Source organism: Bradyrhizobium sp. Crot121 (genome assembly GCF_059512385.1).
This window is the reverse complement of record NZ_JCAMOR010000002.1, coordinates 113813-440375: the sequence shown is the minus strand read 5'-3', so window position 1 is coordinate 440375 and position 326563 is coordinate 113813. Positions and strand designations below refer to the sequence as shown.

Here is a 326563-nt window from a genome sequence, read left to right as displayed (position 1 = left end):
AAGCGAGACCCCGGCGAGCGGATGACGCAAAAAGGGATTGACTGAGCAAGGCCCGTTACAGAAGGGTGGGCAAAGCGAAGCGTGCCCACCTTCACGAGCTGAGCCAGAATGGTGGACACGCTTCGCTTTGCCCACCCTACAGGAGCCACCATGGAATACGCTGCCAGCGATCTGAAGCCGCGCGAACGCTACAAGGTGCTGGCATCCTTCGTGCTGCCGCGACCGATCGCCTGGGTGACCAGCGTCGGTCCAACCGGCGTCGTCAATGCCGCGCCGTACAGCTTCTTCAACGTGTTCTGCGAGGACCCGCCGCTCTGCATGTTCGCAGTCAATCTGCGGCCCGACGGGCGGGTGAAGGATACGCTTGTCAACATCGAGCGCACCGGGGAATTCGTGGTCAATATGACCGACGAGCCGCTGGCGCACGCGATGCATGAGACCAGCGGCGACTTTCCGCCAGATGTGGGCGAGCCCGACTATCTCGGGCTCAAGCTTGCGCCATCGACCAGCGTGGCAGTGCCGCGCCTTGTGGATGCGCCGTGGGCAATGGAATGCAAGACCTGGAAGATCATCGACGTCAACGGCGACCGCCGGCTGATCATGGGTGAAGGCATCCACTTCTACATCCGCGACGAGCTGTGGGACCGCGAGGCCATGCGTGTGCACATGGACCGCTACCACCCCGTCGGCCGCATGTTCGCCGACCGCTATTGCCGCACCGACGACCGGGTGGTGTTTCCGGCAGCCGAGGGCGCGAAAAGCTAGCTCGCCGCCTCTCCGATCTTGTCCTGCGTCTTGGTCTCGAAGTCGCTGGCATCGTGGCGCTCGTGCAATTGGCTCGCGGGATCGCCCGAGATGCGGTTGACGATGCGGCCTCGCTTCACGGCCGGGCGCTTTGCGATCTGATCGGTCCAGCGCAGCACGTTCTTGTATTCATGCACCGACAGGAATTCGCCTGCGCCATAGAGCAGGCCCTTGACGAGCCCGCCGTACCACGGCCAGACCGCGATGTCGGCGATCGTGTAGTCGCGGCCGGACAGATATTCGTTGTCCGCTAGACGACGATCGAGCACATCGAGTTGACGCTTCACCTCCATCGCATAGCGGTCGATGGCATATTCGATCTTGGTCGGCGCGTAGGCATAGAAGTGGCCGAAGCCGCCGCCAAGAAACGGCGCGCTGCCCATCTGCCAGAACAGCCATGACAGGCACTCGGCGCGAGCCTGGCCGCCGGTCGGCAGGAATGCACCGAACTTCTCGGCAAGGTGCATCAGGATCGCGCCGGACTCGAACACGCGGATCGGTTCCGGCCTGCTACGGTCCAGCAGCGCCGGGATCTTGGAATTCGGATTGACCGCAACGAAACCACTGCCGAACTGGTTGCCATCGATCTTGATCAGCCAGGCGTCATATTCGGCGTCGGAATGGCCGAGCGCGAGCAGCTCTTCCAGCATGATCGTGACCTTCTGGCCGTTTGGCGTCGCCAGAGAATAAAGTTGCAACGGATGCTTCCCGACGGGAAGTTCCTTCTCATGCGTGGGCCCGGCGATCGGGCGGTTGACGCTGGCGAAACGGCCACCATTTTCCTTGTTCCAGGTCCAGACTTTCGGCGGCTCATAGGCGGATGCATCGGTCATTGATCAAGCTCCAGCGCGGAAGCCGCGCCAGTGTTAACTAGCGTCGAGCACAGGATTGGCAAGGGCGGGATTTCGTATAGCCGGTGCCTCTTCACTTCCGCCATGGCCGGGCTTGTCCCGGGCCATCCACGTCTTGCGTCGAAGGAAGTGCTTGGATACTCGAGACAGGCCCGGGCATGACGGTTGATAAAGCTCAGAACGCGGCCGCCCGCTGCTGGCGCGCTGCGCCCGTCATCGCAAAGCCGTTATAGCCCTTCGCCGCGACCTCGTTGCAGATCTGCCGATAAGGCCCGACGCCGCCGATATAGGGCATGAAGATCCGCGGCTTGCCGGGAATGTTGGCGCCCATGTACCAGGAATTGGCCTGCGGATAGAGCGTGGTGTAGGCAACCTCGTTGACATGCGTCACCCATTTGTCTTCGGCCTCCCTTGTCGCCTCCATCGTGTCGAGTTCACGCTCTCGCATGTAGTCGACGCAATCGCTGATCCAGTCGACGTGCTGCTCAATCGAAACGATCATGTTCGACAGCACGGAAGGACTGCCGGGCCCGGTGATGATGAAGAGGTTCGGAAAACCGGCGCTCATCAGGCCGAGATAGGTGCGCGGTCCCTCGGCCCATTTCCGGTTCAGCGTCAGCCCGTCGCGGCCGCGAATGTCGATCTTTGCCACCGACCCGGTCATAGCGTCGAAGCCGGTCGCCAGCACCAGCGCATCGAGTTCATATTCGCATGCTGTGGTGCGCACGGCGCTTTCCGTGATCTCCTCGATCGGACTGCTCTTGATGTCAACCAGCGTCACGTTGGGCCGGTTGAAGGTCGCGAAATAGTCGGTATCGACGCAGATGCGCTTGGAGCCGATCGGATGGCTGTTCGGCTGCAGCAGCTTCGCGGTCTCGGGGTCCTTGACGATCTCTGCGATCTTCTCGCGCACGAAGTTTGCTGCGGTATCGTTGGCGACCTGGTCCAGCGCCAGATTGTTGTAGGCCGACATGAACGTGAGTCCGCCACGCTGCCAGCGCGCCTCGTATTTGGCACGGCGCTCGTTGTCGCCATCATCGAGCGCGCCGCGATCGGGCAAGTCGGTATAGATGCCGTTGCGCGCCACTTCCCGCTCCACGCGCCGGATCTCCGGATAGTTCGCGCGAAACCATGCACGTTCCTCATCTAGCAGCCTGGCGTTGCGCGCGGGAATCGAGAAATTCGCGGTGCGCTGGAACACCGTCAGGTGGCTCGCCTGCTCGGCGATGACAGGTATCGACTGTATTCCGGATGAGCCGGTGCCGATCACGCCGACGCGCAGGCCGGTGAAATCCACCTGCTCATGCGGCCAATGGCCGGTGTGATAGACTTGGCCTTTGAAGCGATCGAGGCCCTTGATGTCGGGCTTGCGCGCATTCGACAGGCAGCCGGTGGCGAGCACCACGAACTTGGCCGTGACGGTCTTGCCGTCGGCGGTGGTCACCGACCAGAGCTTTTTCGTCTCGTCGAACACGGCCGCATCGACGCGGGTGTCGAACTGGATGTCTGAACGCAGATCGAAGCGATCGGCGACATGGTTGGCATAGCGCAGAATCTCCGGCTGCGGTGCGTAGCGCTCGCTCCAGTCCCATTCCTGCTGCAGCTCCTCGCTGAACGAATAGGAATACTGCATGCTCTCGACGTCGCAGCGCGCGCCGGGATAGCGGTTCCAGTACCAGGTGCCGCCAACGCCGCTGCCCTGCTCGTAGACTCGCGCGGTAAAGCCGAGACCGCGCAACCGGTGCAGCATGTACATGCCGGAGAAGCCGGCGCCGACCACGACGACGTCGTAATGTGCGGCAGGAGTTGCGGAAGCGGATGGCGAAACGGACATGGACGCGGGCTCCCTTGAAGATTCTTTTCGTTGCCGGCCAGCATTCTCCGCGACGCGCCAAAGCGCAAGGGACAAAGCGCGAGTAGAAGGGAGCTGCATATTTTGCCTTACGGAATGCGTAGCAGCTGCACGCAAGTCGGCGAAAGCCGGTTGGCTTTCCTCTCCGCCATGCGCTAGCCTGATCGTTATCAAAATAGAAAAGCAGCCTGAAGCTGCCATCGGGAGAGAGAACGCATCCATGAAATCGCCGATCTGCGACATGCTGGGTATAGAATTCCCCCTGCTCGCCTTCAGCCATTGCCGCGACGTGGTAGCAGCGGTCAGCCGCGCCGGCGGATTTGGCGTGCTGGGCGCGACCGTGCATTCGCCTGAGAGCATCGAGCAGGAACTGAAATGGATCGACGACCACGTCGACGGCAAGCCCTATGGGCTCGATGTGCTGATCCCCGAGAACATCTCGACCGCAGGCGAGAAGAACGTCACCTGGAAGAGCCTGGAGCAGCGGATCTCGCCCGAGCATCGCGACTTTACCCGCAGCCTCCTGAAGAAATACGGCGTCGAGCTGACGACGACCGATGTCGCCGACAACCAGCCGCAGCCGTTCGACGCACAGCGCGCGCTCGAAGTGCTGGACGTCTCCTTCAAACATCCGATCAAGCTGATCGCGAACGCGCTGGGCGTGCCGCCGAAAGAGATGATCGACATGGGCCGCAAGCACGGCGTGCCGGTCGCGGCGCTCGTCGGCGCCAAGGAGCACGCGCTGCGCCAGGTCGCGGCCGGTGTCGACATCCTCGTCGTGCAGGGCACCGAGGCCGGTGGCCACTGCGGCGAAGTCTCGACCATGGTGCTGGTGCCGGAGGTCATCAAGGCGATCAAGCCGATCCGCGATGTGCCCGTATTGGCCGCGGGCGGTATCATGACCGGGCGCCAGATGGCGGCTGCGATGGCCATGGGCGCTGCCGGCGTCTGGACCGGCTCGGTGTGGCTCGCGACCGTGGAATCCGAGACCACGGAAATCTTCCGTGAGAAGATGATCGCGGCCTCCTCGCGCGACGCAGTGCGTTCGAAGGGACGCACCGGCAAGCCGGCGCGGCAGCTCCGCTCGGTGTGGACCGACGCATGGGACCGCTCACCCGACGGCCCCGGCGCGCTGCCGATGCCGCTGCAGAGCATCATCAGCCGCGACGCCTTCAACTCGATTGACCGTTCGGCGGCCGCCGGCAACGAGAAGGCGCGCGACCTCGTCAGCTACTTCGTCGGCCAGGGCGTCGGCCTGATCGACAGCGTGAAATCGGCAGGCGCTGTGGTACAGGAATTCAAGGAAGATTTCATCGAGGCGGTCGAACACATGAATGCGCTGGTGGCGGAATAGCGGCGTCATTGCGAGGAGCGCAAGCGACGAAGCAATCCACGCCTCCGCAAGCTGAGAGATGGATTGCTTCGCTTCGCTCGCAATGACGGGTACAAGGACGAAGCACGCCGAACTGATCATCTGAGCTAAAGAGAAGAAATGTCCAATAGCATCCCCGAAGACCGCATCCCAGTCATCGTCGGCGTCGGCGAGATCGTCGATCGTCCCAAGGACATCGCTGCAGGCCTCGAGCCTCTCGCGCTTCTCGAAGAAGCGCTCAAGCGCGCGGAAGCCGACAGCGGGGCCAAGCTGCTCCACGACGTCCGGTCGCTCGACGTCGTCAATTTCCTGAGCTGGCGCTATCGCGATCCGGAAAAACAGCTTGCCGAACGGCTCGGCATCAAGCCGGCGCATCTTTATTACGGCCCGGTCGGGGGCGAGAGCCCGATCCGCTATCTGCATGAAGCGGCGCAGCGGATCGCGCGCGGCGAATGCAGCGTGGCGGCGGTCTGCGGCGCCGAGGCGCAGTCGACCGCGACCAAGGCGGATCGCGGCGGCGTCGCCCTGCCCTGGACGCCGTTTGCGCATGAAGTCGAGGAGCCGAAGCGCGGCGCGGCGTTCCAGAAGCCTCTGGCGGTGAAGCTCGGCGTGTTCAGGCCGATCACGGTCTATCCGCTCTATGAGTCCGCGACCTCAGCGCATTGGGGCCAGACGCCGCGCGAGGCGCTCGCCGAGTCCGGCGAGCTGTGGTCGACCTATGCAAGCGTCGCGGCTTCGAACCCGAATTCGTGGCTGAAGAAGCGCTTCGCGCCGGAGGAGATCACCACGCCGACGCCGGAGAACCGGCTGATCGCCTGGCCCTACACCAAGCTGATGGTGGCCAATCCGACCGTGAACATGGGCGGCGCGCTGCTGCTCACCGGCCTCGCCAAGGCGCGCGCGGCCGGAATTCCCGAGGACCGGCTGGTCTATCCGCTCGGCGGTGCGTCGGCGGAAGAACCGCGCGACTATCTCGTGCGCGACCAGTTCTTCGAAAGCCACGCGCAGAATGCGGTGCTGAAAGCGGTGATGGACCTGGTCGAGGGCGACGGCAGCAAGTTCGACGCGATCGAGCTCTATAGCTGCTTCCCCTGCGTGCCCAAGATGGCGCGACGCACGCTCGGCCTCGGCCCTGACGTGCAGCCGACCGTCACCGGCGGGCTCACCTTCTTCGGCGCGCCGCTCAACACCTACATGACGCACGCCGCCTGCGCGATGGTGCGCAAGCTCCGCGATGGTGCCGAGCTCGGCCTGCTCTACGGCCAGGGCGGCTTTGTCACCAAGCATCATGGCCTGGTGCTGTCGCGCGAGGCACCGAAGGCGACGCTCAAGCAGGATACCAGCGTGCAGGCGGAAGCGGATCGCAACCGCCGCACGGTGCCGGAGTTCATCGCCGAGGCCAGCGGCAAGGGCAAGGTCGAAAGCTTCACCGTGATCTATCGCGGCAATGGCGAGGTCGAGCACGGCGTCGTCATGTTGCGCACCGAAGACGACCGCCGCACGCTCGGCCGCGTGCCGGCGAGCGATGCGACGACGTTAGCGCATCTGCTCGGCATGGAGCGCACGCCAGTCGGCACCACAGGTGACATCGTGATGGCCGATGACGGCGTGCCGGAGTGGCGGGTGGTGTGAGCTACCTGCACCGTCATGCCCGGGCTTGACCCGGGCATCCACGTCGTTCTTCCGCAGTCGAAAACGTGGATGGCCGGGACGAGCCCGGCAATGACGGAGGAGAGAGCACCGCCTCCCCTACCCCTTCACGTCCTGCTTTTCGGAGGCCGTGGTCGGCTTCTTCGCGCCGCCGCCGACCACACGGACCTGGTCGCCGTCGTTGATGCCGTCGGGCGGGGCGATGATGATGCGGTCGTCGGCGGTGAGGCCGGAGGCGATCTCGATCTCTTTGCCGAGGTCGCGGGCGATCGTCACCTTCTTGAACAGGATCTTGTCATCTGCGCCGACGGTCGCAACGCGCAGGCCGTTGCTGTCGAAGATCAGCGCGCTGGCGGGGATGTGCAGCGGAATGGTGTCGCGCTGCAACGTCAGCTTCACATTGGCATAGCCGCCGGGCATCAATTCGCCGCCGGAATTGTCCAGCGCGAGTTGCATGCGCGTCGTTCCCGAGCTGACATCGACCGCCTGCGAGGACGTTTCCACGGTCGCCGTAAAGGTGCGGTTCGGATATTCCGGCAGCGTGATGACAGCCTTGGCGCCCATCTTGATCGACGGCACGAAGTTCTGCGGCACGTTCACATAGACGCGCAGCTTGGAAATGTCGGAGACGATGAACATCGCTGGGCCCGCGCCGCCGCCGGCATTGATCAGCGCGCCGACGTCGGTGTTGCGCTCGGTGACGACACCGTCAAAGGGCGCAGTGATCTTCTTGTAGCCGGCAAGCGCTTCCAGCCGTTCGACATTGGCCTGACCGGAATTGACGGCGGCCTTCTTGTTGGAGAGATCGGCGGTGCGCTCGTCGATTTCCTGCATCGAGACGAAGTTCGAGGCAAGCAGCGACCGCCGCCGGGTCAGCGTCGCTTCCGACAGTTTGGCGCTGGCCTGCTGGCTCGCAAGATCGGCCCTGGCCTGCAGCAATTGCTGGTCGAGGTCGGGCGCCTCGATTTCGGCGATCACCTGCCCGGCCTTGACGCGGGCGCCGATGTCGACGCTCCAGCTCTTCAGGTAACCGGACACGCGCGCGAAGATCGGGGCGCGGTAATAGGCTTCCAGCCGGCCCGGCAGGTCGATCGTGGGGTTGAGCACTTTGGCGCTGGGCGGCGCCACCGCGACGCTCGGAATGGCCTGATTATCGGTCCATTCCTTCAGCTTGGTGCCCTGCTCCTCGCGGGCACGGATGCCGGTGATGACGACGAGGACCAGGCCGACACCGGCCGCAAGCCCGAAAATGCCCAGTTTCCAGCGCGAGACCGGCGGGCGTTGGTCAGTGGGCATGCGACATCTCCGGTGCGGCGGCGGCGCTGGCGCCTTGCTTCTTGTGTACCATACTAAAGACGACGGGAACAAACATGAGTGTGGCGAACGTTGCAAAGATCAGGCCGCCGATCACGGCGCGGCCCAGCGGGGCGTTCTGCTCGCCACCCTCGCCCAAGCCGAGCGCCATCGGCGCCATGCCGATGATCATGGCGAGCGCGGTCATCAGCACCGGCCGGAAACGGACGAAGCCGGCTTCGAGCGCGGCCGCAATGGGATCGCCGAGCTGCTCGTAGCGCTCGCGGGCGAAGCTGATGACAAGCACGCTGTTCGCGGTGGCGACACCCATGCACATGATCGCGCCGGTCAGCGCCGGCACCGACAGCGTGGTCTCGGTGGTGAACAGCATCCAGACGATGCCGGCAAGCGCCGCCGGCAGCGCGGTGATGATCACGAACGGATCGGACCAGGACTGGAAGTTCACGACGATCAGGAGATAGATCAGCACGACGGCGCCGAGCAGACCGAACAACAGGCCGGAAAACGCGCTGTTCATGGTCTGCACCTGGCCGAGCAGCACCACCGAGCTCCCCTTCGGGACATCCTTTGCAGTCTCGGCGATCAGCGCCCGCACGTCGGTGGCGACCGCGCCGAGGTCGCGGCCCTGCGTCGTGGCGTAGATCTGCACCATCGACTGGATGTCGTATTGGGATACGACCGCACTCGAGGTCGAGCGCGTGATGTCGGCGATGCCGCCGAGGATCGGCGACTGCGGATTGCCGGTCGCGGTGATCGGCAAGGTCTGCAAGGCGCTCAGCGAGTCGATCTGGTATTGCGGCGTCTGCATCACGATCGAATAGGACACGCCGTTATCCGGATTGAGATAATAGGTCGGCGCGACCTGCGAGCTGCCGGCGAGATTGACGACGAGGCTGTTGGTGACGTCGCGCTCGGTCAGGCCGACATATTGCGCGCGGGTGCGGTCGACATCGATGTTGAAGGTGGGGCTGTTCGGCGATTGCTGGATGCGCGCGTCCGCAATGCCGGGAATGCGCCGGATCCGGCTCAGCAGCCTGTTGGCATAGGCGAAATTGGCGTCGAGATTGGCGCCGCGGATCTGCAGGTCGATCGGCGCCGGCGCACCGAAGTTCAGGATCTGGCTGACGATATCGGCAGGCAGGAACGAGAAGCTGATGCCGGGGAACATCCGCGGCAGTTGCTCGCGTAGCGCCTGGACATATTGCTCGGTCGGCCTGTGGCCTTCCTTCAGCTTGACCTGGATGTCGCCATCCTGCGGACCGATGACGCCGGTGTTGTTGTAGGTCATGTTGATGCCGGAGATCGGCATGCCGATATTGTCGGCCAGCGTGTCGATCTCCTCCGGCGGGATGATCTTGCGGATCGCCTTCTGCACCTCGGCGAGCTGGTTGGCAGTCTCCTCGACGCGGGTGCCGACCTGGGTGCGGACGTGCATCAGAATGTTGCCGGCGTCGACCGACGGAAAGAAGTTGCGGCCGAGGAAAGGCACCAGCAGCATGGACACCGCGACGAAGCCGAGGAAACAGCTGACGAAGATGGTACGGTGTCCGAGCGCCATCGCCAGCATGTCGCGATAGGCGCGGCGGATGCGCTCGAACCGCGCCTCGAAGCCGCGCTGGAACAGCTTGAACGGATTGCGCGTCGGCGGCAGCCCGCCCTCGTGATGCACATGGGGCTGCAGCAGATATTTCGCCATCGTCGGCACCAGCGTGCGCGACAGGATGAACGACCAGATCATCGCGAACATCACCGCTTCCGCCATCGGCACGAACAGGAAGCGCGCAACGCCGGTCAGGAAGAACATCGGCACGAACACGATGCAGATGCAGAGCAGCGAGACGAATGCCGGCGTGACGATCTGGTTGGCGCCGTCGAGAATGGACTGTTCGACCGGCTTGCCCTGCTCCAGATGGTAATTGATGTTCTCGATCGTCACGGTGGCGTCATCGACGAGGATGCCGACCGCGAGCGCCAATCCGCCGAGCGTCATGATGTTCAGCGTCTCGCCGATCGCCGACAGCATGATGATGGCGCCGAGAACCGACAGCGGGATCGAGACCGCGATGATGATCGTCGACCGCCAGCTCCCGAGGAACAGCAGGATCATCACGCTGGTGAGCAATGCGGCAATGACGCCTTCGAAGGCGACGCCGGTGATGGCGCCGCGGACGAAAACCGACTGGTCGCCAATGAAGCCGATCTTCAGCGCGTCCGGAAGCTGGTCCTTGACGTCGATCACCTTCTGCTTGATGCCGGCGATGATATCGAGCGTCGAGATCGCGCCCGCCTTCAACACCATCATCAGCACCGAGCGGTTGCCGTCGACATGGACGATGTTGGTCTGCGGCGGGTTGCCGTCGCGGACGGTGGCGACATCCCGAACATAGACCATGGCGCCGTTGACGGTCTTGATCGGCAGATTGCCGAGATCCTCCATCTTCAGCGGCGAGTTGTTGAGCTGAATGTTGTATTCGAACTGGCCGATCTTCTGCGTGCCGACCGGCGTGATCAGATTTTGTGCAGCCAGCGCATTGGCCACGTCCTGCCCCGACAGGCCGCGCGCCTGCAGCGCCGTGGAGTTGAGGTCGATCTGCACCTGACGCTGCTTGCCGCCGAATGGATAGGGTATGGCGGCGCCGGGCACGGTGACGAGGGGCGTGCGGAGCTGATTGATGCCGATATCGGCAAGATTCTGCTCGGTCAGCCCCTCACCTGACAACGCGACCTGGATGATCGGCACCGTGGAGGCGCTGTAGTTCAGGATCAAAGGCGGCGTTGCGCCCGGCGGCATCTGCTTCAGAAGCGTCTGCGAGATCGCCGTGACCTGGGCGTTGGCGGTGCGGATGTCGACGTTCGGCTGGAAGAAGATCTTGATGATGCCGAAGCCGTTGTAGGAATTGGCGACGATATGCTCGATATCGTTGACGGTGGTGGTCAGCGCGCGCTGAAATGGCGTGGTGATGCGCCCGGACATCTGGTCCGGCGGCAGTCCGGTGTACTGCCAAACGACCCCGATCACGGGGATGCGGATGTCGGGAAAGATATCGGTGGGCGTGCGCAGCGCGGCGAGCGGTCCGACAATGAGGAGCAGCAGCGCGAGCACGACAAACGTATACGGCCGGCTCAGCGCGATACGGACCAGTGCAACCATTGACGAGTTATTCCCCGGAACCCGTAAAATGTACGGGGGATTGGCGCCCCTACAGGCCAATTTACTTGCGTCGATCTAGCGAAAAACGGGCCAAAAGCCAACTTTGCGCGACGCAATCCGCGTTCACATCCTCGACATAGCTGCCGGGACCGGCCGCGGGGTGAACCGCGGCCGGGAATTATCGCAACTAATTAAGTAACTAAGCCGCCCGTACCGATTCCAGGAACTTGCTGACCTCGACCTTGAGGCGGCTGCTGTCGCCGGACAATGCCTTTGCCGCCGAGAGCACCTGCGATGAGGCCGACCCGGTCTCGGTCGCGCCGCGCTGCACGTCGGTGATGTTGGCCGAGACCTGGTGGGTGCCCTGGGCGGCCTGCTGGACGTTGCGGGAGATTTCCTGCGTAGCCGCGCCCTGCTCCTCCACCGCCGCGGCGATGGTCGAGGAGATCTCCGACAGCCGTTCGATGGTGTTGCTGATTTCCTTGATCGCGTTCACCGAGTCCTGGGTGGCGGCCTGGATGCCGGTGATTTGCTGGCCGATCTCGCCGGTGGCTTTCGCGGTCTGCTCGGCCAGCGCCTTCACTTCGGAGGCGACCACCGCAAAGCCGCGGCCGGCCTCGCCGGCGCGTGCCGCCTCGATGGTCGCGTTCAGCGCCAGCAGGTTGGTCTGGCCCGCGATCGTGTTGATGAGCTCGACGACGTCGCCGATCCGTGCCGCCGCCTTCGAGAGCTCGCTGACACGGTCGTTGGTGCTGCGAGCCTGGCCGACGGCGTCGCCCGCCATCCGTGCTGATTCCTGGACCTGGCGGCTGATCTCGGTGACGGACGATGACAACTCCTCGGTCGCGGACGCCACCGACTGCACATTGGTGGACGCCTCTTCCGAGGCGGAAGCGACCGTGGTGGTCAATTCCTGCGAGCGTGTGGCAGTCGAGGAGAGCGTGCCGGCCGCGGCTTCGAGCTGGATCGAGGCGGAAGAGACGGTCTGGACGATCTCGCCGATCATGGTCTCGAAATTGCGGGTGATGGCGTCGACCCGGCGGCCGCGCTCGATCTTTGCTTCGGCGTCGGCGGCGGCAGCCTCGTCGGCAGCCTTCTTGGCAATCAACGCTTCCTTGAACACCTGAAGCGCATCGGCCATCGTGCCGATTTCGGTCTTCTCACCCTGGTGCGGGACTTCGGCGGTCAGGTCTCCATTTCCGAGCGCCTGCATCGGCTTGACGATGGACGCGATCCCGGCCGAGACGTCACGGATCAACAGGAAACTGATAAGGGCGCCAACAAGCACCGCGGCCAAGAGAATGACAGCGAGTATCGCGAAGGCGGAAGAGTAGTTGGCGGCGGCGTCCTCCGCAGCCTTGTCGGCACCCGCCTTGTTGAGCTCGATGTCCTTGAGGAGAATCGCGTCGGCCTCGAGCCCGATCTTGTTCACGGTCTTGCTGTTCAGCTCATGCGCGTCATGCGGGATCTTGCCGACATCCCTGCGCGACAACGCCATCACCTCTTCGGTGCCCTTCCTGTATCGATCCCAGGTGTCCGACCATTGAGTATAGAGCGCCCGCTCCTCCGGGGAGGTGATCATCGTTTCATAGCTCTTGCGGGCCTTCATGTTGCCCTCGACAACTGTGACCAGAGTCTTCTCGTTGGCCAGCTTCTCCTCGAGCGTTTCCGAGAGCATGTGCTCACGGATCACGTTGCGGTAGGTAATGACACCAGCGCGAAGCTCACCGAGCACCCGGACGCTCGGCAGCCAGCTGGTGGTGATGTCGACCGTATTGGCATTGATCGCCTGCATGTTGCGGACGGCGAGGAGCCCCATGCCCGTCATCGTGACGAGCAGCAGCGCAACCACGGTGATGATCTTGGCGCGGATCGAGTATTTGGCGAACATCTGAAAATCTCTTGGTGTTGCGCGTGTCGGGCACGTCAGGTGATGCAAGGTGCTTCGGTTTGGTCTGCCGAATCGAAGGATGCCTTACTGGCGATCAAACCGCGCAACTTCTGAAGTCGCGTTAATTTGTCCCTCCGTAGAGTTACGGTAAATGAAAACCGTCACTAACAAATGAACGAAGCGATGAGATCAGCGCATCAACGCAAGCGCGTCCGAGAAAAATTGCGGTCCGCCGAAATTGCCTGATTTCAGAGCAAGCAGCATCTCGCCTTTGTTCGCGCCGACCGCACGCAGCACCGGCACACCAGCGGCGATCTCCACGCCGACGAGAAAACCTGGAATCCGCAAACGATCCACCACGGCGCCTGACGTCTCACCGCCGGCGACCACCAATCGACGCACGCCGTGTTCGACGAGACCTTCCGCGATGTCGGCCATCGCCTGCTCGATGGTATGCCCGGCTGCATCACGGCCATAACGGGACTGCAGAGCTGCGACTTCGTCGGGCGTGGCGCTGCTGGCGATCAGCACCGGCCCTTCGCCGATCCGGTCGCGGGCCCAGGCGAGCGCGCGATGGACTTCATCCTTGCCGATCACGATCCGCTCGGGGTCGAGATGCAGCACGGCCATGCTGCGCTCGGCATTGGCGATCTGCTGCAGTGTCGCTTGCGAACAGCTTCCGGCGAGACAGGCGGCTGGCCCTCCGACCAGCGCCTCGGCCGTCACGCTTGCGGCTTCTGGCCTGACTTTTCCGGAGTCAACCAGCGCCCGGGCAAGCCCGAGCCCGATCCCGGAAGCGCCGACCGAAACGCGATGGTCCAGCGCCACCGTGCCGATGGTGCCGAGGTCGCGGTCGAACACGGCATCGATGATGGCGGCACCAAATCCGCCGGCGGCAAGATCTGCAAGGCGCGCGCGAACGGCGTCCGGACCGCGCGCAACGGTAGCAAGATCGATCAGTCCGACCTTTGTGCTGCTCTGGCATGCCAGCACCCGCACCAGGTTCGAGTCATGCATCGGGTTGAGCGGATGATCCTTGAGCGGGCTTTCGTTCAGCGGCACCGACCCGACGAACAAATTGCCCTGGTATACGGTGCGTCCGGTTTCCGGGAATGCCGGCGTGACCAGCACGATGTTGTCGCCGGAATCTTTGCGCAGCGCATCCATCACCGGGCCGATATTGCCGGCGTTGGTAGAGTCGAAGGTCGAGCAGATCTTGAACAGCACATGCGAGGCGCCGCGGCCGCGCAGCCACTTCTCCGCCGCGCGCGAGCGGGTGACCGCCTGGCTCGCCTCGATCGAGCGGCTCTTCAGCGAGACCACCACCGCATCGACCTCGGGCAAAGCGAGATCGTCCGATGGCACGCCAATCGTCTGCACCGTGCGCAGGCCGGCACGGGTCAGCGTGTTGGCGAGATCGGAGGCGCCGGTGTAGTCGTCGGCGATACAGCCCAGCGCCAAAGTCATGCTTTTGCTCCGGCATAGGGCTTGAACCAGCCGAGGCCATCGGTGGTCTTGCCACGCGGATTATATTCGCAGCCGACGAAGCCGGCATAGCCGAGCCGGTCGAGCTCATCGAACAGGAACGGATAGTTCAGCTCTTCGCCATCGGGCTCGTTGCGCGAGGGGATGCTGGCGATCTGGGTGTGGCCGATGATCGGCATCATCTCACGCAGCCGCATGGTGACATCGCCATGGATGATCTGGCAGTGATAGATGTCGAACTGCAACTTCAGGTTCAGAATCTTCAACTCGTTGATCAGATCACGTGCAAAGCCGAAATCGTTGAGGAAATAGCCGGGCACGTTGCGTGGATTGATCGGCTCGATCACGACGTCGAGGCCGTGCGGCGCGAAGAACTCGGCGGCCCATGTAACGGACTTATAAAATGCCTCGACCGCCTTGCGATCGCTTCGGTCGGCGATCCCCGCCATCAGGTGCACGCGCTTGACGCCGGTCGCCTCCGCATAAGGCAGTGCGGTGGCGAGGCTCGCCTTCATATCCTCAAACCGGTCCGGCAGCGCCGCGAACCCCTTCTCTCCGGCCGCCCAATCGCCCGGCGGCAGGTTGAACAGCGCCTGCGTCAGGCCGTTCTCGCGCAGCCGCTCGCCGACCTCCTTCGCCGGATGGTCATAGGGAAACAGGAACTCCACCGCGGTAAAGCCGGCTTTCGCCGCAGCCTCGAAACGGTCGAGGAACGCGACCTCGTTGAACATCATGGTGAGATTGGCGGCAAAGCGGGGCATCGCGTGTCCTTATTAATTGTGTTCGCCGGGCAGCTTGGTGCCGGTGACGCGGGCGTACATCCGCGCCACCGAGGCGTCGTCATCACGCCCCATGCCGGCGGCGGCCGTCATCAGGAACATCTGCAGCGCTGCGGCTGAGACCGGCACCGGGAATTTCGCTGACCGAGCCATGTCCTGGATAATGCCCAGATCCTTGACGAAAATCTCCACCGCGCTGCGCGGCGTGTAGTCGCCGTCGAGCACATGCGGCATGCGGTTCTCGAACATCCAGGAATTGCCGGCGGAGGCCGTGATCACCTCATAGACCTTGCGGATATCGAGGCCTTGCTTGGCCGCGAACGCCATCGCCTCCGAGGCGGCGGCGATATGCACGCCGGCCAGGAGCTGGTTGATCATCTTGAACGCGGCGCCCTGCCCGGCCGCATCGCCGAGTTCATAGAGCTTGCCCGCCATCGCATCGAGCGCGGGACGGGCTTTTGCGAAGGCCGCCGCGCTGCCGGAAGCAAGGATGGTGAGTTCGCCCTGCGCTGCGCGCTGGGCACCGCCGGAGATCGGGGCATCCAGATAATGCCGGTCCGTCGCCTCGAGCTTGGCTGCCAATCGCCGCGCCACATCAGGGTCCATGGTCGCGGAGGACACGAATACCGATCCTTTCGGCAGCGTCTCGGCGACGCCGTTCTCGCCGAACAGGATCGTTTCGGTCTGGGCGGCGTTGACGACCACGCTGACCACGATGTCGGCGCTATCGGCGGCTTCCTTCGGTGTCTTGGCTCCCTTGCCGCCGCCCCGGACAAACCGCGCGACGCTGTCGGCGGAGACGTCGCAGCCGGTCACCTCTAAGCCCGCGCGCAACAGCGAGGTCGCCATGCCTGATCCCATCGAGCCGAGCCCGATCACGGCAACGCGGGTTTTTGACTGGTCAGGCATGCGGCGGTCCCTCACATTCTTCTTGGTGTCTTGCCCCTGCGTATCACGGCTTGGCCGCCGTGCCAAAGCGTGAGACAAGGCGGGAAACGGGTATGGCTGCCATGAGCGAAACAAAGCTCCGTGAGGAAATCTGCCGCTTCGGCCGCTCGCTGTTCGAGCGCGGGCTGACGCCGGGCTCGTCAGGCAATATCAGCGTGCGACTGGACGATGGCGGCTGGCTGGTGACTCCGACCAATGCCTCGCTCGGTTTCCTCGATCCTGCCAGGATGTCGCGGCTCAATGCCGATGGGCGGCTGGTCTCGGGCGATGCGCCGACCAAGGAGGTGCCGCTGCACACCGCGCTTTACCAGACCCGCGGCGCGGCGCGTGCCGTCGTGCATCTGCATTCGACCCATTCGGTGGCTCTCTCGATGCTGCCCGAGATCGACCCGCGCGCCGCGCTGCCGCCGCTCACCGCCTATTATGTGATGAAATGCGGCCAGACCGCGCTGGTGCCTTATTATCGACCCGGCGATCCCGCGGTGGCCGACGCGATCAAGGGATTGGCGGGCAAATATTCGTCGGTGCTGCTCGCCAATCATGGGCCTGTGGTTTCAGGCGACACGCTGGAAGCCGCGGTGTCCGCGACGGAGGAACTGGAAGAGACCGCGAAGCTCTATCTGCTGCTGCGCGGGCTGAACCCGCGCTATCTCTCGCCGGAGCAGGTGGCGGATTTGACCAAGGTGTTCGGGCTGAAGCTGCCGGAGCATGGGCACTAGCCCTTCCGAATTCGTCATGGCCGGGCTTGTCCCGGCCATCCACGTTCTTTGCATCCGGAAAGAAAGATCGTGGATGCCCGGGACAAGCCCGGGCATGACGGAGAACCTACCGTTTCGTCATTGCGAGCGAAGCGAGGCAATCCATTTTTCTCCGCGCGCGTGGAGAGGTGGATTGCTTCGCTGCGCTCGCAAGGACTGGGACGCGGATCACAGCCCCAGATAGGCCTTGCGCACGTCGGGGTTGGTGCTGATCTCAGCCGCCGGGCCCTGCATCAGCACGCGGCCGGTCTGCAGGATGTAGGCGCGGTCGGCGATCTCAAGGCATTCGGCCATGCGCTGCTCGACGATCAACACGGTCATGCCGGCGTCGCGGATGCGCTTCACTGCCTGGAAGATCTCGTCGACGAGCTTTGGCATGATGCCCTGCGATGGCTCATCGAGCATCAACAGCCGCGGGCGGGTCATCAGCGCGCGGCCGATCGCGAGCATCTGCTGCTCACCGCCGGACAGCGTCTCGGCGCGCTGCTCCAGCCGCTCCGAAAGCCGCGGGAACAATTTGAACACGAGATCGAGCGGCTCGTCGCGGTTGGCTTCACTGCGGTAGAGATAGCTGCCGAGGCGGAGATTGTCGCGCACCGACAGGCGCGGAAACAGCCGGCGGTTTTCCGGCACGAAGGCGATGCCGCCCGCGGTGATGACATGCTGCGGCTTGCCGTCGATCCGCGCCCCGTCGAAGGTGACGGTGCCCGAGCGCGGGCGCTCGGCGCCGGCGATCGATTTCAGGAGCGTCGACTTGCCGGCGCCGTTGGCGCCGGCAACGCAGACGATCTCGCCCTTGGCGACCTCGATCGAGACGGCAGAGATCGCGACCAGCCCCTGATAGGCGGTGGTGACTTCATGCACCGACAGCATGACGATCCCCAAGATAGGCGGTGATGACCTTCGGATCGCGGACGACCTCGGACGGCTTGCCCTCGACCAGCACCTTGCCGAGGTCGAGCACGATGGCGCGGTCGACCAGCGGCATCACGATCTCCATGACGTGCTCCACCATCAGCACGGTGACGCCGGTATCGCGCACCTTGCGCACCAGTTCGACGCCAGTCTTGGCTTCCACCGGCGTCAGGCCAGTCAAGACTTCGTCGAGCAGTAACAGTTTTGGTTCGGTCGCGAGCGCACGGGCGACCTCGAGCCGCCGCTTTTCGGACGGCACCAGATCGCTTGCCAGCACGTCGGCACGCGCGCCGAGCCCGCAGAATTCCAGCACCTCATGCGCCTTGCGGCGGGCGACGCGCATCACGGTGTTGCGGATCAGCGCGCCGACGATGACGTTGTCGATCACAGTCATGGTCTCGAAGCTTTTCACGACCTGGAAGGTGCGGCCGATGCCGCGCTGGCAGCGTTCCGCCGCCGGCAATCTCGTGACATCCTCGCCATCGAACCAGATCGAGCCTTGAGTGGGCGGCAGCACGCCGGCGATCAGGTTGAACAGGGTCGACTTGCCGGCGCCGTTGGGGCCGATCAGCCCGACGATTTCGCCGCGGCCGACCGAGATCGAGACGTCGCTGTTGGCGACGAGGCCGCCGAACCGCTGCCAGACGCCACGGGTTTCCAGGAGCGCGGTCATCGCACGGCCGCCTTGCGCCAAAAGAGCTTGGGCCGTGCGAACAGGCTCACCAGCCCGCGCGGCAGTGCGAGCGAGATCAGCACGATCAGCGTGCCGTAGACGATCAGGTCGACGCCGCGTCCCGAACCGCCGATGAAGGATCGGGTCAGTTCGGTCAGCGGGATCAGGATCACGGCGCCAAGCACCGGTCCCCACAGCGTGCCGATGCCGCCGAGCACCGCGGGCAGCGCCATCAGCAGCGAGAACTGGAAGCCCATCACGCTTTCAGGATCGATGTAGGAGACGAACTGTGCGTAGAAGCTGCCGCCGACGGCGACCAGGAACGCGGAGACCGCTGCCGCCCCCATCTTGGAATTGAACACGACGACGCCAAGGCTTTCGGCCGCGTCCGGATTGTCCTTCACCGCGCGCCACCAATAGCCCCATTTGGAGTCCTCCAGCCACCAGGTGACGAACCAGGCGACGCAGGCGAGCGCCAACGCGAAATAGAAGTAGGGCAGCTTGCTGCGCGTGAACTGGAATTTCAGCCAGCTATCGCCACGCACCGGGATATCGATGCCGAGCGCCGCCCCCGCCCACTCCCAGTTCTGGATCAAGAGCAACCCGATCTCGGCAATTACGATGGTGGCGATGACGAAATAGTGCCCGCGCAGGCGGAAGCAGGGATAGCCGAGCGCCATCGCGATCAGCGCCGAGATCACGCCGCCGACCAGCATGCCGAACCAGGGCAACACGCCGAACTTGGTGAACAGCAGTGCTGTGGTGTAGGCGCCGAGCCCGAAATAAAGCGCGTGGCCGAGCGAAATCTGCCCGCAATAGCCGGACAGGATGTTCCAGCTCTGCGAGAGCGCCGCATACATCAGCGTCAGCACCATGACGTTCTGAACGTAGACGTCCTTCACGAACAGCGGCACCAGCGCGGCCGCGGCCGCAAGGCAAAAGGCGGCGATCAATTCGCGGCGGCGCCGCCTGGTAAAATCCTTGTCCATCACATCGACCCGAACAGGCCGCGCGGGCGGACGAAAACGACGAGCAGATAGACCGCGTAGATGCCGACCGATTTCAGCGAGGGCGGCAGGATCAGCGCGGTGGTCGCCTCGACCAGGCCGACGATGATGCCGCCGGCGAACGCACCGAACACGCTGCCGAAGCCGCCGAGCGCCACGGTCACATAGGCGATCAGCGCGAAGGACGCGCCGACATCGGGATAGACATAGAAGAAGATCGCCATGATGGCGCCTGCGAGGCCAACCAGCGCCGCGCCGAGCCCCCAGCCGAGCGCGAATACCCGGTTCTTGTCGATGCCGACCAGCGCCACCGCACCGGCATCCTCACGCGTTGCCTCCAGCGCGCGGCCGAAATCGGTGCGGTGGATGAAGAAGTAGAGCCCGGCGAAGGCCGCGATCGACAGCAGCGCGCCGACGAGTTGCGGCTCCGGCAGGAAGATGCCGCCAACCGAGATGGTTTTCCCGCCGAGCCAGGAATTGGTGACGCTGCGATAGTCCGGCGTGAAGAAGAACTGCGCCAGTCCGCGCATCACGATGGCAAGGCCGAAGGTGGAGAAGATCTGCACCATGCCGGCATTGGCCTTGGCGCGCACGGCAAAGCGCACGATCAAGAGATAGACGATCGCCCCGAACACGAACAGAGCCGCCGCCACCAGCGGCGCCGACAACAGCGGGTCGATGGCGAAGAACGCGAACAAGAAGAATGTCGCGTACATCGCGATCATCAGGAACTCGCCATGGGCGAAGTTCACGACGTCCATCAGGCCGAAGATCAGCGCCAGCCCGACGGCGATCAGTCCATAGAGCAGCCCCATCAGGAGGCCGCTCGCGAGCGACTGGATAATGGTCTCGGCTGTCACCGCTGCAGCTCCGCATCAGTATCGCCATTCGTCATTGCGAGGAGCGAAGCGACGAAGCAATCCATTCTCTCAGCTCGTGGCGACATGGATTGCTTCGCTTCGCTCGCAATGACGGAACGCGCAGTTATCATCGAGTCCAGGGTCACGATGGTTCTTCCCCTACCCGCGCCGCTCACTTCATCGGCCAGACGGCTTCGGCCACTGCCGCCTGCGGCGGGAAGATCGTGACGAACTTGCCGCCGATATATTGCAGCAGCACCGGATCGGCGTCGTTGTTCTGGCCCATGTCGTCAAACTTCACGCGCTTCCAGGGCATGATGGTCGCCTCGCCCGGCATGTCGGTCGCGACCAGCGCCTCGCGGATCTTCTCGCCATCGGTGGACTTGGCGCGGTTGATGGCATCGGCCATCACGATCAGGCCCATGAACTGGCGCGACGAATAGTCGTTGAAGTCCTTGCCCGACCGCTCCTTATACATCGCGTTGATCTTGCCGACCATCGGCCGCTTGGCGGCGAGATCGAGCGAGAAGCTGCCGCGCGAGATCACGCCTTCGAGCTTGTCGCCGACCGCATCATACAGCGCCTTCTCGGAGAAGCCGGCGTCCTGCGCCACGATCGCATTCGGCTTGTAGCCGAGTTCGGCCATGGTCTTCACCAGGAGGATGCCGTCGGTGGTGTAGCTCGAGGGCATCAGCACGTCGGCATTACCAGCCTTGAGTTGCTGCACTTCGGCCGACAGCGACGGCGAGTTGGCGCGGTACTTGATATCGGCAACGATCTTGTAGCCGCGCTCACGTGCGAGCTTGGTCTGGGCGTTGCCGGAGTCGGTGCCGAAGATGGTATCCTCGTGGAACAGCGACAGCGTGTCGATCTTGGTGCCCTTCTTCTTCATCGCATCGAAGAAGTCGAACATCGCAGTCGAGAACATCTCGTCATGGGGTGCTGCGCGGAAATAGAATTTCAGCCCGCGGCGATGCAGGCTCGGCGAGGAATTGTCGGCCGAGATGAAGGGGATCTGGTAGCGCTCGCAGATCTGGCTGACGGTGACGGCAACCGCGCTCTGGTAGGTGCCGACGATGGCGCAGACCTTCTCCTGGGTGATCAGGCGTTCGGCTTCGGCGCGACCCTTCTGCGGATCGGCCTGGTGATCGGCGAAAACGAGGCGGACCTTGGCACCTCCCAGGCCGGACAGGCCCTCGCCCTTGGCGAGCGGCAGCTCGAAATCATAGTTCTTGTTGATGATATCGGCCGCGGTCTCGAATGCCTTTTGCGCGTCGACGCCGATCTGGGCGCTTGCGCCGGACAGCGGATAGATCACGCCGATCACCACCTCGCTGGTTTGCGCGCGCGCAGCGATCGGCGCGAGCGCGGCAGCAGCGGTGGCTCCAAGCAACACATTGCGGCGAGTGATCGTCATTTGCGGAAATTCCCCTTAATTGAAGCGTAGCTATCGAATGAAACGGAAGGCGGTTGCGGTAAAGCCTCAAGAAACAGCAAGCGCTGCTCATTCGAGCATGATCCGATCGAGACGGAATCGGACCATGCTCTCATCTCTTTGTTTGAGCATGATCTTTTCGGAAAACCGGTTTCCACTTTTCCGGATCATGCTTTAGAGCACCGCCAATTGTTTGTTCCTGAGATCGGTGATCAGCATCAATCCCGGCGCATGCGTGATCGCGAATGGTAGCTTGGCGTTCGCGATCACCGCCTGCGGTGTCACGCCGCACGCCCAGAATACCGGGATCTCATCGGCTTCGACCGGAACCGGATCACCATAGTCGGGCTTGGCGATGTCGCTGATGCCAATCAGATGCGGATGGCCGAGATGCACCGGCGCGCCGTGCACCGAGGGAAAACGCGAGGTGACCTGCACCGCGCGGATCGCATCGGCCGGCTTAAAGGGACGCATCGACACCACCATCGGCCCCGCGAACGGGCCCGACGATCGGCAGGCGATATTGGTGCGGTACATCGGCACCCGCACGTTGCGCTCGATGTGACGGATCGGCAGGCCCTCGTCCATCAGCGCTTCTTCGAACGAGAACGAGCAGCCGAGCACAAAGGCGACGAGATCGTCGCGCCAATGCTGCATGACATCGGTCGGCTCCTCCACCACCTCGCCGTCGCGCCAGATGCGATAGCGCGGCACGTCGGTGCGGATGTCGAGGTCGAGGCCAAGCGCGGGAATTCGGGGGTCACCGACATCAGACATGCCGATGATCGGGCACGGCTTCGGGTTGAGCTGGCAGAAGCGGTGGAAGGCCCCGGCGAGCTTTTCCGGCAGGATGGCAAGGTTGCCCTGGACAAAGCCGTTCGCCACGCCGGCGGTGCTCGAAGCCATGCCCTTACGGTACGCTAGCCGGGCCTCTCGGCTCGGAAGCATAGTGTCGCTGTCACCGGCTTGCTGCATTGCCGCAAAAACAGTCATTAAATCGACCTGCCTAATATCTCGACAAGCGCAGCCAACACCAAGCGTGCTATAAAGTCTAATCTTCCTTTCTAATCGAATTCGATAAATTTGATTTATCGAACGGGAAAAAGCCTCAATGCTTGATTTCAGGTCGATCGAAACGTTCCTCTGGGTGGTCAAGCTTGGAAGCTTCCGTGGCGCGGCGCAGCGGCTCAACACGACCCAGCCGGCGATCTCCCAACGCATCGCCCAGCTCGAACGCGAGTTGGGCGTGAAACTGCTCAACCGCGACCATCGGGTGGCCTCGCCGACGCCGAGCGGCCGGCAGATGATGGTCTATGCGGAGAAGCTGATCGGGCTGCGCTCGGAGATGATGGCCGAGATCGGCGACCGCTCCGCGATGCGCGGCGTGCTCCGGCTCGGCGTCGCCGAGACCATCGTGCACACCTGGCTGACGCGCCTCGTCAAGAGCGTCAACGAGGTCTATCCGAACCTGTCGCTGGAGATCGAGGTGGACATCACACCGAATTTGAGCGCGCGGCTGCTCGCGCAGGAGATCGAGCTGGCCTTCGTGGTGGGACCGCTGTCGGCCTCGGGCGTGCAGAGCCGCGTGCTCTGCGACTATCCGATCGGATTTCTGGCGAGCCCGGCGCTCGGCCTCGGCAATGGCCCGGTGGCGCGGCATGAGCTGGCGCGCTTTCCGATCATCACCTTTCCCCGCAAGACAGTGCCTTACGAAAGCGTGCGCGCGGTGTTCGAACGGCCAGACCTGCCGCCGATCCGGCTGCACGCAAGCGCCTCGCTGGCAACCGTCATCCACATGGCGATCGAAGGGCTCGGCATTGCCGTGATCCCGTCGGCCATCGTCGCGAACGAACTCGCGGACGGACGGCTGCAACTGCTCGAGACCGACATCAAGATGGCGCCGCTCACCTTCAACGCAAACTGGCTCACCTCCCCCGACACTGCCGCGATCGAGCGCGTCGCCGACCTCGCGCGCCAGATCGCGCAAGCGAGCCCGTCGGTTGACGAGGCGCTGCGGGCGCGTCATTGAACAAATGACAGAACACGAATGGAACGAGTGCATGAGCCGAGCCGCATCCAACCTGCAGATCGATTCCGCCCGCCTCTGGGGCACGATTCATGAAACTGCGAAATTCGGCGGGACGCCGAAAGGCGGTGTGCGGCGGCTGACCTTGAGCGCCGAGGACAAGCAGGTGCGCGACTGGTTCCGCAAGGCGTGCGAGGACGCAGGGCTGGAGGTTCATGTTGACGCGCTCGGCTCGATGTTCGGCCTGCGCAAGGGCCGCGACATGTCGAAACCGCCGATCGGGCTCGGCTCGCATCTCGACACCCAGCCGACCGGCGGCAAATATGACGGCGTGCTCGGCACGCTCGCCGCGCTCGAAGTCGTGCGCACACTCAATGATGCCGGCATCGAGACCGAGATGCCGATCTGCATCTGCAACTGGACCAACGAAGAAGGCTCGCGCTTCGCGCCGGCGATGATGGCCTCCGCCGCCTATGTCGGCGATTTCACCACTGATGACATCCTGTCGCGCAGGGATGCCGAGGGCGTCACGGTTGCCGAAGCGCTCGACGGCATCGGCTATCGCGGCACGACGGCGGTCGGCACGCAAAAATTCTCCGGCTTCGTCGAATTGCATATCGAGCAGGGCCCGATCCTGGAAGCCGAGAACAAGACCATCGGCGTGGTCGATTCCGGCCAGGGCGTCTTGTGGTACGACGGCAAGATCACGGGCTTCGAGAGCCATGCCGGCTCGACACCGATGCCGCTGCGGCGCGATGCGCTGGCGACCTTGTCGGAGATCGTGCTGGCGATGGAGAGCATCGCGAAAAAGCACGGGCCGAACGCGGTCGGCACAATCGGCGAGGCCGTGATCGCGAAGCCCTCGCGCAACGTCATTCCGGGCGAGATCGCCTTCACCGTCGATTGCCGCAGCGCCGATGCCGCCATCATGGACGCGCTGGACAAGGACCTGCGCGCTGCGATCGCCGAGATCGCCGCCCGCCGCAAGGTCGAGGTTACGCTCGACCTGGTCTGGCGCAAGCCGCCGACGCATTTTGATCCCAAGCTGGTCGATGCCGTCGAGAACGCCGCCAAGCAACTCGGCTATTCGCACCGGCGCATCACCTCGGGCGCCGGCCACGACGCCTGCAACCTCAACACGGTGATCCCTGCGGCAATGGTGTTCGTACCCTGCAAGGAGGGCATCAGCCACAACGAGCTCGAGGACGCAACGCAGACCGATTGCGCCGCCGGCGCCAACGTCCTGATGCATACGGTGCTGGCACTCGCCGGCGTCGCGTCCTGACCGGTCCACCAAGCAAGATGGAGATGTGCCGTGCGCGGGGTTTTTGTCGACGCCAATGAATCGCTTGCCGTGATTTTCGAGCGCCTGGAGAAACCCGGCGATCCCAAGGTGCGCATCCACCGCAATCCCGACGTCACGTCCGACCAGCTGCCAAAAGTGCTCGACGGCGCCGAGATCGCCATCATCGACCACACGGCGCTGCCGACCGACATCGCAAAGCAGTGCGGCGGGCTGAAGCACGTCGTGTTCCTCGGCACCGGCGCGCGCAGCTACATGAATCCGGAGGAGCTCGCCGAACTCGGCATCTCCGTGCATCTGATCAAGGGCTATGGCGACACCGCCGTGGCGGAGTCCGCGATCGCCCTGATGTGGGCCTCCGCCCGCGTGCTGGCCCAGATGGACCGCGAGATGCGCGCCGGCAAGTGGCTGCGCGAAGACGGCATGCAGCTCACCGGCAAGACGCTCGGCCTGATCGGATTCGGCGGGATCGCGGCTGAAGTCGCGCGCATCGCGGTGGGCTCGGGAATGCGCGTGATCGCCTGGAACCGCTCGCCGAAGAGTCATCCGGGCGTCGACTTCGTCGATCTCGACACGCTGCTGGCGCAGAGCCATATCGTCTCGCTGCATCTTCTGCTCAACGACGACACAAGAGGCTTCATCACCCGGGAGCGCATCGCCGCGATGAAGCCGGGCGTCATCTTCGTCAACACCGCCCGGGCCGCCATCGTCGACGAAGCAGCGATGATCGATGCGCTGAACTCAGGCCACATCCGCCACGCCGGGCTCGATGTCTTCACCGTCGAGCCGCTGCCTGCGGATCATCCGCTGACGAAACTGCCAAACGTCACGCTGTCAGCGCATTCCGCCTTCCGCACACCGGAAGCCAGCGAGAATTTGATCCACGCCGCCTGGGAGCATTGCCGGCGTATTGTAAAGTCGTAGTCGTAGGGTGGACAAAGCGAAGCGTGCCCACCACTCCTTGCGATGCTCTTGATGGTGGGCACGCGGCGCTTTGCCCACCCTACGAGGCTGCCGCACACTCTGCCCTCATCCTGAGGAGCGCGGAACGCGCGTCTCGAGGGACGGGCCGCGGGAGATCGGGGCCTCGTGGTTCGAGACGGCGCTTTACGCGCCTCCTCACCATGAGGGTCTCCTTAATCCACCATCTCCGCGACTGCCTTGCCGCAAGCCTCGGTATCCGCATTGCCGCCGAGGTCGCGGGTGCGGAGCGTGCGTTCGGCGAGCGTGCGTTCGATCGCGCCGACCACCGCGTCCGCCGCCGGCTTCTCGCCGAGATGCTCCAGCATCATCGCGCCTGACCAGATCATGCCGATGGGGTTGGCGATCCCTTGGCCCGCGATATCGGGCGCCGAGCCGTGCACCGGTTCGAACACCGACGGGAAATCGCCTTCCGGATTGATGTTGCCCGAGGGCGCAATGCCGATGGTGCCGGTGCAGGCCGGGCCGAGATCGGAGAGGATGTCCCCGAACAGGTTGGAGCCGACCACGACGTCGAACCAGTCCGGATGCAGCACGAAGTTCGCAGTCAGGATGTCGATGTGGTACTTGTCCCACTTCACCGACGGATACTTCTTCGCCATCGCCTCCACGCGCTCGTCCCAATAGGGCATGGTGATGGAGATGCCGTTCGACTTCGTCGCGGAGGTCAGATGCTTCTTCGGCCGCGACTGCGCGAGGTCGAAGGCGAATTTCAGGATGCGGTCGACGCCGATGCGGGTCATCACCGTCTGCTGCGTCACGAACTCACGCTCGGTGTCCGGGAACATCCGCCCGCCGACGGACGAATATTCGCCTTCGGTGTTCTCGCGCACCACCCAGAAATCGATATCGCCGGGCTTGCGGTTCGCGAGCGGCGACGGCACGCCGGGCATCAGCCGCACCGGGCGCAAATTGACATACTGGTCGAACTCACGGCGGAACTTGATCAGCGAGCCCCACAGCGAGACGTGATCCGGAATCTTGGCCGGCCAGCCGACCGCGCCGAAATAGATCGCGTCGTGCTTGCCTATCTGCTCCTTCCAGTCATCCGGCATCATCTGGCCGTGCTTCTCGTAATAGTCATAGGAGGCGAAATCGAAATGGTCGAACTGCACGGCGACGCCATGTTTCTTCGCGGCGGCCTCGAGCACACGCAGCCCCTCCGGCATCACCTCCTTGCCGATGCCGTCGCCGGGAATGACCGCGATCCGATACTGTCTCTTTGCGTTGGCCATGAAGAACACCCTTGTGATTTGCCCGGCTTGAGGCGCCGTCTATTCTCGCGCCCTGCAATGGACCAAACTTCGCCCCGGCGCAACGCTGCAGTGCAATGTTGACGGTCAAGGCGTGATCCACCTACCAATTCCGCCGACTTTTCTCCGATCCCCTCCAGCAACAGCGAGTATTGCCATGGACCTGCATCTGCGCGGCAAGCGCGTTCTGATTACCGGCGCCTCCAAGGGCATCGGCGCGGCCGCCGCCGAAGCCTTTGCCGAGGAAGGCTGCCATCTGCTGCTGGCCGCCCGCAGCGGCGACCAGTTGAAGGCGCTGGCCGACCGCCTGCGCTCGGCCCACCAGATCGATGCCGCCACGTCGGTCATCGACCTGCGCAAGCCGGAGGATCTTGCGCGATTGTCCAAAGAGGCAGCCGACATCGACATCCTCGTCAACAATGCCGGCGATATTCCCGGCGGCTCGATCGACAAGATCGATGAGGCGACCTGGCGACACGCCTGGGAACTCAAGGTGTTCGGCTATATCAATCTCACCCGCGCGATCTACGCACAGATGAAGGCGCGTGGCGGCGGCGTGATCATCAACGACATCGGCGCCGCCGGCGAGAAATTCGATGCCAACTACATCGCCGGCAGCGCCGGCAACGCCGCGCTGATGGCGCTGACCCGCGCGCTCGGCGGCAAGAGCCTTGCCGACAACATCCGCGTCGTCGGCATCAACCCCGGTCCCGTCGGCACCGACCGGCATGTCACGCTGCTCAAGACCCGCGCCAAACATCAGTTCGGCGACGAGAACCGCTATAAGGAATTCCAGAAGAGCCTGCCGCTCGGCCGCCCGGCCCACGCGCGCGAGATCGCCGACCTCATGGCGTTCCTGGCGTCCGACCGCGCGGGTTATACCTCAGGCGTGATCTATACGGTCGACGGCGGCATTAGCGCGGGGTGGTGATGGCTACCACCGTCATCGCGAGCGAAGCGAAGCAATCCATCGCATCCGCGGAGACAGTATGGATTGCTTCGTCGCTCACGCTCCTCGCAATGACGGGTGGGCCTCACTCGCCCTCGCACAGCCGCCGGATCAGCGTCGTGATCCGTCCCTTCGGCGACATCATCTCGTCCATGATTGAAAAATGGTCAGCGCCGGGAATCTCCTCATACGTCACCGGCAATCCATAATTGGCGCGGTGCCCGGCAAAATCGGCGGTCTGCTTGCGCAAGAGCGGCAGTTCGCCGCTGCCGACCACCAGCGACAGCGGCTTCGGCGGCCCGCCCGCCTGCTCCATCGGAGAATTGCGGTGGGAAGCCGCCTCGTCGAGCCCGAGCTTGACGTTGAGATAGCTCATCCGGATCGGCTCGAGATCATAGATGCCAGAGATCGCGACCCCGCCCCGCACATGCGGATGCGACAGCGCCATCGCGGTCAGATGACCGCCGGCCGACCAGCCGGACACCACAAGCTCGGTTTCGGCCGCGCCCAGCGCCGGCAACTGTTTCGCGAGGAAGTCGATGCCGGCGTGGATCTCGGCGACGATCTCGTCGAGCGTCGCCTCCGGTGCGAGCGTATAGCCGATCAGCGCGACATTGATGCCATGCGTCATCGGCCCTTCGGCCATCACGGTGAAGAACTCCTTCGACCGCATCTGCCAATAGCCGCCATGGATGAACAGCAGCGTCGGCGCGCGCTCGCCCGCTTTGAGGAAATCGATGCGGTTGCGCTCACGCGGGCCATAGCGGAGATCGATGTGATTGGGATAGCGCTTGCGCAGCTCGGCGGAGCGCTCGCCCCAGCCCACAACGATATCACCGCTGCCTAAAACTGCGGCACCGTTGTTAAGGCCGCGGTCTCGCTCCTCCTGGCTCATGTCGCGCCAATCGAGCGCAGAGAAGGGTGTCGTCATCAGCAGATCTCCGGTTCCAGCCATTCCCCCAGCACGTTTCCACTTTTCCGGAAATTGGTCTAGAGCACTATTCCCTCCGCTATTACGAACTGCAATCAATGGAGATGCGAGTGACGGATCAAGGCCTGGTGCGGGAGAGCGCCTGCACAGTCGTCGACAAATTGCGATCTGGCGAGGTCACCCCGCTCGACCTGCTCGATGTCCTGGAAAAACGGATCACCGAAGTCGACGACAAGGTCAACGCGCTCCCGATCCTGTGCTTCGACCGTGCCCGGCAGCACGCCAAGGCGTTGATGCAGAAGCCGGCCGCTGAGCGTGGCCTGCTCGCCGGCCTGCCGGTGCCGATCAAGGATCTCACCAATGTCGCTGATGTGCGCACCACGCAGGGTTCGCCGATTTTCAAGGATACCGTCGCCACCAGGTCCGATATCGTCGTCACGAATCTGGAAGCGAATGGCGGTGTGGTCTACGCCAAGTCGAACACCCCGGAATTCGGCGCCGGCGCCAACACCTTCAACGAGGTATTCGGCGCGACGTTGAACCCCTGGGATACGTCGCGCTCGGCAGCCGGCTCTTCCGGCGGAGCGGCGGTCGCGCTTGCGACCGGAATGGCATGGCTTGCCCACGGCACCGACATGGGTGGATCGCTGCGCAATCCAGCCAGCTTCTGCGGCATCGTCGGAATGCGGCCCAGCATCGGCCGCGTCGCCCACACGCCGAACGCCATGATCGATCGCAACCTGACCGTTCACGGCCCGATGGCGCGCAACGTCGAGGATCTCGCGCTGCTGCTCGACGCCATGAGCGGCGAGTATGCCGCCGACCCGCTATCGCTACCGGCACCGACGGCGTCGTTCCTGTCAGCGACACGCTCCGGCAAGAGGCCGAAACGCATCGCCTATTCATCCGACCTCGGCATCACCCCGGTTGATCCCGAAGTAAAGGCGATCACGCGCAGAGCGGCGGAACGCTTTGCCGAAGCAGGCGCCATCGTCGAGGAAGCGCATCCCGACCTCTTCGAAGCCCACGAATGCTTCCACGTGCTGCGCGCGTTCGACTTCGCCGTCACGAAGGCGGCGCTGCTTCGCACCAAGCGTGACCTGCTCAAGCCGGAGGTGATCTGGAACATCGAGGAAGGCCTGAAGTTGACGGTCGAGCAGATCGAGCGCGCCGAGGCCCAGCGTGTCGCCATGACGGCACGCACCCTCGAATTCTTCGGCAGCTACGACCTGTTGCTGACGCCTGCGACCATCGTCGCGCCGTTCCCGATCGAGAACCGCTATGTCGCGGAATGCGACGGCAAGAAGTTCGACAATTACGTGCAGTGGCTCGGCATCGTCTATGCGATCACACTTGCGTGTTGTCCGGCGCTGTCCCTGCCCTGCGGCTTCACCGCCTCCGGCCTGCCGGTCGGATTGCAGATGGTGGCCCCGCCACGCGGCGAAGCTCAGCTATTGGCCGGCGCGAAAGTGCTGGAGGATATTTTGGGCGTGCGCGGTATGACGCCGATCGATCCGAGGACGGTGAGATAAAGATCTCTCCCCTCATGGTGAGGAGGCGCCCAGCGCCGTCTCGAACCATGAGGCCCCGATCTCACCCGGGGCCCATCCTTCGAGACGCCTGCTCCGCAGGCTCTCAGGATGAGGGCTATCGAGAGGAGAAAGACACGCCCATCGGCAATTGCGCTGGCGACATTTGACGTGCTACCGGGGCCGCAACCAGTTCCCGACCTCGTGAAGTATGTCGGGCCGGATGATCAAATTGCCGTGCGTGGAGTTCCAATATGACAGATCAGGCCGCCAGGATCGCCGACGAGCCCCTCGACATTCGTGACGTCGAACGACGGATCAAGGCGATCTTCATCGGCTCGGTCGGCAATCTCGTCGAGTGGTACGACTTCTACGCCTACACGGCGTTTGCGCTGTATTTCGCGCCAGCGTTCTTTCCCGGCAACGATCCGGTGGTGCAGCAGCTCAATGCGGCCGTGATATTCGCCGCGACCTTCCTGATGCGGCCGCTCGGCGGCTGGCTGTTCGGCTTCATCGCCGACCGTTACGGACGGCGGCTGTCGCTCACGATCTCCGTGGTCTGCATGTGTTTCGGCTCGCTGATCATCGCGGTGACGCCGACCTACGCCACGATCGGCTTTGCCGCGCCCGTGATCCTTGCGCTGGCGCGCGTGATCGAGGGTCTCAGCCTCGGTGGCGAATATGGCGCGAGCGCCACCTATCTCAGCGAAGTCGCCGACGCCAAGAATCGCGGTTTCTATTCGAGCTTCCAGTACGTCACCTTGATCGGCGGCCAGCTCACCGCGATCATCGTGCTGCTCCTGCTGCAGAAGGTGTTCTTGACGCCGGAACAGCTCAAGGACTGGGGCTGGCGGATTCCCTTCGCGATCGGTGCGGCGCTCGCCGTGATCGCAGCGGTGATGCGGCGCAGCCTGCAGGAGACCGACGCCTTCGAGGAAGCAAAGAAGGTCAGCAAGCCGACCGGCTCGATCACGAAGCTTCTGAACTATCCGCGCGAACTGCTGCTGGTGGTCGGGCTGACCGCGGGCGGCACCGCGGCTTTCTACACCTTCACCACCTACATGCAGACCTTCGTCAAATTGTCGGTCGGCCTCACCGAGGACCAGACCACTTTCGTGATCTTCGGCTCGCTGATCTTCGCGACCATTCTGCAACCGCTCTACGGCGCGCTGTCCGACCGGATCGGCCGCAAGCCGCTCCTGATCTTCTTCGGTGTCGCCGGCACGCTCGCGACCGTTCCGATCCTGACCACGCTGAAAGATACCAAATCGCCCTTCATCGCGTTCCTCTTGATCTGCGGCGCCTGGATCTTCACCGCCGGCTACACGTCAATCAACGCTGTGGTGAAGGCCGAACTTTTTCCGACCAATGTCCGCGCGCTCGGCGTCGGCCTGCCCTATGCGATCACGGTGTCTCTGTTCGGCGGCACAGCGCCCGCGATCGCGCTCTATTTCAAGAGCCTTGGGCACGAACAATGGTTCTACTATTACCTCAGCGGCATGATCTTCCTCTCGCTCCTGATCTATGCAACCATGCGCGACACCAAGCATGAATCAGCGATGCATCGCCACGAGTGACGACAAATGGCTGACGACCAGGAGCCGCCGCCGGAAAGCAAGCTGACGCGCAGCAAGGAGCGCTGGGCGCGCGAAGGCCGCTTCCTCACCGGCAGGATCACGCGTCCCGACGAGCAACGCCTGCCGCCGGGCCAGCATCTCACCCGCGACTGGCCGACGCTCGATCTCGGATTGACGCCCGAGATTCCCCGCGAGCGCTGGCGGCTCGACGTCTATGGCGCGGTGGAACATCCGGTGTTCTGGGATTGGGCGCAGTTCACCGCGCAGCCGCAATCGCAATTCGTCTCCGACATCCATTGCGTCACCACCTGGTCGCGCTACGACAATCAATGGCAGGGTCTTGCGACCCGCGATCTCTTGGCCGCCTGCCAGCCACATGAGGATGCGCGCTTCGTGGTGCTGCATTCCTATGACGGCTACACCACCAATCTGGCGATTGAGGATTTTGCCGCCGAGGACGCGCTGCTTGCGCATGGCTGGTCAGGCAAACCGCTGACCGAAGAGCATGGCGGCCCCGTGCGGCTCGTGGTGCCGCATCTCTATTTCTGGAAGAGCGCCAAATGGCTGCAGGCGATCGAATTCGTGACGCAGGACAAGCCCGGCTATTGGGAAGTCCGCGGCTATCACAACCGCGGCGATCCCTGGAAGGAAGAACGTTATTCGGGTGATTGACTGTTGTCGGTGGCGTTCTTCGCCTCTCCCGTAGGGAGAGGTCGAATTTAGAGCGTAGCGAGAAATTCGGGTGAGGGGTTACGCTCTATCGAGGGACCTGAACCCTCACCCGGCGCTGCACGCCGACCTCTCCCTATGGGAGAGGTGAAGGGAAACCGTGATGGAGGGTAGCCGTGCCGACTGAACGCTTCCAGTTCGCAAGCTCGGAAGGACACCAGCTCGCCGCCGCGTTGGACACGCCTGACGGGGAGATTCACGCCTATGCGCTGTTTGCGCATTGCTTCACCTGCGGCAAGGACGTGCTGGCCGCCAAGCGCATCGCGGTCGCGCTTGCCGCCAAAGGCATCGCGGTGCTGCGCTTCGATTTCACGGGGCTCGGCTCCAGCGAAGGCGATTTCGCCAATTCGACGTTCTCCTCCAACGTCGCCGATCTCGTCCGCGCCGCCGATCACCTGCGCGAAACCCGCAAAGCGCCCGATCTCCTGATCGGCCACAGCCTCGGCGGTGCCGCGATCCTCGCCGCGGCCGCGCAGATACCAGAAGCGAAGGCCATCGTCACCATCGCCGCGCCGTCCGATCCCGCCCACGTCACCCACTTGCTCAAGGACCAGGTCGAGAACATCCGCGAGCAAGGCGAAGTCGAGGTCTCGCTCGCCGGCCGGCCGTTCCGCATCAAGCGCGAATTCCTCGATGATATCGCCGAGCAGAATCTGCTGGCGCAGGTCGCAAAGCTGCACAAGGCGCTGTTGATCATGCATGCGCCGACCGACGACACTGTCGGCATCGAGAACGCCACCAAGCTGTTCATCGCGGCAAAACACCCCAAGAGCTTCGTCTCGCTCGCCGACGCCGATCATCTCCTCGCAGACAAGCGAGACACCAGCTATGCCGCCGACGTTATCGCGGCCTGGTCGGAGCGCTATGTCGGGCCGGCGGTGCTCGGGCCTCCGGTAGATCTCACCGAGGCGCCGCGCCGTGTCGTGGTGCGCGAGACGCGCGACAGCAAGTTCCAGCAGATCGTCACCGTCGGCCCGCACCGATTGCTGGCGGACGAACCGGCCGCCGTCGGCGGCAAGGACTCAGGGCCCGGCCCTTACGATCTCGTGCTCGCGGGACTTGGCGCCTGCACCTCGATGACGATACGCATGTACGCCGACCGCAAGGCGCTGCCGCTCGATCGCGTCACGGTGACGCTGACGCACAGCAAGATCTACGCCAAGGATTGCGCGGAGTGCGAGACGCGCGACGGCATGCTCGACCAGATCGACCGTGTCATCGAGATCGATGGCCCCTCGCTCGACGACGACCAGCGCAAGCGGCTGATGAAGATCGCCGACAAGTGCCCGGTGCACCGCACGCTGACGTCGGAGGTGCGGATCGTGACGAAGGCGGCGGATTGAGAAAGTCTTGCACCCGCTAGCCGCCGGACATTGGCGTCATTGCGAGCGAAGCGAAGCAATCCATCTCGCCATTTGCTGAGGCATGGATTGCTTCGTCGCTTCCGCTCCTCGCAATCACGGCGTCAATCCATCACGGCCGCAGGATCACGCGGTCTCGCGAGGAGCCGGCGACGGCGAAAAACGCTGATCGCGCCTGCTCCAGCGGATAGATCGCGCTCGCTTTGATCGGAAACGGCCTCAGGTGCCCGCTCGCAAATCCGGGGCCGAGTTCACGCAGCACAGCGCCGGTCGCAATCGACGACAGGCCCAGCGTATCAATGCCGACATAGGTGTGCTGACCGCGATAGAATTCGAGGATGTTGAACTGTACGATGCGGTCAACCGCCGCGATCAGGATCTGCCGCCCACGCAGCGCCAGAGATTTGTGCGCGGCCTGAAAATAGGGATCGCCAACCGTGTTGAAGACGATGTCGGCGCCCTTGCCGCCGGTGAGTTCGCGCACGCGCGCCGCCACATCGGTGCTTGAGGCATCGATCATCTCGACCTTCGCGTTGCTGTGGCCTTCGTAGGGCTCGCTCTTGCGGGCCACCCCGATGACACTCGCACCTTGCCAGGTCGCGATCTGCACCGCTGCCTGCCCGACCTTGCCATTGACGCCCATCACCAGCACGGTCTCGCCTGGCTTCGGCAGCCCGGCGCGGCGAAAGCCTTCGATCGCGGTCACAAAGGGCACGCCGATGCCGGCGGCCTCCTCCCATGAAATGCCCTTAGGTTTTTCCACCACTGCGTCTGCCTCGACCACGAGATGCGTCGCATGCGTGCCATCGCGACGAATGCCGAGATCGCCGGACGAGCCGAACACCTCGCGCCCGATCCATCCCTCGGGCCCGTCGATCACGACACCGGCATAGTCGCGGCCCGACGTGCGCGGAAACACCGCGTAAGGCATCAGCCCGGTCGCGGCCTTCACATCGGATGGATTGACGGCGGCAGCCTTGATCTCGATCAGCACCTCGTTCGCCCCGCGCGCCAGCGCGTGCGTCTCCACGCTCGGCGCAAGCGCGGCGGGGTTGTCGGCTTTGGCCAGCAGGCGAACGCAGCGGGCTTGGATTGATTGGTTGCTTGATGTCGGCATTGAGGCGTTGGTCCGTTACGGGGTTGGGTGGTACCAGCCCGTCATTGCGAGCGGAGCGAAGCAATCTACGTCTCCACAAGCGGCGCGATGGATTGCTTCGCTCCGCTCGCAATGACGGGAACCTACCCGATCATCCTGAGCTGCCAGTTGCTGTGCGGGTGAGAATTACCCCCTCGGTCGCTTGTCGTAAACCCGTTTGGCCTTGCCGAGCGAACGCTCCAGGGTTTCGGGGGCGACGGCTTGAACGCGCACGGTGATGCCGATCGTATTCTTGATGAAAATCGAGACCTTCTCGGCATGCACGGCAAGGCCGCTGCCGTCCCAGCTTTCGGGGCGGGCTTCGGCGAGCACCGTCATCTCGTCCATGCGGCCTCCGCGCGACAGCTCGATGATGAAATGGCCGCCGCACCAATCGGTCGCGAGCAGCGCCTCCTCGATCTGGGTCGGAAACACGTTGACGCCACGCAGGATGATCATGTCGTCGGAGCGGCCGGTCACCTTCTCCATCCGCCGCATGCCCGGCCGCGCGGTGCCCGGCAGCAAGCGCGTGAGGTCGCGGGTGCGGTAGCGGATCACGGGAAAGGCTTCCTTGGTCAGCGAGGTGAAGACCAGTTCGCCCTTCTCGCCGTCGGGCAGCACTTGTCCGGTCTCGGGATCGATCACTTCAGGATAGAAATGATCTTCCCAGATGTGCAGCCCGTCCTTGCTCTCCACGCATTCCTGCGCAACGCCGGGGCCGATCACCTCCGACAGGCCATAGATATCGGTCGCGTCCATGTCGAAGGCGTGCTCGATCTCGGCGCGCATCGCGTTGGTCCAGGGTTCGGCGCCGAAGATGCCGAACTTCAGCGAGGAGTTTCGCGGATCAAGTCCCTGTCGCCTGAACTCGTCCAGGATCGCCAGCATATAGCTCGGCGTCACCGTGATGATGTCGGGCCGGAAGTCGTTGATGAGCTGCACCTGACGTTCGGTCATGCCGCCGGAGACCGGCACCACGGTGCAGCCGAGCTGCTCGGCGCCGTAGTGCACGCCGAGGCCACCGGTGAACAGGCCATAGCCGTAGGCATTGTGGATGATCATGCCGCGGCGGCCGCCGGCGGCGCGGATCGAGCGCGCCATCACGTCCGACCAGATGTCGATATCGGCCTGCGTGTAGCCGACCACAATCGGCTTGCCTGTCGTGCCGGAGGAGGCATGGACGCGCACCAGCCTTTCGCGCGGCACCGCGAACATGCCGAACGGATAATTGTCGCGCAGGTCGGTCTTGGCCGTGAACGGGAATTTCGCGAGGTCGGAAAGCTCCCTGAAATCGGACGGATGCACGCCGGCTGCATCGAAGACGCGCTTGTAATGCGCAACGTTGTCATAGGCGTGCTGCAGCGACCATGCCAGCCGCTTGGTCTGCAGTGCCATGATCGCATCGCGCGAGGCGCCCTCGATTTCGTCCATCTCAGCGCTGTAACCACTTCCCGTCGACTTGAGCTTTGGCACGGCCATGGCGCGTTTCCTTCGATCGTCTATTTTTGCTTGGTCTCGTTGTCCGCTGTCGGCAGCCATGAGCCGCCGATCACGCGAGAATGGCCGCGAAATTCGGCGATCACATCATCGCCTGCCGTGACGCGGACGTCATAGATTCCGGACCGTCCGTTGCGCGAGATCTCGCGTGCGGTGGCGATCAGGCGGTCGCCGAGCTTGCCGGGCCGGATGAAGGTGATGCCGCCTTGCGCGGCGACGACGCGTTCATTGTGGCTGTTGCAGGCAAAGGCGAACGCGGAATCGGCCAGCGTGAAGATGAAGCCGCCATGGGCGATGCGTTGGCCGTTGACCATGTGCGGCGCGATCGTCATCGCAAGCGTCGCCTGCCCCGGCTTGATCTCGACGATCTCCATGCCGAGGCCCTTGCTGGCGTCGTCCTCCTTCCACATCGCCTCGGCGCAGGCGCGGGCGAGGTCCTCAGGCGAAAGCGTGGCCTTGACGTTCACGTTCAACTCCCTGTCGCCGGGCCCGTTACATGGGCCTCTTGGGATGATTTGTGAGACGCGCTGCCCTGCCTGTCAACGCGACTTGAAGCTCTATACGTGGTCGTAATCGACCACGACCTTGTCCGAGCACGGCCGCGCCTGGCAGGTCAGGATGAACCCGGCCTGCAATTCCCACGGCTCCAGCGAATAGTTCAGCTCCATCTCCGCCTTGCCTTCGACCAGTTTGGCGCGGCAGGTCGAGCACATGCCGCCCTTGCAGGCGAAGGGCAGATCGATGCCCGCACGCAGCGCCGCGTCGAGGATGGCTTCGCCGTCCGCAACCGGCACCTCGCGCCGTTTGCCGTCGATGATCAGCGAGGCCAGCGCCTTCGGCGGTGCGCCCGGCTCCACGATCTTTTTCGGCCGCGGTTTGCCGCCGAACTCGGAGACGAAGCGCTCGACGTGGATCTTGTCATCGCCGAGGCCAAGGTCGCGGCAGGTCGCCTCGATCTCCTCGTTCATCCCGATCGGGCCGCAGATGAAGACGTGATCGACACTTGCCGCCGGCACCAGTGAGCGCAACAGCACCCTCACCTTCTCGCCGTCGAGCCGGCCGTGCAGGATCGGAATGTCCTGCTCCTCGCCCGAGATGACGTGGAACAGCGAGAACCGCTGCAGGAAGCGATCCTTCAATTCCTCCAGCTCTTCGAGGAACAGCATGCCTGAGGTCGAGCGGTTGCCGTAGAACAGGAAGAAGCGGCTTTGCGGCTCGCGCGCCAGCACGCCCTTGACGATCGACAGGATCGGGGTGATGCCGCTTCCCGCGGCAAAGCCGACGTAAATCCGGGCCTCCTCCGGCGCCGGCGCGACGCCGAAGCGGCCGGTCGGCGTCATCACATCGAGTTCGTCGCCGGCTTTAAGGTCTTCCGCCGCCCAGTTCGAGAACGCGCCGCCATCGACCTTCTTCACGGCAATGCGCAATTCGCCATCATCAGGGCCGGAACAGATCGAATAGGATCGGCGTACTTCCTCGCCGTCCAGCATGGTGCGCAGCGTCAGATATTGACCAGGTGCAAAGCTGTAATCGCTTGCGAGTTCCTTCGGAATCGCAAACGTCATCGATATCGCGTCCGCGCTCTCGCAGCGCAGGTCGTTAACGGCAAGGCGATGGAATCGGGGTGCGAGTGACATGGTCAATGACACTTGAAATAATCGAATGGTTCGCGGCAACTCCTGCAGCGCCACAGCGCCTTGCAGGAGGTCGAGCCGAATTCGGACAGCAATTCGGTGTCTTCGGACCCGCATTGCGGACACGCCACCCGTTGCCGGCCGAACAGCGCGCGGCGTGAGCTGCCGGGCAGCGGCGGTGCGATGCCGTACTCCTTCAGCTTGCGGCGGCAATCCTCGCTCATCCAGTCGGTGGTCCAGGCCGGCGATAGCACAGTGCGGATCTTCGGGCCGCGAATGCCCTCGCGCTCGAGCGCCAGCTCGATCTCCAGCGCGATCACGTTCATGGCGGGGCAGCCGGAATAGGTCGGCGTGATCGCGACCTCGACCTGCCCGTCCTGAACCGCAACATCGCGCAGCACGCCGAGATCGGCGATGGTCAGCACGGGAATCTCGGGATCGACCACCTGTGCAGCCGCGTCCCAGGCGCGCCGGCGCAGATCGGCATTGCTGATGGCAGCGCTCACCATGTCGCCCCCGGAAAGGTTCGCTGCAGCGACTGCAATTCGCTGAGGAGATGGCCGAGATGCTCGCTGTGCCGGCCGCTGCGGCCGCCCTGCTGCATCCAGTTGCTCGCCGGCAAGCGAAGCGTCGCCTCGTCCACCACAGCGGTTATCGTCTTCAGCCATTGCGGATGCAGCAGCGCCGGGTCGACTGCGATACCGGCGTCGATCAGGCCGCGCTCAGAGTCGTCGACGGCGAACATCTCGCCGGTGAAGGACCAGAGATCCTCAATCGCCGTCTGTGCGCGGCGATGGCTTTCCTCGGTGCCGTCGCCGAGCCGGACGATCCATTCCGACGAATGCCTGAGATGATAGGCGCTCTCCTTCTCGGATTTCGCCCCGATCGCCGCGAGCGTCGCATCCTTCGACTGCATCATCGCACGCCAATAGAGATCGGCGAAGGCGGCATGGAAGAACTGCCGCACCATGGTGCGCGCGAAATCGCCGTTCGGCTGCTCGACCAGGAGGAGATTGCGGTACTGCCTGACGTCGCGCAGATAAGCGAACTTGTCCTCGTCGTTGTCCTTGCCCTCGACCTTGGCGGCGTAGCTGTAAAGCTCGCGCGCCTGTCCGAGGAGATCGAGCCCCATATTGGCGAGCGCCATGTCCTCTTCGAGCGTTGGCGCGTGTCCGCACCATTCCGACAGACGGTGGCCCAGGATCAGCGCATCGTCGGCGCGCCGCAATGTGTAGAGCACGAGCGGCGTTTCGGAGATTTGGATGTTGGCGACGGCCATAGCGATCCACCTGCTTGTTCAGTCGTCATTGCGAGGAGCGAAGCGACGAAGCAATCCACGTCTCCGCAAGTGGCACTATGGATTGCTTCGCTTCGCTCGCAATGACGGCTACATATGTCCGACTTCCTCGGGCACGTCGTAAAACGTCGGGTGCCTGTAAATCTTCGACTCCGCCGGTTCGAACATCATGCCCTTCTCGGCCGGGTCGGAGGCGGTGATCGCGCTCGACGGCACCACCCAGATCGAAAGGCCCTCGCCGCGGCGGGTGTAGATGTCGCGCGCGGCCTGCAGCGCCAGCGTAGCGTCGGCGGCATGCAGCGAGCCGACATGCTTGTGCGCAAGCCCGTTGCGACTGCGGATGAAGACTTCCCAGAGCGGACTATTCGGCGTGGCCATCTCGGCCTCCTTTATTCAGCAGCCTGCGCGAACTGCCGGCGCCTGCGCTTCTCGGCGTAAGCGGCCGCCGCCTCGCGTACCCAGGCGCCCTCGTCATGCGTCTTACGACGCGCAGCGAGACGATCGCGGTTGCAAGGGCCGTTGCCCGCGAGCACCTGCTTGAATTCCTCCCAGTCGATCGGGGCAGGCACCCAGTGGCCGGCTTCGTCCTGCTTCATCTCGGAATCGGGAATGGTGAGGCCCAGGAACTGCGCCTGCGGCACGGTCGCATCGACGAATTTCTGCCGTAGCTCGTCATTGGAGAAGCGCTTGATCTTCCATTTCGTCGAGGTGTCGCTGTGCTGGCTCACCTTGTCGGGCGGACCGAACATCATCAGCACCGGCCACCACCAGCGGTTCAGCGCATCCTGCGCCATTGCCTTCTGCTCATCGGTGCCGCGGCACAGCGTCAGCATGATCTCGAAACCCTGGCGCTGATGGAACGACTCTTCCTTGCAGACGCGGATCATCGCTCGCGCATAAGGGCCATAGGAACAGCGGCACAGCGGGATCTGGTTCATGATGGCGGCGCCATCGACCAGCCAGCCGATGGTCCCGATGTCGGCCCATGTCAGTGTGGAATAGTTGAAGATCGAGGAATACTTCGCCTTGCCCGTCAGCATCGCATCGACGAGCTCTTCGCGCGAGGTGCCGAGCGTCTCGGCGGCGGCGTAGAGATAAAGCCCGTGGCCGCATTCGTCCTGCACCTTGGCGAGCAGCGCGGCCTTGCGGCGCAGCGTCGGCGCGCGCGTGATCCAGTTGCCCTCGGGCAGCATGCCGACGATTTCGGAATGAGCGTGCTGGGAAATCTGCCGCGTCAGCGTCTTGCGATAGGCCGCGGGCATCCAGTCGTTCGGCTCGATGCGCTCGTCGGCATCGATGCGCGCCTGAAACGCGGTGGCGCGCGCGGCGTCCTCGACATTGCGGTCATCTGCGTCAGACGTATTCAGCGCCTGCGTGTACATGCCCGACCTCCCGAATTTTATTGTCTTTGATCTATATCAAAATTCCAGTTCTTACAAGCATTCTTGTAATATATTTACGCATCCTCAAACCGCCGTGAAAGTTCCACGCCGGGCTTCGGCAGCGGCCCGTCCTCAGTGGTCGCATGCCGGTCAAGCCATTGTTCGGATAAGGCCAGCACGCCGCGATAGATTTCGCCGCAGAGCTTTCGCGCTGCACTCCCCGGCCAGTCCTTCGGCAATAGCGCGGTCGGCAGCAGCGGATCGCGCAGCACCACGCGGCGGTAGTAATGGATCAGGAGGATGCGGGCCGTGAACGCGTCGGCGTCGGTGAGTTCCTCTCCACGCGCGAGCCAGCCGCGCAACGGCTCGAACGTCCTGATGAATTTCTGATAGGCATCCGCGGTGCGATCGAGCGGCCAACTCTCGCTGAGCAGCCGCCGCCCGTTTTGATCTTCGGCCGAAACGTCCAGACGGATGGCGCTAGCGGCCTCTTCGGGGATCGGCACGCCCGACGGCGCGACCCACACGCCCGGCAGCGGACTGCCGAAGCCGGAGTTCTTCAGCGCCTCGCGCGCGGCATCGCGATCCTCGCCATTGCCGATCAGCAGCAGTTCGAAACGCCCGGTCCAGTCCGACGGCGGCGGATCGTAGATGTGCCTGGTCGCGGTGTCGAAGGTTTGCCGGCCCCTCTCATTCAGTCGGTAGAAGCTGTTGCGGCCGACCTTGTTGCGCTCGAGCCAGCCGTCGGCGGCGAGCCGCGACATCGCGGTGCGCACCACGCCGCCGTCGATGTCGAGGAAGGCGAAGAAATCCAGCAGCGTGCCGAGCCACACGCAGCCGCCGCGCGGGACGATAGCGTCGCCGAACACGGTGATGACGATGGAGCCGGTGCGCGAGGGCTCGCGCTTCAACTGGTCGATGATGCGGTCAAGCGGCTGCGGCATGCGCCCACGCATACCGCGTTTCGCGTTGGGGCGACAATGGTGGCTCTGCTCCCTCGCCCCGCTCTTGCGGGGCCGAGACGAGCACAGCTCGCTCTGAGAGGGCTGGGGTGAGGAGCCGCCTCCGCAAATTCGATATTTCTGAGTGCGCGGAGACTCCCCTCACCCGGATTGCTTCGCAATCCGACCTCTCCCCGCAAGAGCGGGGCGAGGTGGGAACCTACCGGTTCGGATCCGGATAAACCATGGCGCGCCAGCCGCCACGATCGAACGGCGCCCACTCCCCTTCGCGCTGCGCCAGCCGGTCGGCGACCGCGTAGACGGCGGCGGGATGGTGGCCCATGCCGCAATGGCTGCTTTCGACCTCGATGCTTTCCGACATCGCCGAGGCCTGCTCGCGGCAGCCTTGCCAGGCGCAGATGCCATCGGTGCGGCTGAAGATCGCCGTGGTCGGCACCGGAGGCGCGCTGGCCAGCGATCCACCGAAGCGCGGGTCCTCTTCCTCGGCGCGGCGGCCGCTCGCGATCTCATAGACCTGCCAGGCGTTGGTCGATTTTGGCCCGGCCGCAAAGGGGCTGCCGAGCGTGATCACCTGGCGCACGCGCTCAGGCATCATCTTGGCGAGCTGGCGAGCATAGAGGCCGCCGAGGCTCCAGCCGACGAGCGAGACCTTGCGGCCATGGCTGTCGTTCATCTCCTGCACGAGATCGACCATCGCCTGCTGCACGCCCGCGCGCAGGCCGAGATTGCGGCCCTGGCGCCAGCCGCTGACCGCGTAGCCCTTGCTGCTCAGGAACTCGCGCAGCGGCCGCGTCGAGAGATCCGATGCGACGAGGCCGGGCAGCACCAGCACCGGATGACCATCGCCGCGCGGCGCGAGGCTCAACAGCGGCAAAGCGCCGAGGAAGGCGCCGAGTTCGTGGATGGCGCGCCCCTCCAACAGCATCAACGTCCTGGACGGCGGGCGAAGCGTCTCTGCGGCAAGGGGCACGGCATCTCCTTCCCGCCGGCCTTCGCATTGCGGCAGCCGGCCAACGGATCAATAGGCAATAAAAGCTAGGGAAACGGCTTTCTACTTTCAAGCTAACCAGATCACACAGATCACAACAAAAACGCTCGCGTACCCGATCGGTCACACCAGCCGCAGCAAATATTCGATGGTGTACAAGATCAATCCGGCAAGGCCGCCGATCAGCGAGCCATTGAAGCGAATATATTGCAGGTCCCTGCCGACGTTGATCTCGAGCAGCGAGATCAATTGCTGCATGTCCCAGGCCTTCATCTGATCGGCAATGAAGGTCGAAACGCCGCTCTTCTGGTCGGCGACCACTGTCCGCAGGATCGCGACCAACCCCTCGTTGATCTCGGCGCGCAGCTCAGTGTCGCCGGCCAGCGCTTCACCCGCCTCCACGAACATCCTGGCCAGATACTGCTGCAGGACCTGCGTCTCTCCAGAGGCGCTGCGTTCGATGAAGTCCTTCAGGTTCGACCAGATGTTGCGCGCGAGGCCTTCAAGTTCCGGCCGCGCCAGCAGATCGCGCTTCAATCGGTTGATGCGATCGGCAAAGGCACGATCGCTGCCGAGCCGCTCGACGAAAGACAGCAGCATGCGGTCGAACTCGCCGCGGAACGGATGCTTCGGATCGTCACGGACTTCCTCGAAGAATTTCGTCGCGGAGGCGATGATCCGGTTCACGACGAATTTGTCGGCGCGATAGAGTCTCAGGAGCGTCGGCATTTCCGCGCGGACCTTGTCGCGGATGACAGCCATGGTCTCCTTCGTCGTCAGCGTCTGGTGCAGGACGCGCAGGATGTCGTCGAGCAGGCCCTCGTGCTTTCCCTCCTGCACGAAGCCGCGCAGCGTGCCGGCGGCAAGCGGCGCCAGATCGATCGCCAGCAGTTGCGCGGTGACGCGGCGGCTGACGAACTTCATCAATCCCGAATTCTCCGTCGCCGAGAACGCCTCCGGCAACAGACGCAGCAGAAAGCGAGCGAGATCGGTCGAGCGCTTGCGGTCGCGCAGCCAGTCGGCGATGAAAGCGCCGAAATCGATCTCGCGCAGCTTGGCCTCCACCGGCCCTGCTTCGAGGAAATTCTTCTCGATGAATTCGCCGAGCTTCTCGGCGATGGGGCCCTGATTGCTCTGGATGATCGCGGTGTGCGGGATCGGCAATCCCAAGGGACGCTTGAACAAGGCGACCACCGCATACCAGTCGGCGAGCCCGCCGATCGTCGCCGCTTCCGCAAAGGCCGCGATGAAGCCGAACACGGGATGCACCGGCAACAACGCTTTCGCGACGAGGAACAGCACGAACGTCGCCACGAGCACCCCGGTCGCCAGCCACTTCACGCGCCGCAACTCCGCCGCGCGGATCGCGTCGGCGGGAGTGGCGATGGTGAAGGTGGCGGGAAGGGTCATGACGGCTCAACGACAGTTGGTTGGCTGCGATCATATCGCGCCACACCCACCGCCGTCATGGCCGGGCTTGTCCCGGCCATCCACGTTTCAGTGCATGCGGCAAGAAAGCACGTGGATGCCCGGGACAAGCCCAGGCATGACGGAGCAACAAAAAAGAAGGCCCGCAACCGGCGGGCCCTTCGGAAAACCAGAGTTGGCAGGCCTGACGCGATCAGGCCGTCTTGTTGTAGACCTTGGCGAAATTGTCCTGCGCGGACTTCGCACCTTCGATGACGAGCTTGCCGACATATTCGGTCGCAGACTTGGCCCGCGACACGAACACTTCGCCGCGCGCACGCACCAGGTCCGACTGGATCTGCACCGCTTCGTTCAGCGACTTGGCGGAAGCCAGCTTGTCGATACCGTTGAAGAACGCTTCCGCGTCCTGATAGATCGCCTCCTGGATATTGCGGCTGATCTTGGCGGCCTCGGAAACCGAACCGGCAACGGCGGATTCGATCACGGCGGTCACCTTTTCCGAGCCGGCGTGCAAGTCTGCGGCACGAACCTTGGCGGTCTCGGCCTGCTTCTTCACGAACTCACGGGCGGCTTCCGGCACTTCCAGGTTCTGCAGCTTGGTAAAAGCTTCGGTCACAGGCGCAAAGGCCTGCTTGACGCTATCAAAAACGGAATTGGTCTCGGTGGTCATAGGGTCTCTCCATCCTCGGTTAGAGCTATGGGCTCACCCCGTCCAAATCTGGCCCAGGGCGTCATCCTTATGCCATGGTTAATGGTGCATCGCAATATATATGTTGCGATGCAATATCACAAATCTGTGAACAGCCGTAATATCGGGCGAATTGCCCGTCAGGCAGGCTGGTCAAACCTGCGGCTCGACCGCCCCTGGCAGGCCGTAGGCCTCCATCTGAGCCCGGACCTGCGCCACATTGTGCCCGAGCACCACGATGTCGTGGGTCGCGCCGGCGACATCCCGGACATGGTCGCGCAGCAGCGCCTCGGCCCGGAAGCCGAGGCCCTCGAAGAGGGCAATCGCGCTGCGCTGGTCGACCGTCATCTGCACCGATAGCTTCTCGAGGCCGGCGCTGAGCGCAATGGCAAACGTCTCCTGCGCCAGCGCCCGCCCCACCCCCTGCCCGCGGACGTCCAAGGACACCACCATCCGGATCTCGCCGACATGGGGCGACCAGGAGTGACGGTCGCGCACCAGCGTACCGCAACCGATCACGACGCCATCCCTCAGCGCCAGCAGGCTCATGATGTCGCCGCGGTCGATGTCGTTGAGCCACGCCGATAGCACCTTCGGCTCGCTGATGTTGCGCGGCAGGAACAGCAGATCATGCGTCGGCAGCTTTTGCGCGAAAGCCAGCACCGCGGCTTCGTCGGCGCGCGACATCAGACGGAATTCGATCTCGCCGGCCTCGGTCTTGACGCGCCGTGGATAAGGACGTGTCTCACTCATGTCGATCGCTGCCCCAGCCAGGAATCCAGTTTCGGCCACAGCCGCTTGATCGCATTGGCGCCGGCGACCAGGCTGACATGGCCACCTTTGAGGACCACCTCCTCCTTGTCGGTCGAGCCGACTTTCGCGATCAAGTGTCGCGCCGCCTCATAGGGCACGATGTGATCGTGCTCGGCGACAGCGTGCAGGATCGGCACCTTGACGTTCGCAAGCTTCGCCGGACGCCCGCCGACCGACATGGTGTCGTTATAGAGCTTGTTGTCCCACATCAGGTCCTTGGTGATGGTCCGGAAATAGTCGCCGGCGAGCGGCAGCGTGTCGGTCGCCCAGCGGTCGAACATCCGGTACGACTTCACGAACTCGTCGTTCCAGATGTTGTCCCAGAGCTGCACCTGGCTTGCCGCGCGCGAAGCCGGCCGCAGCATCTCGAACGATGACAGGATCAGTTCGGGCGGCATGTTGCCGACGCTATCGATCAGGCGGTCGACGTCGAAATAGCGCCGGTCGGCGAAATTCGAGAACAGCGTCATCTCGCGGAAGTCGATCGGCGTGGTGAAGCAGATCAAATTCTTCATCGGCCCGTCGTGGAAGATCGAGCCATAGAGCAGCGACAGCACGCCGCCGAAGCAATAGCCGATGACGGAGACATCGGTCTCGCCGCAATCCTGCTGCACCCGGCGAACACAGTCCGGAATGAAGTCGAGGACGTAATCCTCCATCCTGAGATTCTTCTCTTCCGGTTTCGGCGCGGTCCAGTCGAGCATGTAGACGTCGTAGCCGCGCCTGAGCAGGAATTCGATGAAACTCTGGCCGGGCACCATGTCGAGGATATAGCCGCGATTGGTGGTGGCCATCACGATCAGGACCGGCACGCGATAGATTTCATCCGCCAGCGGTCGATAGTGGTAGAGCTGCATGGTTCCACGGCTGGCCAGCACATCCTTTGGCGTAGAGCCGAGCGCAGGACCCGAGGTCGAGAAATATTCGACACCCTTGATGCTGCGCTGGATCGCCCGCTGCACCTCGGATTGAATGCGCTCCGCGATCGACGCTGCGTCGATCCCCAAGGACGCGTTCATCGAGGGCGCGTTCATTTTTGCGCTTTCTCCGCAGGCGGGCGTTTGGTGCGCGGCGGCCGCGGCTTGCCGGCTGTCGCACTTTCCACATTGCCCGCGCTGCGGTTCATCTCGCTCAGCAGTGCCTTGATCTCGTCGAGCTGGCTTTCGATCGATTGCAGGCGCTCGGCCATGCCGACGAGCTGCGCCCGGCTCGGCAGGTTCATGCCCACCAGATACTTCTCCATGAGCTCCGCGAACTGCTTCTGCGCGCCGGCCGCGACGCCGCCGGCCTGGTTCATCATCCGGCTGAATTCCGGCGTTCCCATTGCCTTGTTGGCGAAGGAATTGAATCCCTTTTCCAGCTCGCCGATCATCGTCTGCCAGACGACAGCAGGATCGTTGCCCTTGTCGGCCATTGGCGCTCTCCCACGTGCTTGCGAGCGCTTGCCACGCTTCTCTTTGCGCTCCATACGACACCGTTGCAGGCAGCCGGTCAACCCAAGCTGACATTGAACGCCGCGTCAGAAAGCTTCTGCGCTGCGGCAAAGCGTGGCATACAGTCGTCCATCAAGAACCCAGCCGAGGAGGCCCCGTGACCACCCTCGTCCACCGGCCGCCGCAGATGATCCGCGCCAATGGCATCGACATCTGCTACGAGATCTTCGGCGACGAGAGCGCCGAACCGATGCTGCTGATCATGGGGCTCGGCGCCCAGATGATCCATTGGGACGACGAGTTCTGCGAACAGCTCGCCGCGCGCGGCTTTCGCGTGATCCGCTTCGACAACCGGGACATCGGCCAGTCCGGCAAGCTCACAGGCGGCAAGCGGCTGACGGCGTTCGAAATGCTGAGACTGCGTCTGTTCGGGATCCCCGTCGCCGCACCCTACAGACTGATCGATATGGCCAAGGACACGGTCGGCCTGATGGACGGGCTCGGGCTGAAGTCTGCGCATCTGGTCGGCGCCTCCATGGGCGGCATGATCGCGCAGGAAGTCGCGATCTCGTTTCCGCAAGTCGTGCGCTCGCTCACCTCGATCATGTCGACGACAGGCAATCCGAAGATCCCGCCGCCGACCCGCGAGGCCGGGGCCATACTTATGGCGCCGCCGCCAAGGACGAAGGACGAATATATCGAGCGCTTCGCCAAGACCTGGAAGGTGCTGCGCGTCGGTTCCTTCCCGGAGGATGAGGCGCTCGATCGTTCGCGGGCGCTGCGCACCTATGAACGCGGCCTCAATCCCGCCGGCGTCGGCCGCCAGCTCCGCGCCATCCTCGCCTCCGGCAGCCGCAAGCAACGCCTCGGCGCGGTGAAAGCGCCGGCACTCGTCATCCACGGCACCGTCGATCCGCTGGTGCACCCGGCCGGCGGCAAGGACACCGCGGCCTCGATCCCGGGCGCGAAACTCCTGATGATCGAGGGCATGGGCCACGCATTGCCGATCCCGATGTGGCCAGAGATCATCGACGCCATCGCTGAGCATGCGCATGGAGCTGCGGCGAAGGCGGCGTGACGGATCGTAGGATGGGTAGAGCGCAGCGAAACCCATCATTGCCACCAAGCGCATAGACGCGATGGGTTTCGCTTCGCTCTACCCATCCTACAATTTGTGGCTATCCGCCCGCCCAGACGTCGAGCACGTAACGGTTCTTCGCGCCGAGGTCCTCGATCCAGCGCGTCGCTGCGCCGGCATCGTCCCCATTGTGCTCTCGATGGATCGACATCAGGGTCGCCTTGACATCCGGCTCCATCTTGCTGCCGTCCCCGCAGACATAGATGATCGCGCCCTTCCCGATCAGGTCCCAGACGCGGTTCTTCTGGGCGGCAATCAGGTCCTGCACGTAGGTTTTCGAGCCATTGAGCCGCGAGAACGCGATGTGCAGCTCGGTGACGCCATCGGCGGCGAACGCCTTCAACTCGTCGGCATAGATGAAATCCTGATCCGGATGGCGGCAGCCGAAGAACAGCATTGCCGGCCCCAGATTGGCGCCCTGCGACTTGCGATGCGCGCGCTCCTGGAGGAAGCCGCGGAACGGCGCCAGGCCCGTCCCGGGGCCGATCATGATCAGCGGCACCGACGCATCGTCGGGCAGGCGGAAGCCGGCCTTGGTCTCGCGCACGGTGGCATGGATGGTGTCGCCGACGCGGCGGCCGGAAAGATAGTTTGAGCAGATGCCCTTATAGATGCCGCGGCCCGAATTCGCCGGCGCCTCCACGACGCCGACGGTGACGCTGCAGCGCGCGGGATCGCCCGAGGGCGAGGACGAGATCGAATAATAGCGCGGCGCCAGCAGCGACAGCATTTCCAGATAGATGTGGAACGGCAATTCGCAGGCCGGATGCTCCTCCAGGAGATCAAACACCGATTTGCGCTTGTCCATCACCTCGCCGCGATAACGTTCGCCGGACGCATCGTCGTCGCCGACGTAGGCGAGCAGCTTCGGCTTCGTCATCGGGCAGCGCGTATGCTCGGCCATCACCTGGATCTGCTTGCGGGTTGCGACCTGCTGCAGCTCCACGAACTCGGTGAGCAACCGCCCGATAGAGATCGCATCGCCGACCGGCAGCTGCGCGCGACGGCCTTCCGTCACCTGCAGCCTGATCTGGTCCGCCGGCAGGAAGCCGAAGCGGCGCGCGACCTGGTCCACCAGCGTCGGATCGTTGCGCGGCACCACGCTCAAATGATCGCCGACGCGGTAGGTGATGCCGGGCGGTAGTTGCACCTCGATGTGCCGTGTCGAACGCTCGGACGGATTGGCGCCGGACTTGTTCTGCAGTTCCGCATTCTCCAGCACCTTCATCGCCACCGCGCCGCCCTGCGCGACGATGGCGTTGACCGAGGCCGGTGCTACCGGCTCGACCGCATAGAGCGGCTCGTCCTCTGGCGTGCGGGTGAAGTTCCAGTCGATGCCGAATTCCTTGGTCGCGACCTGCGCGGCAGCCGGAAACCACTTCTGGAACTGGCCGTCGAGATCGGCCCTAGCATCGCCCTCGCCGCGCGGATAGACGGCGCGGGCGCCGCGGGCGGTGAGCTGCTCGTCGATGAAGCGCGGCACCGACTGGTACGTCGCCGCCCAATCGCTGTTGCCGCAGCCGAACACTGCGTAGCGCACGCCGGCAAACGCGTCCTTCGGCAGATCGCTGCCGAGCCATTTGACGAACTCCGTCGCGTTGTCGGGCGGCGCGCCATTGTAGGAGGCGCAGATGATCAGAACGCCACCTTCCTTCGGCAATTTCCCGACATAGTCGTCGAGCGGACCGAGCTTTGTGTTGAAGCCATTGACCTCGGCGAGATCGGCCATCCGTGTCGCCAGTTCTTCGGCCGAGCCGAGATTGGAGCCGTAGAGCACCAGCATCGGCGTGTTGTGTCCCAGGCGCGGTTTCGGCCGAGGCGCCCTCGGCGCGGCCGACGCCGCCGCGGCCGCGCCAGCGAAGACGCCGCGCTCCCTGTCCTCGCGCGGGCGCACCTTGATCTTGAAGCCCTCGGGCTTGATCGTCAGCGTTTCCTTCAGATGCATCTGGTAGCGATGCACATCGATCAGTTTGAAGCGCTGCAGGATCATGCCGAGTGCGAGCGCTGCCTCATGCATCGCAAAGCCGCGGCCGATGCAGGCGCGCTGTCCGTTGCCGAACGGCTTCCAGGCGTTGATCGGGCGCTTGGCCTCGGCCTCGCGGCTGAAATTCTCGGGATCGAAGACATCAGGATTCGGTCCCCACACGTTGGGGTCGCGATGCAGTGCCATCACGAGAACAGTGATGAACGTGTTCTTCTTCAGCTTGTACTTGCCGCCGATGGTCTCGTCCTGCAGCGGTGCGATGCCATAGGCCGGCGCCGGCGGCCACAGCCGCAGCGCCTCCTTCAGGACTTGCGTGATGTAGGTGAGCTGGGTGACCTGCTGATAGGTCGGCCTGGCGTTGATATCGGGGCCGAGTACGCGGTCGACCTCTTCATACGCCTTCTTCAGCACCTCGGGATGTTTCAACAGCGCATAGATCGTGCTCGACAACAGACCGCTCGTGGTCTCATGGCCCGCGATCAGGAATGTGTTGATCTGGTAGCGGATGTTGACGTCGTCGAGCTGCTCGCCGGTGACGCGGTCGATGCCGGTCATCATCGCCGCCAGCATGTCCTTCTGGCCCTCGCCGACATCGGACTGGCTCCGCCTGCGCTCGGCGATGATCTCGTCGACCATCTTGTTCATGAACGCGACGTCCTCAGTGAGCGTCTTGCGTCGCTGGCGCATCCACAGGCGCTCCAGCGGCAGGCCGCGGGTCATCATGATGGTCTCGAGGGAGCGCACCAGCGACTCCACGAAGGGGTGATAATCGCGGCGATAGAACGAATTGAAGCGATAGTCGAAGCCGCAGAGCCCGATCGTGTCGAGCGTCAGCGCCGTCATGTCGTGGACGACATCGATCTCCTCGTCGGCGTTGAGCCGCTCCCATTTCTTCACGAGCTGCTCGGCGATATCGACCATGCTCGGATGGTAGGACTGCATGGCGCGGTTGCCGAATGGCTGCAGCAGGATGTTGTGCGCCTTGCCCCAGTTCGGCTCCTTGGTGTCGGCGGTGAACAGGCCGTCGCCGCCGACCGCGCGCACACGCCGCAGCGAGCCGCGCACCGCTTTGTCAAAGCGCTTTTCATCCGAGAGCTCGTCGACAAGGTCATGGCCGGAGACGATCACGAGCGGGGCGCCCATCATGTCGAGCCAGTAGATCGGCCCGAGCTCTTTGGCGAGCCGCACCAGATGCTGCACCGGAGCGGTCGAATCCAGCGACAGCATGTTGCCGACCACGGGCATGGTCGGCGGATGCGGGATCGGAGCCAGTCGGTTGCCGGATGGCATATGGGAATGTCTCCTGCCCTATTCTCGATCTCTCATCCTGTCATTCCGGGATGCGCCTCTTGGCGCAGGCCCGGAATCCATTGCGCCTCCTCGCATGCGGCCCGATGGATTCCGGGCTCGCGCTACGCGCGCGCCCCGGAATGACCATCGAGGATGCTGGAAGCGCCTGCTCTACCCAAACCGCCTTCTACGCCATTCGATCAGCTTGGCGCTGACTTCTTCCGGCTTCTCCTGCTGCGTCCAATGGCCGCTGTCTTTGACCAGGTATTTCTCGAGATCCGGGATGAGCTTGTCCATGCCATCGGCCGACGACGGCGGCAGCACCGCGTCGTTCTCGGCCATGATCATGAGCGACGGCACGCGCACAATGTGATCGAGCCCTTCGGAGCGTTGCCAGTTGCGCGACATGTTGCGATACCAGTTGATGCCGCCGGTGAAGCCGGTCTTGGTGAAGGCATCGACGAACACCTGCTTTTCTTCCGGCGACAGGATCGGCGTGCGCGGATCGTGCTGGGCATCGTAATTCGCGATCATCTGCGGGAAAGCCAGGTTGAGCCGCGGCGAGGCGCCGACGCCAGCCACGACCTCCTCCGCCGGAGCGTCGGGCCGCCGTGCGGGCTTGCGCATGAAGGCATCAAAGGTCTGCTCGACCCGGCTGCCAAAAATCTTGTCCGGCTCATGCGCGGGGTCCTGGAACTGGACGATATACATGTGCTCGCCGAAGCGCTTGCGCAAAAGCTCGATCGGATCGGCCCAGGCACGGTTGGTATGCGGGGTATTGATGCCGACCACACCGGCGACGCGGCCCGGATGCCGCAGCGGCATCTGCCAGACCACGAAGCCGCCCCAGTCATGGCCGACGAAGATAGCCTTGTCTATGCCGAGATGATCGAGCAGGCCGACGAGATCGGCGGTCAGTTGCTCGATATCATAAGCCTCGACCGGCTCCGGCCGGTCTGTGACGCCATAGCCGCGCTGGTCCGGCGCGATCACGCGGATACCGGCTTCGCTCAGCGCCTTGATCTGGTGGCGCCAGGAGAACGCGAGCTCCGGCCAGCCGTGGCAGAGCACCATCGGCGGCTTGTCCGTGTTGGGTCCGGCTTCATAGAAGCCCATGCGGATGCCGTTGGTCTGGGCGAATTGCAGCGGGGGCATTTCCAACATCGAGACAATCCTTATTCAGCGGCGCTCTTGGTCTCGGCTGGTGGCGGCACGAACGCCGCCTCCAGCGCCTCGAATTCGGCCGGCAGCATGTCGCACAAAACCTGCACATGCGGAATGATGTTGGCGCCGGCGACGAAACCGAAGTCGAGCTGGTCGCGATAGCTCTGCACGGTGATGTTGAACGCAAGGCCGTGGGTTGCGATCGACACCGGGAAGATGTGCAGCAGCTCCGCGCCGGCCGCGTAGAGCGTCTGTCTTGGTCCCGGCACATTGGAGACGGTGATGTTGGCCGCCGGCGGCAGCACGTTCGACAGGTCCGAGCGGCTGTAGAGCAGCGCCAGGATCTGCACCAGGATCGGCGCGCCCAGCATCGAGACATTGGAGACCTGCGGCATGAACGCCCGCAGCGGATGCGACATCTCCTTCGCCTTGGTGGATTGCGCGATGATCGCTTCCAGCCGCGCCCTGGGATCCTCGACATTGGTCGCGATCGAGCAGATCATCCCGAACACTTGGTTGTTCGACTCGGTATTGCCCTCCTCGCGCAGCGAGATCGGCACCGCCGCGGTGAGCGACTTGCTCGGCAGCGCGCCCTGGCTGATCAAATGGCGGCGCACCACGCCGGAGGCGAGCGCCAGCACGACGTCGTTGAGCTTGCCGCCGGCCGCCTTTGCCACCGCCTTGGCGCGCGACAGCGAAACCGAAGTGCCGGCAAAGCTGCGCTCCGAGGAGATCGCCTTGTTCAGGATGGTCGGCGGCGACACCATGCTGGCGAGGCTTTCGCGCGATTTTGGATCGGAGACCTTGGTCACGACTTCCGACACGCTTTTCAGCATCGCCGGCACCGCACTTGCGAACTTGATTGCGTTCTCGATCTGGAACATGGCGTTGTCGAACAGGATCGAGCCGAGATCGCTCTTGCCCGAGCGCGGCAGCTCGATCGTCCTTGGCGCCGCCGCTGCATCGAACGGCTGGGTCCAGAGCAGCTGATAGGAATCGATCAGGTTGGCCGCAATGTCGCGTGGTTCCTGCGCGACCTTCCGCGCGGCCGGCGGCTCGACCTTCCTCGGGATCGGCGAGACGTCGTAGATCATGCTGGTGAGCGCAGCGCCCGCGCCGCCGTCGATGCAAGCATGGTGCATCTTGGAGTAGAGGCCGATCTCGTTGTTCTGCATACCCTCGAAGACGTAGAACTCCCACAGCGGCCGGGCGCGATTAAGCAGCTTGGCATGGATCCAGCCGACGAGGCGCTCCAGCGTGGCGCGGTCATGCGGCGCCGGCAGGCTGCCGCGGAAGATGTGGCGGTCGATGTCGAACTGGTCGTCCTCCACCCAGGAAGGATGGTCGATGTCGAGCGGTGCCTTCTCCAGGCGCGATTTCAGGATCGGCGCGATGTGCAGTCGCGAGGCGATCATCGCCTTGAAGTCTTCGAAGAAGTCGCCCTTGTAGTCGTCGGGCAGTCGGAAGATCGCCATGCTCCCGACGTGCATCGGCATTTCCGGCGTTTCCAGATAGAGAAACGACGCGTCCAGCGACGACAGTTTCTTGGCGTCGGCCATGGCTCCCTCCCGGTGATTGTCGTGCGGCGCCTTGGTGGCGCTCTCATTCGGACGGCCGCTTGCTGCGGCGTCGATCAGGATTGTGCCTGTTCCGGGGGTGGATAGGCAATGGCAAAGGGGCCGGACCGATCAAAATGCCTGAACTCGCCCTCCGCCTGCGCCAGCCGGTTGGCTACCGCCCAGAGCGCCGCGGGATTGACGCCGAGCCCGATATGGCTTGCGAGCAGCACCTCGATATTTTCGGCTGTTGCCGACGGACGCAGCACGCTGGTGCGCCAGTTCACGATGCCGTCGGCGCGCGAGTAGATGGAGGTCGTCGGCACCGGCATGTCGCCGGCGATCGCCTGCCGGACCTCGGGAATGTCATCGACGCTCTCGCCTGTCAGCGCCTCGTAGAGCCGCGTCGCGTTGGTGGCGCGGATATCGCCGGCAAAGGGGGAGCCGAGCGTGATGACGGAGCGCACCATCTCCGGCGCGTTCAGCGCCAGATCGCGCGCATAGACGCCGCCAAGGCTCCAGCCGATAACGCTCACCTTGCGTCCGGTGGAGTCAGTGATCCGCCGCAACAGATCGCGCAGCGAGGCGCGCATCCGGCTGAGGCCGCGGACATTGCGGCCAAAGCTCCAGGCATAGGTGTCATAGCCGAGCGCCTTCAGGTACCGCCGCATCGGCGCCATTGACAGGTCGCTTGCCAGGAATCCCGGCAGCGTCAGCACCGGATGGCCGTCCCCTCTCGGCGCACGCATCAAAAGCGGCAGCAGCAGGAGGCTCGAATTGAATTCGAACAGGCCCCTGCCCTCGGCCAGCATCAGACAGATGTTCGGTGGACGCAGCCGGCGTTCGCTCTCCTCACGGCTGCCATCCACAGCGGTCATCTATTTCCTGTCCTTCTTCGAGGTGCTGCCGAGGCCCGCCATCGCCACGAACATGTCCTGGAAACGCTCGGCCAGCTTGGGATCGAGCCAGCTCTGCATCAAAGCTTCCGGCGATACCTTCTCGATGTTCGAGGTCATCTGCTGCTGGAGCTTTTCCATGACCGCCGTCTGCATCGGCGCGACATCCGGCAGGCCGAAGAACTGCCGGGCTTCGAGCGGCGTGCAATCTATTTCGACATTGACCTTCATGACCGCTCCTCAATGCAGTTGACGCAAGAACATGACCCGGAATCGATTCTTCGAAAGGATCATGCCGTGGTGCAGTATCGCCGCGAGAGGGCTGGTCACGCAAGCGGGACGATGACGGCAGGCGGCAGGCGTCGCCTGCCAGGGTCAACCAAAGCGCTCGACCGCAAACGGCTTCGCATCCGCAAACGGCGTCTCGCCGGTCATCATCTCCGCAAGCAGCCGGCCGCTCACGGGCCCTAGCGTCAATCCGTGGTGCTGATGGCCGAAATCGAGCCAGAGCCCGGGGTGGCGCGGCGCCTTGCCGATCACCGGCAGCATGTCCGGCAGGCAGGGCCGCGCGCCCTTCCAGGGCTTTGACTCGACGGGATCGCCGAGTGGAAACAGGTTGCGCGCCCGCGGCACCGCCCGCTCGACCTGCACCGGGGACGCCGGTGCGTCGCGATGGGCGAACTCGACACCGGTGGTGAGCCGGATGCCGCGGTTCATCGGCGCCAGACAATAGCCGAGATCGGAATCGAGCACGGGATGATTGAGCACGGCGTTACCGCCCGGCTTCAGGTGCAAATGATAACCGCGCTTGACCTGAAGCGGGATCGCATAGCCGAGCGGACCGAATATCTGGTCGGACCACGGGCCCATCGCGACCACCACCTCGCGGGCGGTCACACTGCCCTCGCTGATGGCCAGCCGCCATCGTCCGCCGGACTGTTCGAGCGTGCGGGCGTCGCCGACAAAGAAGCGGCCGCCCCTGCGGCCGAACAACGCGGCATAGGCCTTTGCCAGCCCGCCGGGATCGACGATCGAGCCCGGCGCCGGCGAATATACGGCGCCGGCGAAGTCACCCGACAGGTTCGGCTCACGCGCGGCGATGCCCTTGGCATCGAGGACTTCGTTGGTGACGCCATATTGCTTCGCACGCTCAGTATCGCGCACGGCCTTGGCGAAGGTCGCTTCGCTGCGATAGAGTTTGATCCAGCCGGTCTTGCGCAGCAATTCCGGAACGCCGGCTTCTGCAATCAACGCCTCGTGCTCGATCAGGCTCTGTCGGATCAACGGCATCTCGGCGAGCGCGCTGTGCAATGCACCCTCAGCCGAGGAGGCGAAGTAATAGCGCGCGAGCCATGGCAGGAAGATCGGCAGGTCGGCGAAGCGGTAGCGCACCTGCGGCGCGCGGTTCAGCGCATAGCGGAGCAGCTCCCCGAAATCCCGCGGGAACATGTAAGGAAAAACCGAGGCGCATTCGATGATGCCGGCATTGCCGTAACTCGTCTCCTCGCCGGCAACATCATGCCGGTCGACGAGGACGACATCGCGGCCTCGTTTTTGCAGATGCAAGGCGGCACCAACACCGACCATGCCAGCCCCCAGGACAACGACGTCGGCCCTCAGTTCCGCCATCAGTACTCCGAAAGTTCAATGCTACGCGCACGCCCGACCAGCGAGCGTCAAGCTAATGATTGCGGCACCACTGCGCAAACTGATCTCACGTCTTACGGGAAATCGCGCTTGCGCACCCGGTAAACTTTGGCAACATTGGCATGCAATATCCAAACAGCGCATCGCGGGGCCAAGACGGGGAACAGGTTCAAATGTCGGTACGCCAGTATCTGCTTGCGGCAATAAGTCTTGCCATCGTCGCGACGACGACATCTGTTTCAGCCCAGACGCTGCGCTACGCCAATCAGGGCGATCTCAAATCGCTGGATCCGCATACGCTGAACGAGACGACCACGCATGCCCATCTCGGACAGGTCTATGAAGGACTCACCGCGCGCGACAAGGATCTGAAGATCATTCCGGCGCTCGCGGAAAGCTGGGAGACGCCGGAGCCGACCCGCTGGCGCTTCCATCTGCGCAAGAACGTCAAGTTCCAAAACGGCGATCCCTTCACCGCCGACGACGTGGTGTTCTCGGCCGACCGCGTCCGCGCGAAGGGCTCCAACCTGCAGACCCGCATTCCTGCCGATGCCAAGGTCGTCAAGGTCGACGACTACACCGTCGATTTCATCCTGACCTCGCCCAATCCCATCCTGAATTCGCAATGGGATACCTGGTACATCATGGACAAGAAGTGGGCCGAGGCGAACAACGCCACGCAGCCCACGCCGGCATCAGCGACCACGCCGAGCTTTGCCTCGCTCAACGCCAACGGCACCGGGCCTTTCATGATCGAAAGCCATCAGCCCGGCGTGAAGACGGTGTTCAAGGTCAATCCGAACTGGTGGCAGAAGCCCGAACACAATTTGAAGGAAATTGTCTTCACCCCGATCGCCTCCGATGCGACCCGCGTCGCCGCGCTGCTCTCGGGCGAGGTCGACATCATCGAGCCGGTTCCGATCCAGGACATCTCGCGCGTCGATTCCAGTCCGAACGCGCAGGTGCTGAAGGGACCGGAGCTCCGCACCATCTTCCTCGGCATGGACCAGAGCCGCGACGAGTTGCTCTACTCCAACATCAAGGGCAAGAACCCGTTCAAGGATGTCCGTATCCGCGAAGCCTTCTACAAGGCGGTCGACATCGAATTGATCAAGAACCGCGTGATGCGCGGGCTGTCGACGCCGTCGGCGCTGATGGTCGCGCCGCAACTGTTCACGCTGTCGAAGGATTTCACCCGTCCGAAATTCGATCCCGACGGCGCCAAGAAGCTCTTGACCGAAGCCGGCTATCCCGACGGCTTCGAAGTCACCATGGATTGCCCGAACGACCGTTATGTCAACGACGCCGCGATCTGCCAGGCCGTGGTCGGCATGCTCGCCCGCATCGGCGTGAAGGTGAATCTGCTGGCGCAGCCGAAAGCGCAGTATTTTGCAAAAATCCTGAAGCCCGGCGGCTACCAGACCTCGTTCTATATGCTGGGATGGACGCCGGGCACGCTCGACTCGCATAACGTGATGTATGACATCATGGGCTGCCGCGACGATCCGAAATCGGCGCGCGGCGAGACCAATCTCGGCGGCTACTGCAACAAGGAATTCGACGCCATCGCCGACAAGGTGCTGCAGGAGACCGACACCGCCAAGCGCGACCAGTTGATAAAGGCCGGCTTCGAGATCGCGATGAAGGACTGGGCCTATATCCCGCTGCATCAGCAGGCGCTGGCCTGGGGTGTCTCGAAGAAGTTGAAAGTGGTGCAGCGCCCGGACAACCAGGTGCTGCCCTACTGGATGGTCAAATCGGAATAAAGCTTCGTCACTCCAAGGTCCCGGCAGCCCCGCGCTTCCGGGACCTTTTGCTTAGTGGCGGGAAATCGCCAACGCTTCGGGTGAAAGGAACAGATGCTCGCTTTCACGCTTCGCCGCGCCGTTCAAGCCATCGGGGTGATGATCGCCGTCGGGATCATCGCCTTCGCGATGTTCCGTTTCGCCGGCGACCCCGTCAGCCAGATCGTCTCGATCGACACGCCCGCGGCCGAGCGCGAGGCGGTGCGCAAATCGCTCGGGCTCGACGATCCCGTGCTGATCCAGTTCGCGCGCTATTTCGTCAACGCGGCGCAGTTCAAGTTCGGCGTCTCCTATCAGTTCCGGCAGCCGGTCTCGACGCTGCTGGCCGAGCGGCTGCCGGCGACCCTGGAGCTCGCGGTCTGCGCCACCATCTTCGCGATGGTGTTCGGCATCCTCATGGGCGTCTATGCCGCGCTGAGGCGCGACACCTTGCTTGCCAAACTATGCCAGGCGGTGTCGCTGATCGGCATCTCGCTGCCGACCTTCCTGATCGGCATCCTCCTGATCTATTTGTTCGCGGTGACCCTGGGCTGGCTGCCTTCATTCGGCCGCGGCGAAGTAGTGCGGATCGGCTGGTGGACCACTGGCCTGCTCACGGTGTCCGGACTCAAGGCGCTGATCATGCCCTCGATCACGCTCGGCCTGTTCCAGATGACGCTGATCATGCGGCTGGTGCGCGCGGAGATGCTGGAAGTGCTGCGCGCCGACTATATCCGCTTTGCCCGCGCCCGTGGACTGACCACGCGCGCCATTCATTTCGGTCACGCGCTGAAGAACACGCTGGTTCCCGTCATCACCGTGGCCGGCCTGCAATTTGGCTCGGTTATTGCATTCTCAATCATCACCGAATCCGTGTTCCAGTGGCCGGGCATGGGATTGATGTTCGTGCAGGCGGTGCAAAACGTCGATATCCCGATCATGGCGGCGTATCTTCTGATGGTCTCGCTGATCTTCGTCACGATCAACCTCGTGGTCGACATCCTCTACACCATCGTCGACCCGCGCCTGCGCGCCACCGTCAGCCGTCCGGCTTGAGGGCCACAGCATGTCCGACTCAGTCGTCCAACACCAGACCGAAGCCGCGCACGCTGGTGCAAGCTGGTTCCGTCGCGCCGTCGACAGCGACCTGTTCTATTCCTTCCGCCGCTCGAAGCTGACGATGCTCGCGGCCGCCGTCACCCTGCTGTTCTTCCTGCTCGCGATCCTTGCTTCCGTACTCGCCGTGCAGAACCCGTTCGATCCGGCGCAGCTCCAATTGATGAACTCACGCATCTCGCCGCTCTGGACCGTGGACGGCCAGAGCCCGTTCCTGCTCGGCACCGACGAACAGGGCCGCGATGTGTTCTCCGCCATTCTCTATGGCTTGAGGATTTCGCTTATCGTCGGCGTGCTCGGCGTCGTCTTCGCCGGCGCGATCGGGATCACGCTCGGGCTGATCGCGGGCTATCTCGGCGGCGCCGTCGACGCCGTGATCATGCGGATCGCCGACGTGCAGCTCACCTTCCCGGCGATCCTGATCGCGCTGATCGTCAATGGCGTCGCCAAATCCGTGTTCGGCAACCGGCTCGATCCGATGAGCATGCTCGCCGTCCTCGTGGTCGCGATCGGGCTGAGTTTCTGGGTGCAATATGCCCGCACCGTGCGCGGCTCGGTCATGGTGGAGAAGAACAAGGATTATGTCGCCGCCGCGCAACTGATCGGTCTGCCCGCGCCCAAGATCATGCTGCGCCATGTGCTGCCCAACACGATGGGCCCGATCCTCGTCATCGCCACCATCAACCTGGCGCTCGCTGTTATCACCGAGGCGACGCTGTCGTTCCTGGGCTCAGGCATGCCCGACACCATGCCCTCGCTCGGAACGTTGATCCGGATCGGCAACAATTATCTCTTCGCCGGCGAATGGTGGATCGTCGCCTTTCCCGGCATTGCGCTGGCCGGCTTGATCCTCTCGATCAACCTGCTCGGCGATTGGCTGCGCGACGCGCTCAATCCGAAGCTCCGATGACCGTGCCTGTCCTCTCCGTGCGTGACCTGAAGGTGGAGTTCGTCACCCGCCGCGCGACGTTGCGCGCGATCGACGGCGTCTCCTTCGAGATCGCCAAGGGCGAGGTGCTGGGCGTGGTCGGCGAATCCGGCGCCGGCAAGTCGGTCACGGGCCTTGCCGTCATTGGCCTGATCGATCCGCCCGGCCGTATCTCCGGCGGCGAGATCCTGCTCTCGGGCATGCGCATCGATCATTTGCCGCCGGAGGAAATCCGGCGCGTGCGCGGCAAACGCATCGGCATGATCTTCCAGGATCCGCTGACGAGCCTCAACCCGCTGTACCGGATCGGCGACCAGATCGTCGAGACCATCCGCACCCACACCAACCTCTCCGAGAGCGCCGCGCGCAAGCGCGCCGTCGACCTGCTCGCCGAGGTCGGCATCCCCGCGCCGGAAAAGCGCGTCGACGGCTATCCGCATGAATTCTCCGGCGGCATGCGCCAGCGCGTCGTAATCGCGCTCGCGATCTGCGCCGAGCCGGAACTGATCATCGCCGACGAGCCGACCACCGCGCTCGACGTTTCCGTACAGGCGCAGATCATCGCATTGATCAAGCGGCTCGGCCGCGATCATGGCACCGCGGTGATGCTTGTGACCCACGACATGGGCGTGATCGCCGAGACCTGCGACCGCGTCGCGGTGATGTATTCCGGCCGCATCGCCGAGATCGGCCCGGTGCAGGACGTCGTCCGCAATCCGCTGCATCCCTACGCCAAGGGCCTGATGGGCGCGATCCCGACGCTTGCCGGCGAGGACAAGCGATTGGTGCAGATTCCTGGCTCGATGCCGCGATTGTCGGCGATTCCGCCGGGCTGCCCGTTCAACCCGCGCTGCGCTTTTGCCTTCGACCGCTGCCGGGTCGAGCGTCCCGAACCGATCCGCCAGGGCGCGCAGGCCGTCGCCTGCCATCTCTACGACCACGCCGCGAAGGAGAGTGCGGCATGACATCGTTCATCGAGGTCAAGAATCTCCGGCGCGTGTTCGACGTATCAAAACCGTGGCTCAATCGCGTGCTCGAAGGCGGCCATCTCGAATTCCTCAGGGCGGTCGACGGCGTCACCTTCGATATCCGCAAAGGCGAAACCTTTGCGCTTGTCGGCGAGTCCGGCTCCGGCAAGACCACGGTGGCGCGCATGGTGGTCGGGCTGTTGCCGCCGAGTTCGGGCGAGGTCGTGATCGACGGCGTCTCGATGACTGATCCGAGGCAAGCGCAGGCGCGCCAGCGCTTGCGCCGCCGGATCCAGATGATCTTCCAGGATCCCTATGCGAGCCTCAATCCGCGCTTCCGGGTCGATGCCATCGTCTCCGAGCCGATCCGCGCCTTCGAGCTGATCCAAAGCGAGCGCGACATCCGTGCCCGCGTCGGCGAGTTGCTCTCCCTGGTCGGACTGCATGCCGATGACGGGCTGAAATATCCGCATGAATTCTCCGGCGGCCAGCGCCAGCGCATCGCCATCGCCCGCGCGCTCGCCTCTGAGGCCGAGTTCATCGTCTGCGACGAGCCGACCTCGGCGCTGGATGTTTCCGTGCAGGCGCAGATCCTCAATTTGATGCGCGATCTGCAGGACAAGTTCGGCCTCACCTACCTCTTCATTAGTCACAACCTTGCCGTCGTGCGCCATATGGCGAGCCGGATCGGCGTGATGTATCTCGGCCGCATCGTGGAGGTCGCGGAGGGCCGCGCGCTGTTCAACAATCCACGCATGCCCTACACCAAGATGCTGCTCGGCGCGGTTCCTGATCTCGCAATGAGCGGCCGCCAGCGCATTCCCGTCAAAGGCGAAATCCCGAACCCGATCGATCCGCCGCCGGGATGCGCCTTCAACCCGCGCTGCCCGCTGGCGTTTGACCTGTGCCGCCAAAAGGCGCCGGAATTGATCGACGGCGTGGCCTGTCACGCCGTGAACGCCCCCGTCGAAGCTGCCGCACCCGTGTGAACACAACGATGCGAGGTAGCCATGCCGGCCGCGCCGTTGGCAGCGGCCCGCGCCTGTGATCAAGTGCGCCCGCAAAGAACAACTGGTGGCCAACGATGAGCAATATCAACCCCGATCCGTTCACGACGCGTCCCGAGATCGAAGGCACGTTCGGCGTCGTCACCTCCACGCACTGGATCGCGACCGCGGTCGGGATGGCCACGCTGGAAAAAGGCGGCAACGCCTTCGATGCCGGCGTCGCCACTGCGTTCACGCTACAGGTGGTCGAGCCGCACCTGAACGGCCCCGGCGGCGACGTGCCTGTCATTGTGCACGATGTCAGGCGCGGCAAGACCGAGGTGATTTGCGGCCAGGGCCCCGCGCCGGCGAAGGCGACGATCGCGCATTATCGCAGCGAGGGGCTGGAGATGGTCCCCGGCACCGGCCTCCTCGCCGCCTGCGTGCCCGGCACATTCGAGTCCTGGATGCTGCTGCTGCGCGATTACGGCACGCTGCGGGTGCGCGACGTGCTGGAGCCCGCGATCGCCTATGCCAGCGAAGGCTTTCCGCTGGTCGAACGCGCCTCCGCCACTATCAAGACCGTCGAGCAGTTGTTCCGGAAATACTGGACGACGTCGGCCGAGCTCTATCTGCCCAACAATGAGGTGCCCAAGCCCGGCACGATCTTCACCAACAAGCGCCTGTCCGAAACCTACGCCCGCATCCTGCAAGAGGCGGAAAGCGCTGGCAGCGACCGCGTCGCGCAGATCGAGCGCGCGCGTCGGGCGTGGTCGAAGGGTTTTGTCGCCGAAGCGATCGACAAGTTCTGTCGCACCCAGGACGTGATGGACGTCTCCGGCTCGCCGCATCGCGGCGTGCTGTCGGCTGACGACATGGCGCGCTGGCAGCCGACGATCGAAGCGCCGCTGACCTACGATTACGGCCGCTACACCGTCTGCAAGGCCGGTGTCTGGAGCCAGGGCCCGGTGATGCTGCAGCAGCTCGCATTGCTGAAAGGCTTTGACCTCGACGGCCTCGATCCCACCAGCGCCGATTTCATCCATCTGCAGATCGAATGCGCCAAGCTCGCTTACGCCGATCGCGAGACGTTCTACGGCGATCCGAACTTCACGGATATCCCGATCGAGACGCTGCTGTCGGATGCCTATAACGACGAGCGCCGCAAGCTGATCTCGAAGGACAAGGCTTCGCTCGACTTCATCCCCGGCTCGGTCGAAGGCTTTGGCGCGATGGTCAAGCTGCGCCGCGCCGAGGGCCATCGCGAGGCGGTCGGCGCGATGGGCGCGGGCGAGCCCACCGTCGGCCGCTTCGGCGAGGTGCGCGGCGACACTGTGCATTTCGACATCATCGACAAGGCCGGCAACATGATCTCGGCGACGCCCTCCGGCGGCTGGCTGCAATCCTCACCTGTCATCCCCGAGCTCGGCTTCTGCCTCGGCAGCCGCGCGCAGATGTTCTGGCTGGAGGAGAACCATCCGGCCGCGCTGGCGCCGGGCAAGCGCCCGCGCACCACGCTCTCGCCCACCATGGCGCTGCGCGACGGCGAGCCGTATCTGGCCTGGGGCTCGCCGGGCGGCGACCAGCAGGATCAGTGGATCACGCAGTTCTTCCTGCGCCACGTCCATGCCAAGCTCAATCTGCAGGAGGCGATCGACGCGCCAGCCTGGCACTCCGAGCATTTCCCGATCTCGTTCTGGCCACGCACCGCGCGCCCCGGGGTGCTTGTGGTCGAGGGCCGCGTGCCCAAGGCGAGCATCGACGAGTTGCAGCGTCGCGGCCACATCGTCGAGGTCGGCCCGGCCTGGTCGGAGGGCCGGCTGACCGCGGCTTCACGGTTGGGCCGCAAGCGCCGCGCTGCAGCCAACCCGCGCGGCATGCAGGGCTACGCCGCCGGAAGGTAGCGGGCGCTCACGCCTCTCTGAGCGTCATTGCGAGGAGCAAAGCGACGAAGCAATCCATGCCTCCACAAGCGGCGAGATGGATTGCTTCGCTCCGCTCGCAATGACGAGGAGAGAGACGCGCCTTAAATCACCAGCTCTCGCAGCACGCGGCGGCAATCCATCTCGTATTCGAGATCGACCACCGGCGGCCGGGCGAAGTGCCAGGTCAGGCCGGCGCGGGTGGCGCCGCGGCGCACCAGTTCATCGGCGAGATGCGGATGGAAATCGTGCACGGTGTAGACCTGCACGCCGGTGGTGTCCTGCCAGGTGGAACCGAATTCGGCGAGCCGCCGCTCCATTTCGCCGACGGTGAAGCGCACCTTCTCCTTCCAGGCTTCCGCGCTCATGTCGCGATAGCGCACGATGCGCTCGGGATAGCTGCCGGTACCGCCGCGCGCCTCGGCGCCGCCGGCGATGACGAAGGACGGCGAGGTTCCCGTGCTCGGGCGTGTGAACGAGAATGCGTAGAATGACGGCTCGGCGGGAGGATCGATTTCGGGACAGACATTGCTGCGCGCCACCGGATTGGTGCTGCCATCGAACAGCCCCCATTCCGCGAGCGTCTTCACATAATGCTCGTTGAAGGCGCGAAAGCCCTGCTCCGACACCGCCGTCGGCGAACGCAATTCGCAGGCGCAGAACGAGGTCAGCGGCCGACCCGCCGCCTGGATATGACTTGCGATCCGCGCAAAGCCTTCGGCAAGCGGCACCAGCCTGTCAAAGCGCACGCGTTCGACCTCGAATCCGGGATCGGCGGCCGCGCCGCTCGAATACTGGAATACGGCCGGAATGAAGCGATAATTGCCGGGCGCGAAATCGCTCACCATGTCTGTTTCCCCTAAAGCTCAGTTGTTTATGCGCGCATGCTGTAGAGCTTGCGACTTTCTAGCAAGGAAACTCGCCGTCGTCCCGGACAAGTGAGCGAAGCGAACGCCGATCCGGGACCCATAACCACAGGCCCATGCGATGGGCCAAGCTATAACCGCTTGCTCGCGTACAACACCTCCCTGTGGTTATGGGTCCGGGTCAAGCCCGGGACGACAGCAGACATGCTTCCACAAAAACCAAAAGGGCAGCAACGGTAGAACCGTCGCCGCCCTTTCGCTGAGACTTTGGGGCCAAGAAGTCTCAGGTAGGCTTGAGCGCTCCGCTATCGCCGAGCTCGTAGTCGGCGATCTGCTTGTTGCGCTCTGAAGTCGCTTTCGCCCGGTGATCGGTGGCGATCGTGACATAGACCGCGGGCAGCACGAACAGCGTGAACAGCGTACCGATCAGCATGCCCGCGACCACGACGAGACCGATCGAGAACCGGCTGGCCGCACCGGCACCCGACGCGGTCAACAGCGGGAGCAGGCCGGTGACCATCGCCGCCGTCGTCATCAGGATCGGACGCAGCCGGATGCGGGCCGCCATCTCGATCGCCGAGCGGCGGTCGAGCCCCTCGTTGAGCTGCAGTTCATTGGCGAACTCCACCATCAGGATGCCGTGCTTGGTGATGAGGCCGACCAGCGTCAGCAACCCGACCTGGGTATAAATGTTCATCGTCGCGACGCCGAAGAACAGCGGGATCAGGGCGCCGACGATCGCCATGGGCACCGAGACCATGATGACCAGTGGGTCGCGCAAGCTCTCGAACTGCGCCGCCAGCACCAGGAAGATGATGATCACGGCGAACGCGAAGGTGATGACGAGCTGGTTGCCCTCCTGCACATATTGCCGCGAGTCCGCCAGATAGTCATGGCCGAAGCCGGCCGGCAGTTTCTTGGCCTCGCCTTCGAGGAAGTCGACCGCCTGGCCCACCGTCACGCCCGGCATCGGCACCGCCGAGAAGGTCGCCGAGTTGAGCTGGTTGTAGTGCGTCAGCGCGTTCGGATCGGTGCCCGTCTCGATCGAGACGACGGTCGAGATCGGCACCAACTGCCCGGTGTTGGTCGGCACGTAGTAGCCGCCAAGCGCCTCCGGCGACAGGCGGACGGCACGCGGCACCTGCGGGATCACCTGGTAGGAACGCCCCTCCAGATTGAAGCGGTTGACGTAGTTGCCGCCGAGCAGCGTGGCCAGTGTCGCGCCGACCTGCTGCATGTTGATGCCGAGGTCGCTTGCCTTGGAGCGGTCGACGCGGACGCGCACCACCGGCTGGTTGAAATCGAGATCGCTGTCGGAGACGATGAACATACCGCTCTTGCGGGCGGCTGCCTTCAACTTCTCCATCTGCTCATAGATGGCCTGGAAGCTGACGGTCGAATTGATCACCATCTGCACCGGCAGGCCGCCCGGACCACCCGGCAGCGGCGGCAGGTTGAAAGCGAAGGCGTTGACGCCTTCGATCTTGGACAGCTCCGCCTGCACCAGCGGCTTCAACGCAATGGCCGAACGCTTGCGCTCATCCCACGGGGTGAGCAGCATGCCGGCGATGCCGCTTTGCGCGCTCGGCGTGCCATTCAGGATGAAGCGCAGATCCGTCTCCGGAAACTTCTGGAACACCTTGTCCATCTTCTCGCCGTAGAAGTCGACGTAGTCGATGTTGGCGTATTTCGGCGCCTTCGTCAGCGCGAACACGATGCCCTGGTCCTCTTCGGGCGCGAGCTCCTTCATCGTGTGCATGTAGAGGAAGCCGACGAGGCCGAGCATGGTCAGCGCAAACAGGCCGGTGATCGGTCGGTAATCGAGCGAGCGGTCGAGCTTGCGACCGTACCAGCGCGTCAACGAACCGAACACGCGGTTAACCGCTCGCGCGAAACGCCCTTCCTCGGTGTTCTTCAGCAGCACCGAGCACATCATGGGCGACAGCGTCAGCGCGATCACGCCCGACACGATCACCGAGCCCGCGAGCGTGAAGGCGAATTCGCGGAACAACGCACCGGTGAGGCCGCCGAGGAAGCCGATCGGCGCGTACACCGCGGCGAGCGTGATGGTCATGGAGATGACCGGACCGACGATCTCGCGTGCCCCGATCAGTGACGCCTGTACCGGCGTCTTGCCCTCCTCAAGATGGCGGTGGATGTTCTCCACCACCACGATGGCGTCGTCGACCACGAGACCGATCGCGAGCACCATCGCGAGCAGGGTCAGGAGGTTGATGCTGAAACCCATGACCAGCATCAGGCTGCAGACGCCGACCAGCGATAGCGGGATCGTCACCACGGGGATGATGACCGAGCGGATCGAGGCCAGGAACAGGAAGATCACCACGATGACGATCACGACGGCTTCGCCGAGCGTCTTCTCCACCTCGTCGATCGACGATTGAATGAACTTGGTGGAATCGTAGGCCACCTTCATCTTCAGCGACGGCGGCAGGTTGCGCTCGAGTTCCGGGAACAGGGCGCGGACGCCCTTCACAAGGGTCAGCGGGTTACCTTGCGGGGTCGCGTTGATACCGATGAAGATCGCATGCTCGCCATTGAACGCGACGCTCGCGTCCGTGCTTTGGGCGGCAAGTTCGACTTGCGCGATATCCTCCATCCGGACGAAGCCGCCCTCCCTCGACTTCACGATCATGCGCTTGAACTCGTCGATGTTGCGCAGATCGGTGTTGGTCGAAACGTTGGAGACGATGTAGTAGCCCTTGGACTGGCCGGCGGCGGCCTGGAAGTTGTTGGACGCAATCGCCTGCGCAACATCCGTGGGCGACACGCCGCGCCCCGCCATCTTGATCGGGTCGAGCCATAGTCGCATCGCGAAGGTCTGGCCGCCGAGGATGTCGGCGGAAGCCACGCCATCAACCGTCGACAGCAACGGCTGGACCACGCGCGTGAGGTAATCCGAGATCGCCGATCCCGACAGCTCCTCGCTGGAGAAGCCGAGATACATCACGGCCGTGGTCTGGCCGGTGGTCTTGGTGACGACCGGGTCGTTCGATTCCTTCGGGATCAGGTATTTGACCGAGTTGACCTTGGCCAGCACCTCGGTGAGCGCCTGGTTCGGGTCGAAGTTCAGCTTGATGTAGACCTGGATCGTGGAGGTGCCGAGCACCGAGGACGAGGTGATGTAGTCGACGCCTTCGGCCGAGGCGACCGCCTGCTCGATCGGCGTCGTGATGAAGCCCTGGATCAGGTCGGCCGACGCACCGGGATAGCTGGTGGTGACGTTGACCACCGTGTTCGACAGTTTCGGATATTGCCGGATCGGCAGCACGGTCGCAGCCCGCAAGCCGATCAGGAGGATCAGCAGGCTGACGACGACCGACAGGACCGGCCGCTTGATGAAGATGTCGGTAAAGGACATTACGGGGTCCTGCTTCTCAGTAGCGCGGCGGTTCGGCCGGGATCGGCGGCGTCGGCTCGGTGGAGATCGCAACCGCGGCGCCCGACTGCAGCTTGATCTGACCGAGCGCCACGATGCGGTCGCCGGCCTTCAGGCCGCGGACGATCTCGGTGCGGCCGCCAAATCGCTTGCCGGTCTGCACGAAGGTACGCACCGCCGTCAGGCTGGTCTTGCCGTCGTTCTCCTTCTTCTCGGTGATCAGGTAGACCGAGTCGCCATAGAGCGAGTAGTCGACCGCGGTTTCCGGAACCGTGATCACCGGCGGCTTGTCGGGCAGCACCACCGTGGTGGTCGCGAACATGCCGGGCTTGAGGATCTTTTCGGGGTTCGCGACGGTGGCCTGCACGCGGATGTTGCGGGTGTCGGTCGCGACCTGCGGCTCGATCGTGGTCAGCTTGCCCTCGAAGACGCGATCCGGATAGGCGTCCACCTTGATGCGGACGGTCTGGCCGACTTTGAGCTGGCCGCTGTCCTTTTCCGTCACGGTGAAATTGTCGTAGAGCATCGACAGATCGGTCAGCGACACGATCTGGTTGCCAGCGGTCAGATATTGACCGACCTCGACCCTGCGCACGCCAAGCTCGCCATTGAAGGGGGCGCGGACCAGCTTCTGCGAGATCAGCGCCTCGGTCTTGGCAATACCGGCCAGGGCCTGGTCATACGCAGCCTGGGTCTGGTCGACCGTAGCCTGCGGCCCAAAATTGCGCGCGGCAAGCTGCTTGGCGCGATCGAGCGAAAGCTGCGCCACCGTCGCCTGCGCCTTGAAGCTGGCGAGATCGCCCTGCTCCGGCCCGTCGAACAACTGGAGCAGCGGCGCACCCGCCTTTACCTCGGCGCCTGCGGTGAACAGGATATCCGTGATGCGTCCCGAGACGTCGGAGGTGACGTTGACCTGGTGCACGGCGGCGAGTTCGCCGACCGCGGTCAACAGGTTCGGCACGACTTCCGATTTCGCCTCGGCCGCATTCACCGTCACCGGCGGCGGCTTCATGTTGGCGAAGAACTCGCCGATCATCTTGGCGCGGAAATAGTTGAACCAGACCAGGCCGCCGACGACGAGCGCCAGCAGCAATCCAACGATGATGAACCAGCGCCCCATCCTGACCGGCCGCTTGTGCGGCTTTTTATCGATCGGTTCGCCCTTGATGTTGGTTTCGGTGACGATGTTCATGTCATGCACTTTCTGCTGTTACCGATTGTCCCCGGCTCGGTGACGGCTGACGGTTCAAATAAAAGGAAATCGCGGCTTCGGTGAGCCCGATGCCGCGCAGGATGAATTCGGAAAGTTGGCGCTCGAGGTCGGGCGCGTCGCCGTAGCTGAGGCACGGCGTCGTCGGCAACCGCGTTAGCGCCGACATCAGCACGACGTGGTGCGCGAACCAGAACAGGTTGAGCGGCACGCTGCCGATGCGGGTGGCGTCGCCGGCGGCAACGGCGCGTTCCATCGATGCGGTGAAGACCGGCGCGATCAGTTCGCCGACCTTGCCGTATAGCAGGCGCGCGAACTCACCGTCGTCGAGGTGGCTGGAGGTCATCAGCCGCAGCCGCTGCGCCTCTTGCTCGTCCGGCCCCTGTGATACCTCCAGGAAATGCCCGACCATGCCCTTCACAAGTTCGACCAGGGTTGCGGTCGAGGGGTCCTGCCCGAGCAGGTGCGCGAGATCCGGATCGGCCTCGCACTCTTCGGCGAGGATCTCGGCGTAAAGCGCCGCCTTGGACGGGAAGTGCTTGAACAACAGCCCTTCCGAAATGGAAGCGGCGGCCGCCACGCTCTTGGTCGTGGTGCCGGCAAAGCCATGGCGGGCGAAGCACCGCTTGGCGGCGCTGAGGATCAGCTGACGCCGCAAGTCACTTGTCATGCGCAGGGTAGACATGCGCGTGAGTAATCACTCACCTTAAAGATTGTCAAGAATTTACGGCAGTGCAAAAATAGAACTTAAGGTTGGGTTACGCCCCCACCTCCCGATAAGGTCTTGTACCGTCAGGAAGATAACGCGATGTCACACTTGACAAAAATCGGCAGGCGCGCCCGCCGACCGCTACGGGAACCGTACTCCTCCCACGGAGAGGGTCGAGTCGCAAGCAATTTGAACGAATGCCGTGGCCCGGGTGAAGCGCCAGCATAACCCAGGGCCGCTCTCTCAACGTTGACTCAGGGATTCCGGGTTGCGCTGCCCTCCATCCGGGTTACGAAACTCCCTAAATCGGCTGGTAGCCCAGCGAGCCGCGCAGGCGGTTGACGATGAAGGTGCCGTCGCGGTTCGACAACACCCGCTCCAGATTGGCGCCGTCGATCTTCACATTGGCGAAGCGCGGACCGTCCGCTTCCTTCAGCGACAGCGCGAACGCTTCGACCTCGGCCATGGTGGTGATCGCGCGGCTGTCGGCGATGCCGCAGGCCTTGGCGACGCCGACCAGGTCGACCGAAGTGGCAGTATGGCTGACCTGTCCTCCGGTCTCGCCATAGGCTTCGTTGTCGAGCACGACGATGGAGAGGTTGGCGGGCTTCTGCGCGCCGACGGTGGCGAGGCTCCCGAGCCCCATCAGCATCTCACCGTCGCCGGTGATGACGATCACCGGCAGCTTGGGTTGCGCCAGCGCGAGCCCGAGTCCAATCATGACCGCACCGCCCATGGCGCCCCAGAGATAGAAATTGCGGGCATCATCGCCGGCGGCGGCGATGTCATAGGTCGAGGCGCCGAGGCCGCCGACCGCGATCGCGCCGTTACGGTCCTTCAGCAGGTGGGCGACGACTGCGCGGCGGTCCAGAAGATTGGCCTTGCTCATTTCACGAATACCTTTGCCCCGATCAGCCGCTGCGACAGCAGCACGGCGGTCGGCGTTGCAGCGTTATAAGCCTGCGCCGCGCCGGCCTCGACGACCTCGCGCACTTCCTCGGGATGCGTCGCCCGCAGCACCTTGACGCCGCAGAGCTCGAAGGCGGCCTGCGTGTTCGATCCCATCGGCACCTGCCACGGATTGAACTCGCCCCATTCGCCCCGCATCGTCACCAGCGTCAGGAACGGGAAGCGGAAGATCTGCGTCAGGGACAGCATGTTGATGCAGTTGCCGACACCGCTCGACTGCATCAGCAGCACGCCGCGCTGGCCGCCAGACCAGGCGCCGAGCAGCAGCGCCACGCCCTCCTCCTCCGTCGTCAGCGGAATGCCGCGCATGGTGGAGGAGCCGAGCACGCGCTCGATCAGTTGCGCGTGCCCGGCGTCGGGCACGTAAGGCACCTGGCGGACATCGAAGCGCTGCAATGTCGAGAAAATCTCTTCCGGCCAGGCCGGCTGGCTGTCGGAGGCAGTTTCAGTGCGGGCATGCATGGGCGTTTCCGAAGGAAGAAGCGAGGCAAGCGAACTGTAAAGCGGGCGGCACTTTCCGGAAGAACAAAAACGGCATATCAGTTCTCAAAAAGAGAATGGCAGCATGACAGGAAACGCACGAGAGCTGGCGGAGAGTTTCGACCTCGAACGGCTGACGCCGGAATTCTATGCAGATCCCTACCCGACCTATCGTGCACTGCGGGATAACGCGCCCGTCAAGCGCCTGCCCAACGGCTCCTACTTCCTGACCCGCTACGACGACCTCGTCACCGCCTATAAAAGCACGAAAGCGTTCTCCTCCGACAAGAAGAAGGAGTTTTCGCCGAAATACGGCGACTCCCTCCTCTACGAGCATCACACCACGAGCCTCGTCTTCAACGACCCGCCGGCGCACACCCGCGTGCGGCACCTGATCATGGGTGCGCTGTCGCCGCGCGCGATCGCCGCAATGGAGCCCGACCTGATCCGCCTGATCGACGGCCTGCTCGATGCGACCGCCGCCAAAGGCAAGGTCGAGCTGATCGAGGATTTCGCCTCTGCGATCCCAGTCGAGGTGATCGGCAATCTGCTCGACGTGCCCCACGACGAGCGCGGCCCCTTGCGCGACTGGTCGCTCGCGATCCTGGGCGCGCTTGAGCCGGTGATCTCATCAGAGCAATTTGCGCGCGGCAACAAGGCCGTGAAGGACTTCCTCGCCTATCTGGAGACGCTGGTCGAGCGACGGCGGGCCAAGCCGGGCAATCCCGAACGCGACGTGCTGACGCGACTGATCCAAGGCGAAGGTAATGGTGAGGACAATGGCGAGCGACTGACCGAGCAGGAACTGCTGCACAATTGCATCTTTCTGCTCAACGCCGGCCATGAGACCACGACCAATCTGATCGGCAACGGCCTGGTGACGCTGCTGCGCTATCCCAAGGAAAAGCAGCGGCTGATCTCGCAGCCCGACCTGATCAAGACCGCGGTCGAGGAGATGCTGCGCTACGAGAGCTCGAACCAGCTCGGCAACCGCATGATCGTGGAAGAGGTCGAGCTCGGCGGCATCAAGATGTCCGCGGGCACGCCGGTGACGCTCTGCATCGGCGCCGCCAACCGCGATCCCGCGCAATTTCCTGACCCCGAACGTTTCGACATCGCCCGCACCCCGAACCGCCATCTCGCCTTCGGCACCGGCGCGCACCAATGCGCCGGCATGGCGCTCGCGCGGCTCGAAGGCGCCATCGCGATCTCTCGCTTCCTCGCCCGCTTCCCGAATTACGCGCTCGCCGGCGAGCCGACCCGCGGCGGCCGCGTCCGTTTCCGCGGCTTCCTCAGCGTGCCGTGCACGGTCAATGCCTAGCGGCTGATCAGCTGGGGCTGCAGCTTTTCTGCGACCCATTCTTCACCGTCCCACCGCCGCCCCGTGGCCTCGCCGGAATAGTGCACTCCGAGCAGCATCTGGGGGTGAGCCAGCCCTCCCCTTGCGGTGCCGCCGTGCGCGGCTTGTGCTCGCCCGTCACCCTGCATTGCAATCGATGTGGGCCATACAAGCGATAAACGAACGATGTCTGCGCTTGCGCGTTGATGTTTGCGGGCGACCAGAGCCAGTAGGAGGGAGCTGCCATCATGCTTCCGCACGGCGTTCGCCTTACAGCGTTCTTAGTTGGTGTCTGCGCAATCGCTTGGAGCGGCGGCTCGTTCGCCCAGGGGACCAAGGCTTTCCGGGGTGGCGGGGCTGCACCAGCAGCCCGACCAGCAGGACCACCCCCCGCCATGGCCCGCCCCGCACCGCCGCCGGCAATGGCGCGACCTCCGGCAATGGCGCGGCCGGCCGCGCCGGCGATCCGTGCCGCTCCCCCGCCACAGCGGCCGACCATGGCACCGCGTCCGGCGCTGCATATTGCCGCACCTCCGCGCGCGGCTGCACCACGCGTAGCCGGGCCACGACCTGAGATCCGCCGACCCGACATCCGTCCTGGCCCGGCTGCGCCACCGCAGCGTCCGGCCACGGCAGGGCGTCACGGGCCCGACATCGCCGCACCGTCGCGGGCGGCCCCATCGCCCGCTGTGGGCGCGCGGCCGTCGCCACAGGAGCAGATCGAAACGCGTGAGCAGCGAATCCAAAAGCAACAGCAGATGGTGCAGGAACGGCAGCGTGAGATGCTTTCGCGCCAGAGCGCAGAGCGCCAGACCCGCATCGATCGCCTGCAGCAGCGCGTGCAGCAATTGCAGTCACAAAAGCCGGAAGGCGTGCGGGCGCAACGCGCGCAAGAGCGGTTGCTCCAGACCCAGAACCGCCAGATCCAGCGCGAGCAGCTTATGCAGCAACGTGATCAGGCGCGGCTGCAGCGGTTGGCACCGCAGCCTTCGGCCGAGCGACCTGCCGCTGCCGCGGCCCTTGAGGCTGCAGCACGCGGACGATTTGCCGCGCACTTCCGCAGTGATGCTCTGCAAGCCCAAGCGGCGCTCGCGGCCCGGGAGCAGGCCTGGGCGCCCCACCGTGCCTGGCGGCACGGCGAGCACGCGGTGTTTGTTGCCTGGCTCGGCCCGGTGTTCTGGCCCTATGCCTATTCCGACATCTTCAACTACACGTTCTGGCCCTATGCCTACGAGCCAGGCTATTGGGCTTACGCTTACGACGACTTCGTCGACACCGTATTCTGGGGTGCGGACAGTCCGTATTCCGCCTACGCCCGATACCCGGAGCCCGGCGAGGCGATCACCGGTTACCGAGGCCGCCAACGCCCAAGCGCGAGCCCAGAGACTCTGCGGCAAGTGTGCGAAGCACCGGACAAGGGCGTGACCGCCTGGCCGATCGCCGACATCACGCGGGCCGTCCAACCGACTCCGGAGCAGCGTGCTTTGCTCGATGAATTGAAGATTGCGGCGGCAAAGGCTGCCGATGTGTTCAAGCAATCCTGCAGCGAACCCTATGCGCTGACGCCGCCCGGCCGCTTGCGGGCGATGACGAACCGCATCACCGCCACGCTCGAGGCGGTGAAGATCGTGCGGCCGGCGCTGGAGAGGTTCTATGACTCGCTGAGCGACGAGCAAAAGGCGCGCTTCAACGCGCTCGGTCCCAATGTCGGCGATCGTTCGCAACAGCAGCCGCCGCGGGAAGCGTCCGAGGCCTGCGGCGATCCGAAGTCCAGCCTTACGCAGCTGCCGATCGAACGGATCGAAGCGGTGATACACCCCGCGGGCAAGCAAAAGGAAGCGCTCGATCGCTTAAGCAACGCGACGAAGAAAGCGGTTGCAGGGCTGCAAGCTGCCTGCCCGGACGAGGTGCCACTGACGCCGGTCGGACGGCTTGAGGCGATGGAAAAGCGGCTAGAGGCCATGCTGGAGGCAGCCGATTGGGTGCAAGCCAGACTGGACGAGTTCTATGCCACGCTGAGCAGCGAGCAGAAAGCGCGGTTCAACACGCTGCAGCAGACTGCAGGCCAATGACCACGCTTTCAGGGAGCCTTGAGTACCGCCCCTAAACCGCGGTCCGGTGCCTCTCGATGCAGATCCGCAAGACCTCATCCATCGGCCGGCTCCACCAGTCGTTGGAAAAGATCTCGATCTCCGAATAGCCCGCATACCCTTGTGCTTCGACCGCCGCGCGCACCGACTTGATGTCGATCACGCCGTCGCCCATCATGCCGCGGTCGTTGAGGATGTCCTTGGTCGGCACCAGCCAGTCGCAGACATGGAACGCAAGCAACCGGTCCTTGCCCGCACGTGCGATCTGGCCCATCAACTCCGGATCCCACCAGATGTGATAGACATCGAGCGCGACGCCGAGCATGCCGCTGCGCTGCGGGTCCAGCGTGTCGCAGATATCAAGCGCCTGCCTGGTGGTGTTCACGCAGGCGCGGTCGCCGGCATAGGCCGGGTGCAGCGGCTCGATTGCAAGCGGCAGCTTTGCCCCTCTCGCATATTCCAGCATCTCGGCGATGCCGTCATGCACCTGCGTGCGCGCTGCCGCTATGTCCTTCGAGGCCGCGCTGCCCGGCCGCGAATATTGCGGCAGGCCGCCGACCACAAGGACGATGCAGGAGGCGCCGAGCGCGGCGGCCTCATCGACCGCGCGGCGGTTGTCGTCGCGCGCCTCAAGCCGATGCGCAGCGTCGGCAACGAACATGCCGCCGCGGCAATAGCCCGACAATTCGAGCCCCGCGTCGCGCACCGCGCGCACAGCGCGATCGAGGCCGACGGCCGCGACCTGATCGCGCCAGGGATCGATGGCGCGGATGCCGTGGCGCGCGCAGGCTTCGATGATCTCGACCAGGTTGCCCTGCTTGCGGACCGTCGCCGTGTTCAGCGACAGCCAGCGGTGATCGGAAGAAAAATCGCGCATCAGGGTTCAACGCCGCGCGTTGCCAGCACCGTCTTCATCCGCCGCGTCGCCAATTCCGGATTGGCGAGCAGACCCGCAGCATCGGCGAGGCGGAACAGTTCGGCGAGATGCAGCGTCGAGCGCGTGCTCTCCTGCCCGCCGATCATGGTGAAGTGATCCTGGTGACCGTTGAGATAGGCCATGAACACGATGCCGGTCTTGTAGAACCGCGTCGGCGCCTTGAAGATGTGGCGCGACAGCGGCACCGTCGGCCCCAGCACGTCGTGGAAGCCGGCTTCATCGCCCGCAGCCAATCGCGACAGCGCATAGGATGCAGCCGGAGCGATCGCATCGAAGATGCCGAGCAGCGCGTGCGAGAAACCCTGCTCGTCGCCGGCGATCAGTTCGGCATAGTTGAAGTCGTCGCCGGTATACATCTTGACGCGCGGATCGAGCCTCCGGCGCATGTCGATCTCGCGCTGCTTGTCGAGCAACGAAACCTTGACACCGTCGACCTTACCTGCGTGAGCGTTGATGATGGCAACCGCGGTGTCCATCGCCTTGTCGAGATCGCTCGTACCCCAATAGCCCGCAAGCGCCGGATCGAACATATCGCCGAGCCAGTGGATGATCACGGGCTCGCGGACCTGCGACAGCACGCGGCCGTAGACTTTGGCGTAGTCGTCCGCACTCCGCCCGAGCTTTGCCAACGCCCGCGAGCACATCAGGATGATGCGGCCACCGACCTTCTCGATCGCGGCGATCTGCTCCTCATAGGCGCGGATCACATCGTCCAGCGTCCTGGCGTCCTCCACCGCGAGGTGGTCGGTGCCAGCGCCGGAAAACACCAGCGCATTGCCTTTGGCCTTCGCCGCGCTCACCGAGCGCCGGATCAATTCCAGCGAGGTATTCCAGTCCAGTCCCATGCCGCGCTGCGCGGTGTCCATCGCCTCCGCGACGCCCAGTCCCAGATCCCAGACATGTTCGCGGAACGCGATCGTCCTGTCCCAGTCGACCGCGGCGGTCAGCCACGGATCGACATCGGCGCGCGGGTCGGCGACGACATGCGCCGCCGAGAACGCGACGCGGTTCAGCGTTCCCTCGAGCTTGGCGGGAAAGGTCCGCGACGCCGCGAGACGATAGGTCTCGAGGCCGCCGCCGGAGGTCGGCAGTTTCAGGGAGAGCGAAGAGATCGGCGGGACGAGCCTGTTCATGATCCTGCCCTCACAGCCTGATCGGTTCGACGTCGATCCAGCGCCGCTCCTTCCAGCTTCGAAGCGCGCATTCGGCGAGCTGCACGCCCTTGGCGCCTTCGAGCAGCGTGTATTTGTAGGGCGCGTCCTCGCAGACGTGGCGGATAAACATCTCCCACTGCTCCTTGAAGCCGTTGTTGTAGACGGCATTCTCAGGCAGCTTCTGCCAGTCGGCATAAAAATCGTGCAGCCGCTTCTCATCCGGATTCCACACCGGCCGCGGCGTCGCCTGCCGCGCCTGGATCACGCAGTCGGTGAGCCCCGCCACAGCCGAGCCATGGGTGCCGTCGACCTGGAAGGTGACGAGGTCGTCGCGATAGACGCGCGTCACCCAGCTCATGTTGATATGCGCGATCACGCCGCCCTTGAGCTGGAACGTCGCATAGGCGGAATCGTCGGCGGTGGCCTTGTAGGCCTTGCCTTTCTCGTCATAGCGCTCGGGGATATCGGTCGTGCCAAGGCAGGAGATGCTCTGCACTTCGCCGAAAAGGTTGTCGAGCACGTAGCGCCAGTGGCAGACCATGTCGAGGATGATGCCGCCGCCGTCCTCAGCGCGGTAATTCCACGACGGTCGCTGCGCTTCCTGCCACCCGCCTTCAAACACCCAGTAGCCGAACTCGCCACGCACCGAGAGCATGCGGCCGAAGAAGCCGGAGTCGCGCAGGAAGGCGAGCTTCTTCAAGCCCGGCAGGAACAGCTTGTCCTGCACCGTGCCATGCTTGAGGCCCTTGGCGTTGGCGAGCTTCACCACCGCAATCGCCTCTTCCAGATTGGTCGCGATCGGCTTCTCGCAATAGACATGCTTGCCGGCATTGATCGCCTTGGCCAGCAGCGAGGGCCGCGCCTGGGTGGTCGCAGCGTCGAAGAACACGGTGTCGTTGGGATCAGCCAGCGCCTTGTCCAGGTCGGTGGTGACGCGCGCGATATCGAAGCGCTTGGCAAGCGCGCCGACCTTTTCGGCGTCGCGGCCGACCAGGATCGGATCGGGCATGATGCGGTCGCCATTCGACAGCAGCACTCCGCCTTGGTTGCGGATCGCGACGATCGAGCGGATCAGATGCTGGTTGAGCCCCATCCGGCCTGTGACGCCGTTCATGATCAGGCCGAGACGTTTGGTGGTCATAATGCTTGCTCCTGCAGAATTCTTGCTATTGGCCGCGCCAGCGGCGACAGGGTGGACCAGTCCGGATGCACTGATGTGGCAAAGCCCGGCGTCGTCAGCGATCCCGTCATGAGATCGCCGTCATGGATAGCGAGGCGCACTTTGCGGTCGCGGGCGTAGAGATCGGGATGCGCCGACAGGAATGCCTCTGCCTCGGCAATGGGCGTCTCGGCAAAGCCGTCGACATAGTGATGCCCGTTGCGCTCGGCATGGGTGACGCCGATCAGCGCGCCGAGCGCCAGATCCTGCTGCACGGCAAGCCCCGCCTGGCAGGTCAGGTCCTCGCCGCTGACGAAATATGCTTCGCCATCCGCGCTCCATTTCGCCGCGCGCGTCGCGTTGACGATCGACTTGTAGAGACCCTTGCAGGATTTCGAGGAGATGCCGCGATAGCCGAGCGCCCGCGCCGCCGGAAACGCATCGTAGGAATCATCGGCCTCGTCAATGATGAAGCCACCTTTAGCCAGCGCGCCGAGCGGCGAGGCCTTGGTGATGTCGCGCGGCATCGGCTGCTCGATATAGAGCAGCTTTGCAGCGATCGGCTGCATTGCGTGATCGCGGTCGAGGCGGTCGACCAGAGTGGCGAGCGCCGCAAGGTCGGCATATTGCTCGTTGGCATCGAGCGTAACCTCGTAGTCGTAAGGAAGCGTCGCCAGCTCATTGCCGATCCGGATCAGCCGCGCCGCATCATGTTCGGGATCGCCGTTGAGCTTGAGCTTGAAATAGCGCGCGCCGGCGTTTTCCCTTGCGTCGGCAACACCGCCCTCGCCTTCGATCTTGTCGTCGAGACCAACGGTGTGCCGGATCGCGACCCGCTCAAGCCGCTTGCGCCCGGCGAGGAAAGCCGCGATTTCACCGTCAGCCAGATCGGGCGATAGCCGTGCATCGATGCCGGCAACGTTCTGCGCCATGCCGTCGAAGAAATTGACGCCGACGGAGCGGAGCAGCGCATCCAGGATCGCCTTGTCGATTTCCGCCGGTCCATAGGCTGCCGCCAACGGTGGAATGTCCTCGCGTGCGCACGCCGCGACTTGCGCGCCGATGCAGGCCGCATGCAGGCCGAACGCGGTGTCAAAACCGGAATGGGCGAGATAGAACTCGCGCGCGATCAAGAGCGACCGCCGCAGCTCCTGCACCGTTTCGTCCGGCGTAAGCTCTGGCCGCTTGTCGAACCATTTCGGCACAAGGAATTCGGCGCTCGCACCTAGCGCCCGGCTCTTCCCCTCCACCTCGATCTCGACCCGCACGAAAGCCTGCGGCGTCGCATTGACCACGACCGCGCCGAAGCGGAACGGCCGGGCAAAGCTGACCGGACGTTCGAACAGGGCAATATCTCGGACAACGAGACGGGGCGGCATCAGCTTCAAACCTCGGCAGTCTGATGCATTTTGGATGAACGGATCCGCGGGCCCCCACCTCTCCCCAGCGGGGAGAGGTCGAATTGCGAAGCAATTCGGGTGAGGGGGCTCAAGTCCCTCGATAGAGCACTCCCCCTCACCCGGAACGCATCTATCGATGCGTTCCCACCTCTCCCCGCTGGGGAGAGGTGGGAGGATGCCGCGCCAGGGTGACTCGATCCCTGCATGTCCTAGTCCAGCGATCCCTGGGTGAAGAAGTGCTTGCGGATGCGCTGCACCAGCTCGGTGAAGACCGGATCGGACATTGCATCCAGCGAGCGCGGCCGCGGCAGCGGCACGTCGTAGATCGCCGCAATCGCGCCGGGACGCTCGGTCATCACGAGCACGCGGTCGGCAAGGAACACCGCCTCGGGAATCGAGTGGGTGATCAACAGCACCGTCTTGCCGGTCTCGCGCTGGATCCGCATCAATTCCACGTTCATGCGCTCGCGCGTCATCGCGTCCAGCGCGCCGAACGGCTCGTCCATCAGCATGATCTTCGGGTCATACACCAGTGCGCGGCAGATCGAAGCGCGCTGCTGCATGCCGCCGGAGAGCTGCCATGGCAGCTTCTTCTCGAAGCCTTCGAGGCCGACCAGCTTCAGAAGCTCTTTCGCCCGCGGCAGATACTTTTCCCGCGGCAGCTTCTTCATGTCGATCGGCAGCATCACGTTGGAGAGGATGTTCCGCCACGGCAGCAGCAGCGCGTGCTGGAAGACGATGCCGACATTGCCGTGCGGCTTCGTCACCGGCTCGCCCTCGACCAGGATCTCGCCTGATGTCGGCGGCAGCAGCCCGGAGATCATCTTGAGCAAGGTCGACTTGCCGCAGCCGGACGGGCCGACCACGACGAAGAACTCGCCCTGGTTGATGTGGAAGTCGAGCGGCCGCAGCGACGGCACGTCGCCGTCGCGCGAGCGGTAGGTCTTGGAGACGCCGGACAGCTTGATGCCGGACGCATCGCCGGCGGCACGGTCGGACACCAGCCGCAGATGCGCGGCTGGTTGATCCATATTGATTTTAGTCGCCGGTTTCATGAAGTCAGATCCATCCAAGCCAGATGAAGCCCATCATTGCGAGCGAAGCGAAGCAATCCATAGTGCGGCATAGTGGATAGATGGATTGCTTCGTCGCTGTCGCTCCTCGCAATGACGTCGAGGTAAATTTTCACGAGTCGCCCTTCGGCAGATAGTCGTTGGTGTAGAAGGCCTTCGGATTGTCCTTAGCCTTGGCATCGAGCCCGCCATATTCGACCATGAGTTCGACGGAGTCTTTCATGTTCTGGTCGGTGACCTGGAACGGCCGCTTGGTCTTGGTTTCATCGGTGCGATAGAGCGGGATCGTCAGTTCAAAACCCTGCGTCAGCGTGTCGATCTTGCCGCCCTTGGGGTTGGCATCGAGGATCGACTGCGCCGCCGCCTTCGGCTCCTTCTCGGCGGCTTCCACCGCCTTGGTCGTCGCCGACATGAAGCGGCGAACGAGATCGGCATTCGCCTTGACATAGTCGCTGTTGGCGATGATGCCCGAGGAGACCAGATGGATACCGTAATCGGCGAACTTGATCGGATAGACGTCCTTGCCGGTGGCGTCCTTGATCTTCATCGACTGGTCCATGACATAGCCGAGCAACATATCGGCCTGACCGTTGATGACCGCATTCAGCTTGGTCTGGCCGTCGCCGGCAACCGTCTGGAAGTCGCTCTCCTTCAGGCCGGTCTTCTTCAGGAACAGCGGCCAAATCTGCGTCATCGAATCGGCCGGCGTGATCGCAACCGTCTTGCCCTTGATATCCTCTGGCTTCCTGATGTTCTTGTCGACGAAGCCCATCGCCGACATCGGGCTGGTCTGCAGGAGCACGCCGGTCGCGATGACGGGCGCGCCCTTCACCGCCGCGCGCATCATGGTGGGAATGTCGACATAACCGAAATTGGCGGTCTTGGCCGCCACCGCCTGCGTGGTCGCGGCCGAGCCGCGGCCTTCCTGGATCTCGAGATCGATGCCCTCGGCGGCATAGATGCCCTTGGCCTTGCCGTAATAGAACGGCGCGTGCTCGCCATAGACATACCAGTTGAGCATCAGCACCACCTTGTCGGCGGCCGATGCCGGAAGCACCGACATCGCCGTCCAGGTCAGCGTCGCCAAGACCACAGCTATCAATCGCATCTTGTTCTCCTCCCTCTCCCCGTCATTGCGGGCGAAACCTCTTGTTGTTGTCCTTCCGGATAACTCACGAAGCGAAAATAATGTCCTCGCGCTGGCTGACATGCCAGGGAATAACCAGGCGTTCGATGCGGTCGACGATCCAGAACAGGATGACGCCGAGCAGCGCCAGGATCACCAGCGCGGCGAACATCGTGGGCAGGTCAAAGGTTCCGATCGAGCGCTGCATCACATAGCCGATGCCGGAATTGGAGCCGACGAACTCGCCGACGACGGCACCAACCACCGCCAGCGTAACCGACACTTTCAGGCCGGAGAAGATCGCGGGCATCGCATGCGGCAGGTTGACAGCACGGAACACCTGGAAGCGGCTGCCCTGCATCGCACGCGCGAGATCGACCATATCGGGATCGACAGACTTGAATCCCTGCACCGCCGAGACCACCACCGGGAAGAAGCCGAGCAGGAACGCCGAGATCACTTTGGGGATGATGCCGAACCCGAACCAGACCACGAACAGCGGCGCGATCGCGATCTTCGGCACCGACTGCGAGAACACCAGAAGCGGATAGACATAACTCTCCACCGTCCTCGACCCCGCGATCAGCATCGCGACGGGAATGCCGAACAGTGCCGACAACAGGAAACCACAGACCGTCGCATAGGTCGTCGGCCACGACTGCCGCAGCAGCTCCGGCCAGTCCGTCTGCAGCACGGCGACGACGTCGCCCGGCGACGGGATCTGGTAGGCGGGAATGTGGAACAGGCGGATGGCGAGGTCCCACGCCGCCACAATGAACACCAGGAACAGAAATGGGCGCACCCACGCCGCATTCAGCAGCCTCGACAGGCCACCCGCTTCCTTGCTCTCCGCCACGTTCCGCTTCCCTGCTTGACCGTTTCTAGGACCGGAAATTAACCCGTTGGATAAATACTGTCCAGCCCGATTTCGCGCGGCATTTTGAGTGCATTTGGTCGTCATGCCCCAGCTTGACCCGGGCATCCACGCCTTATGGACTTGGAAAAACGTGGATGGCCGGGTCAAGCCCGGCCATGACGACGCGATGCAACAATTTCGAGCTTCGCTAAACCGCCTGCTGCGCGGTCACCTGCAGCTTCGGCGCCTTGCTCTTGCCGAACGCTGCGATCGACTTCCCCGTCAAGGCCGCCAGCACCAGCGCAATCATGTGCTCCAGCCGTTCATCGCGGGCGTCCTTCGACAAGAGATCACGGCCGAAGATCACGCTCAGCGTCGCGCTGTTGGAGAGATAGAAGAAGGCAAGCGCGGCGATCGAGATATAGAGCTGCACCGGATCGACCGCGGCGCGGAAATCGCCGCTCTTCACGCCGCGTGTGACCACCGTGCGGATCATCTCGACGAACGGCGAATGCATCGATTTGACCTTGGTCGAACGCTTCAAATGCCGCGCTTTCGCAAGATTCTCGGTATTCAGCAGCGCCAGGAATTCCGGATTGCGGATGAAATAGTTCCAGGTGAAATCGATCAGCCGCGCGATCGCCTCCGGCGGCTCGAGATGTTCGAGATCAAGCCCGCGTTCTTCGGCGCGGATCTTCTCATAGGCGCCTTCGAGCACCTCGAGGTAGAGGTCCTCCTTGTTGCCGACGTGGTAATAGAGCATGCGCTTGTTGGCGCCGGCCTTCTTGGCGATGCTGTCGACGCGCGCGCCGGCGAGCCCATGAGTGGCGAACTCGGCCTTCGCCGCCTCCAGGATGCGCAGCCGCATCCCCTCGGGGTCACGCTGCCACTTCAGAACTCGCTTTGCCTTGGCCAATCGGATCGCTCAATTCAGTCGGAATGTTGGATGTAGCACGGCCGACGGCGTTTGAGAATGAATCACGCATGCCCGCCAGCCGTCATTCCGGGGCGCGCGTACGCGCGAACCCGGAATCCATCTGGCCACAGCGCAGGCGGCGACATGGATTCCGGGTTCGTCCTTCGGACGCCCCGGAATGACGGCATCGTTCCGGGCTTTGCCCCGGACGACAACGGCGGGAGGCGTGAGTGAATCGCTACGCAGATGCAAGCGGCGACGGCTGCACGAGCAGCGTCGGCACGCTGCAGGTACCGGTACGCACGGTCATCACGCGCGTGCCCGGCTTGCGGCCGGTGCGGATTTCGGAGACGTCGACGCCGGCGGCAACGAGCCGCGCATGGGTGGCATCGATGTCGGTGACGCGCCAGCAGATGCCGCGCAGGCGGTCGGGTGCATCGGCCTCCGTCTTGCCGGGCTTGTGCGCGACCTCGACGATCAAATCGCCGCAGCGGAAGAACATCAGCCGGCCCCAATCTGCGTGCGAACGATCGAGCGCCATGTCGAGGCCGAGGCGGGCGCCATAGAGCGCGGCGGCGGGTTCGGGATCGGCGGTCGCAACCACCACGTGGTCCATCGCGGTGATGCCCGCGGGCTGGGTGCGGACCGAGAGCGGGCGCTCCAGCTCCCGCTCGAGGAAGAACATCCGCACCCCGCGCGTCGCATCGGTGGCGGCGCGGGTGCGCTTCCAGGACAACGTCGCGCCGGAGATATCGTCCTGGCTCTCCACCTCCGAGACCGGCTCCGGCCGCAGCGTCAGCCGCTCCAGCCTGCGATGCATCTTTTCGATATCGTTGGTGCGGAAGCACAGGCTCGCTAACCCCTCGCCCTGCGATGCCAACACGGCGCGAATCCGGCCCGCATTCTCGCCCTCGCCGCTCGGCGCCATCAATTCCACCGATGTGTTGTCCAGCGTGAACAGCACCCGCGCCGCGCCGTCGCTGACGTTCTTCCACGCTGGCGAGCGTGCGAACAGCGTCTCATAAGCCGCCGTCGCCGCCTCGATATCGCCGGTGAGGACGACGACATGGTCGAGCGCGGTGATCATGGGAACAGCCCCCGCGTGTTCTTGGCGGCACGGACTTTCTCCACGCCGATCGCCATCGCCGCAGTGCGATGCGGGATGTTGTCCGTCTTCGCGCGCTTCAGCATCGTCTCGAAGGCGCGGTCGAGGATCTGGTATTCGCGTCGCATCACCTCCTCCTCTTCCCAAAACAATTGCTGCAGATCCTGCACCCATTCGAAGTAGCTAACCACCACGCCGCCGGAATTGCAGAGGATATCGGGAATGAGGAATATTTCATCTCGACGCTTGTCCAGGACAAGATCGGCCTCCGGCGTGGTCGGACCGTTGGCGCCTTCCGCCAGCACGCGGCACCTGAGCTTGCCGGCGACGCGAGCGTCGATCACGCGCTCCATCGCGGCCGGCACCAGCACGTCGCAGGGCAGCGTCAGTACCTCGGCGGGATCGAAATGCAGTTCGTTGGAGAAGCCCGCGATGCTGCCATGGAGCTGCGCATGGTGCATCAGCGCCGGGATGTCGAGGCCCTTCTCGTCATAGAGCGCGCCGGTGTGGTCGGAGACCGCTGTTATCTTGAGGCCGTAGTGATGCAACTCCAGCGCGGCATAGGAACCGACATTGCCGAAGCCCTGGACTACGGCGGTGGCGCCGGAGAGATTAATCCCAAGCTCCTTCAGCACGCGCCTGGCGAGATAGGCGACGCCGCGGCCGGTCGCCTCGCGCCGGCCCAGCGTGCCGCCGGAAGAGACCGGCTTTCCCGTGACGATCTCGGTCACAGTCTGGCCCTGGTACATCGAGTAGGTATCCATGAACCAGGCCATCACCTGCTCATTGGTACCCATGTCCGGGGCCATCACATCGGTGTGCGGGCCGACGAAGGGAATCATCTCCTGCATGTAGCGCCGCGACAGCGACTCCAGTTCACGCTTGGAGATCTGCGTCACATCGACATTGACCCCGCCCTTGGCGCCGCCATAGGGAAGACCGACAAGAGCGCATTTCCAGCTCATCCAGATCGCGAGTGCGGCGACCTCGCCGATATCGACCGAGGGCGCAAAGCGGGTGCCACCTTTGGTCGGGCCCATGGTGAGATGGTGCTGAACGCGATAGCCCTCGAACACCGCCACCGTGCCGTCATCGCGGTGGATTGGGCAGGAGACGGTGACGGACCGCTTCGGCATCAACAGCCGGTCGCGCTCGTCCATGGGGATTTCGAGATGGTTGGCGATCACGTTGAACTGGTTCGCCGCCATCTCGAACACCGGCCCGGAATATACGGTCATCCCCTACCCCCTTTGTATTGCAACCAGGAACTCAGGACAGCCACCGTCCGTTATCGGACGGCATGCTGGCAAACGCCGGAACGGTGGTAGTCCGCTCACTTGGCCATCTCAAGCCGCAAAGACGGCATGGTTGCGAATAATTTCGGCGAACGCACATAATATCCGGTGCTAAGCTGAAGCTGCCGCCGGGACCACCCATCACCTCACGACGGAAAACGAATGCAGGCCCTCTTCATCGGACAGACCTATATCGACGTCACCTTCATCACCGACCATCTGCCGACCGGCGACGAGAAACATGTGGCCGACGCCTATGCGGTCTCCTTCGGCGGCAATGCCGTCACTGCGGCATTTTGCTGCGCCAAGCTCGGCATCGTGCCGGACCTGATCGCCACGATGGCGAATGATTGGCTCGGGCGGATGTTCTGGGACATGGCCGCGAAGTACGGAATCTCCGTCCATCCGCGCAAGGTCAACTCATCCTCGCTGTCCTTCATCATGCCGAAGGATGGCAAGCGCGCCATCGTCCGCTGCCGCGACGACGAGCATATTCATCCCTTCCCGCTGTTGAACCTGAAGGGCTGCCGCGCGCTGCATATCGACGGCCACCAGCCGGACGCTGCCATTCATTATGCAAAGCTTTGCCGCGAGGATGGCATCCTGACCTCGCTCGACGGCGGCGGCCTGCGCACCAACACCCATGAGCTATTGGAATATATCGACGTCGCGATCGTCGCCGAGCGCCTCTGCGAGCAGATGGACCTGACGCCGGAAAAGATGCTCGATTATCTCAAGGGCCGCGGCTGCCGGGTTGGCGGAGTGACGCAGGGCGAGAAGGGCCTGCTCTGGTATGACGAAGCCGGCGTGGTCCGCACCACGCCTGCGCTGCCGATCCCGCGCGAGCGCGTGATCGACACCAACGGCGCCGGCGATGTGTTCCATGGCGCCTATATCTATTCCTATCTCGCGCATCCCGGCAAAACCTGGAGCGATCATTTCGAGTTCGCGCGCGCGGCGTCGACCTACAAGATCCAGAAGCTCGGCAACGAGGCTGGCCTGCCGACGCTTACCGACATCGAGGCGGTGAAGCAGGAGTTCCAGATCAACGCGTAAGGGAGCGCTCTTGGCATGGGGCGGGTTTTCGTCGCCGGCAGCATCAACATGGATGTGGTCGCAACCGCCGAGCGTCACCCGCGCGTCGGCGAAACCGTTGCGGGCAGCGCTGTGCTCTATTTCCCCGGCGGCAAAGGCGCCAACCAGGCCGTCGCCGCCGCCAAGCTCGGCGCGCCAACCACGCTGATCGGCCGGCTGGGCAAGGACGCTTTCGGAGAGCAGTTGCGGACGTTCCTCGCAGCCCAAGGCGTCGACCTCAGCTTCGTCAAGGACACGCCCGAGGCGCATACGGGCACCGCGATCATCACCGTCGCGGATGCGGATAACACCATCGTCGTGGTGCCCGGCGCGAATGCGCTGGTCGATGCCGACGACGTCGCGATGCCTGTGCTGGCAAAGGGCGACATTGCGGTGAGCCAGTTCGAAATCCCGCAGGCGGCTATCACCGCCTTCTTCAGGAGCGCCCGCGCCGCCGGTGCTACCACGGTCCTCAATCCCGCACCGGCCAGGAAATTCGACGGCGAATTGCTCGACCTCGTCGATATTCTCGTCCTCAACGAAACCGAACTCGGCTTGCTGACGGGACGCGAGCTGCGCGACAGCGACGATTACACCCGCTTTATCGATGCCGCCCATTCATTGGCGGGAAGCGACAGAATCATCTGCGTCACGCTCGGCAAACGCGGCGTGCTGGCGCTGGTCAAAGATGAGCCGCTGATCGTGGCCGGGCGCGAGGTCAAGGCGATCGACACCACGGGCGCCGGCGATTGCTTCGTCGGCGCACTGGCCTCGCAACTCGCCGGCGGAAACAATTCTCGTGATGCGCTGGGTTACGCCAACGCCGTCGCATCCATCTGCGTGCAACGAATGGGCGCCGCGCCATCGATGCCGACTGCGGCAGAGGTTGCGAATATACTCAACACGTAGGAGGCAAAGCGTAGCGTGCCCACCATTTCATGCTGTGCTCTCGAAGGTGGGCACGCTGCGCTTTGCCCACCCGACAAATTCACATCAATGCGCTCTTGAGATCAAACGACGGATCGGCCGCCTGCTCCGGCGTGATCGAGCCGCCAGCGCCGAGCAATCTTCGACCGAACATATGGTCGCCGGCGCGGTTGACGGATTCGATGCCGACGAGATGGCCATCGCGATAGCAAAACGCCGAGAACTGTCCCTGCTCGCGATCACCGCGCACCACGACGCGATCATAGCCGGTGGTCAGGCCTGCCATCTGCAATTTGTCGGGCCCCTGGTCGCTCCAGAACCACGGCAGCCCATCATAGGCTTTCGCATGGCCCGTGAGCCGCGCGGCGACGCAGCGGGCATGGTCCGTCGCGTTCTGCACCGACTCCAGCCGCAGCGAGCCGCCGAACCGCTCGCTCCTGTAGAGCGCGCAATCGCCGATGGCCGAGATATTCGGATCCGAGGTGAGCAGATGCTCGTCGACGATGATGCCGGACGCCACCGGCAAGCCGGCTTCCGCCGCGATCTCGACATTCGGTAACACACCGACGCCGACCACGACGAGGTCGGCCGGGATATGCCGGCCGTCGCTGAGGCTGACGCCGGCCACCCTGGCGCCATCGGCCTCGATGCTCGTGACCTGAACGCCGAGATGGATGCGGATGCCGGCGGCGGTATGCCGCGACTGGAAGTAGCCGGAGATTTCCGCCGTCACCGCGCGCGCCATGACGCGTCCCGCCAGTTCGACCACATCGACCTCAAGCCCCTTCGCGCGCGCGGTTGCGGCGAACTCCAGTCCGATGAAGCCGGCGCCGATCACGACGACGCGCAGGCCGGGCTTGAGCAGATGTCGCAACGCTTCGCTCTCGTCCAGGGTACGCAGGTAGCGCACCGCTTCCAGATTGGCATTGGGGATATCGAGCAGCCGGTTGCGTGCGCCGGTCGCAAGCACCAGGTGCCCGTAATCGAGCGACGCGCCGGAATGGAGCATGATGTTTCGCGCAGCACGATCGATCGACACGGACCGATCGGTGATCAGTTCGATGCCCTGGTCGAGATAGAATTTTCCCGGACGGAACATCAGCGTCTCCGGCCCGCCGGTTCCCTTGAGGTAAGCCTTCGACAAAGGCGGACGCTGGTATGGCAGATGGCCTTCGTCATTGATGAGCGCGATGCGCTCGGCAAAGCCGTCCTGCCGCAGGGACGCCGCTAGCTGGAAGCCGGCATGCCCCGCGCCGACGATGATCACCGGTCCTCTCGTCATCGCAACAATCCAGTTACGAGCGCGCTGAAGCGACCCATGCCATTTCCTCACTTAGATGTCGGCTTGTTCGCGTCGTCCGTGCGGCGCTCGTGTCCGCGTCCCGAACGATGGCAGGCGCCATTTGGCCTCATGCTTTGCCGCGATGCAAGAGTGTTTTCCGGCGGCGAAACCAAATAAGGCGGCATTTTATGGAGAGTGGGATTGTCACCCCTCCGATCTGCGCCTTAAATGTCGGCCAACCATCCCGGAGGCCGCTCATGCCGACACCCGACACCACTGCCACCGATCCGGCACTGCTCACCATCGACGGCGCAATTGCGACGATCACGCTCAACCGGCCGGCGGCCTTCAACGCGATCGATCTGTCGATCGCAAAGAAGCTCGAGCAGTTTGGCGCTGAAGTTGAGCGCAACGACAACATCCGCTTGCTGGTGATCGAAGGTGCGGGCCGCGCTTTCTGCGCCGGCGGCGATCTGCAGACCATTGGTGCTGCGGTCGAAGCTGACAAGGTCAAGCCGGTGGTCGGCGAGCTGCTCAAGCACTACCACGCCTTCATCGCGGCTCTCCGGCGGATGCCCAAGCTCGTGCTGGCGAGCGTGCACGGTTCGGCGGCCGGCGCCGGCCTGTCGCTCGCCTTTGTTGCCGACCTCTGCATCGCGGCCGAAGACGCCCGCTTCACGCCGGCCTATGCCAAAATCGGCGTCTCGCCCGATGGCGGCGGCACGGTCGGACTTGCCGCGAGCGTTGGGCCTCGCCGTGCGCTGCAGATCTTCCTGGCCGAGGACGGTTTTTCGGCGGCGCAGGCTTACGATTGGGGCCTCGTCGCGAAGGTGGTTCCGGCAATCGAGCTGAAGGCCGCGACACGCGAGTTTGCGCTAAGGCTCGCGCAGACCGCGCCGGCAGGTCTGGCAGCGACCAAGGCCCTGATTCACCGCGCGCCGACGACGCCGATCCAGGCGCAACTCGACGCCGAGCGCGACGCCATCATCGACTGCATGCAGACGGACGAATTCCGCGTCGCCGTGAAGAAATTCACCAGCAAGTCGAAATAGGTGGAGTCCTACTCCTTCCCACCGACGCGCATGAAATCGAAATCGCAGCCTTCGTCGGCCTGCAGGATGGTCTCGTTGAAGAGGTGCGCATAGCCGCGCTTCGCCCAATCGGGCGTAGCCCGCGGGGCCAGCGCAGCGCGGCGCTGCTGCAATTCGGCCTCGTCGACCAGAAGATCGATGCGGCGCTTGGCGACGTCGAGCTGGATCATGTCGCCGCTCTTCACGAGCGCCAGCGGACCGCCGACAGCCGATTCAGGCGTGATGTGCAGCACGATGGTGCCGAATGCGGTGCCGCTCATGCGCGCATCCGAAATCCGCACCATGTCCTTGACACCCGCACGCGCAAGCTTCCTGGGGATCGGGAGATACCCCGCCTCGGGCATGCCGGGCGCGCCCTTGGGGCCGGCATTGCGCAGCACCAACACGTCGTCGGCGGTGACATCCAGTTCGGGATCATCAACGCGGAGCGTCATGTCTTCGACGGATTCGAACACGACAGCACGCCCGGTATGCTGCAACAGCTTCGGGCTCGCCGCGGACTGCTTGATGACCGCGCCGCGCGGCGCCAGATTGCCGTGCAGGATCGCCATCGCGCCCTCGGCCTTGATCGGATTCTGGCGCGAGCGGATCGCATCCTGCCGTGGCACGTCCTCGGCTGCCGCAACGACCTCGCGCAGCGTCTGCCCGGTGATCGTCTTCGCGTCGAGATCGATGAGATCGCCGAGCTGCGCCATCAGCTTCGGCACGCCGCCTGCATGATGGAAATGCTCCATGTAATGCTCGCCCGACGGCTTCAGGTCGACCAAAACAGGCACCTCGCGGCCGAGCTTATCGAAAGCTTCGAGGTCGATCTTGTGCGGCGAGCGATGTGCGATGGCAGTCAGGTGGATGAGACCGTTGGTCGAACCGCCGATCGCCTGCATCACGACCTGCGCGTTACGGAACGAGGCCGGCGTCAGGATTTCGCTCGGCTTCGGCCCTTTGGCCTTTGCCATCGCGGCGGCGGTCCTGCCGCTCGCTTCCGCGGAGCGGAAGCGCTCGGCGTGCGGCGCCGGGATCGTCGCACTCATCGGCAGCGACAGTCCGAGCGCCTCGGTGACGCAGGCCATGGTGGAGGCGGTGCCCATCACCATGCAGGTGCCGACCGAAGGCGCGAGCCGGCCGTTGACCGCCTCGATCTCGTTATCGTCGATCTCGCCGGCGCGATACTTGCCCCACAGCCGCCGGCAATCGGTGCAGGCCCCTAACACCTCGCCCTTGTGATGGCCGACCACCATCGGCCCCACCGGAATGACCACCGTCGGCAGGTCGGCGCTGACGGCGGCCATGATCTGCGCCGGCAGCGTCTTGTCGCAGCCGCCAATCACGACCGCCGCGTCCATCGGCTGGGCGCGGATCATCTCCTCCGTGTCCATTGCCATCAGATTGCGCAGATACATCGAGGTCGGATGCGCAAAGCTTTCCGCGATCGAGATCGTCGGAAACACGAATGGCATCGCACCTGACAGCATCACGCCGCGCTTCACCGCCTCGAGGATCTGCGGAACGTTGCCGTGGCAGGGATTGTAGTCGCTATAGGTATTAGTGATGCCGACGATCGGACGATCGAGCGCGTCGTCCGAATAGCCCATCGCCTTGATGAAGGCCTTGCGCAGAAACAGCGAGAACCCGGCGTCGCCATAGCTCGTCAGCCCCTTGCGCAGTCCTTCAGCCATTGTCTTCGTCCTCTTGTCTCGTTACGGGCACTAACGGCGTGCGGCGGTCATTGTCAACTTTGGATCCCTGAGTGCGTCACTTCCAATCGATGACCCGGCTTTTGTCACCGTCGAACTCCATGCCGCAGAACGCGCCGCCCTGATAGAAGTCGCTGACCGGATCGGGTGGCAGTTTGGCCTGCTCGACCATTGCGTGCTCGCGGAACTCCTCCGCGCGGCCGGTCGGGCGATAGCCGAGATCGTAGGCACGGTGATTGTCCCACCAGGCGCGTTCGTTGTGGGAGGCGCCGTAAAAGATCTCGAAATGGATATCGGGATGCTCGAGCCCGATGCGGCAGAGCTGCACCAGGTCCTCCGGCTTCAGCCAGATCGAGAGCCGGCGATGATCGAGCGGTTTGTCACCGAAATTGCCGATCCTCAGGCACGTCACCTTCAATCCGTGCTTGTCGGCATAGAGCGCGCCAACTGCTTCACCAAAGACCTTGCTGACGCCGTAGCGGCTGTCGGGACGCGCCGTGACATCAGTGCCGATGCGATGATGGCGCGGATAGAAGCCGACCGCGTGGTTCGAGGAGGCGAAGATCACGCGCTTCACACCCTTCTTGCGGGCGGCCTCGAACAGATTGTAGCAGCCGATGATGTTGGACTGCAGGATGGAGTCCCAGGGACCCTCGACCGAATAGCCGCCGAAATGCAGGATGCCGTCGATGCCTTCGCAGATCGCCTCGACCTGCGTGAGGTCGGCGAGATCAGCGGACTTGAACGTCTCGTTGGCACCGAGATCGACCGGCGTCTTGAGATCGCTGAGCACGAGGTCGGGATAGATCGGTGGCAGCAGCTTGCGCAGGCTGGTGCCGATACCGCCGGCCGCGCCGGTCATCAGGATGCGTGGCATTTCGTCCCCCGTTTCTTCGCTCGTTGTTTCCGCCGATTTGCGGTCGGTGTCTGACAATGATAGCAAAATGAGGCGCGAGGAAACATCACAACGAGAACAGCAAATGTCCGATACGCATCCCGCCGGCTGGCGTCCGGCGACGTTCTATCCCGATCCCGCGATCCATGCGCTCGATCCGCGCTTCGAGAAATACTGGCTCAAGCTCTCGGCGGTGGAACGGCTGACCACCGGCCTGCGCTGGGCCGAGGGCCCGGTCTGGTTCGGCGACGGGCGTTATCTCCTGTGCAGTGACATCCCCAACCAGCGCATCATCAAGTGGGAAGAGGAAACCGGCGCGGTCAGCATCTTCCGCAAGCCCTCCAACTTCGCCAATGGCAACACCCGCGACCGCCAGGGTCGATTGATCACCTGCGAGCACGGCGGCCGCCGCGTCGTGCGCACCGAGTATGACGGTTTGATCACGGTGTTGATGGACTCCTTTGGCGGCAAACGGCTGAACTCGCCCAATGACGTTGTCGTGAAGTCCGACGGATCGATCTGGTTCACCGATCCCATCTTCGGCCTGCTCGGCAACTATGAAGGCTACAAGGCCGAGCCCGAGATCGATGCCAACGTCTACCGGATCGACGACGAGACCGGCAAAGCGACCATCGTCGCCGAGGGCGTCCTGGGGCCGAACGGGCTGTGCTTCTCGCCGGATGAGAAGATCCTCTACATCGTGGAATCCCGCGGCGTGCCGAACCGCAAGATTCTTGCCTATGACGTCGCGCCTGGTGGCGACAAGATTGCCAACAAGCGGGCCTTCGTCGATGCCGGCCCGGGCACGCCCGACGGCATGCGATGCGACACCGACGGCAACCTCTGGTGCGGCTGGGGCATGGGCGATCCCGAGCTGGACGGCGTCGTCGTGTTCGCGCCCGACGGCGTCATGATCGGCCGGATCGCGTTGCCGGAACGCTGCGCCAACCTCTGCTTCGGCGGCCTCAAGCGCAACCGCCTGTTCATGGCCGCCAGCCAGTCGATCTATGCGCTTTATGTGAACACGCAAGGCGCGCTCGGCGGGTAGAAACACGGCGCCGGGGCGAAGGCCCCGGCGCCGCAATGGTGTCGTGAAAGGGTTTACGCCGCGTTGAAGCCGGCGACGGCCTTCACCTCGAGATACTCTTCCAGGCCGAACCTGCCCCATTCGCGGCCGTTGCCGGACTGCTTGTAGCCGCCGAACGGCGCGGTGCGTTCGTTCGGAACGCCCTGCAGGTTGACGTTGCCGGCGCGGATCTGGCGACCGACCTTGCGCGCGCGCTCAACCGTGCCGGCGGAGACGTAGCCCGCGAGACCATAGGGCGTGTCATTGGCGATGCGCACAGCGTCTTCCTCGTCCTTGGCGCCGATGATGGTCAGCACCGGCCCAAAGATTTCCTCGCGGGCGATCGTCATCTCGTTGGTGACGTCGGCGAAGATGGTCGGGCGGACGTAGAAGCCCTTGTTGACGCCCTCCGGCAGGCCCGGACCACCGGCGACGAGCGTGGCGCCTTCGTCGATGCCTTTCTGGATCAGCGCCTGGATCTTGTCCCACTGGCCGCGGTTGACGACCGGCCCGATGGTAGTGCCGTCGGCGCGAGGATCGCCGGCCTTGGTCTTGTCGGCGACGCCCTTGGCGATCGCGGCCACTTCCTTCATCTTCGACAGCGGCACGATCATCCGCGACGGCGCGTTGCAGGACTGGCCGGAATTGTTGAACATGTGCATGACGCCGCCGGTCACCGCCTTGGCGAGGTCGGCGTCGTCGAGGATGACGTTCGGCGACTTGCCGCCGAGTTCCTGGCTGACGCGCTTCACGGTCGGCGCGGCGCGCTTGGCGACGTCGACGCCGGCGCGAGTCGAGCCGGTGAACGAGATCATGTCGATATCAGGGTGCTCGCTCATGGCGGCACCGACTTCGGGGCCGAGGCCGTTGAGCAGGTTGAACACGCCCTTCGGCACGCCGGCTTCATCGAGGATCTCGGCGAAGATCAGCGCCGAGGTCGGCGTGAACTCGGACGGCTTCAGGATCATGGTGCAGCCGGCCGCCAGCGCGGGCGCGACCTTGCAGGCGATCTGGTTCAAGGGCCAGTTCCAGGGCGTGATCATGCCGATGACGCCAACCGGCTCGCGCACGATCACGGCGGTGCCCATGGTCTCCTCGAACTCGTACTTCTTGAGGACTTCTAAAGTGTTCATGAGATGGCCGAGGCCAGCGCCGGCCTGCAGCTTCTCCGCCATCGGCAGCGGGGCGCCCATCTCGTCGGAGACGGCGGCGCCGATCTCCTTCATGCGGCGCTTGTAGATCTCGACGATCTTGGTCAAAAGCGCGACGCGCTCCTCGCGGCTGGTCTGCGAATAGGTCTCGAAGGCGCGCTTGGCGGCAGCCACGGCCTTGTCGACGTCGGCCTTGGAGCCGAGCGCCACTTCATACATCGCCTCTTCGGTTGCCGGATTGACGACGGGGGTGGACTTCTTGACGACGGGATCGACCCAGGCGCCGTCGATATAGAACTGCAGGCGGTTGACCATCGGAAACCTCTTGTGCGGGGCGTATGGAGAACAGAACGGAAGCGTTCGGCAGGCATCCTTGCACGAAAGCTTGATCAGTTGAACCCGCCATATGCGGTGGCGCCGCGATGCGGCGGACACCGGATATAAGATCAGCCTTGCGATGGTGGCAAGACGGCTCGCTGTCGCTCCTTCCCCTCTCCGTCCTCCTGCCTTACACCGCCATTTTGCGGTGCCGCACCGGGGCCCCGATGGTTACCGCTTCGGCGGCGTCGATGATGGCGTTGGCGTCGATGCCGTGGTGGCGATAGAGGTCGCCGATCGTGCCGGTTTGGCCGAAATGCTCCACCCCCAATGCCTCGACGCGATGGCCGCGCACGCTGCCTAGCCAGCCGAGCGAAGCCGGATGGCCATCGAGCACGGTGACGAGACCGCAGTCGCGGTGCAGGACCGAGAGCAGCTTTTCGACATGGCTGAGATGCTGCACGCCGCGCCGGTCACGGCGCAAATTCCGTGCCGCGGTCCATCCGGCATGAAGCCGGTCGGCGGAGGTGATGGCAAGCAGGCCGACATCGCGATGGCTCTCGCCGATGAAACCAACCGCCTCGATCGCCTCCGGCGCAACCGTGCCGGTATAGGCAACCACGATATCACAGTTCGGCCCCGGCCGCCGCAGCCAATAGGCGCCGTCGGTGATGTCGCGCTGCAGTTCGCCCGTCATGATCCGCTGCGGCTGCTCGATGGTGCGGGTCGACAGCCGCAAGTAAACCGAGCCGCCCTCGCCGCCCTCACGCTGCATGTGCTGGAAGCCCCATCCCATCATCACCGCGAGTTCGTCGACGAACGCAGGCTCGAACGCGGTGAGCCCATCCTGGCCGATGCCGATCAGCGGCGTCTTGATCGACTGATGCGCGCCGCCTTCGGGCGCCAGCGTCACGCCCGATGGCGTCGCCGCCACCATGAAGCGCGCATCCTGGTAGCAGGCATAGTTCAGCGCATCGAGGCCGCGCTCGATGAAGGGATCGTAGAGCGTGCCGACCGGCAGCAGCCGCTCGCCGTTAATCTGGTGCGACAACCCGAGCGCCGAGAGCAGGATGAACAGGTTCATCTCGGCGATCCCGAGTTCGAAATGCTGTCCCTTCGGCGAATATTCCCAAGTGTAGGCGGAGGGAATCTTCTCCTGCCGGAACAGATCGTGGTTCTCCGCCTTTGCGAACAGGCCGCGGCGGTTGACCCAGGCGCCGAGATTGGTTGACACCGTGACATCGGGCGACACCGTGACGATGCGCGAGGCGAGCGCACTATCACCACGGGCGATCTCGTTCAGCACCAGGCCAAAGCCCTGCTGCGTCGACATCTGCGCCGACGGCTTGTAGGCAAGCTGCGGCGGCACCTCAATCTGAGGCGCCTCCAGCCGGCGCCGTCCCTCGCGGTTGAATGGCGCCTCGCCCAGGAACGCTTCGAGCGCGGCCGGATCCTGCGACAGGCCTTCGAACTTCTCCCACTCATGGCCCGGCCGGATGTTCTGGCTCGCGCGCCATTTCTCCATCTGCGCGACCGTCATCAAGCCGGCATGGTTGTCCTTATGGCCCTGGAACGGCAGGCCGACGCCCTTGATGGTGTAGGCGATGAAGCAGACCGGACGATCGTGATCGATCGCCTCGAACGCCTCGATCATACTCGCCATGTCATGGCCGCCGAGATTGGACATCAGCGCCAGCAGCTCCTCGTCGCTGCGGCGGTCGATCAGGGCCGAGACCGGTCCCTGGTCGCCGATGTCGTCCTGCAGATGCTTGCGGAAGGCAGCGCCGCCCTGGAAGCAGAGCGCGGCATACATCTGGTTCGGGCAATTGTCGATCCAGCGCTTCAACGCCTCCCCGCCCGGCTCGGCGAAAGCCTCGAGCATCAGCTTGCCGTATTTGACGATGACCACGTCCCAGCCGAAATTGCGGAACATGGTTTCGAACTTGGCCCACAATCCTTCGCGCACGACGGCATCGAGCGACTGCCTGTTATAGTCGACCACCCACCAGGTGTTGCGCAACCCGTGCTTCCACCCTTCGAGCAGCGCCTCGAAGATGTTGCCCTCGTCCATCTCGGCGTCGCCGACCAGCGCGATCATGCGGCCTTCAGGACGGTCCTGCATCCAGCCGTGCGATTTGACGTAGTCCTGCACCAGCGAGGCGAACAGCGTCTGCGCCACGCCGAGCCCGACTGAGCCGGTGGAGAAATCGACGTCGTCGACGTCCTTGGTGCGCGACGGATAGGACTGCGCGCCCTTGTAGCCGCGAAAATTCTCCAGCTTCTCGCGGGTCTGATGCCCGAACAGATACTGGATCGCATGGAACACAGGGCTCGCATGCGGCTTCACCGCGACGCGATCCTGTGGGCGCAGCACCGAGAAATAGAGCGCCGACATGATGTTGGCGAGCGAGGCTGATGATGCCTGGTGGCCGCCGACCTTCAGCCCATCCGCATTGGCGCGGATGTGGTTGGCGTGATGGATCGTCCATGACGACAGCCAGAGCACCTTCCGCGCCAGCGCGGACAACAGTTCCAGGCGAGCGGGCGCAATTCCCATGATCGTGCTCCGGGCGTGATTCAAATATGCGCCGATTTTAGCGGGGGAGCCATCGGCAAAAATCTCAAATCCTTGCGACAAACCGTCCGTGATTGGGATAAATTCCCACGTCCTGGTTCCAAACTGCGAGTCCATTCCAATGCCCGCGCTAGACGCCATCGACCGCAAGATCCTCAGCCTGCTGCAGACCGACAGCCGCATGACCATGCAAGAGCTCGCCGACAAGGTCGGGCTGTCGGTCTCGCCGTGTCACCGCCGCGTGAAGCTCTTGGAGGAGCGCGGCGTGATCACGCGCTATATCGCCACCGTCGACCAGAAGGCGCTCGGGCTGCATGTCAGCGTCTTCATCTCGATCAAGCTGGCGCGGCAGAAGGAGGAAGACCTCAACCGCTTCGCGCGCGCGATCTCGAAATGGGACGAGGTTCTGGAATGCTATCTGATGACGGGCAACCGTGACTATCTCCTGCGCGTGGTCGCCGCCGACCTCTCCTCCTATGAAGCGTTCCTGAAGAACAAGCTGACGCGGCTCGACGGTATCGCCTCGATCGAGTCGAGCTTTGCATTGAGCCAGGTGAAGTATTCGATCGCGCTGCCGGTGTGAGGCGTGTTGCGATTTCCATAGGATGGGTAGAGCGCAGCGAAACCCATCGCGATGGAGCAAGCTGCGCAATGATGGGTTTCGCTGCGCTCTACCCATCATACGCAGTGGTCCCCGCGAAGGCGGGGACCCATAACCACAGGGAGATGTTGTGGTGGGAGCAAGCGGTTGCGTAGGGTGGGCAAAGGCGCACTTGGGCCGTGCCCACCGTCCAGCGCCGCGCTCGCGATGGTGGGCACGCTTCGCTTTGCCCATCTACGGCATCGCCGCGAGTTGTGATTCACATTTCAAACAGCGGAAGGAATGTGAGTTCGCGTTCTCGCGACACGTTTGCGTCCGAGCTTTGCTTTACTTTCCACCCTCTCACCAAACAGAGGGCGCAGGGAAAGCCGGGTGCCGGTTGCACCCATGGGTCCCGTGCAACAAAAAGCACGGGGGTAGGACCACAGGTTCAACCGAAGCATTCCGGCTTTCCCTGCGCGATGGTTTTACGGTTTCCTTCGTGCTCTTCCCGGTGACCGGGCTTTCTTGCCACCGTCACTTCGTTAGAAGCTTAGCGCCAGCGTCGGGGCGCCAGAACCACACGACTTCGCCGTCCGCCGGTGTCGCGTTCGTCGATCGCGACACCTGCGTCCACCGCATCTCACCGCAACGTTCGTGACGATCGCGAGCCGCCCCTCATCCGCCGTGAGACGCGCGGAGTTAAATCACTGATTTGCCCGACGACGGAAGCGGAATGTTTTTCGCTGCAGGGCTGGACAGACTTTTGGTGATTTGCCCGTCGGGTTGATTTGTCGCGGGTCGCGTGCCAAATCCATGCTTGTCATTCCGGGGCATCGCGAAGCGATGAGCCCGGAATCCATTTCTCCGCTTGCGTCTACGGCTCGATGGATTCCGGGTTCGTGCTTCGCACGCCCCGGAATGACGGCGGAATTTGAGGCTCGAGAAGTGGTGGGTTACGCTTCGCTAACCCACCCTACGAACCACGGACTGCGAGGCTCTTCATCAGGGCCGATATCCCAAACGTCCAGGGTTCGCATTCGTCGCTTGAGCGCATGCGGTTGACGAGCTTGCCGAGCTCGGGGGCCGCGATCGTGACGATGTCGTCGCGCTTGTGGGTAAAGCCCTGGCCCGGCGTATCGCGGTCCTTTACGGGCGCGAACATGGTGCCGAGGAACAGCGCAAAGCCGTCGGGATATTGATGGACCGGTCCGATGGTCTGCGCCACGAGGTCGGTCGGATCGCGGCTGATCTTGCTGATCGACGAGTGGCCATCGAGGACGAAACCATCCGCTCCGTTCACGGTCAGGCCGACATCCATGTTGCGGACATGGTCGAGCGAAAAGCTGGCATCGAACAGGCGGAGCAGCGGGCCGACCGCGCAGGAGGCATTGTTGTCCTTGGCCTTGGACAATAGCAGCGCCGAGCGGCCCTCAAAGTCGCGCAGGTTGACGTCGTTGCCGAGCGTGGCGCCGACGATGTTGCCGCGGCTCGAGACGATAAGCACAACCTCCGGCTCCGGATTGTTCCAGGTCGATTTCGGATGCAGGCCGGCATCCATGCCGGTGCCGACCGAGGACAACACCGGCGCCTTGGTGAACACCTCCGCATCGGGGCCGATGCCGACTTCCAGATACTGGCTCCAGGCCTGCTGCTCGATCAGCACCTGCTTCAGCCGCATCGCCTCCTCCGATCCGGGCTTGAGCTTGGAGAGATCGTCGCCGACCAGCCGCACCACCTCTTTGCGGATGGCCTCGGCAGAAGCGGGATTGCCGCGCGCTCGCTCCTCGATCACGCGCTCCAGCATCGAAATGGCGAAGGTGACGCCCGCGGCCTTCAACACTTGCAGATCGAGCGGCGCGAGCAGCCACGGCTTTTGCCGATCGCGGCGGTCCGGCGGCGCGTTGGCCACGATGCTGTCGAGGTCGCCGACGGGCTCGCCCTTGAAGGCGCGCAGCGCAGCGGCCGGATCGCTCTCCTCGCACAATGCGCTGACAGTCGGAAAGCGCGCGGTCACATCGAACACACCGTCGCTGCGCACGGCGACCACGGCCGGTCCGTCGCGCCGCGGCAACCAGACGCGCCCGACCAGCGTGCCGTTGGTGCCGTCCTCCGGCAGGATGTCTTTGGCAGTCAGCGTGATCATCGGGCTATCTCCCATCCCTTTTCGTTGTTAGCGGCGCTTCTTAGCACGCCTGCGACGCCAGTGTAGAGACGCTCGTCATCCCGATGTCACAGAAGCAGCGTCAATTCCGGCACTCCACATCCCGACTGTGAGCAGCCGAGAGACAGCACTCCATGACCACATCCACTCCGATCGACGAAGCCGCCCTGCGCGAGCGCATCAACCAGGAAATCGCCGACAATCTTGACGAGGAACTCGAGCTCGAACTCGACGATACGCGGCTGGACGATCTCGACGACGTCGCGCGGGCCGGCCTGCCTGTGCTCGATCGCAAGCTCTATTTCCGGGAATTGCTACGGCTGCAGGGCGAGCTCGTGAAGCTGCAGGACTGGGTGCAGCACGAGAAGAAGAAGGTCGTGATCCTGTTCGAAGGACGTGACTCCGCCGGCAAGGGCGGCGTGATCAAGCGCATCACCCAGCGCCTCAACCCGCGCATTTGCCGCGTCGCGGCGCTGCCGGCGCCAAGCGAGCGGGAGCGGACCCAATGGTACTTCCAGCGCTATGTCGCGCATCTTCCGGCCGGCGGCGAGATCGTGCTGTTCGACCGGAGCTGGTACAACCGCGCCGGCGTGGAGCGCGTGATGGGCTTCTGCACCGACGAGCAATACCAGGAATTCTTCAAGTCGGTGCCTGAGTTCGAGCGCATGCTGATCCGCTCCGGCACCATCCTGATCAAGTACTGGTTCTCGATCACCGACGACGAGCAGCAATTCCGCTTCACGATGCGGATCCAGGATCCGCTGAAGCAATGGAAGCTGAGCCCGATGGACGTCGAGGCGCGGTCGCGGTGGGAGCAGTACACCAAGGCCAAGGAGACGATGCTGGAGCACACCCACCTGCCCGACTCGCCCTGGTGGATCGTCGATGCCGTGGACAAGAAGCGCGCCCGGCTGAACTGCATCTCGCATCTGCTCAGCCAGATTCCGTATCAATCGGTGCAGCACATCCCGGTCGTGCTGCCGCCACGCGTCCGCAATCCTGACTATCATCGCGGTCCGGTCCCGCCGGAGATGTACGTCCCGGCGGCGTTCTAGCGAACCGTCATTGCGAGGAGCGTAAGCGACGAAGCAATCCATACCGCCGCGAGTGGAGAGATGGATTGTTTCGCGGAGCCTGTTATCGGGCGGCGCTTCGCGCCGACCCGGTGGCTCGCAATGACGGCGTCGTCCCGGCTTGACCCGGGACCCATAACCACAGGCGTTTGTATTGTGCTCCGCTGCAATCGCTTGCTCGTACCACTGCCTGTGGTTGGGTCCCTGCTTTCGCATGCTTTCGCAGGGACGACAGCGGTGTGAGGCCAGCATTCCACCTGGAATGGTGGGCACGCTGCGCTTTGCCCGCCCCTACGACTCTTCTCCCTCTCCCCGTTCTTACGGGGAGAGGGTTGGGGTGAGGGTGCCTCCGCGCAGACGGTAAGAGACCAATCCGCGGAGACAGCCCCTCACCCGGACCGCATCTGTCGATGCGATCCGGCCTCTCCCCGCAAGCGGGGCGAGGCAAGTAGACGGCTACCAGGAAAAGCGCACGACGCCCTTGCCGGCATAGGATTGGCTGATGCCGGAGAATTCGCCTTCGAAGGTGCCGGCCGCGGACCAGCCGTTCAGCCACTTCATCTCCAGCGACGCCGTGGTGAGCGCGGAATCGGCCGCCTGCGCCGCGCCGTTGACGACGAAGGCTGCGCCCGGCAGCGTTTGGAACACGGCGCTCGCGGCGCGGTCCGGATTGAAGTCATGCGCCCACGCGGCGCGGCCGCGCAGCGTCACTATTCCGTCCTCGACGGCGAACGACTTGTCCGCGCGCAGGCCGAGTTCGGTACGCGTGTCGGTGACGCTCTTGGCGCTGTAGTTCAGTGCAAAGGCGTTGGCGCCGGAGACCACGGCCTCGGCGTAGTTCGGCAGCTCGAAGATCGTCACCTGCGCCGCGGCGTAGGGCGTGAGGCCCAGCCACGGCGTGGCGTAGCGATAGCCGCCCTCGAGCCGGCCGGAATAGGTGTTGGCGTTGAACTCCGCGCGGAGATGGTCGACACCTGCGACGGTGACGAAGCGGTCCGTGGTGACATCCTGCCAGCCATAGGCGAATGCGGCGGAGAGATAGGCCGGGCCTGTGGTAGTGCGCGCGAATGCGCCGGCCTGGAACAGGTCGGAGCGGCCCCAGCCGAGGCCGTTGACGCTGAAATTGGTGCCGCCACCGGCAAGCGCAAACCCTGCGAGCAGCGACGGCGAGACGCGATAGTCGAAACCGACGGCGGTGCCATAGACGCTGCTGCTCGCGTTGTTCGAGCCGAGCACGGCGTTGCCGTCCGTGGTCTGCGAACCGCCAAAGCCTGCGGCCCACACGCGCCAGCGCGGATCGAAGCCCGGCGGCGCGGCAGGCGCTTTGCGATAGACGGCAGCATAGGCATCGCGTTCGCGCTTGCTGCGCGCCGTGCGCGTCGAGGCGTAGGCGTTGGCGCCGTCCACATCGGCAAAGGGCGTTGCGCCCGCGCCGTCACCGGAGCCGCCGTCGCGGCCGGCGATGAACGGATCGGTCAGCAATCCCAGGAACAGGTTCATCGCGTTGAAGGTCGCCTGCTGCGATCCCGTCGCCACCTCGCCGGAGGCTTGCGTCAAGCCGGCCGGCGTCAGCGACGCGAACGGCAAGGGAATGCTGCCATTGGCATTGAAGAAGTTGGTCAGCGCGTTGGCGACGTTGTGCTGATTGATGTTGAGATTGGATTTGGCGCCGAAGTCGAGGCCGAACGTCAGGTAGGCATTGGTCGCGTCATAGCTTAGCGCGGCCGTGAGTGCGCCGGGCAGACCGGACACGCTGAGGCCACTGAATGTCGTCCCGCCAAGGCCGCCATCCGCGGTCAGGATCGTATAGGGCCGCTTCGAGATCGAGCTGCCGGGCGAGAGGCTGGCGGCGACGGAGCCGCCGAGCGTTGCGGTGCCGGTCACGTGGGCGAAGGAGGATGCGGTAGAACTAAGCTGCACCAGATAGAGCGCGCCGGACTGCAGCGCGAGATTGCCGGCAACCGTGGTGGAGGCGCCTGGCACCGCATTGCCCGGCATGAACGCGCCGCCGCTTGCGATCACGGTGTTGCCGACCGTGCCGATGCCCGAGAGCACGCCGCCGGCGCTGACCGCCACGCTGCCGTTGATGACGCCATCGACCGCGAGCGTGCCGCCGAGCACGTTCCAATCCTGCGCGCCGGTGCCGGTCACGGTCCATTTCGAGCTGTCGACCTTGTTGAAGGTCGAGAAGCCATCATACTGATTGCCGGGTCCGATCAGGCTGAGGTCGAACGTGCCTGTTCCGGTGCCGCCGAGCTGGAAGGTGTCGCTGCCGTTGGCAAGCACCAGGCCGTGGATGACGCTACCCGGGCCAAGCGTCAGCACACTGGCGGAGCCGGGGGCGCAGCCGCAGAATTCGATCGCAGCGAAACCGGCGGCGGCGTTGATGGTGCCCGAGTTGAAGACAGAGCCGCCACCGTTGACCACGATGCCGACGGCGTCGCTGCCGACATTGATGGTCCCGGTGTTGATGACCTGGTTGGTGCCGGCAGGTCCGGCAGTCGAGACGTTGATGCCGGCGGCCGGCGCGCCGTTTCCGACGGTGATTGTGCCCGCGTTTGTGACGGTGACGGAATCGCCGACCGCGAAGATGCCAACCGCGCTGTCGTCGCCGACAATGCTGCCTGTGTTGGTGATCGTGCCGGACGCGCTGAGAGAGTTGGGGAACAAGACGATGCCGTAGCCCAACATGCCGACGTGGATCGCGCCGCTGTTGGTGATCGCGGGACGGTCGCCCACACCGTAGATGCCGACGGCGCCGTCCGCGCCGGTGATCGATCCGCTGTTCGTGACCCTCGCGTCATCGCCTTGCACGGCAAGGCCGATGCCTGCTTGGCGCAGCGTGATGGAGCCGGCGTTGCTGATCACGGCATTGTTGCCCTGCACGGACATGCCGGCAGCACCGTCGCCGACTGCAATGCTGGCACCTGCGGCGTTGATGAGCGTGTTGTTGTCGTTTATCGCGCTAATGGCTCCGAAGGGCGAGAGCGAAACACCCATTGTGATGGTGCCGGCATTCGTCACCGTGCTGTTGCCGGCGACGAAGATGGCGCTGCCCTCGTCACCGATCGTGATGGAGCCCGTCGCGGCGTTTATGATCGTGTTGTTCTGACCCGCGAAGATGCCGGTGCCCTGTGTTCCCGCAGAGATCGCGCCGCTGTTGGTGACGACGTTGCCGTCGCCGACCGAGATCGCGATTCCGTTCGAGATGGCGGAGATGATCCCGTTGTTGGTGACGGTGTTCGAGTTGCCGGCGCTCAGGCCAGTCCGCGAGGGATCCGGATTCAGCGTGCCGTTATTGATGACGGTGTTGGAGTCGTTGAGACCGACCGCCGCCGTGCCGTTGTCGTTGAGGATTGCTCCCGACTGCACGGTGACGGTGAGATTGTTGACGCCGGCGCCGGCCTCGAAGCCATCCGGGAGGAACCCGCTGCAGGTGACGGTCTGGCCGCTCGTCGCCGAATCGGGCAGGCATTGCGCATGCGCCGCTACGGTCGACAGACACAGGCCAGCCAGGATCGCCGCCACGCCAGCCATGTGCGCGCCGAGACCGGCAGGCAACCGAAACCACACGCCAACGCCCCCTCATTCCCCGCGCCTCACGGCGCTTCCCTGGAACTGAGGTAGCATGCGGTTTCCCGACCGGTGGCAAGAATCCGGCGGAAGGCGGCTGATCGCCGAGCTTTCGCGGCGCGACTGTGGCGCTGTCGCAACGATTGCGCGGCGATACGTCTCACTCCGCGCACGAAGTCAGGCGTTCGGCGAGGGCTCGCCGGGCACGGTCAGGAGCTGCGAGCGACGGATTCGCTCGCGGTGGGCGGTGTAGAGGCCGGACGCGACGATGAAGGCGGCGCCGATCACGGTCCAGATGCTCGGCACCTCGCCGAAGATGAAGAAGCCGAGCAGGCTGACCCACAGCAATTGCGTGTAGGAGAACGGCGCCAGCACCGAGGCATCGGCATAGCGGAAAGCCAGCACCACGATCCACTGGCCCGCGGTCGAGGCCACGCCGACCAGGATGCCGAGAAGAATGTCGTGCCAGCTCGGCGTCACCCAGGCGAACGGCACCATGACGCTCATGATCGCGAAGCCCACGATGGCGGAATAGGTCATGGTGGTGATGGCGGCATCGCGGCCGCTGATCATGCGCGTCATGATCAAGGTCGAAGCCCAGCAGAAGGCCGACAGCAGCGGGAAGAAGGCGGCGACGTGGAACGCGCTGGTGCCGGGCCGCAGGATGATGAGGACGCCGATGAGGCCGAGCGCGGTCGCGATCCAGCGCCGCAGGCCGACCTTCTCGCCCAGGAAAACGATCGACAGCGCCGTGACGTACAGTGGCGCCACGAAGCCGGTGGCGGAGGCTTCCGCGATCGGGAGGAAGGCCAAGCCGGAGATGAAGAACAGCGACGAGCCGAGCAGCGTCGCGCCGCGGAGGAACTGCAAGCCGACCCGGCCGGTTCGCAGCGCAAAGAGCGGCGAGCCCGGCAGCATCGCAGGCGACATGATCAGCGCGAACACCAAGAAGCGCATCCAGGTGATCTCGATCGATGGCAGCGTCGCCGACAGATATTTCGAGGTGACGTCGGACGTGCCGAGAAAAATCGTCGACAGCAGGATCAGCGCGATGCCCTTGAATGGCCGATCGGCGCGCGCGGGGGCTTTGCGGGAGACGGATTTCTTCGCAGGCGAAGATTTCTTTGCAGGCAATGGCAAAGATGCGCTGTCCAGCCTGGCGGCTGCGGCGGGGGGCGGTGTCACGGCAATCTCGGAGGCACAAATAAGCGAATCTGCGAGCCTCTAAAAAACGCCAAATGGCGGCGCGCGACAAGGTCTGAAAACAGGACTCCGATATGCGCGAATGTGCGCGGCCGCACGCCACGAAGGTTGCAACACTTTGTTAAGAATCGTGTTCGCTATCGCTAGAGCATCGGCAAACTTCGCGGCTTGGGACCGCGCGGAAAAGCCTTGTCTAAAGCTTCGATCTCGCTGGCGCTGAGCACGAGATCGCCGGCCGCCGCATTCTCAGCGGCGTGCTCCGTGCTCGACGCTTTGGGGATTGAGAACACGGAAGCCGCGCGGGTGAGGAAAGCCAGCGCAACCTGTCGCGGCGTGGCGTTGTGCGCCTCGGCGATCTTCTGCAGCACCTCGCCGCCCTTGCTCCGCGGCGAGGGAAAATCATTGTGGCCGAACGGCGAGTAGGCGACCACGGCAACGCCGTGCTTCTCGCACCAGGGGATCACGGCGTGCTCGATCGCGCGCTCCTGCAAATGATAGAGCACCTGGTTGCAGGCGATCCTGCCCTTACCCGAAACTTCCAGGATCTCGCCGAGATCATCGGCGTCGAAATTGCTGACGCCCCAGGACCGTATTTTCCCGGAGGCGACCAGTTCCTCGAACGCCGCGACGGTGTCCTCCAGCGGATAGGATCCGCGCCAGTGCAACAGATAGCAGTCGAGGTGGTCGGTCTTCAGTCGCTTCAGGGAGCGCTCGCAGGCAGTGATGGTGCCGCGGCGCGAGGCGTTGCTGGGCAGGACTTTCGAGACCAGGAACAACTCGTCGCGCCGGCCTTGAATCGCATCCGCGATCACGAGCTCGGCGTCGCCATACATCTCCGCAGTGTCGATATGGGTCATGCCGAGCTCGATGCCACGGCGCAGCGCCGCCACCGCCGCCTTGCGGTCGCCGCGGTCGAGATACCAGGTGCCCTGCCCGATCACGGAGACATTGGGGCCATGGTGGCCGAATTTTTTGGTGCGCATGATCGCCTCGCTCATCGGGGACGACCAACCCTAGACGATTGGTGGGGCGATGTCGCGGCAATACGCCCTGTCGTTCCTGCGAAAGCAGGGACCCATAACCACAGGAAGATGTTGTGGCGCGAGCAAGCAGTTACAGCCACGCATCTCATCAAGTCCTGTGGTCATGGGTCCCGGGTCAAGCCCGGGACGACAGCGGAGTTTGTGGCGCGCGCATGCATGTCGCCGTCAGACGTTGAGGTTCATCCAGACCGCCTTTGGCTCGGTGAAATTGTCGATCGCGGCGATGCCGTGCTCGCGGCCGAGGCCTGAATCGCGCTCGCCGCCCCAGGGCAACCGCACATCGGTGTAGCCATAGGTGTTGATCCACACCGTGCCGGCCCGCGCGCGCTTGGCAAAGCGCTGCACGCGGCCGATGTCGCTGCTCCAGACACCGGCGGCGAGGCTGTAGGCCGTGCCGTTGGCGATCCGAAGCGCATCGGCCTCGTCCTTGAACTTGATCACGCTGACGACGGGCCCAAAGATCTCCTCCTGCGAGATCCGCATCTCGTGCTTCACATTGGCGAACACAGCCGGGCTGATGAAATAGCCGCGATCGCCGACGCGCTCGCCACCGGTCACGAGCAACGCGCCTTCCTGCTTGCCGATGTCGACGTAATCGAGAATGGTCTTCATCTGCTTGTCGGAAATCACCGGTCCGAGCGCCGTGGCGCGGTCCTGGGGATCGCCGATGCGGAGCGCGCTTGCGCGTGCGGCCAAGCGTTCGACCACCTCGTCATAGACGCTCTCCTGTACAAGGACACGCGAGCCGGCCGAGCAGACCTGCCCGGCGTTGAAGAAGATGCCGGCGGCCGCAGCCTTCGCCGCGGCATCGAGGTTCGCGTCCTCGAAGATGACGTTGGCCGACTTGCCACCGAGCTCCAGCGACACGCGTTTGAAATTGCCGGCTGCGCCGCGCATGATACCGCGACCCACACCGGGCGAGCCGGTGAACGTGACCTTGTCGACATCGGGGTGATTGACCAGCGCCTCGCCGGCAATGCGGCCGGGGCCGGTGACGATGTTGAGCACGCCGCGCGGCAGGCCGGCTTCAAGGGCGAGCTCGCCGATCCGGAGCGCCGACAGCGAGGTCAGCTCGGCCGGCTTCATGACGATGGTGCAGCCGCAAGCCAGTGCCGGCGCGAGCTTCCACATGCCGATCATCAGCGGAAAATTCCAGGGCACGATCGCGGCGACCACGCCGACCGGCTCGCGGACCGTGTAGGTGAGCGCATCGTCGCGCGTGCTCACCACATCGCCGCCGATCTTGTCGGCCCAGCCGGCGTAATAGGTCAGCGTGTCGATTGCCGCCGGAAAGTCCTGCCGCAGCACCGCCGCGATCGGCTTGCCGGCATCGAGGCTCTCGAGCTCGACGATCTCGTCGGCATGCTGCTTCAAGAGCTCTGCCCATTTCAGAAGGATGTGCCCACGTTCGGCGGCGCGCATGGTGCGCCATGGTCCCTCAAAAGCGCGGCGCGCGGCAGCGACAGCGCGATCGACGTCCGCCGCTCCGCCTTCCGCGATCGTCGCGATCACGTCCTCGGTCGCGGGGTTGAGGGACTTGAATGTGCGTCCGGAGATGGCCGGGACGCGGGCGCCGTCGATCAGCAGCAACTCTTCCGGGGCGGCGGAACGGCCGAGGGCCTCCTGCGCATAGTCATATGCAATTGACATCATATTTCCTCCTGGTTGGTATACCAAACCTAGGAGCATAGGCCCCACAGTAAATATGATATGTTCTGCCTATGGCTCGCGAAAATATGAAGTTCATTTCATAATGAGAAGCTTCGACGATGCTGCACATCGAGATTGAAACCATCTGGCGATTTCACCGCGAAGGCAGCCCGCAGACGGCTGTGGTGATCCTCGGCATCCTCAACGAGATCCGCAAAACCGGGAAAATCTCCAGCGCGGCCACTGACGCGCACCTGTCCTATCGCCACGTCTGGAACCTGATCGACCAATGGTCGGAGTTCTTCGGCGTGCCGCTGGTGGAGACCCAGCGCGGCAAGGGCTCGAAGCTGACGCCGTTCGGCGAGAAGCTGGTCTGGGCCGGCGAGCGCATGCAGGCTCGCCTTGGCCCGCAACTCGAAAACCTCGCGCAGGAGCTGGTCACGGAGATCAAGCCGTTCCTGCACCAGCGTCCCTCGGTGATCCGCGTTCATGCGAGCCACGGTTTTGCGGTGTCAAAGCTGCGTGAATTCCTCGACCGCGAGCCCGGCATGGGCGTCGACCTCCGCTATGTCAGCAACCAAAACTCGCTGGTGTCGCTGGCGCAGGGCGCCTGCGACCTCTCCGGCGTGCACCTGCCACGCGGCGAATTGCGCGCGCAGGGCATCAAGGCGTGCCGCGACTGGCTCGATCCGCGCGAGGACCGCGTGATCAGTTTCGTCACGCGCGAAATGGGCCTGATGGTCAAGCGCGGCAATCCGCTCAAGATCAGCTCACTGAAGGATCTGGTCGATCGCAAGGCGCGCTTCGTCAACCGCGATCACGATTCGGGCACAAGGCAGCTTTTCGACCAGCTGCTGGCACTGCACCGGATTGCCGAGAGCAGGATCAATGGCGCACAGCAGATGGAATTCACCCATGCCGCCGTTGCCGCCTATGTCGCCAGCGGCATGGCGGATGCGAGCTTCGGCGTCGAAGCGGCCGCCCGCCAATTCGGGCTCGATTTCATCCGGCTACTGACGGAAGATTATTTCTTCGTCTGCAAGAAGGCGTTCCTCGAGTCAGAGCCGATGCGGCGCCTGCTCGAGATCATGAAGAGCGGCGCTTTCCACAAGGCCATCGACGCCCTTCCCGGCTACGTTGCCTCCGAAACCGGCAAGGTCAGTGGCGTGAAGGATTTCCTGGAACGCATGCACTCTGATCGCTGAGGCCGCGCCGGCCGTTCGCTGGCCGAAATTGCACTGCTCGAGCACCGGCTGCAGCAGGACCTGCCGACGCTCGGGATCTACCTCGGTGCCCAGCTCATGGCACGCGCGCTCGGCAGCCGCGTATTCGCCGGCCATGCCAAGGAGATCGGCTGGGGAACCATCGACCTCACGGGCGAAGGCGCCTCGTCCTGCCTGCGCCGCCTCGGGAAAGGGCCGACCGTGCTGCACTGGCACGGCGACACTTTCGATCTTCCGCAGCAAGCTGTGAGGCTCGCTTCAAACGCCAATTACGAGAACCAGGCCTCCGCCTATCGGCAGAACGCGCTTGCGCTCCAGCTCCATCTCGAGGCCGACCGGCGTCAGCTGGAAGAGTGGTATGTCGGCCACGCGGCCGAATTGTCGGCGTTAAAAACGGGGTGGCGGTTTGAGGCGGTCCATGATTCAAGCTTCTGATGTGGACAGCATGAATCGGACCCAGACGGCCGCCGGTGTTGGGGGCACCTCAAGCGTCCGTTGTTGGACTCGGCGACACCTTGGAACAACACCTTGGAGATTGGACACATGGCGCTCAAGCGGATGGACAACGTAGGAATCGTCGTCGAAGACCTCGGAGGGACGATTGATTTCTTTCGCGAACTCGGCCTCGAGCTCGAAGGGCGTGCCACGATCGAAGGAGAATGGGCCGGACGTGTCACCGGACTGGGCGATCAGCGTGTCGAGATTGCCATGATGCGCACACCGGACGGCCACAGCCGGCTCGAGCTCTCCTGCTTCCTCACGCCGCCTGTCGTCGCAGATCACCGGAACGCCCCGGTCAATGCCCTAGGCTACCTCCGCGTGATGTTCGCCGTGGACGACATCGACGAGACGCTTGAAAGGCTCCGCACGCGCGGCGCGCAGCTCGTAGGCGACGTAGTCCAGTATAAAGACGCGTATCGGCTCTGCTACATCCGTGGGCCTGAAGGGCTTCTGATCGGACTCGCCCAAGAACTCGGCTGAGCGCAATACGAAGACAAACGGCGAAGAGTGACCAATTTCGGCGAGCGCGCCCGAGGCCGCCCCGCCTGTTCGAGGTCCATCCCTCCAACCGACGGCCTCTGCCGTCGTTACACCGCGGCCCCGATACTCGCTGACTGCTTGCTGCCAATATGATAGGCTGATGCTCCTAATCGAGGAGAATGGATGCCATGGTACGTGGCCCCTGTTGCGGGGGCGGGATGAAATAGGCGGCTAGGCCGCACGATGGGAGGAAACTATGACCATCGAAAGCATTCTGAGGCGGAAGGGCACCGAGGTTACGACAATAGCTCCGGACGCCAGCATCAAGAGGGCGGCAGACTGGCTCCGCGCAAAGAATATTGGCGCTCTCGTGGTGACATGTGAGGACTCTGTTCTCGGCCTGATTTCCGAACGTGAAATCGTTCATGCATTTTCTCGCTATGGCCAGACAGCCGGGTCGATGCTGGTCAAAGAAATCATGCAATGCGGTGTGACCACCGTGTCTCCAGACGAGAGTGTCAATCGCGTGATGAAACTGATGACGCACCATCGCGTGCGCCACATGCCGGTACTGCGCGCTGGCAAGCTGGCCGGCATCATCAGCATCGGCGATGTCGTCAAAGATCGACTCGAGGATCTGGAGCTTGAGACGAAAATTCTGCGTGACGTCTACCACGCAGCGCGTTGACGGCCCGGGCGGCGGCTCATAGGTGCGCTGTCAATCGTCCGGCGCGCTTTCATATGGGCATCGCCGGGCTCGCGCCAGGCCAATGGAGCCGGCACCTGGCACAGCTCGGAACGAAGGCTCGCTTCCGCCCGTGACTCATTGGACACGTTCGCGGTTCACATAAAAAGGGTCGAAGTTGAGCGATCTTGGGATCGCGTGTACTGATTGGTAAAAGTCGAGGGTGCAATGGCGAGGCTTATCGCGCTGGCGGGCTTGCCTGGGGTCGGCAAGTCAAGCATTGCGCAGTATCTGGCGCGGCGCTGCGGAGCCATTTGGCTACGAATCGACTCAATGGATCAGGCGATCTGGGCATCGGGTACAGCGCCGAGCGATCTCTTTGACTGGAGCTACCGAGCAGCCCAAGCAATCGCCGCCGACAATTTAGCTCTCGGCTTGGACGTAATCGCGGACTGTGTAAACGACTGTCAGGAGGCACGGGACGGTTGGGAGACGGCAGCGCAACGTACCGGAGCCGAAGTTAAATGGCTCGAAGTCGTGTGTAGCGATTCCTTCGAGCACCGTCGGAGAATTGAAACAAGATCAAGCGACATTGTGGGACTGGCGTTGCCCGACTGGGATGCGGTCACCATCCGCTCCTACGACAAGTGGAATCGGGATCGTCTTGTTATCGACACAGCACATCGCAATTTGGAGGTGTGCGTGGAAGAGGCTCTCGAACTCCTACGTGGATGACAACCGCTATTCGCCCCGAAGCGGAAAAGCTCAAAGCTCGATGAGGCCGATGGCCGGACGCAGCTGACAGCACAGGAACAGCGATTTCAAGCAGACGCCGAGAGCCTAAAGCTTGCCTAGGTGATATTCCCCCGCGTCGACAAAGCTGCGGAAAGCATCGCATCCAATAAAAACGTTGTGGCTGTGAACGGGCTCACAATGCAACCAGCGCGATCATGTTTTGATCTAAGCGCATCAACCATCGACAGAATGGGATGCGACGGTCGCCGGAGGGCTTCCCCAGGAAAGGGGTAAGACATGAACAGCAAACCTCCCACTCCGAAGCGGGGTGCTTTCCCTACGCCGAAAGAGGTGCGCGACAAAGCACCAAAGTACAACCCTGACGCATCCGACACAGCCGACGATCAGGAAGGCAAGGAGACAGACTCTTCGCCGGACCAGCAGCGGCACGAGGATGCTCAGCGTGGACCGAAGGACGAAGCAATGGAGCCTAAGCGGAAATAATCGAAGTTCATTTCAGCAAACGGAGACTACCATGGCAATTCAGCTTGGAGGAAGCGGACAAGGCAGATATCCCAAACGCGGAGCGACTCCCACGCCGAGGAGCGTTTTGGCAGCCGCCACTCCACATAGTGTCGTTGGCCTTGCAGCGGCACCTCCCCATTTCATCACGATCCCTCACAGGCTGTCCTCTTGGGGCAATTTCGATCACGGCGATTGCGTCACTGCCGAAGAAGCGTTCGCGAAGGCGTGTCACAATCCGGAAATCTTCATTTCGGACAACGAAGTGATACGATGGGCGACGAAACATGGGGTGCTGGAGGGGGCCTATCTGCATCAGGTGATGCTTTGGATGCAGACAAACGGCTTCCATCAGAACCGGCACATCTATGATGACGGCCAGATCTATTCGGTCGACTGGACGAATCCCTCCACGTTAAACAGCGCAATTGCGACAGGTCCGGTCAAGATTGGCGTTGCCGCAACCCAAATCCAGACCGCATGGAACTCAACGAACGGCAAGACCGGATGGTTTGCCCTTGGATTCAACAAGGACACCAACGAGGACCATTGCGTCAGCCTTTGCGGATACGGCTCGCTCAACTGGCTCGCACAACAGCTTCAGGTCACCGTGCCGGCCGGTGTCGACGGTACAAAGCTCGGCTATGCGATGTTCACATGGGACTCGATCGGTATCATCGATCAGCCTTCCATGATCGCCGTTACCGAAGAGGCATGGCTCAGAACCCCGACGACGATCGTCAAGCCCGCAAAGACGCCCGCGCAGGAAAGCGTCACGGCGTAGCTTCGGTGGACTGACCGCACCGGCGCGGAGGCTGCCTTGACTGGCGGAGCTCAGGAGCTGAGCAGACTTACCCATGCCTTCGACAATAAAAGGGCGCCGGTTGTCGCCGACGCCCTTGACGTTGAGCATATTCCAAACAACTCGTCTGTAGCGCTGACACAGTAGACGATCAAGAACAGGATTCCGCCTAGCGCAGCGCACGTTACCGAAACCGCATGGGCCGCGGTAGCGGGGGCGTGATGCGCGCGGCTATGGGAACGGCGATCCGCAAACTTAATCTGCCGAAGTTGCATAGTGCGAGACGCCCTCTCCTGCTGAAATAAATCGTTCGGTACGGCGAAGGGAGGAAACCAATGAAAGTTGGACGCGCATTATGGTGTGGCCTGCTTGCGGGTGTTGCCACAGTGGCCGCGATGAACATGCCGGCATCAGCCCAACAGCAGAAGCGACCCAATATCGTCATGCTGATGACGGATGACACGGGCTGGAACGATTTCGGCGCCTATTCAGGAGGTGGCGCCGCGCTCGGCCATCCGACCCCAAATATCGACCGGATCGCCAAGGAGGGCGCAACGTTCACAAGCTGGTACGGTCAAGCAAGCTGCACGGCCGGCCGCGCCTCGTTCATGACCGGACGTATTCCGATCCGTTCGGCCCTTTCCATCGTGGTCGCCCCGGGTGACGAGAATGCGCTCAAGAAGGAAACGCCGACCATAGCCGAGTTTTTCCAGAAGAACGGCTATTCCACGTACTTTTCCGGCAAGTGGCATTTGGGCGACAAGCCCGAGTCCTATCCGATCGAGCACGGTTTCGACGAGATGAAGGCGTTCGCCGCGTATTATCCGGGCGTCTACACCTACGCCGACACGTCCAAGTGGTTTCATCCGTGGTTTCCCTCATACAACCCAGAGGTCGCGAAAGCATATTTTCAAGTCGTGAACATGTACGAATGGGAGGGAGTTGCGGGACAACCGGCGAAGAGAGGCGAGTACATTACCTACGATTACCTGGCCAACTTTGATGTCCGGCAGGCCGACTACGCAATCGATTACATCAAGAAACACGCCAAGGACACCAAGCCGTTCTTCATGGACGTCAACTTCATGAAGATGCACAACCCGACCAATGCCGCGGCAAAGTTCGCCGGGAAGTCCCGGTTGGGCGATTACTCAGATTCGGTGATGGAACTCGATGACGACATCGGGCGGATCATGGACACGATCCGCGCGGAAGCGCCGAACACGATCGTCATCGTGACGGCCGATAACGGTGCGTGGCAGGATGCCTATCCCGACGCGGGCACGACGCCGTTCCGCGGCGAGAAGGGCTCAGCATTTGAAGGTGGTTGGCGCGTACCCGGATTGATGTGGTGGCCCGCACATATCCCCACGGGTGCGCAGTACCATGAAATGATGTCGCATATCGACTGCTGGGCAACGCTCGCCAAGATGGTCGGCCTGACACCACCGCCGCACGGCGCATGGACCGACGACAATGGCAGGCCCATTTACTTTGATAGCATCGACAACAGTGAGTACATCCTCGGTCGCGCGAATCACTCAGCCCGAAGGTCGTGGATTTACATCGACGGCGAGAGCTTCATGGGAGCACGCGCGGATGTCGGCGGTGATCCAACCAACCCGGACCTCAGCATTGCGTGGAAGTACCTGTGGACGGCCAAGGACACTTGGCTCGGTCCAGAGCAGAACCTGGGCGCGATCGGCTCGGTCTACAATCTGACTATGGACCCGTTCGAGAAGTATGACATGGTGTTCAACGGCGCGATGTCGGCACGGATGCCGACACAGTCGCCGGGCAAATACGCCGGACAGGACAACGGCTGGGTCCTGGCACTCATCTTCCCAGTCGTGATGGAGTTCAACAAGTCGATCGTTGACTATCCGAACATCAAGCGTAAGCCCGGCGGAGCCTCGAACGATTGGAGACCCGATCTGCAACGTCCGGAAAACCCGGTCCCGATGCTGGACATGAAAAACCTGCCGAATATCAAGGGCGGCGGCGGCTAATTGCTGCTGACGAAAATAACTGGCGCCGCTAAGTCAACAGCGAGTGCTGCATCTATCAAATGGTGATTGGCGAGTCGTTTTCACTGAGCGGCTCGCCACAGCGCGGTTATAAAGCATTTCGACGCCCGCTCCTGGCCCTTCTGCGACCTGCGGCGACGTCCGCTATTGCGTCGCTATTGGCTGACAAGCAGACGTCAGGCGTGCCTGACCAAGCACCCCGATTTACGAGTACACGGCCCAGTCCGCCCCTACAAATCTGCGGGGCGCCTCTTGCAGGCGAAGAACGCGGTGACGGCGAGCGGGATTGCGAGCGCGATCCATGAGGTCGTGTCCCAGATGCCATCGCCGAGCAAGGCGGACACAAGGCCGAAAGCGACGATCACCGCGATGATCGCCGGCAACAGAAAGATCTGGGTGAGCGAACGACGGGCGTTGATCATCAGAGGTGCTCCGGAACTTGCACGGCGGGATATCGGGATTCGGCCAATTCACCCACCACTCTACTCCGCGGGCGGCGCATGCGGTGTTTCGGCCGATTTGCCGAAACGGCGTTTCGCCTCTTCACGCCAGCGCTGGAAGATGACGTAGAGCATCGGCACCAGGAAAATGCCGATCGAGCTTGCGGCGAGCATGCCGCCGAACACCGCCGTGCCGACCGCCCTGCGGCTGATCTCGGCGGCACCGGTCGCGACCACCAGCGGCACCAGGCCGAGGATGAAGGCGATCGAGGTCATCATGACCGCGCGGAACCGCATCTGGGCGCCGAGCTCGGCGGCCTGCGCGATCGGCAATCCGCCCTCGCGCTGCTCCTTGGCAAACTCGACGATCAGGATGCCGTTCTTGGCGGCGAGCGCGATCAGCACCACGAGGCCGATCTGGCCGTAGAGGTCGAGGTTCAGGCCTGCGACCTTGATCGCGATGTACGAGCCGAGCACACCGACCGTGACCGCCAGCAGGACCGGGATCGGAATGGTCCAGCTCTCGTAGAGCGCAACCAGGAACAGATAGGCGAACAGCACCGCAAGCGCGAGGATGATGCCGGTCTGCCCCGAGGCCGCCTGCTCCTGATAGGCGGTGCCGGTCCATTCGTAGGAATAGCCGGCCGGCAGCGTCGCCCGCGAAATCTCCTCCATCGCGGCGATCGCGGTGCCTGACGAGACGCCCGGCGCCGGACTGCCGTTGATGGTGACCGAGCGGTAGTTGTTGTAGCGGGTGATGACCTGCGGTCCGGTGACGATCCTCACACTCGCGATGGAGCGCATCGGCACCATCTCGCCGCCGCTGTTGCGGACATAGATCTGCCAGATGTCGGAGATGTCGCCACGATTGGCGGCCTCGCCCTCCACATTGACCTGCCAGGTGCGGCCGAACAGGTTGAAGTTGTTGACGTAGATGCCGCCCAGCGTCGCCTGGAGCGCGGTGAACACGTCGGCCATGTTCAGCCCGAGCGCCTGCGCCTTGGCGCGGTCGATGTCGAGATAGATCGACGGATTGGTCGCGGTGAAGGTCGAGAACACGCGCGCCAGCCGGGGATCGCGGTTGGCCGCATTGATCAGGCCGGTCATCGTGCTGCCGAGCGCGGCCGGATCCTGCCCCTCAAGCGCATCGAGCTGATATTCGAAGCCGCCGGAGGTCGAAAGCCCGATGATCGGCGGCAGGTTGAACGGCAGGATATTGGCCTGCCGGATCTGCGCGCCCTCACCAAACATCCGCCGGATCGTCGCCTGCACCGAATCCGCCGCGGCCTGCCGATCGGCGAACGGTTTCATGCGCGCCACCATGAAGGCCGAGTTCGGCTCGCTCGCGCCGTCGAGCAGCGAGAAGCCGATGATCGAGAGCACGTGCTCGACCTGCGGCATGTTCTTCAAGAGCGCCTCGACCTGCTTGGTCACCTCGCTGGTGCGCGACACCGACGCACCGTCAGGCAATTGCACCGAGATGAAGAAGGCGCCCTGATCCTCCTCGGGCAGGAAGCCCGTCGGAGTTATTCGCGACACGCCGAGAACGCCGCCGGCAAACACCAGCACCGCGACCAGCGACAATATCGCCACCCGCAGCAGCCGGCGCACCATGCCGGCATAACGGTCGCGCACCCAATCGATGCCGCCGAGCACGCGCCCCATGATGCCGCGGCGCGGCCCGGTATGCCGCAGGAACACGGCGCAGAGTGCCGGCGACAGCGTCAGCGCGTTCAGCGCCGAAATCACCATCGCCGCGCTGATCGTCACCGCGAACTGGCGAAACAGGGTTCCGGAGATGCCGGGGATGAACGCGATCGGCACGAACACCGACAACAGCACCAGCGAAATCGCGATGATCGGCGCGGTGATCTGCGCCATCGCCTTTTTGGTGGCCTCCGCCGGCGACAGCTCGGGCTCGCTCTCCATCACGCGTTCGACGTTCTCGACCACGACGATGGCGTCGTCGACCACGATGCCGATGGCAAGCACCATCGCAAGCAGCGACACGGTATTGGCGGAATAGCCGAGGATCAGGAGAACCGCAAAGGTGCCGATCAGGCTGACCGGCACCGCGACCGCCGGGATCACGGTGGCGCGCAGGTTGCCGAGGAACAGGAAGACGACGATCACGACCAGCACGAAGGCTTCGCCGAGCGTCTTCAGCACTTCCTTGATGGTGTCGGAGACGAAGGTCGTGGAGTCGTACTGCACCAGATAGGTGAGGCCCGGGGGAAACCGTTCCGACAATCTGGTGAGCGTCGACTGCACCGCGGCGGCGGTGGTCACCGCATTGGCGCCCGGCGCAAGATAGATGCCGATCGGTACGCCGGGCTGGCCGTCGATCCGGGACTCGCTGTCCATGTTCTGGGCGCCGATCTCGACCCGGGCGACGTCGCTGACCCGGAGCACCGAGCCGTCCGGATTGGCGCGCAGCACGATATTGCCGAACTGGGCCGCCGTCGTGAGCCGCCCTTGCGTCTGCACGTTGAACTGGAACTGCTGGTCCTCGGCGATCGGACGGGCGCCGATGCGGCCGACCGGCGCCTGCACGCTCTGCGCCCGGATCGCCGCGATCACATCCGAGGGCGCCAGATTGAGGCTGGTGAGCCGCTGCGTATCGAACCAGATCCGCATCGAGTAGTTCAGCTTCGCGAACAGCGAGGCCTGGCCGACGCCCGGCGTGCGCGAGATCGCATCGAGCACGTTGATGATCGCGTAGTTGGTGATGAACAGCGGATCCTGCTGGCCGCTCTTGCTGTACAGCACGATGAACTGCAGCACGGCCGAGGATTTCTTCTGCACGACCAGGCCTTGCGCCTGCACCTCGGTCGGCAGTTGCGCGAGCGCGCTCTGGACGCGGTTGTTGACGTTGACGGTGTTGATATCAGGATTGGTGCCGAGCGCGAACGAGACGGTCAGCGTGTAGCTGCCGTCATTGCCGCTGGTCGACTTCATGTAGAGCATCTTGTCGACGCCGACGACCTGGGCTTCGAGCGGCTGCGCGACGCTCGATTCCACCACTTCGGCGGAGGCGCCCGGGAAATTGGCGGTTACGGTGACCTGTGGCGGCACGATGTCCGGAAACTGCGCCACCGGAATTTGCAATAGCGCCAGCGCGCCCGCGATGGTGATGACCAGCGCGATGACGATGGCAAGCCGCGGACGATCGACGAAGATGGCGGAAATCATGGGCTGGTGCCCGCAGGCTTCGGACCGATCGCGCCGCTGCTCCGGGGCGTGCCCGTGTTTTCCGCCGTTTCCTTCAGGCTCGACTGGATCAGCGCGCTCGCCGGTGCCGGCGCCACCGGCTGGCCGGGCCGCACCCGCTGCATCCCTTCAGCGATCACCTTCTCTCCGACCGAAAGCCCAGAGGTCACCGAAGCGATGGTCGCGGTCGACTGTCCAAGGACGATCCGCCGCTGCTCCGCCTTGTTGTCGGCCCCGAGCACGAAGACATAGTCGCCCTGCTGGTCCGACAGCACGGCCGAGCGCGGGATCGCCACCACGTCGACCGGCTGCGCGCCCTCGAGCAGGACGGTGACGAACTCGTTGTCGGTGAGCTGGCGCACCGTGACGTTGTCCGCCGACGACAGACGAGGCAGTATGGGATTGGGGATAATGCCGCGCAGCGTGATGGTATCGGTGTTCTGCGCGATCGTGTTGTTGACGAAGTTGAGCTCGCCGACCTGGTCATAGAGCTTGCCGTCGGGCAGACGGATCCTGATCACCACCGCCTTGAACCCGCCCAGCGTCGCGTAACGGTCTCGCAGCACGAGGCCTTCGCGCACCGACACCGGGAAGGTCACATACATCGGGTCCTGGCTCACGATGGTCGTGAGCACGCCTGAACTCGGGCTGACGACGTTGCCCTCGGTCACGGCCGTGCGGCCGATCTTGCCGTCGATCGGCGAGCGGATCTGGGTGTAGTCCAGATTGATCTTTGAGAGATCGACCTGCGCCTGGGCCGCCTGGACCTGTGCTTCCAGGCTCTGCTCGTTGGCGAGCGCGGCATCATAGGTGGACTGCTGGCCGGCCGGGCCGCCGAGCAGGGCCTTGGCGCGGCCGGTCGTCAGCTTGGCGTTGACGAGGGTGGCCTGCAATTGCGCGACTTGCGCCTTCTTGGACTCAAGGTCCGCCTCGAACGGGCCGCGCTCGAGCTCGTAGAGCATATCGCCGGTCTTGACCTCGGCGCCTTCGACGAAGTTCCGCTTTTCCAGGAAGGCGGTGACGCGGGCGACCACGTTGACCCGGTTGGTGGCCTCGATCCGCCCCAGAAACTCGTTGGATTGCGTCACAGGCCGCTTGACCGCCTCGATGATACCGACGGCGGGAGGTCCCGCGGCCTGCTGGGCCTCGGCGGCGGCCAGCGCGCCGAACATGGCGGTCCCCAACGCGATAGCCCCGGCGAACCGGGCCATTGTCATCCCTGCAAGATTCACTGTTCGCGCCTTTGTCCCGTTTGACCCGGATCAATAGCATCCGCATCGGGAAAGCCAACGGTATGAACGTATGGCAGCGCTCAATCGATGCTCTGTCGATGGCTGGATCGCCGCGTTGCACCAAAATGTGATGGCAGAGGAAGGGATCAGGTCCGCAGGCCTCCGCTGGTAGCGCTGTGTGGCCCCGCCGCTACTGGAACGAACTTTTTTGGCGAGGCGCTGCACAACCTGCTGAATGTTGCTTGCTGCACGATCGGCCAGCAAGCCAAGCTTGGCTAGGCGCCGTGGGGCCGGTCGCCGGGGGAGCTTTCCGATGGCAAAGCTCGGGATTTGCACGGCAGTCCTTCTTGCGATTGTCGGCGGATCGGAGACAAGGGCAGCCGACGTCGCGCCGACCAAGGCGCCGCCGGCAGCGTCCACGACGCCGCGCCCCTGCACCGACCCGTCGGACTTCGTCACGACCAACTGCCAGCTCACCTGGGAAGGCATCACGGTCTTCGGCATCATCGACACCGGCTTCGGCTGGCAAAGCCACGGTGCCTCGTTTGATCCGCGATCTGCAGTTGCAGCGTCCTACCTGGTCCAGAAACAGAACCGCTTGGCGACATGGACGCTCGCGCCCAATGCCTTGAGCAATTCGACCATTGGCATCAAGGGAACCAGGCCAATCGGCGAGGACTTTTCTTTCGTCTTTGACCTCGATGCCGGCTTCGACCCCTATTCGCTGCGATTCTCGAATGGACCCGGAGCTATCGCCGCGAATGCCGGCCTCCCGCAAAACCTGCAAACCGCCTATTCGGATTCAAGCCGAGCGGGTCAGTGGTACAACGGTCAGGGTTACGTCGGCGTCAGCTCCCCCACCTATGGCACGCTGACCCTCTTCCGTCAGAACTCGCTGACGCTGGACGCCGTGTTCGATTACGATCCGTTCGGCGCCTCCTACGGTTTCTCGGCGATCGGCTTCCAGGGAATCACCTGCGGCGGCGGCAACACCGAAAATTGCAGACACTCGACGTCATTGAAGTACCGGTACAACTTCAACCATTTCCGGGCGGCGGCGCTGTGGCAGTTCGGCGGCTATGACGAGAACAATGCGTCCAATGGCGCCTATCAATTCCAGCTCGGCGGCGACATTCCGATCCGCGGCAATGACGTGCTCTCGGTCGATGCGATCTACAGCCATGTCAAGGATTCCGTGTCGCTCGCGCTTGCACCGGGAGCCAACAACGCGTTCGGGACGCCGATCGCCCCGTTCCTGCCGCAGACGCTGACGGCGACGATCTCCGACAACACCGCCGCGATGTTCGTGGCGAGATACACGACCAAGTCGCTGAAGCTGTACGCCGGTTACGAATACATCCGATACGAGCCGCCGAGCAATCCGCAAGTCGCCTTCACCGACATCGCAGGAAACTTCCTTTGTCAGAGCTGCGATACCCTCAACAACACGAACATCAACAATGCCGCGTTCGGCGTCGGCGGGCTCGGCAACAAGACCTTTCAGGTCATGTGGGCCGGCGCGAAATACTCCATAACCGACGATCTGGACGTGATCGGCGCCTATTATCACTACATCCAGGACTCCTTCTTCGGCACTGCCGCCAGAGGCCCCGCCTTCTGCTCCTCTAGCGAACACCCGCAATGCGCCGGGACGTTCGACGCAATTTCCACCGCGGTCGATTGGAGGTTTGCGCCTAAATGGGATACCTATGTCGGCGTGATGTTCACGCAGGTCAACGGCGGATTGGGGTTCGGCTTCTTCGAGCATAGCAACGTCGCCACTACGGCCGGGTTGCGCTTCCGCTTTTGAGATTGACGCGACCTACGCGGGTCGCTGCGACCAGCCTACCGGCGCCTCGATATCAAAATTGGCAAGCTCATAGCCGCGGCGGAAATCGACGATGTGCTTGTCCATCCAGGACCGCGCCTCGGCGGGATTACGCATCGAGAGCGCCTGCAGGATCTTCTCATGGGCGAACACCAGGCGTTCGCCGGCATTCAGGCGGGAGAACACCCGCAAGAAGGCCGGATAGAATAGCTGGCTCATCGGCTCGCGGCTGAGCTGCAGGGCACGATTGCGCGAGGCTCGCGCGATGATCTGGTGAAACTCGATGTCGAGCGCAACGAGGCTCTGCTTGTCCTCGAGCGCGGCCTTGGTCCTGTCGACATTGACCCGCAGCGCGGCCAGCAGGTCCTCGTCGATCCGCATCGCGGCGCATTCGGCCAGCACCGGCTCGAAACAGCGCATGCTTTCCCAGAGTTCGAAGAAGCTGATCTCCTGCAGCACGATCGCGGCCGTCACCTTCTCGGAAATGTCGGCCTCGCGGGGCGCGGTGACATAGAGCAATTTGCCGCCATCGTGACGGCGGACGAGGCCGTTCTGCTCCAGCACCCGGATCGCTTCCCGGACCGTCGAGCGGTGGACACCAAAGCTTGCCGCCAGCGCTATCTCCGCCGGCACCCGGTCGCCGACCGCCCACTCGCCCGACATGATCTTGGCCTCGATGCTGCGCACCACCACCCGGTAGACCGGCTCGTTGCGCTCCTGGGCGTTGTTGCTGAGATCCGCTACAGACATCAGGCGACGCCTCGCGCGAACTCGCGGTCGCGCAATTCGCGGCGACGGATCTTGCCGGTGATCGTCATCGGAAGCTCGGCGATGTACGCGATCGCGCGCGGATATTTGTAAGGCGCGGTGACCGACTTGACGTGGTCCTGCAATTCGCGCGTCAGCTCCGGCGACGGCGCATGGCCTTGCCGCAGCACGACGAACGCCTTCACGATCTCCCCACGCTCGGCATCGGGGCTGCCGACCACCGCACACATCTGCACCGCCGGATGCTCGGCCAGCGCGTTCTCGACCTCGATCGGGCCGATGCGGTATCCGGCTGAATTGATGACATCGTCCGAGCGCCCGCGATACCAGAGATAGCCATCGGCATCCTTCTCCGCGCGATCGCTGGTCAGAAACCAGCGTCCGTCCGGACCATCGACAAAGCAGGCCGCGGTGCGCTCCGCATCCTTCCAGTAGCCGAGCATCAATTGCGGGTGTGGCACTTTCAGCGCGAGGTCGCCCTCCTGCCCCGGCGGCAAGCGGTTGCCCTTGGCGTCGATCACATCAAGGTCGGAGCCCGGCGATGGGCGCCCCATCGAGCCGTAACGGACCGGCTCGGTTGGATAGTTCAGCGCGACCATCAGGGCTTCGGTCTGCCCATAGGCTTCATCGATGCGGATGCCGGTCGCCGCCTCCCAGCGCTCGGCGACGACGGGGTTCATGGCTTCGCCCGCAGTGACGACGCGGCGCAGCCGGCCGAGATCATCGCGCGCGCGGACTTCGCCGACGACCCGCGACAACTCCGTGCCGGGCGCGCAGTAGACGGTGACCTGGTGCTTGCGCAGGAGTTCGAGCCGGTCCTTCGGCACGAACGGGCCGTCGAAGAAGAACGAGCAGGCGCCGCAGCTCAGCGGCCCGAAGATGATGCTCGTACCCGCCTTGCTCCAGCCGGTGTCTGCCGTGCACCAGATCACCTCGCCGGGACGCAGATCGAGCCAGTAGATCGCGGAGACCCGCCACGCATAGATCGCGCGCGCCGCATGGACGACGGCCTTCGGGTGGCCGGTCGAGCCTGACGTATAATACATGATCGCGGGATCTTCGGCCCGGACGATCGCCGGCTCGATCGTCTCGGAAGCGCGCGCCACTTCGCTGTTCCAATCGAGCCAGCCTGACGTCTGGCCGAGGGCGATCCGCACCGGGATGAGTTCCTCCACGGATGCGAATTTGCCGGTCTGCTCGGGACGGCAGATCGCCGCCTTGGCCTCGGCATTGGCGACGCGATATTCGATATCGCGCGCCGTCAGCATCTCGATGCACGGGATCGGCACCGCGCCGATCTTCATCGCCGCAATCAGCGCGACGAACCATTCCGCCAGCCGCGGCAGCATGATGATGACGCGGTCGCCCTTTTCGACGCCGTTCGCCCGCAACACATTCGCGAGCCGGTTCGATAGCAGCGACAGATCGGAATAGCTGTAGCGCCGCGTCTCGCCTGCGGCGTTCTCCCAGATCAGCGCCGGCCCATCCTGCTCGCGGGCGCGGCGGTCGATGATATCGGCGCCGAAATTGAAGGTCTCCGGCATCTGCCAGCGGAAATTGGCGCACAGGCTTTCATAGCCTTCGACCGCAGGCTCTTTGGGCGGTGACCAGACATCTCGCATCATTTCCTCCTGCTCGCGCGTTTTGCGCTTGTTGTTCTGTTTCTGCGGCGGGCTCTTACTGCCGCCTATCTCGCGCCGTGAGTCACGATCCGCCGTCCGATCGCCCAGCGGTGCACTTCGGACGGGCCGTCATAGATGCGGAAGGCGCGGACGTCGCGATAGAACCGCTCGACCACCGTGTCGCGGGTGGTGCCGAGCCCGCCGAGGATCTGCAGCGAACGGTCCGCGACGCGCGCGATCGCTTCCGAGCAGATCACCTTGGCCATCGAGCTCTCGGTCGAGGCCCGCTCGCCTTTGTCGAGCAGCCAGGCCGTATGCCAGATCGTCAGTTGCGCCTGGTGGATGTCCATCGCGTTGTCGGCCAGCATGAAGGAGACGCCCTCGTGCTCGCCGAGCGGCTTGCCGAACGCCGTGCGACGCCGCGCGTACTCGGTCGCGATTTCCTGGGCGCGGATCGCGGCGCCGAGCCAGCGCATGCAATGCGTGAGCCGCGCCGGCGCGAGGCGAACCTGGGCGTGACGAAAGCCCTGTCCGATCTCGCCGAGCACGGCGTCGGACGGCACGCGAAGTCCATTGAAGCGGACCACCGCATGCCCGCCGACAAAGCTGGAATCGATAGTGTCGAGCGTGCGCTCGATCGTGATAGCGGGATCGGACATGTCGGCCAGGAACATGGTCGCAGCCCCCTCCATTCCTGCGCCGCTCGTCTTCGCCATGATGATCGCAAAGGCCGCGCCTTCGGCACCGGTGATCAGCCATTTCTCGCCGTCGATGACCCAGTCATTGCCATCGCGCCGCGCCGTAGTCTGCAACTGGCCGGGATCGGAGCCTGCGCCGGGAGCGGGCTCCGTCATGCAGAAGCAGGAGCGGATATCTCCGGTCGCGAGCGGCTTCAAATAGCGCTCGCGCTGATCCGGCCGCGCCACGACATCGAAGAGATGGATGTTGCCCTCATCAGGCGCGGCGCAATGCAGCGCCACGGGACCGAGCATGGAATAGCCGGCGGCGGTGAACACGGCGGCGCGGCCGATATGCGACAGATGCTGGCCGCCATATTCCGCCGGCGCATGCGGTGCGAATACGCCGGCCTTGCGCGCGAGCGCGTTGAGCTCGCGCCGTAGCTCGTCGGTCGGCCCATGGGAGGTCCAGCGCTTGTCCTTCTCGAACGGGACGACCGTGTCCTTGACGAAGGCTTTCACGCGATCGGCCAGTTCGGACACGCGCGGTGGCAGCGAAAAGTTCATGTCGAGTTGATGCATCGTCAGTTTCCTCGTTCAGCACCGGTCGTGGCATCGCGCGCGACCAGAAGAATGTCTTCGCCAACGCGGGCGAAGTCGGCATAGCGACTGTCCTTCACCGCGCCGTTGACCCATTGCCGGTGCAGTTGCAGGAACACGATCCCGAGCTTGAACAGCGCGAGCACGCGCATCGCCGGCAGATCGTCGATATCCAGTCCGGTCAGATCGGCATAGCGCCGCGCAACATCGGCGCGCCGCCAGAATCCGGAATGAGTTGTCGGCATCTGCTGCAGGCGCTGCAATGTCGGCGGATCATCCGGCTGCGCCCAATAGCTCAAGAGCGTCGCCAGATCGAACAGCGGATCGCCCCGCGTTCCCATGTCCCAATCGACCAGCGCGACCGGCGAAAGCGTCTGCGGATTCAGGATCAGATTGTCGAGCTTGAAATCGCAATGCAGCAGCGTCGGCTTCCGCTCGCGGAATGTCTGCCGGGACAGCCACCGCGAAATGTCCTGCAATAGACCCGGCAACGTGCTGCCGTCGGCAACCAGCGCCCCACGTTTCGACCAGCCGGCAATCGCGCGGGCGATGAACCCCTCGGGGCGGCCGAGATCCTCAAGACCGACCGCGCGCGCATCGACCCCGTGCAGCGCGGCCAAGGTCGCAACCATCATCTCCGAGAGAATCCCGGGTGCATCGTCGCGTCCTTGCAGCGGCGACAGATCTGCGCCGCGGATGACGAGCCCCGCGCGATACTCAATGAGTTGGAAGGGAACGCCGATGACGCCGCGGTCGCCGCAATAGTGCAGCCCCCTTGCGATGAAGGGCAGCGCATCGGCAAGGCGCGACAGGATGCGATGCTCGCGCGCCATGTCGTGGGCGCCCGGCGGCAGATCGCCGTCAGGCGGACGGCGCAGGACAGTCGGTGCGCCGTCGACGTTCAGGAGATAGTTGCGATTGGCGAGGCCACCGGCGAACTGCCGGATCGGCCGCGCCAGATCGACATTCATGCCGTGGGCTTCCAGATAGCGCGCAAGGCGATCCCAATCGGCCGGCGCGGTTTCCGCGGCCGACAGCAGTCCCGGATTTCCTGATAGCGACGGATCAGCAATCACGCGCGCCTCGACCTCCCTGTTCCGAATATCAAGGTTGGAGCCCTCGCCTCCCGCCGCTTGGACGGCCCGGGATCTATTATTGTCGGACCAAAAGTTAGCGCCAGGACAGCCGAACTTGCAATTGGCAATAGCGAAATCGACACTTCGCGCCAAGCTATTGTCATAAGCGTTTGTGATTTATAGATATTTTTCGAAACGGCTTCTGAGAGCGAGCCAGATCCACCGGAACGTATATGTCGGACAATAAATTAGTGCTCCCGGGCACCGAAGCGATGACGGTAGGCGGTCGGGCTGATGCCGGCGACTTTCCGGAAGCGCGATCGGAAGGTAACCGCGGATTCGAATCCGACCGAGCTTGCAATCTGATCGACCGAAGCCACGCTGGTTTCGAGCAGTTCCTGCGCCCGGCGAATGCGCATCTTGAGCAGCCATTGCAGCGGCGTCGTTCCGGTCTGCTCCTGGAAGCGTCGCGCCAGTGTCCTCGGACTCATGCGCGCCCGGTCGGCCAGCGACCGAACCGTGAGCGTGCGGTCGAGATTGGCGCTCATCCAGTCGAGCAGCGAGGCCAGGCTGGCGGCGGATTTTGGCGGTTCGTGCCTGATGAACTGGGACTGGCCGCCGTCCCTGACCAGGGGAGCAACGGCGAGCCGCGCCGCGTCGGCCGCAACCGCCTGACCGTGATCGCGTCGTAGCAGATGCAGGCACATGTCCACTCCCGCTGAGGCTCCGGCGGAGGTGATCAGGCGCCCCTCGTCGACGAACAGCACGTTTGGATCGACCTGGATGCGCGGATAGCGCCGTGCGAACTCGTCTGCGCAGATCCAATGCGTCGTGGCCCGGCGTCCATCCAGGAGGCCAGTTGCCGCCAGAACGAAGGCTCCCGAACAGATCGACGCCAGTCTGGCGCCGCGCTCCCAGGCAGATTGAAGCGCCCCAAGCACGGCCGGGGAGACCGGAGCGGTCGGATCTTCCACTCCCGGCACCAGGACCGTATCGGCCGACGCGAGCTCCTCAAGGCCCCACTCCGTTTGTAACGTGAAATTCCTCGACCGAACTTCGGTCGCTTCGCTGCACACGCGGACACTATAGCTGGCGACGCCCGCCGCTCCACTCGCGCGCCCGAACACCTCGCACGGGACCGACAGGTCGAACGGTACGAAGCCGTCCATCGCGAGAACTGAAACTTTATGCATGACCACCTCGGAGCGAGCATTTTCCAGGGCGAACATAGCCGAAACGCGGTTTGGCAGGAAATGATCGCAGGTTGTCATTTCGGTCACTCACCGAATGCGCGAGGCATTGTCTATGCATGCCGCCGGTCTTGAAGCGGGAAGGTGCGCGTGTCCGACGATTACGAATCGACACAGTTGCGGTGGCTTGGAATGCTGTCGGTCCTCGAGGCGACAACGCTGGTCCTGCTTGTCGCAGTCGCCGTGCCACTGAAGCATATCGCCGGCTGGAACGTCGCCGTCCATGTCATGGGGCCGGTCCACGGCCTTGCGTTTCTCGGCTATTGCTGGGCTGCGATCCAGGCGATCGCGGAAGGCGGCTGGAGCCGATCGGAGGCGGTGCGGCTGTTCGCGGTCGCGTTCATCCCGTTCGCGGGCTTTGCCAATGCGCGGCTCATTGCACGAAAGTCCGCGGCCTTGCGCACCGGTGTGGTCCAGTGAGCCTTGCTACGCTTTACCCATGGCTGAAGGCGTTGCATGTCGGCAGCGCCTTCTTTTTTGTAGCCGGTACCGTCACCACATCGATGGTGCTGGCAGCGGAGCGCGCGAATCCGGGATCGGTCGAGCCCGTTGCGGGTTTTCTGGCCAAATCGGAACGCTGGCTGACCACGCCGGCCATGCTGTTGGTCTGGGCTTTCGGCTTGACGTTGGCGGTCACGGCCGGGTGGTTCTCAAGCACCTGGCTGCAAATCAAGTTTGCCTTTGTCGTTGTGCTCTCGGCCGTACATGGAATCCAGTCAGGCCAGCTCCGGCGCCTTGTCAGGAATAAGGCGCTAAAACCCCGGACAACGCTGCCCTTGATCCTCGTCTGCGTGATGGCGGTGGTCGTGCTGGTCGTGGTCAAGCCTTAGCCGCGCCCGCCTTGGGGCGCAGGCGATCCTGAGAGTGGAGCGAGATCTGCTGCCGAAGCAGCCAGCGGATCTCCGAAGGGGTATCGATCTCGCGAATGTCCTCCGCCAGCGACGCTGCGCGCTGGCGATATCTCGGATCATCCAGCACCGAGCGTACAGCGGGACGCAATTGCTCTGCGGTGGGTGCGTTGGTCGCCAGATTGACGCCGACCCCGGACCAGGCCACGCGGACGCTGACATCGCCGCGGTCGGCTGCCGTGCCCGCTGCGACGATGGGAACGCCGTAACTCAAGGCTTGATTGACACTGCCGTAACCGCCGTTCGTCACGAATGCATCGGCTTTCGACAACGCCCACTCAAACGGGAGATACTGCGCGACCCGCACATTTCCAGGCAGGGGTCCACCGAGCGCGTCGATCGGACGCCCGCCGGTCGTCACCATGACGAGAACATCCCGCTCGTTCGCCAGCGCCTCCAGCGTCGGCAGGGTCAGCTCGCTGAAATCGTCGTTGGTCAACGTGCCCTGGGTCACAAGGACGACCTTGCGTGAACCGTCCAACTCGTAGGCCCACGACGGCACTGGCGCCTGGTTCGGCGTAATCGGCAGCGGGCCGACGAAGTGCACCGAACTTGGCAGCCGGCGGCGCGGCAGTTCGAACCGCGGCACCGTGAGCTGCAGATAGATATCGGGCAGCTCCACCATCGCGTCATAAAGATTCAAACGCAGCGGCCTGCTCCCGATCTGGGCCAGGTACTCGTTCACGCATCGTCCGGCCGGGCCAAAGACGGATTGTTCGTAGGTTTGAAAGAGCGAGGCATACTCCCTTAGTTGCTGGTCGTTGCGCGCGGGCCGAATGCCTGCATCGTTCGGGGCGCCGTCGTCTCGACGTGACAGGAGGTAGGTGGTTCCAAGCAGGGCCACGGACGGCCGCTGCGCACGAGGACCAAGCAGCATCGGCAACACACCCAGCATGAGATGATCGCCGATGATGATGTCGGGAGGAAACTCCTGCATGACGATTTTGATGCTCTCGTACTGAGCCAGCATAAAATTGGCGAAACCCTGCTCCAGGATCAGCCGCAACTGCTGTGCGCCCGGCGCCGCTGTCATGATTTCCGGAAACAGTTTGGCGGCGTCTCGCGTATCGACGTCGGCCGCCGGCACGAAACTGCGGAATTGAGCGCCGATCTTTTCGACACGGTCTCGCAGATAGCTCGATGTCAGGCCCATGACCTTCCAGCCGTCGGCGATCAATATCCGCCCGACTCCCAATACTGGATGGAGATGTCCCATCATCGGGGACGAGACGAGAAGCGCCTTCATGCACGGTCTCCGTTGAGCTGAGCAGTTGAGCCGCGGTCATTGACGGCTCGTCGGCTGCGACGGGCCAAGCACGGCGTCTCATTATTGTTCGGTCGCTGTTACGGCAAAGTCACCGGAATGGACGAACGCGCTACAGCCGCAACAATCGGTCGAATCAGCTTCGCGTTACGGAAGTAACAGAGCGCGTGCGGACTGAAATCAACGCGCAATATTGCGCTGACAGTGTTGGGCGAGGTCCTTCGATCCGGCGCTCAGTTGACTGACAGAACTTCGACAAGCTCAATCCAAATGACGGCGATTCCAGGCAAGACGGACTCGCTCGCGTTCACGTGCCTGCTCGGTTTGATGGCCACCCTTCCGGGCTTCGGCACCGACATGGCACTGCCGGCCCTCGCGGACACAGCCGCGTCTCTTGCAGTTCCGGTACATAGTGCCGGCCTGACGATCAGCAGTTACATGATCAGCTTCGGCCTTGCGCCGCTGCTGTTCGGGCCGCTGTCGGATCGATACGGTCGCAAACCGATGGTCACGCTTGGCACCATCATCTTCATCATGGCATCGGTCGGATGCGCGCTGGCACCGTCGCTGCCGGTGTTGATTGCATGCCGCGTCATCCAAGGCATCGGCGCGGCGGCCATGACTCTTGCCATCGCGATCGCCCGTGACGCGTTCGACGATACTGTCGTCCGCCAAAAACTGTCGAATATCGTGATGGCGATCTACGTCTCCCCGATCGCCGCGCCGATGGCCGGAGCGGCTTTGCTCGACCTTGCGGGCTGGCGCGCGATCTATGCAAGCCTTGCAGCGCTCGGAATTGTCTTGCTGGTAGGCCAGCGCTTTGGCCCCGACTATGACCTGAAGCCGCGATCGGCGACCCGCTTGAGCCTTCTGGCGCTTATCGGAGATTATCGCTGCGTCCTGTCGCATCCGACCTGCCGCGCATATCTCCTTGCCGCCGCGGCGTCCTTCGGGGTTCTCGCCGCCTATGCGACCGGATCGGCGCTTTTCCTTGTCCAGGTCGCCGGGATGAGCTCAAGTCAATATGGAATCATATTCGGCCTGACTGCATTCGCCGGAATGGCTGGAGCGTTCGTCGACGGCCGGCTCAACGCGCGCGGAGTTCCATCGCATTATTCGTTGTCGATCGGATTTGCCATCCAGGTTCTTACATCGTCGATCCTGCTGGCCATGACGCTCCTGAGCTGGACGCCGACCACGGTCGTCATCCTGCTATTCGTCACGCTCACATTCAGCGGAGGGATCGCGGCGCCGGGCCTCATGCAGGGAGCGCTGCAAGCGCTGCCGGACATGGCGGGCACCGTCAGCGCCGCAACCAACAGTCTTGTGATGATATCAGGCTCATTGACCAGCGCGCTCACGGCCGTTCTCTTCGACGGCCGGACGGCACTGTCGATGGCCGGCGTGATGGAATTCTGCGCTCTCGTTGCGCTGCTATTCTTGGGAATGGCAGTGGGGCGAGCCAGGCAACAGGCCGTGATACACATACCGCCGTCGTCCCGGGCTTGACCCGGGACCCATGACCACAGGCCCCTGTTGTGTGCTCGGCTGCAGCCACTTGCTTGCGCCACAACCACTCCCTGTGGTTATGGGTCCTTGCTTTCGCAGGGACGACAGCGCGGCTGAGGTCTGCGCCTTGTACCACTAACATAGGCCAACGAGCGAAACTCGCTCGTTGGCCCTGGACCTCACGCTACCTCACAGCGCCTTGTCGACCTGCGCGTAGCCGCCTTTGCCGTCCCACTTATAGACGACATAATCGATGGCCTTGATGTCACCCTTTGCATCGAAGGCCAACTTGCCGATCACGGTGTCCCATTCGCCGGCCTTTATGGCATCGACCACCTTCTTCGGGTCGGTCGTACCGGCCTTCGCCACCGCCTGCGACCACACCTGGAACGCCGCATAGGTGTAGAGCGTGTAACCCTCGGGATCGATGTTCTTGGCCTTGAACTTCTCGACGATGGCCTTTGCGGTCGGCTTTTCGCGAGGATCGGGACCGAAGGTGAACAATGTGCCCTCCGCAATAGGCCCGGTGATCGAGGCGAACTCGCGGTCGTTGATCGCATCGCCCGCCATCAGCACCGTCTTGAGCCCTTGATCGCGCATCTGGCGCAGGATCAGGCCCGCTTCCTGATGATAGCCGCCGACATAGACCAGATCGATGTTCTCGCGCTTGAGCCGAGACACGATGGAATTGAAATCCTTGTCGCCCTTGTTGAAGGATTCGAACATCTTCTCGGTGACGCCGGCCTTGTTGAGCGCCTTCTTGGTTTCGTCGGCAAGTCCCTTGCCGTAGGTGGTCTTGTCGTTGAGGATCGCGATGTTCTTGCCGGCGAAGTTCTTGGCGATATAGCCGGCGGCAACCAGACCCTGCTGGTCGTCGCGGCCGCAGACCCTCAGCACGTTCCACAACTTGCGCTCGGTAAGCAGCGGATTGGTCGAGCCCGGCGAAATCTGCAGCACGTTGCCGTCCGCATAGGCTTCCGAGGCCGGGATCGACGACGAAGAACAATAGTGGCCGGCGACGAACGGAATTCTCGCGCTGGCGATCTTCTCGGCGATCGAGCGCGCCTGCTTCGGATCGCAGGCATCGTCGTTGACATCAAGCACTAGCTTCCTGTTGAGGAGACCGCCGGCGGCGTTGATATCGGCCACCGCCTGCTCGGCGCCGTTCTGGAACTGGCGGCCGAACGCGGCTTCGCCGCCAGTGATCGAAGAGGCAACCGCCACCCTGATGTCCTGGGCCAGCGCTGCAGAGGACAGCACAAGTGACACACCTAGTGTTAGACCGAAGAGCTTGACCACTTTCATACGAAAGTCCTTGGGGTTGTTTTAGAGAGACGGCGACTGCGCCGGTCCCTTCATAGCACGGCCGGCTGACATCGGCGCGATGTCAGCGTATTTTTTTACCAATGGTGCTGGCTCCATCGAGGGCGAGGTGGCGTGAGCTCTGTTATGCGTTATCGCCAGGAAGGGCGCCGCGGTCCCGCGTTACGGCCGTAGCCGTATTTTCCCGCGCCGGAATGTTCCGGAAACATGGCCGCGCCAGAGTCTCGGCGACTGATATTTGCCGGGAGATATCGATGTCGCACATCGACCAACTGTTCTACACCCGCCCATATCCGAAACAGACCCGAGAGGCGCCGAACGCTCCGCGATGGTATGTCTCGATTAGCGCGATGGTGACGTTCCTGCTGTCGAAGATGAGGGAAGAACTGGCGATACGCCAGGCCATGGCAGAGCTGCGGGATCTCGACGACCGAATGCTGCGCGATGTCGGATTGTCCCGCTACGATATCGCATCCATCCGCAGGCACGAAACCTAGCCCGTTACACAGCGCGCAAGGACCTTGATCGCTGATGATCAACGGCGCGCGCCGCGCGCCCGTCGAATTCGCGCGCCGACACGGTTTGCATTTCGATAGGACAGCGTCATGAAACACGAAACTGTGTTGCAGACATCGGCTGCGACCTCGGGCCTGGTCAGAAGATTGGTTCGAGCCCAGGGTGATCCGGCGAAGCAACGTATACGCGCATGGCTCGGCAATATCTGTGACGAGAAACTCTTGAACTTCGGACTCTCGGCGGCCGATATCGCGCTCTTGCGGGCGCGTTACCCTGAGAACCCTGATGCATCGGGTCGCAAATTGGAGGCCCGACGAATCGCGTGAGAGCTTCAGCGAGACGAATCGCGCCGGCACTCTGTCGGCGTGACTCCGAAACGGCGGCGGAACCGCTGGTTGAAGTAGGAGACCTCGCCGAAGCCGCATGCGAGCGCGATCTCGCTGATCTTGAGACGATCTCCCTGCTCGCTCGTAAGCATCTGCCGCGCCTGCTGCAGGCGACGCTCCAGCAGACGCTCCGTGAAGCTCCGGCCCGTCTCGTGCAAGAGATCCTGCACATATCTGGTCGAGAGACCGAGATGGCGGGCAACGTTCGCTGCCGAGAAACCGGCACTCATGAAGCTTCGATCGATCTCGGCAATAATGTCGTGAATGCGCGATGCCCGCAGGCCACGCGTCGTGGCGATCTGCGCGGCATCACCGCGCGCGCCGAGCACCAGCGCGATCAGGTCGAGAAGAGTGGTGCGAATATGCGCGTCGAGCTGCGGATCGTGGGGCGCACGCGACAGCTTCACGACGCTTTCGATATAGCGCCGCAAGTGCGCAACGGCCGGCCGCTGCGGATCGAGCGGCCGCGCCAACAGGTCGTCCGCCTGGCTGACCAGCGCAGTCAGTTGGTCCCGGCTGACCGTCAACGTCGTCCAGGCAAAGGGCGTATCGGACGCCATGTCCGTCGGCACGCCATTTGTCCCGAGAAATACGCCGCCGGAAGGGAGAGTCGCTTTGCGATTTGACTGATCCACCCGCAGCGTGCCGGTTCCGCGGTGGAAGACAAGGCAGAAATCGTCATCGGGGCCGCGAGAAATGGCGCTTCTCGATCGCTTCACCCTGCCGAAGGCGCCCCCGAATCGGGTGACGTGAATGTCCTGAAAGCCGGACCAGCGAAGGAACCCGGAAAACGGTCGGTCCTCGAACCTCGTGATGTCGACACAACAGGTGAGCGCCTCCACCTTCTCATACCAGAGAGAAAACCTTCGATCGTCTTCAAGCGCGGGATCGAGATTGTCGGAGTGGAAACTTGTTTGATGCATTGTTCTTGAAATTGCACTTACACAGCCATGTTACGGGCGCCGCTCCGTGCGAGCCATGAGTAACTCTGCCGCAGCGCGCCGCGAATCGCTGATGCCGCTTCGGGTTGTTGCACAACAGCCACATGGACGAACGGTTTAGCGGGAGCGCGCTCGGGCTAAAATCCGGTGCGGGCGAGAACAAGACCATCGGTGCAACCCCTGCCATGTTGCGACACGGCTGCTGCGAGGAACTGCGTCGAGCTCACCCCCTGTGAGGTCGCGACGCGCTCGCCCAGCCTTCACATGTCGCCGTCCCATGACGGCGATGCATTGGAAAACCCTTTCTCCAGGGAAATTTAGGGGCGTGGTAATGAAGACGTTTCTACTCGGCACTGTCTTTGGTCTTGGCCTGGCGGCGGGCCCGACCTTTGCCGCCGATCTGTCCTATCCGGTCAAGGCGCCGCCCATCGCGGCCGTCCCAGTGTTCTCCTGGACCGGCTTCTATATCGGCGCCAATGTCGGCTTTGGCGGCGACAAGTTCAACTATCCGTTCCAGGCATTCCAGCGGCAGCTTCAGGCGGAAGCGCCTGCGCTCGAATCGAGCATCGCCGGCAATCTCAACCTGAACTCGAGCGGTTTCTTCGGCGGTGGCCAGATCGGCTACAATTATCAGTTCGCCAACAATGTGGTCGCCGGCATCGAAGCCGATTTCGAATGGTCGGGTATCGAGGGCAAGCTCGCGGGCGCCGCGCTCTTCACCGCTCCGGGCGTTGTCGGCAACGCAAGCTTCGACATCGGATCCGAGATCGAATGGTTCGGCACCGTTCGCGGTCGCCTCGGCTACACCTGGGACAGGGTCCTGCTCTACGCGACCGGCGGCGCGGCTTACGGCAAGGTCAAATCGCACGCCAGCTTCAACGCCAATGGACTCGTCGGTCCGCTGCCGGCCGTGATCTCGGCGAGCGACACGCAATGGGGCTGGACCGCGGGCGCCGGTCTCGAATACGCCCTCGCGCCGAACTGGTCCTTCAAGACCGAATATCTCTACGTCGACCTTGGCAGCCACACCGTGTTCAACAGCGCGGTCGATGACGTCGCCAACGGCTTCTTCTCGAGCGCCAGCATGGACGTCAGCACCAAGCTTCACACGGTCAAGGCCGGCGTCAATTACAGGTTCTGAGCGAATCCACGATCTTCAATGACCTGAGGGCTGCGGCATCGCCGCAGCCCTCGCCGTTTCCGGCTCTGCTCAACCGCCACCGAATCGATCGAATTGTAGTGAATTCGCTCTCGTTACTTTAAGGTCGGGCGGATAGCTGGTCGTGCTGGGGAAAGGTCCGGAGTTGTGGTCCTTGTTCGATATGTTCACCGTCGGGCTGTTGGCCGAGGCCGCATGCGCGATTGGCTGCTTGATCGTTGTGATCACATGGGTGCGGGATCGCTCCACTAAGTCCTATTCCTGGTGGATCCTCGGGTTCCTGCTGTCCTTTCTTGGCGTCATCCTTGCCGCACAGCGCCAGACGCTGCCCCAGCTCTCGGCGTTCGGCGTTCCCGGCTTTTTCGCCCTGTTTGGCGCGGGCGCGCTCTGGTGCGGTGTGCGTGTTTTCGACCAACGACCGCTACCTGTATTGGCCTTGCTGCCGCCGCTGATCTGGGCAGTGGGCCTGCCGTTCGCGTATCCGAGCTACGCGCTTCGCCAGATCGATTACAATCTCGCGATCGGCACGATGACCCTGCTGATCGGCCTCGATCTCTGGCGTTCATCGTCCCGGGAACTTTCGCCGCGGCTTTGCATCGCGCTGATCTGCCTGTTTGAGACGGTGGTCAGTTACAGCCAGGCCATTGCCATCTTCGTCATGCGCGACGAAATCGGCGCGGGCCCGCTCCGGGGGTGGCTCACCTTTGCGCCGTTCCAATCCGCCGTCGCGATGGTGGCGATCGTCGTCCTCGGCATTCTGATGATCGGCGAGCGTTCCGAGCGCCGGCTCCGCGATCTCGCGATGAACGATCAGTTGACTGGCGTCCTCAATCGACGCGGCTTCTTCGAGACCTGCGCAGCCCGGCTTGCCAAACTATCCGGCAAGTCGTGCGAGATCGCGATTGCCCTCTTTGACATCGACTACTTCAAGGCCATCAACGACAAGCATGGCCATCCTGCCGGAGACGAGGTCATCGCCGAGTTCGCCAGGCGTGCCGCGCGGGCGATCCGCCAGGGCGACGTCTTCGGCAGGATCGGCGGGGAAGAGTTCGCGCTGCTGCTGCCGAACACCACGATCAACGATGCAAGGCTCGTCGTCGATCGAGTTCGCGCCACGTTCAGCGATGCGCCGATCCTTCATGACAACATTCAAATCATGGCCACCGCGAGCGCCGGGATATCGAACGCCGACGCTCGAGACATCGTCTTGGATCGGCTGATGTCGGCAGCCGATTCCGCCCTGTACGCGGCGAAGAAGGCGGGACGCAATCGGACCAGCATCCTGCACCCGGTGACGCCGACCGATCGCGACGCTGCGCCGATCGTCCGCAGCTCGTCCTGACTTGCCTGGGAGCCTAGCCGTCGAACCCCGCCGGGATGAAGGCCGGCAGCTTTTCCTCGATGAACTGCTTCACCTGCGGTGAGTTGAAGACCTGGATGAACGCCTTCAGGCGCGGATCGTCCTTCTTGTCGGCACGTGCGGTGAAGCGCAGGACCAGGCCGTCATCGAGGGTGCGGTCGATGATCAGCGCCGATTTCGGATCGCCGCCGGCCGAGATCAGATAGGTGACGTTGACGAGCGCCAGCGTGACGTCATCGAGCGAACGATAGGTCTGCGCGGGATCGAGCTCGACGATCTTCAGGTTCTTAGGGTTTTCGATGATGTCGAACTTGCTCACCGCGAAACCTTTGCCCGGCGTCAGCTTGATCAGGCCGGCGCGTTCGAGCAGGATCAATCCGCGCGCCCCGTTCAAGGGCTCGTTGGGAATCGCGACGCTGTCGCCGGACTTGATCTCGTCGAGGCTCTTGATCTTCTTCGAGAACAATCCGACCGGCGCGATCACGCCCACCTTGTCGACCTGAACGAGATTGAAGCCGCGCTGCTTGTTCTGCAGCGCCAGGTAAGTCCCGTGCTGGAACAGGTTCGCATCGACATCGCCGCTGTTGACCACTTCGTTCAGCGCCACCCAGTCGCTGAGCTCGACAATCCTGACGTCCTGCCCCTTCTCCTTGGCGAGCTTGGCCGCATAGCCAGCCAACTGCCCGACCGGGCCGGCACTGGTCGCGATCTTCAGCGGCTCGTCGGCAACCGCGGCTGTGGTGAGGGCAAGCAACAGGCCGGCGGCCTGCGCCATACGCATGAACGTCTTCATCTTGTCAGGTCCATCTCTTCTCGAAGGATCGTATGAGGCGGCCTCGCGAGCGCTGTTGACGAATGATGCTTGCCGGTCTCTGCGCTGTCGAGGCGTCGGAGAAAATAGCGATGCGCGTGCTGCGGCTTTGGCCTGACGCGGCGGTAATCTTTCATCCGCCGCGGCAAATTGAAAACAACGTCGTCCGGCTGGCGTGATAGTTTCCGCGAAACACGAACCCGTTGCGGAGAACGGCTGATGATGAGACCGCGAGAACTTCGCTTCAACGCGTTCAACATGACCGCGCCGAGCCACAACTGGGCCGGCCTGTGGTCGCATCCGCGCGATGCGTCGATCGACTACAACACGCTTCATTATTGGACCGACTATGCCAGGACCGCGGAGCGGGGCCTGCTCGACGGCATCTTCCTTGCCGACGTATTCGGCGTCTACGACGTCTATGGCGGCAATCCGGATGCGGCGATCAGCCATGCCGTCCAACTGCCCAACGCCGAGCCGACGCTGCTGGTCTCCGCGATGGCGTTGGTCACCAAACATCTCGGCTTCGGCATCACGTCGAACCTGACATTCGAGCATCCCTATCAATTCGCGCGCCGCTTCTCGACGCTCGATCATCTCACCAAAGGACGGATCGGCTGGAACATCGTGACCGGCTATCTCGACAGTGGCGCGCGCGGGATGGGCCTGCGCACCGCCCGCGCCCATGACGAACGCTACGACGCGGCGGAGGATTTTCTCGCCGCCGTCTACAAGCTCTGGGAAGGCAGTTGGGAGGATGACGCGGTCCGCCGCGACCGCGAAACGCGCGTGTTTACCGATCCGGCGAAGGTCCATCGTGTCAGGCACGAAGGCTCGCATTATCGCGTCGACGGCATCCATCTCGCCGAACCGTCGCCGCAGCGCACGCCATTGTTGTATCAGGCGGGAACGTCACGGCGCGGCCGCGCCTTCGCCGCGAGGCATGCGGAAGCGATCTTCCTCAACGGCCAGACCAGGCCGATCCTCGCCCGCGCCGTCCGCGAGATCAGGGAGGCCGCCAAGGAGTTCGGGCGCGATCCCTATGACATCAGGCTGTTCGCCGGCGCCACCGTTATCGTCGCGCCGACTCGCGCCGAAGCCAACGATCTACTCGCGGACTATGCCCGCCATGTCGACCAAGCCGGGCAACTCGCGCTGCTCTCGGGATGGACCGGCATCGACTTCTCGACCTACCGTTCCGAAGAGGCCGTGCAATATGTCGAGAGCAATGCGATCCAGTCGATGGTCGAGAATTTTACGCTGCGCAGCGAGCGGCCGGTGAAGATCGGCGACCTTGCCAGCTTGAGCCACCTCGGCGCACGCTCACCCTTCGTGGTCGGCTCGCCGCAGGACGTGGCCGACGAACTGATCGCCTGGGCGGAAGAGACCGACGTGGACGGATTCAACCTGTTCCGTCTTGTCGTGCCGGAATCGCTGAACGCGTTCGTCGATCTAGTGGTGCCCGAACTGCAATCCCGCGGCGTCTACAAGACCGCCTATCGCGACGGCACCTTACGGGAGAAGCTGTTTCCGGGACGCGGACCGCGCCTGCATGCGACGCATCCGGGCGCGGGATTTCGCCGCCTGCCGACCGATGCCCTTCGATCCAACGCCGCCGAATAGTGTATTAGCCGTTCGGCAGCGCGAAGCGAACAAACGCCGCGTAGGGTGGGCAAAGGCGCTCTTTGCGCCGTGCCCACCATCAAGCACTCCGCTCGCAATGGTGGGCACGCTTCGCTTTGCCCACCCTACGTCAGGTCTATCACCACGTGGCGATATAGGTCCCCTTGAAGCGCTTATCGAGGAACTCCTTCACCTGTTGCGAGTGATAGGCGTCGACGAGTTGCTTGACCCAGGGCTTGTCCTTATCTTCCTCGCGCACAGCGATGATGTTGACCCACGGGCCATCTTTCGACTCATGCGCAATCGCGTCGGTCGCGGGATTGAGGCCGGCCTGCACCGCGTAATTGTTGTTGATCGAGACGAGGTCGACGTCCTGCAGCGAGCGCGGGAGCTGCGCCGCGTCGAGCTCGACGAAGCGCAATTTCTTGGGATTTTCGATGATGTCGGCAATCGTCGAGGCGACGTTGTTCGGGTCCTTCAGCTTGATCACGCCGTGGAGGGCAAGGATCATCAGTCCACGCGCGCCGTTCGAGGGATCGTTGGCGATCGCCACCCGTGCGCCCTCCGGCAGATCCGCCAGCTTCTTGTATTTCAGCGAGTAGACGCCCTGCGGCGAAGCGATGGTGTTGGCGACCTTCACGATCTTCCAGCCGGTCTTGGAGATCTGGTTCTTCAGATAGGGCTCATGCTGGAACGAGTTCGCTTCCAGATCCTTCAGCGCCAGCGCCTGGTTGGGAATGACGTAATCAGTGAATTCGACAACCTTGATGTCAAGGCCACGCTCGGCGGCCACCTTCTTCACCACCTCGAGGATCTCGGCGTGCGGCCCGGCGGTCACGCCAACCCGGATGGTTTCGGCCCTTGCGGCGCCGGCAAACAAGGCGGCTGCCGCAACGATCGCGGTAAAGATTCGCATAAAGCTCTCCAAAGATCACACAAACGTAACGCGGCTGGCACTAGCGCCGATCATTGGTGGCTTCAACCGCCTCGGTGACAAAACGACGAAACGGCTGCGATCATTCAACGTGGGGAACAAAACATTTGCTCTACATGGTGCAGCGCGATGCTTCTGTTCTCCGTAGCCGATCGGTCCTCCGTACGAACGGATGATGCAGCACGGTGACAGCATGTCACGCGAAACGTAATTCTCTTAATTGCCGTCCGCGGAGAATTTTGCACCACATCGGACGACTTCTCCGGAATTGCCACCGGCACGCGATTGATCGCAAATGAGGTTCCGGAATTCATCCGCATTATTTTGGAAGCCACAGATATGTTGTTCTCGCCTCGCCCGCGTTCGCAAGTTCCAGCCGCCTCCCGGATCAAACCCATCACGCGCCGGCTCGCCATGAGCGCGCTTGGCCTGCTGGCGATGATCTCGCTGGCGCGGCCTGCGATCTCGGAGGAAATCCGGATCGGTTACCAGAAATCCTCGACGCTCACCGCGATCCTCAAGACCAATGGTGAATTGGAGAAGGCGCTCGCGCCGCTCGGCATCACTGTGTCCTGGCACGAATTCACCAGCGGATTGCCGCTGCTCGAGGCCATCAATGTCGGCAGCGTCGATTTCGGCGCCGACGTCGCAGACACCGTGCCGATCTTTGCGCAGGCCGCCGGCGCCAAGCTCGCCTATGTCGCCGAGGAAGCCGCATCGCCGTCGGCGCAGGCGATTTTGGTGCCGAAGGACTCGCCCGTGAAATCTGTGGCCGATCTCAAGGGCAAGAAGGTCGCGGTGACAAAAGGCGCCGGCAGCCATTTCCTGTTGCTTGCAGCGCTCGCCAAGTCCGGCCTCACCTTCAAGGACATCACGCCCGCCTACCTGACGCCGGCCGACGGCCGCGCCGCCTTCGTCAGCAACAATGTCGATGCCTGGGTGGCCTGGGATCCCTTCCTCACCAGCGCCAGCCGCCAGTCCGGCGCGCGGACCCTTTCCGACGGCAGCAACGGGCTCGCAAGCTATAAGCGTTACTATGTCGCCTCGGCTGCCTTTGCCGATCGCCGCGGCGACGCGCTCAACGTGATCTTCAACAAGCTTGCTGAGACCGGGAAGTGGGTGAAGGCCAACCCCAAGGATGCCGCGACCATTCTCGCCGGCCTCTGGGGCATCGACGCCGCGGCAGTGGAAGAAGCCAACAGCCACCGCTCCTATAACGTCGGCGCAGTCACCGTCCCCGGCCTGTCGGAGCAGCAGCGCATCGCCGATGCGTTCGTCGCCGAAGGCTTGATCCCGAAGAAGGTCAATACCACCGACGTCAAGATCTGGGCGCCGAAAGGATCCTGACGGCGCCCGCGAGGGCTCAACGATGGCGCAGCCGGCGGTTGACCCGGCGCGCCAGATAGTCGCCGGCGGTCTGCACTGTCTGCACCAGCGCGATCAGGACCACCACCACGGCCAGCATCATGCCCGGCATGAAGCGCTGATAGCCGTAGCGGATGCCGAGATCGCCCAGCCCGCCGCCGCCGACTGCGCCGACCATCGCCGAATAGCCGAGCAGGCTGACCACCGCGAGCGTCAGCGACAGCACGAGCCCTGGCAGCGCCTCGGGGATCAGGACCTTGAGCACGACCTGCAGCGGGGTGGCGCCGAACGACGACGCGGTTTCGATCAGGCCGGCATCGACCTCGCGGATCGCGCCCTCGACGAGGCGCGCGATGAAGGGCGTCGAGGCGATGGTGAGCGGAACGATCGCCGCTCCCGAGCCGATCGAGGTTCCTGCGACAAGGCGCGTGAACGGGATGATCGCGACGACCAGGATGATGAAGGGCGTGGAACGCGTCGCGTTGACGATGACGCCAAGGATCGCATTCGCAGCCGGCGCGGCAAACAATTCGCCCTTGCGGCTGGTCGCGAGGAACACGCCGATCGGCAGGCCGAACAACGTGCCGAGCGAGGCGGAGACCGCGACCATGAACAGGCTTTCGCCGGTCGCCTGGATGATGAGATTGATGAGTTCAGGCGACATAGCCGAGGCGCTCCGCGGAAAACCGATGTTGGGCAAGGAAGGACAGCACGCGCGCAACAACGGCCTCGTCGCCGGGCACGCCAAGCGTCAGTGACCCGACCTGCTGGCCGCCGATCTCGTCGATCCGGGCCGACAACAGCGCCGCGTCGATCGCAAGCTCGCGCGACAGCCGCGCCACTAGCCGATCGCCGCCATCGCCGCGGACGAGCACGCGGATCACGGCCTGGCCGCCCGGCGTCGGCTGATGCTGCAGCCGGCTCGAGAGGGAGACCGGAACCGCATCGCCGAGAACCTCGGAGAGAAAGCTCTGGGTAATCGCATGTTGCGGATGGGTGAAGATGTCGGCGACATGACCGCGCTCCACGATGTGCCCGGCATCGAGCACGATCACCTCCTTGGCGAGCTGTCGTACGACCGACATCTCGTGGGTGATTAGGATGATGGTCACGCCGAGCTCGCGGTTGATATTGGCGAGCAGGTCGAGAATCGAGCGCGTCGTCTGCGGATCGAGGGCCGAGGTCGCCTCGTCCGACAACAGCACGCTCGGCCGCGTCGCCAGCGCACGCGCGATCCCGATCCGCTGCTTCTGGCCGCCGGAGAGCTCCGACGGATAGCGATTGCGCTTGTCGGCGATATCGACGAGGTCGAGCAGCTCGGAGACGCGCGCGGCGATTTCGGCTTTCGACCAGCCGGCGATTTCAAGCGGCAAGGCGATATTGTCCGCCGCCGTCCGCGACGACAGCAGGTTGAAGTGCTGGAAGATCATGCCGATCGAGCGTTGCGCCAGTCGCAATTCACGGCCCGAAAGCGCCGAGATGTCGCGGCCATCGACGATGACGCGGCCAGTCGTCGGTTTCTCCAATCCGTTGATCAGCCGGACCAGGCTCGACTTGCCGGCGCCGGAACGACCGATCACGCCGGTGATGACGCCGTGGGGAATTGCGAAGTCGATGTCCTGCAGCGCCGTGACGCTCGGCTTGCCGCGATAGGCGGGGTAGGTTTTCGAGACGGCCTCGAACCGCACCATCGCCTCCTTGGAGACGACATCGGGGGCGACGGGCGGAAATGCCTCCGGCGGTCGTGAGGCCGCGAGAGATTGATGCACATTCATTGCTGAAATCCGGTCTTTCGGCTGCGCGCTGCACTGCAAAATTACGCGAGCAGGGGCCGCTGGCAATTCCAGATATCGGCGGAGACGTAGGCCAAGCTTTCGTCGCTCGCCTCGGCAAGAGAAATTCCTTCCGCCAGACTGTGTGCCGGTTTTTTGGGCACCGATCGATCGCTAGCGTGAACCTGCCAACAATGCAGTTCCGTCGGCCGCCGCCGCGGACTGCGCCTGCCGCACGCGCGGGATGACCTCCCTGGCAAAACGCTCCATCTCCGCCTCGAACGGCTGGAACTGCAGCATGAACAGCTCGATGCCTGCTGTGTGGAATGCAAGGATGCGCGACGCCACCTCGTCATAGCTGCCGACAAGGCCGGCCGCCGTGCCGCCATTGCTGCCGACCCGCGCGGACTTCTGCATCGTCTGCATCATCACGACCTTCGGATCGGTGTTCTGCTTCTGGATCGCCCGCATCGGCGCATCCTTGGCGGCGAGCTCCAGGAGCCGCCGGTACGCTGCCTGCGCCTCGTCGTTGGTCTGCCGCGCGACCACAAACGCCGAAAGGCCGAAGCGCAAGGGCGCCGAGAGCCGCGGGCGCGCCGCGACATCGGCAATCAGCGCCGCGACATCCGCCAGCGGCTGGCCGTTGATGAACCAGACGTCGCCGTGATCGGCGACCAGCGCCCGCGCCGGCTCGGATTCGCCGCCGACATAGATCAGCGGCCGTTGCCGGTAGAGGTCGGCGGGCCGGAGCGCATAGTCGCGCACGTCGAAATGCTCGCCCTTGTAGGTCAGGCGTTCGCCCTGCATCAGGCGCGACACCACACTGATCCATTCGCGGCCATAGGCATAGCGCGCGTCATGCTCGGCAAAGCCGATGCCCGCCTTTTCGAGCTCGGGCTTATTCCAGGCATTGACGAGATTGATCGCGAAGCGGCCGCGGCTGATGTTCTCGATGCCGAGCGCCATCTTCGCCAGCACCACCGGATGATAGAGATACGGCTTGATCGCGGCGATGATCTCGATCCGGCTCGTCAGTGCCGCAAGCGCCGCCGCCGCGCTCCACGCCTCCAACTGATCGAGATCCTCCTGATGCGGATTGATGGTGTGCTGCGCGACCAGCGTGGAGTCATAGCCGAGCCGTTCCGCCGCAAGCACCAGATCGCGGTTGCGCTCCCACGACGCATCATACGGCTCCTCCGGATCGTGATGCGCGGCACGCGGTCCATGAACCAATGCCCAGATGCCGAAACGAAGCGGTCGTGCCGTCATTTGTGATTTCTCTCGAATTGCGCGCATCATGCCGTGGCGGAAGCGCGGCTGTTTTCGCCAAAGCGCGAAGCGAGATCAAGCGCAGCCGCGGTGAAAGATATTCTTTGCCGTCTTGCGCGCGCAAAGAAACCAGAAAACTCTCCGGCACCAGACAATTGGAAAACCGCTCTATTTCTGTCCGGCTAAATTCGTGGGACATTTCGCGACGTATGGAAGGGCGTGCACTCACGCGGCGGAGCGCCGCAGTTGGGTGGGTGCTCCGATGTGCCTCGCGCGTGGCATCCTGATGTCGCTTCATCGGCGCGCGCATCATGCAACACGATGAAGCGAGGACGACGTTGTCTTGAGCAACCTGGAACAAGCCGTTTCCCCGGCCGAATTTGATGGGACCGAGAGCAAGGACGGCGCGGCTGCATCCCCGCGGAAACCATTCGAGCTGAGCCGCCGCGGACTGCAACTGCTCTCCTGGCTCGCGCCGGTGACGCTGCTCGTCGTTTGGGAAGTGCTGGCGCAGGCCGGATGGCTGTCGCCTCAGGTGTTGCCGGCGCCGAGCAAGGTCGTCAGGACGGCGTTCAAGCTTGTGACCACCGGAAGCCTGCTCAACGATCTCGGCATCAGCCTGCTGCGTGCTGTGGCCGGCTTTGCGATCGGCGGCGCCATCGGCTTTGCGCTTGGCACGCTGGTCGGCTTCTCGCGCATCGCGGAGGCCGCAATCGACCGCAGCGTGCAGATGATCCGCGCGATCCCGTTCCTGGCGGCGCTGCCGCTCGTGATCGTCTGGCTCGGCGTTGGAGAGGCCGAGAAGATCTTCCTGGTCGCGCTTGGCGTCACCTTCCCGATCTACATCAACACGACATTGGGAATCCGCCAGGTCGATCCGAAGCTGATCGAGCTCGGACGCATCCAGGGACTTGGCACGCTTGAATTGATCCGGCGGATCATCCTGCCGGGCGCCCTGCCCTCGATCCTGACCGGCGTGCGCTACGCGCTCGCGACCGCATGGCTTGCCTTGGTGGTGGCCGAGACCATCGGCGCCCAGTCCGGCATCGGCTTCCTCGCGATGGATGCCCGCGAATTCCTGCGCACGGACGTGATCGTACTGACGATCGTGATCTATGCGCTGATCGGCGTCGCGGCGGACGCGATCGCGCGCTTGCTCGAGCGGCGCTTGCTCGCCTGGCACCCGAACTATGGAGGCGCGCGATGACCCTTCATGTCGTGCCCTCCTCCGTTGCCTCGCCCGCGGTGGTGGTGACCAACCTGCGCCGTGCCTATGGCAAGCGCGTGGTGATCGAAAACCTCAATCTGCGCATCGAGCGCGGCGAGTTCGTGGCGCTGCTCGGCGAAAGCGGTTGCGGCAAGACCACGCTGCTGCGCGCGCTGGCCGGGCTCGACCCAATCGACGGCGGCCGCATCGTGGCGCCGCGACGTCCGGCGGTCGTGTTCCAGGAGCACCGCCTGCTGCCGTGGGACAGTCTTTGGCGCAACGTGTCGCTCGGGCTTCAGGTGAAGGATCCGCGCGAGCGCGCCGCAGCAGCGCTGGCCGAGGTCGGCCTCGGCGACCGGCTCGATGACTGGCCGCGCAATCTTTCCGGCGGGCAGGCCCAGCGCGTCGCGCTGGCGCGCGCCCTGGTGCAGCAGCCGGAGCTATTGCTGCTCGATGAACCCTTTGCCGCGCTCGACGCGCTGACCCGCATCCGCATGCACGATCTCGTCCGCGAACTGGTGGCAAACCATCGGCCGGGCGTCCTGCTCGTGACACACGACGTCGACGAAGCGATTGCCCTCGCCGACCGCATCCTGGTGATGCGCGAAGGCCGCATCGCGTTTGAGCATCGAACCAAAAGGGATGGCGCTGGCCGCATTGCGCGATCCGAGCTGCTCGCAGAGCTTGGCGTCGTTGCGTCTCACCATACAGCTTGAGCTCTTCGGAAGGACCGTTCATCCATGCCTGATTTCTCGTCTGCCAACCCCTCCCGCCGACGTTTTCTCGGCTCCGCCGCCGCGGGCCTTGGCATGCTTGGCAGCTTCGGCTTGCCCAAGACAGCGCGGTCGGCGACCGGCCGCACCACCGATACGGTCCGCCTGACCTGGGGACTCAGCGGCCTCAACCTGATCGCAAAGGAGCGCGGCGAGTTCGACAAGCTCTTGGCCAAGGACGGCATCAAGGTCGAATGGCTCGGACCGTTCCCGAACCATGCTCCGACGCTGCAGGCGGTGACTGGCGGCAGCACCGATTTCAGCTTCGGCGGCAGCACCACGCCGGCGCTGGCGGCGATCATCGCCGGCTCGCCGCTGGTATTCACGCAATTCGTCGTTTACGAGCCACGCACCACCGCGATCATCGCCAAGGACGATTCCGGCATCAACAAGATCGAAGATCTCGTCGGCAAATCGGTTGCGGTGAACCGTTCAGGGCTCGGCGAATTCCTTCTAGTCGCGGCTTTGGAGAAACACAAGGTCGACCGCTCCGCGGTGAAATTCGTCTATCTCAATCCGCCCGACGCGGCGCCGGCGCTGGCCTCCGGCAAAGTCGATGCTTGGTCGATGTGGAGCCCCGGCGTTGACATTGCGCGGCTCGAATACAAGGCGCACGACATCTTCCTCGAGGGGCGCGACCTGGATTTCCAGATCGACTACACCTCCTATCTGACCACGCGCAAATTCGCGACCGACAATCCGGCGCTGGTCCGCGCCGTGAACGACGCCTTCCGCGCCGAGGGCAAATGGATTTCCGAGAACAGCAAGGACGCCGAGTACATCGCGCAGAAGGCCGGCAAGTACAGCGACCAGGTGCGCGACCAATTCATCGCGCTGAAGCGGCAATATCGCTACTTCCCGGTCAATGATGAAAGATTCCTCGCCGACTTGCAGAAGGCCGCCGACTGGCTGGTGGCGCGCAAGGTCTTGCCTGAGCCGGTCAAGATCACCGACCACCTCGCGCAACTCTGAACGATCATTCCAACTCCATCCAGGTCAAACGATGAACAAGCCTGTATCTGCACTTTCCTTGGGATCGTCGCACCGTCTCGATCCCCGCTCACCAGATGTTGAAGCGCTCCTGAAACATATTGCCGAAGGCGCCAGCGAGCGCGAGCGCGACCGTGTCCTTCCGTTCCAGGAGATCGACCTGATCCGCAAGGCGCGGCTCGGCGCGCTGCGGCTGCCAACGGCGGCCGGCGGCGCCGGCAGCACGATCCGCGAATTGTTCGAGGTCGTGATCCGCCTTGGCGAGGCCGACGCCAACGTCGCGCATATTCTGCGCAACCACTTCAGCGTGGTCGAGCGTCTGGTGCGCACGCCCAAGGACGAGCAGAGCCGGGAATGGCAGAAGGCGGTCGCGGGAGGCGCCATCATCGGACTTGCGACCACCGAATTGGAAAGCCCGAAGGTCGGCGACATCACGCCCAACACCACGTTGACGCCGGATGAGAACGGCGACTTCCTGCTGAACGGCACGAAATATTACAGCACCGGCACGCTGTATTCGGACTACGTCCTGGTGCGCGCCGCCGATCCGTCCGGAGCGACTGGCGCCACGATCATCCCGGTGAAGCGAGAAGGCGTCGAGTTGATCGACGATTGGGACGGGCTCGGTCAGCGGCTGACGGCAACCGGTACGACCCATTTCCGCAACGTGAAGGTCAAACGGCAGGAGGTCGTGTTCGATGCGCCTGACATCGGCTACGGCGTGCCCTATTCGAACACGTTCGCGCAACTGTTCCTGACTGCGATCGTCGCCGGCATCGCGCGGTCCAGCCTGCGCGAGGCCGCTGCCCTCGTCCGCTCCCGCAAGCGGACCTTCTACTACGCGCCAAGCCAGATCCCGACCGACGATCCGCTGCTGCAGCAGACCGTCGGCCAGATCGCAAGCGGCGCGTTCGCCGCGGAGACCGTCGTGCTCGCGGCGGCCGCAGCGCTTGACGTCGCGACCGATGCGTTCGACGCGGGTGCCGCCAACGCGGTCGAGGCCGCGCACAAGGCCGCGCTGCTGTCGGCAAAGGCCAAGATCGTGGCGGACGAATTCGCGATCCGCGCCGGCAGCCTGTTGTTCGACGTCGGCGGCGCCTCCGCCACCAAGAAGGTTACCAACTTCGACCGCCACTGGCGCAATGCGCGGACCCTGTCCTCACACAACCCAACGACCTTCAAGGCGCGCTCGATCGGACAATACGAGATCAGCGGCACACCGCTGCCGGCGAAGGGCTTCTTCTAGACCATTTCGGTTCTGATGAAATCAGAACCGAAGCTCTAGATTCTTGTTTTGGCGCGTTTTCTTCACGCGAACCGGTGTCCACTTCGCTCGAAAACGCTCTAGAACATGCGCCGAAAAACCCGCCCCGGTTGCCGTGCTGACGCTGCCGGAACTCGCTTCGACTTTGACCTGGAGGTGTGATCTCGATCACAAATAAATCGGGCCAACCGCGCTAACGTCCGCCCCGCTTGCTGAATGTCTGCGGGGACAAAATCGATGGACGACGAGTTTTGCAGAGAAAGAGCGCGCGCGGTTCGGGCTATTGCGGAGCAAGCAGATCCATTCATCAAGCGGCGCCTGCTGCAGCTGGCTCACCACTATGAGCGACGCATTCGCCTGTCTGAAGGCAACAAGGATGACAGGGACCCGGATCGGAAGGTGCCGACCGAGTCCCAGATGAAGTCCGCCCGCGGCACCTAGCCCAGCACCGGCAGCGTGATGATCTCGTAGCCGTGGCTGATGCTGCATTTCAAGACGGGATCTTCAATGACATAATCGAAGCGGCTGGCCGGGCGGATGCCACCCTTGGCAGCGAAAGTGCCGCAGAACATGGCGCAGCCATCAGGCAGTCGGGCAGTGCCAAATCCGCGCTCGATCAGATCGGGCACCGGCAGCATTCCGCTCAGCGCGCCTTCCTGATAAAGCACGCGTTCGCCGTCGATCGTCGCCCAGGATCGCAGCATGATCTGGTCCCAATGGCTTTCGATTTCAGCGAGATCCCACAGCATTGGCGCCACGGGCTTGTCGCACATCTGCTTTGATACCGTGATGTTGTAGGTCTCGACCTTGCGGTCGGTATGATCGGAGCCGACGCCGACGAACGTACGCCCTTCGAATCCAAACAGCACGAACTCGACCTCCCCGCTCGATTCGGTGCCGGTGCATTCAATGCTGCCGGCGGTCGTCAGCCTGCGCGCGGCACATCGGTAATAGATCGGGGTCGAAGCCGGAGGCGCGATGCCGATCGCCGCGAGCTCGGCAATGTGCTTGTCGCGCGCGACCGGATCGCGTCCGGTCCAGCCGGCGATCACCGCCTGCGTGATCGACAGTTTGAGCGGCGTGGCGGCGTTGTTGGCAACCAAAGTGAATTCGATATCGTTCTTCATGTCCGTTCCATGTGGCGTGCTCGATTTTCTTAAGCCGAGCTTTACAGGCTACGATCCGGGGTGAGTTGATTGCGATTGACGCGCAGTTCGATGACGGTCGGTAGATCCGCCCTTGCCGCCCGGGCAAAGGCATCGGGGAATTGATCGTGGTGATCGACGATCTCGCCGTGCGCCCCATACGACTGCGCCAGAGCCGCGAAATCTGGATTCAGCAAGTCCGTGCCGCTCGGTCTGGCCGGAAAATGGTTTTCCTGATGCATCCGGATCGAGCCGTACATGCCGTTGTTGACAATGATGACAATGATCGGAAGCTTGTGCTGAACCGCGGTCGCGAACTCCTGCGACGCCATCATGAAACAGCCGTCGCCGGCGAGACAGACCACCGTACGCTTCGGGTGACGCAGCTTCGCTGCGATCGCGGCCGGCAGCCCATAGCCCATCGAGCCGGACTTCGGCGCAATCTGGGTACCGAGTTGCCGGTAGCAGTAGTAGCGATGCAGCCAGATCGTGTAGTTCCCGGCGCCGTTGGTGACAACGGCATCATCAGGCAGCACGCGATTGAGATGGGCGATCACCTTGGAGAGATCGAAGCTCGCCGTCTCCGGCCGTGGCGACTGATAATCGACCAGAGCCTGGCGTGACTCCTCGCGCCAGCCAGCCCACGGCTTTGCATCCAGTGGCCGCAGCTTCGCAAGCGCGGCGACGAACTTGGACGATTTCGATTGGATCGCGAGCGTCGGACTATAGGTGCGGCCGAGCTCCTCGACTCCCGGAAACACGTGGATTAGGACTTGCTTTGGCGTCGGCACGGCGAGTAACGAAAAATGGTTGGTGGTGACATCACCAAGCCGGTCCCCGATCACCAGGAGCAGGTCTGCCGCTTTCACGCGCTCCATCAACGCCTTGCTGCAGCCGAGACTGAGATCGCCGACATAGTGCGGGCTTCGATTGTCGAGCACATCCTGCGACCGGAAGCCTGCAACGACCGTCAGATCGTTGCGCACAACGAACGCGTCGAATTGCTTAGCCGCCTCCGGCGTCCAGCCGAGATTGCCGACGATGACGAGCGGCTTCCGGGCACGACCGAGCAGTTCGCCGACCTGCGCTATTTGCTGATCTGACGGCGCGGTCTGGGCAATCTGCGCAGGGAGCGCATCGGCGACATCGCTCGTGCTACTCAGGACGTCTTCGGGAAGCGACAGCACCACCGGGCCGGGGCGTCCCTGCATCGCGATGTGGACGGCACGATTGACGAACTCGGGAATCTGGTCCGGTGACTGGACCTCGCCGACCCATTTCGTCATGTCGTCGAACGTTCTGACGTAGTTGATCTCCTGGAACGCCTCGCGACCGCGGTGGCTGCGCGGCACCTGTCCGATGATCAGGATCATCGGCGTCGAATCCTGCCAGGCGGTGTGCAACCCGATCGCGGCGTGCATCGCGCCGGGGCCACGGCTGACGACGCAAACGCCGGGATGTCCGGAAATCTTGCCGTCCGCTTCCGCCATGTGCGAAGCCGTGGCCTCATGACGGCAGGTGACGAAGTCGATGCCTGCATCCAGCAGCGAATCGAAAATCGGCAGCGCGCTCTCGCCGGGCACGCCGAACATTCGGTCGATGCCATTGACGCGCAATGCGGAGACCAATAGCTGGCCGCCGCTGCGCAAAGCCGTTACCGGACCGGCCGGTTGCTCCGGATCATGCTTGTTCACGCGCTCGTTCCTGATTGCGTTACGGCGCCTTGCTGGCCGCTCACTCCTGGAAGACTTCGACGCGGCGCTGCCGCACCATCGGCATCATGATCGAGATCAGCAAGGCTGCCGAGATCAGGAGCAGCGCGAGACTTATCGGCCGCTGCAGGAAGACCATGGGATCGCCATGCGAGGTGATCAGGCTGCGCCGAAAGTTCTCCTCGACCATGGGTCCGAGCACAAAGCCCATCAACAATGGCGCCGGCTCGGCGTCGAGCTTGCGCAGGACGTAACCCAGCAGGGAAAAGCCGACCGTCATGTAAACGTCAAAACTCGAATTATTCACCGAGTAGACACCGATGGCGCAGACGACGACGATGACCAGATAAAGCAGCCGGTAGGGAACCGCGAGCAAACGAACCCAGATCCCGATCATCGGCAGATTGATGATCACCAGCATTGCGTTGCCGAGGAACATGCTGGCGATCAGGCCCCAGAACAGGTCTGGCTGCCGGGAGATGATCATCGGTCCGGGCGCGATGCCGTGCAGCGTCAACGCACCAACCATCAGCGCCATGGTGGCGCTGGTCGGGATACCCATCGTCAGCAGCGGCACGAACGAAGTCTGCGCCGCAGCGTTGTTGGCGCTTTCCGGCCCCGCCACGCCTTCAATGGCGCCATTGCCGAACCGTGACCGATCCTTGGCGACGCGCTTCTCGAGGGCGTAGGCGGAGAACGACGCGATGGTCGCGCCACCGCCCGGCAGGATGCCGAACAGCGTGCCGAGCGCGGTGCCGCGCAGAACCGCGCCCCATGCCCCTCGCAATGCGCTGAACGACGGCCAGATGGTGCCGATCCGCATCTTGTTGACGATGCGAACCGACGCCCCTTCGAGATTGGAGATCACTTCGGCGACGCCGAAAAGCCCCATGACCAGCGCGACGAAATTGATGCCGTCGGACAGTTCAACAAGGCCGAAGGTCATGCGGGCTTCGCCGGTGTTGAGGTCCATGCCGACCATGCCGAGCAGCAGGCCGAGAAAGATCATCGCGATGGCGCGAAACGCGGAGCCGTTGGCGAGCACCACGGCCGAGACGAGCCCGAGCACCATCAGCGAGAAATAGTCCGGCGACGCGAACTGCTGCGTCATCAAGGCGAGCGGCGGTCCAAGCAGCGCGATGACGACGGTGCCGATGCATCCCGCGATGAAGGAGCCGATGGCCGCAATCGCGAGCGCCTCGCTCGCCCTGCCCTGCTGTGCCATCTTGTAGCCGTCGATGGCGGTGACCACGGAGGTGGATTCGCCGGGAATGTTGACCAGGATCGCCGTCGTCGACCCGCCATACTGCGCGCCGTAGTAGATGCCGGCCAGCATGATGATCGCGGAGACCGGACTGAGCGCATAGGTCGCCGGCAGCAACAGCGAGATCGTGGCGACCGGACCAAGGCCCGGCAACACACCGATCAACGTGCCGCAGATGGCACCGACCAGGCAGAAGAAGAGATTTATCGGCGTCGCGGCGACGGCGAAGCCATGACCAAGCTGGGCGAAGACATCGGTCATGGCAAGAGGTCCACCGGAATCTTGAGAAGCCACACAAAGATCACGGCCGAGGCCGCCGCGAGCAGCACGCCGCTCACGAGGCTCTGCCGCCAACGCGTCTCGACGGAGGCAAAATGCGCAATGGCCACCTGCGCGAGGATCGCGATGATCAACCCGGCGCGCTCGACCAGCACGCCGAAAGCCGTGAACGACAGCAGGATGCAGATCAACGGCCGCAGATGGAACGATCCAATCGGACTGCCTTCGGCGAGCAGCCCCTTGACGGCGAGGCAAAGCCCCATGCCGAGCAGAACGAGCGCAAGCCCGAGCGGGAAGTAGCCCGGCCCCATCTCCAGGACGGAGCCAACTGAAAGCGTTCGAATATAAAGCAGTGCTACGATCGCAACCGCGATCAGCAGCAAGCCGGAATAAAAGTCGGTATTGTTGCCGCGTCCGGCAGATGACCTCATGCTGATATTGCCTCCCGCTGACCTATCCCGAGGCCAGTCAGTTCTTCTTCTCGGCGATTTCCTTGAGGAGTTCCCGCCACTGCTCGACTTCAGCGGCGATCTGCGCCTTGTATTCGTCAGGCGTGGTGAACACGGTCGAGGCGCCGACCACCGCCATGCTCTTCTTGACCTCGGGGTCCGCCGCCATCTTCTTCAGCACGTCCGACAGTTTGGCGATGATCGCATCCGGCGTGCTGGCCGGCGCCATCAGGCCGTTCCATGACTCGACGCTGTAGCCCGGCGTCACCGTTTCAGACACCGTCGGCAATTGCGGCGCGAACTCGTTGCGCTTGGCCGACGTCACCGCTAGCGCGCGCACCTTGTTGGCTTCCATCTGCGGCAACGCATCGGTCATGTTGGTGAATGACAAATTGACCTCGCCCGACACTACAGCAGCCGTGGCGGGCGAGCCGCCCTTGAACGGAACGTGGGTCATCTTGGTGCCGTTCCGCGCATCGAACAATTGCACCGAGTAATGCATCAGACCGCCGGCCCCGCTGGATCCATAGCTCAGCTTGCCGGGGTTGGCTTTCGCGTAGGCAACGAGATCCTGCATCGTGTTGATCGGGAGCGACGGGTTGACGATCACGGTCTGCGGAATCGTGCTGACGACACTGACCGGCTTGAAACTCTTCACCGGATCGTACGATGTCGTTTGCGCGACCGGAGCGACCGAAATGGCACCAACGCTGCAGATGCAGAGCGTGTAACCATCGCCCGGCGACTTCGCCACGAGGTCGGAGCCGACAATGCCGCCGCCGCCGGCGCGATTGTCGACGATCACCGTCTGTCCCAATTCCTTCTCGAGATATCGCGCGGTGATGCGCGCAACTGAATCGGTGTAGCCGCCGGGCGCATAGGGCACGACCAGCTTGATGGTCTTGCTCGGCCACTCCTGCGCCGATGCCGCCGTGGCGCTCAATGCCATGCCTGCCGACAGAATGGCCGCCGCAATTCGCATCATCTTTCGTTTCCCCGCCTGTGATCTATTGAGTGAAGATGGTTCAGGTGATGTTCGATCCCGCAAGGCCGAGAGCGTTCCTGGCGACCGCCTCGCCCGCGGTGAATTCACTGAGCTCTACCGGCGTCGGCGCGAATTCGACCCGCCGGAACTTGTCCTGATCCTCGAACGGCACCGTGGCGTCGATGCCGAGCTTGGTACGCACGCCCTCTTTGCTGACGCGCACATATTCGTGGCCGCGCGCACCAGGGATCATGAACAGGTCGGCGGACGCTTCCATCCGCGTCGCCACCGCATATTCCACGTCGATGGGATCGCGGATGTCGATATCGTGGTCGACCACGGTGATGAGATCGAGATCCTTCAACGCACCGAATGCGGCCAAGATCGCGTTGCGCTGAAGCCCGTTGTGCTGACGGCTCTGCTTGTGGACCTGGATCACCGCGTGGAAACGATGCAGGCCACCTGACGTCATCTCGACGTCAGTCACGATTGGAATCGCCGACTGCAGCACTTTCAAAAGGCTGGCTTCGAGTACATATTTCCGCAGGATGATGGTCTCGCGTCCGAAGCCGTTGATGACGTGGTAGATCGGCCGCAGCCGATGCGTGACCGCGGTGATCTTCAGGACCGGCGCGTCGGCCGCCGGCGCCGCGAAGCCGACGAACTCGCCGAACGGCCCCTCGGGAGCGACCTCGTCGGCGAGGATCTCACCTTCGAGGACAAACTCGCTCTCCGCCGGCACCAGGATGTCTTGCGACACTGCCTTACCGACCGTGAGCGGACGGCCCGCGAGCCCGCCCGCGACGGCAAGCTCGTCGGCGCTTTCCGGCATCTGCGACCCCATAGTCGCCGCGGTAAAGTGCAGCGCGAGGTCGGTGCCGATGCAGACCGCGACCGGCAGCGACCTGCCCTGCTCCTTGGCGCGCTCGAACGCCAGCCGCAAGTGACGACCGAAGTCGAGCTTGATCGCGACGCGGTCCGGCCCCAAGAGCTGCAGGCGATGGTAGGAGGCGTTGTAGATGCCGGTGACCGGATCCTTCACCACCACGATGCCGGCGGTGATGTAGCGGCCCGCATCGCCCGGCGCGTGAAACAACGCGGGTATGATCTTCGTAATATCAAAGCCGGTGCGGAGCACCACTTCCTGAACAGGAACTTCTTTCACGAGCTCCGGCTTCAGCGGACCACCGAGGGCGCGCTGCACGAGACCGCGGATGCCCCTGAAATCCAGCCCGAAACCCGCTTCGCAGTTTTCTCTCGAACTCAGGAGATTGCCGACGACCGGAACGTCCGCGCCCTTGACCGACGGAAACAGCAGGACCTGCTTGCCGTCGTGCTTCTTCAACATCGCGGCGAGCTCGAGGTGCGGATCGACCGGCTTTTCATAGGTGAGGATGCGGCCACGTTGCGCCAGACGGGCCAGCGCCGAACGGAAACGCGTATCGAGAACTTCAGGCTGCAAGATCGATCCCATCTAAATTACTAAACAAGAATAGCTAAGCAATAAAGCTAGTCAAGCCTGCTTGCTAGGCACGCCGTGCTGAAGATGTGCGCGCCGTGCGCACAGACTTAGTTGGAAGGTCCGAGCGCTCGATCGACAATCGCGTCGATCAGCGAGAGCTGCGCCGCACTCGGCTCGCCTTGGCGCTCTTGCAGCGCAAAATCAATCACGGCTCGCAATGCGCTGATGATGTCCTTACGCTGCAGTGCACGCGACCGCGCCGGCAGCTTCGCAAGCCATTGCGCGAGCGCTTCATTCTGCAACCGTTCGGCGGACAGTTCGGCCGCCTTGATGCTCGATCGCAATTTCTCGGTCTGATCGTTAGGCGCCGGCGCTGGTCCCGACTTCAACATCGTGCGGAGCGCGCGCAGCGGAAGCACGACCTGCTCACGCCAGTCGCGGCATGCCGCGTCCATAGCCGTGACATCGGATGGCGTCAGCACAATCCCACGGCGGACGGCGGCGAATGTCGCCATCAACATCATCATGACGTCGACGCCGCATTCGTTCTGTAATGCAAGGCAGGCATCGGCGATGCCCGGCTCGGCATAAAGCTTCAGCGCAAACGCCCAGCTTTCCGCATCGATTGCGCCCGCCGTGGCGCCCCGCTCCGGCCCAGGCGCCTCGCCGCTCAACGCGACTCCTTGGTGTCGGCAGGTGCGAGCCCCTGCCAACGACTGACCACATCGGTCGAGATATCAAAGAGGTCGAGGACGCGGCCGAGCGTATGGTCGACCATCTGCTCGAGGTTCTCGGGGCGTGCGTAGAACGCCGGCACCGGCGGATAGACGATGGCGCCGATTTCGGTCGCGGCCACCATCGACCTGAGATGGCCGAGATGCAGCGGTGCCTCGCGCACCATCAGCACGAGCCGGCGACGCTCTTTGAGGACCACGTCGGCAGCGCGGGTCACCAGCGACGACGTCACGCCGCTGGCGATCTCGGCAAGGCTCCGCATCGAACACGGCGCGATCACCATTCCGAGCGTCTTGAACGAGCCGCTCGAGATCGAGGCGCCGATATTATCGACCTGGTGGACGACATCAGCCAAGGCCGTCACGTCAGAGACCTTGAGGTCGAGCTCCTGGGTCAGCGTGATCTTTGCCGAACGGCTCATCACCAGATGAGTCTCGATCGGCATCGACTTCAACAGTCGCAGCATCCGGACGCCATAAATGGCGCCCGATGCTCCGGTGATGCCGACGATCAGACGCCTCGGCTCGCCCTCAGGCGGGATCGAAATAGTGAATCTCCATCAGAAGGCAGCCGGTCACTGACTTGAACGGTCCATGATAGACGCCCGGCGGGCGGCATGCATAGGTATTCGGCTTGAACGACTCGCCGCCATTGCCCTGCTCGTCATTGCCGACGATCAGGTCGCCCGAAAACAGGAACACCTCTTCCCAATATTCGTGCACGAACGGCTTGGTCGTGTAAACGCCCGGCTCGAACCGAAGCAGCCGGGTGCGGCTGCCGCGCTTGTTCACTTCATCCAGGGCGCCCGAGAGGATTTTCTGCTGGATACCGGCCGGATAGCCCGGGGGCGTCTCCCACCCGCTGGACATATCGATGGCGCGAAACTCGTCGTGAAGCTTGTTGATTGCCATTTTTCGACTTTCCTGAAGTTTAGGCGACCGCTCGGGACGATGAAGCCGGTTTTTGGCCATTGGTCAATTCGTCCGTCAGATCGTAGCTCGACAGCATCTTGTCGAGCAACGCCGCCGACTTCTGCCAGTCATAGGTGCGGAAGGCATGCCCCTTGGTGACGAAGGTCGCACCGGCATAGAACATCTCATATTGCGCGTGCCGCGAGGCGAATTCCGATCCGACCGCATCCCAGGCGAGCTTGTAGAACTTCACCTTGTCCACGGCGCCGGCGGCCGGCGACTGCTGGGTCTTGCCGATCAGCTTGGCCAGATCCGGATTGTCGAAATCCTTCACGGAGGACGGCAGCATGATCATGCCGCCGCCGGCAAGCTCGCGCAGCGCGTTGATGATCTTGGCATAGAGCTGCTGCGTCATGGTCTGCGCCCCGTAGAGCATCTGCCTATCCGGCACAAAGTAAACGCCGCGCTGCTGGCCCTTGGTCTCCATCGCGACCATGAACGCTTCCACCATGGTGACCTCGGCCGCGAGCTGGCCGAGCGTCTCCTTGACCTGCGGGAAACCGATGATGCCATTGGTTTCCGCGACACGGTGCGCGATTCCCGCAAGGAAGCGCAACTTGATCGAGAGCCGGATCATGGCCTGGTAGTTCTGGTAGACATGCGCCGGCGTGACGTGGAACTGCTTCTGGCACATCGCGATGTCATCGACGATGAACACCCTGTTCCAGGGCACCTTAACGTCATCGAAATACAGAACCGCATCGTTCTCGTCGAAGCGGCTCGCCAGTGGGCTATCGAACACCGCGCCCGCCCCGGCCTCGTAGGATTTGCGCGAAAGGATCTTGAGCCCCTTGGTGTTCATCGGGATCGCAAAGGAGATCGCGTATTTTTCATCGCCCGGCTGCAACGGCTGGATGCAGGTGACGAACACCTCATTGGCCATGCTCCCGCCGGTCGCCAGCATCTTGGCGCCGCGCACAACGATGCCGTCAGCATCGCGCGACACGATGCCCGCGGTCAGGTAGGGATCGGCCTGCCCAGCGGCGCTCTTCGAGCGATCGGCCTGCGGATTGATGATGACGTAGGTCAGATAGAGATCGTTGTCGCGCGCGTAGCGGTAATAATCCGCAAGAGCCTTGGCGCGCTCCTTGTCATAGGCCTCGAAGACCTCGAGCCCCATATACATGCCCGCAATGCACGAGGCGACATGGTCCGGCGCTCGCCCCATGAAGCCGGCATGCAGCTCTGTCCACGCTTCCAGCCCGCGCCGGCGCCTGACCAGCGCCTCATAGCTGCCCGGCAACTCCCAAATGCGATTGGCGCGGGTGCCGGTGTCGGTCTCAAACGTCATGAGCTCGCGATTTTCCGGCGCGCTTTGGAAGTCGAACATCCGACCGACCGAAGCCACGGCGCCGCGAAACGCCGGATGCGTGGTGACATCGGTCACCAGCTCGCCATCAAGATAAACTTCGCGTCCGTCGCGTAGGCTCGCAATGTGCTGTGCGCCAGTCTTGATCATGAAGGCCTCGAGATCTCCTGGATGGATTTACTAGTAGTGCATTGGAAGCGGCCATTCCGGGCTGCTTTCGGTTCCGGCAAGGCTGCGATAGGCCCCGCGAAAGAATATAAGCGGTTCTTTGGGAGGATGGGCGGAAAACCGCACGACCCTCCCGACGAAGATCACATGGTCACCTCCGTCATACTGCGCGTAAGGCGCGCATTCGAAATGCGCCAGCGCGCCGGCGATCAGCGGCGCCGACATATGGCCGATCGTGTGCTCCACCGCAGTCCATTTATCGCCGAGCGCCCGGGCGAATTGGTTCGACAGATGCTCCTGATCGTGCCCCAGGATGTTCACGGCATAACCCTTGGCCTCCGTCATCGCGGTCAGGCTGAAGGCCTTGCGGTCGATCGAGAACAGGATCAGTGGCGGATCGACCGAGACGGAATTGAACGAGCTCATGGTCAGCCCGATCGCACTTCCGTCGGCAGCCTGCGCGGTGATCACGGCAACCCCGGTGGCAAACTGCCCCAACGCCCGGCGGAAGGCACGCGCATCGAGATCTGTGGTTGCGGTCATCAGGAGTCACAAGACCATAATTAGCTTTATAACAAAGCTATATTATCGAGGTAAAAAGACCGCTGTCAAGCAAGCCGATGCCGATCTTTGCGGCAGCGCAACGCAAGCTGTTCGTGCTTGTGCCAGACGACATATCGCGGCGCAACAGCGAGGAATTCATGCCGAGCAAGACAAGATCACGGACAGCCAAGACCAATCGGAAGGCACAAAAGCCTGGAATTGAGCCAACGGTCTCGATCCCGCATTTGATGATGGATGGGTCCGACTGGGCCTTTCGGCACTTCATTCACGATGCGCTCGCCTTTTTTACAAGATTGCAGGCGGTACGGAGCCAACTCGGCGCGGTGCTCGGTCTGTCCGGAACGCAGTATACGGTGCTGATTGCGGTCGCACATCTGAGCGGCGAGAACAGGAAGATTGGAGTGAACCAGATCGCCGAACATCTGCACTTCAGCAGCGCCTTCGCCACAATCGAGATCAACAAGCTCGCTGCCAGGGGCCTTGTCCACAAGCACGTCGATTCGGTGGATCGGCGGAGGGTCATCCTGACAGTGAGCCCGAAGGGCCGAGCCTTGCTCAGCGAGTTGGCGGCGGTGCAGCGTCCGGTCAATGACATCCTGTTTCGCGGGTTGTCGGCAACCGACTTCCGGAAAATGCGCAAGCTGATGTCCGGCATGGTCTATGCCGCGGACGAGGCGACACACCTGATCGAGAATAGGTTACGCGGCCGCCAGCGGGCGTTGTGGGATCGTGAGGCTTCCTGATTGCCCCCCAGTTCTTGTGGCCCGTTATCCACGTCAGATTGGCGCCTGCCACGTTCTTGCTTCGCAACTAAGCTATTGCCCAAACGTATTTGATGCGGCAGGATTTGCAGCAGCTGGTTTGGGAGAGACTAATCAAATGAAACTCGATGTCAGGCGCCTGCTCTGTTTCACCGATCATAAGGAGATCGAGGCTGGCCAGCGCCACGCGAGGCCGCTGCGCCGTGTCGCCGCGGTCGCGATCATCCAGAACCCCTACGCCGGCCGCTACGTCGAAGACCTGTCCGAAGGGACCGCTGCCAGCGCGGAGATTGGAGCAGTGCTGGCCAAGCTGGCGCTCGAAGCGCTCGGGCCGCACAAGGCCGAAAGCTATGGCAAGGGCGGGGTCGTCGGCCTCGGCGGCGAACTCGAGCACGCCAACGCCTTGCTGACCACCACCTTTGCGACGCCGCTGCGGGAGGCCGTCGGCGGCGCCAAGGCCTGGATCCCCTCCTTCACGAAACTCGCGGCGCCAGGGTGCCTGATCGACGTTCCGTTGGCCCATAAGGACGCCCTTTACGTCCGCTCACACTACGACGGCGTCTCGGTGGCGCTGCCGACCGACGCGCCGGCCGCCGACGAAATCGCGCTGATCATCTGCCTCGCCAATCGCGGCCGCCTCAACGCGCGTGTTGGAGGCCTGTCTGCTGACGCCATCGTCGGCGAGGACGGACTACACTAACCCCAGCGACAGGACTCTCCATGCGCACCGCGATCGTCAACATCGGCACCATCGTGACGGGCGACCTTGCCGCTCCCTTTGCCAAGGGCGACGGCATCTTGATCAATGATGGCAGGATCGTCGAGATCGGAACGCTTTCCGCTGACGCGATCGCAGCTTGCGATGTGGTGATTGATGCCGCGGGAACGACGGCGGTGCCCGGGTTGATCGACAGCCACGTGCACATCACCTTCGGCGATTACACGCCGCGCCAGCGCGTCGTCGGCTATCTGGAAAGCTATCTGCACGGCGGCACGACGACGGCGATCACCGCATCGGAAGTGCATGTGCCTGGCCGACCGAAGGATGCGGCCGGCGTCAAGGCGTTGGCGCTGGCGGCGCGGGCGTGCTTCCTGGATTATCGTCCCGGCGGCGTGCGGGTTCACGCCGGCTCGGTCATTCTCGAGCCCGGCCTCACCGAGGGTGATCTTGAGGAACTCGCAGGGGCCGGCATCTGGCTCGCCAAGGCAGGGTTCGGCGCCTTCGCCACGCCTTTCGACTATGCACCGCTGATGCAGGCGGCGCGACGATTGGGCATGGTGACCACCATGCACACCGGCGGCTCCTCGATCCCCGGCTCGTCAGGGATCTGGGCCGAGCATGTGCTGGCGTCCAATCCGACCGTGTCCTTTCACGTCAATGGCGGTCCGGTGGCGATGCCGGAGGCGGGCTTTGCCCGGCTGGTCAACGAGAGCACCATTGCCTTGCAGCTTTGCACCGCGGGCAACCTGCGCACCGCGCTGCTGACGGCCAAGCTGCTCGATGAAGCGGGACAGCCGGAGCGGCTGTTGATCGCCACCGATACGCCGACCGGAAGCGGCATCATGCCGCTCGGCATGTTCTACACGATCAGCCACCTGGCAAGTCTCGGCGGCATGCCGCCGGAACAGGCGATCGCCGCGGCCACCGGCAACAATGCGCGCGTCTATCGGCTCAACACCGGCCTGCTGCAACCCGGCAAGGAAGCCGACGTGCTCCTGATCGATGCCTGCGCCGGCGGCTCGCAGGACGACGCCTTGTCGGCCTTGCGCAACGGCGACGTCCCCGCGGTATCCGCCGTGTTGACGGCGGGCATTCCGCGCTTCGTGGGTCGCAGCCGCAACACGCCGGCGGGCATCCGCAACGTGCGCGTCGCGGAAAACCGCCTGCCCCGCGACTTCTCAGGCGCCGCGCATTAGACCCGACGCGTTTTCTGCGCAGATAAGTCTACGCAATCTGCGTAAACTTGATTGCTATGCGAACCGGGGTCCACCCTCGGATCAAGTCCGAGGGCATGCTTCGCTCGAAAACGTTTCTAATTCTCGAAATCCGGCAACCGGTACTTGCTCGCCAACTGGTCGGCAAGGCCTGAGGCGCGATCCCAGTCATAGGTGCGATAGCTGTGGCCGCGGGTGACGAACTGCGCACCGGCGTAGAACATCTCGTATTGCAGATGACGCGAGGCGAATTCCGAGCCGACCGCATCCCAGGTCATTTTCAGCATCTTGACCCGCTGCTCGCCGCTCATCGCCGGCGAGATCTGCGTCAGCGAGATGATGTCGGCCAATTCCGGATTGGCGAAATCCCGCACCGATGACGGCAGCATCAACAGCGCGCCGCCGGCCAGTTCACGGGTGGTGCTGATGATCTGCGGGTACATTTCCTGCGACTGGACCTGCGCCGCATAAACCAGATGCTTGTTGGGCAGGAAATATTCGCCACGCATGGCGCCGCCGGCTTCCATGCCGAACACCATGCCCTCGATCAGCGCCGCCTGCGATGCGAGCTTGCCGAGCGTATCGACCACCGGCGGGAAATTGATGGTGCCGATGGTCTGCGCGATGCCGCGCGCCAGGCCGACCAGAAACCGCAGCTTGACCGAAAGCCGGATCTGCGCCTGATAGTTCTGATAGATATGCGCCGGCGTATCGTGAAGCTGTGCCCGGCACATGTCGGTGTTGCGCAGCAGGAAAACGCGCTCCCACGGCACCTTGACGTCGTCGAAGAACACCAGGGCGTCGTTCTCGTCGTAGCGATAGGCCAGCGGATTGTCGTACTCGCTGACCGCGTGCGCCTCGAACGACTTCCGCGACAGCATTTTCAATCCCTTGGTGCCCATCGGCAGCGCACAGGAAAATGCCAGATGCTCCTCACCCGGCCGGAGCGGCTGGCCGGAGCCGACAAACAGCTCATTGGCCATGATCGCACTGGTGGCAAACAGCTTGGCGCCGCGAATGGTGATGCCGGAAGCGTCCTCGTCGACGATGCGGGCCACCATGTCCTCGGCGCCCTTGCCCTGGCTGCCGAACGCCTTGGAGCGGTCGCCCTGCACGTTGTTGATGACGTAGGTCATGAACAGGTCGCTCTTGCGGGCGTAGTCGAACCAGTCGCGAAACGCCTGGGCGCGCTTCGGGTCATAATTTTCGAAAACCTCGATGCCCATCATCATGCCGGACATCGAAGACGCGACGTGGTCCGGCGATCGGCCGAGGTAGCCGCAGGACAATTCGGCCCACTCCACCAGCGCCTTCCGGCGCTCGACCAGATCCTCATAGCTCCTGGGGAGCTGCCAGGCCCGGCTGATGCGCCGGCCGCCGCCGACGTCAAAGGTCATCCGCTGCAGATTGTCGGGATGCGCCTGATAATCGTACAGCACACCGGCCGATTCGACGGCATGACGATAGGCAGGATGCGTCGACACATCGGCGACGCGCTCGCCGTCGAGAAAAACCGCCCTGCCGTCCCGCACGCTTGCGACGTGCTCGGCGCCGTTCTTGACCAAACCGCCCACAGCCGCCCCGGATGATGCCTCGTCCATCGCGATCCCCCAAAAAACATCGAACAAATGGCACCTCGTGCCAGCCCGATGCAGGATTAGATAGCTAATATCCGAAGCTATTATGGGCTGAATGTCAAGGCGGCAATCAACGCTGTGCCCCTCCGGGCACAAGCATTGCAATGACAAGCATTGCAATTGCCATTGGGACCGTTCAATCTTCCGACGAACCCAATCAATGAGATGATCCCTTGGCCAAGACAGCAGCGCGCGCCATCACCACCAAACCCGGCGCCGGACGCATCGCCCATCGCACTGCGCTCACAACCTCCCGCCCTGAACTGCTCGTAGACGGCTCCGACCAGCAGTTTCGCAAACTGGTGCACAGCCTGTTCGGATTTCTGGCCCGGCATCAAACACTGCGCGATGGCCATGCCGCCGTCATCGGTCTTCCCGGGATCGAATACACCACGCTGATCGCGATCCGGCATCTGGCGGCGCAAGGCGACGTCCACGTCAAGACCGTCGCCGACCACCTCCATCTCAGTGGCGCCTTCGTCACCACCGTGACCAACAAGCTGGAAAGCAAGGGCTTGATCGAAAAGGCGGCGCATCAGGGTGACCGCCGACGGCTCTCGCTCAGCGTCACGTCGCGGGGCGTCGAATTGCTCGAGCGGCTGGCGCCGACGCAAATGCAGATCAACGACGTGGAATTTGGCTGCCTGAGCGCGCGGGAGTTCGAGATGTTGCTCGACCTGGTGCAGCGCCTGGTGGAGTCAAGCGACCGCGCTATCGCGCTGCAGCGATACCTGGCCGAAACCAACGTCCAGCCGATCGCCCCGCCATCGCGTAAATCCTCGTCCAAGCCGCGGAAGACCAGCAAGGCGTGACAGGTTGCCGCAAACTTCACCGCAGTGCCAAAAAAATAGCTTCCAAAGAGAACTAATCTACAAAGCTGCTAAATTTTCGTTTGTCAAAGAGCCAAATCTGTTGGAGCATTGGTGACGCGCGGGGCCACTGGCACGCCGCGTGCATTGCACCCTTCCGAGATCGGCTGCTCTAGGCAGCCATGGTTAACAGCAACGGAAAGAAGTCGATGTTGAAGGTCATATTGAACCCGTCGCGGCTGCTAGGCACCCTCGCCGTGATCTCGCTGAGCGCGGGCAGCGCGTTGGCGCAAGCCCCGGAGATCGCGCTTGGTGCGATCGTGCCGAGCAGCGGCCCATTCGCCGAATGGGGCCGCAGCAACAGCGTCACGCTGAAGATGCTGGAGAAGCAGACCAATGATGCCGGCGGCATCAACGGCGCCAAGCTGAAGATCACCATTCTCGACGACGGCGCCAAGCCGGCCCAGGCGGCGAGCTCGCTGCGCAAACTGGCGGGCGACGAAAAGGTTCTCGCAGTCGCAGGCCCGCTGACCAGCAGTGCCGCGGAAGTGACGTTTCCTGTCGCCAACGAGATGAAGGTGGTCGCAACCTCGCAGGCTTCCTCGAAGCCTGGAGTAGCCAAGCTGAACCGCCCGTGGGCGTTCCGCAACACCATCGACGAAGGCGTGCTCGCCAAGACGACGGTGCCCTATTTCAAGAAGGCGTTCAACATCAAGACCGTCGGCATCATCTTCGATGCCAAGGACGCCACCGCAGCGACCGTCGGCAAGGCGATCATGCCCGCCGCGCTGAAGGCGAACGAGATCGCCATCGTCAACGAATCCGACCCGCTGTCCTTCAACACCGGCGATCTCGACGTCAGTGCCCAGGTCACCAAGCTGAAGTCGCTGAACCCGGACGGTGTGGTCGTCAGCGCGGACTATAGCCAGGCCATCACCGTGCTGCGCGAGATGAAGCGCCAGGGCCTGATCAAGCCGGTCGTCGGCGCCACCCAGTTGATTTCGTCGGCGATCCTCAAGGCCGCGCCGGAAATTCCGATCATTGCGCCGGCGACCTTCTTCGCCACCATGAAAGGCGAAGCGGCCGAGAAGTTCGTCGCCAATCTGCAGCCGCTGCTGCGCAAGGAGAGCGGCTTGCCGGCCGAGATTGAACCGAGCATGTATGACGCCAACATCTATGAGATCGTCAGCATGTATATCGATGCGATCAAGAAATCCGGTGTGACCGGCAAGCCTGCAGACGTCGAGGCCGACCGCGCCAAGATCCGCGACCATCTTGCCAAGCTGGAGGGCTTCCAGGGCCTCGGCGGACCGATTGGCTTCAACGACGACGGCGATGCGATCAAGGCGTTTTACGTGCTGCAGGGTCAGAACGGCGCGTGGGACACCAAGGTCCGCGGCTGCAGCTCCGCGCCCAACCACGCCGGCTGCTGATCGACGCGGCAATCATTCGGTGGCCGGGTTCGCCCGGCCCCTCTCTTCAACATCCGACCGACTGAACATTCATGCTGTGGCAGCAACTCGAGAACGGCCTCACGCTAGGAGCGATCTACACGCTGCTGGCGCTGTCGTTCTCCATCGTGATGGGAATTCTCGGCATCCTCAATCTGGCGATCGCCGAACTCTTCATGATCGGCGGCTATTTCGGATTCACGCTGATCGCCGCAAACTTTCCCCTTCCCGTCGCCGTGCTCGGCGGCATGGCGGGCGCGGCCATTGCCGCCATGGTGATCGAGAGGATTGGCTATCAGCCGTTGCGGGGTACTCCTGTCGTCACGCCGATGCTGAGCACGCTCGGCTTCTCGATCATCCTGCAGAACGTCGCGACAAATTTCTGGGGCTCCGACCCGCTGCAACTGCCTGATGAGTATCTGGGGCGGCAGTATACACTCGGCCCGGTCAATATCGGCCAGATGCAGCTCATCGTTGTCGGCGCCACCATCGTGCTGGTGACGCTGATCGCCTACACCGTGCAGCGAACCACCGTTGGCCGGGCGCTGCGGGCGGTCGCCGAAAACCGCGAAGTGTCGCGCCTGCTCGGCGTCTCGGCGGACCGGCTGACCTTGTTTGCCTTCGCCCTGTCAGGCGCGCTCGCGGGCGTTGCCGGCGTCCTGATCGCGCTGCATTACGGCGCAATCACACCATATCTCGGCGTCGAAATCGGGCTGAAGGCGGTCGCTGTGATGGTGATCGGCGGCACCACCAACATCTGGGGCGCGCTGCTCGCAGGTCCCCTGATCGGCGTGGTCGAGGTGCTCACGGTGGCTTATGGCGGCTCGCAGGTCCGCGACTTCGTCGTGTACGGCTTCATGATTCTGATCCTTTTGCTGCGCCCACAAGGTCTGCTCGGCGGCGCGCGTTCCGACCAGGGCCAGCGCGTGTGATGTCGACCTATTATGCCAGCCTGTTCGCTGAAGCCGGCATCCTGCTGCTCGGCGCGCTCAGCGTTTACATCATCCTCGCCACCGGCCAATTGTCGCTCGGCAACGCGGCCTTCATGGCGATCGGCGCCTATCTGAGCTCCTACCTCACCGTCGAACTCGGCATGCCGCTCACGCCGGCGCTGATCGTCTCCGCGATCGCGGCTGGCATTATCGGCGTGATCGTGGGCTTCCCTGCCCTTCGGCTGAAAGGCATCTATCTTGCAATGGCCACGCTCGGCTTCGGCGAGATGATGCGCAGCTTCTTCATCAACTTCCCTGCCATGGGTGGGTCCGGCGGCTTTCACGGCATGGCGCACATTTCGGTCGGGTATATCTGGGCATGGGCCGGCGGCATCCTTGTCGTATTGATCCTCGTCGAGCGTTCGCGCGTATGGCTCGAGATGCAGGCCGTGCATGACGACGAAACAGCGGCGGGGCTGGTCGGCCTAAACACCGTGGCGATCAAGGTGGGCGCATTCGGGATCGGCGCGGCTGTCGCTGCGATCTCCGGTGGGCTGTTCGCGCACCATCACGTCTATATCGAACCCGCCAATTTCGGCTTCGAGCGCTCGATCGACTTCGTGCTCGCGACCATCCTCGGCGGCTCCACGCTCGGGCTGGGCTCGCTGATCGGCGCGATATTGCTGGTCTTCCTGCCCGAATTCCTGCGGCCGATCGCGGACTGGCGTCTCGCCGCCTTCGGTACGCTGCTGATCCTGGTGCTCCTGGTGCGTCGCCAGGGCATCGTCGACCGCACACTGCTGCGTGGGCTCACGTTCAGGAAGGCGGCATCATGAGCGCGCCGCTTCTTCAACTTGGCGAGGTCACCAAGAGTTTCGGCGGCATCCATGCGCTGTCCGCCGTGACCAGCGGCGTGCCTGAGGGCAAGATCGTCGGCATCATCGGTCCCAACGGCGCTGGAAAGACGACGCTGTTCAACGTCATCACCGGGGCCTACCGCGCCGATTCCGGCACGGTTCGCCTGAATGGCACGGCGCTGAATGGGCTGCCTCCCCACCAAATCGCGCGCGAAGGCATTGCGCGAACCTTCCAGAATATCCGCCTCTTCCCCAGCATGACGGTCTGGGAGCATCTGCTCGTTGCGCAGCCGCACCGCGAATCCTGGTGGCGCCGATTGCTGCCGGTCGGCTGGGGCGACCCCGCCGCGCAGGTGCGCGCGGTGGAGGTGATGGAGTTCTTCGGCCTGACGGACTTACGCGACCGCCCTGCCAAATCGCTGCCTTATGGAATGCAGCGCCGGGTGGAGATGGCGCGTGCCCTCACCGCGCGGCCGAAGCTGTTGCTGCTCGACGAGCCCGTGGCCGGCATGAACCATGACGAGGCCGAAGAGATCCGGCAACTGATGCTGAAGCTTCGCGCAACCGGATTGACGATCCTCCTCATCGAGCACGACATGAACTTCGTTATGCGGTTGTGCGATTATCTCTATGTGCTCGATTTCGGCGTGCTGATCGCTGAAGGCGCACCAAGCGAAGTCCGCACGAATCCTCGCGTCCTCGACGCCTATCTCGGTAAGGACGAATGATACTCTCGGCTCGTGGGCTGCAGGTCCGGTATGGCGCCATCGCCGCGGTGCGCGGCGTGGACATCGACGTCGCTGAAGGCGAAATCGTCGCGTTGCTCGGTGCCAATGGCGCGGGCAAGAGCACGATCGCCCGGGCGATCGCGGGCCTCCTGCCGTTCCAGGGCGAGATCGTCTACAAAGACCAAAAGCTGAGGCCGAATGATGCCGAACGCAACGTTCGCCGCGGCGTCGTGCTGGTGCCCGAAGGGCGCGGCATCCTCGGACGCATGACGGTCGAGGAAAACCTCGCGATGGGGATCTATACCCGCGCGGACAAGAGCCAGGCGATCGCGGACCTCAAGCGCATGCAGGAGCGCTTTCCGATCCTCGGCCAGCGGCGTCACAACGCGGCTAGCCTGCTAAGCGGCGGCGAGCAGCAATTGCTGGCGACCGCGCGCGCGCTGCTGTCGAAACCGCGCCTGTTGCTGCTGGACGAACCGTCGCTCGGCCTTGCGCCCCAAGCCACGGCTTACCTCTTTGGCGTCATTGCCGAGACCCGCGCCGAAGGACTATCTGTGCTATTGGTTGAGCAAAAGGCGCGTCAGACGTTGAAGGTGGCGGACCGGGCGTACGTGCTCGAGACCGGTCGCGTGGTGGCATCGGGGCCGGCGCAGAAGATGATCGAAGATCCCGCGGTCTCGGATGCCTTCTTGGGAGGACCGGGTTGAATTCAGCCCAGAACTTGAGCCCGGCGCATCTTGAGACCGACGTGCTCGTGATCGGTGCCGGCGGCGCCGGCATGTACGCGGCGCTGGAAGCTGTGCGTGCCGGTGCGTCCGTGATTCTCGCCGATCGCAGCCTGATTGGTCGCGGCGGCGCAACGGTGATGGCGCAAATGACGGTGGCGGCTGCGCTTGGCGAGCAGACGCCCGATCACTGGGAGTACCATCTGGCGGATACGCTCGCGGCAGGCCGCGGACTGTGTGACGAGCGCCTCGCCGCGCTGCTTTGCGAGGACGGGCCGCGGCGGCTGCGCGAGATGGACGACTGGAAGGTGGGCTGGGCGCGGGAGGACGGCCACATCAAGCAGGCTCAGGCGCCAGGCCATGACCGTCCCCGCTGCGCCTATGTCGATTTTCTCTCGACGGGTCCCGCGGTCTCCAGGACACTGCGGACCCGACTGAAAAGTGCGAGCGATGTGCGCTTGATCGGCGATCTCGTGATCGTCGATATCGCCATACAGGACGGCGAGGCCTGCGGGGCAGTCGCGTTGCACCTGCCGACCGGTCGCGCGGTGACACTCGCCGCGAAAGCCGTAATCATCGCAACTGGCGGCCTTACCGGCCTCTATCGCCGCAACAGCGCCTCCGCCAACATGGCCGGCGATGGCTATGCGCTGGCCTTGCGCGCCGGGGCGGAGTTGATCGACATGGAGTTCGTTCAATTCTTCCCGATTGGCCATCTGGCACCGCGTCTGATCGGCATGGATCCGATCATGTGGGATCCGTTCCGCTACAAGCTGGGCGGCAGGCTGCTCAACTCTGAACGCCGGGAATTCGAAACGGCCTATGCGAGCCAGGATTCCCGCAGTGACGGTCGTTACGTGCTGACTCGCGATCTCGCGACCTATGCGATCACCAAGGAGGTCGAGGCCGGTCGCGGCAGCCCGGCGGGCGGCGCCTATCTCAGCTTCCGGCACGTACCCGAGGCGGAGATACGCCGCGCATTCGGATCCGTCGTGGATCGTCTTCTTGCCAACGGTATCGACCTCGCTCGACAGGACGTCGAGGTCGCGCCGATCGCCCACTACACGATGGGCGGGGTTCGGGTCGACGAGACGCTCCAGACGCGCATACCGGGACTTTATGCCGGCGGCGAGGTCGTGGGCGGCGCCAATGGCGCCAACCGGCTGTCCGGCAATGCGATTACCGAAGCGCTGGTCTTTGGCGCGCGCGCCGGTCGCAACGCCGCGGAACGAGCCAAGGCACAAAGCCTGTCCTGGTCAGCAGAGGCGGTTCGCCCCGTGCTTGATCTGCTGCGCAGCGCAACAAGACGAGATGCGCCCAATCCTGCAGCCGCGATTGCCGGGTTGCAGGCCGTGATGGCCGACAAGGTTGGTCCTTTCCGAACAGAAGCCAAGCTTCGCTCGGCACTCTCCTCGATCCTGCAGCTTAGCCAGGAGATCGGCAATGTTCCGCTTTCGACCGGGGCGCCGTTCGACACGATGATGACTGACTGGCTGGACCTTCGGAACATGCTGCTGGTGGCGCGGTCGGTCACAGAGGCTGCGCTGGCGCGCAGCGAAAGCCGCGGCGCGCATCAACGGGAAGACCAACCGAGACTGTCGGAGGACTGGTGCGTCAACCAGACCATCAGCCTGTCACAAGGCGATATCAGCCTGCGCAGGATCGCGCCGGCCAATGGAAGGCCCGTGGCATGAACACAACTCTGCGCATTCGGCGCGGCAACGCCGGGGAAACGCCGCGGTTCGAAGAGTTCGACGTCACGTTCGAGCCAGGCCAATCCGTGCTCGATGGCCTTCGCATGGTACGTCGACTGATCGACCCCACCCTCGCCTATCGGTACTCCTGCATCAACGCCAACGCGTGCAAGGAGTGCATGATGCTCATTGACGGCACAGTCGACTACGCCTGCACGGTGCGCCTCAAACAGGGCGTCATGACGCTGGCGCCGCTGCCGAAGAAAGCGCTGATAAGAGACCTCGTCACCGAAATCGCGCCACCCGACGAGCGTCTATAGCCGCGTTTGAAGCAACAATTTGCGATCATTCCGCGATCATCGCCACTATCGCGAGCGAGATTTCACGGGAATCGGCGGCTCATAGGCTCGGACGGCCGGAGCCGTTCCGACGAACTTCTCGCAATCGACGACAGTGATTTGCCCGCAGCATCCTTGAGCCAGCCGTGACGTGCCGACGTCGCGCGTCAGCACATTGGGATTGCCATGGAGGCAAAGCGGATTCTCCGCGCCATCAGGGGCGGGATCGTACCAGGCGCCAGTCGGCAAATTGACGACGCCCCGCATGACATCGTCGGTCACCTTAACCGCCGCGAGGCAGGCGCCGCGCGCATTGAAGATCCTGATGATATCGCCGTCGACGATCCCGCGCGGCGCGGCGTCGTCCGGATGCATCCGCGCGACTTCCCTGCCCTCGATCTTCCGGGACTGGCTGTAGCCACCGAAATCGAGCTGGCCATGAAGTCGCGTCGCCGGCTGATTGGCAACCAGCCACAATGGCGCCGTCGCGTCCGGCTGCTCGGTCGAGGCGAGCCAGGTCGGGTGGCCCGGGCAATCGTCATAGCCGTAGCCGGCGATCGCCTTGGAGAATATCTCGATCTTGCCGCTGGGCGTCGGCAGCGGATTTGCCTCCGGTGTCGTTCGAAAACGACGCAGGATGCCTCCGTCGTCCGGCTCCGACGGAAGCGCCAGTTCGCCGCGATCCCAAAACTCCTCGAAATCAGGCGCCTCCCAGCCGCGCTCGGCCAGGGCGCGCCGCGTCGGCTCATAGAGATGGCGCATCCACTGCGCGGCATCGCGTCCCTCGGCAAAGACTCTCGCGCCGCCAAGCCGCTCGGCGAGATCGCAGAGAATTGCGAAGTCGTCACGTGCTTCGCCGATGGGCGGCGCAACCTTGCGCATCGCGATCAATCGCGGATCGGTCGCCGCCGCGCCGATATCATCGCGCTCCAGCGTCATCGTCGCAGGCAGCACAATGTCGGCGGACCGTGCCATCGCGGTCCAGGCGAGTTCATGGACCACGATCGTATCGGGGCGCGCGAATGCCTGACGCAGACGATGAATATCCTGATGATGATGGAACGGGTTGCCGCCCGCCCAATAGACGAGCTTGATGTCGGGATATTGCAGCTCGCCGCCGTTATACGCGAATGGCGCCCCCGGATTCAGCAGCATGTCGGAAATCCGCGCCACCGGAATGAACTCGCGAACCGGGTTGCTGCCTTGTGGCATCGTCGGAATCGGCACGGCGTTGACCCGGCGGCCGGTGTGCCCCATCGCGCCGAGCGCATAATTGTAGCCGCCGCCGGGCAGGCCGATCTGACCGACCATTGCGGCAAGGACTGCAGCGGCCCACACCGGCTGCTCGCCATATTGCGCCCGCTGCAGCGCATGGGCCACGGCAATGAGGCTGCGGCCATGCACGAGGGAGCGCGCGATATCCCTGATCATGTCGGCCGCAACTCCGCTGATTGCGGCAGCCCAATCGGCATGCTTGGGCTGTCCGTCGCGGTCACCGCGAAGATAGCGCTCGAACACGTCGAAGCCGGTCGTGTAGCGGTCGACAAACGCACGGTCGCAAAGATTTTCCGCGAGCAAGGTGTGCGCCATCGCGAGCATCACGGCAACGTCGGTGCCCGGACGAATCGGAATCCACTCGGCCCTGGCCTCGGGCGGGAAATCGTCGCGCAACGGGCTGATCGAGATGAACCGCGTGCCTCGCTTGACCGCCTCGCGCATGGCGTCGGGCTCGACGTGCCGGCTCAGCCCGCCGCTGGCGATCATCGAGTTCTTGATCGGCATGCCGCCAAACGCGAGCACGACATCGGTGTGGGTGCGCACCTGATCCCAGGTGACATTACGGCGCGACAGCGCCTCGAACGGCCCCATCACATGCGGCAGAATCACTGACGACGCGCCGGCGCTATAGCTGTTGACCGAACGCACATAGCCGCCGCACACCAAGTTGAGAAAACGATGGATCTGGCTCTGGGCGTGATGAAAACGTCCCGCGCTGGCCCAGCCGTACGAGCCTCCATAGATTGCGCGCGGGCCGAAATTGTCGCGAACGCGCGCGAGCTCGCCGGCGAGCAGATCGAGCGCGGTGTCCCACCCGCATTCGACGAAATCGTCGCCGATTTCGCGCCGCTGCGGGCCTGGCCCATGCTCGAGCCAGTTGCGGCGGACCATCGGCTTGAGGATACGCGCCTTGTGGCGCAAGGCACCTTTGAAGTTGCCGAGGATCGGCGATGGCGCAGGATCGCCGCCGTAAGGCAGGATCGCGACATCCTGACCATCCCAGCGCGCCGAAAACGCTCCCCAATGCGCACTGTGCGTCGCGAAGGCCTCGTTATGATCGGTCGCGTTGGAATGCGTCATGCGAGGCTGCCCCGTCTATCAATCGCCTCAAGAGTTACAGCAACGATGCCTCGATAACGAACGGCCCGCGCTGTCGAAGCGCAGCATCGAACACTTCAGCGAAACGCTGAACGGTCGTCACGCGTTCCGCAGCTACGCCCATGCCGCCGGCAAGCTTGACCCAATCGATCTCGGGATCCTCGATGTCGAGCATGCGGCGGGCGTTCTGGCCGGGGTTGGCGACGCCAACCTTGCGCATTTCGCCGTGGAGGATTGCATAGCCGCGGTTGGCAAAGACGATGGTGACGATATCGAGCTTCTCGCGCGCTTGCGTCCAGAGCCCCTGAAGCGTGTAGAGGCCGCTGCCATCAGCCTGAAGCGACACGACCTTGCGCCCCGGACAGGCGATCGCGGCCCCCGCCGCCATCGGCACTCCGATGCCGATGGCGCCGCCCGTAATCTGGAGATAGTCGTGCGCGGGCGCGTTGTAGGACAGCTCGTAGAAGCCGGAGGACGTGATCGCCTCGTCGCACACGATCGCGTTCTTCGGCAGCTTCGCGGCAACCACGCGATTGATCATTTCGGCGGTCAGAGGACCGTCGGCCTGGAAGGACATCTCGGCTGGCGGCAGCTGGCTCGTCTGCACACCTGCCGCCGACTTGGCGCCGACAGCTTCCGCAAGATGGGCGAGAATTCCCTTCAGATCGTGACCGAGCCCACCGAGCTCGACCACGCTGCACCCCTCAGGTGCGAGGCGACCTGACTGGGTTGGGTAGCCAAAGAACGTGACCGGCTCCTTGGCGCCGATCAGCACGATCATATCGAGCCCTGCCAATGCGGCACGACCCGGCTCCCAGGCGAAGGATATCTTCTCGATCGGCGCCCGACCGCGCCCGCGCTCGATGCGCCCGTTGACGCCCTGTGCAAACAGCCGCGCGCCGGTCTTGGCGCAAATCCTTTCGGCATCGGCAAGCGCATCGGCGCGCAAAGCCAACCCAGACAACATCAGCGCCGCCTTGCAACCGCGGCGCAAACGATCGACGACCGCCTTGAACTTGTCCGGATCGACTTCGCGCCGCGGCGGCGGCGAACGCCTGGCGAGCGGAGCCCCGGCTGATCGCTCCGACCAGGCCATATCCGCCGGCAAGAGCAGCGTCGCGATGCCGTTCGCCAAGCTTGCGTCCCAGGCATCCGCGACATCCTGCTCGATCGAGGCGGCACTGCCGATCCGGCGCACGAACGCCGACATCGGCCGGGCGAGCGTTTCGATGTCGCTCGTCAGCGGCGCGTCGAGCGGAAGATGTGCGGTCGAATGCTCGCCGACGATATTGATGATCGGCGTGCCGGCGCGCCTGGCGTTGTGCAGGTTGGCGAGCCCGTTCGCCAGACCGGGGCCGAGATGCAGCAGGGTCGCCGCGGGCCGGTCCGTCATCCGGCCATAGCCATCGGCAGCTCCGGTGACGACGCCCTCGAACAGCCCAAGCACGCAGCGCATGTCCTGCCGACGATCGAGCGCGGCGACAAAGTGCATCTCCGACGTGCCCGGATTGGCGAAGCAGGTATCGACGCCAAGCGCGAGCAGCGCGTCGCAGAGATGATCCGCACCAGTTTTCATGTCATTGCGCCCCGTGTTTCCCGTTCGCAAGCACCTAGGCGAAACATACGTTGGCCGACGGCTCGTGAGGCCTGCCGAACAACGAACGCCCAGGAATGGCCTCGAGCAGCTCGCGGGTGTAAGCGTGCTGCGGCGCGCCGAATACCGATTGCGTCTCACCCTGCTCGACGATTTCGCCGCGCCGCATCACGACGATCCTGTCGGCGATCTCCGATGCAACACGCAGGTCATGCGTGATGAACAGCATTGCGAGGTTCATTTCTTCGCGCAGCTCAGCCAGTAGCTCCAGAATGTGCTGTTGCACGGAAACGTCGAGCGCCGAAACCGCCTCGTCCGCGACCAGCACCAGCGGCTTCAACGCGATGGCGCGCGCGATACAGATACGCTGGCGTTGCCCGCCGGAGAATTCATGAGGATAGCGTTCATATGCGCTCTCCTTCAGCCCTACCCGCGCCAACAATCGCTTTGCGTCCGCAATCGCCTCGATTGGCGGCGTTCCATAGGTCATCGGGCCGCGCGCGATGGCTTCGCCGACCTTCTGTCGTGGATCGAGCGCTGCAAAGGGATCCTGAAAGACGATCTGCACCTTGCGGCGCATCGCGCGCAATTGCGCGCCTTTCAGTTTGAGAAAGTCGCCCCCATCAAAATCGATCGAACCGGTGTCGGGCTCGATCAGCCGCATGATCATGCGCGCGAGCGTCGATTTGCCCGATCCGGACTCACCAACGACGGCGACGGTCTCGCGCGGCCGCAGCGTGAGAGCGACGTCCCGCACGGCCGATACCCGTCGCACCGGCCTGAACGCGCCCTGACGCGACGCGAATACCTTGTTGAGACCGCGGGCTTCCAACAATGGATCGCTGCCCAGCGCCTGGCCGCGCGTCGTTGGGGGGCGCCCGCCCGGCACTGCCGCAATGAGCGCCTTGGTATAGTCATTCTTGGGGGCGCGAAGCACCTCATCGACCGTGCCCTGCTCGACCACACAGCCGTTGCGCATGACAACGACACGGTCGGCTATGTCGGCGACGACACCAAAGTCGTGCGTGATGAACAGGACGCCCATTCCCCGCTCGGCCTGCAACTTCCGGATCAAGCCGAGGATTTGCTTTTGCGTGGTGACGTCGAGTGCGGTGGTCGGCTCGTCGGCGAGCAGCAGTGCCGGCTCGTTTGCCATCGCGATCGCGATCATGATGCGCTGGCGCTGACCGCCGGAGAGCTGGAATGGATAGCTGCGGGCGAGCGCCGGAGGATCGGGCAGGCCGACCGCCGCGATCAGTTCGACGACCCGCGCGTCCAGCTCGGAACGGTACAGCTTCGCGCCGGCGTGCGTGACGATGGCTTCCGCGATCTGCTGACCGACACGCGTCAGCGGATTGAGCGCGCTGAGCGGCTCCTGGAAGATCATGGATATCGGGCCGCCCCGCAGCGCCCGCATTGCCCCTTCATCCGCTGTCGCGAGGTCCGTATCCTTGAAACGGATGGCACCGCCGGCGACGTGAAGAGCCGGCGGCAACAGCCTGAGCACGGCGTGCGCGGTGATCGACTTACCCGAGCCGGACTCGCCGACCAGGCAAACGATCTCGTTCCGACGCACGGCGAGCGAGACGTTTTCCACCGCGAACTGCCGGTCGCCGCCTCTGGGCAACGCAACGGACAGATTTTCGATTGCAAGCAGCGGTTCGTCCGTCATGCACCTCGCGCCTTCCGCGACAGTCTCGGGTTCAGGGTATCGTTCAGTCCTTCGCCAACGAGGTTGATCGCCAGCACGGTGAGGAAGATGGCTACACCGGGGAACACGCTCATCCACCACGCTTGACGCATCACCGAACGGGACGCGCCGATCATGAATCCCCACGACATCAGATTGGGGTCACCGAGCCCCATGAAGCTCAGCGCACTTTCGATCAGGATCGAACTGGCGATCATCAACGAGCCGGTCACGATGATCGGCGACACCGCGTTCGGCAGGATATGGCGCAACACCACCGACATCGGCGGCTGCCCCTGACAGACCGCGGCCTGCACGAACTCCCGGCTCCGCAGCCGCAGAAACTCGGCGCGCGTCAGCCGGGCGAGCTGCGGCCAGCTCACAGCGCCGATCGCGAGGATCACGTTGGTCAGTGAAGGCCCGAGCGTCGCCACCAGCAGGATGGCAAGGATAAAGCCAGGAATCGTCTGGAACAACTCGACGAAGCGCATCAGAAAGTCGTCGACGCGGCCGCCGAAATAGCCGGCAACGGCTCCCACGGTGACGCCGATCGCGAGCGCGGCAAGTGTCGACGAGACGCCTATGAGAAGCGAGACCCGCGCGCCATAGGCGATGCAGGCGGCGACGTCGCGGCCGAGCATGTCGGAGCCGAGCCACGTCTCGCCGTCGAACGGCGGCTGGAACGGCGCGGCCACCATATCCCAGGGATCGACGGGAAACAGGGTCGGCGCCACGATGGCCAGCACAACGACTCCGGTCAGGATGACCAGTCCGATGACGCCGGCCGGATGCCGAAGAAAGGATGCCAGGTTCTTCACGGCCGCCTCACCTCACACTTCGTACGGAGATGCGCGGATCCACCATGCGATAGACCGCCTCGGTGAGCAGGTTCAGCCCGATCACCACAATCGACATGACCAGGAAGATGCCTTGCATGACCGGATAGTCGCGCTGCAGCACGGCGTCATAGATCAGCCGCCCCAGGCCGGGCCAGGCGAACACGGTCTCGACAACAACCGCGCCACCAACCACCGCGCCGGCCTGCATTCCGGCGACCGTGATAACGGGCAGGATCGCGTTGCGAAGCAGATGGTGCATCACGATCCGGGACTCGGTCACGCCCTTGGCGCGCGCCGTCTTGATGAAATCCTGCTGCTTGACCTCGATGATCGAGGAACGCATCAGCCTGGCGTAGATCGCGAGATAGACAGCGGCCAGTGACAAAGTCGGCAGGACCATGTGCGAGGCAATGTCCGCGATGCGCTGCCACGCCGTCATCTCGACGCCGACGGTCACGTAGCCGAATGGCGGAAGCCAATTGAGCTGCACGGAAAACAACAGCACGAGCATCAGGCCAAGCCAGAACACCGGCAAGGCATAGAGCAGCAGCGAGACGATCGTAAAGAACGTGTCGGACCATTTTCCCGCACGTGTGCCGGCTATCGTTCCCAACGCCGTACCGAAGACCAGGGACAGGATGAACGCCGTACCCGTGAGCAGCAAGGTCGCGGGCAGCCGCTCCAGCAGCAGCGACAACACGGTCCGCTGTTGCCGATAGGAATAACCGAGATCAAGCGTCAGCGTCTTCTTCAGGGAGCTCGCCAGTTGCACCAGGTACGGCTGATCGAGGCCATAGGCCGATCGTATCTGGCGGAGCAATGTTTCGTCGGCAGCACCGCTTTGTCCTGCGATCACCTGCGCCGGGTCGCCGGGCGCCGCGTGAACGAGAATAAAGTTGAAGGTCGCGATGACCAGGATCACGCCGATGATCTTCACCGCTCCGGCGGCGGCGCCCAGCACGTAGGCCGACAAGCGGCCTCCGTACCGGGTGATGACGACGACGCTCATTCGAACCGGACCGCGCCGAAGGTTTCGTGAACGCCGATGGCGGTCGTGGTCACATTCTTGAGCTTCTTGTCGGTGAACGTCGGAAAGTCCTGTTCGAGCAGCCACACGATCGGCACATCCTCGACCAGAGCCTTCTGCACCGCGCTGTACAATTCCTGCCGCTTCTCGTCCGGCGAGGCGGTCGCTGCTTCCTCGAAAAGACGATCGACTTCCGGATTTGAATATCCGGCCGTGTTGGAGAACATGATGCCCTTGCGGATGTTCGACGAAATGTAGGTGCGCGATACGCCGATAGCGGGATCTCCGAGCTGATAGACGAGATTCGTCGTCATCGAATACTCCCCGTTGCTGACCTTCTGGATCCAGCCCGCGACATCGGTGCCTTCAAACTGCAGGTCGATTCCGACCCGCAGCAGCGACTGGCGCAAGAACTCTGCGACGCGACGATAGAGCTCGCCCGATGGCGTGACCAGGAACGGAACGGTGATCCGCTTGCCATCGGCGCCCGGCTTCAATCCCATCTCGTCGAGAAGAGCTTTTGCCTTGTCCGGTGAGTATTCGTACTGCTTTACGTTCTTGTCGTAGAACCGGGTCTTCGACGAGATCGGACCGGTCGCAACCTTGCCGAGACCGAAGTAGACACGCTGGAGCAGAGCCTTGCGGTCTATGGCGTACATCACCGCCTGACGGAAGCGCTTGTCATTCATCGGCGCGATGCGATTGTTCAGCTCGAGCCACAGATGTGGCGCGAAGTACTCATATCCCTTCGTCGTCATGTCGAGATGGGGCAGCTTGGTGAGGCGAGCCACATCGTACTGCTCGATGTCGCTCCACTGCGTCAGCTTGACGGTCCCCTGCTCGAGCGCGACCGAACGCGCTGCCGCATCCGGAATGACGCGGTAGATGATCTCGTCGATGTGAGGCTCCCCGGCGCGGTAGTAGCCGTCATGCTTGACCAGGTGGATGTGCGATCCCCGCACCCATTCCTTCAGCTTGAAGGGACCGCAGCCGATTGCCTTGTCATTCGCAGGGTTGATCTTGAAGTCGGTGCCTTCGTAGATGTGCTTCGGCAGGATCGGCGCCGTGGTGCAATCGAATGCTCCCAGGAACGGGGAAAACGGCGACTTGAGCTTGAACACAACCGTCAGCGGATCGGGAGCTTCCGCGCTTTCAATGCGGGTGAAGATCGGCCGGGCCCGCGCGTGGGTCTCGGGCAGGATCTTGGTCATCGAGAAGATGACGTCGTCCGCCGTCAGCGGCTTGCCGTCGTGGAAGGTGATGTTCGGGAACAGCTTGAACGTATAGGTCAACCCGTCGGGAGAGACGCTCCAGGATTGCGCCAGGCCGGGGATAGGTTTCAGGTCAAAGTCGTAGCGAAGCAGGCTCTCGTAGATCTTGCCGCAGATCGTCAGCGTCGACTGGAGCTGACTGATCGCCGACACCAGCATCGCCGGCTCCGGATGGGTAATCGTGCTGAGCGTGCCGCCGCGCGTCTGCCCCGCGGCACGGTGCAAGCCGAGCGGGATCCCCGCGACGCTGGCCGTTCCCGCGGCCAGTCCCAACTTGCCGAATTCACGCCTGTTCATTCCCATGATATCCCCCCTTCCTGTTGACATGGCTCTCTGGACGAGACGCGCCGGCCGCAGATGCGGCGGCGACCATCACAGCTTCTTCAATCCGCACCAGTTGGCGACGAAGAGCGCGATGCTCAGTGTGATCTTGCGGACGCTTTCGAGATCGACGCGCTCATTGAACGCATGCGGCCCGATGCCGTAATGGCCGTAGCACAGCGCCGGAATTCCATAGTCGACGTTGTAGTAGCGCGTATCGGTAACGGCGGTGCCGATCTGCAACTGCATCGGCTCGTTGAACACCACCTGATGCACCGAGGAGAGCACCTGCTCGGCTTCGCTTCCGGGCTCCAAGACCGACGGATCTGCCTGGAAGCCGCTCCAGATCAGTTCGGCCGGATTGCTCGACAGGAAGCTGTCGGTGGCCTGTGCGTCGGCCAGGCACTTCTCGATGCCACGCATCGCCTCCTGCGGGCTAGTGCCGGGAAGCAGGCCGAGCCGGCAATCGAACTCGCACCAGGCCGCCGTCGAGCTTGCCCAATCGCCGCCCTTGATGATGCCGACATTGAACTTGATCGGCGATTTGACAGTCTTGAACCACGGATGATCCACGGCCTGTTCGTTGAGCCGCTTGGTGTAGTCCTGGAACGCACGGATCACGTGCATGGCCGACAAAATGGCGCTGGTGCCTGTCTCGGAGTAGGCGACATGGGCCGGCGTGCCTCGCACCCGCACGCGGAACCAGATCGCGCCGACCTGCGCGCGCAAGAGCTTTTGGCCAATCGGCTCGGGGATGAGGCACGCGTCGGCGCGATAGCCGCGCATCAACGTCGACAGCGCGCCGTTGCCGGTGCTTTCTTCCTCGGTGACGGTCTGCACGTGGATGCGGCCCTGCGGCGCGTAGCCCGCGGCCCGGATCGCATCGAGCGCAAAAATCATCGCCGACACGCCGGCCTTCATGTCCTGAGCGCCGCGGCCGTGCATCCAGCCGTCGCGCACCACGCCGTCAAATGGCGGAAAATCCCAGAAATCCGCCGGGCCTTCCGGCACCACGTCGATATGACCCTGGAGGATCAGGCTGCGCCCCTTCCCGCCGCCCTCGTAAGTCGCCACAACTTGCCTCGAGCCGGCAAGATCGATCCCATCCATCGGAGCCGCCTTCGGATGGCTCATCAGGTCGACGTCGGCGAGACTGAAAGCATCGACCTTGTAGCCGCGCTCGGCCAGGCGCTCGGCCATCCAGGCCTGGAGCGGGGCCTCCTGACCGCGGAGACTGCGGAATTGTACCAGGCGCGCGAGAAAGGCCACCTGGTCGTCAAAGTTGCGATCGACGGCAGCCCGCAATTCCTCCGCGAGGCTATTGGTCTTGGTCAGCTCAGTTTCCAAGGTCGTCTCCTGTTCGCAGGGGTTATTTCACCCGAGTGCTCGTTGTTGGTCTGGTTGATGTTCGTCGGTCGCGGGGTTCAGGCGACGAGGCAGGATTCCAGGATCGAAAGCCCCTCGTCCACAATGTCGTCCGATGCCGTGAGCGGGACCAGAATCCGAATCGTGTTCGCGGTCGTGCCGCAGGACAGCAGGATCAGGCCGTTCTGGTGCGCAAGCCTGGTGACCTGACTGGTGGCTTCGGCGTCCGGCTCGTTGCTCCCCCGCTGCTTGAGCACATCGAAGGCGATCATCGCGCCCAATCCGCGAGCCCGGGAAATCGGCAGCAGATGATTGGCCTGGGCAAAGCGATCGATCGCATCGCGCAAGCGCGCACCGATCTCATTGGCGCGCGCGAGAAGGTTCTCCTGTTCGAACACATCGAGCACCGCAAGCGCAGCCGCGCACGCCAGCGGATGACCGGCATAGGTGCCCCCGAGGCCACCCGGCTCCGCCGCGTCCATGATCGCGGCACGCCCGATCACGCCAGATAGCGGCAAGCCACCGGCAAGGCTCTTCGCGACACAAATGAGGTCTGGCTTGACGTCGTAGTGCTCCATCGCGAACATTTTTCCAGTCCGACCGAATCCGGTCTGAACCTCGTCCGCGATCAGCACGATCCCATTCTCGTCGCAGATGCGGCGCAGCCCACGCATCAGTTCGGGAGGAGCCTGGTGGAAGCCGCCTTCGCCTTGCACAGGCTCGATGATGATCGCCGCCACCTGCGATGCATCGATATCGGCCTTGAAAATGAAGCCGATATAGCGCAGCGCATCGTCGACAGTAACTTCACTGCCACTGATCGGGAATGGCACATGCCACACGCCGGGCAGCGGGGAAACAACGCCCTTCTTGTAAGGGACGACTTTTCCCGTCATCACCGACGCAAAAGCAGTGCGCCCGTGGAAGCCTCCGGTGAACGCGATGACCCCGCTGCGGCCGGTTGCCGCACGAGCGATCTTGACCGCATTCTCGGTAGCCTCGGCGCCGGTTGTCAGCAGTATCGACTTTAGCGGCCCGCTGATCGGCGCCAGCGCATTGAGACGCTCCGCCAGCTCAACATAGGAGTCATACGGAGCGACCTGGAAACAGGTGTGCGTAAAGCGATCCAACTGATCGCGAACCGCCTTGATCACCAGCGGATGGCGGTGACCGGTGTTGAGAACCGCGATGCCACCGGCAAAATCGACGTAACGTCGTCCCTCGACGTCCCAAAGCTCGCTGTTGAGTGCCCGATCAGCGAAAACCGGTGTGGCATGACCAACACCACGGACCACCGCAGCCTGCCTGCGCGACATCAGTTCGGAGTTTAGCGTCATTACTTACTTCCCCAAGTTGAGGGGACCGTAGTTGGCGCTATCGAACGAACAACCAGTTTTATTATCGCGCTATGGTGACTCACATGCACCAGTCGGGCCGATCAGTGCGCTGGCCAGCACATTTTGTAGCCAATTCCGCAGTGCAACAATCGCCGGGTCGCGCCATCGCTCCTTCAAAGCGACCAATTGGTACGTTCCCATGTAGACGGAGGTGGAGAGCAGCTCGACCAATGCACCAGTGCGAAGGTCGTCCTCGACAAGGACGTCATTTGCGATTGCCACGCCCTGCCCAAGCCGCGCCGCCTCGATGGCGAGGTGGGCATGCCAAAGACGCTGGCCGCCGAGCTGCGGCAAATCGACCAATCCGGCCAGCCGAAACCAGCGCTCCCATTGCTCCGTCGATTCCTCGTGGATCAACGCGATCGACGCCAAGTCCGTCAGGCTCGTGATGGCGGGATGACGCGCCAGATAGCTCGGGCTGGCCACCGGGAAGACCCTCGGCCGGATCAAGGGCTCGGACGCAAGATCGAGATGCGTGGTGATCACATCGGCATAGACGATCTCGGCATCCGCCTCACCACGCGAGAGATCGGGGTGCGACAAGGTTGGCTGCAGGTTGACTTCCCATCGGTTCGGTGGACCCGTCAATTCGGGAAGCCTCTGCAGCAGGCGGCGGTTGGCGATGCCGGGAATACACCAGATGTTAAGCGTGGTTCGCGACGGAGGACGTACCGCAACCGTGGCGCGCGCGATGATGTCGAACGCTTGCGACAACTGCTCATAGAGGAACGAGCCTCGTTCGGTCAGCATGACGCCGCGACCCTGGGCGCGGACGAGCGTGACGCCGAGGCTTTCCTGCAGGTTCTGGATATGACGCGACACGACCGTATGGCTCACCGCCAACTCGTCGCCAGCGGCACGCATGCTGCCGGTGCGGCCAACAGCTTCAAAAGCTCTCAATGCGACGAGGGATGGAACCCGGGGCCTGGTCATAACAGTGTGGGCAATCAGCGCTTCAATCGCCGAGGGTTATGCCCCACCTAAATGTTTTCTTCAATTAGAACAGACACATCGTTGGGTGGCCCGTTCGGTAATGGGTATGAACGGTCGACTCGCTCACTCCTTTATAGCTGGCGTTAAGCCTATTCGGGCTGCTTCGGCAGGAAGTCGATCATCAGACGTGCTATATCGTCGACCTTCTCGTCTAGCGCGAAGTGACCGGCATCCAACAGATGAATCTCCGCGTCCGGCAGGTCGCGCCTGAACGCCTCCGCGCCCGGTGCAATGAAGGATGGATCATAGCGCCCCCACACGATGAGCGTCGGTGGCTTATGCTCGCGCAGAAATGCCTGCCATGCGGGGTAAGAGGCCACGTTCGTGCGATAGTCGTAAAGCAGGTCCGCCTGGATTTCCCGCTGCCCAGGTCGGGACAGGAACGCATATTCGTCGGTCCATGTATCGGGATTGTAGCGCTCGGGATTGGGGCTGCTGCCGATGTGACGGGCCTTGGCGCCTTCGAGCGAAGTGAAAGCGTCGACCTGCTCCGGGTGCGCATCTCGATCGGCCCAATATTGCGCAATGCCGCTCCATTTGGCGCCGAGCCCTTCCCTGTAGGCGTTCGCATTCTGGATCACAAGCGCGCGCACCCGCTCGGGATGAGCCACCATGATGCGGTAGCCAACCGGACCGCCATAATCCTGCAGGTACAGGACATAGCGGCTGATCTTGAGCTGCTCGAGCAAGGCGTTCGTGGTCTCAGCGAGATGGTCGAACGTGTAAGCGAAACGCGAGGGCGGCGGAGCCTCGCTCTGGCCGAACCCCGGATAGTCAGGTGCGATCAGGCGAAAGCGCGTGGCAAGAAGCGGAAGCAAAGTATCGAACATCCGCGAGGAGGACGGAAAGCCGTGCAACAGCACAATCGTCGGCGCGTCGCTCGGCCCCGCTTCACGATAGAAGATGCTGACACCATCCACCTGCGTACGATGATAGGTGATCGTGGCCGAGGTCGATGGCAAGGCTGCGGCCTGTGCGCCATGACCCATGGCCAGCGCGGCGACGGCCGATAGAACGGTTGGAAGCTTCATATCCTTACCTCCGGCAATGCGACTGGCCGACTTGCGACCGAAACGCGAAGAGACAAGTCCTTCGAACAGCGACACGCGACGACGTCGGTATCCGCTGAATATCTGTTGCAGGAAGATATAGGCTCGATCTCCATCCTGAAAATTCAAATAATGAGATACGTATCATCTCACTTGACGATATCGGAATCTCTCCGCGAAGCGATGGGCATGGTCAGAGCGAAGCCGATGGAATTTGGCCTGCTCGACGCCATATTGAGTTGTGTCGCCAGAACGGTCGGAGATCGATAAGCTTTTCGCCGATCCGACGGATACCGCTGAACTCAGAAAAGACCAGTTCGCACATTTGGGAGAACTGCAGGATGGCTAAAGCGTACGAGATCATCGACCACAATTATGATGTGGTGATCGTCGGTGCCGGAGGCGCCGGATTGCGCGCGGCACTGGGCATGGCATCGTCAGGCCTCAAGACCGCCTGCGTTACAAAGGTCTTTCCGACACGCAGCCACACCGTCGCCGCACAGGGCGGCATGGCGGCATCGCTTGGAAACATGGGTGATGGCGACGATTGGCGCTTTCACATGTACGACACGGTCAAGGGCTCCGACTGGCTCGGTGATCAGGACGCAATCGAATACATGTGCCGCGAAGCCGTACCCGCGGTGCTGGAACTGGAGCACTATGGGGTGCCCTTCTCCCGCACCGGAGATGGTCGGATCTATCAACGTCCCTTTGGTGGCCAGACCATCGAGTACGGAAAGAAGATGGCCCAGCGCACCTGTGCGGCGGCCGATCGGACAGGCCATGCCATCCTGCACACGCTCTATCAGCAGTGTCTGACGCACGGCACGGAGTTTTTCATCGAATATTTCGCGCTGGACCTCCTGATGGATGATGACGGCGCCTGTCGTGCCCTGCTGGCGTGGAACATGGAAGATGGGACCATCCACCGCTTCAATGCTCACCGCACTGTGCTGGCCACCGGAGGTTACGGGCGCGTCTACTTCTCCTGCACCGCCGCCCACACCTCTACCGGCGACGGCAACGCGATGGCCCTGAGGGCCGGGTTGCCGCTCGAGGACATGGAATTCACACAGTTTCACCCGAGCGGCATCTACGGCTCCGGTTGCCTGATCACGGAAGGGGCGCGCGGCGAAGGCGGCTATCTCACCAATTCCGAAGGCGAGCGCTTCATGGAGCGTTATGCGCCAAGCGCGAAGGATCTTGCGGGGCGCGACGTCGTGTGCCGCGCCATGACGATTGAGATCAACGAAGGGCGTGGCTGCGGTCCGCGCAAGGACTACATCGAACTACACCTGGAGCACCTCGATCCGGAACTCCTGCACACGCGCCTGCCGGGCATCAGCGAGACCGCCAAAATCTTCGCGGGCGTCGACGTCACACGCCAGCCGATTCCGGTGCTGCCCACCGTCCATTACAACATGGGCGGAGTTCCGACCAATCTGCATGGCGAAGCCGTCATGTCTCGCCATGGCGATCCGGAAACGGTCGTCCCAGGACTGATGGCGATCGGGGAAGCGGCTTGCGTTTCCGTGCATGGAGCGAACCGCCTCGGCTCCAATTCGCTTCTCGACATCATCGTGTTTGGGCGAGCTGCCGCTCATCGCGTGATCGAGACCCTGCGTCCGCAAGAGGGCCACGCACCGGCGTCCGACGAGGCGACCGATCGTGCCATCGCGCATCTCGATCGCATCAGGTGGGCCAAAGGCAAGGCTGTCGCCGGCGACATCAGGCTCGCCATGCAACAGACCATGCAGCGCCACTGCGCCGTATTCCGCACCGGCGCGCTGCTGGACGACGGTTTGACAAAACTTAACGAGGTGATCGCCACGATGCGGGATGACATTGGCGTGACCGATCACACGATGATCTTCAACACCGATCTGGCCGAAACACTCGAACTGGACAACATGCTTGCGCAGGCCAGCGTCAGCCTTCATTCAGCGATCGGTCGCAAGGAAAGCCGCGGCGCCCATGCGCGGGAAGATTTCCCCAAACGCGATGACGAAAATTGGCTGAAGCACAGCCTGTGCTGGCTCGATGATGATGGCCGCGCGCGGCTCGATTACAGACCAGTGCATTTACAGCCGCTCTCAAACGAGGTGCAGTCAATCCCGCCAAGAGAGCGCGTGTATTGATTGAGGGGGACCGCTCAATGCTGGATGTCGCTCAGTTCAAGAGAACCGGTGGCCGATGTTAGCCAACCTTGCATGAATAACGCTGTCTGCACCGGACAGGACGGTTTCGCCTCATCGCTTACCGCGTTGCAGGCAACAACGGTGGTCGCCTGGGCAATCGCCGTCAAGCGTGTCACGCCTGAAGACGATGAGTTGCGCCTGCGATGGTTGCCCCATCCGAACCTCCCGACGCCGGTCAAAGGACCGACACCCGCAGAGATCGCGTTCTGGCTGGCCGCAGTCTCCCCGCCGGAGAAAGGCGCCACGCCCGGCCCTACCGCGCTTCCTCTTGAGCAAAGCGCCGCGCTGCTTGACGTGCAGGAGACGGACCACTTGGCGCGACTCCGGCATCATGAGGACCGGCGCAGCTATCTGGCCGCCCATGCGGGAGCGCGCCTGATCCTTGGACATGCAGTAGGTCGACCGCCGAATGCGCTGCGGTTTGCACCATCGGCGAACGGCAAGCCGGTCCTTCTCGTCGATCCGCAGGAAATCGACTTCAGCCTCAGTCATGCCAGGGGCGCCGTTGCCGTCGCCGCAGCACGCATGCCCATCGGGGTCGACGTCGAACCCCTACGCGAAGTAGATCATCTCGATCCCATCAGCGAGCTGGTGCTGGCCGCCGAAGAACAAGCTGCTCTGCGGAAAGCGCCGGAGATATCCCGGTCCCGATTGTTTCTCCGCTATTGGACCCTCAAGGAGGCATTGCTGAAAGCGGCCGGACTAGGTTTCGCAGTTCCGCCAAATGAGGTCATCGTCGATGCAGGACCAAGCCCAACGGTCCTCGCAGTACCTCCTGCGCTTGGATCTGTCGCGCAATGGCACCTCCTCGCCTCTGCTGATTTCTGACGGAAGCGCCGACAAAAATACGCCGTGGACGAAATCCACAGTGGTAGTTGCTGGAGGCCAGCGCGGAAAGAGCGTCTCGTCTTCAAACAGCGCACACTGGAAATCAGTTGCTCGACGGGTAGATCTTTCCCGGATTCATGATTCCTCTCGGGTCCAGCGCCGTCTTTACCGCCTTCATGAGCGCCACCCCCTCACCGTGCTCCGTTTCCATGTGCACGATCTTGTGCAGCCCTACGCCGTGTTCGCCTGAGCATGTGCCTCCCATCGCAATGGCTCGGCGCGCGGTGCGAAAGGCGAGCGCCTCGGCGCGCTCAGTCTCTTGCGCGTCCTTCGGATCGAACAGGATTCCGAGATGGAAATTGCCATCACCGACATGGCCGACGATCGGCGCCGTCAGGCCAGATGCGACAATGTCCGCCTTGGTCTCCAACAGGCAGGCCGGCAGCGCCGAAATCGGCACGCAGGCATCGGTACCCATATTGGCCTTGCCGGGCTCAAGCGCCATCACAGCTTGATAGGAATTGTGGCGCGCCTTCCACAACCGCGTCCGGTCTTCCGGCCGCTCGGCGAATTGAAACGCGCCGCCGCCGTGATCCGCTGTTATCGCTTGCATCATCTCCACTTCTTCGCGCACTCCGTTCGGCGTGCCGTGGAACTCGAGAAAGAGCGTCGGCGTCTCCACATAATCCAGCTTCGAATAGCGGATTGCGGCGCGCATCTGCACCTCGTCGAGCAGTTCAATGCGCGCCATCTTCAGATTGGACTGCAGCGCCGTCACGACAGCGGCGACAGCACCTTCAAGCGAGGCAAACTGGCAGACGGCCGCAATGATCGTCTCCGGCTGCCCGTAAAGCCTGAGCTGGATTTCGGTGATGACGCCGAGCGTTCCTTCGCTGCCGACATAGAGATGGGTGAGATCAAGGCCGGCAGATGACTTCCGCGCGCGGCTACCGGTGCGGACGATGCGGCCATCGGGCGTGACGACGGTGAGGCCGAGAATATTCTCACGCATCGTGCCATAACGCACCGCATTGGTGCCGGAGGCCCGCGTGGCGGCCATGCCGCCGATCGAGGCGTTGGCGCCTGGATCGACCGGAAAGAACAGGCCGGTGTCGCGAACATGCGCGTTCAGCGCTTCGCGCGTCACGCCCGCCTGGACCCGGCAGTCGAGCGAGTCCGGTGTGACCTCAAGGATTTTGTCAAAGCGCGTCATGTCGAGCGACACGCCGCCGGCAAGGGCTGCGAGCTGGCCCTCAAGCGAGGACCCCGCGCCGAATGGCGTGACCGGTACGCGGTGTTCGTTACACAGCGCGAGAACGAAGGCGACCTCCTCGTTGGTCTCGGGAAAGACCACGAGGTCTGGCACACCGACTGCCGGCAGACCCTCGCCGTGGCTATGCTGGTCGAGCACGGCCTGCGAGACGGTGACACGCGCGCCCAGGCGTTCGGCGAGCCTCGCGCGCACAGCGGCGATGACTTCAGTTGTTGGGCGCGGCAGGGTGTGGGCGTTCATGTCGGCTTCCATTGGTGACCCTGCTTCCATCTGCACCACGGCGATCCGCCTTTCAAGCCGCGACGGCGCCGGCTCTCGTGAGCACCAGATCCAGCCCGATGGCTTATTCGGCGGCCTCGCCGTGGCCGAGATAGGCGCCCATCAGGCGGGGATCACGCGCGACCTCGGCGGCGCTGCCCTCGGCGACGATGCGTCCCGAGCTCAGCACATAACCGCGATGCGCGACCGCGAGCGCCATGCGGGCATTCTGCTCAACCAGCAGGATCGCGGTCCCCTGCCGATTGATTTCCACGAGCTTGCCGAACACCTGCTCGACCAGCAGCGGAGCCAGTCCGAGCGACGGCTCGTCGAGCAGCAAGAGGCGCGGACGACTCATCAATGCGCGGGCAATAGCGAGCATCTGCTGCTCCCCGCCTGAGAGCGAAAAGGCCAGCGATGCCGACAGGCGCTTGAGGTTGGGGAATAGTTCGAGCATTTCCTCGATCAATCCCGCCAGTTCGCCGTGCGGCCGTCCATAGGCGCCGATCTTGAGATTCTCGGTCACGGTCAATCCGCCGAACAGCCGCCGGCGCTCGGGAACGAGCGCCAGTCCCATTCCGACCAGACGCTCGGTCGGCTCCCTGATCAGCTCCTGACCTGTGAAGCGCACCGAGCCCGAGGCCTGCGCCAGACGCGCGATCGCCTTCAGCGTGGAGGATTTGCCTGCCCCGTTGTTGCCGAGCAGCGCCACGAACTCGCCGACACCGACCTTCAGCGACACCTGCCGCACCGCCTCGATGTCACCATAGCGGACCACGAGATCGGAGACCTCGAGCAGCGGCGCGCCAGTGCCTTCGCTTGCGCGGCCGACCTGTTCATGGAGCTCCGCCTCGCGGTCGGCACGGCCGAGATAGGCCTCAATGACGGCGTCGTTGCGCTGGATCTCGGCCGGCGCGCCCTCTGCCAGCACCTTGCCGAAATTGAGCACGGTGATCCGGTCGGCGAGCGTCATCACAACTTCCATCTCGTGCTCGATCAGGAGGATCGTCATACCCCGCGCATGCATCTGGCGGATCACCTCGATCAGGCGTGCGGTCTCGGCATGGTTGAGACCGCCATGCGGCTCGTCAAGCAGCACGAGGCGCGGCTCCAGCGCTAGCGCCTTGGCGATTTCGAGCAGACGCCGCTGCCCCTGCGGCAACGAGGCGGCATTAGCGTCGGCAACATCAGCAAGCCCGACGAACGCAATGATCTCATCGACCCGGCGTGCGTTTTCCTGGTCGAAGCGCCACGGATGAGCCCTGCCGTGCCGCGCGGCAAGGACGTTCTGGCGCACGGTCATCGAGCCGAACAGGCGGGTGTTCTGGAACGTGCGTGCCAGCCCCATTGCCGCGAGCTGGTGCAATGGCTTCGACGTGACGACGGCGCTTTCGAAGCGCACCTCGCCTCCGGTCGGCGTATAGATGCCGCTGATGATGTTGAACAGCGTGGTCTTGCCCGAGCCGTTGGGGCCAATCACAGCATGGATCGTGCCCTGCGCGACGGTGAGCGATACGTCTTCGAGCGCCGTCAGGCCGCCGAAGTGTTTGGTGACGCCGGAGAGTTCAAGCAGCGCGTTCATGATGCGTCACGTCCGATCGTGCATAGGATTTTTCGCGCCGGCGAAGACTGTGGAAGGCGGAGAGAACCAGTCCGGAGAGACCGGCAGGGAAGAAGGTGATCACGAGGATGACCATGACGCCGAAGACGGCAAAGTAGTATTCCTGCATGAAGCGCAACAGCTCCGGTACGAAGGTGTAGAGGATGGCCCCGAGCACGGCGCCAAGGGGGCTTCCGAGGCCGCCAACCACCGCCATGGCGAGGTAGGAGAAGGTCGACTGCCACGAGAAGACGTCGGGGCTGATATAGCCGCGCAGCAGCACGTAGCAGATGCCGGCAAGACCGCCATAGGCGGCCGAGATCACGAACAGCATGATCTTGAGCCGCGAGATGTCGACGCCGATGGCCTGCGCGGCCAGCGCATCGTCGCGTAGCGCGCGGATGCGCAGACCCAGCGGACCATTGGCGATCCAGACCTGAAGCAGATAGGCGCAAGCGACGATCGCGAGCAATACCCACAGCATCTTGTCGTTCTCGCCGGCAAGCCCGATGCCCGGGATCGCGGTGATGCCGTTGGCGCCGTTGGTGAGGCCCTCCCAGTTCACCAGCAGCCGCTCGACGATCAGCGCGAAGGCCAGCGTGCACAGGGCGAGGTAATGCCCCTTCAGCCGCAATGTCGGCCAGCCCAGCGCCATCCCCACCGCGGCGGAGATTGCGATCGCGCCGATCGCGGCGACCGGCACCGGCATGCCTGCGGCCTGAAGCAGCGTGAATCCATACGCCCCGATGCCGAAGAATGCGCATTGTGCGAGCGACATCTGGCCACCGAAGCCGAGAATGAAATTGAGCCCGAGGACCAGGAGGATGTTGATCAATGTCACGTCTGCGACCTGCAGATAGTACACCGACAGGAATTGCGGCAGGAGGAGGCCGCACAGGATCGCCGCGCCGATCACCAGAAGGGCGAGCGTACGCATCGTCAGCGTGTTTCCGTCGGCGGTCATTTATGGACGCTCCAGTTCGAGTTCACCGAAAATGCCCTGCGGGCGGAACATCAGAACTGCGATCAAGACGCCGAACGCGATCACGTCGATATATTCCGACGAAATGTAGAAGGAGCCCGCCGACTCGATGACGCCGAAGATCAGGCCACCGACGAGCGCGCCGGGGATCGAGCCGAAGCCGCCGAGGATGGTCGCCGCGAAGGCACGGAGCGACAGGTTAACGCCCATGTCGGAAGATACGTAAGACAGCGGCGCGACCAGCCAGCCCGCCAAGGCTGCGAGCATGGTGGCGTAGGCAAAGATGAAAGCGATGATGCGGGCTGTGGGGATGCCCATCAGCCGGGCGGCTTCGGCGTCCTGCGCGGTGGCGCGCATCGCGCGACCGAGCGCCGTATGCTGAAACAGCGCGTGCTGGATCGCCATCATCACCGCGAGCGCCGCCAGGATGACGAGATACTGCGCGTAGATCGTGGAGCCGAAGAGCTGCACCGAGGTCGTGCCCAGGGGGCCAGCGAAGTTGAGAGGCTGCGGTCCCCAGATGATCACGGCGATATTCTGCAACGCCATGGACAGGCCGAGCGTTGCCACGATCGCCGACAATTGCGGCGCGTTGCGCAGGGGATGGTAGATTCCCCAGGCCAGCGCGGCGCCGAAGAGGCCAAGGATCACCAGCATCGCGCCGAGGTTCAGCCACAGTGGCATCCCGAGACGATTGGCGAGCCAGCCGACCGAGACGAAGGCGCCGAGCATCACGAGGTCTCCCTGAGCAAAGTTGACCAGGGAGACCGCATTCCAGATCAGCGTGTAGCCGAGCGCCACCAGCGCATAGGCGGCGCCGACCGCCAATCCCACCAATACGATCTGACTAAAAGTCTGCAACATCGTAAGATCCCATCCCGGTGCCGGCCACCGGAGGTCCGGCGGCGTCGCGCGCGCGTTAGCTGCTGATGGCCTTGACGATCTCCGGCTTGCCGCCGGCGACCTTGGTGATGATGCCGGAATGGGTCATATCGCCGTTGCCGGTCCAGCCATAGCGTGTGACGATGCCCGGGAAGTCACGGATCGCGGTCAGCGCCTGCTGGATTCCCTCGCCCGTAATGGCATCGGCGCGCTCCATCGCCGCAATGATCAGCTTTGCCGCGTCGTGATAGACCGTGGCGTAGAGTTCCGGCTCGTCACCGGGATGGGTCGCCGAATAGAGCCGCTTCCAGTTCTGCACCCGCTCGTCGGGATTGTCCTTGACGAACTCGCCGATCGCCATGCATCCGTCGGCGCCCTCTCCGGCGAGGCCGAGGAAAATCGGCTGCGAGAATGCCGTGTTGCCGGCGATGCCGAATTTGACGCCGAGGGTCTTGCTCTGCTTGGCAATGAGCCCGGCCGGTTGATCGTCAGTCCAGACGATGATGCCGTCGACACCGGCCTGCTGGAAGGCCAGGATCTGGGAGGTGTAATCTTTGGTCGCGTCGGTGTGGGCCTGCACCAGCGCAGGCTCGCCGCCGCGCTTGCTCAAGGAGGCCTTGACCACGCCTATGCCGGATTGCCCAAAGGCCGTGTTGACGTAGCCAAGTCCGATCTTCTTCCATTGCAGATCTTCGGTGACGTATTTGACCAGAAGGTCCGCGCCGATCGCATCATTCAGGCGGACGCGAAACACCCAGGGGCTGCCTTGCTGGGTGACGACCGGACCGGTTGCGCCCGTCAGGCACGGGATCTTGTATTTCGCGAGCAACGGCAGGTTCGGCAGGATACCCGGCGTGTAGTGCGGACCCACCAGTGCCACGACTTCGTCCTGGGTCGCGAGCTTGGTGACGGCATTGGCCGCCGCGGTAGGGTTCGGCCCGAGATCGTCGGCGATGCGCACTTCGATCATGCGCCCCTTGATGCCGCCCTTGTCGTTGACCTGCTTCACCGCAATCGCGACGCCGTTCTTCATCCACTGGCCGTTTTGGGCGAACTGACCCGTCATCGGTCCGGAAATGCCGATGCGGATGGGATCGGCGGCGCGTGCACGGCCAAGGATCGCCGGCATTGCGAGCGGCGCGGCGGCGATGCCCTTGATCAGACTGCGTCGAGAGAAGTGCAAGGTAGAGACCATGGCAGTTTCCTCACTTGGTTTTGCGATGCCGCCTCGTCTCGAGCGGCTGGTTTTGCGAGCAGGATCGGTTCAGTTATCCGAGCGGAGCGGACGGAGGCCGAAGACACAGGCGGCCGACAGCAGCGCCATCGCGACCATGTAGCCGGCCACCCAATAGGCCGAGCCGTACTCGGCAAGCAGTGCGGTTGCGATCAGCGGCGAGAGGCCGCCGCCGAGGATCGGGCCGAGCTGCTGCACGAGCGAGAGGCCGCTGTAGCGAATGCGCGCCGGAAACAGCTCCGAGAAGTAGGCGCCCTGCGCGCCGTAGACCGAGCCATGACCAAGCGCGAGGCCGAGCGCGATCGCGAGCCAGATCATGCCGGTGTGCCCGGTGTTCAGCATCTGGAAGAAGACGAGCGCGAGCGCGGCCTGGAAGATCATGCCGCCTAAATAGACTGCGCGACGACCAATCCGGTCCGACAGCGCCCCGAACATCGGCAGCGTCAGGCATTCGAGCGCACAGCCAACGAGCACGCCGTTCAGGATCGTCTGGCTCGGCAGTCCGAGCTTGGTCTTGCAGTAGGTGATCGCGAACACGGCGTAGATGTTGAACAGCCCGCTTTCGGCGACCTTGGCACCGATACCGAACAAAATGTTGCCCTTGTGATTGCGGACCGCTTCGACCACCGGCACGCTGGCAGCCCCCTCCTCGCTCAGCACGCGCTTGAACGCCGGCGTCTCCGAGATCTTGAAGCGGATGAAGAGCCCGATCCCGACGAGGACGATCGAAAACAGGAACGGGATCCGCCAGCCCCAGGCGAGGAAGTCAGGCTCGCTCATGGAGGTCGACAGGATTCCCAAAAGCGCGATCGGAATCAGGAATCCGGCGGGCACGCCGATGTGGACGAGCGAGCTGAAGAAACCGCGCCGATCGGCCGGCGCGTGCTCGACCGTCATCACCATGCCGCCGCCATATTCGCCGCCGATGCCAATTCCCTGCAACAGCCGCAGCCCGATGAGACAGATCGGCGCCAACACACCGACCTGCTCATAGGTCGGCATGAGTCCGATGAGGAAAGTCCCAAGTCCCATGATCACGATAGTGATGAGCAGCGCTGTTTTTCGGCCGACGCGGTCCCCGAAATGGCCGAACAGCACGCCGCCGAGCGGCCTTGCACAATAGCCCACGAAGAACGTCGCGAAAGCGAGCAGCGATCCGACCAAGGGATCAGAACTCGGGAAGAAGATCTTGTTGAAGACGAGCGCGGTTGCGGTCGCGTAGAGCGTGAAGTCGTAATACTCGATCATGTTGCCGATGGCGCTCGCCACAGCAACCTTCCGGATGTCGCTGGACTCCCGACCCTTGATCGAAGCGGTCACTTGGTCTGCCACCCGGCTGGACCCGCTCGACCTAACCATTCCGCTCATGACGTCGTCCTCCGGCTTCGGCAGGAAGACATCCCCTGCCCGGATTTTGTCCGTATTGCGGACAACATGAGCAGCGAGTTATTCCACATGTCAAGTGGATTTTTTGGCCCGCGCCGCTAATCTCCTCTTAAATTTAGCGCAAATAACTCGATATGTTGCCGACCACGCTTGACGTCATGCGCGCATTTGTCATACAAAAATGTCCGTATTCCGGACAATAAAGGAGGATAACGTGCCAGCGAAGATTACGGGGATCATCCCGCCCCTCACCACGCCGTTCGATCAGAACGGCGACATCGACGAAAAGGCCTTCCGTCGCCAAGTGAAGTTTTTGCTCGATAAGGGCGTGCATGGCGTCTGTGTTGGCGGCAGCACGGGTGAGGGTCACACGCTTACCGCCGACGAATTCCGGCGTTTGATCGAGGCCTGCGCAGAGGAGCTGAACGGCAAGGTGCCGCTCGTCGCCGGCATTATCGCCAACTCGACCCGCGAAGCGATTGACCGCGCCCGCGCCATCGAATCGGTCGACGTCGCCGCGCTCCAAATCACGCCGGTGCACTATCTCTTCAAGCCAGACGAGGATGCGACGGTCGGCCACTTCAAGACGCTGTCCGAGTCGGTCAAGCAGCCCGTCATCATTTACAACGTCGTGCCCTGGAACTACCTGAGCCCCGCGCTGCTGCTGCGGATCATGAACGAGCTGCCCGGCGTGATCGGCGTCAAGCAGAGCGCCGGCGACCTGAAGCTGATGGCCGATCTTTTGCTCGACGTGCCCGCGGGCAAGGTCGTGCTGACGGCGGTCGATGCGCTGCTCTATCCGTCCTTCGCGCTCGGCGCGCATGGCACGATCGCCGCGAACCCGGCCGCAGTGCCCGGCGCCTGCGTGGCACTGTGGAACGCGGTCGAACGCGGTGACCACGCGACCGCGATCGAGATCCACAAGCGCCTGTTGCGGTTCTGGAACACGATCGTCGGCGACAATCTCCCGGCCTGCGTGAAGCATGCCCTCACCCTCCAGGGATCGCCGAGCGGTCTTCCGCGGCAGCCGATGCCGGCTCCGACCAGCCGGCAAAAGGACGCGATCGCGGCTGCCCTCAAGCCCCTGCTCGAGGTCGAAGGCAGCGTGAGGCTGGTCGCAGCCGAGTGAGCGCACGACAAAGGGCGCGGCATTGCCGCCGCGCCCGATTCCGTCTAAGTCGGACTTGGTTCGCGTCCTGGATATTGCGTGGCGACGCCACCCGAAAGGTCCGACATGACTAGCGTCGACAGCGGTCGACAGAGCGTGAAGTCGCTCTTCAAGATGCTCGAGGTCCTGGAGGCCTTCTCCTCGACCGACCCCGAGCTGAGCGTTGTCGAGATCGCGCGACGCACCGGCCTACCGCGCACCACCGTCCATCGCATCGTCGATAGCCTGCGCAGCGTCGGGTTCCTGGAGCAGGATGCGAGCCGCGATCGCTACCGGCTTGGCATAAAACTGTTCGAGCTCGGCGGCAGCGCACTCATAAACCTCCCGCTGTATCGCGAGGCGCCGCCTTTCGTCGATACGCTTGGCAAGCTCAGCGGCGAGGATGTGCATCTTTGCGTCTTCGACGGCGCGCAGATGGTCTTCGTCAATCGCCGCAGCCAAATTACTGCACGCCCACACAACACCGTCATCACGATGGAAGCCTCACCTTGTCACTCGACAGGCGTGGGTAAGGCGGCGCTCGCCTTCCAGAGCGACGCCGTGATCGACCGGGTCATCCGCGCCGGCCTGCCTCGCTTCACGCCGAGCACAATCGTTGAGCCCAAGCGGCTAAAGGCCGAACTGGCCGCGATCAGGTCCCGCGGCTATTCGGTGGACGATTGCGAGCATGAGCCGGAGCTGCGCTGCGTCGGCGCACCGATCCGCAACAGTGCGGGCCGCGTCTTCGCGGCAATTAGCGTGAGTGGTCCGAGCCGGCGCGTTACGGCCGAATGGGTGCCAGAGCTCGCCCGGACCGTGATGACGCACGCCGAGCTCCTGTCGATCCGCCTGGGCTACCAGCCTGACTCGCACAGCCGAGCCGCCGACGCTGCGCCGGAACGCAACGCCCCCAAACGTCGTCAACGGACCACGGCAGGAACCGCACAAGGCGAACGTGGCGCCTGATCGAAGGGCTTCACCTTCCATCTTCGCCAGTCCGGGGCGCCGCGCGCAGCTAAGAGGTGACTAGCCCAGACGGTCGCCTCAATTGGCCCGTCGAATCTGCAAGACTCGCGAGGTAGTGCGCGGCATCACTAATGTCGGCGACGATCTCGCGTTCGGCACTATCGGCGTCACCCGCCACGATAGCCTTCAGCGCCGCGGTGTGGTGATCCCAACCCTTCAGCAGGACGACATATTCGGGGATCACGTAGGACAGCACCGGCCCGCAGCGCAGCCACATGTTCTCGATGGTCTCGACGAGCAGCGGGACCCCCGACATCGCGTAAATGCCGAAGTGAAACTTGCGGTGATGCTCGAGGTAGCTCTCGAGCTTGCGCGCAGCGATCAGCGACTGCATCGTCGAGAGCCGCTCTTGCAGCTTTCGCAGGGCGGCCTCGTCATGCCGCCGCAGGGCGGCCTCCCGCGCTGCGCGGCCTTCCAGCGCGCAACGCACCACCGTCAGGTCCGAAAGCTCGCGGCGGGACAGGTGCGGCACGATCGCGGAGTTGCGCGGCCCCTGCTGCAGCACGCCTTGCGCTACCAGACGGGTGACGGCGTCGCGCACCGGCGTGATTGACGTCCCGAAACTTTCGGCCAGCGAGCGCAAGGTCAAGACCGTGCCGGGCTCGAACCGCCCGGCCAGCAGCGCATCCCGCAACTGCGCGTGCGCGAGATCCCACAGCGGTTCACGCTCGATTCGTTTCAATGCCGTCATACAACGCTCGGTATCGCGGCGCGCGACATCGCGCAAATCCTCCTCCGGTCGGCCGTCTTGACCTTCCGACGATGTTTGTTATAACAAACAACAAAACGGGAGGAAATACCACGATGAGAAAAGTTGCCGCGATCACCCTGGCGTGCCTGATTTCGATGCTCCAGGCGCCCGCCAGCTACGGTCAGTCGGACTATCCCCAGCGGGACATCACTTTCATCGTGCCGTGGAACGCCGGTGGCTCGAACGACGTCGCGGCCCGGGCGCTCGATCCGATCCTGCGCGAACATGGGATCAAGATCGTCATCGAAAACGTCGTCGGCGCGACCGGCGTGATCGGCATGCGTCGGGTCGCAAGCGCAGCGCCGGACGGTTACACGCTAGGCATGGGGACCAGCTCGACGCTGGCGCTGATGGCGCAGGGCAAGGCGCCGCTGACGAATGCGCAGTTCACCCACATCGCGCGCGTCTCGACCGATCCGTTGATGCTCCTGGTCTCGACCAAGGCCGAGCAGAAATCGCTCGACGATTTCATCAAGTACATGAAGGGCAATCCCGACAAGGTCACGATCGGCACCCCCGGCAATTACAATCTGAACCACATCTTCGCCTTGATGACCGCGCGCGCGGCGGGCGTGAACTTCGTCAACGTGCCCTACACCGGCGGATCGAAAGTGGTGGCCGACCTGCTCGGTCAGCACGTCGATTCCGGCGTGTTGAAGCCGTCGGAAACACTTGGCCAGATCCAGGAAGGCCTGCTGAAGCCGATCGGCATCTTCGCCAATGAGCGGCTGGAGATGTTTCCGGACGTACCGACCTTCAAGGAGAAGGGCTACGACGTCTTTCCCTACGGGCCTGTCGTCCAGATGGCATACGTCGTTGGTCCGGCAAACCTTCCCGACGACGTCCGCACCAAGCTGATCACCGCGTTCCGCGCCGCCATTCAGGATCCGCGCTTCAAGGAATTCGCCAAGAAGAACGTGTTCCTCGTCGACGACCTGACCGGCGATGCGCTGACCAAGGAAGTCGACAACGTCGCAGCCACGCTCGGCACTGTGGCATCACAGGTCTTTCCGAAGGAATAGGCTGATACGGCGGAATCGCTGCTCTTAACTCCAACACTCTCCAACCAAGGTTCACGCGCTTGTCCATCAAGAAGATCACCTGTCACGTCGTCGCCGCTCCGGTGCAACGTCCCTTCACCTCCTCGCGCGGCTGGCTCTACAAGACGCGCGGCACATGCCTGGTCGAGATCGAAACTAATGACGGCATCGTCGGCTGGGGCGAATGCTACGGACCATCGGCCGTCGCGAAAGCCTTTATCGAAACCCAGCTTGCCCCGCGCGTGATCGGCCACGATCCCTTCGACGTCGAGGTGATCTGGGAAGACCTCTACAACCGGATCAAGGATTACGGTCCGAAGGGCATGTCGATCGCAGCCATCAGCGGTATCGACATCGCGCTCTGGGACATTATCGGCAAAGCCTGCAACAAGCCGGTGCACAAGCTCATCGGCGGCGCCTTCCGCACCGAGGTCGATGCCTACGCCACCGGGCTCTATTTCACCGACATGAACCGGCTGGTCGAGGAAGCGGTCGAGGAAGCGACGGGCTACGTTGAGGCCGGCTTCAAGGCGATCAAAATGAAGATCGGGCTTGGCTCGATCAAGCGCGACTTCGAGCGCGTGAAAGCCGTACGCGAAGCGATCGGCCCCGGCATCAAGCTGATGGTCGACGCCAATCACTGCTTCACTGTGCCGGCTGCAATCCGTCTCGGGCGCAAGCTCGAAGAGCTCGACATCGAGTGGTTCGAGGAGCCGATTTCGCCGGAAGACATCGACGGCTATGTGGAGGTCTCGCGCGCGCTCGACATGGCGGTCGCCGGCGGCGAGAACGAGTTCACCAGATGGGGCTTCCGCGACGCCATCGTGCGCAAGGCGATGGATATCGTGCAGCCCGATGTCTGCGCGGTGGGCGGCATTACCGAATGCAAGAAGATCGCGACGCTTGCCACGACGCATGGCGTGGAATGCGTGCCCCATGCCTGGGGGTCCGCGGTCGGCCTTGCCGCCACCATCCATTTCCTGGCGTCGATCCCGAACCAGCCGCCGAGCCTGTTTCCGATGCCGCCGATGCTGGAATTCGAGCAGGAGGAAAACCCGTTTCGCGATCACCTGGCGGTCGAACCGATCGTCCAGGTCAAGGGCAAGGTCGCGGTGCCGACCGGCGCCGGACTTGGCATCGAGATCGATCGCGGCGTGATCGATCGCTACCGGGTGGCGTGAACCGATGGTCCGCTCATGAAATTCGTCACCTTCAGCGAGCAAGGCTTTACGCGCGCCGGCGTGCTGCTGGACAACGGCAGCGAAACAATCGTCGACCTTGCGCATCCGGCGATGGGCGAAGCCCTCGGCGGCGCGGCACCGCAGGTGCAGGCCCTGATCGAAGCCGACCTGCCCAAAGTCGTGGAACGCATTCGCGTGCACGGCTTCGCTGCGGCAGCGCGGCTTTCGCGCGAGGCGGTCACGCTGATGGCGCCCCTGCCGGCGCCGCGGCGCATCTTCGGAATCGCGCATAACTACCGCGACGCGCTGGCTGAACGCGGTATGGCGCCGCCCGAGAAACCGGTGCTGTTCATGAAGGCACCGCAAACGATCATTGGGCCGGAACAGCCCATCGTGCTGCCGGCAACGATCGGCGGGGTCACCTACGAGGCGGAACTCGCGGCCGTGATCGGCACGCGCGCCGAGAACGTCAGCAAGGAGCGTGCGCTCGATCACGTCGTCGCCTATGGCTGCTTCAACGATGTCAGCGCAAGCGAGATCATCAAGGCCGACGGCCATTTCGACCGCGGCAAGAACTACTCGACCTTCGGTCCGTTCGGACCTTACCTCGCCTCCCGCGATGAGGTACCAGATCCGCACGCGCTCACCGTGACGCTGAAAGTCGACGGCCGCATGCTGCAGTCCGGTTCGACGGCGAACATGCTGTTCGACGTCGCCGACCTCGTCTCCTATCTGTCGCGGCAACAGGCGCTCGAACCAGGCGACATCATCGCCACCGGCACGCCGGCCGGCGTGGCCGGGCTGCACAAGCCGCCGGCGTGGCTCAGGCCTGGTTCGACCGTCGAGGTCGAGGTTCAAGGCCTCGGCCGCCTGCAAAATCCAATCATCGAGGGGCCTGCGCCAGATGCCTGAGAAACCCGTCGTCCTCCTGACCAACGCCATGCACCCTGATGGCGAGGCGATTCTCACCCCGCACGTTCGGTTGATCGTCGCGCCGGACACCAGGCCGGAGACACTGCGCCAATGGGCAGCGGATGCCGACGGCATCATCGTGCGCGCGAAACTGCCCGACGACATCGTCGATCATGCACCGCGTCTGAAGGCTATCGTCCGTCACGGCGTCGGTCTCGACTTCATCCCGGTCGCCGCCGCCACGGCACGCGGCATCGCGGTTGCGAACCTGCCCGGAAGCAACACCAACGCGGTGGCCGAATATGTCATGTCGGCCTTGATGCATCTGCGGCGGCCGTTGCAGCGCGTGGACACGCTGATGCGCGCCGAAGGCTGGGCGACCAGCCGCGCGATGGCAGACGGCCTCACCGAGTTAAGCGGAACGACGCTCGGCATCCTCGGCGTCGGAACAATCGGGCGCCGCGTCGCCTCCATCGCGAGCAACGGTTTTGGAATGACTGTGCTCGGCACGTCGCGCCGAAAGGGATCGCTGCCGCCTGATGTCGAGGAAGTCACGCTCGTGGAGCTGTTCGCGCGGAGCAACGCCGTGGTGGTCTGTTGCGCACTGACAGACGAGACACGCAGGCTCGTCAGCCATGATCTGCTGGCGCACATGCGGCCGCAATCCGTCCTGGTGAACGTCTCGCGCGGCGCCGTGGTCGACACGCCCGCCATCATCTACGCGTTGCGGTCAGGCAAGCTCGCCGGTGCCGCGCTCGATGTATTCGATGTCCAGCCGCTGCAGCCCGACGACGCATTGTTCGATTGTCCCAACCTGCTGCTGACGCCGCATATCGCGGGGATCACCGCCACCAGCGGCCGTGCGATGGCGGTTGGCTCGGCCGAAGAAATGCTCCGAATCCTGCGCGGCGAGCAGCCGCTCAATCTCGTCAATCCCGAACACAAAGCGGTCTGAGGTCTTAAAATGCGTATCACATCGATCAAGGCGGTCCCGATCTCCTATCCCGTACCGCAGGGCCAGAACGTCAGGTTGGGCATCGGCCGCGCGGTGAAGCGCGACGCGGTGCTGGTCAAAGTCACGACGGATGAAGGCCTCGTTGGTTGGGGCGAAGCCCATCACGGCCGCTGCCCCGGCGCCATCGCCAAGCTGATCGACACCACGATCTCCGAATTGGTCGTCGGCATGGATGCGATGAACGTGGTCGGCGTCTGGCAGCGCGTCTACCAGATGCAGTTGGCGAGCCATGGCATGGGCTACGCCGCCGCGATGGCGCTCAGCGGCCTCGATCTGGCGCTGTGGGACATCCGCGCCAAGGCGGCGGGCTGGCCATTGTACCGGCTGCTCGGCGGCGCCTCAAAGCCGATCAAGGCCTATGCCGGCGGCATCTCGCTCGGATGGCAGGCGCCGGAGTCGCTGGCGCAGGAGGCGCTGGGCTACGTCGCGCAGGGCTATCGGGCGATCAAGCTTCGGGTCGGCGACAATCCGCGCGACGACGTCGCCCGCGCCACGGCGGTGCGCAACGCGGTCGGAGACACCATTGAAATTCTGGTCGACGCCAACACCGGCTACACGGTCGACGACGTGCGTCGCGTGATGCCGGCCTATGACGAGCTGGAGATCGGATGGCTCGAGGAGCCGTTCCCGGCGCAGGATTATCGTTCGTACCGGACCGCCGCCTCGCTCGGCTCGACGCCGCTGGCGGCCGGCGAAAACCACTTTACGCGCTTCGAATTCACTCGCCTGATCGAGGATGGCGCCGTCAGCTTTGTGCAGCCGGACCTGTCCAAGACCGGCGGCGTCACCGAGGCGATGCGGATCGCCGGGATGGCCTATGCGTGGAAGCTGTCCTTCAACCCGCACACCTCCGCGACCGGCATCAACATGGCGGCAACCATCAACGTGCTCGCGGCGGTCGATGCCCCCGGCTATTTCGAGGGCGACGTCGCCAAGCACAATCCGTTCCGCGACGAGGTCGGCGGCGTCCCGTACAAGCTCGACGCCGAGGGTTGCGTCAAACCATCTGAAACACCTGGCCTCGGGGTCGAGATCAACGAGGCGTTCATCAACGCACATCCACTGATCGAGGGCCCCTGCTATGTCTGAACCGCTGCAGGCTGAAGTCAAATCGCGCGCGACGCGTCTTGCTTACTTCGCCTGCGGCGCGTTCCTTCTTCTGTTGACGGGCGCGGCCTCCGCGCAGACCCCGGCCGCGCCCGCAGCGGCCGATCCGGACACCTACCCCAGCCACACGATCCGCTACATCGTTCCCTATCCACCGGGCGGGTTCAATGACACGCTGGGACGGATCGTGTCGCAAAAACTCCAGGAGACCTGGGGCGTTCCCGTGGTCGTCGAGAACCGGCCGGGCGGCGGCACGCTGATCGGGACCGACGCGGTCGCCAAATCCGCGCCCGACGGATACACCCTGCTCGGCGTGGCATTTCCCTTCGGCTCCAACCCCAACATTTACAAAAGCCTTCCATACGACACCGTCAAGGATTTCACGCCGCTGATCTTTGCGGGTCAGACGCAGAATCTTCTCGTCGTAAGACCCGCCATGCCGATCCATTCGGTCAAGGATTTCCTCGACTATGCCCGAAACAATCCCGGCAAGGTCTCTTACGGGTCCACGGGCATCGGCTCGTCGAACCATCTCTCGATGGAGTTGTTCAAGAGCATGACCGGGATCGATATCGTGCACGTCCCCTACAAGGGAAGCGCACCGATGGTGAACGATCTGCTCGGCGACCATATCGATGCGGCCTTCGACAATACGCCGAACGTGCTGCCCCAGGTCAATGCCGGCAAGTTGCGCGCGCTCGGCGTCAGCAGCACGGCACGCTCGACGCTCGCGGAAGGCGTTCCGACGGTTACGGAGGCAGGCGTTCCCGGCTACGAGGTCACGGTCTGGTTCGGCATCGTCGGCCCTGCCGGGATGAAGCCGGAGATCGTCCGCAAGCTGAATTCAGAACTGAATGCGATCCTCAGGATGGATGACGTCAAGCGCCGCTTCCAGGATCAGGGCGTCGATCCCGTCGGCGGCTCCCCTTCGCAATTCGCTGATCACATTCGCAGCGAGATCCAGAAATGGGCGAAGGTCGTCAAGGACGCCAATATCCAGCCGGAGTGAACTTTCGTTGGACGTCACTGTGTCACTGCGCTTCGTCCAAACGGTTTGTTCTCCGCGATGAACCTTGCGGCCAGCACCAGGGCGCCCATCGAAAACTCCTTTCCATGGGCGGCGATCATTCGCTCAGAAAGTTCCGCCAGTTCCTTGAAGAATTGATCTTTGCTTTCGGCTTCATTTGGCGATCGGGTAGCTGTCATGATTTCCCTCCTGATGATCGCGGCAAGGCTCGCCACTTAGGCTCGGCTATTTGAAAATGTGCGGCGGAAACGTCACGATCGCCGCCTCCCCGCCGCTTGTTCCGAATGCAAGATGCTGACCATCGCGGGACCATTGCAAGGCGCGGACAGGGCCCCGGCCGGGTGGTTTGACGACCAGTTCGTCGGGGTCTCCGATCCTGGTGACAACGACCATGCCGTCGCCGTAACCCGCCGCCACCAGGTGACGCTCCGAGTGCATATCCACCGCCTCGACGAGGACGAATCTGGCGCGGGCGGTCGCGAGGTTGGTCGGCTGTTCGCTGGCATCGCTGAGGCTGGAAACGTCCCACGCAATCACCCGATAGCCTCCACTCGTCACAAGGACGCGGGAGTCTGCACTCCACGAAAGAGACGCAACGCTGGCAGGATAGCCGGGAATCCGGACGATCCGCGCATCGGAAAGGCGCACCAACACGATGCCCGTTTTTGCGACCGATATGGCCAGCCAGCTTCCGTCGGGACTCCATGACAAGGTTGAGATGGAGCCAAAATCGAATGAAGCCGCCGGCTCGGGTCGTGGCCCGAAGGCACGAACAAGCAGACAGCCGTCGACCCCCATCGCAAAGCGCCGACTATCCGATGATACGGCGATTGCCGATGCATTTCCTCCCGCACGCTCTTGCAGCCAGCCGACGTCGCCATTGGAATCATAGGATATGACTGACCCGCCAGAAGCAGCCAGAATACCCCCAGCCTGCACTGGGGTGACGAGATCGATAGGGGAACCATGGTTTGCGGCTAACTGCGTGATGCCGGATGCCGACACGCCGACCAATCGGCTGCGATCACTTGCGATAAAGCCGGAAGCTCCGATCGGGGCGAGATGAAACGGAGCATCGCTGATTGCGACTTTCGTCAACGGCGGCACCGGTTCTCGTCGCGGTGAAATCGTTGTTCGGCCCCCGTCGAGCGCGATACGACAGCGATCCTGCGGCGGCTCGATATCAGTCAGGGGAGCTATCGCCAGCGCCCCATCGGCCAGGGCGAACGCAACTACCTGTCCCGCCAGGTCGAACGCCACACTGGTAACGGGCGCGCCTAAAGTCCAGTGCCGGCCAAGCAATTCATGGAGCGTCACGGTCTCTGCTTCCATCGTATCCATCGATCGCCTCACATTCGGATGGGCTGACCCGCGGCGGCAATCCACCTGTCCAGTTCTTCGAGGCGTTGCTCCAGCGCGGCGCAATGCGCGTCGCATGCCGCCATTTTGGCATTTGCGTTTTGCAGGCGTCCGCGCGCGTCCTCTAGCTCCTTGGCGAGCGCATGCGAGGCGCCTGTTGCCGCAATCTCCTGCTCGATCCGCTGAATCTCGAACTCCGCCCCGCCGCCAAGCTGACGGTTCAGAAGGCTGCGCGATTGAGCGGACGATATCTCCTGAACGACCAGCAACCGCTGCTTCAGCATTTCGGCAAGCGTCGGAGAATCATCACTCATGAATCCGTCTCGACTTGAACCAGGATTCGCTGCAGGCCACCGACATCAGATACGAAGTGTTTCTGCGCATCATTGATGTGAGATTGCAGCGAGTCCCACAGATCGACTCTCAGCAACCGCGCCGGATCTCCGGCCATCGTCTCGAGCGTCTGCAGGCCGAACTGATGTCGCAAGCCGATACCCTGCAAGACGAAATCGGTCAGCTCGCGTGCATGCGTTTCGATGAAGGGACGCAATAGTGGGTGTACGCCGTAGCTGATGCCGCGCTTTGCGAGTTCGGTCTCGATGAACACGATGAAATGCCGCACCAGGAGATTCTGGCTTTCGCCGATCAGGTGCACCATGAAAGTGACGTCGCTGTCGGCACGCGCAAGAATCTGCGACGCCAGCGTCGCCGCCGCGACCGGCTCTCCTCCGCTCTTCTGTTCATCCCAGACAGTTGCCATGCCTGCCCTGTCCTCAGCTCCGCGAGCGGTATTGATGCAATTTGCGATACAGCGTGGCACGCGAAAGCCCCAGCTTTTCGGCGGCGGCAGCAATATTGCCGCCCGCGTTTGCGACAGCCCTCTCGATGGCCCGACGCTCCATTTCGTCGAAGCGCGCGATCTCGTCGCCTCCCGATCTAGGGCCATCCTCCGCCGGCGAGCGCGCCTGAAGTGGCTGAGCCGCAGCTTCCCGGAAATCCTCCGGCAAGTCCCTGGGGGTGACGATGCCGGTGAGCGTCATCAGCACAAGGTTCTCGATCAGATTGCGCAGCTCGCGAACGTTGCCCGGCCAGCTATAGCGCCGCAGCAATTCCATCGTGGCGGCCTCGAAACGCAGCGGTTCGGTGCTATAGTTCGCGGCGAACTGTCTGTTGAAGTGATCGATCAGGATCTCGACATCGCCCAAGCGCTCGCGGAGCGGCGGGATGATGAACTTGACGACACCGATCCGGAAATAAAGATCCTTTCGGAAACGTCCCTCCGCCACCTCCTGCTTCAAGTTCCGATTGGTCGACGCCACGAGCCGGACGTCCACAGGGCGCGGCTTGCTGTCACCGAGCCGGTAGACCGCGCGCTCTTCCAGCACACGGAGCAGATAGGGCTGCAGATCCAGTGGCATCTCACCGATCTCGTCGAGGCTGAGCACGCCGCCATTGGCAAATTCAAACCGTCCAGGCCTGCCCTCGCGCGTGGCGCCGGTGAAGGCGCCTGGCGCATGGCCGAACAATTCGCCGCCGAGAAGCTCTTTCGATACCGCACCGCAATTGAGGGCAACGAAGGGCTCCTTGCCCGTCTTCTGGCTGGCCGCGTGAACCAGGCGGGCAAATAGCTCCTTACCGACGCCCGTCTCGCCCTCGAGCAGGATTGCTGTCCGGCCGAGCGCCGCCCGCTCAACCTTCTCGACCGTTTGCAGCAATGCTTCACTGCATCCGACAATTGCGTCCTTGGCCGACATGAGTGTGGCGTGGGCTGTCGGCGACATCTGGGATACGGCAAGATTCACGCGCGGCCTCGATGCGAGCACCAGCATCGCGCCCTTCACCACGCCGTCGACCACTAATGGCTCGATCCGCTGCTCCCGCAGTTCCTCAGGCAGCCCATTCGCAAGCTCTCTGGCCAAGAAACCGTCGCTGCTCGGGAGAAGCTGCGTTCCGATGCTCAAGTCCTGCGATTGCGCAATCCGCCGCCAGCGAACCGAGGCCATGTCGTTGTGATGAACGACCCTGCCGAACCGATCAAGAATGACGACGCCGTCCGCGCTGTTCATCCCGGGCATTCGAGAAATGCTGGCCTCGAGTAGCTGCATTCTCTCGATGCGAATCTTCTCCGAGAGAGCGAGCTCGATATGATTGGCCGCGACCACCGCGAGCGCGACATTATGCCGGTGAAAGATCGCCTGAGGTCCGGAAAAATCGACAATGCCGATGATGCTGCCGTCGATCGGACTACGAATCGGGCTGCCGACACAGGTCCATGCCTTGATGCCCTCCGAAAAGTGCTCGGCCGCATGGACATGAACCGGTTTTCCCGTGATGAGTGCTGTGCCAATGCCGTTGGTGCCGGTAACCGTCTCGCCCCACGCTGCACCGACTTCCAGGCGAATATCATGGCCTGCATCAATCGTCCGCTGATCGCCCCCCACGTCCAGCACGACGCCGTTCCTGTCTGTGATGACGACCATCGTGGCGGCGTCACCGAGCACCTCCGCGACGCGGCGGAAGGTCTCCGCACTCGAACCAAGCAAGTCATCATTCTTCAGACGCAGCTCGTAGAGATCATCCGGCGAGGCGACGAGATTGCTGCCCTTGCAATGAGCATTGACCCCGGACTGGACACTGCGCTGCCATGATTCCTCGATGACGCCTCGCACTGGCGCGTTCTCGCGCCTGAGGTCCCCGAACGTCAAAAAGTTTTCCCATGCCCTGTTGGTTTCTCGCTCATCGTATGGCCGCCCCTGCTCCGTATCCGTGGCGCCCGGAACTTTGTAGCCTTCCAGGGAAAACGGCGGCTTGGCCATGAGCGTTTCCGTCAGCATTGGAGCACCATACGTACGTTGGCAAACAGCAACCCGATCGGCAGAAACGACCTGAACCGGACCTGATCGGAATCGTCATCCCCACAGGCCGAGTTTACGGAGATCATTCGACGTTTTTGGCGATCGCATCCAACCCGAGACGGCCGGCGATGATCTGTTCCAGGCGTTCCTCGGACACCTCATCGGGCACGCTCACTCCTTCAAGGTCGGCGAGGACCTTGCAGAGCTCTTCATCCAGCGGATCGAAGATTCCGTTCTCGCGCGTCGCGAGAGCGAAGCATCGCGATTGGCCCGTTCCGCGCAGCTCGCCGACAAAATGGAGTTGCCGCCCCGACGCGAGATCAGCGATGACGACACGGCCGTTAAGGCTGATCCGCACATATGGTTCCAACTCTCTGGGACGGCCTGGCGGCGTCAACCAGAGCTTGCCTGATGGCTGGGGCTGCGGCGGGGGTGCGGAATTGCGCAATTCCTGCCAGCGCCCAGCCGTCAGATGATTGGCGATCGCGTCGATCTTCGTGCGGTTCTTCCGAATGAAGTCCTTCGCCGCGACCTCTTCCCGGCGCGGACCATCGCGCTTGGAAATGATGTGGACCATGTTTTCCTCCCGCCCGGTCGGTCGGATGACCGTAGAGGCTTGTGCACTGCCTCCTTCGGCTCACGCCGGAGCTTTTTAAGATTGTAGCCCGTTCTCGCTCATTGTCACCGTCCAATCATTCGACCACAAAAGGTATGGATCGTCAGACGACGATGCGGAACACTGACCGCGTACAGTGCCTCATGCGCGCCCTAGCTTCTCTGCCCCGCCCCCCAGTGCCGGTCCCTGGGTCGGGTCGATGTACTGCGGCACGTCGGCCACAAGCGTGTTGGTGGTCAGCACCAGCGTGGCAACGGAAGCCGCGTTTCGAAGCGCGGTATACGTCACCCGCACCGGATCGACGATGCCGGCTGAAACCATGTCGATGAAGACACCGTTGGCGGCATCGAACCCCACGCCCGCCGGTGCGCTCAGCAGGTCGGCCACGACTTTCTCCGCATCATAGCCCGCATTCCGGGCAATGAATGCGGCGGGACGGGATAGTGTTTCGCGCACCAACTTGATGCCCTCGCCGAGGTCGCCATTGACGTTGCCGAGCGTGCGCACGACCACCGGCGCGCACTGCGCCAATGCGGTGCCACCACCCGGCACGATGCCCTCCTCGGCTGCGGCACGCGCCGCACTGAGCGCATCGTCGATCAACTGGATCGTCCGTTTTTGCTCGACGGGCGTCACGCCACCCGCAAGGATCACCGCCGTTCCTCCTGAGAGTTTCGCCAGGCGCTCCTTGAGCTTGTCCTGCTCGATATTGGGTGGTGCCAGATCGTACTGCTTCGCCACCTGCTGGCGCCGCGCCGCGATCGCCGCTTCATCGCCTCCGCCGCGAATGATCACCGTTTCGCGTCCACTTGCCCGAACTTGTCGCGCGGTTCCCAGATCCGCAAGGCTGGCGCCTTCCAGCTTGCCGCCAAGCTCGCGAGCGATGACCCGTCCCCCTGTTATGATAGCGAGATCGTCCATCATCGCCTTGCGCCAGTGGCCGTAGTCGGGTGGATTCACCACCAGAACCTTGCCGCGGTTACCATCGCCAAGCAGCGTGACGACGACGTCAGGCGCGATCTCTTCAGCGACGATGACAAGCGGTCGCCCGGTCGAGGCGACCGCCGCGCGCACCGCCGACAGTTCGCCCGGAGCTTTGATCTTCAAGTCAGTCAGGAGAATGTAGGGCTGATCCAGCACCACCTCCATCTTTTCGACATCTGTCACCATGTGATGGGAGATGTAACCACGGTCGAACGACATGCCTTCGACCACTTCGAGCGTCGTGCTGGTCGTCAGCCCGTAATCGGAACTAATGATGCCATCCTTGCCGACACGCTCCACCGCCTCCGCGATTAGACCGCCAAGATGGGGGTCGGTAGAGGCGATCGTCGCCACCGCCTGCAGTGTCTTGCGATCGGATACAGCAATTGCCCCACTCTTGAGAGTCTCGACAACGACCTCGACGGCCCGGTCAATCCCCTTGCAGAGATCGACCGCCTTGGCGCCGCGCTCCAGGGCTGCAACGCCTCCTTGGATCAGGCCGTTTGCGATCACCATCGCCGTCGTTGTACCATCGCCGGCGACCTCGTTGGTCTGCATCGAGACCTCACGCACCACCTGCGCGCCCATGTTCTCGAAACGGTCAGGCAACTCGATTTCCGAGGCAATTGTGACGCCATCGCGTGACACCATGGGGGTGCCGATTGGCCTGTCGACCATTGCGTTCATGCCCTTGGGACCGAGGGTCGATTCGACCGCGGCGGCAAGCTTCTGGACTCCGCGCGCAAGAGCGCGACGGGCTTCTATGTCATGCAGCAGAACTTTCGCCATTATGTTTCACTCCCACGTGGCTATCTATTTTTGTCTGGTCGGGCGGACTTGCTGACCGCTCCGGTTGTTGGTACCCGCAAGCACGAGGCGCGTCACCTCATGCAACCGCGGTGGAATGCTTCTCGGCTGGCCCGGCCCGCCCGCACGGCACAGCCACTGCCGCAGCCTCCACACGGCGCCACATCGACGGCAGTCTGCCCCGCATCGCCGTCAGGCTCGCGATAGCGCGCCGCAAGAAGGCCCCTGCACAACGAGCTGTTAAACTCCATGTTGATCCGCACCCCCCGCAACCGCTGCAGATAAGAGGCAAGCTCGCGGCGCTTGATCGGATGTCCCTCGTAACTGACGAAGACCTGATCACTAGGCCGCCTGGCAAGGCGTTGTTCAACCAAAAGTTCGCGATAGCGCGGCTTCTGGCGCGCGGCCTGCTCCGAACCGAACGCGACTTCGTCATAGGTGCCTAGATTCATCTGACAAATCGCCTGGTCGTCATGACCAGCCTCTCGCAACGCCAGAATCATGACCTCCTGGCGTCGCTCGAACGCCTTGCGGCGGAACTTCTCACGTACCTCATCAAGCGAGCCTCCGGAAGCAAAGTCCCGGAGTGCGTCGCCGAACGATTTGCCCTCGCTGACGCCACGATTGATCTCTTCGGCGACCATGTGATCCCGAAGCTGCAGTCGCGTCTCGCTAACCCATGACAGCGAAGACACCGCCCGCTGCATGTCGTCGGCCATGAGGAAAGCGAAGTTCGCTGAGCACCAGTAGGTCGGCAAGCGGAAGACGATATCGACCCCGCCATCATCATCGACATTGACAAGCTCAACAAATCCAAGCTCGGTGACCGACTCGTCGAGCTCGGGATCGGTGACCAGCGCGAGGCGTTCCCATACCTCGCGGGTCCTTCGGTCATGATGCAGAAGGACAGCGTCCATCGTTGTCACTCCGCCGCGGTAGCGTGCGCGCTTCCCGCGAGCTTGCCCCTCTGCGCCTCGACATCCACCCCGTAGAGGCGCGCGGCGTTGAGACCGAGGATCTTCCTCTTTGCCTGCAGCGTCAGATCGACGCCGTGCTCCTGCTTCAGATCGTCGGGCAGCTCGAAGTTCCAGAATTTTTCGACCAGCCAGCGGGGCGTCCAGATGGCGTAATCGCTGCCGAAAAGAAGCTTGTCTTCGCCGACCCAGAACAGCAGTTCGCTGATCACTTCGGCGAAATAGCGTGGACGGCCATGGATGAACGGCAGCGCCACCGCGAGGCCGCCATAGACGTTGGTCTCCTGCACAGCGATCCAGCAGAAATCGTCCAGTCGCGGCAAGCCGCAATGCTCGATGATGAAATTAAGACCCTGGAAGTCGGTGGCTGCATGATCGACGTCGTGAACATCGAATGCATCCTTGTCCAATGGAATGATGGTCGGCCCCTTGTGGACGTGGATGTTCTTGATGCCAAGCTTTTCGCAGAGCTCGAGGCAACGATAGGCGTTTGGATCGGTCAACTTCCAACCCCGTGACTCGCCCTTCCACTCCGCCGTATAGAGCTTCACGCCCTTTATGCCAAACGTCTCCTTCATATAATGAATGTATTCGAGCGCCCGCTCTCCATCCCGTGGATCAAAGGCGCCGTTGACAATGAAGCGATCCTTGTACCGCTTCGCCATTTCGGCGTTGCGGTTGATCGTGTTGAACCCGTTCTTGTAGAATTCGGTAAGGTACGTCGACTGCACGATCGCCATATCGTCCGGGCCGTCGACGAACAGATCGTGGTACATCTGCTCGGCGCTGTACTTCTCGAACTGGTCCTTGGGCCAGAGCTTATCCGGCGGGCTGAGTGAGGTATGATAGGCGTAGAAGCAGTCAATGAACTGCTTGCCGTGAATGTTCCGCTGGTTCGCCGGACTGCCGTCCCAGAAATGGGTGTGCCCGTCGATGACGAAGACTTCCTCGCCGGTGGGGGTTATGAACATGATAATCTCCAAGGTTTTGCTAAGCGCTTTTCCATCAACGTCGGGACCGCCGACCGTGCGAGAAATTGGTGGGGCCGCGGTCACCAGGATACGACCCCACCCAGGCTCGGGAGTTGCAAGAGGTCACTCGCAAGAGGTCACTCGATGTATTCGAAGACCTCTTCCATGTTGCCGAACAGCGTCACCGTATTGTCGTCGATACGCACCATTCGGCCATAATGGGTCGAGGTGTTCACTTCGAAGATCTCGGCCGTCATGTCTTTGCCGAGAATTTCGCTGATCTCATCCATCTTGAAGACCAGCTTGCCCTCGCCGTCGATGCGGATCAGGGCCGGCTGGTAGGTCACGGTCACGTTCGGCTTCTTCGCCATGAACTCGGCGATGGCACGCGCTTCCACGCTGTCATTCATCGTGACGCCGCACTGATGAGAAATCGTCTGGTCGAAGACGATGTCTCCCATCTTCTGGAAGATGTTCTGGTTGGTCGCAGTTCTGGAAGCAACGGACATTGCAATTTACTCCTTGGGAAGGACGAGACCGAGCTCGCCGAGGATCTTCTTGATGCGTTCGACCGACTGTGCGCGGGCGTCGGCGTACTGCACCGGCTTCGAATGCGGCTGCGACCAGATCGGCTGCAGGCCGGCGGCCGCCTTGTTGGCGAGCGCCACGTGCTTGTCCACCCAGCCCTGGAACAGGTTCTTGTTGTGGGCGGCATGCTGATTGTCGGTCACGAGAAGATGCAGAAGGTCGATCGTGTTCGCGAGATTGCGCTCATAGTCGGCCTCGGCCGCCGAAATGACGGACGGCGTGATGAAGTCGCCGTTCGACGAGGCCACCTGCATCAGGAAGCCGCTACGAAACAGCTCGCCGACGAGCGGCTCGAACACGATGTTGATGGCGAAGTATTGCTCGAGATAGTCGGACGAACCCATGATCGATTCGACCGCTTCCCTTGCGCCTTGCCAGCCCTTGTCTTCCAACCAGGTGCGCTTGCCCGCCGCGTCGTCGAAGCCCGGAATGTCCATTCCGATCTCGGCGAGATAGAGCGTGATGTCCTGCGCAAGGCGAAGCTTGTAGGACGAGTTGGTCAATGTCGCATTGTTGATCATCTGCGTATAGCCGTAGCGCTGAGCCTGCATCAGCGACGTGCCGAGGCCGAACTCGACATGTTTCCACGCGCCGAGGTGGTTTTGCAGAATCTTGACCCACGCTTTGTTGAAAGCCTTCGGCGCGCCGGACTTGCGGCCGTTGGCGATCACCGATTGAACCATCCCTTCGATCTTGGACTGACGCTGGTAGTGGGTGCGCTCCCACTCCTGGTCGGGCGCACGGAATGCATGCCAGTTCGAGCTCAGCGCCGCAGTGTTGTCCTTGGTGTAGGCGCCCTTCCCGTTGGGGAAGGAGATGATCCAGTCCTGCAGCAAGTAGCGTTCCGGATCCGGCTGCACATCAACGGTCACGTCCTCGTAGTGCGTCGCCCGCTTGCTGCGCGGCTCGAAATACCTGTACCTGCGGCTGTCCGAATCCGGAAACACCGCAGCGCCTGCTGCACCGGATCCCACTGAAACGCTTGGAACTGCAGTCATAGTCTCCTCCTCCCATTGGTGGCTTTGCACTTGACGGACCGGCACTCGGAAAGTCTCAGTTGGTGGCCGGCGTGAACTTGTCGAAGAAGATGCGGTCCGCTTCGACATCGTTCATCTGCAGCACCGGCGTCAGCGCCTCGATCATCGGCGATGGTCCGCAGGCATAGACATCGACGTCTTCCCCGTATCCCGAGCTGCGCAGGTGTGCCCCGACCGCTTCATGCACGAAGCCCTTTTCCCCGCGCCAGGCTGTGTCGTCGGCTGCGTGAGAGAGGACAGGCACGAACGTAAAATCCGGATGCTTTGCCGAGAGTTCTGCAAAGCGATCGAGATAGAAAAGGTCGTTCTGCGTCCGGGCTCCGTAGAAGAAGCGCACTGGACGCGCTTCCCCGGAGCTGATGTGATCGTGGAGGATTGACCAGAGCGGCGACATTCCCGATCCGCCCCCGACCAGGATCATGGCTCCGTTTCGGTTTTCTCGCCGGAAGCAGGTGCCGTAAGGTCCCCTGATCCCGACCCTGGTTCCGAGGGCAAGGTCCCCGTCGAGCCGGGAGGAGAAACGTCCGTTCGGGTACTTCTTGATGATGAATGCGAGTTTTTGGCCTTCGAGCGGCGAATTTGCCATGGAAAACGAGCGCGTAATCGTCTCTGCCCCCGCGAGCGTGATGTCGACATATTGACCCGCCCAGAACTTCAGAGGTTGCTCTAGCGAGATCTCAAGGTGCCTGATGTCGTGGGTCAGCGCGGAGACGCTCGTCACTGTGCCCGTGAAGTCCCTGACCGGTATCGATTTCGACAGCACCTCTTCGTCATAGTTGAGGAGCTCTACTTCAAGATCCGAGTAGGCCAACGTGCGGCACAACAAAATGTAATCCTGACCGCGCTCCATCTCGTTGAGCGCGAACGTCGAGTATTTCTTCAGCTCCACATCGCCCTCGGTAAGGACGCATTTGCACGCTGAACATTGTCCCTCCTTGCAACCATGCGGCAACGCGATGCCTTGGCGGAAGGCGGCATCAAGGACGGTCTCGTTCTCCTCGACCTCGAATTCTATGCCTACCGGATGCAGGCGAACGACATTAGCGGGCGCGCCCATGGGGCCTCCTCAAACCAAGGCTTGCAGAACTTTCAGGGATTGAGAGAAGGAGCCGACCGAGCCGGCTCCTTCCGTTTGGGTCAGTTGCAGGGATTGATGGTGAATCCCTTGCGATACTCGGCGAGATGCGCCTCCCGGTCGGCCGGGCTCATTTCTCGCAGCGTCAGCAGCGGGCTCTTCAAGGTGTGGCCGCGGACATCGTCAAGCGTCCACATCTCCTTCTCGTCGAAGCGCAGGTGTGGCTGCGGCACCAGCGTCTTGCCGTCAGTGCGGACGAAGCCGAGGTCCTTGATCGCATCGGCGAGGTCCCAGCCATCGTAGCAGCTTTCCCATTCCCGCCGTCCGCTGAACCGGCCCATCGCGGGCGTCGGTCGTCCCTCGTATTCGCCGGCGAATGCCTGCACGGCAGTCCAGCGATCCAGCTCATGCGCGAAGGTATAGAGCTTGCCGTCAATCTCGTCCGTAACGATGTCCTCACGGATCAGGCAAGGCACCAGGCACGACCAGCAACGATGCGGATAGACGTAGCCGACATCGCTGTTGAAGAGGATGTTGGTCTGGCCGGGATGCGACAGCTTCTCGTACCATTTCCAGAATTCGCCGAACTGGGCGTACCAGCCCGGATATTTATGCTCGAACCACTCGAAGTCCTTGTCGGTCTGAGCTTCGATCCGCCAGAAGTTCACCGACCAGCCAACCGCGAAGAATTGCGCGACCCTGTGCACGTAGTGCTTCTCGGTCAGGCGCTTCCAGGCTGTCTGGACGTCGTCATGATGGATCTTGATGCCGTATTTCTCGAGCGGCAGCATATAGGTGCGATAATAGTCCTCGAATATCCAGCGATGCCACATCTCCGCATAGGACTCCTTGGTCTTGTCGCGGTTCGTGGTTCCATACTCGATGAAGGTTCCGATCGCGGCATCGACGATCGCGTGGTTCTGCCAGAAGGCATAGCGCAGGTCCCGCTCGATCAGCAGATGGTTGTCGGGCTCCTTGAGCATGGACATCAGCATCGAATGGCCGTTGCCGATGTGCCGGCTTTCGTCCGACTGCACGGAAAGGAACACGGTCGGAAGCGCGTAGTCGCCGTTGCGAGCGGCTTCGGACGGCATCGCCACGAACAGCGTGTTCGTGAAGGCAGTCTCAGCCACGACGGTCAGATAGATGTTCGCCGAAGTGATTGCGTCACCGGTGATGAAGCCCTCACCAAACTGACGGCCGATCGTGGTGGCGTAGCACTTGCCGAACGCCTCTTCCGTGATATCGAACCCGGCCGGATCGATGTAGTTCTCCATGTACCACTTCTTGAGGTTCATCTGGATCGTCGAGTGACGAAACTCGTCGACCATCTGCATCGTGAAGCCGGTGCGGAGATCCTCACCCGGAGCGAGACGGCCGACCATCGCCATCGAGCGCGCCGCCGATATCTCGGGGAACGGGATGATCGCCAGGAACAGCTTCATCCACTCGACCCATCGCGGCTCGACGTTGCGGAACATGTCGCCGCGCAGGGCCGCATCAAGCGCGCCATAGACGCGGTTGTCCTTTTCCTCCTGCATCGGGAAATAGGAGCGAAGGACCTGTTTCATCGGGTCCTTCGGCGCCTTCGTGATCTTGTAGTCCGTGGGGAAGGTCATCGCTTCCTGGACGTAGGAAGGATTCCAGCCGAGATCTGCAATCTTCTTTGCAGCGTCACCGACGGAAATGCCGCGCTGGGCGGTGATCTTGTTGAGCGTTAGCGTTCCAGACATCTAGTCTATCCTCCTGATCGAGTCAGAAACCACATCGATATTCCGCCTGCCCTGCGCCTCGACGGGCCGGGCAGTGCTTACCCGTGCGTTACGGGCCACCTCGCGGCCGTTCTCACGACCGGACGTTTGATATCGGCAAGGGTCTCAGGATGACTGTGGAGCGCCCTGCGGACGATCAGCAGCGATCATGGAACCAGCGGCCTCGATCGCAATTGCGTTGTCCCGAAGAAGATACGCCCTCAGCTCGACATCCCCTTCCCTCGTTCTTTTCGCGGCTCGCCCCAGACGATGGACCAGTCAGCGTTGTTGTGCTCAGGAGCTTTGCAATGGGCGTGCCAGCTCGTCCGAGCGCCTCGCCAGATGATTTCTGATGACGTGAGCGTGAGATGAGTGACGGTCGCGCCCGCACGGCTCTCGGCTTGACGACTGATCGAGACGCAAATTGCGACAGGAATTGCAAAATGAGAATCGCTGCAACGCAGAGGCGTCAGTTTGCATCGCAATGTTTGCGCCGCAATAGCGGTCACTCGCTTGGACCAAGTCCGCCATGGCATATGACGGGCGGACGCCAAATCCATCGCGAGCAAACGGATGCCCGCGATGGATTAGAACTCTTTGTCAAGGAATCAAAACTGCGCGTCCATGGATCTTGCCGGCGTTGAGATCGTGCAGTGCCTTGTTGGCGTCCGCGAGGCGATATTCGGCGGTTGCGAGTTCGACCAAACCCCGATCCGCAAGCGCCATCAACTCCGTTAGCTCGGCCCATGTACCGACCAGGTTGCCGATAATGTTTTTCTCGGTGATCACCATATCCACGGTCGGAACGCGGATGTCTTCACCGTAGCCAACAACGTAGTAGCTGCCCATCGGGCGGGTCATCGCCAGCCCCTTGGACGTCGTGCCTTTCTCGCCAACAAAATCGATCACGGCTTCCGCGCCGTTTCCGGCAGTCAATGCCAGAACGGCTGCCACTTCGTTGCCGTCAGCTTTCACCAGATGGTCGGTGCCCGATTTTTCGGCCAGCTTCAGCGACGCTTCGGACTTGTCGACAACGATGATATCGGCCGCACACATCGCCTTGAGACACTGGATTCCGATGTGGCCCAACCCACCTGCACCGATTACGACGCAGGATTCGCCCGGCAAAAGGTGACGAGAGGCCTTCTTGACCGCGCGATAGGCCGTGAGGCCCGCATCCGCATAAGGCGCCACATCCTTTGGTGCAAGAGTCCGTGGCAGCGGCACAATATTGCGTTCGGAGGTGCAAAGGAATTCTGCATAGCCGCCGTTGCAATCAAGCCCCGGAAACGTGCCGGGACCATGCATATCGAAGCCTCGGCGACACGCGAGACAGGTGCCACCGGTGATCTTCGGGTGAACGATGACCGGGTCACCCTTCTTTACTCCCTCGACTTCCTTGCCAACCTCTTCGATCCAACCTGCATTTTCGTGTCCCATGATGATGGGTAGCAGTTTGTCGCCGGTCGGATCCATATGCGGCTTCCATACACCTTCGATGATATGAAGGTCGGTCCTGCATACGCCAGCACCACCGATGCGGACGATGACATCAGTCGATCTAGTCAACTTGGGATCAGGCGCTTTTTCTTCGCTGACCCACTGGTCGTTGGAAAGCTTCTCGTCGTACGCTCTCAATACTTGGGCTCTCATGTTGTCCTCCGTCTGCCCGGCGAGCTTTGCGCTCGCCATCGCGGAGGCGCCTCAGCATTTTTCGTGCCAGCGGAGCTGTACAGCACAACCGCGCGCATCTAAGCACGTCAGGAACGGCGAGGTCTTTGCCGCTGGCGGCTAGCTGGTAAATAGGAGCTCGTACCCACCGGTCGCTTGTCGGGCCAAGGCTTTCGAGGGTTAGAGGTCTTTTTCGGCGAGTTTGCGAAACTCGTCGGGCACGGAACGAGAAATGCCAAGCGCTGCCGGGCCGTATCCGATCGCATCCCATCCGAAGCGATCGCGGATCTTGTCGACGGCGCAATCAGCCGCCCAACGGGCCATGCCTATCCTGGTGCCGGGGCGGCGCGCTTCATCTTGAAGTTCAAGCGGGAGTTCGAGCTCGAGATCCCAGTGCTCCTCAAGATGCGACACGGAGATCGCCAATAGCGAAATGGTCGTCTGGTCCGGATGATCTGCAAGGATCGCTCGCACCAGTTCCTCGGCGATCTCAGCAAGGATCATGGTCGCGGAGATCGGCGCATCGAGCGTTACCGAACGCGTCACCGAGCTCAGGTCGGCGAAGCGAACGCGGACCGTCACGGTTCGACCGGGCCTGGACTTCGCCCGGAGTCGCGTAGCGATGCGGTCCGCGAGGTGAAGCAGCGTGGGTCGAATAACCCGCTCTTCGGCCGGCTTCCTGCCAATCGCTGACTGCGCCCCTGCCGATCCGGCCCGGCAGTGAGACTTGATCTCCCGCGGATCGCGATTCCATGCCAGCGCCGCGAGTTTCTCGCCTGCAGCGGGACCGAGCAAGCGCTCGAGCAACCAACCCGGTGTCTTTGCCAGATGCCCGATGGTCAGCACGCCGATTTCGGCGAGCTGCGCCTTCGTGACGGGACCCACTCCCCACATCAGCTCGACGGGCAGGCGGTGAAGGAACTCCAGTTCGGTGTCGGGATCCACGACCACGAGCCCATCTGGCTTCGCCACTTGCGAGGCAATTTTCGCCAGATGCTTGGTGCGCGCCACACCGACCGAGATCCCAAGACCGATCTCCATCCGCACGCGTTGGCGGATTGTCTTTGCAATTTCGGCGGGCGTACCGAAGAGATGGGTGCAGCCGGCAACGTCGGCAAACGCCTCGTCGATGGAAATACGCTCCACCAGTGGCGTGAAATCGCCGATCACCTTGATGGCAGCATCACCCAGCCGTTGGTAGTCCTTGAAATGGCCGCCGACAAAAGTGAGTTGCGGACATAGCTGGCGTGCGTGCCGTCCCGGCATACCACCTCGAACCCCGAACGCCTTGGCTTCGTATGAGGCAGCAAGCACAACCCCGCCACCGACAGCGATAGGTCTGCCGCGCAGCGAAGGATCGAGCAGTTGCTCGACCGAGGCGTAAAAGGCATCAAGGTCTGCATGAAGGATGGTGGCCGCCGTTGCCATCCAGAGCGTTCACCGGTGAAATTTGACCGAAATTCACTGAGAACATAATGCGAACATGTTGGACGCGTGTCAAGCCGGGTTTCACAAAGGCTGAGAAGCTATTGGCTGCTCAAGCCTGGGCCTGGTTGAGCGACCGTTCTCTCTTCAGCTCACGGGAACGCGATTGAGCGAAAGGCTCCTGTTGCACGGCCGTCATCAGGTCTCCATACAGCATACCGATATCGAGACGAGACCATCATCCCAGTGACGAGCGGACGGTACCTGATAAGGGCAGAGGTTGACATGCACCCTGCCGATAGTTGATCTTTTTGCTCGCGGAATTCAGCGGATCGAGATTGGACAGACCTAACAACCAAGGCTAGCAAACGACTACCCCGGTCACGGAAAGGGGAATCAGGCGCGGACATGCCGATCTCTGACAAGGAAATTCAAAGTACGTCCGACGCACCAAGGGACGGAGAGAAAAACACCCGCACCGCGACGCGCGCTCCTTCCATCATTGTCGGCATCGTTGCAGCTGCCGTCGTCGCGCTCTCTGTCTTCTATCTCTTGCGACCGGAACCACTGCTCGTCCAGGGCGAGGTCGATGCAACGCGGCTGGATATAGCCGCGCGTGTCGACGGGCGGGTCAAGGAAATTCCCGTCGAACGTGGCCAGAACGTTCCGGCTGGCGCTGTGCTCGTGCGGATCGACAATCCCGAAACTCTGGCCAAACACGAGCAAATGAAGGCAGCAAAGACTGTCGCCGAGGCTCAACTTGCCAACGTCCTCGTCGGAACACGGGTGGAAACCATTGCCGCACGGAAAGCGGCAATGGAGCGGGCGCAGGCTGCCCAGGTGCTTGCCCAGAAGACCTTTGACCGTACCTACACATTGACCCAGCAAGGCAATGCGCCGCAAGCCCGTCTCGACCAAGTGACCGACACGCTGCACGAAAGCGAGCGCGCAGTCGATCAGGCCAAATCGTCCTACGACCAGGCTGTCAATGGCTACACAAAGGAGGAGCGGGCGATCTCCAGGGCCAACGTCGAAAAGGCCACTGCCGATATCCAGAGCGTTCAATCGATCATCGATCAACTCGTGGTCTATGCCCCCGTCGCCTCGCAGATCTATCAGCGCAATATTGAGCCTGGCGAATACGTATCGCCGGGCGTGCCGCTGGTTACCTTGATCGATCTGGGCGACGTCTGGATTCACTTCGATCTTCGCGAGGATCTCGTCAAGGGCTTGAAGGTCGGCGATCGATTTGATGTCCGCATTCCGGCTCTCGATGACCGCCGCGTCACCGTCGAGGTCAAGCTTATTGCAACCAAGGGCGAATATGCGAGCTGGCGGGCCACGCGTGCTTCGGGCGATTTCGATTTGCGGACGTTTTCGATTCGTGCCTACCCGGTCCAGCCGGTGCCCGAGCTGCGACCGGGTATGAGTGCCTATCTCGACTGGCGGTCGCGGCAATGAGGCTGGCGTCAAGACCGGGATTTCTGCTGGTCGCACAGCGCGAGTGCCAATGGCTGTTTCACGATCGTGTGGCGCTGCTTTTGATCTTTGGCGTGCCTCTCTTCGCGTTCGTGGTTCTCACAACGGTCTTCAGCCATCCGGTCATCCGGGGGCTCGGGGTGACGGTCGTCGACGAGGACAAGTCGGACGCTTCGCGTGCCCTGGTGGAATACGTCGCGGCATCTCCGAGCCTGAAAATCGTCGACCGCTCCGGTACGCTGTCCACGGCCGTGAAGGATATACGGTCCGGAAAGGCGATCTCGGCAATCTATATCCCACCGGATTTCGAGCGCGACCTGCAGGCTCAACGCCGTCCGCAGGTGGTTGGATTCTACAACCAGCAGTTCCTGACGGCGGCCGGCATTGCCTCCTCGGGGCTGAGCGATGCGCTTTCCGCCGCAGCCGCCGTGGCAGCCCCCGCGAAGCACGCAGCGCCCACGCCAGCCTCGATCGGAACGATGGCCGGGGAAACCATCGCGCTTGTCAATCCGCAAAAGAACTATGCCCAGTTCCTGCTCCGTGCGCTGCTGCCGACGATCATCCATGTGGTGATCACGCTCGCGGCAGGCTATTCCGTCGGCTCCGAATTCCGCCGGCGCGACGCGCGGGCCTGGCTCGAAAGTGCCGGAGGCGATCCGCTCGTTGCGCTGGCCGGCAAGCTCGCGCCCCTCTTCGGCATCTTCCTCCTCATCATGCTTGCCGAGCCGCTCTTCCTGGAGGGCGTGCTGCAAGTCCCCTTCAGGGGAGACCTTCCGTTGATGGTGGCCGCCGGCTCGCTCCTGATTGTCGCCTACCTCTCGCTCGGTGCCCTGCTGCAGCTCCTGGTCGGCGATCTGGCGACGGGGCTGGGACTTGCGGGCCTCGTTGCCTCTCCTGCATTCGGCTACGCCGGCGTCGGCTTCCCCGCGATCGGCATGAATGCGTTTGCGCAAGTCTGGAGCGCGATACTGCCGCTGCGCTGGTACATGGCCGTGTTGTTGGGCCAAGCGGCACGCGGATTGCCGGTGTCGGACTCCGCCATTCCGTTCGCGGCGCTCGCCGGCCTGACGATGCTCTATGCTGGCCTCGCCTTGCTGCGTATGGCGAGCCTCAAGCGCAGGGGCTGGTTTGAGACGGCGCGACCAGCCGAGCAATCAGAGATCGGCCGCGCGCCCCGCGGCGTCGGTGGCGCCTTCATGGCGGAGTGGCGGCGCGTGCTCGGCGCGCGGAGCGCCTTCACCCTCCTGTTCCTGGCTCCCTTGGTCTACGGCATTTACTATCCGCAACCCTATCTGAATCAGATCCTGCGCAAGCTTCCCATCGCGGTCGTCGACAACGATCTGAGCGATCTCAGCCGCCAGATCGTCGAGACGCTGGATGCGAGCGGAGCATTGAGCGTTGCGGTCCGCACCCGTACACTCGCCGAGGCACGCACCGCAATCGATCGTGGGAAGGCCTTTGCCGCCGTCGAAATCCCCCCAAACACTGAGCGCGACGTGCTCAAGGGCATCACCGCTCACATTCCGATCTACGCGGATGCCACCTATTTGTTCATATTCAGATCGACCGCCAGCGGGGTCGCCACCGCAATCGGGAGATTGACGTCCGAGCTTGTTTCGCGAGGCGCACGCTCGGATGGAAGCCTTGTCAAGGCGAAGCTGGCGAGTTCGAGCCCGGCCGACATTCTGCTGCAGCCGATCTTCAACCCCGTGGGCGGCTATGCAAGCTACATCGTCCCAGCGGCGTTTGTACTGATCCTGCAGCAAACCCTTCTGATCGGTGCGGCGATGTTGACCCGTACTGCGCTGGCAACCGGCGGCGGAGCGTTCGCCGGCGTGCTCGGCCGCGGCATCGCCCATCTGACGATTTACCTTCCAGCGCTCGCACTTTATCTCATCGTGCTGCCGCGCATCTATGGCTTTTCAACGCTCGGGCATCTTCCACAACTGCTCGCGCTTGCTGCCGTCTTCCTGCTTGCGACGAGCTTCATGGGGCAGGCCGTCGGCGCCTGGTTCACGCGGCCCGAAAATGCAACCATCCTGCTCCTTGCAACCAGCCTGCCCCAATTCTTCACCGCCGGCTTCGCATGGCCGCGCGAGGCGATCCCCGATGTGGCCATCGCCCTGGGCCGACTGTTCCCGGCCGACTTCGCGATTGACGGCCTCGTGCGCATCAACCAGCTCGGCGCCAGCATTTGGGAGGTCGCACACGATTGGCTTGGACTGTGGTGCTTGGCGCTCGCCTATTTCGTGCTCGCCGTGATCTCAGCGCTTGCCGTCAAGAGAGGGCAGACACGTGCGCAAAGCTAGGCGTGTCGCCATCGCCGCGATCGCACTCGCGCTCGTCGCGGGTGTTGTGATCTATTCCGTCCGTGGTTCCGGATCGCCCTCCGCAATCGTTGGCGTCGTGCGGGCGACCGAGGTCAGGGTGGAGCCGGAAGTAAACGGCCAACTCGTTTCGATTGCGGTCAAGAAGGGCGCGCAGGTACATGCCCGCGATGTCCTCGCGACGCTCTCGGCGGTGGAGTTGACCGCACAGGTGGACCAGGCGCGCGCCGCGCTCGCCTCAGCAACCGCGAACCGCAACAACGTCTATGCCGGCGTCAGGCGTGAGCAGGTCGACTCTCTGAAAGCTGCAATCGCCAAGGCAAAGGCCCGCCTCGACTATGTGCAGGCCCAGCTCACAAGAACCACCACGCTGGCGCGTCAGAGCTTTGAGTCCCAGCAGGCGCTTGACCAGGCCGAAAACGACGCCGCGAGCGCACGTGCCGATGTGGCGGAGGCCCAGGCGAACTACGATGCGGCCGTGGCGGGTCCGACGCAGGAGGAACGCGCGATCGCCGATGCAGAGGTGCAAGCCGCAGCGGCTGCGGTCGCGGTGCTCGAGCGTCGCCTCGACAAGATGGTCTTGCGTGCTCCCGCCGACGGTGTGGTCAGCGTCATCGCCGCGGAAGTCGGCGAGAACGTTCGCGCGGGTCAACCGATCCTGATGGTCGAAGCGGCGGGCAAGCAGTGGCTTTCATTCAATGTGCGCGAGGACCATCTGAGCGGTCTCGCGGTCGGAGAAACAGTCGGCGTGGTGCGGAACGGCGACGACGGCGCGATCAAGAGCGCCATCACCGAACTGCGGCCGCTCGGCGTCTTTGCGACCTGGCAGGCCGAGCGCGTGATTGGCGATCACGACCGCAATACGCTACGCTTGCGCCTCGACCCACAGGGAGAGGCGGCCAGCCTCGAGCCAGGTATGACTGTTTGGATCAAGCAGTGACCACAACGCACTGCCTTCCCGTCCCGTAGCGGTCACCACCAACGACACGACATTCCCAGGCAGATCGCTCCATGCCAATTATGGAGAGTTTGGCGCGACGACCTGGCGGGTGAGCGCATCGCGCTCCAACGCCGTCAACTGCTTGGTGTCCTCCGCGGAAAATGTGCCGTTGCCAAGAACGCGGACCATGTTGTTCGGGTCATAATTGTTGCTTTGTCTGCCACGGTTCCGCTGTTGTTCGCTATTGGGGCGATCTTCCTCACTTCCTCCACCGAAGCCGAGGAACTCGACGATGATGATGGAGGGTTGCTCGCCGGCGCGCGCCTGCGGCACGGTGGCTTGCTGGGCTGCGGCGCCCGCCGTGTTCGAGGCTTCGGTCAGGCCGCCGATGTTGGGTGCCTGGACCTGCGGCACGCCGACGACGCCGCCTTGCGCCTGGATGTTGGCGGCGTTGACGATATGCAAGGCTGCGATGTTGACGAAGCTCGATGCGCGGATCCCCGCCTCGCCTGCATCGACGGTGCCGAGCGGCGCGACCAGATCGACCGTCCCGGGCGGCACCTCCGCGATCTGTCTCAGCGTCGCGATGCCGGCGCCGCTGGACGGCACGACCGGTGACACGGTGACATTGCCGTATCTGTCGTAGGCGCGTTTGGGCGGCGTGTAGATCACCGTGGTTTTGGCGCCGCGGCCGGCGTTGATGTCGCCTTCCGCCGACCAGACGATGATATTGCCGCCGAACGTGGTCATGATGCGCGACAGGCCAAGCAGCACGCTGCCCTTCGAATAGATCTGGATGTCGCCTGCCCCTTGCGTGATGAGGCCGGCATCGGCGCCCGGCGACAGCCCCTCGGTCCCGAGCGTGACCTCCCCGTTCGGCACCAGGAACTGGATGTCGCCGCCGAAATCGGTGTGCACATAACCGCTTTGAACGGTCGTCTTACCCGCGCCGGCCGCGACCGCCGCCGAGAACATCGTGATATCCCCACCATAGGCGGCATCGTTCGGCAACAACGTTGCAATCGCCTGGCGCCCGCGCAAATAAGAGCCGGCACGTGGGCCGCCATCTTCGTTGTATTCGCGCCCGCCTGCGGTCAGTTCGGCGTAATAGACCTGCCGCAGGAAGATGCGCTGCTGCGCTGCCGACAAGGTGAAGAAGTAACCGAGCGCATCGGCCTCGGCCCCGCTATAGCCGAAGCGTGCCTTCAGCCAATCGTAGAGCTCGGCCTCATAGGTCTTGGCGACTTTGCCGGGCTGGTCGGCGAGTTTCCCCTCGCCCACGAGATTTTTTGGATCGAGATAGAGCTTCGCAAAGCCGGTCCAGTCGACTTGCCCAACACCAATCTCGCCCGCACCCACGCCGGCCTGCATGACGACACCGGCGCCGGGCCGGTTGTCGCCCGCGAGCAACGGCCCGATGCTTTCGACCGTCGCGATCGACCCTTGATAGATGTCCTTGGCGGCTGTGATTTCGAGCGTGCCGGGGCCGGCAATCGCCAAGCCTCCGCGCCACCCGTTGGTGGACGAGGGAGCGCCCGCATAGATGATGTTGCCGCCGGCCGCGATGGTGGACACGTCGTTCTGATCGGTGTGCAGGATCAGACCCATCGTATTGACGATATCTCCGCCTGCGAGCATCCGCAGCGGCCTTGCAGCCTGATAATAGGTGTTTGCAACGATGCTCTGATCGGGGGCGGTCCAGCTCTGGTCGACGATCCGGCCATATCTGATGCCCGTGATGTCGCCATTCACCGCATAGATGTGTGACGGCTTGCGTTGAGACGGATCGCCTTGGTCCAGCGGGGCTTTATCCTTCACCGTGCTTGAATCGAAGGCGAAGGGGTGCCCACCACTCGTGTAGGAATAGACGACAATTCCTCCACCGACTTGGTCAGCCGCATTCGCGTAATCGCCGAAATAGTTAGAGGCCGTGATGTTAAGCCCATCATTCAGGATCACCCAGGCCGGCTTGAACGGCGTCGCCAACGCCGTTGTCGGAGTCACCAAGGGACCCATCTCCTTACCGTCGCCGAAGATCGATCCTTGCGCCAGCACCTCAAGTTCGCCACTCGGTGACGGCAACATCAGCCCTCCGCCCGGGTTATAGATATTGCCGTTCGCGGCGATCGCCCGCACGATAGGGGGCAGGTATCGGGAATAGGTTGCGCCGCTGCCCGGCTGGAGCGAGCCCCCCGCGGCAAACATGTTCACGGCGGTTTGCCCCGTCCAGAGCGTGAACCAGCTCGCGCCGTCACCGTTCGTTTGACCGTTATTCGCGTCCGTCCAGGCCGTGAGGCCGACGCGGCCCGGATCGAGGATGGTTCCCACGGCCAGATCGCCGCGCGCGCGAAGATTGATCACGCTGTCGCCCGGCGCGAAATCTCCGCCATAGAGCGTGGTCATCGAATAAGGCGTCAGCGGATTGATCGGCCGCGGGTCCGTCCCGCTATCGTTACGAATGTTTGTCGCGGTGAGACTACCGAAATCTCCTGTCGCGACATCCATGGTCCCGCGCAGACTGACGAATTGATTGCCACCGGTGCCGATATCGCCCGCTTTCACCGACAGCGTGCCGCCGCCCGTCTGGACCAGGCTGCCATCGCCCATCACTCGGCCGCTGCCACCGACGGCGATGACCACGCCGCGACCTATGTCGCCGCCGAGCGTGCCGCCCGCTTGCAGCGTGACATTGCCGCCACCGAGCGTACCGAGGCCGGAGAAAGCGGACAGATTCAAAGCAGCGGCGTTATTGGTGTTGATCTGATCAAACGTATAGCTGCCGAAATTGATGCCCCATGCCGTGCGCTGGCCGATCTCCGAACCACCCTGGCGCCACAGCCAGCTTCCAACCTCGTCCGCGCGCGGCGTCAGCGTGCCCTTCACGTCACCTTGCGCGGCTAGCAGGAAATCCCCGCCATGCTCGGTGTAATACATCCGCTGCGAGCCAAGCGTCGCTTCATACGCGGCGTTTGTTGAGCCCAGCACCGTGCCATCGGACAATGTGCCCCGGCTGGCGTTGTAAGGATCGTTGGCCGCGGTCCCGGTCTCCTTGATCGCAGTGCCGGCGGTATAGACCCCGAACGGTGATTTTTGCTCGTAATTGCCGCCGGCGAGAAGCTCGAGATCCCCGGTGCCGGTGCGCACCACGCTGACGCCAGAGGTCGACGTGCTCCCAACGAGCGTGACCTGGAAGGGATCGTTCAACACCACATTGCCTGAACCAGCGAGACTGTCTGCCGTCTTCAGCCCCCGACTGTCGGCGCTTGCAAGATCAGCACCGCCCACAAGCCGCATCGACCAGGATTGCGTCCCCGGTGCGAGCATGGGTGCGATCGCCCACACCTTGCGATCGCCCGGCCCGGTCACCTTCACGTTCGTCATGCCGGCCGGCAGCACCGTGCCCTTGGGAAGCGGCGTATCGGCATCGAACGTGTAACCCCCGAACAGGGTAAGGCTGGACCCCGCCGGCAACGTCACAGGCTGAAGCACCAGATTGATGGCTGAGTTGATGAAGACCTGCCCGGTAAAATAGAGGCCTTTCTCGAACACGGTGCCGATCGGAAATACTGTGTTGACCAGAAGCGTATCACCCGGGTTGTAGGTCTTTTCCGGCGTGATGATGCGCCCGCCATTCAGCTTCCTGGTCTGAACATTGGGCCCTTTTATAGTGAAGGGCTCCGACAAGGTCATCGCGACGGGAAGTGGATTTGCGGCGTTCGGGCTCTGCACGATCCTTCCGTCGACGAGATTCAGTTCCAGGTTGATTGTGCCGTTGCTCGGAATGGTCGATCCGTTGCCGATTATGACGTCATCCATTGTGACCGTGTAATTTGATCCAAGCATGGTACCTGCCGGGATCAGCACCGTCAGCGCGTCGGGCGATTTCGGCGGCGGTGCGAAGCCGTCGTTGATGCTTCCGTTGATCTTGAAATCGCCGGCGGCACGGACGACGAGCACGCCCGGTTCGCCGGAGCCTGGCGCGGCCGGATCGACCTTTGGTCCATAGCGATAACCGGAGAAATCGAGATCGCCGTTGGTCGAGAGATCTCCATCTGACGTGATGGCAACGCCCGGCCGCAGATGGAAGGCGGAGCCATAGGCCGCAAGCCCGGCAAGGCGATTATGCAAGTCGCCATTCTGGAGTGCCGCGTTGATGAATGCCTCACTGTCGGCATGCAGACCATCGAGGTAGGCCTGATCGATGACGCTACCGCCCGGAAGTTGATAGGTGCGGAAGCCGTTCATCGCGATGTTGCTGGTTCCGCGGATATCGAGCGGGCCGCGCGCGTCGACGGCGATGTCATTGGCGCCGATACCGTCGTCATTGGTGTCACCGCGCCGCGGCGCATTGAGCTCCAGCTTACCGCGCGCTACGCTGTCCGGCGAGGACATATCGATGGTTGCGCCTGGCCTTAGCGTCATGCTGCCTTGCTTGCTCGTGACCTCGACATGCGCGGTGTTGTTGGCCTCGATCGGCGCACCATAGCTGTCGGTCTGCAGCACGGAGTGATGCACATCGAGCACGGCGTTCCGCGTCAAGGTCAGATCGTCACGCGCCGACAGGCGGATGGTGCCGGGCTTCGTCCCGCTCGCATCGATCCTGCCGTCGACCGTGAGGCTGCCTTGATCGACGGAGACCGTCACATAGCGCGCCTTGACGCCGTTGCCGATGACAAGACTGCCCTGACGCAAATCGAAGCTACGCGCGCTGAAGAAGCCGGCGTCATTGAGCTTCGCGTTCAATGCGGCGAAATCGCCAAAATCCTGCGCCGCCACCGTGAACTGGCCGCTCTCGAAATCACCCGTCGACGCCCCCCTGATCGTGCCGCCGAACGAGACGTGCCCATGTGCAGTGTCGATGGCCTTGGTCGTGATCGAGCCCGCGGCGTTGTTCACCGCCGAAACATCGATCACCGAGCCGGCGCCCTGGATGATATCGCCGCTCGTGCCATTCAGAACGAGATCGCCGCCCCAGCTATATTTCGTGACATCGAAGAAGGAAATAGCACGGCCTGACAGGTCGATCACCGCGTTTCCGCCGAGCACGACGTCATGCGCGGCGTTGAACGTCAGTTTGCCGGAGGGCAAGGCAAAAGCGGTATCGACAAAGACGCTGTCGCCGCCAAAGGAAACCGTCCCGCCGAGATCTGTCACGCCGCGTGTGTCCGCGGGCGCGGCCCCAGCCGGCGCGACCAGACGCAGAGCGCCGCCCGCGGTGACATCGAGCTTCGCGCCATTGCTCGCCGTGATCAGCGGGGCCGCGATGGTGAGATTCCCGCCCTGCAAGGCGCCCTGACTGTCCTGGCTCAAGCCCACTTTGAACGTGCCATCGCTGTTCGCGGTGACGCGCCTCAACGCCGTCAGCGTGACATCCGAGAAGCCGAGCGCGAGACGATTCAGCGTTGCGCCATCGGTCGGCTTGCTCTGCGAAGCGTCGTAGCCGAACAGAACCTCGTTCGCCGTGATGGCGAGATGCCCCAATCCCGTGCCGGGACCGCCGGGCATGACGCTGGCCGGCGCTTGGCTGCCATACGGAGCGGCGGTGCCGGTGCGGATGCCGTTCCAGATCAGCACATCGGCCCTGATGCTCGCCGTGTCGCTCGCGGAGCCAAGACCGTAGATAGCCGGCGTGTTGAGAACGAGCTTGAGCGGATCCTGCGCTCCCTCCTGCCGCGTGGTGTCGAGCGCGACGTTGCCGATCAGATTGAACGCGCCGTTTGCCGTGAGAATGAGTTGTTCGAGCGGGGGAACCCCGGCGGTCGTCGACGGCCGCAGGAGCTTGTCGAGCACGCTCTGGGCGAGATTCCAACCCGAAGGAAGCTGGCCCGCGGCCTGCGCCGCAGCAAGCGCGGCCTCCGTGCCGACATTGACCTGCTCCTGCGTGACGTTGAGATAACGTGCGCCGAAATTGACGTCACCCATGGTGAGCCCGCCCGGCCCGGCCAGCACCACACTGCCGTCAGTGAGCAGCGATGCACCGCTCGCGATGTCGATCTTGCCGGGGCCAACGGCGTTCAGGAATTGGAACCATCCATTGGCGACCGCGAGCACGGCCGGACTGAAATTGGGATCCGCGTACAGATACGGGCTTATGTTGGCATAGACATAACCGAGCGTGGAATCGACGGCGTTGCTGCGCAATCCGCGCGTATCGATGGTCGCGCCGCCCGCCATGTTGACGGCCTTGCCGACCAGGAAGACCTGGCCCGCGCGGATGATGGCGCCATCGAGCAGGTTGACGGCCGCAGTCGTGCCTCCGTCGAAATAAACGTTGGCGCCGGCCCCGGGGTTGTCTTCCTCGAAGTACAGGCTCGTGCCGCCCAGCAAGAGCGTCGATGCCTTGAAGGCGTTGATGTCGTCGCTCGAGATGGACGTATGCCCGGCTATGGGCACGGCCCCTGGCGCCGTGATGTCGAGCACGGCAGGCCCCAACGAGGTGGCCGACGGCATGACGATCAGCGTCCCGTCGATACCGCCCTTGGCGCCATCGAACAGCGCGGTGCCGGCGAAGGACAGCGACTTCGTATTATCCGACTGCGGCAGGAGACTGATCTCAAGCACCTTGCCGTCCTCTGGCAGACGATGCCGGAGACCGCCGAACTGGGCCGCCCGCGCGCGCTCGAAATCGGCATAGCTCGTCTCGTTATATTGCGAGTAGCGGCGCGTGCTCTGGCCGGAGCTGAAGATCACCCTGGTCGGCAACGCGTCCTTAATTCCAGTGTTGGCGACGCCGAGATAGCCCGATGTGATGACGGAGGCATTGCCGATGGTCACGGGCGCAAACGTGGTGGTTCCCGTCGAGCCAAGCTCGATGCGATAGCCGCCGGGCAGCAGCGCATAGCTGGAGGGCAGCAGCGTATAGGTGCCCGCCGGCAGTCCCGGCACGCCAGAGGGAAGAGTGATCTGCTGACCGATCGCCGGATCGCCGGCGCCGTTGGTCGCGATCGCCGGCGCATATTCAGCGGCGTAACCGGGCACGATCGCATAGACCTTGTTGCCGGCGGCGCTGTAGCTGTTGACCGGATTGGCATTGACGAGCGCTGTCTTCAACACATCGACCGAACCGCCTCGGCCGGAGATGAAGCCCGCGCCGGTGAGCGTGCCGCCGCCGCTGAGATCGAGCACGGCTCCAACCTCACCCACGACCGACGCGGCATCGATCGAAATACCGCTCGCGATCTTGTAGCCGTGATGGTCATCGTAAGATGCGCCCGCCAGATTGCGCAGTGTGCCGTCCGCGCCTTGATAGGTGATCCCGTCCGAGGTGCCGCCAAAAGGCATGATCAAGCCGGCTGCGCTTGCGGAGGTGATGCTACCGCTGCGGAACGTGATACGTGCGTCAGGCGGCACGTCATTGGCCGCGGTATCATCATAATTGTTGAACCAGATATGGCCCAACGGTGCGCGAAGAACGCCGCCCTGGTCGATATTGGCGGCGAAAAAGGCGACACCGCCGAACACCGAAGGCGGGACCGCCGGTGTCTGATCGTCATTGCGGCGGATGGTAAGACGGGTATCTGGGGCATAGCCGCCATTGTCCAATCCGGCCCGCTGGCCAGCCCTGATAATGGCGACCGCGCCGCTCAGAGGATAAATCTGGTCTGCGATCAGCGTGAGATTATAGGCATTGAGGCCGCCAACCTGTTCGTTTTGGTCAGCACGGATTGTGGCATCGCCGACCCGAAGATCACCGCGGCTTTGCAACGTCACCTGGTCAAAACCATAGGCGACGGCATCTCGGATCAGTCCTGAGCCATAACCTTGCTTGGCCGCCGCGCCGAAATGAATATCCCCGTAGAGATCGATGAGATCGGCGGAGATGGTAAAATGACTGTCCTTCGCGATCAATTGAGGAGCAGCAAGAAGGAAGCCGCTCGGCACATTGATGCCGGGATAATAGCCTCTGGCATTGTCACCCGCTGCGGGCTTTGTCCCACTGTAGTTGAACCCATCCAGGCGGACGTAAGGCGCCGCAAGGCGAATGCTGGCATTGGATAGATCGGAGGGCGCCGTTATCACACCGCCTGACAAGCGGATGCTGCGCGAAAGCTGAAGATCGATATTGCCGCCAAAAACAAAGAGATCGCGAGTCGAGAGCGATAGCGATCCAAACCCACCCTGCTCTATCTGGTCGACACCGATCACGGTGCGCCCGAATTGCAATGTCGGATCGTCCTCACCCGGCTTGAGATCGGCGCTGAGGCCACTGCGACCCGCATACTGCACGAGGGTGATATCGCGCGATCTCTGGAAGTCTTCCGTCAGTTCGCCGATAGCATAGGGCGCGTTCGCGCTGGGTTGCCCCAACGTATAACCTCGTTCAGCCATCGTCAGATTCAGCGTTCCGCCGGAGGCGCCGCTGCCGCCGCTAGCTGCTCGCAAGGTACCGTCGAGCGTGATGCCGAAGGCGGAATAGAGCGAGATCGTCCCGCCATTGCTGGCGGCAGGCGTCGAGACATAGCCGTTGCCGGTGGAGACATCGACCAGCGCGGAGGTGCCCGATGCATCGATCAAGGCGCCGGGACGAAGGATCACAAACGCATCACTGACGACGGGCACGCCCACGTTGTCGACCGCGCCCGTGCCGCCGATGCGGATCGTGCCGCCGTCCGGTACAGCCGTGTAAGCAATCCCGCGCTCATCGCGTCCCACCGCGCCGCGTGCGGAGACATCCAGCACCGCCTCGCTGCCGATCCAGATCGAGCGGGTCAGGGCGAATTCGCCATAGCCGGAATTGTACCTGGTGTCGCCGGGCGCGTCCTGCAGGCTCGTGATCAGGATATTGCCGGCGGGCGCCGTGATCGCGCCGTCGATGACGGTCTGGCGATTGGCGAAAACCGACACGGAGCGCCCGGCATCGACATTGATGGAGGCGCCTTTCGCCAGCGTGAAATCATGCAGGCTCGAGAGCGTCACATCGGCGCCGACCCGCTGCGTGACGCTATGCGCGACGGGATTGATGATGAAGCTCGGCGGCGTCCACAGCTCCGCGGCATCCGCGACAGGGCTTCCCGTCGCCGCGTCATAGCTCTTGTCCGTGAAGCGATAGACCGGCACCTCGACGTCAAGGCGCGTTCCCTCGCCGATCTCCATGCCAGTGTTGCTGGAGATCTTGTACGCGGAGAAGCCGGACCGGAACAGCTCGGGGTCGAGCACCAGCGCATCGGCCACGGCCTTGCCGATCGCGATCGCCTGGCCCGCATCCAATGTCAGCGTGCCGCTGCCGCCAAAACCATACGCGCGGATAACGCCCTCAAGGATGAGCGGATTGGTGAAGAACTGCGTCGAGGCCAGATGCGCATAATCATTGGCGACGAGGCTGACATTGCCGCCCTTGCCGCCTTTGGTTTTGCCATCCACCAGGATCGCGCCGCCTGACGACACGTCAATGAGCGAACCCTTCGAAAGCGTGATGCCGCCTGTGGTCGAGACGGTGAAATTTCCGCCATCAAGATGCGCGAGACGTGATGAATCGGTTTGCGTGTCGCGGAATTCGTTGGTCCACAATCCGCTGAGATCAATGGCAACCCTTTCGCCGATCGTGACCTGCGAATTGCCGTTCGCGTCGTTGAGCGCCCACCATTTCGCGTTCTGCCCCTGGCCGAGCACGGCATGCATGAGATTGGTCAGCGTAATACTGCCGCCATGAGCCGTGACGTCTGCGCCGATATCGACATGCGGCGCCGCGAAGGTCACCTCCGCGCCGGGCGCAAGTTCAAGCGGCGCCTCGACAACGATTTCCTTGCTGCTCGCAAAGTTGAGACCGCCCAGCTTGGCGGCATTGATCGCGTCCGTATCAAACAACGCGGTGCCGATGCGGCTGTCAGGCAACGGCGATTTGTCGTTCAGCGCCTCAGTGATATCAGACACACGGCCAAAGACGACCCGCGCAGCGGATGCATCGGTGAGACCGATACCCGAGTAGCTGCCGAGCGCAAGCCTGCCCTCGAGCGGCGCGACGTCCTGGGGCAGCTTGTAGCCGTCGGTGGTGCCGGAAGGCCGGTTCCCGATCTGGCGCTCACCCTTCACGATGTCGGCGAGGATGGTGGCTTCGAAGATCGACGTCGGCGTCGACAGGATAAGGGAGCCGGCGTCGCGGCCGACGGTGTAGCCATCCTCCCAGCGGGTCGAGACACTGCCCTTGCCGAACGGGGACGCCCAGATCTCGGTCAGCTTATCGTAAACCTTGCCCTCGATATAATGCTTGCGCACATAGCCGCCGCCGAGCGCCGCGAACTGCATATCCGCGCGCGCATTGTTGATATTGTAGGTTCGGCCGTCCGCCCCGAGGAAGTTGGTGGTCCTGATATAGCCGCCCTCGTAGCTGACCGAGCCGCCGGATACGTCGAACGCTGCGCCCTTCTGCGCGACCACCCCCGGCGCCGCCAGCGTGATGGTGCCGCCGAGCGCGGTCCATTCCCCGATGCGATGGGCGGTATTGGCGAGATAGCCCGAGACCTCGAGCAAACCGCCCGGCGTATAATAGCGGTCGGTCGCATAGCCGCCTGTGCCAGCCGGCACCAGCACCAGATTGCGCGCGTCGATCCAGACATCTGCGTTCTTCAGATAATCCTGATCGCGATTGACCGGTGAATCGCGCAGCTCATTGCCTTGCACGTTGACCATGATGTTGTTGGCCGACATCGGCAGCAGCACGCCGCGCACGCCCGAGACATCGATCACCGCGCCATTCTCGGCGAAAACGCGGCGACCGGCGCTGACGGCCACCTGGCCACCTTGCGCCTGCGTGATAGAGCCATCCTTGAAGACCACGTTGCCGCCACTGACGATCTCGACGCGGCCTTGGTCGAGCCGATCGGCGAGCAGCGAAAGATTGTTGAACTGGGCGTTGGCGGTCGGAACGTGGGTGAAGGCGTTGGAATCGGCGATCAACTGGTTGCGCTGGCTGTCGAGCGCGGTCTCGGCGCTGCCGAGTTCGGGCAGGATGGCGGTCAGGCTGCCGCTGCCGAGCGTGACGCTACCAGCAGCATCGGAGGCAGCGTTCAGGAGATGGATGGTGCCGCGGGTGTTGACCGAGGTAGTGGCAACCAGCACGCCGTCCTGGCCGATGCTGCGACCCGCGAGTGTGATGTCGCCTTGCTGCGCGAAGATCAGGCCGGAATTGCCAACGACCGCAAGCGCATCGCGGACGATCGGCGAAATCTCGTTGCCGCGCGTGGTCGAGGCCTGGTTGGCGTCGGTGCCGTAGCCTGGCCGCAGCAGGAAATCGTTGCCGGCCGCAAGCTGCACCTGACCGCGCGGCGCGCTGATCGCGCCGGCGTTGCTGACCTCGGTGCCCATCAATAGGACGAAGCCGCCGCCCTGCTTCGCCGACGACGGCGCGCGGGTCGAGATCAGCGCGCCGGCCTCGACCTTCACGGCCCCACCAGCATCGGTGAAGCTGGGCACGTATTGGCCACTTTCCTGCCGCGAGTAGATGCCGCTATTGAGGAACTGGGTATCGGTGCTATTGGCGGTCGAGGCGATCAGCGACCCGACATTGATCTGGCTCGCACCGCCGAAGATGATGCCGTTCTGGTTGATCACATAGACCGACCCGTCGGCCTTGATGTTGCCGAGGATCTGGCTCGGCGATGTGCTGCCGACCACGCGGTTGAGCGCCACCCAACTGGCGTTGCCCTGCTGATCGAAGATGAGCGTGGTGCGCGCGCCGACGTTGAACGAATTCCAATTCAGGATCGCCTGCGCCCGGGTCTGCTGGATGCCGACCTGGGTCTGGCCGCTGGCATCGACGGCCTGCGTCGGCGCATTGGCGCCCTGCCATCCAGCCGCCGCCTGCAGGCCGCCCGGCGCCAGCCCATTCGGCACAGCGACCTGCGGCAGCGTCGCGGAGCGCTGCGCGGCCTGCGCCGCGCTGCGCGCCGCGTCCTGCACCGCCTGCATCGCCTGGATGGCGCGCGTGGCCCGCGCCATCGCATCCTGGCTTTGCTTGGCGACCGTCGCCGCGTCCTGCGCCGCCGACTGCGATGCAGCCATCGCCGCCGCCGATGGTGTCGGTGCCTGTCCGCCTAATGGACGTGCCTCCACTGCAGTATTGGCCAGGAACAGCGCCACCACGCTGACGCCGGTTCGCAGCGCCGCGTGACGGGCATGGCGGCGCATGGGACCATTAGCGGTCGAGGGTGAACGGGCGGACATCGGGCGGCTCCTTCAGACGACGGTACGCCCCTGACGCTGCAGCCGGAAGTCGCCGCCGCCTCGGGGGTCAAGAGAGGTCTCACCGCTAAGACCGAATCCCGAGTGGCCGTTGACTACGCTTTCGGAAGATTTTTTTGAGAAATTTTTTACCCGTCCCGTCCGAATCAGCTCAGCAGCACGATTCCACCCGGCAACCGCTGCAGTTTTGCGCCGAACGCGCGCCCCAATCCCAGCAGCGCCTCATTCATCTGATCGATACGAAAGCGACCGCTGAGCTGTTTCTGGCCCAAGGCCGCGTTCATCAAGATGATGCGGCCGGGTCGATATCGATTGATTTCTTCCACGGCTTCGACGAGCGGCGTGCCGCGGAATTCGACGATGCCGCGCTGCCACTCCGAGGCTAGCTGCGGATCGACTGCGGCAATCTCGCTCAGTCCCGCAAGATCATAGCGCACGCGCTGGCCAGGTCGCAGGGCCACAACGTCGGCTCCACGTTCGATCCGCACCGCGCCGTCGAAACAGGTCACGCTGACCGGGGACCGCTCGCCGCTTGCGGTGTAGCGGACATCGAACCGGCCGGATTCGGCGATCGTCCTGCCGTGCGCCGCCAGGACCACGAGCGATCGCGCCGGGCGCATCGATGTTGCAAACGATGCCTCGCCGGAGATCAACTCGATGCGATCTTCGATTCCTTCCGCAGGACGGACGGCCAGGCTCGTCTGCGTGTTCAGGCCGATCGCCACGTCGCCGGCGAATGTGACATGGCGTTGCTCGCCGGTGCCCGTGCGGTAATCCGAATTGAGTTCGGATAATGACGGCCAAAATCCGAACGGCGGGTTGAGCACGCCGTAGACCGACGCCGCGGCAAGTGCCGCGACGCCGGCGCTCAATACCGCGCGACGGTTCATCCTGCGGCGCCGTCCCAGCGCATCGAGCCTGGCTAGGAAGCTTTCACCCGGACCCGACAGAGCATCGCCGGCGACACCAGCCGTATGCCATAGGCGCTTCGTCTCCAAAAAGGCAGCTTCATGCAGAGGACTGCGCGCGCGCCAGAGTTCCAGCGCCGCCACGTCCTTCGGCGTCATCTCTCCGGATGTGAGCTTCTGCAGCCAGTCGACCGCTTCCCGCTCCACCGGATCCAAACCAGGGTGTGCCTTGCTCATCTCAATGTTATGCCTTTCGCCGCTGCCTCCGTGAGAAAGCAAGCGACGATCGCAGGAATTCTTACCTCTAAGACGATTCTCGGCGACCGAAAGTGCACGCTCAACCCTTCAATTCCTTATAGCGCGCCAGGCAATGTTCGAGTGCCAACCGGAGTTCTTTCGCAACGAGCTGCCGGGAGATGCTGAGCCGATCGGCGATTTCCTGGCGGGGAACATTGCCGACCCGGGCCGCCAGAAAGATCACCCGGCGCCGCCCGGGGAGTTCGTTGACGATCGCCTCGAACGCCTCCAGGTCAGACCGCGCCAACATGGTTTGCTCAGGCGTCGGCGCATGATCGGGCAGCTCAAGCAGGCTTTCGATCTCGATCGCCGATATGCGTTGACGCCTCTCCATCAGGCGGCGATCCTCTGCCACGTTCAGCGCGATCCGGAAGAGATAGCTGCGCGGGCTTTGTACGGCGCCAATCGATTCCGCGCGCGACAGGCGCAACCATGTATCCTGCATCGCATCGCCGGCGAGATCGGCCGAGCCGAGGCGTTGAGTCAAACGCGCCTTGAGGTCGTCATAGCGATCGACAAACAGCCGGCGGATGATCGTCAAGGCGGTCTCGGTCATGGCCGGGTCCCAGCCGATCGGAGGTTGGAATCGGCCTTGCCGCACCCCTGCGCCACGCCGGGTCCTTGCGGCACAATCAAGATCAAGACCGGCTGCAGAAAGCCCGCCGGCGGTGGCTCGTCGAAGCGCACGCTGCGCAAGGTTGCATCAATCCGGTCATCAGCGTCAGGCTTGCCGGTGGACCCGATACGTTGGGATCTCTGGACGGTGCCGTCTGGCGCGATCCAGAACACAGTGGCGAAGCGATAGCTGCCGGGACGCGCGCCGCCCGATCGGCAAAGAGCATCCGCAATGCTCGCCTGAATCTGTCCATAGTAACGCCGATGTTCTGGCGATCGTGTTTGCTGCGCCGCCTGCTGAGTGGCGAGTGGCTCCGGCAACAGCACGAAAGTCGTCTCGGCCACGAACTCGGCAGCCAAACCGGTGCCAGACAACAGCTTTCGGAGCGCCTCGTCCGGTGCAAACACGCCCTGGACATCGCCGGAGAGGCGGCCGGCCGCAAGGCTCGTGTCGTAGAGGGCGTCGCGTCCGGTCGCATCGACATAGCGATTGAGCGCGGCGGCGAGTGGTTGCGAGGGGATATTGAATTGGATCGGCGCATTCGCTGGCCTGGTCTGAGCCGCGGCCACGTCGATACCCGCAGCCATGCCCGCGACGGCCAATGCGCATGCCCAAGCTGCCAGTCGCCTATTTGCCGACGTAACGACAACACGGTTGGCGCGATCCGGTCTGAGTTCGGCTAGGGCCGATCGAAGCATCACTACTGTCCCCGCCCACGCAGATCAGGACAGCCGTTCCAGCTTCCCAGCGCTACGACCTGCCCGCCGACGGTCCAAATTGCGCGTCAGCGCACATCCCAAGCCAACGCGCGGCGGACGCTAGTGACGTAATATTACGGTTTGACGACAGCCATAGCCCTAATCCGTGTCGACGATCCAGCCCAGACACGCGAGTGCCCGCCTCAGTCGCTCACGCGAGATTCGCGAGTGGCAATTCGGTGGTCGACTTGATCTGCTCCATCGTGAACATCGATGAGACGTCGTGCAGGTCAATCTTTGCGATCAATCGCTGGTAGAGATCGTCATAGGCGCGAATGTCAGACACGACGGCTCGGATCAAATAATCGACGTCGCCGCTCAAGCGATAGAAATCCACGACCTCTGGAAAGCTCGTGACGATTTTCCGGAATTTCTGCGCCCATTCCGCATTGTGCTGGTTGGTCTTGACCGCGATGAAGACGCTGACGCCAAGGTTCAGCTTTTCCGCGTCCAACAGCGCCACCCGGCGTTTGATGTAGCCGGAGCTCTCAAGCTTCTGGATCCGCCGCCAGCAGGGCGTCGAACTCAACCCGACCCGCTCGGCAATCTCCTGCATTGAGAGGCTGCTATTCACCTGCAGCGTCGCCAAGATCTTGCGGTCGAAGTCGTCGAGCATGCAAACCTCCAAATCCAGGAGGGGAAAGAATATTTTGGTTGTCATGAACCTTGTTTGAAGAACGTTATTGTCATACACACGCCACGGCTAGCATGAACTTTCATCAAGCGCTGTACAATCTCGCGGCAGCGTGTAACCTCCCTGCCACGAGCCAGGCCCCTCATGGAAAATCTGCTGATGAAAAGCCCGCCAGGCGAGGCATCGGACGGCTAAAGCGGCCAATCCTTGCCTGTTCCGGCGGCAGTGCGGCTTACAGCCGCTGGCCGCCGCTGGCGTCGATCTGTTGGCCAGTGACCCAGCCAGCGTCGTCGGACGCCAGGAACGCGACGACTTTGGCGATATCGGCCGGCTGGCCGACGCGCCCAAGCGCAATCGAATTGGCAACTTCGCGGCTGGCGACAGGGTCGCGCGCATTCGCGTTCATGTCGGTCGCAGTGGCGCCCGGCATCACGGAGTTCACCGTGATTTGCCGCCCGCCGAGATGAACAGCGAGCAGACGGCTCAACGCCTCCAGGCCCGCTTTCGTCGGCGCATAGCCCGCCATGACGGGATAAGCGGCGCGCGTTCCCATCGACGAAATGTTGATGATGCGGCCACCATCGCGCAAGTGGGGCAGCAGAGCCTTGATCAGAAAGAACGGCGATTTGAGGTTGGTCTCCAACAGAAGCTCAAAATCTTCTTCCGTGATCTCCTCGATCGTCGCACGCTTGCCGACACCGGCGTTGTTGACGAGGATATCGAACGCTGTCTTACCGTATCGCTCGGTTAGTTCCGCGGTGAACTTTGCGGCAAGAGCTACAGCACCGCCACGCGCCGACAGATCGGCCTGCAGTGCAAACGCAGCTCCACCGGCAGCGACAATCTCGTCGACGGTAGCGCGCGCGGCACCCTCGGCAGAGTGATAATGAACTGCAACGATCGCACCGTCCCCGGCGAGCCTGAGTGCGATCGCCTGCCCGATGCCGCGGCTCGCGCCGGTGACCAATGCAATCTTGCCTGCCAGCGCGCTCACACGGACCAGCCTTTCGCTGCCTCGAGCTGGCGGGCGCGATCAATCAGCGATTTGCGGTCGATCTTGTTGGTGCCGGCCCAGGGCAATTCATTGACGAATTCGATGCGGCGCGGATGTTGATAGGCCGGTCCATTGGCAATCGTGAATTTCCGGATATCGTCCACGGTCGGCTTGGCGTCGGCGCGGGTGACGATGAAGGCGACCGGGACCTGGCTGCGCTCCTCGTCCGGCAGCGGCACCACCACCGCCTGCTGCACCTGCGGATGACGCTCCAGCAACTTCTCGACCTCGCCGGGATAGACGTTCTCGCCCGAGCAGACGAACATGTCGTCGGCACGGCCGACGAAATAGTAGAAGCCGTTCTCGTCGCGACGCATCACGTCGCCGCTGTAATACCAGCCGTCGGTGATCGCCTTCGCCGTCTGCTGCGGCAGGTTGTGATAATGATCCATCAGCGCAGGATTGCGCATCAACAGCACACCCTCATTCTCGGTACCATTGATGAGCTTGACTGCCTCGGGATCGATGGGATAGCCGAGCGCGAGCGGCGGCGTTGGAATGCCCTTCGGATGCGGTCCAAACACTGCCGGCCCGGCTTCGGTGGTGCCGTAGCCGATGGAGAGCGTGACGTTCGGCAGGACCTGCTTGATCTTGTCCCACAGACCCATCGTCATCGGCGCCGAGCCAAGCATCAATCGCCTGATCGATGTGATGTCGTTCTGAGCCATCAACTCGCGCTCCTTGATCACCCGCGCCCACATGGTGGGGACGGCCGTCGCCGCCGTTGCCTTGTATTTGGCGATCGCCTCGATATAGCTCCTGGTCTCGAACGATGGCAGCAGCACCACGGATGCGTTGGTCGCAAAGATCGTCTTGGTCGCGAACAACCCATTCATGTGGAACAGCGGCTGAGCGATGATGTAGCGTTCATTTTCGTTGAGCGCTCCGCTGGTTCGGGTGGAAAGCGCCCAGAGCTGACCGAGATGCGACAACGGCACGCCTTTCGGCCGGCCGGTCGAGCCGGAGGTGTAGAGCATCTGGCCCACTTCGTCCGGTCCGGCCACGACACTGTCGAAGGACTCGAAGGGCTTTATGCTTGCGGCAAAACCGTTCGGGCCGGCGTCGTCGAAGTCAATCACCGGAATGCCCTCGCGCACCTGAGGGCGGTTCGCAGCGTCGACAAAGGCGAGCGCGATCTTGGCGTCATCAATCACATAGTCGATGGTGTCGCGCGCGACCTTGATATTGACGGGCACCGCGATACAGCCCGCCCGCATGATGCCGAAATAAGCCGCGACATATTCGGCACGATTGAATGACAGGACGGCGATATGAGTACCGCGGGAAAACCCGCGGTCGGTCAGATACTTTGCGACCCCGTTGGCGAGCTGATCCATCTGCCGGTGGGTATAGATTCTCGGATCACCGGGCAAAGCGAGATCGATGATCGCTTCCTTGTCCAGATTGCCCCTGCGATCGATCAGATCGCCCAGATTGCGCCAACGCATCGGCAGAACTCCGTCCTTCGTATCAGCTAACTGGCCACACTCACCACCCGCGGCAGTTCGGCGGGCTGCTCAAGCAAGTCGTAATGGCAGGCCACCATTCGGCCGCCGGACACCTTCCGCAGCAGCGGCCGCTCTTTGCCGCAGCGCTCGCGCGCCATCGGGCAGCGCTCATGGAAGCTGCAGCCTTGGGGTGGATTGAGCGGGCTCGGCAATTCGCCCTGCAAGACCTGCTTGGCGCGCCCCCGTGCCAGTCGTGGATCGGCAATCGGCGCCGCCGCCAGCAGGGCAAGAGTGTAAGGATGCGCCGGCTGCCGCCAAATCTCCTCGCCGCTGCCGCTTTCGACGATGCGGCCGAGATACATCACGATCAGACGATCGGAGATATGTTCGACCACCGAGAGGTCGTTGGAGATGAAGAGAAAGGACACGCCGGTCTGCTGCTGCAAGTCCTGCAGCAGATTGATCACCTGCGCACGGACGGAGACGTCCAGCGCCGATACCGGCTCGTCGCAGATGATGACTTTCGGCTGCAACGCGAGCGCACGCGCAATACCGACGCGCTGCCGCTGGCCGCCGGAGAACTCGTGCGGATAGCGGCGCTCGGCATCCGCCGGCAGGCCGACCTGCCTGATCAGCTCGGTAACACGATCGCGGATGTCACGGCGTGACCAGCCGGCGACGCTGAGTGGTTGGCCAATGATGGTCCCGACGTCGTGGCGCGGATTGAGCGAGCCATAGGGATCCTGAAAGATCATCTGCATGTTCTTGCGCACGGATTTGAGCTGCGCGTTCGGCATGCTCGTGATGTCCTGCCCATCAAGCACGACGCGGCCGTCGGAGCTCGGCACCAGCCGCATGATTGCCTTGCCAAGCGTCGACTTGCCGCAACCGGATTCGCCGACCAAGCCGACGGTTTCTCCGTCTTCGAGCTCAAAGCTGACGTCGTCGACTGCGCGCACAGTGCCCTGCGCGGTCTGGTACTGAACGCAAAGGCTAAGTACGGACAACAGCGGCATGTCGCGACAGCTCCTCTTCGGCGGCGAAACACGCGGCGGTGCGCCCCGGCAATAGCGGCATCAGGCCGGGCCTCTCCGCACCGCAACGATCGAATGCGTCGGGACAGCGGTTCTGGAAGGCGCAGCCGGCCGGCAGATCCGACAGCGGCGGCACGCTGCCCCCGATCTCCGCAAGCCGCGTGCCGCCCCGGCGCGTCGCCGAAGGCGTGGCGCCAAGCAAGCCGCGGGTGTAGCGATGCAGCGGCCGTTCGAATAGCGCCTCCACCGGCGCCTCCTCGACCTTGCGGCCGGCATACATCACCACAACGCGGTCGGCGGTCTCGGCCACGACGCCGAGGTCGTGCGTGATGATGATCAGCCCCATGCCCGAACTCGCTTGCAATTCCTTGAGCAAGGCAAGGATTTGCGCCTGGATCGTCACGTCGAGCGCCGTGGTCGGCTCATCGGCGATCAGAAGCTTCGGCCCGCAGGCGATCGCCATTGCGATCATGACGCGCTGGCTCATTCCGCCGGACATCTGATGCGGAAAATCGTTCAGCCGTCGCTCGGCATCGGGGATGCGCACCTGGCGCAGCAATTCGACGGCGCGGGTGTGCGCTTCGGCGCGCGAGACGTCATTGTGCCACCGGATCGCCTCGATCAACTGGTCGCCGACGGTGGTGACCGGATTGAGCGAGGTCATCGGATCCTGAAAGATCATCGAGATGTCCTTGCCGCGGACCCGCCGCATCTCGCGATCGGACAAGGACGTCAGCTCGCGGCCCATGAAACGGACGCTGCCGCCGACGATCTTTGCCGGCGGATATGGCAACAGCTGCATGACCGCGAGCGCCGTCAGCGATTTGCCGCAGCCAGATTCGCCGACGATCGCTACCGTCTCGCCCGCCGCGACCGTCAACGACAGCCCATCCACCGCCGGCAGCACGCCGCGGCGCGTGAACAACGACACGCTCAGCCGCTCGATCTCGAGAACCGGGCCGTTGCCAGCCGCCATGTCAACGATCCCTGAGTTTCGGATTAAGCGCATCGTTGAGACCATCGCCAACCAGGTTGAGCGCCAGCACCGTGACCATGATCGCAAGGCCCGGCACCGCGCAGATGTACCAGGAGGTGCGGATCAGAGTCCGGCCATCGCCGATCAGCCGCCCCCAGCTTGAGACGTTGGGATCGCCAAGCCCCAGGAACGACACTGCGGATTCGAACAACACGGCGCCGGCTATCACGAGCGAAGACAGCACGATCACCGGCGGCAGCGCATTCGGCAGGATCTCGCCAAGCATGATGCGCAAGTTTCCCATGCCCATGGCGCGGCAGGCCTGCACGAACTCGCGATCGCGCAGCGCCATGAATTCCGCCCGCGTCAGTCGCGCAATTGGAGTCCATGTGACGATGCCGACAGCGACCGTGACATACTCAATCTTCTGGCCGAGGATCGAGACGATGGTCAGCACGAAAATCAAATTCGGAATGGTCTGAAACAGCTCGGTGAAACGCATCAGCATTTCATCGATCCAGCCACCGAAATAAGCGGCGGTGGCGCCAATCGTGATGCCGATCAGAGTCGCTGTCAGGCTCGCGCATAGCCCGATCAACAACGTCGTGCGCGCGCCGTAGGCGATCATCGCCGCGATGTCCCGGCCAAGCGAGTCGGTGCCCAACGGGTAGCGCGAATTGACAAAGGGCCAGATCTCGGGACGGCCGACGATGCGCAAGGGATTGCGCGGAAACAACCAGGGCGCCGCCAGGGCGACGCCGACCACGACAATGACCAGCAGAAGACCGATCAGCGCGGCGCGGTTGCGCGCGAAACGGCGGGCGAAATCGATCGCGAGATTAAGCATCCGCCTACCTCGCCCGGATGCGCGGGTCGAGCCGCAGATAGAGCAAGTCAACGGTTGCGTTGGCGACGGCCACGACCAGCGAGCCAAGCACGAGTACGCCAAGCACCATCGGAAAATTTCGGCTCATCACGCTGTCGAACAGCAGGCTGCCGATGCCAGGCCAACTGAACACGGCCTCGATCACGACGGAGCCGCCCAGAATTGTGCCGAGCTGCAGGCCGAGCAGCGTCACGATCGGAAGCAACGCGTTGCGCATGACATGCGCGAGCACAACGCGTGCCGGCGAGAGCCCCTTGGCGCGCGCGGTGCGGACGAAGTCGAGCCGGAACACCTCCAGCATCGAGGCCCGCATCACCCGCGCATAGGTTGCGGCATAGAACAACCCGAGCGCCGTCGCCGGGAGCACTAGGTGGTGCATGACATCGAGCGCATCGGCGAACGCGCCGTTGCCGGCTCCGATCGTCCGCATGCCTCCGACCGGAAACCAGCCGAGTTTGACTGCGAACAGCACCGTCATCATGATGCCGAGCCAGAAGCTTGGGGCGGCGAAGAAGAACACCGCGGCAAGCGAGATCAAATTGTCCCAGATCGTGTTGACCCTGACGGACGCCAGTACGCCCGCCGTGACCCCCACCAGCAGCGCCACCGAAGTCGCCGCCAGCATCAGGATCACAGTGGCCGGCAACTGGTCCATGATCACGTTGAGGACAGGTGCGTTCTGCCGGTAGGAGAAGCCGAGATCGAGCCGCATCACCGACCAGATATACTTGGCGAGCTGCACCCAGGTCGGCTGGTCGACGCCGTAGGTGTGACGGAGCTGATCCAGCATCGCCGGATCGGAGATCTGCTGCTCGGCGGTCATGACGTCGAACAGGCTGCCCGGCGCGAGGTGGATCAGCACAAAGTTGAGCACGATCACCGCCAGAACCAGCGGGATTACCTGAGCCAATCGGCGAAGCACGATGCGGTTCAAGTCGATGCTCCCTTATCTAGCGATCGAGCCAGAGTTCGGCCCAGCTTTCCCCCATGAAGTCGGCGGTAGCGGAATGATTGCGGACGTCCGATCGGACGATCGTCACCGGCTCCAGATCGACCATCGGAAGCAGCGGAGCTTCTATCGTGGCCAGGCGATCGAAATCCTTGGCCAGCGCGACGCGCTTCGGCTCATCGGTTTCGACCGTCATGTCGGCGACGATCTCATCGAGCTTCGGATTGGAATAGCCGGTCGCGTTGCGGAACGCGGCGCCCTTCACGATGCCGTCGGTGGTGTAATATTGCGTCGTGCTCGGGATCAGTTCGACGCTCCCGGAATTGTTGGAGATCGCGACGTCATAGTCGTAGTCGCTGTAGATTCGTTTGAGCGAGGTGGCGCGATCCGGCACCGCGAGATCCACGGTGATATCGAGGTCCTCGAACGCCTGCTTCACATATTGGCCGATCTTGATGTTCTCCTCGAACCAGCCGGCCGAAACCAGGCTGAGCTTGAAGCGCGAGCCGCCCTTCACCGGGAAACCTGCAGCATCCAGAATCTTCCCTGCTTTCTTGACGTCGAACGGATAGTCCTGGACGTCCTTGGTGAAGAAGATGGAATTCGAGCTCGCCACCGCGCCGATCGAGGGACGGGCGCGGCCGAAGAACACCGTGTCGGCGATGAACTGCCGGTCGATGGCCTGCATCAGGGCCTGCCGCACCTCCCGCTTCTTGAATATCTCGCGGCGCTGGTTGAACTCGATCGTCGTCACCCAGGCCGAGTTCGAATAACCCTTGGTCTCGGCAATGAACTTGCCGCCGGAGGTGAGCCGCGCGATATCCGGCATCGGGATCGGATTGAAGGTGCCGATGTCGAGTTGCCCCGCCTCGAAAGCAGCAGCCCGTGACGCCGGATCGCGCCACCAGCGGATGACCAGGCGGTCGAGGTACGGCAGTCCCGGATTCCAGTATTTCTCGTTGCGCAGATACTCGACATGGCTGCCACGCACCCATTCCTTGACTTTGAACGGGCCGGTACCGATAGGCGCGTTGTTGATCGGATTGGTGATGATGTTGCTGCCGGCATAGATATGCTTCGGGATCACCAAGCCGGATTTGCCGGCGAGCACGGATTTAAGGAAGAACTCCGGGACCGGCGCCTTGAACTTCAGCACCACCGTGAGCGGGTCGGTGGCCTCAGCGCCTTCGAGCGCGTCGAGCGAGACGCCGGCCGAGATCGGCTTCCAATACTGCATCGCGTTGAAAACGACGTCCTCGGCAGTGAAGGGATTGCCGTCATGCCAGGTGACGCCCTCGCGCAGCTTGATCGTGTAGCTCTTGAAGTCGGCCGATGGCTTGATGTCGACGGCCAGCACCGGCTCGAACTTCAAATCAACCGTCAGGCGGATCAGGCGCTCCAGTACCTTGGTCGAGGTGAAGTATGGACTTGAGCCGCCGCCCGGCGGCACGAACAGGGATTGCGGCTCAAAGCCGCCCCAGGTACCGATCAGTGTGCCGCCACGCTTTGGCGTTTCGAGCCCAGCCAGCGCAGGTCCGGCCATGCCTGATGCGAGCGCCGCACCCGCCGTGGTTATCAGAAAGTCGCGTCTCGAAAACCTGCTCATCGTGCAGCCCCTCTATGATTGCGTCGAACGGGCTCTTATTGCAGCGCCCGTTTGCCCCGTTCCCGCTGTTACTTTGCATCCAGCGTCGAATAGGTGCCCCTTCCGATCGCGAGCAGTGAGCCTTTCTCGTCGAACACGTCGACATCAGCGACGCCGACGCTCTTGCCGGCGCGGCGCACGCGTGACACTGCAACCAGCGCCGTATCGACCGCAGGCTTGAGATAGTCGACGCGGAAATTGACGGTCGGCAGGCCCCGTCCGACCATCATGCCAACGGCAAAATCGCCGACAGTGTCGATGACAGAAGCGATGACGCCGCCGTGCCACTGCTTCGAGCCGGGACGACGCTCGAATTCCGGACGCATCGCCGAGCGCATGGTGACTTCCTGCTTGACCGGATCGGCGTCAATGACGGTCAGGCCGAGGAACAGATTGAACGGCGAGACATCCAGCATCTTCTGGATGTCGGCGGCCGTAAGGGTCGTGACTTCTGTCTTGCTCACGGCGTCACCACGACTTTGCCGAACACCGCCCGATCTTCGATCACGCGCACGGCTTCCTTGGCCTGTTCGAGCGGATAGGACTTGTCGATCAGGACCTGCAGCTTGCCCGCCTGCACCAGATCGAACAGCTTTTCGATGTCCTCGCGCTCCCAGCCGTTGGAGCCGAGGACCTGTAGCTCGAAGGTCCATATGAAACGGATGTCCTCGGTCGGCGCATACCCGGCCGTGGCGCCACAGGTCAGCAGACGCCCCCCCAGCTTTAGGCAGCGAAGCGACTTCACCCAGGTGTCGCCCCCGGTAAAATTGACGACGACGTCGACGCCGCCGCCTTCGACGAAACGGCGGCGATGCGGCTTGCCGTGGCGCTCGAAGACTGCCTTCATGAAATCGGTCTGCGTGTAGAGAATGATTTCGTCGGCGCCGAGCTCCTTGAGCCGCCGCCCCTTCTCCTCGCTGCCAGCACAAGCGATGACATAGGCGCCCGCCAGTTTAGCGAGTTGCACGCAGCAGACGCCGACACCACCGCTCGCGCCAAGGATCAGGACTTTTTCGCCCGGCTTGATCTTGCCGATCGTGTTCATCATGCGGATCGCAGTGCCGTAAGCCACCGGCAGCGCCGCCGCCTGTTCGAAGCCGACATTGTCGGGGATCCTGACCAATTGGTGCGCCTTTGCCCGGCAATATTCCGCGAGGCCTCCGTCCTGAGTCTCGCCCATCAAGCCGCCCTCGATGCGGTTGACCGGATCGATCAGCACGCGATCGCCGACCTTCCATCCGCTAACGCCCGCGCCGATCTCCGCGATCTCGCCGACCACATCGAGGCCGATGATGACCGGCAGCGGCACCTTGATGCCAGGCATGCCGCGGCGGGTGAACACATCGTGGTAGTTGATCGAGGAGGCCTTGACCCGCACGACGACATCACCCTCCGCCGCCTTCGGCGTTGGATAATCCGGCACGAATTGAAGCTTGTCGTTGTCGCCATGTTCGCGAAGGACTAGGGCACGCATCTTGTCATCAGCTCCGTGTTAGGCCGCCGCGGCAAGCGACCAGGTCGCCAGTCCGTCGATCGCCTGTTGGGTTATTGAGATTGCTTGTTCGGTGGTCTGCTCGCGCCAATTGGCCGATACCGGCACGAAGCAGTCGTGAAGATCGGCTCTCAAGAGCCGCACCCGTTCGCTGTCGCGCTCGGCCTTGAACTTGAGCCATAGATCGAGTTGCAGTGCGCGCCGGACATGGACGCCGCGGGTGCCGAACTCGACAACCGCGCCGACCATCGGCCGGCGGCCAAGGAATTTCGTCAGGCCGTGGAACACCAGCCCTTGATAGTTCGGCCGCGCCATGTTGTGCGGTCGCTGGCCGATGATCCGCTCCTTGCCCCACCAGCGCACGGCCTCGGCGTGCAGCGGCCCGTTTTCGTCGTTGAAGCAAAGGAAGAACGATTCGCCCCAGCCCCCGATACCGGTATGCCAATCGATGAAGCCGACGCGCTCGGCCTGACCGAGGTGATCGGCGACGATCTTCTCCAGCGTAACATTCGGCCACTCGCGCGCGGTGCCGCCGAAATTGTTGCCATTGGGGAAGTCATACTGCCCGCTCGCCAACACATTGAACAATGCGTCATCGCCATGGGCAGCACGAAAACGATCGAGCGCTGCGGCATAGGCTTGAAAGGCGGGCGGCGTCCAATCATCCGGGACCAGATCCGGGTACAGCGTTGCGTAGCCGGGATTGGCAGGATGCGGCGCCTCGTGATCGACAAAATTGCGGTTGAGATCGACGTTATTCTCGGTCGTGCGAGTGCCCCACGCGAAACCATACGGATTGATCGCATGCACCAGCAACACGGAGACACGAGGCGGCAGCGCGCGCCCTTGAGCGCTTTTCATCCAGGCGATCTGTGCCGCAGAGCCGCTGAGACCTTCAAGGCCGTGCGTACCGCTGATCACGATCAACTGCGACGGGGCGGTGGCATCGCCGAGCCGCGCGACGTCGACCACGAGATCCTGGCCGTCAGGCGTCTTTAGGGTCGGATGACGATAGTCGGAAAGCGCGCCACCCAGTTCGGCCGCAGTCGCGCGGAACTTGGCGCGGGCGCCCGCATAGTCCAAGGCGAAACTCTCGGCGAAATCGATCATCATAGCGCCGTGAACCCGAGCGCCACATTGGCTGCGTCGGCATGGCTGACGATGATCCCGTCGACATAGGGCCGGTAACCGATCCCCGACCTCTCGAACACCGTCCGCGGAGCCTCGAGCGAAGGCACCTTGAACATCAGTGCGACCATGCGATCCGAGCCGTTCTCGCTCACCAGCGCCGCGTCGGCATAGCGTTCGGCAACCGCCGATGGCTCCAGCACACGGATGGTGGCGGTCCCGGCACGGAACAATACGCCGCCAGGTACCTCAGTGAGCAAAGGCGCGCCGAACACCCGCTCGTACAGGGCAGCGGTGCGCGACGGCGCTTTCGACGCGATGACGAATTCGACGATGTCGGTGACACCGTTCGGGTGCGCACGCCATTCCGATCGGTAGACCAGTTCCGGAGTATCGTGGTGGCAGAAGAAGGTGCGGCCGTTTTGCACCTCTTCGCCGCTGACGCGAACCACCCTGAAGCGCGCGTCCTGCGCACCACCCGCAAGCGACACCGGGCGCGAAAAGCTCATCGGCTCTTCCGCTGGAATGCCGCGCTGTTTCAAGGCGGCAAAGACAAGGTCGGGGTCGACCGATTTGAACACCAGCCCGGTCAACCCGGGCGGATGTGCCCACAGGTCGGCGCGCCTAGTCTCGTTCCCCGGCAGATATCCGAGCAGTTCCAGGTAGTTCTCGCCAAAGATCGCGAGGTTATTGCTCGAGCCGAGCGAATGATGACCACGTTCCGTCAGTTTGAAGCCGAGCCGGTCATATTGCGCGGCCGCCTCGTCGAGCTTCCCCATCACATTAATGACGGCGTGATCGAGAACGGGCTTCACTGCATCGATAGTCAGAGCCATTTCACTCACTTCCTTACAAACCTACTCGCGGCTCGCTGATTTTCAGGCAAGATCGGTGCCACTTCAGGATTTCATTCCCTGCGCTGCACGCGGATGAGACGCTTGTTTCGTCATGGAGAAATCCACGGCAGCGTCGGCGTGCAGCATCGTCGAGTCGAACACTGGAAGATCAATGTGTTGCGGTCCGACCAACAGACAGATTTCGGTACAACCGAGGATCACGCTGTCGGCACCGTTTAACTTTCCGCGCGCGATAACATCGAGGTAGCGGCGGCGCGACCGCTCGCTGACGACGCCTTGGCATAGCTCATCGAAGATGATGTCATGGACGGCAATGCGATCTGTTTCGTCAGGAATGATCGGATCGAGCGCAAACTGCTCGCGCAGCCGCTGCACATAAAAGTCCTGTTCCATGGTGTAGCGTGTCGCCAGCAGCAACGGGCGCTTGCATCCGCCGGCCTTGATCGCGCTGGCGGTAACGTCGGCGATATGCAACAGCGGGATCGATACCGCCCGCTGCACCTCGTCCGCGAGCTTGTGCATGGTGTTGGTGCAGATCAGGAGGCAGCCGGCGCCGCCCTCCTCCAGCTCGCGGGCGATATTTGCAAGAATCCTGCAGGCTTCGTCCCAGCGTCCCTGCTTCTGCAGGTTGACGATGGCATCGAAATCGACCGACCTCATCAAGATTTCGGCGGAGTGAAGCCCGCCCAACCGGGTTCGGACCTGTTCATTGAGCCGGCGATAATAGACGGCGGTACTCTCCCAACTCATTCCGCCGATCAAGCCAATCGTTCGCATTTCCTGTTGCTCGCTCCACGCGACATTTCTGCCTTGTGGAAAGACTAGCAACGCCGTTGCGCAATTCGGTTGCGTATCGAGGACTTATAGGAGCTTCGAGCTGAAAATAGACTTCATAGTTCGAGCGAATTCTGGAATAGGATTTCACAATCTTCGGACGTCCCGAGTTGGACATGCTGCGGGACTCATTATTCGTTGTCCTCAGCGCGACAACCTGTCTTCCGTACGGATTGATCGACGGTTCTTCCGTCTGCTCGTCGAGGCTTAGTCGTTGGCGACGGACCCGTGGTCGTTCAGGGCGAGCTCGGCACTAGCCCTTTGAATAATTGTCAAGAATGTCGTTAGCCGGGCGATCACCCTGCACCGAGAGCGTCTCAGCCATCAGTCCCGCGATCTGTCGGGCATCATCCTTGCCGGTCTCGATGAGCCCCGCGATGGCGCCGCGCTTGTCGGCGTCACTGTAGTGCCGCTTGATGTTGAATTTGGGTTCGAGCCGCGTCACTGCCATCGAGAACCCAACGATGTGCGGCATCAAGGCGGCGCGGCGCTGCGGGCTGTAGTCCGCGATCGACCACTGGGTGGGAAAGCGGCTTTCATTGACACGCACCAGGTCATCGACAACCTGATCGAGCCCAGCGCGGTCGAGCAGGCGGACGTCACCATGGGCATGGACCACCGCATACGACCAGCTCGGCGCCGCCGGACATTCCTTCGTGTACCACTGAGCCGACACGTACGCATTCGGGCCGTTGAAGACGAACACCGCCTTCGGCTGGCGCTCCAGCGATTTCCAATGCTCGTTGGCGCGCGCGACATGACCGCGGATGTGGGTTACCGCACCGTGTTTCACATCAACCAGCACCGGGATGTGGGAGAAATGCAACTCACCGTTTTCGGTCGAAACCAGAAGCGCGAAGCCGAGCTCCGACATAAGGTCGATAGCAGCAGCGTCGGTCGTCAGAGTGCGTTCGGGACGGTAGAACATGCAAGACCCTCCCGTCAGGCAACGTGCGCAGGCTTGAAAGCCTGAGGGTAATGTCTTATCGCAAACTCCGTGGTGATCAGCCCCTGCTCGAGGTCACGCTCAACGAGTTCGACCGGGCGCTTCGCAGGATCGCCCCAGCCGGCGCCGCCGCCGACGGTGAGCTGAACGATATCCCCTTTCTGCAGGGTCATGACCGCCGTGGTTGGCAAGTCGATGACGTCTTTGCCACGGATCACCTTCAACGATGCGAGGGCTCCATCGGCACCGCCCATCCTGCCGCGTGCCGGATAGAGGAAGTGCTCCGAGTAGTAGCTGAGGACGACGTTATCCTCCAGCACCTGGATGGCGCGCGTAAAGCCTAGACCACCGCGCCATTCCCCCGCGCCACCGGAATTCGGAACAAGGCCATAACGCAGCATGCGGATATGAGGGTGGATCTGCTCAATCGACTCGATCGGCGTATTGCGGCTCGATGACAAGACGCCGGCGAGGGCGTGCGCGCCGTCGTAGTCCGGCGCACCGCCATAGCCGCCGCCAAGCACGTCCGCGTAGATGCGGGTGCCGCCGTTCGGCCGCTCCTGCACGAGGTAAAGGCCGGTGGTGGAATTGAAGCCCTGCGCGGGAACGCGATCCGGAATCGCCTTTCCGAGCGCCTCATGTATCGCATCAAGCACGCGATAGGACACGGCGATGCGGGCACGCACCGGTCGGCCGGGCGTCGGATTGACGATCGTGCCCTCGGGCAGTCTGATATCAATCAGACGATTGCAGGCATCGTTGGCCGGAATGTCCTTGTCAGCAAGCAGGCAGCGAACAGCCGAGATCGCCGCAGCGATCGACGAGGATTTCGAGCTGTTGAACATGCTGTGCACCTCCGGCGCCGTACCGGCGAAGTCCAGCACCATGGCTCCGTCACCGACCGTAACGGTCGCAACGACCTTTAGCGGAGTATCGCCACGTACGTCCGCGTCGATCCAGGCCTCGCCGGTCCACGTTCCGTTCGGAATCGTCGCGATGGCCGCCCGTATGCGGCGCTCCGTATAATCGAGCGTCTCTGCCATCGCGCGGACCACCAGATCGTATCCGTGACGTTTGGCGAGTTGCTGGAGACGCTCTATGCCGGTCCGATTGGCGGCAATCTGAGCGTAGAAGTCGCCGCGGCCGACTTCTGGCGTCCGAACGTTGGCGAAGATCAGGCGGTCGATCGCGCCGCCCATCAGGTCCCTTTCGACATCGATCAGCAGCGGCGGAATGACAATGCCTTCCTGCAGCAATTCGGTCGCATCAATGTTGATTCCGGCGCCGCCGCCTCCGACGTCGAGATGATGCGCCGTATTGCCGACCCATCCGATCAGGACCTCATCGGCGAACACCGGCTGGAAGATGATGAAGTCGTTGAGATGCTGGCCGCCGGCATAAGGATCGTTGAGCAGGATCGCGGAGTTGGGCCCGATCCCGGAGATGTCGAGTTGCGCGACCGACGCCCTGAACGCTTCGCTCAACCCGCCATTGTGGATCGGGATCATTTCGGCCTGCGACACCACGTTGCCGCGCGCGTCAAGGATCGCGGTCGAGCAGTCGCGGGCTTCGCGAACGATGGTCGAGAACGCAGAGCGGACAAGAATCGCGCCCATCTCGTTCGCGATTGCACGGATCGCGTTGGCGAGGATCGCGAGCTTGGTCTGTTCGCCGAACATCACTTTTTCTCCAGCAGCAGATCGCCGCTCTCGCAGCAGCGCGCCGTCCAGCCCGGCGGCACCAGTGTCGTGGTCGTTGGCTCTTCGAGAATGACCGGGCCCATGATTGTCTCGCCGAAATCAAGATCAGAACGATCCATGAAGGTCGCGGCGATGGATTTGCCCTGGAGGACGATATCGCATGTCTCGCGCGTACCGTTCCGACCAGGATCTCCCTTGGGAGTAACAACGTTGAGCTTGTTCTTGCGGGTAAGCCGCGCCCGCGCATTGACGATCTGAACCGGCAGGTTCGATCGCGTGTAGCCGTAGCGCTCGCGGTGCAGGCTCTCGAAAATGGCACGCAATTCCGACGGGCTTGCCCGTGCCACGTCCGTCCAGACCGTCAACTCGAATCCCTGGCCCATGTAGCGCAGATCGAGTCCCATTTGGACGTCGTAGCCGCCAGCGGCCAAGCCGAGGCTCGCGGCATAGCCGTCACATGTCGCGGCCAGATCGGCTACGCCGATCTCGGCGAGCGATTCGGCGGTCAAGGGCTGCAATCTCGCCTTGATGAAGTCGACTTTGAGGTCGGCGATCAGCAGGCCGAAAGCGCTGGTGATGCCCGGCGACCACGGAACAAGAACGCGGTTCATGCCGACCTCGTCCGCCACTGTCGCGGCGTGCAGCGGGCCGCCACCGCCATAAGCCACGAGCGTGAAGTCACGCGGATCGATGCCCCGCGCGGTCGAGACAAGACGAACCGCTGCCGCCATGTTGCTGTTGACCATCTGCAACACGGCATCTGCCTTATGCCTGAGGTCGCCCGGCACCTTCAGCGACGCGAATGCATTTTTCGCGGCCTCGACATCGAGCTTCATCTTGCCTGCAAAGAAGTGCGATGACCGGAGCAGTCCGGCGATCAACTGCGCGTCTGTCACGGTCGGCAGCTTGCCGCCGCGGCCGTAGCATGCCGGTCCTGGTTCGGCTCCTGCACTGGCCGGCCCGACATTGAGGAAGCCGCCGGAATCAAGCGCCGCGATGCTGCCGCCGCCGGCGCCGACCGTAACCATGTCAAGCGCGGTCGTGCGGATCGGCAGGTCGTCGACCATAAGCTCTTGTACGACCCGCGGCTCCAGCATCGGCGCGACCGCCACATCCGTGCTGGTACCCCCCATATCGATCGTGATGATGTCTTTGATGCCGTTGCGGCGTGCGAACCATGCGGCGGCCTGAACTCCTGCGGCCGGCCCCGACAGCAGCATGCGCACGGCGTTGTCGCCCGCCGCTTCCGCCGGCATGATGCCGCCATTCGACTGCATGATCTGCAAGCCGCTGCTGCAGCCGCGATCGGTCAGACCGCGATCCAGCCGATCAACGTAGTCGACGACCACCGGGGAGACGAAGGAATTGACCACCGTCGTCACGGTGCGCTCGTATTCACGGAATTCAGGCGATACGCGGCTCGAACAGCCGACGCGCGTTGTGGGGCTCATCGAGAGAATGAGCTCGCGCAGACGATCCTCGTGAACGCCATTGCGGTAGGCGTGCAACAGGCAGATCGCAATCGACGTCACGCCGCTGTCGAGGAGGAACTGGATTTCCTGTTGTGCCATCTCTTCATCGAGGGCTTCGACCACGTTGCCGCACCCGTCGATGCGTTCAGGAATCTCGCGGATGAAGCGCCGCTCTACCGGTGCGCGGGGTTTGTGATAGAAAGCCGTATAGATGTTGCCAACGCGATCGTGCAGGCCGATTTCGGTGATGTCGCGAAAGCCTTTGGTGGTAAGAAGCCCGGTGCGCGCGCCGCGCCGCGTGATCAGCGCGTTGGTGGCGATCGTCGAGCCGTGCGAGAAGCGCGTCACCTCCTTTAACCGCACGGCAGCCTGATCAACCGCGTTCTCAACTGCCTTGTGGACCTGGCTCGGTGTCGATGGAACCTTGCCGACGGAGACCACGCCTTTCTCGTCCACCCAGACGAGGTCCGTAAATGTCCCGCCAATTTCGACGCCAACCTGCATTCTTCACCCCGTTCGATTTGAAGTCGCTCAAGACCGCAGAAGGCCGGCGCGGCGGATCTTCTCACGTTCGATCTCGAAGTTCTTCCTGATCACCTCGCCAAAATCGGCGCCATCTCGATATTGGATCGACTGCCCGTACTTTTCCTGGATCGCGACATGTTGCGGATCAAAAAGCGCCAGTTTGAACGCGTCGTGCAGCCGCTGGACCACCTCCTGTGGCATTCCCTTTGGACCAATCAAGCCGTTCGGACTCGCTGCGGTCACATCGTAGCCGAGATCGTAGAGGGTCGGCGCGTCAGGCCAACGCTTCAACCGCTCGTCAGAGAAGACCGCGAGCCAGCGCGCCTGCCTGTTGTCGACCAGATCGCCGAGGATCGTGCCGCCCGCGTGGGCGTCGATGTGGGCGCCGAGCAAGGCGGCGATGCCCTCGGAGTCTCCTTTGAACGGCACATGGATCAGCTTGATCTTCTCGATGTCGGCGACCTGGACCATCGCGAGGTTCTGCGCGGTCGCCGGACCGTTCGTCCCATAGTTGACTTCCTCGGGCCGCTTGCGGGCCTCGGCGATAAAGTCGCCCCAGGTCTTGAACGGTGAATCCTGGCGAACGACCATGCCGACGTTGAAAGCGCCGATCTGGATGATCGGCGTGAAATCCTGCAACGCGTCATAGGGCGTCTTCTGCATGAGTTGGACTCGCAGAACCGCCGAATGAGTGACCGCGATACGGTAGCCATCGGACGACGCCGACAGCATCGCAACCGCACCTAGCGTGGCACTGGCCCCTGGACGGTTTTCCACGACGATCGGCTGGCCGAGGTGCCCTGCCGCGGCAGTCGCCAGTACGCGGAACGTGGTATCGGCCGTTCCGCCGGCCGGAAACGGAACGATCAGCGTGACAGGCCGTGACGGGAACTTATCGTTCGCCCACGATCTCCTGGGCCACGACGCGGGCAGGGACAGCGCACCCACACCGCCCAACCACGACCTGCGAGACAGTCCGACCATGGTGAACCCCTGCTCCCTACGATTTGTGAAGGAAGCTTACTTGCGGGCCACAAATCTGATAAATCGAAAGATCATAATGATTGATCGATTCTATGAATATAACGAGCCAGGACCTCCATATCTTCCTCACCCTCGCTCAGGAAAAAAACTTCACCCGGGCGGCCGCGCGATGCGGGCTGTCGCAGTCGGCGTTCAGCACCCGCATTTCGTCGCTCGAACACGCGTTAGGAGCCAAGCTGTTCGACCGGACCACGCGGAGGGTCGAAATGACTCCCGATGGTGAGGTCTTCGAGCCTTTCGCTCATCAGTTGCACGCGGATTTGTCCGACGTTATTCAGATTTTTCGCGACCGGGCGGCGCGCCGGCGAGGCCGGGTGTCGATCGCGGCACTGCCATCGGTCTCTGCCGGTTGGATGCCGAAAATACTATCACGGTTTGCAACCCGGCATCCAAACGTTCAGTTGTCGCTGACCGATGCAATAGCGGAGACGTGCGTATCATTGGTACGCAACGGCGACGTTGACTTTGCCCTGTCGACACTTGACGGTGCAGAGGACTTGGACGGGCAGGTCGTGGCAACCGATCACTTCTACCTCGTGTGCCGCAAAGACCATGAATTGCTGGCGAAAAAGAAGATCGCTGCCGCTGACATCGCGTCCTATCCGTTTATTCACCTGACACGCAACAGTAGTGTTCGCCGCGCTCTCGATGCCGCCTTTGAGCGCGTGAAACTAAAAGCCCATCTCGAAGCGAATTACATGGCGACGCTTGCCGGCATGGTGGAAGCGGGTCTGGGCATCACAATAGTTCCGTCGCTTAGCCTCCACCAATTCGAGCGTCCGACACTTGGCGTCAGAGTTCTGCAAGCGCCACGGATCTCTCGTCCGATCTATCTGATCCGTCGGCGCGGTCGCACATTATCGGCAGCCGCTGAAGCACTCTTCAACGAGATCCGCCGGACAGACTTCGAAGAGCCTTCGATCACGCGCAAGCGCACCTAGGGCGAACGTAGTCTTAAACAATTGGCCCGGGCGCCACGTCGAGTTGCCTGGTCCAGCACATCCGTCTCCCTGCTACACGCCCCACATCGCAATTCGGTGTTCGGAACAAATGTACCTAATAAGTCACAAAAGTGTCGTCGGCCTCCACTAGGAGTCGCCTCCTCTCAGGCGCAAACGATGGAACGACATGCAAAGTGGTGAACCGACGCCGATCCGGCTTGCTCAGGACGTAAACGGAAAACTCCGCGCGTGGCCCGAGCGGCCAAAGATGGCCAAACATCGGTTGAAAGCCGGTCGCACCAGCGACCCAGCACGGCTGCTGCGCGAATGTCGCGCCTCTTTCGTGCCGCTCAACGACGTGGATGCATGAACGTGCGCCGCGCCATCCTCGTCATCCTCGACGGCTTGCGCCGGGACCTCATCAGTCCCGAGACTACGCCGCACGTAGCCGCCTTCGCCGCGCACGCCGAGCAATTCTCAGACTACAGCACGGTCTTTCCTTCATGCACGCGCGTGGTCTCCGCCAGCCTCGCCACCGGGTGCCTGCCGGCGCACCACGGGCTCCAGGGCAACACCATGGTCCTCGTTGAAGACGGCCGCCTTGTGCGTCACGATGCGGGGCGGCCGGATTTTCTCCAGCACAAAAGACGTGTCACCGGACGGTCCCTTGGCGTTCCTACTCTTGCCGAGCGGCTGCGTGAGCACGGTGGTGCGGTGATCTTCAGCAACGTGTCGCCTGGTGCGGCCTATGCTCACGATCCCGACGGCCACGGACGCATCTATCATCGCGCCGGCTCGTTCGGGCGAGGCCGCATTCCCCTGCCCGAAGCTGAGCAGCTTCGCGTGAGCCTGGACGTGGCTGGCGATCGAGCCATGACCGAGCGTTTCATTGCGGAAACTGTGCTGGCCGCGGGTCCTCCAGCCCTCACTCTGATGTGGCTGGGCGAACCCGACTCGTCCCAGCACGCACTGCCGCTGGGCTCGCCCGAACATCTGGCGGTCCTGACGGAAGCCGATCGGAACGCGAAGCGCGTCATGGACGCTGTGGCGCAATTGCCCGACCGTGAGGATGTGCTCTTTCTCCTTGGATCCGATCACGGTCATCAAACCGTGAGCGGCGTCATCCACATCGAGGCCGAGCTGGTCGCCGCGGGCCTCAAGGGAAGTCTCGATTCCGACGAGGTGGTGGTCGCCTCCAACGGCACTTCGGCACTGATCTATCTTCACCCGGACGCCGCCGGGCGCGAGGCGGCGATCGCAAGCTTCCTGGCCGGCCAAGATTGGGCCGGCACCGTACTGACCGGGGCCGAGTTGCACCGTATTGGGCAGTCCACCGACAACGGACTCGCCTGTGCCGTCTCCATGCGCGAGACCGAGGCTCCCAACGCTTTCGGCATCGTCGGGACAAGCTTTGCCGCCAAGCGTTCCGAAGGCAAGGAAGATGTCATCGGCGCAGGTCAGCACGGTGGGCTTGGGGCTGCAGAGCAGTCCCCTTTCCTGATGATCTCAGGTCCGGGCTTCTTGGCCGGAGCGGTGCGCTCCAAAGCAGCCTCGGTTATCGACATCGCGCCGACCATTCTTGCTCATCTCGGTCTGCCCGGCTCCGGCACAGACGGCAACGCGCTACAGCGAGGCGGCTGTGGCTGAGATCGAGCTGCGCGCCATCGAGAAGCGCTATGGCGAGGTGCCGGTCCTGAAGGGCGTCTCCCTGAAGATTCAGGACGGAGAATTCCTGACCCTGGTGGGACCGTCCGGCTGCGGCAAGTCCACCTTGCTGCGGATCATCGCCGGGCTCGAAGATCAAGACGCCGGCGAGGTGAGCGTGGGCGGCCGGACCGTGGATGGTGCCCGTCCAAAGGACCGCGACGTCGCCATGGTGTTTCAGTCCTACGCCCTCTATCCCCATCTCACCGTATTCGACAATATCGCGCTGCCATTGCGCACGCGGAGACTCTCCTTCGCACAGCGCCTGCCGCTGATCGGACGGCTGCTGCCGGGTCGCACCGGCATCGAAAAAACCATTCGCGTGGAGGTGGAGCAGGCCGCCGCCATGCTCGACGTGGCCCATTTGCTCCACCGCAAGCCCGGCCAGCTTTCCGGCGGCCAACGCCAGCGCGTCGCCCTCGGGCGCGCAATGGTGCGGCATCCCACCGTCTTTCTGATGGACGAGCCGCTATCCAATCTCGACGCCAAGCTCAGAGTGCAGATGCGCGCGGAAATCACCGCGCTGCACCGCCGCCTCGGCGTCACCTTCGTTTATGTTACGCACGACCAGTCGGAGGCCATGACGATGGCGGACCGCGTGGCCGTGGTGATCGGCGGCGAGCTGCTCCAGGTGGGCCCTCCAGACGAGCTCTATCGCGACCCGCAGGATCTGAGGGTGGCCGAGATGATCGGCAGCCCCAAGATCAACGTGGTCGCTCGCGGCCATTGGGCGGACGATCGACCGATTCTGTCGGCAGCCCTTGCACCGCAGACCAAGCACCTCGCATTTCGTCCTGAAGCAGCCGTCCTGACCACGCCAACCGCTGGCCTGCCCGGTGGCACCGTGACGGATCTTGAAAATCTCGGCTCGGATATCTTCGTGCATGTGGCGCTCCGCGACGGCTCGGAAACCGTCGTGATCCGCACCGCACCCGACGAACCACGCCTTTCGCTCGGCTGCGCGGTTGGGCTCAAGGTCGATGCCGCGCGACTGATGCAGTTCGATGAGGCTGGCAGACGCTGCGGCGATATCGGGCGGGTTGCAGCATGAGCGTGACGACCTTGGCCCACCGCCGTGCTCGCCCGGCTGCCCGTCGTCGGCAGCATCAGGCTGCAGAGGCCACCGTCGGCTGGCTCGCCGTCTCCCCGGCCTTGATCCTGCTCCTCTGCCTGCTCTTTGGCCCGGCCGCGGCGGTGATCCTGTTCTCTTTCACCGACTGGCAATTGGGCGCCAGCACCTTCCGTTTCGTCGGTACCGAGAATTTTGCAGCGTTGTGGGCGGACCCGCCCTTTTGGAAGGCCCTGATAAACACCTGCATCTATGTGGCTATCGTGGTGCCGGGGACGGTGGGGCTTGGCCTTGCCACAGCTTTGCTCATCGAAGCGAGCCCTGGCCTGCGCGGCTTCTATCGCGCGGTGCACTTTCTGCCAGTCATGTCCACCATGTCAGCCATGGCCGTGGTGTGGGGCACCATGCTTCATCCCAGCATCGGCCTGGTCAACCGGACGCTCGCCGTATTCGGCATGACCGGCATCAATTGGCTGCGGGACGAGCACACCGCGCTCCTCGCCGTCGCCCTTATTGGCATTTGGCAGGGCTTTGGCTTCGCGATGGTGCTCTTTGTCTCCGGCCTGAAGGCGGTGCCCCAGCAGCTCTACGATGCCGCTGCAGTCGATGGCGCGGACGGCCTCTTTGACCGGCTGCGCATCGTGACTCTCCCCATGTTGGGGCCGGTCACCATGTTCGTCATCGTCCTCACCGCAAGCCGCGCCTTTGAGGTGTTCGATAGCGTGCGCGTGCTCACCCAGGGCGGTCCGAATTACGCCTCCGAGGTTTTGCTGAATCGGCTCTATTCCGAAAGCTTCGACTATCTGCGCACCGGATACGGCGCGGCCCTGACGGTGGTCTACCTTGCTATCGTGATCGCCCTCACGATTGCCCAGGCGCGCTTCATCGAACGCCGGGTGCACTATTCATGAGTGCACACCGCCCCCGACGCCGGCTCGCAGGTCGCATCGTGCGCCACGTCTTGCTCGTCGCTTCCGCAGCATTCGCGTTGCTGCCTTTCGTATGGATGGTCAGCTTATCCCTGAAGCCACCGGACGAAATCTTTCAACCCGACTTCCATCTTTGGCCCCAAACCTTCCACGGCGTCGAGAACTATCGCGTTGCGCTGACCGCAGCGCCGATGCTCCGCTTCCTGCTCAATGGCGTCTTCGTCTGCGCGGTCATCTTCGCGCTGCAGCTCGTGATCTGCGTGCCATGCGCCTACGCCCTTGCCAAGCTGCGCTTCCGCGGACGTGACACTTTGTTTTCTGCAGTGCTGGTTGGGCTTCTCGTGCCGCCGCAGGCACTGGCTATTCCCCATTTTGTCCTCCTCTACGTCTTCGGGCTGCTCGACACCTACGCGGCTCTCATTCTTCCCTGGATCATCTCTGCCTTCGGTATCTTCCTGCTGCGCCAGTTCTTCCGATCCATCCCCGACGAGATCATCCACGCCGCCCGGCTCGATGGGCTCGGTGAGTTCGAGATCATCTGGCGCATTATGATGCCCATGAGTGCCCCCGCGCTCGCCGCCTTCGGCATCTTCTCGGTAGTGGCGCACTGGAATGACTTGTTCTGGCCACTCATCGCCGTGCGGAGCGAAGAAATCTCGACACCGGCGCTAGGCATTCTCCTGTTCCGCGATGACGAGGCCGGCCAATTCCTCGGCGCACTGATGGCCGGCGCCACGATCATCGTCGCCCCGCTGCTGCTCGCTTTCCTCTTCGCCCAGCGCCGCTTCATCGACGGGCTGGCGACCACCGCCATGAAGTAACTAAAGGACACCATCATGTTCGACAGACTGCTGCCGCGCCGCGTGTTGAGGGTCGTGGGTGCCACATTGCTGGCCGGCTTCGCGCTCACGCCCGCCCATGCCGAGGTAACGCTCGACGTGCTTTACACCACGCCGGGGACTTTCAACGCTCTTCACCAGGAGCTCGCCAAGCGCTTCACCGAGACACATCCCGAGATCAAGGTAAAATTCCGCAACCCGGCGGCCGGCTACGAGGAGGGGGCACAGCAGATCCTGCGCGACCAGATCACCGGACGTCTTCCGGATATCGCCTTCAACGGCATCAACCAGATCGGCTTGTTCGTGGACCGCGGCCTCGGCGCGCCCCTCGATGCCTTTGTGGCGGCGGATGGTGGTCTCGACAAACTCGGCTACTACTCAACGCTCGCAGCGCTTGGCCAATGGAAAGGCAAGCTCTACGGTCTGCCTTTCGCGGTCTCGACACCGGTGCTCTACCTGAACGCCGACCTCGTGAAGAAGGCCGGCCTCGATCCGACTACGCTGCCCAAGTCCTGGCCCGAGCTCGTCGCCGCAGGTCAGAAAATTCAGGCAAGTGCCGGAGCCGGCGTGACGGGATTCTACTACCAATGGGACCAGACCGGAAACTGGCTGCTGCAGTCGCTCGTCACCAGCCGCGCTGGACGCATGCTGAAGGCCGACGGCTGCACAATCGCCTTCGATGACGATGCCGGCATGTGGGCACTCAAGACCTTGGAGTCTTTTGGCAGGTCAGGAATGCCCAACTTCGGTATCAGCCAAGTGCGTCAGTCATTCGTCGCCGGCAGCGTCGCCATCCTCGTCGATTCCACGTCCTATGTCGCCGCAGCGGATCGCCAGATCGGCAACCGCTTTGATTTCAAGACCGTCGCGTTTCCGTTGTCGGCACCCGACGGCAAGCTGCCTGCCGGCGGAAATGTCGCTATGGTCTTCGCGAAGGATGCCGAGCGGCAGAAGGCGGCATGGGAGTATGTGAAGTTTGTCACCGGCCCGATCGGTCAGACGCTCATGGTGAACTATACCGGTTACATGCCCGGCAATGAGATTGCGGTGAAGTCACCCGAGCTCCTCGGGTCATTCTATGCCAAGAACCCCAACCACATGACCAGCATTCAGCAACTGCCGGTGCTGACGGATTGGGCGTCCTTTCCGGGTGGAAATTCGCTGAAGATCATCGAAGTGATCAAGAACCACACCGAAAGCCTGGTGACGGGCAAGCGTTCCGCCGCGGAAGTGATGCCCAGCCTGGTGCAGGATGTGAACGGCCTTATGCCCAAATGCGGCGGCTAGAGCATTTTCGGTTCTGATTGAATCAGAACCGAAGTTCTAGATTCTTGTCTTGACGCGTTTTCTGCGCAGATAAGTCTACGCAATCTGCGTACACTTGATTGCTACGCGAACCGATGTCCACCCTCGGATCAAGTCCGAGGGCATGCTTGGCTCGAAAACGCTCTAAAGCCAAGAATGTGTCAGGCAAGAATGAGAAGCTATCGCCCTCTTCCAACTCGGCCGTCCTTTTCGCTTTGAACCGGACCATGTTCGTCAATTTTAGCGTCGAGACCGGTACGATCAAGGCAGTCAAGAACCCCATCGCTTTGTTTCATTCCCGTGGGCAGCGACACCTGCGCACCGTCGGGACAGATGTGGAAATCGCTGACGTCTCCTTGGAACCTAAGCGATGCCCTCAACTGCGTGAACCAACTCCTCATGGAAGGCGCCCTCAACAAACCGGCGTGCACAAGTGGTGGCAAGCAATTACTATGCGAATTCGTATGCAGGCGATCTAGGCGCCCCAGACTTCGCGCAAGACCGACAGCCAGTTTTCTCCGATCACGCCCTCGATTTTGCTTGAATTCCAGCCGCGTTTCTCCATCGCGGCCGTGAGATTTGGCCAATCACCGATGGTACGCATGCCCTGCGGATTGATCACGCTCCCGAAGTCCGTGAGCTTGCGTCCGTATCCTTTGTCGTGCGTGATCCAATCGAAGAAGGGCTGCCCGTAGCCTTGAGTGAAGTCGGTCCCAATGCCGACGTTTCGCTCGCCGCAGATGTCGATCACGTATTCGATCGCCTCGACGTAATCGTCCACTGATGCTTCAGCCCCGCGTTTAAGGAAGGGAGGAAACATCGTAACGCCGACGAACCCGCCGCGATCGGCGATGAACTTCAGTTGCTCATCGCTCTTATTGCGCGGATGGGACTTAAGCCCGGCGGGCAGACAGTGCGAGTAGGTCACGGGCTTCTTGGAAGCAAGGATCACGTCTGTGCTCGTCTGAGGACCGACATGCGAGAGGTCGCACAGGATGCCAAGTCGGTTCATCTCGGCAACCACCTCGTGTCCAAAGTCGGACAGCCCACCGTCCTTGCTTTCATAACAGCCGGTGCCCACGAGGTTCTGGGTGTTGTAGGCCATCTGAATGATGCCAACGCCGAGCTCCTTGAAGAGGCTGAGATAGCCGATCTGGTCCTCTATACCCGTGATATTCTGCCATCCCAGTATGATCCCGGTTCTGCCTTCCTTTTTCGCAGCCATGATGTCCTGGGTTGTATAGACCTGTCTGATCAGATCGCCATGTTCGCGGAACCAGTGTTTCCACTGCATCACGTTCCGCATCGTCTCGGTGAACCCCTCCCAAATGCAGCACGTGCAATTGGCGGCCGTAAGCCCTCCCTTTCGCATGTCCTCGAATATGTCCCGGCCAAAATTGGAGATGATCAGACCGTCGATGACGATCGAGCGCTCGTGCAGCTGCGACGACATGTTTTTGTTCTCCTGATGCAAATCGATGTTCGAACGCCGGGCAGCGATTGGGACGCAGCCGGTACCAAGTAGTGACGGTCCGTTAGGGCTCGCCCTCCAGGTTTGCCCTCGTGCCCACGTCGGCATTGAAGAGAAAGCACCACTCGGGAGCAATCGTGAGCCTGACCGCCTGCCCTGGCTGAACCGCTTCCGGCATGTCCCGATTGGCCTGCTGAACCAGAAGACGTTGCTCGCCGGGGACCTTAATCTGATACTCGGTGAAAGGTCCGAGATAGCTGATGAGCTCGACCACCCCGTCGATCTCGTTCGCATCGTCGTGAGCCGTTGCCGCCGATCCCGGGCCGACGGCAATCTTGATTTTCTCGGGCCTCACCCCAAGCAGCGTCGCCCGCGCGATTTTCGGCGCAACCCTGAAGGAAATTCCCGCATCGGTCGTGAACCTGTCGCCAGCCAGCGTTCCCTTGAAGAAGTTTGTCTTACCGATGAAGTCGGCGACGAAAGGCGTAGCCGGCCGCTCGTAGAGATCGGCGGGGCTCCCGATCTGCTCGATGGCACCCCCATTCATCACCACGAGCCGATCGGCGAGGCTAAGCGCTTCCTCCTGGTCGTGGGTGACGAACACGGTCGTCAGCCCCAGCGATTGTTGCAATTGTCTTATCTGCAGCCGAACGTCGTGTCGCAGCTTCGCGTCGAGAGCCGACAGCGGCTCGTCCAGCAACAACACATGCGGATTGATGACCAGTGCGCGAGCCAACGCGACCCGCTGTTGCTGCCCTCCCGACAATTGTCGTGGCATGCGTTCTGAGAAACGGCCGAGCTGCACCAGGTCCAGAACCTTGGCCACGCGCTGTCGGATATCGCCTTTGGGAACGCGGCGCATCTCCAGTCCGTAGGCGATGTTCTGATGGACGTTCATATGGGGAAACAGGGCAAAGCCCTGAAACACCATTCCCGTATTGCGCTTGTTGGGCGGAAGATCGGTCACATCCTGATCGCCGAACAAGATCCGGCCCGCACTAGCCTCGATAAAGCCCGCGATCATCCGAAGCGTCGTGGTCTTTCCACATCCGCTGGGCCCGAGCAGCGCCAGGAATTCCCCGTTCGCGATATCGAGCGACATTTCCCTCACAGCGACGAAGGAGTCGTATTGCTTCACCACGTTCTGGAGAGTGACGTTGGACACTGTTAGCCCTTTTGTTCTTCAGAATGTTCGCCCAAGACGCACGTATCGGTCGGAAACGATGAGCGCAATCGCGATGATGAGAACCTGGATCGTCGCAACCGCCATGATCGTCGGATCGGTTCGGTATTCCAGATAGTTGAGCATAGCGATCGGCAGCGTGATACGACCAGGACCGACCAGCAGGAGCGACTTCTCAAGATCGCCGAACGAAGCGATGAATCCGAACAGAACGCCAGCCGTGATACCCGGGCGTATCAGCGGAAGGGTTATACGGAAGAAAGTCGTAAGCCGCGTGGCGCCGAGACTAAGTGATGCTTCCTCGATCGCAGGATCGAGCCCGGCCAAGGATGCGACGAGCAGCCGCAACACCCAAGGTATCGCGATCAGAGCATGGGCCAAAGTCAGGCCGTAAACCGTAGAGGCGAACTGAACGTCGCTCCAGATCTGAAGCTCAATGTAGAACAGATAGATCGCGCTGCCGGCGACGATGGCCGGGATCATCAGCGGCGACATCAGCACAGTGTTGATGAACTCCCGTCCCCGGAACTGGTATCTGCCGATCGCGAGCGCTGCGGGAACGCCCAGGCATAGCGCGAGCACCGACGCACTGATCGCCACCTGAAAGCTCAGGAAGAAGCCGCTCCTGAAGGCTTCGAGGCTCCAGGCCTGAACGAACCAGCTTCCCGTGTATCCCTCGGGAGGAAATGAAAGGATCTTGTTGCTGAAGAACGCGACCCATATCGTTGTCGCCAGCGGAACGAGCACGAACAGGATGGTGGCCCATACGAAGATCAGATAGATCCACCTGAGCGGGCTCGCTTTGCTGATACTCGTCATCGGACGGCACCTATCCGTGCCGTCCGACTGAACATTACGGCGGACACGACCGTGAGCACCATCGTCAGGGAGATCAGCATGAACGCCAGCGCCGAGGCGAACGGCCAGTTCATGGCCGCCGATATCTGCTTGTAGATGGTCGGCGCCATCATGTAGAACTTTGGCCCACCGATGAGGATCGGCGTCGCATAGGCATTCATCGACAGGATGAAGCACAGCACGCAGCCTGCGAAGATACCCGGCATCAGAAGAGGAAGGACGATCCGGCGAAACGTTGTCAGCGCGGAAGCCCCCAGGTTGAGTGACGCTTCCTCCAGCGATACGTCGATATTGTGCATGACGCTGTTGAGCGTCACGATCATGAATGGCAATAGTACCGACGTCAGACCCGTGATTACCGCGCCGGACGTGTAGAGTAGTTGCAGCGTTTCGCCTCCCGGGTCGAGTTGTTGCAGCAGGAAATTCAATAAGCCCTTGTTATCGAGGATGATGATCCATCCGGCGGTCCTCGCCACGTTCCCCATGAACAGCGGCAAGACGATTGCGATGATCAGATAGCGCTTCAGTATGGCTGAAGTCGTCCTCGCCATGAAATACGCAACAGCCAATCCACCGATGAGGCACAGCAACGTCGTGACTGCCGAGACCCAGAGGGTCGTCCACAACACCTGACGGTAGAATTCGTCCTTGAAGAACCTGACGTAATTATCCAGCGTGAACGCCTGGATGTACATCTGTGCCGCGTCGTACTGGTAGAAGCTCAACCGCAGCATCATGAGGAGCGGAAGCATCAACAGTAGCGAGACAAAGACGAAGGCCGGTCCCGACAAGGCATAAGGGGCAGCCCACCGGGTGCGTCTTGCGACGGCAGGCATGCCGCTTGACTCTCGTGCAACTACTAGCGTGGTCATCTAGACGCGTTCAGCTCTTGAATTCTTTGTTCCACCAATCGAGCAGATCATTGCGGTTCTTCAGCCAGAATGCATGAGGCCGGTTATGGATCGCCTTCTTCTCTTGCTCAGTGAATTCGATCTGCTTGGCGGCAGCTTCGGGCAACACCGACTTGGAGTTTGATGGCGAATAGAATGACTTCTGGACCAGAGCCGTCAGCCCGTCCGGGTCTAGCAACGCATTGCAGTAGAATTTCGCCGCCTGAGGATTCGGTCCCTTCTTCGGCATCACCAGACCGAAGATGATGCCGATGCCGCCCTCCGCCGGATACGCGGAAACCACATCGACACCCTCCGAGGCGAATTGCAGGATGCGCGCCTTGTACTCGGGAGCGACGAGGATCTCTTCGTTCTTGAGCGCCTGCTCGATCTGCAGATGGTTCGGATAGATGCGCGGGCTGGCCGCTTTCTTCCATTCCATCATGCTGGCTTTCACGGCCTCGATATTGATGTTGTCGAGGGACTTTCCGAGCTTGAGTGCCGTGGACTCGATGTGGTGAAACCAGTGGGCGTCGCTTAGGCCGACGATGCCCTTGTACTTGGGGTCCCAGAGATCGGCAAAGCTCTTGGGAGCTTCCTTCAATTTCTTGGGGTTGTAGCCGATGATCCAGGCGCTGTATTGCCAAGGGACGAATGTGGGCGTTCGCAGGATGGACAGGGTATCCTTCAGTCGCGGGACGGCCTGTTCATCGATCGCATCAAGCGCTTCCAACGAAGCCAGTTCGAACGCGGTCGCGTCGTCCATGTGCGCGACATCCATAGGCGCACGCGGCAGCCTGCGGCTCGCAATGATCTTTGTTCTGCGTTGGTCAAACCCGTCGAGGTCGCGGACAATAGTGTAACCGGCTTTCTCGACAATGGGCGCTTCGAAGAACTGGACCGTGCGGTCGTTCCAGTCCCCGCCCCAATTGGCGACGATTATTTGGCCACCTTCGGCGCGGACCCCGCCCGCGCTGGACATGAGCGCCATCGCGCTCGTCGCACCCGCAAGAAACCCGCGCCGGTTCATCAGATAGCTCATGCGTCCCTCCGTGGTGCCACTCGCTCTTTGGCGCCATTGCCAAAGGCTGCGAATGCCCTCCCGCTTCCCCTCTTGCTCTCGTCTTTCGAAAGTCACAAAAATGTATACGTGCACTGCCAGCCGGGGCTTGTATGAATGCGACATGAAAATTGTAGCTGTTGGAAGACGCGAGGGACGTCGCGTCGCACGGCCCTGGCAATGTGCAGTAAGTATGCAAACGGCCGCTTATCTACTAAGCAAATGGCGTGCGATCGCAGCGCAGTCGACTTGGCGTAGTTGTGCGATTCCGAAATAGCGCCCAGGTTGAGTTGCGTTCGCGAGCACCTCAAGTCACGGCGGGAAGTTGCTTCGCGGCGCCGCATGACGTCGAGGGCTAGAAGGACTCGGATCGCCATTCCCTGTATTAGAATGGCCTTTGCTCGAGCTTCATCGGCGAAGCTCGCTTTTCCCCCACTCGACATACCCACGGAACAATCACTCATGCTGCAGATAAGGCCGGCCACAGTTGAGGATAGCGCATCGATCTGGTCGATCATCGGCCCTGTCATTCGCGCCGGCGAGACCTACACACTCCCCAGGGACATGTCGGAAGCAGACGCTCTCCGCTATTGGATGGGGACGGATCGGCAAACCTTTATTGCGGTGCAAGACGGAAACGCGGTGGGGACCTACTACCTACGCGCCAATCAGGCCGGCGGCGGATCGCATGTCGCCAATTGCGGCTACATGACGCACGTGAGCACTCAGGGAAAAGGTATCGCACGGCAGATGTGCGAACATTCCCTGCTGCATGCGAAGAGCCAGGGATTTTCCGCGATGCAATTCAATTTCGTTGTCAGCAGCAATGAGCGCGCCGTCAGCCTCTGGCATTCTCTTGGCTTCCGGGACGTCGGTCGCCTGCCACTCGCCTTCCGTCGGCCCTCAGGCGACTATGTTGATGCGCTTGTGATGTTCAAGTTGCTGTAGCGACTGAACCGTTCCGTATCAGCAACGGCGGGACGCTGTCCATCTCGCCGTTGCTGCGGGAGCGTTACTCGGCCGCCATGCGCGTCGATCCCACACTGTCCAGGTAATCGACGCATTCATCGACGCTGTGGACGTCAGCGAACTTGGCGTCGATGTCGTAGAGGTTCCAGGCGACCGCGCCAGGCACGCGGTCACCGATGCACTCACGAACAGCAATGGTGCGAAAACCGTCCGCCAAGCCATCGCAGATCGTCGTGCGGACGCAGGCCGTCGCGGTCACGCCGGTTACCAGGATGGTGTCGACGCCGGCAGCGCGCAGAATTCCCCCAAGGCCCGTACCGTGAAATGCGCTCGCCCGCTTCTTCAGCAAGGTATATTCACCCTCGACCGGAGCGATTCGCGCGTCGATGGCCCAGAGTGCCCGATCGTTGAGATTGACGACCTCGATCGGTATTTTGCAGTGCCACAAGCCCATGTCGGTGAACGGTGCGTTGCGATCGGTGATCTCGTAGGCCGTAGTCACGTGGATCACCGGATGGCCGTTCGTGCGGCACGCCTTGAGGAGCCGCTGCATGCCCGGCATGATCTGGTTGTCCATCGCTTCCTGATCGCAGGTGAAGGGATTGCCGGGCCGCGTCCAGGCGTTGGTGAGATCGACGCTCACCAGCGCGGGACGCCTTCCAAATCCGATACGACGCTGGAAACCGCGCTCCTGATAGATCTTGGTGGAAGCATCGAAGGCCTGCTGCAACATGCGGTTAAGTTCGCGATTGTCGATGTCCTGCACGGTCAATCTCCTCGTTGTCCGGCCGTCCTGACCGACGGCTCCATGTCCCGACCCCGCCATCATGACGAAACACAGCGCGCGCGGAAGTGATCGTTCGCCAATTGTTGTTGCACGGCCTGCATCAATCGATATCCTTCACTCGCCCGTAGGGAAGGCGCCGAATGTGCGGAGACGGAGGTCTCGAACTCACGCAGTCGTTTGTGGTAGTCGCCGAGGAACTCAGTTTCCGACGCGGCGCCCAGCGCCTCAACATTGATCAGTCGGCTCTGACCCGTCGTATTCAGAGGTTGGAACAGCTGCTCGGCTTCAAGCTGTTCGAGCGCACCACCCGGGAAGTTTCGCTCACGCGGCGGGCCGCTGCTTCTACGAAACAAATGTCGAGCTGTTGCGGGGTTACGAACGGGCAGTCGGCGCGGCGCGTCTTGTCGCGCAAGGCAAGACCGGAGAGCTACGGCTGGCTTACATGTCCTTCGCGGCAACGACGCTGATGCCGTCGGCAGTCTCTCGATACAGACGACTCCATCCGCATGTCGCACTGAACCTGCGTTACATGCGTACGCAAGGTCAGAAGCTGGCGCTCGCGCATGACGAGATCGACATCGGCTACATGATCGGGCCGTTCGACCATCCCGATTTCCAGGTCCTGGTGGTTTCGGTAGAGCCGCTTTATCTCGTCGCCCCGCGGGATCACGAGTTGACCCGTGCGTCAAAGATACGTCCAGCCGACCTTGCCGGGCAGGATCTTATCCTCGGAGATATGGGCGAGTGGGAAGCGTATCGCTGGCGCCTCAGCGACATCTTCGCGGCGGAAGGCTTGAGCATGAAGGTCTGCCTGGAGGCGTCGAATCCGATGGCCCTGCTCGGACTCGTCGCGGCCGGTCTCGGCGTCACGATTTATCCAAAGAGCTTGATCGGATTCGCCGGTCACAATATCGATCTGCGTCCCATCGACGATCAAAGATTTTGTCTTGAAACGGTTCTAGCCTGGAAAAGAACGAACAGGTCCAAGACCGTCCGCGCCTTCATTGAGCTGGCCGGGCAACGGCACTCATCTATCGACTGATGAGCGCGCACTGTGTCACTCAACGGCCAAAGGCGTAACCCTGCATGTAGCGAGGGTTCGCGGCCGCGCGCAGCACCCTCCCTCTTTTGGAAACCGCCGAAAGCCTTCCGAGCGACCATCCATCGACGATTTCGATACGATGCCCCCTGTCCGCAAGCTCCTTCTGCACCTCCATCGAAAAACGACCTTCCATCGTCAGCGAGCCGGGTTTAGCACGTCGTGGAAAGAACGAGCTCGGCATGTGGTCGTTGTGAAACATCGGTGCGTCGATCGCACCCTGCAGATTGAGATTGTGATGCACGTGGCGCAGAAAGAAGACGGAACTCCACTGATCCTGTTGATCGCCGCCGGGAGTGCCGAAACTCGCGTACGGCTCCCCGCCCCTGTACACCAGGGAAACGGAAAGGGTGGTCCGGGGGCGCTTGCCGGGGGCAAGCGACGATGGAAGCCCCGGCTTGAGCCAGAACATCTGCGCTCGTGTCCCGAGTGCGAATCCTAGTCCGGGAATCACCGGCGAACTTTGCAGCCAGCCTCCGCTCGGAGTTGCCGAGACGATGTTGCCATGCCGATCGATCACATCGAGATGGACCGTATCGCCGCGCACCGCGCCGCGGCGACTGATCGCAGACTCGCCGCTGACCGCCGTGGAGCGGGCAACCGTAGGCTCGCCGGCGCCCAGCGCCGCGCTGCCATCCTCGGCGTTGCCGATGGCATAGGGCACGGCATGATCGAACCCCTCGATCGAGCCCGGCCGGAAGTCGAGCGAGGCAGCACTCCCCACCAACTCTCGTCGCGCGTTCGCGTATTCTTCGCTCAGAAGCCTTGCCATCGGCACATCGACAAAATTCGGATCGCCGTAATATTTCTCGCGATCGGCGAATGCGAGCTTGGAGCACTCGGTGACGGTGTGAATGAAGTCGGCGCCGAGAGGATCCATCGAGGATAGATCGAATCCCTTGAGCAAAGCGAGCTGCTGGAGGAACACCGGCCCCTGCGTCCACGGTCCCGGCTTGAGCACTTGGAAAGCACCATAGCTCAGCGAAAGCGGATCCTCGTATGTCTCTTGCCAGAGCGAGAGATCCTGTCCGGAGATGATTCCGGCATGCCGCGATCCCGAGGTATCCATCACCGGCGTCCGGACGAACTGGTCGATCGCCTCGGCGACGAACCCCTGGTAGAACGCCTTGCGCGCTGCTTCTATTTTCTGTTCTCTCGTCCCTCGCGTTTTATCGGCAACGCGGACGATCCTCTCATACGTCGACGCAAGGTCCGGATTCGCAAACAGTGCGCCTGCCGGCGGAATGCCGTCCTTCAGATAGACGTCTGCTGATGTCGGCCACTCCTCCTGGAAAAGGGGAGCGACCGTTTGGATCGCAGCGGCGATCCTCGGAAGCATCACGTAACCGTCGCGAGCGTAGGTGATCGCGGATTCCAGGACGTCACCGACGTCCATTGTCCCGTAGTCGCGGAGCAGTCTCATCCAGGCGCCGAACGAGCCGGGAACGCATGCCGGAAGAAACCCGCTTCCCGGAATGATGTCGAGGCCGAGTTTGGCGAACGTCTCAATCGTGGCGCCTGCCGGCGCAACCCCTTGCCCGCACAGCACGCGCGCGCGTCCCGATTTCGCGTCGTGGAAGATGATCGGGACCTCGCCGCCGAACCCGTTGAGATGCGGTTCGACGACTTGCAGCGCAAAGCCGATGGCCACCGCGGCGTCGAAGGCATTGCCTCCCTTCTCGAGGATCCGCATGCCAGCGGCAGTTCCCAGCCAATGAGTCGAGGCAACCACCCCGAACGCGCCGACGATTTCCGGCCTCGTCGTAAATGCGCCCTCGCCGGCATCAGGACCGTAGCTGAGTCGGAAGTTCCCCAGTGCCAAATTGCTCGACATTCTCGGCTCTCTTCAGCCCAACGGATAGATCGGGAACGCCTTCGTCAGCTCTGCGACCTGTCCTTTCACGCGCTGCTCGACAGCCGGAGCCGCGTCGGTATTCGCGGCGGAAACGGCGTCCAATACATCCGCGATCAGATTGCCTACCGCCTGAAATTCTCCTTCGCCGAAACCGCGCGACGTCGTCGCCGCTGTTCCGAGCCTGATTCCCGAGGTGACAGTCGGCTTCTCCGGGTCGAAAGGTATCCCGTTTTTGTTGCAGGTGATGTTAGCCCGTCCGAGTGCGGTTTCTGCCGTCTTGCCGTTGAGGTTCTTGGAACGCAGATCGACCAGAAACAGATGATTGTCGGTCCCACCGGAGACGACGGAGTATCCCCGTTCCATGAGGGTATTCGCGAGCGTCCTGGCGTTCCTGACGACGTCGCTGGCGTATCGGCGAAATTCCGGCGTCAGCGCTTCGCCGAATGCGACCGCCTTTGCAGCGATCACATGCATCAGCGGACCGCCTTGAAGGCCCGGGAAGATCGACGAGTCGATCTTCTTTGCCAACACTGCGTCGTTGCACAGGATCAGACCGCCGCGCGGACCGCGCAGCGTCTTGTGGGTGGTCGAGGTGACGACATGCGCGTGAGGAATCGGCGATGGATGGACGCCGCCGGCGACCAGACCGGCGAAATGTGCCATGTCGACCATGAGATAGGCGCCAACCAGGTCCGCGATACGACGGAATTCGGCGAAGTCCCAGAAGCGCGAGTAAGCCGACCCGCCAGCGACGATGACCTTCGGCCTATGCTCCAGTGCGAGACGCTCCAGCGCCTCCATGTCGATCCTCTGATCTTCCGAACGCACGCCGTAGCTCACGGCGTTGAACCACTTGCCGGACATGTTGGGCTTGGCGCCGTGGGTGAGATGGCCTCCCGCGGCCAAGTCCAGTCCCATGAAAGTATCGCCTGGCTTCATGAGAGCCATGAAGGCGCCCTGGTTGGCCTGACTGCCCGAATTCGGTTGCACGTTCGCGAAGGCGCAGCCGAAGAGCTTCTTGGCGCGCTCTCTCGCGACCTCCTCCGCCACGTCGACATGCGCGCATCCGCCATAGTAGCGTCGTCCCGGGTAGCCTTCCGCATACTTGTTCGTCAGAACCGAGCCTTGCGCCTGCAGGACCGCGCGCGAGACGATGTTCTCGGAGGCGATCAGCTCTATCTCTTCCTGCTGTCGCCGCAGCTCGTCTGCGATGGCGGACGCCACCTCGGGATCCAGGGTCGAGATGTCGGTGGTGAAGAACTTGTTCGACGCAACTTGTCCCATGTGTGTTCCTTCAGCATTCCGCCAGATTCACCGCGAGTCCTCCGAGCGAGGTCTCCTTGTATTTGGATTGCATGTCCCGGCCAGTCTCGCGCATCGTCGCGATGACTTTGTCGAGCGATACCACGTGCGTCCCGTCTCCCTGGAGCGCGAGCGATGCAGCGCTGATGGCCTTGATGGCCCCGAAGGCGTTTCGCTCGATGCAGGGGATCTGCACCAGGCCGCCGATCGGATCGCAGGTCATGCCGAGATGGTGCTCCATGCCGATTTCGGCGGCATTCTCGATCTGCTCGTTGGTACCGCCGAGAACGGCCGCCAATCCCGCGGCCGCCATCGAGCAGGCGACGCCGACTTCCCCCTGACATCCGACCTCCGCGCCGGAGATGGATGCGTTCATCTTGAACAGGGCTCCGATCGCGGAAGCGGTCAGGAGAAAGTGGCGCAGCCCTTCCGCATCGGCATCGTGGCAATGGTCGCGGAAGTAACGCAGCGTGGCCGGAATGATGCCGGCCGCGCCGTTGGTCGGCGCGGTGACGACGCGGCTTCCCGCGGCGTTCTCTTCGTTGACGGCTATCGCATACAGGCTGACCCAATCCATCACGGCGTGTTGCGCTCGATTGTTCGCTACGGATGCCACCAGGAGCCTCCGATGGAGTGCAGGCGCCCGCCTCCGCACTTCGAGACCACCGGGAAGTTCCCCTTCCGTCGCCATGCCGCGGTCTATGCAAGACATCATGACCGCGACGATGCGATCGAGATGTGCCTCGACCTCGTCGCTCGGCAGCCGCGAGGTCTCGTTGGCGAGGACCATCTCGGCAATGGACAGGCCGGACGAAGCGCCCATCGTGAGGAGGTCGCGGCCGGAGCGAAACGGATAGGGCACCGGCGCCGACGAGGCGGGCGACGGCTTTCCTACCTCTTCTTCCGGCACAACGAAGCCGCCCCCGATCGAGCACCATCGCTGTTCGAGGAGCCGCTCTCCGGCAAAATCGAAGATCGTTAGCGCCAGCGTATTCGGATGATGGACCGGAGGAGTGATGCCGTCGAATACGATGTCCGCCTCGGGATCGAAGGCGATCCGGTACTTGCCTGCGAAACGGAGCACCTTTTCTTGCCGGGCCGACGCCACGATCTTGTCCGCATCATCAGGATCGACCGCATCAGGACGTTCGCCGGCAAGGCCGAGAATGACGGCTTTGTCCGTGCCGTGCCCTTTACCGGTCCAGGCGAGCGATCCGAACAGATCGACTCGCACCCGCGCCACACGTCGCAGCAGGCCCGAACGCTCTACGCTCTCGGCAAAGACGGCCGCCGCCTTCATGGGGCCGACCGTATGGGACGACGATGGGCCTATGCCGATCTTGAAGAGCTCGAACGTTCCGATCATGAAATCACGTGGGTGACCTTGCCGACTGATCGTGGAGGAATTCCTGGCGGGCTTCGTCCAGGAACGACCAGACGTAAGGCGAGAAAGAGCGCCAGACGTCCAGATGAAACACCTCCTGCTCCGTTCGGGAGAGCACTATCGGCGACTTGCCGAGAATGGAGCGCGTGCACATCCCGACCGGAAATGCTCGTTCGGAGAGATCGAGCGGGCAGCCGTGGTTGAGCACGTATTCGCTCATCGGTCCCCTTATCGCCATGGAGTCGGATCGATGACTGACGTCGACGAGGGAACAGGAAGGGGAGGCGAGCTTTTCCGACATCGTTGAGAACAGCTCAGAAGAATCCACTCCGATCGCTTCCAGCAACCACTCGTCCGGACCCAACCAATAGGCTTTGCGTCCCGCCGCCTCGCGGAAGCGGTTGGCGGTCTGGGGTAGCTCGACGCCGAATGCCTCTCCGGCCGCGCCGATCGACGAGGGTCGTCCGCGAAACACCAATTTCGCCGCATCGGGCAGCACCGCTAGCGAAACCTGCGGAGAACTGGCGCTGTCGCGGCTGACGGCCGCCAGCGAGTTCACCCTGACGATCGTTGCCTCAACCATCGAGACGCTTCCCTTCCGGATCGTAGAATATCGGCTGGACGACTTCGGCCGTCACGGGCCCGCTTGGCATCGGAACGCTCAGGCGTGAGCCGATGCGCGCCCGGCCGCCTTGCACCAAGGCCAGAGCGATCGAGCGGTCGAGCGCAACGCTCCAGTACGACGACGTAACGTGGCCGATCATCGTCATGGGGACAGGCTCGGACGGATCGGCGACGACCTGCGCCCCCTCCTCCAGCACGATGTTCGGATCGACAGTGAGCAGCCCGACCAATTGTTTTCGATCGCTTCGGCTCATGGCGGGCCGCGCCAGCGAACGTTTGCCGACGAAGTCCTTCTTGGCCTTCCCGATCGCCCAGGCCAGCCCCACGTCATCGGGGGTCACGGTGCCATCAGTCTCCTGACCAACAATGATGTATCCCTTCTCAGCCCGGAGAACGTGCATCGTTTCGGTGCCGTAAGGCGTGATGCCGAACTCGCGTCCCGCGGCGTAAATCGCCTCCCACACCCCGCGGCCATATCCCATGGGGACGTTGACCTCGAAGCCCAGTTCGCCGGTGAAGGAGACCCTGAAAAGTCGCGTCGGCACCCCGCAGATATGCCCCTCCTGCACGCTCATGTGCGGCATGGCCTGCTGGGAGATGTCGATGCCGTGCACGAGCGGCTCCAGCACCTTGCGCGCATTCGGTCCCTGGACGGCAATGACGGCCCATTGCTCGGTGGTCGACGTCAACCAGACGTCGAGGTCCGACCACTCCGTTTGCAGGTAGTCCTCCATGAGGGCGAGCACGCGGGCGGCGCCACCCGTCGTCGTCGTGACGTGGAAGCGATCTGGCGACATTCGCCCGACGACGCCGTCGTCCATGACAAAGCCGTCCTCCCGCAGCATAACCCCGTAGCGCAGACGCCCCGGCTCAAGCTTGGTCCATGCATTGGTGTACATCCGGTTCATGAATTCGGTGGCGTCCTTGCCGACAACCTCGATCTTGCCGAGCGTGGTAGCGTCGAAAATCCCGACCGATTCCCGTGTCGCCTTGCATTCGCGCCTGACCGCCGCGTGCATGTCCTCGCCCGGTCGCGGGAAATAATGAGCTCGTTTCCAAAGGCTCACATCCTCGAAGACGGCGCCGTTCTCGCGCGCCCATTCGTGGATTGACGTTTTCCGAACCGGATCGAACAGCTCTCCTCTGGACTGGCCGGCGAACGCGCCGAAGGTCGTCGGCGTGTATGGAGGGCGGAATGTGGTCAGGCCGACTTGCGAGACGGGCAACGCCAGCGTTTGCGAGACGATGCCCAATGCGTTCATGTTGGACGTCTTGCCCTGGTCGGTCGCCATACCCGTGGTCGTGTAGCGCTTGACATGCTCGATGGATCGAAAGCCTTCGCGCGTCGCGAGTTCGATGTCTTTTGCGGTGACGTCGTTCTGAAAGTCGACCCAGGCCCGCGTTCGTCGCGATTTGCCGCCGCTCGGCGGTGCACCGATGAAACCGTCCCTGCCCAACGATTGAGCGAAAACCGAAAACTTGTGCTCGGCCGCCGCAGTTCCTCCCGACGCCTTTGCCGCACTGAGTCCTCCCGCGAACCCGTCGGCGAGAGATGCGCCGAGGTCGAACACGCCTCGACAAGCTCCGATGGAACGCTCGCGCTCGACCGAGGTGCCCGGCAGATATGCCTTCAGATCCTCGTCATAGACGAGCTTGCCGCGCGACTGCGAGAACAGGTGCACACTCGGCGTGAAGCCAGCCGACATCAGCAGAAGGTCACACGCGAAGGTTTCGGGATGCCCCGTGCGTCCTCCGCAAATTCGCGCCAGATCGGCATGCGAGATGCGCAGACGGCCGTAAGTTCCGGCGGCCACCGTGGATGGACGCACGTCGATGCCGGCGGCTCGCGCCCGCTCGATCCATCGGCCATTCGGAGCTGATCTCACATCCGCTATCGCAGCGATCTCAACGCCCGCGCTCTTCAACTCAAGCGCCGCGCGATAAGCGCTGTCGCAGGCGGTGAAGACAACCGCCCGGCTGCCGGGCAACGCTCCATAGCGATTGAGATATGTCCGCGCCGCCTCGGCCATCATGATCCCGGGGCGATCATTGTCCGGAAACACCAGCGGCCTTTCGATGGCGCCGGTCGCAAGGACCACTTCCCTGGCCCGCACCTGCCACATTCGCTCCCGCGGCTGCTTTGTGATTGCCAGTCCCAAATGGTCCGTGACGCGCTCACATAGCCCAAGGAAATTGTGCGGATACCAACCGAACGCGGTGGTCCGTGGCAACAGGACCACGTTCGTTCGCGACTTCAATTCCCGGATGGTCTGCTCCAGCCAATCGGCGGCCCCCTGCCCGTCGATGGTTGCTTCCCGCTCCGACAGCAGCGAGCCTCCCATCTGGTCCTGCTCGTCGCAGACGAAGACCTTCACTCCGGATCGCGCCGCCGCCAGCGCGGCTGCGAGGCCGGCCGGTCCTGCACCGATGACCAGGACATCGCAATGCCCGTACACTTGCGTATAACGGTCGGCGTCGGCCGCTTCCGGGGCGCGCCCAAGCCCGGCGGCCCGCCGGATCATCGGCTCGTACAGCTTCTTCCACGCCGACGCCGGCCACATGAAGGTCTTGTAGTAGAAGCCCGCCGGGAGAAATCGCGAGAACAGGTCGTTTGCGCCGCTGAAGTCCAGCGAGAGGGACGGCCACCGGTTCTGGCTCTCCGCCACGAGGCCGTCGTACAGCTCGAGCTGGGTTGCGCGAAGGTTCGGCGTATAACGCGCTTCCTCGCTGCCCACGCCCACCAGCGCATTCGGTTCATCCGGCCCCGCGGACAAAAAGCCGCGAGGGCGATGGTACTTGAACGACCTGCCGACGAGATGAACGCCATTGGCGATAAGTGCCGAAGCGAGCGTGTCGCCTGCGAACCCGGAATATTTCTTGCCGTCGAAGTGGAACGACAGCGGCTTGCTGCGATCGATGCGGCCGCCCGCGGGAAGCCGGTATCTCATAGCGCCGCTCCGCTCCTGCTGGACCGCTCTTCCAACCCTGCGTCGACCGGTTTGGGAGGCTCCTCGCCGATCTTGTAGGTTGCCACGATCGCATCGGAGATCGTATTCCGCTGTACGTTGAAGAAGCGCGCACAGCCGTGAATGTGCCTCCAGCGTTCCGCGTGAAGTCCTTTCGGATTGCTTCTTATGTACAGGTACTCCGCCCAGGACTCGTCATCGAGAGACGCCGGATCCTTCGGGCGAGCGATGTGAGCCTGTCCTCCATAAGAGAACTCGAGTTCTGGCCTCGGACCGCAGAAGGGGCACTTGATGAGAAGCATGTGACTGGATTTCCAAAACTAGTGGGCCACCGCCGCAGCAGCGGCTTCGTCGATCATCACGCCATCGCGAAATCGCTCGATCGTGAAAGGCGCGTTGATCGGATGAGGATCATTCTTCGCAATCGTCCACGCGAAAACGTCGCCTGAACCTGGCGTCGCCTTGAATCCTCCAGTGCCCCAGCCACAATTAACGTAGAGCCCGGGCACCGGCGTCTTCGCCACGATGGGGGACCGATCGGGGGTTACGTCGACGATGCCCCCCCAGTTGCGCAACATCCGTAGTCTTCTGAACATCGGCACAAGCTCGCAGATGGCGTCGAGCGTATGGGTTGCGATATGCAGCGCGCCCCGCTGTGAATAGGATGTGTAGGCATCAGTGCCGGCGCCGATGACCATCTCTCCCTTGTCGGATTGCGAGATGTAGGCGTGAATGGTGTTTGACATCACCACGCAGGGAAAGGCCGGCTTGACGGGCTCTGAGACCAGAGCCTGGAGCGGAAAGCTCTCCAGCGGCAACCTTACCCCGGCCATGTTCATGACGACGCTGGTGTTGCCGGCCGCAACGACTCCGATCTTGCCGGCCCGAATGAAGCCCCTTGACGTCTCGATCCCTTCCACTCGGCCCGATGCGGCGCGGCGGATGCCGAGGACCTCGCAGTTTTCCAGGATGTCGACGCCACGCGCGTCCGCGGCTCTTGCGTATCCCCATGCGACAGCATCGTGCCGAGCGGTGCCGCCCCGCCGCTGCAAGGCGCCGCCAAGGATCGGATAGCGCATGGCGCCGCCAACGTTCAGCGGAGGACAGAACTCCTTGCACTCTTGTGGCGACAGCCATTCATTGTCGATACCGTTGAGCCTGTTGGCATGGACATGCCGCTTGAAGCTTTGGACGTCGTGAATGTTGTGCGCCAACATCAGGACGCCCCGCGGGGAGTACATCACATTGTAGTTCAGCTGCTGCGAGAGCCCTTCCCACAGTTTCAGGGCATGCTCGTAGAGCCTGGCGCTCTCGTCAAAGAGATAGTTCGATCGGATGATCGTCGTGTTACGGCCCGTATTCCCGCCTCCGATCCATCCCTTCTCTACGACCGCGACGTTTGTTAGTCCGTACCGTTCGGCCAGGTAGAATGCCGTCGCCAAACCGTGCCCACCGCCTCCGACAATCACAACATCGTAGGCAGGTTTCGGCTCGGGCGAACGCCACTGCCGTGGCCACGTCTCGTGGCCCCCGAGAGCTTCGCGAAACAAGGAAATTGCAGAGAATCGTCTCATGGGTGCCCGTGCCAGAATAACTGCGATTTATTATCGCCTGCCGATACGATCTCGCCAGCATCCGCTCGCCGTGCTTGTTGGATGAAAGCGACATCCCGCCGATCGACGCCGTCGCCGGGGCGCGTCGGGCTTTCGGATTGGACGCTCTCGAACCGGGCGCGCCACACTGGGCGGAAGTGCGGCATCACCACCCCTGGTCATGGTATGAGCCGGGATACCTCGGCCTCATCCCACTGCTCGGAGAAGCCGATCAGGACGAGCCTCGAGGCATGCTGGGCAATCGATGAGGGGGCCGATACGGCTTCAAGGCTCTCGCGCTTGCCGACCCGCTGATAGACGAATCTTCGTTGTTCGTCGTCCTTGAAGCAAAAGATACCCTTTGCTCGTATGACATTCGGCGGAAGCTCGCGCAACGCCCGCATAATCGCGTCTCCGTCTGCCGGCGTCGACCAGCTACGCGTTGTCGAGGCGAATGAGGTGTGATGGCCGGTGTCTGAGCATCCGAATGTCGACGAGGGACTAGCGTTCACACCCAGCACGATATCGGCAGGAATGTCGCCGTGCATCGCCTCGAGGACGGTGCGGCCCGGAGCCGCTGATTCGATCAGCCCCTTGATCATATCCCGCCGATCCTCGATGAGGTCGGATTTGCTCATCACGACGATATCGGCCGCAGACAACTGCGCCAGCATCGTAGGCCGGGTTCTCTCATCCCTGATGCGCTCGGGAAATGTTTCGCAATCCACCAATGTGAGGATGGCGTCGAGCCGTATCGCAGGATTAGCCAATGCCACCTGCGCGATGCCGCGCGGATCCGCAAGCCCGCTCGCTTCGAGAACGATGGCGTCGGGAGGTTCCTCTCGCTCGACCAATCGCTGAATCGCGTTGACGAGATCACCGTTGATCGAACAACATGCGCAACCGTTGGTCAGGCCGATCGTATCCTCGCTTTGAAAGCGGATCAGTTCCTCGTCGATGTTTACGGCCGCAAAATCATTGACCAGTACGGCTATCCTCCTGCCCCCGGGCTCGGAGAGCAGACGGTTCACCAGCGTTGTCTTTCCCGCCCCCAGGAATCCGCTGACGATCGTCAAAGGCAGCGATATCGGGGCGACCGCGCGAGGAACGACCCTCGCGGCCTCAAAGATGCCCATCAACATGGCCAGCGTTTCTTTGCCGGCTGTCGGATTAACCGGCACAGCGACGTCGTCGGCTTGATCGCGGGATTCAGCTGTCATGCGGGTTGCGGCTTGCCGCCGAGAACCGTGCCCCAGATCTTGATGTCCTTGAGATCGACGGGATCGACCTCGAACGGATCAGCTTCGAGCACGGCAAAGTCGGCGAACTTCCCCGGCTCCAGACTGCCCAATCGCTGTTCGGCGCCCAGCACGTAAGCGGCATCGATCGTGATCGCACGCAGCGCTCGTTCGACGCCGATCCGTTCGCCCGGCGCCAGCACCGTCTTTCCATCCAGGGCGATGCGATTGACCGCGACCCAGGCGGCGGTCAACGGATGGAGCGGAACGAGGACCAGCGAGTAGTCGGAGTGAAGCGCGAAGATCACTCCTTCGCGCTCAAGGGACCCCAATCGCGCCACCGCCTCGGAACGATCCGGCCCGAACCCCTCTTCGGCGTGAAGCTGACTGCGATAGTGCACGAAATAATTGTTCACGCTGGCGACGCCGCCGAGCGCCTTTAGCCGGCGGGCCTGGTCGGGCGTGCTGATGCAGTAGTGCTCCAAGGTGAAACGATGGTCGAATTGAGGCTGCGCCTTCTGAAGCTTGGCCAGGGCGTTGAGCGACGCATCCACCGCTTCGTCACCGTTTGCGTGGCAGTGGATCTGGATACCCGCCTTCCAATACGGAAGCATCCGCTCGTGGAGCTCATCCCACGGAACATCATTGCGCAGGCCGTTGCTTCCGTCGAGATAACCAGGAAAATTCAGCCGCAGGGACATCGCCGGGAATGACCCGTCAGATAGAAACTTCACGCCATGAAAGAAGAGCTTGTCGCCACTCCTCTTCATCGCATCGAGAAGAAAATCTGCGCCTTTGCTGCCGTGATCGGCGTAGAGTGCGAGCTCGAGCGAAACAAGGCCCATGCGTAGCGGAAAGCTCTCTTCCGGAACCACCTTCGCATGGAGCGCCCATTCGTTCTCGAAGTTTCCCTTGCCGAAGATCATTTCGGCGGTCGTGGTGACGCCGGCCTTGCGCGCGATGTCTCCCATTCGCTTCAGGCCATCGGCGCCGCCACGCTCCGCGATCGCTTCGCGCATCGCGCCGAGCGCGAGACGTCCCGCCTCCAGCTCGACGAACTGTCCGTTCAACCTGCCGTCCGGATACCGCATCACGCCGTGCACATTAGTGTTGTCGGGAACCTTGGCCCGTTCCAGCGCCGCGCTGTTCAGGTAGATGAAATGTGGGGCATAGGAGATCACCCACATCGGCCGATCGAGGGAAACGGCATCAAGCTCGTCGCGATGCAGATGTCCGTCCTGCGATGCGGGATCCAATCCCCAGGCAATCAGTGGCGCATTCGGATCTGGGTCGGCGTTGGCGGCTTCGCGAAGCTTGGCTAGAACCTCGCCGCGGGTGCGCAAACCCTTGTTGATGCCGTGCGGTCCCGGCGAGTCGATCGGGCCGATGTAGTGCATCGCGAGATAACCGGCCGAGAACGCGAAGTGCGTGTGGGGATCGATGAATCCCGGCAGGATGACCTTGTCCGCAAAGGTATCGTCGATCTTGTAGGGGTACCGCTTCAGCCAGGGCTCCATGGTCTCGATCGTGCCGGTCGACAGAACACGACCATCTCTCACCGCCACGCATTGGGCGAAAGGACGACCCGGATCCATCGTAACAACCTTCCGCGCCCGATAGACCGTGATATCTCCCATTTGATCTCCCCTGAGTGTCTGGTCAGTTCGCCAATGAGCCGAGCGGCCCGGTTACTCGAACCGTGGAGCAATGTGCACTTTCGCACCCCTTCGCGGTTGGAAGCTTGCGACATCGCTCGCGTAACGACGCGACACGTACGGCCCCCCATCTTGCCTATGGACGTGTAGCCGTGATGATCGGCCCTCCTGCTCGTGCAGCTTGTCGCGGGCGTCAAAACGACAGGACTTCGGGATTTTCAGATGGCCGATAGCGACATGCGCGGAGATGCCTGGATGGTACCGCCGAGCCGGTACATCCGCGGCAGGCCCGGGACCCACAAGGTAACTCTGCCGAAGTCGATCTACTTGAAAATGAGGGATGGCTGCCGGCTCGCCGTCGATGTGTATCTTCCCGGCGGGCCGGAACAGGGCGGACCCTGGCCGACCATCCTGATTCAAACTCCGTACTACCGGCGTTTCGCAGTCGATCCCGCGGCCAAGAATGTCGAGCCGTCGCCGAACGTTGCCAAATATCGCGACACCTTCGTCCCGCGAGGATACGCGCTTGTCGTCGTCGACGTCAGAGGCACGGGAGCCAGCTTCGGTACGCGCGACATTTTCAGGTCTCCCCGCGAGCGAGACGACGCCTACGAGGTGGCCCAATGGATCGTCCAACAACCCTGGGCGAACGGCGCGATCGGCGCGACCGGGATATCCTATCTCGGGGCGGCCAGCGATTTCCTTGCTTCGACATCGCATCCTGCCGTCAAGGCGATCGCCCCACTGTTCTCTGTCTGGGACACCTATCTGGATAACTATTACCCCGGCGGGATACTTCTGACCAATCTCGCCGATGTCTACGATCGCCTGATGGCCGGCCTCGACCAGGATCAGCGCGATCTGCTCAAGGAGTTCGTCTACTACTCCAATCCCGCCTTCAGGGGACCGCATCCCGTCGATGACGATCCGGACGGCTCCGACTGCAGAGCGGCAATCGACGAACACTCCGGCAATTTCCGCATGCCGGAGCTGATGCGCGCCATGGAATTCAGGAGCGCCACCCTTTCCCAATTCGCCGGGCACTCGTCCGATGCCATCAGCCCGGCGAACTATTGCGAGGGCATCAGGAGAGATGTGGCGGTCTATTCCGTCTCCGGCTGGATGGACGGCGCTGGCTACGCGAACGGAGCGATCAGCCGGTTTCTCACCTTGCCGAACCAGAACAAGTACCTTCTCCTCGGCCCGTGGGATCATGGCGCACGCATCAATTGCTCACGGTGGCGTGCGGACGAACTCCCGGAATTCGACATTCTCGCTGAGGTCTTGAGGTTCTTCGACGAGCACCTCGCCGGACATGACACCGGCCTCCGCTCGGAGAAGCCGGTGCACTATTTCTCTGTACATGACGAGAGGTGGCGCCGTGCTGACACCTGGCCGCCGTTCGACGCATCGAAAACCCTATTTCTGGCGCTCGACGGAAAGCTCGCCGATGCGGCAGGCAAAGCGGCGACCGACTCTCACGAGATCGACTTTGGTGCGGGAACAGGCAGACAGACGCGATACGAGCGGATCGCGGCGATCGACAGCCGGCAGTATTATACGGACTGGGATGGCCGTGACCGCTCCATGCTGAACTACACAGGCCCCGAATTGCCTCACAACACCGAACTGAGCGGCCATTGCCTGGTCAATCTCTGGATATCAGTTCCGGCACCCGATTTTGCAATCCACGCCTATCTCTCCGAGATACTTCCCGACGGAGAATCTCTCTACGTCACCGAAGGGTGCCTTCGCGCGCTCCATCGGGCGGAAAGTCCCATGCCAAGCAACTATCAGACGCCTGGCATATTCCACGCTTGCACGCGAGATCAGGCGCGAGAGCTGGTGCCTGGCCAACCTCATTTGTTGCGTTTCTCATTGCTCCCTGTCGCCTGGACCTTTCTGGCGGGGAGCAGGATCAGATTGTCTCTCGCGGGCGCCGATGCGGACCATTTCCAGCGCATCCCCGCGACAGGTCCACTGCGGATCGAGCTGCTTCGTGGTGGCGGCAATGCCTCACACATCAAGCTGCCATTGCGGCCAGCATGAGCAGCGGCTAGAGGAAAGCGATCTATGGGCAGCAGCATGAACCAAAGCGACGAACTTCTGGCCTATCTCGAGAGCAACGGCATCGAGGCACGCACTTTCCAACACCCGCCGGTGCACACCGTCGAGGAGTCGAAGAGCCTTCGCGGCGATATTCCCGGCTTGCACACCAAGAACATGTTCCTGCGCGACGGCAAGAAGAACTACTTTCTTTTCGTGACCGACGAGGACGCAGTCATCAATCTCAAGCGGTTGGCTCGAAAGATCGGAGCGAAAGGAGGTCTGTCGTTCGGATCGGCCGATGCGCTGCTGGAGTTGCTCGGCATCCAACCCGGCGCCGTCTCGGTGCTGGCGGTTGTCAACGACAAGGAACGAAAAGTCAGGGTTGTACTGGACCAAAAATTGGTCGGCGTGGCAACGATCAATTGCCATCCCCTCAGCAACCAGAGGACGACGTCGTTGTCACGGGAGGCGCTCGAGAAGTTCCTGGCCGTTACAGGCCGCGATCCTTCCTACATCGATCTGGACGACGACAGCCCGACCTGAGCGATCGATCTGCTGCGGCCCCCCGCTTGGCAGGTCGCTGGCGCAGAGCCCGGGTTCGCGGCCTCCCGAATGGTCTTGTTTTTGCTTTCGTAATACCCGCAATATGGCGCCCCGATCGCGAGGTTGGGGAGATGCGGTTCCACGACAAGGCCGAAGCCCCGGCCCTCGCGCGGATACGCTCGGAGGCAAGGATGGAGAGAACGATACGACCGCTTCGCGTCGGCTTTATATTGTCGAACAACTTCACGCTGACGGCGTTCTCGAACTTCCTGGATGTCGTGCGATTGGCGGCCGACGACGGGGACAACAGCCGTCCAATCCGATGCCAATGGCACATCATGTCCGCGGGCGGCGATCCAATCAGGTCCAGCAGCGGCGTGCTGGTCACGCCCACCTCCAAATTCATCGACCCGTCCGAGCTCGACTACATCGTTGTGGTCGGAGGCCTGCTTCACGACGGTCCGCAGATCGACGAGCGCACCGGCAAATATCTTTTGACGGCGGCCGAGTCCAGCGCGGCGATCGTCGGTGTCTGCACCGGCAGCTTCATTCTCTGGCGCCTGGGCCTCCTGCGCCAGAAGAAGTGCTGCATCAGTTGGTACCACTATCGCGACTTCCTGGAGGAGTTCGGCGACACGTTGCCGATTGCGGACCAATTGTTCGTTGTCGACGGGCGGCGCATCACGTGCTCGGGCGGGATCGGCGCGGCCTATCTTGCGGCGCATATCGTCGAGTTGCGCCTTGGCCTGTCCAACGCGCAGAAAGCGCTTCACATCATGCAGATCGACCGGATGCGACCGGGCTCATCGGCTCAATCGGCTCCGCCTACGGAGTTCGTGGGCAACGATAGTCGGATCTCGCGCGCCTTGTTGATCATGGAGCAGAACCTGTCGTCCCCCCTTTCCATTGCCCGGCTGGCGGCGAAGGTCCGCCTCAGCACACGTCAACTCGAGCGGCTGTTCAAGGACGAGACGGGCCAGTCTCCTCAGAACGCCTATTTGCGCTTGCGGTTGAAGCATGCACGCTGGATGATGAAGACTGAGATGACGCTTGCCGCCATCGCTGCGGAAACCGGATTTGTCGACGGATCCCATCTCAGCAAGGCGTACAAATCCACGTTTGGAAGCAATCCGTCCGAGGATCGCAAGAGATCCGTCCGTAGCGTCCTCGATCTCGAACCAAGCGCGGAAGGTCGTCGGGTCTATGACCCTGCCTGAGTTTGGTTTCTCAAGAGATTGATTGCTGCGCTCAGTCAGCGGCGTGTTGATCAGACTCCGCGGCCGAAGCCCCAGCCGCCGGTCGACAATACCCGGAGAGTCGCTGGTGATATCGGCCACATTTGGGGTCAGCGCACCTGCTTTTTCTTCTCGTAGATCAGAGCCTCGGTCTGCACATCCGACAGCGCACCGGCCCCCAATACTTGAAGCGGACTTGTCTGATCGTAGTTGTAACTGCGCCGATCGTTCCTCCGACGCTCTTCTTCCTTACGACGTTCTTCTTCCTTACGACGTTCTTCCTCCTGACGCCGCTCTTCATCGCGTCGCAGCGTTTCCGAATCGCTCTCGCCGCCAAAGCCAAGCAGCTCGACGATGATGATCGACGGTCGCTCATTCGCGGGCTGCTGCGTCGCGTCCTTGGTCGCGTCGGCTGCCGCCTTGTCCTTGGTTTCGACCGGCAGATTGACGGCCGCGGGCGGCGCCTTCGGCACGCCCTTGGTCTCGCCACCGACCTTGATGTTGTCGGTGTTGAGCACATACATCGCCGCCACGGTGAAATTGCCGCTGACCCGGATTCCGGCGTCGCCCGCATCCACCGTGCCGACCGGAGCGATCAACGAGACGTCGCCGGCCTCGACACCGGTGAAGCCGATGATGGTGCCGATGCCGCTGCCGGAAATGTCAGCCTTTTCCATGACCTTCGTAACGGCGTCGGCATCGGTGACGATTTCCGGCGCCGACGGCACGCGCGTGGTCTTGGCACCGCGGCCGGCGTCGATATCGCCGAGCGTCGACCAGATCACCTCGTCGCCGCCGGCGAAGGTGAGGATGCGCGAGCGGTTCACCGTCACACTGTCGCGCGCAAAGATGTTGATGTCACCAGAACCAAGCGTGACCAGGCCGGCGCCCGGCGGCACCACCGTGCCCAGCGCCGCCACCTGTAGTCCGCCGCCCGGTGTCAGCGTCTCGATACCGCCGCCAGCCATAGTGAGGAACGCGGTGTTGCCGATCTTGATATCGCCGCTCCAGTCCTTGCCGGGGAACAGGGTCTCGATCGCGGTGTAGCCACGCTTGTAGCCGCCGTGGATCGGCCGATCATCCGCATCGAGCGTGTTCTGATCGTCGCCGGCAGCCTTCAACTCCTGAATATACACCTGGCGCAGGAAGCGCTGCTGCGTCAGCGCAGGCAACGACTGGAAGCGCGCCCAGGCGCCGAGCGGCGACAATGTCTCGCCGGTGATCTCCTGGATGAACGAGACCAGGCCGGACCTGACCTTGTGCGAAGATCCGCCGCGCGTGTCGAAGGCGTCGGTCAGATAGATTGGCAGCATGACGCCATCGATCGTCACCTTCAGGTAATCCGGCATCGCCGTGACATTGGCAGGATCGAGATAAGCTGCCGCCAGCGCATCGTAGGAGGGCTGCTTGCCTTTGAGGCCGGCCATCACGGAGATCGCGGCGCCGTCGCGCGGCAGTCCCCGAACCTCCGAGGTCTCGACCGGGCGGTTGTCGGCGTACGCGTAGTAGTTACCACGACTGTTGATCACGAAGCTCGCGCTATAGACGTCTCGCCCCGCCGCCAGTGCAATCATGCCCGGGCCTTGAATATCGATGTTGTAGCCGATGATATCGTTGCCGGCCTCGAGCAGCGAGACGTCAGAACGATGAACGTTACGCAGGTCGTAGCTGATATTGCGAATATCACCCCCGGCACGGAACCAAGTCTGCTCGTTGGTGGTGACCTTGCCGAGGCGCATCAGGTTGCCCGCGGCAACGATCGGCGAGCCCAATATAGTGCCGCTTCTTGCAAAGATACGGCTGGGCTCCTCGTCGCCCTCGTTAGGCAAGTGATCCGGATTGCGAACGCTTTCGATATAGCCGCGATGCGAATTGTAGCTGATCGGATTCTCGAACGTCATGACATTGAGCAACAGGGCATGAAATCCACTGTTCGCCGGCGATTGGAAATCGGGATCGAACGGAGACGTCACGAGCTGGATATCCGCGCCTGAGCCTCCGCCCACAGGCCTGAAAGGCGAAGGCATCATCTCGAGATTTGCCCGTGACATGCTGATTTCACCGAGCGTCACATCTGTTTCGGCGAGGATACGGAGTTCGGGATGGCTTCCGGGAGCCGTGTAGAAACGACTGCGGTTGGTCACCGATCCGTTGAGAGCAGCGATGCGCGTCATCGAGGGATAGAGATTGGTCGCCATCAGACCGATGATCGAATAGTCGATATCGCTCGTGTAGACGAAGCCGGACACATCGATGTCCTTGGAGAGAAATCTCCCCTGGTTGGCCAACGTGACGTTGCCGCCAACCGCCAGCAGGTCGAGCGCCGTCCGATCGGTGTAGCCGCTCATATGGGCGTTGTAGAAACTCTGACCGCCGAGCAACAGGGGGTCGGAGTTGAGCATCAGGGGATCCATGACCGTCTGCAGGAGCAGGTCACCAGCGGTCCTGACCTTCATCGTCGTGTCGCCAAGCGCAATCACGGGCGCGATGAAATAAGCATCGATCTGCGTCTCCGACTTCTGTACGGACACCGTGCGTCCGACGGTGAATTCGCCGGCGGTGATGGTGCCAGCGCCACGTCCCGCATAGTAATAGCCTGCGCGGATCGCGCCGCCGGCTTCGACCTCCATCAGGCCGCCGTTGCGGACTTCGAGAAGCTTGCGTTCGCCGCTCGACAGTCCGCCGCGGACGCGGCCATTGGTCGGCAGCGCCACCAGCAGGTTGACCAGATCACCGCCCGCGTTGACCGACACGTTGCCGCCGCCGAGCGCACCGACGCCCTGCTGGAAATTGCCGTAATCGACCCACCATGAACTCTGCTGGCCCGGCAGATAGACATAGCTGCTGTCGGTCGTACCGACCTTCTTCAGCCATTCCACGAACAACTGGTTGTCGTCCGGATTGGCCGGCAGCACCGACCCCACGCTGCCCTGCGCCGAAATTCTGAGATTACCGCCGTTGATGCCATAGGTCGCATTCACCGGCACGATGAAGTCGGCAAACGAGGTCTGGTCAGCTCGTCCCGCTGTGTAGATGACGGATTCGTTGTGCGCCAGAACCAGATCGCGGCCAGCCACGACATCGATATCACCGGTGCCGGTGCGGACGACCTTGCCGGCGGCGGCATCGCCAACAATGAGCGAACCGCTGCCTGACGGCAGAGCCGCCAGCGGAGCGACCGCAAGTGCGTTCGCCGATGTCAGATCGGCACCGGAGACGAGCCGCAGATCCCATGACGCGGTATCCTGCAATACACCACTCCGGTCCGCCGCCGAGAAGCCATCGCTGAGATGGCCAAGGATGATGAGATTGCCGGCCGCACGCAGCGTCAGCCCGCCGGCGCGGCCGTTGGCGCCGAAGTCGGCGAACAGATTCCAGTCCGTTTCGGCAACAAGGTCGCCCGAACTGCGAATCTCGATGCCGGGCATCACGGCAAGGCTGCCCGGGGCATTAAGGCGTGCAGCAACCGCCGCGGCATGGCCAGCGAAATTGTTGGCATCGGCAATCGCCGCCGCGCGGACCGCGTCAACCGAGCTGCTGTCATAGACGCTGACGGCTTCGAGCACGGCGGAACGTGCGCCGACGATACTGGCCTGCAGATTGCTGACAGCGATCTCGTCGTGACCGGCCAACTGCAGCGCGCGGAAGCGTACACGACCACCCTCAGCGCCGGAAACGTCGATGCTGCCACCGCGCAGATCCAACTGGCCGCCGCTGGCTTCCAGCGTCACGCGCCCGCCACCGAATTCGCCGGTGGCGCCGGCCTGAAGCCGGGCGGAGCTCAGCAGCGTCAGCCCATTGCCGGCGCTGACTGCGATCTTGCCGCCATACTCCGAGCGAGCATCGATCACGCCCGCCAGCGTGACTGAGCCCCGGTCAGCGACCAGCGCGAAGTCCGCGACGTTGGTGACGCCGTCGATCACCACATTGCCCGAACGTATCCGGAACTGCCGCGACGCGGAGAAGCCCGACGAGTTCAACGTCTGGCTCATGGTGGCAAAGTCCGGCAGCGTCGCGATGTCCAGCGCAAACGAACCGCCCTTCTCGCCGGCTTTCGCTTGGGCCTGGATGCGCCCATCGAGCACCACGGTGCCGCCGTTGGATGCAGCCATCGAGAGCTTGCCGGCCGCGCCCCCATCGGCATGCGCGGCAAGATTGAGCGTTCCGCCCGAAGCCAGTTGCACCGAGCCAACCGCCGTCAATGCGATGCTCCCTGCATCGGCGAATTGCGCGACGTCAAAGAACTCCTTCCTGAAGCCACCGACATCGATCAGACCGCCTTGGCCGATCACGACATTGCCGCCGGTCGCAGTCAGATTGACGGCACCTCCAAGCGCCACGATGCGCCCACTGAGATCGACGCTCGATCCTGTCAGCGAAAAACGGGTGCCGAGGCTGAGTTCGGGACGATCGATGGCGCTATCGCCGCCACCGATCACCCGAAGCGCGCTCTGGGTGAGGATCGATTGCGATGCGCCGCCGCGCCCGGTCACCACCGGACTAGCCAACGTCACGGTCGCCATATCGGCTTCGATGCTGCCGTTGCCCTGCCCGACGATCTGGTGGCCCGCATTCAGCGTGACCGCGTCGAAGCCCCGCAATACCTTGTTGCCGCTGCCAAGAACGATTTCGTCGGCGTTCAGTGTCAGCTGGAGATGACCAGCACCGACGGGGCTGCTGAAGCTGCCGCCGCTGTTGTCGAGTGCGATGCTGCGACCGCTGATCGCGATGGCACCATTGCCGTAACCAACCAGCCCGGCAGAATCCAGCGTCACCGCGTTCAGACCGGCACCGCCGAGATTGACGGAGGTGTAGACGTCGATCGTGCTGTAGCTGCGCAAGGTGAGAGACTGCGTATTGGCCAGTTGCGCCAGTGACACCGCATCGAGAACGAGGCCGGAAGTGCCGCCGCCGAAGCCGATCCGGCCGCTCGACAGTGACAGCGCCGCTCCCGAAAGATTCGCATTGCCGGCAACCACCGTGTTCTGCGTCGCATCGATCAGCAGCGCATTGCCTCCCGCAAGTGTCGCATTGGCGCCGATCGTCACGATCCCGCCCGTCGTGATATCGACATTCTCGCGCAGCACCTTGACAGCATTGCCGGTGGAGACACGAAGCAGGGCACCGTAATCCCTCGACGGGCTCAACAGCACATCATTGTCGGGATTGCCATCGCTCACGCCGCCGAGGTCGCCGTAGACCGCCTTGACCTGCGGCGCCATCACGAGATCAACGCTGCTGCCCGGCGCTGTTCCCCTTGCGAGGATGACGCTGCCGTCGCCGACGTGGATGGTGCCGCTCGCCGCAAAGAGGATTTCCGATCCCGTCAACGCGCTCGTCGCATCGTTGCGAATGACAACGTCACTCGCTGTCACATCGATACGCAGGCCTCTCGTGTCACCACTGCGAACGCCACCGATCAACAGACTGCCGGCGCCGAAATTGCTGAGCGAGTTCGCGTCGACCACCAGATAGCCGGTCAGATCGCTGCGATCCTGACCGCTGCCGACAATCGCGATCCTGCTCCCGGCGATATCCACCAGGCCGCCGCGACCGCCCACAGCCGGTTGCGACTGCAGCAGACCTTGCAGCACGAGCTCGGTTGTCGCCTTGAACACCACCGATCCGCCGTCGGACGGAAGCCGCGGCGTGACGATATTGATGCCGGTGAGACGGTATTGCCCAAGTTTGAACGCATCGGATGCGAAGTAGGTGTTAGCGAAGGCCTCGTTGTATTCGCTGTAGCTGCGCAAGGTCGAGCCCGACATCACCCGCCACGTCGAGCGGAGCTGCTCGAAGCCGCCGCCATAGGCATCTGCCCGGTAACCGCTCATCAGCGACGAACCATCCGGCATCGGCACGGAATTGAGGAGCTCCTTGCCCGTGGATCCCTTCACTACGGACACCGCGTACGCCCCGGGCAGCAAGGCATAGCGCGCCGGCAGCAAGGCATACCAGCCAGCGGCGAGGCCATTGCCCCCGGCAAGCCAGACTTGATCCTGTGAAGCCGTCGATACATTCAGCCCCGGCATGATCGCGTAAAGTTCTGGCTGGGTCAGCACGTCGTGCGAGCCGCCGGGGCCGGGGACGTGCTCCCAAGCATAAAGATCGCCGCCACCGCGAATGTCGACAACCGAACCGGCCGCGAGCGTGACGCCGGGCGCATTGAGGACGATATTCTTTTCCGGCAGCTTGCTCAGCGTTGGCGTCGGATTGGCATCGGTCGGCTTCGTGATCGGATCGATCCAGAATTCGTTGTTGCTCAAGGTCCCATAGGGAAGCACGAGACCGTCGCCGGACACCGACGTGATACTTCCAGCGCCCAGTGCGATGCTGTCCGTCGCGGTGAAAGTGATGCGGCCAAATGGCGCGCGCACCACGCCATCCTGCGCGATCACTGGCGCCTCGAGGTTCAAAGTGCCAGCAGCTGACAGCGGCAGCCCTGTATCGCCGTTGCGCTCGATGACCAATTGCGTGCCGGCTCTGATCGAAGCAACGATGCCGGTGGCCGGATAAACCTGCCCGACCTTCAGCTCGAGACGGCCGTCTGCATCGAGCGACGAGGTGCGGTTTGACAGCAGATCGGTCAGCAGGCCGCCCATCCTGAGATCGCGCGCCACCAGTTGCGTTTCAGCGAATCCGGTAAAGGCCGTTCTGGTGATGTCGATCAGATCGGCGGTTAGCGCGATCTTGCCGGCGCCGGCCGGGCCGGCGGAACCGGATGCTCCGAGGAGCGCGATATAGGGCGCGGTCAGCTTGGTCGTTCCTGCGCCGCCGCTGATGATCGCGCCGCCGATCGAGATTGATTTGCCGAACGAAAGATCGATGCCGGGCGCCACCATGAATCCGCTGGTGTTCGCCTTGAGATTGGCGAAGCCGCCATTGTTCACCGTATCGGCGGAGATCTTGGTGACCTTGATCGCCGCGGTCGGCAATACCACACGCTGTGTGGCGTCCGCGTCGGTATAGAAATTGCGCTCAAGGAGCGCGAGCTGCGCCGCGCTGGCCGGCATCACCGACGCCAATGGCTGGGACAGCCCGCTCGGCGTGGTGTCGGCGTCGAGATCGACAATGCCAAGTCCGCCGCCGCGGATCAGGCTGCCGGTCGCCGTCAATATCTGGCTGCGAACCGTGCTGTAGCGGAACGCTGTATCACTGCCCGAGCTATACTCGTGATAGACGTCGAGGTTGCCACGCGTATTGAACGATATGATCGCACCGGTATCGCGATCGATATAATAGAGGGTCGTCGGCAGCAACACCGGTTCGGTCGGCTCGGACAAGCTGCTGACCGCGATGTCGATGGTTCCGCCGATGGCGCCGGCGCCGCCGGAACGGCCGAGGAAAGTGCCGGCGATCAGATCGTTGGCGGCGCCGCTCAGATTGAGCGCAATCGTACCGCCGTTGCTGGCGAGGCTATAGGTCGAGACCGCGCCCCGTCCCATCGCCAGGTCGAAGGTGCCGCTCGCGCCCGAGACATCGATCAGCGAACCAGCTTCGATCTTCATCACCGCCGCATTAGCAAGGCTGACACCGCCTCCGGCCAGCACCGTCCCGGAGCGTAGACCTCGCGCGTCGATCTCCGTCACCGATGTGCCGCGTGCCAGCAGTTGCGCTCCTGCCGTGAGCGCGAGCTCGCCATTGGCGGACACGGAGATCGAGCCCGCCGGCGCGTCGATCACGCCACGCACGATCACGTCGCCGGGGATGGTGGTATCGGTAGCGGGATCCTTATGACCGATGGCAGTCAGCGTGACGGAGCCGCGGACATCGGTCCGCACCACGGAGCCGGCGCCGACCGCGACGCTGTCGCCGATCACTGACAGAGAAGTTGCCTTACGATCCAGCCGGTCCGCCGTCGGGAGCAACGCGAGCTTGCCAATTGCAGTAATCGGCGTGCCCGATGCAAAGGCGGAAACATCGACGCCGGCGAGATCGACATTCAACGGAAGCTGCGAAATCGTGGCGCCGTCCGCGACGGTAATGTTTCCCGTACTCGCCAACGACAAGGCGCGGAAGCCACGTTCGCTGTAGAGCGTCTCCGACAGCCGCAACACGGCGGGATCCGCCGGAGCGGTGCCGCCTACCTGGACCGATCCTGACGTAATAATCGTGAGTGAGCCGCCCGAACCAGCCGCGTAGCCGCGCAGATCGAGTTCCGACAACTGATTGGCATCCGTGACCGACAGCGTGATGGCGCCGGCATCGCCGAGTTTCAACTTCGGCTTGGCGCCGCGCGTGTCGTACCAGCCGCCGCCGGACACGTCCAAGGTGATGCCCGGCGCGAAGTCGCCGGTGAGCTGGATCGTGCCGCCCTTGATCACGGGAAGCTGCGCCCCGCCCGGGCCATTGATCCATTCGCCACTGACATCGATCGCGGCGCCGCGACCGAAGGTCGCCGTCTCCGCGCCGGCAAACCAGACATTGCCGCCAGCAATGCGAATGCTGCCGTCAACAGCAAAGCTGGCCGGATTTTGAGTGCCGACATTGGCAATCACGTTGAACGTCGTGCCCGGTGCAAGCTCGAGTTTCTCGTCCTTGCCGAGCGTGAAACTGTTGGCGACATAGAAGGCAAGCTTCGACATGCCGGCTTCGGCCAGCACATCGGAATCGAGATAGGTGGTCTTATCGCGAACCGATAGATCTCTATCCTGAGTGCCGTGGTACCATTTCGCATCCAACGGGCTGCTCGCGGCAAAGTTGGCAGGCAGCTTCTCCGGCTCGGCAGCGATGATGAGATTGCCCAGCAGCCACTGGCGATGCTCGTCGGCGTTGCCGCCAATCGTGAACGTGCCGGCGGTGGCGAGCTGGCCGGACGCCGCCTGCCGTTCCCCCGTGATGACCCCGCCCCAGTAGCTACCCTCGAGCACCATGGCTTCCGCAGCGAAGAACTGGATCGAACCGGCATCGCGGCCTTCGGTATAGCCCCGCTCGAACCGCGTGCCGTTGCTGCGGTCCAACGGGTTGCGCCAGGTCTCGGTGATGCCGGCACGCGCATGCCTGCGAGTGAAGCCCCCCGCGAGACCGACATAGAGACGATCGGGCGTCGCCGCACCGATATCGTAGACTCGACCGTCCGCCCCCAGAATCTTGGTCGTGGTGATCCAGCCGTCCGCATAGCGCACCGAGCCACCTGAGACGTCGAGCAATGAACCTTCGCGGGTTATGATCGAGCCACTCGACTTGATGAAGATCGAACCTGCCTTGGTGGACAGCTCACCCAGCGTTGTCTTGCCAACTCCGATCCAGCCGGAGAAATCGCCGAGCGGCGTGCCAACCCATTTGCCGGGCGAACCTGCGATCCAGTTGACATCGGCCATGGGCCCGTCCCCGAACAAGCCGCTGACGCGTTTGTCGACGCTGACTGTCAGTCCGCGCAGCCACGAGTCACGATACAAAGGCGAATCGCGCAGTTCGTTGATACGAAATTCACCGGTGACGACGTTGCTCTCCATGGTGAGCAAGACGTCCTGCAGACCCGCGACGCTGAGGTAGGCATCTTCGCCGATATACACGCGGCTGCCGTCGCGCTTCACCGGCTCCCCTGTGATGGGAACATCGCCAGACAGGGGCGATGTGCTGGCAACGATGCTGATGGTGCCGGCCGGCACGATGACGCTGGCCCGGGCCTCGATATCGATGAATTTTCCGCGCATCTCGATGCGACCGGGACTGTAACGCGTCGCCAGCGACGTCAGCTCGATGTCACTGGTATCAGTGAGGTCCGGCATCGCCGTGGTGACGCTGCCTGATCCCAGAATTAACGTACCAGTCGACCAGTAGCGCAGTGGCGATCCGACAGGCATCGAGCTGCCGTAGGACGTCATGCCCTCACCCCAGGCGCGCAGCCGGATGGAGCCTTCGCGGTTGTTCAACGCGGTTGAGGCCTCGAGCGCGCCGTTCTGCACGATCTCGCGAGACATCAGGGTGATGTTGCCGTGGTCGGCCCGCACCATGCCATTATTGACGACGTTGTAACCGACAGAAGCGCCACGCGCCGCCATCTCCGGGAACACGATGTTCTTCAGGCCCAGCGTGTAGTCGTTGTCGCCGACCCAGTTTCCCTGACCGGTCACTGTCGCCATATGGTAGTAGTCGAACATCCAGCGCATCGGCGCCGAGACGGCGACGTCAAGACCGCGAACGCCAGACTGATCGGTCGTGAGGTAGATCTGTTCGCCCGCCGCCATGATGACCTGGCCGTCGGGCGCCGAGATGCGGCCGGAGTTGAGGACATGCGGCGCAAAGATCAGGGCCTTGCCGCCGCTCGCCATTGTGATCTGCGCACCGGCCTCGATCCGCACATCGCCTGGAGCGTCGCCGATGATCGCGCCTGCGACCTGGCTGGGATCGTTGAGCCCGACAAATTGGTTCGGGTTTTGTTGTCCGAGATAGCCGAACTGCGGCTTAGCAATACTGCTGCCCGATGGATCGTCGAAGACCATGAGCTGTTTGTTGATGCCGGCGCGGAACTGTTCATCCGACAGGCCCAACGATGAGGCGACGAAAGTGTTGACGTTGATCTGGCTCGATCCGCCGAAGATGATGCCGTTTTTGTTGATGACGTAGACTTGTCCTTCGGCCTTGATCGTGCCGAGGATCCGGCTTGGAGCCAGCGTCGGATCGGTGACACGATTGAGCGCAATCCAGTTGGCGGCGTCGGCACGACCGGCGGTCTGGTTGAAATACAGATCGGTCTCGCGGCCGACATTGAAGCTGGACCAGTTCAGGATTGCTTTTTGCTCGGTCTGCCTGACGGTCACCGTGGTGCGGCCTCCGCTCTGCGACTGCGTCGGCAGATCGGCGCCGGTCCAGACGCCCGGGACGGCTCCGGCCCCCGGCGCGGTCACCAGTCCTCCGGGCGTCAGTCCGTTCGGGACCGTGCTTTGTGCCGCCAGCGCCGCCGCACGCGCGGCGGCCTGACTGTCGCGCAGTGCCTGCAATGAAGCCGCCGCGCGCGCCATCGACGCCAGCGCCTGCTTGGCCGCGAGCGACGACTGCTGAGCGGCCAACTGCGCTGCCGTAGCAGTGGCTGCCGTAGCCGAACTCGAACCCGCGCTTGTGCTCCCCAGGCTGCGCGCCTGCGCCCCCGCAATGCTGCCGAGCAGCAGCGCAGCGGCACTAACCCCAACGAGCAAGTTATTCTTGAGGGTGGCGCGGCGGGATCGGTCGGCGGCAGGCTGGACGGACATGGCTTGATCTCTCGGCAAAGACTTTGACGTGAAGCTGATTTCACGTGGATGACGTCACTCGAAGCGACGCTTTTCCTCTGCGTAGAGACATGCCGAAGCGCGGCACCGAAAAAAAATTAAGAAATAGTTCGAGCTCAGGAATTCCCAAGCAATCGACGGCGTTTAGCTCAGCAGGACGATGCCGCCCGGCAAGGATGTGACGGTCGCGCCAAACAGTTTCTCGACTTGCTCGAGGACCGCATCGGCGTTGCGAACCCGGAAATTGGCGCTGAACAGCCGCGCGCCGAGCGCAGAATTCACGACGATGATTTTTCCGGAACGATAACGATTGATTTCGGTGATGACTTCACGTAGCGGCTTGGAGTGGAAGATCAACAGATCGTCTTGCCAGGCGGTCACGATCGCCGCATCGACGAACGCGGGCTTGCCCAAGCCTGATCGATCATAGGTGATCTGCTCGCGGGCGCGCAACGACGCTGTCGCCGCGCCGTACGAGACCTGAACGTTCCCCTCGACACAGGTCACGCAAACCGCGTGCCCATCATTCCGTATGTTGAATTTCGCTCCAATTCCGCTGGTTTGGCCTTGACTGGACGTCACGACAAAGGCCGGCCCCGCGCCGGATGGCGTCGCGACCAGCGCCTCGCCCGAGATCAGCTCGATCCCCGCGGCCTCCTTCGCAACCTGTCGCAGCGCAATGCTGGTTTGGGTATTCATCTCGACGAAGGTCGTGTCGGCCACCACAATACGCCGCCGCTCGCCGGTGTGCGTCCGATAGTCGGCCGCCATTTCCGACCAGGATGGCCAGAGGCCGAGCGGCGGCTGCACGACGAAATATGCTGCGCTCGCGGCGATGGCGGCGGCCCCGCCGCCGAGCACGGCACGACGTGACATCGAGATAGAGGAGAACGTCCGCGCGGCCGGGCGTTTCCCCTCAAACGCCTCCGGCCCCAAGGCCTCCCACATCCGCGCGGCCTTCATAAACGCGGTGCGATGCGCCGGATCACACTCGATCCACACCTTGCCGTCCCGCACGTCAGCAGGTCCTGCCTCCCCCGAGGTGAAACGGACCAGCCAATCGTGCGCTTCGCGCTCGATCCGGTCCAGCTTTTCGCGTGGGCTATCGGTCATCCCTGTCATCAATACGCTTGTTGGCCTCCTGTCCATGCGATTGCTGAACGGGCTGAGGGCCGAATCTTTGCACGAGTTGCCGATCCAGACGAAGCGCGCAATGGGCTAACGCATGCTTCAACTCGATCTCAACCAATCTTTGTGATATCTCTAACTGTACTGCAATTGCGTGCAGGGTTTTTCCTTCAACGCGCGCTGCATGCAGGATAGCGCGCCGTCGCGGGGTTAATTCCCGGATCGCCTGTTGAAAGGCTTCGAGCTCGATCTTCGCTTCCAGACTTCGTTGGGGACCGGGCGCTTCATCGGCAATGTCGAAGGCGTTCTTCGCGTCATCGAGCGAAACCGTGTGTTTTTCCGAGTGCAGTTTCCTCAGGGCGATATTTTTGGCCATGCGCAGCAAGTAAGAGCGCGGCTGCTGCACCGGCGGCAGATCCGCGCCCCGGCAAAGCTCCATATACGTGTCCTGCAAGGCGTCACCGGCAAGCTCCACCGAATTCAATCGACGGGCCAACCTGGCTCGCAAATCATCATAGCAGAGTGTCAAAAAACGGCGCAATTCGGCGCGGCTGCTGTGGGTCATGCGGGATCGCGACTCTGGACCCTTGTCCCGCGAGCATCGTACGCGCCCGCTGTCTCGCGCACCGACATGCTAGCGCCCGGCCTTCTGGTCGACGGGTGATGCGCAGAGCCTCGCATCGGCCGCTGCTCCCGGCAGCGCAACCATGGTGATCGGCTGCGGCATCTGCGCCGGTGGCGGTTCGGTCATGCGTGACTTGCCAAGCGTCGCCAACAGCATCCGGTGACTTGCCTGTTCGCCGGCCGATCCGTCGAGCTCTGCGTGCTGCACCAATCCCGACGAACTGATCCACAGCTTGATCACCAGCCGATAACTCACGGGACGCGTGTCGGGATACCGGCACAGAATGCGCAGGATGTCGTCTTGCACCACGGCGAAATAGCGCTGATATTGGCTATCCCGGGCGATCCGTGCCGTGGCGAACGCATGCGCCGTATCGTCGCCGGGATGAATCAGCAGGTAGCTGTTTTCGCGCGCGCGCAGTGGGACGAGTTCTGTCCCTGCGAGCAGGTCCCTGAGAGCATCGTCACGCGCAAGGACGCCGGTGACCGCAGAAGATCGCCGTCCGATCGCCGCTGCGCCGTCGTAATACACCTCGGTCCCGGTCGCCGCGCAGAACGCGTCTATGGCAGACGCCAGAGGTTGCGCGGGGATGTCGAAGGAAGTCGCTCCCGCCGGCGATGCATGCGACAGAGCCAAAACCATCATCGAATGCGCGACAACAACGGCAAGATCCCGTGTGATCACACACTTGCACCAGCTGACGATGTTCATGAAATGCTGGTTCATCTAGGCAAACACGAGACTCACGGATGGCTGCGGGTCGATCCGTTACGAATTGAACCAGACGCCGGTCAATCAGAAACTCCTCCCAACTTACGACGCTGCGCAAGACGGTATTGTGACACGCCTCGACTACGGACCTAGTGTCACCCAATGCTAAACGCCGTCGTTTACTCGAAAGGCGTCGTCTCATCCCGAACTAGTCATCGATTTCGGTACTTGATGCGCGGCGCTGTATCAAGCCTTGAAGAGGTAAATTTGCACCTCTTGCGCAAGATATGCTGACATGATGCCGCCGCAACGGGCCTCACTGATCCCTACCTGGAGCGATTGTTTGGAGCACCTTAACGACATAGCGCTGTCGTCGAGGTCTTGAAGGTCGAGAGCTTCCGGCGGTACGGCGGAGGCGATCGGCGAGACTCACGAAGTCAAGTGTGATCCGGCCGCGCGGATCATCAGCCGCGCGAGGCTGTCGAAAGTTGAAAGAGGAAAGCCGAACTATTCCGATCGCGGGCAAGATTGCTCGCGGGCTCGGGCTAAGCCTTTCTTTGATCGTTGGAGGCGCTGAAGCATCCGGTGGCGCGATCCGGGTAGTGCCATCCAGCGCTCGATTGACGTTCGTAGACAAAGCAAACGGCTTTGAGCACGAGTTGCCTTCACCGCCTTCAGATATTCCAGGTATCGAGGTGCTGCGCCACGAGATCGCGCGTGAAAAGGCTGGTGTAGGTCGTACACCTCGACCTCGGTCCGAGACCCAACTGTGAAGTCTCAAGCAGAGGGCCGGACACAGAATCCCACACCGCGAACTGTATGAATGATTGGATAGGCTTGTTCGCTGTCGATCTTTCTTCGCAGACGTCCGACGTAGACATCAATAAGATTCGTCGCAGGATCGAAATGCAGACCCCAGACGTGCTGCAGCAGCAGACTTCGAGTGATGACTTCGCCGGTATGGCGAGCAAGATACTCCAGGAGTCTGAATTCCCGGGGCCTTAGCCCGATCTGTCGGCCGGCCCGGGACGCGGTTCGAGCCACGAGATCCATCTCCAGATCGCCGACCCGCAGTACGGTTTCCTGGTGAACAGAAGTGCCACGCCGCGACAGCGCATCAACACGAGCAAGCATTTCTGCGCAGGCGAACGGCTTCACGAGGTAGTCGTCGGCGCCTGCACGCAGACCGTCCACGCGATCAGCAACTGCACCGAGCACACTGATGATCAATACGGGAGTCCCGATTCCGTCTTGCCTGAGACGGCGGATGACTTCGATCCCGTCGATGCCCGGCAAAATGCGATCGACGGTCATCACGACATATTCGGCGGCGCGACCAAAGCTTAGCCCCTTCTCGCCGTCGGACGCGATCGTGACGTCATAGCCAGCGGCACCCAGGCAGCTACCAAGCTCCCTGGCGGTCCACCAATCATCCTCGATGACGAGAACACGACGCGCGCAGTTCGGCATGACATCACCTCCACCGCGGGTTGCGGGCTTCGGGATCGTGTCGGTCGCATTGAGACGTCAATGCACTAACACCGCCGCTGGTGGACAATTCCGCAAGCACTTGGAGAGGACCGATCATTTAGGACATTGGTGGGATCGAGTGGGTACGAAGCCTGACCATTCGCAGTAGCCGCGGTTCGATTCACGCGTTCAGCCTTACAATTGGATCGAGTGTGCCGGCGTGGCTTTGCTCGAAAGGGCGAACTGTTAGTGCTAGACGCTTGGCCGGCCGCTCCGTCGATCAGTGGTGGCGCGGTGCACTCGGTGAATTGCCGCGACAATGGTATGATAATACCTACAATACGTATAGCGATTTTTCACGCGCAGACTGTTTAAGGCTGCATCAGTGATCCGCGAGATCCGTGACATGACGTGCCTGTTCGCATGGTTGCGTCGGCAGCATGGGGCGAATGGATGCGAGATCGAGCTCTGCGTCCGCCAGCCCCTGAGCTGCCGCACGCCCTAGCCATAGACGTGCCGCTTCCGGATCGCGCTCGCCGGCCAGCCCGCGCGCTAAATATCGACCCAGCATTTTCTGAGCTTCCGCATGCCCCCGCTCAGCGGCCGCTCGGAACCAGTGCTTCGCGACCGTACGGTCGGTCGGCACGTCATATCCACCGCCATTCAGCAAGCCTAGCGCGAACATGGCGCCAACATGACCCTTGCCGGCAGCCTTCTCGAACAACACCGTTGCCGCGAGAGGATCGCGCGGTCCGCCCCGGCCGTTCACCATCATTTCCGCCAGGGCCGCTTCGGCGTCGGCGATGCCGACCGCGGCGGCGCGCGAAATCCACGCGCGGCCCGCTTCGGCGTTTGCCTCGATGCCACGTCCATCGACAAGCATGCGGCCATACCAGTACTGCGCGTTCGCGACTTCGTCAGCCGCTCGGCGCAGATACTGAGTCGCCTGCCACTCGTCGCGCTCAACGCCAACGCCATCCGCCAGACAGAGCCCGTAGTTGAGTGCCGCCACCAGATCGCCGGCCGCGGCTGCCTGCTCGAGCCAATGGCGCGCCTTAGCCAGATCTTCGGGGTTCCCATCACCGACACCTCGCAGCAGAAGGTTCGCGAGATCCACCCGGGCCTGCAGATCGCCGGCGTCAGCGGACATCCGGAGCCAGCTCGCCGCCTCTCTCGGATCGCGCGCCACCCCGGCGCCGGTCAGATAAAGCAAGCCAAGCGCCCGCGCCGCCGTGTGGTGGCCGGCCTCTGCCGCACGGCGGAACCAGATCGCCGCCTCTGCGTAGTTGGGCGGCAGCGAGCCGCCCCTGACGTATAAGTCGCCGACAAGCGCCGCCGCATCCGGATCACCAGCTAACGCCGCCCTGCGCAGCCACGACTCGCCTTCTGCCGGGTTTGGCTTGACTCCAAGCCCGCACATCAGTGCGCGTCCCCAGCTTGCCTGGCCGGAGCGATGGCCCTTGACGGCCGCCTGCCGGTAGAGCTCGGCCGCGACCGCGAGATCGCGTTCCGTTCCGACCCCGCGTTCGGTCATCACACCAAGCAGATAAATCGCCGGTAGCAACCCTGCCTGTGCCGCACGCCGGAGATTTTCGACCACCTTGCGCCGCCCTTCGTCATCGGTGACCGACCGCGCCAGCGACTGTGCGTATCCCAGCGCGCCCTGAGGACAACCGGCTTCGGCAGCGCGCTGATACCACCCGCGCGCCTCCTCCAGGTTGCGCATCGATTCCGGGCCGGAGCTCAAAACGTAAGCAAGCACAGCCTGTCCGTCTGCGGAGCCATGCTCGGCTGCCCGCCGCGCCCATTTTTCCGCCGCCACAAAGTCGGGTTCTAGCGCCACCTCGCCTGAGAACAGGCCTGCTACGGAGGAGCTGCCTGCAACGGCTTGCCGGTTCGCTGCGGTGCCAGAGCCGTGGATGTGCAGCACGGCGAGCAACCACTGGGCTTCGACGTGGTCCTGAGCCGCGGCGCGCGCGAGCCAGCGTACGCTCTCGGTGAGGCTGGCCGGGACGCCCGAACCGCACAGATAGCAGCGCCCGACCCAGTATTCGGCCTCTGCGTTGTCGGCGCCGGCGGCACGGGCGAACAGCGTAAACGCCTGCGTCATGCGGGACTGCTTGTTCAGGTGAATTGCGCGCCGCACTGCCGCCGATGACGACAGCAGGCTGATGACACGATCGAGAACACTCAACCGCGTTGTACGCGCGTTCTTGCGTCTCGTGGCGTCTTTGTCGGCGCGTCTCATGGCTCGCGCATCCCCTCCGACATTACCGGTAGAATTCGGCCAAGGAGGTAAGCCATGACGGTGCGCTTGCCGACCTTGATGTCGGCGGCAACCGGCATGCCCGGCATAATGTGAAAGCCAGCCGGCAAGTCGTGAAGCATCAACCGGTCGAGGGTGATGCGCGAACGGTAGAAGGGCTCGGTGTTGGCAGGGTTCACAGGAACCGAGCCAGAGCGAGCCTTCGTGTTGTCTTGCGTGGTAAAACTGTCGGCGCTGATAGTGCGAACCGTTCCATACGCCAAGCCGTACTGTGTCGACGGAAGGGTGTCGAATTTGACCGCTACCGCGGCACCGATGTGGACGAAGCCGTTATCACGCCCTGCAATGTTCGCTTCGATCTCGAGCGGAGCATCGACGGGCACCAGCGTGATCAGTTGCTCGCCCGTTTGCAGCACGGAGCCTTCCGAAACCTTGGCAACCGTCAGCACCGTGGCGTCTCGTTCGGCGTGCAGTTCGATCAATTGGCGCCGCAACAGCGCCTTGTTCAGCGATTCCCGGGCATCGCTCAGTTTTCGAGATCCTTCCGACAGCGCCTGGGCGATCTGGACGCGCCAATTCTGCAAATAGGCGTCACGCTCGGCAATCATGGCGGCGAGTTCGGCCTTGGCACTCTCGCCCGTCTTGACGGCGGTGGACAGACTGCGCTCGATCTCGAGCCTGTTGTCGGTCGCGATCAAGGCGTTGAGCTGACTGCCGACTTGCAGTGCCTCCAATTTCTTGCGCATGGATTCCACCATTTGCGCGACGGCCAACCGCTCGCGGAAAGCCGTCGCATCCGCGGCCGACCGCGCCGCTGTGGCTGCCTGGGCATCGATCTTTTGACGATACGACTCCAGCTTTGACTTCCGTTCCGACTCGCGCTGCGCATAGATCGCAGCCTGCAGCAACATCGGCGCATCAACTCCGGAATATTGGAAGGACCGGTCCTCCACCTCCGCCTGCATGCGCGCCACCTCGGCTTGCAGGCTAAAGACCTGGGCTTGCGTCGCGCCGACATCGGCGCCGGCGAAGGTAGGATCAAGCCGAGCAAGCATGTCGCCCCCATGAACGCTTTGCCCTTCCGTCACGTCGATCGAGCGAACAATCGATGTTTCCAGCGGTTGCACGACCATCATCGGCGCCTTGGAGACAACCTTTCCTTGCGCCGTCACGACCCTGTCGATCGGGATCAGCCCCATCGCCACGATGCACGCGGCGAACATGCTGCCGATCATCCAGATCGTCCCGCGCGCCGCGACTGGCACAGGGGCGGCGATGATGGCCTTGGTCGGCGATTGGAATTCCAGGAGCGCCGGAAGCGTCGAATCCTCCGGTCGGCTCGTGAGACTAGCTGCACCGGACGGGCGAGTGGGCAAGAGCGACATGACATGGCCCTCGACTGTCGAGATGGCGGCTCTGTTGCATCCAGAGCTGGCGGTAGATGGCGCAGCGTTCGAGGAGCAAGCGGTGCGGCGCGATGTCAACCATCTTGCCTCTTTCCAGGACAAGGATCTGATCACAGTCGATCAACGACGACAGGCGATGCGAGATGATCACCATGGTCCGGCCGCGCGCGATGCGAAGCAGACTGGCGTTCAGGAGCGCCTCGCTCTCCGGGTCCAGCGCGCTGGTCGCCTCGTCCAGGATCAGGATTCGCGGATCATTGATCAGTGCGCGTGCAATTGCAATCCGCTGTCGCTGTCCGCCTGAAACGTTCGGCGAGCCTTCCTCGATCTGCGTCTCGTAGCCATTCGGCATACGCTCGATGAATTCCTCGGCGCCGGCGAGGCGCGCGGCGAGCACAGCGTCGTCCAACGTCAACCCGGGCCGTCCGGCGATGATATTGTCGCGTATCGAGCCGCGGAACAGAAAGTTCTCCTGCAGCACGACACCGAAGCTCTGGCGCAGGTGACGCAGATTGATCTCGCGCACGTCGTTGCCGTCGATCTTCAGGAAGCCGTTGTAGTCGCGGTTGATCCCTTGCAACAGCCGCGCCAGCGTCGATTTGCCGGATCCGCTGCGCCCAACGATGCCAAGCATCGTGCCGGCCGGTACCTCGAAGGTGACGCGGTCGAGCGCGGGAATCTTCGTGCCTTCATAGGTGAAGCTGACATCCTCGAACGAGATGGCGCCGGCAAATCGCGGCAGGAGCCCGCCAAATGCTGCCTCCGCCTCCGGCGGCCGATTCAGCACGGACGCGACTTCGCCGATCGCGGCTGAAACCCCTTGGTAATCCTCAATCAGACGCGCCAGCCCGACGAGCGGCTGGGCGACGCGCATGCTGAGCATCATGAAGGCGAACAGCGCACCGACCGCATAGCCGGTATTGTCCGCCAGGGCCATGTAGGCGCCCACCAGCACGATGCCGACTGACATGAAGCGTTCGATCGGGGCGACGATCGTCTGTGGCCAGTTCGTCAGCTTGCCGAAGGCGAGGCGCCACGCCGCGGCATCTGCGACACGCGCGTCCCACAGCGCCTTGCGCTGCGGCTCCAGGGCGAGCGATTTTATCGTCTTGATGCCGAAAACGGTCTCGCCTAGCGCCGATGCCTTCTCGGTCTCGGCGCGAACTACCCTGCCGAACACGTGTCGCAGCGGCCGCAAGAATGAAAGAATAACCAGCATGATCGACGCCGCGCAGGCCAGAACCATCGATGCCAGGAAGGTGTTGAGATAGAATAGGAATGGCAGCAATACGATGAGCGTCGTCAAATCGAGGAACGTGCTCAGCAGCTTGCCGGTGAGGAATTCGCGGACCTTGTACACTTCCACAATCTTGTGCATCGTTTCGCCGGCGGGGTGCCGCTCGAAATAGTCAAGCGGCAGCCGCAGCACGCGGTTGAAGACATGCAGGTTCAGTTTTGCGTCAAGTCGCATGCCAACGACGAGAACGATCAGCCGACGGGCGTAGCCGAGGAGGACCTCGAACACGGCTGCAATTGCGAGCAGCGCACTGAGCAGCGCGAGCGTCGAGTAGCTATTGTGGGTCAGAACCTTGTCCACCACGTTCATGACCAGCAATGGCGGAAAGATCGTCAGAAAGCTCAGCGTCAGCGACGCAAGCCCCACATCGCGCAGCGATCGCCGCTCCTGCAGCACCAGGCCGGCGAGCCAGCTCAGGCCAAACGGTCTGTCAGTCTCCGGCTGACCACGCCGCGCGCGCAGCAGGACCGCCTCGCCTGACCAGACCCGCTCCAGCCGCAGCCTGTCCACGGCAATGCCGCACTCGCTCGCGCCAGCGCGAGGATCCCTGAGGATGACCACATTGTGCTCGGCATTCACGCCGACCAACAGTCCGGCGCCACCATCGCTGAACAACAGCACCACCGGCCCGGCGTCCTGCAACCGCATCAGTTGACGCCATCGCAGCCGTACCGCTCGTGCCCACATGCCGGCGTTCTGCAGCCAGGCGGAAAGCGCCGCAGCGGACGGCATTTGTTCACCATGGATACAGGGAAACTCGCGCGGATCGAGCTCCATGCCATGGAATCTGGCCGCATTGATCGCGGCCGCCAGGCGCGGGTGAATCTCGTCGCCGCCGGCACTGCCATGGCGTGCCGCGCCATTCCTCGCCGCACGACATCCCTCGCCGGGACCGGCTGCGGATACCAGCCCCGCGCTATGGGTGCCCAAGCCGAAAGTCTGCCCGCTCAAGAGCTCCACGAGCGGCCCCTTCCAATCCATCTTCAACCCAACGGGCGAGGCATTCGCCTCGGCGAAGCACACGTTGTCGCCGCTTCAAGCTTCGGCGGAAGCGTGCGTCGTCCTCGTTTGAGTCACCCGTGCAGCGCGCAAAGCCAAGCGCTATCGCTAAGCGCTGGCCCGGCCCTCAGCCGTGCGGATGCGAGCCCGGCATCGACATGGTGGATCGATCCGGTTCGGGGATCGCCGCCAAGCTGCCAAACAGGCCATGCGCTTCGTTCTCCACGCCGGCCGTAAAGTAGATCTTGTTGGGATCGCTGTTGGCACTGCCGTTGCCGGGAACGAGGGCCCAGAGATCGCCAATGGTGATTGGCGCACCCTTGGCGTCGAGCAACTTGCCCTCAAAATGATCGTTCTTCAAATCGAACGCATTGATCGTGCCGTCACCAAAATTCCCGACAAGAAGATCGTTGGCGAATTCTCCAAAGGTAGAGGGCGCGATCGCAAGGCCCCACGGAGAATCGAGCGGCCCGCGCGACGCCACCCTGTCGAGCAGGTGCCCTTCCAGATCGAACTCGTCGACAAAGCCGTGGCCAGCACCAGCAACGTCATCATGCTTATCCGCATTCTGCAGCGCGAACGTAACGAACAAGTGGCCGTCAAGAACCTGGACGTTGAAGGGCGCATAGCCGTGCGGCAGATGCCGATCGGTGAAGCTGTTCACCTGCTTGAAGTTCTGGTCGAAGACATCGACCGTTCCGTTGTGGAAGTTTGCGGCGAAAAGGAAGGTGCCATCATCGTTGCTGCCGATCGCAAGGCCCTTGTAGACGGCGCCATCGCTCGAATTATCGACCGCGATGACCGAGCTTGTGGGGTCCACCTTGGGATTCCAGCCGGATATGGTGCCGCTCTCGGTTGCGAAGATGAACAGCGAGGACGCCGTCGTTGCATTGCCGTTGATGTCGAGGCCGCTGATGTCGAAACCGCCTCCGCCGTTGAACACCTGCCCAGTGGGATCGGAATGGTCCTGGCCGGGGAGCGCCGCGACCGTTACAAGCTTAGGCCCGGCCGGCATTCCAGCGCCATCATAAATTGTCGTCACACCCGTCCCGTTGTCCGAGACCCAAAAAGGACTGGTCGCGCTGTGGGCAACGCCCCAGGGATTGATGAGGTTTGGATCGATCGTCGGCGCGGCGCCAGGAGTATCCGAGACCAGATTGGTCTGCGTGAAGGCGACCTCCTCCTGCTCTTTGTGATGGTGATGATGGTTATGATGGTCGTGATCCAGACTCATTGCGTCCATGGTTTCCTCCAGTTTCGTAACGCGCGTGTCTTCCGCCCCGGTCAACGGCACGTTGATCTGAAGCCATCCCCTTTCGGAAATGACAGCGCTTCTGGAAATGGGAAATTCTGAACGCCCGTGGGGCACGAGCGACAACTTATAATCTGTTCGGACGTCACGCCGACTCAAATGACCTTTTTGTTAGTTTTTTCACGATCGGGTGACAGTTGGCAGATGCGGGTGGTTGATCCTGCTTTGGTGGGGGCGCATCACGGCTCGAACCTGGGACCCGCTGATTAAGAGTCTGCGGCTTGGTCATTTGACCAAGCCGCTCCATGACAACCCGACACTATTTCTTCAGTGGCGCATAGAACGTTCCATCGACCTCGGCGATGTCATCCTGATCGAGCTTTCGAACCTCGAGAACAGTACGTGGCGGATAGGGCCCTTTACCCCAAAGATCTTCCTGCACCTTATTCACCACAGGACGTAAACGCACCACATCAGATACATAGATGGTCAAGCGTCCCGCATCTCTTAGTGACGCACCTTCGGCAGCGGCGACCTGCTGCATATTGACGAACATCTGGCGGATACGTGCCTCCTCGCCATCAACGAGCTTGTTGGTGGCAGGATCGATACCGCGCATGCCGCCGACAAACACAAAATCGCCAGCGCGTGCACCTGCGCTCCACGATCCGGTCGGCTTCACACCTCCGTTGACGGACGGGATGATCTTCACTCCGTCAGCACAAGCCGGACTTCCTATGAGAACACAAGCCAGAACGGTGGCGAGCAAGCGTGAATCAACAGTCATGTATATCCTCCAGGTAAGCAAAGAAAACTTGGCTTTCGCGCCTCAGCAACCGAGAACGATTGCATCGATCAATTTTCCAACCACGGACCTCGTCGTCGCTGCCAGAATGGCGCGTCGATAAAGCGGTGCTCGGAGGCATACATCGCCGTTTGTGCAGCAAGGTGCGATGCGATGCCTTGCAGGAACTGCTGCTGATACCGAACCGCTTTCGTCCCGTCGTTTTGCGTAAGAAGTCCGACAACGCTTTCGGCTGCCTGAATTCCGCTCCACAGGGCGGTAGCAAGTCCGTTCGCGCCGAGCGGATCCAACGCACTGGCAGCATCGCCAGCTCGAATGATGAATGGCTCAACAAGGTCCGATGTTGTTACGGTGCTGGCTGCGGCGAAATGCAGTTCGGGCGCCGCAGCCAGATCCATACCAAGACTCGACAAGCGCGGAGAGATCGCTGTTGTTTGCGACGCCAGGTCGGCGCACAGGCCGGCATTCTTGCGCAATCCTGCCGGCAGCAGATCGGAATCAGTAAAGAGTCCCACCAGCATACGGCCCCTGGGCAGCAACGACATATACCACCATCCTATCGCCACAGCCTCAACAAGCGTAACCGAGATGGCCTCAACGTTCTCATCAAGCGTGAAGACACTGTAGCAGGCCACGAGCTTGTCGAGGCGACGGAGCGTCACCGCCGGACCTGCGGTCACAGCGGAGCGGCCTGAACAATCGACCAACAGCCGCGTATTCACCGATGATCGGTCAGCAAGCTCAACGGCGATTCCGGTTTCAGATCTCGAGAACTGCCGGGCTTCACAAAAAACGCGACTTACGCCATCGACTTCAAGTGTTTCCGCCATCCGCGCCTCAAGCCGATAACGATCGATGTGCCAGCCCGACATTTCTCCCTGGTGGAACACGCTACGACGCAGCGCTCTGTTACCCCACACGGAATAGCTGCCCTGACTGACTAACGCCGTCTCTGCATCAAGCAGGCCATGCCATCCAAGTGTTTCCAGATGGGGGCCTGCGCGAAACGACAGCGTTTCGCCGCATCGATGAGCGCTGAGATCGAAGCAACCGCTACGCTGGACATCACGAACCCGAAGCACACGACGTCCGCAACAACTGGCACGGACCCTTGTGTGTTTTACAAGGCTGGCGATTAATTACGCAAGATCAACACGTTAGAGAACTTCCAAGTTGTAGGCTGGGAGGTCATAAGTTTTCGAGCGCGAGCCCAATAAAATCAGCGGGCTTGGCGCGCTCTAAATTCTTGGACACCGACCTCATCAATCGACATCTCGTCGCGGTCGCCCGTGATCTGCTTCGGGTGGCTGCAGCGCCCAGAGAACGTCATCGCCGGGCACATCAAATGGAGCGGCTATCGCACTGGTCCAAAGCCGACGATCCGCGTCGAGCCTTACAGGACCAGCGAGATCGTCGACCATCCACTCGAAGATGGTGACGGTCGATCGCGAAGCGTTCCTTTAAAGAGAACCTCTGGCGGAGCATCACCAGAGGTCTTGGAGATTTACGTGAATAGAAAAGTGCCTCCTTCTCGCTGGTCAAGACTTATAGGCGTCGCCGCCGACGCTAGAAGTTGCGCCGTGCCTGGAAATGAAGTGACACGGTATTCTGCCCGGCGAAGGTGTATGATTGCGGTATTGGTGCTGCGGGTGCAAAGACAGAACTGCCCGTCATCGACGTATTGACGTGGGCCCACAACACATCACTCGAGAACGTCAGGTTCTTCACTGGGGTCCAGCGCGCGAAACCAAACGGGGGCACCACTGCAACCGGGCTTTGGGCCCTTAAGCGCCGCATGAATATTGGGCTAAGGCCAGAGCTACTCGGCAGCTTTATTTGGCATAACGGAAAAATCCTTCGACCTCTGGCCGTCTACGGCTTCCACAAATCCTTCGGCGGCCAAGCCCCGTTTGAGCAACTCTCGGATTGCGGCGGCCCTGCTCGGCATCCGCTTTGCGAATCGCCACGTATCGATGATCCGCAGTTCCGCTCCCGTCAGCATAATTTGGAGCCGCTCGGCCCTGTTGAGCTCACCCATCTGACTTTCCCCGTCAGCCGCGTACTCCTTCAACCCACGAAGCCTAAAATAGGTTCCTAGCTAATTCTACTCACTTAATGCCGAGCGGGGATTAGCCAGTCATGGCTACAAAGACTTTCTTTGAGGAAATAACCTATTGAACTTACTACAGTTTTGTTGATTTCCAACGTCCTCAGGCGCACGCTATCGTTTGGAGGACGAGAAAGATGTCAATTCTGATTCAACATGAGTTTGTCGGGCTGGCTGAGGCCGATCACCGGATAGGCAACAACTTAGCTAGCTTGAGCGGGGTTATTCGCCTTCAGCGCAACACTATCTCAAAGGGCGGCAAGACCTTTACGACTCCGCAAGTCTGCATGTTGCTCGATGACATCAGTGCGCGCATTGAGGTCATGGCGAAACTCCACAAATGCTTGGCTCTGACCATAAACAGCAACGGAGTAAGACTCGGCGATTTCTTGCGAGAAATTTCCGAAACGATCAGCACGCTTGGCTCGGAAGGAAGAATGGACCTAACGGTCGAAAACGCTTGCGACGGCGACATCGACCCGCGTCATGCGCTTCATGTTGGACTTATCACCGCAGAGCTCCTGACAAATGCCAGCAAGTATGCGCATCCGTCGGGTCTAGTTGTTAAGGTCAATGTACGCTGCGAAACGAGGAACGATGGCTCATTGATCGTTGAAGTGACAGACGACGGGGTCGGTTTCCCGGAGAATTTCGATCCGTCCACCGATGGAGGACTTGGATTTAAGCTAATGCGATCTTTAGCAAATGGGCTCAATGCAGAACTTCAATTTGAACACGACAGCCTTGGTGTTCGTGCGCGGCTGGTAAAGCCGAAGCAAATGCAATGCCAGCCCAAAAACTGATCGAGCGACTGCAAGCTTCGATCGGTTTGTCCGAGCACGACCGAAGCAAGCTAGTGAACATGCCGGAGACGGTGAAGACGTTCGCTGATGGCGAGTATGTCTTGCGCGAAGGCGAAAGAGCATTCCACTGCGCAGTCGTGATGAACGGATTTCTTGTTGGTCAAAAGATTGTGGGGACTCGAAACCAGATACTGTCAGTTTACGTGCCCGGCGATATGCCGGACTTACATACGTTGCATCTATTGCGCATGGACCATGACCTATGTAGTGCCGGCCAATCTACGATTGCCTTTGTACAGCACGATTTTCTCAGCGACCTACTGATGAATTCTCCGACGCTGACGCGTGCTTTCTGGCGTGAGACATTGGTCGATGCCGCAGTCTGCCGCGAATGGGTCGCCAACTTGGGATCGCGCGACGCGTTATCCAGAGTGGCGCATGTTTTCTGCGAGCTTGCGACCCGGCTCGAAGTCGTAGGGCTTTTGCAGGAGGATCAGTTTCGTCTTCCGTTCAATCAGCAGAATCTCGCTGATATTTGCGGCCTTTCGACTGTGCACATCAACCGCACCATACAGGAGCTTAGGCGTGGCGGCTTGATCGAATGGAAAGGCCGCGTCGTGACCCTGTGCCGGCGCAAGGAGCTTGAGCTCGTGGCCGAGTTCCTGCCGGACTACCTTCACCTGTCGGAGGCCAAACAACCTGAGAGTCGCATGCGACATGCGCATTCTAAGACTGGGCCAAAGCGGGCAATGCTCTGATCGAGCAGAACGTTCTGCATATCGCGGATAGCGAGGATCGGAAGTATAAGCGCGCCTTTTCCGCATGCATAAAGGAAAGCCCCGTAAATGAACGGGGCTTCCTCGGTTCTCATTGCTTGTCGGTGGCTCCAGGCTTCGAGCCGCCGCTCTGGGAAGAGCCAGTGCCACTCAATGACGTAGGCCCGCCGGAAGTACCGTTTGCTCCGCCGGGCCCGGTGGACGAGCCTGCGGTGCCCGTTCCTTGTGAGCTGCCCGTGGTGCGGCCAGCGGAGCCAGCCGTACCGCCCGTTCCAGAAGACGAGGAGCCGGCAGATGCACCAGCGGAGCCGCCACCCGCACCCCCACCTCCGCCTCCGCCTCCCTGAGCGAACGCGATCGACGTTGAAAGCGCGAAAGCGGCAGCCAAACCAATTGTAGCCAACTTCATGTCGATGTCCTTTCCAGTTGATGTCCTTTCCAGTTAGAGGCGCGTCAACTGCTTGCGCATGACAGCGTTCCTAAGCGCAGCGGTCGCTAATGGTACCGCCGGCCGTTCCCCCAAGATCAGATGAACGGTTTGCCGCCTGTGACTGCGATGGTGGTGCCGGAGGTGTAGCTCGACAGGGGATCGGCCAGCATTACATAGGCGGTAGCGAGTTCAGCCGGCTGCCCTGCCCGCTGCATCGGCACCTGCTTGCCGAAGTTCTTCACCGCCTCTTCCGGCATGGTGGATGGGATCAGGGGAGTCCAAATCGGACCGGGAGCAACCGCGTTCACGCGGATGCCCTTTTCAGCGAGCATCTGCGCCAGTCCGCCAGTGAAATTCTGAATTGCTCCCTTGGTCGTCGCATAGGCCAACAGCATGGGATTCGGCATGTCAGAATTCACCGACGCCGTGTTGATGATTGCACTGCCGGCCTTCATGAGCGGCACCGCTGCCTTCGCGAGATAGAACATCGCGTGAATATTCACTTCAAAGGTGAGCCGCCACTCCTCGTCACTGATATCGCCAATATCGTTGAACGTCGCCTGGTGCGCGGCGTTGTTGACGAGGATATCGACGCCGCCGAGTTCGCTTGCCGCGCGGCTGACCACTTGCCTGCAGTGCTCCGCATTTCGGAGATCGCCTTCGACAAGGACCGCCTTGCGCCCCTCCTTCTCGATGAGTTGTTTTACTTCTTGAGCGTCTTCCTTCTCGTTGAGATAAGCGATCAGGATATCTGCCCCCTCGCGCGCGAACGCGATGGCTACCGCGCGACCAATACCGCTGTCGCCGCCGGTTACGATGGCCTTCTTTCCCTGCAACCGGCCTGACCCTTTGTAGGTGGCCTCGCCGTGGTCCGGAGGAGGCTTCATAGCCTGCGTGGACCCCGGCATGGATTGCTTCTGGATGGGATATGGCGGCTTTGGATAGTCGATCATGTGTATCTCCGGTCGAGGCGTGCTTGGTTCCTGAATCCAACCAGGACGATCTGTGGCGCGCTAAACTGTGGCCGCGAAATTCCGCCTTACGCGTCGCTACGATTTCGCCGTGCCCGGCTCGGCCATCTTGCGATGTTGCCGCGCCAGCACGCCAGCGGGCAGCACGTTGGCAACGGCCGATTGGATCTTGTTCTTGATGCCTGTGACGATGTCGCCCTTGCCGCTCATCATCGCCTCGAAGCCGGCCTTCGCGTCTCCAGCCGCATCGTCCTTCTTGGCTGTGCCGACGCTGGTATCCATCATATCGGCGCGGCGGAAGAACTCGGTTTCAGTCGCACCCGGCATCAGGCAGGTCACGGTGACGCCGGTGACGCGCAGCTCCTCGCGCAGCGCAAATGAGAATGAATCCAGAAATGCCTTACTGCCATTGTACACCGCCTGGAAACTGCCCGGCATGAAACCCGCGATCGAGCCGGTGATCAGGATGCATCCAGCGTTGCTGCGACGCATATCATTGCCAACGCGGTGGATGAGATAGACGGTCCCGGTGATGTTAGTATCGATCACCCGTCTGACCCGGTTGAAATCCTGATCGAGGAACGCATGGCCGAGCCCGACGCCGGCATTCGCAAGCAAGGCATCGACCCGACGCCCCTTGGTCGCTGCATAGAGCCGGTCGACGCCCTCTGTGGTCGACAGATCGGCGTCGACCGCATCCACCTTTCCACCATGGCCGCGAAGCTCTTCGGCCGCGGTCTCGATGGCGGGCTCGTCAGCCGCGATCAGGAGATCGAAGCCTGCGCGGGCGCAGCACCTGGCAAGTTCCAGACCGATGCCGGTGGAAGCGCCGGTGACGACGGCAAATTGTCCCTGAGACATGTGAACTTCCTCAACTTGTGCGTTTGCCAATCAACCACCATCGCGAACCGCCGTTCCTATTACCTCCGCAGTGCGCTCAGCCGGCTCAGCAAAAAACTGAAAGGCAGCTAGCAACCATCGTCGGTGATCCGACTTTGGAATTTCGTTCGGATACCGGAGGCAAGGCATGAGAGCGCTGGTCTGGCACGGCAAGGAAGATATTCGTTGCGACACCGTCACCGATCCCGAGATCGAGGATCCGCGCGATGCCATCGTCAAGGTCACGAGCTGCGCGATCTGCGGCTCCGATCTTCACCTGTTTCACAACTTCATCCCGGGCATGCTGCCGGGCGACATCATGGGACACGAAATGATGGGCGAAGTCGTGGAGGTCGGCCACGGCATGGATGGAAAGCTGAAGAAGGGCGACCGGATCGTGGTGCCCTTCACTATCGTTTGCGGACAGTGCGAGCAGTGCAGACGCGGCAATTTCTCGGTATGCGAGACCACCAACCGCAAGCGGCATCTGGCCAATAAGGTATTCGGTCACACGACTGCCGGCCTGTTCGGCTACACTCATCTGACCGGCGGCTATCCCGGCGGCCAGGCCGAGTATCTGCGCGTTCCCTTCGCCGACACCACGCACATCAAGATCCCCGACGCCGTTTCCGACGAGCAGGCACTTTTTCTGGGCGATATCTTCCCCACCGGCTGGCAGGCCGCCGCTCAATGCGACATCGAACCTACCGATACGGTGGCGATCTGGGGATGCGGCCCGGTCGGTCAGATGGCGATCCGCAGCGCGCTTCTACTCGGCGCGAACCAGGTGATCGCAATCGATTGCCTCCCCGAGCGGCTGAGTATGGCGGAAGCAGGCGGCGCGACCACCATCAATTTCGAATCCGAAAGCGTGGTCGAGCGCCTCAACGAACTCACCGACGGCAAAGGTCCGGAGAAATGCATCGACGCGACCGGCATGGAAGCGCATGTGATGGCCTCGCAGCCGGATACGCTGCTCGACCGCGCCAAGCAGATGCTGATGCTGGAGAGCGACCGCCCGCACGTGCTGCGCGAGATGATCTATGTCTGCCGGCCCTGCGGGGTGATTTCGATTCCGGGCGTCTACAGCGGTCTTTCCGACCACGTGCCGATGGGCGCCCTGATGAACAAGGGACTGACGGTCCGGGCCGGCCAGACTCACGTCAACCGCTGGACCGACGACCTGCTGCGGCGGATCGAGGAAGGTCAGGTCGATCCGTCCTTCGTGATCACCCACACCGTCGATCTGGCGCAAGGGCCCGAGATGTACAAGGTATTCCGCGACAAGCGGGACAGCTGCGTCAAGGTCGTGTTGAAGCCCTGAATATAGCGAGGCGAGAACATGTATTACGTTGCCAACATCATGCGATCCAAGGGTGACCCGAAGATCGTGCGCAGTGGTCCGAGCTCGATCGAGCCGTCCGACCGCCTCGCGCGAAGGCTTGGCTGGTTCAGCATCGGTCTTGGTGCGATGGAAGTGCTCACGTCGCGGCGGATCACGCGCGCATTGGGGATGCGGGGAAGCGAAGGCCTCGTCCGCGCCTACGGCTTCCGCGAGCTGTTCAGCGGCGTCATGTCGCTTTCCGTGGACAAGCGTGCCGGCATGTGGAGCCGCGTTGCCGGCGACGGGTTGGACGCCGCTACACTGCTGTCCGGGTTCAGATATGACAACCCGAAGAAGCACAATGTCGCGCTCGCGCTTCTGATGGTCGGAGGGATCGCCTTCCTCGATTACAAGGCTGTTCAGCAGACGGTGGCGCGCTCGCCGAGGCGTGGCGGGGGACGGCGCCTCTATGCCGACCGGAGTGGCTTCCCGAAGGGGTTAGAGGCCGCACGAAGTTCCGCGAAGAACCTCCTTGGCCGGGCAGCCGTCGGAGCGTCGTAGATGAAATGGGCGTGACGCCTTGCGGCAACACCCGCACGCGGACGGCACGCAGAACGAAATCGCACTGGCTCGCGGCGGCCGAACTTGGCCTGATCAGCAGCACGTTCTCGACCATCGTCAGCCAGCTGTTCGCCGCTCGCATCGGCCGCGATGCCTCGGTCGACTGGATGACGGTAGCTGCGATCCCCGCGCGAGACTGGGCGATCAGCGCCGAGCCGTCCTGGAGCGCGATCCTGGCTGGGATCGCGTTCCATCAATGGGCGGACTTCTCGTGGGCGATGGTGTTCTTCGGCCTGCTCGGGCGCTGGACGGCCGAGCTTCGGCCGCTGACCATCCTCATGCTCGCGCTACCTTGGGCAGTGTTCTCGTCAGCGACGGAATGGTTCGTGCTGGTCCCACTGCTTCCGTTCTGGCAGCCGCTGTTCACGTTGCAGCAACCCTACTGGATTGGCCTGCTCGTTCATGGCGCTTCCGCCTTCATGTATCCGCTGTTTGCTTGGCTGCGCTGGCCGCCGGGCGAAGCCCCCGAGAGCGACGCTCGGTTCGGCAAAGTACGGCTGAGCGGATCACTGGCGATCGTCATCGCGCTCGCCGGCATAACGCTATTGTCCAGCCTCGGCCGCGAGCTGCCTTGGATCGGCCGCGACAAGGTGTCGGATCAAACCTACATCCGCCACATGACCGCCCATCACGCACAGGGCATCGAGCTGGCCCGCTTGGGCATCAAGCGCGCCCAGGACCCAGATCTGCGGTCGCTTGCCATGCTGATGGTCGCGAGCCAAACCGGCGAGAACAGGATTTTCGACAATTGGTGGCAAAGCTGGTTCGACACGGCCATGCCGGGCTGCTCGGCCGAGGAGCGCTCCGACATGCCGGGCTACCTCACCTCCGTGCAGATGCAGCAGGTCAGCGCCGCTTCACCGGACCAGTTCGATGCACTGTTCGTTGAAATGATGACCCTGCATCACAAGGGCGCGGTGAAGATGGCCGATCAGCAATGGCGCAGCGACGGCGACCCGCGCCTGCGCATCATGGCGCATGCGATCCGCCACGAGCAGCAAGGCGAGATCGCGCTGATGCAGGGCGCAGCCGGCATCGCGGCCGTCACTGCGGCGTTTCGAAACATGTTCGCCGACAACGTGAACTAGAGCATTTTCTGTTCTGACTGAATCAGAACCGAAGCTCTAGATCCTTGTTTTGACGCGTTTTCTTCACGCGAACCGATGTCCACTTCGCTCGAAAACGCTCTAGCGTAAGGCTCCGGCTTGCGGCGCGACGGTTTGATGACCTTGTCAGTATTGCGGTCGGTATCGTCGAGCGGCGGGCCATCATCGGGCCTTGGCGGCATATGGTGGCCGCCCTGCTTCTCCTGGATGCGCTTCTGCTCCTCTTTGTCGGACATGATCACCCTCCTCATGCCGCACGCACATCGGCCCTGACCCGCACTGGAATCGACTTCGCCGCCGGCGTCTTGGCCTTCTTCTCGTGATGCCAAAGCGGCAACAGCGGATTGCATTCGGGATAGTAGCCCGCAATACACCCTTCCGGGATGTTGTAGGCGAC

At 62.8% G+C, this 326563-nt stretch carries 266 protein-coding genes and 1 pseudogene (1 of these 267 only partly in view); 91 read left to right on the top strand and 176 right to left on the bottom strand.

All coding sequences use genetic code 11. The annotated features are described in order from the left end of the window. The first annotated feature begins 150 nt into the window (after positions 1 to 150). Positions 151 to 765, top strand: coding sequence for a flavin reductase family protein (locus AC5ZGW_RS04115; protein ID WP_130226568.1), 615 nt, complete (start codon positions 151 to 153; stop codon positions 763 to 765). On the opposite strand, the gene yghU is transcribed toward AC5ZGW_RS04115, so the two are convergent. Together yghU and AC5ZGW_RS04105 are read right to left on the bottom strand one after the other, a co-directional pair. Further along, positions 762 to 1637 carry a glutathione-dependent disulfide-bond oxidoreductase gene (gene yghU / locus AC5ZGW_RS04110; RefSeq protein ID WP_130226569.1) on the bottom strand — a complete coding sequence of 292 codons (876 nt, stop codon included), beginning with the start codon at positions 1635 to 1637 and terminating at the stop codon, positions 762 to 764. The genes AC5ZGW_RS04115 and yghU overlap by 4 nt on opposite strands. A 193-nt stretch (positions 1638 to 1830) precedes the next feature. After that, positions 1831 to 3489 carry a flavin-containing monooxygenase gene (locus AC5ZGW_RS04105; RefSeq protein WP_130226570.1) on the bottom strand — a complete coding sequence of 553 codons (1659 nt, stop codon included), beginning with the start codon at positions 3487 to 3489 and terminating at the stop codon, positions 1831 to 1833. Between the two features lie 238 nt (positions 3490 to 3727). On the opposite strand from AC5ZGW_RS04105, the gene AC5ZGW_RS04100 reads away from it, so the two are divergent. After that, positions 3728 to 4861 carry a nitronate monooxygenase gene (locus AC5ZGW_RS04100; RefSeq protein WP_130226571.1) on the top strand — a complete coding sequence of 378 codons (1134 nt, stop codon included), beginning with the start codon at positions 3728 to 3730 and terminating at the stop codon, positions 4859 to 4861. Positions 4862 to 4999: 138 nt separating this feature from the next. Continuing rightward, the gene (locus AC5ZGW_RS04095; protein ID WP_130226572.1) at positions 5000 to 6511 is read left to right on the top strand and encodes an acetyl-CoA acetyltransferase; all 1512 of its coding nucleotides are present in this window, start codon (positions 5000 to 5002) and stop codon (positions 6509 to 6511) included. A 117-nt stretch (positions 6512 to 6628) separates the two neighbouring features. Here AC5ZGW_RS04095 and AC5ZGW_RS04090 read toward each other — a convergent pair whose 3' ends face one another. The 6 genes from AC5ZGW_RS04090 to ltnD all read right to left on the bottom strand — a co-directional run bounded on the left by AC5ZGW_RS04090 (position 6629) and on the right by ltnD (position 16073). Next, positions 6629 to 7825, bottom strand: coding sequence for an efflux RND transporter periplasmic adaptor subunit (locus tag AC5ZGW_RS04090; protein WP_130226573.1), 1197 nt, complete (start codon positions 7823 to 7825; stop codon positions 6629 to 6631). Beyond that, positions 7815 to 10994, bottom strand: coding sequence for an efflux RND transporter permease subunit (locus tag AC5ZGW_RS04085; RefSeq protein ID WP_130226574.1), 3180 nt, complete (start codon positions 10992 to 10994; stop codon positions 7815 to 7817). Before AC5ZGW_RS04085 ends, AC5ZGW_RS04090 begins: the two co-directional genes overlap by 11 nt. A 199-nt stretch (positions 10995 to 11193) precedes the next feature. Then, a complete protein-coding gene (locus tag AC5ZGW_RS04080) occupies positions 11194 to 12885 on the bottom strand; it encodes a methyl-accepting chemotaxis protein (protein ID WP_130226575.1) in 1692 nt (563 codons plus the stop codon). Positions 12886 to 13074: 189 nt separating this feature from the next. Then, positions 13075 to 14352, bottom strand: a complete 1278-nt coding sequence (otnK, locus tag AC5ZGW_RS04075; RefSeq protein WP_130226576.1) for a 3-oxo-tetronate kinase — start codon at positions 14350 to 14352, stop codon at positions 13075 to 13077. Next, positions 14349 to 15131 (bottom strand): 2-oxo-tetronate isomerase, encoded by a 783-nt coding sequence (otnI, locus tag AC5ZGW_RS04070; RefSeq protein ID WP_130226577.1) that lies wholly within the window; start codon positions 15129 to 15131, stop codon positions 14349 to 14351. The genes otnK and otnI overlap by 4 nt, the downstream gene beginning before the upstream one ends. Before the next feature lie 12 nt (positions 15132 to 15143). Continuing rightward, positions 15144 to 16073: an L-threonate dehydrogenase gene (gene ltnD / locus AC5ZGW_RS04065; RefSeq protein WP_496113861.1), complete on the bottom strand. Its 930-nt coding sequence runs from the start codon at positions 16071 to 16073 to the stop codon at positions 15144 to 15146. 86 nt (positions 16074 to 16159) lie between these two features. Here ltnD and otnC point away from each other — a divergent pair, with 86 nt between their 5' ends. Continuing rightward, a complete protein-coding gene (gene otnC / locus AC5ZGW_RS04060) occupies positions 16160 to 16816 on the top strand; it encodes a 3-oxo-tetronate 4-phosphate decarboxylase (RefSeq protein ID WP_496113866.1) in 657 nt (218 codons plus the stop codon). A gap of 207 nt (positions 16817 to 17023) precedes the next feature. Here the strand turns inward: otnC and AC5ZGW_RS04055 are convergent, their stop codons facing one another. The 6 genes from AC5ZGW_RS04055 to AC5ZGW_RS04030 all read right to left on the bottom strand — a co-directional run bounded on the left by AC5ZGW_RS04055 (position 17024) and on the right by AC5ZGW_RS04030 (position 22738). Continuing rightward, a complete protein-coding gene (locus AC5ZGW_RS04055) occupies positions 17024 to 17728 on the bottom strand; it encodes an ABC transporter ATP-binding protein (RefSeq protein ID WP_130226579.1) in 705 nt (234 codons plus the stop codon). After that, the gene (locus AC5ZGW_RS04050) at positions 17712 to 18443 is read right to left on the bottom strand and encodes an ABC transporter ATP-binding protein (RefSeq protein ID WP_130226580.1); all 732 of its coding nucleotides are present in this window, start codon (positions 18441 to 18443) and stop codon (positions 17712 to 17714) included. Before AC5ZGW_RS04050 ends, AC5ZGW_RS04055 begins: the two co-directional genes overlap by 17 nt. Beyond that, positions 18440 to 19432 (bottom strand): branched-chain amino acid ABC transporter permease, encoded by a 993-nt coding sequence (locus tag AC5ZGW_RS04045; RefSeq protein WP_130226581.1) that lies wholly within the window; start codon positions 19430 to 19432, stop codon positions 18440 to 18442. Before AC5ZGW_RS04045 ends, AC5ZGW_RS04050 begins: the two co-directional genes overlap by 4 nt. Further along, a complete protein-coding gene (locus tag AC5ZGW_RS04040) occupies positions 19432 to 20310 on the bottom strand; it encodes a branched-chain amino acid ABC transporter permease (RefSeq protein ID WP_028164962.1) in 879 nt (292 codons plus the stop codon). Before AC5ZGW_RS04040 ends, AC5ZGW_RS04045 begins: the two co-directional genes overlap by 1 nt. Before the next feature lie 172 nt (positions 20311 to 20482). Continuing rightward, positions 20483 to 21727, bottom strand: a complete 1245-nt coding sequence (locus AC5ZGW_RS04035) for an ABC transporter substrate-binding protein (RefSeq protein WP_130226582.1) — start codon at positions 21725 to 21727, stop codon at positions 20483 to 20485. A gap of 192 nt (positions 21728 to 21919) precedes the next feature. Next, complete coding sequence (locus AC5ZGW_RS04030) at positions 21920 to 22738, bottom strand: putative hydro-lyase (protein WP_130226602.1); 819 nt, start codon at positions 22736 to 22738, stop codon at positions 21920 to 21922. A 118-nt stretch (positions 22739 to 22856) separates the two neighbouring features. Between AC5ZGW_RS04030 and AC5ZGW_RS04025 the strand changes: the two genes are divergently transcribed. The 3 genes from AC5ZGW_RS04025 to AC5ZGW_RS04015 are packed head-to-tail and all read left to right on the top strand — an operon-like array spanning position 22857 to position 25998. Then, positions 22857 to 23774, top strand: coding sequence for a LysR family transcriptional regulator (locus AC5ZGW_RS04025; protein ID WP_130226583.1), 918 nt, complete (start codon positions 22857 to 22859; stop codon positions 23772 to 23774). A 31-nt stretch (positions 23775 to 23805) separates the two neighbouring features. Next, complete coding sequence (locus AC5ZGW_RS04020) at positions 23806 to 25056, top strand: Zn-dependent hydrolase (RefSeq protein WP_130226584.1); 1251 nt, start codon at positions 23806 to 23808, stop codon at positions 25054 to 25056. Between the two features lie 30 nt (positions 25057 to 25086). After that, positions 25087 to 25998 (top strand): NAD(P)-dependent oxidoreductase, encoded by a 912-nt coding sequence (locus tag AC5ZGW_RS04015; RefSeq protein ID WP_130226585.1) that lies wholly within the window; start codon positions 25087 to 25089, stop codon positions 25996 to 25998. Positions 25999 to 26210: 212 nt separating this feature from the next. Here AC5ZGW_RS04015 and AC5ZGW_RS04010 read toward each other — a convergent pair whose 3' ends face one another. After that, the gene (locus tag AC5ZGW_RS04010) at positions 26211 to 27290 is read right to left on the bottom strand and encodes a tartrate dehydrogenase (protein ID WP_130226586.1); all 1080 of its coding nucleotides are present in this window, start codon (positions 27288 to 27290) and stop codon (positions 26211 to 26213) included. Between the two features lie 175 nt (positions 27291 to 27465). Between AC5ZGW_RS04010 and AC5ZGW_RS04005 the strand changes: the two genes are divergently transcribed. Continuing rightward, positions 27466 to 28239, top strand: coding sequence for an SDR family oxidoreductase (locus AC5ZGW_RS04005; RefSeq protein ID WP_130226587.1), 774 nt, complete (start codon positions 27466 to 27468; stop codon positions 28237 to 28239). Positions 28240 to 28342: 103 nt separating this feature from the next. Here AC5ZGW_RS04005 and AC5ZGW_RS04000 read toward each other — a convergent pair whose 3' ends face one another. Further along, positions 28343 to 29188, bottom strand: a complete 846-nt coding sequence (locus AC5ZGW_RS04000; RefSeq protein ID WP_130226588.1) for an alpha/beta hydrolase — start codon at positions 29186 to 29188, stop codon at positions 28343 to 28345. Positions 29189 to 29298: 110 nt separating this feature from the next. Between AC5ZGW_RS04000 and AC5ZGW_RS03995 the strand changes: the two genes are divergently transcribed. The 4 genes from AC5ZGW_RS03995 (at position 29299) to AC5ZGW_RS03980 (ending at position 34366) form a co-directional block, all read left to right on the top strand. Then, positions 29299 to 30720, top strand: a complete 1422-nt coding sequence (locus AC5ZGW_RS03995; protein WP_496113860.1) for an amidase — start codon at positions 29299 to 29301, stop codon at positions 30718 to 30720. Positions 30721 to 30971: 251 nt separating this feature from the next. Continuing rightward, the gene (locus tag AC5ZGW_RS03990) at positions 30972 to 32294 is read left to right on the top strand and encodes an MFS transporter (RefSeq protein ID WP_130226589.1); all 1323 of its coding nucleotides are present in this window, start codon (positions 30972 to 30974) and stop codon (positions 32292 to 32294) included. A gap of 6 nt (positions 32295 to 32300) precedes the next feature. Then, positions 32301 to 32966, top strand: coding sequence for a sulfite oxidase-like oxidoreductase (locus AC5ZGW_RS03985; protein WP_028164973.1), 666 nt, complete (start codon positions 32301 to 32303; stop codon positions 32964 to 32966). Positions 32967 to 33139: 173 nt separating this feature from the next. Next, a complete protein-coding gene (locus AC5ZGW_RS03980; RefSeq protein WP_496113859.1) occupies positions 33140 to 34366 on the top strand; it encodes a bifunctional alpha/beta hydrolase/OsmC family protein in 1227 nt (408 codons plus the stop codon). A 130-nt stretch (positions 34367 to 34496) separates the two neighbouring features. On the opposite strand, the gene AC5ZGW_RS03975 is transcribed toward AC5ZGW_RS03980, so the two are convergent. The 15 genes from AC5ZGW_RS03975 to AC5ZGW_RS03905 form a co-directional block, all read right to left on the bottom strand. Then, positions 34497 to 35501 (bottom strand): quinone oxidoreductase family protein, encoded by a 1005-nt coding sequence (locus tag AC5ZGW_RS03975; protein ID WP_130226590.1) that lies wholly within the window; start codon positions 35499 to 35501, stop codon positions 34497 to 34499. 165 nt (positions 35502 to 35666) lie between these two features. Next, complete coding sequence (gene paaK, locus AC5ZGW_RS03970) at positions 35667 to 36998, bottom strand: phenylacetate--CoA ligase PaaK (protein WP_130226591.1); 1332 nt, start codon at positions 36996 to 36998, stop codon at positions 35667 to 35669. 20 nt (positions 36999 to 37018) lie between these two features. Then, positions 37019 to 37483, bottom strand: a complete 465-nt coding sequence (gene paaI, locus AC5ZGW_RS03965; RefSeq protein ID WP_165435271.1) for a hydroxyphenylacetyl-CoA thioesterase PaaI — start codon at positions 37481 to 37483, stop codon at positions 37019 to 37021. A gap of 90 nt (positions 37484 to 37573) precedes the next feature. Continuing rightward, a complete protein-coding gene (gene paaE, locus AC5ZGW_RS03960) occupies positions 37574 to 38653 on the bottom strand; it encodes a 1,2-phenylacetyl-CoA epoxidase subunit PaaE (protein ID WP_130226592.1) in 1080 nt (359 codons plus the stop codon). Between the two features lie 2 nt (positions 38654 to 38655). Then, the gene (gene paaD / locus AC5ZGW_RS03955) at positions 38656 to 39159 is read right to left on the bottom strand and encodes a 1,2-phenylacetyl-CoA epoxidase subunit PaaD (protein ID WP_130226593.1); all 504 of its coding nucleotides are present in this window, start codon (positions 39157 to 39159) and stop codon (positions 38656 to 38658) included. Next, complete coding sequence (gene paaC, locus AC5ZGW_RS03950; RefSeq protein ID WP_130226594.1) at positions 39153 to 39929, bottom strand: 1,2-phenylacetyl-CoA epoxidase subunit PaaC; 777 nt, start codon at positions 39927 to 39929, stop codon at positions 39153 to 39155. The genes paaD and paaC overlap by 7 nt, the downstream gene beginning before the upstream one ends. A 108-nt stretch (positions 39930 to 40037) precedes the next feature. Then, positions 40038 to 40325: a 1,2-phenylacetyl-CoA epoxidase subunit PaaB gene (gene paaB / locus AC5ZGW_RS03945; RefSeq protein ID WP_027581720.1), complete on the bottom strand. Its 288-nt coding sequence runs from the start codon at positions 40323 to 40325 to the stop codon at positions 40038 to 40040. Between the two features lie 11 nt (positions 40326 to 40336). Beyond that, positions 40337 to 41329 carry a 1,2-phenylacetyl-CoA epoxidase subunit PaaA gene (gene paaA, locus AC5ZGW_RS03940; protein WP_130226595.1) on the bottom strand — a complete coding sequence of 331 codons (993 nt, stop codon included), beginning with the start codon at positions 41327 to 41329 and terminating at the stop codon, positions 40337 to 40339. Positions 41330 to 41403: 74 nt separating this feature from the next. Then, positions 41404 to 42273: a phenylacetic acid degradation operon negative regulatory protein PaaX gene (gene paaX, locus AC5ZGW_RS03935; RefSeq protein WP_130226596.1), complete on the bottom strand. Its 870-nt coding sequence runs from the start codon at positions 42271 to 42273 to the stop codon at positions 41404 to 41406. A 217-nt stretch (positions 42274 to 42490) separates the two neighbouring features. Next, positions 42491 to 43216 (bottom strand): esterase/lipase family protein, encoded by a 726-nt coding sequence (locus AC5ZGW_RS03930; protein WP_496113865.1) that lies wholly within the window; start codon positions 43214 to 43216, stop codon positions 42491 to 42493. Between the two features lie 186 nt (positions 43217 to 43402). Beyond that, on the bottom strand, positions 43403 to 44689 hold the full coding sequence (locus AC5ZGW_RS03925; protein ID WP_130226598.1) for a DUF445 domain-containing protein: 1287 nt from the start codon (positions 44687 to 44689) through the stop codon (positions 43403 to 43405). Between the two features lie 211 nt (positions 44690 to 44900). Then, positions 44901 to 45377: a phasin gene (locus tag AC5ZGW_RS03920; protein ID WP_130226600.1), complete on the bottom strand. Its 477-nt coding sequence runs from the start codon at positions 45375 to 45377 to the stop codon at positions 44901 to 44903. Positions 45378 to 45548: 171 nt separating this feature from the next. Then, the gene (locus AC5ZGW_RS03915; protein WP_130226601.1) at positions 45549 to 46148 is read right to left on the bottom strand and encodes a GNAT family N-acetyltransferase; all 600 of its coding nucleotides are present in this window, start codon (positions 46146 to 46148) and stop codon (positions 45549 to 45551) included. Beyond that, positions 46145 to 47227, bottom strand: a complete 1083-nt coding sequence (locus AC5ZGW_RS03910) for an alpha/beta fold hydrolase (protein WP_130226605.1) — start codon at positions 47225 to 47227, stop codon at positions 46145 to 46147. The genes AC5ZGW_RS03915 and AC5ZGW_RS03910 overlap by 4 nt, the downstream gene beginning before the upstream one ends. An 11-nt stretch (positions 47228 to 47238) precedes the next feature. Continuing rightward, on the bottom strand, positions 47239 to 47622 hold the full coding sequence (locus AC5ZGW_RS03905) for a hypothetical protein (RefSeq protein ID WP_028164988.1): 384 nt from the start codon (positions 47620 to 47622) through the stop codon (positions 47239 to 47241). Positions 47623 to 47828: 206 nt separating this feature from the next. On the opposite strand from AC5ZGW_RS03905, the gene AC5ZGW_RS03900 reads away from it, so the two are divergent. Beyond that, positions 47829 to 48719, top strand: a complete 891-nt coding sequence (locus AC5ZGW_RS03900; RefSeq protein ID WP_496113864.1) for an alpha/beta fold hydrolase — start codon at positions 47829 to 47831, stop codon at positions 48717 to 48719. Between the two features lie 100 nt (positions 48720 to 48819). Here the strand turns inward: AC5ZGW_RS03900 and AC5ZGW_RS03895 are convergent, their stop codons facing one another. The 6 genes from AC5ZGW_RS03895 to AC5ZGW_RS03870 form a co-directional block, all read right to left on the bottom strand. Continuing rightward, positions 48820 to 52053, bottom strand: coding sequence for a bifunctional cytochrome P450/NADPH--P450 reductase (locus AC5ZGW_RS03895; RefSeq protein WP_496113858.1), 3234 nt, complete (start codon positions 52051 to 52053; stop codon positions 48820 to 48822). Between the two features lie 171 nt (positions 52054 to 52224). Beyond that, complete coding sequence (locus AC5ZGW_RS03890) at positions 52225 to 53217, bottom strand: alpha/beta fold hydrolase (RefSeq protein WP_130228919.1); 993 nt, start codon at positions 53215 to 53217, stop codon at positions 52225 to 52227. 11 nt (positions 53218 to 53228) lie between these two features. Further along, the gene (locus AC5ZGW_RS03885) at positions 53229 to 54776 is read right to left on the bottom strand and encodes a wax ester/triacylglycerol synthase family O-acyltransferase (protein ID WP_130228920.1); all 1548 of its coding nucleotides are present in this window, start codon (positions 54774 to 54776) and stop codon (positions 53229 to 53231) included. A gap of 74 nt (positions 54777 to 54850) precedes the next feature. Further along, on the bottom strand, positions 54851 to 55651 hold the full coding sequence (locus AC5ZGW_RS03880; RefSeq protein ID WP_130228921.1) for an esterase/lipase family protein: 801 nt from the start codon (positions 55649 to 55651) through the stop codon (positions 54851 to 54853). Next, positions 55652 to 55900, bottom strand: coding sequence for a DUF6489 family protein (locus tag AC5ZGW_RS03875; RefSeq protein ID WP_028164994.1), 249 nt, complete (start codon positions 55898 to 55900; stop codon positions 55652 to 55654). A gap of 144 nt (positions 55901 to 56044) precedes the next feature. Continuing rightward, the gene (locus AC5ZGW_RS03870; protein ID WP_130228922.1) at positions 56045 to 57298 is read right to left on the bottom strand and encodes an NAD(P)/FAD-dependent oxidoreductase; all 1254 of its coding nucleotides are present in this window, start codon (positions 57296 to 57298) and stop codon (positions 56045 to 56047) included. A 191-nt stretch (positions 57299 to 57489) separates the two neighbouring features. Here AC5ZGW_RS03870 and AC5ZGW_RS03865 point away from each other — a divergent pair, with 191 nt between their 5' ends. The 6 genes from AC5ZGW_RS03865 to AC5ZGW_RS03840 all read left to right on the top strand — a co-directional run bounded on the left by AC5ZGW_RS03865 (position 57490) and on the right by AC5ZGW_RS03840 (position 65002). Next, positions 57490 to 59082, top strand: coding sequence for an ABC transporter substrate-binding protein (locus tag AC5ZGW_RS03865; protein ID WP_130228923.1), 1593 nt, complete (start codon positions 57490 to 57492; stop codon positions 59080 to 59082). A 93-nt stretch (positions 59083 to 59175) separates the two neighbouring features. Further along, positions 59176 to 60156 (top strand): ABC transporter permease, encoded by a 981-nt coding sequence (locus AC5ZGW_RS03860; protein WP_130228924.1) that lies wholly within the window; start codon positions 59176 to 59178, stop codon positions 60154 to 60156. Positions 60157 to 60166: 10 nt separating this feature from the next. After that, complete coding sequence (locus AC5ZGW_RS03855) at positions 60167 to 61126, top strand: ABC transporter permease (protein ID WP_130228925.1); 960 nt, start codon at positions 60167 to 60169, stop codon at positions 61124 to 61126. Beyond that, positions 61123 to 62109: an ABC transporter ATP-binding protein gene (locus AC5ZGW_RS03850; protein WP_130228926.1), complete on the top strand. Its 987-nt coding sequence runs from the start codon at positions 61123 to 61125 to the stop codon at positions 62107 to 62109. The genes AC5ZGW_RS03855 and AC5ZGW_RS03850 overlap by 4 nt, the downstream gene beginning before the upstream one ends. Beyond that, complete coding sequence (locus AC5ZGW_RS03845) at positions 62106 to 63101, top strand: ABC transporter ATP-binding protein (protein ID WP_130228927.1); 996 nt, start codon at positions 62106 to 62108, stop codon at positions 63099 to 63101. Before AC5ZGW_RS03850 ends, AC5ZGW_RS03845 begins: the two co-directional genes overlap by 4 nt. A 95-nt stretch (positions 63102 to 63196) precedes the next feature. Further along, positions 63197 to 65002: a gamma-glutamyltransferase family protein gene (locus tag AC5ZGW_RS03840; RefSeq protein WP_130228928.1), complete on the top strand. Its 1806-nt coding sequence runs from the start codon at positions 63197 to 63199 to the stop codon at positions 65000 to 65002. 122 nt (positions 65003 to 65124) lie between these two features. On the opposite strand, the gene cnbZ is transcribed toward AC5ZGW_RS03840, so the two are convergent. From cnbZ to AC5ZGW_RS03810, 6 genes are all read right to left on the bottom strand, one after another. Next, complete coding sequence (cnbZ, locus tag AC5ZGW_RS03835) at positions 65125 to 65868, bottom strand: 2-amino-5-chloromuconate deaminase CnbZ (protein WP_130228929.1); 744 nt, start codon at positions 65866 to 65868, stop codon at positions 65125 to 65127. Positions 65869 to 66169: 301 nt separating this feature from the next. Continuing rightward, positions 66170 to 69268 (bottom strand): MexW/MexI family multidrug efflux RND transporter permease subunit, encoded by a 3099-nt coding sequence (locus tag AC5ZGW_RS03830; RefSeq protein WP_130228930.1) that lies wholly within the window; start codon positions 69266 to 69268, stop codon positions 66170 to 66172. A 16-nt stretch (positions 69269 to 69284) separates the two neighbouring features. Beyond that, complete coding sequence (locus AC5ZGW_RS03825; protein WP_130228931.1) at positions 69285 to 70478, bottom strand: efflux RND transporter periplasmic adaptor subunit; 1194 nt, start codon at positions 70476 to 70478, stop codon at positions 69285 to 69287. Position 70479: 1 nt separating this feature from the next. Then, on the bottom strand, positions 70480 to 71181 hold the full coding sequence (locus AC5ZGW_RS03820) for a TetR/AcrR family transcriptional regulator (RefSeq protein WP_130228932.1): 702 nt from the start codon (positions 71179 to 71181) through the stop codon (positions 70480 to 70482). A 325-nt stretch (positions 71182 to 71506) separates the two neighbouring features. Then, a complete protein-coding gene (locus tag AC5ZGW_RS03815; RefSeq protein ID WP_130228933.1) occupies positions 71507 to 72094 on the bottom strand; it encodes a thiamine pyrophosphate-dependent enzyme in 588 nt (195 codons plus the stop codon). Next, a complete protein-coding gene (locus AC5ZGW_RS03810; RefSeq protein WP_130228934.1) occupies positions 72091 to 72636 on the bottom strand; it encodes a phosphonopyruvate decarboxylase in 546 nt (181 codons plus the stop codon). The genes AC5ZGW_RS03815 and AC5ZGW_RS03810 overlap by 4 nt, the downstream gene beginning before the upstream one ends. 103 nt (positions 72637 to 72739) lie before the next feature. On the opposite strand from AC5ZGW_RS03810, the gene AC5ZGW_RS03805 reads away from it, so the two are divergent. Both AC5ZGW_RS03805 and AC5ZGW_RS03800 read left to right on the top strand, forming a co-directional pair. Beyond that, positions 72740 to 73975, top strand: a complete 1236-nt coding sequence (locus AC5ZGW_RS03805; RefSeq protein ID WP_130228935.1) for a cytochrome P450 — start codon at positions 72740 to 72742, stop codon at positions 73973 to 73975. Between the two features lie 413 nt (positions 73976 to 74388). Then, positions 74389 to 76065: a Spy/CpxP family protein refolding chaperone gene (locus tag AC5ZGW_RS03800; RefSeq protein ID WP_496113857.1), complete on the top strand. Its 1677-nt coding sequence runs from the start codon at positions 74389 to 74391 to the stop codon at positions 76063 to 76065. A 31-nt stretch (positions 76066 to 76096) separates the two neighbouring features. Here AC5ZGW_RS03800 and AC5ZGW_RS03795 read toward each other — a convergent pair whose 3' ends face one another. The 10 genes from AC5ZGW_RS03795 to AC5ZGW_RS03750 form a co-directional block, all read right to left on the bottom strand. Next, positions 76097 to 76960: a sugar phosphate isomerase/epimerase family protein gene (locus AC5ZGW_RS03795; protein WP_130228627.1), complete on the bottom strand. Its 864-nt coding sequence runs from the start codon at positions 76958 to 76960 to the stop codon at positions 76097 to 76099. Next, positions 76960 to 78153, bottom strand: a complete 1194-nt coding sequence (locus tag AC5ZGW_RS03790) for a dihydrodipicolinate synthase family protein (protein WP_130228626.1) — start codon at positions 78151 to 78153, stop codon at positions 76960 to 76962. The genes AC5ZGW_RS03795 and AC5ZGW_RS03790 overlap by 1 nt, the downstream gene beginning before the upstream one ends. A gap of 10 nt (positions 78154 to 78163) precedes the next feature. Continuing rightward, on the bottom strand, positions 78164 to 79315 hold the full coding sequence (locus AC5ZGW_RS03785; protein ID WP_130228625.1) for a Gfo/Idh/MocA family protein: 1152 nt from the start codon (positions 79313 to 79315) through the stop codon (positions 78164 to 78166). After that, the gene (locus AC5ZGW_RS03780; protein ID WP_130228624.1) at positions 79312 to 80712 is read right to left on the bottom strand and encodes a hypothetical protein; all 1401 of its coding nucleotides are present in this window, start codon (positions 80710 to 80712) and stop codon (positions 79312 to 79314) included. The genes AC5ZGW_RS03785 and AC5ZGW_RS03780 overlap by 4 nt, the downstream gene beginning before the upstream one ends. A 230-nt stretch (positions 80713 to 80942) precedes the next feature. Then, entirely contained in the window at positions 80943 to 81788 is an 846-nt protein-coding gene (locus AC5ZGW_RS03775) for an ABC transporter ATP-binding protein (protein WP_130228623.1), read from the bottom strand. 130 nt (positions 81789 to 81918) lie between these two features. After that, positions 81919 to 82914 carry an ABC transporter substrate-binding protein gene (locus AC5ZGW_RS03770; protein ID WP_130228622.1) on the bottom strand — a complete coding sequence of 332 codons (996 nt, stop codon included), beginning with the start codon at positions 82912 to 82914 and terminating at the stop codon, positions 81919 to 81921. A gap of 64 nt (positions 82915 to 82978) precedes the next feature. Next, complete coding sequence (locus AC5ZGW_RS03765) at positions 82979 to 83788, bottom strand: ABC transporter permease (RefSeq protein WP_028165017.1); 810 nt, start codon at positions 83786 to 83788, stop codon at positions 82979 to 82981. A gap of 208 nt (positions 83789 to 83996) precedes the next feature. After that, complete coding sequence (locus AC5ZGW_RS03760; protein ID WP_196237303.1) at positions 83997 to 84704, bottom strand: TetR/AcrR family transcriptional regulator; 708 nt, start codon at positions 84702 to 84704, stop codon at positions 83997 to 83999. A 238-nt stretch (positions 84705 to 84942) separates the two neighbouring features. Continuing rightward, a complete protein-coding gene (locus tag AC5ZGW_RS03755; RefSeq protein WP_130228621.1) occupies positions 84943 to 85791 on the bottom strand; it encodes a VOC family protein in 849 nt (282 codons plus the stop codon). Continuing rightward, positions 85788 to 87047, bottom strand: coding sequence for a Glu/Leu/Phe/Val family dehydrogenase (locus AC5ZGW_RS03750; protein ID WP_028165020.1), 1260 nt, complete (start codon positions 87045 to 87047; stop codon positions 85788 to 85790). Before AC5ZGW_RS03750 ends, AC5ZGW_RS03755 begins: the two co-directional genes overlap by 4 nt. A gap of 219 nt (positions 87048 to 87266) precedes the next feature. Between AC5ZGW_RS03750 and AC5ZGW_RS03745 the strand changes: the two genes are divergently transcribed. Next, positions 87267 to 88160: a sugar kinase gene (locus AC5ZGW_RS03745; RefSeq protein WP_130228620.1), complete on the top strand. Its 894-nt coding sequence runs from the start codon at positions 87267 to 87269 to the stop codon at positions 88158 to 88160. 15 nt (positions 88161 to 88175) lie between these two features. Beyond that, entirely contained in the window at positions 88176 to 89087 is a 912-nt protein-coding gene (rbsK, locus tag AC5ZGW_RS03740) for a ribokinase (protein WP_130228619.1), read from the top strand. A gap of 79 nt (positions 89088 to 89166) precedes the next feature. Here rbsK and AC5ZGW_RS03735 read toward each other — a convergent pair whose 3' ends face one another. Then, complete coding sequence (locus AC5ZGW_RS03735) at positions 89167 to 90387, bottom strand: NAD(P)/FAD-dependent oxidoreductase (protein WP_130228618.1); 1221 nt, start codon at positions 90385 to 90387, stop codon at positions 89167 to 89169. A gap of 257 nt (positions 90388 to 90644) precedes the next feature. Here AC5ZGW_RS03735 and AC5ZGW_RS03730 point away from each other — a divergent pair, with 257 nt between their 5' ends. Further along, positions 90645 to 91439 carry an enoyl-CoA hydratase/isomerase family protein gene (locus AC5ZGW_RS03730; protein ID WP_130228617.1) on the top strand — a complete coding sequence of 265 codons (795 nt, stop codon included), beginning with the start codon at positions 90645 to 90647 and terminating at the stop codon, positions 91437 to 91439. Positions 91440 to 91447: 8 nt separating this feature from the next. Here AC5ZGW_RS03730 and AC5ZGW_RS03725 read toward each other — a convergent pair whose 3' ends face one another. Continuing rightward, positions 91448 to 93154 carry an IlvD/Edd family dehydratase gene (locus tag AC5ZGW_RS03725; RefSeq protein WP_130228616.1) on the bottom strand — a complete coding sequence of 569 codons (1707 nt, stop codon included), beginning with the start codon at positions 93152 to 93154 and terminating at the stop codon, positions 91448 to 91450. 76 nt (positions 93155 to 93230) lie between these two features. Beyond that, a complete protein-coding gene (locus tag AC5ZGW_RS03720) occupies positions 93231 to 94049 on the bottom strand; it encodes an NAD-dependent epimerase/dehydratase family protein (protein WP_130228615.1) in 819 nt (272 codons plus the stop codon). Positions 94050 to 94152: 103 nt separating this feature from the next. Between AC5ZGW_RS03720 and AC5ZGW_RS03715 the strand changes: the two genes are divergently transcribed. Next, complete coding sequence (locus AC5ZGW_RS03715) at positions 94153 to 95115, top strand: SMP-30/gluconolactonase/LRE family protein (protein WP_130228614.1); 963 nt, start codon at positions 94153 to 94155, stop codon at positions 95113 to 95115. A gap of 53 nt (positions 95116 to 95168) precedes the next feature. Here the strand turns inward: AC5ZGW_RS03715 and AC5ZGW_RS03710 are convergent, their stop codons facing one another. Together AC5ZGW_RS03710 and AC5ZGW_RS03705 are read right to left on the bottom strand one after the other, a co-directional pair. Then, a complete protein-coding gene (locus AC5ZGW_RS03710; protein ID WP_130228613.1) occupies positions 95169 to 96599 on the bottom strand; it encodes an aldehyde dehydrogenase family protein in 1431 nt (476 codons plus the stop codon). Between the two features lie 193 nt (positions 96600 to 96792). Then, on the bottom strand, positions 96793 to 99159 hold the full coding sequence (locus AC5ZGW_RS03705; RefSeq protein ID WP_130228612.1) for a thiamine pyrophosphate-binding protein: 2367 nt from the start codon (positions 99157 to 99159) through the stop codon (positions 96793 to 96795). Positions 99160 to 99298: 139 nt separating this feature from the next. On the opposite strand from AC5ZGW_RS03705, the gene AC5ZGW_RS03700 reads away from it, so the two are divergent. Continuing rightward, positions 99299 to 99760, top strand: coding sequence for an Lrp/AsnC family transcriptional regulator (locus tag AC5ZGW_RS03700; protein ID WP_028165031.1), 462 nt, complete (start codon positions 99299 to 99301; stop codon positions 99758 to 99760). 973 nt (positions 99761 to 100733) lie between these two features. Here AC5ZGW_RS03700 and AC5ZGW_RS03695 read toward each other — a convergent pair. After that, positions 100734 to 101903, bottom strand: a complete 1170-nt coding sequence (locus AC5ZGW_RS03695) for a fumarylacetoacetate hydrolase family protein (protein WP_130228855.1) — start codon at positions 101901 to 101903, stop codon at positions 100734 to 100736. A gap of 152 nt (positions 101904 to 102055) precedes the next feature. Between AC5ZGW_RS03695 and ppk2 the strand changes: the two genes are divergently transcribed. Further along, entirely contained in the window at positions 102056 to 102976 is a 921-nt protein-coding gene (ppk2, locus tag AC5ZGW_RS03690) for a polyphosphate kinase 2 (protein ID WP_130228856.1), read from the top strand. 474 nt (positions 102977 to 103450) lie between these two features. Here ppk2 and AC5ZGW_RS03685 read toward each other — a convergent pair whose 3' ends face one another. From AC5ZGW_RS03685 to AC5ZGW_RS03670, 4 genes are all read right to left on the bottom strand, one after another. Next, positions 103451 to 106531: an autotransporter outer membrane beta-barrel domain-containing protein gene (locus AC5ZGW_RS03685; RefSeq protein ID WP_130228869.1), complete on the bottom strand. Its 3081-nt coding sequence runs from the start codon at positions 106529 to 106531 to the stop codon at positions 103451 to 103453. Positions 106532 to 106744: 213 nt separating this feature from the next. Further along, complete coding sequence (locus tag AC5ZGW_RS03680) at positions 106745 to 107701, bottom strand: DMT family transporter (protein WP_496113863.1); 957 nt, start codon at positions 107699 to 107701, stop codon at positions 106745 to 106747. A 212-nt stretch (positions 107702 to 107913) separates the two neighbouring features. Next, positions 107914 to 108753, bottom strand: a complete 840-nt coding sequence (locus tag AC5ZGW_RS03675; protein ID WP_130228858.1) for an aldo/keto reductase — start codon at positions 108751 to 108753, stop codon at positions 107914 to 107916. A 225-nt stretch (positions 108754 to 108978) separates the two neighbouring features. Beyond that, positions 108979 to 110463 carry an aldehyde dehydrogenase family protein gene (locus tag AC5ZGW_RS03670; RefSeq protein ID WP_165435466.1) on the bottom strand — a complete coding sequence of 495 codons (1485 nt, stop codon included), beginning with the start codon at positions 110461 to 110463 and terminating at the stop codon, positions 108979 to 108981. A gap of 119 nt (positions 110464 to 110582) precedes the next feature. Here AC5ZGW_RS03670 and AC5ZGW_RS03665 point away from each other — a divergent pair, with 119 nt between their 5' ends. The 7 genes from AC5ZGW_RS03665 to AC5ZGW_RS03635 all read left to right on the top strand — a co-directional run bounded on the left by AC5ZGW_RS03665 (position 110583) and on the right by AC5ZGW_RS03635 (position 117420). Beyond that, entirely contained in the window at positions 110583 to 111668 is a 1086-nt protein-coding gene (locus AC5ZGW_RS03665; RefSeq protein WP_130228860.1) for a substrate-binding domain-containing protein, read from the top strand. A gap of 18 nt (positions 111669 to 111686) precedes the next feature. Further along, a complete protein-coding gene (locus AC5ZGW_RS03660) occupies positions 111687 to 112121 on the top strand; it encodes a glutamine amidotransferase-related protein (protein ID WP_130228861.1) in 435 nt (144 codons plus the stop codon). A gap of 108 nt (positions 112122 to 112229) precedes the next feature. Next, positions 112230 to 112667: a VOC family protein gene (locus tag AC5ZGW_RS03655; protein WP_130228862.1), complete on the top strand. Its 438-nt coding sequence runs from the start codon at positions 112230 to 112232 to the stop codon at positions 112665 to 112667. A 256-nt stretch (positions 112668 to 112923) separates the two neighbouring features. Beyond that, complete coding sequence (locus tag AC5ZGW_RS03650; protein ID WP_130228863.1) at positions 112924 to 113355, top strand: CBS domain-containing protein; 432 nt, start codon at positions 112924 to 112926, stop codon at positions 113353 to 113355. Between the two features lie 225 nt (positions 113356 to 113580). Continuing rightward, positions 113581 to 114087 carry a P-loop nucleotide/nucleoside kinase family protein gene (locus AC5ZGW_RS03645; protein WP_130228864.1) on the top strand — a complete coding sequence of 169 codons (507 nt, stop codon included), beginning with the start codon at positions 113581 to 113583 and terminating at the stop codon, positions 114085 to 114087. Positions 114088 to 114550: 463 nt separating this feature from the next. Continuing rightward, positions 114551 to 115393, top strand: a complete 843-nt coding sequence (locus AC5ZGW_RS03640) for a hypothetical protein (RefSeq protein ID WP_130228865.1) — start codon at positions 114551 to 114553, stop codon at positions 115391 to 115393. A gap of 413 nt (positions 115394 to 115806) precedes the next feature. Beyond that, positions 115807 to 117420 carry an arylsulfatase gene (locus tag AC5ZGW_RS03635; RefSeq protein WP_245474980.1) on the top strand — a complete coding sequence of 538 codons (1614 nt, stop codon included), beginning with the start codon at positions 115807 to 115809 and terminating at the stop codon, positions 117418 to 117420. 248 nt (positions 117421 to 117668) lie between these two features. Here AC5ZGW_RS03635 and AC5ZGW_RS03630 read toward each other — a convergent pair whose 3' ends face one another. Genes AC5ZGW_RS03630 through AC5ZGW_RS03620 form a run of 3 tightly spaced genes read right to left on the bottom strand, consistent with a single transcriptional unit; the run spans position 117669 to position 122299 of the window. Next, complete coding sequence (locus AC5ZGW_RS03630; protein ID WP_028162088.1) at positions 117669 to 117860, bottom strand: hypothetical protein; 192 nt, start codon at positions 117858 to 117860, stop codon at positions 117669 to 117671. A 60-nt stretch (positions 117861 to 117920) separates the two neighbouring features. After that, positions 117921 to 121070, bottom strand: coding sequence for an efflux RND transporter permease subunit (locus AC5ZGW_RS03625; RefSeq protein WP_130228867.1), 3150 nt, complete (start codon positions 121068 to 121070; stop codon positions 117921 to 117923). After that, a complete protein-coding gene (locus AC5ZGW_RS03620) occupies positions 121067 to 122299 on the bottom strand; it encodes an efflux RND transporter periplasmic adaptor subunit (protein WP_165435467.1) in 1233 nt (410 codons plus the stop codon). Before AC5ZGW_RS03620 ends, AC5ZGW_RS03625 begins: the two co-directional genes overlap by 4 nt. A gap of 334 nt (positions 122300 to 122633) precedes the next feature. Between AC5ZGW_RS03620 and AC5ZGW_RS03615 the strand changes: the two genes are divergently transcribed. Continuing rightward, entirely contained in the window at positions 122634 to 124130 is a 1497-nt protein-coding gene (locus AC5ZGW_RS03615) for a porin (protein WP_130228868.1), read from the top strand. A 12-nt stretch (positions 124131 to 124142) separates the two neighbouring features. Here the strand turns inward: AC5ZGW_RS03615 and AC5ZGW_RS03610 are convergent, their stop codons facing one another. From AC5ZGW_RS03610 to AC5ZGW_RS03590, 5 genes are all read right to left on the bottom strand, one after another. Next, positions 124143 to 124898: a FadR/GntR family transcriptional regulator gene (locus tag AC5ZGW_RS03610; RefSeq protein ID WP_496113856.1), complete on the bottom strand. Its 756-nt coding sequence runs from the start codon at positions 124896 to 124898 to the stop codon at positions 124143 to 124145. Further along, positions 124898 to 126538, bottom strand: a complete 1641-nt coding sequence (locus AC5ZGW_RS03605) for an acetate--CoA ligase (protein WP_130224257.1) — start codon at positions 126536 to 126538, stop codon at positions 124898 to 124900. Before AC5ZGW_RS03605 ends, AC5ZGW_RS03610 begins: the two co-directional genes overlap by 1 nt. 65 nt (positions 126539 to 126603) lie before the next feature. Further along, positions 126604 to 127797, bottom strand: coding sequence for an acyl-CoA dehydrogenase family protein (locus tag AC5ZGW_RS03600; RefSeq protein WP_245474573.1), 1194 nt, complete (start codon positions 127795 to 127797; stop codon positions 126604 to 126606). A gap of 2 nt (positions 127798 to 127799) precedes the next feature. Further along, positions 127800 to 128891: a phosphotransferase family protein gene (locus AC5ZGW_RS03595; protein ID WP_130224255.1), complete on the bottom strand. Its 1092-nt coding sequence runs from the start codon at positions 128889 to 128891 to the stop codon at positions 127800 to 127802. A gap of 248 nt (positions 128892 to 129139) precedes the next feature. Next, positions 129140 to 130084, bottom strand: a complete 945-nt coding sequence (locus tag AC5ZGW_RS03590) for a GlxA family transcriptional regulator (RefSeq protein WP_130224253.1) — start codon at positions 130082 to 130084, stop codon at positions 129140 to 129142. Positions 130085 to 130231: 147 nt separating this feature from the next. Between AC5ZGW_RS03590 and AC5ZGW_RS03585 the strand changes: the two genes are divergently transcribed. Both AC5ZGW_RS03585 and AC5ZGW_RS03580 read left to right on the top strand, forming a co-directional pair. Continuing rightward, on the top strand, positions 130232 to 130561 hold the full coding sequence (locus AC5ZGW_RS03585; protein ID WP_245287183.1) for a DUF3817 domain-containing protein: 330 nt from the start codon (positions 130232 to 130234) through the stop codon (positions 130559 to 130561). Between the two features lie 32 nt (positions 130562 to 130593). After that, on the top strand, positions 130594 to 130971 hold the full coding sequence (locus AC5ZGW_RS03580) for a CopD family protein (protein WP_165435089.1): 378 nt from the start codon (positions 130594 to 130596) through the stop codon (positions 130969 to 130971). On the opposite strand, the gene AC5ZGW_RS03575 is transcribed toward AC5ZGW_RS03580, so the two are convergent. Then, entirely contained in the window at positions 130961 to 132295 is a 1335-nt protein-coding gene (locus AC5ZGW_RS03575; RefSeq protein WP_130224249.1) for a nucleotide disphospho-sugar-binding domain-containing protein, read from the bottom strand. The two genes, AC5ZGW_RS03580 and AC5ZGW_RS03575, sit on opposite strands and share 11 nt — an antisense overlap. A gap of 288 nt (positions 132296 to 132583) precedes the next feature. Here AC5ZGW_RS03575 and AC5ZGW_RS03570 point away from each other — a divergent pair, with 288 nt between their 5' ends. Further along, a complete protein-coding gene (locus AC5ZGW_RS03570) occupies positions 132584 to 133822 on the top strand; it encodes a multidrug effflux MFS transporter (protein ID WP_130224247.1) in 1239 nt (412 codons plus the stop codon). Positions 133823 to 134011: 189 nt separating this feature from the next. Here the strand turns inward: AC5ZGW_RS03570 and AC5ZGW_RS03565 are convergent, their stop codons facing one another. Next, on the bottom strand, positions 134012 to 135127 hold the full coding sequence (locus AC5ZGW_RS03565; protein ID WP_130224245.1) for a branched-chain amino acid ABC transporter substrate-binding protein: 1116 nt from the start codon (positions 135125 to 135127) through the stop codon (positions 134012 to 134014). A 272-nt stretch (positions 135128 to 135399) separates the two neighbouring features. Between AC5ZGW_RS03565 and AC5ZGW_RS03560 the strand changes: the two genes are divergently transcribed. Then, the gene (locus AC5ZGW_RS03560; RefSeq protein WP_165435088.1) at positions 135400 to 135642 is read left to right on the top strand and encodes a DUF1127 domain-containing protein; all 243 of its coding nucleotides are present in this window, start codon (positions 135400 to 135402) and stop codon (positions 135640 to 135642) included. 350 nt (positions 135643 to 135992) lie between these two features. Here the strand turns inward: AC5ZGW_RS03560 and AC5ZGW_RS03555 are convergent, their stop codons facing one another. Beyond that, positions 135993 to 136970: a helix-turn-helix transcriptional regulator gene (locus tag AC5ZGW_RS03555; RefSeq protein WP_130224241.1), complete on the bottom strand. Its 978-nt coding sequence runs from the start codon at positions 136968 to 136970 to the stop codon at positions 135993 to 135995. Positions 136971 to 137319: 349 nt separating this feature from the next. On the opposite strand from AC5ZGW_RS03555, the gene AC5ZGW_RS03550 reads away from it, so the two are divergent. Then, a complete protein-coding gene (locus tag AC5ZGW_RS03550) occupies positions 137320 to 138129 on the top strand; it encodes an outer membrane protein (RefSeq protein ID WP_130224239.1) in 810 nt (269 codons plus the stop codon). Between the two features lie 181 nt (positions 138130 to 138310). Then, entirely contained in the window at positions 138311 to 139489 is a 1179-nt protein-coding gene (locus AC5ZGW_RS03545; RefSeq protein WP_130224237.1) for a GGDEF domain-containing protein, read from the top strand. A 13-nt stretch (positions 139490 to 139502) separates the two neighbouring features. On the opposite strand, the gene AC5ZGW_RS03540 is transcribed toward AC5ZGW_RS03545, so the two are convergent. Then, positions 139503 to 140300 carry a MetQ/NlpA family ABC transporter substrate-binding protein gene (locus tag AC5ZGW_RS03540; RefSeq protein WP_130224235.1) on the bottom strand — a complete coding sequence of 266 codons (798 nt, stop codon included), beginning with the start codon at positions 140298 to 140300 and terminating at the stop codon, positions 139503 to 139505. A 62-nt stretch (positions 140301 to 140362) separates the two neighbouring features. Here AC5ZGW_RS03540 and AC5ZGW_RS03535 point away from each other — a divergent pair, with 62 nt between their 5' ends. Together AC5ZGW_RS03535 and AC5ZGW_RS03530 are read left to right on the top strand one after the other, a co-directional pair. Beyond that, on the top strand, positions 140363 to 140497 hold the full coding sequence (locus AC5ZGW_RS03535) for a hypothetical protein (protein ID WP_283806987.1): 135 nt from the start codon (positions 140363 to 140365) through the stop codon (positions 140495 to 140497). Between the two features lie 40 nt (positions 140498 to 140537). Then, positions 140538 to 141941 (top strand): LLM class flavin-dependent oxidoreductase, encoded by a 1404-nt coding sequence (locus tag AC5ZGW_RS03530; RefSeq protein WP_207230960.1) that lies wholly within the window; start codon positions 140538 to 140540, stop codon positions 141939 to 141941. A 139-nt stretch (positions 141942 to 142080) separates the two neighbouring features. On the opposite strand, the gene AC5ZGW_RS03525 is transcribed toward AC5ZGW_RS03530, so the two are convergent. Then, positions 142081 to 142857 carry a MetQ/NlpA family ABC transporter substrate-binding protein gene (locus tag AC5ZGW_RS03525; RefSeq protein WP_130224233.1) on the bottom strand — a complete coding sequence of 259 codons (777 nt, stop codon included), beginning with the start codon at positions 142855 to 142857 and terminating at the stop codon, positions 142081 to 142083. Positions 142858 to 143289: 432 nt separating this feature from the next. Between AC5ZGW_RS03525 and AC5ZGW_RS03520 the strand changes: the two genes are divergently transcribed. After that, positions 143290 to 144222: an aliphatic sulfonate ABC transporter substrate-binding protein gene (locus AC5ZGW_RS03520; protein ID WP_207230959.1), complete on the top strand. Its 933-nt coding sequence runs from the start codon at positions 143290 to 143292 to the stop codon at positions 144220 to 144222. Positions 144223 to 144238: 16 nt separating this feature from the next. Here AC5ZGW_RS03520 and AC5ZGW_RS03515 read toward each other — a convergent pair whose 3' ends face one another. The 3 genes from AC5ZGW_RS03515 to AC5ZGW_RS03505 form a co-directional block, all read right to left on the bottom strand. Next, complete coding sequence (locus AC5ZGW_RS03515) at positions 144239 to 144904, bottom strand: methionine ABC transporter permease (RefSeq protein WP_028162066.1); 666 nt, start codon at positions 144902 to 144904, stop codon at positions 144239 to 144241. Further along, positions 144894 to 146015 (bottom strand): methionine ABC transporter ATP-binding protein, encoded by a 1122-nt coding sequence (locus AC5ZGW_RS03510; protein WP_165435087.1) that lies wholly within the window; start codon positions 146013 to 146015, stop codon positions 144894 to 144896. Before AC5ZGW_RS03510 ends, AC5ZGW_RS03515 begins: the two co-directional genes overlap by 11 nt. Before the next feature lie 171 nt (positions 146016 to 146186). Then, complete coding sequence (locus AC5ZGW_RS03505) at positions 146187 to 147281, bottom strand: LLM class flavin-dependent oxidoreductase (RefSeq protein ID WP_130224229.1); 1095 nt, start codon at positions 147279 to 147281, stop codon at positions 146187 to 146189. A gap of 436 nt (positions 147282 to 147717) precedes the next feature. On the opposite strand from AC5ZGW_RS03505, the gene AC5ZGW_RS03500 reads away from it, so the two are divergent. The 5 genes from AC5ZGW_RS03500 (at position 147718) to AC5ZGW_RS03480 (ending at position 151956) form a co-directional block, all read left to right on the top strand. Next, positions 147718 to 148488: an ABC transporter permease subunit gene (locus tag AC5ZGW_RS03500; RefSeq protein ID WP_130224271.1), complete on the top strand. Its 771-nt coding sequence runs from the start codon at positions 147718 to 147720 to the stop codon at positions 148486 to 148488. Next, positions 148485 to 149204 (top strand): ABC transporter ATP-binding protein, encoded by a 720-nt coding sequence (locus tag AC5ZGW_RS03495; RefSeq protein WP_130224228.1) that lies wholly within the window; start codon positions 148485 to 148487, stop codon positions 149202 to 149204. Before AC5ZGW_RS03500 ends, AC5ZGW_RS03495 begins: the two co-directional genes overlap by 4 nt. 24 nt (positions 149205 to 149228) lie before the next feature. Then, on the top strand, positions 149229 to 150233 hold the full coding sequence (locus AC5ZGW_RS03490) for an NrtA/SsuA/CpmA family ABC transporter substrate-binding protein (RefSeq protein WP_130224226.1): 1005 nt from the start codon (positions 149229 to 149231) through the stop codon (positions 150231 to 150233). A gap of 31 nt (positions 150234 to 150264) precedes the next feature. Then, positions 150265 to 151497: an acyl-CoA dehydrogenase family protein gene (locus AC5ZGW_RS03485; RefSeq protein WP_130224224.1), complete on the top strand. Its 1233-nt coding sequence runs from the start codon at positions 150265 to 150267 to the stop codon at positions 151495 to 151497. Between the two features lie 255 nt (positions 151498 to 151752). Further along, the gene (locus tag AC5ZGW_RS03480) at positions 151753 to 151956 is read left to right on the top strand and encodes a hypothetical protein (RefSeq protein WP_130224220.1); all 204 of its coding nucleotides are present in this window, start codon (positions 151753 to 151755) and stop codon (positions 151954 to 151956) included. On the opposite strand, the gene AC5ZGW_RS03475 is transcribed toward AC5ZGW_RS03480, so the two are convergent. The 11 genes from AC5ZGW_RS03475 to AC5ZGW_RS03425 all read right to left on the bottom strand — a co-directional run bounded on the left by AC5ZGW_RS03475 (position 151953) and on the right by AC5ZGW_RS03425 (position 162537). Continuing rightward, positions 151953 to 152642: a DUF2848 domain-containing protein gene (locus tag AC5ZGW_RS03475; RefSeq protein ID WP_130224218.1), complete on the bottom strand. Its 690-nt coding sequence runs from the start codon at positions 152640 to 152642 to the stop codon at positions 151953 to 151955. The two genes, AC5ZGW_RS03480 and AC5ZGW_RS03475, sit on opposite strands and share 4 nt — an antisense overlap. Before the next feature lie 41 nt (positions 152643 to 152683). Further along, a complete protein-coding gene (locus AC5ZGW_RS03470; RefSeq protein WP_165435086.1) occupies positions 152684 to 154354 on the bottom strand; it encodes a thiamine pyrophosphate-binding protein in 1671 nt (556 codons plus the stop codon). A 40-nt stretch (positions 154355 to 154394) separates the two neighbouring features. Further along, a complete protein-coding gene (locus tag AC5ZGW_RS03465; RefSeq protein WP_130224216.1) occupies positions 154395 to 155897 on the bottom strand; it encodes a tripartite tricarboxylate transporter permease in 1503 nt (500 codons plus the stop codon). Further along, positions 155894 to 156346 carry a tripartite tricarboxylate transporter TctB family protein gene (locus AC5ZGW_RS03460; protein WP_130224214.1) on the bottom strand — a complete coding sequence of 151 codons (453 nt, stop codon included), beginning with the start codon at positions 156344 to 156346 and terminating at the stop codon, positions 155894 to 155896. Before AC5ZGW_RS03460 ends, AC5ZGW_RS03465 begins: the two co-directional genes overlap by 4 nt. Before the next feature lie 37 nt (positions 156347 to 156383). Continuing rightward, complete coding sequence (locus tag AC5ZGW_RS03455) at positions 156384 to 157349, bottom strand: Bug family tripartite tricarboxylate transporter substrate binding protein (RefSeq protein WP_130224212.1); 966 nt, start codon at positions 157347 to 157349, stop codon at positions 156384 to 156386. Between the two features lie 40 nt (positions 157350 to 157389). Further along, positions 157390 to 158811, bottom strand: a complete 1422-nt coding sequence (locus tag AC5ZGW_RS03450; protein WP_165435085.1) for a UbiD family decarboxylase — start codon at positions 158809 to 158811, stop codon at positions 157390 to 157392. 107 nt (positions 158812 to 158918) lie between these two features. Next, on the bottom strand, positions 158919 to 159485 hold the full coding sequence (locus AC5ZGW_RS03445) for a TIGR02444 family protein (protein WP_165435084.1): 567 nt from the start codon (positions 159483 to 159485) through the stop codon (positions 158919 to 158921). Then, entirely contained in the window at positions 159482 to 160087 is a 606-nt protein-coding gene (locus AC5ZGW_RS03440; protein WP_130224206.1) for a UbiX family flavin prenyltransferase, read from the bottom strand. The genes AC5ZGW_RS03445 and AC5ZGW_RS03440 overlap by 4 nt, the downstream gene beginning before the upstream one ends. Then, positions 160077 to 160457, bottom strand: a complete 381-nt coding sequence (locus AC5ZGW_RS03435) for a cupin domain-containing protein (RefSeq protein WP_028162054.1) — start codon at positions 160455 to 160457, stop codon at positions 160077 to 160079. The genes AC5ZGW_RS03440 and AC5ZGW_RS03435 overlap by 11 nt, the downstream gene beginning before the upstream one ends. A 19-nt stretch (positions 160458 to 160476) precedes the next feature. Then, positions 160477 to 161976: a 4-hydroxyphenylacetate 3-hydroxylase family protein gene (locus AC5ZGW_RS03430; protein ID WP_130224204.1), complete on the bottom strand. Its 1500-nt coding sequence runs from the start codon at positions 161974 to 161976 to the stop codon at positions 160477 to 160479. A 30-nt stretch (positions 161977 to 162006) separates the two neighbouring features. Then, positions 162007 to 162537 (bottom strand): flavin reductase family protein, encoded by a 531-nt coding sequence (locus AC5ZGW_RS03425; RefSeq protein ID WP_130224202.1) that lies wholly within the window; start codon positions 162535 to 162537, stop codon positions 162007 to 162009. 77 nt (positions 162538 to 162614) lie between these two features. On the opposite strand from AC5ZGW_RS03425, the gene AC5ZGW_RS03420 reads away from it, so the two are divergent. The 3 genes from AC5ZGW_RS03420 to AC5ZGW_RS03410 all read left to right on the top strand — a co-directional run bounded on the left by AC5ZGW_RS03420 (position 162615) and on the right by AC5ZGW_RS03410 (position 165236). Continuing rightward, a complete protein-coding gene (locus AC5ZGW_RS03420; protein ID WP_130224200.1) occupies positions 162615 to 163301 on the top strand; it encodes a MarR family winged helix-turn-helix transcriptional regulator in 687 nt (228 codons plus the stop codon). Between the two features lie 136 nt (positions 163302 to 163437). Further along, a complete protein-coding gene (locus AC5ZGW_RS03415; RefSeq protein ID WP_130224198.1) occupies positions 163438 to 164019 on the top strand; it encodes an amino acid synthesis family protein in 582 nt (193 codons plus the stop codon). Between the two features lie 20 nt (positions 164020 to 164039). Next, positions 164040 to 165236, top strand: a complete 1197-nt coding sequence (locus tag AC5ZGW_RS03410; protein ID WP_130224196.1) for an amidohydrolase family protein — start codon at positions 164040 to 164042, stop codon at positions 165234 to 165236. A 116-nt stretch (positions 165237 to 165352) separates the two neighbouring features. On the opposite strand, the gene AC5ZGW_RS03405 is transcribed toward AC5ZGW_RS03410, so the two are convergent. Next, positions 165353 to 166855 (bottom strand): 4-hydroxyphenylacetate 3-hydroxylase family protein, encoded by a 1503-nt coding sequence (locus AC5ZGW_RS03405; RefSeq protein ID WP_207230958.1) that lies wholly within the window; start codon positions 166853 to 166855, stop codon positions 165353 to 165355. A 209-nt stretch (positions 166856 to 167064) separates the two neighbouring features. Here AC5ZGW_RS03405 and AC5ZGW_RS03400 point away from each other — a divergent pair, with 209 nt between their 5' ends. From AC5ZGW_RS03400 to AC5ZGW_RS03365, 8 genes are all read left to right on the top strand, one after another. Continuing rightward, a complete protein-coding gene (locus tag AC5ZGW_RS03400) occupies positions 167065 to 167703 on the top strand; it encodes a MarR family winged helix-turn-helix transcriptional regulator (protein WP_130224194.1) in 639 nt (212 codons plus the stop codon). A 206-nt stretch (positions 167704 to 167909) separates the two neighbouring features. After that, positions 167910 to 169133 carry an ABC transporter substrate-binding protein gene (locus AC5ZGW_RS03395; protein WP_165435083.1) on the top strand — a complete coding sequence of 408 codons (1224 nt, stop codon included), beginning with the start codon at positions 167910 to 167912 and terminating at the stop codon, positions 169131 to 169133. 71 nt (positions 169134 to 169204) lie between these two features. Next, on the top strand, positions 169205 to 170083 hold the full coding sequence (locus tag AC5ZGW_RS03390; RefSeq protein WP_130224190.1) for a branched-chain amino acid ABC transporter permease: 879 nt from the start codon (positions 169205 to 169207) through the stop codon (positions 170081 to 170083). Continuing rightward, positions 170083 to 170919, top strand: coding sequence for a branched-chain amino acid ABC transporter permease (locus AC5ZGW_RS03385; protein WP_130224188.1), 837 nt, complete (start codon positions 170083 to 170085; stop codon positions 170917 to 170919). Before AC5ZGW_RS03390 ends, AC5ZGW_RS03385 begins: the two co-directional genes overlap by 1 nt. Beyond that, positions 170916 to 171668, top strand: a complete 753-nt coding sequence (locus tag AC5ZGW_RS03380; RefSeq protein ID WP_130224186.1) for an ABC transporter ATP-binding protein — start codon at positions 170916 to 170918, stop codon at positions 171666 to 171668. Before AC5ZGW_RS03385 ends, AC5ZGW_RS03380 begins: the two co-directional genes overlap by 4 nt. After that, on the top strand, positions 171665 to 172375 hold the full coding sequence (locus AC5ZGW_RS03375; RefSeq protein WP_130224184.1) for an ABC transporter ATP-binding protein: 711 nt from the start codon (positions 171665 to 171667) through the stop codon (positions 172373 to 172375). Before AC5ZGW_RS03380 ends, AC5ZGW_RS03375 begins: the two co-directional genes overlap by 4 nt. Further along, positions 172372 to 174087, top strand: a complete 1716-nt coding sequence (locus AC5ZGW_RS03370) for an FAD-binding protein (protein WP_245474570.1) — start codon at positions 172372 to 172374, stop codon at positions 174085 to 174087. Before AC5ZGW_RS03375 ends, AC5ZGW_RS03370 begins: the two co-directional genes overlap by 4 nt. Then, positions 174084 to 174407, top strand: coding sequence for a 2Fe-2S iron-sulfur cluster-binding protein (locus AC5ZGW_RS03365; protein ID WP_028162040.1), 324 nt, complete (start codon positions 174084 to 174086; stop codon positions 174405 to 174407). The genes AC5ZGW_RS03370 and AC5ZGW_RS03365 overlap by 4 nt, the downstream gene beginning before the upstream one ends. A 45-nt stretch (positions 174408 to 174452) precedes the next feature. On the opposite strand, the gene AC5ZGW_RS03360 is transcribed toward AC5ZGW_RS03365, so the two are convergent. The 10 genes from AC5ZGW_RS03360 to AC5ZGW_RS03315 all read right to left on the bottom strand — a co-directional run bounded on the left by AC5ZGW_RS03360 (position 174453) and on the right by AC5ZGW_RS03315 (position 188329). Then, a complete protein-coding gene (locus AC5ZGW_RS03360; protein WP_130224182.1) occupies positions 174453 to 176783 on the bottom strand; it encodes a molybdopterin guanine dinucleotide-containing S/N-oxide reductase in 2331 nt (776 codons plus the stop codon). Positions 176784 to 176817: 34 nt separating this feature from the next. After that, positions 176818 to 178377 (bottom strand): acetolactate synthase large subunit, encoded by a 1560-nt coding sequence (locus AC5ZGW_RS03355; protein WP_130224180.1) that lies wholly within the window; start codon positions 178375 to 178377, stop codon positions 176818 to 176820. Between the two features lie 34 nt (positions 178378 to 178411). Beyond that, positions 178412 to 180067 carry an ABC transporter ATP-binding protein gene (locus AC5ZGW_RS03350; protein WP_130224178.1) on the bottom strand — a complete coding sequence of 552 codons (1656 nt, stop codon included), beginning with the start codon at positions 180065 to 180067 and terminating at the stop codon, positions 178412 to 178414. Then, positions 180064 to 180903: an ABC transporter permease gene (locus AC5ZGW_RS03345; RefSeq protein WP_028162036.1), complete on the bottom strand. Its 840-nt coding sequence runs from the start codon at positions 180901 to 180903 to the stop codon at positions 180064 to 180066. The genes AC5ZGW_RS03350 and AC5ZGW_RS03345 overlap by 4 nt, the downstream gene beginning before the upstream one ends. 7 nt (positions 180904 to 180910) lie before the next feature. Then, the gene (locus AC5ZGW_RS03340; RefSeq protein WP_130224176.1) at positions 180911 to 181933 is read right to left on the bottom strand and encodes an ABC transporter permease; all 1023 of its coding nucleotides are present in this window, start codon (positions 181931 to 181933) and stop codon (positions 180911 to 180913) included. After that, positions 181930 to 183519, bottom strand: a complete 1590-nt coding sequence (locus tag AC5ZGW_RS03335; protein WP_130224174.1) for an ABC transporter substrate-binding protein — start codon at positions 183517 to 183519, stop codon at positions 181930 to 181932. Before AC5ZGW_RS03335 ends, AC5ZGW_RS03340 begins: the two co-directional genes overlap by 4 nt. A 75-nt stretch (positions 183520 to 183594) precedes the next feature. Continuing rightward, positions 183595 to 184890, bottom strand: coding sequence for an ArgE/DapE family deacylase (locus AC5ZGW_RS03330; protein WP_130224172.1), 1296 nt, complete (start codon positions 184888 to 184890; stop codon positions 183595 to 183597). Positions 184891 to 184967: 77 nt separating this feature from the next. Beyond that, a complete protein-coding gene (gene gabT / locus AC5ZGW_RS03325) occupies positions 184968 to 186245 on the bottom strand; it encodes a 4-aminobutyrate--2-oxoglutarate transaminase (RefSeq protein WP_130224170.1) in 1278 nt (425 codons plus the stop codon). Between the two features lie 69 nt (positions 186246 to 186314). Then, positions 186315 to 187238: a LysR substrate-binding domain-containing protein gene (locus tag AC5ZGW_RS03320; RefSeq protein ID WP_130224168.1), complete on the bottom strand. Its 924-nt coding sequence runs from the start codon at positions 187236 to 187238 to the stop codon at positions 186315 to 186317. 149 nt (positions 187239 to 187387) lie between these two features. Continuing rightward, positions 187388 to 188329, bottom strand: coding sequence for an alpha/beta fold hydrolase (locus AC5ZGW_RS03315; protein ID WP_130224166.1), 942 nt, complete (start codon positions 188327 to 188329; stop codon positions 187388 to 187390). A 359-nt stretch (positions 188330 to 188688) separates the two neighbouring features. Here AC5ZGW_RS03315 and sdhA point away from each other — a divergent pair, with 359 nt between their 5' ends. Then, positions 188689 to 190485: a succinate dehydrogenase flavoprotein subunit gene (sdhA, locus tag AC5ZGW_RS03310; protein WP_130224164.1), complete on the top strand. Its 1797-nt coding sequence runs from the start codon at positions 188689 to 188691 to the stop codon at positions 190483 to 190485. A gap of 24 nt (positions 190486 to 190509) precedes the next feature. Next, positions 190510 to 191373, top strand: a complete 864-nt coding sequence (locus tag AC5ZGW_RS03305) for a 4'-phosphopantetheinyl transferase family protein (RefSeq protein ID WP_130224162.1) — start codon at positions 190510 to 190512, stop codon at positions 191371 to 191373. A gap of 103 nt (positions 191374 to 191476) precedes the next feature. Here the strand turns inward: AC5ZGW_RS03305 and AC5ZGW_RS03300 are convergent, their stop codons facing one another. From AC5ZGW_RS03300 to AC5ZGW_RS03275, 6 genes are all read right to left on the bottom strand, one after another. Next, on the bottom strand, positions 191477 to 192886 hold the full coding sequence (locus AC5ZGW_RS03300; RefSeq protein WP_207230957.1) for an FAD-binding oxidoreductase: 1410 nt from the start codon (positions 192884 to 192886) through the stop codon (positions 191477 to 191479). A 103-nt stretch (positions 192887 to 192989) separates the two neighbouring features. Beyond that, positions 192990 to 194486 carry an ATP-binding cassette domain-containing protein gene (locus tag AC5ZGW_RS03295; RefSeq protein WP_130224158.1) on the bottom strand — a complete coding sequence of 499 codons (1497 nt, stop codon included), beginning with the start codon at positions 194484 to 194486 and terminating at the stop codon, positions 192990 to 192992. After that, a complete protein-coding gene (locus AC5ZGW_RS03290; protein WP_130224156.1) occupies positions 194470 to 195468 on the bottom strand; it encodes a branched-chain amino acid ABC transporter permease in 999 nt (332 codons plus the stop codon). The genes AC5ZGW_RS03295 and AC5ZGW_RS03290 overlap by 17 nt, the downstream gene beginning before the upstream one ends. Then, positions 195469 to 196350, bottom strand: a complete 882-nt coding sequence (locus tag AC5ZGW_RS03285; RefSeq protein WP_130224154.1) for a branched-chain amino acid ABC transporter permease — start codon at positions 196348 to 196350, stop codon at positions 195469 to 195471. It lies immediately after the preceding gene. 55 nt (positions 196351 to 196405) lie between these two features. Continuing rightward, a complete protein-coding gene (locus AC5ZGW_RS03280) occupies positions 196406 to 197563 on the bottom strand; it encodes an ABC transporter substrate-binding protein (RefSeq protein WP_130224152.1) in 1158 nt (385 codons plus the stop codon). 69 nt (positions 197564 to 197632) lie between these two features. Beyond that, entirely contained in the window at positions 197633 to 198922 is a 1290-nt protein-coding gene (locus AC5ZGW_RS03275; protein ID WP_496113855.1) for an MFS transporter, read from the bottom strand. Between the two features lie 280 nt (positions 198923 to 199202). On the opposite strand from AC5ZGW_RS03275, the gene AC5ZGW_RS03270 reads away from it, so the two are divergent. Both AC5ZGW_RS03270 and AC5ZGW_RS03265 read left to right on the top strand, forming a co-directional pair. Continuing rightward, complete coding sequence (locus tag AC5ZGW_RS03270) at positions 199203 to 200117, top strand: dihydrodipicolinate synthase family protein (RefSeq protein ID WP_130224151.1); 915 nt, start codon at positions 199203 to 199205, stop codon at positions 200115 to 200117. Positions 200118 to 200222: 105 nt separating this feature from the next. Next, positions 200223 to 201101 carry an IclR family transcriptional regulator gene (locus AC5ZGW_RS03265; protein WP_130224149.1) on the top strand — a complete coding sequence of 293 codons (879 nt, stop codon included), beginning with the start codon at positions 200223 to 200225 and terminating at the stop codon, positions 201099 to 201101. 49 nt (positions 201102 to 201150) lie between these two features. Here AC5ZGW_RS03265 and AC5ZGW_RS03260 read toward each other — a convergent pair whose 3' ends face one another. Then, the gene (locus AC5ZGW_RS03260; RefSeq protein WP_245474568.1) at positions 201151 to 201888 is read right to left on the bottom strand and encodes a GntR family transcriptional regulator; all 738 of its coding nucleotides are present in this window, start codon (positions 201886 to 201888) and stop codon (positions 201151 to 201153) included. Positions 201889 to 201965: 77 nt separating this feature from the next. On the opposite strand from AC5ZGW_RS03260, the gene AC5ZGW_RS03255 reads away from it, so the two are divergent. From AC5ZGW_RS03255 to AC5ZGW_RS03230, 6 genes are read left to right on the top strand one after another with little or no spacing between them, the layout of a single operon-like run. Continuing rightward, positions 201966 to 202934 carry a Bug family tripartite tricarboxylate transporter substrate binding protein gene (locus AC5ZGW_RS03255; protein WP_130224147.1) on the top strand — a complete coding sequence of 323 codons (969 nt, stop codon included), beginning with the start codon at positions 201966 to 201968 and terminating at the stop codon, positions 202932 to 202934. A 59-nt stretch (positions 202935 to 202993) separates the two neighbouring features. After that, on the top strand, positions 202994 to 204133 hold the full coding sequence (locus AC5ZGW_RS03250; RefSeq protein ID WP_130224145.1) for a mandelate racemase/muconate lactonizing enzyme family protein: 1140 nt from the start codon (positions 202994 to 202996) through the stop codon (positions 204131 to 204133). A 15-nt stretch (positions 204134 to 204148) separates the two neighbouring features. Beyond that, positions 204149 to 205045: a fumarylacetoacetate hydrolase family protein gene (locus AC5ZGW_RS03245; RefSeq protein WP_130224143.1), complete on the top strand. Its 897-nt coding sequence runs from the start codon at positions 204149 to 204151 to the stop codon at positions 205043 to 205045. After that, entirely contained in the window at positions 205038 to 206000 is a 963-nt protein-coding gene (locus tag AC5ZGW_RS03240) for an NAD(P)-dependent oxidoreductase (RefSeq protein WP_130224141.1), read from the top strand. Before AC5ZGW_RS03245 ends, AC5ZGW_RS03240 begins: the two co-directional genes overlap by 8 nt. Before the next feature lie 9 nt (positions 206001 to 206009). Next, a complete protein-coding gene (locus AC5ZGW_RS03235; RefSeq protein ID WP_130224139.1) occupies positions 206010 to 207149 on the top strand; it encodes a mandelate racemase/muconate lactonizing enzyme family protein in 1140 nt (379 codons plus the stop codon). Then, the gene (locus AC5ZGW_RS03230; RefSeq protein ID WP_130224137.1) at positions 207142 to 208176 is read left to right on the top strand and encodes a Bug family tripartite tricarboxylate transporter substrate binding protein; all 1035 of its coding nucleotides are present in this window, start codon (positions 207142 to 207144) and stop codon (positions 208174 to 208176) included. The genes AC5ZGW_RS03235 and AC5ZGW_RS03230 overlap by 8 nt, the downstream gene beginning before the upstream one ends. Positions 208177 to 208190: 14 nt before the next feature. Here AC5ZGW_RS03230 and AC5ZGW_RS03225 read toward each other — a convergent pair whose 3' ends face one another. The 16 genes and pseudogenes from AC5ZGW_RS03225 to dinB form a co-directional block, all read right to left on the bottom strand. Beyond that, the gene (locus AC5ZGW_RS03225; RefSeq protein ID WP_130224135.1) at positions 208191 to 208373 is read right to left on the bottom strand and encodes a hypothetical protein; all 183 of its coding nucleotides are present in this window, start codon (positions 208371 to 208373) and stop codon (positions 208191 to 208193) included. A gap of 46 nt (positions 208374 to 208419) precedes the next feature. Further along, positions 208420 to 209535 carry a WD40 repeat domain-containing protein gene (locus AC5ZGW_RS03220; protein WP_130224133.1) on the bottom strand — a complete coding sequence of 372 codons (1116 nt, stop codon included), beginning with the start codon at positions 209533 to 209535 and terminating at the stop codon, positions 208420 to 208422. Positions 209536 to 209543: 8 nt separating this feature from the next. Continuing rightward, positions 209544 to 209837: a hypothetical protein gene (locus tag AC5ZGW_RS03215; protein WP_245474567.1), complete on the bottom strand. Its 294-nt coding sequence runs from the start codon at positions 209835 to 209837 to the stop codon at positions 209544 to 209546. Between the two features lie 26 nt (positions 209838 to 209863). Then, the gene (locus tag AC5ZGW_RS03210) at positions 209864 to 210313 is read right to left on the bottom strand and encodes a hypothetical protein (protein ID WP_130224129.1); all 450 of its coding nucleotides are present in this window, start codon (positions 210311 to 210313) and stop codon (positions 209864 to 209866) included. A 13-nt stretch (positions 210314 to 210326) separates the two neighbouring features. After that, positions 210327 to 212369 carry a sigma-54-dependent Fis family transcriptional regulator gene (locus AC5ZGW_RS03205; protein ID WP_245474566.1) on the bottom strand — a complete coding sequence of 681 codons (2043 nt, stop codon included), beginning with the start codon at positions 212367 to 212369 and terminating at the stop codon, positions 210327 to 210329. Positions 212370 to 212490: 121 nt separating this feature from the next. Then, entirely contained in the window at positions 212491 to 212985 is a 495-nt protein-coding gene (locus AC5ZGW_RS03200; RefSeq protein ID WP_130224125.1) for a hypothetical protein, read from the bottom strand. Positions 212986 to 213165: 180 nt separating this feature from the next. Further along, on the bottom strand, positions 213166 to 214797 hold the full coding sequence (locus AC5ZGW_RS03195) for a molecular chaperone GroEL (protein WP_130224123.1): 1632 nt from the start codon (positions 214795 to 214797) through the stop codon (positions 213166 to 213168). A 92-nt stretch (positions 214798 to 214889) separates the two neighbouring features. After that, positions 214890 to 215534 (bottom strand): hypothetical protein, encoded by a 645-nt coding sequence (locus AC5ZGW_RS03190; RefSeq protein ID WP_245474574.1) that lies wholly within the window; start codon positions 215532 to 215534, stop codon positions 214890 to 214892. Between the two features lie 15 nt (positions 215535 to 215549). Next, positions 215550 to 215732: pseudogene (locus AC5ZGW_RS03185) on the bottom strand (iron-sulfur cluster assembly protein); the annotation flags it as partial. Positions 215733 to 215737: 5 nt separating this feature from the next. Then, on the bottom strand, positions 215738 to 216760 hold the full coding sequence (locus AC5ZGW_RS03180; protein WP_130224119.1) for an amidohydrolase family protein: 1023 nt from the start codon (positions 216758 to 216760) through the stop codon (positions 215738 to 215740). A gap of 137 nt (positions 216761 to 216897) precedes the next feature. Further along, entirely contained in the window at positions 216898 to 217269 is a 372-nt protein-coding gene (locus AC5ZGW_RS03175; protein ID WP_130224117.1) for an MmoB/DmpM family protein, read from the bottom strand. Positions 217270 to 217275: 6 nt separating this feature from the next. Further along, a complete protein-coding gene (locus AC5ZGW_RS03170) occupies positions 217276 to 218346 on the bottom strand; it encodes an aromatic/alkene monooxygenase hydroxylase subunit beta (RefSeq protein ID WP_028162007.1) in 1071 nt (356 codons plus the stop codon). Between the two features lie 55 nt (positions 218347 to 218401). Continuing rightward, the gene (locus AC5ZGW_RS03165) at positions 218402 to 219442 is read right to left on the bottom strand and encodes a 2Fe-2S iron-sulfur cluster-binding protein (RefSeq protein WP_130224113.1); all 1041 of its coding nucleotides are present in this window, start codon (positions 219440 to 219442) and stop codon (positions 218402 to 218404) included. An 80-nt stretch (positions 219443 to 219522) separates the two neighbouring features. Beyond that, a complete protein-coding gene (locus AC5ZGW_RS03160; protein WP_456641163.1) occupies positions 219523 to 221193 on the bottom strand; it encodes an aromatic/alkene/methane monooxygenase hydroxylase/oxygenase subunit alpha in 1671 nt (556 codons plus the stop codon). Between the two features lie 618 nt (positions 221194 to 221811). After that, positions 221812 to 222864, bottom strand: coding sequence for an NAD(P)-dependent alcohol dehydrogenase (locus tag AC5ZGW_RS03155; protein ID WP_130229210.1), 1053 nt, complete (start codon positions 222862 to 222864; stop codon positions 221812 to 221814). Between the two features lie 198 nt (positions 222865 to 223062). Next, entirely contained in the window at positions 223063 to 224310 is a 1248-nt protein-coding gene (gene dinB, locus AC5ZGW_RS03150) for a DNA polymerase IV (protein WP_130229209.1), read from the bottom strand. A gap of 405 nt (positions 224311 to 224715) precedes the next feature. On the opposite strand from dinB, the gene AC5ZGW_RS03145 reads away from it, so the two are divergent. Genes AC5ZGW_RS03145 through AC5ZGW_RS03135 form a run of 3 tightly spaced genes read left to right on the top strand, consistent with a single transcriptional unit; the run spans position 224716 to position 229053 of the window. After that, positions 224716 to 225768: an HlyD family secretion protein gene (locus AC5ZGW_RS03145; protein ID WP_130229208.1), complete on the top strand. Its 1053-nt coding sequence runs from the start codon at positions 224716 to 224718 to the stop codon at positions 225766 to 225768. Continuing rightward, a complete protein-coding gene (locus tag AC5ZGW_RS03140; protein WP_130229207.1) occupies positions 225765 to 228095 on the top strand; it encodes an ABC transporter permease in 2331 nt (776 codons plus the stop codon). The genes AC5ZGW_RS03145 and AC5ZGW_RS03140 overlap by 4 nt, the downstream gene beginning before the upstream one ends. Continuing rightward, entirely contained in the window at positions 228082 to 229053 is a 972-nt protein-coding gene (locus AC5ZGW_RS03135) for an HlyD family secretion protein (RefSeq protein WP_130229206.1), read from the top strand. The genes AC5ZGW_RS03140 and AC5ZGW_RS03135 overlap by 14 nt, the downstream gene beginning before the upstream one ends. A gap of 78 nt (positions 229054 to 229131) precedes the next feature. On the opposite strand, the gene AC5ZGW_RS03130 is transcribed toward AC5ZGW_RS03135, so the two are convergent. From AC5ZGW_RS03130 to AC5ZGW_RS03030, 21 genes are all read right to left on the bottom strand, one after another. Beyond that, complete coding sequence (locus AC5ZGW_RS03130) at positions 229132 to 241212, bottom strand: filamentous hemagglutinin family protein (protein ID WP_496113854.1); 12081 nt, start codon at positions 241210 to 241212, stop codon at positions 229132 to 229134. A gap of 164 nt (positions 241213 to 241376) precedes the next feature. Then, positions 241377 to 242375: a FecR family protein gene (locus AC5ZGW_RS03125; RefSeq protein ID WP_130222806.1), complete on the bottom strand. Its 999-nt coding sequence runs from the start codon at positions 242373 to 242375 to the stop codon at positions 241377 to 241379. A gap of 100 nt (positions 242376 to 242475) precedes the next feature. Next, the gene (locus AC5ZGW_RS03120; protein WP_130222804.1) at positions 242476 to 242991 is read right to left on the bottom strand and encodes an RNA polymerase sigma factor; all 516 of its coding nucleotides are present in this window, start codon (positions 242989 to 242991) and stop codon (positions 242476 to 242478) included. Further along, positions 242988 to 243638, bottom strand: coding sequence for an STN domain-containing protein (locus AC5ZGW_RS03115; protein ID WP_130222802.1), 651 nt, complete (start codon positions 243636 to 243638; stop codon positions 242988 to 242990). The genes AC5ZGW_RS03120 and AC5ZGW_RS03115 overlap by 4 nt, the downstream gene beginning before the upstream one ends. A 322-nt stretch (positions 243639 to 243960) precedes the next feature. Beyond that, positions 243961 to 244425 carry an Lrp/AsnC family transcriptional regulator gene (locus tag AC5ZGW_RS03110; RefSeq protein WP_130222800.1) on the bottom strand — a complete coding sequence of 155 codons (465 nt, stop codon included), beginning with the start codon at positions 244423 to 244425 and terminating at the stop codon, positions 243961 to 243963. A 250-nt stretch (positions 244426 to 244675) separates the two neighbouring features. Beyond that, positions 244676 to 245437: an SDR family NAD(P)-dependent oxidoreductase gene (locus AC5ZGW_RS03105; protein ID WP_207230910.1), complete on the bottom strand. Its 762-nt coding sequence runs from the start codon at positions 245435 to 245437 to the stop codon at positions 244676 to 244678. Further along, entirely contained in the window at positions 245434 to 246945 is a 1512-nt protein-coding gene (locus AC5ZGW_RS03100; RefSeq protein WP_130222796.1) for a class I adenylate-forming enzyme family protein, read from the bottom strand. Before AC5ZGW_RS03100 ends, AC5ZGW_RS03105 begins: the two co-directional genes overlap by 4 nt. A 26-nt stretch (positions 246946 to 246971) precedes the next feature. Next, positions 246972 to 247961 (bottom strand): ABC transporter ATP-binding protein, encoded by a 990-nt coding sequence (locus tag AC5ZGW_RS03095; RefSeq protein ID WP_130222794.1) that lies wholly within the window; start codon positions 247959 to 247961, stop codon positions 246972 to 246974. Beyond that, a complete protein-coding gene (locus AC5ZGW_RS03090) occupies positions 247939 to 248955 on the bottom strand; it encodes an ABC transporter ATP-binding protein (protein ID WP_130222792.1) in 1017 nt (338 codons plus the stop codon). The genes AC5ZGW_RS03095 and AC5ZGW_RS03090 overlap by 23 nt, the downstream gene beginning before the upstream one ends. Position 248956: 1 nt before the next feature. Beyond that, positions 248957 to 249802, bottom strand: coding sequence for an ABC transporter permease (locus tag AC5ZGW_RS03085; protein ID WP_130222790.1), 846 nt, complete (start codon positions 249800 to 249802; stop codon positions 248957 to 248959). 4 nt (positions 249803 to 249806) lie between these two features. After that, a complete protein-coding gene (locus AC5ZGW_RS03080) occupies positions 249807 to 250775 on the bottom strand; it encodes an ABC transporter permease (protein WP_130222788.1) in 969 nt (322 codons plus the stop codon). Between the two features lie 16 nt (positions 250776 to 250791). Beyond that, positions 250792 to 252396 carry an ABC transporter substrate-binding protein gene (locus AC5ZGW_RS03075; protein WP_130222786.1) on the bottom strand — a complete coding sequence of 535 codons (1605 nt, stop codon included), beginning with the start codon at positions 252394 to 252396 and terminating at the stop codon, positions 250792 to 250794. Between the two features lie 68 nt (positions 252397 to 252464). Beyond that, complete coding sequence (locus tag AC5ZGW_RS03070) at positions 252465 to 252899, bottom strand: PaaI family thioesterase (RefSeq protein WP_028161989.1); 435 nt, start codon at positions 252897 to 252899, stop codon at positions 252465 to 252467. Further along, entirely contained in the window at positions 252896 to 253909 is a 1014-nt protein-coding gene (locus AC5ZGW_RS03065) for a quinone oxidoreductase family protein (RefSeq protein WP_130222784.1), read from the bottom strand. Before AC5ZGW_RS03065 ends, AC5ZGW_RS03070 begins: the two co-directional genes overlap by 4 nt. Before the next feature lie 18 nt (positions 253910 to 253927). Further along, entirely contained in the window at positions 253928 to 255037 is a 1110-nt protein-coding gene (locus AC5ZGW_RS03060) for a M14 family metallopeptidase (protein WP_245474492.1), read from the bottom strand. Continuing rightward, positions 255037 to 255891: a VOC family protein gene (locus AC5ZGW_RS03055; RefSeq protein WP_130222780.1), complete on the bottom strand. Its 855-nt coding sequence runs from the start codon at positions 255889 to 255891 to the stop codon at positions 255037 to 255039. Before AC5ZGW_RS03055 ends, AC5ZGW_RS03060 begins: the two co-directional genes overlap by 1 nt. Positions 255892 to 255954: 63 nt before the next feature. Next, positions 255955 to 256689 carry an aspartate/glutamate racemase family protein gene (locus AC5ZGW_RS03050; RefSeq protein ID WP_028161985.1) on the bottom strand — a complete coding sequence of 245 codons (735 nt, stop codon included), beginning with the start codon at positions 256687 to 256689 and terminating at the stop codon, positions 255955 to 255957. A gap of 310 nt (positions 256690 to 256999) precedes the next feature. Further along, entirely contained in the window at positions 257000 to 257674 is a 675-nt protein-coding gene (locus AC5ZGW_RS03045; RefSeq protein ID WP_130222778.1) for an FMN-binding negative transcriptional regulator, read from the bottom strand. Between the two features lie 14 nt (positions 257675 to 257688). Continuing rightward, a complete protein-coding gene (locus AC5ZGW_RS03040) occupies positions 257689 to 259371 on the bottom strand; it encodes a hydantoinase B/oxoprolinase family protein (protein WP_130222776.1) in 1683 nt (560 codons plus the stop codon). Beyond that, positions 259371 to 261368 carry a hydantoinase/oxoprolinase family protein gene (locus AC5ZGW_RS03035; protein WP_130222774.1) on the bottom strand — a complete coding sequence of 666 codons (1998 nt, stop codon included), beginning with the start codon at positions 261366 to 261368 and terminating at the stop codon, positions 259371 to 259373. The genes AC5ZGW_RS03040 and AC5ZGW_RS03035 overlap by 1 nt, the downstream gene beginning before the upstream one ends. A gap of 27 nt (positions 261369 to 261395) precedes the next feature. Continuing rightward, positions 261396 to 262373 carry a Bug family tripartite tricarboxylate transporter substrate binding protein gene (locus AC5ZGW_RS03030; protein ID WP_130222772.1) on the bottom strand — a complete coding sequence of 326 codons (978 nt, stop codon included), beginning with the start codon at positions 262371 to 262373 and terminating at the stop codon, positions 261396 to 261398. An 80-nt stretch (positions 262374 to 262453) separates the two neighbouring features. Between AC5ZGW_RS03030 and AC5ZGW_RS03025 the strand changes: the two genes are divergently transcribed. From AC5ZGW_RS03025 to AC5ZGW_RS02995, 7 genes are all read left to right on the top strand, one after another. After that, the gene (locus AC5ZGW_RS03025; RefSeq protein ID WP_130222770.1) at positions 262454 to 263374 is read left to right on the top strand and encodes a LysR family transcriptional regulator; all 921 of its coding nucleotides are present in this window, start codon (positions 262454 to 262456) and stop codon (positions 263372 to 263374) included. A gap of 187 nt (positions 263375 to 263561) precedes the next feature. Then, entirely contained in the window at positions 263562 to 263744 is a 183-nt protein-coding gene (locus AC5ZGW_RS03020; protein ID WP_130222768.1) for a hypothetical protein, read from the top strand. After that, entirely contained in the window at positions 263741 to 265021 is a 1281-nt protein-coding gene (locus AC5ZGW_RS03015) for an alkaline phosphatase family protein (protein WP_130222766.1), read from the top strand. Before AC5ZGW_RS03020 ends, AC5ZGW_RS03015 begins: the two co-directional genes overlap by 4 nt. After that, entirely contained in the window at positions 265014 to 266129 is a 1116-nt protein-coding gene (locus AC5ZGW_RS03010; RefSeq protein WP_130222764.1) for an ABC transporter ATP-binding protein, read from the top strand. The genes AC5ZGW_RS03015 and AC5ZGW_RS03010 overlap by 8 nt, the downstream gene beginning before the upstream one ends. Next, positions 266126 to 267058 carry a carbohydrate ABC transporter permease gene (locus AC5ZGW_RS03005; protein WP_130222762.1) on the top strand — a complete coding sequence of 311 codons (933 nt, stop codon included), beginning with the start codon at positions 266126 to 266128 and terminating at the stop codon, positions 267056 to 267058. Before AC5ZGW_RS03010 ends, AC5ZGW_RS03005 begins: the two co-directional genes overlap by 4 nt. Continuing rightward, a complete protein-coding gene (locus AC5ZGW_RS03000; protein ID WP_130222760.1) occupies positions 267055 to 267897 on the top strand; it encodes a carbohydrate ABC transporter permease in 843 nt (280 codons plus the stop codon). The genes AC5ZGW_RS03005 and AC5ZGW_RS03000 overlap by 4 nt, the downstream gene beginning before the upstream one ends. Before the next feature lie 15 nt (positions 267898 to 267912). Further along, positions 267913 to 269202 (top strand): ABC transporter substrate-binding protein, encoded by a 1290-nt coding sequence (locus AC5ZGW_RS02995; protein WP_130222758.1) that lies wholly within the window; start codon positions 267913 to 267915, stop codon positions 269200 to 269202. A 493-nt stretch (positions 269203 to 269695) separates the two neighbouring features. On the opposite strand, the gene AC5ZGW_RS02990 is transcribed toward AC5ZGW_RS02995, so the two are convergent. The 5 genes from AC5ZGW_RS02990 to AC5ZGW_RS02970 form a co-directional block, all read right to left on the bottom strand. Beyond that, complete coding sequence (locus tag AC5ZGW_RS02990) at positions 269696 to 270673, bottom strand: dipeptidase (RefSeq protein WP_130222756.1); 978 nt, start codon at positions 270671 to 270673, stop codon at positions 269696 to 269698. 82 nt (positions 270674 to 270755) lie between these two features. After that, positions 270756 to 271856 carry an ABC transporter ATP-binding protein gene (locus AC5ZGW_RS02985; protein WP_130222753.1) on the bottom strand — a complete coding sequence of 367 codons (1101 nt, stop codon included), beginning with the start codon at positions 271854 to 271856 and terminating at the stop codon, positions 270756 to 270758. Positions 271857 to 271874: 18 nt separating this feature from the next. Next, complete coding sequence (locus AC5ZGW_RS02980; protein WP_130222751.1) at positions 271875 to 272693, bottom strand: ABC transporter permease; 819 nt, start codon at positions 272691 to 272693, stop codon at positions 271875 to 271877. Continuing rightward, positions 272690 to 273568, bottom strand: a complete 879-nt coding sequence (locus AC5ZGW_RS02975; RefSeq protein WP_165435025.1) for an ABC transporter permease — start codon at positions 273566 to 273568, stop codon at positions 272690 to 272692. Before AC5ZGW_RS02975 ends, AC5ZGW_RS02980 begins: the two co-directional genes overlap by 4 nt. 46 nt (positions 273569 to 273614) lie before the next feature. Further along, complete coding sequence (locus tag AC5ZGW_RS02970; protein WP_130222747.1) at positions 273615 to 274808, bottom strand: ABC transporter substrate-binding protein; 1194 nt, start codon at positions 274806 to 274808, stop codon at positions 273615 to 273617. A 339-nt stretch (positions 274809 to 275147) separates the two neighbouring features. Between AC5ZGW_RS02970 and AC5ZGW_RS02965 the strand changes: the two genes are divergently transcribed. Then, entirely contained in the window at positions 275148 to 275630 is a 483-nt protein-coding gene (locus AC5ZGW_RS02965) for a GNAT family N-acetyltransferase (protein WP_130222826.1), read from the top strand. A gap of 64 nt (positions 275631 to 275694) precedes the next feature. On the opposite strand, the gene AC5ZGW_RS02960 is transcribed toward AC5ZGW_RS02965, so the two are convergent. Next, positions 275695 to 276417 (bottom strand): isochorismatase family protein, encoded by a 723-nt coding sequence (locus AC5ZGW_RS02960; RefSeq protein ID WP_207230908.1) that lies wholly within the window; start codon positions 276415 to 276417, stop codon positions 275695 to 275697. A gap of 161 nt (positions 276418 to 276578) precedes the next feature. Here AC5ZGW_RS02960 and AC5ZGW_RS02955 point away from each other — a divergent pair, with 161 nt between their 5' ends. Both AC5ZGW_RS02955 and AC5ZGW_RS02950 read left to right on the top strand, forming a co-directional pair. Next, a complete protein-coding gene (locus AC5ZGW_RS02955) occupies positions 276579 to 276905 on the top strand; it encodes a LysR family transcriptional regulator (protein ID WP_245474491.1) in 327 nt (108 codons plus the stop codon). Beyond that, positions 276881 to 277480 (top strand): LysR family substrate-binding domain-containing protein, encoded by a 600-nt coding sequence (locus AC5ZGW_RS02950; RefSeq protein ID WP_349645041.1) that lies wholly within the window; start codon positions 276881 to 276883, stop codon positions 277478 to 277480. Before AC5ZGW_RS02955 ends, AC5ZGW_RS02950 begins: the two co-directional genes overlap by 25 nt. Positions 277481 to 277499: 19 nt before the next feature. Here AC5ZGW_RS02950 and AC5ZGW_RS02945 read toward each other — a convergent pair whose 3' ends face one another. The 9 genes from AC5ZGW_RS02945 to AC5ZGW_RS02905 all read right to left on the bottom strand — a co-directional run bounded on the left by AC5ZGW_RS02945 (position 277500) and on the right by AC5ZGW_RS02905 (position 290135). Beyond that, positions 277500 to 279371 (bottom strand): gamma-glutamyltransferase family protein, encoded by a 1872-nt coding sequence (locus tag AC5ZGW_RS02945; RefSeq protein WP_130222745.1) that lies wholly within the window; start codon positions 279369 to 279371, stop codon positions 277500 to 277502. Positions 279372 to 279383: 12 nt separating this feature from the next. Beyond that, complete coding sequence (gene glyA / locus AC5ZGW_RS02940) at positions 279384 to 280676, bottom strand: serine hydroxymethyltransferase (protein ID WP_130222743.1); 1293 nt, start codon at positions 280674 to 280676, stop codon at positions 279384 to 279386. A gap of 10 nt (positions 280677 to 280686) precedes the next feature. Next, entirely contained in the window at positions 280687 to 282060 is a 1374-nt protein-coding gene (locus tag AC5ZGW_RS02935; protein WP_130222741.1) for an L-serine ammonia-lyase, read from the bottom strand. Positions 282061 to 282064: 4 nt separating this feature from the next. Beyond that, entirely contained in the window at positions 282065 to 282637 is a 573-nt protein-coding gene (locus AC5ZGW_RS02930; protein ID WP_245474490.1) for a sarcosine oxidase subunit gamma, read from the bottom strand. A gap of 16 nt (positions 282638 to 282653) precedes the next feature. Next, on the bottom strand, positions 282654 to 285650 hold the full coding sequence (locus tag AC5ZGW_RS02925) for a sarcosine oxidase subunit alpha (protein ID WP_130222737.1): 2997 nt from the start codon (positions 285648 to 285650) through the stop codon (positions 282654 to 282656). After that, on the bottom strand, positions 285647 to 285970 hold the full coding sequence (locus AC5ZGW_RS02920) for a sarcosine oxidase subunit delta (protein WP_130222735.1): 324 nt from the start codon (positions 285968 to 285970) through the stop codon (positions 285647 to 285649). Before AC5ZGW_RS02920 ends, AC5ZGW_RS02925 begins: the two co-directional genes overlap by 4 nt. Positions 285971 to 285988: 18 nt before the next feature. Next, on the bottom strand, positions 285989 to 287242 hold the full coding sequence (locus AC5ZGW_RS02915; protein WP_130222733.1) for a sarcosine oxidase subunit beta family protein: 1254 nt from the start codon (positions 287240 to 287242) through the stop codon (positions 285989 to 285991). 197 nt (positions 287243 to 287439) lie between these two features. After that, complete coding sequence (locus AC5ZGW_RS02910) at positions 287440 to 288336, bottom strand: CobW family GTP-binding protein (RefSeq protein ID WP_165435023.1); 897 nt, start codon at positions 288334 to 288336, stop codon at positions 287440 to 287442. A 140-nt stretch (positions 288337 to 288476) separates the two neighbouring features. Further along, complete coding sequence (locus AC5ZGW_RS02905; RefSeq protein WP_130222729.1) at positions 288477 to 290135, bottom strand: amidohydrolase; 1659 nt, start codon at positions 290133 to 290135, stop codon at positions 288477 to 288479. Positions 290136 to 290375: 240 nt separating this feature from the next. Between AC5ZGW_RS02905 and AC5ZGW_RS02900 the strand changes: the two genes are divergently transcribed. The 3 genes from AC5ZGW_RS02900 (at position 290376) to AC5ZGW_RS02890 (ending at position 293962) form a co-directional block, all read left to right on the top strand. Then, on the top strand, positions 290376 to 292202 hold the full coding sequence (locus tag AC5ZGW_RS02900) for a CocE/NonD family hydrolase (protein WP_130222727.1): 1827 nt from the start codon (positions 290376 to 290378) through the stop codon (positions 292200 to 292202). Between the two features lie 24 nt (positions 292203 to 292226). Next, a complete protein-coding gene (locus tag AC5ZGW_RS02895; RefSeq protein ID WP_245474489.1) occupies positions 292227 to 292745 on the top strand; it encodes a prolyl-tRNA synthetase associated domain-containing protein in 519 nt (172 codons plus the stop codon). Between the two features lie 191 nt (positions 292746 to 292936). After that, entirely contained in the window at positions 292937 to 293962 is a 1026-nt protein-coding gene (locus AC5ZGW_RS02890) for a GlxA family transcriptional regulator (RefSeq protein ID WP_130222725.1), read from the top strand. A 128-nt stretch (positions 293963 to 294090) separates the two neighbouring features. On the opposite strand, the gene AC5ZGW_RS02885 is transcribed toward AC5ZGW_RS02890, so the two are convergent. The 12 genes from AC5ZGW_RS02885 to AC5ZGW_RS02830 form a co-directional block, all read right to left on the bottom strand. Further along, complete coding sequence (locus AC5ZGW_RS02885; protein WP_130222723.1) at positions 294091 to 305172, bottom strand: filamentous hemagglutinin family protein; 11082 nt, start codon at positions 305170 to 305172, stop codon at positions 294091 to 294093. Positions 305173 to 305334: 162 nt separating this feature from the next. Then, positions 305335 to 306303: a FecR family protein gene (locus AC5ZGW_RS02880; RefSeq protein WP_165435022.1), complete on the bottom strand. Its 969-nt coding sequence runs from the start codon at positions 306301 to 306303 to the stop codon at positions 305335 to 305337. Next, positions 306293 to 306883, bottom strand: coding sequence for an RNA polymerase sigma factor (locus AC5ZGW_RS02875; RefSeq protein ID WP_130222719.1), 591 nt, complete (start codon positions 306881 to 306883; stop codon positions 306293 to 306295). Before AC5ZGW_RS02875 ends, AC5ZGW_RS02880 begins: the two co-directional genes overlap by 11 nt. A 69-nt stretch (positions 306884 to 306952) precedes the next feature. Next, the gene (locus AC5ZGW_RS02870) at positions 306953 to 307669 is read right to left on the bottom strand and encodes an STN domain-containing protein (RefSeq protein WP_130222717.1); all 717 of its coding nucleotides are present in this window, start codon (positions 307667 to 307669) and stop codon (positions 306953 to 306955) included. 762 nt (positions 307670 to 308431) lie between these two features. Further along, positions 308432 to 309124, bottom strand: coding sequence for a response regulator transcription factor (locus AC5ZGW_RS02865; protein WP_130222713.1), 693 nt, complete (start codon positions 309122 to 309124; stop codon positions 308432 to 308434). A gap of 382 nt (positions 309125 to 309506) precedes the next feature. Further along, positions 309507 to 311372 (bottom strand): tetratricopeptide repeat protein, encoded by a 1866-nt coding sequence (locus AC5ZGW_RS02860; RefSeq protein WP_130222711.1) that lies wholly within the window; start codon positions 311370 to 311372, stop codon positions 309507 to 309509. Further along, positions 311369 to 312775 carry an HlyD family type I secretion periplasmic adaptor subunit gene (locus AC5ZGW_RS02855; RefSeq protein ID WP_130222709.1) on the bottom strand — a complete coding sequence of 469 codons (1407 nt, stop codon included), beginning with the start codon at positions 312773 to 312775 and terminating at the stop codon, positions 311369 to 311371. Before AC5ZGW_RS02855 ends, AC5ZGW_RS02860 begins: the two co-directional genes overlap by 4 nt. After that, positions 312738 to 315116, bottom strand: coding sequence for a peptidase domain-containing ABC transporter (locus AC5ZGW_RS02850; RefSeq protein WP_245474488.1), 2379 nt, complete (start codon positions 315114 to 315116; stop codon positions 312738 to 312740). The genes AC5ZGW_RS02855 and AC5ZGW_RS02850 overlap by 38 nt, the downstream gene beginning before the upstream one ends. A gap of 103 nt (positions 315117 to 315219) precedes the next feature. Next, positions 315220 to 316335: a TIGR03118 family protein gene (locus AC5ZGW_RS02845; RefSeq protein WP_130222707.1), complete on the bottom strand. Its 1116-nt coding sequence runs from the start codon at positions 316333 to 316335 to the stop codon at positions 315220 to 315222. 328 nt (positions 316336 to 316663) lie between these two features. Then, entirely contained in the window at positions 316664 to 317131 is a 468-nt protein-coding gene (locus AC5ZGW_RS02840; RefSeq protein ID WP_130222705.1) for a RidA family protein, read from the bottom strand. A 68-nt stretch (positions 317132 to 317199) separates the two neighbouring features. After that, on the bottom strand, positions 317200 to 318231 hold the full coding sequence (locus tag AC5ZGW_RS02835; RefSeq protein ID WP_130222703.1) for an NAD(P)/FAD-dependent oxidoreductase: 1032 nt from the start codon (positions 318229 to 318231) through the stop codon (positions 317200 to 317202). A gap of 737 nt (positions 318232 to 318968) precedes the next feature. Next, on the bottom strand, positions 318969 to 319187 hold the full coding sequence (locus tag AC5ZGW_RS02830; RefSeq protein WP_130222701.1) for a hypothetical protein: 219 nt from the start codon (positions 319185 to 319187) through the stop codon (positions 318969 to 318971). 206 nt (positions 319188 to 319393) lie between these two features. On the opposite strand from AC5ZGW_RS02830, the gene AC5ZGW_RS02825 reads away from it, so the two are divergent. Together AC5ZGW_RS02825 and AC5ZGW_RS02820 are read left to right on the top strand one after the other, a co-directional pair. After that, complete coding sequence (locus tag AC5ZGW_RS02825) at positions 319394 to 320059, top strand: sensor histidine kinase (protein WP_051396475.1); 666 nt, start codon at positions 319394 to 319396, stop codon at positions 320057 to 320059. Continuing rightward, positions 320041 to 320817, top strand: a complete 777-nt coding sequence (locus AC5ZGW_RS02820) for a Crp/Fnr family transcriptional regulator (protein ID WP_130222699.1) — start codon at positions 320041 to 320043, stop codon at positions 320815 to 320817. Before AC5ZGW_RS02825 ends, AC5ZGW_RS02820 begins: the two co-directional genes overlap by 19 nt. A 543-nt stretch (positions 320818 to 321360) precedes the next feature. Here the strand turns inward: AC5ZGW_RS02820 and AC5ZGW_RS02815 are convergent. Continuing rightward, on the bottom strand, positions 321361 to 322218 hold the full coding sequence (locus tag AC5ZGW_RS02815) for an SDR family oxidoreductase (protein ID WP_130222697.1): 858 nt from the start codon (positions 322216 to 322218) through the stop codon (positions 321361 to 321363). 96 nt (positions 322219 to 322314) lie between these two features. Continuing rightward, the gene (locus tag AC5ZGW_RS02810; protein WP_130222695.1) at positions 322315 to 323097 is read right to left on the bottom strand and encodes an SDR family NAD(P)-dependent oxidoreductase; all 783 of its coding nucleotides are present in this window, start codon (positions 323095 to 323097) and stop codon (positions 322315 to 322317) included. A gap of 166 nt (positions 323098 to 323263) precedes the next feature. Between AC5ZGW_RS02810 and AC5ZGW_RS02805 the strand changes: the two genes are divergently transcribed. From AC5ZGW_RS02805 to AC5ZGW_RS02795, 3 genes are read left to right on the top strand one after another with little or no spacing between them, the layout of a single operon-like run. Beyond that, complete coding sequence (locus AC5ZGW_RS02805) at positions 323264 to 324439, top strand: zinc-dependent alcohol dehydrogenase (protein ID WP_130222693.1); 1176 nt, start codon at positions 323264 to 323266, stop codon at positions 324437 to 324439. Between the two features lie 18 nt (positions 324440 to 324457). Continuing rightward, on the top strand, positions 324458 to 325000 hold the full coding sequence (locus tag AC5ZGW_RS02800; RefSeq protein ID WP_130222691.1) for a hypothetical protein: 543 nt from the start codon (positions 324458 to 324460) through the stop codon (positions 324998 to 325000). 5 nt (positions 325001 to 325005) lie between these two features. Beyond that, positions 325006 to 326148, top strand: a complete 1143-nt coding sequence (locus AC5ZGW_RS02795; RefSeq protein WP_130222689.1) for a DUF305 domain-containing protein — start codon at positions 325006 to 325008, stop codon at positions 326146 to 326148. On the opposite strand, the gene AC5ZGW_RS02790 is transcribed toward AC5ZGW_RS02795, so the two are convergent. Both AC5ZGW_RS02790 and AC5ZGW_RS02785 read right to left on the bottom strand, forming a co-directional pair. Further along, on the bottom strand, positions 326145 to 326402 hold the full coding sequence (locus AC5ZGW_RS02790; RefSeq protein WP_130222687.1) for a hypothetical protein: 258 nt from the start codon (positions 326400 to 326402) through the stop codon (positions 326145 to 326147). The genes AC5ZGW_RS02795 and AC5ZGW_RS02790 overlap by 4 nt on opposite strands. An 11-nt stretch (positions 326403 to 326413) precedes the next feature. Beyond that, a protein-coding gene (locus tag AC5ZGW_RS02785; RefSeq protein ID WP_130222685.1) for an FdhF/YdeP family oxidoreductase crosses the window boundary here: on the bottom strand, positions 326414 to 326563 show its end. Its footprint extends 2160 nt past the window's final position; the window shows 150 of its 2310 coding nt (coding positions 2161–2310); its start codon lies off the right edge, out of view — the gene reads right to left on this strand; the stop codon is at positions 326414 to 326416.

Excerpts from the sequence above, each read along its gene's own strand:
- AC5ZGW_RS04115 (WP_130226568.1), top strand. The coding sequence starts at position 151 with ATGGAATACGCTGCCAGCGATCTGAAGCCGCGCGAACGCTACAAGGTG.
- yghU (WP_130226569.1), bottom strand. The coding sequence starts at position 1,637 with ATGACCGATGCATCCGCCTATGAGCCGCCGAAAGTCTGGACCTGGAAC.
- AC5ZGW_RS04105 (WP_130226570.1), bottom strand. The coding sequence starts at position 3,489 with ATGTCCGTTTCGCCATCCGCTTCCGCAACTCCTGCCGCACATTACGAC.
- AC5ZGW_RS04100 (WP_130226571.1), top strand. The coding sequence starts at position 3,728 with ATGAAATCGCCGATCTGCGACATGCTGGGTATAGAATTCCCCCTGCTC.
- AC5ZGW_RS04095 (WP_130226572.1), top strand. The coding sequence starts at position 5,000 with ATGTCCAATAGCATCCCCGAAGACCGCATCCCAGTCATCGTCGGCGTC.
- AC5ZGW_RS04090 (WP_130226573.1), bottom strand. The coding sequence starts at position 7,825 with ATGCCCACTGACCAACGCCCGCCGGTCTCGCGCTGGAAACTGGGCATT.
- AC5ZGW_RS04085 (WP_130226574.1), bottom strand. The coding sequence starts at position 10,994 with ATGGTTGCACTGGTCCGTATCGCGCTGAGCCGGCCGTATACGTTTGTC.
- AC5ZGW_RS04080 (WP_130226575.1), bottom strand. The coding sequence starts at position 12,885 with ATGTTCGCCAAATACTCGATCCGCGCCAAGATCATCACCGTGGTTGCG.
- otnK (WP_130226576.1), bottom strand. The coding sequence starts at position 14,352 with ATGACTTTGGCGCTGGGCTGTATCGCCGACGACTACACCGGCGCCTCC.
- otnI (WP_130226577.1), bottom strand. The coding sequence starts at position 15,131 with ATGCCCCGCTTTGCCGCCAATCTCACCATGATGTTCAACGAGGTCGCG.
- otnC (WP_496113866.1), top strand. The coding sequence starts at position 16,160 with ATGAGCGAAACAAAGCTCCGTGAGGAAATCTGCCGCTTCGGCCGCTCG.
- AC5ZGW_RS04055 (WP_130226579.1), bottom strand. The coding sequence starts at position 17,728 with ATGCTGTCGGTGCATGAAGTCACCACCGCCTATCAGGGGCTGGTCGCG.
- AC5ZGW_RS04050 (WP_130226580.1), bottom strand. The coding sequence starts at position 18,443 with ATGACCGCGCTCCTGGAAACCCGTGGCGTCTGGCAGCGGTTCGGCGGC.
- AC5ZGW_RS04045 (WP_130226581.1), bottom strand. The coding sequence starts at position 19,432 with ATGGACAAGGATTTTACCAGGCGGCGCCGCCGCGAATTGATCGCCGCC.
- AC5ZGW_RS04035 (WP_130226582.1), bottom strand. The coding sequence starts at position 21,727 with ATGACGATCACTCGCCGCAATGTGTTGCTTGGAGCCACCGCTGCTGCC.
- AC5ZGW_RS04030 (WP_130226602.1), bottom strand. The coding sequence starts at position 22,738 with ATGACTGTTTTTGCGGCAATGCAGCAAGCCGGTGACAGCGACACTATG.
- AC5ZGW_RS04025 (WP_130226583.1), top strand. The coding sequence starts at position 22,857 with ATGCTTGATTTCAGGTCGATCGAAACGTTCCTCTGGGTGGTCAAGCTT.
- AC5ZGW_RS04020 (WP_130226584.1), top strand. The coding sequence starts at position 23,806 with ATGAGCCGAGCCGCATCCAACCTGCAGATCGATTCCGCCCGCCTCTGG.
- AC5ZGW_RS04010 (WP_130226586.1), bottom strand. The coding sequence starts at position 27,290 with ATGGCCAACGCAAAGAGACAGTATCGGATCGCGGTCATTCCCGGCGAC.
- AC5ZGW_RS04005 (WP_130226587.1), top strand. The coding sequence starts at position 27,466 with ATGGACCTGCATCTGCGCGGCAAGCGCGTTCTGATTACCGGCGCCTCC.
- AC5ZGW_RS04000 (WP_130226588.1), bottom strand. The coding sequence starts at position 29,188 with ATGACGACACCCTTCTCTGCGCTCGATTGGCGCGACATGAGCCAGGAG.
- AC5ZGW_RS03990 (WP_130226589.1), top strand. The coding sequence starts at position 30,972 with ATGACAGATCAGGCCGCCAGGATCGCCGACGAGCCCCTCGACATTCGT.
- AC5ZGW_RS03985 (WP_028164973.1), top strand. The coding sequence starts at position 32,301 with ATGGCTGACGACCAGGAGCCGCCGCCGGAAAGCAAGCTGACGCGCAGC.
- AC5ZGW_RS03975 (WP_130226590.1), bottom strand. The coding sequence starts at position 35,501 with ATGCCGACATCAAGCAACCAATCAATCCAAGCCCGCTGCGTTCGCCTG.
- paaK (WP_130226591.1), bottom strand. The coding sequence starts at position 36,998 with ATGGCCGTGCCAAAGCTCAAGTCGACGGGAAGTGGTTACAGCGCTGAG.
- paaE (WP_130226592.1), bottom strand. The coding sequence starts at position 38,653 with ATGTCACTCGCACCCCGATTCCATCGCCTTGCCGTTAACGACCTGCGC.
- paaD (WP_130226593.1), bottom strand. The coding sequence starts at position 39,159 with ATGGTGAGCGCTGCCATCAGCAATGCCGATCTGCGCCGGCGCGCCTGG.
- paaC (WP_130226594.1), bottom strand. The coding sequence starts at position 39,929 with ATGGCCGTCGCCAACATCCAAATCTCCGAAACGCCGCTCGTGCTCTAC.
- paaB (WP_027581720.1), bottom strand. The coding sequence starts at position 40,325 with ATGGCCACGCCGAATAGTCCGCTCTGGGAAGTCTTCATCCGCAGTCGC.
- paaA (WP_130226595.1), bottom strand. The coding sequence starts at position 41,329 with ATGTACACGCAGGCGCTGAATACGTCTGACGCAGATGACCGCAATGTC.
- paaX (WP_130226596.1), bottom strand. The coding sequence starts at position 42,273 with ATGCCGCAGCCGCTTGACCGCATCATCGACCAGTTGAAGCGCGAGCCC.
- AC5ZGW_RS03930 (WP_496113865.1), bottom strand. The coding sequence starts at position 43,216 with ATGCTGTTGGAGGGGCGCGCCATCCACGAACTCGGCGCCTTCCTCGGC.
- AC5ZGW_RS03925 (WP_130226598.1), bottom strand. The coding sequence starts at position 44,689 with ATGACCCTTCCCGCCACCTTCACCATCGCCACTCCCGCCGACGCGATC.
- AC5ZGW_RS03920 (WP_130226600.1), bottom strand. The coding sequence starts at position 45,377 with ATGACCACCGAGACCAATTCCGTTTTTGATAGCGTCAAGCAGGCCTTT.
- AC5ZGW_RS03915 (WP_130226601.1), bottom strand. The coding sequence starts at position 46,148 with ATGAGTGAGACACGTCCTTATCCACGGCGCGTCAAGACCGAGGCCGGC.
- AC5ZGW_RS03910 (WP_130226605.1), bottom strand. The coding sequence starts at position 47,227 with ATGAACGCGTCCTTGGGGATCGACGCAGCGTCGATCGCGGAGCGCATT.
- AC5ZGW_RS03905 (WP_028164988.1), bottom strand. The coding sequence starts at position 47,622 with ATGGCCGACAAGGGCAACGATCCTGCTGTCGTCTGGCAGACGATGATC.
- AC5ZGW_RS03900 (WP_496113864.1), top strand. The coding sequence starts at position 47,829 with ATGATCCGCGCCAATGGCATCGACATCTGCTACGAGATCTTCGGCGAC.
- AC5ZGW_RS03895 (WP_496113858.1), bottom strand. The coding sequence starts at position 52,053 with ATGCCATCCGGCAACCGACTGGCTCCGATCCCGCATCCGCCGACCATG.
- AC5ZGW_RS03890 (WP_130228919.1), bottom strand. The coding sequence starts at position 53,217 with ATGTTGGAAATGCCCCCGCTGCAATTCGCCCAGACCAACGGCATCCGC.
- AC5ZGW_RS03885 (WP_130228920.1), bottom strand. The coding sequence starts at position 54,776 with ATGGCCGACGCCAAGAAACTGTCGTCGCTGGACGCGTCGTTTCTCTAT.
- AC5ZGW_RS03880 (WP_130228921.1), bottom strand. The coding sequence starts at position 55,651 with ATGACCGCTGTGGATGGCAGCCGTGAGGAGAGCGAACGCCGGCTGCGT.
- AC5ZGW_RS03875 (WP_028164994.1), bottom strand. The coding sequence starts at position 55,900 with ATGAAGGTCAATGTCGAAATAGATTGCACGCCGCTCGAAGCCCGGCAG.
- AC5ZGW_RS03870 (WP_130228922.1), bottom strand. The coding sequence starts at position 57,298 with ATGGCGGAACTGAGGGCCGACGTCGTTGTCCTGGGGGCTGGCATGGTC.
- AC5ZGW_RS03865 (WP_130228923.1), top strand. The coding sequence starts at position 57,490 with ATGTCGGTACGCCAGTATCTGCTTGCGGCAATAAGTCTTGCCATCGTC.
- AC5ZGW_RS03860 (WP_130228924.1), top strand. The coding sequence starts at position 59,176 with ATGCTCGCTTTCACGCTTCGCCGCGCCGTTCAAGCCATCGGGGTGATG.
- AC5ZGW_RS03855 (WP_130228925.1), top strand. The coding sequence starts at position 60,167 with ATGTCCGACTCAGTCGTCCAACACCAGACCGAAGCCGCGCACGCTGGT.
- AC5ZGW_RS03850 (WP_130228926.1), top strand. The coding sequence starts at position 61,123 with ATGACCGTGCCTGTCCTCTCCGTGCGTGACCTGAAGGTGGAGTTCGTC.
- AC5ZGW_RS03845 (WP_130228927.1), top strand. The coding sequence starts at position 62,106 with ATGACATCGTTCATCGAGGTCAAGAATCTCCGGCGCGTGTTCGACGTA.
- AC5ZGW_RS03840 (WP_130228928.1), top strand. The coding sequence starts at position 63,197 with ATGAGCAATATCAACCCCGATCCGTTCACGACGCGTCCCGAGATCGAA.
- cnbZ (WP_130228929.1), bottom strand. The coding sequence starts at position 65,868 with ATGGTGAGCGATTTCGCGCCCGGCAATTATCGCTTCATTCCGGCCGTA.
- AC5ZGW_RS03830 (WP_130228930.1), bottom strand. The coding sequence starts at position 69,268 with ATGTCCTTTACCGACATCTTCATCAAGCGGCCGGTCCTGTCGGTCGTC.
- AC5ZGW_RS03825 (WP_130228931.1), bottom strand. The coding sequence starts at position 70,478 with ATGAACATCGTCACCGAAACCAACATCAAGGGCGAACCGATCGATAAA.
- AC5ZGW_RS03820 (WP_130228932.1), bottom strand. The coding sequence starts at position 71,181 with ATGTCTACCCTGCGCATGACAAGTGACTTGCGGCGTCAGCTGATCCTC.
- AC5ZGW_RS03815 (WP_130228933.1), bottom strand. The coding sequence starts at position 72,094 with ATGAGCAAGGCCAATCTTCTGGACCGCCGCGCAGTCGTCGCCCACCTG.
- AC5ZGW_RS03810 (WP_130228934.1), bottom strand. The coding sequence starts at position 72,636 with ATGCATGCCCGCACTGAAACTGCCTCCGACAGCCAGCCGGCCTGGCCG.
- AC5ZGW_RS03805 (WP_130228935.1), top strand. The coding sequence starts at position 72,740 with ATGACAGGAAACGCACGAGAGCTGGCGGAGAGTTTCGACCTCGAACGG.
- AC5ZGW_RS03800 (WP_496113857.1), top strand. The coding sequence starts at position 74,389 with ATGGCCCGCCCCGCACCGCCGCCGGCAATGGCGCGACCTCCGGCAATG.
- AC5ZGW_RS03795 (WP_130228627.1), bottom strand. The coding sequence starts at position 76,960 with ATGCGCGATTTTTCTTCCGATCACCGCTGGCTGTCGCTGAACACGGCG.
- AC5ZGW_RS03790 (WP_130228626.1), bottom strand. The coding sequence starts at position 78,153 with ATGAACAGGCTCGTCCCGCCGATCTCTTCGCTCTCCCTGAAACTGCCG.
- AC5ZGW_RS03785 (WP_130228625.1), bottom strand. The coding sequence starts at position 79,315 with ATGACCACCAAACGTCTCGGCCTGATCATGAACGGCGTCACAGGCCGG.
- AC5ZGW_RS03780 (WP_130228624.1), bottom strand. The coding sequence starts at position 80,712 with ATGCCGCCCCGTCTCGTTGTCCGAGATATTGCCCTGTTCGAACGTCCG.
- AC5ZGW_RS03775 (WP_130228623.1), bottom strand. The coding sequence starts at position 81,788 with ATGAAACCGGCGACTAAAATCAATATGGATCAACCAGCCGCGCATCTG.
- AC5ZGW_RS03770 (WP_130228622.1), bottom strand. The coding sequence starts at position 82,914 with ATGCGATTGATAGCTGTGGTCTTGGCGACGCTGACCTGGACGGCGATG.
- AC5ZGW_RS03755 (WP_130228621.1), bottom strand. The coding sequence starts at position 85,791 with ATGATCACCGCGCTCGACCATGTCGTCGTCCTCACCGGCGATATCGAG.
- AC5ZGW_RS03750 (WP_028165020.1), bottom strand. The coding sequence starts at position 87,047 with ATGACCGTATATTCCGGGCCGGTGTTCGAGATGGCGGCGAACCAGTTC.
- AC5ZGW_RS03745 (WP_130228620.1), top strand. The coding sequence starts at position 87,267 with ATGCAGGCCCTCTTCATCGGACAGACCTATATCGACGTCACCTTCATC.
- rbsK (WP_130228619.1), top strand. The coding sequence starts at position 88,176 with ATGGGGCGGGTTTTCGTCGCCGGCAGCATCAACATGGATGTGGTCGCA.
- AC5ZGW_RS03735 (WP_130228618.1), bottom strand. The coding sequence starts at position 90,387 with ATGACGAGAGGACCGGTGATCATCGTCGGCGCGGGGCATGCCGGCTTC.
- AC5ZGW_RS03730 (WP_130228617.1), top strand. The coding sequence starts at position 90,645 with ATGCCGACACCCGACACCACTGCCACCGATCCGGCACTGCTCACCATC.
- AC5ZGW_RS03725 (WP_130228616.1), bottom strand. The coding sequence starts at position 93,154 with ATGGCTGAAGGACTGCGCAAGGGGCTGACGAGCTATGGCGACGCCGGG.
- AC5ZGW_RS03720 (WP_130228615.1), bottom strand. The coding sequence starts at position 94,049 with ATGCCACGCATCCTGATGACCGGCGCGGCCGGCGGTATCGGCACCAGC.
- AC5ZGW_RS03715 (WP_130228614.1), top strand. The coding sequence starts at position 94,153 with ATGTCCGATACGCATCCCGCCGGCTGGCGTCCGGCGACGTTCTATCCC.
- AC5ZGW_RS03710 (WP_130228613.1), bottom strand. The coding sequence starts at position 96,599 with ATGGTCAACCGCCTGCAGTTCTATATCGACGGCGCCTGGGTCGATCCC.
- AC5ZGW_RS03705 (WP_130228612.1), bottom strand. The coding sequence starts at position 99,159 with ATGGGAATTGCGCCCGCTCGCCTGGAACTGTTGTCCGCGCTGGCGCGG.
- AC5ZGW_RS03700 (WP_028165031.1), top strand. The coding sequence starts at position 99,299 with ATGCCCGCGCTAGACGCCATCGACCGCAAGATCCTCAGCCTGCTGCAG.
- AC5ZGW_RS03695 (WP_130228855.1), bottom strand. The coding sequence starts at position 101,903 with ATGATCACGCTGACTGCCAAAGACATCCTGCCGGAGGACGGCACCAAC.
- ppk2 (WP_130228856.1), top strand. The coding sequence starts at position 102,056 with ATGACCACATCCACTCCGATCGACGAAGCCGCCCTGCGCGAGCGCATC.
- AC5ZGW_RS03685 (WP_130228869.1), bottom strand. The coding sequence starts at position 106,531 with ATGGCTGGCGTGGCGGCGATCCTGGCTGGCCTGTGTCTGTCGACCGTA.
- AC5ZGW_RS03675 (WP_130228858.1), bottom strand. The coding sequence starts at position 108,753 with ATGCGCACCAAAAAATTCGGCCACCATGGCCCCAATGTCTCCGTGATC.
- AC5ZGW_RS03670 (WP_165435466.1), bottom strand. The coding sequence starts at position 110,463 with ATGTCAATTGCATATGACTATGCGCAGGAGGCCCTCGGCCGTTCCGCC.
- AC5ZGW_RS03665 (WP_130228860.1), top strand. The coding sequence starts at position 110,583 with ATGCTGCACATCGAGATTGAAACCATCTGGCGATTTCACCGCGAAGGC.
- AC5ZGW_RS03655 (WP_130228862.1), top strand. The coding sequence starts at position 112,230 with ATGGCGCTCAAGCGGATGGACAACGTAGGAATCGTCGTCGAAGACCTC.
- AC5ZGW_RS03650 (WP_130228863.1), top strand. The coding sequence starts at position 112,924 with ATGACCATCGAAAGCATTCTGAGGCGGAAGGGCACCGAGGTTACGACA.
- AC5ZGW_RS03645 (WP_130228864.1), top strand. The coding sequence starts at position 113,581 with ATGGCGAGGCTTATCGCGCTGGCGGGCTTGCCTGGGGTCGGCAAGTCA.
- AC5ZGW_RS03635 (WP_245474980.1), top strand. The coding sequence starts at position 115,807 with ATGAACATGCCGGCATCAGCCCAACAGCAGAAGCGACCCAATATCGTC.
- AC5ZGW_RS03630 (WP_028162088.1), bottom strand. The coding sequence starts at position 117,860 with ATGATCAACGCCCGTCGTTCGCTCACCCAGATCTTTCTGTTGCCGGCG.
- AC5ZGW_RS03625 (WP_130228867.1), bottom strand. The coding sequence starts at position 121,070 with ATGATTTCCGCCATCTTCGTCGATCGTCCGCGGCTTGCCATCGTCATC.
- AC5ZGW_RS03620 (WP_165435467.1), bottom strand. The coding sequence starts at position 122,299 with ATGGCCCGGTTCGCCGGGGCTATCGCGTTGGGGACCGCCATGTTCGGC.
- AC5ZGW_RS03615 (WP_130228868.1), top strand. The coding sequence starts at position 122,634 with ATGGCAAAGCTCGGGATTTGCACGGCAGTCCTTCTTGCGATTGTCGGC.
- AC5ZGW_RS03610 (WP_496113856.1), bottom strand. The coding sequence starts at position 124,898 with ATGTCTGTAGCGGATCTCAGCAACAACGCCCAGGAGCGCAACGAGCCG.
- AC5ZGW_RS03605 (WP_130224257.1), bottom strand. The coding sequence starts at position 126,538 with ATGCGAGATGTCTGGTCACCGCCCAAAGAGCCTGCGGTCGAAGGCTAT.
- AC5ZGW_RS03600 (WP_245474573.1), bottom strand. The coding sequence starts at position 127,797 with ATGCATCAACTCGACATGAACTTTTCGCTGCCACCGCGCGTGTCCGAA.
- AC5ZGW_RS03590 (WP_130224253.1), bottom strand. The coding sequence starts at position 130,084 with ATGCATAAAGTTTCAGTTCTCGCGATGGACGGCTTCGTACCGTTCGAC.
- AC5ZGW_RS03575 (WP_130224249.1), bottom strand. The coding sequence starts at position 132,295 with ATGAAGGCGCTTCTCGTCTCGTCCCCGATGATGGGACATCTCCATCCA.
- AC5ZGW_RS03570 (WP_130224247.1), top strand. The coding sequence starts at position 132,584 with ATGACGGCGATTCCAGGCAAGACGGACTCGCTCGCGTTCACGTGCCTG.
- AC5ZGW_RS03565 (WP_130224245.1), bottom strand. The coding sequence starts at position 135,127 with ATGAAAGTGGTCAAGCTCTTCGGTCTAACACTAGGTGTGTCACTTGTG.
- AC5ZGW_RS03560 (WP_165435088.1), top strand. The coding sequence starts at position 135,400 with ATGTCGCACATCGACCAACTGTTCTACACCCGCCCATATCCGAAACAG.
- AC5ZGW_RS03555 (WP_130224241.1), bottom strand. The coding sequence starts at position 136,970 with ATGCATCAAACAAGTTTCCACTCCGACAATCTCGATCCCGCGCTTGAA.
- AC5ZGW_RS03550 (WP_130224239.1), top strand. The coding sequence starts at position 137,320 with ATGAAGACGTTTCTACTCGGCACTGTCTTTGGTCTTGGCCTGGCGGCG.
- AC5ZGW_RS03545 (WP_130224237.1), top strand. The coding sequence starts at position 138,311 with ATGTTCACCGTCGGGCTGTTGGCCGAGGCCGCATGCGCGATTGGCTGC.
- AC5ZGW_RS03540 (WP_130224235.1), bottom strand. The coding sequence starts at position 140,300 with ATGAAGACGTTCATGCGTATGGCGCAGGCCGCCGGCCTGTTGCTTGCC.
- AC5ZGW_RS03535 (WP_283806987.1), top strand. The coding sequence starts at position 140,363 with ATGATGCTTGCCGGTCTCTGCGCTGTCGAGGCGTCGGAGAAAATAGCG.
- AC5ZGW_RS03530 (WP_207230960.1), top strand. The coding sequence starts at position 140,538 with ATGATGAGACCGCGAGAACTTCGCTTCAACGCGTTCAACATGACCGCG.
- AC5ZGW_RS03525 (WP_130224233.1), bottom strand. The coding sequence starts at position 142,857 with ATGCGAATCTTTACCGCGATCGTTGCGGCAGCCGCCTTGTTTGCCGGC.
- AC5ZGW_RS03520 (WP_207230959.1), top strand. The coding sequence starts at position 143,290 with ATGAGCGCGCTTGGCCTGCTGGCGATGATCTCGCTGGCGCGGCCTGCG.
- AC5ZGW_RS03515 (WP_028162066.1), bottom strand. The coding sequence starts at position 144,904 with ATGTCGCCTGAACTCATCAATCTCATCATCCAGGCGACCGGCGAAAGC.
- AC5ZGW_RS03510 (WP_165435087.1), bottom strand. The coding sequence starts at position 146,015 with ATGAATGTGCATCAATCTCTCGCGGCCTCACGACCGCCGGAGGCATTT.
- AC5ZGW_RS03505 (WP_130224229.1), bottom strand. The coding sequence starts at position 147,281 with ATGACGGCACGACCGCTTCGTTTCGGCATCTGGGCATTGGTTCATGGA.
- AC5ZGW_RS03495 (WP_130224228.1), top strand. The coding sequence starts at position 148,485 with ATGACCCTTCATGTCGTGCCCTCCTCCGTTGCCTCGCCCGCGGTGGTG.
- AC5ZGW_RS03490 (WP_130224226.1), top strand. The coding sequence starts at position 149,229 with ATGCCTGATTTCTCGTCTGCCAACCCCTCCCGCCGACGTTTTCTCGGC.
- AC5ZGW_RS03485 (WP_130224224.1), top strand. The coding sequence starts at position 150,265 with ATGAACAAGCCTGTATCTGCACTTTCCTTGGGATCGTCGCACCGTCTC.
- AC5ZGW_RS03480 (WP_130224220.1), top strand. The coding sequence starts at position 151,753 with ATGGACGACGAGTTTTGCAGAGAAAGAGCGCGCGCGGTTCGGGCTATT.
- AC5ZGW_RS03475 (WP_130224218.1), bottom strand. The coding sequence starts at position 152,642 with ATGAAGAACGATATCGAATTCACTTTGGTTGCCAACAACGCCGCCACG.
- AC5ZGW_RS03465 (WP_130224216.1), bottom strand. The coding sequence starts at position 155,897 with ATGACCGATGTCTTCGCCCAGCTTGGTCATGGCTTCGCCGTCGCCGCG.
- AC5ZGW_RS03460 (WP_130224214.1), bottom strand. The coding sequence starts at position 156,346 with ATGAGGTCATCTGCCGGACGCGGCAACAATACCGACTTTTATTCCGGC.
- AC5ZGW_RS03455 (WP_130224212.1), bottom strand. The coding sequence starts at position 157,349 with ATGATGCGAATTGCGGCGGCCATTCTGTCGGCAGGCATGGCATTGAGC.
- AC5ZGW_RS03435 (WP_028162054.1), bottom strand. The coding sequence starts at position 160,457 with ATGGCAATCAACAAGCTTCACGACGAGTTTCGCGCCATCGATATGTCC.
- AC5ZGW_RS03430 (WP_130224204.1), bottom strand. The coding sequence starts at position 161,976 with ATGATCAAGACTGGCGCACAGCACATTGCGAGCCTACGCGACGGACGC.
- AC5ZGW_RS03425 (WP_130224202.1), bottom strand. The coding sequence starts at position 162,537 with ATGACCGCAACCACAGATCTCGATGCGCGTGCCTTCCGCCGGGCGTTG.
- AC5ZGW_RS03420 (WP_130224200.1), top strand. The coding sequence starts at position 162,615 with ATGCCGATCTTTGCGGCAGCGCAACGCAAGCTGTTCGTGCTTGTGCCA.
- AC5ZGW_RS03415 (WP_130224198.1), top strand. The coding sequence starts at position 163,438 with ATGAAACTCGATGTCAGGCGCCTGCTCTGTTTCACCGATCATAAGGAG.
- AC5ZGW_RS03410 (WP_130224196.1), top strand. The coding sequence starts at position 164,040 with ATGCGCACCGCGATCGTCAACATCGGCACCATCGTGACGGGCGACCTT.
- AC5ZGW_RS03405 (WP_207230958.1), bottom strand. The coding sequence starts at position 166,855 with ATGGACGAGGCATCATCCGGGGCGGCTGTGGGCGGTTTGGTCAAGAAC.
- AC5ZGW_RS03395 (WP_165435083.1), top strand. The coding sequence starts at position 167,910 with ATGTTGAAGGTCATATTGAACCCGTCGCGGCTGCTAGGCACCCTCGCC.
- AC5ZGW_RS03390 (WP_130224190.1), top strand. The coding sequence starts at position 169,205 with ATGCTGTGGCAGCAACTCGAGAACGGCCTCACGCTAGGAGCGATCTAC.
- AC5ZGW_RS03385 (WP_130224188.1), top strand. The coding sequence starts at position 170,083 with ATGTCGACCTATTATGCCAGCCTGTTCGCTGAAGCCGGCATCCTGCTG.
- AC5ZGW_RS03380 (WP_130224186.1), top strand. The coding sequence starts at position 170,916 with ATGAGCGCGCCGCTTCTTCAACTTGGCGAGGTCACCAAGAGTTTCGGC.
- AC5ZGW_RS03375 (WP_130224184.1), top strand. The coding sequence starts at position 171,665 with ATGATACTCTCGGCTCGTGGGCTGCAGGTCCGGTATGGCGCCATCGCC.
- AC5ZGW_RS03365 (WP_028162040.1), top strand. The coding sequence starts at position 174,084 with ATGAACACAACTCTGCGCATTCGGCGCGGCAACGCCGGGGAAACGCCG.
- AC5ZGW_RS03360 (WP_130224182.1), bottom strand. The coding sequence starts at position 176,783 with ATGACGCATTCCAACGCGACCGATCATAACGAGGCCTTCGCGACGCAC.
- AC5ZGW_RS03355 (WP_130224180.1), bottom strand. The coding sequence starts at position 178,377 with ATGAAAACTGGTGCGGATCATCTCTGCGACGCGCTGCTCGCGCTTGGC.
- AC5ZGW_RS03350 (WP_130224178.1), bottom strand. The coding sequence starts at position 180,067 with ATGACGGACGAACCGCTGCTTGCAATCGAAAATCTGTCCGTTGCGTTG.
- AC5ZGW_RS03340 (WP_130224176.1), bottom strand. The coding sequence starts at position 181,933 with ATGAGCGTCGTCGTCATCACCCGGTACGGAGGCCGCTTGTCGGCCTAC.
- AC5ZGW_RS03335 (WP_130224174.1), bottom strand. The coding sequence starts at position 183,519 with ATGAACAGGCGTGAATTCGGCAAGTTGGGACTGGCCGCGGGAACGGCC.
- gabT (WP_130224170.1), bottom strand. The coding sequence starts at position 186,245 with ATGACGCTAAACTCCGAACTGATGTCGCGCAGGCAGGCTGCGGTGGTC.
- AC5ZGW_RS03320 (WP_130224168.1), bottom strand. The coding sequence starts at position 187,238 with ATGACCAGGCCCCGGGTTCCATCCCTCGTCGCATTGAGAGCTTTTGAA.
- AC5ZGW_RS03315 (WP_130224166.1), bottom strand. The coding sequence starts at position 188,329 with ATGAAGCTTCCAACCGTTCTATCGGCCGTCGCCGCGCTGGCCATGGGT.
- sdhA (WP_130224164.1), top strand. The coding sequence starts at position 188,689 with ATGGCTAAAGCGTACGAGATCATCGACCACAATTATGATGTGGTGATC.
- AC5ZGW_RS03305 (WP_130224162.1), top strand. The coding sequence starts at position 190,510 with ATGTCGCTCAGTTCAAGAGAACCGGTGGCCGATGTTAGCCAACCTTGC.
- AC5ZGW_RS03300 (WP_207230957.1), bottom strand. The coding sequence starts at position 192,886 with ATGAACGCCCACACCCTGCCGCGCCCAACAACTGAAGTCATCGCCGCT.
- AC5ZGW_RS03295 (WP_130224158.1), bottom strand. The coding sequence starts at position 194,486 with ATGAACGCGCTGCTTGAACTCTCCGGCGTCACCAAACACTTCGGCGGC.
- AC5ZGW_RS03290 (WP_130224156.1), bottom strand. The coding sequence starts at position 195,468 with ATGACCGCCGACGGAAACACGCTGACGATGCGTACGCTCGCCCTTCTG.
- AC5ZGW_RS03285 (WP_130224154.1), bottom strand. The coding sequence starts at position 196,350 with ATGTTGCAGACTTTTAGTCAGATCGTATTGGTGGGATTGGCGGTCGGC.
- AC5ZGW_RS03280 (WP_130224152.1), bottom strand. The coding sequence starts at position 197,563 with ATGGTCTCTACCTTGCACTTCTCTCGACGCAGTCTGATCAAGGGCATC.
- AC5ZGW_RS03265 (WP_130224149.1), top strand. The coding sequence starts at position 200,223 with ATGACTAGCGTCGACAGCGGTCGACAGAGCGTGAAGTCGCTCTTCAAG.
- AC5ZGW_RS03255 (WP_130224147.1), top strand. The coding sequence starts at position 201,966 with ATGAGAAAAGTTGCCGCGATCACCCTGGCGTGCCTGATTTCGATGCTC.
- AC5ZGW_RS03245 (WP_130224143.1), top strand. The coding sequence starts at position 204,149 with ATGAAATTCGTCACCTTCAGCGAGCAAGGCTTTACGCGCGCCGGCGTG.
- AC5ZGW_RS03240 (WP_130224141.1), top strand. The coding sequence starts at position 205,038 with ATGCCTGAGAAACCCGTCGTCCTCCTGACCAACGCCATGCACCCTGAT.
- AC5ZGW_RS03235 (WP_130224139.1), top strand. The coding sequence starts at position 206,010 with ATGCGTATCACATCGATCAAGGCGGTCCCGATCTCCTATCCCGTACCG.
- AC5ZGW_RS03230 (WP_130224137.1), top strand. The coding sequence starts at position 207,142 with ATGTCTGAACCGCTGCAGGCTGAAGTCAAATCGCGCGCGACGCGTCTT.
- AC5ZGW_RS03225 (WP_130224135.1), bottom strand. The coding sequence starts at position 208,373 with ATGACAGCTACCCGATCGCCAAATGAAGCCGAAAGCAAAGATCAATTC.
- AC5ZGW_RS03220 (WP_130224133.1), bottom strand. The coding sequence starts at position 209,535 with ATGGATACGATGGAAGCAGAGACCGTGACGCTCCATGAATTGCTTGGC.
- AC5ZGW_RS03215 (WP_245474567.1), bottom strand. The coding sequence starts at position 209,837 with ATGCTGAAGCAGCGGTTGCTGGTCGTTCAGGAGATATCGTCCGCTCAA.
- AC5ZGW_RS03210 (WP_130224129.1), bottom strand. The coding sequence starts at position 210,313 with ATGGCAACTGTCTGGGATGAACAGAAGAGCGGAGGAGAGCCGGTCGCG.
- AC5ZGW_RS03205 (WP_245474566.1), bottom strand. The coding sequence starts at position 212,369 with ATGGCCAAGCCGCCGTTTTCCCTGGAAGGCTACAAAGTTCCGGGCGCC.
- AC5ZGW_RS03200 (WP_130224125.1), bottom strand. The coding sequence starts at position 212,985 with ATGGTCCACATCATTTCCAAGCGCGATGGTCCGCGCCGGGAAGAGGTC.
- AC5ZGW_RS03195 (WP_130224123.1), bottom strand. The coding sequence starts at position 214,797 with ATGGCGAAAGTTCTGCTGCATGACATAGAAGCCCGTCGCGCTCTTGCG.
- AC5ZGW_RS03190 (WP_245474574.1), bottom strand. The coding sequence starts at position 215,534 with ATGGCCGACGACATGCAGCGGGCGGTGTCTTCGCTGTCATGGGTTAGC.
- AC5ZGW_RS03180 (WP_130224119.1), bottom strand. The coding sequence starts at position 216,760 with ATGTTCATAACCCCCACCGGCGAGGAAGTCTTCGTCATCGACGGGCAC.
- AC5ZGW_RS03175 (WP_130224117.1), bottom strand. The coding sequence starts at position 217,269 with ATGTCCGTTGCTTCCAGAACTGCGACCAACCAGAACATCTTCCAGAAG.
- AC5ZGW_RS03170 (WP_028162007.1), bottom strand. The coding sequence starts at position 218,346 with ATGACTGCAGTTCCAAGCGTTTCAGTGGGATCCGGTGCAGCAGGCGCT.
- AC5ZGW_RS03165 (WP_130224113.1), bottom strand. The coding sequence starts at position 219,442 with ATGGGCGCGCCCGCTAATGTCGTTCGCCTGCATCCGGTAGGCATAGAA.
- AC5ZGW_RS03160 (WP_456641163.1), bottom strand. The coding sequence starts at position 221,193 with ATGTCTGGAACGCTAACGCTCAACAAGATCACCGCCCAGCGCGGCATT.
- AC5ZGW_RS03155 (WP_130229210.1), bottom strand. The coding sequence starts at position 222,864 with ATGAGAGCCCAAGTATTGAGAGCGTACGACGAGAAGCTTTCCAACGAC.
- dinB (WP_130229209.1), bottom strand. The coding sequence starts at position 224,310 with ATGGCAACGGCGGCCACCATCCTTCATGCAGACCTTGATGCCTTTTAC.
- AC5ZGW_RS03145 (WP_130229208.1), top strand. The coding sequence starts at position 224,716 with ATGCCGATCTCTGACAAGGAAATTCAAAGTACGTCCGACGCACCAAGG.
- AC5ZGW_RS03140 (WP_130229207.1), top strand. The coding sequence starts at position 225,765 with ATGAGGCTGGCGTCAAGACCGGGATTTCTGCTGGTCGCACAGCGCGAG.
- AC5ZGW_RS03130 (WP_496113854.1), bottom strand. The coding sequence starts at position 241,212 with ATGTCCGCCCGTTCACCCTCGACCGCTAATGGTCCCATGCGCCGCCAT.
- AC5ZGW_RS03125 (WP_130222806.1), bottom strand. The coding sequence starts at position 242,375 with ATGAGCAAGGCACACCCTGGTTTGGATCCGGTGGAGCGGGAAGCGGTC.
- AC5ZGW_RS03120 (WP_130222804.1), bottom strand. The coding sequence starts at position 242,991 with ATGACCGAGACCGCCTTGACGATCATCCGCCGGCTGTTTGTCGATCGC.
- AC5ZGW_RS03115 (WP_130222802.1), bottom strand. The coding sequence starts at position 243,638 with ATGGCTGCGGGTATCGACGTGGCCGCGGCTCAGACCAGGCCAGCGAAT.
- AC5ZGW_RS03110 (WP_130222800.1), bottom strand. The coding sequence starts at position 244,425 with ATGCTCGACGACTTCGACCGCAAGATCTTGGCGACGCTGCAGGTGAAT.
- AC5ZGW_RS03100 (WP_130222796.1), bottom strand. The coding sequence starts at position 246,945 with ATGCGTTGGCGCAATCTGGGCGATCTGATCGATCGCAGGGGCAATCTG.
- AC5ZGW_RS03095 (WP_130222794.1), bottom strand. The coding sequence starts at position 247,961 with ATGCCGCTGTTGTCCGTACTTAGCCTTTGCGTTCAGTACCAGACCGCG.
- AC5ZGW_RS03090 (WP_130222792.1), bottom strand. The coding sequence starts at position 248,955 with ATGGCGGCTGGCAACGGCCCGGTTCTCGAGATCGAGCGGCTGAGCGTG.
- AC5ZGW_RS03085 (WP_130222790.1), bottom strand. The coding sequence starts at position 249,802 with ATGCTTAATCTCGCGATCGATTTCGCCCGCCGTTTCGCGCGCAACCGC.
- AC5ZGW_RS03075 (WP_130222786.1), bottom strand. The coding sequence starts at position 252,396 with ATGAGCAGGTTTTCGAGACGCGACTTTCTGATAACCACGGCGGGTGCG.
- AC5ZGW_RS03065 (WP_130222784.1), bottom strand. The coding sequence starts at position 253,909 with ATGCGTGCCCTAGTCCTTCGCGAACATGGCGACAACGACAAGCTTCAA.
- AC5ZGW_RS03060 (WP_245474492.1), bottom strand. The coding sequence starts at position 255,037 with ATGATCGATTTCGCCGAGAGTTTCGCCTTGGACTATGCGGGCGCCCGC.
- AC5ZGW_RS03055 (WP_130222780.1), bottom strand. The coding sequence starts at position 255,891 with ATGGCTCTGACTATCGATGCAGTGAAGCCCGTTCTCGATCACGCCGTC.
- AC5ZGW_RS03050 (WP_028161985.1), bottom strand. The coding sequence starts at position 256,689 with ATGCGAACGATTGGCTTGATCGGCGGAATGAGTTGGGAGAGTACCGCC.
- AC5ZGW_RS03045 (WP_130222778.1), bottom strand. The coding sequence starts at position 257,674 with ATGTTCTACCGTCCCGAACGCACTCTGACGACCGACGCTGCTGCTATC.
- AC5ZGW_RS03040 (WP_130222776.1), bottom strand. The coding sequence starts at position 259,371 with ATGTTCGGCGAACAGACCAAGCTCGCGATCCTCGCCAACGCGATCCGT.
- AC5ZGW_RS03035 (WP_130222774.1), bottom strand. The coding sequence starts at position 261,368 with ATGCAGGTTGGCGTCGAAATTGGCGGGACATTTACGGACCTCGTCTGG.
- AC5ZGW_RS03030 (WP_130222772.1), bottom strand. The coding sequence starts at position 262,373 with ATGGTCGGACTGTCTCGCAGGTCGTGGTTGGGCGGTGTGGGTGCGCTG.
- AC5ZGW_RS03020 (WP_130222768.1), top strand. The coding sequence starts at position 263,562 with ATGCAAAGTGGTGAACCGACGCCGATCCGGCTTGCTCAGGACGTAAAC.
- AC5ZGW_RS03015 (WP_130222766.1), top strand. The coding sequence starts at position 263,741 with ATGAACGTGCGCCGCGCCATCCTCGTCATCCTCGACGGCTTGCGCCGG.
- AC5ZGW_RS03005 (WP_130222762.1), top strand. The coding sequence starts at position 266,126 with ATGAGCGTGACGACCTTGGCCCACCGCCGTGCTCGCCCGGCTGCCCGT.
- AC5ZGW_RS03000 (WP_130222760.1), top strand. The coding sequence starts at position 267,055 with ATGAGTGCACACCGCCCCCGACGCCGGCTCGCAGGTCGCATCGTGCGC.
- AC5ZGW_RS02995 (WP_130222758.1), top strand. The coding sequence starts at position 267,913 with ATGTTCGACAGACTGCTGCCGCGCCGCGTGTTGAGGGTCGTGGGTGCC.
- AC5ZGW_RS02990 (WP_130222756.1), bottom strand. The coding sequence starts at position 270,673 with ATGTCGTCGCAGCTGCACGAGCGCTCGATCGTCATCGACGGTCTGATC.
- AC5ZGW_RS02980 (WP_130222751.1), bottom strand. The coding sequence starts at position 272,693 with ATGACGAGTATCAGCAAAGCGAGCCCGCTCAGGTGGATCTATCTGATC.
- AC5ZGW_RS02975 (WP_165435025.1), bottom strand. The coding sequence starts at position 273,568 with ATGCCTGCCGTCGCAAGACGCACCCGGTGGGCTGCCCCTTATGCCTTG.
- AC5ZGW_RS02970 (WP_130222747.1), bottom strand. The coding sequence starts at position 274,808 with ATGTCGCATTCATACAAGCCCCGGCTGGCAGTGCACGTATACATTTTT.
- AC5ZGW_RS02955 (WP_245474491.1), top strand. The coding sequence starts at position 276,579 with ATGTGCGGAGACGGAGGTCTCGAACTCACGCAGTCGTTTGTGGTAGTC.
- AC5ZGW_RS02950 (WP_349645041.1), top strand. The coding sequence starts at position 276,881 with ATGTCCTTCGCGGCAACGACGCTGATGCCGTCGGCAGTCTCTCGATAC.
- AC5ZGW_RS02945 (WP_130222745.1), bottom strand. The coding sequence starts at position 279,371 with ATGTCGAGCAATTTGGCACTGGGGAACTTCCGACTCAGCTACGGTCCT.
- glyA (WP_130222743.1), bottom strand. The coding sequence starts at position 280,676 with ATGGGACAAGTTGCGTCGAACAAGTTCTTCACCACCGACATCTCGACC.
- AC5ZGW_RS02935 (WP_130222741.1), bottom strand. The coding sequence starts at position 282,060 with ATGATCGGAACGTTCGAGCTCTTCAAGATCGGCATAGGCCCATCGTCG.
- AC5ZGW_RS02925 (WP_130222737.1), bottom strand. The coding sequence starts at position 285,650 with ATGAGATACCGGCTTCCCGCGGGCGGCCGCATCGATCGCAGCAAGCCG.
- AC5ZGW_RS02920 (WP_130222735.1), bottom strand. The coding sequence starts at position 285,970 with ATGCTTCTCATCAAGTGCCCCTTCTGCGGTCCGAGGCCAGAACTCGAG.
- AC5ZGW_RS02915 (WP_130222733.1), bottom strand. The coding sequence starts at position 287,242 with ATGAGACGATTCTCTGCAATTTCCTTGTTTCGCGAAGCTCTCGGGGGC.
- AC5ZGW_RS02905 (WP_130222729.1), bottom strand. The coding sequence starts at position 290,135 with ATGGGAGATATCACGGTCTATCGGGCGCGGAAGGTTGTTACGATGGAT.
- AC5ZGW_RS02900 (WP_130222727.1), top strand. The coding sequence starts at position 290,376 with ATGGCCGATAGCGACATGCGCGGAGATGCCTGGATGGTACCGCCGAGC.
- AC5ZGW_RS02895 (WP_245474489.1), top strand. The coding sequence starts at position 292,227 with ATGGGCAGCAGCATGAACCAAAGCGACGAACTTCTGGCCTATCTCGAG.
- AC5ZGW_RS02890 (WP_130222725.1), top strand. The coding sequence starts at position 292,937 with ATGGAGAGAACGATACGACCGCTTCGCGTCGGCTTTATATTGTCGAAC.
- AC5ZGW_RS02885 (WP_130222723.1), bottom strand. The coding sequence starts at position 305,172 with ATGTCCGTCCAGCCTGCCGCCGACCGATCCCGCCGCGCCACCCTCAAG.
- AC5ZGW_RS02880 (WP_165435022.1), bottom strand. The coding sequence starts at position 306,303 with ATGACCGATAGCCCACGCGAAAAGCTGGACCGGATCGAGCGCGAAGCG.
- AC5ZGW_RS02875 (WP_130222719.1), bottom strand. The coding sequence starts at position 306,883 with ATGACCCACAGCAGCCGCGCCGAATTGCGCCGTTTTTTGACACTCTGC.
- AC5ZGW_RS02870 (WP_130222717.1), bottom strand. The coding sequence starts at position 307,669 with ATGAACCAGCATTTCATGAACATCGTCAGCTGGTGCAAGTGTGTGATC.
- AC5ZGW_RS02865 (WP_130222713.1), bottom strand. The coding sequence starts at position 309,124 with ATGCCGAACTGCGCGCGTCGTGTTCTCGTCATCGAGGATGATTGGTGG.
- AC5ZGW_RS02860 (WP_130222711.1), bottom strand. The coding sequence starts at position 311,372 with ATGAGACGCGCCGACAAAGACGCCACGAGACGCAAGAACGCGCGTACA.
- AC5ZGW_RS02855 (WP_130222709.1), bottom strand. The coding sequence starts at position 312,775 with ATGTCGCTCTTGCCCACTCGCCCGTCCGGTGCAGCTAGTCTCACGAGC.
- AC5ZGW_RS02845 (WP_130222707.1), bottom strand. The coding sequence starts at position 316,335 with ATGGACGCAATGAGTCTGGATCACGACCATCATAACCATCATCACCAT.
- AC5ZGW_RS02840 (WP_130222705.1), bottom strand. The coding sequence starts at position 317,131 with ATGACTGTTGATTCACGCTTGCTCGCCACCGTTCTGGCTTGTGTTCTC.
- AC5ZGW_RS02830 (WP_130222701.1), bottom strand. The coding sequence starts at position 319,187 with ATGGGTGAGCTCAACAGGGCCGAGCGGCTCCAAATTATGCTGACGGGA.
- AC5ZGW_RS02825 (WP_051396475.1), top strand. The coding sequence starts at position 319,394 with ATGTCAATTCTGATTCAACATGAGTTTGTCGGGCTGGCTGAGGCCGAT.
- AC5ZGW_RS02820 (WP_130222699.1), top strand. The coding sequence starts at position 320,041 with ATGCCAGCCCAAAAACTGATCGAGCGACTGCAAGCTTCGATCGGTTTG.
- AC5ZGW_RS02815 (WP_130222697.1), bottom strand. The coding sequence starts at position 322,218 with ATGATCGACTATCCAAAGCCGCCATATCCCATCCAGAAGCAATCCATG.
- AC5ZGW_RS02810 (WP_130222695.1), bottom strand. The coding sequence starts at position 323,097 with ATGTCTCAGGGACAATTTGCCGTCGTCACCGGCGCTTCCACCGGCATC.
- AC5ZGW_RS02805 (WP_130222693.1), top strand. The coding sequence starts at position 323,264 with ATGAGAGCGCTGGTCTGGCACGGCAAGGAAGATATTCGTTGCGACACC.
- AC5ZGW_RS02800 (WP_130222691.1), top strand. The coding sequence starts at position 324,458 with ATGTATTACGTTGCCAACATCATGCGATCCAAGGGTGACCCGAAGATC.
- AC5ZGW_RS02795 (WP_130222689.1), top strand. The coding sequence starts at position 325,006 with ATGGGCGTGACGCCTTGCGGCAACACCCGCACGCGGACGGCACGCAGA.
- AC5ZGW_RS02790 (WP_130222687.1), bottom strand. The coding sequence starts at position 326,402 with ATGTCCGACAAAGAGGAGCAGAAGCGCATCCAGGAGAAGCAGGGCGGC.